The 461,373-nt window shown below is 34.7% G+C and carries 388 protein-coding genes, 4 tRNA genes, 3 pseudogenes and 1 riboswitch (1 of these 396 only partly in view); of the genes and pseudogenes, 130 read left to right on the top strand and 265 right to left on the bottom strand.

All coding sequences use genetic code 11. From position 1 onward, the window contains the following. Together DKK70_RS06710 and DKK70_RS06705 are read right to left on the bottom strand one after the other, a co-directional pair. Positions 1-222, bottom strand: the 5' portion of a protein-coding gene (locus DKK70_RS06710; RefSeq protein ID WP_258363435.1) for an SWEET family sugar transporter. Its footprint begins 42 nt before the window's first position; the window shows 222 of its 264 coding nt (coding positions 1-222); the start codon lies at positions 220-222; its stop codon lies off the left edge, out of view. A gap of 283 nt (positions 223-505) precedes the next feature. Next, positions 506-1,396: a dihydrodipicolinate synthase family protein gene (locus DKK70_RS06705; RefSeq protein ID WP_110433295.1), complete on the bottom strand. Its 891-nt coding sequence runs from the start codon at positions 1,394-1,396 to the stop codon at positions 506-508. Positions 1,397-1,611: 215 nt separating this feature from the next. Here DKK70_RS06705 and DKK70_RS06700 point away from each other — a divergent pair, with 215 nt between their 5' ends. Beyond that, the gene (locus DKK70_RS06700; protein WP_110433294.1) at positions 1,612-2,364 is read left to right on the top strand and encodes an IclR family transcriptional regulator; all 753 of its coding nucleotides are present in this window, start codon (positions 1,612-1,614) and stop codon (positions 2,362-2,364) included. A 62-nt stretch (positions 2,365-2,426) separates the two neighbouring features. On the opposite strand, the gene DKK70_RS06695 is transcribed toward DKK70_RS06700, so the two are convergent. Together DKK70_RS06695 and DKK70_RS06690 are read right to left on the bottom strand one after the other, a co-directional pair. Continuing rightward, a complete protein-coding gene (locus tag DKK70_RS06695; protein WP_110433545.1) occupies positions 2,427-3,647 on the bottom strand; it encodes an MFS transporter in 1,221 nt (406 codons plus the stop codon). A gap of 35 nt (positions 3,648-3,682) precedes the next feature. Further along, positions 3,683-5,083: an aminotransferase-like domain-containing protein gene (locus tag DKK70_RS06690; protein WP_110433293.1), complete on the bottom strand. Its 1,401-nt coding sequence runs from the start codon at positions 5,081-5,083 to the stop codon at positions 3,683-3,685. Between the two features lie 144 nt (positions 5,084-5,227). Here DKK70_RS06690 and pdxS point away from each other — a divergent pair, with 144 nt between their 5' ends. Then, complete coding sequence (gene pdxS, locus DKK70_RS06685) at positions 5,228-6,109, top strand: pyridoxal 5'-phosphate synthase lyase subunit PdxS (protein ID WP_110433292.1); 882 nt, start codon at positions 5,228-5,230, stop codon at positions 6,107-6,109. An 11-nt stretch (positions 6,110-6,120) separates the two neighbouring features. Next, positions 6,121-6,690, top strand: a complete 570-nt coding sequence (gene pdxT, locus DKK70_RS06680; protein WP_219999704.1) for a pyridoxal 5'-phosphate synthase glutaminase subunit PdxT — start codon at positions 6,121-6,123, stop codon at positions 6,688-6,690. A 118-nt stretch (positions 6,691-6,808) separates the two neighbouring features. On the opposite strand, the gene DKK70_RS06675 is transcribed toward pdxT, so the two are convergent. Both DKK70_RS06675 and DKK70_RS06670 read right to left on the bottom strand, forming a co-directional pair. Beyond that, positions 6,809-7,531, bottom strand: coding sequence for an HNH endonuclease (locus DKK70_RS06675; RefSeq protein ID WP_110433290.1), 723 nt, complete (start codon positions 7,529-7,531; stop codon positions 6,809-6,811). Next, complete coding sequence (locus DKK70_RS06670; protein WP_110433289.1) at positions 7,528-8,709, bottom strand: AAA family ATPase; 1,182 nt, start codon at positions 8,707-8,709, stop codon at positions 7,528-7,530. The genes DKK70_RS06675 and DKK70_RS06670 overlap by 4 nt, the downstream gene beginning before the upstream one ends. A gap of 270 nt (positions 8,710-8,979) precedes the next feature. Between DKK70_RS06670 and DKK70_RS06665 the strand changes: the two genes are divergently transcribed. Continuing rightward, complete coding sequence (locus DKK70_RS06665; RefSeq protein ID WP_110433288.1) at positions 8,980-9,381, top strand: GFA family protein; 402 nt, start codon at positions 8,980-8,982, stop codon at positions 9,379-9,381. A 71-nt stretch (positions 9,382-9,452) separates the two neighbouring features. Here DKK70_RS06665 and DKK70_RS06660 read toward each other — a convergent pair whose 3' ends face one another. The 6 genes from DKK70_RS06660 to DKK70_RS06635 all read right to left on the bottom strand — a co-directional run bounded on the left by DKK70_RS06660 (position 9,453) and on the right by DKK70_RS06635 (position 14,414). Further along, the gene (locus DKK70_RS06660; RefSeq protein WP_110433287.1) at positions 9,453-9,893 is read right to left on the bottom strand and encodes a hypothetical protein; all 441 of its coding nucleotides are present in this window, start codon (positions 9,891-9,893) and stop codon (positions 9,453-9,455) included. A gap of 4 nt (positions 9,894-9,897) precedes the next feature. After that, on the bottom strand, positions 9,898-10,491 hold the full coding sequence (locus DKK70_RS06655) for a UbiX family flavin prenyltransferase (protein ID WP_110433286.1): 594 nt from the start codon (positions 10,489-10,491) through the stop codon (positions 9,898-9,900). Between the two features lie 162 nt (positions 10,492-10,653). Then, a complete protein-coding gene (locus DKK70_RS06650; RefSeq protein ID WP_110433285.1) occupies positions 10,654-11,862 on the bottom strand; it encodes an aldose 1-epimerase family protein in 1,209 nt (402 codons plus the stop codon). Between the two features lie 50 nt (positions 11,863-11,912). Then, positions 11,913-12,488: a thymidine kinase gene (locus tag DKK70_RS06645; RefSeq protein ID WP_146210852.1), complete on the bottom strand. Its 576-nt coding sequence runs from the start codon at positions 12,486-12,488 to the stop codon at positions 11,913-11,915. A gap of 88 nt (positions 12,489-12,576) precedes the next feature. Then, on the bottom strand, positions 12,577-13,329 hold the full coding sequence (gene gpmA / locus DKK70_RS06640) for a 2,3-diphosphoglycerate-dependent phosphoglycerate mutase (RefSeq protein WP_110433283.1): 753 nt from the start codon (positions 13,327-13,329) through the stop codon (positions 12,577-12,579). A gap of 122 nt (positions 13,330-13,451) precedes the next feature. Further along, complete coding sequence (locus tag DKK70_RS06635) at positions 13,452-14,414, bottom strand: peptidoglycan DD-metalloendopeptidase family protein (protein WP_375334974.1); 963 nt, start codon at positions 14,412-14,414, stop codon at positions 13,452-13,454. Between the two features lie 406 nt (positions 14,415-14,820). On the opposite strand from DKK70_RS06635, the gene rsmI reads away from it, so the two are divergent. From rsmI to moeA, 3 genes are all read left to right on the top strand, one after another. Further along, the gene (gene rsmI / locus DKK70_RS06630; protein ID WP_110433281.1) at positions 14,821-15,648 is read left to right on the top strand and encodes a 16S rRNA (cytidine(1402)-2'-O)-methyltransferase; all 828 of its coding nucleotides are present in this window, start codon (positions 14,821-14,823) and stop codon (positions 15,646-15,648) included. Between the two features lie 171 nt (positions 15,649-15,819). Next, positions 15,820-16,911: a redox-regulated ATPase YchF gene (gene ychF, locus DKK70_RS06625; protein WP_110433280.1), complete on the top strand. Its 1,092-nt coding sequence runs from the start codon at positions 15,820-15,822 to the stop codon at positions 16,909-16,911. Positions 16,912-17,053: 142 nt separating this feature from the next. Then, positions 17,054-18,280, top strand: a complete 1,227-nt coding sequence (gene moeA / locus DKK70_RS06620; protein ID WP_110433279.1) for a molybdopterin molybdotransferase MoeA — start codon at positions 17,054-17,056, stop codon at positions 18,278-18,280. Here the strand turns inward: moeA and DKK70_RS06615 are convergent. From DKK70_RS06615 to folB, 4 genes are read right to left on the bottom strand one after another with little or no spacing between them, the layout of a single operon-like run. Continuing rightward, a complete protein-coding gene (locus DKK70_RS06615) occupies positions 18,272-18,700 on the bottom strand; it encodes an EamA family transporter (RefSeq protein WP_110433278.1) in 429 nt (142 codons plus the stop codon). The two genes, moeA and DKK70_RS06615, sit on opposite strands and share 9 nt — an antisense overlap. Before the next feature lies 1 nt (position 18,701). After that, on the bottom strand, positions 18,702-18,908 hold the full coding sequence (locus DKK70_RS06610; protein ID WP_110433277.1) for a hypothetical protein: 207 nt from the start codon (positions 18,906-18,908) through the stop codon (positions 18,702-18,704). A gap of 50 nt (positions 18,909-18,958) precedes the next feature. After that, positions 18,959-19,978, bottom strand: coding sequence for an MBL fold metallo-hydrolase (locus DKK70_RS06605; protein WP_219999702.1), 1,020 nt, complete (start codon positions 19,976-19,978; stop codon positions 18,959-18,961). Between the two features lie 19 nt (positions 19,979-19,997). After that, positions 19,998-20,357, bottom strand: a complete 360-nt coding sequence (folB, locus tag DKK70_RS06600; RefSeq protein WP_110433543.1) for a dihydroneopterin aldolase — start codon at positions 20,355-20,357, stop codon at positions 19,998-20,000. A 107-nt stretch (positions 20,358-20,464) separates the two neighbouring features. Here folB and rsmE point away from each other — a divergent pair, with 107 nt between their 5' ends. The 7 genes from rsmE (at position 20,465) to nifJ (ending at position 28,801) form a co-directional block, all read left to right on the top strand. Beyond that, on the top strand, positions 20,465-21,190 hold the full coding sequence (rsmE, locus tag DKK70_RS06595; RefSeq protein ID WP_110433276.1) for a 16S rRNA (uracil(1498)-N(3))-methyltransferase: 726 nt from the start codon (positions 20,465-20,467) through the stop codon (positions 21,188-21,190). A 213-nt stretch (positions 21,191-21,403) separates the two neighbouring features. Further along, positions 21,404-22,360 carry a glutathione synthase gene (gshB, locus tag DKK70_RS06590; protein ID WP_110433275.1) on the top strand — a complete coding sequence of 319 codons (957 nt, stop codon included), beginning with the start codon at positions 21,404-21,406 and terminating at the stop codon, positions 22,358-22,360. A 2-nt stretch (positions 22,361-22,362) separates the two neighbouring features. Then, positions 22,363-22,815 (top strand): GNAT family N-acetyltransferase, encoded by a 453-nt coding sequence (locus DKK70_RS06585; RefSeq protein ID WP_110433274.1) that lies wholly within the window; start codon positions 22,363-22,365, stop codon positions 22,813-22,815. Between the two features lie 20 nt (positions 22,816-22,835). Then, positions 22,836-23,393: a YqgE/AlgH family protein gene (locus tag DKK70_RS06580; protein ID WP_110433273.1), complete on the top strand. Its 558-nt coding sequence runs from the start codon at positions 22,836-22,838 to the stop codon at positions 23,391-23,393. A gap of 3 nt (positions 23,394-23,396) precedes the next feature. Then, positions 23,397-23,816 (top strand): Holliday junction resolvase RuvX, encoded by a 420-nt coding sequence (ruvX, locus tag DKK70_RS06575; RefSeq protein ID WP_110433272.1) that lies wholly within the window; start codon positions 23,397-23,399, stop codon positions 23,814-23,816. 91 nt (positions 23,817-23,907) lie between these two features. Continuing rightward, complete coding sequence (gene purM / locus DKK70_RS06570; RefSeq protein ID WP_110433271.1) at positions 23,908-24,945, top strand: phosphoribosylformylglycinamidine cyclo-ligase; 1,038 nt, start codon at positions 23,908-23,910, stop codon at positions 24,943-24,945. A gap of 313 nt (positions 24,946-25,258) precedes the next feature. Then, the gene (gene nifJ / locus DKK70_RS06565) at positions 25,259-28,801 is read left to right on the top strand and encodes a pyruvate:ferredoxin (flavodoxin) oxidoreductase (RefSeq protein ID WP_110433270.1); all 3,543 of its coding nucleotides are present in this window, start codon (positions 25,259-25,261) and stop codon (positions 28,799-28,801) included. Between the two features lie 145 nt (positions 28,802-28,946). Here nifJ and DKK70_RS06560 read toward each other — a convergent pair whose 3' ends face one another. From DKK70_RS06560 to zapB, 4 genes are all read right to left on the bottom strand, one after another. After that, positions 28,947-29,471, bottom strand: coding sequence for a C40 family peptidase (locus DKK70_RS06560; RefSeq protein WP_110433269.1), 525 nt, complete (start codon positions 29,469-29,471; stop codon positions 28,947-28,949). After that, positions 29,419-30,777 carry a DUF3482 domain-containing protein gene (locus DKK70_RS06555; protein ID WP_110433268.1) on the bottom strand — a complete coding sequence of 453 codons (1,359 nt, stop codon included), beginning with the start codon at positions 30,775-30,777 and terminating at the stop codon, positions 29,419-29,421. Before DKK70_RS06555 ends, DKK70_RS06560 begins: the two co-directional genes overlap by 53 nt. Before the next feature lies 1 nt (position 30,778). Next, a complete protein-coding gene (locus DKK70_RS06550; RefSeq protein WP_110433267.1) occupies positions 30,779-32,080 on the bottom strand; it encodes a DUF2868 domain-containing protein in 1,302 nt (433 codons plus the stop codon). 76 nt (positions 32,081-32,156) lie between these two features. After that, entirely contained in the window at positions 32,157-32,402 is a 246-nt protein-coding gene (gene zapB / locus DKK70_RS06545) for a cell division protein ZapB (RefSeq protein ID WP_110433266.1), read from the bottom strand. A gap of 100 nt (positions 32,403-32,502) precedes the next feature. Between zapB and tpiA the strand changes: the two genes are divergently transcribed. Beyond that, a complete protein-coding gene (gene tpiA, locus DKK70_RS06540) occupies positions 32,503-33,267 on the top strand; it encodes a triose-phosphate isomerase (protein WP_110433265.1) in 765 nt (254 codons plus the stop codon). 85 nt (positions 33,268-33,352) lie between these two features. Here tpiA and DKK70_RS06535 read toward each other — a convergent pair whose 3' ends face one another. After that, positions 33,353-33,580 carry a helix-turn-helix domain-containing protein gene (locus DKK70_RS06535; protein ID WP_110433264.1) on the bottom strand — a complete coding sequence of 76 codons (228 nt, stop codon included), beginning with the start codon at positions 33,578-33,580 and terminating at the stop codon, positions 33,353-33,355. Between the two features lie 154 nt (positions 33,581-33,734). Between DKK70_RS06535 and DKK70_RS06530 the strand changes: the two genes are divergently transcribed. From DKK70_RS06530 to DKK70_RS06495, 8 genes are all read left to right on the top strand, one after another. After that, the gene (locus DKK70_RS06530) at positions 33,735-34,421 is read left to right on the top strand and encodes a LexA family transcriptional regulator (protein ID WP_110433263.1); all 687 of its coding nucleotides are present in this window, start codon (positions 33,735-33,737) and stop codon (positions 34,419-34,421) included. A 224-nt stretch (positions 34,422-34,645) separates the two neighbouring features. Next, positions 34,646-35,764 carry a tRNA 2-thiouridine(34) synthase MnmA gene (gene mnmA / locus DKK70_RS06525; protein ID WP_110433262.1) on the top strand — a complete coding sequence of 373 codons (1,119 nt, stop codon included), beginning with the start codon at positions 34,646-34,648 and terminating at the stop codon, positions 35,762-35,764. 1 nt (position 35,765) lies between these two features. Then, positions 35,766-36,404 (top strand): high frequency lysogenization protein HflD, encoded by a 639-nt coding sequence (hflD, locus tag DKK70_RS06520; protein ID WP_181415935.1) that lies wholly within the window; start codon positions 35,766-35,768, stop codon positions 36,402-36,404. A gap of 41 nt (positions 36,405-36,445) precedes the next feature. Beyond that, entirely contained in the window at positions 36,446-37,813 is a 1,368-nt protein-coding gene (purB, locus tag DKK70_RS06515) for an adenylosuccinate lyase (protein WP_110433260.1), read from the top strand. Between the two features lie 236 nt (positions 37,814-38,049). Next, positions 38,050-38,970, top strand: a complete 921-nt coding sequence (gene hemC / locus DKK70_RS06510; protein ID WP_110433259.1) for a hydroxymethylbilane synthase — start codon at positions 38,050-38,052, stop codon at positions 38,968-38,970. After that, entirely contained in the window at positions 38,967-39,707 is a 741-nt protein-coding gene (locus DKK70_RS06505; protein ID WP_110433258.1) for a uroporphyrinogen-III synthase, read from the top strand. Before hemC ends, DKK70_RS06505 begins: the two co-directional genes overlap by 4 nt. Positions 39,708-39,716: 9 nt before the next feature. After that, on the top strand, positions 39,717-41,129 hold the full coding sequence (locus tag DKK70_RS06500; RefSeq protein WP_110433257.1) for a uroporphyrinogen-III C-methyltransferase: 1,413 nt from the start codon (positions 39,717-39,719) through the stop codon (positions 41,127-41,129). Positions 41,130-41,140: 11 nt separating this feature from the next. Next, entirely contained in the window at positions 41,141-42,040 is a 900-nt protein-coding gene (locus DKK70_RS06495; protein ID WP_110433256.1) for a heme biosynthesis HemY N-terminal domain-containing protein, read from the top strand. A gap of 56 nt (positions 42,041-42,096) precedes the next feature. Here the strand turns inward: DKK70_RS06495 and DKK70_RS06490 are convergent, their stop codons facing one another. Both DKK70_RS06490 and DKK70_RS06485 read right to left on the bottom strand, forming a co-directional pair. After that, a complete protein-coding gene (locus DKK70_RS06490; RefSeq protein ID WP_110433255.1) occupies positions 42,097-42,420 on the bottom strand; it encodes an AzlD domain-containing protein in 324 nt (107 codons plus the stop codon). Then, positions 42,417-43,112, bottom strand: coding sequence for an AzlC family ABC transporter permease (locus DKK70_RS06485; RefSeq protein ID WP_110433254.1), 696 nt, complete (start codon positions 43,110-43,112; stop codon positions 42,417-42,419). Before DKK70_RS06485 ends, DKK70_RS06490 begins: the two co-directional genes overlap by 4 nt. Positions 43,113-43,341: 229 nt before the next feature. Between DKK70_RS06485 and gmk the strand changes: the two genes are divergently transcribed. Continuing rightward, positions 43,342-43,974 (top strand): guanylate kinase, encoded by a 633-nt coding sequence (gmk, locus tag DKK70_RS06480; RefSeq protein WP_110433253.1) that lies wholly within the window; start codon positions 43,342-43,344, stop codon positions 43,972-43,974. Between the two features lie 50 nt (positions 43,975-44,024). On the opposite strand, the gene gloA is transcribed toward gmk, so the two are convergent. Next, on the bottom strand, positions 44,025-44,432 hold the full coding sequence (gloA, locus tag DKK70_RS06475) for a lactoylglutathione lyase (RefSeq protein WP_110423197.1): 408 nt from the start codon (positions 44,430-44,432) through the stop codon (positions 44,025-44,027). A 229-nt stretch (positions 44,433-44,661) separates the two neighbouring features. Further along, entirely contained in the window at positions 44,662-45,138 is a 477-nt protein-coding gene (locus DKK70_RS06470) for a glycine zipper 2TM domain-containing protein (protein ID WP_219999700.1), read from the bottom strand. Positions 45,139-45,512: 374 nt separating this feature from the next. On the opposite strand from DKK70_RS06470, the gene DKK70_RS06465 reads away from it, so the two are divergent. Next, positions 45,513-46,016: a replication initiation regulator SeqA gene (locus tag DKK70_RS06465; protein ID WP_110433251.1), complete on the top strand. Its 504-nt coding sequence runs from the start codon at positions 45,513-45,515 to the stop codon at positions 46,014-46,016. 78 nt (positions 46,017-46,094) lie between these two features. Continuing rightward, complete coding sequence (gene pgm, locus DKK70_RS06460; RefSeq protein ID WP_110433250.1) at positions 46,095-47,732, top strand: phosphoglucomutase (alpha-D-glucose-1,6-bisphosphate-dependent); 1,638 nt, start codon at positions 46,095-46,097, stop codon at positions 47,730-47,732. A 133-nt stretch (positions 47,733-47,865) separates the two neighbouring features. On the opposite strand, the gene DKK70_RS06455 is transcribed toward pgm, so the two are convergent. From DKK70_RS06455 to DKK70_RS06440, 3 genes are all read right to left on the bottom strand, one after another. Beyond that, positions 47,866-48,045, bottom strand: coding sequence for a hypothetical protein (locus tag DKK70_RS06455; protein ID WP_110433249.1), 180 nt, complete (start codon positions 48,043-48,045; stop codon positions 47,866-47,868). A 185-nt stretch (positions 48,046-48,230) separates the two neighbouring features. Beyond that, the gene (locus tag DKK70_RS06450) at positions 48,231-49,595 is read right to left on the bottom strand and encodes a hypothetical protein (protein ID WP_110433248.1); all 1,365 of its coding nucleotides are present in this window, start codon (positions 49,593-49,595) and stop codon (positions 48,231-48,233) included. A 920-nt stretch (positions 49,596-50,515) separates the two neighbouring features. Next, positions 50,516-51,667 (bottom strand): hypothetical protein, encoded by a 1,152-nt coding sequence (locus tag DKK70_RS06440; protein ID WP_110433246.1) that lies wholly within the window; start codon positions 51,665-51,667, stop codon positions 50,516-50,518. Positions 51,668-52,588: 921 nt separating this feature from the next. On the opposite strand from DKK70_RS06440, the gene DKK70_RS06435 reads away from it, so the two are divergent. Beyond that, positions 52,589-53,521, top strand: a complete 933-nt coding sequence (locus DKK70_RS06435) for a hypothetical protein (protein ID WP_181415932.1) — start codon at positions 52,589-52,591, stop codon at positions 53,519-53,521. A gap of 529 nt (positions 53,522-54,050) precedes the next feature. Here DKK70_RS06435 and DKK70_RS06430 read toward each other — a convergent pair. The 7 genes from DKK70_RS06430 to DKK70_RS06400 form a co-directional block, all read right to left on the bottom strand. After that, positions 54,051-55,466: a hypothetical protein gene (locus DKK70_RS06430; RefSeq protein WP_181415931.1), complete on the bottom strand. Its 1,416-nt coding sequence runs from the start codon at positions 55,464-55,466 to the stop codon at positions 54,051-54,053. 395 nt (positions 55,467-55,861) lie between these two features. Then, positions 55,862-56,254: a hypothetical protein gene (locus DKK70_RS06425; RefSeq protein WP_110433243.1), complete on the bottom strand. Its 393-nt coding sequence runs from the start codon at positions 56,252-56,254 to the stop codon at positions 55,862-55,864. After that, entirely contained in the window at positions 56,251-56,511 is a 261-nt protein-coding gene (locus tag DKK70_RS06420; RefSeq protein ID WP_110433242.1) for a hypothetical protein, read from the bottom strand. Before DKK70_RS06420 ends, DKK70_RS06425 begins: the two co-directional genes overlap by 4 nt. 12 nt (positions 56,512-56,523) lie before the next feature. Beyond that, positions 56,524-56,997: a hypothetical protein gene (locus DKK70_RS06415; protein ID WP_110433241.1), complete on the bottom strand. Its 474-nt coding sequence runs from the start codon at positions 56,995-56,997 to the stop codon at positions 56,524-56,526. A 567-nt stretch (positions 56,998-57,564) separates the two neighbouring features. Next, positions 57,565-59,028: an IMP dehydrogenase gene (guaB, locus tag DKK70_RS06410; RefSeq protein WP_110433240.1), complete on the bottom strand. Its 1,464-nt coding sequence runs from the start codon at positions 59,026-59,028 to the stop codon at positions 57,565-57,567. Between the two features lie 123 nt (positions 59,029-59,151). Then, positions 59,152-59,928, bottom strand: coding sequence for a bifunctional 2-polyprenyl-6-hydroxyphenol methylase/3-demethylubiquinol 3-O-methyltransferase UbiG (gene ubiG, locus DKK70_RS06405; protein WP_110433239.1), 777 nt, complete (start codon positions 59,926-59,928; stop codon positions 59,152-59,154). A gap of 71 nt (positions 59,929-59,999) precedes the next feature. Further along, entirely contained in the window at positions 60,000-60,287 is a 288-nt protein-coding gene (locus tag DKK70_RS06400; protein WP_110433238.1) for a hypothetical protein, read from the bottom strand. A gap of 763 nt (positions 60,288-61,050) precedes the next feature. Here DKK70_RS06400 and DKK70_RS06395 point away from each other — a divergent pair. The 9 genes from DKK70_RS06395 (at position 61,051) to DKK70_RS17330 (ending at position 72,888) form a co-directional block, all read left to right on the top strand. Continuing rightward, positions 61,051-62,424 (top strand): sodium-dependent transporter, encoded by a 1,374-nt coding sequence (locus DKK70_RS06395; RefSeq protein WP_219999699.1) that lies wholly within the window; start codon positions 61,051-61,053, stop codon positions 62,422-62,424. Between the two features lie 236 nt (positions 62,425-62,660). Then, entirely contained in the window at positions 62,661-64,535 is a 1,875-nt protein-coding gene (gene htpG / locus DKK70_RS06390; protein ID WP_110433237.1) for a molecular chaperone HtpG, read from the top strand. Between the two features lie 200 nt (positions 64,536-64,735). Then, positions 64,736-65,575 carry a BglG family transcription antiterminator LicT gene (gene licT, locus DKK70_RS06385; RefSeq protein WP_110433541.1) on the top strand — a complete coding sequence of 280 codons (840 nt, stop codon included), beginning with the start codon at positions 64,736-64,738 and terminating at the stop codon, positions 65,573-65,575. A gap of 178 nt (positions 65,576-65,753) precedes the next feature. Next, entirely contained in the window at positions 65,754-67,649 is a 1,896-nt protein-coding gene (locus tag DKK70_RS06380) for a beta-glucoside-specific PTS transporter subunit IIABC (RefSeq protein ID WP_110433236.1), read from the top strand. A 3-nt stretch (positions 67,650-67,652) separates the two neighbouring features. Next, positions 67,653-69,044: a glycoside hydrolase family 1 protein gene (locus DKK70_RS06375; protein ID WP_110433235.1), complete on the top strand. Its 1,392-nt coding sequence runs from the start codon at positions 67,653-67,655 to the stop codon at positions 69,042-69,044. A 79-nt stretch (positions 69,045-69,123) separates the two neighbouring features. After that, complete coding sequence (locus DKK70_RS06370) at positions 69,124-69,948, top strand: histidine phosphatase family protein (RefSeq protein WP_219999698.1); 825 nt, start codon at positions 69,124-69,126, stop codon at positions 69,946-69,948. Between the two features lie 176 nt (positions 69,949-70,124). Continuing rightward, positions 70,125-71,480 carry a hypothetical protein gene (locus DKK70_RS06365; protein ID WP_110433233.1) on the top strand — a complete coding sequence of 452 codons (1,356 nt, stop codon included), beginning with the start codon at positions 70,125-70,127 and terminating at the stop codon, positions 71,478-71,480. A gap of 12 nt (positions 71,481-71,492) precedes the next feature. After that, positions 71,493-72,257, top strand: a complete 765-nt coding sequence (locus DKK70_RS06360; RefSeq protein WP_110433232.1) for a histidine phosphatase family protein — start codon at positions 71,493-71,495, stop codon at positions 72,255-72,257. A gap of 112 nt (positions 72,258-72,369) precedes the next feature. Beyond that, positions 72,370-72,888 carry a methylated-DNA--[protein]-cysteine S-methyltransferase gene (locus DKK70_RS17330; RefSeq protein WP_110433231.1) on the top strand — a complete coding sequence of 173 codons (519 nt, stop codon included), beginning with the start codon at positions 72,370-72,372 and terminating at the stop codon, positions 72,886-72,888. 379 nt (positions 72,889-73,267) lie between these two features. Here DKK70_RS17330 and DKK70_RS06350 read toward each other — a convergent pair whose 3' ends face one another. The 10 genes from DKK70_RS06350 to ilvI all read right to left on the bottom strand — a co-directional run bounded on the left by DKK70_RS06350 (position 73,268) and on the right by ilvI (position 89,765). Beyond that, on the bottom strand, positions 73,268-74,674 hold the full coding sequence (locus DKK70_RS06350; RefSeq protein ID WP_110433230.1) for a hypothetical protein: 1,407 nt from the start codon (positions 74,672-74,674) through the stop codon (positions 73,268-73,270). 473 nt (positions 74,675-75,147) lie between these two features. Beyond that, the gene (locus DKK70_RS06345) at positions 75,148-76,056 is read right to left on the bottom strand and encodes a lysine exporter LysO family protein (RefSeq protein ID WP_110433229.1); all 909 of its coding nucleotides are present in this window, start codon (positions 76,054-76,056) and stop codon (positions 75,148-75,150) included. Between the two features lie 109 nt (positions 76,057-76,165). Continuing rightward, entirely contained in the window at positions 76,166-77,110 is a 945-nt protein-coding gene (locus DKK70_RS06340; protein WP_110433228.1) for a VirK/YbjX family protein, read from the bottom strand. A gap of 242 nt (positions 77,111-77,352) precedes the next feature. After that, on the bottom strand, positions 77,353-78,654 hold the full coding sequence (eno, locus tag DKK70_RS06335; protein WP_086358974.1) for a phosphopyruvate hydratase: 1,302 nt from the start codon (positions 78,652-78,654) through the stop codon (positions 77,353-77,355). A gap of 46 nt (positions 78,655-78,700) precedes the next feature. Then, entirely contained in the window at positions 78,701-80,338 is a 1,638-nt protein-coding gene (gene pyrG, locus DKK70_RS06330; protein ID WP_110433227.1) for a glutamine hydrolyzing CTP synthase, read from the bottom strand. A 201-nt stretch (positions 80,339-80,539) separates the two neighbouring features. Next, a complete protein-coding gene (locus DKK70_RS06325) occupies positions 80,540-82,825 on the bottom strand; it encodes an IgaA/UmoB family intracellular growth attenuator (protein WP_110433226.1) in 2,286 nt (761 codons plus the stop codon). A gap of 45 nt (positions 82,826-82,870) precedes the next feature. Beyond that, positions 82,871-85,150 carry an IgaA/UmoB family intracellular growth attenuator gene (locus DKK70_RS06320; RefSeq protein WP_110433225.1) on the bottom strand — a complete coding sequence of 760 codons (2,280 nt, stop codon included), beginning with the start codon at positions 85,148-85,150 and terminating at the stop codon, positions 82,871-82,873. Between the two features lie 75 nt (positions 85,151-85,225). Further along, the gene (locus tag DKK70_RS06315) at positions 85,226-87,394 is read right to left on the bottom strand and encodes an IgaA/UmoB family intracellular growth attenuator (protein ID WP_110433224.1); all 2,169 of its coding nucleotides are present in this window, start codon (positions 87,392-87,394) and stop codon (positions 85,226-85,228) included. 158 nt (positions 87,395-87,552) lie between these two features. Continuing rightward, positions 87,553-88,047: an acetolactate synthase small subunit gene (ilvN, locus tag DKK70_RS06310; protein ID WP_086358969.1), complete on the bottom strand. Its 495-nt coding sequence runs from the start codon at positions 88,045-88,047 to the stop codon at positions 87,553-87,555. Continuing rightward, positions 88,047-89,765 carry an acetolactate synthase 3 large subunit gene (gene ilvI / locus DKK70_RS06305; protein ID WP_110433223.1) on the bottom strand — a complete coding sequence of 573 codons (1,719 nt, stop codon included), beginning with the start codon at positions 89,763-89,765 and terminating at the stop codon, positions 88,047-88,049. Before ilvI ends, ilvN begins: the two co-directional genes overlap by 1 nt. Positions 89,766-90,086: 321 nt before the next feature. On the opposite strand from ilvI, the gene ygfZ reads away from it, so the two are divergent. Next, a complete protein-coding gene (gene ygfZ / locus DKK70_RS06300) occupies positions 90,087-90,962 on the top strand; it encodes a tRNA-modifying protein YgfZ (protein ID WP_110433222.1) in 876 nt (291 codons plus the stop codon). 79 nt (positions 90,963-91,041) lie between these two features. On the opposite strand, the gene DKK70_RS06295 is transcribed toward ygfZ, so the two are convergent. From DKK70_RS06295 to ppdD, 5 genes are all read right to left on the bottom strand, one after another. After that, complete coding sequence (locus tag DKK70_RS06295) at positions 91,042-92,208, bottom strand: M20 aminoacylase family protein (RefSeq protein WP_110433221.1); 1,167 nt, start codon at positions 92,206-92,208, stop codon at positions 91,042-91,044. A 186-nt stretch (positions 92,209-92,394) separates the two neighbouring features. Continuing rightward, positions 92,395-93,129 carry a prepilin peptidase gene (locus tag DKK70_RS06290; RefSeq protein ID WP_110433220.1) on the bottom strand — a complete coding sequence of 245 codons (735 nt, stop codon included), beginning with the start codon at positions 93,127-93,129 and terminating at the stop codon, positions 92,395-92,397. After that, complete coding sequence (hofC, locus tag DKK70_RS06285; RefSeq protein ID WP_110433219.1) at positions 93,129-94,298, bottom strand: protein transport protein HofC; 1,170 nt, start codon at positions 94,296-94,298, stop codon at positions 93,129-93,131. Before hofC ends, DKK70_RS06290 begins: the two co-directional genes overlap by 1 nt. Before the next feature lie 11 nt (positions 94,299-94,309). Beyond that, complete coding sequence (locus tag DKK70_RS06280) at positions 94,310-95,419, bottom strand: ATPase, T2SS/T4P/T4SS family (protein WP_110433218.1); 1,110 nt, start codon at positions 95,417-95,419, stop codon at positions 94,310-94,312. 27 nt (positions 95,420-95,446) lie between these two features. After that, on the bottom strand, positions 95,447-95,878 hold the full coding sequence (ppdD, locus tag DKK70_RS06275) for a prepilin peptidase-dependent pilin (protein WP_110433217.1): 432 nt from the start codon (positions 95,876-95,878) through the stop codon (positions 95,447-95,449). Between the two features lie 184 nt (positions 95,879-96,062). Here ppdD and ampD point away from each other — a divergent pair. Together ampD and DKK70_RS17475 are read left to right on the top strand one after the other, a co-directional pair. Next, a pseudogene (gene ampD, locus DKK70_RS17480) lies at positions 96,063-96,605 on the top strand (1,6-anhydro-N-acetylmuramyl-L-alanine amidase AmpD); the annotation flags it as partial. Then, entirely contained in the window at positions 96,591-96,938 is a 348-nt protein-coding gene (locus DKK70_RS17475; RefSeq protein ID WP_375334973.1) for a YqcC family protein, read from the top strand. The pseudogene ampD and the gene DKK70_RS17475, both read left to right, overlap by 15 nt. A 54-nt stretch (positions 96,939-96,992) precedes the next feature. On the opposite strand, the gene mltG is transcribed toward DKK70_RS17475, so the two are convergent. Then, on the bottom strand, positions 96,993-98,012 hold the full coding sequence (gene mltG, locus DKK70_RS06265; protein WP_110433215.1) for an endolytic transglycosylase MltG: 1,020 nt from the start codon (positions 98,010-98,012) through the stop codon (positions 96,993-96,995). Positions 98,013-98,014: 2 nt separating this feature from the next. Next, complete coding sequence (gene alr, locus DKK70_RS06260) at positions 98,015-99,100, bottom strand: alanine racemase (RefSeq protein WP_110433214.1); 1,086 nt, start codon at positions 99,098-99,100, stop codon at positions 98,015-98,017. 216 nt (positions 99,101-99,316) lie between these two features. On the opposite strand from alr, the gene DKK70_RS06255 reads away from it, so the two are divergent. Next, positions 99,317-101,452, top strand: coding sequence for a TonB-dependent receptor plug domain-containing protein (locus DKK70_RS06255; RefSeq protein WP_110433213.1), 2,136 nt, complete (start codon positions 99,317-99,319; stop codon positions 101,450-101,452). 266 nt (positions 101,453-101,718) lie between these two features. Here the strand turns inward: DKK70_RS06255 and DKK70_RS06250 are convergent, their stop codons facing one another. Genes DKK70_RS06250 through DKK70_RS06240 form a run of 3 tightly spaced genes read right to left on the bottom strand, consistent with a single transcriptional unit; the run spans position 101,719 to position 103,204 of the window. Beyond that, positions 101,719-102,183, bottom strand: coding sequence for a hypothetical protein (locus tag DKK70_RS06250; protein WP_110433212.1), 465 nt, complete (start codon positions 102,181-102,183; stop codon positions 101,719-101,721). Positions 102,184-102,219: 36 nt separating this feature from the next. After that, positions 102,220-102,747 carry a hypothetical protein gene (locus DKK70_RS06245; RefSeq protein WP_110433211.1) on the bottom strand — a complete coding sequence of 176 codons (528 nt, stop codon included), beginning with the start codon at positions 102,745-102,747 and terminating at the stop codon, positions 102,220-102,222. After that, entirely contained in the window at positions 102,710-103,204 is a 495-nt protein-coding gene (locus DKK70_RS06240; RefSeq protein ID WP_110433210.1) for a hypothetical protein, read from the bottom strand. Before DKK70_RS06240 ends, DKK70_RS06245 begins: the two co-directional genes overlap by 38 nt. A gap of 515 nt (positions 103,205-103,719) precedes the next feature. Here DKK70_RS06240 and DKK70_RS06235 point away from each other — a divergent pair. From DKK70_RS06235 to DKK70_RS06210, 6 genes are all read left to right on the top strand, one after another. Beyond that, positions 103,720-104,274, top strand: coding sequence for a helix-turn-helix domain-containing protein (locus tag DKK70_RS06235; protein ID WP_110433209.1), 555 nt, complete (start codon positions 103,720-103,722; stop codon positions 104,272-104,274). Between the two features lie 300 nt (positions 104,275-104,574). Next, on the top strand, positions 104,575-105,660 hold the full coding sequence (locus tag DKK70_RS06230; RefSeq protein WP_110433208.1) for a hypothetical protein: 1,086 nt from the start codon (positions 104,575-104,577) through the stop codon (positions 105,658-105,660). Positions 105,661-105,669: 9 nt separating this feature from the next. Continuing rightward, positions 105,670-107,241, top strand: a complete 1,572-nt coding sequence (locus DKK70_RS06225) for an L-serine ammonia-lyase, iron-sulfur-dependent, subunit alpha (protein WP_110433207.1) — start codon at positions 105,670-105,672, stop codon at positions 107,239-107,241. Positions 107,242-107,425: 184 nt separating this feature from the next. After that, the gene (locus DKK70_RS06220) at positions 107,426-107,782 is read left to right on the top strand and encodes an ArsC family reductase (RefSeq protein WP_110433206.1); all 357 of its coding nucleotides are present in this window, start codon (positions 107,426-107,428) and stop codon (positions 107,780-107,782) included. 13 nt (positions 107,783-107,795) lie between these two features. Further along, positions 107,796-108,929: a succinyl-diaminopimelate desuccinylase gene (gene dapE / locus DKK70_RS06215; RefSeq protein WP_110433540.1), complete on the top strand. Its 1,134-nt coding sequence runs from the start codon at positions 107,796-107,798 to the stop codon at positions 108,927-108,929. An 86-nt stretch (positions 108,930-109,015) separates the two neighbouring features. Beyond that, positions 109,016-109,201 carry a YpfN family protein gene (locus DKK70_RS06210; RefSeq protein WP_110423157.1) on the top strand — a complete coding sequence of 62 codons (186 nt, stop codon included), beginning with the start codon at positions 109,016-109,018 and terminating at the stop codon, positions 109,199-109,201. A gap of 8 nt (positions 109,202-109,209) precedes the next feature. Here the strand turns inward: DKK70_RS06210 and cysZ are convergent, their stop codons facing one another. The 7 genes from cysZ to DKK70_RS06175 all read right to left on the bottom strand — a co-directional run bounded on the left by cysZ (position 109,210) and on the right by DKK70_RS06175 (position 115,947). Beyond that, a complete protein-coding gene (gene cysZ, locus DKK70_RS06205; RefSeq protein WP_110433205.1) occupies positions 109,210-110,031 on the bottom strand; it encodes a sulfate transporter CysZ in 822 nt (273 codons plus the stop codon). A gap of 93 nt (positions 110,032-110,124) precedes the next feature. Continuing rightward, on the bottom strand, positions 110,125-112,059 hold the full coding sequence (locus DKK70_RS06200; protein WP_110433204.1) for a GNAT family N-acetyltransferase: 1,935 nt from the start codon (positions 112,057-112,059) through the stop codon (positions 110,125-110,127). A 3-nt stretch (positions 112,060-112,062) separates the two neighbouring features. Next, the gene (locus tag DKK70_RS06195) at positions 112,063-112,518 is read right to left on the bottom strand and encodes a DUF441 domain-containing protein (protein ID WP_110433203.1); all 456 of its coding nucleotides are present in this window, start codon (positions 112,516-112,518) and stop codon (positions 112,063-112,065) included. Then, positions 112,518-113,228, bottom strand: a complete 711-nt coding sequence (purC, locus tag DKK70_RS06190) for a phosphoribosylaminoimidazolesuccinocarboxamide synthase (protein ID WP_110423153.1) — start codon at positions 113,226-113,228, stop codon at positions 112,518-112,520. The genes DKK70_RS06195 and purC overlap by 1 nt, the downstream gene beginning before the upstream one ends. A gap of 255 nt (positions 113,229-113,483) precedes the next feature. Next, positions 113,484-114,179, bottom strand: coding sequence for an outer membrane protein assembly factor BamC (gene bamC, locus DKK70_RS06185; protein WP_110433202.1), 696 nt, complete (start codon positions 114,177-114,179; stop codon positions 113,484-113,486). Between the two features lie 35 nt (positions 114,180-114,214). Beyond that, the gene (gene dapA / locus DKK70_RS06180; protein ID WP_110433201.1) at positions 114,215-115,093 is read right to left on the bottom strand and encodes a 4-hydroxy-tetrahydrodipicolinate synthase; all 879 of its coding nucleotides are present in this window, start codon (positions 115,091-115,093) and stop codon (positions 114,215-114,217) included. Positions 115,094-115,188: 95 nt separating this feature from the next. Next, entirely contained in the window at positions 115,189-115,947 is a 759-nt protein-coding gene (locus tag DKK70_RS06175) for a Nif3-like dinuclear metal center hexameric protein (protein WP_110433200.1), read from the bottom strand. 601 nt (positions 115,948-116,548) lie between these two features. On the opposite strand from DKK70_RS06175, the gene DKK70_RS06170 reads away from it, so the two are divergent. Continuing rightward, positions 116,549-117,313, top strand: coding sequence for a tetratricopeptide repeat protein (locus DKK70_RS06170; RefSeq protein ID WP_110433199.1), 765 nt, complete (start codon positions 116,549-116,551; stop codon positions 117,311-117,313). A 106-nt stretch (positions 117,314-117,419) separates the two neighbouring features. After that, complete coding sequence (rnt, locus tag DKK70_RS06165; protein ID WP_110433539.1) at positions 117,420-118,067, top strand: ribonuclease T; 648 nt, start codon at positions 117,420-117,422, stop codon at positions 118,065-118,067. A gap of 62 nt (positions 118,068-118,129) precedes the next feature. On the opposite strand, the gene DKK70_RS06160 is transcribed toward rnt, so the two are convergent. The 9 genes from DKK70_RS06160 to DKK70_RS06120 form a co-directional block, all read right to left on the bottom strand. Next, positions 118,130-118,456: a Grx4 family monothiol glutaredoxin gene (locus DKK70_RS06160; protein ID WP_110433538.1), complete on the bottom strand. Its 327-nt coding sequence runs from the start codon at positions 118,454-118,456 to the stop codon at positions 118,130-118,132. A gap of 312 nt (positions 118,457-118,768) precedes the next feature. Then, positions 118,769-119,929 (bottom strand): hypothetical protein, encoded by a 1,161-nt coding sequence (locus DKK70_RS06155; RefSeq protein WP_146210851.1) that lies wholly within the window; start codon positions 119,927-119,929, stop codon positions 118,769-118,771. A 593-nt stretch (positions 119,930-120,522) separates the two neighbouring features. Then, on the bottom strand, positions 120,523-122,055 hold the full coding sequence (locus DKK70_RS06150) for a hypothetical protein (RefSeq protein ID WP_110433197.1): 1,533 nt from the start codon (positions 122,053-122,055) through the stop codon (positions 120,523-120,525). A 494-nt stretch (positions 122,056-122,549) separates the two neighbouring features. Then, positions 122,550-124,013, bottom strand: a complete 1,464-nt coding sequence (locus tag DKK70_RS06145; protein ID WP_110433196.1) for a hypothetical protein — start codon at positions 124,011-124,013, stop codon at positions 122,550-122,552. Positions 124,014-124,844: 831 nt separating this feature from the next. Further along, on the bottom strand, positions 124,845-126,341 hold the full coding sequence (locus tag DKK70_RS06140) for a hypothetical protein (RefSeq protein ID WP_110433195.1): 1,497 nt from the start codon (positions 126,339-126,341) through the stop codon (positions 124,845-124,847). Between the two features lie 651 nt (positions 126,342-126,992). Next, positions 126,993-128,546, bottom strand: coding sequence for a hypothetical protein (locus DKK70_RS06135; RefSeq protein WP_110433194.1), 1,554 nt, complete (start codon positions 128,544-128,546; stop codon positions 126,993-126,995). 766 nt (positions 128,547-129,312) lie between these two features. After that, on the bottom strand, positions 129,313-130,857 hold the full coding sequence (locus DKK70_RS06130; protein WP_110433193.1) for a hypothetical protein: 1,545 nt from the start codon (positions 130,855-130,857) through the stop codon (positions 129,313-129,315). A gap of 770 nt (positions 130,858-131,627) precedes the next feature. Beyond that, positions 131,628-132,980: a hypothetical protein gene (locus tag DKK70_RS06125; RefSeq protein WP_146210850.1), complete on the bottom strand. Its 1,353-nt coding sequence runs from the start codon at positions 132,978-132,980 to the stop codon at positions 131,628-131,630. A gap of 922 nt (positions 132,981-133,902) precedes the next feature. Next, entirely contained in the window at positions 133,903-135,246 is a 1,344-nt protein-coding gene (locus DKK70_RS06120; RefSeq protein WP_110433191.1) for a hypothetical protein, read from the bottom strand. Positions 135,247-136,174: 928 nt separating this feature from the next. Here DKK70_RS06120 and DKK70_RS06115 point away from each other — a divergent pair. Genes DKK70_RS06115 through DKK70_RS06095 form a run of 5 tightly spaced genes read left to right on the top strand, consistent with a single transcriptional unit; the run spans position 136,175 to position 141,218 of the window. Then, entirely contained in the window at positions 136,175-137,350 is a 1,176-nt protein-coding gene (locus tag DKK70_RS06115; RefSeq protein WP_110433190.1) for a pyridoxal phosphate-dependent aminotransferase, read from the top strand. Continuing rightward, the gene (locus DKK70_RS06110) at positions 137,335-138,153 is read left to right on the top strand and encodes a MetQ/NlpA family ABC transporter substrate-binding protein (RefSeq protein ID WP_110433189.1); all 819 of its coding nucleotides are present in this window, start codon (positions 137,335-137,337) and stop codon (positions 138,151-138,153) included. Before DKK70_RS06115 ends, DKK70_RS06110 begins: the two co-directional genes overlap by 16 nt. A 2-nt stretch (positions 138,154-138,155) precedes the next feature. Further along, positions 138,156-139,175 (top strand): methionine ABC transporter ATP-binding protein, encoded by a 1,020-nt coding sequence (locus DKK70_RS06105; RefSeq protein WP_110433188.1) that lies wholly within the window; start codon positions 138,156-138,158, stop codon positions 139,173-139,175. Then, positions 139,175-139,846 carry a methionine ABC transporter permease gene (locus DKK70_RS06100; protein ID WP_375334971.1) on the top strand — a complete coding sequence of 224 codons (672 nt, stop codon included), beginning with the start codon at positions 139,175-139,177 and terminating at the stop codon, positions 139,844-139,846. Before DKK70_RS06105 ends, DKK70_RS06100 begins: the two co-directional genes overlap by 1 nt. Before the next feature lie 13 nt (positions 139,847-139,859). Next, positions 139,860-141,218, top strand: coding sequence for an FAD-binding oxidoreductase (locus tag DKK70_RS06095; protein WP_110433187.1), 1,359 nt, complete (start codon positions 139,860-139,862; stop codon positions 141,216-141,218). Positions 141,219-141,394: 176 nt separating this feature from the next. Here the strand turns inward: DKK70_RS06095 and DKK70_RS06090 are convergent, their stop codons facing one another. After that, entirely contained in the window at positions 141,395-141,763 is a 369-nt protein-coding gene (locus DKK70_RS06090; protein WP_110433186.1) for a nitrous oxide-stimulated promoter family protein, read from the bottom strand. Between the two features lie 73 nt (positions 141,764-141,836). Between DKK70_RS06090 and DKK70_RS06085 the strand changes: the two genes are divergently transcribed. Beyond that, positions 141,837-142,667: a shikimate 5-dehydrogenase gene (locus DKK70_RS06085; protein ID WP_110433185.1), complete on the top strand. Its 831-nt coding sequence runs from the start codon at positions 141,837-141,839 to the stop codon at positions 142,665-142,667. Between the two features lie 482 nt (positions 142,668-143,149). Here DKK70_RS06085 and DKK70_RS06080 read toward each other — a convergent pair whose 3' ends face one another. Both DKK70_RS06080 and ycaO read right to left on the bottom strand, forming a co-directional pair. Then, a complete protein-coding gene (locus DKK70_RS06080) occupies positions 143,150-144,109 on the bottom strand; it encodes a carbohydrate kinase family protein (protein WP_110433184.1) in 960 nt (319 codons plus the stop codon). Between the two features lie 469 nt (positions 144,110-144,578). Then, positions 144,579-146,339, bottom strand: a complete 1,761-nt coding sequence (gene ycaO / locus DKK70_RS06075; RefSeq protein ID WP_110433183.1) for a 30S ribosomal protein S12 methylthiotransferase accessory factor YcaO — start codon at positions 146,337-146,339, stop codon at positions 144,579-144,581. A 127-nt stretch (positions 146,340-146,466) separates the two neighbouring features. Between ycaO and DKK70_RS06070 the strand changes: the two genes are divergently transcribed. Further along, complete coding sequence (locus DKK70_RS06070; protein ID WP_110433182.1) at positions 146,467-146,796, top strand: DUF4282 domain-containing protein; 330 nt, start codon at positions 146,467-146,469, stop codon at positions 146,794-146,796. A gap of 98 nt (positions 146,797-146,894) precedes the next feature. Here DKK70_RS06070 and tsaD read toward each other — a convergent pair whose 3' ends face one another. Genes tsaD through coaE form a run of 4 tightly spaced genes read right to left on the bottom strand, consistent with a single transcriptional unit; the run spans position 146,895 to position 149,493 of the window. Further along, positions 146,895-147,905: a tRNA (adenosine(37)-N6)-threonylcarbamoyltransferase complex transferase subunit TsaD gene (gene tsaD, locus DKK70_RS06065; RefSeq protein WP_110433181.1), complete on the bottom strand. Its 1,011-nt coding sequence runs from the start codon at positions 147,903-147,905 to the stop codon at positions 146,895-146,897. Then, positions 147,905-148,123, bottom strand: a complete 219-nt coding sequence (yacG, locus tag DKK70_RS06060) for a DNA gyrase inhibitor YacG (protein ID WP_110423133.1) — start codon at positions 148,121-148,123, stop codon at positions 147,905-147,907. The genes tsaD and yacG overlap by 1 nt, the downstream gene beginning before the upstream one ends. Positions 148,124-148,148: 25 nt before the next feature. Next, positions 148,149-148,886 (bottom strand): cell division protein ZapD, encoded by a 738-nt coding sequence (locus DKK70_RS06055; RefSeq protein WP_110433180.1) that lies wholly within the window; start codon positions 148,884-148,886, stop codon positions 148,149-148,151. Then, complete coding sequence (gene coaE / locus DKK70_RS06050) at positions 148,879-149,493, bottom strand: dephospho-CoA kinase (RefSeq protein WP_110433179.1); 615 nt, start codon at positions 149,491-149,493, stop codon at positions 148,879-148,881. The genes DKK70_RS06055 and coaE overlap by 8 nt, the downstream gene beginning before the upstream one ends. Positions 149,494-149,808: 315 nt before the next feature. On the opposite strand from coaE, the gene lexA reads away from it, so the two are divergent. Together lexA and DKK70_RS06040 are read left to right on the top strand one after the other, a co-directional pair. Continuing rightward, complete coding sequence (lexA, locus tag DKK70_RS06045; protein WP_110423130.1) at positions 149,809-150,435, top strand: transcriptional repressor LexA; 627 nt, start codon at positions 149,809-149,811, stop codon at positions 150,433-150,435. Between the two features lie 51 nt (positions 150,436-150,486). Next, positions 150,487-150,864, top strand: coding sequence for a hypothetical protein (locus DKK70_RS06040; protein WP_110433178.1), 378 nt, complete (start codon positions 150,487-150,489; stop codon positions 150,862-150,864). Between the two features lie 240 nt (positions 150,865-151,104). Here the strand turns inward: DKK70_RS06040 and DKK70_RS06035 are convergent, their stop codons facing one another. Then, complete coding sequence (locus DKK70_RS06035) at positions 151,105-152,574, bottom strand: hypothetical protein (RefSeq protein ID WP_110433177.1); 1,470 nt, start codon at positions 152,572-152,574, stop codon at positions 151,105-151,107. Positions 152,575-153,004: 430 nt separating this feature from the next. Between DKK70_RS06035 and yccS the strand changes: the two genes are divergently transcribed. Continuing rightward, the gene (yccS, locus tag DKK70_RS06030; protein WP_110433176.1) at positions 153,005-155,149 is read left to right on the top strand and encodes a YccS family putative transporter; all 2,145 of its coding nucleotides are present in this window, start codon (positions 153,005-153,007) and stop codon (positions 155,147-155,149) included. 295 nt (positions 155,150-155,444) lie between these two features. Here the strand turns inward: yccS and DKK70_RS06025 are convergent, their stop codons facing one another. The 14 genes from DKK70_RS06025 to DKK70_RS05960 all read right to left on the bottom strand — a co-directional run bounded on the left by DKK70_RS06025 (position 155,445) and on the right by DKK70_RS05960 (position 189,369). After that, a complete protein-coding gene (locus DKK70_RS06025; protein ID WP_110433175.1) occupies positions 155,445-157,577 on the bottom strand; it encodes an SWIM zinc finger family protein in 2,133 nt (710 codons plus the stop codon). Then, positions 157,574-158,749 (bottom strand): VWA domain-containing protein, encoded by a 1,176-nt coding sequence (locus DKK70_RS06020; RefSeq protein ID WP_110433174.1) that lies wholly within the window; start codon positions 158,747-158,749, stop codon positions 157,574-157,576. The genes DKK70_RS06025 and DKK70_RS06020 overlap by 4 nt, the downstream gene beginning before the upstream one ends. Positions 158,750-158,757: 8 nt before the next feature. Next, positions 158,758-161,313 carry a DUF5682 family protein gene (locus tag DKK70_RS06015; RefSeq protein WP_110433173.1) on the bottom strand — a complete coding sequence of 852 codons (2,556 nt, stop codon included), beginning with the start codon at positions 161,311-161,313 and terminating at the stop codon, positions 158,758-158,760. Positions 161,314-161,322: 9 nt separating this feature from the next. Continuing rightward, positions 161,323-162,420, bottom strand: coding sequence for an ATP-binding protein (locus tag DKK70_RS06010; RefSeq protein WP_110433172.1), 1,098 nt, complete (start codon positions 162,418-162,420; stop codon positions 161,323-161,325). Then, the gene (locus tag DKK70_RS06005; protein WP_110433171.1) at positions 162,414-166,229 is read right to left on the bottom strand and encodes a DUF4132 domain-containing protein; all 3,816 of its coding nucleotides are present in this window, start codon (positions 166,227-166,229) and stop codon (positions 162,414-162,416) included. The genes DKK70_RS06010 and DKK70_RS06005 overlap by 7 nt, the downstream gene beginning before the upstream one ends. Before the next feature lie 632 nt (positions 166,230-166,861). After that, complete coding sequence (locus DKK70_RS06000; protein WP_181415929.1) at positions 166,862-170,590, bottom strand: DUF4132 domain-containing protein; 3,729 nt, start codon at positions 170,588-170,590, stop codon at positions 166,862-166,864. A gap of 408 nt (positions 170,591-170,998) precedes the next feature. Continuing rightward, on the bottom strand, positions 170,999-174,727 hold the full coding sequence (locus tag DKK70_RS05995) for a DUF4132 domain-containing protein (protein WP_181415928.1): 3,729 nt from the start codon (positions 174,725-174,727) through the stop codon (positions 170,999-171,001). A gap of 477 nt (positions 174,728-175,204) precedes the next feature. Next, entirely contained in the window at positions 175,205-178,918 is a 3,714-nt protein-coding gene (locus tag DKK70_RS05990; RefSeq protein ID WP_110433168.1) for a DUF4132 domain-containing protein, read from the bottom strand. Beyond that, complete coding sequence (locus DKK70_RS05985) at positions 178,912-182,652, bottom strand: DUF4132 domain-containing protein (protein WP_110433167.1); 3,741 nt, start codon at positions 182,650-182,652, stop codon at positions 178,912-178,914. Before DKK70_RS05985 ends, DKK70_RS05990 begins: the two co-directional genes overlap by 7 nt. A gap of 388 nt (positions 182,653-183,040) precedes the next feature. Then, on the bottom strand, positions 183,041-184,063 hold the full coding sequence (locus DKK70_RS05980; protein ID WP_110433166.1) for a hypothetical protein: 1,023 nt from the start codon (positions 184,061-184,063) through the stop codon (positions 183,041-183,043). A 404-nt stretch (positions 184,064-184,467) separates the two neighbouring features. Next, the gene (locus DKK70_RS05975) at positions 184,468-185,490 is read right to left on the bottom strand and encodes a hypothetical protein (protein ID WP_110433165.1); all 1,023 of its coding nucleotides are present in this window, start codon (positions 185,488-185,490) and stop codon (positions 184,468-184,470) included. A gap of 331 nt (positions 185,491-185,821) precedes the next feature. Next, on the bottom strand, positions 185,822-186,748 hold the full coding sequence (locus DKK70_RS05970; RefSeq protein WP_110433164.1) for a hypothetical protein: 927 nt from the start codon (positions 186,746-186,748) through the stop codon (positions 185,822-185,824). Positions 186,749-187,078: 330 nt separating this feature from the next. Continuing rightward, entirely contained in the window at positions 187,079-188,071 is a 993-nt protein-coding gene (locus tag DKK70_RS05965) for a hypothetical protein (RefSeq protein WP_110433163.1), read from the bottom strand. 335 nt (positions 188,072-188,406) lie between these two features. Continuing rightward, on the bottom strand, positions 188,407-189,369 hold the full coding sequence (locus DKK70_RS05960; protein ID WP_110433162.1) for a hypothetical protein: 963 nt from the start codon (positions 189,367-189,369) through the stop codon (positions 188,407-188,409). Between the two features lie 666 nt (positions 189,370-190,035). Between DKK70_RS05960 and DKK70_RS05955 the strand changes: the two genes are divergently transcribed. The 3 genes and pseudogenes from DKK70_RS05955 to DKK70_RS17470 form a co-directional block, all read left to right on the top strand. Further along, on the top strand, positions 190,036-196,068 hold the full coding sequence (locus DKK70_RS05955) for an alpha-2-macroglobulin (protein WP_181415927.1): 6,033 nt from the start codon (positions 190,036-190,038) through the stop codon (positions 196,066-196,068). A 108-nt stretch (positions 196,069-196,176) separates the two neighbouring features. After that, positions 196,177-198,534, top strand: coding sequence for a penicillin-binding protein 1C (gene pbpC / locus DKK70_RS05950; RefSeq protein WP_110433160.1), 2,358 nt, complete (start codon positions 196,177-196,179; stop codon positions 198,532-198,534). A 166-nt stretch (positions 198,535-198,700) separates the two neighbouring features. Next, positions 198,701-198,907 (top strand): annotated as a pseudogene (locus tag DKK70_RS17470) (bifunctional aspartate transaminase/aspartate 4-decarboxylase); the annotation flags it as partial. A 12-nt stretch (positions 198,908-198,919) separates the two neighbouring features. Here the strand turns inward: DKK70_RS17470 and DKK70_RS05945 are convergent. The 6 genes from DKK70_RS05945 to yejK form a co-directional block, all read right to left on the bottom strand. Next, the gene (locus DKK70_RS05945; protein ID WP_110433159.1) at positions 198,920-199,822 is read right to left on the bottom strand and encodes a hypothetical protein; all 903 of its coding nucleotides are present in this window, start codon (positions 199,820-199,822) and stop codon (positions 198,920-198,922) included. Positions 199,823-200,181: 359 nt separating this feature from the next. After that, positions 200,182-201,156 carry a hypothetical protein gene (locus tag DKK70_RS05940; protein ID WP_110433158.1) on the bottom strand — a complete coding sequence of 325 codons (975 nt, stop codon included), beginning with the start codon at positions 201,154-201,156 and terminating at the stop codon, positions 200,182-200,184. Between the two features lie 271 nt (positions 201,157-201,427). After that, positions 201,428-202,366: a hypothetical protein gene (locus DKK70_RS05935; RefSeq protein ID WP_110433157.1), complete on the bottom strand. Its 939-nt coding sequence runs from the start codon at positions 202,364-202,366 to the stop codon at positions 201,428-201,430. A gap of 103 nt (positions 202,367-202,469) precedes the next feature. Next, positions 202,470-203,366 carry a hypothetical protein gene (locus tag DKK70_RS05930; protein ID WP_110433156.1) on the bottom strand — a complete coding sequence of 299 codons (897 nt, stop codon included), beginning with the start codon at positions 203,364-203,366 and terminating at the stop codon, positions 202,470-202,472. 4 nt (positions 203,367-203,370) lie between these two features. Further along, entirely contained in the window at positions 203,371-204,213 is an 843-nt protein-coding gene (gene nfo / locus DKK70_RS05925) for a deoxyribonuclease IV (RefSeq protein ID WP_110433155.1), read from the bottom strand. A 9-nt stretch (positions 204,214-204,222) separates the two neighbouring features. Then, complete coding sequence (gene yejK, locus DKK70_RS05920; RefSeq protein WP_110433154.1) at positions 204,223-205,227, bottom strand: nucleoid-associated protein YejK; 1,005 nt, start codon at positions 205,225-205,227, stop codon at positions 204,223-204,225. 181 nt (positions 205,228-205,408) lie between these two features. Here yejK and DKK70_RS05915 point away from each other — a divergent pair, with 181 nt between their 5' ends. After that, a complete protein-coding gene (locus DKK70_RS05915; protein WP_110433153.1) occupies positions 205,409-206,794 on the top strand; it encodes an MATE family efflux transporter in 1,386 nt (461 codons plus the stop codon). 118 nt (positions 206,795-206,912) lie between these two features. Here DKK70_RS05915 and DKK70_RS05910 read toward each other — a convergent pair whose 3' ends face one another. After that, entirely contained in the window at positions 206,913-207,935 is a 1,023-nt protein-coding gene (locus tag DKK70_RS05910) for an SEL1-like repeat protein (protein ID WP_181415926.1), read from the bottom strand. A 512-nt stretch (positions 207,936-208,447) separates the two neighbouring features. Between DKK70_RS05910 and DKK70_RS05905 the strand changes: the two genes are divergently transcribed. Next, the gene (locus DKK70_RS05905) at positions 208,448-208,714 is read left to right on the top strand and encodes an MATE family efflux transporter (protein WP_309146310.1); all 267 of its coding nucleotides are present in this window, start codon (positions 208,448-208,450) and stop codon (positions 208,712-208,714) included. Positions 208,715-208,979: 265 nt separating this feature from the next. Here the strand turns inward: DKK70_RS05905 and DKK70_RS05900 are convergent, their stop codons facing one another. The 3 genes from DKK70_RS05900 to DKK70_RS05890 all read right to left on the bottom strand — a co-directional run bounded on the left by DKK70_RS05900 (position 208,980) and on the right by DKK70_RS05890 (position 211,834). Further along, a complete protein-coding gene (locus DKK70_RS05900; RefSeq protein WP_110433150.1) occupies positions 208,980-209,894 on the bottom strand; it encodes a hypothetical protein in 915 nt (304 codons plus the stop codon). Between the two features lie 181 nt (positions 209,895-210,075). Next, on the bottom strand, positions 210,076-210,963 hold the full coding sequence (locus DKK70_RS05895) for a DMT family transporter (RefSeq protein ID WP_110433149.1): 888 nt from the start codon (positions 210,961-210,963) through the stop codon (positions 210,076-210,078). A 4-nt stretch (positions 210,964-210,967) separates the two neighbouring features. Next, entirely contained in the window at positions 210,968-211,834 is an 867-nt protein-coding gene (locus DKK70_RS05890; protein WP_110433148.1) for a YicC/YloC family endoribonuclease, read from the bottom strand. A gap of 158 nt (positions 211,835-211,992) precedes the next feature. On the opposite strand from DKK70_RS05890, the gene rph reads away from it, so the two are divergent. The 3 genes from rph to DKK70_RS05875 all read left to right on the top strand — a co-directional run bounded on the left by rph (position 211,993) and on the right by DKK70_RS05875 (position 214,611). Then, the gene (rph, locus tag DKK70_RS05885) at positions 211,993-212,709 is read left to right on the top strand and encodes a ribonuclease PH (RefSeq protein ID WP_110433147.1); all 717 of its coding nucleotides are present in this window, start codon (positions 211,993-211,995) and stop codon (positions 212,707-212,709) included. Between the two features lie 13 nt (positions 212,710-212,722). Further along, the gene (gene pyrE, locus DKK70_RS05880; protein WP_110433146.1) at positions 212,723-213,370 is read left to right on the top strand and encodes an orotate phosphoribosyltransferase; all 648 of its coding nucleotides are present in this window, start codon (positions 212,723-212,725) and stop codon (positions 213,368-213,370) included. Between the two features lie 137 nt (positions 213,371-213,507). Beyond that, positions 213,508-214,611, top strand: coding sequence for an SIMPL domain-containing protein (locus tag DKK70_RS05875; protein ID WP_110433145.1), 1,104 nt, complete (start codon positions 213,508-213,510; stop codon positions 214,609-214,611). Between the two features lie 84 nt (positions 214,612-214,695). Here DKK70_RS05875 and DKK70_RS05870 read toward each other — a convergent pair whose 3' ends face one another. Further along, positions 214,696-215,400 (bottom strand): GntR family transcriptional regulator, encoded by a 705-nt coding sequence (locus tag DKK70_RS05870; RefSeq protein ID WP_110433144.1) that lies wholly within the window; start codon positions 215,398-215,400, stop codon positions 214,696-214,698. 171 nt (positions 215,401-215,571) lie between these two features. Between DKK70_RS05870 and DKK70_RS05865 the strand changes: the two genes are divergently transcribed. Beyond that, a complete protein-coding gene (locus tag DKK70_RS05865) occupies positions 215,572-217,443 on the top strand; it encodes a glucose PTS transporter subunit IIA (protein ID WP_110433143.1) in 1,872 nt (623 codons plus the stop codon). Between the two features lie 13 nt (positions 217,444-217,456). Further along, positions 217,457-218,893: a 6-phospho-beta-glucosidase gene (locus DKK70_RS05860; protein WP_110433142.1), complete on the top strand. Its 1,437-nt coding sequence runs from the start codon at positions 217,457-217,459 to the stop codon at positions 218,891-218,893. Between the two features lie 92 nt (positions 218,894-218,985). Here the strand turns inward: DKK70_RS05860 and dinB are convergent, their stop codons facing one another. The 6 genes from dinB to thiB all read right to left on the bottom strand — a co-directional run bounded on the left by dinB (position 218,986) and on the right by thiB (position 227,871). Beyond that, the gene (gene dinB / locus DKK70_RS05855) at positions 218,986-220,041 is read right to left on the bottom strand and encodes a DNA polymerase IV (RefSeq protein WP_110433141.1); all 1,056 of its coding nucleotides are present in this window, start codon (positions 220,039-220,041) and stop codon (positions 218,986-218,988) included. A 72-nt stretch (positions 220,042-220,113) separates the two neighbouring features. Further along, the gene (cptA, locus tag DKK70_RS05850; protein WP_110433140.1) at positions 220,114-221,820 is read right to left on the bottom strand and encodes a phosphoethanolamine transferase CptA; all 1,707 of its coding nucleotides are present in this window, start codon (positions 221,818-221,820) and stop codon (positions 220,114-220,116) included. 680 nt (positions 221,821-222,500) lie between these two features. Beyond that, positions 222,501-224,039, bottom strand: coding sequence for a hypothetical protein (locus DKK70_RS05845; protein WP_110433139.1), 1,539 nt, complete (start codon positions 224,037-224,039; stop codon positions 222,501-222,503). 552 nt (positions 224,040-224,591) lie between these two features. Continuing rightward, positions 224,592-225,290 (bottom strand): thiamine ABC transporter ATP-binding protein ThiQ, encoded by a 699-nt coding sequence (thiQ, locus tag DKK70_RS05840; RefSeq protein ID WP_110433138.1) that lies wholly within the window; start codon positions 225,288-225,290, stop codon positions 224,592-224,594. Continuing rightward, entirely contained in the window at positions 225,268-226,848 is a 1,581-nt protein-coding gene (thiP, locus tag DKK70_RS05835; protein ID WP_110433137.1) for a thiamine/thiamine pyrophosphate ABC transporter permease, read from the bottom strand. The genes thiQ and thiP overlap by 23 nt, the downstream gene beginning before the upstream one ends. Before the next feature lie 24 nt (positions 226,849-226,872). Beyond that, positions 226,873-227,871, bottom strand: a complete 999-nt coding sequence (gene thiB / locus DKK70_RS05830) for a thiamine ABC transporter substrate binding subunit (RefSeq protein WP_110433136.1) — start codon at positions 227,869-227,871, stop codon at positions 226,873-226,875. 40 nt (positions 227,872-227,911) lie between these two features. Then, positions 227,912-228,020, bottom strand: a riboswitch (TPP riboswitch). 155 nt (positions 228,021-228,175) lie between these two features. Here thiB and argS point away from each other — a divergent pair. Beyond that, positions 228,176-229,909 (top strand): arginine--tRNA ligase, encoded by a 1,734-nt coding sequence (gene argS / locus DKK70_RS05825; protein WP_110433135.1) that lies wholly within the window; start codon positions 228,176-228,178, stop codon positions 229,907-229,909. Between the two features lie 44 nt (positions 229,910-229,953). Here the strand turns inward: argS and DKK70_RS05820 are convergent, their stop codons facing one another. After that, the gene (locus DKK70_RS05820) at positions 229,954-230,247 is read right to left on the bottom strand and encodes a putative quinol monooxygenase (RefSeq protein ID WP_110433134.1); all 294 of its coding nucleotides are present in this window, start codon (positions 230,245-230,247) and stop codon (positions 229,954-229,956) included. A gap of 417 nt (positions 230,248-230,664) precedes the next feature. Here DKK70_RS05820 and DKK70_RS05815 point away from each other — a divergent pair, with 417 nt between their 5' ends. Continuing rightward, entirely contained in the window at positions 230,665-231,681 is a 1,017-nt protein-coding gene (locus tag DKK70_RS05815) for an amidohydrolase family protein (RefSeq protein ID WP_219999694.1), read from the top strand. A gap of 97 nt (positions 231,682-231,778) precedes the next feature. On the opposite strand, the gene DKK70_RS05810 is transcribed toward DKK70_RS05815, so the two are convergent. From DKK70_RS05810 to rnm, 9 genes are all read right to left on the bottom strand, one after another. After that, entirely contained in the window at positions 231,779-232,237 is a 459-nt protein-coding gene (locus DKK70_RS05810; RefSeq protein ID WP_110433133.1) for a hypothetical protein, read from the bottom strand. 162 nt (positions 232,238-232,399) lie between these two features. Beyond that, positions 232,400-233,110, bottom strand: a complete 711-nt coding sequence (locus DKK70_RS05805) for a hypothetical protein (RefSeq protein ID WP_110433132.1) — start codon at positions 233,108-233,110, stop codon at positions 232,400-232,402. Positions 233,111-233,121: 11 nt separating this feature from the next. Then, positions 233,122-234,516: a hypothetical protein gene (locus DKK70_RS05800; RefSeq protein WP_146210848.1), complete on the bottom strand. Its 1,395-nt coding sequence runs from the start codon at positions 234,514-234,516 to the stop codon at positions 233,122-233,124. Between the two features lie 25 nt (positions 234,517-234,541). Further along, positions 234,542-235,708 carry a hypothetical protein gene (locus DKK70_RS05795; protein WP_146210847.1) on the bottom strand — a complete coding sequence of 389 codons (1,167 nt, stop codon included), beginning with the start codon at positions 235,706-235,708 and terminating at the stop codon, positions 234,542-234,544. A gap of 25 nt (positions 235,709-235,733) precedes the next feature. Continuing rightward, positions 235,734-237,119 (bottom strand): hypothetical protein, encoded by a 1,386-nt coding sequence (locus DKK70_RS05790; protein ID WP_110433129.1) that lies wholly within the window; start codon positions 237,117-237,119, stop codon positions 235,734-235,736. 295 nt (positions 237,120-237,414) lie between these two features. After that, on the bottom strand, positions 237,415-238,296 hold the full coding sequence (gene rluB / locus DKK70_RS05785; protein ID WP_110433128.1) for a 23S rRNA pseudouridine(2605) synthase RluB: 882 nt from the start codon (positions 238,294-238,296) through the stop codon (positions 237,415-237,417). A gap of 42 nt (positions 238,297-238,338) precedes the next feature. Continuing rightward, complete coding sequence (locus DKK70_RS05780) at positions 238,339-239,043, bottom strand: DUF3592 domain-containing protein (protein WP_110433127.1); 705 nt, start codon at positions 239,041-239,043, stop codon at positions 238,339-238,341. A gap of 32 nt (positions 239,044-239,075) precedes the next feature. After that, a complete protein-coding gene (locus tag DKK70_RS05775) occupies positions 239,076-239,696 on the bottom strand; it encodes an L-threonylcarbamoyladenylate synthase (RefSeq protein WP_110433126.1) in 621 nt (206 codons plus the stop codon). An 87-nt stretch (positions 239,697-239,783) separates the two neighbouring features. Then, the gene (gene rnm / locus DKK70_RS05770) at positions 239,784-240,614 is read right to left on the bottom strand and encodes an RNase RNM (protein WP_219999693.1); all 831 of its coding nucleotides are present in this window, start codon (positions 240,612-240,614) and stop codon (positions 239,784-239,786) included. Positions 240,615-240,684: 70 nt separating this feature from the next. On the opposite strand from rnm, the gene rraB reads away from it, so the two are divergent. Continuing rightward, a complete protein-coding gene (rraB, locus tag DKK70_RS05765; RefSeq protein WP_034882928.1) occupies positions 240,685-241,077 on the top strand; it encodes a ribonuclease E inhibitor RraB in 393 nt (130 codons plus the stop codon). 67 nt (positions 241,078-241,144) lie between these two features. Here rraB and DKK70_RS05760 read toward each other — a convergent pair whose 3' ends face one another. The 5 genes from DKK70_RS05760 to prfA form a co-directional block, all read right to left on the bottom strand. Further along, positions 241,145-243,811 carry a beta-N-acetylhexosaminidase gene (locus DKK70_RS05760; RefSeq protein WP_110433125.1) on the bottom strand — a complete coding sequence of 889 codons (2,667 nt, stop codon included), beginning with the start codon at positions 243,809-243,811 and terminating at the stop codon, positions 241,145-241,147. A gap of 9 nt (positions 243,812-243,820) precedes the next feature. After that, positions 243,821-245,230, bottom strand: a complete 1,410-nt coding sequence (locus tag DKK70_RS05755; protein ID WP_110433124.1) for an OprD family outer membrane porin — start codon at positions 245,228-245,230, stop codon at positions 243,821-243,823. Positions 245,231-245,678: 448 nt separating this feature from the next. Then, positions 245,679-246,533: a 3-deoxy-8-phosphooctulonate synthase gene (kdsA, locus tag DKK70_RS05750; protein ID WP_110433534.1), complete on the bottom strand. Its 855-nt coding sequence runs from the start codon at positions 246,531-246,533 to the stop codon at positions 245,679-245,681. A 17-nt stretch (positions 246,534-246,550) separates the two neighbouring features. Further along, the gene (gene prmC / locus DKK70_RS05745) at positions 246,551-247,387 is read right to left on the bottom strand and encodes a peptide chain release factor N(5)-glutamine methyltransferase (RefSeq protein ID WP_110433123.1); all 837 of its coding nucleotides are present in this window, start codon (positions 247,385-247,387) and stop codon (positions 246,551-246,553) included. Continuing rightward, entirely contained in the window at positions 247,384-248,469 is a 1,086-nt protein-coding gene (gene prfA, locus DKK70_RS05740; protein ID WP_110433122.1) for a peptide chain release factor 1, read from the bottom strand. The genes prmC and prfA overlap by 4 nt, the downstream gene beginning before the upstream one ends. A gap of 344 nt (positions 248,470-248,813) precedes the next feature. Between prfA and DKK70_RS05735 the strand changes: the two genes are divergently transcribed. The 3 genes from DKK70_RS05735 to DKK70_RS05725 all read left to right on the top strand — a co-directional run bounded on the left by DKK70_RS05735 (position 248,814) and on the right by DKK70_RS05725 (position 252,174). Further along, positions 248,814-249,998 (top strand): carbohydrate porin, encoded by a 1,185-nt coding sequence (locus DKK70_RS05735; RefSeq protein WP_110433121.1) that lies wholly within the window; start codon positions 248,814-248,816, stop codon positions 249,996-249,998. Between the two features lie 147 nt (positions 249,999-250,145). Further along, a complete protein-coding gene (manA, locus tag DKK70_RS05730) occupies positions 250,146-251,333 on the top strand; it encodes a mannose-6-phosphate isomerase, class I (protein WP_110433120.1) in 1,188 nt (395 codons plus the stop codon). A 112-nt stretch (positions 251,334-251,445) separates the two neighbouring features. Continuing rightward, positions 251,446-252,174, top strand: a complete 729-nt coding sequence (locus tag DKK70_RS05725; RefSeq protein WP_110423082.1) for a GntR family transcriptional regulator — start codon at positions 251,446-251,448, stop codon at positions 252,172-252,174. Between the two features lie 45 nt (positions 252,175-252,219). On the opposite strand, the gene deoC is transcribed toward DKK70_RS05725, so the two are convergent. Then, positions 252,220-252,930, bottom strand: coding sequence for a deoxyribose-phosphate aldolase (gene deoC, locus DKK70_RS05720; RefSeq protein ID WP_110433119.1), 711 nt, complete (start codon positions 252,928-252,930; stop codon positions 252,220-252,222). A 182-nt stretch (positions 252,931-253,112) separates the two neighbouring features. On the opposite strand from deoC, the gene DKK70_RS05715 reads away from it, so the two are divergent. From DKK70_RS05715 to DKK70_RS05700, 4 genes are read left to right on the top strand one after another with little or no spacing between them, the layout of a single operon-like run. Further along, positions 253,113-253,532 (top strand): PTS sugar transporter subunit IIA, encoded by a 420-nt coding sequence (locus DKK70_RS05715; protein WP_110423080.1) that lies wholly within the window; start codon positions 253,113-253,115, stop codon positions 253,530-253,532. A gap of 23 nt (positions 253,533-253,555) precedes the next feature. Continuing rightward, on the top strand, positions 253,556-254,047 hold the full coding sequence (locus DKK70_RS05710) for a PTS system mannose/fructose/N-acetylgalactosamine-transporter subunit IIB (RefSeq protein ID WP_110433118.1): 492 nt from the start codon (positions 253,556-253,558) through the stop codon (positions 254,045-254,047). Between the two features lie 24 nt (positions 254,048-254,071). Then, positions 254,072-254,902, top strand: a complete 831-nt coding sequence (locus tag DKK70_RS05705) for a PTS mannose/fructose/sorbose/N-acetylgalactosamine transporter subunit IIC (protein ID WP_034884774.1) — start codon at positions 254,072-254,074, stop codon at positions 254,900-254,902. Between the two features lie 14 nt (positions 254,903-254,916). Beyond that, positions 254,917-255,741, top strand: coding sequence for a PTS system mannose/fructose/sorbose family transporter subunit IID (locus DKK70_RS05700; RefSeq protein ID WP_110433117.1), 825 nt, complete (start codon positions 254,917-254,919; stop codon positions 255,739-255,741). A gap of 250 nt (positions 255,742-255,991) precedes the next feature. Here the strand turns inward: DKK70_RS05700 and DKK70_RS05695 are convergent, their stop codons facing one another. The 4 genes from DKK70_RS05695 to DKK70_RS05680 all read right to left on the bottom strand — a co-directional run bounded on the left by DKK70_RS05695 (position 255,992) and on the right by DKK70_RS05680 (position 259,900). After that, complete coding sequence (locus DKK70_RS05695) at positions 255,992-256,750, bottom strand: GntR family transcriptional regulator (RefSeq protein ID WP_110433116.1); 759 nt, start codon at positions 256,748-256,750, stop codon at positions 255,992-255,994. A gap of 61 nt (positions 256,751-256,811) precedes the next feature. After that, positions 256,812-257,132: a PTS sugar transporter subunit IIB gene (locus DKK70_RS05690; protein WP_110433115.1), complete on the bottom strand. Its 321-nt coding sequence runs from the start codon at positions 257,130-257,132 to the stop codon at positions 256,812-256,814. A gap of 10 nt (positions 257,133-257,142) precedes the next feature. Next, a complete protein-coding gene (locus tag DKK70_RS05685; protein ID WP_110433114.1) occupies positions 257,143-258,570 on the bottom strand; it encodes a glycoside hydrolase family 1 protein in 1,428 nt (475 codons plus the stop codon). A gap of 28 nt (positions 258,571-258,598) precedes the next feature. Next, a complete protein-coding gene (locus DKK70_RS05680) occupies positions 258,599-259,900 on the bottom strand; it encodes a PTS sugar transporter subunit IIC (protein ID WP_110433113.1) in 1,302 nt (433 codons plus the stop codon). A gap of 520 nt (positions 259,901-260,420) precedes the next feature. On the opposite strand from DKK70_RS05680, the gene DKK70_RS16695 reads away from it, so the two are divergent. Continuing rightward, positions 260,421-260,573 (top strand): hypothetical protein, encoded by a 153-nt coding sequence (locus DKK70_RS16695; protein WP_181415925.1) that lies wholly within the window; start codon positions 260,421-260,423, stop codon positions 260,571-260,573. Positions 260,574-260,696: 123 nt separating this feature from the next. Here the strand turns inward: DKK70_RS16695 and lpdA are convergent, their stop codons facing one another. The 3 genes from lpdA to aceE are packed head-to-tail and all read right to left on the bottom strand — an operon-like array spanning position 260,697 to position 266,446. Beyond that, positions 260,697-262,121 (bottom strand): dihydrolipoyl dehydrogenase, encoded by a 1,425-nt coding sequence (lpdA, locus tag DKK70_RS05670; RefSeq protein WP_110433111.1) that lies wholly within the window; start codon positions 262,119-262,121, stop codon positions 260,697-260,699. A 14-nt stretch (positions 262,122-262,135) separates the two neighbouring features. After that, positions 262,136-263,767 (bottom strand): pyruvate dehydrogenase complex dihydrolipoyllysine-residue acetyltransferase, encoded by a 1,632-nt coding sequence (gene aceF, locus DKK70_RS05665; protein ID WP_110433110.1) that lies wholly within the window; start codon positions 263,765-263,767, stop codon positions 262,136-262,138. Positions 263,768-263,779: 12 nt separating this feature from the next. Then, positions 263,780-266,446 (bottom strand): pyruvate dehydrogenase (acetyl-transferring), homodimeric type, encoded by a 2,667-nt coding sequence (gene aceE / locus DKK70_RS05660; RefSeq protein ID WP_110433109.1) that lies wholly within the window; start codon positions 266,444-266,446, stop codon positions 263,780-263,782. A 376-nt stretch (positions 266,447-266,822) separates the two neighbouring features. Here aceE and lipB point away from each other — a divergent pair, with 376 nt between their 5' ends. Together lipB and lipA are read left to right on the top strand one after the other, a co-directional pair. Next, positions 266,823-267,443, top strand: a complete 621-nt coding sequence (gene lipB, locus DKK70_RS05655; RefSeq protein WP_110433108.1) for a lipoyl(octanoyl) transferase LipB — start codon at positions 266,823-266,825, stop codon at positions 267,441-267,443. 10 nt (positions 267,444-267,453) lie between these two features. Next, positions 267,454-268,413: a lipoyl synthase gene (gene lipA / locus DKK70_RS05650; protein ID WP_110433107.1), complete on the top strand. Its 960-nt coding sequence runs from the start codon at positions 267,454-267,456 to the stop codon at positions 268,411-268,413. A 27-nt stretch (positions 268,414-268,440) separates the two neighbouring features. Here the strand turns inward: lipA and DKK70_RS05645 are convergent, their stop codons facing one another. Further along, positions 268,441-270,213 carry a DUF3413 domain-containing protein gene (locus DKK70_RS05645; RefSeq protein ID WP_110433106.1) on the bottom strand — a complete coding sequence of 591 codons (1,773 nt, stop codon included), beginning with the start codon at positions 270,211-270,213 and terminating at the stop codon, positions 268,441-268,443. Between the two features lie 191 nt (positions 270,214-270,404). On the opposite strand from DKK70_RS05645, the gene DKK70_RS05640 reads away from it, so the two are divergent. The 3 genes from DKK70_RS05640 to DKK70_RS05630 all read left to right on the top strand — a co-directional run bounded on the left by DKK70_RS05640 (position 270,405) and on the right by DKK70_RS05630 (position 273,422). Beyond that, positions 270,405-272,180: an AAA family ATPase gene (locus tag DKK70_RS05640; protein WP_219999691.1), complete on the top strand. Its 1,776-nt coding sequence runs from the start codon at positions 270,405-270,407 to the stop codon at positions 272,178-272,180. Positions 272,181-272,318: 138 nt separating this feature from the next. Further along, positions 272,319-272,843, top strand: a complete 525-nt coding sequence (gene fabA, locus DKK70_RS05635) for a bifunctional 3-hydroxydecanoyl-ACP dehydratase/trans-2-decenoyl-ACP isomerase (protein WP_110423066.1) — start codon at positions 272,319-272,321, stop codon at positions 272,841-272,843. A gap of 93 nt (positions 272,844-272,936) precedes the next feature. Then, on the top strand, positions 272,937-273,422 hold the full coding sequence (locus DKK70_RS05630; RefSeq protein ID WP_110433105.1) for a thermonuclease family protein: 486 nt from the start codon (positions 272,937-272,939) through the stop codon (positions 273,420-273,422). A gap of 44 nt (positions 273,423-273,466) precedes the next feature. Here the strand turns inward: DKK70_RS05630 and DKK70_RS05625 are convergent, their stop codons facing one another. The 4 genes from DKK70_RS05625 to DKK70_RS05605 all read right to left on the bottom strand — a co-directional run bounded on the left by DKK70_RS05625 (position 273,467) and on the right by DKK70_RS05605 (position 276,267). Further along, positions 273,467-273,745 (bottom strand): DUF5339 domain-containing protein, encoded by a 279-nt coding sequence (locus DKK70_RS05625; protein WP_110433104.1) that lies wholly within the window; start codon positions 273,743-273,745, stop codon positions 273,467-273,469. Positions 273,746-273,901: 156 nt separating this feature from the next. Further along, positions 273,902-274,111: a transcription antiterminator/RNA stability regulator CspE gene (gene cspE, locus DKK70_RS05615; RefSeq protein WP_110433102.1), complete on the bottom strand. Its 210-nt coding sequence runs from the start codon at positions 274,109-274,111 to the stop codon at positions 273,902-273,904. A 294-nt stretch (positions 274,112-274,405) separates the two neighbouring features. After that, positions 274,406-275,215, bottom strand: a complete 810-nt coding sequence (proC, locus tag DKK70_RS05610) for a pyrroline-5-carboxylate reductase (protein ID WP_110433101.1) — start codon at positions 275,213-275,215, stop codon at positions 274,406-274,408. Between the two features lie 113 nt (positions 275,216-275,328). Continuing rightward, positions 275,329-276,267: a type IV pilus twitching motility protein PilT gene (locus DKK70_RS05605; RefSeq protein WP_110433100.1), complete on the bottom strand. Its 939-nt coding sequence runs from the start codon at positions 276,265-276,267 to the stop codon at positions 275,329-275,331. Between the two features lie 36 nt (positions 276,268-276,303). On the opposite strand from DKK70_RS05605, the gene DKK70_RS05600 reads away from it, so the two are divergent. Together DKK70_RS05600 and DKK70_RS05595 are read left to right on the top strand one after the other, a co-directional pair. Then, positions 276,304-277,005 carry a YggS family pyridoxal phosphate-dependent enzyme gene (locus DKK70_RS05600; RefSeq protein ID WP_110433099.1) on the top strand — a complete coding sequence of 234 codons (702 nt, stop codon included), beginning with the start codon at positions 276,304-276,306 and terminating at the stop codon, positions 277,003-277,005. 36 nt (positions 277,006-277,041) lie between these two features. Beyond that, positions 277,042-277,599, top strand: a complete 558-nt coding sequence (locus tag DKK70_RS05595; protein WP_110433098.1) for a YggT family protein — start codon at positions 277,042-277,044, stop codon at positions 277,597-277,599. A gap of 27 nt (positions 277,600-277,626) precedes the next feature. Here DKK70_RS05595 and DKK70_RS05590 read toward each other — a convergent pair whose 3' ends face one another. From DKK70_RS05590 to corA, 4 genes are all read right to left on the bottom strand, one after another. Next, positions 277,627-278,049, bottom strand: a complete 423-nt coding sequence (locus DKK70_RS05590; RefSeq protein WP_110433097.1) for a YcgN family cysteine cluster protein — start codon at positions 278,047-278,049, stop codon at positions 277,627-277,629. After that, the gene (locus tag DKK70_RS05585) at positions 278,046-278,291 is read right to left on the bottom strand and encodes a YcgL domain-containing protein (RefSeq protein WP_258363915.1); all 246 of its coding nucleotides are present in this window, start codon (positions 278,289-278,291) and stop codon (positions 278,046-278,048) included. The genes DKK70_RS05590 and DKK70_RS05585 overlap by 4 nt, the downstream gene beginning before the upstream one ends. A gap of 25 nt (positions 278,292-278,316) precedes the next feature. Continuing rightward, positions 278,317-279,276 (bottom strand): glucokinase, encoded by a 960-nt coding sequence (locus tag DKK70_RS05580; protein WP_110433095.1) that lies wholly within the window; start codon positions 279,274-279,276, stop codon positions 278,317-278,319. 205 nt (positions 279,277-279,481) lie between these two features. Next, positions 279,482-280,423, bottom strand: coding sequence for a magnesium/cobalt transporter CorA (gene corA, locus DKK70_RS05575; protein ID WP_110433532.1), 942 nt, complete (start codon positions 280,421-280,423; stop codon positions 279,482-279,484). 215 nt (positions 280,424-280,638) lie between these two features. On the opposite strand from corA, the gene DKK70_RS05570 reads away from it, so the two are divergent. Further along, on the top strand, positions 280,639-281,166 hold the full coding sequence (locus DKK70_RS05570; protein ID WP_110433094.1) for a single-stranded DNA-binding protein: 528 nt from the start codon (positions 280,639-280,641) through the stop codon (positions 281,164-281,166). A gap of 116 nt (positions 281,167-281,282) precedes the next feature. On the opposite strand, the gene DKK70_RS05565 is transcribed toward DKK70_RS05570, so the two are convergent. Further along, positions 281,283-282,068, bottom strand: coding sequence for a helix-turn-helix domain-containing protein (locus DKK70_RS05565; protein WP_110433093.1), 786 nt, complete (start codon positions 282,066-282,068; stop codon positions 281,283-281,285). 126 nt (positions 282,069-282,194) lie between these two features. Here DKK70_RS05565 and DKK70_RS05560 point away from each other — a divergent pair, with 126 nt between their 5' ends. Continuing rightward, positions 282,195-283,091 (top strand): DMT family transporter, encoded by an 897-nt coding sequence (locus DKK70_RS05560; protein ID WP_110433092.1) that lies wholly within the window; start codon positions 282,195-282,197, stop codon positions 283,089-283,091. 113 nt (positions 283,092-283,204) lie between these two features. Continuing rightward, a complete protein-coding gene (locus tag DKK70_RS05555; RefSeq protein ID WP_110433091.1) occupies positions 283,205-283,867 on the top strand; it encodes a MarC family NAAT transporter in 663 nt (220 codons plus the stop codon). A gap of 64 nt (positions 283,868-283,931) precedes the next feature. Here the strand turns inward: DKK70_RS05555 and DKK70_RS05550 are convergent, their stop codons facing one another. The 12 genes from DKK70_RS05550 to prfC form a co-directional block, all read right to left on the bottom strand. Beyond that, positions 283,932-284,624: a DUF2461 domain-containing protein gene (locus tag DKK70_RS05550; protein ID WP_110433090.1), complete on the bottom strand. Its 693-nt coding sequence runs from the start codon at positions 284,622-284,624 to the stop codon at positions 283,932-283,934. Positions 284,625-284,627: 3 nt separating this feature from the next. Continuing rightward, a complete protein-coding gene (gene kdsB / locus DKK70_RS05545; RefSeq protein WP_110433089.1) occupies positions 284,628-285,392 on the bottom strand; it encodes a 3-deoxy-manno-octulosonate cytidylyltransferase in 765 nt (254 codons plus the stop codon). Positions 285,393-285,421: 29 nt separating this feature from the next. After that, positions 285,422-285,601, bottom strand: coding sequence for a Trm112 family protein (locus DKK70_RS05540; RefSeq protein ID WP_110433088.1), 180 nt, complete (start codon positions 285,599-285,601; stop codon positions 285,422-285,424). Then, positions 285,598-286,611 (bottom strand): tetraacyldisaccharide 4'-kinase, encoded by a 1,014-nt coding sequence (gene lpxK, locus DKK70_RS05535; protein WP_110433087.1) that lies wholly within the window; start codon positions 286,609-286,611, stop codon positions 285,598-285,600. The genes DKK70_RS05540 and lpxK overlap by 4 nt, the downstream gene beginning before the upstream one ends. Before the next feature lie 63 nt (positions 286,612-286,674). Further along, entirely contained in the window at positions 286,675-288,957 is a 2,283-nt protein-coding gene (locus DKK70_RS05530; protein WP_181415924.1) for a DNA internalization-related competence protein ComEC/Rec2, read from the bottom strand. Positions 288,958-289,188: 231 nt separating this feature from the next. Further along, positions 289,189-289,479, bottom strand: a complete 291-nt coding sequence (ihfB, locus tag DKK70_RS05525; protein WP_086359459.1) for an integration host factor subunit beta — start codon at positions 289,477-289,479, stop codon at positions 289,189-289,191. Positions 289,480-289,578: 99 nt separating this feature from the next. Further along, a complete protein-coding gene (rpsA, locus tag DKK70_RS05520; protein WP_110433085.1) occupies positions 289,579-291,261 on the bottom strand; it encodes a 30S ribosomal protein S1 in 1,683 nt (560 codons plus the stop codon). Positions 291,262-291,382: 121 nt separating this feature from the next. Then, positions 291,383-292,063, bottom strand: coding sequence for a (d)CMP kinase (cmk, locus tag DKK70_RS05515; protein WP_110433084.1), 681 nt, complete (start codon positions 292,061-292,063; stop codon positions 291,383-291,385). Between the two features lies 1 nt (position 292,064). Beyond that, positions 292,065-293,345: a 3-phosphoshikimate 1-carboxyvinyltransferase gene (aroA, locus tag DKK70_RS05510; protein ID WP_110433083.1), complete on the bottom strand. Its 1,281-nt coding sequence runs from the start codon at positions 293,343-293,345 to the stop codon at positions 292,065-292,067. 30 nt (positions 293,346-293,375) lie between these two features. After that, entirely contained in the window at positions 293,376-294,248 is an 873-nt protein-coding gene (locus tag DKK70_RS05505) for a helix-turn-helix domain-containing protein (RefSeq protein WP_110433082.1), read from the bottom strand. 100 nt (positions 294,249-294,348) lie between these two features. Beyond that, the gene (gene ptrA, locus DKK70_RS05500) at positions 294,349-297,228 is read right to left on the bottom strand and encodes a pitrilysin (protein WP_110433081.1); all 2,880 of its coding nucleotides are present in this window, start codon (positions 297,226-297,228) and stop codon (positions 294,349-294,351) included. Positions 297,229-297,567: 339 nt separating this feature from the next. Further along, positions 297,568-299,160, bottom strand: coding sequence for a peptide chain release factor 3 (prfC, locus tag DKK70_RS05495; RefSeq protein ID WP_110433080.1), 1,593 nt, complete (start codon positions 299,158-299,160; stop codon positions 297,568-297,570). Between the two features lie 187 nt (positions 299,161-299,347). Here prfC and ilvY point away from each other — a divergent pair, with 187 nt between their 5' ends. Continuing rightward, a complete protein-coding gene (gene ilvY / locus DKK70_RS05490) occupies positions 299,348-300,247 on the top strand; it encodes an HTH-type transcriptional activator IlvY (RefSeq protein WP_110433079.1) in 900 nt (299 codons plus the stop codon). 70 nt (positions 300,248-300,317) lie between these two features. Beyond that, the gene (locus DKK70_RS05485) at positions 300,318-302,405 is read left to right on the top strand and encodes a 3-hydroxybutyrate oligomer hydrolase family protein (RefSeq protein WP_110433078.1); all 2,088 of its coding nucleotides are present in this window, start codon (positions 300,318-300,320) and stop codon (positions 302,403-302,405) included. Positions 302,406-302,484: 79 nt separating this feature from the next. On the opposite strand, the gene DKK70_RS05480 is transcribed toward DKK70_RS05485, so the two are convergent. The 7 genes from DKK70_RS05480 to DKK70_RS05450 all read right to left on the bottom strand — a co-directional run bounded on the left by DKK70_RS05480 (position 302,485) and on the right by DKK70_RS05450 (position 309,438). Further along, on the bottom strand, positions 302,485-303,072 hold the full coding sequence (locus DKK70_RS05480) for an acyl carrier protein phosphodiesterase (protein ID WP_110433077.1): 588 nt from the start codon (positions 303,070-303,072) through the stop codon (positions 302,485-302,487). Between the two features lie 16 nt (positions 303,073-303,088). Continuing rightward, complete coding sequence (locus DKK70_RS05475; protein WP_110433076.1) at positions 303,089-303,865, bottom strand: siderophore-interacting protein; 777 nt, start codon at positions 303,863-303,865, stop codon at positions 303,089-303,091. A 145-nt stretch (positions 303,866-304,010) separates the two neighbouring features. Then, positions 304,011-304,673 carry a fructose-6-phosphate aldolase gene (gene fsa / locus DKK70_RS05470; protein WP_110433075.1) on the bottom strand — a complete coding sequence of 221 codons (663 nt, stop codon included), beginning with the start codon at positions 304,671-304,673 and terminating at the stop codon, positions 304,011-304,013. Between the two features lie 66 nt (positions 304,674-304,739). Next, positions 304,740-305,672, bottom strand: coding sequence for a [formate-C-acetyltransferase]-activating enzyme (locus DKK70_RS05465; RefSeq protein WP_110433074.1), 933 nt, complete (start codon positions 305,670-305,672; stop codon positions 304,740-304,742). Continuing rightward, complete coding sequence (locus tag DKK70_RS05460; RefSeq protein ID WP_110433073.1) at positions 305,638-307,935, bottom strand: formate C-acetyltransferase; 2,298 nt, start codon at positions 307,933-307,935, stop codon at positions 305,638-305,640. The genes DKK70_RS05465 and DKK70_RS05460 overlap by 35 nt, the downstream gene beginning before the upstream one ends. 75 nt (positions 307,936-308,010) lie before the next feature. Next, positions 308,011-308,325, bottom strand: coding sequence for a PTS fructose-like transporter subunit IIB (locus DKK70_RS05455; RefSeq protein WP_110433072.1), 315 nt, complete (start codon positions 308,323-308,325; stop codon positions 308,011-308,013). A 27-nt stretch (positions 308,326-308,352) separates the two neighbouring features. Then, entirely contained in the window at positions 308,353-309,438 is a 1,086-nt protein-coding gene (locus DKK70_RS05450) for a PTS fructose transporter subunit EIIC (RefSeq protein WP_110433071.1), read from the bottom strand. 332 nt (positions 309,439-309,770) lie between these two features. On the opposite strand from DKK70_RS05450, the gene ptsP reads away from it, so the two are divergent. Further along, positions 309,771-312,275 (top strand): phosphoenolpyruvate--protein phosphotransferase, encoded by a 2,505-nt coding sequence (gene ptsP, locus DKK70_RS05445; RefSeq protein WP_110433070.1) that lies wholly within the window; start codon positions 309,771-309,773, stop codon positions 312,273-312,275. A 51-nt stretch (positions 312,276-312,326) separates the two neighbouring features. On the opposite strand, the gene DKK70_RS05440 is transcribed toward ptsP, so the two are convergent. Beyond that, entirely contained in the window at positions 312,327-312,671 is a 345-nt protein-coding gene (locus DKK70_RS05440) for a fructose PTS transporter subunit IIB (protein WP_110433069.1), read from the bottom strand. A 184-nt stretch (positions 312,672-312,855) separates the two neighbouring features. Here DKK70_RS05440 and DKK70_RS05435 point away from each other — a divergent pair, with 184 nt between their 5' ends. Beyond that, complete coding sequence (locus tag DKK70_RS05435) at positions 312,856-313,716, top strand: AraC family transcriptional regulator (RefSeq protein WP_110433068.1); 861 nt, start codon at positions 312,856-312,858, stop codon at positions 313,714-313,716. Positions 313,717-314,256: 540 nt separating this feature from the next. On the opposite strand, the gene rlmF is transcribed toward DKK70_RS05435, so the two are convergent. Next, on the bottom strand, positions 314,257-315,219 hold the full coding sequence (gene rlmF / locus DKK70_RS05430; protein ID WP_110433067.1) for a 23S rRNA (adenine(1618)-N(6))-methyltransferase RlmF: 963 nt from the start codon (positions 315,217-315,219) through the stop codon (positions 314,257-314,259). A 243-nt stretch (positions 315,220-315,462) separates the two neighbouring features. Between rlmF and DKK70_RS05425 the strand changes: the two genes are divergently transcribed. After that, entirely contained in the window at positions 315,463-316,830 is a 1,368-nt protein-coding gene (locus DKK70_RS05425; protein WP_258363912.1) for a sodium:proton antiporter, read from the top strand. An 82-nt stretch (positions 316,831-316,912) separates the two neighbouring features. Here the strand turns inward: DKK70_RS05425 and DKK70_RS05420 are convergent, their stop codons facing one another. Genes DKK70_RS05420 through DKK70_RS05410 form a run of 3 tightly spaced genes read right to left on the bottom strand, consistent with a single transcriptional unit; the run spans position 316,913 to position 321,076 of the window. Then, complete coding sequence (locus DKK70_RS05420; protein WP_110433066.1) at positions 316,913-318,094, bottom strand: carbohydrate porin; 1,182 nt, start codon at positions 318,092-318,094, stop codon at positions 316,913-316,915. 32 nt (positions 318,095-318,126) lie between these two features. Further along, positions 318,127-319,482, bottom strand: coding sequence for an MFS transporter (locus DKK70_RS05415; protein WP_110433065.1), 1,356 nt, complete (start codon positions 319,480-319,482; stop codon positions 318,127-318,129). Between the two features lie 25 nt (positions 319,483-319,507). Beyond that, complete coding sequence (locus DKK70_RS05410) at positions 319,508-321,076, bottom strand: alpha-L-rhamnosidase-related protein (RefSeq protein WP_110433064.1); 1,569 nt, start codon at positions 321,074-321,076, stop codon at positions 319,508-319,510. A 243-nt stretch (positions 321,077-321,319) separates the two neighbouring features. Here DKK70_RS05410 and DKK70_RS05405 point away from each other — a divergent pair, with 243 nt between their 5' ends. Then, positions 321,320-322,126: a helix-turn-helix domain-containing protein gene (locus tag DKK70_RS05405; protein WP_110433063.1), complete on the top strand. Its 807-nt coding sequence runs from the start codon at positions 321,320-321,322 to the stop codon at positions 322,124-322,126. A gap of 488 nt (positions 322,127-322,614) precedes the next feature. Here DKK70_RS05405 and DKK70_RS05400 read toward each other — a convergent pair whose 3' ends face one another. After that, on the bottom strand, positions 322,615-324,081 hold the full coding sequence (locus DKK70_RS05400; protein WP_110433062.1) for a hypothetical protein: 1,467 nt from the start codon (positions 324,079-324,081) through the stop codon (positions 322,615-322,617). Between the two features lie 641 nt (positions 324,082-324,722). Between DKK70_RS05400 and rhaS the strand changes: the two genes are divergently transcribed. Continuing rightward, the gene (rhaS, locus tag DKK70_RS05395) at positions 324,723-325,547 is read left to right on the top strand and encodes an HTH-type transcriptional activator RhaS (RefSeq protein WP_181415922.1); all 825 of its coding nucleotides are present in this window, start codon (positions 324,723-324,725) and stop codon (positions 325,545-325,547) included. 17 nt (positions 325,548-325,564) lie between these two features. Then, positions 325,565-326,413: a helix-turn-helix domain-containing protein gene (locus tag DKK70_RS05390; RefSeq protein ID WP_110433060.1), complete on the top strand. Its 849-nt coding sequence runs from the start codon at positions 325,565-325,567 to the stop codon at positions 326,411-326,413. Positions 326,414-326,481: 68 nt separating this feature from the next. Here the strand turns inward: DKK70_RS05390 and rhaM are convergent, their stop codons facing one another. From rhaM to rhaB, 5 genes are all read right to left on the bottom strand, one after another. Then, positions 326,482-326,796, bottom strand: a complete 315-nt coding sequence (rhaM, locus tag DKK70_RS05385) for an L-rhamnose mutarotase (RefSeq protein WP_110433059.1) — start codon at positions 326,794-326,796, stop codon at positions 326,482-326,484. Between the two features lie 69 nt (positions 326,797-326,865). Beyond that, positions 326,866-328,017, bottom strand: a complete 1,152-nt coding sequence (fucO, locus tag DKK70_RS05380; RefSeq protein WP_110433058.1) for a lactaldehyde reductase — start codon at positions 328,015-328,017, stop codon at positions 326,866-326,868. Positions 328,018-328,029: 12 nt separating this feature from the next. After that, complete coding sequence (gene rhaT, locus DKK70_RS05375) at positions 328,030-329,064, bottom strand: L-rhamnose/proton symporter RhaT (RefSeq protein WP_110433057.1); 1,035 nt, start codon at positions 329,062-329,064, stop codon at positions 328,030-328,032. A gap of 168 nt (positions 329,065-329,232) precedes the next feature. Next, entirely contained in the window at positions 329,233-330,486 is a 1,254-nt protein-coding gene (locus DKK70_RS05370) for an L-rhamnose isomerase (RefSeq protein ID WP_110433056.1), read from the bottom strand. 42 nt (positions 330,487-330,528) lie between these two features. Beyond that, positions 330,529-331,935: a rhamnulokinase gene (rhaB, locus tag DKK70_RS05365; RefSeq protein WP_110433055.1), complete on the bottom strand. Its 1,407-nt coding sequence runs from the start codon at positions 331,933-331,935 to the stop codon at positions 330,529-330,531. A gap of 210 nt (positions 331,936-332,145) precedes the next feature. On the opposite strand from rhaB, the gene asd reads away from it, so the two are divergent. Next, positions 332,146-332,994 (top strand): archaetidylserine decarboxylase, encoded by an 849-nt coding sequence (gene asd / locus DKK70_RS05360; RefSeq protein ID WP_110433054.1) that lies wholly within the window; start codon positions 332,146-332,148, stop codon positions 332,992-332,994. A 4-nt stretch (positions 332,995-332,998) separates the two neighbouring features. After that, complete coding sequence (mscM, locus tag DKK70_RS05355; RefSeq protein ID WP_110433053.1) at positions 332,999-335,617, top strand: miniconductance mechanosensitive channel MscM; 2,619 nt, start codon at positions 332,999-333,001, stop codon at positions 335,615-335,617. On the opposite strand, the gene DKK70_RS05350 is transcribed toward mscM, so the two are convergent. Next, positions 335,614-336,144, bottom strand: a complete 531-nt coding sequence (locus DKK70_RS05350) for a DedA family protein (protein ID WP_110433052.1) — start codon at positions 336,142-336,144, stop codon at positions 335,614-335,616. The genes mscM and DKK70_RS05350 overlap by 4 nt on opposite strands. 186 nt (positions 336,145-336,330) lie before the next feature. On the opposite strand from DKK70_RS05350, the gene fdhD reads away from it, so the two are divergent. The 4 genes from fdhD (at position 336,331) to DKK70_RS05330 (ending at position 340,553) form a co-directional block, all read left to right on the top strand. After that, entirely contained in the window at positions 336,331-337,140 is an 810-nt protein-coding gene (fdhD, locus tag DKK70_RS05345) for a formate dehydrogenase accessory sulfurtransferase FdhD (RefSeq protein WP_110433051.1), read from the top strand. Positions 337,141-337,381: 241 nt separating this feature from the next. Continuing rightward, positions 337,382-338,200, top strand: a complete 819-nt coding sequence (locus DKK70_RS05340; RefSeq protein ID WP_110433050.1) for a purine-nucleoside phosphorylase — start codon at positions 337,382-337,384, stop codon at positions 338,198-338,200. A gap of 55 nt (positions 338,201-338,255) precedes the next feature. Next, positions 338,256-339,482: a nucleoside permease gene (locus tag DKK70_RS05335; RefSeq protein WP_110433049.1), complete on the top strand. Its 1,227-nt coding sequence runs from the start codon at positions 338,256-338,258 to the stop codon at positions 339,480-339,482. Between the two features lie 108 nt (positions 339,483-339,590). After that, entirely contained in the window at positions 339,591-340,553 is a 963-nt protein-coding gene (locus DKK70_RS05330; protein ID WP_219999690.1) for an EamA family transporter, read from the top strand. A 61-nt stretch (positions 340,554-340,614) separates the two neighbouring features. On the opposite strand, the gene dsdC is transcribed toward DKK70_RS05330, so the two are convergent. Then, the gene (dsdC, locus tag DKK70_RS05325; protein WP_110433048.1) at positions 340,615-341,550 is read right to left on the bottom strand and encodes a DNA-binding transcriptional regulator DsdC; all 936 of its coding nucleotides are present in this window, start codon (positions 341,548-341,550) and stop codon (positions 340,615-340,617) included. A 1,087-nt stretch (positions 341,551-342,637) separates the two neighbouring features. On the opposite strand from dsdC, the gene DKK70_RS05320 reads away from it, so the two are divergent. Beyond that, positions 342,638-343,114 (top strand): hypothetical protein, encoded by a 477-nt coding sequence (locus DKK70_RS05320; RefSeq protein ID WP_110433047.1) that lies wholly within the window; start codon positions 342,638-342,640, stop codon positions 343,112-343,114. 109 nt (positions 343,115-343,223) lie between these two features. Here DKK70_RS05320 and amtB read toward each other — a convergent pair whose 3' ends face one another. The 9 genes from amtB to DKK70_RS05275 all read right to left on the bottom strand — a co-directional run bounded on the left by amtB (position 343,224) and on the right by DKK70_RS05275 (position 353,343). After that, on the bottom strand, positions 343,224-344,504 hold the full coding sequence (gene amtB / locus DKK70_RS05315; protein ID WP_110433046.1) for an ammonium transporter AmtB: 1,281 nt from the start codon (positions 344,502-344,504) through the stop codon (positions 343,224-343,226). 20 nt (positions 344,505-344,524) lie between these two features. Next, positions 344,525-344,863, bottom strand: coding sequence for a P-II family nitrogen regulator (gene glnK / locus DKK70_RS05310; protein ID WP_034882964.1), 339 nt, complete (start codon positions 344,861-344,863; stop codon positions 344,525-344,527). A gap of 226 nt (positions 344,864-345,089) precedes the next feature. Beyond that, the gene (gene dgt, locus DKK70_RS05305) at positions 345,090-346,568 is read right to left on the bottom strand and encodes a dGTPase (protein WP_110433045.1); all 1,479 of its coding nucleotides are present in this window, start codon (positions 346,566-346,568) and stop codon (positions 345,090-345,092) included. Between the two features lie 24 nt (positions 346,569-346,592). Next, a complete protein-coding gene (purK, locus tag DKK70_RS05300) occupies positions 346,593-347,651 on the bottom strand; it encodes a 5-(carboxyamino)imidazole ribonucleotide synthase (RefSeq protein ID WP_110433529.1) in 1,059 nt (352 codons plus the stop codon). 7 nt (positions 347,652-347,658) lie between these two features. Further along, positions 347,659-348,159 (bottom strand): 5-(carboxyamino)imidazole ribonucleotide mutase, encoded by a 501-nt coding sequence (purE, locus tag DKK70_RS05295; RefSeq protein WP_110433044.1) that lies wholly within the window; start codon positions 348,157-348,159, stop codon positions 347,659-347,661. 153 nt (positions 348,160-348,312) lie between these two features. Beyond that, complete coding sequence (locus DKK70_RS05290) at positions 348,313-348,663, bottom strand: RidA family protein (RefSeq protein WP_110433043.1); 351 nt, start codon at positions 348,661-348,663, stop codon at positions 348,313-348,315. 24 nt (positions 348,664-348,687) lie between these two features. Continuing rightward, positions 348,688-350,691 (bottom strand): excinuclease ABC subunit UvrB, encoded by a 2,004-nt coding sequence (gene uvrB, locus DKK70_RS05285; protein WP_110433042.1) that lies wholly within the window; start codon positions 350,689-350,691, stop codon positions 348,688-348,690. Between the two features lie 396 nt (positions 350,692-351,087). After that, positions 351,088-352,548, bottom strand: a complete 1,461-nt coding sequence (gene modF / locus DKK70_RS05280; RefSeq protein ID WP_110433041.1) for a molybdate ABC transporter ATP-binding protein ModF — start codon at positions 352,546-352,548, stop codon at positions 351,088-351,090. An 18-nt stretch (positions 352,549-352,566) separates the two neighbouring features. After that, the gene (locus DKK70_RS05275) at positions 352,567-353,343 is read right to left on the bottom strand and encodes a TOBE domain-containing protein (RefSeq protein ID WP_110433040.1); all 777 of its coding nucleotides are present in this window, start codon (positions 353,341-353,343) and stop codon (positions 352,567-352,569) included. A gap of 202 nt (positions 353,344-353,545) precedes the next feature. On the opposite strand from DKK70_RS05275, the gene modA reads away from it, so the two are divergent. From modA to modC, 3 genes are read left to right on the top strand one after another with little or no spacing between them, the layout of a single operon-like run. Next, positions 353,546-354,298, top strand: coding sequence for a molybdate ABC transporter substrate-binding protein (gene modA, locus DKK70_RS05270; RefSeq protein ID WP_110433039.1), 753 nt, complete (start codon positions 353,546-353,548; stop codon positions 354,296-354,298). 12 nt (positions 354,299-354,310) lie between these two features. Further along, on the top strand, positions 354,311-355,006 hold the full coding sequence (gene modB / locus DKK70_RS05265; protein ID WP_110433038.1) for a molybdate ABC transporter permease subunit: 696 nt from the start codon (positions 354,311-354,313) through the stop codon (positions 355,004-355,006). Next, positions 355,006-355,686 (top strand): molybdenum ABC transporter ATP-binding protein, encoded by a 681-nt coding sequence (gene modC, locus DKK70_RS05260; protein ID WP_110423007.1) that lies wholly within the window; start codon positions 355,006-355,008, stop codon positions 355,684-355,686. Before modB ends, modC begins: the two co-directional genes overlap by 1 nt. On the opposite strand, the gene DKK70_RS05255 is transcribed toward modC, so the two are convergent. The 4 genes from DKK70_RS05255 to DKK70_RS05240 all read right to left on the bottom strand — a co-directional run bounded on the left by DKK70_RS05255 (position 355,665) and on the right by DKK70_RS05240 (position 358,582). After that, positions 355,665-356,417: a UDP-2,3-diacylglucosamine diphosphatase gene (locus DKK70_RS05255; RefSeq protein ID WP_110433037.1), complete on the bottom strand. Its 753-nt coding sequence runs from the start codon at positions 356,415-356,417 to the stop codon at positions 355,665-355,667. The genes modC and DKK70_RS05255 overlap by 22 nt on opposite strands. After that, the gene (ppiB, locus tag DKK70_RS05250; protein WP_110433036.1) at positions 356,410-356,901 is read right to left on the bottom strand and encodes a peptidylprolyl isomerase B; all 492 of its coding nucleotides are present in this window, start codon (positions 356,899-356,901) and stop codon (positions 356,410-356,412) included. The genes DKK70_RS05255 and ppiB overlap by 8 nt, the downstream gene beginning before the upstream one ends. A gap of 67 nt (positions 356,902-356,968) precedes the next feature. Continuing rightward, a complete protein-coding gene (folD, locus tag DKK70_RS05245; RefSeq protein WP_110423004.1) occupies positions 356,969-357,820 on the bottom strand; it encodes a bifunctional methylenetetrahydrofolate dehydrogenase/methenyltetrahydrofolate cyclohydrolase FolD in 852 nt (283 codons plus the stop codon). A 69-nt stretch (positions 357,821-357,889) separates the two neighbouring features. Next, the gene (locus DKK70_RS05240) at positions 357,890-358,582 is read right to left on the bottom strand and encodes a DUF2884 family protein (RefSeq protein WP_181415921.1); all 693 of its coding nucleotides are present in this window, start codon (positions 358,580-358,582) and stop codon (positions 357,890-357,892) included. A 283-nt stretch (positions 358,583-358,865) separates the two neighbouring features. Between DKK70_RS05240 and DKK70_RS05235 the strand changes: the two genes are divergently transcribed. Further along, the gene (locus DKK70_RS05235) at positions 358,866-359,132 is read left to right on the top strand and encodes a GrxA family glutaredoxin (protein WP_034882950.1); all 267 of its coding nucleotides are present in this window, start codon (positions 358,866-358,868) and stop codon (positions 359,130-359,132) included. A gap of 50 nt (positions 359,133-359,182) precedes the next feature. Here DKK70_RS05235 and tsaB read toward each other — a convergent pair whose 3' ends face one another. The 4 genes from tsaB to DKK70_RS05215 form a co-directional block, all read right to left on the bottom strand. Then, positions 359,183-359,863 (bottom strand): tRNA (adenosine(37)-N6)-threonylcarbamoyltransferase complex dimerization subunit type 1 TsaB, encoded by a 681-nt coding sequence (gene tsaB / locus DKK70_RS05230; protein WP_110433034.1) that lies wholly within the window; start codon positions 359,861-359,863, stop codon positions 359,183-359,185. Continuing rightward, entirely contained in the window at positions 359,860-361,788 is a 1,929-nt protein-coding gene (locus DKK70_RS05225) for an ATP-dependent DNA helicase (protein WP_110433033.1), read from the bottom strand. The genes tsaB and DKK70_RS05225 overlap by 4 nt, the downstream gene beginning before the upstream one ends. Before the next feature lie 289 nt (positions 361,789-362,077). Next, positions 362,078-363,052: a glycosyltransferase family 8 protein gene (locus DKK70_RS05220; protein WP_110433032.1), complete on the bottom strand. Its 975-nt coding sequence runs from the start codon at positions 363,050-363,052 to the stop codon at positions 362,078-362,080. A gap of 11 nt (positions 363,053-363,063) precedes the next feature. Further along, positions 363,064-364,044, bottom strand: coding sequence for a glycosyltransferase family 8 protein (locus DKK70_RS05215; RefSeq protein ID WP_110433031.1), 981 nt, complete (start codon positions 364,042-364,044; stop codon positions 363,064-363,066). A gap of 153 nt (positions 364,045-364,197) precedes the next feature. Between DKK70_RS05215 and DKK70_RS05210 the strand changes: the two genes are divergently transcribed. The 3 genes from DKK70_RS05210 to DKK70_RS05200 all read left to right on the top strand — a co-directional run bounded on the left by DKK70_RS05210 (position 364,198) and on the right by DKK70_RS05200 (position 367,453). After that, complete coding sequence (locus DKK70_RS05210; RefSeq protein WP_110433030.1) at positions 364,198-365,139, top strand: glycosyltransferase family 8 protein; 942 nt, start codon at positions 364,198-364,200, stop codon at positions 365,137-365,139. A gap of 57 nt (positions 365,140-365,196) precedes the next feature. Then, the gene (locus DKK70_RS05205; protein ID WP_110433029.1) at positions 365,197-366,174 is read left to right on the top strand and encodes a glycosyltransferase family 8 protein; all 978 of its coding nucleotides are present in this window, start codon (positions 365,197-365,199) and stop codon (positions 366,172-366,174) included. Between the two features lie 397 nt (positions 366,175-366,571). Beyond that, positions 366,572-367,453 (top strand): hypothetical protein, encoded by an 882-nt coding sequence (locus DKK70_RS05200; RefSeq protein ID WP_146210846.1) that lies wholly within the window; start codon positions 366,572-366,574, stop codon positions 367,451-367,453. Positions 367,454-367,467: 14 nt separating this feature from the next. Here the strand turns inward: DKK70_RS05200 and msbA (DKK70_RS05195) are convergent, their stop codons facing one another. From msbA (DKK70_RS05195) to DKK70_RS05145, 11 genes and pseudogenes are all read right to left on the bottom strand, one after another. Further along, positions 367,468-369,240, bottom strand: a complete 1,773-nt coding sequence (gene msbA / locus DKK70_RS05195) for a lipid A export permease/ATP-binding protein MsbA (RefSeq protein ID WP_110433027.1) — start codon at positions 369,238-369,240, stop codon at positions 367,468-367,470. A 13-nt stretch (positions 369,241-369,253) separates the two neighbouring features. Further along, positions 369,254-370,993, bottom strand: coding sequence for a lipid A export permease/ATP-binding protein MsbA (gene msbA / locus DKK70_RS05190; RefSeq protein WP_110433026.1), 1,740 nt, complete (start codon positions 370,991-370,993; stop codon positions 369,254-369,256). A 170-nt stretch (positions 370,994-371,163) separates the two neighbouring features. Then, entirely contained in the window at positions 371,164-372,378 is a 1,215-nt protein-coding gene (locus tag DKK70_RS05185; RefSeq protein ID WP_110433025.1) for a hypothetical protein, read from the bottom strand. 29 nt (positions 372,379-372,407) lie between these two features. Next, complete coding sequence (locus DKK70_RS05180) at positions 372,408-373,136, bottom strand: glycosyltransferase family 2 protein (RefSeq protein ID WP_110433024.1); 729 nt, start codon at positions 373,134-373,136, stop codon at positions 372,408-372,410. Beyond that, positions 373,137-373,517, bottom strand: a complete 381-nt coding sequence (locus DKK70_RS05175) for an HAD hydrolase family protein (RefSeq protein WP_110433023.1) — start codon at positions 373,515-373,517, stop codon at positions 373,137-373,139. Continuing rightward, the gene (locus DKK70_RS05170; RefSeq protein WP_146210845.1) at positions 373,510-375,132 is read right to left on the bottom strand and encodes a hypothetical protein; all 1,623 of its coding nucleotides are present in this window, start codon (positions 375,130-375,132) and stop codon (positions 373,510-373,512) included. The genes DKK70_RS05175 and DKK70_RS05170 overlap by 8 nt, the downstream gene beginning before the upstream one ends. A 718-nt stretch (positions 375,133-375,850) precedes the next feature. Further along, positions 375,851-376,192, bottom strand: a pseudogene (locus DKK70_RS05165) (GDP-mannose 4,6-dehydratase); the annotation flags it as partial. A 24-nt stretch (positions 376,193-376,216) separates the two neighbouring features. Then, entirely contained in the window at positions 376,217-377,479 is a 1,263-nt protein-coding gene (locus DKK70_RS05160; protein ID WP_110433020.1) for a sigma 54-interacting transcriptional regulator, read from the bottom strand. Further along, positions 377,439-378,485 carry a beta-N-acetylhexosaminidase gene (gene nagZ / locus DKK70_RS05155; RefSeq protein WP_110433019.1) on the bottom strand — a complete coding sequence of 349 codons (1,047 nt, stop codon included), beginning with the start codon at positions 378,483-378,485 and terminating at the stop codon, positions 377,439-377,441. The genes DKK70_RS05160 and nagZ overlap by 41 nt, the downstream gene beginning before the upstream one ends. Continuing rightward, positions 378,485-379,108: a penicillin-binding protein activator LpoB gene (locus DKK70_RS05150; protein WP_110433018.1), complete on the bottom strand. Its 624-nt coding sequence runs from the start codon at positions 379,106-379,108 to the stop codon at positions 378,485-378,487. Before DKK70_RS05150 ends, nagZ begins: the two co-directional genes overlap by 1 nt. A 5-nt stretch (positions 379,109-379,113) precedes the next feature. After that, positions 379,114-379,461, bottom strand: coding sequence for an HIT domain-containing protein (locus DKK70_RS05145; RefSeq protein WP_110433017.1), 348 nt, complete (start codon positions 379,459-379,461; stop codon positions 379,114-379,116). A gap of 341 nt (positions 379,462-379,802) precedes the next feature. On the opposite strand from DKK70_RS05145, the gene rpsF reads away from it, so the two are divergent. From rpsF to rplI, 4 genes are read left to right on the top strand one after another with little or no spacing between them, the layout of a single operon-like run. Beyond that, a complete protein-coding gene (rpsF, locus tag DKK70_RS05140; protein ID WP_034882519.1) occupies positions 379,803-380,186 on the top strand; it encodes a 30S ribosomal protein S6 in 384 nt (127 codons plus the stop codon). Continuing rightward, a complete protein-coding gene (priB, locus tag DKK70_RS05135; RefSeq protein ID WP_034882518.1) occupies positions 380,170-380,481 on the top strand; it encodes a primosomal replication protein N in 312 nt (103 codons plus the stop codon). Before rpsF ends, priB begins: the two co-directional genes overlap by 17 nt. 4 nt (positions 380,482-380,485) lie before the next feature. Next, on the top strand, positions 380,486-380,713 hold the full coding sequence (rpsR, locus tag DKK70_RS05130; protein WP_025314965.1) for a 30S ribosomal protein S18: 228 nt from the start codon (positions 380,486-380,488) through the stop codon (positions 380,711-380,713). A gap of 22 nt (positions 380,714-380,735) precedes the next feature. After that, complete coding sequence (rplI, locus tag DKK70_RS05125) at positions 380,736-381,185, top strand: 50S ribosomal protein L9 (protein WP_034882514.1); 450 nt, start codon at positions 380,736-380,738, stop codon at positions 381,183-381,185. Between the two features lie 119 nt (positions 381,186-381,304). Here rplI and celB read toward each other — a convergent pair whose 3' ends face one another. From celB to DKK70_RS05045, 15 genes are all read right to left on the bottom strand, one after another. Beyond that, positions 381,305-382,657, bottom strand: a complete 1,353-nt coding sequence (celB, locus tag DKK70_RS05120) for a PTS cellobiose transporter subunit IIC (protein ID WP_110433016.1) — start codon at positions 382,655-382,657, stop codon at positions 381,305-381,307. A 14-nt stretch (positions 382,658-382,671) separates the two neighbouring features. Continuing rightward, a complete protein-coding gene (locus DKK70_RS05115) occupies positions 382,672-383,169 on the bottom strand; it encodes a hypothetical protein (protein ID WP_110433015.1) in 498 nt (165 codons plus the stop codon). Positions 383,170-383,180: 11 nt separating this feature from the next. Continuing rightward, entirely contained in the window at positions 383,181-383,522 is a 342-nt protein-coding gene (locus DKK70_RS05110; protein ID WP_110433014.1) for a PTS cellobiose transporter subunit IIA, read from the bottom strand. 2 nt (positions 383,523-383,524) lie between these two features. Then, complete coding sequence (locus DKK70_RS05105) at positions 383,525-385,534, bottom strand: BglG family transcription antiterminator (protein ID WP_110433013.1); 2,010 nt, start codon at positions 385,532-385,534, stop codon at positions 383,525-383,527. A gap of 138 nt (positions 385,535-385,672) precedes the next feature. Further along, positions 385,673-385,990 (bottom strand): PTS cellobiose transporter subunit IIB, encoded by a 318-nt coding sequence (locus DKK70_RS05100; RefSeq protein WP_110423304.1) that lies wholly within the window; start codon positions 385,988-385,990, stop codon positions 385,673-385,675. A gap of 25 nt (positions 385,991-386,015) precedes the next feature. After that, positions 386,016-387,452 carry a 6-phospho-beta-glucosidase gene (locus tag DKK70_RS05095; RefSeq protein ID WP_110433012.1) on the bottom strand — a complete coding sequence of 479 codons (1,437 nt, stop codon included), beginning with the start codon at positions 387,450-387,452 and terminating at the stop codon, positions 386,016-386,018. 245 nt (positions 387,453-387,697) lie between these two features. Continuing rightward, positions 387,698-388,036, bottom strand: a complete 339-nt coding sequence (locus DKK70_RS05090) for a carboxymuconolactone decarboxylase family protein (protein WP_110433011.1) — start codon at positions 388,034-388,036, stop codon at positions 387,698-387,700. A 222-nt stretch (positions 388,037-388,258) separates the two neighbouring features. Next, a complete protein-coding gene (locus DKK70_RS05080; RefSeq protein WP_110433009.1) occupies positions 388,259-388,792 on the bottom strand; it encodes an RNA polymerase sigma factor in 534 nt (177 codons plus the stop codon). 305 nt (positions 388,793-389,097) lie between these two features. Then, positions 389,098-389,382 carry a YciI family protein gene (locus tag DKK70_RS05075; protein ID WP_110433008.1) on the bottom strand — a complete coding sequence of 95 codons (285 nt, stop codon included), beginning with the start codon at positions 389,380-389,382 and terminating at the stop codon, positions 389,098-389,100. A 128-nt stretch (positions 389,383-389,510) separates the two neighbouring features. After that, the gene (locus tag DKK70_RS05070; protein WP_034882497.1) at positions 389,511-389,738 is read right to left on the bottom strand and encodes a ChaB family protein; all 228 of its coding nucleotides are present in this window, start codon (positions 389,736-389,738) and stop codon (positions 389,511-389,513) included. A gap of 195 nt (positions 389,739-389,933) precedes the next feature. Then, a complete protein-coding gene (gene acuI, locus DKK70_RS05065) occupies positions 389,934-390,929 on the bottom strand; it encodes an acrylyl-CoA reductase (NADPH) (protein WP_110433007.1) in 996 nt (331 codons plus the stop codon). A 203-nt stretch (positions 390,930-391,132) separates the two neighbouring features. After that, entirely contained in the window at positions 391,133-391,753 is a 621-nt protein-coding gene (acuR, locus tag DKK70_RS05060; protein ID WP_110433006.1) for an acrylate utilization transcriptional regulator AcuR, read from the bottom strand. Positions 391,754-391,923: 170 nt separating this feature from the next. Continuing rightward, positions 391,924-393,156: a serine/threonine transporter SstT gene (sstT, locus tag DKK70_RS05055; protein ID WP_110433005.1), complete on the bottom strand. Its 1,233-nt coding sequence runs from the start codon at positions 393,154-393,156 to the stop codon at positions 391,924-391,926. 682 nt (positions 393,157-393,838) lie between these two features. Beyond that, positions 393,839-395,377, bottom strand: a complete 1,539-nt coding sequence (locus tag DKK70_RS05050; RefSeq protein WP_110433004.1) for a PTS transporter subunit EIIC — start codon at positions 395,375-395,377, stop codon at positions 393,839-393,841. Between the two features lie 67 nt (positions 395,378-395,444). Continuing rightward, positions 395,445-396,770 (bottom strand): 6-phospho-alpha-glucosidase, encoded by a 1,326-nt coding sequence (locus tag DKK70_RS05045; protein WP_110433003.1) that lies wholly within the window; start codon positions 396,768-396,770, stop codon positions 395,445-395,447. Positions 396,771-396,972: 202 nt separating this feature from the next. Here DKK70_RS05045 and DKK70_RS05040 point away from each other — a divergent pair, with 202 nt between their 5' ends. Further along, entirely contained in the window at positions 396,973-397,677 is a 705-nt protein-coding gene (locus DKK70_RS05040; protein ID WP_110433002.1) for a GntR family transcriptional regulator, read from the top strand. Positions 397,678-397,690: 13 nt separating this feature from the next. Here the strand turns inward: DKK70_RS05040 and DKK70_RS05035 are convergent, their stop codons facing one another. Next, a complete protein-coding gene (locus tag DKK70_RS05035) occupies positions 397,691-398,386 on the bottom strand; it encodes a GntR family transcriptional regulator (RefSeq protein WP_110433001.1) in 696 nt (231 codons plus the stop codon). A gap of 424 nt (positions 398,387-398,810) precedes the next feature. On the opposite strand from DKK70_RS05035, the gene DKK70_RS05030 reads away from it, so the two are divergent. Further along, the gene (locus DKK70_RS05030; RefSeq protein ID WP_110433000.1) at positions 398,811-399,659 is read left to right on the top strand and encodes an aldo/keto reductase; all 849 of its coding nucleotides are present in this window, start codon (positions 398,811-398,813) and stop codon (positions 399,657-399,659) included. 94 nt (positions 399,660-399,753) lie between these two features. On the opposite strand, the gene DKK70_RS05025 is transcribed toward DKK70_RS05030, so the two are convergent. Beyond that, on the bottom strand, positions 399,754-404,937 hold the full coding sequence (locus DKK70_RS05025) for an autotransporter outer membrane beta-barrel domain-containing protein (RefSeq protein WP_181415920.1): 5,184 nt from the start codon (positions 404,935-404,937) through the stop codon (positions 399,754-399,756). A 676-nt stretch (positions 404,938-405,613) separates the two neighbouring features. On the opposite strand from DKK70_RS05025, the gene DKK70_RS05020 reads away from it, so the two are divergent. The 3 genes from DKK70_RS05020 to DKK70_RS05010 are packed head-to-tail and all read left to right on the top strand — an operon-like array spanning position 405,614 to position 409,710. Further along, positions 405,614-406,765 (top strand): merozoite surface protein 3b, encoded by a 1,152-nt coding sequence (locus DKK70_RS05020; protein ID WP_110432999.1) that lies wholly within the window; start codon positions 405,614-405,616, stop codon positions 406,763-406,765. Then, complete coding sequence (locus DKK70_RS05015; protein ID WP_110432998.1) at positions 406,765-408,135, top strand: DUF6384 family protein; 1,371 nt, start codon at positions 406,765-406,767, stop codon at positions 408,133-408,135. The genes DKK70_RS05020 and DKK70_RS05015 overlap by 1 nt, the downstream gene beginning before the upstream one ends. A gap of 3 nt (positions 408,136-408,138) precedes the next feature. Next, positions 408,139-409,710 carry a hypothetical protein gene (locus DKK70_RS05010; RefSeq protein ID WP_110432997.1) on the top strand — a complete coding sequence of 524 codons (1,572 nt, stop codon included), beginning with the start codon at positions 408,139-408,141 and terminating at the stop codon, positions 409,708-409,710. Between the two features lie 230 nt (positions 409,711-409,940). On the opposite strand, the gene DKK70_RS05005 is transcribed toward DKK70_RS05010, so the two are convergent. From DKK70_RS05005 to DKK70_RS04990, 4 genes are all read right to left on the bottom strand, one after another. Continuing rightward, entirely contained in the window at positions 409,941-410,222 is a 282-nt protein-coding gene (locus DKK70_RS05005) for a YciI family protein (RefSeq protein ID WP_110432996.1), read from the bottom strand. A 156-nt stretch (positions 410,223-410,378) separates the two neighbouring features. Next, on the bottom strand, positions 410,379-410,897 hold the full coding sequence (locus DKK70_RS05000) for a DUF2867 domain-containing protein (protein ID WP_110432995.1): 519 nt from the start codon (positions 410,895-410,897) through the stop codon (positions 410,379-410,381). A 347-nt stretch (positions 410,898-411,244) separates the two neighbouring features. Next, entirely contained in the window at positions 411,245-412,177 is a 933-nt protein-coding gene (locus DKK70_RS04995) for a DMT family transporter (RefSeq protein WP_181415919.1), read from the bottom strand. Beyond that, on the bottom strand, positions 412,164-412,541 hold the full coding sequence (locus DKK70_RS04990; protein WP_110432993.1) for a hypothetical protein: 378 nt from the start codon (positions 412,539-412,541) through the stop codon (positions 412,164-412,166). The genes DKK70_RS04995 and DKK70_RS04990 overlap by 14 nt, the downstream gene beginning before the upstream one ends. A gap of 99 nt (positions 412,542-412,640) precedes the next feature. On the opposite strand from DKK70_RS04990, the gene DKK70_RS04985 reads away from it, so the two are divergent. The 5 genes from DKK70_RS04985 to DKK70_RS04965 all read left to right on the top strand — a co-directional run bounded on the left by DKK70_RS04985 (position 412,641) and on the right by DKK70_RS04965 (position 416,736). Further along, positions 412,641-413,546 (top strand): LysR family transcriptional regulator, encoded by a 906-nt coding sequence (locus DKK70_RS04985; RefSeq protein WP_181415918.1) that lies wholly within the window; start codon positions 412,641-412,643, stop codon positions 413,544-413,546. A gap of 555 nt (positions 413,547-414,101) precedes the next feature. Then, positions 414,102-414,389, top strand: a complete 288-nt coding sequence (locus DKK70_RS04980; RefSeq protein WP_110432991.1) for a type II toxin-antitoxin system Phd/YefM family antitoxin — start codon at positions 414,102-414,104, stop codon at positions 414,387-414,389. After that, positions 414,376-414,702 carry a type II toxin-antitoxin system RelE/ParE family toxin gene (locus DKK70_RS04975; protein WP_110432990.1) on the top strand — a complete coding sequence of 109 codons (327 nt, stop codon included), beginning with the start codon at positions 414,376-414,378 and terminating at the stop codon, positions 414,700-414,702. The genes DKK70_RS04980 and DKK70_RS04975 overlap by 14 nt, the downstream gene beginning before the upstream one ends. A gap of 160 nt (positions 414,703-414,862) precedes the next feature. Further along, complete coding sequence (locus DKK70_RS04970) at positions 414,863-415,513, top strand: JAB domain-containing protein (RefSeq protein ID WP_110432989.1); 651 nt, start codon at positions 414,863-414,865, stop codon at positions 415,511-415,513. Between the two features lie 167 nt (positions 415,514-415,680). Continuing rightward, positions 415,681-416,736: a Shedu immune nuclease family protein gene (locus DKK70_RS04965; RefSeq protein ID WP_219999686.1), complete on the top strand. Its 1,056-nt coding sequence runs from the start codon at positions 415,681-415,683 to the stop codon at positions 416,734-416,736. Position 416,737: 1 nt separating this feature from the next. Here the strand turns inward: DKK70_RS04965 and DKK70_RS04960 are convergent, their stop codons facing one another. The 10 genes from DKK70_RS04960 to DKK70_RS04915 all read right to left on the bottom strand — a co-directional run bounded on the left by DKK70_RS04960 (position 416,738) and on the right by DKK70_RS04915 (position 425,344). Next, positions 416,738-418,897 carry a KAP family P-loop NTPase fold protein gene (locus DKK70_RS04960; protein WP_110432988.1) on the bottom strand — a complete coding sequence of 720 codons (2,160 nt, stop codon included), beginning with the start codon at positions 418,895-418,897 and terminating at the stop codon, positions 416,738-416,740. A 192-nt stretch (positions 418,898-419,089) separates the two neighbouring features. After that, positions 419,090-419,254, bottom strand: coding sequence for an integrase domain-containing protein (locus tag DKK70_RS17465; protein ID WP_375334972.1), 165 nt, complete (start codon positions 419,252-419,254; stop codon positions 419,090-419,092). Positions 419,255-419,336: 82 nt separating this feature from the next. Further along, positions 419,337-419,453: an integrase domain-containing protein gene (locus DKK70_RS17460; protein WP_110432986.1), complete on the bottom strand. Its 117-nt coding sequence runs from the start codon at positions 419,451-419,453 to the stop codon at positions 419,337-419,339. A gap of 217 nt (positions 419,454-419,670) precedes the next feature. Then, positions 419,671-420,219 (bottom strand): hypothetical protein, encoded by a 549-nt coding sequence (locus tag DKK70_RS04945; RefSeq protein ID WP_110432985.1) that lies wholly within the window; start codon positions 420,217-420,219, stop codon positions 419,671-419,673. Between the two features lie 318 nt (positions 420,220-420,537). Then, positions 420,538-420,765: a hypothetical protein gene (locus DKK70_RS04940; RefSeq protein ID WP_110432984.1), complete on the bottom strand. Its 228-nt coding sequence runs from the start codon at positions 420,763-420,765 to the stop codon at positions 420,538-420,540. Positions 420,766-420,767: 2 nt separating this feature from the next. Further along, entirely contained in the window at positions 420,768-421,043 is a 276-nt protein-coding gene (locus tag DKK70_RS04935) for a type II toxin-antitoxin system Phd/YefM family antitoxin (RefSeq protein WP_110432983.1), read from the bottom strand. A 774-nt stretch (positions 421,044-421,817) separates the two neighbouring features. Beyond that, a tRNA-Gly gene (locus DKK70_RS04930) sits at positions 421,818-421,893 on the bottom strand. 71 nt (positions 421,894-421,964) lie between these two features. After that, positions 421,965-422,222 (bottom strand): DUF1145 domain-containing protein, encoded by a 258-nt coding sequence (locus tag DKK70_RS04925; RefSeq protein WP_110432982.1) that lies wholly within the window; start codon positions 422,220-422,222, stop codon positions 421,965-421,967. Further along, positions 422,222-422,785 (bottom strand): 16S rRNA (guanine(966)-N(2))-methyltransferase RsmD, encoded by a 564-nt coding sequence (rsmD, locus tag DKK70_RS04920; protein ID WP_110422946.1) that lies wholly within the window; start codon positions 422,783-422,785, stop codon positions 422,222-422,224. The genes DKK70_RS04925 and rsmD overlap by 1 nt, the downstream gene beginning before the upstream one ends. Before the next feature lie 18 nt (positions 422,786-422,803). After that, positions 422,804-425,344 carry a penicillin-binding protein 1A gene (locus DKK70_RS04915; RefSeq protein ID WP_110432981.1) on the bottom strand — a complete coding sequence of 847 codons (2,541 nt, stop codon included), beginning with the start codon at positions 425,342-425,344 and terminating at the stop codon, positions 422,804-422,806. Between the two features lie 463 nt (positions 425,345-425,807). On the opposite strand from DKK70_RS04915, the gene DKK70_RS04910 reads away from it, so the two are divergent. Further along, complete coding sequence (locus DKK70_RS04910) at positions 425,808-426,215, top strand: protein YgfX (protein ID WP_110432980.1); 408 nt, start codon at positions 425,808-425,810, stop codon at positions 426,213-426,215. Positions 426,216-426,388: 173 nt separating this feature from the next. Here the strand turns inward: DKK70_RS04910 and tusA are convergent, their stop codons facing one another. The 6 genes from tusA to DKK70_RS04880 all read right to left on the bottom strand — a co-directional run bounded on the left by tusA (position 426,389) and on the right by DKK70_RS04880 (position 430,690). After that, positions 426,389-426,619: a sulfurtransferase TusA gene (tusA, locus tag DKK70_RS04905; RefSeq protein ID WP_110432979.1), complete on the bottom strand. Its 231-nt coding sequence runs from the start codon at positions 426,617-426,619 to the stop codon at positions 426,389-426,391. 21 nt (positions 426,620-426,640) lie between these two features. After that, positions 426,641-427,447: a Cof-type HAD-IIB family hydrolase gene (locus DKK70_RS04900; RefSeq protein WP_110432978.1), complete on the bottom strand. Its 807-nt coding sequence runs from the start codon at positions 427,445-427,447 to the stop codon at positions 426,641-426,643. Between the two features lie 116 nt (positions 427,448-427,563). Then, on the bottom strand, positions 427,564-428,880 hold the full coding sequence (locus DKK70_RS04895) for a secretin N-terminal domain-containing protein (protein WP_110432977.1): 1,317 nt from the start codon (positions 428,878-428,880) through the stop codon (positions 427,564-427,566). 28 nt (positions 428,881-428,908) lie between these two features. Continuing rightward, positions 428,909-429,277, bottom strand: a complete 369-nt coding sequence (locus DKK70_RS04890) for a hypothetical protein (protein WP_110432976.1) — start codon at positions 429,275-429,277, stop codon at positions 428,909-428,911. After that, positions 429,274-429,750, bottom strand: coding sequence for a hypothetical protein (locus tag DKK70_RS04885; RefSeq protein WP_110432975.1), 477 nt, complete (start codon positions 429,748-429,750; stop codon positions 429,274-429,276). Before DKK70_RS04885 ends, DKK70_RS04890 begins: the two co-directional genes overlap by 4 nt. Next, on the bottom strand, positions 429,743-430,690 hold the full coding sequence (locus DKK70_RS04880) for a PilN domain-containing protein (RefSeq protein WP_146210844.1): 948 nt from the start codon (positions 430,688-430,690) through the stop codon (positions 429,743-429,745). Before DKK70_RS04880 ends, DKK70_RS04885 begins: the two co-directional genes overlap by 8 nt. A 200-nt stretch (positions 430,691-430,890) precedes the next feature. On the opposite strand from DKK70_RS04880, the gene DKK70_RS04875 reads away from it, so the two are divergent. The 3 genes from DKK70_RS04875 (at position 430,891) to DKK70_RS04865 (ending at position 431,170) form a co-directional block, all read left to right on the top strand. After that, positions 430,891-430,966, top strand: a tRNA-Val gene (locus tag DKK70_RS04875). Positions 430,967-431,001: 35 nt separating this feature from the next. Further along, a tRNA-Val gene (locus tag DKK70_RS04870) sits at positions 431,002-431,077 on the top strand. Positions 431,078-431,094: 17 nt separating this feature from the next. After that, positions 431,095-431,170: transfer RNA gene (locus DKK70_RS04865), tRNA-Lys, on the top strand. A 597-nt stretch (positions 431,171-431,767) separates the two neighbouring features. Here DKK70_RS04865 and DKK70_RS04860 read toward each other — a convergent pair. Beyond that, a complete protein-coding gene (locus DKK70_RS04860; protein ID WP_110432973.1) occupies positions 431,768-432,031 on the bottom strand; it encodes a PAAR domain-containing protein in 264 nt (87 codons plus the stop codon). A 448-nt stretch (positions 432,032-432,479) separates the two neighbouring features. Here DKK70_RS04860 and DKK70_RS04855 point away from each other — a divergent pair, with 448 nt between their 5' ends. Further along, positions 432,480-432,998: an Hcp family type VI secretion system effector gene (locus DKK70_RS04855; protein WP_110432972.1), complete on the top strand. Its 519-nt coding sequence runs from the start codon at positions 432,480-432,482 to the stop codon at positions 432,996-432,998. 540 nt (positions 432,999-433,538) lie between these two features. Here the strand turns inward: DKK70_RS04855 and tssM are convergent. The 24 genes from tssM to DKK70_RS17325 all read right to left on the bottom strand — a co-directional run. Continuing rightward, positions 433,539-437,051, bottom strand: a complete 3,513-nt coding sequence (gene tssM / locus DKK70_RS04850; RefSeq protein WP_110432971.1) for a type VI secretion system membrane subunit TssM — start codon at positions 437,049-437,051, stop codon at positions 433,539-433,541. An 11-nt stretch (positions 437,052-437,062) separates the two neighbouring features. Further along, entirely contained in the window at positions 437,063-438,487 is a 1,425-nt protein-coding gene (gene tssA / locus DKK70_RS04845; RefSeq protein ID WP_110432970.1) for a type VI secretion system protein TssA, read from the bottom strand. A 14-nt stretch (positions 438,488-438,501) separates the two neighbouring features. Further along, on the bottom strand, positions 438,502-439,173 hold the full coding sequence (gene vasI, locus DKK70_RS04840; protein ID WP_110432969.1) for a type VI secretion system-associated protein VasI: 672 nt from the start codon (positions 439,171-439,173) through the stop codon (positions 438,502-438,504). A 3-nt stretch (positions 439,174-439,176) separates the two neighbouring features. Beyond that, positions 439,177-441,810 (bottom strand): type VI secretion system ATPase TssH, encoded by a 2,634-nt coding sequence (gene tssH, locus DKK70_RS04835; protein ID WP_110432968.1) that lies wholly within the window; start codon positions 441,808-441,810, stop codon positions 439,177-439,179. Between the two features lie 15 nt (positions 441,811-441,825). Beyond that, complete coding sequence (icmH, locus tag DKK70_RS04830; RefSeq protein ID WP_110432967.1) at positions 441,826-442,560, bottom strand: type IVB secretion system protein IcmH/DotU; 735 nt, start codon at positions 442,558-442,560, stop codon at positions 441,826-441,828. Between the two features lie 2 nt (positions 442,561-442,562). Continuing rightward, entirely contained in the window at positions 442,563-443,909 is a 1,347-nt protein-coding gene (gene tssK, locus DKK70_RS04825) for a type VI secretion system baseplate subunit TssK (RefSeq protein ID WP_110432966.1), read from the bottom strand. Next, positions 443,909-444,439, bottom strand: a complete 531-nt coding sequence (tssJ, locus tag DKK70_RS04820) for a type VI secretion system lipoprotein TssJ (RefSeq protein WP_181415917.1) — start codon at positions 444,437-444,439, stop codon at positions 443,909-443,911. Before tssJ ends, tssK begins: the two co-directional genes overlap by 1 nt. Continuing rightward, positions 444,432-445,733, bottom strand: a complete 1,302-nt coding sequence (gene tagH / locus DKK70_RS04815; RefSeq protein ID WP_110432964.1) for a type VI secretion system-associated FHA domain protein TagH — start codon at positions 445,731-445,733, stop codon at positions 444,432-444,434. Before tagH ends, tssJ begins: the two co-directional genes overlap by 8 nt. Positions 445,734-445,737: 4 nt before the next feature. Further along, entirely contained in the window at positions 445,738-446,721 is a 984-nt protein-coding gene (tssG, locus tag DKK70_RS04810; protein ID WP_110432963.1) for a type VI secretion system baseplate subunit TssG, read from the bottom strand. Further along, the gene (tssF, locus tag DKK70_RS04805; RefSeq protein WP_110432962.1) at positions 446,685-448,448 is read right to left on the bottom strand and encodes a type VI secretion system baseplate subunit TssF; all 1,764 of its coding nucleotides are present in this window, start codon (positions 448,446-448,448) and stop codon (positions 446,685-446,687) included. Before tssF ends, tssG begins: the two co-directional genes overlap by 37 nt. Before the next feature lie 15 nt (positions 448,449-448,463). Further along, positions 448,464-448,892 carry a type VI secretion system baseplate subunit TssE gene (gene tssE, locus DKK70_RS04800; RefSeq protein WP_110432961.1) on the bottom strand — a complete coding sequence of 143 codons (429 nt, stop codon included), beginning with the start codon at positions 448,890-448,892 and terminating at the stop codon, positions 448,464-448,466. An 8-nt stretch (positions 448,893-448,900) separates the two neighbouring features. After that, the gene (gene tssC, locus DKK70_RS04795) at positions 448,901-450,382 is read right to left on the bottom strand and encodes a type VI secretion system contractile sheath large subunit (protein ID WP_110432960.1); all 1,482 of its coding nucleotides are present in this window, start codon (positions 450,380-450,382) and stop codon (positions 448,901-448,903) included. A 59-nt stretch (positions 450,383-450,441) separates the two neighbouring features. Continuing rightward, positions 450,442-450,933, bottom strand: coding sequence for a type VI secretion system contractile sheath small subunit (tssB, locus tag DKK70_RS04790; protein ID WP_110432959.1), 492 nt, complete (start codon positions 450,931-450,933; stop codon positions 450,442-450,444). A 361-nt stretch (positions 450,934-451,294) separates the two neighbouring features. Then, the gene (locus tag DKK70_RS04785; protein ID WP_110432958.1) at positions 451,295-451,615 is read right to left on the bottom strand and encodes a hypothetical protein; all 321 of its coding nucleotides are present in this window, start codon (positions 451,613-451,615) and stop codon (positions 451,295-451,297) included. A gap of 322 nt (positions 451,616-451,937) precedes the next feature. Beyond that, the gene (locus tag DKK70_RS04780; RefSeq protein ID WP_110432957.1) at positions 451,938-452,810 is read right to left on the bottom strand and encodes a DUF6882 domain-containing protein; all 873 of its coding nucleotides are present in this window, start codon (positions 452,808-452,810) and stop codon (positions 451,938-451,940) included. Positions 452,811-452,846: 36 nt separating this feature from the next. Then, positions 452,847-453,008: a hypothetical protein gene (locus tag DKK70_RS16690; RefSeq protein ID WP_181415916.1), complete on the bottom strand. Its 162-nt coding sequence runs from the start codon at positions 453,006-453,008 to the stop codon at positions 452,847-452,849. Positions 453,009-453,647: 639 nt separating this feature from the next. After that, the gene (locus DKK70_RS04775; RefSeq protein ID WP_110432956.1) at positions 453,648-453,839 is read right to left on the bottom strand and encodes a hypothetical protein; all 192 of its coding nucleotides are present in this window, start codon (positions 453,837-453,839) and stop codon (positions 453,648-453,650) included. Positions 453,840-454,292: 453 nt separating this feature from the next. Then, positions 454,293-455,018, bottom strand: coding sequence for a DUF6882 domain-containing protein (locus DKK70_RS04770; protein WP_110432955.1), 726 nt, complete (start codon positions 455,016-455,018; stop codon positions 454,293-454,295). A 312-nt stretch (positions 455,019-455,330) separates the two neighbouring features. Then, complete coding sequence (locus DKK70_RS04765) at positions 455,331-455,765, bottom strand: NTF2 fold immunity protein (RefSeq protein WP_181415915.1); 435 nt, start codon at positions 455,763-455,765, stop codon at positions 455,331-455,333. Between the two features lie 485 nt (positions 455,766-456,250). Next, a complete protein-coding gene (locus DKK70_RS04760) occupies positions 456,251-456,676 on the bottom strand; it encodes a hypothetical protein (RefSeq protein ID WP_110432953.1) in 426 nt (141 codons plus the stop codon). A 589-nt stretch (positions 456,677-457,265) separates the two neighbouring features. Further along, complete coding sequence (locus tag DKK70_RS04755) at positions 457,266-457,709, bottom strand: NTF2 fold immunity protein (RefSeq protein WP_219999685.1); 444 nt, start codon at positions 457,707-457,709, stop codon at positions 457,266-457,268. Positions 457,710-458,384: 675 nt separating this feature from the next. Beyond that, positions 458,385-458,819, bottom strand: a complete 435-nt coding sequence (locus DKK70_RS04750) for an NTF2 fold immunity protein (protein WP_110432951.1) — start codon at positions 458,817-458,819, stop codon at positions 458,385-458,387. A 1,081-nt stretch (positions 458,820-459,900) separates the two neighbouring features. Further along, positions 459,901-460,335 carry an NTF2 fold immunity protein gene (locus tag DKK70_RS04745; protein WP_181415914.1) on the bottom strand — a complete coding sequence of 145 codons (435 nt, stop codon included), beginning with the start codon at positions 460,333-460,335 and terminating at the stop codon, positions 459,901-459,903. 13 nt (positions 460,336-460,348) lie between these two features. Continuing rightward, the coding region (locus tag DKK70_RS17325; RefSeq protein WP_181415913.1) for an RHS repeat-associated core domain-containing protein at positions 460,349-461,373 on the bottom strand (1,025 nt) is incomplete at its 5' end.

Here is a 461,373-nt window from a genome sequence, read left to right as displayed (position 1 = left end):
AGGAAAATTAGCTATCGCAATTGGCCAATCCTTTTTCTGTTGTAATAAACCATAACAGACCCATAAAGAGCAGTTAATTGCTGCCGCCAAAGGTTGTGTCGGATTGGTTTTAAATCCATGAAGATTGTCAATAATTTGCGGGATATAGGATACGTACATGCCTAACGATGCAATCGTTGCGACGACACCCAAATAATGGAAAGCTTTTGGAGAAAGATTCAAAATCAACCTACCTGCTCAATAATGAATGGAGCAAGTAATCTAACATAGATAGCAAGGGAGTTAAACCTTGTTATATCAGGGCGTAAGATAATTTTTTGTAAATAAAATGATAAATTCTTGGCTTTATTTTTTAACCATTAAAACAACAGCATTGAGCTGCTGTTGTTGTTTAGTTAATGCTTAACGTTAATTTTACCAACAAAGCATTGATAATGAATTGATGTAATTATTGGTAAGATTATTAAGGTTTTTACTACTAAAGCGGTTACCTTCTATTTAGTCATTATAGTTTAAATAATTGCTTTACCTCATTTATCTGCTTATCATTCAATGCTCCACCATAGTTCCTTGAATTGGCTTTTAAGTAACCATGTTTTTCAGCAACTGCGGTTTTTATTGTGGTAACAAAATCATCACCAATATTGTAAATATTTGATAAACGACTAATCTCTTTTTGTAGAAGTTGGATCTGATGAAAATCATTCTCATTAAATGCTTTCATTACACTTGCAAAGAGCTCCGGCACCACATTATTTAGACCAGAAAGTACCCCAGCACCACCATTAAGTAAATTTGGAATAAAATATTCATCAAAACCAGCAAATACTGAGAAATCTTTACGGATAGATTGAGAAGCAAGCACAATGGAACGGGTATGTGAAGCACAATCAATCGTATCTTTAATACCAATAAACCTAGGACAATCTAGCATAAGTTTTGCGACAAGTTTTGCATCAACATCACAGCCAGTGCGCGCAGGGAAGTTATAAACAAACCAATCACCTAAAAACCGCGAATCGAGATATTTGTAATATTCATACAATTGATTGGCTGTTTGTGATAGGTAATAGTGAGGTAAAGCCATTACCGCTGGATATCCTGCATCATACGCCGCATCCGCTAAACGGATCATGTCATCAACAACGGTGGTAGATACATTGACAATTAGCGGTAAGTCAGTGAATTGCTGTGCTTGTTTGATAATAGCTAATCGTTCCTTAATGCTTAATGTCGCAAACTCACCAATGGTACCCATCACCAAAATACCGTTAATTTTTGCTTCGGTTAACATTTGGTAATGTTTTTCCATAGCGGCAAAATCAACACTATTTTTAGCGTTAAATGGCGTGATAGCAGGACAAATGGTTCCTGAGAATTTAGGGGATTTTTTCATAATAAGATCCTTATGTTTTACACCAATATATTGAAATAATATATAAACAGTTATTACCAACTAACTATTTAATCAATTTGCCAATTACTCAATAATATTTTTTAGTTATTGTGATCGAGATCACCAAATTAAAGCATAAATATGTCTAATAAATCATTGTAAAAAATTATAGATGTATTTAGACTAAATTGGTTTCAATATATTGGTGTAAATGTATGGGTAAAATATCTCAAGCGCCAGCCATCGATAAAGCCGCTCTAATTTTGAATTTTATTGCTCAAAATGGCGGGATGACTTATACGCAAATCTATCAAGGGCTTTCGTTACCGCAAAGCTCTTCATCATTAATCTTAAAAAGTATGGTGACTAATGGTTTGTTACGGCAAAAAGGAAATAAATACTTTTTAGGGCTTAATCTGTATGAGTTTGGTAACAAAGCGATTGAGCAATTTAATATTAAGGATTTAGCTCTCGAACCACTCTCGTTTTTACGAGATAAAACTCAGCTAGCTTGTCATTTAGGTATTTTAGATGGCGATGCGGCAATCTACTTAGCTAAAATTGAGAGCGATAACGCAATACAGATTAAAAGTTGGTTAGGTCGCCGATTATCTTTACATAGTTCAGCATTGGGTAAGGTTTTGTTAGCTTGGTTACCGGAGCAACATATTGATGAGCTGTTTCCTAATGAACAATTACCGAGTAAAACCAGAAATACCATATCAACTAAAACTGATTATAAAAAGGCATTACAAGTCGTAAGAAAACAAGGTTGGGCGTTTGACGATGGCGAAGATTTTGATGAAGTAACTTGCTTAGCAGCACCGATTTTTGATAAACATGGTAATGTTATCGCCGCCATAAGTACCTCAGGAATAAGGTTTCAAATGCCGCAAGAACGAATTGCTGAATTTACAGCGTATTTGCTGACCGCTGCTAGCATGTTAACTAAGAAAATAATCGGCTAGTTAAGAGATAAACCTTTTTCAACATTCAATTTAATTGAAAAAGTGAAAAAGGTTTTTATGCGTTAGCAAAGATGAGTTTGTTTGGTCTCTTTACCAAGGAATAATATAGCTAAAATAGCCACAAGAATTGATAAGCTAAATAGCCCAAATATCATGCTAACACTAACTTGGTTAGCCATTAAGAATCCCACCATCAGTGGACCTAATATGCCGCCAATTCGGCCAATTGAAGCCGCCATACCGGCACCTGTTGCGCGAATATTCGTAGTGTATTGTTCTGGGGTATAAGCATACATTGCTCCCCATGCGCCTAGATTAAAGAATGATAATAATGCACCACAGATAAGCAGTTGGTTAATTGAATCAGCAATACCAAATAGATAGGCACTGATCAAGGTTCCTAATAGATACGCCATCAATACCCATTTTCGCCCTACTCGTTCGATCAGCCAAGCAACAGTAAAATAACCCGGTAATTGCGCTAAAGTCATCATAAAAATGTAACCAAAACTTTTTACCATATCAAAACCCTTATGCATCATCACGCTTGGCAACCATAAGAACATGCCATAATATGAAAATACCACACAAAACCAAACTATCCATAACATTATCGTTTGACGACGAAATGAGCTTGATAGGAGCGATTGTAATTTCTTGATGATTGGCTCTTTTTGAGCATTATGATCTTGATATTGATATGAATGTGAGTCAGGTAAGTTAAAGCGTAGATAAAGCGCATAAAAAGCCGGTATTGCACATAAGATCATTGCGCCACGCCAACCGACAGCCGGTAGAGGAATTAAAAAGTAAGCGATCAACGCGGCCAAAATCCAACCTACAGCCCAAAAGCTTTCGAGTAACACCACGACGCGACCACGTACTTCAGGTTCAACACTTTCACTCACTAGCGTTGATGCTACTGGCAATTCGCCACCTAAGCCCATACCAATGAAGAATCGTAAAATCAGTAAACTACCCAGTCCCCAAGCAAAAGCACTTAAGCCACTGGCGATACTGAACATTAGTAAAGTAAATAAAAAAGCGGATTTGCGCCCTTTTTTATCGGCATAAATACCGAATAAAAAGGCACCAACAGCCATACCAATTGAGTTTACACTACCTATCCAACCCAGTTGTGAAGGTGTTAGCCCCCAATCTTGTTTTAAAGCAGCTAAAATAAAGGAGAGTAATCCCACGTCCATTGCATCAAAAAGCCAACCAGTGCCAGCAATGAGCAATAATTTGTTTGTAGATAATAAAGCGGTTTTTGAATTTTCCATAATAATTTGACCAACGAAAAGCTTGGTAGGCGTAATCAAATCAGATTTTCTTTAAAATGTCCATAGCTTAATCGTATTGAACCAAAATTATCCCCGAACTCAATGCCTTGGGACACAATTATATGTTTGGATAACAGTTGGTTTAAAATCACCAACTCTTGTGCGGCACTGTTAACGGGTAAATGAGCATATAAATGAAAACCACCGGTAGGTATTTGGTAAGTAATCTCTCCTTTGAAATAGTCATTGAACCAAGCCATTAGTTGATTGGCTTTGTGTTTTAGTTGTTGCCGTAACCATTTTTGATGGGTTTGATAGTGATGAGTTAAATACTCTTCGGCTAAAAGTTGCGGTAATATACTCAATCCAGAATCTATATAGTGCCGTATATTGGCTAATTTTTCGATGATTTCCTTGGGAGCAATCATCCACCCAATACGTATATTACGACCAATATATTTGGATAATGAACCTAAATAGACCACTTGATTACTGGTATCGAATTTTTTTATTGGTGCAATGTTAACCTTTGCATCAAAGGCTAATCCACTATAAGCATCATCCTCAACAATACCAATACACTGTTGCCGACAAAAGGCCAATATCTGTTTTTTTCGTGGATTACTCATCACGCAGCCAGTAGGGTTTTGAAATATTGGATTTAGAAATAACCATCTAATTTGCCGCTCTAACGCTACTTTTTGTAAACTCTCTAAGGTTATCCCCTCTTCATCACATTCAATGCCATAAAGCCGAACACCGGCTGCTTGGAACAGGGGCAACGAATAAAAATAAGAAGGTGATTCAATACCTATTGCATCACCGGGCTTTAATAATCCTTGGGTAATTAAAAATAGTGATTGTTGGGTACCTGAGGTTATTAAGATTTGATCAGTATCAATTGTCATAGCAAATTGCGTTGACATATAGTTGGCTATTTGCTGTTTGAGTGAAGGTAATCCCAATTGCAACCTGTCACTCTGCTTTTCATAAGCAACCATTTCATGAGAGGTGATATGAGGTAATATCAATTTAGGGATCATATTGGTTGGCAAATCACCATTAGCTAAATCACAAATATGCGCCATTTGTTGCCGAACCTGTACCACTTTTTGTTGGTAGACGTTGTTACGATGCTGATAAAAATTGGCAGGCAATCGCCAATTAATAGTGGAATAAACTTGTAGCCCCCATTTTTGTTCATTAACAAAAGTCCCACTGCCCACCTTACGTACTAAAATTCCTCGTTCAGTCAAGATATCTAGCGCATGCACAATAGTTGAACGGTTAACTTGTAGTTCCTTGGCTAAATTACGCTCAGATGGTAATCGTTCGCCAGCTACTAACACCCCTTGCTCAATATAGCTTTCAATCAATTGCGTGACTTTTTTAAATAAGGCACCACTAAAAGGGCTTAATTTTTGTTTATTCCACATCTTTTATTAATTAAGTTTTATAGAACTTATTACCTTAAACGCAAAATTGGATGGGTTAATTATAGTCCAATTGGCTGTTTATTGCAGTGATTTAATTCTGAATAATATTCCCCAGACTAGACAGCTAACAATTCAGGAGTAACAATGAAAACAGGTACACAAACTGTAAAACGTGGAATGGCGCAGATGCAAAAAGGCGGCGTGATTATGGACGTCGTTAATGCCGAACAAGCAAAAATTGCTGAACAAGCTGGTGCTGTGGCAGTAATGGCTTTAGAGCGTGTTCCTTCCGATATTCGTGCTGCTGGGGGCGTAGCAAGAATGGCGGACCCAACTATCGTTGAAGAGGTAATGAAGGCGGTAACTATACCGGTGATGGCCAAAGCACGAATTGGTCACATTGTTGAAGCGCGGATTTTAGAGTCAATGGGCGTGGATTATATTGATGAAAGCGAAGTGCTCACCCCTGCTGATGAACAATATCATTTATTAAAAGATGAATTTACCGTACCTTTCGTTTGTGGTTGCCGTGATTTAGGTGAGGCATTACGCCGAATTGGGGAAGGAGCTTCGATGCTACGCACCAAAGGTGAACCAGGAACTGGCAATATTGTTGAAGCAGTAAGACATATGCGTCGTGTCAATGAGCAAATTCGTCTAGTGGTTGGCAAATCAAAAGATGAACTGATGACATTTGCTAAAGAAATTGGTGCACCTTATGAGTTAGTATTACAAATCAAACAACTTGGAAAATTACCTGTGGTTAATTTTGCCGCTGGCGGTGTGGCGACACCTGCTGATGCAGCACTCATGATGCAACTTGGTGCAGATGGTGTATTTGTCGGTTCGGGTATTTTTAAATCGCAAAATCCAGAAAAATTTGCCAAAGCAATCGTTCAAGCCACCACTTATTTTGATGATTATCCAAGATTGGCTGAACTATCAAAAGGACTAGGTGAAGCGATGAAAGGAATTGAGATCAGCAAATTAAGTGAATCAGAAAGAATGCAAGATCGGGGTTGGTAATGACTTCAAAGGTGAGTAAAACCATTGGTGTGCTTAACTTACAAGGTGCTGTAAGTGAGCATTTAAATATGCTCGCCAGCCTTGATGGGGTGACCCCAATAACAGTTAAGCAACCCGAGCAATTAAGCCAGCTTGATGGTTTGATTATTCCCGGCGGTGAATCGACCGCTATTAGCCGTTTAATTAGACAAAATGGATTATTTGAACCAATCCAAACTTTTGCTAAACAAGGTAAAGGTATCTTTGGCACCTGCGCTGGATTGGTGCTTTGTGGTAGTGCAACTCAGCATAATGAGGTTGAACAACTGGGTTTAATGGATATTACTGTCGAACGTAATGGTTTTGGTCGGCAAATCGCCAGCTTTGAAACCATGTTAGATATTGCTCCTATCGGTAAACAAATTCCAGCCGTCTTTATTCGAGCACCTTATATTGCCAAAACGGCTAAGCAAGTAACACAACTCGCGTTTGTTGATAATCATTGTGTGATGGCAGAACAAAATAATATTTTAGTCTGTTCATTCCATCCCGAATTAACGGCTGATAATCGCATAATGCGCTATTTTGTTGAGAAATGTTAACGTGTAAAATGCAGTCCATTTTTAAACTATAAAAATGGCAAATTTTAGTAATATTCGATTATTGGCACTAATTATTAGTGCCTTTTTTATATATTATAGAAATACGATAAATATTTTATTATCGAGAATCTAATGCTAAATTTTTTGTAGCTTTATCTAATTCATCTAACTCATCACTCCATAAGTTATTACTTTTTAATTTTTCCTTAATTTCTGAGTAATAAGAATCATTATGGAGAGTATTTGATGTGAAGGCTGAAAAAGGTGTATCTGCTGAACATGCAGACAATAATCCTTTAAACTTGTTACGAAAAGCACAATCGATAATATTATTATAATGTAATTCTTCTAATTCTTTCTTAACTAAATTACAAAGTTCAAATCTTGGAGTTACCAATCTAGCATTATTATTCAAATCCAAAGTGTCAATTGTTGATTTTCCTATAGCTGAATGTAATCTAGGATATAGTCTAGCTCCTTCAACACATAAGTCCCTTTTTGGATCATCTTCACAAGGATTAATAATAGGTTCTTTTATTGGATCGTGATCCCTTTTATTTACATTACATTTTTTACAAGATGGTAATAAATTATTCCAACATAATACTTCAGACGGATAAAGACTTTTAGGATGAAAGTGATCAACTTCCATATAAGAATCTTTAATTTCTAATCTAGTCTCACAATAAGCACATTTATAATTGGACATTTCAAGTAACGCATTTTTTAACTTCTTGTTTTTCCAAACAGATTTATCTGTTTCTCTAAATTTATTAGTTAATTCTTTAGCTTTTTCAATTGACAAAAAAGTTGGGCAAGGCGTTCGCTCGATCTTAATCATTTATTTCGTCCATTAAGCATATCTAATTGAAAACGAAACAATGCCAAATCAGTACTATTCGGATGTAATTTTTCTTTAAGTTCCTTAAATATATTATTAGCTTTCAAAACATTATCTAAATCTAAAGCTTCGTTAAATTCTTTTTGTTTATTTCTAAACCATTCCGTTCTAGTGTCCTTCATTCCCATTACATTCATGAGAATTTCTTCGATTGTCCAACCTTTAAATCCATTTGGTGCAATATCTAAGGTTCTTTTCTCTAAATAACCATCTTGTCCTGACAATGCGATAACTTGATCTGCCTCTACTGTCTGAATAACATGAGGGCTATGTGTTGTGATAATAAATTGAATTTCAGGAAATAAAGTGACTAAAGTGTTACAAATCTTTCCTTGCCATTCTGGATGTAAATGTAGCTCTATTTCATCAATTAAGACTACACCTTTAAAATCTTTTACATCTCTATCAGGAAAGCGGATTTGAATTTCTCTGATGATTCCCCATACAATAGAAATGCATGTTTTAAATCCAGAAGATAAATATTCATAAGGGATAACGCCAGTTGGAGTGTTAACATAAATTTCCATATCCTGACGAAGTGCAGAAAATGTATACGATTGGTTTAATAGACCAAATGCTCTTTTAGCCAATTCAATTGAATTTTTATCATTATCTTTTGTATATTTTTGAAATGATAATAATTCATTTTTAATAAACCAATCTTTTGCTAAATCAATTGAAACGCCATCTAAATTACATAAATGATCCCTTTTTAAATCATGAATATTTAATTGTTCTACCAATTTGTGGGAGAATAATCTTTCTGTTTTAAAATATATTAAATTCTCAGGATTTCTACAATAAGAATTAATGGGTCTCCCAAAAAAAGGAGAATTATTATCAAATCTATCTTTTAACTCAGAATACTGAATTCGAAATCTACATGAAGATTCAGGCATATCGTCGTTTTTTATGTCAATAAAACCATTTTTTGAATCTGCTTTTTCTCTTAAAATAGAAATTGAATGCATAGAGAAACAATGAGCAATTGAATCTAAAATATTAGTTTTCCCAATACCATTTTCACCACAAATGATATTCAAATTTGGATGAAATTTATCTAATGTCAGGTTAGATATACCACCGACATTCTCTATTTTAAGCGATTCAATTTTCATTGCGATATCCTGTCCATTTTTTACGTCAGGATGATAGCATAATATTTCAACATTTGATCATTAAAAGCTTGACTATAAAACTGTTGATTTTACCAAATGGTTATGTATGAATTAATAAACTTACTTTAGATTAATTGTTCCGTTCTCAAATTTTTTTGTGTTTTTGTTGAATTATGTTAATTACTTAGTTATTAATATATTATTTAATAATTTACATGTAAAATGCGATAATAGATAGTAAATGCTATAAATAATATAAGGAAATTAATTATGATGACCGGTAATTGCTTGTGTGGTGACATTGTCTATCAACTTAATAGTGATATTAAAGCGATAGTTTTTTGTCACTGTTCACGTTGTCGCAAACAAACTAGTTCGGCTTTTAATTCGGCTACAGTGGTTAATAAAGAAGATTTAACCTTTATTAAAGGCGAAGAGAATATCAAAGTCTATTCCGACGCTGGCGTTAATCGCCATTTTTGTGGTAAATGTGGTTCGCATATTTTTTCTAGTCGAGATAATGATACTAGTACTTATCGTTTGCGCATAGGTCTGATTAACGAACCGATTAATGCTGAAAAACGTATTCATGTATATACCGGTTCAAAAGCAAATTGGGATACTATTTGTGATGGTTACCCTGAATATGAAGAAGGTATTCCGGCTAAGTAAAATTAGACCAGTAATAGTATAAATCGTAATTAACCAGACGATGATCATGGCGAAACCGAAATATCATCGTCTTAAAGCACTTCACTACGTTGCCAATAAGTTTTATGCGCAAAACCCATTAGGTTACTGGTCATCTTAATTTCTTGTAAACATATTGACCAAATCGGAGCTTTCATCACTCTGGCAAAGGGAAAAGCGTGATAATAGAGCTTATAGGCATGGCTTGCCTGATTTTCAGTAAGTAGTTCAGCTTTAGCTGAAAATTGAATGCCCTGAATCTTAGCGACCGATTTTGGACTAATACTAATTGTACCGGCGACATTTGGATTTTTTAACATCGCTTGTGCATGTTTGGTTTTTAATTCTGATAAGAGATATAAGCAGCAATTTTCTTCATCAAATACATAGAATGCATTACATGTCCATGGTTGATGTTCTGCTAATATCACACTTAAACTTAAGACATGTTGCTGTTGAATAAATTTTATGATTTTAACATCGGGGAGTTTCATTCTACTATTCAGACTTTTGATTTAAATGCAGATCTTCACCCCAGCGTGGTAAACTAGGCACATCAATATCGAACAGATCAAGTGCTCTGGCAACACTGTGAGTAATCATATCATCGATACTTTCGATGTGTTGATATAGCGCAGGGACAGGTGGAAAAATAATACCGCCCATTAATGTCACCATTTCCATATTTTTAATATGCCCTAAATGTAATGGTGTTTCACGCGTCATTAAAACTAAACGACGGCGTTCTTTCAAGACAACATCCGCAGCACGGGTTAATAAATTATCGGATAAACCATGAGCTATTGCTGCCAGAGTTCGCATCGAGCAAGGTGCGACTAACATGCCTATCGTTTTGTATGACCCACTAGCGATTGCGGCACCAATATTATCAACAGTATAGACGACATCGGCTAAGGATTCTAATTGGGCCAATTGGGATTTAGAATGCTCGTAATTTCCTGTGATTTTTGCTGCTTTAGAGATAACGAGGTGGGTTTCAAGATCCATGGGGTTGAGAAGCTCTAAAGCTTTTATACCATAAGCAAAGCCCGTTGCACCACTTATGCCAATTATTATCCTTCTCACAGTCATTTCAATTCCTACTGTTAAGTCTAATGTTAGAATTTGCTAACTATTTTAACTTAGATTAAGCTGTAATAGATAACATTATCTTTCGTGGGGATAGGAATTTAAAATGTTAAAAGAGTTGAATACACCACCAACTACATGGTCAGTGGTGATATTGAGTATGACTTATTCTAGAGCCATTGGTTCGTCAACAACTGTGGTTTTTTGATCCCCTTGAATCGTTTTGATAGCGTTGTTGTAAGCTCTTACTGCTTCTTTATTCGATAATAAACTATATTTTAAGGTAAAGTTAGCACTTTTTCCTGGTGGTAATTGACGAACACGCTTTTGTTCACGTTCTATAGTGACTGGATAAGCGAAACTTGTACCTGGTTCAATACCTGTTACATAGCCTTGATTAAATGTATCAGTATTCTTCCATAAAGTAAGCACAGGTAATTCGCGGGTATTAAATGAAATACCTACCCCTTTATTACCCACCTTATTAGCTAACATAACTTGAGTTTGCCCTTTTGCATCGGCATAAGGATAAATATTGAAGACCATTTCATCAAAGTTTCTAGTTGGTCCTAAGTAAGTTTGCCAATTTTTTAGACCTTTTATTGCATAATCATTAAATGGTGAAATTTCTTTAACTGGTGCAACAAATTTTGCCCCCCTTTCAAGAATTGGCGTCCCAAAATTGCTGTGATAAATAATTTGATAATCTTTAGGATAATCGCCTTTATTTGTCACTGTATCATGAACAATAAATTCTTTACTACCAGGAACATAGCTAAGTCTAACCCAAGTTTCTAAATTACTTTTTTTGAAAGCTTTTTCTTGGATTAGACCACTCACGGTGATGGTATATGGAGCTTTATCTTCAATATCAACAAACAATTTTGCAACTGGAGTATTTTGCGCCCGGCCATGAAGGGTATACAACATACCATCAGCTTGTACGGCATGACCTGTCCATTCAAAACCACAACGAACCAGCATTTCATTAAAGCCTTCTAGCCAACCATTACCACCACGGCTTTCTAAATTGATATACTGTGGATTAACAACTTCTTTAACTGGAGAATTCCAACCTAAACGAATACCATCACCTTCCACAGACAAGATACCCAAACCGCGAGTTGGACTTAATCTAATGGTCAATCCATCACTTTGAATAGTTAACACTTCAGAGTCATTTTGCAATCCGCCACTAAGAACAGTATTTCTTATTAAAAATGTCGGTGCATCTTGGTTAATGTCAGTATTTTTAACAACCCAAGCACCTTTTCTAATTTGTAAATCGGTATCTGTAATAACATAATGTTGTGCACTAACAGAACATGAGATTAATCCCACAGCAGTAACTAACGAGAGCTTTCTAAGTTTCATGAGTTAATTCCTTATTTTTAATATTAATCCATCAAGAACAAGTATATTTGTTAATTTGGTCTGACTTGCCCTGCTTTCCAGTGCTTCCGACAAACTGAATGGTATTCGCTATCTCCTAAATGTATCGAATTCCCATATTTAACTATTTGTCCATTTTCACCTTCTAAAAGAATCATTGTGGCTTTTTTACCACACCAACAAACCGTTTTCAGTTCTCTATAATTGTCAGCTATTTCTAATAGTGTTTTGGAACCTTCGAATAAGTGTCCCATATAATCTGTTTTTAGACCAAAGAACATCATTGGAACGCTAAATTCATCACATACGTCAGATAATTTCCAGATGGTTTTAGAGGATAAAAACTGACTTTCATCAATCAAAATACAAGCATAGTTATTTCGTTTTATCTGTTCGATGATATCATCAACAGTATTATCATCAAGTTGTAATGCTTTTTTACGTAAACCCAGTCGAGAGACAATTTCAACAGCCGAGTCTCTTGTATCGACCGATGATTTAAGTAATAGTGTCTGCATATTATTGCTTAAATAATTATGATCGATTTGTAATAATTCAGTAGATTTTCCAGCGTTCATCACGCCATAAATATAATAAATTTTTGACAAAATTAGCGTCTCAAAAAATAAATAGTAATAATCGTTATCAGAAAAATAAAAGGTAAGTTTTACAACTTACCTTTTGTGGGTAAAAAAACTATTTTGCTTTACCCTGGTTGGCTACCGCTGCTTGTTTAGCTGCGATTTCATCTGCATTACCTAAGTAATAATGCTTAACCACTTTCATGTTGTCGTCAAATTCATAAACTAAAGGTACACCAGTTGGGATGTTAACATCGATAATGTCATCATCACTGATATTGTCTAAATGTTTAACTAAAGCACGAAGAGAGTTACCGTGAGCAGCAATAATAACACGTTCACCTTTTGCAACACGCGGGGCAATAGTTGATTCCCAGTAAGGAAGTACACGTTTAATAGTTAATGCTAAGCTTTCAGTTAAAGGTAACTCTGATTCAGGTAAGCTGCTATAACGTGAATCATGACCAGGGAAACGTTCGTCTGATTTTTCTAACGCAGGAGGGGTAATTGCAAAACCGCGACGCCATAATTTAACTTGATCATCACCATATTTAGCAGCAGTTTCAGCTTTATTTAGACCTTGTAACGCACCGTAATGGCGTTCATTTAATTTCCAATTCTTTTCAACAGGCAACCATGCTTGGTCAACTTCATCAAGAATGTGCCATAATGTATGAATTGCGCGTTTTAATACTGAAGTATATGCATAGTCAAATGTAAAACCTTCTTGTTTTAATAATTTACCTGCTTCAGCAGCTTCCTTGTTACCTTTGTCAGATAAATCAACATCAGTCCAACCACAAAAACGGTTTTCCTGATTCCAAACACTTTCTCCGTGACGAATGAGAACTAATTTTTTTACTGCCATGAATATAACTCCTTTGTTACATAAAATAAAATGGATAAATGAATTTGGTTTTCATTAAAAATGTACGTTTTAATTAGTACATTTTTAATGTTTTAATCATTTTTATTTATTTAAAATATTTACTAATTTGATAAGTATTTTAATGGATCGACTGATTGCGCTTTATAACGAATTTCAAAATGCAATCTTACTGATGAGGTCCCGGTTGCGCCCATTGTGGCAATTTGTTCACCTGCTCGAACATTTTGTTGCTCTTTAACTAAAATAGTTTGGTTATGCGCATAGGCTGTTAAATAGTCATCGTTGTGTTTCACGATAATTAAGTTACCATAACCAGGCAATGCATTACCAGAGTAAACCACTCGCCCATCAGCTGCAGAAACCACCTTATCACCTAAAACACCTGAAATATCAATACCTTTAGTCGAGTTTGAAAATTTTTCAATAATCTTCCCTTGTGCCGGCCATTGCCATCTAATATTGGCCACATTAGTTGTTGTACTGGTCTGAGTTGGCTGCTTAGCTGGTGTTGTCGGTTGAGAAACTGGTTCGCTAATTGTTTCAACCGTAGTAGTTTCTACGCTTGGAGTTTTAACTGTTGTCGTTTGAACAGTTGTCGTTTTAACCGGAGTTGATGTAGTTTTTTTAGTTTTAACAATCGTGGTACTACCACTTACATCAAGTACTTGACCTACATTAACTGCATAAGGTTCTTTAATGTTATTTTTAGCAGCTAGTGCACGATAATCATTACCAGTTACCCAAGCAATATAAAATAATGTATCACCTCGTTTAACAGTATAGGTATCGCCTTTATATCCCCCTTTAGGGATATTATTATAATCTCGATTATAAACAATACGCTCAGTAGATGTAACAACTTGTTCTTGATCAGGGTTAGAGCTAGTCGCCGTTGAAGAACGAGAAGCTGTTGTTGCTGTAGGATAAGTCGAAGAGGACGCCCCTCGACTACCAGTAGAAATATCTTTAGGCGGCTTAGAATAAACCGATGAGGTTGAAGAGCCCTGACTAACAGAGATATCTTCTATTTCTGCTGGATTAGTTTGCGTACACGCAGCAATCATCAGACTTAAACAACTTAATGTGATAACTTTTTTCACAATTACACCTTTCATTAATTCGTATAGTTTTAATAAACATATTTTATCGTTTTTATAACAAATTGCTATTATATTAATTACTGATAAGCTAAATCAATAAAATCACTTCTAAAAATGCTGATTTATTAGTTAAAAGCTAGAAATTCATCAAAATTCGCAATTTATTATCACATAATATAGTATAATTAAACGCAAAAGTATAATTATTAACCAGCATTAAATCTGCCAATTAATAATCAAGTTAACAATTATCTAAAAGATACTCTTAATTAATTGATTGCCGCTAAGGCGATTTTCGCTATTAACAGTATATACAATCAATGTTTGGTATAGTATATTTCGTGCTTAAAATCGACAAAAATCTGAAATAATGACTCTATATATTGTTGCAACCCCTATTGGTAATTTAGAAGATATTACACTGCGTGCCATTAATACGCTTAAACAAGTTGATCTAATTGCCGCTGAAGATACCCGTCATAGTGGACTACTTTTACAACATTTGGCAATTAAAGCCAAACTCTTCGCCTTACATGATCATAATGAGCAAGAAAAGTCACAACTATTGATTGAAAAACTAAAATCAGGTTTATCAATTGCATTAATATCGGATGCAGGAACACCATTAATTAATGATCCTGGTTATCATTTAGTGAAAGCTTGCCGTGAAAATAATATTAATGTGGTACCTATTCCCGGTGCTTGTGCTGCTATCGCAGCGCTATCTGCTTCTGGTTTGCCTTCTGATAAATTCAGTTATGAAGGATTTTTACCCGCCAAAACAAAAGCCCGACAAGATTATCTAACTACATTACTAGATGAACCAAGAACGATGATTTTTTATGAATCGACACATCGACTTTTAGATACCTTGCAGGATATGCAAACCATTTGGGGAAGTGATAAACAGATCGTGCTAGCCAAAGAGCTAACTAAAACTTGGGAAACTATCGTCAATTTCTCCATATTAGATCTGATCAATTGGTTACAGGAAGATAGTAATCGCCAAAAAGGGGAATTTGTACTGATTGTCGAGGGTAATAATAAAACTGCTGATGCAATTGATCCAAAAGCAATTAATACGCTAAAGCTACTGCTCAAAGAGTTACCATTGAAAAAAGCTGCGGCAATAACGGCTGAAATATATGGACTGAAAAAGAATCAGTTATATCAAATCGGTTTAACCTTTGAAAATTAAAAAAATATCTGACAGTTAATTATCTGATTTTGATAATCAATTTTTAGCAATATTCTCTATTGATTTGATTAAACTTTTTTTAAACCACGTCAACATTGGCACAATGAGCTCGATTTAGTATATAATTAGAGCCTATTATTGAGATTTTCATAACACAAGGTAATAAATAATATGGGATTTAAATGTGGAATTGTCGGTCTACCTAATGTGGGCAAGTCAACGCTTTTTAATGCATTAACTAAAGCTGGTATTGAAGCGGCTAACTTTCCGTTTTGTACTATCGAACCAAACACAGGTGTAGTGCCAATGCCCGATCCGCGTTTAGATCAACTAGCGGAAATTGTTAAGCCACAACGAACATTACCAACGACGATGGAATTTGTTGATATCGCAGGTTTAGTTAAGGGGGCGTCAAAAGGTGAAGGTTTGGGCAATCAATTCTTAGCCAATATTCGTGAAACCGAAGCAATTGGTCATGTTGTTCGTTGTTTTGAAAACGAAAACATTGTTCATGTTGCAGGGAAAATCGATCCAGCTGAAGATATCGAAATCATCAATACTGAATTGGCATTAGCAGATCTTGAAGCCTGCGAAAGAGCAATTACCCGTTTACAAAAACGCGCTAAAGGTGGAGATAAAGAGGCAAAATATGAACTTGAGATTCTTGAAAAGTGTCTTCCGCATCTTGAACAGGGTAAAAAACTATTACTTTTAGATTTAAGCAAAGAAGAGTTGGCTGCAATTAAATATCTCAGCTTCTTAACCTTAAAACCAACTATGTACATTGCGAATGTCAATGAGGATGGTTTTGAAAACAACCCTTTTTTAGACAAAGTAAAAGCCATTGCCGAGCAAGAAAAAGCTGTAGTCGTACCAGTTTGTGCCGCCATTGAAGCCGAACTTGCGGAGCTAGATGATGCTGACCGTGACGAGTTTATGCAAGATCTTGGTTTAACCGAACCAGGTTTAAATAGAGTCATTCGCGCCGGTTATAGCCTGCTTAATCTACAAACTTATTTTACCGCTGGTGTTAAAGAAGTTCGTGCTTGGACTATTTCTGTTGGTGATACTGCGCCACAAGCTGCTGGTAAAATTCACACCGATTTTGAAAAAGGTTTTATTCGTGCGCAAACCATTGCCTTTGATGACTTTATTAAATATGGTGGCGAACAAGGGGCAAAAGAAGCTGGGAAAATGCGTTCAGAAGGAAAAGATTATATCGTGCAAGATGGCGATATTATGAATTTCTTATTTAACGTTTAATTATGTTTTAATTGGTGCCGTAGAGTTCGGCACCTAGTTTCTTGTTTGACAATTAACTAAAATTTGTAATTTGTTCCCCTCACAACTCAACAACTTATCATCTATCACGATAACGGACAAACGATTATAAGGAATTTCATTTATGTTATTAACCTTTGAACAAGCTAAAAAAGCTTTACTTGAAGCGGCATCATTAAATCATAAACCTTTAACTGAAAAAGTGACGTTATTAGCAGCTTTAGATCGTGTTACTGCTGAACCGGTGATTTCGCCAATTAATGTACCTAGCTTTAATAATTCAGCTATGGATGGCTATGCGGTGCGGTTATCTGATATCAATCAGTCGAAGTTATTACCATTAGCAACCACTATTTTTGCCGGCGATGATATCTCAAATTTAAATTGGCCTATAGGGACTTGCTTACGTATTATGACTGGAGCCCCTGTTCCTGATGAAGCTGAGGCGGTTGTTATGCAAGAACAGACCGAATCAACCGCTACAGGTATTAAATTTCCATATGAAATCAAATCAGGCAGCAATATTCGTTATATCGGTGAAGATAGTAAACAAGGTTCAGTGGTAGTAGATAAAGGGACTCGTTTAACCATTGCGACACTATCGAATTTAGCTACACTTGGCATAGCAGAATTAACCGTATTTAGTAAATTAAAAGTCGCTATTTTCTCAACTGGCGATGAGTTATCCGATATAGGTAATCCGCTAACAAATAATAGTGCTATTTATGATAGTAATCGATTTACGCTCAAATTATTATTGACGCAATTAAATTGCCAAATCATCGATTTAGGTATTATTGCCGATGATCCAAACCTAATTAAACAATCGTTAGATACCGCATCTAAACTCGCTGATTTAGTGATTACTAGCGGTGGGGTTTCTGTCGGTGATGCGGATTATACGAAAACCGCTTTAGCGGAACTTGGTGAGATCAATTTCTGGAAAATTGCCATAAAACCAGGAAAACCGTTTGCTTTTGGCAAGATAGGGGATGCATTATTTTGTGGGTTACCTGGCAATCCTGTTTCGACTTTAGTGACATTTTATCAATTAGTTCAGCCTTTGATTGTTGCACTTTCCGGACAGAATTCAAGCAACGATACGATGTCGTTTAAAGTAAAAACAGCAACTAGTCTTAAAAAAAGTGTTGGTCGCTTAGATTTTCAACGTGGCAGGTTGCAAATCAATTCTGACGGTGAGCTAGAAGTGGTTTCAACAGGTCAACAAGGATCACATCTAACCAAATCATTTAACCACGCCAATTGCTTTATTGTACTTGAACAAGATAGAGGCAATGTTGCTCAAGGGGAATTGGTGACAGTTGAGCTATTCAATAGTTTATTAAAATAGCGCAACTAAAACGGCACCCGCCGCAATCATGGCAACACCAATGGCTGAAATTAATGAAATTTTTTCACCAAAGATGATAGCGGCAAAAATTACTGCAAAAACAACGCTTAATTTATCAATAGGGGCAACTTGTGATACTTTTCCTTCTTTTATTGCCATAAAGTAGAACAACCATGATAATGCCCCAGCTACCCCACTCAATGCAATAATAAGAAGTGCCTTTTTGTCGTTAAAAAACGTATTGATTAAATTTAGCTTTCCTTGTACTACTACCACACCAACCAAGAATATCGCCATGACAATTGCCCGAATTGCAGTGGCGGTATTAGCGTCAAGATGTTGTAAACCAATCTTACCGAGAATCGCAACAGCCGCCGCGGTAATCGCCGATAACAAGGCATAAATAAGCCAAGGACTCATATTAATACCTATCGATTTGGATTAAGTATTGTTGGTTGTTTGAATTTTTTTGACATTGTGCTGATTTACTCATCACGCCACGACAATCTTCAAGTACGCCATGCGCTTTTGACCAATGATATTGTTTGCCCTCATCATTTTTACCGCCACAAGCCATTAAACTTAAGCTTAGCGTGATGCAAGTTAGAGCAAGAATTACTGATTTCATCTTATTTCCCTCTCAAATGTCAAAATGTTATTTAAAATTATTATTGTGGATTATTTTAATGCATTATTAAACGGATTGATAGCTAAGCTATCACCTATTTTTAATAAATGAAAAACTCGATCTTCCTTTAATGAATTTAATAAAGCTGGTGGCTCGTCTAATGGCTCATCAGCTAATTCAAAAGCGCCCCAATGAATCGCTATAGCCGATTGGCAATTTAACTCATCATAAAGTTGCAATGCTTGCTGTGGATCGATGTGCTGTGATTGCATAAACCATCGCGGAGCATATGCACCAATTGGTATCAGCGCTAGGTCGATCTGTTTAAATCGGTCAGCAATTTTTTTTAAACTCGCTGAATAACCGGTATCCCCCATAAAGTAAATGGTTTTGGTTAACAATGGATTATCGATATCAGTTTGCATTACCCAACCACACCATAAGGCTTTATTTACATCAAAAACACCACGATTACTCCAATGTTTTGCTGGGGTAGCAGTAAATGTTATCTCATGAGTATTTATAGATTGCCACCAGTCTAACTCAATAATTTGCTTCGCTCCCCACTTTTTCAATTTTGCTTTGAGCCCTAAAGGAACCAAAATAGTCATTTGTGGAAAACGTGTTATAAGTTGCCGAATACTGTTAAAATCAAGATGGTCATAATGATTATGCGATATCACAACCACATCAACCATAGGTAATTGATCAATAGTAATGGCCGGTTGGGTTCGTCGTTTTGGGCCGATAAATTGAAACGGCGATACTCGATTAGAAAAAACTGGATCGGTTAATATCCATTTGTTTTTAAGTCTTATCAACGTAGTTGAATGACCTATCCACCAAACTCTATTTCCTTCTAGGCTAATATCAATTGAGCTACACCAAGTTTGATTAAATGCGTGATATCCCGCTTTTGGTGGTAAGACTTTACGTTTAATCCGCCAACGCAAAGCATCAATTAATCTAATCGAAAAAGGTTCGATATTATCAAATCCTCTAGCTTTATGATGTGACATATCAGTTAGTTCATTAAGTGACTCATTTAGTAGTTTGTTTTGTTTACTCATTAATCTAATCTTGTTGAGGTTAATTAGCACTACGTTCAATTAGCACAGCAACATTACCAGCATTGGCAATAGCATCTGGTTTTGAAACTTTTATTTTTAACCATTGTACTGAAAATTGTGCAATGACTAATTCTGCAACACGTTCGGCTACCGTTTCGATAAGTTCAAATTTATTAGCTTCAATAAATGAAGTTATCGATTGGCAAACCACAAAATAGTCTAAACAAAACTCAACTTTATCGCTTTTTCCTGCTGGCTTATTATCCCAAGCAATTTCTAAATCAAGAACTAACTTTTGTTTTATGGTTTTCTCCCAATCATAGACGCCAATTGTGGTATAAACCGTTAGTGATTCAATTAGTACTCTATCTGTAATCATCAAGGTCATATTTAATTCCATATATTACTAATATTTAAAATAGAGATTACCGAAACTTAATAAATTACGCTATAATTTATTGCAAATTATAGTAAATAATAGTTTATATGACGCGAATTTTTCAGCCCTACTCGATTAATCAAAATAGTTTAATAACTTTAGATGATAATGCATTTAATCATCTGATCCGTGTTTTAAGAATGAAGTCAGGCGAATCCATAACTTTATTTGATGGTTCAAACCATATTACTCCCGCTGTGATTCAAGAAGTGAACAAAAAGTCGGTTGTGGTAAAAACTGCCAATACTGTCCTAGATGATCGTGAATCACCACTAAATATCCATTTAGGACAAGTTATTTCTCGTGGTGATAAAATGGAATTTACCATTCAAAAATCAGTTGAATTAGGGGTCACAACCATAACACCGTTACTTTCTGAACGTTGTGGTGTCAAACTTGATCAAGAAAGGCTAGAAAAAAAAGTGCAACAATGGCAAAAAATTGTCATCTCAGCATGTGAACAATGTGGCCGTAACATCGTCCCAACCATAAATCCAGTAATAAAATTGGAAAATTGGTGCGCTAGTTTAACGGACAGTTTAAAACTAAACTTGCATCCTAAAGCCGAAAAAGGGATTAATCAATTACCCACTGATAATAAAAATCTGAGTTTATTAATTGGACCAGAAGGTGGACTGTCTGATGAAGAAATTCAAATGACACATCAATATCAGTTTACTGATATTTTACTCGGACCGCGGGTTTTACGTACTGAAACCGCTGCGCTCACAGCAATAACCGCCCTTCAGGTTCGTCTAGGTGATTTAGGTTAATTACTTAAAATGAATAAGTTAACAAATGATTGCTTTGCTTATTAATCGGTAACGAGTATGATAGTTGCAAATTTGATTACTCTTGCTAACACCACCCCTACCCTAATTTCGTATAAGATTTATTGAATAGGTAGAAAAGCATGCAGGTCATCAACACCAAATTTACTACAATCAAAAATTAGTACCATCAAATAAAATCAGTAAGGAGTCACCATGATCAAACTTGGTATTGTTATGGATCCCATTAGTCATATCAAATTAAAGAAAGATACCAGCTTTGCTATGCTACTTGAGGCACAAAAGCGAGGTTATCAACTTTATTATATGGAGATGAATGATCTGTTTTTACGTAATGGTGAAGCAAGTGCTACCACTCGAACATTAAAGGTACATAATAACAGTGAACATTGGTTTGATTTAGGTGATGATCAAACAATAGCTTTAAGTGAACTTGACGTAATATTAATGCGTAAAGATCCACCTTTTGATACCGAATTTATCTATGCGACCTATATTTTAGAGCGCGCTGAGGAAAAAGGTGTTTTAGTGGTAAACAAACCGCAAAGCCTACGTGATTGTAATGAAAAATTATTTACGGCCTGGTTTGCTGAATTTACACCAGAAACCATAGTTACTCGCCAAACATCACAAATTAAGGCTTTTCATCAACAGTATCAAGATATTATTTTAAAACCACTTGATGGTATGGGCGGTTCTTCAATTTTCAGGATCAAACAAGATGATCCAAATATCTCCGTTATTATTGAAACGCTTACTGAACATAACCGCCGTTATTGTATGGCTCAAAACTTTATACCCGCCATTAAAGATGGTGATAAACGGGTATTAGTTGTCGATGGTGTTCCTGTGCCTTATTGTTTAGCACGGATACCGCAAAAAGGTGAAACACGAGGAAACTTAGCTGCTGGTGGACATGGTGAAGTAAGAGCTTTAAGCGATAGTGATTGGAAAATTGCCAACAGTATTGGACCAACATTAAAACAGAAAGGACTGTTATTTGTAGGGCTTGATATCATTGGTGATAAGTTAACTGAGATAAACGTCACTAGCCCAACTTGTGTACGAGAAATTGAAGCTGCTCATCCTGATTTATCAATCACAGGGCTTTTAATGGATGCGATTGAATTAAGATTAAATAAAAAGAGTTAAACATGATTAGAGAATACCAAGCAAAAGATTTAGATGCCATAATGAATTTATGGCTACAAGGTAACGAGCAGGCCCACAATTTTATAGATCCTGAATTTTTTAAACAGAATTACGATATAGTTAAGATGTTGATTCCGATGTCGACGATTTATGTACAAGATATTAATGGTGTTGTCGGTTTTATCGGTTTGACTGAAAATTATATTTCTGGATTGTTTGTTGAAAAAAACTCTCAACATCAAGGTACTGGTTCGGCGCTATTAGAAAAAGCCAAACAGCACCACAAAGAATTATTAGTACATGTATATAAACAAAATAGTGATGCGATAAACTTTTATTTATCACAAGATTTTGCAATTGTTGGGGAATCCATCAATGAGGAAACCAATTATCCTGAAGTATTAATGCGTTGTAATGTTGAACATAAAGTCAAAATTGGTAAATGTGCATTATAATTTAACTACAATGTGAGCGTATGAATTTAAAAAATCATTTTATTATTGCTATGCCAACAGTTCATGATTCTATATTTAGTCGTTCTGTGGTGTATATTTGTGAACATAATCGAGATGGTGCAATGGGCATTATTGTTAATAAGCCTATTTTAGAACTCAATGTTGAAACTGTGTTGTCTCGGCTCGAAATCACCGCCTCAAAAAGTTGTGCTGAGCTTGAGCATCCAGTATTTTGTGGAGGACCTCTTGCTGATGAGCAAGGATTTATCCTACATACACCGCATCAGGGATTTGCCTCTAGTATACAAATTTCTGACGATGTTATGATAACCACATCACTTGATGCATTGAAATCAATCGGCTCACCTGAACAACCGAAAGATATCTTTTTAGCGCTAGGTTACTCCAGTTGGTACTCTTTGCAACTTGAAGATGAAGTCGCCAAAAATGATTGGTTAGTCACTAAAGCTGATCCACAAATTATTTTTGAAGTTGCTATTGAAGATCGTTGGAAAAAAGCCGCTGAAGCATTGGGTATTAATATCAGTACGATTTCTCATCAAATGGGTAATGCATAAACCATGGCAACCATTATAGCTTTTGATTTCGGTACGGCCAGTATAGGGGCGGCTATTGGCCAAGATATTACTAAAACAGCAAATCCGCTTTGTTCATTCAAAGCGCGTGATGGCATACCCAATTGGCAATCTATTGAAAAAGTACTCAACGACTGGCAACCAGATTATTTAGTGGTAGGCTTGCCACTAAATATGGATGGTACAGAACAGCCTTTAACAGCTAGAGCACGTAAATTTGCTAATCGCTTGCATGGTATGTTTGGTTATCAAGTACATCTACAAGATGAACGATTATCAACTGTTGAGGCAAAATCACATATTTTTGCTTCGCGCGGTTACCGAGCTCTTGAAAAAGGCCATGTTGATGCAACTTCCGCCATTATTATTTTAGAAAGTTGGTTTGAAAATAACGATTCCATTTAATCAATGAGTTATTTTAGCAATAATTAGTCGCCAATAAATTTCATCCTTGCTAAAATAACCAGCAATTTTTCTACTGTAAGGACTGCTCCCCGTGTCAAATAACAAATCTCTTAGCTATAAAGATGCCGGTGTCGATATTGATGCTGGTAATGAATTGGTCAATCGCATTAAATCTGTCGTAAAAGAGACCAAACGTCCTGAAGTTATGGGTGGACTAGGTGGTTTTGGTGCACTATGTGCAATTCCACAAAAATATAAGCAACCTATTTTAGTGTCAGGTACTGATGGCGTTGGTACAAAATTACGTCTTGCGATGGATTTAAATCGTCATGAATCAATTGGTATTGATTTAGTTGCGATGTGCGTTAATGATTTGATTGTTCAAGGGGCAGAACCATTATTCTTCCTAGATTATTATGCAACCGGTAAACTCAATGTTGATGTAGCAGCAACTGTCGTTACAGGTATCGCTGAAGGTTGTAAACAATCTGGTTGTGCATTAGTTGGTGGTGAAACTGCGGAAATGCCTGGTATGTATCAAGGTGACGATTATGATTTAGCTGGATTTTGTGTCGGTGTTGTTGAAAAATCGGCAATAATTGATAGCAGTAAAGTACAAGATGGTGATGCATTAATTGCCCTTGCATCAAGTGGTGCTCATTCCAATGGTTATTCTTTGGTGCGTAAAATAATTGAAGTCAGTGGTGTTAACCCTGCTACAGAGCAATTGGATGGCAAACCATTAGCCGATCATTTACTTGCTCCAACTAAAATTTACGTCAAATCAGTGTTAGATTTGATTACAAAAATCGACGTTCATGCGATTGCCCATATTACCGGTGGTGGTTTTTGGGAAAATATTCCTCGAGTTTTACCGGATAACACTCAAGCGATTATTGATGAATCTAGTTGGCAATGGCCGGCCATCTTCAACTGGCTACAACAGGCTGGTAACGTAAGCCGTCATGAAATGTATCGCACATTTAACTGCGGTGTCGGTTTAATTATCGCTTTACCAAAACAGTCAGTAGACCAAGCTATCCAGTTACTTAATCAACATGGTGAAAAAACATGGCTATTAGGTGAAATAAAAACGTCATCATCCGCTGAGCGAGTAATTATAAAATAACGCCTCTTTTTTTATATTATTCAACTACAACTAGTTGGATAATATAAATTTTCACATAAGTACTGCCTATCATGACTAAGCATAATTCAGACGTTAAAAATCTTCATAGCTATTAACGCTTTTAATTAGCTCGGTAATTAATCTTTTCTCTACAGTTTACAGCTAATAATTTCCTTAGTTGTGATTAAAAACGACCAGCTACAACGAAAAATTTAACATAAAAATAACTAAAAGCTATCATACTTTCTGGTACAATAGCCAAAAATATAATAATGAAGTAATGTCATAACACTATAAAATACAAGGTTTTTTAATGATCATATCAGATGCTAATAGTGCGGTGTCATCTGTCGCATATCGTGCAAACGAAGTCATTGCTATTTATCCAATTACACCAAGTTCATCCATGGCTGAGCAAGCAAGTACATGGGCAGACTTTAATAAACCCAATGTATTTGGTGATACGCCAAAAGTGGTAGAGATGCAATCCGAAGCCGGTGCAATATCAACCGTGCACGGTGCTTTAATGACGGGCGCATTAGCAACATCGTTTACCTCTTCCCAAGGTTTACTATTAATGATTCCTTCGCTATATAAAATAGCCGGAGAGTTAACCCCCTTTGTTTTACATGTTGCCGCTCGTACTGTTGCAACTCATGCGTTATCTATTTTTGGTGATCACTCAGATGTCATGTCAATCAGGCAAACAGGGTTCGCTATGCTTTGTTCTAGCTCGGTACAAGAGGCCCAAGATTTGGCGTTGATTTCGCAAATAGCAACCCTTAACAGCCGAGTACCATTTGTCCACTTTTTTGACGGCTTTAGAACATCACATGAAGTAAATAAAATTCATCCAATTAGTGATGACCAAATTCGGCAGTTATTACCCACCGAAGCGATAGATGCGTTTCGAGCTAGAGCATTAACTCCAGATAAACCGGTAATACGCGGAACTTCAGCCAATCCGGATACTTACTTCCAATGTCGTGAAGCGGTTAATCCGTATTATGAAAATGCTTACCATCATGTTGTTGATGCAATGCAAGCATTTGCAAAAGAGACCGGAAGAAAATATCAACCTTTCGAATATTATGGTGCAAAAGATGCTGAGCGTATTATTGTCATCATGGGCTCTGGTGTCAGTACAACCAAAGAAGTGGTCGATCATCTTATCAAAAACGATGAAAAAGTTGGTCTAGTTATCGTTAGATTATTCCGCCCTTTTTCAGCAAAACATCTTCTTGATATTATTCCGCAAAGCGTGAAAAAAATCGCGGTGATGGATCGCACCAAAGAGCCAGGAGCTCAAGCTGAACCACTTTATTTAGATGTAATGACCGCATTTGCGGAAAGCTTTTCTCGTGGTGAACGCGATTATTTGCCAAAAATTATTGGTGGTCGTTATGGTTTATCATCAAAAGAGTTCGATCCTCGCTGTGTATTAGCGATATTTAACGAATTAACAACTGACATGCCAAAACCTCGCTTTACTGTTGGCATTTACGATGATATTACCGGTTTGTCATTACCGTTACCCGAACAATCTATACCGCAAAAATCCGCCCTCGAAGCCCTATTTTACGGCTTGGGAAGTGATGGAACAGTATCTGCGACTAAAAATAATATCAAAATCATTGGTGATAGCTCACCATTTTATGTTCAAGGTTATTTTGTTTATGACTCGAAAAAGGCTGGCGGTTTAACCACTTCTCACCTAAGAGTAAACCTTGAGCCAATTGATTCTCCCTATTTAATCACTAGTGCACATTTTATCGGTTGTCATCAAGATCAGTTTATCGATAAATACCAAATCGTCGAAAGATTAAAAGACGACGGTATCTTCTTGTTGAATACACCTTATAGCAAGAATGAGATTTGGCATCGATTACCTAAGGAAGTACAAGTCCAACTAATTAAAAAAAGAGCACATTTTTATATAATTAATGCGGCTAAAATTGCTCGAGAATGTAATTTAGGGGCAAGAATTAATACCGTAATGCAAGCCGCATTCTTCCATTTATCGGAAATATTCAAAAATGATTTCAGTATTAATCAGCTAAAAGAAGTTATTGCCAAAAGTTACAGCAGTAAAGGGCAAGATATTGTTGAAAATAACTGGAAAGCGCTTGATTTGGCTATCGCCTCTCTTGAACAAATTCCATTAAGTTGTGTTGATCAAAGTAGCCCGTCACGACCACCTGTCGTACCAAGTAATGCACCTGATTTTGTTAAGATGGTAACGGCTACCATGCTAGCTGGTTTAGGTGATACCTTACCGGTTTCAGCCTTCCCTCCGGATGGAACATGGCCTGTTGGTACGACCAAATGGGAAAAACGTAATATTGCCGAAGAAATTCCAATTTGGAAACCTGAACTTTGTACTCAATGTAACCATTGTGTGGTAGCTTGTCCGCACGCCGCTATTCGAGCCAAAGTAGTAGCACCTGATGATATTGTCAATGCACCTGAATCACTAAGCTCACTTGAAGTAAAAGCACGAGACATGAAAGGTCAACGTTATGTATTACAAGTTGCCCCAGAAGATTGTACCGGATGTAAGTTGTGTGTTGAAGTTTGCCCATCACGTGATCGTAATAACTTTGATATCAAAGCAATCAACATGCAATCACGCATCGATAATCTTGAAACACAACGAGATAATTACAACTACTTTACTGCCCTACCTGATCGTGAGATTACAACACTTGAACGAATAGATATAAGAACATCACAACTATTAACCCCATTATTTGAATATTCTGGTGCATGTGCTGGTTGTGGTGAAACACCTTATATTAAGTTACTAACACAGCTATATGGTGACCATCTGGCTATTGCCAATGCGACCGGTTGTTCATCAATTTATGGCGGTAATTTACCGTCATCTCCATATACTACCGATCGTAGTGGTCGTGGTCCAGCTTGGGCTAACTCATTATTTGAAGATAATGCTGAGTTTGCCCTTGGTTATCGAATTACCTATAACCAACATAAAAAACGGGCGTTACGTTTACTGGAACATGTCGCTGGTGAAATTTCACCAGAGATTGTAATGAGTTTACAATCACCAGAGCTCTCCATTGATGATAAACGTAAGCAAGTCAATTTATTGCGTCAACAATTAGCACATTTAAGCTCGTCAGAAGCTAAAGAGCTAATGCAGAATGCCGACTATCTGATCGACAAGTCAGTCTGGGCAATTGGCGGTGATGGTTGGGCTTATGATATCGGTTTTGGTGGACTCGACCATGTAATGAGTTTAACCGAAAATGTTAACATTTTAGTACTTGATACTCAATGCTACTCAAATACCGGTGGCCAACAATCAAAAGCAACCCCAATGGGGGCGGTATCTAAATTTGCTGATTTAGGTAAAAATAAAGCCCGAAAAGATCTGGGGGTAAGTATAATGATGTACGGTCATGTTTACGTCGCTCAAGTTGCATTAGGTTCACAATTGAACCAAACACTTAAAGCCTTACAAGAAGCTGAAGCCTATGACGGTCCTTCTCTTGTTATTGCTTATAGTCCTTGTGAAGAGCATGGCTATGATTTATCTAAATCTCATGAACAAATGAAAGATTTGGTTAAATCTGGTTTTTGGCCACTATATCGTTACGATCCTCGTCGTGCACTAGATGGTAAACCTGGTTTAGCATTAGACTCAAAAGCACCAAATAGCGAATCATTAACCGATGTATTACTCAGAGAACAACGTTTCCGCCGTTTAGAAACGCTCGAACCTGTGATTGCCAATACCTTACATACGCAATCGGCTAAAATGGTGAACTCTAAATTTAAATTCTTACAGATGCTAGCCACCTATTCTGATATAGAAACACCAGCAGATAGTTAAATTTAAAAACGGATTGGTTTACTAAATTAATCCGTTTAACTTCATTTAAAAGAGATTTAGTAAAATTGAAATTTTTTGAGGAATAAAAAAACTCTCTAAAGTTAACCTATAGAGAGTTTTTTATTTTTTAGCAATATAAATCTTGTTAACTACCTGTTACACGGCGAGTCATCCAATAGTGTTTTTTCCAATAGGTATCATTCAAATTAGAGTAGATAACACCTTTTGAGGTAGAAGCGTGTAAAAATCGACCATCAGCATAATAGATACCTACATGTAAACCACTATTACTACGTCCAGTTTTAAAGAAAACTAAATCACCCGCCTTAGGTTTAGTCACTTGATAACCTAATTTAGCTTGTTCTGCAGCAGTTCTCGGTAGATTTTTTGATAACTTATTTTTAAAAAAATTCATTACTAAAGCCGAACAGTCACTACCGGCTAGCGTGGTTCCACCATAACGATAGGGAGTTTTCTTCCATTTATTGTAATGTTGTTCAATTTTTGTCAACATTACAGGATCAGACTTCACAGACATCTTACCTTGACTAGTACCACAACCAAATAATAAGAATATCGATAAAATCAAAGTAATTATTGAAAATCGCTTTTTAACTCTATTGCAATTGTTGTGCAACATCGTTAATAATCGATTGTCTTTTTTTGTCATTTCTTTTTGTTCCTTTACTTAAAGTCGACCAATGCGAATAACGTCTTGCTACCTTTAAACTTTTCGGCAGAACACCTTTTTGCCACTCGTTCTTGTCTAATTTGGACAACCTAACTGGGCTAAGATTAGCATGACTACGATAATTTAAACTTTCTTTAAGCCGAACTAATCGTATAGAAAGAAAACAAATAATCGCATCATCAACACTTAGTTTACTATATCCAGAAAGCTGATAACGCATTCTAGAACCATAATGCTTTGCTGTTTGCATCAAACTGCCAACAGCAGCACCTATTAATGCGGCGGAACCAAATGATAATCCACCGGTAGCTAAATCGATGCTTGCACCAATTGTCGCTCCTGACACAAAACCTTTAGTCAAATGAATCCCCATCATTTTTAACGCATCAATATTAAATAAATCTGCATTATATCTGCCTTTAATTAAAGGCAGATTCTCTTCACTTTCTTGAGTTGAATCGAATTGATAGAGTTTCAATAAATCATTAATTGCTTTCTGTTCACGTTTTCTGACTTTATTTTGCATATCAGCTACAGCTTGTTTATCATCAGATTTAGCCATTTCATAAAAAGCAGTCACGTCGACTAATGTTTCGGCAATAATCAAATTAGCTGTATGATTACGTGATTCACGAATTTCAGCAATGTTAACCAACCAATTATCCAATATTTTTTTGGCTGGTTCAATCAGTAACGCCAGGCTTTTGTATAATTTTTCTTCACCATCTAATGGTGGAAATACCGCGTTGAACCCAATGATAGCATGAATTCCCATTCTTGAAAGTAGCCTTTTCCATTCTTTTTCATTTTGTTCTTCAGCTGAAACAAAATTAAGTACGGCAAGAATCGGTTTATCACTATTAGCTAAGATAGCTAATTCATCGTGATATTTAGGTAGAACGGGCTCTCGCACGTCGATCACATAAATAGCTGCATCACAATTTAACACCTGACGAATTACTTTAGCTTCTTGGTTAAATAGGTTTTCAGCTTCAGGGCTTTGTAAAAATAGCGTTAATTTATCAACACCGTCAAGTTTAGTATTTTGTGGAACCAACCGATTAATATAATCATAAAGCGCCAAACTGTCTTCAAATCCCGGGGTATCATAAAAGGTTATGTCGGTATTATCGGCTAAAGGCAGTTTGATCGACTCTACATGTCTGGTTGTGCCAGGCCTATCAGAAACCTCACCAAAATGACTATTACGAATCAATGCACGTAACAATGACGTTTTACCAAAATTTGCATGCCCGACTATCGCTAATTTTAATGAAGTTATCATATTAATCACCTTGTTCTAACCAATTAGGATTAGCTAACGGTAAAGAAAGAGATTGCCAATTATGCAATTGTTTACCTTGATTAATAAACCAAATACGACTTTGTTGTGATTTATTTATCAATTGTTGAATAAAGTTTAATATTCCGCGGTCGGGGGCGCGGTCAGTATCAATTGCAATTAACAACTTATGAGCAGGTTTTAATTGTAAAGAATCTAATATAGCCCTACGCGCTTCATGAGTATTTAGAAAACCATAAAAAGGACTTGAATCAGGAGGATTCCAAGTTTCTCCGATATCTACAGCCACTAAATAAACGCCCTGCCCATCTTCAATCTGTGATATTGGTAATTGCCATTTATGTTCACCTAACTTATCTTCATCAACCACATTGCTAAAAAGTGGTTGTAATTGCTGAGCTAGAATTTGATAATCGGGATCATTCAAATTTAATTTGATTTTTCGACTGCTGACTAGCCAAGTAATCCCACAGATAATCATCAACACGAACCGTACAGCCAATCCATAACAGATAAAAACACCCAATAACCAAATTGCCCAAGAAGAACGAATATCGCCAGGGTTTAATGCATGTTCACTAAGTTTAATCACCTCATCTTTCGGCAACGAAAAGCCCAACAAAGAGGGCAAATAACCTAAATAATGGGTTAAGCGAATAATGGCATCTGCACTTAATAATGTGCTTTTCCACTCAAAGCTATAATGCTGCGTTGAGAACAACACAATTAAAATGATTAATGCACTACTTAAAATAATTGTCCAAAACAGATTCAGAACAAAACCAATCACCCAACGAATGCGAGAGCCAAATAATGAGATAAAAGCCGGGATCAGCTGTTGCACTGTCTTCTTTTGATACAGTTTTTCGGCTATCCATAACCAACAATGAATTAATAGACTTCCGCCAAAACGTGAAAAAAAGAAAAATGAACCTAGCCAAATTATGAGTGTAATAAAATGAACACCCAATAAACTAAATAGCGCCCAATACAAATTGATTGGATTTTGACTCAACGCACTAAATGTTAATGAGCTACCTAAAAAAATTGATAATAACAGTAACAATAAAAAAGAGAGCTTTATAGAACGCAAAATAATTTTCTGAGCCGAATACAAACCATTTTGTTTTGACAATAGAGTGGCACGCATCACAATTCGATTAACCAAAGATGTTGGCATAGCATTAACTTGCCGATTAATATCTTGATCAGCAAATCGCCCGGATTCTGACTCAATTAAATGAATAGTTTCAGTAAGCCATAGAGTTTTTAACTGTTCACGCATTTAAATATCGTCTTCACGTTAGTTGAGCTTAATAAAAGAAACGCGACCTAAGTCGCGTTAAAGAAGATTGAACCGTTTACTGTGTTATTTCACCAATTTTGCTTAACAGAGTTTGAATACGTTGTTGCCAAACTTGTTGATCTTGTTTTAACTTCTCATTCTCGTCACGTAATGCTTTCATCTCATCAGAACTCTCATTAATTAATTGTTCAAGTTCTTGATTACCTTGTTTTAAAATTGCAATCTCTTGTTTCAGAGTATTAATAGTGTTTACTGTGTTTTGAATTTTAGTTTCTAACTGATTCAATATTTCTAATGACATATTTTTCCTCAAGCTCAATTTATTTGGTGTATAATAACATCCATTATAACCAATTCATTATGAAATCAACACCTTTTTAAATCTTAAGTTGGAGAAAATTATGCGAAAACCTCTCGTTATGGGTAACTGGAAACTCAATGGTAGTATCGGAATGGCAAAAGACTTAGTTGCAGGGCTAAGATCTGAGCTATCAACGGAAGCAAACTGTGGTATTGCAATTGCACCACCAACGGTTTATTTAGATTTCGTTAAACATCAATTAGGTGGCTCAAATATTCTATTAGGCGCACAAGATGTTGGTGTTCATCTTTCTGGTGCCTACACTGGTGAAGTCTCAGCGACTATGTTAAAAGAGATCGGAGTTACCCATGTCATTATTGGTCACTCTGAACGCCGTACTTATCATAAAGAATCAGATGAGTTTATTGCACAAAAATTTGGCGTATTGAAAGAAGCTGGACTGGTACCAGTTCTCTGTATTGGCGAAACAGAAGCGGAAAACGAAGCTGGTCAAACTCAAGCAGTATGCGCTCGCCAAATTGATGCTGTAATTAATGCCTTAGGTGTTCAAGCATTTAATGGTGCGGTAATTGCTTATGAACCAGTTTGGGCAATTGGAACAGGTAAATCTGCAACTCCAGCTCAAGCACAAGCCGTTCATAAATTTATTCGTGACCACATTGCTAAACAAGATGCAGCTGTCGCTAAACAAGTTATTATCCAATACGGTGGTTCTGTAAACGACAAAAATGCCGCAGAACTATTTACTCAACCGGATATTGATGGTGCTTTAGTGGGTGGTGCTTCATTAAAAGCAGATGCCTTTGCCGCGATTGTTAGAGCAGCAGAACAAGCTAAAAAATAAAATATAAAAGATTAAATAAACAAATAAAATGCAAGACGCCTACAAAAGGCGTCTTTTTAATTAATTTGGGAAAATAATAAAAAATTTATTTTCCACCTTTGTTTTCATATCTTGATGGCCAAATTTGCTCAACAGGTACATTCAAATATTCTGAGATAATACGTTCGTATTTAGGGCAATGACGATATAAAGCGTTACGTAAAGTATCAGCCTGTAAACCACTTGAACGGGATAGCGCCCTTAAATTTCCGCCTCGTATTTTAATTTCACCTACAACTCTTGATGGTGTCCAGTCTTGATCTTGTTCTCTCATTATGAGATCCTCTATTAGTTAAATTTTTTTGCTATTGTACAGATTATCGGTATCATAAGATGAATCCGATATGAAACTATCAGAAAGGATAACACATAAAAACACGAATTAAAATAATAAAAACAAAAAATCAACAATAAATGGAATTAATAGAATGAAAAGCAAAGTAAAAAAACTATCAGAACAAGAAAAAACACGAAATTTAACTGAGACAGGTGTAATAAATTTTAAAAATCGATTAAATCTCGTATTAGAAGGTCTTTCCGGTAATGCCTTTGCCAAAAAAGTGGGGATGTCAGAAGCCGTCATCCGTGATTACTTATGTGGCAAAACCTATCCATCACTCAATCGGCTGGCAATTATTGCGCAAAAATGTGATGTGCCAATTGAATGGTTAGCGACGGGTAAAGGAGGATGTCGATTAGCTGATGAAAGCTCGGGTCAAGTTTCTGTTCACATACCGTTTCATAATTTAAATGAAACCAATAAAGCGTTTTCAGTTTTAGAATCAATCCCTTTTGATCTTACCCTAATTAAACATCATAATTATGATTCTAAGGATTTAGCGGCTGTTTGGGCTAAAGGCGATAGCATGGAACCGACCATATCTAATCAGGATATTATTATTGTTAATAAAGCAAATTGTAAACCTATAGATGGTTTTCTTTATGCCGTACAATATGATGACCAAATATCCGTCAAGCGTATTCAACATCAAGGTTCAAATTTAGTCTTAATTTCAGATAACCCGAAATACCCCAATATTATTGGAGACAAAAACGACCTACAAAATTTTAAAATTATCGGTCATGTAATTTATTTACTAAAAAATCTGGATTAGAATGAGTAATATTATTAGTTTTTTTTCATTTCTTACTGCATTGTTGGTAATCAATGCAGTATTTTATTGATAAATAATTCAACTTTTTCTGCGAATTATTTATCAATAAACTCATCATCAAGAAAATTACCACATCTATCCGTATCAAAAACGGCATAACCTTATACTTTTTACCTCAGTTGTGCTAAAATCGCCTCAATATTTAGTCCATTAATTTAGTTATTATGCCAAATGTAAACAGTCGAAAAAAAGTCGTTGTCGGCATGTCCGGCGGCGTAGACTCTTCCGTTTCTGCTTATTTATTACAACAACAAGGTTACGATGTTGTTGGTCTATTTATGAAAAATTGGGAAGAAGATGATACCGAAGAGTATTGCTCGGCAGCAGTCGATCTCGCCGACGCACAAGCCGTTTGTGATAAATTAAATATCAAATTATACACCATCAATTTTGCTGCTGAATATTGGGATAATGTATTTGAACATTTCTTAAGTGAATATAAAGCCGGTCGTACGCCAAATCCGGATATCTTATGTAATAAAGAGATCAAATTTAAAGCTTTCCTAGAATTCGCAGCCGAGGACTTGAATGCCGATTATATTGCAACCGGTCATTATGTTCGTAAACGTGAAAATGGCAATAAAGTCGAATTACTACGCGGAATCGATAATAATAAAGATCAAAGTTATTTTTTATATACACTTAGTGAAGACCAAATTCGTCAAAGCTTGTTTCCTGTTGGAGAACTTGAAAAACCACAAGTAAGAAAAATTGCCGAAGAATTAGGCCTAATAACCGCAGCTAAAAAAGACTCAACCGGTATCTGCTTTATTGGTGAACGAAAATTTAGTGACTTTTTAGCTCGTTATTTACCTGCACAGCCAGGAGTCATTCGTACCGTAGAAGGAAAAGTTATTGGCGAACACCAAGGACTTATGTATCACACTTTAGGACAGCGAAAAGGATTAGGAATTGGTGGTTTAAAACAAGCCGATGACACACCATGGTACGTGGTTGATAAAGATGTTAATAATAACGAATTAATCGTTGCTCAAGGACATGACCATCCTGCACTATATTCAGATGGTTTAATTGCTCAGCAACTGCATTGGGTTGATCGTAAAATGGTGACGCAGCCGTTCGATTGCACTGTCAAAACCCGTTATCGTCAGCAAGATATCCCTTGTCGTGTCACACCAATAAGTGAAGATAAAATTGAGGTGAGGTTTGACCAACCCGTTGCGGCAGTCACACCAGGACAATCAGCGGTATTTTATCAAGGTGAAGTCTGCCTAGGTGGCGGTATTATCGAGGAACGAATAAAAAGCTGTAAGGAGCATTAAAGTGAATAATAAATACCACCATATTGCGATAGCGCTTGCCGGCGTTACGCAGAGTGCAACACTTATACCCCAGCTTGCCAATACTGGGGTTTGTAATAGAACCCTTTATCAAATATCATTAAAAAGCATTTTTAATACATCACCAAAAACCACTGACGATGTTTATGATGGGATTAACAATATTAAAACGGGTTTAGAAACACTCATTACCCTACTATCATCTTCTCAAAAACAGCAAGTTGAACTTCTTCGTTATCTTTTTGGCACGTTAAGTATCACAGGTAAACTAATAAAAAATAACCAAGCACTAGACAAAATAGATCAACGTTTACAAAGAATTTCAGGCCTCTATTCCGCAATGAATGACGAGATAATCGGCGATCATGTTGATGACCTATCTTATTCATTGGCGGGGATCTATTCAGATATCATCAGCCCATTATCAACGAAAATCAAAGTGGTGGGTAAAGCTGAGTATCTACAAAATACATTAGTTCAAGCCAAAGTTAGGGCTTCACTATTAGGTTGTGTTCGTTCTGCCATATTATGGTATCAAGTTGGTGGTAATCGCCTCCAGATTCTATTCAGTCGCAAACGAATAAATAATGCTGCACAAGAATTACTAAAAGAGATTAATTAACAACGTTATTAGATTTAAAAAATAACAATGGAGTAAAACCGATGGAATTATCTGCTCTAACCGCCCTATCACCAATTGATGGTCGTTATGGTGACAAAACAACAGAATTACGTCCCATTTTTAGTGAATATGGTTTATTAAAATACCGCGTTCAAGTTGAGGTTTGTTGGTTAAAAAAATTAGCTAGCCAAGCAGATATTCTAGAAGTTCCAGCTTTAAGCAATCTGGCTATCAATCACCTTAACCAAATTATTGAGAACTTCAACGAACAAGATGCACAACGCATTAAAACCATCGAAAAAACGACAAATCATGATGTCAAAGCCGTTGAGTATTTTCTAAAAGAAAAAGTCAATAGCAACCAAGAGCTACAAGCTATTAATGAGTTCATCCATTTTGCTTGTACATCAGAAGATATCAACAATTTATCTTATGCATTAATGTTAAAAACAGCTAAAGATACGGTAATCATTCCTTATTGGAAAAAATTAATTACCACTATTACCGCTCAAGCAAAAGCTTATCGTGATCTGCCATTGCTATCGAGAACACATGGACAACCGGCTACGCCATCTACTATTGGTAAAGAATTTGCCAATGTTGCCTATCGCCTAAACAGACAACTGAAACAATTAGAGTCAATCGAAATTCTAGGTAAAATTAATGGCGCTACGGGTAACTATAATGCTCATATGGTTGCTTACCCGAAAATAAATTGGCATAAGTTTAGTGAAGAATTTGTCACTTCATTAGGCTTAAAATGGAATCCATACACCACACAAATTGAACCTCATGACTATATTGCTGAATATTTTGATTGTATTGCCAGATTTAATACCATCATGATCGATTTTGACCGTGATGTTTGGGGGTATATCGCATTAAATCACTTCAAACAAAAAACCGTCGCCGGTGAAATTGGCTCTTCAACTATGCCGCACAAAGTTAATCCAATTGATTTTGAAAACTCGGAAGGTAATTTAGGTATTGCGAACGCCATTATGGGACACCTAGGTAGTAAATTACCTATTTCTCGTTGGCAACGTGATTTAACCGACTCCACAGTCTTACGAAATCTAGGTGTCGGAATTGGTTATGCGATCATTGCGTATCAATCAACACTCAAAGGTTTAAACAAACTTGAAGTAAATTATGAATATTTACTTGAAGAACTTAATCGCAATTGGGAAGTGCTAGCCGAACCAATCCAAACGGTGATGCGTCGTTATGGTATTGAGAAACCATACGAAAAATTAAAAGAGCTCACTCGCGGTAAACGTGTAGATGCACAAGGGATGCAACAATTTATTGATTCCTTAGCGTTACCAGAAGATGAGAAAGAACGATTAAAACAATTAACTCCAGCAAACTATATTGGATATGCCATTAATTTTGTCGACGAACTTTAAACTGTGCTCTTTAAACCATGTTTTAAAACAGGTTTTTAAAGAAAGTTTTTAACCTAAGTTTTTAAAACAATGTTTTTTGAGCAATGTTTTTTAAACAATGAGCTCGAAAAAAGTTTTCAAAGATTAATAAAACGTCTCGATACCTAAAGCCTTACAAGTATCGGCTTTAGGTAAATCGATAAAGGCTTAATATAAAAAGTTAATACAATTGAAGCTTTGCAAGATAGGAAACACCATTGAAAATCCGTATCGCAACAAGAAAAAGCCCTTTAGCACTTTGGCAGGCTAACTTTGTAAAAAAACAACTGACAGACATTCATAAAGATCTTACAGTTGAACTGATCCCGATGGTAACCAAAGGTGATATGATTTTAGATAGCCCACTAGCGAAAATTGGTGGTAAAGGACTTTTTGTTAAACAGTTAGAACAAGCGCTATTAGACAATACGGCTGATATCGCGGTTCACTCAATCAAGGACATCCCTGCTCAATTTCCAGAAGGATTAATGTTAGCCACTATCTGTCAACGTGACGACGTTCGTGATGCATTAATAGCAAACCAATATCAAAGCTTGGACGATTTACCGCAAGGTGCCATTGTTGGCACTTCAAGTTTAAGACGCCAATGTCAATTACGCGCCAAATACCCACACTTAAAAATTGCCGATCTACGCGGGAATGTAAGTACGCGATTAGCCAAATTAGATAATCAAGAATACCACGCTATCATCCTAGCTGCTGTTGGTTTAAAGCGTTTAGGATTACAAGAACGAATTAAACAATATATTACCACTGACTTAATTTTACCCGCAGTTGGCCAAGGTGCGATTGGTATTGAAACACGATCAAATGATGAGACGATTCTAAAATTACTTGCACCACTCGACGATAAAAACAGTCGAATATGTATTCAAGCCGAAAGAGCAATGAATCAAGCCTTACAAGGTGGTTGCCAAGTACCGATTGCCTGTTACAGCCAATTAACTAATGATTCATTAAGCTTAAATGGCTTAGTGGGCAGTATTGATGGTAGCAAAATTATCAAAGTTAGCGTATCAGGAACCGCAACTCAACCTGAAGCATTAGGGCAACAACTGGCATCAGCATTATTAGCCAAAGGGGCTGATAAAATATTAGCGGAACTAAATAATCGATGATTTATATTACTCGCCCTTCTCCCGAAGGGGATGTTTTAACTCAGCAATTAAATCAAGCTAATATTCCGGCAACTCATCTCCCCTTTTTTAAAATCTCAGTTGGACAAGGACTAAATAATCTTCAACAAAAACTCAATCAACTTACTGCATCCGATATCGTTATTGTGGTTTCACCACAAGTCAGCCACATGCTAAGCCAGTATCAATCAAAACTAAGTTTTCCTAAACATCTACGTTATTTTGCCATAGGCAAAAAGTCGGCCGAATTATTTAGTCAGCAAAATGGCGTTGATGTTAATTATCCAAATGAAGAACATAGTGAAGGATTATTGCAACTAATAACTGATCTACAAGGGCGTTCGGTATTAATTCTCGGTGGAAATAATGGTCGACAACTGCTATCTCGAACATTAGCCGAAAAAGCAAGTGTAACATCAGTTGAATGTTATGTTCGCCAACCGATTACTTACCCAACCACAATATTAGCCAATAACATTGATCAACAGCGCATACTGGTAACAAGTGTTGATCATCTATTACAACTTGACGCTTACTGCCAAAATAAACATAAGTGTGAAGCCCAATTAATCGTAACCAGCCCTCGGATATTTGAAAAAGCTAAACAACTTAAATGGCATAAAATTTTACAAATTGTTAGTGCAAATAATCAATTTTTATTTAAAACAATATTAACTCTATGTCATAATGCAAACAATATTTCTCAAGAATCTAAATGAGGTTAGTTTATGCCATCAAGATATTATGGTGCCAATGCAACACTTTCCAACGTCAGCACCACTTCATTTAGTCAAACGCCAATAAAAAACAGCAACAACGAAGCGAATAAGACGATGAACATAAATGAAAAAGAATCAATCAAAAAAACTTCTAGTCCTGAAAATGAGCCCCAAGTTAAACAATCTGCAATGACTAATAAAGTAAAGGCGCCAGTATCAAAACTATCGCTACTTGCTATAGCATTAACAATTGGATTAACTGGATTGATGTGTTATGAAGGACATAGGCAAATTGAAAATCAAAAACAGACGATTTCAACTCTGCAAACTGATATTGCCAATTTAAAACAGAATAATCAAGCCAGCGTAGTTAGTGACCTTGAAAATAAAATTAATGAGGCAGTCAATAAACAAAAACAAGATTTCTCATTATTAACGCAAAGCATTGATCGTCAGTTAAGCGACAACCAAAAAACTCAACAGCAACTTAGCCATCAGATAGAAGATATCACTACACGAAACGAAGAGAATCTAAACACTATCAATGCACGTTTATCCGCTTTAAACTCTCCCGATAACAATGATTGGTTAATCGCACAAGCTAATTATCTGGTTAATTTAGCAGGCAGAAAGATTTGGAATGATCAAGATTACACCACTGCGAGTTTGTTACTTAAAAGTGCTGATGAAAGTCTCGTTGAAGTCAATGATCCTAGCCTACTAAAAGCTCGACAAGCTATTAACAAAGATATTAATTCACTATCGAATGTCACATCAGTTGATGCTGATGGTATTATTCTAAAACTACTTGGTTTAACGGAATCATTAACCGAATTACCGTTAGTTGGAAATTATAAAGATATCGATCTTGGTATGAATCAATATGATGATACTATTGCGAATAATGAGCAAAGTAACCAATCTTCTCTCGCTGCAAATAATAGTGATATTAGCAATTCGACAGACAATTGGTCTGATAATCTGTTAGCAAATGCTAAGATATTTATGGATAAATTCATAAAAATTGAGAAGTTAGAAGCTAAAGATAACTATTTTTCCGAATGTTTAGATAAGGCTGGAGATGATGAAAAACAAATTGTCAAATGCCAAATCCTAAAAACACCACTTAGTGCTGAGCAATCATTCTACCTCCGCGAAAATATTCGTTTTCGTTTATTAATTGCAGCGCAAGCTGTACCAAGACATCAGGAACTTATCTATCAACGAGCATTAAATGATGCTTCCATTTGGGTTAATGCATATTTTGATGGCAACGCACCAGCAGTAATCGCATTTCAAAATGAACTTGAAAATTTACAAAGCCAACCAATCACTAACCAAAATATCCCTGATAAACTCGATAGCATTAGCGAACTAGAAAAATTAATGCAGACTCGCGTTAAATCGCTATCAGGTAAATAAGGAGAATAATAATGTTCAGAATACTCATTATATTCTTAGTATTAGTTGGTGGATTTATTCTTGGTCCATTACTTGAGGGTAATCAAGGTTCAGCGGTATTTGAAATTGCTAACTATCGCATTAGCATGTCTTTTAGCGCATTTTTCATATTACAGCTAATTGGCTTGCTTTGCCTTTATATGCTCTATAAAATCTTAACTAAAATTTTCAATTCAAAAACTTTTTTCGGTAGCTTGTTAGGATTAAGTTCACCCAAAAAATCATTTAAACGCATTGAGCAAGCACAATTTTATTTGTTAGAAGGTAATTATCACCAAGCGGCAAAATTATTTATGAAGAGTGCTAAAGGAGCTCAAAATACCACGCTATCCTACTTGCTTGCGGCTCAAACACAAATTGACGATGATCAATTAATTGCGGCAAATGAATCTTTAGAACATGCAGCAAAATATTGTCAACCTAATGAATTATTTGCTTTTCAACTTGTACAAATTCGGTTGCAACTAAAAAACCACGAGTATGATAAAGCTAAAATCTCAATTGAAAAACTCTTAAATGAAAAACCCCGCAATATTGAGGTATTAAAATTAGCTGATCAGCTATATTATGAAATTCAAGATTATCAAGCTGTTATAGATTTATTACCTATCTTATACAAAACCAAGGCTTATTCTGATTCACAACTCGATCAGTTTAAACAAGCAGCTTACATTGGTCGTATCAAACAGTTATCTACTGATATCGATCCACTTGCACTAATAAAATGGTGGAAACAACAACCCAAAGCTATCGTCAATAATCTGGCTAATCAAAAAGCTATGGTTAATTACCTAACACAATTAGGACAAACAGCGGAAGCTGAAGAGTTAAATAAAAACATAATGCGTTTAACTCAAAAAGAACGAACATAAAAAACAGGGCTACTGCCCTGTTTTTGTTTGCAATACATTAATTATTATATTATTAATTAGATAATAAAATATCGAATCAAAGCCATACTGCTCATGCCTGCAATAACTATCCACATCAAATTCCTTGTCAAAATTGCCACGATAATGGTGGGTACTGCCGCTATACAATATTCCAAATTAAAACTAGGAAATTCACCTTGCTTAACTGTAAAAAGATTTTGTACAAATAGCGCAGTTAAAATACAAATAGGCACATAGGATAAAAAGCGAATTACCACATCTGGTAATTGCAATTTTCGTACTAACAAAAACGGAATGATGCGTGGTAACCACGTCACTATGCCACTACCTAAAATAATCAGCAAACTATAAGTACTCATGCCTTACGCTCCACAATAATTCCCATAAAACAACCAGCAAAAGTACTAAATAAGATTGCCATTTCTGATGATACAAAACGCAATAAAAAAATTAACATGACAGTGACTGTCAACATGGCGATAATTCGATTTCTTATACTTTTTGTTTTATCACCAATTAACTGCAAATATAATAAGCCAATAAACATCGCCACTAATGCATAATCCAGACCAAATTGTGCAGGATTTGGTAACCATTCACCAATTAATGCTCCTACTAAACAAGATAATATCCACGCAACATAAGCGGTGACATTTAAGCCATGCATCCAAGGCGGGTTAATAGGCTCTTTATTAGCAATAGCATTCATGGCAACAGCAAAACTCTCATCGGTTAATAAACTGCCAATACCGATATTATTCAGAAGCGAAAATCGCCGAAACGCGGGTGCTGTTGCCATGCTCATCAGAAAATGACGAGAATTAACCAAAAATACCGTAAATATCACAGCAGTAATTGGTGTCGCCACCATCATTAAACCCGTAATAATAAATTGCGATGCACCGGCATAAATGATAACCGACATTAATGTAACTTCTAAAACTGATAAATTTGAAGCTTTACCCACTACACCTGCTGCAATACCAATTCCGATATATCCCAATAAAGTAGGAACACATGCGCGTGCACCATCTTTAAATGTTAATGACATTTTCCCTTCCTTAACAAAACAAACACTATTTGCTATTTTGAATAATTTTAATAATAAAAATCAACCATCTTGGTTATTTCTCTGTTTAAAAAAGATTAGAATGCTAATAATAAAATCAACTTAAAACAATAAGCCACATTCAATATACAAATTTTGCTATAATAGCGCTGAACAAGTTTATGTGACAATTAAAATCACTAATTATCTTACTAATACGGTAAAATTATTTATGTATACTGGCACTTTATTTATTATCTCGGCCCCAAGTGGTGCAGGAAAATCGAGCCTGATTCGCGCCTATTTAGCGCAAACCGGTCACCATCCGGCCAAAGTTTCAATCTCACATACCACAAGAAAACCAAGACCTGGTGAAAAACAAGGTGAACATTACTATTTTGTTGACAATCAGGAATTTGAATCACTTATAAAACAAAATGCTTTTGTCGAATATGCTCACGTTTTCGACCACTACTACGGCACATCCAAAAAAGAAATTGAACGATCTTTGCAACAAGGAATAAATGTCTTTCTTGATATAGATTGGCAAGGCGCACAACAAGTAAGACAACAGATGCCTGAGTCAAAAAGTATCTTTATCTTACCGCCATCACTAAAAGAGTTGGAAAATAGATTAATCAAACGTGGCCAAGACGATGCTCAAGTGATTAGTAAAAGAATGCATAAAGCTCAATCTGAAATATCGCATTACAATGAATATGATTACATCATTGTTAATGATGATTTTGATGAATCATTAACCGCATTAAATGCTATCATGATAACCGCGAGCTTAGAACAGTCAAAACAAACGACATCGCATCAGCAACTGCTTGCAGATCTGCTTACTCCTAAATACGAATAAAGCCAAATTGAAAAAAATATCGCCAAAAATGGCGATATCAACAAATATAATTAGTTACCTAACGCTTTATCTGATTGGTTATTTTGAATTAACTCAAGTTTATAACCGTCTGGATCTTCAACAAAAGCGATAATAGTCTTACCACCTTTAACTGGGCCAGCATCACGCGTCACTCGACCGCCAGCTTGACGAACGTTCTCACACATTTTAGCAACATCATCAACACCAATAGCAATATGACCAAAGGCAGTACCAAGATCATATTTATCTGTACCCCAATTATATGTCAATTCAATTACCGAACCTTCTGACTCATCGCTATAACCAACAAAGGCAAGAGAATATTGGTATTCAGGATTTTCACTTGTTCTAATCAACTTCATTCCCATCACGCGAGTATAAAAATCAATTGAACGTTTTAGATCACCAACCCGGATCATTGTATGTAAAATACGCATTGCTTTATTGTTCCTTATTATAATTAATCATCTTAGTTGAGTTTATCTATTTGTGACTAACCAAGCAAATTTTTATGCTGACAAATTAACCGATTGAAAACCATAAAACTATAAATTAGCAATTATATTAATGGGGTAAAATTAACTTAGAAAGGAGCTTTCACTCATTATCATAATAAGTGAAAGCAAATCGACAGGAGAATTTATGAAATAAATTGTATTAACAGTATTAGTTTCGGGGAGCTGCGTTTATGCGTTGCCCGTTAGTGATTAATTTCACTTTTTGACCAGGATAAAACTGTTTAACATCGCCTTTTTGCACAATAACAATGTTAGAGCCATTTTCTTGTTTTATTTCTAATTCAACAGCTGCGGCTTGATTAGATTGGTTTTCAATAGCATCACCTAAAATAGCACCGCCAATAGCGCCTGTTGCCGCAGCTAATATTTGACCAGTACCATTACCAATCGTATTACCTAAAACTCCGCCAAGTACCGCGCCACCTAAAGGACCAGCAACATTACCATCTCTATTATTTGTGTTAGCTTGAATCTTAACAGCCCTTACACCCACAACTGTACCATAACTCACCTGCTGAACTTGTTTTGCTTGATCAGCGGTATAAACATCGCCAGAATATATATCACTATTACTACATCCAGACAAAATTCCAGCAAGAATAGCTAATGTGACGATTTTTTTCATAATAAATTCCTCATATAATTGGGCATAAATTTTTATACCATGTTTAGCATAATATTCTTTTGTAAAAACGACAATATCATTTTCATTATTTTAGCGATAGATAATACAATTTATTGTTAACTTAGGTTATACTCAGTTCAATACTTAATCTACCATACAATAAGTACATGAAACGGTTATTTTTTCCTTCAGTTTTATCAGTTATGATAACTGGCACTAATGATGAAAATCAAAAACTGATGACTTAAAATGAAACCGTCATTCATCAATCAAAACAAAATTGCTTGAATGACAAAGCAGACAAAAATTTAAATCTTAACGTTATCCTTAATGATAATTGTTAAGTAAAATAATTCAATAGGCAAAGTAACAAAATGAAAACTATCGAAATCGACGAAGAACTTTATCAATTTATTGCAGGTCAAACTAAACATATTGGTGAAGATGCCTCAAGTATTTTGCGACGTTTATTAAACTTCAAACAAGCGGTATCAAATAAAACTAATCAAGCACCACATAAAGAACATCACTATTCTCTTTTTGATGACTTACTCCAAAGCGATACTTTTACTAATGAAAAATCTATCATAAGTCGCTTTATATTATTACTAGGTGCATTATATAATTACAATCCAGCGTTATTTTCAATTGCTGCAACATCATTACATGGCAGCAAACGTCAATATTTGGCTAAAGATAAACAATCGTTAGAAACTTCCGGTAAAAATACTAAACCAAGAGAAATTATTGGCACTCCATATTGGGTTATCAGTAATACCAATACCGCTCGTAAATTATTAATTATCGAATCGATTATGAGTGACATGGGTATATCAGAAAACATGATTAATCAAGTTACTCTTGCTTTTTTACCGTAAACTAAATGACAAATTCAGCAACCACAATGAACACAATTAACCAAATAAATAAAAAAAATTGTGAAAGAGGAGTAAAAAATGGCCAAACCAAGTCGTGCAGGATTATTAGCGCAACCATCAGACCTTATTGATCTTGGAACATTAAAAAATAATTACTACCAAATTAAACCAGATACTGACAATGTTAGCCAGTTGGTTATTTTTGGTACATCAGGCCATCGTGGTAGCTCCAATAAAGGTACTTTCAACGAAGCTCATATTCTGGCTATTGCTCAAGCGGTGGCCGAATATCGAAAGGCGAATAACATCACTGGGCCTTGTTTTATCGGTCAAGATACCCATGCCTTGTCTGAACTCGCTTTAAAAACTGTCCTTGAAGTCTTGGTTGCCAACGAACAAACAGTAGTTATCGCTAAAGATTGGGGGTACACACCAACACCAGTAATATCGCACGCCATCTTGACTTATAACGAAGGAAAACAATCACAATTGGCGGACGGTATTGTGATTACGCCTTCACATAATCCGCCTGAGGATGGTGGAATCAAATACAATCCAATTAATGGTGGCCCGGCGGATACTGATATTACCAAACAGATCGAAAATCGTGCCAACGAACTCCTTAAAGCCAACCTAAATGGAGTTAAACGTGTCACAATAGAAAAAGCAATTAAATCTGATTACCTTCATACCAAAGAATATGAAACTGATTATGTCAATGATTTACAAAACATCATTAATCTATCGCTTATCCAATCCTCATCATTAAAAATTGGCGTTGATCCTCTTGGTGGGGCTTGTATCACCTATTGGCCTCGCATTGCGGAAAAATATGGCTTAAACCTTGAAATCGTCAACAACAAAATTGACCCAACCTTCAGTTTTATGCATTTAGACCATGACGAAGTGATCCGTATGGACTGCTCTAGTCGCTGGGCGATGGCTGGATTATTAAATCTAAAAGATAAATTCGATCTGGCCTTTGGTAACGATACCGATGCTGACCGCCATGGCGTTGTCACACCAACAGGATTAATGAACCCCAATGCCTACCTTTCAACTTGTGTTAACTACTTATTCCAGAATCGACCACAATGGCAAAAAGATGTGGCAATAGGAAAAACATTAGTAACCAGCTCAATGATCGACCGAGTCGCTAACAACTTGAATAAAAGATATCTTGAATATCCTGTCGGTTTTAAATGGTACGCTGATGGACTTTATCATGGTAAACTAGGTTTTGCTGGTGAAGAAAGCGCTGGCGGATCATTCTTAAGAACTAATGGCAAAGTCTGGGCTACTGACAAAGATGGTATCATTTTATGCCTATTAGCGGCTGAAATGACAGCAAAAACTGGCAAAAACCCACAAGAACAATATCAAGAGTTGGAGGCAAAATTTGGTGTTTCTTACTATGGTCGAATTCAAGCACCAGCCTCATTTACTGAAAAACAGAAACTAGCCAAACTTGATGCAAGCCAATTAACTACCGATAAATTAGCCGGTGAGGAAATTACCCAATGCTTAACTACTGCACCAGCGAATAACGCACCAATAGGCGGTCTAAAAGTTATCACACAAAACGGTTGGTTTGCCGCTCGCCCGTCTGGTACTGAAGATGCCTATAAAATTTATGCCGAGAGTTTTATCAATAATGAACACTTAGCAACCTTACAGCAAGAAGCACAACAAATAGTGGCTAAAGCGATAAAATAAAAATTAGATTAAATAATTAATCTACTAAATAAAAACCAGATGAATAATGCTCTAAATCATGGCACCAATCATCTGGTTTTTCGTTTCAAAAAAACTTTCGCTAAATTTTGTTGTTCTTTTAGTTTCGGGCGTTTTATTGTTTTGTGGCTATTTCTATATAACGTTTACGACCGAGTAAAGCGGATTTGCGCGAACCATCTTTACAATCTTCCGCGGCGACCACGCAAGTGGTCACGATGTAACTACCTTCCGCCATCGTTCTTAACACATCGGCTGTTATTTGTTCCTGACAAACAACAGCCTTTCCAGACATCCCTCTTTGCCATGCTAAACTCACTCAGTTGTCAGCATCTTGCTGATATAACACCACAAAATTGCTTTTTAACACCCACTTCATTAGCTACATTGTCTTTATAAGGCTATTATTCTTTAACGTCCTAAAGTTATCTTTCATATACCTAACTCTACAACCCAAGGCTAAGAACTAATAAATAAGTACTAAGGATAGACGCAAACCCCGAACGCGTCGCTAGTTGGGATTGGGTAGCTAGACACTTCACCATTTTTCGAGATAACCTGGAAGTGGACATCATCTTTTTCATCAGACGTCCAATGATTCCAGTTGGCGAAATAGGCTGTGTAATTGTACATACGCCCCCATTCCGTGAAGAATCCGGCGCCAATTCGACGTTGGTAATGATTATTAGATGACGATGGTGTTGCACCGACAGAGCCTTCACATTTAGAACTAGCCCCATTTCCTTGACAAGTGGCGTTAGTCAATTCCTTTACCATAGGCACCCGATAATCACCAATTTTTGTACACCACGATAATGTACGTGAATAACTTTCGTAAACATTAGGACCGCGGGAGACAAACCACTGCTTTAACACAAAACCATACTTGACGATGACATTACCTTGACCACCAGAACTATCACGACCAACTAACTCAAATACCTGTGGTAAAGATATCTTATCGATACGATTTGGATTATCTGTATTCTGTTGCGAATGAAATTCAACGGCAGGGCCAGTTAGGGTGACACGAACACTAGTTTTGGTTGGAGATGTCATCGTCGCCGTAATACCACCATGCGAAACGGGCTCCCAATATAAAGCCTGATTATTCCCACCTATATCTAAATCAAAATATAATTTATGCGCACCTGTAGTCGGAAAGTTTAAACCATAAGACGATGGTGTAACTGACTGAGAAAGGAACCCCTTATCTGGGTCCCATATGTTAGCAGGGCCAGCATAATCATCTGTACCCATATTAGTGTTAGGTTTAGCAAAACAAATCACTGGCTTTGCCTTAGGATTAATATAATAAGTGACATTACTTGCACTAAAATGACTTTCATTAGGTACACCATAACGTGTTTTTAATGTACCTTCAGTATTTGATAAGGTTAATTTATAAGGGGCATTACAAATTGTTAGCACGGTATTGCGTGATACGGGCTGATTATTTCTATCAACAATGGATAAGTTTAAACTACCGGTAGCAGTAATACCATCAACCCCTTGACCATCACCATCATCATCACCCCAATAATTATAGGGTGGACCAATAAGTGAAGTTAGTGCAATAGAATCTGTATTCGTTGGCACTAACATACCAATATCCGCAAAACTCTGACCGGCAACAGGTAAAACAATAGTATTTTTGTTGGAATTATTAGTTGCAGGAGTAAATGTTCTACCATCAGAAAGGGATATCCCGAGTAGTGCTTCGGTATTAGTCACCTGAGTTTGACCACCGTCGAAAGTTAAATAAGGCGCTGAACCTTGAACAATATTGCTCGTCTTAACGGTTAATGCATGATTAGAAAAAGAAATAGAAAGTAAAACAACCACAGTTAACGCGAAAACAATCTGCCGAGAGAAAAAGGTTAAACTAAGAAATTTTGAAGAATTTTTTCGTATTTGCTGAAAAAATAAACGATAGTAGATTAATAAATTATCTAAGCTTAACTTTAAGGAATTTAAATTATATTTTTGGCAGGTTGTGTGTTGTGTGTTGAAAATTATAATGCATACCCGACATTCCTGTCAATTAAATTTATGATTAATTTACAATTTTACACCAATTGGTATAAAATTTTTCCATTTATATAAATATGTTATAAAAGTATAGTGATTGAAAAAAACGATGCAACTTATTTTGACCGTTTAATTGTTAACTTTTGTAAAGTTTGATAAAAATTATACATCTAAACCAACATGTTAACGATAAAAACACCAACACATTAAAAAATTGTCCCCTTAATTTTTAGCTCTACTTTGAGTTGTTTTTACTATTTCTTGGTATTTTTATCAATTAAAAACATTTTAATCATTGAGCATTTTAAGTTCAAAAAACCGCTCCGCACATTTTAGCTTATTTAGTATCGGATGTTTGTTATTTTTAGTGAGTTTTGTGGCTATTTCTATATAACGTTTACGACCGAGTAAAGCGGATTTGCGCGAACCATCTTTACAATCTTCCGCGGCGACCACGCAAGTGGTCACGATGTAACTACTCCGTCTTCGTTCGCTCTTAACGCGTCGGTTTGATTTGTTCCTTAACAAACTACAGCCTTTCCAGACATCCCTCTTTGCCATGCTAAACTGACTCAGTTGTCAGTATCTTGCTGATATAACACCACAAAATTGCTTTTTAACACCCACTTCGTTAGCTACATTATCTTTGTAAGGCTATTATTCTTTAACGTCCTAAAGTTATCTTTCATATACCTAACTCTACAGTTCAAGAACTAAGGTCTAAGGACTAAACTCTAAGGATAGACGCAAAGTCCAATGTGGCCCTCAACGTGGCTCGATAACACACCAGGGCGAGTAATAGAACCACGATACGCGCTAACGACGAACTGGTCATTACCATTTTCAGGGCTCGTCCAATAGTAAGGGGTGTCGTAGAAGGTGGCACCAGTGTAATCGCTCACTCGCCCCCACTCCGTGAAAAAACCAGCTCCAATTAGACGCTGATAACCATTACCTGATGCCGGTGGTATAGCGCCGACAGCACCTTGACAGTCATAAGGTGGAGTTGAATGCCATCTCCGACAAGTAGCGTTAGTTAAATCCTTAACCATAGGCACCCGATAATTACCAATTTTGTTACACCACGATGATGTACTTGAATAAGTGTCGTAATACCTACCACGGTTGACGAACCACTGCTTTAACACAAAACCATATTTGACCACCGCATTACCACTGCTATCACGACCAACTAACTCAAATGTCTGCGGCAAAGATAGCGTATCGATACGAGTTGGATTATCTGAATTCCATTGCGAATCGTCGGTAACAGCCGGGCCAGTTAAAGTGACTCGAACACTAGTTTTCGTTGCAGATGTCATCGTCGCCGTAATACCACCATGCGAAACGGGCTTCCAGGCTAAGTCCAAATTGTTACCTCCAATCTCTAAATCAAAATACAAACCATTAGCGCCAGTAGTTGGGAAGTTTGAACCGTAAGACGATGGTGTAACGGACTTAACTAGAAAACCGTACTCAAGGTTCCAAATGTTAGCTGGGCCAGCATGCCTTTCAGGATAATAACCTGCACCACCTACTTCCAAGCTAGGTTTAGCAAAACAGACCTCTGGCGGTGCCTTAGGATTAATAAAATAAACAGCATAATGAATAACAAAACGACTTTCATTAGGTACACCATAACGTGTTTTTAATGTACCTTCTTCAGAATTAAATAACGTTAATCTATATGGCGCGTTACAAATATCTAGCACTTGATTACGATCAACAGAAATAGAATTTTTATCAACAATAGATAAAAATAAATTACCAGTAGCGGTAATACCATTAACTCCTTGGCCATCGCCATCATCATCACCCCAATAATTATAGGAGGGGCCAATAAGTGAACTTAATTCAATAAAATCAGTATCCGTTGGTATAAACATACCAATATCTGCAAAACTCTGACCTGCAACAGGTAAAACGATAGGATTGTCAAAACTTGAATCATTGGTTGTGGAAGTAAATGTTCTACCATCAGAAAGGGATATCCTGAGTAGCGCTTCGATATTTGTCGCCCGGGTTTGACCACCGTCGAAAGTTAAATAAGGCGCTGAACCTTGAATAATATTGGTCGTTTTAGCGGTTAACGCATGATTAGAAAAAGAGATAAACAGTAAAACAATTACGGTTAATGCGAAAACAATCTGTCGAAATAAAAAGGCTAAACCAAGGAGATTTGAGAAATTTTGTCGAAATTGCTGAAAAAATAAGCCACAGTGATGAAATAAACTATCTAAGCTTAACTTTAAGGAATTTAAATTATAAGTTAGGCAGGTTGCGTGTTGCGTGTTGCGTGTTGAAAATTATAATCCATATCAGATATCCTTGTCAATTTAATTTAATGATTTATTTAATAATTTCAGCCCAATCGGTATAAAACTTATTCATTTATATCGATATGCTATAAAAGTATAGTGATTGAAAAAAACGATGCAACTTATTTTGACTGTTTAATTGTTAACTTTTGTTAATTTTTGTTAAGTTTAATGCAATATTACCCCCCTTAAAACCAATTCCGTGGAAATTGTGGGGAGATTTTAGGTTTTAAAAATTCTTCACAATTTTTCAATAACTTAAATCCAATTGACTTATATTGATATAGCATGTGCATAAACAAAAATCACTTTTCAAATCTATCGTTATTGTGTATCTTGCAAACTAAAGGTAAATGCTATAATAAATACTCTTTACATTAAAGGCTATAAAAAAATTGTGCTTTATCTTTTTTTCTAACATTTAGAATTATACCCAACAATATATATAATAATTATTACTTAACTTTTTGATTATGTTAAATAGGAGAGATGATGAAAGACCTAAAAGTGCTAGCACTTTTATTATTAGCCAGTTTAGCTTTGGCTGGATGTGAAGAAAAAAATCAAGAGTACTATTCAAAACATATTGATTCCGCTAAAGAAAAATTAAATGAGTGCGATAAAACTTTATACAAAGCTATGAAGGAAAATGATGAAAAATTGTTTACAAAAACAACACAAGACCCAGAATGTCTAGCGGCGGATAGTGCTATTACGGAAGATCGAAAACAACAAGAAAAATTAGAACAAGAACGTAAAGAAGCAGAGCAAAAACAAGCTTTAGAAACCGAACTAACAGCGATAAAAAACCAAGTAGCGGGCAAATCATGGCAAGAGTCGATCAATGAATATTTAAAAGTTGATGAGTGCAATGCCTTATTCTCAACACGTTCTCCTAAATGTAAAGCTTGGAAAATAATCTATAACGAAAAAGTTGATGAAGGTAAAAAAGAGTTAATAAAATTACCATTTGAGGGTATTAAAGAGCAAATGGGTTCTTTATGTAAATTAGATAAACGACCAAATTCAAACTGTAGCGTTGCTGAGTTAGTTTTAGAAGAAAAAGCCAAAGAAGATTTAGCTAACGCTGATATCCAAACAGTCGAAGCCAAAAAATCAATTTATTGTGCTGAAGATATCTACTCTTCCAACGCCTGTAGAAAAAGTTGGGAAGACGCTTGGGATAGAGAAAGTGATAAACATGTAAAATTCTTCACTGAAAATGATGAGGAATTCATTAATACCTTTAATTCATGTGCTGATAAAATAGCTGCCTTAGACGCGCAAAAATTAGAATGGAGTCAAAAAAATAATTTAGAACGTCAAATTACCAATACCTTTCCTTGTTATCAAGCTAAAATGGCCTACAGTAAAAGAGGAATGGGCTATTCTGTCAGATTTGAAAAGAAAATTGAAAAATAATTAAAATCAAATAGCTTTTTAGAATATAGTGCTTGTTTGTCAAGGGTGTGTTAAGCTAATTGAATTAAAAGACGGCGTCAGATAACGACGCGGTCTTTTTTTATGACTATCGGATTAAATCTTCCAGACCTTATAGATAAAAAAGCTCTTAGCCATAGTAATAATATATTAGATTAGTTTTGCTATCGTTTCAGTACCGCATAAGCAAATAGAAGCAGCACTAAAGTAAAAAAACACAATATTTAGAGGCATGGTAATAAAGTTTGCTGCTTTCATTGAAATTATAAGCTATTTACGCTTTGAAAAATGTAATGGAATGTAGTCGAAAAATACTTTTCAAAAGTCGCTGAAAAACTAATTCAGTTTTTTAATGTCTGGCGTAGTTCATTGTTTAACTAATACTATTTGATTCCATGATATCCGTGCGCCATTTCGCTACAATATCAATAAAGATCAATGATATCTGTTTTGCGATAACTTATTAGGTCAAGCATCGATGACAATAAAGCATAACCTAGTTTAAAAAATGTTATTTTCTACAAGCAATATACGCAACATTATCTCCAGCGGTATCTCCCGCAGGGCGAGGAGCAGGCAATAGCCCACCATCATGTAGATAAACAATGAAGTATTGTGTAGCAGAATTAGGATCTTTAGTAAAATAAGTCGTTGCATCCCACTCCCAGTTGGAATTTGGATAACTACGACGATTTATATATCCCCACTCAGGATAAAGTCCTTGAGCAATTGCCCGAGTAGAAAAATTCCATTTACCATTACGATTCCAATTAGGACCAACATTAACTACAGGTGAGTTAGAATAATCTTTACGAGTCGGGAAGCCATCAATACCTCCGCAAAATCGGTAAAATGCAGTCTGCCAATCATAACGCCCCGCACTCTGAGGTTCTATCCAAACGGAAGTTGGATTAAATTTATAATCAAAATATTTGTCAGGAGATGATTTTAATGTGGCTCGGACAACGATATCACCATTACCTGCTGGTGGTTTAGCTCTTAACAGAACATTACCGGTTTGATCAACTGTTGCTACATTACCAGGATTAACCGCTACACTATAAATATAATTGTCTTGAGAATAATTCATTATTAATTGAAATTCTGCACCAGGGAAACCTGTAGTAGGAAAGGGTTTATCTGAAATAATTGGCCTAGCTCTAAAACCTTTATCAACAATAAAATCTTCAGTATAGCCACCACCATGATTGGGATCTCGTTTTATGGGACCTGAATTCCATGGGTACATATTCCCTTGTGCATCACTACCACGCCATTGCGCTGTAGGAAAAACTTTAGTTGAATTTGGTTTAAGATAACATACATCACCTGTAGGGGCGATTTTATATATTTTAGTTATCTCCGCTGCCTCGCTTTCATTCGGGTTACCATATTCAGAATAAGTTTTTACTGAGGTTGTTATTGTCAACGTTAATGGCATCGCATAACCACTTCCGCAACCAATCATATGCTGTTTATCGCTATCGGGAATTTTTCTACCATTATTGTCAAACCAATTGTAAATTGTTTGTTCGACGACAAAAGGCATATTAATACGAATACTATCGCCATCAGAATCAATATAATTAGAGGAATTATCTAAATCACTTGCAGAATAGTCCTTAATAAGAAAATCACTAAATTTTGTTAAACCATCAAATTCATTAACACCTGTATCGCTTAAATTATGCGTGTTTGAGCTATAAAAAACACCATTTAAGTTAAAGCCATGTTTTTTTGCAGCCACTTCCATATCGATAACTTTCGGTTTACTACCAATAATGGTATTTACAGTATGTGCTGTGATTGCTTGGCTTTTTTGACTAATAGCTAAAAAAAATAATGTAAATAAAAGTAAAATGATTGGTTTATTAGTCAAATTAGCTGAATTTAAAGGGTTGATTTGGCTAGTGGTTAGTTGTTCCATGTTATAATAAATAAAGACATTCATGTCAATTAACTTAATGATTTATATCATATATGTTATGATATAAATCATTAAATGCCAACCTAATTTTGAATTAATAATAGTTACTAAGTATAGTAATAGAAAAAATCTATGCAAACGCTTTTGAAATTTAAATTGTTAACTTTTGTAAATGTTATTATTAATTATCACGTTGTAAATACTAATCTGAATCTTATAGAAATTTTCCTCAGTTTTTGAGGAAAATGACTGCCTACACGGCAGTGAACCCTCAATCATTTTGCTGTATGTTTCTATTGTTTTTCTAAACTACCTACACGGCAGTGAACTATAAAAAATGGGGTGGCGAAGAGTGGAAAGATTTCTAAACTACCTACACGGCAGTAAACAATATGTCAATGACAGCATTTTTGTAATTGTTCTATTGTTTCATTAAATCTTTTGTGTGTTTTCTTGCTTAATTCAACAATATCCTCGTTAAACTCTTCACAATCCAGTTCATAATCAGCTTTATTTCGAGATAACCTTTCTTGAAACATTATATAACCTAATGACTTTAATTTCATGGAATCATAAGGTTCATTTTTATGTTGTGATGAATTGCTAAGATACTCAATTAGTGCAGAATGATGAGAGCCAGAAACATTAGGCATATAATTCAAAACTGATAGAATTTTATGATACATACCATAATAGCCACGAGATATAAAATTCCTATAATCAATCTCACGTTTTTTGTCGAGAAACTCATGAGCTGAATTTAAAAAATCATCGCCTGATACGCTCATTTATTAATCCTTCTACGTGGTCGAAATAAAGCAACTAATTTACATGAATCTAACTCACTTTCGGCAACAATTCTATCAGCTAATTCAAAATTCATATCGACAATTTTATCAAGATTATCCGTGTCTACACCGATAACATAATGCCCACCAGCTATAATTTCTAACCTAAGTGAATCGGGTTCTTGATTATATTTACGAATAATGTTTGAACAAATATTTACTATTAATTCAATATGATAATCTGAACAGTTTGTCATTTCTCTTATTTGCTAAATCTGTTTTTTATGATTATTTAAAGCTTTAACTATTTCTTCATCGCATTTTATCATTATAGCTTTTTTACAAATAAATTCAGCCATATCATTATCTAAATAAGTTGAGGCCACATTTAAAGCTTTTATGAGCAAATCACTGGTATTTAAATCATCTTTGTATTTATATAAAATTTCTTTTGATTTACTAAAACACGAGAGACAAATCAATGATGTAAAATAATTAAATAATACAGTTAGATTTACATTTAAAGATAATGCATGTTCAAAATGCATCTGCATTAAAGATTCATTTTTTTCAATGGTATATAACAAACCTAAGACATGATTCCTCTCAACATAATCAGAAATTGAATTTGCATCTCTTTGATATTTTTTTATCTCAAACTCGCTTAACTCTTTATTTTGTTCAAGAGCAAGGATTAATTCAGCCTGAATTTTGTTGATTATCGTCGCTGGTTTTGCTTTCATGGATTATCTTAATATTTACCTAAAGTTATTTAATATTACTGAAAGTCATATTTCGTCAGTATATGGAATTATATCTTTTGAGTAAAGATAGTTTAAACAAATTACAAAAATTAATAGCTGGTATATATTTGACAATATCTAGATTTTCTAAAGTTACACTTCATCATTTTATGTAACCTACAATTTCTAAGCTACCTACACGGCAGTGAACGAGTTAGCCGCCCGCTTCGTAATGCTATGAATTTTCTAAACTACCTACACGGCAGTAAAGCTAGTTTAAGCGCTCAAATTCATGAAATGCAATTTCTAAACTACCTACACGGCAGTGAACTAGAACACAGCATACTATAAACATTGTTGGCATAAAGTAAAAGTGGATTTTTATTTGCAAAAACCCTTTTTTTTGGCGACTTTATATTTATCTGATTTTTAATAATTTTATTTTTTGTTAAAAAAAGGGTTAGTAATGGGGGAATGTTAGTTTTTAAAAAACCGCTTCTATACTTTTAATGAATATTTTTCACAAATAAAAAGGGATTGTCTTCAATCCCTTTTTATTTGTCGTTATTAGCCTGCTCGATAGTTAGGTGGTTCTTTGGTGATTAGAACATCATGAACATGACTCTCTTTCATACCTGCGCCAGTAATGCGGTAGAATTTCGATTTTGTGCGTAATTCATCGATAGTGCCACAACCTGTTAATCCCATGCATGAGCGTAAGCCACCCATTTGTTGATGAATAATCTCTTTTAATAGTCCTTTATAAGCGATTCGACCCTCAATACCTTCTGGTACTAGTTTGTCGGCAGCATTATCAGATTGGAAGTAGCGATCAGATGATCCTTTTGCCATTGCACCAAGAGATCCCATACCTCGATAAGATTTATAAGCACGACCTTGGAATAATTCAATTTCGCCTGGTGCCTCCTCTGTTCCGGCAAACATTGAGCCAACCATAACGCAAGCTGCACCAGCTGCAATAGCTTTAGCAATATCACCTGAAAAACGGATTCCACCATCAGCAATAACCGGAATATTGTGTTGTTTTGCTACTTCGACAGCATCCATTATGGCGCTAATTTGCGGCACCCCTACCCCGGTTACAATACGAGTGGTACAAATAGAACCGGGGCCAATACCCACTTTTACTGCACTAACGCCTGCGTCAATTAGTGCTTTAGCACCTTCTCCAGTGGCAACGTTACCGCCAATAATTTGTAAATTCGGATAAGCTTGTCTTGCTTGGCGGATACGTTCAAGTACGCCTTCTGAATGGCCGTGTGATGAATCGATAAGTAAAACATCAACCCCAGCTTCAACCAAAGCAGCTATACGTTCTTCGTTACCAGCACCTGCACCAACTGCGGCACCAACGCGTAAACGGCCTTTTTCGTCTTTACAAGCATTCGGTTTCTGTTCAGCTTTGTTATAATCTTTAACAGTTATCATGCCTTTTAAGTGGAATCTATCGTCAACCACTAAAACTTTTTCAACACGATGTTCATGCATTTTTTTCAATACGCTTTCTCGTGATTCACCTTCTTTAACGGTGACTAAGCGCTCTTTCGGTGTCATCACAGCCGTCACAGAAAGTGATAAGTCGGTTGCAAAACGAACATCACGAGCCGTGATGATACCAACTAATTCTTGTGATTCAGTCACAACTGGAAACCCTGCAAAGCCATACTCCTTAGCTAAGTCGATCACTTGTTTAATAGTCGCCGTTGGTAGTACTGATACTGGGTCTTGTACTATGCCGCTTTCATGTTTTTTAACGCGCTTTACATGTTCAGCTTGAGCTTCAATTGACATATTTTTATGGATAAAACCAATGCCACCTTCTTGAGCAAGAGCGATAGCAAGTTCGGCTTCGGTAACGGTATCCATTGCAGCAGATAGCATTGGAATGTTTAATTTGATGGTTTGCGTCAGTTGAGTTGTAATATCAGCAGTATTGGGTAAAACAGTTGAATGGGCTGGAACTAATAAAACATCATCGAACGTGAGGGCTTCTTTAACTATACGAGACATGACAATATTCACCATTGAGTTGGATTGTTGATAAAATATTGCCGATGTATTCTACTTACTTTTGATATAAAAGACCAGTAGAATTTTATATTTATTTTTCAGGAGTTAACTGTTGCGCTCTTTTTAATCACTCTCGTTTTTTTCAGCCATTAAAATATAGTTCACATCAACATTACGGCCTAAACGAAATTGGTTACTAAGTAAATGATACTCCATCCCAATAATATCTTTAACGGTTAAATGAGCATGTTCAACCCAATCCATTAATTCAGAAGGACGAATAAAGCGATCAAAATCATGCGTGCCTTTTGGCACTAAACGCGCAATATATTCCGCACCATAAATCAGCATAAGTTTGGCTTTATTGTTGCGATTGATGGTGGATAAATAAAGTTGCCCGTTCGGTTTAAGTAGTTTGGCACAAGCATTTATAATCGAAAACGGATCAGGCACATGTTCTAGCATTTCCATACAAGTAATGACATCATAGTGTGCAGGATATTGTTCAACATGCTGCTCTACCGTTTGATTCAGATAGTTTATATCTAAGCCATTTTGCTCAGCATGTAATTTTGCTACTGCCAGTGACTCTTCAGCAAGATCAATTGCCGTGACATTAGCCGCTAGTTTAGCTAGACTCTCTGACAAAATACCCCCGCCACAACCAACATCTAATACTTTTTTTCCATTTAGATCACCGGATTGTTGTTTTATATAATCCACGCGTAATGGATTAATAATATGTAATGGTTTGCATTGACCATTGGGATCCCACCATTGGGTAGCAAGTTTTGCAAACTTATCTATCTCGTTTAAATCGATATTTTGTGTCATGACTATTCTTTTTAGAGACGTAAATATTTTATGTAATATATGCGATGAGCTGATGATTAGCAACATTAGACGATTTAAAACAATGTGTTCCTCAACTTTTTTGAAACTAAAATCATAATTATTCAAAATTCATATAATTATCTTTCTACATTTTTATTTTTATCCACCGTCAGAATAACTATTGTTGAAGTACCTATTTGATTCTCTTTTGGAAGCTCTTCAAATGACAAAGATACAAGAGTAACAGATTTACAATCAAATAAAATTCCTGCACTTTCGTCTTCTATTTTTTTGCTGTAATCCACAACCATAATTTCTACATCTTTCTTTTTAGTAATAGGATCTGTTTGAGTTTTTATAGTCCATACAACAAGACATGCTAGTTCATGATCGCTGAAAACAAAAAAAGAGCAAAAATCATCCATAAAATAAGTTTTTTATACCATCCTCCCTTAAATTCCTATTACTGATGGTAATAGATTATTTACAATTTTCGCTAAATAAATAATTTTTATTAAAAATTTTATAATTCAGCCTATGACAGTGAACTTATGGTTGGATCCTTCCTCCCGATTCTATTTTTTCTAAACTACCTACACGGCAGTGAACAATGGCGTTAAATTTAGTAATGATGCATTAGATTTCTAAACTACCTACACGGCAGTGAACATCTGAATTATGGTGGTCAACCACACATACCATTTCTAAACTACCTACACGGCAGTGAACGTAATTTCAAACTCAAGCCCACTCGTTTAAATTTTCTAAACTACCTACACGGCAGTGAACTAGAACACAATATACTATAAATGTTGTTTGCCAAAAGACATAGTGCATTTATTCTTTTGACAACCCTTTTTTTAAGTATAATTTCAACAATATGATTTTTATAATCTTTATTTTCCCCCGCGAAAAAGGGTTGGCAAAAGAATAAATTTAATCGTCCCAGAAGAGATTTCCTCTATTTTTATTGCTTGTTTTTTACACTAAACCATTTCAAAACAGCATTCAACTCCACTTTAACCATTTAATTTTTTATTGACTATCGTTATAAATGATAATGTCTTCTTGTTTATAGACTTAATTCATGGCATGATTTAGCGCTTAATTTATCTAAAAATAGTTAGGCTTCGGCTGATACTAGAAATTAAATATTTAATCAAAAAAAACTCAAGGGAAAATATATTCATGAGTACAGGTACTATGAAGAAAAGTCATTCACAGTGGAGCTCTCGCATGGGATTTATGCTTGCAGCTGCTGGTTCTGCTGTGGGTTTAGGTAATATTTGGAAATTTCCATATATGGCAGGTGAAATGGGTGGATCAGCATTTGTGCTCACCTACTTACTATTTATGTTTGTAATTGGCTTGCCTATTTTAGTTTTAGAATGGTTAATTGGTCGTCGCGGACAAAAAAATCCAATTCATACCATGGAAGATGTTGCAGTATCAGAAGGCCGCTCAAAATTATGGCGTTGGGTTGGCATCATTGGTGTACTTGGCTCATTTTTGATTCTCTCGTTTTATAGTGTAATTGGTGGCTGGGCAACCGATTATATCTTTTTAGCTATTAATGGCACGTTTAATGGCGTAAATGGTGAAGCCACTGGTCAAATCTTTAGTAGCTTCCTTGGTAATACCAATAGCTTATTAATCTGGCATACCGTATTTATGGCAGCTAATACCATTATTGTTGCAATGGGTGTTGGCGCTGGTTTAGAGCGTGCTTGTAAAGTAATGATGCCAGGTTTAGGGGTTCTATTGTTAATCTTAGTTGCTTATGCGGCAATCGTAAGTGGATCATCATTTGGCAAAGCATTTGATTTCTTATTCACACCAAACTGGTCTGCATTAAATGGCACAGCAATTTTAGCGGCTTTAGGTCATGCATTCTTTAGCTTGTCTTTAGGTATGGGGATTATGATGGCTTATGGTTCTTATCTTGGAAAAGATGTGAACTTATTGTCTACGGCTCGTACTGTGGTCATTTTAGACGTAATCGTTGCGATGTTATCAGGTATGGCAATCTTCCCATTAGTATTTGCTAATGGATTAGAAGCGGGTTCAGGTCCTGGTCTTATCTTTGTAACCTTACCAATTGCTTTTGGTAATATGGCTGCCGGATCGATTTTAGGTTGCTTATTCTTTATCTTCCTAACTTTTGCTGCATTAACCTCATCAATTTCACTACTTGAACCAACAGTAGAGCTTTTAGAAGAAAAAACTCCAATGGGCCGTAAAACAGCAACAGTTGTCAGTAGTGTTTTAATTTGGGCTTTAGGTATCGCTTGTATTTTATCATTCAATGAATGGGCAGATGTTAAACTATTTGATAAAGGTATTTTTGACCTACTTGATTATCTAACCAGTAAAATTATGTTACCTGTGACAGGATTAGGTACCGTTATCTTTGGTGCTTGGATGATGAATCAAAAAGTTATTCGTAAAGAACTTAACTTAAGCAACTTCTGGTTTGGTGTGTGGACTGTGTTAACTCGCGTCGTTATTCCGGTTGCCGTGGTTCTAATTTTAATTTGTGGATTTTTACCAGAAACTCGATAATTTAATTATCAACAGTAGCCCTGATAACTATCAGGGCTTTTTTTTGCATAATGAATTAAAAAATCAGCAATCAATTATTTATAACCATATTGTCTCTTGAAATTACTTTTTTCATTCCCATATTGCATTACAACAATTAATCAAAACATTATGTCAAAGTTAATCAATTAAAATCTAACTCATCGTTACCGATGATTTTTAATTGAGTTTACTAAATATAGTTGAGGTATTAGTCAATGAGTAAGCAAGGAACTGAAACGCGTGGATTTCAATCCGAAGTTAAACAAATTCTGCATTTAATGATTCACTCTTTATATTCAAATAAAGAGATTTTTTTAAGAGAACTTATTTCAAATGCTTCTGATGCAGCCGACAAACTGCGTTTTAAAGCACTGGAAAATGCAAATTTATATGCGGGTGATGCTGAGCTTGGTGTTCGTATTTCAACCAATAAAGAGGCCGGCACCTTAACCATTGCTGATAATGGTATTGGTATGACACGTGATGAAGTCATCGAAAATTTAGGGACGATCGCCAAATCAGGTACTAAAGCCTTCTTAGAATCAATCGGTAGTGATCAGGCTAAAGACAGTCAATTGATTGGTCAATTTGGGGTTGGCTTCTATTCTGCATTTATTGTAGCCGATAAGGTAACAGTAAAAACCCGTGCTGCTACAGCAAATGCTGATCAAGCGGTAATGTGGGAATCAGCCGGTGAAGGTGAATACACTATTTCTGATGCAGAAAAAGAAACCCGTGGTACTGAAATCACTTTACATTTAAAAGAGGATGAAAAAGAGTTTCTAGATGATTGGCGCCTACGTTCAATTATCAGCAAATATTCTGATCACATCTCATTACCCGTTGAAGTGCAAACCACTGACGAAGAGAGCAAAGAAGTTAAGTGGGAAAAAGTCAACAAAGCACAAGCACTTTGGACTCGCAGTAAGTCAGAAGTGAGTGATGATGAGTATAAAGAGTTTTATAAACATATTTCACATGATTTCGCTGATCCATTAAGCTGGAGTCACAATCGTGTTGAAGGTAAACAAGAATACACTAGTTTACTTTATATTCCATCTAAAGCACCTTGGGATATGTGGAATCGTGATAATAAACATGGTTTAAAACTATATGTGCAACGTGTATTTATTATGGACGATGCTGAACAATTTATGCCGAATTACTTACGTTTTGTAAAAGGCCTAATTGATTCAAATGATTTACCATTGAACGTATCGCGCGAAATTTTACAAGATAACAAAGTCACGCAAAACCTACGTAATGCATGTACTAAACGTGTTTTACAAATGCTAGACAAACTTGCCAAAGATGATAAAGAACAATATCAACAATTTTGGAGTGAATTTGGCTTAGTCTTAAAAGAAGGTACTGGCGAAGACTATGCAAATCGTGAAGCGATTATGAAATTATTACGCTTTACAACCACGCAAAGCGATAGTGATGCACAAACCGTATCGCTAGAAGATTACCTCAGCCGTATGCAAGAAAGTCAAGAGAAGATCTATTATATTACTGCTGATAGCTACGGTGCAGCGAAAAATAGTCCTCACCTTGAGTTATTCCGTAAAAAAGGTATTGAGGTGTTATTGCTTTCTGATCGTATTGACGAGTGGATGATGAGCAATTTAACTGAATTTGATGGCAAACAGTTCCAATCTATCAGTAAATCTGACGAATCAATCGAAAAGTTAGCCGATCAAAATAGTGATGAACAAAAACAAGTTGAAAAAGAGCTTGAACCATTTATTGAACGTGTTAAAAAAGTATTAGGCGACAAAGTTAAAGAAGTTAAATTAACCCATCGGTTAACTGATACGCCTGCGATAGTGACTACTGCTGCTGATGAAATGTCAACCCAAATGGCAAAACTATTTGCCGCCGCAGGACAAAAAGCGCCAGAAATCAAATATACGTTTGAAATTAATCCAGATCATCAACTGGTGAAACGTGTAGCTGATACTCAAGACGACGTCGCATTTGGCGATTGGGTCGAGTTACTATTAGATCAAGCTTTACTTGCTGAAAAAGGTTCGTTAAGTGATCCAAGCAAATTTATACAAACAATGAATAAATTGCTTGCCCAATAATAGATTAAGTTATTCATCTAATCTTAAACCCGATATGCCCTGCCTATCGGGTTTTTTGTCTGTTTTTGATGACTTTTTTTGAGAATAATCAATTTATTTTTTTCAAAATTATGAAGTCAGTCACATTTTTTTATATTACTGCTTTCCATTTTCAATCAGCGATAGATAATAACCCAATCTTAAAATTTAGACTGAATCTAATGAAAGTTCATAAAATATTAAATAATAATGTTGTAGTGACTTTAGATCCCAAAGGAAATGAATTGATTGTTACTGGCCGAGGAGTAGGCTTTAAAAAACGGGAAGGTGACCTAATCGATCCTAAACTTATCGAAAAACAGTTTTCTTTGCATAATCAGGAAATACTGCCAAAATTTGCTGAACTGCTTTCTGAGATCCCGATCGAAGTTCATACCACATCCGATATTATTATCAATCATGCCAAACAATTTTTAGGCAATAAATTACAAGATAGTATCTATATTTCATTAACCGATCATATTTATTTTGCTATAGAACGGCATAAACAAGGATTTGATATTCCCAATAACTTTATTTGGGAGATAAAAAAATTCTATCCTAAAGAGTACGAAATTGGGCTATATGCTTTAGATGTGATTAAAAAGCGTCTCGGTGTAGAACTACATGAAGATGAAGCTGGATTTATTACGTTTCATATTGTAAATGCTGAACTTAATGATACCATGCCAAATATCGTCAATATGACCAAAATCATGCGCGAAATTTTAAATATCGTTAAGTATCATTTTCGGTTCGAATATGACGAAAATAGCCTTTCCTATCAGAGATTTGTGACACATTTGAAGTTTTTCGCGCATCGCATTCTAAGCCAAGGTAAACCTGTTCAACAAGATTCCACATTGTACGAGATTATCCGTGAAAAATATGAACAAGCCTATTTTTGCACCAAACAGATAGATTTACATTTAATTCAACAATATCAACATCCGCTATCTGACGATGAAAGTTTATACTTAACAATTCACATCGAACGATTAAGAGCAGAACTAAAAAAATAATTATGTGATATAAGTCACAAAATAGCTAACATCTTATCAACAAGCTGGCTCATTTTATGCTAATTTAATATCAAATTTTGGATTGTTATTGCATTCGTTAATGTTAACGATGCAAGCAAAACCTAAGCCTAGGATTACTAGGCTTAGGTTTTTTTTTGCGCTTAAATAAGGATAAGCTATGAAAAATAAACAACTTGCCGAATCAATTATTGAGCATGTAGGTGGTAAAGACAACATCATTAGTTTAGTACACTGTGCAACCAGGCTTCGATTTGTATTAAAAGATGAATCAAAAGCAGACCCGGAAATAGTCAAAAAACAAGTTGGCGTAATCACTGTCGTTCAAAGCGGTGGACAATTTCAAGTGGTCATTGGCAACAATGTTGCTGATGTATTTAATGCGATTATGGAATTAACAAACCTTAATGAAAAGCCTACCACTGATGAGGCGGCTGGCGCCAAAAAAGGGATTGTATCAAAACTTATTGATCTGGTATCGAGCATTTTTATACCAGCACTAGTCGTGCTAGTTGCTGGCGGTATTTTTAAAGGTGTGGTTGCCATATTACAAGTAATGGAAGTAGTTAAAGCTGGCGATCCAACTTATAACTTTTTAAATGCCATTGCAGATGCACCATTCTACTATTTACCGATAATTCTAGGTTTTTCTGCGGTTAAAAAATTCGGTGGTAACCCTTATGTTGGAATGGCATTAGGTGGTGCGTTAGTTCATCCCAGTGTGGTTGGTATGTTAGGTCAAGCGTTTGAATTACAGACAGAATTTTTTAGCATCCCCATCAAGTTAATTCCCTATCCATCATCAGTTTTTCCGATTATTTTGGCCGCGTGGTTCTATTCCTTGTTAGAACGTAACTTTAACAAGATAATGCATGACTCGTTCAAAAAATTTATTGCGCCACTCTTTGGTTTAATAATTACCGTACCATTAACTTTCGCCGTTATCGGTCCTGTTGTCTCATTTTTAAGTGATAGTGTTGCTAGCGGGATCATCTTTGTTTATGAACTCAACTCCGTTATTGCTTCCATGATTTTAGCCGCTCTTTGGCAAGTAATGGTTGTTTTTGGTATCCATTGGGGGTTGGTGCCTTTTGCGATGAACAATATTTCGGTTTATCATGAAGATTTTATGATCCCAATCTTATTCCCAGCAGTATTTGCGCAAGTCGGTGCTGTATTAGCTGTTATGTTACGCAGTAAGGATCCACAAGTTAAAACGTTAGCCAGTTCTTCAGTGTTATCAGGGATTTTTGGGGTAACTGAACCGGCAATTTATGGGATTAATTTACCATTAAAACGTCCATTTATCATCGGTTGTGTTTCATCCATGATTGGTGGCGGTATTATTGGTTATTACCATTCGGTTATTTATTCGTTTAGTTTTATTAGTGTTTTTTCATTCTTGCAATTAATTCCCGCAACAGGAATTGACGAAAAATTCTATGCGGTGGTGTTTGGTTCAATAATCTCATTTGTTGTTGCAACCATCGTAACTTATCTATTTGGTATCCCTAAAAATAAAGATGTTGCCGACGGTAATCAAGTATCAAGTAGTACAGAAAAGAAAGCGGAAGAAATTAAACAGCGCAATACTATTACTATTTCAAGCCCAATGACCGGCAAACTCGTAGAGTTAAAAGAAGTGAATGACGCCACCTTTGCTAGTGGTTTAATGGGGAAAGGTGTCGCAATTATTCCTTCCGTGGGCGAAGCAGTAGCGCCAGAAGATGGTGAAGTCGTCTCATTATTTAGGACCAAACATGCGATCGGATTCCAGACAGATTCTGGAGCTGAAATGCTTATCCATATCGGTATCGATACTGTTAAATTAGATGGTCAACATTTTGAAGCACATGTAGAAGCTGGTCAAAAAGTGAAAAAAGGTGATCGTTTGGTAAGCTTCGATATTGAAGCAATTAAACAAGCAGGTTTTGAAGTAACCACACCAATCATTATCACTAACAGTGATGACTATATCGATGTGCAGTGCATATTTAAACAAAATGATGTTCAACAAGGTGACGCATTATTAGCGTTAAGTGCAAACAAGGAGTAAAACATGGCAAATACTTTTCCAACTGATTTTTTATGGGGTGGCGCTATTGCCGCCAACCAAGTTGAAGGTGCATATTGTGAAGATGGCAAAGGGTTATCGACATCTGACTGCACACCTAACGGTCTATTTGGTGACATCGTCGATCGCAATAAAGTCGATATTACTGGCATTAAAGATCGGGCTATCGACTTTTATCATCGTTATCCCGAAGATGTCGCGCTGTTTGCCGAAATGGGATTCACCTGCTTAAGAACATCTATCGCATGGACTCGAATCTTCCCAAATGGTGATGAAGAACAACCAAATGAAAAAGGACTCGCCTTTTATGATAAATTGTTTGACGAAATGCTAAAGCACAACATTACACCACTTGTGACTTTATCGCATTACGAAATGCCCTACTATCTGGTAACTCAATATGGAGGTTGGGGAAATCGTAAAGTTATCGAATTTTTTACCCGCTATGCCAAAACCGTGTTTGAACGTTATAAAGATAAAGTGAAATATTGGTTAACTTTCAATGAAATTAATATGTCATTACACGAACCTTTTACCGGAGTTGGTCTAGCTCGTAACAGCAGTAAGGCTGATATTTACCAAGCGATTCATCATCAATTAGTCGCCAGTAGTCGAGCAGTAAAATTGTGTCATCAAATCATCCCTGATGCTAAAATTGGTAACATGTTGCTTGGTGCTATCGCCTACCCTCTTACTCCAAAACCTGAAGATGTTTGGGCAACACACACAGAAAATCATGGTTGGTTATTCTTTGGTGATGTACAAGCTCGTGGCTATTATCCAACCTACATGAATCGTTACTTTAAAGAGAACAACATTGAGTTAACGATAACCGATCAAGACCGAGAAGATCTAAAAGAAACCATCGACTTTATCTCATTTAGTTACTATATGAGTTGTTGTGGAACGGCAGACAATTCGCTTCGCCAAAAAGGTAATATTCTTGATATGGTACCAAATCCTCATCTAAAAGCATCTGAATGGGGTTGGCAGATCGACCCGATTGGCATTCGTTACCTATTAAATCTACTTTATGAACGTTTTCAAAAACCACTGTTTATTGTGGAAAACGGCTTAGGTGCTAAAGATAAACTTGAAGCCGATGGTACCGTAAATGATGATTATCGTATTAATTATATGAACGATCACCTTGTACAAATCCGTGAAGCCATAAATGACGGTGTTGAAGTTATGGGATATACCAGTTGGGGGCCAATTGACCTCATTAGTGCATCAAAAGCTGAAGTTACTAAACGTTATGGTTTTATTTATGTGGATTTAAACCAAGATGGTTCTGGTACACTAAAGCGCTATAAAAAGAAAAGCTTCTATTGGTACCAATCTATTATTTCATCCAAAGGAGCGACATTAAAATAATAATGATGCAGGTAGGGTTTACGAGCCTTTACCTGTGACTTTATTCAGTATAACTATAACTTAATGCCACACGGGGCTAATGATGAAAAATAAAACCATTAAAGCAGTACTCACCACCAGTTTAATAGTATTAACAGCAATCTCTACTGGATGTAGTAGCCATCAACCAAGTAAGCCTGCTAATGCTAATAGTGACGATACAATCACCATCTATTTTGCTAGACATGGTAAAACACTATTTAATACCTATGATCGAGTTCAAGGCTGGGCGGATTCACCATTAACCGACCAAGGAATTAAAACCGCTCGCTATTTAGCCGAAGGATTTAAAGAGAAACAAATCGAATTTGATGCCTATTATACCAGTGATGCCGGTCGCCAACGTGAAACCATGCAAGTATTGTTAAAACAAAAAGGCGTCGAAGATTACAAAATCAATGAATTAAAGGGGTTAAGAGAAGTCTTTTATGGCGGATTTGAAGGTGGTAGCAATGCCAATATGGTATCGGCAGCGATGAAAACACTAGGCTATAAATCGGTTGATACCTTCTATAAAAGCTATGCACAGGGGCAAATTCCAGTAGCAGAACTTACCAACGCTATTGCTAAAAGTGACCATAAACATGACGCTGAGAACTTCGCTCGTGTTAAACAACGGACGCAATACGCATTGAATATGATCGTAAAAAATGCTCAGTATCGACATCAAAAAAATATATTGGTGATTTCATCTGGGATGTCAATGCAAGCCATGATTTCAGATTTGACTGATAACCCTGAAAAAAATAAACCACTTTCCAATGCTACTGTAATTAAAATTGTTTATCAAAATGGTAAATATAATGTCGTTGAAATTGGTAATATGGACTACCTCAATCAAGGAAAATCATCATTAATTGATTAAATCATTTAATATAAAAAATAAACTAATACCACAATAAAATCAGTTAAATAATTGAATTAGTCGAATAGGATTGTTACTGTTTTGCAGGCAAAACCTAAATATCAACTCAAGCAATATTGTTTGGGTGGTATTTAGGTTTTTTTTTGGAGAATTTTTTTAAAGGATAGGAAATAACAATGAAAATAAAATATCTTTCATTAGCAGTACTTAACTTTATATGCTTTGTGGCGATAGCTGCAGATTCAAATTCGGCGAATGCAGAAAAAGGATTTTCAGATAAAAGTTTTTTAGATCAAAACTTTTTTAAAGATAGCAAATTTGAATTCTCAACACGTAACCATTGGAAGTATTTAAAGGAAAACGCATCCCAACCTAAAGAAGTTCACAGTGCATGGGGTCAAGCACTCACATTTAATTATAAATCTGGTTATTTGTTTGATATGCTCGGATTCGACTTTACATATGACAATGTCATCAAACTTGGTGCCAGTGATTACTTTGCTACTCGTAACTTACTTTATAACGATGGCAAAAAAGCAGATAAACACAATGCTCACGGTTTTAACAAATTTACGCAACGTTATGCTAAAGTCAAACTTGGTAATAAAGATATCAATTTTAATGGTAAAGCAGGTTGGCATAGTTTAAAAGACATGGGGATAATTAGTTCATCGCAACATTTAACCCGTAACAGTTATCTCGGTTATAGTGGAACATTTAAATACTCTAATTTGGCGTTATCGCTAGCTTATATAGATAGTACTTTACCTCGTGAATCGGCTAAAAAAGTGCATTTTTATAGTTTAGATAGAAAGCATGTAATTGATAATATCAAAACTGCTGAAATCGCCTATAACGATAAAGTAATTAAACTTGATTACTCTTATGGTATAGCAAAAGATTATATTAAACGTCATGCGATTGAGTTTTCTTATAAACCGGTGGAAAAACTAACCTTTGGCTCACAAATCTATGGCAGTACTGCTCTTAAAAATCATGACAAAATGAAAGCCAATGTGCGTGATTTTGATGATTCAGCGTGGCATTATGCAGCCGATGTTGAATGGAAAGAAGCTGACTGGAGTGCCAAATTCGGTATTGCTTATACCGATGCTAACCGTAAAGGGGCTATCGGTTTTTATGGGCGTCATTTAGGTAAAAATAATCGTGGTCGCTACAACGGTATGGCTGCAGCCGGAGCTGACTATATGCGCGATGGTGAAATCGTATTATCCAGCGTATTAGGTTACGACTTTTTTAAAGATAACACCACAGGTTTGTATCTAAACTATGGAGAATTTAACTATAAACACGAAACCCTAAAAAATGGCGAAATCAATGTGTTTAACATTTTTAAACCAACCAGTGGCACATTTAAAAACCTTTCGATTTTGTCAAAATTTGGTTACGGTTGGTCTTATAAAACCATGAGCAGTAAAGACGTTACCCCTAAATTAAGAGACGGTAAAGCTCAACGTTCACCAACATTATCAGCAGAAACCGTTATTGATTATCGATTCAACTTGTTATAAAAGGACGAAACTATGAAAAAACTTATTAAACTTATTGGCTTAACCGCTATTCTTACAGCGTCAATTGCACAATCATTTGCTGCCGATGTAAATATCTATTTTACTCGTCACGGTAAAACCATGTTCAATAACGTACATCGTGCTCAAGGATGGTCAGACACCCCACTAACCAAACCGGGTATTGAAGTGGCAGAACAACTGGGTCGTGGCTTAAAAGGTATCGACTTTATTTCGGTATACTCAAGTGATTTAGGTCGTGCAAGACAAACAGCACGCATCGTTCTTGAATCTAAAGGTGAAACCAAATTGAGCATCAACGAAATGGAAGGATTACGTGAAACATGTTTTGGTGATTATGAAGGTGATCTAGATCCAAACATGTGGAATCCTGCAGCACAACACTTAGGTTATGAATCTGACAAAGCCTTAATGGCTGATTTAGCTAAAGGTAAAGTCACCCTTAAAAAAATGATGGATGCTATAAAAGCGGTTGAAAAATCGGGGGAAGCTGAGGATTACAATGCTGTTAAAACTCGTATGCAAGCATCACTAAAAGCGATCGCAAAATCAGCACAAGAAAAAGGTGGTGGTAATGTATTAGTTGTTTCACACGGCATGGCAATCATGGCGATGGTTGAAGAGATGATGGACAAACCAATCACTGGCGGACTTGGTAACGCTAGCGTAACAAAAATTCGTTATACTGATGATGGCAAATTCATTGTTGAATCATTAGGCGACATGAGTTATGTCGAAAAAGGCAAAGCTAGCAAATAACTTCTAAAAAAGACTCACCAAGGTGAGTCTTTTCTTCTTAACATGGCCATATTTAATGCATAAAAATTCGTTATAATAAAACAGTTGATAATCACCAAAGTAAGGATTTTTTATGTTCTACATCAGTCATTATTCGTCGCCAATGGGGGAAATCACTCTCGCTAGTCAGCAAAGTAAATTAGTTGGTGTCTGGATTGAAGGACAAAAATATTTTGGTCAGATGCTAAGCGCGAACAAAAAAGAAATGGCCAATTTAGCGATTTTTAACCAAACCAAACATTGGTTAGATGATTACTTTTCCGGTAAAAGACCCGCAATTAGCCAATTAGCTTTGGCGCCACAAGGTAGTGAGTTTAGACATATGGTGTGGGACATATTGACAAAAATTCCTTACGGCGAGGTAACCACCTATGGTGATATTGCTAAACAGATAGGCTCAAAAATCAATAAACCCCGTATGTCCAGTCAAGCAGTAGGTGGCGCTGTCGGACATAATCCACTATCAATAATTATTCCTTGTCACCGTGTAATAGGAGCAAATGGTAATTTAATCGGTTATGCTGGTGGGATTGATAAAAAAATTTGGTTACTTAAACACGAAAAAGTTGACATGCTACATATTTCAATTTAATTATAGCATCACTATGCTTGATGGTAATTTAAATTTAATGCCATTAGGAATTTAAAAACTTTCCTTTAGCTTTTTTCGGTTAAAAAAGCGATGTAACTATCGTTAAAAATTCTTGATAATTTTTATTTATTATAATTAATTATTTAATTTATAACATATTATTTAAAACCAGAAATAAAATTTAAATCAAATTAACTGAATAACAACCTAGATCTTAAACTCACAAAGGTAGTTTCATAAAATAGCAATATCTCACTATATCGAGAGTATTGCATTAATTTTTAGAGATTTTAATGGCAAATCATTACAGATATTGAGGACATTAGATAAATAATTTTGTAGATTATTATACTTAACGTCCTCATAAAGCCGATTAATTTTAGTTAACATCAACCATACATACTATAAAATCAGGACAATGATCACATCTTGAATCAACACCTAAATGCCCAGAACTAGCATCTACATCAACCCGTCTTGCTATATTATTAGGGTCGATATCTTTAGTCCAATACCTATCATTTGTAACCGAAGACCAACGTGATTCAGGATAAGCATCTCGAACTGTATAACCCCACTCAGGTAATACGCCTTGACCAATAGCTCTTGTATAGCCATTATTCATGTCAAAATCCATGTTAAGAATAGCTGGATTCATTGGAGCATTGGTTAAATCTTGGAATGTTGGTAAATTGTCTTCGCTACATATAGTTATAGCTTTATCCCAATGTGTCTTATAATTACCATTTGGATATCTTGGATTATATGGATAAACCCAGATTCTTGTAGGATCAAAGGTATAATTAACATTGAACGATGGTTCTAGCTTCGATTTTATTTGAACAGTTATTGAACCATTTGGTTTTTTTTCAAGAAGAACTTTGCCATTTTTATCAACTGATACACCTGTGGAATCACCAACAAATGAATATTCATAATCCGTTTGTGCACCACTAACCACTAAGTGAAAGAAAGCACCAGGAAAACCTGTTGTCGGAAAATGTTCACCAGATGGATTAACTTTAAAACCATAATTAGGCACATAGTCTGAAGAATAACCACCACCGACATCACTCTTTCTTGAAGTTAAGTTGGCAACATTCCAACCTTTATATTTATTTGAATTATTGAAACTCAACCATTGATTATCTGGATATACTTTTAATGAGTTTGGTGCTACATAGCATAATTCTGGATTCGAAGCTATTTTATACTTTACCAAAATATCGCTCAAATCTCCTTGACGAGGAACTCCATATTTTGAGTTAGGCTTTATACCAATATGAATTTTTAATTGCAAAGGCATTTTAAATCCACTACCACAGCCAATAATACTGCCATATTGACTCCTAGATATTTCTTCACCCTCCGCATCATACCATTCAGAAGAAACATTAGAATTAAGCGTAAACGGCTCAACATCATCAGCAATATCGCCATTCTCATCAAAATAATTCAAAGATCTGTCTAAATTACTCATTGAATAAGAAGGATCGATAACAAAATCGCTAAATCGATAATCACCACTAAAAAATTTTATCTCATCACTTATTATAGTACCTTCATCTTGACTATAATGTACTCCATCAACCGTAAAGCCTAACTTTTGCCATGATGTTTCCAGAATAAATTCTGGTTTACTGGCGTGAATTATATTCGTCGTATGAACGGTAATAGCATACGCTGTAGAAAATAGCGACAGAAAGATAGGGATTATAAGTACGTAAAAGATTTTATTTATAGTAAAAAATAAAATATTTATTATTTTGAATATTGTTTTGCACATAAGGGGATAAGTAAACTAACTACAAGAGATTAAAGAAAAGGTATAAAATATAGATTTATAAATTAAATGATAATATTTTATTTTAGTTGTCCTATCCAGAATCATAGGATATCGATTACGATTACATTTTAACATGTCTTTACTGCTCCATATAACACTTTAACGGTAAATCACAAATATATACAATAAGATATATTTTTTATGTGATATATTACCCGTAACTTTCCTAAGCTCCATTAACTTAAGCGAATCAGTATGTTAAATTAAAATAATGTATTTGTATCGTTTTTAATGTAAAGATTTGTAAATGAAAATGTGGTGTGATGAACTTTTATATTGAGAACACCAGCAAAATATATTGAAAAAAAACAACTTAATATCATAAATTTGATAATTCTTCATAAAAATTAAATTTTGATTTAATCTCTAAAATTATGATAAAAAATTTTTATTTCAATACATTTCAAATTTGGTTAAATCCCACCATAATTAAATAGTGTCATAAAAATCGGCATGATTAAGGTTAATAAGAAACCTTGAACGATTGCGGGAGGCACGATGCTGACACCAGCACCTTTTTGTAGCATGGGTAAAGTAAAATCCATTGAGGTAGCACCGCATAAGCCTAATGCTGTGAGTTTGTAACGTTTAATTAATGTAGGAATTAGAATGATAGCACATAACTCGCGCAAGATATCATTTAAGAAGGTTGCACTACCTATAATTGGCCCATGAGCTTCGGTCATGAGAATTCCTGACAGTGAATACCAACCAAATCCTGATGACATTGCCAACCCCACTCGTACTGGCAGGGACATTATTAGTGCTGCTACAATGCCACCCAAAAATGTGCTTAGTAATACAATTACAGTGGTGGCTATTCCAACCTTGTTGAGTAGGATCTGTTTTAGTGAGATGTTGTTACTACGAAGTTGTATGCCGATAAGGAGTAGTAAAAAGACTAAGACGACTTTAGTTATATCTTCACTATATTGCCAGATAAATAGAGGAAAGAGCCCAGCAATAAAACCCGCAACGAGCGCAATACATACTCGCAGTGATTCTAAGATCATTTTAAATCGTGACTCATAAGTTTGGCTGCAGTGGGTGGTGCGCCATGGCAGTAATATATCGACTAGGGCTAAGAAAATAAAATTACCGCCAAAGGTACAAATAAAGATAATGCTAGTATAAAAAAGGATGACTTTTAAGTTGGCTGCTAGATTATCGAGATGAGCTAGTTCGGTTCCCATTATAAATAGGATAAAATAGACCATCCAGCTTAGGACTTGATTTATTTTGGCGATCCATTTTTGCTCTTTGAATCTAATCAAATAACCTAGACATAGCGGTACTAAAGCAATAAGAATACCAAAATACATGTTCTATTCCTTATAATTTTTTTATTTTAAAATGTAAAAATTAGGTCTTTTGTAGATCGCTTGCCATTTTGGGCAAGCAATTTTTTGTATAATACAGTAATTGATACGATTAGATTAATGACGCTAATTGTGTTTCAATTTTATTCTGAAGTTCATCCAATAATGCATAACGGTTGCGATACTCAGAACGTTTCTTACTGGCAATCTCTTCGATTGATTTTCGGTTGATTTGTGTCGGTAAGATAAATAACGATCTTTCGTCTTGTTTACCGTCAATGGTTAACCAAAAATCATCATAGTCAGATAAGATTCTCTCTTGTCGACTGTTATAACGCCAGTTGTTATAGACATGAGTTTTATTACCTACCGCTATAATCTGTTCAAGTTGAAAATAACTCGCAATAATTAACGCTGCCTCAACAGCCACACGTTTAGGAAAAAGTCCATAGCACTGTTTTGTTGCCTGTTGTACTCGAGTTCGAGCTTCATGATGCCCTGTTCCTTGTAAGCCGGAAATAAAAAGTGTCGACTTTTGTTGATATTGCGCAATGGTAAAAGTTAACGTCGCTAAATCAATCCCATCATTATCATAAAAATAGAGGCTGAGTTCACCCTCCCGAGCATATTTATTACGTGCTTGAATCGCAATTTTTATATTGGCTTCATTTTTTGCCGTAATACTGGCCAATTCAAAGGGGACATCTAAGTTATAGAAGGCTTTTGTCATGCTATCAGGGCGATTAGCTAAAAAATCATAATGATAAGCTAATGCCTCGTACCGTTCTTGTTGGCTCAAACAAGAAGCTAAATAAGGTCGTTGTAGTTTACAAGGTAAATTAGTTTGGCATGATAAATAGTAACCAAGTAATTTGTATTGTCTTAATTTGTCTAATAATTTAAGCGTAATAGGACTTAAAAATAGGGTTCGAAAAAAAAATTTATAACGATAAGTCGGTTTAAGCCATAATTCGTTAAGTGGTAATTTCCCTGAACAAAGCCAGTTAAAAAGTTGCCATTTACTTTTAGGCTGGGACATATTCGTAATATTATTCATAAGCAGAAAAAAGTATTCGTATTAGTTAATATATTAAAGAGTTATATGTGGTTAAATTATAAATTATCAATTAGATATTTGTGATTATTTTCAAATTTAAGGCACTATTTCAACGTAAGTGACTAAGAGTACAACACAACCCAAAGCAACGCAACCCTTATGGTGTTATATCATCGCTTAAGCAATAAAAAACGGTGAACTAAGTCACCGTTTTATTAAAAGGTATCGTTTATAAAAACGAATTATTGACCTTTAACTTCTTTTAAACCGTTAAATGGTGCTTTTGAACCTAAAGCTTCTTCAATACGGATTAATTGGTTGTATTTAGCAACACGGTCAGAACGGCTCATAGAACCAGTTTTGATTTGACCTGCAGCTAAACCAACAGCTAAATCAGCGATTGTTGAATCTTCTGTTTCACCAGAACGATGTGAAATTACTGCAGTGTAACCAGCATCTTTCGCCATTTTAACAGCTGCGATAGATTCAGTTAATGTACCGATTTGGTTAACTTTAACTAGGATTGAGTTAGCGATGCCTTTTTCAATACCTTGTTTGAAGATTTTAGTGTTAGTTACAAATAGATCGTCACCAACTAATTGGATTTTGTGACCTAATGCTTTAGTTTGGTATGCCCAACCTTCCCAATCGCTTTCGTCTAAACCGTCTTCAATTGATACGATTGGATATTGCTCAGTTAAGCCTTCTAAGTAATGAGTGAATTCTTGAGCAGTAAACTCTTTATTGCCTTCACCTTTTAATACATATTTACCAGTTTCTTTGTTGTAGAATTCAGAAGCGGCACAGTCCATCGCTAAAGTAATGTCTTTACCTAAAACGTAACCAGCTTTTTCAACTGCTTCTTTGATACAAGCTAATGCTTCAGCATTTGAATCTAGGTTAGGCGCAAAACCACCTTCGTCGCCAACAGCAGTATTCATGCCTTTAGCGTGAAGTACTTTTGCTAAGTTGTGGAATACTTCAGAACCCATACGGATTGCTTCACGTACTGTTTTCGCACCAACTGGTTGAATCATAAATTCTTGAAGGTCAATGTTATTATCAGCATGTTCACCACCATTGATGATGTTCATCATTGGTAATGGCATAGAGTATTGACCTGGAGTACCATTAAGATCAGCAATATGTTGATAAAGAGGTACACCTTTAGCTGCTGCAGCTGCTTTAGCTGTCGCTAAAGATACGGCAAGAATTGAGTTAGCACCTAAGTTTGATTTGAAATCAGTACCATCTAAATCAAGCATGATTTGGTCGATTGCAGCTTGATCTAACGCATCTTTACCAACAACTGCTTTGGCGATTGGTCCATTAACATTTTCAACAGCTTTAAGTACGCCCTTACCTAAAAAGCGAGATTTGTCACCATCGCGAAGTTCTAACGCTTCACGTGAACCTGTTGACGCACCTGATGGAACGATTGCAAGACCTACGAAACCACCTTCTAAATGAACTTCAGCTTCAACAGTTGGGTTACCACGTGAGTCAATGACTTCACGACCATGTACTTTAACGATTTTTGCCATGTTATTTTCCTCTATATGACAGATATATACCTAATGTAAATATAAACTATTTTTGCTGCTGATCTTGATAATCTTTGGCAGCTTTAATAAAACTACTAAATAATGGATGTCCATCACGTGGCGTTGATGTAAATTCTGGATGAAATTGACAAGCAACAAACCAAGGATGATCTGGAATTTCAATAATTTCGACTAATTTTTTATCAGTTGATAACCCTGTCACTTTTAAACCAGCCTTGACAACTTCTGGTAATAAGTTGTTATTGACTTCATAACGGTGACGGTGACGTTCAGTTATCGACTCTTTTTTATACATTCCAGCAACTAGTGAATTTGGTTCTAAATGGCAGATTTGCGAACCTAAACGCATAGTGCCACCTAAATCACTATTTTCACTACGCTGAACAATTTGACCCGATTCGTCACTCCACTCAGTAATTAGAGCTATAACTGGGCTTGGGCAATCTTTAACAAATTCCGTTGAATTAGCATCTTTAATACCTGCAACATTACGTGCATATTCAATTAATGCTACTTGTAAACCAAGGCAAATACCTAAATAAGGAATTTTGTTTTCGCGAGCATAACGTGCCGCCATAATTTTGCCTTCAACACCACGATAACCAAAGCCACCTGGGATTAATATTGCGTCTAAACCTTGTAATATTTCGCTGCCGCGAGATTCAAGATCTTCTGAATCAATATAACGGATATGAACGGTTAAACGATTTTTTAAACCACCGTGTTTTAGTGCTTCATTCACTGATTTATAAGCATCTGGTAAAGCAATATATTTACCAACCATACCGATAGTTACTTCACCAACTGGGTTAGCTTCTTCGTAAATGACTTGTTCCCATTCAGATAGATCCGCTTCTTTACATTCAAGATGGAAGCGATTGCAGACAAAAGTATCTAAATTTTGTGATTTTAATAGTGCAGGGATTTTGTAAATCGAATCAACATCTTTAAGTGAAATTACCGCACGTTCAGGCACATTACAAAATAGCGCAATTTTAGCTCTTTCGTTAGCTGGAATTGCCCGATCTGAACGACAAATTAATACGTCAGGTTGAATACCAATTGATAATAACTCTTTAACTGAGTGCTGTGTTGGTTTAGTTTTTACTTCACCTGATGAGGCAAGATAAGGCACTAATGTTAAGTGCATAAATAGTGTATGTTCACGACCAACATCAACCGCTAATTGACGAATTGCTTCTAAAAATGGTAGTGATTCGATATCACCAACTGTACCACCAACTTCAACAATAGCTACGTCATAACCTTTGGCACCATCAATAACTCGATCTTTGATGGCGTTAGTGATATGAGGAATAACTTGGACTGTCGCGCCTAAATAGTCTCCACGACGTTCTTTGCGTAAAACGTCAGAATAAATACGTCCTGTTGTAAAGTTGTTTTTTCGGCTCATTTTAGTGCGGATAAAACGCTCATAATGACCCAAATCAAGATCGGTTTCGGCACCGTCTTCAGTCACAAAAACTTCACCATGTTGAATTGGGCTCATTGTTCCCGGATCGACGTTGATATAGGGATCAAGTTTTAGCATGGTGACTTTTAAATTGCGGGCTTCTAAAATTGCAGCTAATGAGGCTGCGGCAATGCCTTTACCTAAAGAAGAAACGACACCGCCTGTAACAAAAATATAATTCGTGACCATTAATACCAGACCATTATTAATTTAATTGAACAATATCACATCAGTTTAAACGATAAAAACCATGCAATATATGATGAATCAGACGGGAAATTAGTATAACAGAATATGGCTTATCTCACAATTGAATAATTATGTTTAATCGATAAGTTGCTCACAACACCTACTAATTTGATATCTATCATTTCAATAATCTATCTAATATTATTCCTCAACCTCTGACTGATCTTTTAAAATTTTATCACTATAATTAGCAATGATTTTTTCAAGTCGTAATTGATTGGTAACTTTTTTCCAAATAAACAAGATACAATTAATTAAGGTGACAAGGATAACAAATAGAAACACAATATTGTTGATCAAAATAAGCGATGAAAATGAGAATAAATCATTCTTATCAATATTATAGATAGGATCTGTTGAAATCGTTAGTTTTGAAACTGCTCCATTATGGTAACTCACATTGGTGACTACCCCTGTAATTTTTAAGTTAGCATTATTTCCCATTAAAATACCATTATAATAATCAAGTTGTTTTTTGAAAATTTCATTATTATAGTTGTGTTTATAATTTTTATCATAGAGTGGGATTAATTTAGTAAATTGTAAACTAAGGTTATTTTCATCATTTTGCAGCATTGCTACTTTTTCTTTAGCATCAAAGATAAAATGTTTAAGAATATTTGTTCGATACTCAGCAACTAGTTGGACAATATTTTGCGCCGAGGTTAAATTTACTATTTTTTTAATATTGTAATGCGATTCCGCATAAGCCACCACGTCAGACCAATTGTTTAAATCAACACTACTATGCTCTGACAGTAAATTGGCTAGACTTTTTTTAATTTGGTCACAAGGTTCAAGGTTAAGATGTTTACAACTGTCATCAAAGGTTAAAATAGCAGTCTCAATATTATAAATTTTTATCAATTCAACTATATTTTTGTTTTTTGTGTATTGTTTGTTTTTTGGATTATTCCCATATTTTTTGAAGTCATTCTCTAAACGCTGATTTAAATGTTTGTTGGCTAACGCTGTTTTTACAATAACTTCTTGATCTTCTATCATTTTTAAAATATTGCTATCATAAATCGCTCGTGTTGATTGAGGCCATGAAGAAAAAAGATTAAGTTTTGTACTGTCTATTGGATTGATATTAACAAATATTTTATTACATTGAGAATGATCTTTATTTTTAATATCACACGAGACACTTGATAAATCGAGATTAACGCGATCCATAAATTGAAAGGCTATTTTCTTGAAGTTAGTTTTATCATCAATGTTCCAAGTAGTGGCTTGTGAGGTTAATTGCTGATAGCTAAAATCAAATTTTTCACCGGCATCGGTAAAATAGTAAATTAATACTGTCAATATTAATCCTGTAATAGCCAATATAACATTATGCTTGATAAATTTCGGTGCGCCATAATTTTCCACTTCTTCACTTATTGATAGATAGTCGCCATAACTGAGTAATTTTAGAGAATTAACTTCGACCTCTATATCAATTGGCGTGTCACTTTTATTTGATATGAACATTCTCCAGTGATCGGGAACGTCAAATTCAGTATCCCATTGCGCTTTGATATGGTTGACATATTCAGTAGGTATTTCTCGTTTTATATGCGATATTATCATAGCTAATATAAAGCATAGGATTGAGAAAACTGCCAACCAGAGCGATTGAAAATGCTCTAAAACCAATAACCCCATCACACCTAATACAAACAAAAAAACCATTAATTTGCCAGAGTTGCTTTGGTCTTCCATGGCAGTTTCATATTGATTTTTTTCTCTTTTATTAACAATCTCAAAAGGAAGTGCTTTTTCTGATTCTTCTGTTACTAGTTGGGTAATGGTTTCATTAGCCTTTTCAACGCTACTCAAATCAATAGGTTTCAAATCTCCTGTCTGCCAATAATCTATAATTTGCGACACTTTACGATCAGATAGATTTAGACAAATTTCCAATAACTCACAAGTGTTTATTTTAACGACAATGGCATAACTTCTAGTAAACACAACTTCAGCGGTGTTGATACATTTTGACTTAATGTTGAGTAGATTGTCTTCACAGTCTTCATAATCTTCATAGTCTTTATGAAACCCTATAATATCGCCGTCCATATTGTAAGGAAAAAGTAAATGTATATCCTCCATCTTGTAATAGCATTCCAGACTATATCTATCCGTATAAATTTTTTCAATATAACCTTTTATTCTCGTGACATCAGAACTGATTAATGGACTTTTCCATTGATAAGGACTAGGCATAGGGTCTTTATTATCAAGATAAGGCTGAAGAAAAAGAATTTCTTCTTCAGTTAACTGTCGGATAGCATTTTCACGAATAAAAGGGGCAATTTCGACTCGCTTATTTTGGGACAGTTTATTTAGCTCATTTAGATCTTCTTTAGTCATGATAACTATGTAAAGTACAAAGAGAGCAAAAGCTGGAATAACAATAAAATAGATAATATTTGCCATATTATTGATATCTTCCTATTAAAACCTTTTCATAAAGATTAATACTTAAATTAACCTATCTTGATAATATTTAAAAATTTCTTTAGAACGATGTCGATTAATTTTCGTTTTCTGAACTAGTTTTACAGCATTAATCGTAGCGATTAATATCATCACAACAAACATAATAACATTAATAATAATCAACAAATTTGATGATAATTGTTGATTCTCGTCTAAATTATAATGTTGATTTGCGTTCACTTTCAGACCAGAAATACTCTGTGTCTCAAGATTATGTCTATCAGAGTTTTCACCCTTTTGGTAAAGAATATCACTCACTGAACCAACAATATTAATATTTGCAGGAATACTGTTGTTTAAAATAGCAAAATAATAATTAATATAACCATTTTCATCGAATTTCATCGATTTATTCATAACAAATGGTGCCATGTCAACATAGCTTTGATTGGTTAATGTAATTTTTACACCGTTATCAGATTGATATTTAGATATGACATTAACCAATTCACTTTGAAGTTCTAATTTAAATGGTTCTACTGCCTGTTTGAGACTACGCATTCTGCGGGTTTCGACTATTTCACTAAAATCAGGATTTTTTGTAGACTCAGACAATAAATCATTCCAGGTAATATTTGCCCTGCTCCTACCGGTATCAAACAAATGAGTCAGATTGTTTTTGACATTGTCACATTCTTTAACCGGTAAAATATTACAAACCTTGTCAATATCAATTACCATTTGACCAATACTTTCTATTTTAGAAAATGAATTTTTAACATAACGTCCATCATTTGAACTGCGGTTTAGCATATCAACATATAGGCTTTGTACATTTTGAAAACGCAACATTTCCGAATCAACCACCTCATTAACAAATTTTGTATCAAAAATATGTTTTAATGAACCTTCGATGGCCATGACATTATTTTCCTTCAAAGCCATTGGCTGATTATTGATGAAGAAGTTATGACATTGATATTCTTCGTTTAAATCATTGATATCACACGATGTATTTTGGATGGTGATATTCACAATGTCACCCGGCTTGATATCACTATTTTTTAAAGTGGTGAAATCTTTAATTTGCAGATTTTCAGATTGTTGACTGTAATATTGATAAGCAAAATAACCATTATTAACTGGATCAGTATAATAATAGAGAACAGCAGATAAAATTACGCTAATTACCAATAAAATTTTATTTCGTGAAACTAGTTTAGGTGGTCCAAATTGTTCTACTTCATTATTAATGGATAAAGTCTGACCATAGCGAAGTAATTTTTTATTATCATTACTGATAACCATTTCAGTCGCGTAATCTGAAGTCTCTGGGATAAAATTTAACCAATACTTAGGGTATTGTAAAACCATAAGATTACCTACCTCTATGGAACAAGTGTTAGGATCTTTATCATAAATTTTTGCTTTAACGACAGATACTTGTTGTGGGTTTAAATAATGCTTAGGTTTATACCAAGCAAAAAAGGCAGCTGCACCAAGACAAATTAAGATTAAAATGGAAATCTGATCATTTTCACCGAACCATGAGCGTATCAAGAAAACCGTTGCTAAAATTAAGCAAAGCGACGTCAACAAACCAAGACTATGTTTACGACGTATAGCCGCTTCAAATTGAGTTTCTTCACGTTGATAAAGGAGTTTATAATAATTTCTTGACGCTTCTAAATAAGCTTCATTATTATCTAGATTTTTACTGTTTTCATAAATGCTGAGTGATTCAACATCAGAAGAGTTAATGCCATCTTGTCGACTGGAACTATTGTGTTCATCTAAGAATTCATTTTCCAAATTATTTTCGTTGGCTTTAGTTTGATTTAAATCTCTAAATAAATATTCCTCATTTGGATCATAATTTTCGAACGCTGTTTTGATATCATAATCATTGACTTTAATAACAATCCCATAATATTTGGTAAATACAACTTCAAAAATATTTGATTCATCAATATGCATATCCATATTATATGGAAAGAATATTTCAATATTATCGACATCATAATAATAGGCGATTTCATCTGTGTTACTATAAAGACTTTTACGAGTACAAGCACCAAGTAAATACGATACTTTGTTATCAACCAAGGAAGATTGGAATTTATAAGGATAAACCGCTAATCTACTAGTTAGAAAAGGTTGTAACAGTTCTAATTCTTCATCGGTTAAATCTCTTATTCGTTCACGATGCCTTATGTGATCGTTTAAAACGTTCTTATTGATACTACGATCACTTTTATAAAGTAACCAACTAATTAATCCAAAAATTAAAATACCTATTTTAAAGACTAAATACAAATCCATTGTTATTCCTTAATCTTAAACTGTTTGTTATTTTTATAATAAAAAATGACAATTTAATCCTATTGTTATTAATACCTAGCCATAGTAATGTACTACTCTATCCGAATAATATTTGGTGATTAGTTTAATACGACGTTGATTAAATATAATTTTATAAAGTAGTGTGCCCCCATTAATTAATGCTACTGCTGCCATAATAATGAACATAAGAGTATCAATAATGACTGGCGACGTTAATGAAAATAGTTTTTCTGAATCGACTTTATAATAATCTTTAACATTAAGCTTAAGTTGTGAAATGCTACCATCTTCGCGATAGCTAATATCACCCACTAGTCCAATCAAATTAATTGCATCACTCTCATCAGCTTCATCAGTTAAAATTTTATAGTAATAATCTAATAATAATTGCAAATTTTCCTTAGAAGATGCATTTTTAATACTATTTGATTTAGCTATTTTAATATAACTATTTTCTATTAATACAATTTCAACCCCTGTTCCATTAAATTGATGATTATAAACAATATTTTTTAATTTAGATAAAATATCTTTTCTAATATTATCAATATAAGGGATAAGTTCTTCAATTTTTGATGTTTCTATTGATTTTGAAAAACTTGGATTAAGTTCAGCTTCAGTTACTAATTTAGTCCATTCTGTTTCATCATAACTTCCTTTATTAGTATATAATTGAATTAATTTATATTTAACCGATTCACATTCAATTTCAAGGATGTTACAAATTTTATCTATATCAATAACCATCTGTCCCATATTTTTCAAATTTAAATAAGATTCATTTTTATAAACTAACATTCTGAGCGTATTTGGATCTATCACTGCTTCAATGAATTTTTCATCAAATACTTTGTTTATAGTGTTAAACAAAAGTATAAGTTGATTATCCTCATTTTCCAGTGGTTTATCCTTGATAGCCAAGTGATGACATTTAGTGTCAATATTTTTATTTCTCTCTTTAATATCACATGAAATACCGTTGACAGAAATGTTAATAAGATCACCTCGCTTAATATCACTATTATACAAGCTGGTTAAATCATTGATTTGCCAATTTTGTAATTGATGGCTGTAATATCGATAAGCTAAAAAACTATTGTTAATTGGATTAGAAAAAATATAGAAGACGATTGTCAGCATTAACCCTATAAAAAATAACACGTTATTGCGAAAAATAAATTTTGGTGGTCCGAATTGTTGTATTTCTCGATGAATTGATAAAATATTCCCACAACGCAATAATGTATTAAGATTACCTCTTATGTCCATTTCGGTGGTTGTTTTTGATACTTCAGGTATAAACCGTGACCAATACTTTGGATAACATATATTCGTTTTAGGATCGACAATTAAGGTGTGAGATTTAGTATTTTTATTGAAGTTATTAACCTTAATGGTTTTCACTTGTTGTGGTTTTGATTTTAGCTTAGATTTATGCAAAGCAAAAAATGCCGCTACAACAAAACATATTATCACTTTGATCAGCGTAGATAATATTTGGTCATTTTCAGCTAACCATTCACGAATGAAGAGAATAGTTGCAAATAATAAACAAAATGAAGTTAATATGCCATAGTTGCTTAGATTGCGAGATTTTATTTCCAATGGTGTTTCTTCACGTGTAGACAAAGTTTCAAAAACAACTACGTTATTATTTACTGAAGCGAAATCGGCATTGTTAGGAGCTGACTCTGATCTTGGAACATCACTTGTTCTTATTCTATTAGGATCATAATTGTCGAAAGCAAACTGAATACCATAATTGTTGACATTAACTACATATGCATATGTCTCCGTAAAAACGACTTCAACAACATTATAATTTGAAAGATACATATCTAAATCATACGGAAAGAAAAGATCAATATTATCGATTTCATAGTAATAACACCTTTTGTTGTCTTCGGTGATTACTTTTCTTCGAATACAAGTTCCTTTTATTACCGATACTTTGCAATCAATTAATGGTTGGAGTTCATAAGGTCGAACAGATATTTTATGGCTGGTGAAAGGTTCTAATAGTTTTAATTCTTCATTTGTTAAATCTCTATATGACTCACGATTTGCAATAAAATCTTTTATTTTTTTCTTATTTTTATTACGATTTTTGCGATCATGTCTAACAGAAAAGTAACCAAAAATGAAAATGAGTATAAAGGCAAACACAATTACACCGGAGAAGATATTAAATATCATCACAATCCAAAATAATGCATCCAACATTCTTTATTTCCCTATATTACCGCGCGCGAATGTTAAAAAACGGACAACTATATCATTTGTTTGATATTTATCCAATATTTTTTCAAAATTTATTTAATGTTATTATAGATTTATAAAAAAGGCGCTTAATGCGCCTTTTGTTTTATTTAGAAGATTACTTATTTAACCGTTTTTTCGCTGCGAGATAAACCGATGATCCCTGAACGGACAATTTCTACTATATTGCAAGTTTCGCGAATTGAAGATAAGAATGACTCTAATTTTTCACTGGTACCTGACATTTGAACAATATAGTGAGTTGCTGTCACATCAACAATCGAACCTCTAAAAATATCGGCACAACGTTTAACTTCATCTCGGGCATCAGCTGTTTTAGCAGCAACTCTGACTAACATAATCTCACGCTCAACATGTGGACCTTCGGTTAAATCGTTAACGCGATAAACATTCACTAGTTTATGTAACTGTTTTTGGATCTGTTCTAAAACATGTTCATCACCTGAAGTTTGAATCGTCATGCGACTCATGGTTGGATCTTCGGTTTGTGCGGTAGTAATGGATTCGATATTAAACCCACGTTGTGAAAATAAACCAATAATTCGTGACAATGCGCCTGGTTCGTTTTCAGTTAAAATTGATAATATATAACGCATTAGGTTCTCTCCGTTTTACTTAACCACATTTCATTCATTGCTCCGCCACGAATTTGCATTGGATATACATGTTCGGTAGCATCGGTCATGACATCAATAAAAACTAAACGATTTTTTATTGAAAGAGCTTCTTTAAGTTTTGGTTCAAGATCTTCACGCTTATCAATCCTCATGCCTACATGACCATATGCTTCGGCAATTTTAGCAAAATCAGGTAATGACTCCATATAAGATGACGAATGACGACCGGCATAAATCATATCTTGCCACTGTTTAACCATACCTAAAAATCGGTTGTTAAGATTTAAAACAATCACCGGTAAGCCATATTGCAAGGCCGTTGAAAGCTCTTGAATATTCATCTGAATACTACCGTCACCGGTCACACATACTACATGCTTTTTAGGAAACGCAAGCTTAACGCCCAAAGCTGCAGGTAAGCCAAAGCCCATCGTACCCAGACCGCCAGAGGTAATAAAGTGACGAGGTTTGTCAAAGGGATAATAGAGCGCAGTAAACATTTGATGTTGACCAACATCAGTTGCAATATAAGCATCCCCCTTAGTCAGCTTATATAAAACTTCAATCGCTTCTTGTGGTTTAATACTTTTGCCTTCATGACTATATGCTAAACATTTACGCGCACGCCAATGGTCGATCTGTTTCCACCAATCGATTATCGCATCTAAATCACGATCAACATTAAGTTCATCAAGTTGCGATAACATAGTTTCAAGTACTTTTTTCGCATCGCCTACCACCGGAATAGCGGCTGATACCGTTTTCGAAATTGAGGTTGGATCGATATCAATATGAATAATTTTGGCCTTAGGGCAATATTTTTCCACATTATTAGTGGTTCTATCATCAAAGCGAGCACCAACGGCAAAAATCACGTCGGCATTATGCATGGTCATATTGGCTTCATAGACACCATGCATACCAATCATACCTAAATATTTTTTATCGGTTCCAGGAAAGGCGCTGATTCCCATTAAGGTTGTTGTAACTGGCAAGTTTAATTTATCCGCTAAAGATTTAACAGCCTGACTGGCATTGGCACTAATTACCCCGCCACCAATATAGAGAACCGGTTTTTTAGCCGACAATAATGTAGTCAATGCTTTTTTGATTTGCCCTTTATGCCCTTGAATAGTCGGGTTGTAAGATCGCATTGTTACGGATTTCGGATAATTATAGTTATATTTATTTGCCGGATTAACGATATCTTTTGGCAAATCAATCACGACCGGACCCGGTCGGCCAGTTGATGCAATATAAAACGCTTTTTTAAACGTTTCAGGAATATCTTTACTATCTTTTATTAGGAAGCTATGTTTAACGATCGGTCGAGAGATCCCAACCATATCACACTCTTGGAAGGCATCATTACCAATTAAATTACTAGCAACTTGGCCTGACAAAATAACTAATGGCACTGAATCCATATAAGCGGTGGCAATACCCGTAATAGTATTGGTTGCTCCCGGGCCAGAGGTGACTAAAACTACGCCGACATCACCTGTTGATCGAGCATAACCATCAGCCATATGCACGGCAGCTTGTTCGTGACGCACCAAAATATGCTCAATCCCACCTAAGGTATGCATTGCATCATAAATATCAAGAACACTGCCTCCTGGGTAACCAAAAATTTGCTTAACTCCTTGGTCAATCAAGGATTGAATGACCATTTCTGCGCCTGACAGTTTTGCCATGGTTGTTGCCTCCATTTATAACTAATTTGTCATTTTTAGTTCCATTTTGCATGAACTCATAGAGAAAATCAATAAAGTCAACAATCTAACTTTTATTTTTTGCAGTTTTGCTAGCTAATACTCTTTTTTTACAAGAAATAACTTGTAAAACTTCATTTTATCTATTTTAATGAAACAATAATGATAAGTTAATTGGTGAGTTAATTGATTAATTTTGAATTATTAAAAGCTTTATCACTTATATTTTATTACGCTCTTTTATAGCTTATCGATGGTATTCATGTAATATTAGAGTACCTTATTTTAAAAAAGGTGTTTTTGATGGCCAATTCTTATTGTAAACCAACTTCCCTATCTGATTGGCAATTAGTCAAAGTTTCAGGTGAGGATAATCGTAAATTTTTACAGGGACAAGTAACTGCTGATCTTAATCGTATTAATGAAAACTCAGCATCATTTGCTGCTCATTGTGATGCAAAAGGACGTATGTGGAGTAATTTTATATTATTTCAACGCCGGGAAGATATTTTTTATATATTACGTAAAAGTGTTGCCGAAAAACAAATAACTGAATTGAAAAAACCCGCTGTGTTTTCTAAAGTAACAATAGAACCCGTTCAAGATTTAAATATAATTGGTTTAGAAGAAGATGCAATTGATCCAGTAGTAATTTCGGCTCTCGGGGATCAAAATTGTATAACTATTGATGATGTGACTTATATCAAACTCACAGCCCCTAAACTAAGAATAATAAAAGTATCATCTGAGCCATTGCCAAATGACTTACTACCTGCTGAGCATTGGTTAAAACTTGAATTAGAAGCTGGTCACGCTATTATCGATGCACCTAATATCGATAGCTTGCTTCCACAAGCTTGTAATTTACAACATTTCAAAGCGATCAGTTTTGATAAAGGTTGTTATTGTGGGCAAGAGATGGTTGCCAGAGCGCAATTTCGTGGTGCCAATAATCGCGGACTGTACCTATTAAAAGGTCACAGTAAGGTTTTACCAATTATCGGTGATAAGCTTGAATATGAATTAGAAGGCAATTGGCGTGAAGGTGGTCAGGTTACCGCTGCATTAAAATTGAGTCAAAATAATGATGTTTATGTTCAAGTTGTGTTAGCGAATGGCATTGATGGTGAAACGAGCTTTAGAGTCAAAGGTCAACCGGACAGCTTATTAAATTTTTAATTAAAAATTAATCAGTAATATTTGTTTATTAAGCAGGAATAATTTTATAATTATTCCTGTTTTCTTATACCTTAATCTTCTAACGTCCTAATTCTTGAGCAACGATTTCAACAAAGTATTGAGCACCTATCGTAAGGATCTCGTCATTAAAATTATATGATGGATTATGCAGATTGGCGCCTTCCCCTGCACCAATTTTAATATAAACTCCGGGTACTTTTTGTAGCATAAAGGCAAAATCTTCTGAACCCATTGTTGGCGGTGGATCAATAATAATCTTATCGTTACCCACAAGTTTTTGTGCAACTTTTATCGCAATATCGGCTTGTTTAGGGTGATTGATGGTTGCCGGATAACGACGTTGATAATCAACTTCCGCTTTGGTACAAAATGTTAAAGCCGTTGCTGTTGAAATATGTTTGATTCGTTCTTCTGCCAAATTTTGATCTTCGACACTTAATGCCCTAACTGTGCCACGGATTATCGCGTGTTGAGGTAACACATTCCAAGTATCCCCACTATGAATTTGTGTCACACTAATAACTAACGAATCAGTTGGATTTAAATTGCGGCTGACAATGGTTTGCAAATTATTAACAATATGGGTAGCAGTTAAAATGGTATCTTTACCTAAATGCGGTGCAGCCGCGTGGGAACCAATACCGGTGATTTTGATTTCAAACACATCATAAGAAGCCATCACTGGACCATGATTAATCGCAAAATGGTTTAATTCTAAATTAGGTTGATTATGCATACCGTAAACGGCTTCGATAGGAAATTTGTCAAATAAACCGTTTTCCACCATCACTCGACCACCGCCTTCGTTCTCTTCAGCGGGTTGAAAAATCACTACCACTGTGCCTGAAAAATCACGATTGGCACTTAAATATTTTGCCGTACCTAATAATGTAGCAGTATGACCATCATGTCCACAGGCATGCATTTTGCCGGATATTTTTGAACAGTAATCGATTTTATTTTCTTCAAATATATCCAATGCATCAATATCCGCTCGCAGACCAATCGTGCGACCTTTACTTTTACCATGAATCACTGCCACCACCCCTGTTGGCGCAAAATTGGTATATAGTTCGGTGATGCCAAACGATTTTAACTTTTCAATAATAAATTGGGTAGTCTGTTTTTCTTCAAAAGCGGTTTCTGGGTAAGCATGAATATGATGACGCCATGCAATCATCTCATCTTTTAATGCAGCAATGTTTTTCACGGTAGTACTAGTCATTGATTATTCCTTACATTTAGCCATAAATCTAAAAGATTTTATTAGCACTATAATCTTAATTGTAAGCAAATAAAAATAACTAATTATCCTAACGTTATCCTTTTTAGTTATAAGCCAAATAATAAGGTAAATTCAGCAGCAATGAGAGGAATAAAGATCTAAATCTCAATCAGTTAAAACTATAGTCTAGATTTGGTAGATGATTAAATAACCAGATAATAATAAAAAAGGACCAAACGCGATATGCTTTGGCGTTTTGCATTTTGTCAAAATAAAATAGAGGATGCCTAATAATGATGCCATAATTAATAATATCGGCATAGATTGGTAAGGTAACCAAGCCCCCAAAGCCGCAGCTAGTTTGATATCACCGCCACCTAAACCGACTCTTTTAGTCAAGCAGAAATAACCGATAGCCGGCAATTTAAGCATCCAGTAACCACAAAAAATTCCCACTAAGGTATCGGCAATGGTTAACGAGCTCAGGTTAAGATAAGCCAGCATCACTCCACCCCACATTAATGGTTGAGTAAAGAAATCAGGCAGTAAAAAATGGCGAAAATCAATCAAAGCTAAAACCCAAAACCATGCAATAAGAAACATCAATAAACCACTTTGAAAATTTAGCCCTTTATCCAGATAGATTAATAAAAATAACCCAGCTATTGTCACTTCCGTAAATGGATAATAAAAAGCGATTTTATACTGACAAAAATAACAACGTCCTCTCAACATCAGCCATGAAACCAGCGGAATTAACTGCCAAGCAGAAAGTGGCTGATGACAATTTGGACAAGAAGAACGAGGAACTGAAATAGCTACCAAATAAGTAAAAAGTGATTGCGAAGGCGAGTAACGCAAATAAGCAACTGGCAAAAAACTACCAACCACCAACCCAATAAAAAAAACTACCACCGCCATTAATGGATCACATCCGCCATTTGAAATATTGGTAAGTACATCGCAATCACTAAACTGCCAATGATCAAAGCCAAAAATAACATCAATAATGGCTCAAATGCTTTTACTAAATTATCGGTTAAAGTTTGATTTTGTTGTTGATAGTAGATAAATAAATTTTTAAGCATGACATCTAACGCCCCTGACTCTTCACCCACATGGATCAGTTGTACACAAAGTTTAGGAAAATAGGACGATAACATCTGACTAAACGCATTACCTTGCTCAATACCATGAATAATTTTACTAATAATTTCTTGATAGTAACGATTGTCTATACTATTTGCTGAAGCGGTTAGTCCGGTTAGTAATGGAACCCCTGCTTGCTGAGTAATCGCTAATGTATGGAAAATCTGCATTAAGTTCTGTGACTGAATAACTTGGCCAATCAATGGCAACGTTAATTTTTGTCGATCAATAGTTAGCTTATAACGTATTTTAAAAAAACGTTGGTATAAAAAGTAACTAAGTGCAACAACTAATAATACAATCAAGCCACCTCGTTGAGCGTCGTTAGCAAAATCAATAATCAGTTGTGTAAAATAAGGTAATTGAGCATCAAAGCTTTGATAAATGTCGGCAAATTTTGGCAATACAATAAACAACATCACCATAATCACCATCATTGAAACAATCAATAAAAATAGCGGATAGCGAATGGCTTTTTTAATCTGTTTTCGCAATTCCAATGTTTTTTCAAGATGTAAAGTTAGCTGTTCAAAACTGTGATCCAATTGCCCAGTTAATTCACCAACGGCGATTATTTCACAATAAAGTGCGGGAAATATCCAATGATGTTGTTTTAAAACTGCCGATAACGATTCACCTTTGGCTATCTGCTGACTGATATCGTTCAATACAAATTGCCATTGAGGTTTGGGTTGATCATCAATAAGTAATCTTAAACTATCAACAATTGATAACCCCGCCTTTAACATAGTGGCTAGTTGCTTAATAATTATCATTAATTCGCTAGACTTAAAACTTTTCGCGGTAATAACACTACCCGCACGAATTTTAATCGCGATTTGGCCTTGCAATAATAGTTGTCTTTTTACATCTTGCTTTGATGTTGCAATAATCTTATTTGGATGAAAGTTAATATCATACCAAAAATAGAGTCGCCTCATTTTCCATCTCCTTACTTACCTAAAACCCGATTTAACTCTGCAAGCGTAGTGATACCTTGTTGTACTAATTGATAGCCCGCTTGCATTAAATTGACTCTATTTTTCGATGAGATTGGTTGATTGTTTAAAATCTGTTGTTGCACTTCGGGTGTTATTATTAACAGTTCATATAAGCCTATTCGTCCTAAATAGCCTCCGACACACTTTTCACACCCCATGGCAATAAAGTGTGGCGAAGGTTGATTATCAATTAAGGTAAGTTCACTCGCTACCACCTTACAATATTGGCAAAGTTTACGTACTAAGCGCTGAGCAATAACCAGTTTTAAACTGGAGGATAAAAGATAATTTTTAATCCCCATTTGATTTAGTCGAACAATCGCTTCAACACTGGAGTTAGTATGTAAAGTTGATAATACCAAATGCCCTGTTTGCGCCGCTTGAATGGCGATTTCTGCGGTTTCATGATCACGAATTTCGCCGATCATCATCACATCAGGATCTTGGCGCAACAAAGCACGCAATATTACTGAAAAACTCAAACCTGCTTTCAGATTAATAGCCGTTTGATTGATACCCTCTAAAGGAATTTCGATCGGATCTTCAACACTACAAATATTACATTCCGTTTTATTTAAACGTTTTAAAGCACTATACAACGTCATGGTTTTGCCACTACCAGTTGGTCCAGTAACCAAAATTAATCCTTGTGGATAATCCAATATCTGTTTAAAGGTGATGAGATCTTGCTCATTTAATCCTAAATCATCAATAGTTAATTCGGATTCATGGTTATCCATAACTCGCAATACTATTTTTTCACCGTTAATCACCGGTAATGTGGCGATTCGCATTGCATAGTTATTAATTAGCAATTGGCCATCTTGCGGCAAACGATATTCAGCAATATTTAGATTAGCCATAACTTTTAATCTAGCAGAAATCTGTTTGGCAAGAGTTAGTGGTGGCATTTGCATATTTTGTAATACACCATCAATTCGCATGCGGATTCGATAATTGTGTTGATAAGGTTCGAAATGGATATCAGAGGCCCGCTTTTCCAATGCAGACAATAATAATTTATCGACGCTTTCGACCACTTTATCTTCTTGAATAATCATCGCGTTTATTACCTAACTTAACAAAAATTAAAATTTAAACACATCTTCACAAGCTTTATTTAAATTGGCATCAACTGGATTAGATACACAGGTTCGCGACCAATCTACATTACCTAACGACGTATTTAACTTTGGAGTTAAAGTAGTAGTTAAGCTTGATAATGCGCTTTTACCAACTATTGTAATAACACCTTTATTGACAGAAATTGAAGCAACATAGTTGGTCGTTCTCGTGGTCGGCACACCATTGGCCCCACTATTACATTCATTTAATGAACCTTGTTCAATAACACATATCTCAATTGCGGTTTTATACGCTGTCATCGATTGAAGCATATCAGTTAAAGCCGCCTTTTTGACATAACTTTGGTAGGCTGGCAAACCGATAGCCGTTAAAATGGCGATTACCACAATGGCGATCATTAACTCAAAGAGTGTAAATCCAGACTGCCTGTGCATAAAAACCTCGAAAGATTAATTAAATGATGAATGGTGTGACTTTATAGCAAACTGAAAAAATGAAATAATAATCAGATAAAAAAGTGGAAACAAAAATACAAATTGAATATCACATTCAATATGCTATTAAGTAAAGTTGTGAATTAAATCGCAATAACAGCAAATCTATACGCTTGGAGTAATTATGTCCGCAAAAATTGTTGATGGTCGAATAAAAAATATTAAACAAGTCAAATCGCCCTATTATAATGATCGGCCAATTAACCAACCAATCTCGTTATTGGTTATTCATAACATCAGTCTACCGCCTAAGCAATATGGTGGTCCTTATGTAGAACAACTCTTCACTGGCAAGCTAGATCCAAATGAGCATCCCTATTTTGCAGAAATTTACCAACTACAAGTCTCAAGCCATCTATTTATAAGACGCGATGGTGAAATTATTCAATTTGTACCGTTTGACAAACGCGCTTGGCATGCTGGTAAATCAGTATTTGAAGGTAAAGAAAATTGCAACGACTTTTCAATTGGTATTGAAATGGAAGGTTGTGATAGTGATGACTTTACTCAGGCGCAATACCAACAATTGGCTAACGTAACGACCCTATTAAAACAAAACTATCCAATCAAAAATATCACCGGACATAGTGATATTGCCCCAGGTCGTAAAACCGATCCTGGTCCCCATTTTAATTGGCACTATTATCAAAAATTGGTTAACCAGCAAACGCAAATTAATGCCATAATCAACCAACTTAATTCAATTAAGTACGAACTACAACATCTTAACTTATGGCAACCATCACCACCAGCTCCGGAAGCTTTTTTAAGTGAACAACCATTTGCGCTCGACACTATGCAACCTCATGAATGGTTACAATGGATCTTTATTCCACGTATGCAAGCATTAATCGATGCGAAAAGTGAAATACCAAAATTTGCCCTGCATCCTTATTTTGAAGAGGCATTTAAAGAAGTTCAAGAAATTGAGGTAAATAAATTATTGACATTAATTAAACAGCTAGATGAATTAGCAACTAATCAATCAATAGTTGAATAAGATTCTTTTTTGCAGAGCTAGCCACATCAAGCATGTGGCTAGCAGATAGAAAGGTTAGTTACCTTGAGTCAATCGGCGATACTCTTTTACCGCTTGCTGATGACCTTGATAGGTACTACTAAATGTATGCCCACCTGAGCCATTGGCAACAAAAAACAGATAATTAGTGTCAGCAGGATGAGCAGCAGCTTCAAGAGAAGCTAAACTGGGCATAGAAATTGGCGTTGGCGGCAATCCTTCAATCACATAAGTATTATAAGGGTTATTCTTATCCGTCAAATCAACACGTCTGATCTTACCGGTATAATTATCACCTAAACCATAAATAATAGTTGGATCAGTTTGCAATTTCATATTTGATTTTAAACGATTGACAAAAACTGAGGCCACATTAGCACGTTCTGAACTGACCGAGGTCTCTTTTTCAATAATGGAAGCAATAATTAATAATTCATAAGGCGACTTATAAGGTAGATCGTTAGCTCGATTATCCCAGACTTTTTGTAAATTAGCCTTCATGGTCAAATGAGCACGTTTCAAAATATTGAAATCGGAACTATTTGCTGTATATTGATAAGTATCAGGAGAAAACCACCCCTCAAGCTCACCTTCAATTCCTAACAATTTAGCAATTTCATCATGCGACTTATCGGTTAATGTTTGCTGAATATATGGAGTATTACTAAGTACTTTAAACCAATCTTTAACTCGTTTACCTTCAACGAATTGTACAACAAATTTGCTATCTTTACCGGATACTAATAACTTTAAAAATTCCTCAACAGTCATATAAGGATGTAATTGATAAGTTCCAGCTTTAATCGAGCCTAAAGAAGGATCCACCTTATACAAATATGGCAATAAATAAGCTTGTTGCATTAAATCACTTTCCTCTACCTGTTCAACTAATTGATGTAGAGATGTTCCCTTTGCTAACACAAACATTTGATTATCAGCAGTAACATTCATATGTTGCTTCGAAAATTGTTGTAAATAATAATAACCAATACCTAAACAAACACAGAAAATTAAAACTAAAGCCAGTAACGTATACAAAAATAATTTTTTAATCATAACTAATCTTTATATCGAATTTTTGCGCGTGAAGTTAAGCGCGTTAATAACTCATAAGCACTAATTCCAGTGTGCTTGGCGATCTGTTCAACAGGCAATTCTTTGCCCCATAAAATGACTTCATCTCCGGGTTTGTCATGGCAATCATGGCCTAAATCAACCACAATCATATCCATCGAAACCCGACCCACAATCGGCACAAGGCGACCATTAATACTGACAGGAGTATTTTCAGGGATACTGCGTGGATAACCATCACCATATCCTATCGCGGCAACCCCCAACATAGTATCATGGTGGCTAGTCCACGTTTGACCATAGCCAACGGTTTCGCCTTTTTTATGCTTACGGACTGAAATTAATTCAGACTTAAGCGTCATTGCCGGTTGTAAATCAGCAACTGCATCATTAAATGGCGAAACCCCATACAACGCAATACCAATTCGAACCATATTACGGTGAGAATCAGGCCAAGCAAGAATACCACCTGATGCCGCTATTGATTGCTGACCACCGATTAAATTACTATCGATTGAATTGATAAACTTATCAAATTGAGCTATTTGTTTATTGGTTTGAGATGAACTTAACTCATCAGCGCTACTAAAATGGCTGATAATATTTATCGGTTGACGGATTGCTTTGCAGCTCGCTAACCGATTAAATTCGGATATAGCTTCATCAAAATGAAAACCCAAACGGTGCATGCCGGTATCAATTTTAAACCAAGCTACAATTTCATTAGGAAAGGGGATAGTGTTTAAAACATCAATTTGCCAACTCGAATGGATAACTGGTTGCAAATTGAAATCAAGTAAATCATTAATATCATCATGAGGAAAAAAGCCTTCCAAAAGAACGATTGGGCTGCGAATACCAACTTGACGCAATGTAACTGCTTCAGAAACACGGGCAACACCAAAATAATCAACTTTATCATCCAGTAATTGAGCAACACCTTCCATACCATGACCATATGCATTAGCTTTAACAACTGCCATTAATGTAACATCTGGTGATTTTTCTCTAAAAAACTCGATATTAGCTAAAATTGATTTACGATTAACTTCTACTACAGCAATAGACATTTTACAAACCTAACTTATATATTAGAGGTTTATTGTAAAATTTGTTATCAATAATGACAAATTTTTCTTTTCACCAAAGATCTGCCCCTAAAAAAAATTACCATAATTCTAATTAATTTAACTATTTACATATATATTAATAATGATTATCATTAGCATTAAATTTACTTAGGTAATAAAAAAGTTGTCCAAGATAAGATACAAAAGAGAATCATTATGGCAAAAAATCCCCTCAAACCAAACTATTATATAGCAATATTAACTCTCTGCTTTTCTGCAGATCTTTTGGCTGAAGAACGAAAAAGCAATCCACAAGATACCATTATCGTTACTGCTGATCGTAACGAAAAAAGCGTATGGGATAGTTCTGTATCCGTTAATGCGGTCAATCGCGATGAAATTGAAAAACTCAATGGTGACTCGGTGGTTGAAGCACTACGTGATATTCCTGGGGTTGAAATTACCGATAACGCATTAGCTGGACGCAAACAGATCATGATTCGTGGTGAAGCCCCTTCACGTATATTGATGTTGATTGACGGACAAGAAGTTACTTATCATCGTTCAGGACATGGTTCGAGCGCTGGAGTATTAATTGACATGGAGTCCGTTGATCGTATAGAGGTCATTAAAGGTCCCCACTCTGTATTATTTGGTTCACAGGCTATTGGCGGTGTAGTTAATTTTATTACACGTAAAGGTAGTAAAGATGGAAAACCCCTTAATGGTGATGCAAAACTAGTCTATAACCAATCAACCGATGGCTTTACTGAAATGGGCACAGTTAACGGCACTATCGATGGAATATTTGATTACCGTATTAGTGGGACCTATTCGGAAAACGATGATCGCAAAGCTTATCAAGGCAAGCTACATGATACCGATTTTGATAATAACAGCTTAAGTTCATGGTTTGGACTCAATCTTGATAAACACAAATTTGGGCTATCACTCGATCGCTACAAACTTAACACTAAAACCTATACTGACAAAGACGACAACTCACCGGAAGTGAAAGAATTTTGGGTAAAAATACCTGAACTAAAACGTGAAAAAATCGGATTTTTTTATGATTATGATGTCGATGGCGACTTGTTAAAAAAACTTCATTATGATGCTTACGCCCAAAAACTAAATCGTCAATTTAGAAACCATGTTGTAGTATCACCGGCTCCAGTTATGAAAGTAACCACCAACACGGCGACCAATGATGAACAAAAAACTTATGGTATGACTTTTCAATCCGATATTGAACCACATAGAGATATGAAGCTCATTACCGGTATACAATATCAACAAGACAATGTCGACCAAGACTCACACAATGTTGTTATAACAAAAATGCCTTCACCAAGAGCTAGCTATACTCAACACAAATATTTAACTAATAAATGGCAACAATCCAGTATCGCACTATTTGGTCAAAATGACTGGAACATCACCGATGATATTTCTTGGAATTTAGGTGCTCGGCAATATTGGGTCGAATCAAAATTAAAAAATGGCCACACCACTATCAACAAAATCCCAGCTATGGGTTCAGCGACCTCTAGCCATAAAATTGATGGTAAAAAGAAAGATCATGACAATAACTTTGTAGTATCGTCAGGATTAACTTACTCAGGCATTGAAAACACTCAATTAAGAGCCTCTTTTGCCCAAGGATATGTTTACCCAACTCTTGCTCATCTTTATGCAGTCACCTCAGCGGCTTCACAAACCATCTATGGAAACTCTCATCTAAAAGCCGAAAAATCCAATAATTACGAAATCGGTTTGCGTTATAATAACAACAAATGGTTAGTTGATGGTGCTATCTATTATTCAGATGCAAAAGATTACATCACACAAATGAACTGTAATGGCTCTGCGATTTGCGATGGAGCATCGGGGCGTAACGTTACTTACTATGGTAATGCCAACAAAGCCAAAACTCATGGTTTAGAATTAAGTCTTGAATATCTCGACCTACCGGTAAACCCTTATCTCAAAGGTAACTACTTAAACCGTAAAATCGAAACCGAAAGCTACAAAACGCGTGACAGCGGCAACCCACGCTTTACAGGCAATGCTGGGATAAAACATACTGCGTACTTTGAAAAATTTGATATTGATTCTGACCTATTTATGCGATTTGCTACCAAAGCCACACAACGCAGTGATTCAGCCGTTTACCACTACAGTGGATGGTCCACATTGAACTTATCAACTACCACATCGTTTGGTGCTGATCGCCAGTACCATATTGGATTAGATCTCAACAATATCTTAAACAAAAACTATACCACAGCTTACGAATCTATTCCTGCGGCCAAGTTTCACGCAATCGTCAGCGCCAGCATGAAATTTTAGTAATTGCTATACTCGATTATATAAGAGAGTGAACCGGGGTATCAAAAACCCCGTTTCACAACTTTTTACTAAAAAACTTCAATCCTCAAAAATAAAGCCGCCCAGTCTATAGCAAATAGTTCTCCCCCCTTGCTACGCTAGCACATTACTTTACTTCAAGATTTTCGTCAACTCCACTGCCTATTCAAGTCAGTTATTTCCTAATGAACTAACTATATTTTTCCTGTCTATGCCATTCCAACCCAAAAAATAAGAATGAATAAGATTTAAGGTGAGACACAAAGTCCGTTGAGTTTACCATTACGAGAGGAAGATATATAACCATTGCCCGAGTGAACAAGAAAGTGGTCGAAACTCATCACATCACTTGTCCAATAAAAGCCTAAAAGGACAAAGTGAGCATCAGTGTAGTTATACATGGCTCCCCACTCCGAGAAGAATCCCGCTCCAATGCGACGCTGGTATAGATTCTTAGGTGATGATGGCGTAGCACCTTTAGCACCTTGACATTTAGAATTCGATGTTTCGTCTTGACAAGAAGCGTTAGTTAAATCTCTGACATTTGGTAGACGGTATCCAATATTAGTACACCAAGATAATGTACTATCATAATGGTAATTGTTTTTGTAACTATCACCACGGTTAACGAACCATTGTTTTAACACAAAACCATACTTAACGACGTCGTTACCATGACTATCACGACCAACTAACTCAAATACCTGAGGCAAAGATGGCCTATCGATATAACCTGAATCATCTGATTTTCATTGCGATTTGGTTGCAACTGGACCTGTTAGCGTGACACGAACGTTGCTATTTGTTAAATTGGTCATAGTAGCTGTAATACCACCATGAGAAACTGACGCCCAAGATAAATCGCTGCTACCACCAATATCTAAATCAAAATACAAATCATTAGCTCCGGTAGTAGGAAAGTTTAAACTATAAGACGACGGCATAACTGACTGAGATAGAAAACCTTTATTTGGATCCCAAATGGCAGCTGGGCCTGCAAAATCACCTATACTGTAAGTTAAGTCAGGTTTAGCAAAACAAATTACTGGCAATGCTTTAGGATTAATATAATAAGTGACATTATTCGCACTAAATCGACTTTCATTAGGCACACCATATCGGGTTCTTAGTAGACCTTCAGTATTAGATAAGGTTAATTTATAAGGCGCCTTACAAATAGTTAGAACTTCATCACGGGCAACCGTTCGATCATTTTTATCAACAATGGATAACCTTAAACTACCAGTAGCTGGTGATACCGTTAACGCCCTGACCATCACCATCATCATCCCCCCAAAAATTATGGGGAGGGCCAATGAGGGAACTCAATGTAATAGAACTTTTATTCGTTGGAACAAACATACCAATATCGACAAAACTCTGTCCAACTTCAGGCAATTCGATAGGAGCGGATAAATTTGAACTATTGCTTGTAGGGCTAAATTGTTTACCATCAGAAAGGGAGAGCCCAAGCAAACCGTCGGTATTAGTCACACGTGTTCGTCCACCGTCGAAAGTTAAATATGGCACATTACCATTAATTTTATTCAAAGTTTTAGACGTTAACGCAAGGCTTGAATAGGAAGTTATTAATAACAAGCCAAATGATAACTCTAAAAAGAGCTGCAGGGGAAAAAAGAAACGATGCCAGAATTGCGATAAATGTTGCGAGCTTAACTTTAGGGAATTTAAATTACAACTTCTCCATGTTTCTTTTTTAACATTATAATGCATTTCGACAACCCTGTCAATTAACCATATGATTTATTTGTAATTTTACACTGATTATCTAGATGTTTATCGTTTGCATTAAACGATGCGAAAAGTATAGTGACTGAAAAAACACGATGCAATATTATTTTACGTTTAATTGTTAACTTTCGTAAAGAGAAACAAAGAAGATATAAAAATAGATTAATAAATGTTTATTCTAATAGTAAAAAAGCATTTTGCATATCCTTATAAACTTTAGTCTTTTTACGATGGAAACTTTTGTTTTAGTGGTTAAAAATTAGTGATTATTATTGGGGATACAAAGTCAATTTTCTAGGCATGCAGTTAACTGCTAAAAGTACATTCTGCAACTTTCTTGAAAACTAAAAATCAGAATTTAAAATAAACGAAATTTAAAACAGATGGTATTCATGTTCTAAGAACAGAAGCAAAACATTTTCAACATCAACTTGACACTGTTAATTTTCACTATAATCTTTATAATCTAAAAAATATCATTGGAGATTATCAAGAGAATGAATGAAGATTATTCAGATTGTAATGTTGGGTTGAAAATAAAACAAATTAGAAAAAAACAAAACAAAACTTTACAGCAGTTGTCTTCAATTAGTGGACTATCAAGTGGTTATCTGAGTAATTTGGAAAGAAATATTATAAGCCCTACCATCGCTCAGTTACAAAAGGTATGTTTTGCTTTAAATATTAATATTACAGACGTATTAACAATCAATCAACCACCATCGAGCCCTGTAACCCGAGCAAATGAAAGAAAGGTTTTTTTTACTGAAAAAGACAAAGTAAAATATGAAATGTTAAATAATGGTGAGCATGATATAGAAGGTATCTGCATAACCGTTGAACAAGGTTTTAGTTACGAAAGAACTTCTTGGGGGCATGATTATGATGAGATAGCAGTAATTACCCAAGGTAGTTTATGTATTGAAATGCTTAATCAAAAATTTATAATCAACGCTGGGGATAGTATTTACATCAAGAAAAATACTTTGCATACATTTAAAAATGTTGGTAACTCAACATGTGTTAGTTATTGGTTTTATAAAAAAAAATAAAATTGCGGAGTTAATACTCCCAATCTCTCCTAAAATTCCTATTGTTCTATTAACTTTTCTCACTTTCTACTAAAACCACTACGACTGTAATACTTTTTCGTTAATTGCTAATTTTAATTGCAAAAATTTGATCAAATTCACAATTATGGAATTTTATTTATTTTTATGGATAATTAAAGTGGCTTAAAAATCTATTTATGATAGTTTATTTTCATAATTATAAAATAAATAGACTATTTTTTTATAATTATGATCATCACAGATGTGAATTATTTTCTGAAATACCTTTGAGGTGAATATATGAATAAACTATTTTTAAGCCAAGTATATATTTTTGTTGCATCTAGCCTTGGTTATTTAATCGGCGGTGGTTTTATGAGCGGTCAAGAAACTATCCAATTTTTTGTGCCTTTTGGACATAATGCTATTGGTGTTGGAGTGGTATTTAGTTTCGTTATCATTTTAGTAAATTTCGGCTTCATTTATGCTGGTAAATATGGTGGTTGTAGTAAAGGTACTGATGTTTTTACTTTTTTTTGCGGAACGTTTATAGGTAAAACCATTGAATGGTTTTCACTTTTATTCTGTTTTACTATGTTTATAGCTGAAATAGCTGCTGGTGGGTCAATTTTATATGAACAGTATGATTTACCCATTATTATTGGGGCGATTATCACCGCCATTATTACTGCTGGAACAGTTTCAATCGGTTTAAAATCAATCCTCAAATCATTGGGCATTATCATGCCATTCTTAACGGCATTTGTTATTATTGTAAGTATAGCAACTTTAATAATGAATGGTAATGATATTGATATAAATGTTTCTCGTATAGAATCTGGAGAATTTAATCTTTTGAAAGTTGCAAATAATTGGTTTCTTTCTGGAATTTCTTTAGTTGGATTGATGGTTCTTTTTTTAGCTGCATTTTCGGCTGATTTAGCAACAAAATTTGCTATTAAACCGCTGGTAATTGGTCAAAGTATTGGTTTGATCATATACGCCTTTCTTGATATTACCGCTTCTTACGCAATCACGTCTAATATTGATCAAGTTGCAAATAAACAAATCATTAATTTATTTTTAGCTAAACAAATTTGGGCCCCTTTAGGTATTGCATTTGGTGCATTAATCTTTTTCGCTATTTACACCATATCAACTCCGTTACTGCATGTTATCGCTATCAAATTTTCCGAAGAAGGTACAAAAAAACATAAATGTATTGTCTGGGGTGTTGCTCTCATTTCTTTATTTGGAGCTCTAGCCTTACCATTTGATGTCATCATCAATGCGGTATATATCATGAGTGGTTATGTTGGTTCAGCAATTGTCATACTTATGATAATTAAATTTATTCGAATCTATTTTATTAAAAATCGTAAATAATGAGGTTATATGATTGTTCATAGTATTTTTAATGATGTTTTAGGACCTATAATGTGCGGTCCTTCTAGCTCACATTCTGCCGGTTGTGCAAGAATTGGATTACAAACAAGATTATTATTTGGAAGAGAAATTAATAAAGCAAATATCATATTTGATGCCAATGGATCCTACCCAGAAACTTATATTGGACAAGGTTCAAATTTTGGTTTTACTGGAGGGCTCCTTGGTTTTAAAACTGATAACGCAAAAGTTAAAGATTCAGTTGAAATAGCAAAAAAAATGAACAAAAACATCTGGTTTTCTAAACAAAAACTTTTTTCAAGGCATCCAAATGAAGCATTGATAAATGTTTATAATGAAAAAGATGAAATAGAATTATCCGTTTTAACATTTTCAACTGGTGGTGGTATGTTTGAAATTGTTGAATTAAATAGTTTTCCTGTTTTTATTGATGGAAATCAAGAGCAAATTTTTATTTGTTGCCAATCTGAATACTCAATAAAATTGACAGAATTATTACAACTTTATAACCTTTCAATAACTAGTTCCGAAAAAAATAATCAAATACTCTTTTGCCTTTCGTCTTTTGATGTAACCACCAAAGAAAAACTGTTAGCTTTAGAAAATCAACAATACATTTTATGGATAAAACATGCTCCAGTAATTATGCCTGTTGAAATGCAATCTAAGCCTCAAGCTATTTTCTCAAATGCTGATGGTGCTTTACAATACAGTAACACCACGAAAAAACCGATGTGGGAAATTGCTTTAGATTATGAACTATCAATAAGTAAAGCAAGTAAAGAGGAAATATGGCAGCTTGCAGAACATACATATAATATAATGAAGCAATCAACCATTCCACCAGATCCGACTACAACACCTATGTATGGTTTTTTACCTTATAAAGCACAAGAAATGAAGCAGTCTCTCAAAAATTCAAGTGCAATACCAACAGGTGTACTTAACAATGCTACTTTAGCGGCAATTTCTGTTATGGAAAATAGTTGTGCCCATAATATAGTTATTGCCGCTCCAACTGCAGGATCGAGTGGTGTTATACCTGCCAGCATCATAACAATAGGAGAAGATTTGAACTTGCCAAAGGAGGATATTATAAAAGGACTACTTGCAAGTGGCTTAATAGGATCATTTATTTCTAATAACGCTTCTTTTGGGGCTGAGGTTGCGGCCTGCCAAGCTGAAAATGGTTCGGCTAGTGCAATGGCTGCTGGTGGGATTGTTCAATTACTTGGTGGAACAACTGAGCAAGCTTTTCAAGCCGCGTCGATGGCTTTACAAAATATGTTAGGCCTTATTTGCGATCCAGTTGCAGGATTAACAGAAATACCATGCATTAGCCGTAATGTAAGCGCTATAGGTAATGCCGTACTGTCAGCAAATATGGTAATGTGGGGGTTTAATCCTGTTATTCCATTAGATGAAACCATATCTTCAATGTACGATATAGGACAAAAACTACCTTCAGATTTCCGTTGTACTTGCCAAGGTGGTTTATGTACCACTAAAACTGGACAATTTTTATCTCAAAGTCTGTTAATTAAAAGAGAAAAATTATAAATATCACCATATCTCTCAATACATTAACGTATTGAGAGATCATTATTTATTAATTATGTTTTTTTCAACAAAAAGACATAATTCTTCAACATTAAAAAGTAAATAATATCATTTTGCCCTTCGATTGCTGTCTTATAGAATTAGCTGTTATAATCAATTTTTCCAATTTTTAAGGAAGATAGTTATGTATATTATTTATGGAATTAAAAACTGTAATACCATGAAGAAAGCATTTACTTGGCTTGATGAGCAGCAGATTAGTTATCAATTTCATAACTACAAAACTGAGGGGTTGTCGGCTGAGTTGTTAAGTCGCTTATTAGAACTTGTTGATTGGCAAAGCTTGTTAAATACTCGCGGTACTACTTGGCGTAAACTTGATGAGGCAATACGCCTTCAAATTGATAATCAAGATGCCGCTATGAAAATTATGTTAGCTAATCCATCGATTTTAAAGCGTCCATTACTTGTTGATGGCAAGCGAGCTCTTTTAGGTTTTTCTGATGAGAGCTATTCACAATTTATTAATCATAAACCATAAAATTGAGAGCACTATGACCGAACCTGTTATTGCATTAACCAAAGCATTGATTGCTGAAAGATCCATAAGCCCCGATGATAAAAACTGCCAAAAGATGATTATCGATCGTCTAAAACCGTTAGGCTTTGTAATTGAAGAGGTGAATATTGGTAAAACAAAAAATCTGTGGGCTTATCATGGTAACGGTAAAACTTTAATGTTTGCTGGTCATACAGATGTGGTACCAGCCGGTGATGAAAGTAAATGGAGTTATCCACCTTTTGAACCGACTATCGATGAAAATGGCGTACTTTATGGTCGTGGTGCGGCGGATATGAAAAGTGGTGTAGCGGCGATGGTTTGTGCCGCCGAGTCGTTTGTCAAAAAATATCCTAATCATACTGGTCGAGTAGCATTTTTACTAACCTCCGATGAAGAAGCTGAAGCGACTGACGGTACGATTAAAGTGGTCGATTTGCTAATTAAACGCCAAGAAAAGATCGATTATTGTATTGTCGGCGAACCTTCCAGCGATAGCGTATTAGGTGATCAGATCAAGAATGGTCGTCGTGGTTCCTTAACTGCAAATCTCGTGGTGCATGGTATTCAAGGCCATGTCGCTTATCCCCATCTTGCTGATAATCCGGTTCATAAATTTGCCCCAGCTTTAAATGAATTAGTAACCACCGTGTGGGATAATGGTAATGAGTATTTTCCACAGACTACCATGCAAATAGCTAATATTAATGGTGGAACCGGCGCCGAAAATGTGGTTCCCGGTGATTTATCGGTACAGTTTAACTTTCGTTATAGTAGTGAATTAACGGATGAGATGATTAAAGCAAAAGTCGACGCGATTTTGCGAAAACATAATTTAAACTATACGTTGAAGTGGCGATTATCTGGTCAGCCGTTTTTAACCCCACAAGGAGAACTTACTGATGCTGCCACTAGTGCCATTAAGACCTTTACTCAACTTGATAGCAAATTATCTACCAGTGGAGGAACTTCTGACGGACGGTTTATTGCCAAATTAGGTTGTCAAGTGATTGAATTTGGCGTGTTAAATAAAACTATTCACAAAGTGAATGAGAATGTGAATTGTCAAGATGTCGTTACATTACAAGCTATCTATATCGATATCTTAGAAAGATTGTTACTTGCTTAGTTGGTCGATTTTATTGTGATGAATGATGCGTAAATTGTAAAGACACTGTATGCTAATTATTAAAATCAACGTTTAAGGGGATTTAAATGGAGTGGCTTAAAGATTATTGGTGGGTAATTTTAATTATTTTAGTGGGTATCTTTATTAACACAATTAAAGCGCTGAATAAATTGAACTATAAGCACTATCTGGATAAAAAGAAAGGAATAAAACCTATTCCTTATAACGATGATGAGGACGACGATTGGCCAAGTCGTCCTCAGCAAAAATAATTTACCGTTTATTGATTATTATGATTATTTCTCGCAAAGATAGTTTGATTTGAATAGCGATCAACCCACATCGCTGTGGCGCCACAAACCGCTATCGGCATAATAATCAAATTTAATAATGGTACCATGGTAAAAAAGCTGATTAAAATACCAAACAGTAAATTATCCAAGCGATCATGTTTTAATATCTGGCGCATACGTTTAAAAGGAATTTTATGATTATCAAAAACATAATCAGCATATTGAATATTAATTTGCCATGCTGTAAATAAAAACCACACTATTGGTGTTACCAATTGCCCTAAGACAGGAATAAAATAACTAACCAAAATTGGGATAGCCCATAATAAGTAATAACCAAATTTTTGTAGTTCACGTTTAAATATCCGCGGTAAGTCTTTTATCAAACTCATCAAAGAGACATCCGGCACCGTAACACCAGTTAATTTTGCTTCCACCTGTTCGGCAAGCAAACCATTAAATGGAGCTGCGATAATGTTAGCAACGGTGCTAAAGAAGTAACAAAATAAGATCACTAAGGTTAAAATCACAATACCACTTATTATATAGCCTAACCAATGTAACCAACTCGGTATAAATGATAATCCCCAATCAGTCAGACCAGTAATCGATACAAAAAACCAATAAAATAGTGCTGACATAATAACAATATTAGCTAATAATGGTAAAAACACAAAACGTCTTAAGCCAGGACTAAAAGCTAAAGACCATCCTTTAATAAAGTAATCTATACTTGATTTAGGGTTTTGGCTGTTATCAGAGGTGGAATGTGGATGTTGTGATTGGTGTTCTAACTTAGGTGTTGTCACAATGAGTTCCTCTTACTTAATATTGATGTCATTTTAACCATTAATTAAATCAGACAGCAACTTACTTTCTTTTTACTTTCTTTATAATCGAAATTAATCAATTTGGCATACTGTTTGATAATTTTTAAGCCACCTTTTTACCTCTTGTTTGATGGCTAGCTGCAGTTCGTTCCTACCAGTTAATTGATATTGTTTAATCAATGACCGTTCACTATTTTTGTTTTGCAATAATGCAGCTAATAATGGCATTGGCATTTTACTATTATTTTCGTTATCTTTCAGTAAACGACAAAGTGAAGGATACGAAGCTTCAAATGGTCGATGGTAATTACAAAATCCTTGCAAGTCTTGGTAATCTTGCGGCGTTAATGCTTGCTGCTCATCAACGGATACTAACTGGCTAATTGGCAAATCAATAATGCCATTAAGCCAATAGCCATTTCTCATTAAATTTTGCGCTAAACGTTGAGTTAGTTCATGACCTTGCTTGGAAATAGGCTTAATCATTATCATCGAATAGCTACCTGAACTGGCTTGTTTATGGCTAGCAATATGTACTAAAGTAAAACCACAAATACGCCAAAACTGATAATTTGCATCATTGTAAGCAAAACTCACTGAGACAAAATCATTATTCTGTTTCTTTGCCTGTTGATAGATTTGCGCTACCAACTGTTTAGCAATTTGTTGACGTCGATAAGGTTCAATAACTGCAATACGGTTAATTCTGACCGATTTTAATTTAGCCGCTAATTTATCGCCAGCATGTGCAACCAATGATTGTGCAACAAGATTACCTTTAGGTCGGCGTAAGCCTTTCCATACAGCATCAATTAATTCTTCTGACAAACCACCTTCATCAATTGTAATAGCCGCAGCAATTAGTTGATCAGCCCTTTTCGCTTGCCAAACCAATAAGTTCTCTGCATCAAATAATCGTCTTAAATCCACTAATGTTGTTTGATAATGCGCTATTTTTAATAAATAATAGACTGATTTTAGTGTGTCTATATCATCTCTTTCTGTAAGCGAATAGCTAATAGTATGCTCATTAGTTCGCGATTTTATATCTTCATCTATTATACCATTAAGTAGTAATTTATCGCATAGTTGTTCGAGCTGATCATTTTCTTGCCAGCGAATAGGTGAACTTAGATAAAATCGCTTCACGATATGCTTATCCAATAATTTTAATAAAAAACCTTGGCCTGTTCCTTCATAACCTTCGACAGTAGTGGTTAACAAAATTTTAGTTTGTTTAGCTAATGCTATTTGCATTAGTTGTTCTAACATTGGCAATGGAATCATCGCCGCTTCATCAATAATTAACCATTGAGGAAATGCATAATCGTTCATTGCAATTAATTGATCAGGGGCATAAAACAGCGAGCTTGATTTAGCAAAGCGATAAAAAGTTGTTAAAGCATTTTTATTTGGTGCAGTTACCCAGCAATCATGGTGATGAGTAAACAGACCTGCTAAGGCTGATTTCCCCCGTCCACGTTTAGCTATAACTAAATTTAAGTGACTATTGCTTTGTAATAATTGGGTCAACACCGACTGCTGTTGGGTTAGATCGCTTTGTGTATCATTCAATGGGGTAAACATTGTTGGTTTTTCTGTGGCAAATTCCGACAAAGTTTGTTGCAGATGACAGACAAAATTGGGCACAGCAATTGGCGTAGTGGATTCATTCCAGCGCAAACTATCTTGGTCAATCCAATGAGAAAAATCAATCGGTAAAAATAAAATTAGCACGCTACCTTTAACTAAGGTACCTACTAACATCGCAAAAGCCTCTAGATTAAAACTTTCAGTGGCATCAAAGATAGCATGCTTAAACTCTTGTCCAAGTAATGATTTGCTTTGACTGGGTTGAATGTGATTTCTAATTGCTTCGGGCAAATTGACTTGCGAGGTAATCGCCAGCCAATCCCCCGGATATTGTTGAATAATGGGATTAATTTGATTAAATAGCTGAGTACACGAACCATTTAACACCCAAAGCTTTCTGGTGCAATTAGTCATTGATTAACTTTTTCCAATCAATAACGACAAAATCCCCGCTGCAATTAATGGACCGACAGGTATCCCTTTGAAAAAAGCCACACCAATCAACGTGCCAATAATTAAGCCATTTATTATGGTTGGATGAGCACCAATTAATGATACACCGCGTGTTCCAAGCCAAGAAACTAAAATCCCAACTAAAATAGCCAACAGTGATTGCCAAGTAGTGAATGATTTTAAAATATCGGTGATATTTAATGAACCATCAGCCAATGGCACCATCATTGCCGCCGTTAAGATCACAATACCAATGGTTAAACCATATTGATTTAAAAATGGAAAATAACTTGCTAGGGGCGTTAATTTAAATAACAACAGTAACAATACAGCAAAAGTCACTGTGTTATTATGCGTGATATAACACAGTGCAGCTAAACCTAATAAAAGAAAGAAAGAGATGTCAAATTGGGCAAACATTAAAGCGGAACACCAATACGTTTAGCAACCTCTTCATAAGCCTCAATCACGCCACCTAAACCTTGACGGAAACGATCTTTATCCATTTTTTTCAAGGTTTGTTTTTCCCACAAGCGGCAACCATCTGGTGAAAACTCATCACCTAAGGTGATTTCACCCTTAAATAGACCAAACTCTAATTTATAGTCAACTAGAATTAATCCGGCTTTATCAAATAGCTCGGTTAAAACGCTATTGATTTTAAAGCTTAGTGCCTTCATGGTAGCTAACTGTTCATCAGTTGCCCAACCAAAGGCTTTACAGTGTGACTCATTAACCATTGGGTCATGTAAAGCATCATTTTTTAAGAAGAGTTCAAAGGTTGCTGGATTGAGTATTTTACCTTCTTCAACCCCTAAACGTTTAACTAATGAACCCGCAGCACGGTTACGCACTACACATTCAACCGGCACCATTTCAAGTTTTTTTACTAGTACTTCATTGTCTGATAATAAGGCTTCAACTTGTGTTGGAATGCCTGCTTCACGCAACTTAGTCATAATAAAATAGTTAAACTTATTATTTACCATTCCCTTACGATCTAACTGTTCAATGCGCAGTCCATCAAATGCCGAGGTATCATTACGAAACTCAAGAATCAATAGATCAGGATTGTCAGTGGTGTAAACAGTTTTTGCTTTACCACGATAAAGCTCAGCCAACTTTTTCATGTTTATAACCTTATATCAATTTACCAATAAATAATTAAGGAGCTATACGCCCCTTAATGTCAAATCTAGTTTTGTTACCTTGCTATTTCAATCCTAAGCTAAGATACCTAAAATTAATCCGCTATTAGGTTAAAATAGACTAAATAACAGCTCCGTTTTAATTCGTTTAAATGAAAGATTATTCAATCATTAACCTACCGACGTTTACTGACTTTACCTTTAAGGTTTTATTTCAGATCGATATGGATTTAATCATTAATCATCTTTTTTATTTTCATCTGTACTGTCTTTAACCGGCACAGTCCATAGCGATTCAGGAGCGACATCATTCATTATGTGATTAAATAACCCAACCACATAACGCTGGACTTCAATTGGTTGTGACATAAGATTTTCACCACCGCGTGTTAATGCACTTAACACAATAGTGATTGTTTCAGCACTGCCATGCATTTGGCGTGTCAAAACAAAAGATGCATTGACCGGTTGTTGTTCATCTTTACGAGTAATAATCGCACCATTGATTTTAATAGTTGTACTATCGCTTGAACTTATCTGAATATTCTGTTTGTTTAAAGTATTCGGGATATTATTCCAAATGCCATAACTGACAGGCACATTAAAGTTGACCGTACCATTTTTATAAACTACAAAAGCATCTGGAATAGTAGAGATAGTTAATTCTGGTGGACGAATATCCAACTGTTTACCAACGGCACCTTCAACATTATTATTAATAACATAATATTCACCCACCTCTTGTGGTACGGAAACGCCTTTAGGAATAATTAACGATTTTAAAGCGGGTGCATTGAGATAATCTTCATTGCTATCAACCTCGCGTTTATAACGTTGATCGTTACTACATCCAACAACAAACATAGAAGTAATAACCGATAAAACAGCTATTTTCTTTAAGGTTTTGCTTTTCAATTCAGTTTTATTCAACATAGATTTCTGCTTTTTAATTAAGGTTATAGTCAATATTAAAGTAATTTAGCATCTTTCAATGCTTGCTCAACCACTGGGATAGATGCGTCACTTAATTGCACTAGCGGTAAACGGATAGTACCATTAGCCATTAAACCTAAGCGAGTACACGCCCATTTAGCTGGCGTTGGATTAGGCTCTATAAATAAATGGGTATGTAGTGCCATTAGAGAATCGTTCAAATTTCTTGCTTGTTGGATTTGGTTGTTAAACGCCAATTCACAAACAGTTGCGACTTGTTTTGCCGCTACATTAGCTGTGACCGAAATAACACCGTCACCACCTAAAATAATAAAGTCTAAGAAAGTTGCATCATCTCCACTTAATAACTTAAAGTCATCGCCAACTAATTTACGTGTCTTATAAACGCGAGATAGATCGCCTGTTGCATCTTTTAATGCAATAATATTTTTAATTTTAGCTAATCGTCCTACCGTTTCAGGTTTAATGTCGCTACATGTACGACCAGGAACATTATAAATAATTTGTGGTAATGGCGAGCTTTCGGCAATAGCTTTGAAATGTTGGTATAAACCTTCCTGAGTTGGTTTATTATAATAAGGCGCTACGGTTAAACAGCCAACCACACCAATATTTTCAACTTGACGCGTCAATTCAATTGCCTCTTTAGTGGCATTTGAACCGGTACCAGCAATAATATCGATTCGACCTTCTGCATAATCGATAGTGCGCTTAATAACATCAATATGTTCATTATGATCGAGCGTTGCTGATTCGCCAGTAGTTCCCACAGATACAATGGCAGATGTGCCGTTTGCAATATGATATTCGACCAATTTTTTTAAGCTTACATGGTCGACATTTCCTTTCGTATCCATTGGGGTAACAAGTGCGACCAAACTTCCTGTAAACATAAAGTGACCTCTCATATTATTGATAGTAAAACAACTTAAAGATTAAAAAAACTGCGAATAAGTATGCGATATTTCTTATTTAAATTCAACTTTTGTTATGCAGGATTATCAATATCCACAAAAATAATTTGTAAGTCATACTGGCTAGCTAACCATTCACCTAATTTTTTAATGCCATAACGTTCAGTTGCATGATGACCGGCGGCATAAAAATTAATGCCATATTCTCGTGCGATATGAATTGTGCGTTCAGATACTTCACCAGTAAAAAACGCATCGACACCTAGCTGGGCGGCCGATTCAATATAATCCTGTCCCCCGCCACTACACCATGCAACTCGGTTAATCACTGTGGGGGCATTATCTCCACAAAATAAAACAGAACGACGGCCATCATGAAGTTTTTGTTCAAGTTGTTGTTTAAATTCAAGCGCAGTTAAAGGACTATTGAGTGTCCCTTTAAAAAGTAAATCGGTAATATCATCACGCGCATCAACCGTAATATCAAACATATTCCCAAGTAACACATTATTGCCCAATACTGGGTGACCATCTAATGGAAGATGGTAACTATATAAATTAATATCGTGACTGAGTAAAGTCTTCATTCGATTATATTTAATGCCTGTGATAGTTTCAGGCTCGTTCTTCCAAAAATAACCATGATGAACCAACACCGCATCGGCACAAAGTTCGACCGCTTTATCTAACAACAATTGACAAGCCGTTACCCCAGTAACAATTTTCTTAATTTCTGATCGACCTTGGACTTGTAAGCCATTCGGTGCATAGTCACGATATCGCGACACTTGTAATTCATTATTGATGATCTGTTGAAGTTCTAATTGATGCATAACAACCTCTATGCGAATTGAGTATCATTGTTAGTGATTTTCCGAAGTACTTCAGGATGAGTATCTGCAAATTTTAATCAACAATTTTGCTGACCGCTATGGTTTACCGCCTTCCTTGTCTCCAGCCTTATATCGTTTTTTTAGATATACCGAGTAAGTTAACAAACTCTTATTGGCTCATAGCTGTTTTTTGTCTAGCTTCGGCGATGGAGGTTAATTTCACTCTAGTGGTTTTACTATTTTACTTAGTTAACATCTTATCCACTAAAGTACTTAGACGTTTGCCGAGTTTTTCATCAGTACAAATACCAGCTTCCTGAAATTTTCTATTTTTTACTATAGTTAAATTCCTTCAATATTGAGAGTATCATCTACCATATTGGGTAAATATGAGCTTCTCAATAATCAAACCATTGTACCTCATTGACATATAACCTCAACTACTATTCCGCGATACGAATAATATATTGTGATTAAACAATATAATGGTTAATAAAACATCAAAAATCAACTTGCTTACAATTTAAAATTCATTTTAACCTAATTACATGATAAATTGTCGCATCTTTAAAAAATAACATTGATTAAAAAGAGAATTATTGTGCCTATTTTGGGAATTGGTTTAAGTACGCTTTTTGCGGTATTTTTTGCGATTCATGCGATAAAAAACAACCAAGATCGTTATTGGATATACCTTTTATTTATGTTTCCTGTTGTTGGGTGTCTTGCTTATTTTTTTGTTTGCTACTTACCTGATATTCGGGCAACCCGCACTGGTTATGAAATTGAATCATTGTTACGAAAAGCCATCGACCCACAACGTGAACTACGTGAAGCGCAGAATAATTATGACTTATCACCAACCGTCGATGCCCAGATTCGCTTAGCAAAAGCGCTAGTCGACAATAATCGTGCTAATGAGGCCCTAGCCTATTATCAACAAGCTTTATCAGGGATCTATAAAACCGCACCAGATATCTTGTTGCAATATGCTAATGCGTTATATCAAGATAAACAATTTAGCAAAGCTAAAGAAATGCTCGACTACCTTCGCGAAACCAACCCTAACTACTATTCGGATGAAGGCCATCTACTTTACACTAAAATTCTGGTTTCGCTCAATCAAATTGAGCAAGCCAAAGAGGAGTTTGAAGCACTTATTGATTACTATCCAAGCTTTGAAGCTATCTCTTACTATTTGCAAACACTGATTGATTGGAATGAGATTAATAAAGCAAATCAAGTTTTACAAATTATCAATCACCGCTTAAAGCATTTACCTAAACATGCTAAAAAACTTAACAATCAATGGATTAGAGAGATTAATCAATCACGACAAAAATTGAGTTCAATTGACCGTCAATAATTTATTGATAACGGATTTAATCTATGTTTAATGTTTTAAATTGATTCTAGTCGAAATAGCTAAAAACTGGCATAATATCATTAATTCTCGTAAAAATAAGACAACTATTGTGCCGAACGCTAAATTATGTGAACGTTTTCGTGGATTTTATCCAGTCGTTATTGATATTGAAACTTCAGGTTTCGATCCCCAGCAAAATGCAATCTTAGAAATTGCCGCCATCACTTTAAAAATGGATGACGATGGTTTTTTATTGCCGGATCAAACCTTACAATTTAACGTCAATCCTTTTGAAAACGCCATTTTAGAGCCAACCGCTTTAGCCTTTAACGGCATTGACCCTGATAACCCTTTACGTGATGCCGTTGATGAAAAAGTCGCATTAGAAGCAATATTCAAAGTGGTTAGAACAGGCATTAAAGAAAATGAGTGTACCCGAGCGGTGATTGTTGCCCATAATGCCCATTTCGATCACCGTTTTTTAATGGCTGCATCAGAGCGAGCGGGGATTAAACGTAATCCTTTTCACCCTTTTGCCACTTTTGATACTGCTTCACTTTGTGGATTAGTATTTGGTCAAACCGTGCTTGCCAAAGCCTGTGAAGCAGCGCAAATTCCTTTCGATCATAAACAAGCTCATAGCGCTTTATATGACACCGAAAAAACCGCGATTCTATTTTGTGAAATCGTGAATCGTTTTAGACGATTAGGAGGTTGGCCATTAGCGGTTGATGAGTCGGAAAATGAAGAATAGTAAAATTCCATATCAAGAAATAAAAAAGAGAGCTTGAATGCTCTCTTTTTTTGCATCATCAATTATGATTTATGCTTTTCAGCTGTCTCTTTAATTAATGTTTGTAATTCACCAGTTTGGAACATCTCAAGCATAATATCACAACCACCAATCAACTCGCCTTCAACCCAAAGTTGTGGAAAGGTTGGCCAATTAGCAAATTTTGGCAATTCAGCACGAATATCCGGATTTTGTAAAATATCAACATACGCAAACGGCACACCACATTGCGATAACACCTGCACCGCTTGAGCAGAAAAACCACAACTTGGTAATTTTGGCGACCCTTTCATATACAGTAGAATTGGATTTTCAGCAATTTGCCGTTTAATCTTATCAAGCGTTGTCAATTCAGTTGTCATTAGGTTGATTCCTTAATATACGATAAAAATAAAGACGCTATTTTAGCGTAGAACAATTGCAAGTTATATAGATTTCAACTTTCACTCTAATAGATAAATATAACTTAATGGGCATTTTTTTATTGAGGACTAATTTTAACAAAATGATAGCTAAAAAAACGAATTGTTCAAATTTTTAACGTTAAAACCTTTTCTTAAATATTAACCATCTCAAATTAACTGTCACATCAGTTTTTCATATTGTTACTGTTGTTTAACTAATTATTAGTGATTATTTCTATAGTTCTTTTTTGACCAAAACTAAGGTACAGTACAAAGACCTCGGAGTAGTATATCGCTGGAATGCGAATTGATATGACCATTATTTGAGTGAACGGAAAAATACCCTCCCATATTTGAAGGATCAATCGTCCAGTAGTTATGATTGTCTTGTTGATTACCATTATAATAGTCCATATAACCCCACTCAGAGAAGAATCCTGCAGCGATTATACGTTGATAATTATTACCGTTTGACGGTGGAGTAGCGCCAACCGAACTCTGACAAGAAGGGCTGCTCCATGGTCCAGCACAAATCGAATTAGTTAAATCTTTAACATGAGGAAGCCGGTAGCCTATATTGTTACACCAGGATAAGGTACTATCATAAGTGTAATAGTTATGATCACCACGATTAACATACCACTGTTTTAATTGAAAACCATATTTAACCACCACATTCCCGTTGCTATCTCTACCTACTAACTCAAACGTTTGTGGTAGTACAGGTTTGGCAACTCGTCCTGGTGTATTTGAGTTAAATTGTGAATCTTTAGCGGCTGGTCCCGTTAATGTCACAGTAACTCGTGAACCCGTAGAATCAGGTGTTATCTCAGCTTTAATCCCCTCATGTTCAACCTCATCCCATCTTAAAGGTCTAGCCCCACCTATATCTAACTCAAAATACAATTTATTCATTCCTGTGCTAGGAAAATTCATAGCATAAGATGATAATGTTGTAGACTGAGGAATAAAACCTTTATTAATGTTCCACATTGAAGATGGACCACGAAAATCAATACCACTAATTTCGGTATTTGAACCATAAGCTAATTGTGGTCTGACAAAACAAATTTTTGGTTCTATCTTAGGATTAATGTAATACGTCGCATGACTACCCGTAAAAAGACTCCGATTAGGAACACCATATTGGGTTGTTAATTCACCACTGGTACTAATTAATGTTAGTTTATATGGTGCTCTACAGATATCCAAAGCTGCATTACGTGATACTGTTTGGTTATCCTTATCAGTGATAGTTAAACTTAAATTACCTGTTGCTGAAATACCCAGAAGACCATCACCATCATCATCTCCCCAAAAATTATACGGCGAACCTATCACTGAATTTAATGCGATCGAATCATTATCAATCGGAATATACATATTAACATTAGCTAATGTTTCACCCAGATTTGGCAAAATTATTGGTTTGATTGACGAATTATTATTGGCTGTATATTTTCTTCCATCAGATAAACTGATACTTAATAAATAGTTGGTATTATTAACTCGAGTTTGACCGCCATCGAAGGTTAAATAAGGTGCATTTCCTTGAATAATATTCGTTGTATAAGCCGATAAAGCTTGGCAACTAATTGAAAACGATAGGAATAGAAGTGGTGCTACAGCTAAATAAATCCTTGAAAATAAAGATAAAGTATAAGGGATATTTAAAAATCGATGAAAAAACGGACTATAGGAGAATTTTAAACGTTGGTCACCTGAATTAGCTAACTTTATAATATAGGTTAGACAGGTTGGGTGTTGGGTGTTGGGTGTTGAAAATTATATTGCATTTCGACATTCCTGTCAAGTAATATACTGATTTATTTGTTTTTTTATACTTCTCATTGATAATTTCAACCGCTTACATTAAACGGTTGAAAAAGTATAGTGACTGAAAAATCAATATGCAATATTTTTTTATTTTTAATTGTTAACTTTCGTAAAGATGATCATTTAAGTCGCTAAAATGACAACCTCTAATGTTCATTCTAACTAAGGAATAAGAGCTAAGGGTAGACACAAAGCAGGCCTATGTATTCAGTACTACTCCAACCCACGGATCCATCGTTCAAAACTATAAAATGGCTATAACGGTTGAATTCCTCAAACGTCCAATACCAAAACGTACTGAAGTTAGTACCTGGGTTATATTCTATTGGTCCCCACTCGGTGAGGAACCCTGCATCAATATTACGTTGGTAATGATTACCGGATGATGCTGGTGTAGCACCAACAGCACCTACACAGTAAGAACCAACGTTTACTCCTTGACAAGTCGCGTTAGTTAACTCTTGTACTTTAGGCAACCGATATCCAATATTATTACACCAAGATGTTTTAGCATACAAGTATCTTAAATTACCACGACTGACGAACCACTGTTTTAAAACAAAACCATACTTGACGACTTCGTTATTATTATTGTCAAAGCCGACTAGCTCAAATACCTGAGGTAAAGATGGCTTAACTATATTGCCCGGATTATTTGAATCCCATTGTTTTTTTTCAGTAGAAGGACCTTCCAGGGTGACTCGAACGCTAGTATTTGTTGAATTAGTCATCTTCGCCTTAATATCACCCACAGGTGAAACCGCCTTCCACGTTAAAGGTTGAGCAACACCACCTATCTCTAGATCAAAATATAAACCATTAGCTCCCGTAGTAGGAAAATTTGAACCATAAGACGACGGCGTAACTGACTGAGGAAAAAATCCCCTATTATGGAGCCAAATAGAAGCAGGGCCAGCAAGATGACCAGAACCAGAATAGTTACTTGAGTAGGGTTTAGCAAAACAAATCACTGGTGCTGCTTTAGGATTAATATAATAACTGACATTACTTGCGCTAAAATGACTTTCATTCGGTACACCATAACGTGTTGTTAGGGTACCATCAGTGTTAGATAACGTTAGTTTATAAGGCGCACTACAAACCTTAAGCTCTTCATTACGGGCAACCGGTTGGTTATTTTTATCAACAATGGATAAACTTAAACTACCAGTAACAGTTATACCATTAATCCCCTGACCATCGCCATCATCATCACCCCAATAATTATAAGGGGGGCCAATAAGTGAACTTAATGCAATAGAATCTGTATTGGTTGGCACTAACATACCAATATCCGCAAAACTCTGACCTGCAACAGGTAAAACGATAGGATTGTCTTTTGAATTAGGAGTTGCGGGAGTGAATATGCTACCATCAGAAAGAGATATTCCAAGTAACTCGTCAATGTTGGTTGTTTGAGAACGACCGCCGTCAAAGGTTAAATATGGGGCACTACCGTTGATTTTATTCGAAGTTATAGACGTTAACGCATAGATAGGATAAGAAGTTATTAACGGTAAAACAAACGTTACACCTAAAAGCAACTGCCGGCATAAAAAGAAACGTTGCAAGGATTGCAATAAAATTCCTGCAATTTCATGCAATTTCGATAAAAAATAAATTACGGTGAAAAATAAAGTTTGCGAGCTTAATTTTACCGAATTTAAATTATAGGTTATCCATGTTGAGTGTTGAAAATTAAAAATCATTCCGACGATCCTGTCATTTAACTTTATGTTTAATTTAAATTTTATAACTCTGTCCGACTAAAATATAGCCATTCAATTCCTTGAAAAGGTTAAAATAGTATAAAGATCCCAAAATATCCCCGCAACTTTTGTAAAGAAAAGCATTGAATTAACCGCATATCGAAACATAATATATTGTGGCTAAACAAAAAAATAACGCCTATATTCTCGCCACAAATAGTCACTCTTAATAATAAAATTTATAATAAAAATCGCACTTTAGTTTAATTATTAACTATTTTGATAATTTAGTGGCTGACTTTGATAATTTCGAGGAGAATTATAAAGTACAAAAATCCCTTTCCTTAGTTGTTAACAAAAACATCGCACCTCAATAATAAAACCACCCCAGTTGGGGTAGATAATTGAATTGTTCTACAACATCGCCGTAATCCAGAACTCGGATATTGTATTTATGAATTGATTATAATTACTTAACTCATTTAATTTTTTTGTCAAAGAATAGGAGCATGATCTGTTACGCAAAATGCCGTTCTTAGGAAAATGTTAGGAGCATATCCATAAATGCCGCCACCTTGATGGCCTACAAGAAAACCATAGGTTATATTGTTATATTCAACTGTTCTCCCCGTCCAATAGCCTGCACTTGGATCAATACTTTCATCATATTTCGATATTACTCCCCATTCAGCTAAAAGACCCCCGCCGATTTTACGGTGGTAATTATTACCTAATGAGAGAGGTTTAATACCAGATTGGGCTCGGCAACTACCATCATTAGTTGAACCGATTGTATCCGAGCAATACGCGTTAGTTAAATCCGTAATATCTGAAAGTTTATATCCTACTTTTTCACACCATGATTTTTGTGCAAGAGCAAATGCAACTCCTGGTACAGGATTAGGATTATTATCCTCATCAGCTAGGTCAGACATAAGTTGATCATCTTCCGCACTTCGTTTCTTATCTCCTCGATAAACGAACCACCGCTGCAAATTAAAACCATACTTGACGACTTCTCTATTATTACTGTCACGACCAATTAACTCAAATACCTTAGGTAAAGATGGCTTCTTGATGATAACACCCGGCTCCGGATCTCTTATTTGTGAATAAGTCGCAGAAGGTCCAGTTAGGGTGACGCGAACACTGTTTTTTGTTGAATTGTTCATAGTAGCAGTAATTCCATCATGAGAAACATTTTCCCAAGTTAAGGCTTGATCATTACCAGCAATAATCAAATCAAAATATAAACTATTAGCGCCAGTAGTCGGGAAGTTTTTATTATATGATGACTGTATGAAAAAGCCATTATTAGGAGACCATTCATTTTCGTTAGGCAGACCAGCATTGGGTCCTGTACCCTTCTCTAAATTTGGTCTCGCAAAACAGATTGAAGGTGTTGGCTTAGGATTAATATAATAAGTCACATTACTTGCGACAAAATCAATACTTTTAGGAACACCATAACTCGTTTCTAATTTACCTTCTGTACTAGTTAATTTAACTCTATAAGGTGCATTACAAATCGTTGGAACGGTATTACGAGATATAACTTGATTATTTTTATCAACAATAGACAAACTTAAACTACCGGTGGCTGTTATACCATTAAGGCCTTGACCATCACCATCATCATCACGCCAATAATTATAAGGTGCGCTAATAAGAGAATTCAATTCAATTGAATCTGAGTCAGCTGGTATCACCATACCAATATCAGCAAAACTCTGACCAAAGTTAGGTAAAACGATAGGATTTGTTTGACTTGAAGTATTGGTTGCAGGGGTATATTTATCCCCATTAGAAAGGGAGATTTCAAGTAGACCATCGGCATTTATTACTGGCGTACGACCATCGTCAAAAGTTAAATATGGTGCACTACCATTAATTACATTCGTAGTTTTAGACGTTAATGCATGGCTAGAATAGGTAGTTATTATCGAACAACTAAACATTAACCCCAGAAAGAATCGATATAAGGATTTCGATAAAACCCTCATAATTCTGCGCAATTTAGATAAAAAATTATTTTTGACGAGAAATAAAAGTTGGGAACTTAATTTTGATGAATTTAAATTATAGGTTGGCCATGTTGGGTGTTGGGTGTTGGGTGTTTAAAATTATAAACCATTTTGATGCTCTCTGTCAACTAACTTTCTGTTTAATTTATATTTTATAATTCTAACCGACTAAAATACAGCCGATAATTACCTTCAAAGTTCCGCGATAGTATAAAGATCGAAGAAAAACTCCGCAATCTATTTTCATCGATTAATTGTTAACTTTCGTAAAGATGATCATTTAAGTATCTAAAATGACAACCTCTAATGTTTATTCTAACTAAGGAATAAGCGCTTTACCTCATCTTACAAACTTAAAGGATTTAACAATAAGAAATTTTATTTTAGTGAAAAATAGTTGTTTTTATGCGTATATAAAAAGAATCTTGGTTTTTGGGTTGGGTTTTTGGTCAGTTTTTGAACTATAAACAGTGTATTCTTCAACTTTAAGTTGCTTTATTTAATTCTTCAGTTTCGATGAAGTTTTAATAATTTAATCTCTAGAATCATAAATTACCTCCGTTACTTATATACGTTTACTGTAAAAAACACCATCCTCAAATATATAAATCAGCTCAATTAGAACGGATGGCTGATTTGCGTTAATGTCATAAAATCGCTATTTATCACCCATTTCGTCAACACCATTGCCTTCGCTAGGAGAATCCTAACTTTACTTTTGCTTGTTCCCGACCAGACCAAAGCTTAAGATCTAAAAAATAAGGGTTAAGGATAAACGCAAATTACGCCCGTGGGAAAAGTACTCCAACTTACGGATCCATCGTAATTAACTATATAAAGGCCAGAAAAACTGGATTTATCAGCCGTCCAATTGTAAATCTCATTGAAGTTAGTACCAGGGTAAATACTTATTACCCCCCACTCGGGGATGAACCCTGCACCAATACTACGTTGAAAATAATTACCTGATGATGCAGGTGTACCACCAACAGTACCTTCAAAACTCGCGTTAGTTAAGTCTTTTACATTAGGCAGCCGATAATCACCAATTTTTTTACACCACGATGTTGCATCAACATACTCGTATGATCTGTTACCACGACTAACGAACCACTGTTTTAAAACAAAACCATACTTGAGGACTTCGTTATTATTATTGTCAAGGCCGACTAACTCAAATATCTGAGGTAAAGATGGTCTACCGATATTGCCAGGATTAGTTGAACCCCATTGAGTTTCATCAGTAGAAGGACCTGTCAGGGTGACTCGAACGCTAGTATTTGTTGAATTGGATATCGTCGCCTTAATATCACCATTAGGTGAAACCGCTTTCCAAGTTAAAGGTTGAACAATACCGCCTAAATCTAAATCGAAAGATAAATTATTAGCACCCGTAGTCGGAAAGTTTAAACCATAATTTGATGAAACAAATGACTTAGGCAAAAAACCCTTTCCGGCATACCAATCAGAACCAGCATAAATACCCCAACTGGTACTCGAGTAGGGTTTAACAAAACAAATCTTTGGTGCTGCCTTAGGATTAATATAATAACTGATATTACTTGCGCTAAAAGGACTTTCATTTGGTACACCATAACGGGTTTTTAGTGTACCTTCACTATTAGATAAGGTTAATTTATAAGGGGCATTACAAATTGTTAGCACGGTATTACGTGATACAGTCTGATTATTTTTATCAACAATGGATAAGCTTAACCTACCAGTAACAGTTATACCATTAATCCCCTGACCATCGCCATCATCATCCCCCCAATAATTATAGGGAGGGCCAATAAGTGAACTTAATGCAATAGAATCTGTATTCGTTGGCACTAACATACCAATATCCAGAAAACTCTGACCGGCAACAGGTAACTCAATAGGATTGTTATTTAAATTAGGGGTTGCGGGCGTGAATGTTCTACCATCAGAAAGGGATATCCCGAATAGCGGTTCGATATTAGTCACCCGGGTTTGACCACCGTCGAAAGTTAAATATGGCGCATTACCATTAATTACATTCAAAGTTTTAGTGGTTAAGGCAAGGCTAGAATAGGAAGTTATTAGCATCAAGCCAAACAATAGCCCTAAAAAGATCTGCTGGGATAAAACGCAACGATCTAAGGATCGCGATAAAATTCGCGTAATTCTATGCAATTTCAATGAAAAATAAATTGGCGTGAAAAATAAAGATTTGGTGCTTAATTTAGCCGAATTAAAATTATAGGTTGTCCATGTTGGGGGGTGGAAATTATAATCCATTCCGACGTTCCTGTCATATAACTTTATGTTTAATTTAGATTTTACATCTTTGAGCGACTAATCCACAGCCGATCATTTCCTTTAAAAGGTTAAAATAGTATAAAGTTCGAAAAAAATCTCCGCAATCTATTTTCATCGATTAAAGGTTAGATTTAGTAAAGATGACCATTTAAGTCTCTAAAATGACAACCTCTAATGTTTATTGTAACTAAGGAATAAGCGCTTTACCTCTTCTTACAAACTTAAAGGATTTAACAATAAAAAATTTTGTTTTAGAGAAAAATAGTCGTTTTTATGCGTATATAAAAAGAATCTTGGATTTTTGGTCGGTTTTTGAACTATAAAAATGCATTCTTCTACTTTAAGGTGCTTTATTTAATTCTTCAGTTTCAATGAAGTTTTAATAACTTAACCTCTAGAATGATAAATTCCCCCCGTTACTCATATACGTTTACTGTAAAAAACACCTTCCTCAAATATAAATCCGCTCAATTAGAGCGGATCGATAAATCATGTTAATGCCACAAATTCGGTTCTTATCACCCAGTTCGACAATACCATTATCTTTGTAAAGCAATTATTCTTTAGAATCCTAACTCTATTTTTCCTACCTCCTCACTTGCTTATGGATTAAGATCTAAGGAGTTAATGCTAAGGATAGACGCAAACCCCGTTGGTTGTATCACTAGTACCAAAGCTAGCTACATGACCAAAGTACGTGCTAACAACAAAAAACAGATTATTCGAACTAAACGGATCACTTGTCCAATAGGGAGTGTTGGCGAAGTTGGCACCAGTATAATCGGTCAATGTCCCCCACTCCGTGAAGAAACCTGATCCAATGCGCCGCTGGTAATGATTAACAGGTGACGAAGGTGTAGCACCGACAGCACCTAGACAATGAGGCCCCGAATAAGTTCCTCGACAAGCTGCGTTAGTTAAATCTTTAACCATAGCTAAACGGTAACCAATTTTTGTACACCAAGATGATAAACTAGAATAGTTATATTTATCAGTACCACGATTAACAAACCATTGCTTTAACTCAAATCCATATTTAACGACAGCATTGCCATGACTATCACGACCAACTAACTCAAATACCAGAGGCAAAGATGGTCTATCGATATTATCCGGATTATTTGAACTCCATTGCGAGTTGATTGCAACTGGGCCAGTTAGGGTAACGCGAACGCTGGTATTAGTTGAATTGGTCATAGTTGCCGTAATACCATCGTGAGAAACTGGTGCCCAAGATAAGGCCTGATTAATACCACCAATATCTAAATCAAAATACAAATTATTAGCACCAGTAGTCGGGAAGTTTAAACCATAAGACGATGGCGTAACAGACTTGCGAAGAAAACCCTTATCAGGGTTCCAAATGGAAGCAGGACCTGCATAATTACCTGTACCATTATTCAAGTTAGGTTTTGCAAAACAGAGTGCTGGTGATGCTTTAGGATTAATATAATAACTGACATTACCTGCCGTAAAACGACTTTCATTAGGAACCCCATAACGTGTTTTTAATGTACCTTCAGTATTTGATAAGGTTAATTTATAAGGGGCATTACAAATAGTCAGCACTTCATTACGGGTAACAACTTGATTATTTTTATCGACAATGGATAAATTTAAACTACCCGTAGCGCTGATACCATTAACCCCTTGACCATCGCCATCGTCGTCACCCCAATAATTATAAGGCGTGCCAATAAGTGAACCTAATGCGATAGAATTTGTATTTGTTGGCACTAACATAGCAATATCCGCAAAGCTCTGACCATCAGTAGGTAAAACAATAGGATTGCCTAAACTTGAATTATTGTTTGTAGGCGTGTATTTATCACCATTCGAAAGGGATATCCCGAGCAAACCGTCGGTATTTATTGCTTGGGTGCGACCACCGTCAAAAGTTAAGTATGGTGGATTGCCATTAATTATATTCGTAGTTTTAGAGGTTAAAGCCCGGCTAGAATAGGAACTTATTAATAATAAACCAAATGAGAGCCCTAAAAAGATCTGCTGAGATAAAAAGGAACGATGCCAGAATGGTGATAAGTTCCGTGGAATTCTATGAAATTTCGATAAAAAATTAATTGGAGTGAAAAATAAAAGTTGCGAGCTTAACTTTAACGAATTTAAATTAGTTGGTTGTCCATGTTCTGTGTTCTGTGTTCTGTGTTGAAAATTATAATGCATTTCGACAGCCCTGTCAAGTAATATCTTGATTTATTTATACTTTACACTTGCTATTTGAACTTAACCGTTTACATCAAACGGTTAAAAAAGTATAGTGACTGGAAAAACACGATTCAACATTTTTTTATTTTTATTTGTTAACTATCGTAAAGAACAGATAAAAAGATTGGTATAATTTACCTTCTCATATAAATGGATTAAATGGTAATGGTTTATTTAATACCATCGAAGTTAAAAAAGCTAAACATTAGCTTTAAAAACTGCAACTTATTAGAATAATAACAATAGAAAATTGTAGTTAATTACATTTTTTCCGCATTTTATAAAATAAGCTATTTTTTTGTAAAAACAGTCAAGAACCCATATCGTCAACCAATATTTATTTTATAAAAATATGGAGTTAACTGATTTAAACATGATTGCCAATACATTAATTTTTTAGCATAAATAGTAATAAAAAACTGTTGTTAATAACATTCATTTTGTAATTTATAAATTAAGTGATTCTTTTAAAAAGAATCAAGCTCTCTACACCGTTAGACGATGTTTGTTTACTAAAAATATTTACTAAAAACATCATTCCTCAAAAATAAATTTAACCAAATTATTGAGGATGGATGATTCTCACTGACGCCAAACCATCGCTTTTTATTACTCACTTCGTCAAGGCAATTGCTTTTGCTAGGCAATTATTCTCAAGCAAACTAACTCTATATTTCCCCTCCTTAGCGCTCAAATATATGGATTAAGAACAATGAAACATGTGCTAAGGATATACGCAGAGTACGTGGTTTCTAGAGAAATCGGAAGAATATTGCGACAGCACTAAACCCGTTTTTGGATCAACAGTACCGATGTAACGACCATTGATATCGCTTGTCCAATAGTAAGACCTATCTTCTAAGCCTCCGGCAAAGTTAGCACTCTTATATTGATCCATTCTTCCCCACTCCGTAAATAGCCCGGTAGCAATACGACGCTGGTAATAATTTCCAGGTGATGATGGCATAGCGCCAACAAAATCTTGAACAGTTGCATTAGTTAAATCACTGACCGTTGGAAGACGGTATCCGATATTATCGCACCATGAAGATGTAAGAGAATAAGTGAGATACCTAGGACTATTGACATACCATTGCTTTAACACAAAGCCATACTTGACAACCGCGTTACCATCATTATCACGACCGACTAACTCAAATATCTGAGGCAAAGATGGCTTAGAAATGCTCCCCGGATTACTTGAATTCCATTGCGATTGTGTAGCAACAGGACCAGTTAAGGTGACTCGCACGCTGGTATTTGTTGAATTGGTCATAGTAGCTGTAATACCATCACGAGAAACTGGTGCCCAAAAAAGGGGTTGATTAATACGTCCTATATGTAAATCAAAATACAAATTATTAGCGCCAGTTGTAGGAAAGTTTAAATGGTAAGAGGATGGAACATATGATTGGATAAGAAAACCATTCTGATAATCCCATATGGAAGCAGGACCAGCAAATTCACGGTGATTAAAGTCATTTGGTGAACCATTTACTAAATTAGGCTTAACAAAACAGACCATTGGTGATTCCACCTTAGGAATAATATAATATATGGTACTACCTGAACTAAAAAGAGTCTCTCTAGGTACACCGTATCGTGTTACTAATTTACCCCCACTATAAGATAATGTTAATTTATAAGGCGCTCTACAAATAGAGAGTTCTTGGTTACGTGTAACTACTCGATTGTCTTTATCAGCAATTAATAATCTTAAATTACCATTAGCATAGATACCATTAGCACCATCACCATCGCCATCATCATCACCCCAATAATTATAAGGTGGATCAATAAGTGCTTTTAAAGCAATATAATTTGTATTCGTTGGCACAAACATGTCAATATCGGCAAGACCCTGACCAACTTCAGGTAACTCAATTGGTTCGGTTAAACTTGAACTATTAGTTGTGGGGGTAAATTTATCACCATTAGAAAGATATATTCCAAGTAGATCTTCGGTATCAGTCGCACGTGTTCGACCACCATCGAAGGTTAAATATGGCGGATTGCCATTAATTATATTCGAAGTTTTAGACGCCAACGCGTGGCTAGTATAGGAAGTCATTAACAACAAGCCAAATGAGAACCCTAAAAAGATCTGCCGGGATAAAAAGGAACGAAGCCAGAATGGTGATAAATCTCGCTGAATTCCATGAAATTTGGATAAAAATTTAATTGAAGTAAAAAATAAAAGTTGCGAGCTTAGCTTTAGCGAATTTAAATTATAGGTTGTCCATGTTTCGTTTTTAAAATCTTCATGCATTTTGACAATCCTGTCGGCTATTCCATTAATTTATCTGCGATTTTGTACTTATTATTTAAATTTTAACCGATTACATTAAACAGTTAAAAAAAGTATAGTGACAGTAAAAAGATGATGCAACATTTTTTTATTTTTATTTGTAAACTATAGTAAATAATGGACAAAATGATTGGTATAATTAAGCTTTCCCTATAAATGAATTAAGTGGTGACGGTTTATTTAACACCTTTGAAGTTAAACAAGTAAAACGTTATCTTTCAATAGAGCAAATTATTAGAATAATAACAATAGAAATTATTGTTAATTACATTTTTTCCGCATTTTATAAAATAAGCTATTTTTTGTAAAAATAGTCAAGAGCCCCATATCGTCAACCAGTATTCATTTAAGAAAAAATATAGAGTTAACCGATTTAAATATGATTGCCAATACATTAATTTTTTCAGCATAAATAGTAATAAAAACTGTTGTTAATTACATTCATTTTGTAATTTATAAATTAAGTTATTCTTGTAAAAAGAATCAAGCTCTCTATACCGTCAGCCGATGTTTGTTGATTAAAAATATTTACTAAAAACATCATTCCTCAAAAATAAATTTAACCAAATTATTGATGATGGATGATTCTCACTGACGCCAGACCATTGTTTTTACTACTAACTTCGTCAAGGCAATTGCTTTTGCAAGGTAATTATTTTCTAACAAACTAACTTTAGTTTTCCCTATATTTAGTTCACTTTAACCAAGGATTAAAAACTAAGAAATTAACCCTAAGGATAGACGCAAAGACCAATAATGTCGCGCGAACTAGTGGGAGTTATAGCCACGGTACCATGGTATGAACCAACGGAAAACTGGTCAAGACCGGTAGCATCACTCGTCCAATAATGATAGTGACCGAAGCTGGCATTAGGGTAAGCCGGCATGAACCCCCACTCCGTGAAAAACCCAGCTCCAATACGGCGTTGATAATGATTATTAGGTGACGAAGGTGTAGCGCCTACAGCACCTTGGCAGGGATAAAGCCCTCCAGCCCAAGTTCCTTGGCAAGTCGCGTTAGTTAGATCATTAACCTTAGGTGTACGGTATCCAATATTGGCACACCAAGATGATGTATTAGAATAGTCGTATCTATCAGAACCACGGTTGACAAACCATTGTTTTAACTCAAATCCATATTTGACGATATCATTACCACGACTATCTCGACCGACTAACTCAAATACCTGAGGCAAAGATGGTTTATCGATATTCCCCGGATTACTTGAATTCCATTGCGTTGGTGTAGCAACAGGACCAGTTAGGGTGACGCGAACACTGGTATTTGTTGAATTGGTCATAGTAGCAGTAATACCACTATGAGAAACTGCCGCCCAAGATAATGCTTGATTACTACCAACAATATTCAAATCAAAATACAAATTATTAGCACCAGTAGTCGGGAAGTTTAAACCATAAGACGATGGCGTAACTGACTGAGGAATAAAACCCTTATTAGGGTGCCAAATGGTAGCAGGGCCAGCAAAATTACCTGAACTTTTATTCATGTCCGGTTTAGCAAAACTAATCATTGCTAATATCTTAGGATTAATATAATAAGTGACATTACTCGCAGTAAAATGACTTTCATTAGGTACACCATAACGTGTTTTTAGCATAGCATTAGTATTAGATAATGTTAATTTATAAGGTGCGTTAGAAATAGTAAGCACTGTATTACGCGATACCGGCTGATTATTTTTATCAACAATGGATAACATTAGACTACCAGTAGCGGTAATACCATCTCTCCCCTGACCATCGCCATCAACATCACCCCAATAATTATAAGGCGCATCAATAAGTGAACTCAATGCAATAGAATCAGCATTCGTTGGCACTAACATAGCAATATCCGCAAAACTCTGATCTACAGCGGGTAAAACGATAGGATTGACTGAACTTGAATTATTAGTTGAGGGAGTATATTTATCGCCATTCGAAAGGGATATCTCAAGCAGACCGTCGGTATTTGTTATTTGGCTGCGGCCACCGTCGAGAGTTAAATATGGCGGATTACCATTAATTATATTCGAAGTATTAGCGGTTATGGCTAGGCTAGAATAGGGAGTTATTAATAACAAGACAAATGCGAATTCTAAAAAAATATGCAGGAATAAAAAGGAATGATATAAGAATTGTCGTGAAAAAAATTGCATAATCTGGTGCAATTTCGATAAAAAATAAATTAAGGTGAAAAATAAATGTCGCGAGTTAAACTTTGGGAAAGTTATATTATAAGCTGACCAAATTGCCTGATTAAAACCATAATACATTTCGACTGTTCCATCAAATAATCTTCTGAATTATATGTTTTTTCACACTAATCAATTAGATTCAAACCGTTTACATTAAACGGATAAAAAAGTATAGTGACTGGAAAAACACGATGCAACATTTTTTTATTTTTATTTGTTAACTATCGTAAAGAACAGATAAAAAGATTGGTATAATTTACCTTCTCATATAAATGGATTAAATGGTAACGGTTTATTTAATGCCATCGAAGTTAAAAAAGCTTAACATTAGCTTTTTTAACTGCAACTTATTAGAATAATAACAATAGAAAATTGTTGTTAATTACTTTTTTCCTCATTCCTTAAAAAAGGTTATCTTTTAGAAAAATTGTCAAGAACTCATGCTATAAGCCTTTGTTTATTCATTAAAAATATAGAGTTAAACAATTTAAATATTATTCTTAATACATTAATTTTTTAGAATAAGGATTAATAAAAAGTTATTGCTAATTACATTCATTTTGTAATTTATAAATTAGGTTATTCATTTGTAGAAATGAATCAAGCAGTCTATGCCATCAGTAGATATTAACTAATTAAAAAAATTTATTAAAAAACTATTCCTCAAAAAATAAATTCATCCAATTAGTGTCGATAATTTACATTAATGTCACGAAATCGTTTTTGTAAGTCAATTCTTATCTAGCGAACTGACGCAATTTTTCCAGCTCATACTGCGTCAGTTTCGATTTAAACATTAAAAAATTAATTAAGGATAGGCACAAATTCCATGGTCGATGGATGTATAGCGAGAGGCATTACCACTGTTCGAGCTAACAACAAACTGGTGATTACTTGTACTTTGCACATCACTCGTCCAATAAGCATAATAATTGAATTCAGCAGAGTCGTAATAAGACACAGATCCCCACTCTGCAAAGAATCCCCCACCAATGCGACGCTGGTAATAATTATTAGGTGATGAAGGTGTAGCACCAACTACACCTTCACACCAATAACCTGAATTCGCTCCTTGACAAGACGTATTAGTTAGATCCTTAACATTAGGCATGCGATATTTTATATTAGTACACCAAGATAATATATTAGGATAATCAAATTCCTGATGACCACGATTTACGAACCACTGCTTTAACTCAAATCCATATTTGACGACGGCATTACCATGACTATCACGACCAACTAACTCAAATACCTGAGGTAAAGATGGTCTGTCGATTTCGCCTGGATTATCTGATTGCCATTGCAATGGCTTTGCTACTGGGCCGGTTAGCGTAACGCGAACGTTATTACTAGTTGAATTAGTCATAGTTGCCGTAATACCACCGTGAGAAACTGGTGCCCAATATAAGGCCTGATTAATACCACCTATTTCTAAATCAAAATACAAATTATTTGCACCAGTAGTAGGAAAATTTGAATCGTAAGATGAAGGCATAACCGACTGCGGAAGAAAACCCCTATCAGGATTCCATATAGAATCCGGACCTGCATAATAACCACTTCCATTAATTAAAATTGGTCTAGCAAAGCAGACCGAAGGTGATGCCTTAGGATTAATATAATAACTGACATTACCTGCCGTAAAACGACTTTCATTAGGAACCCCATAACGTGTTTTTAATGTACCTTCAGTATTTGATAAGGTTAATTTATAAGGCCCGTTACAGATAGCCAGTACTTCATTACGGGTAACTGCTTGATTATTTTTATCAACAATGGATAAGCTTAAACTACCCGTAGCGGTGATACCATTCCCCCCTTGACCATCGCCATCGTCGTCACCCCAATAGTTATAAGGTGTACCAATAAGTGAACTTAATGCGACAGAATCTGTATTTGTTGGCACTAACATAGCAATATCCGCAAAGCTCTGGCCGGCAGTAGGTAAAACGATAGGATTGACTAAACTTGAATTATTGGTTGTGGGCGTATATATATCACCATTCGAAAGGGATATTCCGAGCAAACCGTCGGTGTTTGTTATTCGGGTGCGACCATTGTCGAAAGTTAAATATGGCGAATGGCCATTAATTATATTCGTAGTTTTAGAAGTTAAAGCAAGGCTCGAATAGGAAGTTATTAACAACAAGCACAATGAGAACCCTAAAAAGATCGGCTGAGATAAAAAGGAATCACGCCAGAATACCGATAAGTTTCGCTGAATTCCATGAAATTTCGATAAAAATTTAATTGGAGCAAAAAATAAAAGTTGCGAGTTTAACTTTAACGACGTTAAATTATAGGTTGTCCATATTGTGTGTTGTGTGTTGAAAATTATAATGCATTTCGACAGCCCTGTCAAGTAATTTTATGATTTATTTTCACTTTATATTTATTATTCAAATTTTTACCGTTTGCAATAAACGGTTAAAAAAGTATAGTGACTGAAAAAACACTATGCAACATTTTTTTATTTTATATTTGTTAACTATCGTAAAGAACTGACTAATGAATTGGAACAACTAAGCTTTTTATAAACAGAATTTTTTTACCATTATTCAGTTTTTCTTCAAAAAAAATAAAAAGTTAAATAAATTAAACAACCTACTCTATAAGTTATAAAAATAAACTGATCCCCAAAAACCAAATAGGATAAAATCGAATAACCAGAAAACGAACCTATACCAATGATTTTTAGATAATAGATAGAAAGATTTTATTAATAAGCTCTCCCTTCCCTGAATGAGTTGTAGAGTATAAGTTGATGTCATATTTTATCGTGGACATGAAAGCTGATGTTATTACCTTTAATTTAAATTAGATAAAAGTGGCAAAATAGGCTTATCGGTTTGTAATATTATAACTTTTATTATTAGGTTATTTAATATTGCTGGCATTAAATAAAACGTTTCCATTTAATTTTATTCTATGAAAAAGTGTAGATGTAGCATATCTAACTTTTAACTTAATTGAGTTATAAGAAAAAAGTATAACGATATATAAATATATTATTTAACGGTTTAATAAAGATTTTATATTATAATTTTCGACCTCATAATTTTAATATATAAAAAACAATGCATAAACTAGCCAATCGACTCGATCACTTTTCAGATTCGGTTATCCGTCGGATGACTCGGATCGCTAACCAATATCAAGCTATCAATTTGTCACAAGGATTTCCAGATTTTGATCCACCTAAACCGTTAATCGATGCGTTAAAACAAGCTGCTGATTACGGCCCTCATCAGTATGAAATCACTTGGGGCTCGGCTGAGTTTCGGCGTTTGTTAGCTAAAAAGCAACAAAAATTAATGCAGATTGATATCAATCCCGATGAGAATGTGTTGGTAACATGCGGTAGTACCGAGGCGATGATGTGCGCGGTGATGACGGTTTGTAATCCGAAAGATAAAGTTATCATTTTTTCACCGTTTTATGAAAATTACGGTGCGGATGCTATTTTGTCTGATGCGACGCCAATCTATGTGCCACTCATTCCACCTACCTTTGAATTTGATAAGCAACAACTTCGTGAAGCGTTTGAGCAAGGGGCAAAGGCGCTAATTCTATGTAATCCTAGCAATCCTTGTGGCAAAGTGTTTACTAAGAGTGAGCTTGAATATATTAGCCAATTAGCGATTGAATTTGATGCCTATATTATTACTGATGAAGTTTACGAGCATATGGTTTATGCTCCACATCAACATCTTTACTTAGCCAGCTTTGCCAATATGCGAGAGCGCACTATTTGCTGTAGCTCGTTGTCTAAAACCTATTCGATCACTGGTTGGCGACTCGGTTATATTATTGCCGATAAAAGAATTATTGATGGTTGTAAGATGATCCACGACTTTCTAACCGTCGGTGCAGCTGCGCCATTGCAAAAAGCGGCTTGTGCCGGGTTAGCATTAGGGGATGATTATTATCAACAATTAACCGAAACCTATACCGCTAAGCGTCGTCTATTTTTAAAGGGATTGGATGACTTGGGGCTTACTTATTATGAGCCACAAGGGGCTTATTATGTTTTAGTGGATATTTCAACGTTAAATCCATTTAAGACTGATTTTGAATTTTGTGAATGGTTAATTAAAGAAGTCGGCGTAGCGGCAGTGCCAGGGTCGGCCTTTTTTAAACATCCTGAATATCGTTATATTCGCTTCCATTTCGCTAAACAAGAACCTACGCTAATTGCAGCTTTAGAAAGACTCTCCAAACTTAAGGAAAAATTATCATGTTTAAAAAATTAATTGTGGCAAGTTTAGCCATTTTAACTTCACTGTTGGTATTAACTGGTTGTGACAGTGCTAAAAAAGAGAATCAAATTACTGTAGGCGTTGCCGCTGGTCCTTATGGTGATATGTTTAAACAAGCTATCGCCCCAGGTTTAGAGAAGAAAGGCTACCACATTGAAATTCGTGAATTTAGCGATTATGTTCAACCAAATTTAGCGTTAGCTAACAAAGATATCGACGTTAATTTGTTTCAACATTTGACTTATCTTAATAACTTCAAACAAGCTCGCAACTTAGACATTATTGCGATTGGCTTTGTTCCGACTGCTGGCGCCGGTATTTATTCAAACAAAATTACTGACTTTTCGCAATTAAAACAGGGCGATCAAGTGACCATCTCTAGCGATGTAACTAACGAAGCTCGTGCTTTACGTATTTTGGAAGCAGCAGGATTAATTAAACTTGATGCAAATGTAGATAAAAATAACTTAACCCCTAAAGATATTATTGAAAATCCTTATGGTTTAGAGATAGTGCCAATTGAAGCACCGCAAACACCACGCTCTTTAGACAATGTTGCGTTATCAGTCGTTAACGGTAATTATGCCATCGGTGCTGGTTTAGATCTCTCTAAAGCGCTTTATCACGAAGTATTAGATAAGGATCATAAAAATGTTATTGCCATTCGTGCTGAATCAAAAGATAGCTTAGGTAAAGACATTATTGAGGTGCTGCAATCACCTGAATTTAATCAAGTGATTAATGATAAAAATGGTATTTTCTATACCTTCCAAAAACCTGATTATCAGTTATTTTAATTATGCAAACTAATCCGTTAATTCAAGTAAAAAATGTTTCAGTAAAATTTACAGCCAAAGAGCAAGTAGTTGAAGCAGTTAAAAAGGTCTCATTTGATGTGAATCAAGGCGAGATCTTCGGTATCATTGGCTCAAGCGGTGCCGGTAAAAGTACGTTAGTGAGAACACTGAATCGACTTGCTGAACCCTCTTGCGGACAAGTTATTATCAATGGTGTTGATATTCAAACCTTACGCGGTCGTGAATTACAGGCGTTTCGGTTTCATGTTGGCATGATTTTTCAAAACTTCAATTTGGCATCATCGAAAACTGTCTATGAAAATATTGCCTTTGTGCTTAAAGCTGCCGGTAAAAAAGGCGATGCCGTTAAAAACAGAGTCAACGAATTGCTTGCTTTAGTCGGATTAAGTGATAAAGCTAGTGCCTATCCTGCTGAACTCAGTGGTGGGCAAAAGCAGCGAGTCGGCATTGCCAGAGCGCTAGCTAATGACGCCAAAATTCTTTTGTGTGACGAAGCAACGAGTGCATTAGATCCCACCACTACTAGCGCAATACTTGATCTACTAAAACAGCTCAATCAAGAATTTGGATTAACCATTGTACTAATCACCCATGAAATTGATGTGGTAAAAAAAATCTGTCATCGGGTTGCAGTAATGTCGCAAGGTGAAATTGTCGAAATGAATAGCACCTTCAACCTTTTTGCCTGTCCGAAACAACCGTTCACGCAAGAATTTCTCAATATTGATGAAAACACTCATTTACCGGATATCATCAAACAAAACGTTAAAGGTAAATTGGTCCGTTTGCGTTACATTAACGAAAACACCACCCAACCAATACTGTATCAATCTGCTATTGAAACGCAGGTTGCATTTAATATTTTACATGGTTTTATTGAATACTTCGACAACCAAGCTTTAGGTAATTTAGTGATTGAACTCATTGGTCAACCGGCAAATATTGAAAATCTAATAACCAAATTGGCAGCTCAAGAAGTGATTATTGAGGAAATAAATTAATGATAAAACTCACCATTGCCGAAATAGCGCAAATGTTATGGAAAGCCGCTTACGAGACATTTATTATGGTAAGTTGGTCATTGTTAGCCGGTTTAATATTCGGTACATTAATCGGTTTAGTGCTGTTTTTAATGTCGAATCAATTCTTCTTCAAAAATAGAATCATCAACAGTATTGCTAATTTTGTCGTCAACGCGACTCGTTCCATTCCGTTTTTAATATTAATGGTGACAGTACTGCCTTTAGGAGCATTATTGGTTGATACCGCAGTTGGTCCTAAAGCTGTGATCTTACCACTTTCGATAGCCGCTATCGCTTTTTATGCCAGATTAGCGGAAAACGCCTTTAGTCAAATTGACAAAGGGGTAATTGAGGCAGCGGTAGCCAGTGGAGCATCACATCTGCGGATTATATTTGGCATTTTGTTTCCTGAGGCGATGGCACAATTAATTCGTCACGCAACCGTCACTACCATCTCACTTATCAGCTTTAGCTCAATGGCCGGCGTTGTAGGTGGTGGTGGCATTGGTGACTTAGCCATCAGTTATGGTTATCAACGCTATGTGACCGAAGTGCTCATTTTATGCGTTGTTATTCTTATTTTTATTGTAATGGTGATTCAATACCTTGGTGACAAGTTAGCCAACCACTTTGATAAAAGCTATAAATAGTCGGTAATTCAACATGAACAAACTAACAGATATTATTAAAGACCCCCAACGTATCGTCTTACAAAATGCCATCCCACCATCGCACCTGACTGATGGTTTACAGCTAAAATACGGTCAGGCTGATATTTTAGTCTACCCCAAAACTACTGCCGAAGTGGTTGAGGTGGTTAAATTTGCAAATGCAAACAATCTGAATATTACTACTCGTGGCGCGGGGACTAACTTGGTTGGTTCTACCATTCCTAATGGTGGTATTATTCTTGATTTATCATTGATGACTAATATTGTTGAGCTAGATAAGCAAACTTTTACCGTTACCGTACAACCTGGTATTTTGCTGCAAGATCTGCAACAGTTTGTCGAACAACATGACCTATTTTATCCACCCGATCCTGGCGCGAAAACCGCTACTGTTGGCGGAAATATCAGTACCAATGCTGGTGGCATGCGAGCAGTAAAATATGGTGTGACCCGTGATTATGTGCAAGCCCTCGAAGTAGTAATGGCTGATGGAAGTGTGTTAACTATTGGCAGCAAAAATGTTAAGGACAATACCGGACTTGCCTTAAAACATCTGTTTATTGGTAGTGAAGGCACTTTAGGTATTATCACTCAATGTACACTAAAACTGATAGCCAAACCGAAAGTATCGCAAACGTTTATTGTCGGTTTTAATACCATTGAACAAGCCATTGCCAATATTACCACCGTACTGCATACCCTAACCCCAACAGCGTTAGAATTTGTCGAGCGTAAAGTGGCACAATGGGGCGAGCAGTACTCGGGTTTTCAATTTCCACTACCTAATAGCCAAGCTTATTTGATTATTATGTTGGATGGCGCCGATCTGCAAACCATCGAACAACAACGCCAGCAATTATTGGCTAATTTAGGTGATTGTGACTTTTTTGTTGCCGAAGATAGTAAGCAAACCAATCAAATTTGGACAATCCGCGGCTCATTAGTGCGCGCGGTTGAGGCAGTAACCCAGCAAGATCCGATTGATATTGTGGTACCAATAAATCGTATTGCCGATTTTATTAACTTTACCAAACAGCTTGAAGTACAAACCAAAGTACGCATGTTAGCCTTTGGTCATGCTGGGGATGGGAATATTCATCTCTGTATTTTGCGTGATGATCGTGATGACCATCAATGGCAAAGCGATCTGCAACTAGTCCATCAAGCACTGTATCAAAAATGTTTGGAACTTGGTGGCTTACCTTCAGCCGAACATGGCATTGGTACCGCAAAAGTTAGTTATTACAACGACGCCATTCCAGCAACAAATCGCCAACTTATGCGGGCTATCAAACAGCAGTTCGATCCTAAAAACTTACTAAACAATCAGGTCTATACAACTATCATTTAGTATAGCTATCATTTAATATAACTATGATTTAATCTGAATAACATCATTATCTCAATCATGAAGTTTGAGATGGTGATGTAAATTAGCATTACAACGATTTTAATGGTTAGAATAGGTTATAAACAGAATTAAGAAATGATTATACAATAGGCTATCCTTCGATATTTTCCTTAATGTTATTTCGTTTTAATTGAATGCTTTTCTCGAAATCTCTTCAAGATAGTTTTTAAGTTTTTATAGAGATGTTTAACAGCCATTATTGGGTGATGGAGCATCATTCTAGGGCCGGCATAGCGCATAACTTCTTTGATTTTTAGTTTGTAGTCTTTGCGATAGCAATGTTTTGGACAGAGTTCACAGGTGGTTTTCTGTTCACCAAATCGACACATAGTTAAACGTTGCATGGCATATTGCAACAGATCATTACACTCATCACAAAGCTGATTTTTCGGGGTATGGTGTTTCTGGCGGCAATAAAGGGCTATCATCACCCTTACCGTGGCTTTTTCTTGAGTAATTTTGGGACCAGTATTATTTGCAACCATAATTTGATAAAGTTAAATTTGAAAAAATGTTAGAATACTAAATTAATTAATATAATCACAAGGATTTTGTTTAATGGCAAGAATTATCAACAAAGATACTACGGTTTGTATGTCACTTTCAGCTAGACCTAGTAATTTTGGTACTCGTTTTCATAATTTTTTATATGAGAAATTAGATTTAAATTATCTTTATAAAGCATTTACCACCAATAATTTAAAAGATGCGATTTATGGTATCAAAGCATTGTCGATTCGCGGTTGTGCTATTTCAATGCCTTATAAGCAAGCATGTATTGAATTTATTGATGAATTAGATGTCTCAGTACAATCCATTCAAGCGGTCAATACCATTGTTAATACTGACCACTATCTAAAAGCCTATAACACTGATTATATTGCTGTTGAGAAGCTGATTAAAGCCAATCATATAAGTAATAATACGCCGTTTGTTTTAAAAGGTAGCGGTGGGATGGCAAATGCTGTAATTGGTGCATTTTATGATGCAGGTTTTAAACATGGAATTGTCTGTGCACGGAATGAGGAGAAAGGCCAAGCTTTAGCTGAGCGTTATCATTACAAATGGGTCAAGGACGAATCAACCATTACTCCTGAACAAGCAAAATTAATTATCAATGTTACGCCAATTGGCATGCAAGGTGGCGTTGAGGCAGACCAACTATCGTTTAGTGAAGCAATGATTAACCAAGCGGATATTATATTTGATGTAGTCGCCCTACCCGTTGAGACACCACTAATTAAATATGCCAAAAAGTTAAATAAAACCATTATTTCCGGTGCAGATGTTGCAGTGTTACAAGCGGTTGAACAATTTATTTTATACACTGGCGTGACACCTAATGATGAACTCATCCAGCAAGCCGGTGAGTTTGCCAGACAAGGTTAGTCGCGATGAGAAATTATTGAGAACTTATCTATACTGTGGGATGCATCAATCGCTACGTTGTAACAAAGTGCTGATGTTCAAGAGCGGTGAGTATCATCTAGCTATTTGTTAATAACATCCGGGAATCAAAATCTAACGGTGTAAAAAACTAATAGTTATACTTTGGGCATATTATCATGCCCATAATCAATCAACTGGAAGAATTGGTTAATATGACTCAGTGAAGCTTATTTTAACAAGATGGAGCTTCGGTCGATATTAGCCATTTGAAAAAACTCATTCGCCTTCCTCATCTAGATATTGTCGCCGTTGAGAAATAATACCGAAAAGCGAAAACAACCTAAAGGCAATCAAATAAAAAGCCATTTAGTCGCCAAAAATCGAGGAAAGCTATTTAAATAAAAAATAGAGGCACACTTTTTTGGAGTTTTCAAATCGCCTAAATAAAAACAACATAGGCTGTTAATAGGCTAACTTATACATTAAAAATATTGAGTAAATTTGTTACTGAAGCTTTTCCCTACACGATTTATATCAACCAAGTTTGGCATTGCGTTTCGCCCTCTTTTTTGTTGATTAGTTGCAGCAAGCGAAAGGTTGGCAAATAATATAGTTTTTTCTAAAGACCAACCATAACTAATCCCATAGGCAAAAGCACCTTGAAAAATAGCGACATCAATCAGGTAATCAGATGATTGATTCTCAAAGGCTGGGATGATGACCACTTGTTGACGATCAAGATATGCGCAGCCTTTTTTGTCCAAGCGAATAATAACTTTGCCATTGGTTAAACTGCGTAATCTTTTAAGCGCATTTTTAATCTCTTCTCGATGACGAAAGTTTTTTAATTTTAAAAACGCACCGGCAAATTTTTCCGTCACAATTAAATAATCAGCATGTTGTGCTAAATATAGGCTAGAATCAGATAGGTTATCGATACACATAATCACTTTAATTTTAGGTAAATGCTCGATGAGATATTCACTTAATTCTGCCTCATATCCATCAATTAAGATAACAATATCATGTTTATGACCATTCATGGTTTGCATAAAATGGTTAAGCTTATTCTTTTCCGCCATGGTTAACTTAGGCGGTGTGGTTAACCGGTGAGATATCACTGAATGGGTTCCGGCTTTCTCATCAATGGTGATAGCTTCTAAAGGCGTAACCATTTTTTCAGAAAAGATAAATTGCCCAGTATTAACACCAGCATCGGTAAGTTCTGATACAATCTGATTAGCATAATTATCGTTGTTTAAATGACTAATGTGATAAATCTTCTCCCCCCAAAGGGCGAGTAAATAAGCCGCATTAGCACATGCCCCACCACCACTACGCACAATATTAGCAGATGAGTTTAAACCACTTTGTTCTAAACTAGCGGAACTAACACAAACCAAATCTAAACAAGCAAAACCTACGGTAAGAATTGTCATCATTTAGCCTCGATAGATAATTTAATAAACAATACTAAAAATTGAAAAATGATCTGATCTAGTTTTTTATGATATAGCGATTTATGATTTAATTTTGTTCAACTTGATTATGTTTTAGCTAACTATACTGGCGATAAAAATTGTAGAGAAAAGTGAAAAGCAATAAGGAAATTAGGCTTATTGCTTTAAGTAAAAAACGATGCCTCAAAGGGCTTTATTATGTTCAAAAAACTATAATTTGATTTATCAGTTATAGAATAATCCAATTTAGGATTGTTTTTATATTAAGTGATTTAGATAAGCTTGATAAGCATAAAAACTAAATTCTGTGATATATCTCTCAAATATAGTCCTTTTATTACTAAATATCAAACCAAAATCGCCATTAGATAATCACCAATAACGATTCATGACGGTTATGATAACTATGGTTAGGTTATCTCATTTTTTACGTTAATAAGAAGACATCATGTTACATAGTTTGTTGTAATTTATGATAAACCGCTAAAAGTTTTTGATGCATAGCAAATTGTTCCATTGGATTATTGCCATACTGAGCATCCTTCGACTCAGTTAGACCGAAAAATTGTTTTTTAGCGGTCGCATATTGCCACATATCATCAACACAGTCTTTTCCATACATTTTATTAAATGCCTTTTGGTAATCACTAAATTGATTCTCTCCGCGTTCAATAATAAAATTAACTAAAGTTTGTAAACAACGATAAGCGTGATTGCGTTCCGGTGTGAAAATGGATTCGTTCATTTCAACCGTCCAGTCGATCCACAATTTTGCTTGCGGTAAATCAGCCGCCGCTAATGCCAACATGGCTTTTAACTCACCAATTCTTAAGGTTAACCACGCATTATCTCTACCGGTTGCAATGCCAAGTAATTCACGAACTCGAGCAAAATCATCTAAACCTTCATCATCCAATTGTTCAATAATCGCCAATAATTGTTTTGCCGTACGTTTTTGTTGAGGGAGGGATAAGATCAGTTCACGCAGGTGGATCGCCATATTATTATTGGCGATCAATAGATCTTCCGGCGGATAGATTTCTGACATACCGACAGCTAAAATGCGGCATGCATAAACACCAAGATGCTGGTAATCCATGATAAGCACTTCGATTTTATGATGATCAAAAATAGCCATTAAGTTGGCAAATTCCTGTTCGGTCGTACCCGAAAAATCCCAGTCTACAAATTCATAATCCGATTTTTCATTGAACAGATCCCACGAGATTAAGCCACTTGAATCAATAAAATGGGTTTCTAAATTACTTAAATCCGCCACATCATCATTATCAAAGCTTGGCGGGGAAAACACATCCAGATCTTTAAGGCTTCGACCTTGCAGTAACTCGGTAACCGTTCGCTCTAGGGCTACACCAAAATTAGGATGTGCACCGAAAGAGGCATAACAAGTCCCATTTTGTGGATTAAATAACACTACGCAGATAACTGGGAATTCGCCGCCTAAAGACGCATCAAAACAGTAAATGGGGAAACCTTGTTTTTCTAGCGCATCAATTGCCGCTAACACAGCTGGATAACGATTGAGTACTTCAGCAGGAATGGTTGGCAGGCTGATTGCTTCGGCGATGATCTTATTTTTAGTATAACGCTCAAATATTTCTGATAATCCTTGAACGCGTGCTTCGTTTGGCGTGTTGCCTGCTGACATTCCATTAGAAGCGTATAAGTTAGCAATTAAATTAACAGGTACATAAATAGTTTTGCCATCGGATTGTTGCACAAATGGTAATGCGCAAATTCCACGTTCGCCATTACTTGACTGTAGATCGATTAAATCGGTCGCAGTTAATTCATGATCCGGATCATAAAACTTCATTAAATTGGGTGATAATAATCCTTTTGGCAAGCTGTTATCTTTCGGGATTGCGAACCATTTTTCAGATGGATAGTGAACAAATTCACCATTAGCCACTTTTTCACCTAAATAAAAATCAGAAAAAAAGTAATTAGTTGAAAGTCGTTCAAAATACTCACCAAGTGCTGACGCTAAAGCTGCTTTTTTACTGGCACCTTTACCATTGGCAAAACAGAGAGGACATTGGGTATTTTGGATATGTACCGACCAAACATTAGGCACGGGGTTAAGCCATGATGCCTCATTGACGGCTAAATCATATTTATCTAGTTGTTGATGAAAATAGTTAATGGAATCTTCTAATGCGGCATCTTTACCGGGAATAAATGTTTTCATACTGAATTTAAGGAAACCTTTGTTGAAATTAGCGTTGATTTATTAATCCAATTGTTATTAAATGTATCGTTTTTTTTCGTAAAGTGAAAGTAATAAAATTATTAATTTTTAATTAAGGAAATAAAAAATGAAAAATATAATCGATACCGAAGGTCTTTCTTTTAAGGACTTATTCTTTTTTAACAAGATGATTACGCCTAAAATTATTACTATAGTCTATTGGATAAGCTTAATTCTTATCGCAATTTCAGGTCTGGTTGTAATCTTCTCTAGTCTTTTTATATTGCGATATAGTTTTGGTTCTGGCCTAATGGGCATCATAAGTGGCATCCTAACAATTATTGTAGGTACTGTGTTTACTCGTATTGGATATGAGTTAATTTCTATATTATTCAATATTAACCGAAATATCGAAAAACTCGCTTCAAACAAATCTATTGATAATAAAAACCTATAATGCAAAACGATGTAAGTGGGGAAGTTTCCCCACTAATCCCACTAATAAAGTGTAATAAATTCAATCATTAAGTTATTAACTTAGAAATTACTCATCGTTTACAATTCACTTAACGGCCATCTTGGTTTAACCTCAATGGCGAGATCAGCAAATTGTGATGCTTTAAGATGAATCATACCAGCATAGGCAATCATCGCACCATTATCAGTACAAAATTCCAATCGCGGATAATAAACCTGTCCTTTTCGTTCAGCCATTAATTGAGCTAATTTGCTACGCAAGGTCTTATTGGCACTAACACCACCGGCAATGACTAAACGATTAAAACCAGTTTGATCTAATGCACGGCGTGATTTAATTAACAAAGTATCAACTAATGCATCTTCAAATGCCCTTGCAATATCGGCTTTAGTTTGTTCATCAAGATCCTGTTTTTGCAGATTAATAGTATTAGCCGCAGCGGTTTTCAAACCAGAAAAACTAAAATCTAATCCTGGTCTATCGGTCATCGGTCTTGGGAAATGAAAACGTGAGGTATTCCCTTGTTCAGCGAGTTTGGATAATTTTGCGCCACCGGGGTAATCTAATCCTAATAATTTGGCAGTCTTATCAAACGCTTCACCAGCAGCATCATCAATTGATTCACCCAGAAGCGCATATTCACCAATGCCAGTAACTTTAATTAATTGGGTATGACCACCAGAAACTAGCAAAGCAACAAAAGGAAACGCTGGCGGATTATCTTCCAACATTGGTGCCAATAAATGGCCTTCCATATGATGTACCGCAACGGCAGGCACTCCCCAAGCATAAGCCAATGAACGCCCGACTGATGCTCCGACCATTAGAGCCCCGATTAGGCCTGGTCCAGCAGTATAAGCCACACCATCAATATCACTCGCCGTTAAATTAGCTTGTTTTAGCGCTGCTTGAATTAATGGTACAGTTTTACGAATATGATCGCGCGAAGCCAATTCTGGCACTACACCACCATAATCAGCATGCAATTTAATTTGTGAATAGAGTTGATTTGCGATAAGTCCTTGCTTGTCATCATAAATGGCAACGCCAGTTTCATCGCATGAGGTTTCAATGCCTAAAATCTTCATCAATGTTTACTCATTAGATCGGAAATCTCGTCTTCGCTCCAAAGATCTTGTTCAGTAAGTTCTTTATCAGCAATACGATGCTCTTCCGTAGCCCAATCACCTAAATCTATTAGTTGACAACGTTTACAACAAAATGGTCGATATGGACTTTTTTCGGACCACTCAACATCTTTGTGACAGGCAGGACACTTTACAATTGTAATGGTATTGTTATTCATTTGAACATTCTTAAATAATAGTAAGCTAACAACATGCAAGTTCAAATTCTATTGCATCGTTATTGGTAAAATCGCCAGTATGCAGGGGTAAAAAACGAATACTATATCGCGACATATGGCCAGAAACTTGGGGATACGTATTTTTATCTAAAGCAACACGGATCCGAATCAAATTTACTTCACCATTGGTTTCTTGGAAAAAGTTATTGGTACAAATAAAGGAGTGAAACTCCCCTAACTGCCGAATAAACTGCAAACATGTTTTTAAAAGTTCATCAAGCAAAGCAAAATTCTGCAACCATTTATCAACTTGTATATTACGTACTTCCTGAGGCTGGTTCAACCATAAATGGAACAATGGCAAATCAAAACTACAACAGCCACCAGGTATCATTAAACGTTGCCGTATTGCCGTGATAAAACGGTCATCTTTCAAAACTTGTCCTAAGCGTAAATTTGAATCAAATTGAGTTAAGTAAAGATCATATTTTTCAATCATCTCATTAAGTAACTCTTTATTAACGCCATCAAGTTCGATCCAAGATAAAAGTTTTTGCTTTTGGGCTTCAAGTTCTTTAAGTAAATCACCTTTAATATCATTACGTTCAATAATTTCCAACAATTCTGATAATAAATGAAAAAACAATAACGCATTAGCTTGTTGAAAATGGCGATTTAAATATAACTGATTAAGTAAGAACTCAATACGTAACCAAGTACGCATTCTTTCATTTAATGGATGTTCAAAAATAATGTTATTCATAGCTATTCTTAACTTTTGAGTTATGTAAATATTGCTTGTGTAAATGATCAATTTGAACTGTTAATGCGGCTAAATTACCATCATTAACAATAATATCATCAGCAAATGCCAAACGATCGGTTAAAGAAACTTGTGTTCTTATCATTCTATTTGCTAATGACTCACTGATTCCATCTCGATTAATTAATCGCTCTAATTGTAACTCTTCCGGTGTATCAATCAGCAAAATTCGATCAGCCAAATGTTGTAAATTATTTTCAATTAATAATGGCACTACCCAAATCACATAAGGTGCAGTTTGCTCGGCAAACTGTTTTTGCGTCTCTTGTGCAATAATAGGATGCAGTAAATTATTTAACCATAATCTTTCATGATCATTATTGAAAATAATTTCCCTTAACTGACTACGATCCAATTCACCGTTTGCTAACAAGATTTCTTGACTAAAATGCTTAACTATTTGCGTCAAAGCAGAGGTTCCTATTGCAACTACTTGACGAGCAATTACATCAGCGTCAATAATTGGCACACCTAATTGAGCAAATAGATTGGCAATGGTAGTTTTACCACTGGCAATTCCACCACTAAGTGCAACAATATAAGACATAATCTAGATTCCGACTAATGACAACTGGTGCAGATTATAACATACAACTTCACAACAGAATATATAACAATCTATCCTTGAAATAAGCTTTTCAATAGTCCTAAGTGTGTTCAGCCTATTTAATCACCTAGCCCAATAATTATTGGGAAAGCACTTTTATGAAAAATATCATTTCATTTTGCGATTTAAATCGTAAATCTAATGTTTTTTTGTAATTTTTACCATCAATTAACAAAAAAATTAGATAAAACAGTTGTTTTGTTTATTTAGCTGTATATAATCACATATATCTGTATATAAAAACAGGAATTGATTATGAGACCATTAACCGAACGTCAACAACAAATCTATGATTTAATTAAGGAAAACATTCAAACCACCGGAATGCCACCTACTCGAGCGGAAATAGCCCAAAAATTAGGATTTCGATCTGCTAATGCAGCTGAAGAACATCTTAAAGCATTAGCTAAAAAAGGGGCGATTGAAATGATTGCCGGATCATCGCGAGGTATTCGTCTATTATTGGAACAACCTGAGAACTTATCCGAATTTGAAGGCATCCCCCTTATTGGTAAAGTTGCCGCTGGATCGCCAATTTTGGCACAAGAACATATTGAAAGCCATTATCAAATGTCGCCAGCATTATTTAAACCACAAGCTGACTTTTTATTAAGAGTCCAAGGTATGTCAATGAAAGACATTGGTATTTTAGATGGTGATTTGCTTGCCGTACACAAAACCCAAGATGTTAAAAATGGTCAAGTGGTTGTGGCACGCATTGATGACGAAGTCACGGTTAAACGATTATCGCAAAAGGGTCGACATGTAAAACTTCTTGCTGAAAATCCTGAATTTGCGCCAATCGATATCGATTTAGAACAACAGAGTTTTGCTATTGAAGGTATTGCTGTTGGTATTATTCGTAATGGTTCGTGGATGTAATCCAAAAGATAGTATAAAATAACTACTAATTGTTGCTTAGGAGATAACAATATGTGGTTATTTTGGTTATATGAATTTTTAGGATTCGTTGGAGTTATAATATTAGTCTTCGTTTACTGTCGTATTCGAAAACAGGGTTTTTGGTCTTTTTTATGGCACAACTTAAAATGGATTTCCATTGGTGTTGCTAGTGTTTGGTTATTAATTGCGCTTATTTGTCGAAATGACTTGTACAATGCGGCAAAATGTTATTTCCGCGGTGAAAGTATGCATGCAAACACCAAATATTCTATCTTTTGGAGCGAATGTCAAATCGAAACCTCTAATGGCAACTATTTACCAATTGATCGCACCCGTGCGTTACCGGGTGCAAAAGATAATGGTAGTCATGATGGTGGCGTTCCTGCTGATGATTTAATCATTAACTGATCATTTTTAAATAGAAACACAGACAATGCTGTGCATTGTCTGTGTTTATTTTAAACTTCTTGATTGGCTTTCAATTACTGCTCTTTAATTTTATTAGCCAGTACGTTTTTTACTTGTTTGAACTTAATAACATAGGCACATGTAGATCACCACTACAATTCCAAAGACGAGAAAAGATGAAGTGGATTTGACATAAATATCAAGCGCAATCTTAATCACCTCCGGCCTCAAGAATAAAAACTATGGGGTGACGCAAGCAGCTGAACTACCATCGTTTGGATCGTTATTACTAACATAACCGGTGACCGAGCTGACATCAAACAGATTATTATTGTTGATATCACTAACCCAATAGAATTCATCAAGGTTATCAAAGTTAACATTACCCCATTCAGTAAATAGACCTGCACCAATCTGCCGCTGATAATGATTGCCAGATGAAGGAGGAAAGGCACTTGTAAAATTAGCCCCAATGGCATTAGTAAGATCTTTAATTTTAGGCAATCTGTAACCAATTTGATTGCACCAAGACTCTTGGTCACGCATAGATGCTGTAACAATTCCTCGATCGACAAACCATTGATTCAACTTAAATCCATATTTGACAACCTGGTTACCATTACTATCGCGACCAACTAACTCAAATACTTGAGGCAAAGATGGCCTAGGGATGTTCCCCGGATTATTTGAACGCCATTGCGAGTCTGTAGCGGCAGGACCAGTTAGGGTTACACGGACGTTTGTACTTGTAGGGTTTGTCATAGTAGCAGTAATACCACTATGAGTAACAGAAGCCCATGTCAAAGAATCACTACCGACTATTTTTAAATCGAAATAAAGACCATTAGCGCCAGTAGTAGGGAAATTTAGATTATAATATAAAGAATTAGTAGATTGTACAAAAAACCCCTCCCTAGGTTCCCAAATTGAAATTGGGCCAGCATAATAGCCTTCACCATTCATTAAATTTGGTCTTGCAAAACATACCGTTGGTGACATCCTAGGGCTAAGATAATAATTAACTGTAGAAGATTCGTACACAGTGGTTTTAGGTACACCATATATTGTGCTTAATTGGCTTGGAATATTACTTAAAGTTAATTTATAAGGCGCTTTACATATGTCCAATCTTGAACTACGTGCAACAGCTTGATTATATTTATCAACAATTAATAAACTTAAACTGCCGGTGGCTGAAACACCATTATTACCCTGACCATCGCCATCATCATCTCCCCAATAATTATAGGGTGAACGGACAAGTTGATTTAGGTTAACTGAATCAACATCAGTTGGTATAAACATAGCGATATCAGCAAAACTCTCATCAGTGGATAATTCAATAGGATTTGAAGCACTAGAGGGATTGGTTAAAGGAGTAAATGTAATCCCGTTTGATAAGGTAATTCCAAGCAATCCTTCAGTATCAATTGCACGTGTACGCCCACCATTGAAAGTTAAATAAGGTGCATTACCATGAACAAAATTTGATGTCACTGAGGTTAATGCTTGGCTATGATAGGAAATTAAATCAAGTAAAATGAATAATAACGCTAAAAACATCCGCCGGTAAAATAAATGACAAAATAATTTTAACAAAGAAATTAAATTTCCGTAGAAAAACGAAATATAGTGAAACGGACGGTGATTACTAAAACAAGATAAAGCTAAATCATTGGATAACCAGCATACCGCAATTTTATAATGCATCTCGACAATCCTACCAATTAAATTTTTGTTATATTTTAATTATCTATCAGACTGATCACTTTCTAATCATTTTTTGCCTAGTATATTGACTAAATAAAACAACGCAACTTTTATTAAAGTTTGAATTGTAAACTTTTGTAAATGTTATCAATGAGTTTGACTCAAGAATTTAATTTTTGAATGTGATAAGGACCAATTTTTAAATGCCCAGTAATTCAAAATAGAACATGCAAATATATTTATGAAGGTAATAAAAACAGTAATAAAAATGAAATAAGAATAAATTAATTGTTTTCTTATAATTCAATCATAAATTAACGATATAAAATAATGATTCATTATTCGATAAAGCATAAAGAAGCTTTGTTTACTTTGAAGATTATAGTATCCTTATCCTAATTATATTAACTCTCTTCAAACACTCGATAACGTGCATTCTTTTATCATATCTTTACGCAAAGTCTTTTATAGCAGTAATTTGCTATTTAGTATTCGTATGCTTGTGAGCTTAACTGGCTCGACGCTAGTACCATGGTATTTGGGTTCGGTCTCGTTGGTAATTCCGCTTACTTTAGGTGTGGTTGCCGCTGGATTGACCGAAATTGATACTCGTTTGTTGAGTCGCTGTATTAATATTCTGCTTACACTAGTTTGCTTTGCGATTGCAACGTTTTCCGTCGAGTTATTGTTTGATTTTCCTCTACTGTTTATTGTTGGTTTAGTGAGTTCAACATTTATGTTCATCATGCTCGGCTCGCTTGGGCAACGTTACGGGGTGATAGCTTTTGGTTCGTTGTTGATTGCAGCTTATACTATGCTTGGGCATAATCTGTTTGAAGATAACTATACCCTTCCTTGTTTTCTGCTATTGGGCGCACTTTGGTATAATGTGGTTTCATTAATTGAGTCGATTGTGCAACCAATTCGCACAACTCAACAAACGCTAACAAATTGTTTTATAAAACTATCACTTTATCTTGATGCCAAAGCCGCTATGTTCGATCCTGATGAATCGGAAGGTTTTAAACGGCAAACTCTTGAGTTAACGGAAAGCAATACTCAAGTGATTAAGGTGTTTAACGATGCTAAGCGTTCGCTGTTTAATCGTTTAAAGGGATTTCGTGGACAAGCTTATATCAGGAAAATGTTAAGCTATTATTTTGTTGCCCAAGATATTCATGAGCGAGCGAGTTCATCTCATGGTGATTATCAAGCGCTCAGTGAACACTTTAAACATAGTGATCTATTATTTCGTTTTGCACGAATTCTAAATTTACAAGCTAAAGCTTGTGCCAAGCTAGCGGTTTCGATTAAATTAAATCAAACTTATCATCATGATCCGTTATTTGCTCGTTATTTTACTTATCTTGAAGAAGCAATCGTTCAGTATCGACAACAATCTAATGCCAATTTGTTATTAATAAAGTCGCTGCAAAATCTTCACCAAAATTTGCTCGCCATCGATTTATTATTGGCCAATATTGATACCGAGCAACATTTGTCTAAAGCTCAAGAAGATAATCAATTAATTGATGAAGAGCTAACTCGCTTCCATGATATTTTTGCAAGAATTAAGCAAAATTTAACGCTAAAATCATCACTATTTCGTCATGCAATTCGTATGAGTATCGTACTTTTTATTGGTTACATGGTGATTTACTTTTCTCATCTTTCTCATGGTTATTGGATTATTTTAACCAGTCTGTTTGTTTGTCAGCCTAACTATTCGACCACAAAATACCGCTTAAAATTACGGGTGATCGGCACGGTTTTAGGAATTGTTGTCGGTATCCCATTAACTTATTTATTCCCAAGTGTTGAAGCGCAATTAGTATTAATAATTTTGACCGGTTGGTTGTTTTTCTTATTTAAGAATTCACAATACGCCTATGCGACCGCTTTTATCACTTTATTGGTGTTCTTTAGTTTTAGTTTGATTGGTGAAAGCAGTATTTCGGTAGCAATTTCGCGCATTATTGCGACATTAATTGGTTGTTTTATTGCTTGGTTGGCTGTTAGTTTTATTTGGCCGGATTGGAAGTTTAGAAATTTGCCTAAATTACTCGATCGAGTTTGCCATGATGATAGTCATTACTTAGCGTTAATTGGAAGCCAATATGTATCTGGCAAAACCAATGATCCTAAATATCGAGTTGCGCGACGAGCTGCTCATGACAGTAATGCCGATTTATCATCCTTAATCAGCTTAATGACCAAAGAGCCTCATGTAAAACCAGATGTCATTGAACAAGGTTTCCGATTATTGACACTTAATCATATGTTTATTAGTTATTTATCGACGCTCGGTGCTCATCGCGATAAAAGTATTTCTACCCACACGCTTGAGCTTTTTGATGATGTGTCGGTATATATAATTAATATTTTAAGTAGCCAAAAAATCGATGGTGAATATCAAGCCCTAAAAAAAGTGGTTACCAGTTATATTGAATCATTGTCGTTTAATGATGATCAAATCAATAATGATCTACTGGTAATGCAGCAATTAGCTTTAATTTTAGATATTCTGCCAGAAATAATGTCTCTTATTGGTAAATTGAGTAATCAAACAGCTTAATAGAATTGTTTTGACCTTCCTTAATAAAGAAAGAGTTATTTTGGGATAGTTATTATCAAATAAAATAGTAACATTATGAACCAATTAAGGATAAATAGTATGGTATTTTGCAATAATCTATCTAATAATCTTGCAAAAATATTGATAAGTCCATACCGTTATAAAATTATTTATTAACGGTAGACAAAATTTAGCAAAGCAAATGGTAATTAATATCTTGATTGGTTAGTTTATAGACAGATCATTTCATATAATTGCTCTTTTATTTGTTCATTCCCCTAATTAAATCAGCCATTCATAATTCATCCATTAATACTATTGGCAATTGATAATGAGTTTTGCTCATTAAATGGCAGAGATATGCCGTTTGTAGAATATGGTCAATTTTTAGTGGTTGATTTTGGGTTAGTTTATTTAGCGTATGGCTTAGCGTGGTTAAGCCAAGTGAGTTACAGTGAAATTGTAACACCTCGATTTTTTGTTTATCGCTACTAGATAATACTAGCCGACCAGAACTGGTTATTGCTTCAAGTAAGGTTAGGGTTGGTTTTATAATATATGTTGCAATAGGATCTTGTTGGTAAGCAATTTGCGTATTGAGCTTTTTCTTGTTTGATAATTTTAGTTTTTCAAATAGATGATTGAATTTTTCGAAAAATTTGGGGGTATTATTTCTAACAAATAAACTTTCGTTATCAAAATCCAAAAATAGTAAATTAATCTGCTTGGTTTGCGACTCTTGATAAAAAAGTGCAAAAGGCTCCAGATCTAAATTATTGTCATTTTTTATGCATTTTACCAATACAGTTAAAGGTTTGTGTTCTGTTTTTAAAAAACAATTTAATATTCTAATACGCTGCTCATCTATACCATCCCAAAATAGTCTCAATTGTAGTTGATTATTTTTATTATCTTTAATACACCAAACTAGGCATTGTCTAATTTCATCTAATTCTGGTTTTTGTGAATTGGTGATATGAATAGCCAATATATTGTCAAACAGAGAATCATTTACATCATTTTTTTGTAGATAATCGGACAACTCTGCCCAATCATGAAAACCATTAGTGGTGCGAAACACTTGATAATCCTGATCACTCCAACCGGTCTTTTTTATGGTTACATTAGAACCCAAAGCAGATAAATTATTACCATCAGCTAGACGTGGATTATGCAAGGTAAACCCTCTTTTCATCAGCATATTTGGCATTGATTGCCATAGACAGACAGTTTGCCAGATCGCTTCGCGATAGAAATTGATATCGGCATTGTTGGGTCTAGCTATTGTTGTTTGGTAATACTGATTATCCTCAGGTTGCCAAAAGTAGAATGTGGCACCTTGAGCACCGGTTTTGCTTTGCCACCAATAACCACCTAGTGGCAATAAATCTAACGTTTGATTTTTGGTTTGATATTGGCGTTTTTGATTACCGCGCATATCTGTAAGCTGTTGACCATGGCTATTTAATAGTATTTGCAAATGTGCGGTTAAACGGGCTAAAAGTAATAAAATATCTTGTTCTTCAATAGAAAAATGTCGATTAACTTGTAATTCAATTAACTGGCAAATTTGCCTAAGCATAGCGGCTAACATAGGTAACCCTTGTGCTCTGGCGGACATATTAAGTAGCTGTAGCTGGTTAGATTGACTTTTGCTAACATGAGACAAACCATGTTCTATCAATGAGTTAATCTGAGACTGCACCTGTTTAATCAAGAGAATTTCATCATCACTAAGCTGATCTTGCTGATTATTTTGCTGATGTTCGGTAATAATCTGATCTGGCCATTGCCAGCTTTTTTGATTTTGTTGAAATAGATAAGCAATAACCGCTAAATGTACTGCCTGTTTTTGCTTATCTGGTAATTCAGAAATGATACCAGCAAAGCCCGTACCCGCTGTATAAATAATTGGTGTGGTACTGAGTGGAACTTGAATACGAAGTTGAACGCCCTGGGTTTGCACGCTGACCGCATCGTTTTGTAACCAATCAAATAAAAGTTGATAGGCTAATCTTATATTGGCCTTACCCACTGTTTTAAATAATTGGCTACTATCAATTGTTAATAGTTCGGCTAAAGGATCACTATAGTGGTTAGAGGATTCAATTGGCTGATTAGATGTGTCACTATTTGGTTTAGCAGCAACTTGATCAATAACGGGATTTTCTTGTAACCATAACACAGCAGCGATTATGTGTTTACAATGTTCACTGGCTGGACAGCTACAGTTAGCCGTTTGGATGCCTTGTGGTGTCAGTTTGACTTGTTGGCTATCAACCTCGAATAACAGATGTGATTGCTGGTGTTCGATTAATTTGACTTTATTGGCTTGAATATCTTTAAGTGCACGTCGAATGACGCCAACATTAGCATAGACAGCTAAAGCATCTTGATCGTAATTTAAGTAGATTTGCGACCAACTCATTTCATCACCTCTGCAAGCCATGTAGCAAAATGTTCGGGTGTTAAAGCCGCAATTTGCATCCCTCGATTAGCCAGTTGTTGGGATACTTGCAGATCATAAACTGGAGTTGCATCGTAGTCTAAAGCGGCTAAGCCAAGCATTTTAACGCGATTAGCGTTGAGGCGCGCAACGGTGTTATAAAGATTGGTTAAGCTCACCCCTTCATAAAAATCACTGACAACAACCATAATTGTACGCGATGGATTAGTTATTTTTTGTTCCGCATAATTTAATGCATAGCCAATGTTGGTACCACCACCGAGTTGTACTGTCATGAGTATTTCAACTGGATCGCTCGCTAAATGGGTTAAATCCACCACTTGAGTATCAAAAACCAATAAATGTAAGTTAACAGCCGGTAACTGAGTAATAATACTGGCACAAATAGCCGAGTAGAAAATGGAGGTATCCATTGAACCACTTTGATCAACACATAAAATGATATCCCAAGGAAGTTGGCGAGTAGCGCGAGAGTTAAAGATGGCATTTTCAATGATGATGCGTTGTTTATCCTGATCAAAATGTTTTAAATTAGCTTTAATGGTTGCTCGCCAATCAAAGTTTTGATTGCTTTTAATTGATGAACGTCGGAATCGATTTTTTTTGCCTGTCAACGCATTAATAAAATTGGTCTTAATTTTTTGCAGAATTTCTTCCACTACTTTTTTGATAAGCGCTTTTACCTCTTCTTGCACACTGTTATTGAGCTTACCACGTAAGTTCATTAATAGTCTCACTGAATTGAAATTGGGTTGTAACTCTTTTACGGCATTAGGATCGTTTAAAATACCTTCGAGCTGATATCGTTCAATTGCTTGGTTTTGCATTCGTTCAAAAGTACTTTTAGGAAATAATTTGCGTGTCTGTCTTAACCAATTTACAGTGTTGTAAACCGAGTTATCTTTACCTCCATATTTTGATTTTGGAGCGTTTTCGTCCTTAGTTAATAAACCTCGAGAGCGATATTCATTTTGATAGAGATAATTTAAGGCTTGATCAATTTGCCGATCATAGGGATTTAAATCATTATTGGGATTGAGATGTTCATCTGCGTATTGACCTAAAATTAAACGCCAACGCTTAATTTGTTCGTCTGGTTTGCTATCTTCTTTGGTTTGTTTATCGTTATTCATGCCAATACCTAGTGTTTGAACCAATCGGTGAGTTGTTGCTGTTTTATGTGTTCGCTAATTGACAATTCCAGCGAGAGTGCTTTTTGTAGCTGATTTTCACTAAATTGATATTGTTGAAGATGCAAATCTGCATCAGTAATATGATATTTTTTAGCAATTTTTTCTGCCAAGGAGGCATTTTGATTTGGATTTAATTGGCTAAAAGCTAAACGTAAATCAGGTAAGATTTTGATAAACTGCTCTGCTGACCAATCTATCAGTAATTTATCTAAACTGTCTAATAGGATGGATGAATGGATAACCAATTCTGGCGCACATGACATAATGCCAATAAAATAGTTAATAGTTTGTTCATTTTGCGCAGCTAAACTAAAATTGATATTGATATTTTCTTCCAATTGTTGTTGACTAAAATAGGAATCCAAATAGCTAATACTATCAATTGCCCCTCGGATTAATGAGACCTCATTTAACTCAGATTGTAAACGATGCAGATTCTGGTAAAAATCTTGCTTAAGTTGTTTAATATCAAGTTGATCTGGCAAATAGTTTAATAAGTCTCTAAACGAAAGTAATATTTGCAAATTTTGCTGTTGATGCTCAATTTCTGGTTGTTTTAATTTATTTAATAGAAAAAAGCCTTGTTGCACAATTTTATTTAATAAAGTAAGTAATGTCGATGTCGCTTTAAGTTGTAAAAAAGTTTGCCCTTGCCACAAGTAAACCATACGATGGCCACAATGAATGAGCGAATCCAATTCACCTTCACTTAGAATAAAATCAGCTAGATTATCAAGTATATGGTTAAAATAATCATCTAGCCCCATTAATGCCGCTTGCGTTAACTGCTCAACCGCCAGTAAACTTGCTGACACCATGTTATTTTGTATAAATTGTTTGGCGTCCATTTGCATTTTACTTATGGCGATGTGTTCTAGCTTAGTTCCCTTTTGGGATAACTCAATCAATCTCGCTTCCACCATTGGTGTCCAAGCATAACGCCAATCTTCAAACATCACATTTAAACGTTGACCATGAATGTAATCAGGACCATCAACTCGACTAGCAAAACCGACCTTTAAAAAAGTCATCAAGTGTAAAAAACGACTGCGTTGTCGATGATCAGGTTTACGATAAATATCGATATGAGTGAGTTTTTGATTGGTATCATCCAATTTGAAACGATATTTTTTTAAAGTTAAATAGACATCATTAACCAGTGGTGGTTGTGCTATTCCAATTGGTACTTCGCCCAGTAAATTGCCTGATAGACAATCTCGTATTGTTAACCAAAACTCACTACGCGCATTGTCAATGCTCTCTTTAATAAAGCAAGATTGAATGGCATCGAGTAAATCATATCGTCCTGGTCCATTATGCCCACGCAAATCAGCAAGTAATATGGCTTGTTCTATGGCTGATTTTAACGGCACAAATCCTGTTAAATTATTATAGTTTGATTGTTGGCGTAATTTATCGGCAATTTCTGACAGTAAAGTTAAAGTTTGTCTTTGGCGATTTTCTCGCCCCGTTTGCTCTTCATTAGCACTCTTATCATAATCCAACATCGATTGCCACGTTGTTTGATAATACGCAGGTGAAGGCATACCGGATGCATAACCATTTAAGGCATCAAGGCGATCAAAACTGTAACGAATTAACCATGTCTGATCTTTATCACCACTTTTTTGTTGACGATTAAATTGTGTCATGTCAGCTTTTTTCGGTAATATCAGCCGATTTTTCCATAATCCTTCAACTAACGCTAAAGTGTGAAAGCCTCCTGTTACCACAACAATTTTGGCTTTAGGATTAGATTTTTTTAGCTCACCAATTGCAGATAACATATACTGTTCACGTTGTGCCGATCCCTCAGCGGCTAGCGACTCTTGACTATAATCGAGCCTTGACATGGCGCACCAAATAAATGTATCAACAAAAAACGTTTGCCAATAAGCAATTTCCTCATAATCTTTTAATTCAAATAGATGCTCCCAGACTTCGTCATGATCTCGGCAGTGCAGTTTTTGCATTAAACATTGAATATATTGACTATGTTTGAGATAAGTTTCAGAAAGTAGCGAGCGATCTTGCTCTAAATCGATACTTAGATCCGTTTGTAAATTCCATGGTAAATCAATAAATTGTATATTGGCCTGCTGCTTTTTCGCCATCTGCATTGCTAACCACTCTGGTGAGTAGTGACAAAATGGATAAAATGCTGAGTAGGTTATTGATTCAGGTGTTAAATTATCGGTATCATCTTCTGTTGTATCTAGTAACGTGGTTGGTTGAAAGGTGCTTATTTCGGTTTGGCATAGCACAGCAATAGGCGGCTTAGTGTCACCATGTAACAGTTGATCGATGATAGTAGCAAAACTTGATGGCGCTTCGATCAATATGTGTGTTGGCTGGACTTCTTCAATTAAGTGTTTTAGTGCATAGCTACAGGCAGGGCTATGATGACGCACTGGCGCAAAGTATATCTGCTGTAATTGTAGCGCTTTGAGACTTTGTAACGCTTTTGATAACCTTTCCGGTAATAATGAATGGCTGATTGTCATAGCGATTAGTTATTTCCAAAACGTTTTTGATACTTGATAAAAACTACGCCAGATATCTGACTTTTTAGCCCGCTCCCGTACCACATTATCCATATAAAACTGAATTCTTTTAATATCATCCGCATTGTCTTTCAAAACAACGCCAATCAACTGTTTGGCAATCTGTTCACCTGTTAATGTCCCATTACCAAGATAATGGGCATCTAATGCTGATGCATAGGCAATATTTACCGCTTCGGCGGTGGACATTACTGCATCGGGTGTTTTTAATTTGGCACCTCCCGACGTTTGCCCCTGTCTAAGCTCTTGAAATGTCGTCACCAATAGTTCGATAACGTCAATAGGTACAGTGATTTGTGCTTTTAAATCACCTAATTCTTGACTAAGTTGCCGTTGGATTAATTCAATTTCAAAATCTTTATCGGTTATAGGATTAACCGTTTCGAAATTAAAACGTCTCTTTAACGCGGCTGACATTTCGTGCACACCACGATCTTGTAAGTTTGCTGTACCAATAATATTAAATCCGGGCTTAGCTTTGATAACACTGTTAGACCCCATTTCAGGGATCATCATTTGTTTTTCAGACATAATTGAAACCAGCATATCTTGAATTTCTGGTTGGCAACGGGTTATCTCTTCAAAACGAACAATTTTACCTTGTAGCATACCTTGATAAACTGGCGAGCCAATTAAAGCACGTTCAGTGGGTCCTTCAGCAAGTAATAGTGCATAATTCCACGAATAACGAATATGATCTTCATTAGTACCAGCAGTACCTTGAATGGTTAGATTAGAATCACCACTTATCGCTGCTGCTAATAATTCTGATAACATGGATTTTGCTGTACCTGGTTGCCCCACTAGCATTAAACCTTGTTTTCCTAATAGTGATACAATTGCACGGTCAACTAATGGGTCATCACCAAAAAATTTTCGGCTAATTCCCAAAGATTCGTTACCTAAAATAAATTGACGAACTGATTTAGGAGATAAAAGCCAACCTTGTGGTTTATTATTGTCTATATCGACTTTGCTTAATGTTGCCAATTCTTGCTCATAACGCTCTTCCGCTGTTAAGCGAATTGCTTGTTTCTGATTTACCATTCTAATTTTTCCTTCCAATTTGGCTCAAATCCGCTTGACGCATTAGCGACAGCTATATAATCAGCATAACCTTCTGCAAGTAACACTTGCGGTAATTTATCGAGAGCAATGGCTTTATCGGTATAACGTGAATTTTCAGTGAAATAAACTGTATAGAGCACTGCTGGAATATTTTCTTCAGGTACAAAACTACCACTAAACTCAATATTGATATAAATTCCAATACTTGCAAAGTATTTATGATAACCTTCAAACCACCCCGCATCTTCTATAACATCTCGTTTATAACCTAATTTAGTTAATATACCGCGTATAGTAAAACTATCAGTCATCCAGCCTAAGTGGTCATCAATTACCCCATTTTTCATTTTACTAATATCCGGTAATTTATGGGTAAATTGTTCAACCAACTGATTTATTTTGTAATCTTTAATATGCGATTGCCATTGCTCAATATCAGTATTTGACATTAATGCACAATGAGCGAGTGTAATAAAGTGATTGGGTCCTAAAACGATTTCATCATCTTGATTGTTAATTAAACTACCATCTTCCGTTGGTCTAAAACTATTTACAATTTGACCATCATTATCTAATTCCAACCAAACTAAACGTTGAATAAGTCGCCCTACAATAGGGTGAGATTGCAAATATTTTTGCCAATCTTCTATGCTCCATTGACGCTGAGTACACATTGCTTCATAAAAACGACTAACTTGCATATCAAGTAATTGGCTAAGCTCTTTTTTACTGTTTTTAAACTGATTTTTTGCTTCCTTAACTAGATCTGCATCTTCGGTTTTACGGGCTTCAGGTAAAGCTTTTATTTTAACGCCATCAGCATTTTTTAATTGCCATTTAAATTTATCATCCAAACTAGCAATAAAAGTACGCTCACCATAATCAAGGATTAATTGCCCATCATCATCTAAACCGGCCGTTGATATCGTACGGTCGGCTAATTGATCGGTAGTCCAACTATTACGCTGGGCTATATTTTCTACTAATAATCGCGCCTTTTCTTGAATTGATGTAGTTCGATAACGACGTGCTAAGGATAGTAGAAGTTGAATAATCAATGGATCATCACTGTTTCCCAACGCTTCAAGTAAAGCTTCAATTTGTGCTCGACGTCGATAATGATCTTTCATATAACTGGCTAATAGTGTAACAGCTACACGTCCATCAACATTACTGGATAAAGCTAATATCCCTTTTACTTTAATCGCTGAGCCATAGTAGGTTGATAGCGTTTCATTTTTGATTTCTTCAAAAACTTGTTCATAGGTAATATTTGCATAATTAGCATAATACTCCGGATATCGCTTGTAATACCCTTTATATTCCTGAAAACGTTGGGGAGCTAATAAATTTGCCTTAACCTCAGCCTCTTCTATGGTAGCGGTTCGGGTATCTTGTTTGATAAAACTTTGCAAAATAAATTCGCCCAATTTTTGTTGGCTTGATTGACTAAGCAAACGAGAATAAATGGTTAACAGGGAATTAGAGGGATCTTTTAATTTAACCGCTAACCATACCCACCATTCAATAATTTGAGAATTAACTTCATCACCATTTTGCCAAGTCAGAGATGGCATTAAGTCAAAATTAAACCATTCAAGTTCTGCTGGTTTTTTACCTTTTAAACCTTTTTGGGCATCGGCCAATAACTTCTTCGACGTTAAATATTGACTGATGTCTTCACCTATTTTTTGTAGGGCAATTAAGATTGCGGCTTGTACAGCTTCACGTTTTTCTTTTTTCAGGGCGACATGTAAAGCTTCAATAGAAGATTTTTGTCCTAAGTCAGCCAACCAGTTAGCTGCAGCAATACGGACATTCTGTTTTGCGGACGATAAAGATGGTTCAATTTGATTATGTATATTAGGGATCAGTTTTAAGGCATCTTGGGCTACATAGCAAATCGATTTGCTTCCCTCTAAAGCTAATTCACATAAATAGGTAACATATTTGGCTGGAATAATAGGAAAAAATTGTAATGTTTTAATGGCGCTAGTTACATCAACACTATACCAGTCGGCGTTATTTCTTTTATCGCGATTATGGGAATTATACCAGTCATTAGATAGAGGGGTAAAACCAAATGCTTCATCAAGCAAAAATTCATTTTCGGCAAAAAAAGCCCAAAGTTTATGAGGTTCATCTATATAAAGATCGTGATAGGTGTCATTATGTAAAAATAGCTCAGCAACAGTATATTTGACATTCTCATTACTTTCAATCTTGACTATGACATCAACAATTTGTCTAAGGTCAAGTTTTTTCATAAAGTCGTATTTTTTGTATATTCTTTCAAGAAAGTAACTAGCGTCCAAGCTATAAGAGTTACTTTTACCGTCCAAGTTATATTGGAATCGATATTTTAATCGATATATTCGAAAAAGGTGAAACAAAGTAAATTCGGGTAAACTTTGTAACCTATTTTTAGTAAGTAAAAATTTGAAATTTGTATCCCTATCAAAATGTGTACGAAGTGTTGAATATTCGATTTTGCCATTCAGATAAGCAACTATATCATCCAAAAAATGCAATTTAATTTTCTTTAATGATTTATAATTTTTTTGATAATAATCCTCATTAGTTCTATTTTTTTTGTTTTCCTCTAACTCATTCTGCATTAATTTTTCATACTTAATAATATATTCTTCAATATTTTGCAGTAAAATATCGCGCGCATTTATTGGTAACTCAGTATCAGTAAAGGGTTGAAAATCAGGAATAACTAAATTTGTTTGCTGTTTGACGCTGTTAGCGCTTTCGAGTCGTGATAGAGCGCTTTCGATTGCGGTAATCACCTTTTTATTGGTTTCGTTAGCTAATGCCTGTTGTAAAATTGTCGGTTCGACAGACATTCTCGACAGTGATACTACTGCACGACAACGTTGATCAACTGAACCAGAGGTTAAAAAGTGCTGTAGATGAGGTGCAACTGAAGAAATTGGTAAACTAAGTAGCATTTCTGTTGCTACTTGACTCACTCTTTTTGAAGTACTCAACGATTGCATGGTAATGAAATCAATTAACTGTAACCGCAATTCATCGTGTTGGTAAATATAGTTCAATTGATCTAATTGCCCTAAAATTGCCAACCCTTGTGTTGGTAATTGTTTAAATATTTCAATATGATTTTCGATATACGGTAATAAGCCATTTATTGTCATAAAATATTCAAAGTAGTTGTAATAACTAATTTGTACATTCTGACGATCAAAAATGGCAAACAATAACTTTTCGCCTAAACCAGCTTGTTCACCTTCAAGTAATTGATGTAACTGTTCGATATTCCAATTTTTGCGTTCATCAAATTTCTTATTATCTTTGTTAAAATATGGCAATGTACTAATTAAACCATCATATAACAAATAGATAAACCATGCGGGTAATTGATTAGTAGAGAGTTTAATAAACGGTAAATGCTGACATAAAGTGGCTAAAACTCGAGCATATCGGGTTAGCTGTTCGAGCGTATAGTTTTCAGTCCATTGTCGGTAAAAAGCAAAGCGTGTTTTTTCTAAAGAAGAAATATTGTTATGATAATGTCCACAATCTAATTCACAAGGTCTATTTAATAATTCATAAAGTTTATCTGCGGTATCGGATGTTTGACACATTTTATCAAAATCTACCAACACACTTGGATCTTCTCCCTTTAAGATATATTGTGTAATACGTAATGGTAATTTTTTATCAAGTTTTTCTAGGGGTTCAAAAAGAGTTGAAATTAATTCTTTAGAAAATAATTTATAGGGCATTAATTTTCTTGGTATGAATTTTTTTATATCTATCATATTGCTTTACTCTCCTTGAGAATTAGAACATTAAAATCATTTCCAACTGATTAATAAATATAATGTTATATAATTAAAAGTTCAAATTTAATTTGATTATTTAAATCACATAAAATGCCATTGTTATTAAGATAACTCTTTTTAATACACCTGGGATTTTAGCTAACAATTATGCTGTTTATGCTTAATTTAATAATAGTAATTCATAAATCTGTCTTATATATTAATTTCGATTGGCAATATCTTTATAGACTAAACTCAGTTTTGATAATCACACTCTATTTTTATACTTTTATAAAATTATCCTTGGACTTTTCAATCACTCCAACCAAATAGCAAATTTAATTCAATGTTAATCGATAGATCGTTTACCAACCCATCGTTCAGCAAAAAAGGTAAGTGAAACATCATATAAAACAATAAACCTTGCTCGTTTATTTTCACAAGATGTCATATTAAAAAAATGTTGTTAGCCTAATTAATAACCATAAAATTAACTATACCTAAGATCTTCAACAACCTTGAGATCTTTGATTGATAAAACATACTGACAGATCCGTTCAAGTATTGATTGTTCTAAAGCATATAAACCCGCAATGCAATCAACAATAACTTTTTCTCTCGACTTCTGATCATGTATCCCATATCACTTTATTTTGCCAATTAGGGTCAAAACCATTGGATGCGTTGGCTACTGTCATATAATTAGCATAACTTTCGGCTAATAACACTTTAGGTAGGCTATCTAGCATAATTATATTATCATGCATTCCGGGTGTTTTACTGAAATAAAGTTCATCAAGTACAACTAGAATATTTTCTTCAGGTATCAAGCCACCACTGAAATAAATATTGATATAAATTTTTAAACGGCTTTCGTATTTGTGGTAACAAAAAAAGTATTCCCCTTCCACATTTTCACGCTCATAACCCAATTCGGTTAAAATACTACGTAGGGTAAAACTGTCCATTGACCAGCCATAACGATCGTTAATGATATTGTATTGAAATTTGTTCGTATCGGGTAATGGATGACTAAGCTGGTCAAACCATGAGGTTACTTTGTAATCTTTAAGATGTGATTGCCATTGTGCTATATCTTCACTTGAAAGCAACGCTGAATGAGCAAGGGAAATAAAATGATGTTGATCAAGTGAGATTTCTTTATTTTGATTAGTTATTAATTTACCATCTTCTGTTGGCCTAAAACTATTGACTATTTGACCATTACTATCTAATTCCAACCAAACTAAACGTTGAATAAATCTTCCCATAATTGGGTGAGATTGCAGATATTTTTGCCAATCACCCACCCGCCATTGATGCTCGGCACACATGGCTTCATAAAAACGACTAATTTGCATAGTGAGTAATTGATTAAGCTCTTTTTTACTATTGCTGAACTGTTTTTTGGCCTCTTTGACTGATTCTGGGTTTTCGTTTTTACCTGCTTTAGGTAATGTCTTGATCTTTTCTCCATCAGCATTCTTTAATTGCCATATAAATTGTTTATCTAAACTAGCAGTAAAGGTACGCTCACCATAATCAAGAATTAACAAGCCATTATCATCTAACCCTGCCGTCGGTATAGTGCGATCAGCCAGTTCATCAATAGTCCAGCCTGAGCGCTTGGCAATACTTTCTAACAAATATCTAGCCTTTTTTTGAATGGATGCTGTGCGATAGTTGCATACTAATGATAATAATAGTTGAATGATCATCGGATCATCACTGTTTGCCAATGCTTCAAGCATCGCTTCAATTTGTGCTCGACGTTGATAATGATTTTTCATGAACGTGCGTAAGAGAGATACCGCAATCCGACTTTCAATACCACATATTAACGCTAATATTCCCTTAGTTTTGATGGCTGAACCAGAACAGGTTGCTAATGTCTCTTGTTTAATTTCTTCAAAAACTTGCTCATAAGTAATATCTTTATAGTGAAGATAAAATTCCGGATAGTCCTGATAATTTAAGATACGTTCTTGCAAGCGTTTATCGGCTTGTGAGCTAGCTACGGCTTGAGCCTCTTCTAACGTTGGATTAAGCGTATCTTGCTTAATGAAACGTTGTAAAATAAATTCGCCTAATTGTTGCTGACTTTGGATGCTTAACAATCGATTATAAATAACTAACAGCGCATTAGCCGGATCATTTAATTTGACCGCTAGGCAGAGCCACCACTGAATAATTTGTGGCTCAACTGCTTTACCATTTTGCCAAGTCAAAGATGGAATTAAGTTAAAATCAAACCAATCTAGTTCGGTTGGCATTTTACCTTTTAAACCTTTTTGAGCATCAGCCAATAATTTTTTTGCAGTTAAGTGCTGACTAATATCGTCACCAATTTTTTCCAGTGCCACCAGTATTGCCGCTTGTACTATTTCGTGTTTCTCTTTTTTTAGTGCAGCATTTAGTGCTTTAATCGAGCTTGTTTGTCCTAACTTAGCCAACCAATTAGCTGCAATAATTCGCACCTCTTGTTTAGAGGAGGATAAGGCTTGTTCAACTTGATGATGTATGTTAGGGATCCGTTGTAAAGCATCTTGCGCCACATAACGTAACTGCATACTTTCGCCTAAAGCTAATTCAAATAGGTAAGCGACATATTTAACTGGAATAGATGGAAAGAGTTTTAATATTTTTATGGCACAAACTTTATCGATACAATTATAAAACTGAGTGATTTGTAAAGGAGCAAAACCCAATGCCTCATCAATTAAAAATTCATTTTCAGCAAAAAAAGGCCATAACTTATGTGGTTGATTTTCATAAATGTCATAAAAAAAATCACTGTTTAAAAATGGCAAAGCAATTGTATATACAAATTTTTTATTAGGATCGAGTTTTACCATAACATCCGCTATTTGTCTAAGATCGGCATTTTTAACCACCTCAAAGTTATTGTATATCTTTTCAAAAAAATTAATATTATCTGTAGGGCCAATTAATTTTTTTATTCTGAATAAGTGAAATAAAGAAAATTCAGGTAAATTTGCTAGTCGATTTTTGGTAAATAAAATTCGAAAATCAATACGCATACCAAGTTTTTTTAATAATGCTGTGCTATCGATTTTACCATTTATATGATCAAAGATAGCATCGAGAGAATTTAATGTGACCGTTTCCAGATGTTTATAACTTTTTTGATAATATTGCCATAATGTATTATTTTTTTGGTTATTCTCTAGCTTATTTTCCATCAATTTTTTATATTCGATAAGGTGCTCGTCGAAATTCTGCTGTAAAACATCAAGTGCCGTTATTGGCAATGGCGTGTCAATAATTGGTTGAAATTCAGGAATAACTAAATCAGCTTGCTGTTTGGCTGCATTGGCACTTGCCAAACACAATAAGGCACTTTCAAGAGTAGCAATAACTGTTTTATTGGTTTCGTTAGCTAATGCTTGCCGTAAAATTGTCGATTCAGAAATAATCCGAGAAAGTAATATTGCTGCATTAGCACGCTCTTTAGCCGTTCCTGAAGTTAAAAAGTGTTGTAATTGGGGTTGAATCAGCTCATGTGGTAAATTAAATAGTATCGCTGTGGCTAATTGACTCACCTGTTTTGAAGTATTTAGCGCCTGCATGGCAATAAAATCAACCAGTTGCAACTGAAGTTCTGGATATCGTTGAATGTAATTAAGTTGTTCAATCTGCCCCAAAGTCGCTAAACCGAGTGAAGGAAGTTGCTTAAATAATTCAATTCGTTCTTGAATATAGGTCAATAATCCATTCACCCGAGTAAAATATTGAAAGAAATGAAAAGGATTAATAGCAATATTTTGACGATCAAAAATCACAAATAGCAACTTTTCGCCTAATCCTGCTTGTTCAATTTCAAGAAATTGATGTAATTGTTGTACTGACCAATTTTCACGTTCCCCAATTTTATCTTTGTTTTTGCTATAAGAGGGTAACGTGGTAATTAGTCCATCATATAACAGATAGATAAACCATGATGGAATTTGCTCGTTTATACGTTTAATAAAATGTAAATGGTCAATTAAAGGAGCAAAAACTCGGGCAAATCGAATTATCTGTTCTGGTGTATATGCATCCGTCCAAAGCTTATAAAAATTAACACGAGCTTGTAACGGCGGATGAATTTTGACATAAAAATCTACATTATGTAATTCCGCTGGTCTTCGCAATAATTCATAAATGTTGGTAAAGCTATTTTCGACTTGGCATAATTTATCAAAATCAGCTAACACAGCAATTTCATCACCATGCAAGATATATTGTGTGATCCTCTCTGGTAAAGATTTATCCAGTTCACTTAATGGGTTAAAGATAGTGGTAATCAACTGGTTAGATATCAGTGGACTTGTTGATAATTGTTCTGTTTTTTTCATAGTCCTTAGTTTTTCCATTAAGTTTGAAATCTTTGGTATTTATTTATAATCAATTGTTATAGTGATTTAACATTGCTAAAAAAATGATGTTTGATAATAACTACGCCAGATAAACGTTCTTGTGCAGTTAATCGTATTTCTTGTTTCTGATTTCACATCTTTAATCCTGTCAATCTAAATCAAATTTGCTTGATGCATCGGCAATCAACATATAATCAACAAAACTTTCAGCTAATAACGCTGACGTGATGCTATTAATGTCGATTTTTACGGTCATGATTACTTTGAGCAAAAAATTAGGCAAATCAAGCAGACTATAAATCCATTCAAATATTAATCACTCTAAATCAGGTTAACCTAGCCTATAAAGCAATTAACAATGACTTGTGCAATATATTTTTGCCATTTTTACCATCTCAATTTATTTTTCCAATTAGGATCAAAACCACTACAAGCTTTTGCCACTGCCATATAATCAGCATAACCTTCGGCTAATAACACTTTAGGTAGTTTATCTAGTGCAATTGCCCTATCTTTGAAAGACGTTTTATTGCTAAAATAAAGGCTATAGAGTATAACTGGAATATTTTCTTCAGGTAGTGTGCTACCACTGAATTCAATATTGATATAAATACCTAAACTGCCAAAGTATTTATGGTAGCCCATAAAACACTCGCCATCTTCAAGATTTTCTCGCTTATAACCCAATTTCGTTAAAATACCACGTAGAGTAAAACTGTCAGTTAACCAGCCTAAACGATCATCAATTTCGCCATCTTTAAATTTGTTAATATCCGGTAATGGATGACTTAGCTGGTCAAACCATGAAGTTACTTTGTAATCTTTAAGATGCGCTTGCCATTGCGAGATATCTTCACTTGAAAGCAACACTGAATGAGCAACGGTAATAAAATTATGTTGATCAAGTAAGATTTCTTCATCTTGATTAGTTATTAAACAGCCATCTTCTGTTGGCCTAAAACTATTAACTATTTGACCATTACTGTCTAATTCCAACCACACTAAACGTTGAATAAACCGTCCTATAATTGGGTGAGATTGCAGATATTTTTGCCAATCTTCTACTCGCCATTGATGCTGAGCACACATGGCTTCGTGAAAACGGCTAATTTGCATTTTGAGTAATTGGCTAAGTTCTTTTTTACTGTTACTAAACTGTTTTTTTGCCTCTTTGACTAATTCTGGGTTTTCGTGTTTACGTGCTTCAGGTAATGCTTTGATTTTTTCTCCCTCAGCATTTGTCAATTGCCATTTAAATTGCTCATCTAAACTAGCAGTAAAGGTACGCTCACCATAATCAAGAATTAACAAACCATTATCATCTAACCCTGCGGTTGATGTCGTGCGATCGGCTAGTTCATCTACTGTCCAACCACAGCGTTGAGCAATCTTCTCTACTAAATATCTGGCCTTTTCTTGAATGGACGCCGTTCGATAGCGACGTGCTAATGATACTAATAATTGAATGATCATCGGATCATCGCTGTTTGCCTGTGCTTCAAGCATCGCTTCAATTTGTGAGCTACGTAGATAGTGATCTTTCATAAAACTATTTAATATTGATACAGCAACAGGGGCTTCAATGCTACAGGTTAACGCTAATATCCCTTTTGATTTAATCGCTGAGCCAAGATAGGATGTTAATGTCTCTTTTTTAATTTCATCAAAAACTTGTTCATATGTAACATTCTTATAGTTAGAATAAATTTGCGGATAAATCTGATAACCTCTAATATATTGTTGCAATCGTTTATCGGCTTCTGAACTAGCTCTGGCTTCAGCCTCTTCCAATGTTGGTGTTCGGGTATCTTGATTGATGAAACTTCGTAAAATAAATTCGCCTAATTGGCGTTGACTTTGGGTGCTTAATAATCGATTATAAATAGTTAACAGCCAATTAGCCGGATCTTTTAATTTAGCTGCTAATCGGATCCACCACTCAATAATTTGTGGATCAACTGCCTTACCATTTTGCCAAGTCAAAGCTGGTATTAAGTTAAAATCAAACCAATTAAGGTTGCTTGGTATTTTACCATTTAACTCTTTCTGGGCATCAGCCAATAACTTTTGCGGGGTTAAGTGCTGACTTATGTCTTCACCAATTTTTTCAAGTGCAACCAATATTGCTGCTTGTGCTGTTTCGCATTTCTCTTTTTTTAGCGCACTATTTAATGCATTTATCGAGCTTTTTTGGCCTAACTCAGCTAGCCAATTTGCAGCGGCAATACGCACCTCTTGTTTTGAGGAAGATAAGGCTTTTTCAACTTGATTATGTATATTGGGGATCCGCTTTAAGGCATCTTGCGCCGCATAACGTATCCGTTTACTTTTATCTAAAGCTAGGTCAAATAGGTAAGCGACATATTTCGTTGGAATAGTTGGAAAAAATTGTAATATTTTTATGGCACTAACTTTATCAATACGCTCATAAGCTGCCTTAGGGATCTGTACATGAGTAAAACCTAATGCTTGATCAATTATAAATTCATTTTCAGCAAAAAAAGCCCATAATTTATGAGGTTCATTGGCATAAACGTCATGAAAAACATCACTGGTTAAAAACGGCAAAGCAACTGTAAATTCGGCGTGAGGCCGAAATTTGATTTTTACCATAACATCAGCTATTTGTCTTAAATCGAAGTTTATAATAACGTCGTTATATGGATATATTCCTTCAAAAAAACAAATATTATCTCGACGATCGATTAACCGTTTGATTCGGAATAAGTGAAACAAAGAAAATCCGGGTAAATTTGCTAATTGATCTTTTGGAAGGAAATAACGTAAATCAATTTTTTCGTTTAATTCTGCAAATAATGCTGAACGATCAATTTTACCATTCAAATAATCAAATATGTAGTCAATAGACTTTGATGTTACCGTGTTCATCAATTTATAACGTTTTTGATGATAATCCCATGATCTATTATTTTCTTTATTTTCCTCAATTTCTTTTTCCATCGATTTTTTACATTCGTTCATAAACTCGTCATAATTTTGCTGTAAAACATCACGAGCATTTAGTGGCAATGGCGTGTCAATTAATGGGTCAAAACTAGGAATAACTAAATCAGCTTGTTGTTTGGCTGCATTGGCAGTTTCTAATCTCGATAAGGCACTTTCAAGGGCTACAATAACTGTTTTATTGGTTTCAATAGCTAAAGCCTGTTGTAAAATTGTTGGTTCAGAAATGATTCGAGAAAGCAATATTGTTGCATTAGCACGCTCTTTAGCCGAGCCTGAAGTTAAAAAGTGTTGTAATTGAGGTTGAATCAGCTCATGTGGTAAGTTAAATAGTATTCGTGTGGCTAATTGACTCACCTGCTTGCAAGTATTTAGCGCCTGCATGGCAATAAAATCAACCAGTTGCAGCTTAAGTTTTGGATATCGGTAAATGTATTTAAGTTGTTCTACTTGTCCTAAAGGCGCTAAACCGAGTGAAGGGAGTTGCTTAAATAATTCAATGCGTTCTTGAATATAAGTCAATAATCCATTTAACCGAGTAAAATATTGAAAATCACGCAAAGAACTTTCAAAAATATTTTGACGGTCAAAAATCGCGAACAGCAACTTTTCGCCTAATCCTGCTTGTTCAATATCAAGAAATTGATGCAATTGTTGGATTGACCAATTCTCACGGTCATCAATTTTATATTTGTTTTCGCTATAAGAAGGTAAAGTAGTAATCAGTCCATCATATAACAAATACATAAGCCAAGAAGGAATTTGTTCGCTTATGCGTTTAATATGATTTAAATGATCAAATAAAATAGCAGAAAATCGGGCAAATCGAATGATTTGTTCTGGTGTATAGGCATCCGTCCAAAGCTTATAAAAATTAATGCGCGCTTTTTGCAACGGATGAATCTTTTGATAATTATATGAACTATAAAAGGCAGCTGGTCCTCGCAATAATTCAAAAATTTTATCAACATTAGCTGACTTTTGACATAGTTTATCAAAATCGGCCAACACATCAATTTCATCACCATGCAAGATATATTGTGTGACCCGTTCTGGTAAAGATTTGTCTAATTCACTTAATGGTTTAAAGATAGTATTGATTAACTGTTTAGAACCATTTGAGTTTATTGATAATTGTTCAGTTGTTTTCATATTCCTTTGTTCTCCCATTAAGATTTAAATCTGGGATATCCATTTTTAATTGGGTTTCATAGCGATTTGTTATTTTCAAAAAGTTTTTTATACTTGATAATCACTATGCTATATATCAGATTTTCTGGCACGCTTAGGTACCCTATTATCTGTATAAAATTAGATTTATTTAATATCATTCGTATTATCTAGCAAAACAACAAGATATAGGCTTGACCAATTAGTATTAAAAATTGTTTTTCTAATAGTGAGATAATTGCACGTTAAACTGACGGAACCTCACCAAAAAATTTACAACTAATGTTTCGTTATTTAAAATAAATTGACCAGCTGATTTTGGTGATAACTACCCATCTTAGCGCTTATTTTTATCATCGGTTTTGCTTAATATTGCTAGTTATTAGCTATAACACTCTTATACAATTAATCATTTTGCTTGTTTCTGATTTACCATCGCTTTTATTCTTTCGTTCTGAATCAAATTTCGAATTTGCATGATGCATTTGCGACAGCCATATAATCAGCAAAACTTTCGGCTAATAACACCGCTGGGATGTCGTTAGCATCAATTTTGGGTTTGGTATAGATCCTTTTTTGACGAAAAGAGAGATAATAACGCTCTACTAAACTATTTTCTTGAGAAATATAACGCCCACTAAATTGAATGATAGTATACAAATTAAGGTTACTATAGTATTTACAATAACAATCTAAGCATTCACTATCTTCAAAATATTCATTTTTATAACCTCTTTTAATAAGGACATTGCGAATGGTAAACGCATCCGTTAACCAACCTGTATAATTATTCACTATGCCATCATCAATCCATTGGCTCTTTGGTAAAGGGTTAGCAAATTGGGCAAATAATGGCGTAACTTTATAGTCTTTAAGATGTACTTGCCACTGGTTTATATGACTGGCTGGTAACAACACATTATGAGCTAGAGTGATATAGTGATTTTGATTCAAAGTGATCTCTTCATCGTGTAAATTAATCAAACTACCATCTTCAGTTGGCCTAAAGCTGTTGCAAATCTTGCCTTGTTCATCAACTGCTAACCATACTAATCTTTGCACCAACCGCCCGACAATTGGATGGGCAAATAGATATTGTTGCCAATTACTTACTTGCCAACGGCGCTGGGTGCACATGGCTTCATATAAGCGTTCAGTTTGGCTTGAAACAATTTGTGTGAGTTCTTTTTTACTACGTGAAAACTGTTTTTTCACTTCTTTGATCACGGTTGGATCTTCATCTTTACGCGCTTCTGGTAAGGTTTTTATAATGTTACCTTCCAAATTTTTTAATTGCCATTTAAAGTTATCATCAATACTGGCCGTAAAAGTTCTTGCACCATAATCAAGCATAAGTATGCCAGAATCATCCAGTCCAGCAGTTAGAACAGTACGTTCAGTAAGATCGTCTGTTGTCCATTTTTTCTGCTCAGCAATTTGGTTTATTAAAGATTTTGCTTTTTCTTGAATAGTTTTTTTGGGATTCGAGTAAGCAATGGTTAATAAAAATTGAATTATGATGAAATCATCATTAACAGCGATCGCTTCTAACATTGCTTCAATTTGCTCTCGTCTAGTGTAATGATTTTTCATATATGCTTTTATTATCGATACGGCTACATGACCTTCAATTCCACCAATTAGAGCTAATAAACCTTTCGATTTAATTGCTGAACCAATTAAACGAGTTAGCACCTCTTTTTCGATACGCTCAATAACTTGCTGGAGAGTGATATTTTGATATTCGGGGTAAAAGTCAGGATGATTCTTATAACTATTTAAATAGGACTGTAGTCGAGCTGGTGCGGTTAATTTGGCCTCATTTTCTGCTTCTATTAAGGTCGGGGTTAAAGTATCTTGTTGGATAAAACTTTGCAATATAAATAAACCAAGCTGTTTTTGGCTTTTATCACTTAATAGACGAATATAAATAGTTAATAAAGGATTGGCCGGCTCTTTTAGTTTTACAGCTAACCACATCCACCAAATGATAATTTTACGATCAACCTGCTCACCATTTTGCCATGTTAAAGCAGGGATAGTGTCATTAACTAACCATTCAATACCCGCTGGTTTTTTACTTTTTAAACCTTTGCTTGCATCATCAAGTAATCGAGATGGTGTTAAATATTGGCCAATATTTTCACCTAAACTTTCCAGCGCGGATAATAGTGCTGCTTGTACCACTTCTTGTTTTTCTTGATTTAAAGCGGTATTTAAAGCTGCAATCGAAGATTTATTGCCTAATGTTACCAATAAGTTAGCTGCTAAAATGCGCTGTTTATATTTATTGGAAGTTAATACGTTTTCAACTTGACGATGTATACAAGGCGATTTACTTAGTGCTTGTTGGGCCAATAAGCGAGGTATTTTGGTATCGCCTAATGCTAACTCTAATAAATAAATATTATATTTAACTGGAAGTTTTGGAAAAAAAGTTAAGATTTTTAGTCCACGCTTTTTATCAAAAGTATAATTACTATTTTGTGGCTCAAGGCTGGGGATTAATCCTAATGCTTCATCAAGATAGATAAGGTTTTCAGCAAAAAAAGGCCAAACACAATTTGCGTCACTCTCAAATGTTAGATCATAATAATAATTCATCAAATATGCTGCGGCAACAATACGTTTGACATCTGGCATATCGGATATGTTATTTAACACCTGAGCGATCAAGCGTAAATCGGTACATGGCAATATTTCATGTTTTAAAAAACTTAAAGCTAAACAGTACGATTCAATGTTTGTATAAGTAATTTTTTCTGCGCGTAATAAGTGATACAGATTAAATTCAGGAATTGTTTGCAAACGCCCTTTATGTAAAATAATTTCATTAGTTAGCTGATTTTTAATATCAGATTGCATTAACTGCCCTTTACCGTTTAGATAATGAAAAATCATATCTAAATCATTGTCAGTAAAAGTAGTTAATTGTTCGTAACGTTCCTGCTCATTCCTTTCTAGGTTATGATATCCTTGATTATCGAGTTTTTCTAGTTGTGCTCTGTTTTGCGATTGTATTAACAACTCTTGATAATTTTGGTGCAATATATCGCGCGCTTTGACAGGTAAATCAACTTCAGTAATTGGCATAAAAGGAGGAATGATAATTTCATCCTCTTCCTGCTTAACTAACTTATCATCTTTAATAGAAAATAAAGCACTTTCGATACTTTTAACCACTATTTTATTCGTTTCTTCAGTTAGTATTTTTTCAAATATTTCTTTATCAACAGACAATTTAACTAATAGCGCAATTTTTTGACAACGTTGCTTTGGTGTGCCTTGTGCGAATGAAGCAATTAACTGATTTTGCGCACTTTCCTTAGAAATACTAAGCAATAGAGTTGTCGCTAACTCTCTTATTTTTTTGATGCTACTAGTGGATTGTTTGACTAACAAATCAACTACTCGTTCTTTAAGATCGTTATGACTAGCAATATATTGCAATTGTTGTAATTGACCAATTGTGGATAATTCTTGATCTGGTAAAGATTTAAACCTTTCTAAATTGTTAGTTATATATAATTTCAACCCTTTAATCGCAAAAACAGTATTAAAATAACTGTAGTGATATTCTGGTACATGTTGCCGCTCAAAAAAAGCAAACATAAGTTGATCTCCCAACCCTTTCTGCTCAATTTCGAGTAATTGATGTAATTGCTCAATGGACCAATTATCACGCTCAGCCATATTTTGCTCAGCATCGAAATTGCGGTTTAAAAAAGTAGTGACCAAACCGTCAATAAACAGATATAAAAACCATAAAGGCAGTTTGGGAGTGATAACTCTACTACTTATTTTCTCATAAAAAGACCGTCTTTGAGGCGTATCCGGAATATAAGCTGCTGCTAAAATTTTACCAAACCTGATGAGCTGTTCTGGTGAATATTGACTCGTCCATAATTGATAAAATTTAGCTCGTACTTTTTGCTGTGGTTCATTACTTTCATCTAAAAAACCAACAGAACCTGGCATACCAAGCAAATTATAAACCCGGTTATCATATTTATAAGTTTTTGATAATACTTTTAGCTCATCAAGAATCACGACATCTTTGCCATATAAAATATAATGACAAATCCGTTCAGATATTGATTGTTCTAATTTATTTAAACCCGCAAAGCAATCAAGAATAACCTGATCCATCAGGTTTTGGTCATGTTTTACCATATTAATTTATCTTTCCAATTAGGGTCAAAACCACTACAAGCTTTTGCCACCGCCATATAATCAGCATAACCTTCGGCTAATAACACCTTAGGTAGTTTATCGAGTGCAATTGCTCTATCTTTGAATCCCTTTTTATTACTGAAATAAAGGTTATAAAGTACTGCTGGAATATTTTCTTCAGGCAGCATACTACCACTGAATTCAATATTGATATAAATACCTAAACTGCCAAAGTATTTATGGTAACCATAAAAACATCCGCTATCTTCAGTAGCATCACGCTCATAACTCAATTTGGTTAAAATACCACGAATGGTAAAACTGTCCGTTAACCAACCTAAACGATCATCAATAACGCCATCGTTAAATTTGCTTATCTCTGGAAATGCATGACTAAACTGATCAAACAATGGGGTTATTTTGTAATCTTCAAGGTGCGCTTGCCACTGAACTATATCATCACTCGCTAGTAACGCCGAATGCGCAACGGAAATAAAGTGATTTTGATCAAGTAAGATTTCGTCATCTTGATTGGTTATTAAGCTACCATCTTCAGTAGGCCTGAAACTATTGACGATCTGACCGTTATTATCCAATTGTAACCACACTAAACGTTGAATTAATCGCCCCACAATCGGATGTGGTTGCAGATATTTCTGCCAATCTTCCACTCGCCATTGACGCTGGGCACACATGGCTTCGTAAAAACGGCTTATTTGCATAGTGAGTAATTGATTAAGCTCTTTTTTACTGTTGCTGAATTGTTTTTTGGCCTCTTTGACGAGTTCAGGGTTTTCGTTTTTACGTGCTTCAGGTAATGCTTTGATCTTTTCTCCATCAGCATTTTTTAATTGCCACTTAAATTTATCATCCAAACTAGCAATAAAGGTACGCTCACCATAATCAAGAATTAACAAGCCATTATCATCTAACCCTGCAGTCGATATGGTGCGGTCTGCCAATTCTTCTGTACTCCAGCCTGAACGCGCAGCAATACTTTCTACCAAGTATTTAGCCTTTTCATGAATGGATGCCGTCCGATAGCGACGAGCTAATGATAATAATAGTTGAATGATCATAGGATCATCACTGTTTGCCAGTGGATCAAGCATCGCTTCAATTTGAGCTCGACGTTGATAATGATTTTTCATAAAACTGCGTAAGAGAGACACTGCAATAGGGCCTTCAATACCACTGGTTAATGCTAATATTCCTTTTGCTTTGATGGCTGAGCCAAGATAGGTTGCTAATGTTTCATTTTTGATTTCTTCAAAAACCTGCTCATAAGTAATATTTTGGTATTTAGAAAAATATTGCGGATAGCGCTGATAATATCCAATATAGTCTTGTAATCGTTTATCGGCCTCTGAGCTGGCTTTGGCTTCTGCTTCTTCCAGTGATGGACTTAGCGTATCTTGTTTAATAAAACTTTGTAAAATAAATTCGCCTAATTGTCGCTGACTTTGGGTGCTTAACAATCGATTATAAACGGTTAACAGTAGATTAGCCGGATCTCTTAATTTGACCGCTAAGCAGATCCACCACTGAATAATTTGTGGCTCAACAGTCTTACCATTTTGCCAAGTTAACGTCGGTATTAAGCTAAAATCAAACCAATCAAAATCGGTTGGTATTTTACCTTTTAAACCTTTTTGAGCATCAGCCAATAACTTTTTCGGCGTTAAGTGTTGACTAATGTCTTCACCTATTTTTTCGAGCGCAACTAATATCGCTGCTTGTACTGTTTCGCGTTTCTCTTTTTTTAGCGCAGCATTTAATGCTTTAATCGAACTTGTTTGTCCTAACTCAGCCAACCAATCAGCAGCAATAATACGTACCTCTTGTTTTGTAGAAGATAGGGCTTGTTCAACTTGATTATGTATATTGGGGATCCGCTTTAAGGCATTTTGCGCCGCATAACGTATCTGCTTAATTTCGCCTAAAGCTAATTCAAATAGGTAAGCAACATATTTAGTGGGAATAGTTGGAAATAGCTGTAATATTTTTATGGCATTAACTCTATCAATACGAACATAACAATTCTGAGCAATTTGTATAGGAGCAAAACCCAAAGCTTCATCAATTAAAAACTCATTTTCAGCAAAAAAAGCCCACAATTTATGAGGTTCATTTTCATGAATATCATGAAAAACATCACTGCTTAAAAACGGTAGAGCAACAGTATATTCAACATCTGGAATGATATTCACTTTTATCAACACATCAGCTATTTGTCTAAGATCGGCATTTTTAACCAAGTCATAGTTTTCGTATAGTTTTGAAAATAAATTAGAGATGCTTAGATAATCAGTTAATTGTCTTATTCGAATTAAGTGAAATAACGTAATTTCAGGCAAATTTGATAATCGATTTTTAGTTAGTAAAAATCGAAAATCAATCTTTTCATCGATTTCTTTGAATAATGTTGAGCGATCGATTTTACCATTCACATAATCAAATATACTATCAAGGGACTTTGGTGTCAGCGCTTTCAATTCTTTATAACGGCTTTGATGATAATCCCTTGATCTATTATTTTCTTTGTTTTCCTCTAGCTCATTTTGCATCAATCTTTTACATTCGATAAGGAACTCGTCAAAATTTTGCTGTAAAACATCACGAGCAGTGATTGGTAATGGCGTGTCACTAAATGGTTCAAATTCTGGAATAACTAAATCAGCTTGCTGTTTGGCCGTGTTGGCACTTTCCAATCTCGATAAAGCACTTTCAATAGCAGTAATAACTGTTTTATTGGTTTCGTTGGCTAAAGCTTGCTGTAAAATTGTCGGTTCAGAAATGATTCGAGTGAGTAATATTACGGCATTAGCTCGTTGCTTAACCGAACCTGAAGTTAAAAAGTGCTGTAATTGTGGTTGAGCCAACTCCAATGGTAAGCTAAATAGTATTTCTGTGGCTAATTGACTCACCTGTTTTGAAGTATTTAATGCCTGCATTGCCAGAAAATCGACCAATTGTAACTGAAGTTCTGGATATCGTTGAATGTATTTAAGTTGTTCCACTTGTCCCAAAAACGACAAACCGAGAGAAGGGAGTTGTTTAAATAATTCAATTCGTTCTTGAATATAGGTAAATAATCCGTTCAATCTGGTAAAATATTGAAATAAATCAAGAAGTATAACAGGAATGTTTTGACGGTCAAAAATGGCAAATAGTAACTTTTCACCTAATCCTGCTTGTTCAATTTCAAGAAATTGATGTAATTGTTTTATTGACCAATTTTCACGCTCAATAATTTCATTCTCGTTTTCATTATGATAAGGTAACGTGGTAATCAGTCCGTCATATAACAGATAGAGAAACCATGATGGTAATTGTTCGTTTATAAGTTTAATAAAACTTAAATGATCAAATAAAGTGGCAAAAACTCGGGCAAATCGAATTATCTGTTCTGGTGTATAAATATCCGTCCAAGACTTATACACATCAATGCGAGCTTGAAATGATGGATGAAATTCCTCATTAATATAGTTATAATAACGTGGACGATAAATACCTGAGGGTCTTTGCAATAATTCATAAAGAGCATTTGCATTATTAGGTATTTGACATAATTTCTCTAAATCGACTAATACATCAATTTTATTACCATGCAAGATATATTGTGTTATCCGTGTTGGTAAAGATTTATCTTGTTCACTTAATGGCTTAAAGATAGCGGTAATTAATTCTTCGGATGTGTGAGTTTTAGTTGATAATTGTTTTATTTCTTTCATATTCCTTTATTTTCCATTATTTCCCTATTAAGGATAAGATCTTAATTATCCATATGTTATTTTAGCATATTTGTAACTTTGCAAGGCTAATTATTCTAATTCAATTTTATCATTTGTATAAATATAGAACGCTGCAAATCAACCTAAATCACTCCAAAAAGCTAGATAAGTTTATTGGATGTTAGTAAATAAAATGGCTACAAGTCAGATCCTCATCTTTTTTATCATCATTTCGTTTTATTTAATAAATTTATTTTGTAACTTTATTTCAATGAATTAAATACTTATTGGGCTCAATACATTTCTGTTAGCAAAAAAAAATACAACATCCTTAACAGACAAAATGATAAATAAGTATCGCAGTTTTTAGATACAATCTATTCATAGATTAATGTCGACAATCACATCTAGGTATAAAATATTCATGTAATGGATGGATAAATTGAAAAAGCGGACGACAACTAAATGCTTCACTACTAAAATCAAATATAACTGGCGGTTCATTTTTTAAAATGCTTCCGACCCATTGAAACATTTCTTTATTGTCATCTATTGAACTGCTTAATGGTAAAAGCATTCCTCCTTCAAAATAACCGTGGACCACATTTGTTATCATATTTGAATCAGAATCTAAAATAATTAAATGTCTTATAACAATTTCATTATTGGACGGACTTTCATAATTTTGTATATAAAAGCGTAGACCGATCGCTTCAGCCATAAAATTATCACCCTTTATTAAATCTTCTGGATTATATACAGGTATAAGGGAAGTAATTTCGTCATCACTTTCAAGAACAGGAAAGTCTTTGCTATCAATTTGATGCCAAACTAATGGAGTCAGGGGTTGTTGTGAAAAAGGATTTTCTTTACCAATATAGACAATATAGGATGCATATTGATCAAACATGTTTGAATTTAATTTAAATCCAAACATATATGCATCTAATTCATAAGGTTCATGAGGATGATAATAAGTATTCACGACAGCAAAAGTATTCAACCCATAAACAGGAACCGATTTTAATTTATTATTTAAGTAATCATAGATAAATACTGTATCATCTTCTGATATACCTGCCAAATTGAGCAATTTAGTACGGTATGAACCCGTAAGTAAATATTGTTCTTTTTTATAAGTTTTTTTTTCAGTGCTTGGAATTAAATAGATATCTTTTTTGTATTTGTTATCATATAAAACAATATCATCAGATAATGAAATAAAGTCAAATTCGGGCTCATCTTTAATATAATCTATCGAGGTGAGTGTATACATTCGAATATCTTCCCTATAATGTCCCCCTTCCCATTCTAATAATTTGTTTCCACCTAACATTTCCGCGCTACTGCAAAAGCTAATTGATGATAAGGCAAAAAATGTAAACAGAAAGCTAATTAATTTATTTTTCATTTATTAGTTCACCATTTTCCTTAAATATACTTCTCACATCCATATGGCATCGCAATAATTTTAACTTATTGTTAATTATTAGTTTTTCAATAATCACTGATTTAATTTTGAACTAACAAGACTGATTTGGCCAATTATTTTTTCTTAATAATAAAAAATAATCTTCTCTGTTACAAACATTTAATTCACAACTGCCCTATCCTATATATTTATTGGGATTAAAGAATATATTTAAATGGAACTAGTTTTAACTAGTTTCTCTTTACGCCATCAGTGAATAATAATGTTAATCAAATTGATAATATCATGTTAATTAATGTCTCATTTTATTGAGATATATATTTTATTATGCTAAAAACTAAATCATACTGCTACAAAGAAATCATTTAGTTAGAATAACTTTCTTAATGCCTATTGTCGCACTTTATTATTAAACTTTTATAAGATCGGTCAATATAATCAATAACTGGGCAGCCAAATGATTTCCACTCAAAACCAAATATTACTAAAGGTTGATTTTTAAATAATTTACCTGACCATTGGACTTTATGTTGGAATTCTGGATGTTGATCATTTAAAAATGCAGGAATAATCTCATCATTAAAAGCATATTCACTGTTAAATAAAATAGCCTCTCCCTGATCTTTAATAACTACCTGTCTGTAATAAGCACTATTAATATCAATTTCCTGAGAAAAATGATCTTGAACATAGTAATTCCATCCATTCGCTTTAGCCTGATAAGTTTTGTTAAAACTGTCCTGAATAAATTTAGAGGATGTCTCTATCCCACTTATTATCGGAAAATCCTCATTGTCTATTTTTTTCCAGTCTAATGCTGTAAGTTGTTGCAGAGCAAAAGGATTTTCTTTACCTATATAAACTAATGTTTGGTAACTATCGGGATCGAGTGCCTTCGGCAACTGGTTGGAAGTTAATCTGAAGCCAAATTGATAATAATTCTCAAATTTACATGGTTTTTCATCCATACTATAAGCATCTATGATTGCGATTACTTCTAATTCACTAATAGAGTAAGTGGTTAATTGATTATTCTGATAATCATAAAGATAGTAGGTATCGGTTTCCGCTATCCCTGTTGCTTCCATAAATCGTTGCCGATACTCTTTATTTAAAATATATATATCTTTTTTATAGTTACCAACTGTATCTGGAATTAATTGAAGATTTCTAGGTAAAATAACCTCACCATTTTCATCATAATTGTCAAATGTAATATTTTCGGATAGCGAGGTAAAATAAAAAGCGGATTCATTTTCTAAATATTCAATATAATCAAGTGTAAATATATCTAATTTCTGCGTTAAATGACTTTGCTGCTGTGGTAATTTATCGTTTTCATCAGCATAAATGTCACAACTTAATAAGAACAATATATATATCAGTATTATTTTCTTTATTTGCATTTTATTCACTTCCCTATGTATTAATTCATCAATATCTGACTATTAAGGCGAATCAAAACCTATTATCACTAAAGTTTGAATCATTTAATGTAGACAATGTAAATGAACGTGTAATGGTGCATTAAGTTATCCATCGCTATAATATTGGTGGCGTTAACTTATACTCTAAACCAAATTCATTACGCGTTTTTACTTGTTGATAACGCCTTACCATCTGTTGTTCAAAATCTTCAGTATAGGCTCGTCTTTATCGTCGTTTTATTTTTATCATTTTTTCCATTTTTAAGAATAATTTACATTATTCCTTAAAAAAGGTTGTTTTTAATCAATATTATTTACAACTATAATATACAAAACGAGAATCGCAGCGTAGTCTTATATCATAACTAGGAAAAGATGAATCAATAAAGTCTATCCCTGGGCAGTCACCCCCAAACATTGAGTAAAAGCCAAACACGACTAAAGGTTTATTTTTAAATAATTTTCCCGTCCATTGCTTTTTGTATTCATGGTCTTTATCTTTGCCATTTAAAGGCATAGAATTTACTGAGTTTTTTACATAGTTATCGTTAAATAAGATGTTATTCTTCGCATTCTTAATAATTAAACTCCCACATTTAGGATAATCTAGGGAAAAGGGAGATTGCCTTAAATAGTAATGTAATCCATGAGTTTGTGCTAAATAATCATACTCTTTATCGTTAATTTTTTGCCAGTTTAATAAAGTTAGTTGCTCTTGAGCAAACGGACTTTCCTTTCCAATATAAACAAATGTTGTATCATTAGGATCGTAATCTTGAGGTAGTTGATTCAACTCTAATGCAAATCCAAATTGATAATTTGTTTCATCAGTAGGTAAACAACCGCTCTTTATTGCAAATACCTCTAATTTACTAATGGGAAAACTATACAATTTATTATATTCATAATTATATACGAATAAGTTATCCGTTTCGGATATGCCACTGGCAGTCAAAAAACTTTGTCGATATTTTTGAGGTAATTGATATTTATTTTTTTTATAATCATCCTCTATATCAGGAAATATTGGTTGAATAGATTGTTTTTTATTGCCATCTTTGTCATAAATAACAATATGACTGCCTTCGAGTAACTTAACAAAATAGAATTTTGGCTCACTATTATCAACAAGATTAAGTTTAAATATCTCTAATCGCTCTTGTGTATTGCCAATTGCATAAAAGCTACAACTTAATAAGAGCAATATACATATCGGTATTATTTTCTTTATTTGCATTTTATTCACTTCCCTATGTATTAATTCATCAATATCTGGCCATTAAGACGAATCAAAACCAAATATCACTAAAGTTTGAATAATTTAATGTAGACAATGTAAATGAACGTGTAGTGGTGCTTTAAGTTATCCATCGCTATAATGTTGGTGGCGTTAACTTATACTCTTAACTAAATTCATTGTATGTTTTTCCCTGTTGATAAAACTTTACCATCTGTTGTTTAAAATCTTCAGTATGGGCTCGTCTTTATCGTCGTTTTATCTTCTTCGTTTTTGCCATTTTTAAGAATAATTTATCTTATTCCTTAAAAAAGTTGTTCTTAATCAATATTATTTACAACTATAAAAACGAAGATCGCAACGTAATCTTATGTCATAACTAGGAAAAGATGAATCAATAAAGTCTATCACCGGGCAGTTTAATTCTGAGACAAAGCCAAACACAACTAATGGTTTATTTTTAAATAATCTTCCCGTCCATTGATTTTTGTATTCATGATCTTTATCTTTAAATAATCTTCTCGCCCATTGCTTTTTGTATTTATGTTCTTTATCTTTGCCATTTAAAGGTAGAGTGATGTATATCGTCTTTGAAAGATAGTCACTATTAAATAAGATGTAATTCTTGCCATCCTTAACCACTAATATCCCAATTTCAGGGTAATAATCTCGTTCAAGGTAATGATCTGGGTCCCACACTTTCCCTAATGTCGCTAAATAGTAATGTAATCCATGAGATTGAGCTAAATAATCATACTCTTTATCGTTAATTTTTTGCCAGTTTAATAAAGTTAGTTGCTGTTGAGCAAAAGGATTTTCCTTTCCAATATAAACAAACGTTGTATCATTAGGATCGTAATCTTGAGGTAGTTGATTCAACGCTAATGCAAATCCAAATTGATAATTTGTTTCATCAGTAGGATCACAACCGCTCTTTATTGCAAATACCTCTAATTTACTAATGGGAAAACTATACAATTTATTATATTCATAATTATATACGAATAAGTTATCTGTTTCGGATATGCCACTGGCAGTCAAAAAACTTTGTCGATATTTTTGAGGTAATTGATATTTATCCTTTTTATAACCATCCTCATTATCAGGAAATATTGGTTGAATAGATTGTTTTTTATTGCCATCTTTATCATAAATAACAATATGACTACCTTGGAGTAACTTAACAAAATAGAATTTTGGCTCGCTATCATCAACAAGATTAAGTTCAAATATCTCTAATTGCTCTCGTGTATAACCAATTGCATAAAAGCTACAACTTAATAAGAGCAATATACATATCGGTATTATTTTCTTTATTTGCATTTTATTCACTTCCCTATGTATTAATTCATCAATATCTGACCATTACGGCGAATCAAAACCTATTATCACTAAAGTTTGAATAATTTAATCTAGAGTAAAACAATGTAGATGAACGTGTAGCGGTGCTTTAAGTTATCCATCGATATAATGCTAGTGGCGTTAACTTATACTCTAAACCAAATTCATTGTGTGTTTTCCCTAATGATTACGCCTTACCATCTGTTGTTTAAAATCTCATGTATTGGCTCGTTTTTATCGTCGTTTTATTTTGTTCGTTTTTGCCATTTTTAAGAATAATTTATCTTATTCCTTAAAAAAGTTGTTCTTAATTAATATTATTTACAACTATAAAAACGAAGATCGCAACGTAATCTTATATCATAACTAGGAAAGGATGAATCAATAAAGTCTATCACTGGGCAACCCATTATTGAGACAAAGCCAAACACAACTAATGGTTTATTTTTAAATAATCTTCCCGTCCATTGATTTTTGTATTCATGATCTTTATCTTTGCCATTTAAAGGTAGAGTGCTGTATATCGTCGTTGAAAAATAGTCATGATTAAATAAGATGCTATTCTTGCTATCCTTAACCACTAATATCCCAATTTTAGGGTAATAATCTCGTTCAAGGTGGTTCCACACTTTCCCTAATGTCGGTAAATAGTAATGTAATCCATGAGTTTGTGCTAAATAATAATACTCTTTATCCTCTTTATCGCTAATTTTTTGCCAGTTTAATAAAGTTAGTTGCTGTTGAGCAAAAGGATTTTCCTTTCCAATATAAACAAATGTTGTATCACTAGGATCGTAAGTATCATTATGATCGTAATCTTGAGGTAGTTGATTCAACTCTAATGCAAATCCAAATTGATAATTTTTTTCATCAGTAGGAAAACAATCATCCTTTATTGCAAATACCTCCAATTTACTAATGGGAAAACTATACAATTTATTATATTCATAATTATATACGAATAAGTTATCCGTTTCGGATATGCCACTGGCAGTCAAAAAACTTTGTCGATATTTTTGAGGTAATTGATATTTATCCTTTTTATAACCATCCTCATTATCAGGAAATATTGGTTGAATAGATTGTTTTTTATTGCCATCTTTGTCATAAATAACAATATGACTACCTTGGAGTAACTTAACAAAATAGAATTTTGGCTCGCTACCATCAACAAGATTAAGTTTAAATATCTCTAATTGCTCTCGTGTATAGCCAATTGCATAAAAGCTATAACTTAATAAGAACAATATACATATCGGTATTATTTTCTTTATTGGCATTTTATTCACTTCCTTATGTATTAATTCATCAATATCTGGCCATTAAGACGAATCAAAACCAAATATCACTAAAGTTTGAATAATTTAATCTAGAGTAAAACAATGTAAATGTAAATGAACGTGTGGTAGTGCTTTAAGTTATCCATCGATATAATGCTAGTGGCGTTAACTTATACTCTAAACCAAATTCATTACGCGTTTTTACATGTTGATTACGCCTTACCATCTGTTGATTAAAATCTCAAGTAAAGGCTCGTTTTTATCGTCGTTTTATTTTGTTCGTTTTTGCCATTTTTAAGAATAATTTATCTTATTTCTTAAAAAAGTTGTTCCAATTATTAATAATTTACAAAAACAGCAAAAAACGGATTGGATGACAACGGATTATCTTAGTGATTTTCTTGATCCACATGATTGACAGAAAATATTGAAGTTTATCAAATATCAAGGCGATAGGTTTTTATTGCTAAAAAGAACCATAGTCATTCAATTAATTTTATTTATAGTTTATACTTTCACCAAAGTATTTACTTAGTTTTTAGTAATACCAAATTATTCACACAAAAAAATAATACAATAAAACTCAATATATTAGCTATATATTGAGTTTTATTACGATTAAAAATCAATTATTGATAATAATTAATTGAGATGATAAGGAATATCATGGATATAATACGTTTCTTTCTCCGTCTACCCTATCGAATCTTCTGTATCGGTCTAGAAGCGATTCTCTATTTTGCACTTTTTCTACTAATTGTATTACGATCCATATTATGGATTATAAGCCCAATTATTGGTCAAATTAATTGGTCGATACCTAAGTGGTATCCACGTGCTAAAGATATCTATCAATCATCTATTACAAGACTCAATAACTATAGTTTAATTATTGGTGGTGTTGTTATACTGGGAATTGTTACCTATTTCAGTGGTAATTATGCCTACCATTGGTACTTAAATAAACCAAAACCTATTGAGCCAGCCCCCGTAATTGTTAATACGTATGGTATTTCTTTTTATGCACCTACAGAATCCGGTACGCTTACTAATCCTAATCAATCTTATTTAAAAATCAAATTTACTGGACATAAACGATCACCCGCTCCGATAGATAAAATTGGCAAGGAAATAACTGAGGGAATTGAAATTTCACCTGAAATTAAAGGGACTTGGAGTTGGCATGACGATGTAAATATCTATTTTAAACCAGAACAACCATGGCCAATGGGTGAAACCTATACGGTTAAATTGGATGATTCGAAGTTACTTGATTCTAACAATTTAATAAATAAAAAAGAGAATATTTTTACATTTAATACAACCGATTTTTCTTTTAAAATAATGAACAGTGAATTATATCAAAATCCTATTGTTCCTGATGATAAACAAGGTATTTATAGAGTAGAATTTTCTCATCCTGTTGATCCGACAACCTTTGAAAAAAATTTAAAATTATCACTATTTGAAGTAACAATTGGAAGATATGAGCCAAATAAATTTGTCCAAAATGTAAACTTTACAATTAATTATAATAAAGATAAAACAATTGCCTATATAAAAAGTGATAAATTAGAACTTGCTGATGTGAATAGGTATTTATCATTAAAAATTGCAAAGGGGGTAACATCTTCAATGGGAGGATCCCCTACAACCTCAGAAAGTTCGAAAGATATCCGTATACCGAATAAATATAATCTTAGTATCACTTCATCTGATATTTCCCTTGTTGAACTGTCGAATAATGAAATACGTCAGATTATCACAATTAATTTAAGTTATAATGTTAAAGCTAGTGATTTACAGAAAGCATTATCAATCTGGCAGTTACCCGATCCAAACGCCAAATATAGTGAAGAATATTACGATAAAACCGATAACACATACAAAACTAAATATTTTATCGATAAAGCCATCTTAGATAAATCAAAACGATTAACAACTAGATACATTGAGACTGACGACGATAGAACTTATCAAAATCAATTTAGCTTTGAAATAAACGGTGATCAACGTCAACAAATATTTATTACTATTGATCCATCCTTAACGTCCGATGGTGGCTACACATTTAAGAATAGATATGAGAAATTGATGCAAATTAATGAATTTGATAAATTGCTTAATTTCGCTGCTACTGGTTCTCTATTATCGCTGTCAGGTGATAAAAAGATTCCTGTGGTTTCTCGTAATGTTAGTCAAATAAAGTTAGAACTCAAACGTGTTATTCCATCCCAATTACACCATTTGGTCTACGATAATGACAGTGATTTTAGTTCAATGAGCTTTGAATATTATAAAAGTGATAATTTTGTTGAAAAATATTCAATTATAAAAGATGTTAAGGGTAAATCAGGGGCTATTCATTACTCTGACTTCGATTTAACACCATACCTTAAAAAAGATGTTAAAGAAAACGAAGTTAATCGCGGAGTATTTTTATTAAATCTCTATGCCCAAAATGATGATCTAGTAGAAGGTGAAGAGCCTTACGATTATTTCACTTCTCGATTCATATTAGTGACAGATTTAGGCATTATAAATAAAAAATCACTTGATGGCTCTTATGATCTCTTTGTGCAATCTATCAACAGTGGGGTACCTGTTGCCGGTGCTAAAGTTTCAATACTCGGTGCCAATGGTATTGAAATTACCTCTTCAATCACCGATAACACTGGTCATGTCAAATTCGCACCATTAGCAGATTACTATAAAGGCATTAAACCGTTGTTATTCTTAATTGAAAAAGGTAAAGATATGTCATTTTTGCCAATTTCTAAAGGTTATCGCTATTATGACAGAAAACTTAATTACTCTCGTTTTGATGTTGATGGTCAATATGAAACAGTTGACCGGGGAGAGTTACATGCGCATCTATTTTCTGATAGAGGAATCTATCGACCTGGCGAAACCTTCCACATTGGGATGATCATTAAAGCAGATGATTGGACTAAATCATTGAATGGAATTAAGTTAGTAGCCAACATTTATGATGCTAAAAATAATCTTGTTACGACTAAAAAAATCAAAGTTGATGATTACGGTTTTAATGAGATTTCATTTAAAACGGAAGAAAGTTCCCCAACAGGACAATGGCATGTCTATCTATACATTGAAAATGATGAAAATGATTCGGAGGAGGATGATCAAAATTTCCTAGGTTCTACTTCAGTGACTATTCGAGAATTTGAACCAGATAAAACTAAAGTTACCGCACAAATAGTAACTGAAAACAAACAAGGATGGATTAATCAATCGAATATAATTGCCAAAGTGACTGCAAAAAATCTCTTTGGAACCCCTGCCCAAGATCGTCGAGTTGAGAGTAAATTATATTTACAACCAACCAGATTTAGCTTTAAAAAATATCAAGATTATCAGTTTTATCGCGTAGGTACTAACCGTAGTAATTTCAAAATTGAACTTGAAGACAATTTTACAAATGAAGAAGGAATTGCTGATATTGATTTGCATATTAAAGACTTTGAAGGTCAATATGTAGCCAAATTCTTGACTGATGTATTTGAACCAAATAGTGGACGTAGTGTTGCAGCAATGGATTCAATTTTGATTTCTGCATCTGATTATCTGGTTGGGGCAAAACCTGATGGTAAGTTAAGTTATATTAAACGGGACAGCAAGCGTTTACTTAATCTTATTGCAATAAATCCAACTCTAGATCAAATTACACTAGATGGACTCAAACTCGTTACCCTTGAGAAAAAATATCTTTCTGTGTTAGTTGAACAATCTTCAGGTGTTTATAAATATGAATCTAAACAAAAAGATGTGGTAATTTCACAAATTCCTTTTGAAATTGATAACAAAGGAACTGTTTACCAGATTCCAACTAAGACCCCTGGTAACTATATTCTTCAATTGTTAAATAACCAAAATGAAGTAATTTATCAAACCGAATACTCGGTAGCAGGATCAGCAAATGTAACACGTTCATTAGATCGTAATAGTGAATTAATGTTAAAAATTGATGCTAATCAATATAAACCGGGTCAAGATATAGAAATTGCAATAACTGCACCTTATACCGGAAGTGGAATTATCACTATCGAAAGGGATAAAGTTTATGCATGGAAATGGTTTAAAACTGATACTACTAGCTCAGTACAAAAAATCACTTTACCTGAAGAAGTGGAAGGAAATGCCTATATCAATGTGCAGTTTATTCGTGATCCAAATTCAGAAGAAATATTCATGAGTCCGCTTAGTTATGGTGTTATTCCATTTAAGGTTTCAGATGATAAATTTATGGAGAAGGTAAAATTAGTAACTCCGAATTTAATCAAACCTGGAGAGACGATTCCAATCACAATTAAAACTAATAGCCAACAACGAGTCGTAGTTTTCGCAGTTGATGAAGGTATCTTACAAGTTGCTGGCTATCAATTAAAAAATCCAATTAAAAACTTTATACGTAAAAAAGCGTTATCAGTAAGAACGGATCAGATTTTAGATCTTATCTTGCCTGAATATAAACGTTTACTAACTTTATCTGCACCAGGAGGTGATCAAGATAGTGATAATAAACTTAATGCTCATTTGAATCCATTTAAACGTAAGACCGATGAGCCTGTTACCTACTGGTCTGGAATTATAGACGTTAATGGTGAAAAACAACTCAATTACAAAGTACCTGAATTTTTCAGTGGAAAAATTAGAGTGATGGCTGTGACAGTCGGTAAGAAAACAATGGGTGTTACCCAAACGTCGACTACAGTTCGTAATGACTTTGTATTAAACCCTAATGTACCTTATTTCGTCACGCCAAACGATGAATTTGAAATAAGTTTATTAGTTGCAAATAACATCACTGAAATCGGTAATGAAGAAATCCCAATTAAGGTTAAGCTAACCACAACGCCACATCTAGCAGTTTTAGATGAGCCAATTAAAACCGTCAACTTAGCGTCAATGAAAGAAGGTACTTTAAGCTTCCGTTTAAAAGCAACCGAACAATTAGGTAGTGGTGATTTACTCTTTACTGCAACTTATAAAGATAAGACGATAACAAGACAAGTAAGTACTTCTGTTCGTCCGATAAATCCTTATCGAATAAAAACAATTATGGGTCGAATGGATGGTAAAACACAAACCTTTGCTGGGTTTAGACATATGTATCCAGAATTTAATGAACAGAATGCTGGCGTCTCTTATTCTCCAATGATCTTAGCTAAAGGTCTTACCGAATATTTAGATAATTATGAATATTTCTGTTCTGAACAGATTGTTAGTCGTGCGTTACCACTGGTGATTGGCAATAAATATCCTGAATTCAATTTAATCACTGATAAAACAATACCATTTACCGGAGTAATGCAAAAACTACAAAGCCGCCAAAATAGTGAAGGCGCGATTGGTTTATGGTATTCAACATATAATGTTGATCCATTTATTACACTTTATACGGTTCACTTTCTACTCGAAGCAAAAGATGCAGGATTAGTAATACCAAAAGATCTACTAGAAAATGCCAATAAATATGTTAAGTTAGTTGCTGCTAGTAGTTTAACTGATCGTTACAACTTGCGATTGCGAGCTTATGCAATTTATTTGCTAACTAGACAAAATATTATTACAACTAATCAAATTGCTTCAGTCATTGAGGATTTAAATCATAATTACCAAACTTGGTCTACTGATCTTACGGCGTTGTATTTAGCATCATCCTACAAAATGCTCAAAATGGACAAACAAGCAGATAATCTTTTAAAACCGATTTGGAAGGATCTGTCCAAAGCCTATGATAAAGCATGGTGGAGTCACAATTATTATGATCCATTAGTCATTGATGCTGGGAAAATCTATTTAATCGCCAAACATTTTGATAATAAAATTAATGATATCCCTGCGCAAGCTCTTGAGAATATGGTGTTAATGCTAAATGAGGAACGTTATACAACTCAATCAGCTGCGATGACTATGTTGGCTTTAGATAGTTATAATTCAGCAATTAAAGCTCACGAGTTAGATGAAAACGATCTTACTGTCACAACAAAATCTAACGATCAACAGGCAAAAATTGCCACTATTGCTAAATTGAAGAACTTGTTAGCCAACGGAAAATTCAATGATTCGGTAGAGTCTATTAGCTTCCATAACGCTAAAAATTTGCCAGCTTGGTATTCAATATCGCAGAAAGGCTTTGATCGTTCAATGCAACAAGAACCAATTAATAGAGGGCTTGAAATTTATCGTGAATTTACAGATAACGATGGTAAGCAAATTGATACCGTGAAATTAGGTGAAACTATCAATGTAACCGTTAGAGTCCGCTCAATATCTGAAGAAGGATTAACCAACATTGCAATTGTTGATATGTTACCAGGTGGTTTTGAAGTTGTTCAACAAAAAGCGGTTAATATTCATGCTGAAACTGAAAACGATAAACAAAGCGACGAAGATGAGGGTGAAAATGATAATTATGATTCTGAACAACAGTGGATATCACCAATTGCCACAGGTAAATATACTTGGTATCCAGACTATACAGATGTTAGAGAAGATCGCGTGATTATTTATGGTTCGACTAAAAGTGATCAGATACAAACATTTAATTATCAGATAAAAGCGACCAATATTGGCCAGTACGCGGTACCTCCAGCTTATGGTGAAGCAATGTATGATCGTGATATTCAAGCTGTATCTAAAGGTGGAAATAAGATTATTATTGAGCCTCGTTAATTAGTTACTGGCAGAGGGTCACGCCTTCCCTCTGCTATTTTGTATTTATTGCATGATTATTAACATTAGTTTTTTAATTTTATATCATCATTGGTGTAACTTAATAAAATGGTAAAAAAATTTAGGTATATTGGGAATATTATTGTTATCTTTATTATTCTTTCTTTAATCGTCATCGCCTTTCGTTTAACCCCTAACCCACCGTTAAACCAATCGCTAAATTTTTCCACTATTTTGTATGATGAAAACGACAAACTATTGCGCATAACTTTAGCAAACGACCAACGATATCGAACATGGACACCTCTGGAAAAAATTTCTCCACACATCATTAATGGCCTTCTATTACATGAAGATCAGTGGTTTTATTATCATTTTGGATTTAATCCGTTTAGTTTGATAAGGGCATTTGGGGCAACTTATATCGGGGGCGGTAATCGACAAGGCGCATCGACCATTACTATGCAACTGGCACGTATGCATTGGAAAATTAATACTAAAACAATAGCTGGTAAATTATTGCAAATATTTAGAGCTATTGAATTAGAGTTAAAATACTCTAAACATGACATTTTAGAAGCCTATCTTAATTATGCCCCTTTCGGTCGCAATATAGAAAGTATCGGAGCGGCATCGTTAATTTATTTTGATAAAACGCCTGATAAGGTTAACTTACCTGAAGCGTTAACATTGACGGTTCTTCCTCAATCACCTACTTATCGTATAGACAAGAAAAAAGGCATTGCAGGTAAAGCATTAGTTAATGCTAGACAACGATTATTTGAACGTTGGCAAGAACACTATGCAACCGAAGATAATATAGCTGCGCTATTTGACTTACCACTAATGATGCGTCAACCTGAGCAATTACCGTTTATCGCCCCCCATTTCACCAACCAAATACTTCAGCAACAAATTCAAAAAACTAATGCTGAACAACAAGTTATTAAAACTACATTAAAAATAGAACTACAAACAATTATTGAACAGCAAGTCAGCGCCTTTATTGAACGCAATAAAATAAAAGGGATTTATAACACATCTGTATTGTTAGTTGATAACAACACAATGGAGGTGAAAGCATTAGTTGGATCTGCCGATTATTTTAATCGTAGCATTCAAGGGCAAGTTAACGGAACTGCTGCTAAACGTTCACCCGGCTCAACACTAAAGCCTTTTATCTATGCTTTGGGTATGGATCAAAGTATTATTCATCCTAGAACAGTATTAAAAGATGTCGCAACAGATTTTGGATTTTATACCCCTGAGAATTTTGATCACCATTTTAAAGGTCCTATCTCTGTTACAGATGCGCTAATTCACAGTCGTAACATTCCTGCGGTATATGTTGCTGGTAAATTAAAAAAACCTTCATTTTATCAATTTTTAAAACAAGCCCATATTCGCGATATGAACACAGAAGATCATTATGGTTTAGCTTTAGTTCTTGGCGGAGGTGAAGTGACAGCCCAAGAATTAGCAACACTATATGCCATGTTAGCTAATCAAGGTATATGGCAACCGTTAAGAATGACAAGAAATACCGATAATCAACCACATTTAACTCAGCGTCTGTTGAGTCCTGAAGCGAGTTTCATGACATTAGATATGTTATTAAAAAACACGCGCAATGAAGATATTTTAGCTAAAAAACAGCAATCTCTAACACCTATCTATTGGAAAACAGGCACATCTTGGGGATTTCGCGATGCTTGGACAGCTGGAGGATTTAATAATTATACTCTTATTGTTTGGATGGGTAATTTTGATGGACATAGCAATAGTGCTTTTATTGGTGCTAATGCCGCAGCTCCCCTATTTTTCAATATTATTGATTCAATAACAGCTTATTATCCAAATCATAAAGGTTATCAAAACGCAATTCCACCTAACTTAACACAAGTGGATATTTGTTTACCTAGTGGGAATTTAGTTACGCAGTGGTGTAAGATAAAGGGTAAAACATGGTTTATACCAGGTGTATCACCGATTAATATTGATACAGTTTATCGCCCTGTTGTGATTGATAATAAAACCAATAAAGTTGCTTGTCCTCCTTTCAATCCGAAAGATACACATGTAGAAGTTTATGAATATTGGTCTTCAGACTTAGTTAAAGTATTTGCTAAAGCAGGAATTCCCAAAAAAACACCTCCTAATAGTGCGCATTGCGAAACAACGCAAAATTATATAGGTTCTCCTCCACGGATTACTTCACCATTAAAAAACGTTGTTTACAAAGTAAGGTTAAGTAATAAAGAGAATGAGAAAATTACGTTAGATGCCATTGCTGATGGTGAGGTTAAGAAATTATATTGGTTTGTCGATAAAAATTTTCTTGGGAGTAGTTCAGTTGAAAACACACTGAATTGGGTTCCTAACAAAAGTGGTATTTACAAAATATCTGTAATCGATGATCTAGGGCGAAGCGACAGCAGAAAATTAAAAGTGGATTTAATTGATTAAAACAAGACTAATACTCTTTCTAACGCTATAACTACGTGATGTAGAACGTTAAAAAATATAATTTACCAACTTGATATTAGTCGAAATCATTAAACACATTAAAATATATTATGTCCTTTAATTATTGCTTTTGTTTAAATTATCCCAACAAGAATCCAAGATCATCATAAAACTAATCGATTATGTTCAATATGCTAATTTAAGTCCATTTGAGTTAAAAGATAACTTAATTAAACAGGCGCAGTGCCATACTGACCGAATTATGTTGAACTCAGGCCGTGGTACTTCTAATTTCATCGCCACTTAGCCTAGACAGCATTTCTTTCAACTCGGATTTTTTGCTATTGCAGCGCCTGAAATATCCTATTGTTATTCAAATGGTTGTTTAAAAACTACACCTATGAGGAGGACTATAGCAGATTAGATTTATGTCATGACCAGAAAAAGATGAATCAATAAAGTCTATTACTGGGCACTCTTTCCCCCCCTTTGAGAAAACCCCAAACACGACTAATGGTTTATTTTTGAATAACTTTCCCGTCCATTGCTTTTTGTATTCATGATCTTTATCTTTGCCATTTAAAGGTAGACGGCCGTATAACAAACTTGAAGCATGGTCATCATTACGTAAGATTTTATTCTTCTCATTCTTAATTAATAAACTCCCACAAACAGGGTAATTGCTGTGAAAAGGAGGTTGCTTTAAATAGTAATGTAATCCATGTGCTTGGGCTAAATAATCATACTTTTTATCGCTAATTTTTTGCCAGTTTAATAAAGTTAGCTGCTGTTGAGCAAAAGGACTTTCCTTGCCAATATGAACAAACGTTGTATCATTAGGATCGTAATTTTGAGGTAGTTGGCTCAACGTTAATTCAAATCCAAAGTGATAATATGTTTCATCAATAGGAAAACAATCATCCTTTAATGCAAATATATCTAATTTACTAATGGGAAAACTATACAATTTATTATATTCATAATTATATACGAATAAGTTATCGGTTTCAGATATACCACTGGCAGTCAAAAAATTTTGTCGATATTTTTGAGGTAATTGATATTTATAGTTATTATAACCATCGTCTATATCAGAAAATATTGGTTGAATAGATTGTTTTTTATAGCCTTCTTCGTCATAAATAACAATATGACTGCCCCAGAGTACCGATACAAAATAGAATTTTGGCTCGCTATCATCAACAAGATTAAGTTTAAATATCGCTAATCGCTCTTGTGTATTGCCAATTGCATAAAAGCTACAACTTAATAAGAGCAATATACACATCGGTATTATTCTCTTTATTTGCATTTTATTCACTTCCCTATGTATTAATTCATCAATATCTGGCTATTAAGGCGAATCAAAACCAAATATCACTAAAGTTTGAATCATTTACTATAAGTAAAATAATGTAAATGAACGTGTAGTGGTGCATTAAGTTATCCATCGCTATAATGTTGGTGGCGGTAACTTATACTCTAAACCAAATTCATTACGCTTTTTTGCTTGTTGATAACGCTTTACTATCTGTTGTTTAAAATCTCAAGTATGGACTCGTCTTTATCGTCGTTTTATTTTCTTCGTTTTTACCATTTTTAAGAATAATTTATCTTACTCCTTAAAAAAGTTGTTCTTAATTAATATTATTTACATCTATAATATACAAAACGAGAATCGCAGCGTAGTCTTATATCATAACTAGGAAAAGATGAATCAATAAAGTCTATCACTGGGCACTTTTCCGCCCCCTCAAAGAAAAAGCCAAAAACGACTGACGGTTTGTTTTTAAACAATTTTCCCGTCCATTGCTTTTTGTATTCATGGTCTTTATCTTTGCCATTTAAAGGTAGACTGCCGTATAACGAACTGAAAACATAGTTATCATCACGTAAGATTTTATTCTTCTCATTCTTAATCACTAATCTGCCACATTTAGGATAATCATCGCGGTGAGAAGGATATTGCTTTAAATAGTAATGTAATCCATTAGTTTGAGCTAAATAATTATAACCTTTATCGCTAAAATAGTAATGATCAAATCCATGAGCTTGTGCTAAATAATTATCCTCTTCATCCTCTTTATCGCTAATTTTTTGCCAGTTTAATAAAGTTAGTTGCTCTTGAGCAAAAGGACTTTCCTTGCCAATATAAACAAACGTTGTATCATTAGGATCGTAATCTTGAGGTAGTTGATTCAACGCTAATGCAAATCCAAATTGATAATTTGTTTCATCAGTAGGTAAACAATCGCTCTTTATTGCAAATACCTCTAATTTACTAATGGGAAAACTATACAATTTATTATATTCATAATTATATACGAATAAGTTATCCGTTTCGGATATGCCACTTGCAGTCAAAAAACTTTGTCGATATTTTTGAGGTAATTGATATTTATTTTTTTTATAATCATCCTCTATATCAGGAAATATTGGTTGAATAGATTGTTTTTTATTGCCATCTTTATCATAAATAACAATATGGCTACCTTGGAGTAAATTAACAAAATAGAATTTTGGCTCGCTATTATCAACAAGATTAAGTTCAAATATCTCTAATTGCTCTCGTGTATTGCCAATTGCATAAAAGCTACAACTTAATAAGAGCAATATACACATCGGTATTATTCTCTTTATTTGCATTTTATTCACTTCCCTATGTATTAATTCATCAATATCTGGCTATTATGGCGAATCAAAACCAAATATGACTAAAGTTTGAATCATTTAATGTAGACAATGTAAATGAAGGTGTAATGGTGCATTAAGTTATCCATCGCTATAATATTGGTGGCGTTAACTTATACTCTAAACCAAATTCATTACGCGTTTTTACTTGTTGATAACGCCTTACCATCTGTTGTTCAAAATCTTCAGTATAGGCTCGTCTTTATCGTCGTTTTATTTTGTTCGTTTTTGCCATTTTTAAGAATAATTTACAACTATAATATACAAAACGAGAATCGCAGCGTAGTCTTATATCATAACTAGGAAAAGATGAATCAATAAAGTCTATCACTGGACAACCCATTCTTGAGAAAAACCCAAACACGACTAATGGTTTATTTTTAAATAATTTTCCCGTCCATTGCTTTTTGTATTCATGATCTTTATCTTTGCCATTTAAAGGTAGAGAGCTGTATGCCTGAGTTAAAACTTCATCAAGTAAGATTTTATTCTTATCATTCTTAACCACTAAACCCTCACATTTAGGGTAATAATCTGGGTCCCAAGAAGATTTCCCTGATGTCCATAAATAGTAATGTAATCCATGAGCTTGTGCTAAATAATTATGCTCTTTATCGCTAATTTTTTGCCAGTTTAATAAAGTTAGTTGCTCTTGAGCAAAAGGACTTTCCTTGCCAATATAAACAAACGTTGTATCATTAGGATCGTAATCTTGAGGTAGTTGATTCAACTCTAATCCAAATCCAAATTGATAATTTTTTTCATCAGTAGGTAAACAGTCGCTCTTTATTGCAAATACCTCTAATTTACTAATGGGAAAACTATACAATTTATTATATTCATAATTATATACGAATAAGTTATCCGTTTCGGATATGCCACTTGCAGTCAAAAAACTTTGTCGATATTTTTGAGGTAATTGATATTTATTTTTTTTATAATCATCCTCTAAATCAGGAAATATTGGTTGAATAGATTGTTTTTTATTGCCATCTTTGTCATAAATAACAATATGACTACCTTGGAGTAACTTAACAAAATAGAATTTTGGCTCGCTATCATCAACAAGATTAAGTTTAAATATCGCTAATTGCTCTTGTGTATTGCCAATTGCATAAACGCTATAACTTAATATGAACATTAAACAAACTGGTACTATTTTTAATATTATCATTCTTATTCACTGCATGTTGTTTGTGTTCAATAAGTTAACTCATCATATCAATCTTTTTTTAATGATTAATTTAATGGCGATTATCACATTTTATCGTGATGCTTTTATAAGATGGTTCAATAAAGTCTATTGTTGGACAGCCAAAAACCACATCTACAAAGCCAATTACGACTAACGGTTTATTTTTAAAGAGTTTTCCTGACCATTGTATCTTATATTCATGATTTTTATCTTTGCCATTTAAAGGGGGTAGATGTACATCCCCATTTTGATAATCATGGTCAAATAAAATGTTGTTCGTCTTATTTTTTACTACCAATCTACCACAAACAGGATAATCAAATGGTGCAAAACATTCTGTTAAGTAATAATTTAATCCATAAGCTTGAGCTAAATAGTCATAAGTTTTATCATTACTTTCTTGCCAATTTAATAAAGTAAGTTGTCGTTGAGCAAAGGGATTGGTTTTGCCAATATAAACAAACGCAGTTTTATAAGGATCGAAATCTAGTGGAAATTGGTTAGCTGTTATTGCAAAGCCAAAATTATATTCAGTCTCATCTATTCCACCAGAATAATCATCTTTTATTGCAAATGCCGCTAATTGGTTAATCGGAAAACTATACAATTGATTATGAACATAATCATATACGAATAAGGTGTCTGTTTCTGATATTTTACTTGCAGCCAAAAACCGCTGTCGATATTTTTTAGTTAATGGATATTGCTCTTTTTGGTAATTATCAGTTGGGTCTGGTTCAAAAATATTAGTTTTTCTTTTACCATTTTCGTCATAAGAATTAAAAGTAATGTTTTCCGATACGGATGTAAAATAAAATTTCTTCCCCATATGTTCTAGAGGAAAAAGATTAAATATATCTAATGTTTCTTGTGTATTACCAATTGCATAAAAGCTACAACTTAATAAGAAAAATAAACATATCGCTACTATTTTTTTGATTCGCATTTGATTATTTTTCCAGTTGTTTTAACCATGCTATCTCTTGCGCCCAAATATCTGGGTTAATAGTTTCAAGAATAAGTGGAATTTCATCAATTCGTGAGTCTTGCATAATAAATTTAAATGCAGCTTCACCAATGGTGCCTTTGCCTAAACTGTCATGGCGGTCAACATGACTGGCAAGTTCGCTTTTAGCATCGTTTAAATGCATACCTCGTAAATATTTAAAACCGACAATTTTTTCAAATTCATCAAAGGTCTCTTTGCAGGCTTTTTCGCTGCGTAAGTCATAACCTGCAGCAAAGGCATGACAGGTATCAATACAGACACCAACACGGCTTTTATCCTCTACTTTGTCGATGATTTGTGCCAGATGTTCAAATTTATAACCTAGGTTAGATCCTTGTCCTGCTGTGTTTTCTATCACAGCGACGACACTTTTGGTTTTATCTAGTGTGATATTTATCGATTCGGCAATACGCGCTAAACAATCATCAACCGATATTTTTTGTAGATGACTACCAGGATGAAAGTTTAGCAAGGTTAAGCCTAATTGTTCACAACGTTGCATTTCGTCCAGAAACGCGGTGCGTGATTTTTCAAGTTGTTCACTATCAGGGCTACCTAAGTTAATAAGATAACTATCATGCGGTAGGATTTGTTTACTAGTAAATCCATAGCGTTCACAACGTTTTTTGAAACTATCAATCACTGCTGTTTCAAGCGGTTTTGCATGCCATTGTCGTTGATTTTTGGTGAATAAAGCAAAAGCGGTTGCACCAATTTGATAAGCATTAATAGGAGCATTATCGACACCGCCAGCAGCACTCACATGTGCGCCAATATATTTCATAGTCTTTTCCTAGTTTGAGCCACTGTTTCGTTGAAGTTGATCACGCAAATTAGGTGGTACACCTTTAATCACTAGTGAGTCAGTTTGCGGATCCCATTTGATACGTTCACCTAATAGATCGGAATCAAAGCTTAAGGTTAATCCCCCACCGCTACCCGAGAATTTTTTGAGTTGACGTAGTGAACTACGGTCGACAGGGAAAGTGTCTTCTAGATCATATTCACTATTTTTGACAAATTCCATAAAATTATTTTCGGCAGTAGTTGGCAGTTCGTTGGCAAGATTTTTCAGTTCAATTTCTTCGCCTGCTTGCAACTGAGCTTGGCAATAATTATAAACATTTTCACGAGCAGTAGTTTTATCCTGCTTGTCAAATTGCATCTCTTGGCAATAGTCATCCACCGCTTTCACTAAGGTTTTGTTTTGTGCTTTGGCATCTAGCCCTTCACTCGCCCCTAAGTAATCCATAAAGAAATCGGATACTTTTCGTCCTACTCGACCTTTTAAGAAGGTCAAATAGCGTTTTGAGTCTGGAGCCGTTTGCCACTCAGTGATATCTATACGTGCAATGATATCCGCATGATCAATATCCAAATATTGGGTTTCTGATATGTTGAGTTGTTCATTGACTAACATACTTAAACAACTATTTAACACGGCAATAATAAGATATTCAACAGCCAAATATCGGTAATGGCAAAAGATAACTGTACCACCTTCAGCAAATGGATATTTGGCTAATTCATTACGCAGCTGTTTGGTTGATTCTTGACTAAAATTAAGAAAATCTTGATTACCTACCCGTAACTCTTTTAATGATTGTTCAAAAAGGCTCTCACTATTAAATAATCCGTAAGCTTTGCTTTTGTTGTTGTAAATGCGATTAATATCTTCAATTAAGTTGGCTACCGACTGTTCATTGCTGAGTAGTGAGTCACGAAGTTGTAATTCGATATCCGTATCGCTTTTTCTTATTAATTTATGTAAAACAACGTTTTCTATTTGTACGCTCATGAAGATTCCTAATTAGCTTGACGATTTAATAGCGTCTATTTTATCAAAGCACTAAAAAAGTGCTATCATCAATTCTTATCTCTGTTAAACTAGACAGGATTATTCTAGTCAAGTTTATACTTTTACGTATAGTGATTCTAAAAATTCTTAACAACTTTTAACCTTTATCAATGTGAATAAAATGACAAACTCACGCGATATTTATGATGATTTTAGACATAAAAAAATTAGTCTAATATTTTGGCAATATGCACTCCCTTCAATTATTGGGACGACGGTAAATACACTTTATAATATTATTGATGGAATTTTTATTGGTCATTGGATTGGTCGTGAAGCGTTAAGTGGCGCGGGTATAATTTTGCCAGTGATGAATCTTGCTGCCGGTATTGGTATGCTGGTGGGTATTGGTTCGGCAAGTCGTATTTCAATATTTTTAGGTCGTGGCGAGGTTGACAAGGCAGAAAAGGTTGCAGGGACCTCATTTATGTTAACCGCGGTACTTAGCGGTATTACTTTAGCGTTGTTACTTTATTTTATCGATCCGGTTTTACACTTTATCGGCTCAAGCCCTACCAATCATGTTTATGCCCGTGAGTTTTTAGAGGTGTTTTTACCGGGCAGTATATTTATCACCTTAACATTCAATTACAATAATATGATGCGCGCCAGTGGCTATCCGTTTAAAGCCATGGTGAACATGTTTATTAGTGTGATTGCTAATATTATTCTTGCACCTATATTTATTATTGCTTTAGGTTGGGGAATGCGCGGAGCTGCTTTTGCAACTACCCTCTCAATGTTTATTAGCTTTCTGTTTGTGATGCAGCACTTTATCAGCAAAAACAGTAATATTAAATTATACCGTCGCAACTTTAAGCTCGATTTTACTTACATTAAGTCTATTTTGTCGATTGGTATGTCACCATTTGCTATGCAAGTGGCGGCATCGGTTGTGGTGGTCTTTATTAACTGGCAGTTAACACGTTATGCCCCAATATCGCATGTTTCAAGTGATGATGCGATCGCCGGTTATTCTAACGCTAACCGATTAATTACGCTGATTATCATGATTGTTATCGGCGTTAACCAAGGTATGCAACCTATTATTGGTTATAATTACGGCTCTAAAAATTATGCCCGCGTGAAGGAAACCTTTATCTACGCAGTTAAAATTGCAACCATAATTACCAGTGTTGGCTTTATATTAGGTTGCTTTATGCCTGATGTATTGGTTAGAGCATTTAGTTCTGATGTGGATTTAGTGGCAATATCCGCGATTGCACTACGTTATACTACGTTTTCATTTGCGTTTGTCGGTTTCCAAATGGTAACAACCAGCTTTTTCCAATGTATTGGTATGGCGAGAGTCTCTATTTTGTTAAGCCTTTCAAGACAACTTTTAATTCTGTTACCAACGCTCTACATTTTACCACTATTCTTCGATTTAAATGGCGTTTGGGCATCATCACCAACCGCTGATTTCCTATCAACCGGTATCGCTTACGCTACGTTATATTGGTATTTTAAATCGATTAAGCGAAGGCATTATCCAAAACATGCCTAACATTCTTTAATAAAAAAGGGACATCATGACTAATGCTTGTCAATTAAATTTATGATAAGCATTAGGACTAAATGCCCCTTTAAAATTAAATTGTTAAATCGCTTACTTAATTCACATTTTACTCATTCATGAACTTTAGACAAATTTCATGTTGGATACCCGCTTCACAACCTTTTTTAAACAATTCTATGGCTTTTTTAGAATCTTTTTTTAGACCACCATCGCCATTTCGATAAAGCACGCCCAAATTAAACAGAGCTTCTGGTTGACCTTGTGCAGCAGCTTTTTCATACCAGTATCGAGCTTTGAAATGATCCTCTTTAGTGCCTTCGCCAGTGAAATACATATCTCCTACATAATATTGCACATCTGCATTACCCTGTTCGGCCACTTTTTCATACCAATATAGCGCTTTAGTCAGATCTTTTTCAATACCTTCGCCATCTTCATACATTTTAGCCAAATTAAACTGAGCCTTTGGTTGACCTTGTTCCGCGGCTTTTTCAAACCAATATACTGCCTTAGTGAGATCTAATTCAACACCTTCACCAACTAAATACATGCATCCCAAATAATATTGGGCTACTGCTTGACCTTGATCGGCGGCCTTTTCATACCAATATAGCGCTTTAACAAGATCTTTGCTTACCCCTTCAGCAAAGAAATAAATGTTTCCTAAACGAACTTGTGCGTCAGCAAAACCTTGTTCAGCTAACTTTTCAAACAATTCTTTCGCTTTTGCTAGGTTTTTAGTAACTCCTTTTCCTTCTTTATATATATCGGCTAAATTATATAGGGCAACTTGATCATTCTTTGCTGCTGCTTTTTCAAACCACTCTTTAGCTTTAGCATAGTCTTGTGGAACACCTATACCCAGAGTATACATATTGCCTAAATTAAATTCAGCCCCTGTATCACCTTGTGCAGCGGCTTTTTCAAACCATTCTTTCGCTTTCAGGGGATCTTGTTGAACCCCTTTACCTTGCACCAGTCTATAACCTAACTCATTTTGTGCATTCGGATCATTTTCTTCAGTTGCTAGTTTCAGTACTTCATCATAGGATAAATTATTTAATAATTGTGCATTAGCAAATCCAACTAAACATAGAATTAATAATCCAAAAGTAAGTATTTTCTTCATATTCATTGTTCCTTTTCATCCATTAAAATTTAGCTATATTTATAATAAAAGAGGCACTACCTTACTAGCATTATCTATTTTATTTACTAGTAGAAACAAATTTTATAGTTTAGCGTTTTTTTAACCGTTCAAAATAGGTTTGCGGATAACTAGTTTCGTTAAACTATTTTATTATCTTGAGATATTCAAGATAATATTAGCTATATTAAAAAATTAATAGGTAACAATATTAAAATAGAGTAAAACGAAAATCTGTCTAACCTGTCACAAAACAGAGATATTGTCTTCATTGGTAGAAAAATATAATCAGCTATATTTCATTCCAACCGAATAATGATAAATTTTCAGAGACAATTAATACTGTCAAAATTGCTACCACTACCGACCTTAATAGTGTCAAAACAATGGCTATATATAGGCAGAAATTGATAATTTATACCATAAGTTAACTAATCGACAACCATCAGAATCATTGCGATATAATTGCATATTAAGCTAATGCTAACCAACTAATTACGCTGATTATTATTGCTATCGGCATTAACCAAGGTATGCAATCTATTATTGGTTATAATTATGGCTCTAATAATTATGTCAGCATGAAGAAAGCCTTTATCTACCTAGTTAAAATTGCTAGCGTAATTAGCAGTGTTGGCTTTATATTAGGTTGTTTTATGCCTGATGTATTGATTAGAGCATTTAGTTATGATGTGGATTTAGTGGCAATATCCGCCATTGTATTAGGTTATACGAAGTCTTCATTTGTCTTTGTAGGCTAGCAAATGGCAACAACTAGTCTCTTCCAATTTTTTGCTATAGCGAGATTCTCTATTTTGCTAAACCTAACAAGACAACTCTTAAGGTTATTACCATCGATTTATATTCTACCACGATTCTTCAACTTGAATGACTTGAGAGATCATTAACTGCTGTTGATTTTGGAGTAACCAACATTGTTTAGGCAATGTTATATTGATAGCTTAAAGCAAACATAAATCGACATTCGCCAAACAATAAAAACGGGGCATTACGCCCCCTATAAAGTCATTTGGATTGATAATATGCTGCTATTTGCTGTACAAATAATGCATCGGTTTTATTATCAATATAAGCATTTTCAACCAATATACCCTTTCTAAAAAGCTTAAACTCCTGCCCTTTTTTTCCTTTTTCCAATAAGTTCTTATATATGCTAAGTATACTTTTTTGCTGACATTTCGGACATTTGCTATAATGATGAACTAAAATATCTAGGCTATCAGCTGATTGATCGACTTGGCTAGCAAACCCTTTTTTAGCCGAAAAGAAAGTCAGTTGTGACAACACATCTGCATAACTGCCAGTTATATTATTAGTGATATTAGATTCTAAATTTTGAATGCTTGATGAAAAAAAACGATATTTTTGATACCAAACCTGACAATCTTCACAATAATAATCATCAATTTTCAGTACAACAATTAAGGGACAGAAGAAGAGGAGAAATTCGATAAAATACAATATTGCCAAAACGAAACAAGAAATATTACTTGTCGTTGAGCCTTTGGTGATGGCTATTTCACGGTTTGGAAGAATAACATTAAACATAATGTCAAACACTGAGAACGGTGACAAAAACAGTTCAACATAATCTAGTGGATCGCCAGATAAAAGGCTAATTTCAAAAGCACATACACTTGAATAATAAGCAAATAAACAGAAAAAAAATCCCATGACGAATTTGACAACGGTATTTCTTACTTTGGCTAATTTTGCAAACTGAGTAGTAATAATACCTAGTGCCAATCCCAGACCAACAACTATAACGATATTAAGTAAAATTATGGGTGAATAATAAGAGATAACTGAATAGATAATGCCCAAAATTATCGCAGCAATAATACCCACTAAGAAAAAACCTAAGGTTAAAACTAAATTAAATTTTTGTGATGATTGATAATGACTAACGGTAAAGCTCATGTTTTATTCCTTATTACTCCTTTAAAAACAGATGAAACATAAAAACTTAATTTTTAGTTAACGTAAAATGATCGTTGTCAATTCCTTTAGTTTTCCTATAAAAGTAGGAAATATCTTATTAATTTGACGTGTGCATTTTAGACTGACTTACGGAAAAGTAAACGATGATGAATAAATTGAATTAAAACGATTTTTTATTTAGATTTGATGTGATAACCATTATTAGACAGAGAAAAATCAGTAATATGCCAAGCCAACTGATTAAGGATAAATCTTCCCCAACAATCAATATCGCGAGGATTGTCGCCACAACCGGTTCTAATAGCGTGATGGTAATAGCCATACTGGCCGATATTTTTGATAATCCATAGCCATAACATAAATAACCCAAAAACATTGGAATCAATGCCATATAAAATCCAACTGCTATATTATTCCATGTTGTCAAAAAAGCCGAGCCGGTAATGACCATCACTGGGATTAATAATAATCCACCTCCACCAAAAGTCGCCCCCATTGCTGCTTTACTATTCATCCCTTTTAACATTAATTGCCGTGCTGACCATGAGTAAAGCGCATAAGTAAGGCCAGCAACTAACCCTAATAAAATCCCCCAACTGAGATGACTGTATTGCGTTGCCTCATTTCCCGAAAAAGCCAGCATACTCATACCGATAATCCCCAATAAGGCGCCAATCGCCCACTGTTTGCTGAACTGGAAATCACGACTTAAATATTCAATAATTGCTGACAAGATTGGTGCTGAGCCTATCGAAACAACGGTACCTATACTAACGCCTGATAAGCGCATAGATGAATAAAAAGCTAAGGGATAAATAGCAACCGCTAATGCACCAACAATCAAATAACGATAATGCAATCTGAGTAACGATTGCGCTTGGATGATGCTAGGTATTGCCAATCCGCACTGCAATATTCCACCAATACCCATAGCAAATGCGCCAATAAATAAAGGCGATAAAGAGGGAGCAAACGTGGCAGCTGTGCCCGTTGTGCCCCATAATAGCGAGGCTAAGATAACCGCTAAAATACCGAAGTACTTGCTCATTAAATTATTCGATATTTTGTACTTGCTCGCGGATTTGTTCAATCAAGACCTTAAGTTCGATGGCGCTTGCAGTAACATCCGCATTGATTGATTTTGAAGCAATGGTATTTGATTCACGATTAAACTCTTGCATCATAAAATCAAGTCGACGCCCTACTGCTTCGTTTTTCTTTAGGATTGAATAGGTTTCTTTGACATGAGTCATTAAACGATCTAACTCTTCAGCTACATCGATTTTTTGTGCAACCATCACTATTTCTTGTTCAAGACGTGAGCTATCAAGTTCAATATTAGCTTCTGCTATTTTGCTTTTTAAGCGTTCTTTTTGCCACTCTAAAATTTGCGGCATCCAATTTCGAATTTTATCAACTTCAACCGTGATGGCTGCTAAACGTTGAGTGATTAATTCACTTAAAGCTTGACCTTCACGTTCGCGAACTGCGATAAATTCATCGATTGCCGTTTCAAGTAAAACTAAAATTTCTTGTGATATCGCATCCAAATCCTGTTCTTTACTTGACATCACACCCGGCCAACGCAAAACATCAAGTGGATTGATTGCCCCTGTTTGGTATTCGTGTTTAATCCAATCACCGGCGGTTAATATCTGTTTAGCGAGCTCTATATTTAATGATAACTCTTGGTGCTGCGCGGCTGGATCAAGTTCAAAGCGTAAATTACATTCAACTTTACCGCGAGTTAATCGAGCACGAAGACGTTCACGAACAATCGGTTCGAGTGAACGAAACTGTTCGGGTAAACGAATATAGGTTTCTAAGTAGCGTTGATTCACCGAACGCAACTCCCAAGACGCACTACCCCATGTTCGGTTTACCTCTTTTCTTGCATACGCAGTCATACTCGAAATCATAATAGCTTCCTAAATTTATAAAAACTTAGTATGCATTGTAACACAAATTCTGTATAATGTGCCCTTAGCTTAGGCTAAACATCAGCGTTTTCCTGTTGATGTCCTCCTAAAAAAATTAGCTCGAAAATAATTGTTAAATAAAACTGCTGGAGAATTGCATGCGCCCGTCTGGTCGATCCGCGGAACAAGTCCGCCCAATCAAAATTACCCGTCATTACACTAAGCATGCAGAAGGTTCTGTATTAGTCGAGTTTGGTGAAACCAAAGTACTTTGTAATGCAACAATTGATGAATCTGTACCCCGTTTTTTAAAAGGTCAAAATCAAGGTTGGGTAACTGCTGAATATGGCATGTTACCTCGTGCAACCAATTCAAGAACACAACGCGAAGCAGCAAAAGGCAAACAAACCGGCCGTACGATGGAAATTCAACGCCTGATTGCCCGTTCACTCCGCGCTATGATTGATCTTAAATTATTAGGTGAATATACCATAACGCTAGATTGTGATGTTATCCAAGCTGATGGTGGCACAAGAACCGCATCGATTACCGGTGCTTGTGTTGCACTGGTTGATGCGGTAAACACCTTATTAGCTAATGGTAAAATTAAGCAAAACCCAATTAAATCTTTAGTGGCTGCGGTATCGGTAGGTATTGTTAATGGTGAAGCAGTGTGCGACTTAGAATACATTGAAGATTCTAATGCTGAAACTGATATGAATGTAGTAATGACTGACGATGGTCGTATCATCGAAGTGCAAGGTACCGCCGAAGGTGAACCTTTTAGCCATGAAGAATTATTAACCCTATTAGAACTAGCCCAAAATGGTATTACTACCATTACTGAAGCACAAAAACAAGCTTTAACAGCTTAATTGGAGAGGATAGATGAAATCATATAAAAGTGAATTTATTGAATTTGCTTTAGATAGGCAAGCCCTAAAATTTGGTGAGTTTACCCTAAAATCAGGTCGAAAAAGTCCTTACTTTTTTAATGCAGGATTATTTAATACCGGTAAGGATTTAGCGTTATTAGGTCGTTTTTATGCCGCTGCCTTGATGGATGCCAATTTAAAATATGATGTCATCTTTGGTCCTGCCTACAAAGGTATTCCAATTGTTTCATCAACCGTTGTTGCCCTATCTGAACACCACAATGTTGATGTTCCTTATTGCTTTAACCGCAAAGAAGCCAAAGATCACGGTGAAGGTGGTAACTTAGTCGGTAGTTCAATTTATCAGCAACGCGTTATGTTGGTTGATGATGTAATTACTGCCGGTACTGCCATTCGCGAATCAATGCGAATTTTGGAAGATAATCAATCTAAACTTGCAGGCGTTTTAATTTGTCTAGATCGCCAAGAAAAAGGCCGCGGTGATTTATCGGCTATTCAAGAAATCAAACAAACTTATCATTGCGATGTGATTTCAATTATTACTTTAGATGATCTAATCCATTATCTTTATCAAGAGCCATCACGCAAAGATCAAGTCTCCCAAGTGGAAGCTTATCGTGCTGAATATGGAATTAAATAATCAAGCGTCGTAAGACGCTTTTTTTATATTTGAATGTTTTTACATTTTTTTGCTTAAATTAATTACCATATATCACATCTTTCTAAATTAAATCTACTTTGCTAGCCCATTTAACAACACTGAATTAAGGAAATAAAATGAAAAGAAAAATTATATTAATTCTTTTACTCAATATAAGCGCCATATTTTCATCTGAGGCAAAATATAACGAGTTAAACGTCAGTAATTCTTATTTAGAACTACAACAATTAAAATATGGCAAGAATCTCATACCAGTAGGAGAAATTACCTCAAGTATTATCGATAGCATTAAACTAAAACCTGATACCGTCGAATTTTCTATCACGTTAGAAACAGAGGGGGCAACTCCAACTGAAGCTTCAGATCTTAACGTTAACACAATGAAGAAATTAAAAAGCTACCTAAGCACACTGAATATCACTGACGATAATCTAGTCACTATAGACTACAAAAATAGTGTCAAAACTATTGAAAAAGAAGACGATCAAGAAAATACCAATTATCAGGCTACTCTTAATGTCGTATTAAATATTGATAATAATGACAGTTTTATCAATCTAAATAAAACCCTTGATAAATATAATATAAATAATATTTCTCCGTTTGAAACGGATAAGTTAACTAACTATTATCTATTTCAAATTGTTTCCGTAGGTAATAGTGAAAGCAAAACAAAAGAAGATCTGTACCAAAAATATACTAGCATTACAAATGAATTAAAAAAAATTGGATTAACTAACTTTTCAATTAAAAGTTCATCTGTCTCCCCAATTGATAAAGATACAATTAATGAGCAACGCTATTTTGTTAATAACACTTTAAAGATAAAAATAAATAAACTCGATCTTATCGGTAAAATTATTGCCAAAGCACAAGAGTTAAAAATGCAAGTCAATAATGATATCTCTTACAGCGTATCACCAGAAGCAATTCAAACCGCAGTAAAAGAGCATGAAACTCTTTTATTAAACCAATTAACCTCTAAAGTTGAGCGCTTAGTAACTCAAAAATATGTCGTTGGTGCACCTATTTCACTTGAACTTCAATCAAGATATCCTGAAACAATTTATCAAAGAAATAACTTTAGCAGTAATTCAACGATGTTCAAAATGGTTTCAATGAACTATAGTGATGTTGATATTTATACCCCACCTGAATATGAAATCACCCTAACCTTATCAGGTTCATTCGAAACCCTTAAAAAGGTCGAGCATAACTGATTAGATGCAAGTCTATATAAGGTAATTAAGATTGATTAGATTTCATTTGGTTAATAATTTATTAACGAAATGAAATCTTGCTGACTATTTCGAATGACTTTGCACATAGAATTGTGCGTTGTCGTAGTGGTAAATAATTTGTGAAAAATCGAAGGGTTCACCAGCGGTAGTATAGAAGATCTCTTCCACACATAAAGCGGGATCGCCAGGATTTAATCCTAAATAAGGGGCGATCTCTTCATCTAATTTTATAGCTTTAAAATATTTGTCTGAAAAACCAATATTGATTTTACAAATATCTTTTACATAGCTAAAAATGGAATTTTCAGCAATTTCGCGATTAAGATATGTGACAATTTTTTTGCGATAATAAGATTGCTCAAAACCATATACCTTACCTTCAACCAATCGTAATCGTTTTATATAATAGACCTGTTCATCATCTTCACAGTGCAAATTTTCTCTAACTTTGGCACTAGGTTGGACAACATCAACATTAAATACTTGTGAGGCGCCCGGTAAGTCATTTAAGTCAACAGTAAACCCATGGCTCTCTAAAAAATTGAGATAACCGCGTTTTTTCGGCTGCCTAACAAATATACCGCTGCCTTGTATTTGATAAATGACCCCGTGTCTTTCAAGACGATTTAGTGCTTTGATAATTGTACTACGGCTAACTTGATATTGTTGAATTAGTCCCTCAATATTAGGCAATTGCGTATCTTTGGGCAGATTATGTTCATAAATTGCCTGCTGAATTTTAGTTGCCACTTCTTGGTATTTTAACATTGGTAGTTCTTTAATATTTATCTAAATTATTTGCATTTTATACTTTTTGTGAAATAAATAAATCAAAATTGCAAAAACGAGATCTAGATCACAAACAATAAAATTGGTCATTAACAATTTTTAATTTAAGGATAATATAGGTTCTCTTACCTGTTGAAAGGAGCTTAGTTAATGTCATCTAAAATTAGAGATTATAATAAATTAGCAGTTGATATCCTAAATGAGTTAGGCGGTGAAGATAATATTGTTTCTGCCGCTCGTTGCGCAACTCGCTTACGTGTCGTGACGCAATCCACCCCTGAAAATGCCAAAGAAAAAATTGCCAGTTTTCCCGGTGTTATCACGGTGGTTGAAAAAGGTGGACAGATTCAAGTTGTTATCGGCACCAATGTTGATAAAGTCTATAGCGCATTTACTCAACTGATGAGCGGTAATAATAAGATTGATGCAAATAGCAAAAGTAGTATTTTGAATCGAATTATCGCGACAATGTCAGCGGTTTTTGCACCATTCGTTTATGTATTAGCCGGAGCCGGGATATTACAAGGGATCTTGATTTTAATTAAGTTAGCCTTTCCAGAATTTGAACAGACTGGTACTTGCCAAGTATTTAGCTTTATCTCTTGGGCACCATTTGTCTTTTTACCGATCTTTATTGCTATTACCGCATCGCAACATTTCCGTTGTAACATCTACATTGCGGTAGCGTGTTGTGCAGCACTGCTGTCACCAACATGGGCTGAGATTGCTAAATTGATTAAGGAAGGAGGCACATTTGATTTATTCGGTTTACCACTATCTGAAACCACTTATATGTCAACCGTATTACCACCACTATTTTTAGTCTGGTTACTTTCTTATTTAGAACGCCTTTTAGAGCCTCGCTTACATAGCATTATCAAACCGTTAGTAATGCCATTGATTTGTCTAGTTATTATGGTACCACTAACTTTATTAGTGATTGGCCCGATTACTGCTAGCGCAGCACACTATCTAGCAAGTGGTTACAATTGGATTGTCAATCTTGCGCCATGGATAGCCGGTGCAATTATCGGTGCTTTTTGGCAAGTTCTTGTTATTTTCGGTGTCCATTGGGGTATTACACCAGTTATTATTGAAAATATTCATACATATGGTAAAGATTCCTTCCAAGCCTACCAAACTATTGCGGTAATTGGTCAAGTCGGTGCGGCATTAGGATTCTACCTCAAAACACGTTCTAAAGAGATGAAGGGAATATCAATCTCAGCTTTTGTGACAGGTCTATTTGGTATCACTGAACCGGCGATTTATGGGGTTAACCTACGCTTTAAAACACCATTTATTTATGGTTGTGTCTGTGCTGCAATTGGTGGTATGGTCGCCGGTTTCTTTACACCTTACTACTATACCTATGCCGCATTACCCGGACCTTTAACCATTGTAAATGCGATTAATCCAGAACATTATGGTTCAATCATCGGTGTAGCAATTGGTTCAGCAATAGCATTATTTGGACCTGTTATTCTTCTGCAAATTTTGGGTACTAACGAAAACAAGCTAAATAATGAAAAAATTGAAAACGACACACCAAAAGTTGTGATTGATAAAATCAATATTACTAGCCCAATGATCGGTAAAGCATTGCCTCTGAGCGAAGTACCCGATCCAGCATTTGCCCAAAAATTAATGGGTGAAGGGATTGCCATCGAACCAACTGATAATCATGTTTACGCACCATTTGATGGCGTCGTTAGTGCAGTGTTTGAAAGTTCAAAACACGCGATCGGATTGGTTCTCGATAACGGTGTAGAATTATTAATTCACGTTGGTATTGATACCGTTAATCTAACTAATAATGAATTTAATTATCATATCACTAAGGGACAGCAAGTTAACCAAGGTGATTTATTAATCAGCTTCGATCCTCAAGCGATCAAACAAGCGGGTTATCCTTTAATTACCCCGATAATTATTGTTAACACCGATCAATACCAATTGATCACATTAACTGAAAATAAAGATGTAAATCTTGACGATATCATATTCGAAATTAAGCAATAACAAGGAACCAAAAATGACTAAAAAACCATTTTTATGGGGCGGCGCATTAGCTGCTCACCAATTCGAAGGCGGCTGGAATGAAGGGGGCAAAGGACCAAGTGTGGTTGATGTCATGACCGCTGGCGCGCATGGTGTTGCAAGACAAATCACTCAAGATATCGAAGCCGGTAAATTTTACCCAAATCATACCGCAATCGACTTTTATCATCATTATAAAGAAGATATCAAACTGTTTGCTGAACTTGGTCTTAAATGTCTCCGTACCTCAATTGCTTGGACACGAATCTTTCCGAAAGGTGATGAACTAGAACCAAATGAAGCGGGTCTACAATTTTATGATGACGTGTTTGATGAACTCATTGCCAATGGCATTGAGCCAGTTATTACTCTCTCTCACTTTGAAATTCCATTACATATCGCTCGCCAATATGGTGGATTTAGAAATCGTAAAACAGTAGAGTTCTTTGAACGTTTTGCCATTAGTTGTTTTGAACGTTATAAAAACAAAGTCAAATATTGGATGACCTTCAACGAAATCAACAACCAAATGGATACCAGTAACCCAATTTTCTTTTGGACTAACTCTGGTGTACAAGTTAAACCGGGAGAAAATCCACAAGAAGTACTTTATCAAGTGGCACACTACGAATTACTAGCCAGCGCTAAAGCGGTTATTGCTGGTAAAAAAATTAATCCTAATTTTGAAATTGGATGTATGATTTCTCACGTGCCTATTTACCCATACTCTTGTAATCCAGAAGATATGATGGCATCAGAAATCGCTATGCACCAACGCTTCTTCTTCCCTGATGTACATGTTCGTGGCTATTATCCATCATATGCATTAAAAGAGTTTGAACGTGAAGGCTACCAACTTGATATCACCGAAGAAGACTTAGCTTGCTTGAAGCAAGGTACCGTTGATTACATTGGTTTTAGTTACTATATGTCAACTGTGGTAAAAGCAGATGTTAACAACGACAACCGCGACAATATCGTCAATGGGGCATTACCAAATGCGGTTGAAAATCCATACATTAAAAGTAGTGACTGGGGTTGGCCGATCGATCCAGAAGGTTTACGTTATACACTTAATCGCTTATACGATCGTTATCAACTGCCACTATTTATTGTTGAAAATGGTTTTGGTGCAATTGATGAACTTGAGCACGACAACCAAATTCACGATAAACCACGTATCGAATACCTAGGCGCGCATATTAAAGCGATGCAAAAAGCGATGAATTACGATGGTGTTGACGTAATTGGTTACACCGCTTGGGGTATTATCGACGTGGTATCATTCACGACTGGCGAAATGAAAAAACGCTATGGTGTGATTTATGTTGATCGTGACAACGAAGGTAACGGCAGCATGAAACGCTATAAAAAAGAGTCGTTTGAGTGGTATAAAAATGTGATTAAGACCAATGGTCAAAGCTTAAAATAGCTAGTTAGTCACAATAAGAACAAAGGATCTGATTTTAATGTTCTAAACAGATCCTTTCTTAATAACTACCCCTCGCTAAACAAAGCGCCCTATCAGAAGTTAAAAATTAATTGCTTTTCAACTTGTGGGTCAATCAACGTCACATGAAAACCAATTAACCTAACGCCTCGATCATTGCGTCTTTCTAACCAAACTTTATGAGCTTGTTCAATCAGATCAGTTTTATCTAACTTTGACCACACATGCTCTTGTGTAGTGAGCTGAAAATCATCAAACTTAAATTTCACCCCTTGTCGAGCAATAGAGAGATCGGAACGAACTTTGCTTAACCGCTTCTCCAACTCGTCAAACAGCGGATCAAATTGCGCTAAACACTCATCCCAACTGTGAATATCATCGACCAAAGTACGCTCTACGCCAACCGACTTACGTTGCCGATCGTTACAGACTTCGCGTTCATCAATCCCTTGGCAACGTTCGTATAAAATACGTCCAAACTTACCAAACTGATTAAGTAATTTGGTTAGATCATAATTAACCACATCTTGGCAAGTATACAGGCCCAATTCGGCTAATTTCTTCTCGGTCACTTTACCGACTCCGGGGATCTTTTTAAGTGGGAGCTTTTTAATAAACGCTTCAACCTGATCAGGCGTAATCACATATTGGCCATTTGGCTTATTCATATCAGATGCTATTTTAGCCAAAAACTTAAGTGGTGCCACGCCTGCCGAAGCGGTTAATTCAAGCTCCTTATAAATCGCTTGGCGAATATCTTGGGCGATTAACGTAGCTGAACCATGACAAAGCTTACAGTCAGTCACATCCAAATAAGCCTCATCGAGCGAAAGAGTTTCAATGGTTTGGGTATAACGCCTAAATATTTGATGAATTTGATTGGAGACTTCTTTGTAAACCGCATGACGCCCAGGAATAACCTTCAGATTTGGGCACAGCTTAATTGCCTGTGCCATTGACATCGCACTATGCACGCCGTATTGACGAGCGATATAATTAGCGGTTGCTACCACGCCCCGCTTACGCGGATCGCCACCTACGGCTATCGGCACATTGCGATAACGAGGATTGTCTCGCATTTCGACAGCGGCATAAAAACAATCCATATCGACATGAATAATTTTTCGCATAAAGGGAGCAATAACATCTGAAAATAACTGTATAAATATACAATATCATACCTTTATCTTATCTGTAAATCACTATTTAGCCAACTTATCAAAATCGGTTAACCCCTTTTTATCATGAGGATCGCCAATCCAACGAATTGGTTGCACAAAGTCCTTATTCACAATACTTCTTTGCGGTTGATAATCATTAAAGCTAAGGCCTGCCAAATCTGACCAAGTATGAATTAAATCCTGAGTGCTAAATTTTCTATTTACATAAGATTGGAAATCATTAGGATGATTTGCCAACCATTTAGGTGATTGCCATAGCATAAATGGAACGGTATACATCACCCTCGTTGGTGCCTTCTCATTACGACCTAAAACTTCATGTGGCGCAGTTTGATAGACATCCTCACCATGATCAGAAAAATACAACATAAAGCCATTAGGATCATTTTCCTTAAACAGATTAAATAATTTGGTAGTAACAAAATCATTAAATGCAACTGCATTATCATAACTGTTATAAACCGCTAACTTATCGTCATCCAAATCAAAAGTTAAACCTGATTTGTCATTAAAACGTTGATACTCATCACCTTCAGGATAGCGCAGCTCATATTTAATATGTGTACCGAGTAGATGGATAATAATAAATTTCTTTTCAGCTGGATCGTCAAGTACATTTCTAAACGGTACAAAAACTGAAGAATCATATTGCCTTGAATTCTGATTACGATCATTATTCATATAATACTGCTCATCCGCTTGCTGAGAAAACATCGTTAGCATTGTATTACGTTTTGTCATGGTTTGTTGATTGGTGATCCAAAACGTCTTATAACCAGCCTGCTTCATCAAATGAATTAATGAGGGTTTAGTAAGATATAAATCAGGATGTTGCTCATCGGCCAAGGTTAGTGCTTGTTGCAATATCTCGATCGTATAAGGCCGTGAAGAAACTACATCATTGAACACTACAAAATCGGGATTATTCTTTTTAAATTGCTCAATTAACGGTGTCGTATTACGTTCATAACCATAAATCCCCATCCGATTACGCGTGGTCGACTCTCCAATGACCAGCACTAAGGTTCTTGGAGTATTACCATTGGCATCAGTTAAATTTTCAAATTTAGGTAAGGTTTGTAGGTGATTTAAGATATCTTCCATATTAGACAATTGCGAACGATAGGCAAGATAACTAGTAACTAATTGCCATGGAACTGTAGTTTCCATCCGAAGTAGCAAATGCTCTGTTGCACGTTCCAACGACGTCTTCTTGATCACTAAACTAATAAACAGCGGCATCAATGCATATACGACAATCACTATCGACACTAGCCATTTAGTTCTTTTTCTGACATAAATGGGTTTAACTTTAAACCATAATAACATCCCAACTAAACTATAAATCAATAGCACCGCGATTAACTTAATACTCAAATATTGGGTAATAAATTCATGTGATTCATTGAAATTCGACTCCGCCATCACAAAAAAGACACTTTGTGAAAATTCTTGTCGATAAATAGTAAAATAACCAATGGAAATCAATGACAATCCACCAATGACAAGGCCATATATAGCGGCATATTTTTTGGTAATATTAGGGAAAAATAGTATCGGCACCAACCAAATTAAACTATAAATTATCGAATCCCGCAAACCGCTAAAATTAGCATGTCCCGACAGTGCAATATAAAGTTGCAACGCACTTGAAAAGTAACAAAAATACAAAATAACATAAACTAACGAACACCAATTAAAATTCCTAGAGTTATCTAACTTTTGCATAGCTACAATTAATCACAATTAAAAAGTGTCACTAAACTAACAAAAGCAGATTAACAAAACCTTAAGAGCCAGTTAATAAAGATCATTTATTTTTTTTGAAAAATTAGTGAGATACGGACAAAAGTGCATTCCTCAATTTGTTTGAGGTTTGATGTCCCCCCTTTGCAGCACAAGACTAATACATTGAATTATTTGCTCTTATTAGTTAAATTATCTATGACTGTAAATTAACCTATTTAGGAGCATGACTTTATTCATCTATTGTTTAAAGGTCGTCTTTCTCGTCGTTTTATTTTCATCGTATTTTCTTTTTTTTAGGGTAGCTTATCTTATCCCTTAAAAAAGTTGTACGAATTAATGTAGCCTATCCAATGAATTAGTCTAGTTTATCCAAATTTTGGAGGTTCAAAAATCTTTTAATAATTTAACATCAAGAATGATAGGTTTAATGAATTACTAGCAGTAAAAACACGTTCCTTAGATAGTTTTAATGTAAAAAACTCCATTCCTCAAAAATAAAATCCGCCCAATTTGAGCGGATGGTTAACACTAAAGTCATAAAATCACTCTTTATCGCCCTCTTGATCAGCGCCATTGCCTTGACAAAACAGTTATTTTTTAGCTTTCTAACTCTACTTAACCTATTCCTAGCTTCCTTACCCAAGGAGTAATAATAAGTGCTAAGGATAGACGCAAATCCCGTGCCATTTTTGCCAAATAGCATTAATCAGAACTATGCTGCCCCGAAACGAAACGACATACTGATCGTTTTGATTCGTGCCATTATCCACCCAATAATAAAAGTCATGTCCGTTGAAATTAAGGTAATCAACCAGACTCCCCCACTCCGTAAAAAATCCAGCACCAATATGACGCTGATAATTATCATTGGTCGATGCAGGTGTAGCACCGCTGATATTGCCTTTAACTGCGTTGGTTAAATCTTTTACCATAGGGAACCGATATCCAATTTTAGTACACCAAGATGATGTATTAGTATAAGAGAATTTATCAGTATTTATTCGATCACCACGGGTGGCGAACCACTGCTTTAACACAAAACCATACTTGACGACTTCGTTATTATTATTATCAAGGCCAACTAACTCAAATACCTGAGGAAAAGATGGCTTACCGATACTATCCGGATTACTTGAACCCCATTGCGCAGAGTCAGTAACGGCAGGACCTTTCAGGGTGACCCGAACGCTGGTATTTGTTGAATTAGTCATCGTCGCCTTAATATCACCATTAGGTGAAACCTCTTTCCACGTTAAAGGTTGAGCAACACCAGCTATCTCTAAATCAAAATATAAACCATTAGCTCCCGTAGTAGGAAAATTTGAACCATAAGACGACGGCGTAACCGACTGAACAAGAAATCCCTTATCAGGGTTCCAAATGGTAGCAGGGCCACTATGCTGATGAGGATAATAATTTGTACCACCGTATCTCATGTTAGGTTTTGCAAAACAAATCACTGGTGCGGCCTTAGGATTAATATAATAACTGACATTACTTGCGCTAAAATGACTTTCATTCGGTACACCATAACGAGTTGTTAATGTACCTTCAGTACTAGATAACGTTAATTTATACGGCGCATTACAAACAGTAAGCACTTCATTACGGCCAACTGGTTGGTTATTTTTATCAACAATGGATAAACTTAAACTACCTGTAACAGTTATACCATTCCCCCCCTGACCATCGCCATCATCATCACCCCAATAATTATAGGGCGAACCAATAAGTGAACCTAATGTAATAGAATCTGTATTGGTTGGTACTAACATACCAATATCAGCAAAACTCTGACCTGCAACAGGTAAAACGATAGGATCGTCTCTTGAATTAGGAGTTGCGGGAGTGAATATGCTACCATCAGAAAGAGATATTCCAAGTAACTCGTCAATGTTGGTTGCCTGAGAGCGACCGCCGTCAAAGGTTAAATATGGGGCACGACCATTAATTATATTTGACGTTTTAGAGGTTAATGCCAGACTAGAATAGGAAGTTATTAACGGCAAAACAAACATTAACCCTAAAAGCAACTGCCCAGATAAAAAGGAACATTGCAAGGATTGCGATAAAACTCGCGCAATTTCATGCAATTTCGATAAACAATAGATTTTAGCGAAATATAAAGTTTGCGAGCTTAACTTTAACGAAGTTGAGTTATAGGTTATCCATATTGTGCTTTTAAAATTATAATTCATTTCGACATCCATGTCATTTAACTTTATGTTTTATTTGATGTTTTATTTGATGTTTTATTTGATGTTTTATTTGATTTTTAATTAAAATGGTGGGCTATTAACCTTTGAGGAGTAAGAAGTATAATGATTTTAAGCAACTATGCAACTTTTTTATAAAATTAAATTATTGAGTTAATGAAGATTTTTGTGAAAATTAATCATTTAATATTGGCTATAACTAAAAAATTTTTCATTTTTAAGCCTTAATATTCGGCTTTTGATATTACGTTTTATAAAAGCTACATACACTTTTAAAAGCTAAAACATTAAAGATTTGTCGGGAAAATTTCGAGATATAACTTGAAAGATTACTTAAGATTAATTGGTGTCATAAATGCAAGCTCAGCTATATAAAAAGATGAAAGTATTGGTGTAAAATTATTTTTTACTAAGTTAATATCAACCAATTGATATAAGTTATTTTTTCATTATTCCAATTAGTTAATCTGTCTATTAAAGTCTTTAAGTTATGAAATGACTTGACTTTTAATAATCTAAACAAGGTTATTAGTATCATCTAAAACCCAATAACCTTGCAATCCTCTGATTTTCGTTTTGTTTCAGATGATTCGGTGCTGCATTAAAAATAATCTTTCCATTTTCAATAACTAAGCAGCGTGAGAAGTGGTTAAGAGAATCATCCAAGTAGTGAGAGACCATCATTAAGGTAAGATTAAATTCTGAGCAAACTTGATTGACCAAGGCTAACATTTCAAAACGTAATGCTTGGTCAAGGGCGGAAAATGGTTCATCTAATAATAATATAGGACGATGTTGTATTAGACAACGTGCCAATGCTACTCGTTGACGTTGCCCTCCTGATAGTTGTTCCGGATAGCGTTGATTAAAGCCCTCTAGTCCTATGCGAATTAAAATATCGTCAATAGTGGTTTGTTCGGTTCGACTAAGTTTTAATGCGGGTTTGATGCCTAAGGCTATATTTTGTTCAACAGTAAGATGGCTAAATAAATTATTATGTTGAAATAGCATTGATACAGGACGTTTGCCAGGTAAAGTTGTGGTAACATTCTGCTGATTTAGAATTATTTGCCCTGAGTTAGGAAAAATAAATCCAGCAATTAAACTGAGTAAAGTGCTTTTACCTGCCCCACTTGGACCAACAATAACAACTCGTTCTTTAGCGGCAATATTTAGCGCAAAGTGCATTTTGAAGTCATTATAATGATATTCAATTTTTTGAAGTTCGATCATAATCCATCACAACTAATAAACTAAATGATAAAAGTAATAAAATCGTTGCTGTTACTATACTTTCTTGGTAATGATAATGCGATATCTGTTGATAAAGATAATAAGGTAACGTGGCAACTGACTGCCCACCAAATAGTGCTATTACTCCAAAATCACCCAATGATAACACTGCAGCAAAAGCAAAACTCATTAACATTTTACTTTTCAATCCTTTAAAGTCCACTAAATAAAAATGGGCTACACCATTAATATTCAATGACTGAGTTAACTGCCAATAACGCGCTGTGATGTCATACAATGGCATGGCTAAATTTTTTAGAATAAAAGGTAAGGCGATTAATCCATTACATAACATAATTAATAAACAGATAAAAACCGTGTTATTGCTATAACCAAATAGCAATAAAAATAGTCCAGATGCCAATACCATGCTCGGTATGGCTAAGATAAGTGAGGCTATCAGCATCAATCGATTGCTTATTTGACGCTGCTGATTGATTAACAGTCGACTATTTGTCCACAGCAACAACAAACCAAGTAGCATCGCAATCATGGCAGAGCCAAAAGCGATAACGATTGAAAACAGTAACGCTTGTAGTAACATGAATGTTAACAATGAAATTCGGAAAAAAAAGATACCTTGAATCAATATGGTGAGCATTGGTAAAAAGATAAATAGTCCACCGCTGATGATAACAAACATACTGATAACTTTTAGCCAATTGGCTGTCGGTAATCGATAGTTTGTGTCACTAAATGTGACACTAAATTTTGTTCCAGTTTTGTTGATTTTTTGCATTAAACCGATAAAAGCCAAACAGCAAAGCAACTGTACACAAGCAAGTAATGCGGCTTGTAATAGGTCAAAGTCACGCACGGCTTGGTAGATAGCTACTTCTAGCGTAGTATATTTGGGACCTCCACCGAGAGCGAGGACAATGGCAAAACTCGAAAAGCAGAGCATAAAAATAAGAGCTGCCATAGGCAATATTTGTCTACGAAGTAAAGGCCACTCGAGTAATTTAAAAAAGGTAAAGGTTGAAAAGTTAAGTTGTGCAGCCAGCTGTCTTTGTTCAATAGGAACACTGTTTAGCGTTTGATAAAATAGCGCGCATGCGTAAGGAAAATTTAAAAAAACATGCGCCAATAAAATACCTTTTAATCCATAAATTGAAAATGAGAATGGGATATGCAGTAGTTGGCACAAGTAAGCCAGTACCCCTTGTTGACCGTACACCGATAATAATCCGGTCACCACCACTAAGGCCGGCAGAATAAAGGTAACTGGCATTAACTTTATCAATAATCGTTTACCTTTAAACTCAATTAAGGAGAGAGCTTTAGCCATTAGGATTGCCGATGTAAGCGAAAGTATTGTCGATAATAAAGCTTGATAAAAGGTGATCCAAACGATATGCAGTACATAGCTATCAAGATAGATCGCTACATTGCCTGATTGTAAGGCAAATCGCCAGATAGCAATGAGTGCTGAGCCTAAAATAATAAGAATTAAGCTAGCAGCACTGATTCCCGGTAGTAACGATTTAAATTTTAACATTGGTAGTACAGTTCTAAGGCAAAACTATTTACTAATTGCCGATTGCCACTCTCGAATCCAAGCCTTTTGATGTTTTTCGATCTCTTCTGGTTTAAATTCTAGCGATCTATTTACCGAATTAATTTGTGCAAAGGCATTAGGGATATCGGTTTTAATAATTGGATACATCACATTTTTTTCAGCAAATTGGCGTTGCACTTCTGGCGTAAGTAAATAGCGTAAAAATTGTCGAGCTAAGTCGACCTCTTGACTATATTTTATGATACCTGCCACCTCTACTTGACGATAATGTCCTTCATCAAAAATAGCCGCTTGATAATGGCGATCATTTTCGTTCATGATATGCGCCACCGGAGAGGTATTATAGCTGAGTACAAAATCGGCCTCACCTTTTAAGAACATGCCATAAGCTTCACTCCAACCTTTAGTAACAGTTACGGTGTTTTTAGCCACTTGTTGCCATGCATTTGCGGCATTGTCACCATACACTTTTTTCATCCAAAAAAGTAAACCAAGTCCTGGCGTACTAGTTCTTGGATCTTGATAGATGATCTTCCAACCAGCTTTATTGTCGACCAGTTCATGTAAAGAGTGTGGTGGATTTTTGACTTTGTCTATATTATAGATAAAAGCAAAATATCCAAAATCATAAGGCATAAAGCTATCGTCCCACCAATTGGTATTAAGATTATCCGGTTTAGCGATTTGATGCGGAATAAGCAGATTGGCTTGTTTTGCCTGTTCTAACAAGTTATTATCGAGTCCTAAAATAACATCGGCATTAGTTTTATCACCTTCAAGGCGAATACGATTTAATACCGAAACCCCATCACCTAAAGTGACAACATCAAGCTGGCAGTTGCACTGCGCTTCAAACCCTTTTTTAATCACCTCACCCGGCCCCCATTGTGACATAAATGAGTTATAGCTATATACGGTTAAGGTAGGAAGTTCAGCATTGGCTAATTGGCTAAACAGTGATAAGGAAAAAATAACAGATAGTAAAAAGTTTTTACGAAACATTTTGCCTCCAAAGTAATTAGTAAAAGACAAAAGGTTTGAGCAGATATAATAACTCAAATCCCTCCGCTGGCATTATCCAGTTCAGGTTCGACGAGTTATGTCAGTCACTCTGACACTCTCAGCCCTCCAGGGCACCCCGTTGAGAACAATAAATAGTTTAGTGTGAGCAAGTAGAATTGTAAACAAGCGTTTTGTCGATAGCCAGATAATTGCGCAATAGATGTTAGATATCAGCCAATCAGTGACAATTGTTACGTTTGTCGGTATTATATGCCTCATTTATTTCTTATCGATTAGGTATAGTGTGAATATTCAACAATTACTAACGCAACGAGTTTCCCAAGCAATGATTATGGCAGGTGCCGATAAAAATTGTGATGCTTTAATCAAGCAATCAGCTAAAGTTCAATTTGGTGACTATCAAGCTAATGGTATCATGTCTACCGCTAAAAAATTGGCTATGCCACCACGAGCATTGGCAGAGAAGGTTTTGCAACATCTTGATATTGATGATATTGCCGATAAAGTGGAAATTGCAGGTCCCGGTTTTATTAATATCTTTTTAAAAGATAGTTGGATTGCCGATCAGAACGAATTGGCTTTAAGTAGTGATAAACTGAATATTACCTTACCAGCCAAACCGCAAACCATTGTGGTTGATTACTCTGCACCAAACGTTGCCAAAGAGATGCACGTTGGTCATTTACGCTCAACCATTATTGGTGATGCCAGTGTGCGGGTATTATCTTTCTTAGGTCACAATGTTATTCGAGCTAACCATGTTGGTGATTGGGGTACTCAATTTGGTATGTTGATTGCTTATCTGGAAAAGATGCAAAATGAACATGCCAACGATATGCAACTGTCGGATTTAGAATCTTTCTATCGTGCTGCTAAAAAACATTATGATGAAGATGAAGTCTTTGCTGAAAAAGCACGAAATTATGTAGTTAAACTCCAAGGTGGCGATGAGTATTGTCGTGATATGTGGCGTAAGCTTGTTGATATTACCATGACACAAAACATCGCAACTTATAAACGATTAAATGTAACATTAACAGTTGAAGATACCATGGGCGAAAGCATTTATAACAGTATGCTACCGGGTATTGTTGCCGATTTAAAACAGAAAAAATTAGCCGTTGAGAGTGAAGGCGCCATTGTGGTATTTTTAGATGAGTATAAAAATAAAGAAGGCGAACCGATGGGCGTTATCATCCAAAAACGTGATGGTGGCTACCTATATGCAACAACCGATATCGCTTGTGCTAAATACCGTTATGAAACGTTACACGCTGATCGTATTCTTTATTATACTGATTCTCGTCAACATCAACATTTAGAACAAGTTTGGACGATTGTCCATAAAGCTAAATATGTTCCAGAATCGTTGAAACTAGAACACCATATGTTTGGGATGATGCTTGGTAAAGATGGCAAACCGTTTAAAACTCGTTCAGGTGATACCGTTAAATTAAATGATCTACTTGATGAGGCAACTGAACGTGCAGAAGCCTTAATTAAAAGTAAGAATCCTGAGCTTTCTACAACGGAACTGGCTCAAGTGGTTGATGCTGTGGCAATTGGTGCCGTGAAATATGCTGATCTATCGAAAAATCGTACCACCGATTATGTATTTGATTGGGATAATATGTTGTCATTTGAAGGCAATACCGCGCCTTATTTGCAATATGCTTATACTCGTGTACTTTCGGTATTTAGAAAATCTAATATCAGTGAAAATAGCTTAACAGGTAATATCAATTTAAGTACCGACAAAGAGCGTGCCTTAGCCATTCGATTAATTCAATTTGATGAAACGATTTCCAACGTCGCCGCAGAGGGAACTCCACATGTGCTTTGTGCTTATTTGTATGATATAGCGACTCTATTCTCCAGTTTCTATGAGCACTGCCCTATTTTAGCGGCTGAAAATGAAGAGTTGAAACTGAGCCGTTTAAAACTGGCCTCTTTAACCGCGAAAACGCTTAAGACCGGTTTGGATATGCTTGGTATCAAAACGGTTGATAAGATGTAATATGATAAGCCACCGACACTTTTGAGTGTCGGTGATTTTACCTATTAGATGTCGACCTGTTTAGCGACTGAAATCGATAATCCATCAACATGATCCTTTGCAAAATTGGCGAATTCAACAAAATGCGCAGTGGTATTGTGTAAGTCGATCGCCTGCTGTGATAGCCACCTTTCTACTACAATATAAACATTCGGATTTTCAATACTTTGATTAAGCTCATAACGCAAGCAACCTGCTTCAGCTCGACTACCAGTAACTAATCGTTTAAAAATAGGGGTAAATGCCTCTTGAAATTCTGGTTTAACCGTAATTGTGGCTATAATATTGAGTGGTGTCATATATTTTCCTTTAGAACAAATTAATTTATGATTCACACTATAATTAATAAATCATTTTTATGCTAATCTCATTTTTTCGACCACGATACTTAGTATTAAATAATAAGTTAGAGTGGTAAAATTTAATAATTGCCCATCGCTGAGCGCAAAAAACTATTTTGCTGTTAAATAATCTCAAAAATAATACTTTAACCATTTCATTTATTTAGATATTTTTAAAATTAAAGTACTTGATCTTATCAATAAAAACATTAGAATTCTCGACAACTTATTAGAACTTAGCAATAAATATTCTATGAAAAATAATAATTTAGTCATCGCAAACAATAACCCGTGTAAGTCATTTTGATCCTCCTTTTTGGAGGATTTTTTTTGTCGATTTAAATCTTAATAGTAACTGAATTGTAGAGGCACATTATGACCGATAATAAAACCATGTTATCAACCAGTCGAGACCAAAGTTTAAAAGCATATTTGATGAATAAAATTAAGCAAAATGGTGGTTGGGTTAATTCACATATGCATGCTGATCGTGCTTTTACAATCACTGTCGATAGTTTTGATGTCTATCAAAAACAAACTCTGATTGAAAAATGGGATACGCTGGATAAAGTCAAAGCGGCAATGACCGAAGATGATTATTACCGGCATTTTAGCATGGCGGTTGAGCGTATGATTGAACAAGGTGTAACTGCCATGGGGTCGTTTGTCGATATCGACCCGATTGCTGAAGAGCGCGCAATTCGAGGAGCGCTGCGAGCGCGTGAGACCTATAAAAGTGACATTATCATTAAATTAGTCAACCAAACCCTTAAAGGGGTAATTGATAAAGAAGCACGTTATTGGTTTGATAAAGGCGCTGATTTAGTCGATATTATCGGTGGCTTACCTCGTCGTGATGAACGCGATCATGGTGAAGGAATGGGACTTAAACATTTAGATGTGTTAATGCAGACCGGTAAATCATTAGGCAAGATGGTGCATGTGCATGTTGACCAATTTAATTCATCAGATGAGATCGAAACCGAACAATTAACTGATAAAACCATTGAGCATAATATGCATGGTCGAGTGGTGGCCATTCACAGTATTTCGATTACTGCTCATAGTTTGCAATATCGTCAAAAACTCTACCAAAAAATGAAAGAAGCTAAAATGATGGTAATTGCTTGCCCATTTGCTTGGATCGATAGCCCACGCCGTGAAGAACATGGCCCAACCCGCAATTCATTAACGCCAGTCGATGAACTTGCTGCCGCCGGAATACCTGTGGCAATTGGGACTGATAACGTCAGTGATTATATGTTACCTTTTTCAACCGGTAATATGTGGGAAGAACTTAAATTATTAGTCACTGGCTGTCGTTATACAGATTTAGATAATGTGGTAAATGTTGCCACCAAAAATGGGCGAATGGTATTAGGCATTGAATAATTGTTTGATTAAAAATTTAACTGAGATTTAGTCATCTTTAAAAATAAAAATCCCACCTAGAGAATAACTGAGTGGGATTATATTTATTGATTGTTATTTATAATTGATGAATTGCTGAAGAAAGCCTAGAAAGGTAATTGCTAAAACTTGATTTTATATCATCTTCTGCTTGTTGTCTTAATTCACTACGAGAATAGTAATTACCGTCTGTACTATCAAATTCGTAACTAGGTTTATCACCAGTGTAGGTATACTTAACTTGTCTCGAACTTTTTTCAGCTGAAAATCTGTCATAATAACCACTTAATCCAGAAATATTTACGCTAAGGTTTAAACTATAATTACTTACTAATGTTTCAGTTCTTAAGTTATATTCTTTTTCACCATTCTTTTTAGTGTCATTTGTTACTGAACCGCCATCATCCGAATATCGCTCATCTTCACTAAGATTAATAGTAATGTCACTACCACTACTGTTGTAAACTAATATAATAGCATCATCATTTTTGAAATAATCTTCTACAAAATTAGAAAATGAATTTGTATTACCTGTCACATATAGTCTTATTTTACCTTGGTCAGCATAACTTATTGCTTTTTGTTGCGAATCTCGATAATTACCATACTTTGCATAAATATTTGTTGCTACCTGTCGATATTAATAATGTCGTATCGCATCTTTAGCTGTATTTTCACCTTGTGAATATCAATTATAAGCTTAACGTTTGATCATTTTTTTTTCATAGTAATTAGTTAATTCTTTAGTGTCTTTGTAATGACCTAAAGGCTTATAAATATCGATAATCGTTCTAAAACAAGTTACCGCTGTACTATAATCTCCTAATTGTATTTGTTGTTTGGCAAGTTTGTATAATACTTCTGCCTCAAGTTGCCGGTATCTAGTATCAGAGTAAATATAAGCTTTTTCGATATCTTTATCATAATACCAATCTAATGATTTTTTATATAAAATTGCTCTTTTCTCATAATCTCCAGGATATATAGCGGGGATAGCGTTTGCTTGTTCAATATAAATATTAGCTAATTTTTGTTTTAAACCTTCACTTGAATATTTATCCAAAAAGAAGGCTAATTGCGGACTATAATAATGATTAGTCAAACGCAGGGACATCTCTAATAATTTTTGATAGATTTCAATGCGGTTTTCATAATCAGATTTAATGGTATTCGCTAATTCAGTCTCATATTTATTCATCATTTCAGCCACTAACTGACGCAGTTTTTCTACATCAGTTTGCTTAAAATTTCCTTCACTCTTTTCTTCTATTGTTCCCGCTAAAAGATTGATGCTTTGCAGAAAGTTTCCTTCTTCATAAGCATCTTGATATGTGCGTTGGTGGGCACAAGCAACTAATAGAAATATTGATAAAGAGGCCAAAATAATTTTCATTAATTTTTTAATTTTCATAAAGTTGTCCTTTATAGGTATGAAAGATCTTTAACAATACTTTCAATTATTGATCTTAATTGACTGCTTTGTTCGCTTTTAGCTCTTTGTTCTAATTCATCTGGAGATTCTAAAACACCTTCGTTATAGTCATGTACATGTGAAGGTACATCTCCACCCCAATAATTAACCTCATATTTTTCTGAAGATTTTTCTATAGTAAATGAGCTACTTGAACTAATAAGTCCTCTAACGCTTACTTCAGTCGATAATGTTAAGCTATTGCGATAAGTTCTGGTTGACTCGCTGTAAGACACTTCTTTAAAAGTTTCGACCTGAGTTGTATGCCCTTGATCATCGGTCTGTTCTACATATTTATCAAATACTTTTTCGCGTTTTATTTCCGTGTTATACGATTGTTGAGGGGAGTAATAACGGCTATTACAAGTCACACTAACCATGACATCTGCCCTAGATAAAGAACTGACAAAGTAGAGATAATCAGCAGAAAAAGCTGAGCCTACATCAGAACAGAGATCGTCAGAATGAAAATAAACCGATATTAAACCTTTATTATGATACTTTTCAGCTAAAGAAGCTGCATCTTTATAACGTCCAAAACGACTATATACGTCTGCGGCTTGCCTATAATATTCGCCAACTGAACGAAAAGTTGAGCGGCTGTCAGCGCCTTTTGCCAGTTTTTTACCTTTTTGATAAGCCTCTTCGGCCATTAAAGTAGCGTGTTTTTTAGCATTATCATAAGCGCGTTTATCACTGTCTTTATATTTACCTAGTGGTTGATATACTGATGATGCTTGACTAAATGCCTCAGACGCAGCGTTATAATCTTTCTGTTTTTCGAAATTTCTACCTTGATCATAGAAATCTTTAGCGGCAATCTGCATATATTTGGTATTAGCATTTTTATATAAAGTAGCAATATTTTTATAACTGTAGTAAGACAAACCACTTTTATATAACTCAGCTTTTGTATGATAACTGTCAGAATCAGTACCAGTGATTGAATTACCATAGTCATAGAAATCTTTAGCAATAATTTGCCTCAAGTCTTCATCAGAATATTTATCAAAAAAGAATACCAATTCAGCACTGTAAAAACGGTTACTTAAGCGTTGGTTAATCTCGAATAACTTTTCATAAACATCAATACGTTTTTTATAATCAGTCTTATCGGTGCTAGTTAATTCATCCTCATATTTGTTCATCACATCAGTTACTAACTTACTGAGTTTTTCGGCATCAGTTTGCTTAAAGTTTTCTTCACTTTTTTCCTCTATTTTTGCCGCTAATAGATTGATACTTTCAACATAGTTTCCCTCAGCATAAGCATCTTGAGATGTGCGTTCGTGAGTACAACTCACTAATAAAAACATTAATAAACTTGCAATAATAATTCTCATCATATTTTTCCTTATTAAAAATTGTCCATTAAAGGGAAGAAAGTTTTTGAGCAATACTTTCTAGCAATGATCTTAATTTAGTGATCTGTTCTCTTTTTGCTACTGGTAGTAAATCATCATCATTTTCATAATAGCTTGAAGTTATTGCATACATAGTGTCAGAAAAGTCAATAAGTCCTTTCATCATTACTACAGTCTTTAGGCTTAAAATATTGTTAGTAGTATCCAATTTCGTATAGTAAGTTTCATCTTTTAACGTTGGGATTTGAATGCTATTCCCTTGAGCATCGATATGTTCTATGTATTTATCAAATACTTTTCGGGTGTTTGGCATGTCAATCTGTGTGTTTGTTACTTTATATTCTTTATCAGAAGTTATTTTAATTTTGAGATCAGCGTCAATAGGAGAAGTAACAAAAGTGATATAATCTTTATTTAGAGCCAATTTTATGTCAGAAAAGTATTCAGAACCATAGCCATAAACTTTTATTATTCCTTTGCGTTTATAAGTGTTAGCTAAAGAAGCCGCATCTTTATAATGTCCATAATGACGATATGCATTTACGGCTTGCTCATAATATTTGGCGACTTGACGATATTCTAGGCGTAGGGTTGCGTTTTTCGAAAGCATTTTTGCTTGCTGATAAGCCTCTTCGGCCATTAAAGTAGCGTGTTTTTTAGCATTATCATAAGCGCGTTTATCACTGTCTTTATATTTACTTAGTGGTTGATATATTGATGATGCTTGACTAAATGCCTCAGCTGCAGCTTTATAGTCGTTTTGGGTTTCGAAATTTACCCCTTGGTCATAGAAATCTTTAGCAATGTTCTGTCGCAAATTTTCATCAGGATATTTATCGAAAAAGTTCACTAATTCCGCACTGTAAAAACGATTACTTAAACGCTTGTTCATCTCTAACAGTTTTTGATAGATTTCAATGCGCTTTTTATAATCTGTGTTATTGGTGCTGGCTAATTCATCTTCATATTTGTTCATTACATCAGTCACTAACTGACGCAGCTGTGCGGCATCAGTTTTCTTAAAGTTTGCTTCACTTTTTCCTTCTATTGTAGTAGCTAACAAATTGATGTTTTCAAGATAATTTCTTTCCGCATAAACATCTCGATATGTCCGTTGATGTGTACAACCAATTAATAAAAACATCATTAAAAAAGTGGTAATAATTCTCATCATATTTTTCCTTATTAAAAATTGTCCATTAAAGGTAAGAAAGATCTTTGGCTATATCGTCTAATCTTGAGTTTAGCTCGGATAATAAATCTCTTTTGGCTTGAGTGTATAAATCATCTTTCGATTTTAAGCGACCATCACTGTGATTATGAAATTTGGCAGGTACATTACCACTATAAATATAGTCATGTTTAACTGAGGATTCTTCAATTTTAAATGATTTGCTATAACTATAGATACCGTGAACCTCAATGCTAGCCGTTAAGGTTAATTTGTTACTATGAGTTACTGTTTGTAAGTTATATCGTTGATCTTTGTAAGTTTTGATTTGAGTTGTATTACCGTTTTTATCTTTTGCTTCAATATATTTATCAAAGACTTGCTCAATCTTAGTTTCATTGGTTACTGATTTATCTAGATCGACAAAATCACTTTTAAAGTCAATTCGAATATCTATCTCTGCACTACTCGAGTAATTGGCAAATTGAATATAATTTGCACTTAATTTATCTCTTATTTCATCGGTGAAACTTGAACCATAGTAATAAACTTTAATTATGCCTTTTTTAGCATAAGTATCAGCTAATGAACTGGCGTCAAAATATTGTCCATATGGCCGATATATAGATGCTGCTTGCGCATAATACTTGGCAACTTCTCGATATTCATAACGCTTTGTCGCATTCATTGCCAGTTGTTTAGCTTGTTGATAAGCCTCTTGAGCCTGCTGGGTAGCATATTTTTTGTCATTATCTTTCGCAAGTTTATCACTATCTTTATATTTACCTAGTGGTTTGTATATCGATGAAGCCTGACTAAAAGCTTGAGCAGCAGCTTTATAATTTCCCTGTTGTTCGAATTGTTTACCTTGGTCATAGTAATTTTTGGCTGCCATCTGCATATATTTAGTATTGGCATTTTTATATAAAGTAGCGGCATTTTTATAATTGTCGTATGACAAACTATTTTTAAATAATTCGGCTTTTGTTCGATAACTTTCACTGTCAGTGCCAGTGATGTAATTACCATAATCATAATACTCTTTAGCAAGAGTTTGCTTTAATTGACTAGTGTCATATTTATCATTGAAAAAACTGATGTGATCAGAATAAAAGCGATGACTTAATATCTCTTTCATAGTTAATAAATGCTTATATGCATCTATTTTTTGAGGATAATCATATTGATGGAAGTAATTAAGGTCTTTTTCGTAAAACTGCATTACATTACTAACAATAGTTTGTAGGCGCTTAGCGTCCTGTTGATCAAACTTTGCTGGCCCTTTTTCATCCAAACTGGCAGCTAAAAGATTGATACTTTCTATATAGCGACCTTCCTTAAATGCATCTTCAGCGGTTCGCGTATGGCATGCCGTTAATAAAAATATACAAAAAATAGCAATAATCGTGCGCATAAACTTCCTTTCTTTACTTCTTTTTTCTACTAGTTATTTCAAGTATTTCATATCCATTTTTTTGATATGTTTATATAAAAATGGCTATTTTTATCAGTTTATTAAAAAACTGTTGGTTGAGTTTATGCTAAACTTTTAGCTAATTATTAACTTTTATTGCTACTTTTTTTACATTTTGTTATTAATTATTAACAATAAATGCTATTAGTGGTTTTGGTAAATGTTTAAAATTAATTGGCGGGATGATGTTACCCTTAAATAAAATAGTCATTTTTATTTAAGGGTTAGCAAGATTTTACATTCGTGTCGGTTTTTTATTCACTTTTTGACGAGTAGATCTGCTTGTCTGATTAAGTTTCAGTCGTTTCGGTTTGGCAATGCGTTTGTCGGAAGATGACTTAGTGGTAAAGCTTTTGACTTCAGCAGGTAAGCCGACTAATTGGCGTAAATAATTAACTGAATCAATACCCAGTTCCATCCATGTACCTCGCGATAAACCTTTTGGTAACGTGATATTACCATAGCGAATACGAAGTAAGCGACTAACTTGAACATCAATGGCTTCCCACATACGACGAACTTCTCGATTACGACCTTCGGTAATAACCACATTAAACCACTGATTTAGTCCATCACCGCCTTGTGGTTTGATGGAGTTAAATGCAGCAGGACCATCTTCTAACTGAACGCCTTTGCGAAGTTGATTAAGTTGTTGGTCAGTAATATTACCAAATACGCGAACGGCGTATTCACGTTCAATTTCATGCCTTGGATGCATAAGGCGATTAGCTAGTTCACCATCTGTTGTGAATAGCAATAAACCCGATGTATTTATATCAAGTCGACCAATATTGATCCAACGAGCATTTTTTAAGCGTGGTAATCGTTCAAATACGTTGGCACGACCTTGCGGATCATGGCGAGAGCAGATCTCGCCTTCTGGCTTGTAATAAGCGAGTACTCGACAGACCTCTTTTTCTTTACTTCTTAATTGCACCAAGTGGCCATTAATACGAATTTTAGGGTTGGCATTAACATCGACCCGGTCACCTAATGTTGCAATTTTACCGTCAACACTAATTTTGCCCGCAACGATCATCGCTTCAATTTCACGACGTGAGCCATTGCCTAAATTGGCTAACACTTTTTGTAATTTTTCAGAATTCAATTTTTTCATTTTGCCTCGCTACCTTCACAGGTATCTCTATTTAAGGATGATTTATTTTACCTTAGGTAAAAAACTAATATCGACATAATAGCGTTTTGCATTTACTACATCAATATAGACGGTTATGGTCTCTCTATTAATGAAAGGCGTCGGATCAAACCAAATATTTTCACTTTTAAAAATATATATATCATCAGGGGTTAATTTATCTTGCCACTGACTGTAAATGACATAAGGGGAGCGACCTTGAATAACTATGGCTGTATTAACCTCAATCGAAGTTATTTGTGCTTCAACTTGTCGACCATTGGTTAGCATTTTACGCTTAAATCGGTTTTTTCTAACATTAAAATAAAAATAACTCCCGCTAATTAAAAATAGGACAATTGCCAATATCCCAATAATAATTTCAGTAAACCACAAGGTGAAAAGGTTATTAATTTTTGCATGGTCAGGATTTTCAGGATTGTAGATAATCTCAACCACCTCTCCTTTGCGATAAGTGGGCGGATTACTACCGACATCTGATTGAAGCTTTCTTACTCGTTGGTGGTTATCTACAAATAAGAAGATAGGATGATAAGATAATGATCGTGTACCATCAGAGTTTCTTATATAGGACACTTCTAAGTCAACCACAGTGCCGGTAGTTATTAGTGATGAATTAATAAAATTTATCTGTTTGATAGAGAAAAATCCTAACAATAACATTAATCCAATACTAAGCACTAAAATAACCGACATTATTTTCTTCATTTTATTTTTTCTTGTTAATTGCTCAATTTTATTTATTCAAAAGGTGTTATATCACCACTGCCTTTTCGAATAATATCTGGATAATCATGGGTCAAATCAATAACCGTCGTTGGTTGTTCGCTAATGTAACCGCCATGAACGATAGCATCGAGTTGGTGACCGATTTTATCTTCAATCTCTTCAGGATCGGATTGGGCTTCATTTTCATCAGGTAAAATGAGAGTTGTGGTCATTAAAGGTTGCCCTAACAATTCAAGAAGCGCTAAATCAATCTTGTTATCCGGAATACGCAATCCGATTGTTTTGCGTTTTTCGTTCATTAATCGTCGTGGTACTTCTTTGCTGGCTTGCAAAATAAAGACATATTTACCTGGCGTATTATTTTTCAATAACCGAAAGGTGGTGTTATCGACATATGCATAAGATGAGAGTTCCGATAGATCGCGACACATTAATGTGAAGTTATGGTGCTTATCCAGATTTCGGATTTGACAAATACGATCTACGCCATATTTGTTATCAAGTAAACAGCCTAGTGAGTAACCTGAATCAGTAGGAAATGCTATCACTCCACCGTCATTTAATATTTTGACAACTTGATCCAATAATCTGGTTTGTGGATTATCCGGGTGTATATAAAAGGTCTGGCTCATAATAATCTTCTTTCATAATTGCTGATTAAAAAATGTAAGGAACGAATTTTTTGTCATGGTTTAACAAATTAAATGCGTGATCTAATATCAGCGCCAATCAGACCAAATTGGCGTAACACTGCCCGGTAATGGCGCTGTTTTACCTAAATCAAGATAATTTACCAAATCATGAAAATCCGAACCTTGTGAGGCCAACAATTCAAATTCATTAGCCAATTTGGCTAGTTGCTGTAGATCTTCTTGAGTTTGTCGACTTTGTGAAACTTCAATGGCATCACCACCATAGGTTTTAAATTCATTAATTAATAATTTTAATTTAGTCAAGGTTAAATCATAACGAGATGGGTGAGCTAAAACCGCTTGTCCACCAGCGGCATGGATCACCTTAACCGCATCGGCAATGCTACAACAGTTTGCCGGAACATATGCATAACCACTTTTGCCTAAATATTTTTTAAACGCTTGTTTGATATCTTGCACATAACCACTCGCCACTAAAAAACGAGCAAAATGGGAGCGCGAAACAATATCGCCTTTGGAGAATTGTTGAGCCTGCTCATAAGCGTCATGGATGCTCACTTTAGCCAATTTTTCACTAATGCTAATTGCCCTATCAATTCTCCCTTGCTCTTGAGCTAATAACAGTTCAAGCAACTGCAAATTTTCAATATCGACATTCAAGCCAACAATATGAATTTCGTTATTTTTCCATATGGTTGAAACTTCTACGCCATAAATTAATTTTACTGGTAGGTTTTCACGCACGATGGTCTCTTTTGCTTCTGGCAAACCTTTGACTGTATCGTGATCAGTAATTGCTAACATACTGATTTGATTATCAGCAGCTCTTCTAACTAGTTCACTTGGGGTTAAAATACCATCTGATGCAGTAGTGTGCGAATGTAAGTCGACGATCACTTTTTTCTCGAAAATTATTTTTAAAAGTGTAATATACCACACAATTTGCACGACCACTAAAAGGTATATTATGAAAGATCAAATTCAACTTGCTCAGCAAGACACGCTAGCTATTATTCAAGAACTTTTAGAAGACGGTAGTGATCCGCATGCGCTCTACATTATTGAACATCATATTTCATCACAAAACTTTGATAAGTTAGAAAAAGTAGCAGTCGAGGCTTATAAATTAGGCTACGAGGCAACTGATCCAGATGAAGATGTTGATGATACAGGTAATTTTGTTATCGGTTTTGACATTATTACTGAAAGTCCATTAGATGCTGAGTTAATAAATGCGCAAATTGCCGAAATCATTACACTGGCAAACCAATTTAACGTTAATTATGACGGTTGGGGAACCTATTTCGAAGATGGTAGTGATGACGAATTTGATGATGAAGCTAATGAAACCATTCATTAATGAATGATGGCTTTTTAATTAAGACTATTCCTATCCGCCAGTAAACGGATAGGAATAGCTAAAATGTTTATTTCAGCTGTTCAACACGACTTGTTCTTTTATTATCAGCCGAGACACTGCGGATCGAAACCGCGCCATTTACCGCTACCGGGCCGTTGTAAGCCTGCCAATTTTCGCCTTTATCGGTTGAATATTCGATAGTTAAGCCAGGAAAAGCAACATTAGCAACTAATTTGCCATCTTCAATCTTCGCTCCAGGAACAGGAAGACGATAGTTAATTGAAGCAAGATCTAATTTAGCTAATTCTCGTTGACCAATTAAGTTAGCAAAGTGATTCCAATCGTTGTGCAGTTGTTGTTGATCAACATATTGCGTTTTGCCTTGTTGGAATTCACGATCTTTTTGATAGTCGGTTTCCCATTCAGCTTTATGCCATGCCCGCTCAGCAACACTCAATAGTCGAGGATAAGCCATGTAGGCCAATTTATCGTCGGTGCGAATATTTTCCGTCCAGATTTGTGCTGATAAGCCATAGGCGCCTGGCCAATTCATGGTACCTTTAGCGGCAAATACATCACCATTACGATCGAATGAGGTTTCCGCATTTTGTGGTAAATTATCCGGTGCAAAACTGAATATTTTGCGTTCATCATTAAAGCGTGAAGCCCAATAGTAACCACTTTCTTTTGGATTAACTTCATAAGGCATATCTAAATAAACATAATCAGGGTTAGATACGATGACTTTATAGCCTTTATTGGCAAACTCATTGACTGAGTCATACCCGCCCCAATATAAGTTATCCCAAAAATTGACCACCACTTCATCGGTAGCAAAAGCTTTGGCATTAGTGGCAAATTTTACCCCATCTTGCCAAGCCTGCATGCGATTAATTCCATTATTTTTTATGATTTTACTCACTTCAACCGCAAAATAACTTGGTAAATGTTCAATATTTTTTACTATGCCTTGCTTGACGAAGGTTTGGCATGCTGGTGATTTTGCCCATGGATGATCTTCGACACTTTGATCGATTAAACCTTTACCAGCCTCTTTTTGCGCGGCATGAATATCTTGGTAACCATTGCCGAAGTGAATGTTTTTAGCCTCATCACCACCAAAATGCCATGTTGAAATCGGTTGTCCAGCTTCAACGTGCATTTTGGCTATTTCGCTAATTACTTTATCAGCAAATTTTTTCGAAGAGTCTAAACATGGGTTTAGGTAACTCTGCCGATTATAGAATTGTACTGTGGTGGTATTGGAGGTATCACTTGGGTCAAGTAATCGATATTCATTAGCCTCATTTGGTTTTCCTTGATCCATAAGGCGTTGATATCTCACTTCCATTGACATGATAGCTGCTCTGGCATGGGCTGGCATGTCGATTTCTGGAATAACTTCAATAAATCGCGCATTGGCATATTTAACGATTTCGATATAATCTGCGCGGGTAAAGTAGCCACTGCCATTATTATCACTGTTTGGCCCAGATCCAAGTTGTGGTAATAGACACTGTTTTTCAGTTAAATCATGACAACGTTTACTGCCAAAATCAGTGAGTTCTGGTAGGCCGGGGATCTCAATTCGCCACCCTTCATCATCACTTAAGTGGAAGTGGAATTTATTCATCTTATATTTTGACATCATATCAAGTAACTGTAATACCGCTTTTTTGCTTTTGAAATTTCGACCGGTATCAAGCATCATTCCACGATATTCAAAACGAGGCGCATCTTCAACTGAAAGTGTATTAATGATTGACGATTTGCCAATTGACGAGAGAATCGATTCTACAGCATAAAAAATACCACTCTCATCAAAGGCGACAATAGTAGCGCCTTCTGAGGTTATATCAAGCTTATAACTGCCATTAACACCTTTTTCAAAGGCTGTTTTGTCAATCGATGCTTTGACTTTATACCCTTGCTTTGTCACAGCAATATTTAATTGTTTAAAATGACTTTCTAACACTGATTGGCTAGCTTGTGCTAAGCCATTAAGCATTAAATTAACACCGTTTTGATTGAGGGTAATGGTCTCTTTGCCAACCGTAAGTTTAACTGGGGTTGGTAAAATTTGGCCTTGCAATAAATCTGTTGCAATTTTTTTAATGTCACTATTGCGTTGGTAACGGCTTTCAGGGGTCATTAAAATATTATGATCGTTAGGTGATATCTTCCATTGTTCACCTAGTGGAGCCACAAATGCCGACAAATTATCAGAATCAGTATTGGTGTTGGCAATTATTTTAGGTTTAGCATCCGTTGAAGTTACATACCAGCGAGGCATCACATCACTTTCACTTATTTGCCAATATTCACCAATAACTGGGATAGTTACCTGTGCGTTAGCAGGAATATTGGTAAATTTTTCTGTCGGTTCTAATTTATGTAAATCACCGGTTACATGAGTAATTTTATACTGATCATTATTAACCGCTAAAATCATGCGAATATTATGGAAGTAGATAGCCCAATCTTTACTGGTTATTGCTGGTCCTGTGTTTTTAAGCGTTAAGGTCACTTTGTTACAAGAAGCCCAATCTGCGCCTAATGCTGCACAATCTACCCCTGCGTTTACGGCGTTGTTATCGACTATTTGATAATTTAAGCGGAGCTGTGAACTCATCGTATCAACTATTTGTTGTGACGCATTAACCGATTGACTGGCTCCTAGAGTTAATAATGATGTGATCGAAGTAGCAAGTATAGCTGATTTAAACTTTTTCATATCGGTTACCTATTTTTGTTTAGCATTGAAAATGGTGAAAGGGAAAGTAACAATAAATTTAATATCACGTTCATCTTGGAAAATATTGCCATAACCTTTTTCCCAGTCTGGGATATTGGTGTGATTGTTATATTTGGTGAAATGAAGTTGTAAAGAGGTATCTTTTATCCAACCATTTTGTACGGTATAACCCAAATCAAAGTTATAAGCTGATTCAATTAAACGTTTTTTCTGATTAAATTGTTTATTTGTGCTTGGTTTGGCATCCCAACCATAAGCATAAGATGCACCGGTTTTCCAACCCGTTAAGTAATGGTTTAAATGACCTAAATCATAGGTGACCTCAAAAAATGCGGCTTTTTCGCCATTGGCATTAAAGTCAGAACGAGAATTCCACCAAACATCTAATCTTCCATTAGATGATGCATAATCAGGCGTCATACGTTGCAAGAAGAACCCTTGCTCCCCTTCTGCTTTTACCGAAACCCCTTCAAGTCGTAAACCAACAGGACCAACTTGGTAACCTAAAGTCGCTGCTTGCAACCACGCTAAACCATCATAAACATTGGCACCTTTATGAGATTGATCTTTAGCGCCATAAAACTGATAACTCATGGTTAATGGATTATTTAACACATCTGTTTTATAAGAAGCTTTCGCAAAAAATTGATTCATATAATTCTGAGCTTGGCCAAAGGCGCTTTCGAGTACAAGATCATTCTTAAAATCATATTTCATACCGGCTGAGTGTAAAAAATCGATTTTTTTGCCTTTTCGCCAGCGTTTGAATTCATAGAGGCGTTTATACCAAGGCGCTTTGTATTTATCTGTCCACATATAGGACATAGATAAAGCGCCAGCAGCATCAAAATCAAGTACGGTGCCTACTTCTGCTCCACGATAAGTACCAGGTAATAAACTCCAATGCGGTGCTAATAAAGTTTGCCCTGAAGGTTGAATATAACCGGCCTTGATCCAAAACAACTCATCAAGTTTAAAATTAAGTTGTGCTTTATAAAAACTTAAGCCACTGACATCTTTTTTCCAATCTTCATTCCAACGAGTATTAGCACCACTAAAACCAATCTCATTCGGATGCCCTTTACCGCCATTACTGACTTCCCATGCGCCATAACCACCCAATTCAATAGCTAGCCGATCAGCAATATAACCTGACTTAAAATCTAAATTGGTATTAAATGATGAATGTCTAAGATTTTTCTCATATTTATGAACTTCAATATTTTTTCTTTCCCGATCACGATTCCAGAAAAATACATTACCAGTTAGTGAAGCATCATCGACAAAATCACTAGCATACTCAGCTTGCGCTGGACATATACTGGTTAACACGGTGATAGATAAAATAAGTTTAGTAAAAAGATTTAAACGACAGGGTAATAATTCATTATTATTCATAGTTGCTTCCCTAAAATTAGGCTGTGTAAACGAGCATTAAAATTGCCAACTTTTGATTGGTTTTTATAAATTAAACTAAATTTTCAACTGCTTTTAATTGTTGTTTAGACAATATTTACTGAACATATTTAAAGTGTAGATAAGGTAAATATGCATTTTTATAATACATAAACATATTTTAGTCCGCGAATTAAATGATCTTAATTCGTGATCTAAATCACCAAAAAATTAAAAATTTGGCTTTTTTTTGTGAAATTCGCCACACTTTTTTTACCGAATAAATTAATTGATTATTTTTTCTAAATTTTGCGGTGAAGATATGGCGATGACATTAAGAAAGGAAATATCTAAGAATAATAATTAAAAACAAGTCGCTAATAAAAAAACAGGCAATAAAAAAGAGAAATGCATAGCATTTCTCTTAATTATTAGTCATTTTGAACTTAAATTAGTTTTCAGTATCAAGCTCTGCAAAGCTTTTAACGAGTTCATCAATGGCTTTCATCTGTTGTAAGAATGGTTCAAGTTTGGCTAATGGCAATGCTGATGGACCATCACATTTTGCATGGCTTGGATCAGGATGTGATTCTAAAAATAATCCCGCAATCCCCACTGCCATACCGGAACGAGCTAATTCAGTAACTTGACCACGACGACCGCCTGAGGCTGCCCCCATTGGATCACGGCATTGTAATGCATGAGTTACATCGAAAATCACCGGCGATCCATTGCTAACTTTCTTCATGATATTAAAGCCAAGCATATCAACCACTAAGTTATCATAACCAAAGCAGCTACCACGATCACAAAGAATTACTTGATCATTACCTGCTTCTTCAAATTTTTCGACAATGTTGCCCATTTGACCTGGGCTCACAAACTGTGGTTTTTTAACATTAATTACGGCACCAGTTTTCGCCATTGCTACAACTAAATCGGTTTGTCTTGCTAAAAAGGCTGGTAATTGAATAACGTCAACCACATCAGCAACTGGTTGACACTGCTCTTCAGTGTGCACATCAGTAATAATTTTCACGCCGAACTGTTGTTTCAATTCTTGGAAGATTTTCATTCCTTCTTCTAATCCTGGTCCGCGATAAGAGTGAACCGATGAGCGATTAGCTTTGTCAAAAGACGCTTTGAAAATATAAGGAATATTGAGTTTGTCGGTTACCGTGACATAATGTTCACAAATTTTCATTGCTAAATCACGCGATTCAAGCACATTCATGCCACCAAATAAGACAAATGGTAAATCATTGGCGACCGTGATATTACCGACTTTTACTTTTTTTTGTTTAATCATAAACTTATTCCTAGTTAAGGTTTAAACCAACGACCAAGGGTGACTCTATCATTGCCACTGTAGTCAGTGATGGTTTCGACTAATTGAAATCCGTGTTGTTTAAAAATTGTTTGGACTACTGAGCCTTGTTTCCAACCATGTTCGATAAGCAACCAGCCATATTGGTTCAAATGTTTGGTTGCACCTTGGACAATAACTTTAATATCGGCAAGGCCATTATCTTCAGCCACTAAAGCGCTGCGCGGTTCATAACGCACATCGCCTTGTGATAGATGAATATCAGTTGGGTCGATATAAGGCGGGTTACTGGTAATCATTGAAAATTTGCGATTTTTAATCGGCTTATACCAATCACCTTGTAAAAAGTAAACATTGTTGACACCAATTTGATTGGCATTTTGCTGGGCTAATATCAAGGCATCTTTATTCTTTTCAATTGCCGTAAATAAGCAGTCAGGACGTTCAGTCGCCATGGCAATCGCTATCGCCCCAGTACCTGTGCCCAAATCTAATACTTCACAAGGTACTTTTGGCAAATAATCTAAACCAAGCTCGACCAGTTTTTCAGTGTCAGGTCGAGGTATTAAGGTCGAATTAGAAACATTAAATTTTAATGACCAAAATTCTTTTTCACCGGTGATATACGCTATTGGTTCACCGTCTTGACGCCGTTTTAAATTACCATCTAAAGCAATGAGTTCATCATCAGTTAATAACGTTTCACTAAATGCCATTAAAAAGGTGCGCGTCCTATGCGTAACAAAACTTAATAAAATTTCAGCATCACGCTTAGGACTTTCACTTTCGGTCAAGGTTTGCGACGCAAATTTAAGCCAATCTAAATAGGTCATTCATCCTGTTCCGATAACGCTGCAAGCTGATCTGCTTGGTATTCTTGAACAATTGGTTCGATTAACATATCCAACTTACCTTCCATCACTTCATCCAAACGATAAATGGTAAGATTGATACGATGATCTGTCACACGACCTTGAGGATAGTTATAAGTTCGGATACGGTCTGAACGATCACCAGAACCTAATAAATTACGTCGGGTTGACGCTTCCTCTTGTTGGCGTTTACGCATTTCAGCATCTTGAATACGCGCGGCTAACACTGACATGGCTTTCGCTTTATTTTTGTGTTGGGAACGCTCATCTTGACACTCAACCACAATCCCGGTTGGCAAATGGGTAATACGAATTGCCGAATCCGTGGTATTAACATGCTGACCACCGGCACCTGATGAACGATAGGTGTCAATTTTTAAATCAGCAGGATTAATCTCTGGCATTTCAGCTTCAGGAATCTCAGGTAAAACCGCCACAGTACAAGCGGAAGTGTGAATACGCCCTTGTGATTCGGTTTCAGGTACGCGTTGAACACGATGTCCACCTGATTCAAATTTTAAGTGCCCATAAACACCATCACCACTTACTAACAAGATCACTTCTTTATAACCGCCATGTTCTCCATCATTAGAGCTCATGATTTCAACACGCCAATTGCGAGATTCGGCATAGCGAGTATACATTCTGGCTAAATCACCAGCAAAGATGGCCGCTTCATCGCCACCAGTACCAGCTCGAACTTCGACAAAACAGTTATAGTCATCATTTGGATCTTTCGGTAATAAAAGTACTTGCAACTGTTTTTCTTGTTGTTCGACTTGACTTAATGCTTGGTTTAACTCTTCTTGAGCCATTTCACTCATTTCAGGATCGGCAAGCATCATTTTAGCTGTTTCAATATCTTCTTGTGTTTGCTGCCAATTGGCAAAACACTTAACCACATCGGTTAATTGTGCATATTCTTTTGAAAGGGTACGAAATCGGTTTTGATCGGCAATAACCGTTGCATCGGATAGTAATGCTTGAACCTCTTCATAACGCTCTTGCAACGTTTCCAATTTACTGATAATTGAAGGTTTCATAACTCTATATATTTGATAATGATTAAATGAATTTGCTCGGCATTATATACTCAATTGCCTTTAAAATACAGTTTCTGCTTACTTATAGTAAAGTTAAATAACATTGTTAATTACATCATATTAATAATAAATAATTAATCGATTCACCTAAAAATGTTACCTGTGTCACAAATTTTGATTTTGCTCATTTTAAAACATCGTCACTACATATAACATTTTATGTAAACGATGTCATCACGAATCCATAAGCATTTCTTTAAAATTGCACCACCGTTATTTGTTAAATATTGTTATCGCATACATAAGTATTGTTAAATATTATAACTATTCAAGGAGTTAATTTTATGAAGAAGATGTTTATATGTAGTCTAGTTGGATTAAGTTCAATGGCAAATGCGGCTATTGAGTGGGATACGCCACAAGGACAGTTAAAGTTATATGGAGACGTCGAATTTAACGTTGATGCCGCTAGTAGTAAACAGCAACTTAGTTCTTTAAAAGAGACTGCGGATAAAAAAAATAAACCGGCTGATAAGGATCGTTGGGATATCAATGGACGTATATTAATCGGTTTAGATGGCTATCGTGAAATTAACGACAAGAATTTTGCTGGTTTCGTAGTGCAGCCATTAGCGGATTTAAGTGGTGATATGAATCTAGATGATGCAGCATTTTATTTTGGTCAGAAACAAGAGTGGAATATTAAAATTGGGCGTTATGAAGCTTATGATATGTTTCCGCTTGGACAAGACACCTTTATCGAATATTCAGGCAATACTGCCAATGATTTATATGAAGACGGCTTTGGTTATATTTATATGATGAAAGAAGGCCGAGGTCGGAGTAAAAATGGTGGTAGTATTCAATTAAATAAACCGCTATTTAATCATATGAATTTCGAATTAAATGCCTTAATCAATAATGGCGAAAAAATGTTTAATAAATCGACCTATCATGGTTATCAAATTGATAAAAAGAAAAATGTGGTCTATCTACGTCCGGTACTATCTTGGAAGAATGACAGTTTTTCAACCGCCATTGCAGCCGAAACCAATGTGGTTAAAAACGCTTACGGTTATTATGATGATAACGGTAAATTTCGCGATCAGTCAAAAAGAACTGGATATGGCGCAACTTTTTCATGGAATAGCGAAGATGATTGGGACGCTGCCAACAAAGGTTTTAAAATCAATACCAGCTTTGCCTATATGGATGCTAAAGATGAAAAAGATATGACTATTGGTACCGATATTGTGTGGGAAAAAATCGGTTTAGGATACTACTTTGCAAATAACGATATTAAAAAATTTAATCCAGATAATCGGATTAAAGATGGTCATATCAATAATAAAGGAAAATATAAAATTCATACAGTTAATACATCTTATTTAATTGATAATGTTTTAGATATGGATAATTTTAATATCTATTTAGGTGCTTATTGGTCGTTACTTGATAGAAATAAATCACATGGCGATAATACCGATGATCGTTATGGTGCTCGGGTAAGATTTAAATACTTTTATTAATTAACCTGACTAAATAGTCAACTAAGCCAGTTTAATCTCTAAGTTAAACTGGCTTTTTTATCATTTATTGCAGATAATTATGGCAGTAGTATATTTATCACATAACTTATCGATATTGATGAGTCAAATAGTTTAAAGGATGTAAATATGAGTCAAACTATATGGAAACTTGAAAATACCACCAAGCATTATGATTGGGGCAGTATTGATGGGATAACCAATTTCTTTGGTATTGCAAATCCAACGTCACAACCAATGGCGGAAATCTGGATGGGGGCTCATCCACTGGGGTGTTCTTTAGTTTTTGACGCTAAGCAAGGAAAAATCAGGCTAGATAAATTAATTCAAGAGAACCCAGAACAAATGTTAGGCGCTAAAACTTATCAAAATTTTGCCTCACTTCCTTTCTTATTTAAAATTCTTTCCGCTAACAAAGCTTTATCTATTCAAGTTCATCCAACTCTTGAAAATGCAAAACTTGGTTTTGCTAAAGAGAACCAACTAGGTATTGCACTTGACGCAGCAAATCGAAATTATAAAGATCCTAATCATAAACCTGAACTTATATATGCATTAACACCATATAAAGCTATGCGTTCCTTCCGTCAAATTGAAGAAATTGTCACGCTTTTTGAAACAGTAGCGATACCTGATTTAATTGAACCAATATCACAATTAGCAAGCAACCCGCATCCAGATCAATTAAAACATTTTTTTGCCTACCTATTAAACCTCTCTGAGTCGGTAAAAAACTCGTTGATTGAACAGCTATTATTGAAAATTAGCTCATTTGAAGAAGAACCATATTTGACCATTAAAACCTTAGCTAACGATTATCCTAACGATATTGGTTTATTTATGCCGTTGCTATTAAATGTCATCGAACTTCAGCCTGGACAAGCGATGTTTTTATCTGCCAAAACCCCACATGCTTACCTGTCTGGTACTGGGCTGGAAATTATGGCTAATTCAGACAATGTACTCAGAGCAGGTTTAACACACAAATATATAGATAGTTCAGAGCTTATTAATAATACTGATTTTACTAGCCTAGCACTAAATCAATTGTTAACTAAACCTATCGTGAAGGACAATAAAATTGATTTCCCTGTACCTGTCAATGATTTTAAGTTTGAAATTATCCAAAGTGATGAAAACATACGTAATGAAAAAGTCGATAGTGCACAGATTTTGTTGTGTCTTGATGGTAAAGTCACATTATCGACCGACACTGAATCACTAACATTGCAGAAAGGTGAATCAGCGTTTATTGCTTATCAAACTGGTCTTTACAGTTATACCGGAGTAGGCGTTTTAGCTAAAGCGTTTGATTAATTTTTTGTAATAGGGTAAAAATTATTATTTTTTAATAGGTTAAATACGTCTGTTTTACACAATAAAACGAATATATTAATATGTTAAAACATAATAATTAACAATTGTCATCATGGTTTCAGATAATAAAATTCCACGTCATTTGTTTATACAGCAAGATTTATTAAAAAAAATCCAATCGGGGGAGTATGCTCAAGGCCAACTAATCCCTAAAGAGTCTGAATTAACTGATATCTATCAAGTCAGTCGCCCTACCGTCCGTCAAGCTATTCAGTTTTTGGTTAATGATGGATTCCTTGAGCGCCGAAAACGTCGTGGAACGATAGTTAAACAACAAAAAATTAATCAAGAATTTACCCATATAATTGAAAGTTATGATTCAGAAATGAATCGTAAAGGACTTCATCCAACCACTAAAGTTCTAACTTTCAAAGTGGATAAAGCAACCAGTGAAATTGCAAACAATTTAGCTATTAATGAATTAGATGCTATATATAAATTAGTTCGACTACGTTATGCGGAAAACAAACCAATAGTGCTCGTGACCACTTATTTACCGGTAAAATTATTACCTAATTTTTTACATAATGATTTTAAACACCAAAAGCTTTATTCAGTCTTAGAAAAGATGAATTTGCCTATTGTCCAAATACGGCGAAAATTAGATGTTTTAAAAGCTGACGAAACCACCAGTGATTTATTAGATATTGAAGAAGGTGATCCTATTTTTTATTTCCACTCTGTTGGCTATAGTCACGATCGAACGCCAATTGAATATTCAATATCAAAATATCGTGGTGATATTAATTCATTTGTGTTTGAGCTAAATCATTCTAGCTAATTTTGAAAAAATATACCCACTGATAGTGGGTATATAATTAATTGCTTAAATTTCGATTGTCTGTTTTTGTTTTGCTTGTAAATCTTTTTTAAGTTCCTCAATAATTGCGATCCCGGCACTGGTTCCAATACGCTCTGCCCCTGCAGCAATCATCTTTATAAATGTATCAGCATTACGAATACCACCAGCTGCTTTAACTTTTACTGCATCGCCTACCTGTGTCTTCATTAATTTAACATCTTCAAGTGTTGCCCCTGATGGGCCAAAACCAGTCGAGGTTTTGATAAAGTCTGGCTTAACTTTAACTGCAATTTTGCAAAGTGCTATTTTTTCCTCATCAGTTAAATAACAATTTTCAAAAATCACCTTTGAAATAACATTATGTTGGCGGCAAATTTTAACAATTTCAGACATTTCCTGCTCAATATATTTTAAATTTCCCGCCTTTAATTCAGAAATATTAATCACATAATCAATTTCCGTCGCACCAATTTCAATGGCATTTTTAGTCTCAAAACATTTGGCTTCAATTGTTGTTTGACCTAAAGGAAATGCAATAGCTGCGCCGATATCGACATCGGTACCTTTTAATAGTTCAGCGCACAATTTTGATTGCACCTGATTGATTGCGACCATCTTGAAGTGATAGTCACTCGCTTCCTTACATAGTTTTTCCATCATAGCAACGGTTGCATCTGGTTTTAAATTGGTGTGATCGATAAGTCGACTTAAATCACCTAAAGAATAGTTTTTCATGTTTCTTCCTTAATACAATATGTAAATACATATATTAAAAATAATTAACTTTTTGTCAATAAAAAGCCTGATGAAAATGTGATAAACCTCTCAGTTCATGAAAAATAACTCATAATATATTTTTTTAAAAAAATAAATATGTAAATATATATTTAAATAATGTTCAAAGGAGGTTGGTCGAAATGAAAATCGTGGTTACGTCACATGGTGATTTGTGCGAAGGCATTTTATCTAGTTACCAAATGATTGCCGGTGATATATCGCCATTTATCGCTGTCAAACTTGATGATAAAGGAATTAGTGACTTTTCATCACGCTTAACAGCAGTTTTAGATGAACAAATTATAAAAAATGGTGTGGTGATTGTCATAAGTGACATTACTGGGGGGACACCTTACAACGAAACTTTCCGTTATATGTTAGCTCATCCGAATAAGGTCTATTTATTAGCAGGGCTAAATTTACCTATGTTGATCCAAGCTGGAGCACTGATAGACCAAGATGATATTCATGAAACGCTTGATTCAATTTTAGAAGCAGGACAAACCTCGGTATCAATGGCACCAATTAGCGAAAATAACAATCAAGATATAGATTTTTAATTGAACGATAGGAGTGAACAATTATGGCAATTACATTAACCAGAGTCGACGACCGTGTGATTCATGGTCAAATCATGACTCGTTGGACCAAAGTCAGACCTGTCGATGGCATTCTAGTCGTGGGTGACAATATCGCGTCAGACGATTTGCGTAAACGGGTATTAAAAGCAGCAGCAGGAACATTAAAAATTGGCATTTACACCGTACAACAAGGGGTCGAAAAAATAAAACAAGGAATAGAATCAAGTAAAAATTTTTTCTTAATCAGTGATTCACCACAGACATTTGAAAAATTATTACAGGCAGGTGCTAAATTACCGCCAACATTAAATATCGGTTGTATGAATACTCGGGCAGGAGCAAAAGTATTAGGACGCACAGTTGCCATTGATGAAAACGATTATAAAGCATTTGATTACATTGAAAGCCAAGGAATCAAGATCGAATTTCAATTACTACCGGATGATGAAGCTAAAAGTTGGGATGTAATGAAAAAGAAATACGACACTTTATAACTTGCATATTTAGAGGGAAAAATTATGGAAACAACGCTTTTTATTCCCGCTTTATTAACAGGGATATTTTGTTATTTAGGCGCGATTGAATCACCATGGCTGTTTGGTATGTCAGGTGGATTTTATATAATGGGTAGGCCATTAGTTGCGGGTTTATTAGTTGGTTTAGCCTTTGGCGATGTACAAGCTGGGGTATTGTGCGGCTTAGCCGTTCAAGCAGTTTTTATTGCCAATTTATCAACTGGTGGAGCAACCAATAGTGAAATCACTTATGCAGCTTATGGTGGCATTGGCTTAGCCCTTGCTACCACCAAAGAACCTGCGGTAGCCGTCACACTTTCCGTTTTATTAGGTCAGACTTTCGGCTTGATATTCTATAATACTCGAATGGCATTATACTCATTTTGGAATAATAAAGCACAGCATGCAGCTGAAACTAATAATACCCGGGGTATCGTGTTAAATCACCTATTTTATCCACAAATCACCACCTTTTTATTACGCGCTGTTCCAGTCTTTTTAGCTATCTATTATGGTTCTGGTTTGGTGGAGTGGTTATTAGCTAATGTCCCAGAAGTCATAACTAAAATCATCTCAGTATTAGGTGGTGTATTGCCGGCATTAGGTATCGCAATGCTTATGAATATTGTGATTAAATCAAAAATTCAGTTAATCTTTTTCTTCGCAGGTTTCGTGTTATTAGCTTTTGCAGGCTTAAGCATGATAGCTCTAGTATTCATCTCCGCTTTAGTTGCTTACTTATATTTTATTGCAAGCAATAAATCGGCAGCAACACCAATTAAAGAGACAAATTCATCAAATTCAGATGTGTTTGAAGATGAAGATTTGTTCTAAAAAGGAGAATAAAAATGGATAAATTAATTGAAGAACAACGTTTAACCAAACGAGAGCTACGTCAAATTTGGTATCGATGGGGTTTTACCCACCTATCATCAATGAGTTACGAAAAATTACAAGCACATGCTTGGGCTTTTTCCTATATTCCTTTTGCAGAAAAGTATTATAAAAATGATCCCGAAGCAAAACGTCGCTTATTAGTCAGACACTCCATGTTTTATAATACCGAACCGCAAACTGGTCAAATCATCAACGGTATTGTTGCGTCAATGGAAGAGGAGATCGCCTTAGGTAAAAATGTACCGGAAGAATTACCAGTAAACATTAAAGCTACCTTAATGGGTCCTTTAGCTGGGATTGGAGACTCACTTATTCAAGGGATAATCGTACCAATTTTATTATCAATAGCCATGGGAATGGCTGCCGATGGTAATGCTATCGGACCGATTTTCTATATTTTAGCTTATGGTATTTTAGGACCTTTGATCTCTTATCTCAGCTTCCATTACGGCTATAAATTGGGGGTTAATGCGATTGATAATATTATTGGTGATAACGTCAAACGTATTACCGATGCGTTTAACATACTTGGTATCATGGTAGTCGGAGGCTTAGCCGCAGGTAATATTGTGCTTAATTCATCTTTAGAAATTCCAATGGGCGAAAAAATCCGATCATTACAAAGTGTACTAGATGACATATTCCCAAAAATACTACCATTATCTATGGTGCTATTGGCGTGGTGGTTGGTCTCAGCAAAACAGATGACTGCAACCAAAGTTATATTAATTTTGACTGCTATTACAACGGTTGGTGTAGTTATCGGCGTATTTTAATTTAAGCAATTTTATGTATTAAAGGTTTAATGGCGATCTTAATTGAACTGACTAAGTATAAAGTTAAGGGAATTTTTATTAATTCCCTTAACCACTATTTGAATCCCTCCAGAATTGCCGCTTTTTAAGTTAGTTGCTAATCAACAATTAGAAAAGTCTTTAATATTTTCAAAGGAGAATGGCAATACCATAGGGGGTAATATAATTGGATTAGCAATTTTGCCGTACTAATAACGAGTTTAAATGTAGTTTAAGTAAAATTATCTAATAAATTAATCGATGAAAAAATATAACCATCAAAATCAATGGAAGTTTTATCCGACAAGTTCATCAAAATATTTTTTTCGTTTTCAATATGTTGCCACATCGCTTTATAAGCCCCTACGCTGTCACGACGACATAAAGCGGCTAAAATTTGTTGATGGTCAGCATGCCACTGTAATCGATAACCTTTGGTATTGGTATGCTCTACTAGCTGCTGCCAATTAAATGATTTTTGTTTATGTTCCCATAAATTTTTTAATGAATTGACTAACATCTGATTTTGCGTTGCTTGGGCGATATTGAGATGAAAGTTAAAATCATTGTTGTTATCAAACTCATTATTCATGGTGGCATGCAACTCTTGCTCTAAGATTTTTTTTAAACTTTCAATATTAGCAATTGTTATCATTTGCGAAGCAAACGAAGCAATATTGGTTTCAATAAGCTGACTAGCTTGTAATAGCTCAAATGGTCCAAGAATTCGACAATAATTTGCATCCGGTTTATTAATCACATAAATACCCGAACTTTGCTTAATTGAAACAAAACCTTTTACTTCCAAAGCGATTAACGCTTCACGTACAATCGTTCGACTAACACCATAGGCATCGGCAATAGTTCTTTCCGGCGGTAATTTAGAACCTAAGGGATATTCGTTCTGGTTAATTTTTTCCAGCAAAATTTCGGCAATTTCTTGATATTGTTTTTTAGAATATTGAGTTGATAAATTATTGTCAGTTAACATTCACCGGTTCCTGCTAAAATACCAACCTTAGCATTAACTTTGCTAAGATTGGTATTGATTATTATGCTTTGATCATTTGCAAAATTTGATCTAATACTTTACTTGCGTTCATTGTACCATAAGCAACAGGATCAATAATGTCAATCGGTATACCAAATTTTTCCGTTTGCTTTTTACTTTCATCGAGAGCAAATCTCATCTGAGGTCCTAACAATACCGCAATAATATTATCACTATCACTATTAAGATGCTGATACAACAGTTGTTCGCTTATAGCGATAAAATCAAAGTCTAGCGATCGTTCGAGTGCTTCTTTTCTAATTTTATTGACTAATAATGAGGTTGACATGCCACCTGCACAGGCAAAAATAACTTGTTTCATCTTTTGCTCCTTATTTATCTTCGCCATCTAAATTTACGGTTAGTTGACGTGTTTTAATTAAATTTTCAAACCATAATGCAGATTTTTTCAATCTTCTGTTGCGATTTTGCTCAAGATCTATTTCTATCAATCCATAACGATTTTTAAATGCATTCATTGGTGAAACATTATCAGTAAATGCCCATAACATATAACCACCACAATTAGCGCCATCCTCAATGGCTTTAAGAGTCCAATAAAGATGCTGTGAAATAAAATCAATTCGATAATCGTCTTGAATCATACCTTGATTATTTTTAAATCGCTTTTCATCTTCAATTCCCATGCCATTTTCACAGATAAACCATGATTGATTGTTATATTCTTGTTTTACTCGCATGGCAAAATCGTAAACAATTTTAGGATAAATTTCCCAACCTCTCGATTTGTTCATTTTTCTTCCAGGTAACTCGAAGGATTCATAATAAAAAGCCGGATGAAATGCGGCATCCTTGTGCCATTGTTTGGTTGGTGCTTTAACTCGATGAGGAAAATATAAATTAATTGCGACTTCATCGACTCGAAATTGTTTAATGATTTCAAGTTCTTGTTCATTATAGTCCCACTGAACTTGATGTTTAGCCAATAAATCAATAAGTTCTTGAGGATATTGACCGTTAAATGCAGGATCAAGAAACACTCGATTATAAAAAAGATCATACATTTTAGCGGCTTGTAGATCGTCTTTAGATGAAGAGCGAGGATAGGTAACCTCCGGATTTAATATTGTGCCAACACTACCTTCATAATTTTTTTGACGAAATAGCTGAACAACTTTGGCAGTAGCTAAATTTTTATGGTGATTCCACTGCATCCACTTATTGGTATTTTGTTCATAAGGCCAACGTTCAGCATCTAAATACACTCTGGTTTGAATGACGATGGGTTCATTGAAAACAAACCACCGTTTTACCACATGGTGGTAACGTTCAAAGACTTTTTCGGCAAATTTAACAAAAAGTTCGACGACATGTTTCGAATTCCAGCCACCATATTGATTAAATAATTCAGCAGGAACTTCATAATGTTCTAAACAGAGCATTGGAACGATGCCATTTTCAACAATTTGGTTGAGGAAATTATCATAGTATTTGGCATAGTCTTCATCGACAATGGCATTCTCATAGTCAGTCAAGAAACGCGACCAGTTGATTGAAGTTCGATAGTGAGTGATCCCTATTTGCTTCATTAATTCAACTTCTTCTTGATAACGATTGATTAAATCGGTGGCAACCGCAGGACCATACCCATCATGCCAAACGTTACGATCATTTTTATACCAAATATCTAAAAATGAATCCTGATTCTCTCTCTTTCCACACCAGCCTTCAGTTTGCCATGCAGAAGTTGAAGCACCTAAAATAAAATTTTTCGGGATATCCATCGTTAATTTACTCATGATTGTACTCCTTGAATATTTATCCTAATTAGGATTGAAGTTTAGACCGTTTTGCCGCTATTTTTAGGAAAGGTAGATAGATCAAAATAGCGATAAGAATGCAGAATATTTGTGTCACCACCGCACCTAGCGATCCAGCGGTTGAGAGATAAGCACTGATAATTGGCGGTGTAGTCCAAGGAACCATCACCACAGCTTTACCAGCAAAACCGATACTGGTAGCGATATAGCCAATTGTGCCGGTAACTAGTGGAGTAATAATAAAAGGAATGGCCAAAATCGGATTTAACATTATTGGTAAACCAAAAATAACGGGCTCATTAATATTAAAAATGCCAGGGCCAAGCGATAATTTAGCGATTTCTCTCATCTCTTTGCGTTTTATAGCAATAAAAATAGCGATAAGTAACCCAAAGGTACAACCTGATCCACCAATGCTCATATAAACATCCCAAAACGGCATGGTAATAATATTCGTGGGTTCAATTCCCTGTTCAAAATCGCTCATGTTAACCATAATTGCACCGAGTAATAACGGTTCTCGAATCGGTTTTATCATTTGATTACCATGAATCCCTATCACCCAAAATATTTGTGCCACAAACATTAATAACAATAAGCCCGGCAAACTTTGCATGACTGACTCTAGCGGTTGTTGAACAACTTTATAGATGGCGTCATATAGGAACATGCCAGTTAATTTGTAAAAAACAAAACCGAAAGCGGCGACCAATGAAGTCGTCAATATTGCGGGAATGAGTGCAGAAAATGAAGCAGAAACATTAGATGGCACACTATCTGGCATTTTTACTGTTAATTTATCTACTTTTAATAATTTCGAGTATATTTCTACAGAGATAATAGCGATAAACATACCAAGAAAAAGACTTTTGGTATCGGTAAACTGCCGAGCTAACACATTAGTGACTTGAAATTTTTGCCCTTCAACAACTACTTCTGTGAATGTTGGTTGCACAGAAATAAAACAAATTATTGCCAGCAATCCAGGAAATAAGGTTTTATTACCATTTATCCGCCCTAATTCAATGGCTATCAAAAATACTGCCCCAATGGTTAGAAAATTTAACGTTGCATAATTTAAATTACTAGCTATAGGTTTGAGTATCGCTAAAAAAGATAAGCAGTCAAAATAGGCTAATCCATTTTGTCTATCAAATACAATATTGGACATCAATACTGCAAATGCACCGACAATAATCACTGGCATTAAGGTAATAAATGCAGCTTTAATTGCCATTATATATCTTAAACTATTAAATTTATTAGCAAATTTTCCTAGCTTATCAATAACTTCATTTACTCTAGACATATTTACTATCTCCAATTTGAGGGATGGATGAGATTCACTGACAAGCAAAAAATAATACTTATAAGTGAGTGAATCTGTGATCACTCTCACAACACACCAAATTGGAATCCCACTAATTTCTAAAAATGTGACAAATATCATTTATTGGCATACCAAATTTAAAAATAAATGGTTAAAACGGCGATTAATTATTTTTAATATAGGGAAATTATTAAATTTTGGTATGACAATATATTCAATCTTTTGAATTTGATAGCTTAATAGCGGAATAATCGTTAATATAAGGTTATTTTTTTATATTTATCTTAAAATTAGTGGGTTATTTTTATTTAAAAACGCCCCTTTCTCACATTTTTTTATTAAGATTAACTGAGTTTTTGAATCAACCATAAACGATAATTTTATGAATAATCAAAGAATAAGTTAGCGCTTTAGCAAGATGATTATTGAAATTGAAAGTTATTACGGAAATACACTTATTTCCGGTAAAGTTAGAAATATTGGCCAACTAAAAAATCGCATGATGAAGATTATTAAGGAGTTTGGTACTGATAATTTCGTAGATTTCTTTTGTGTTCAATTTGGCTTCAATGTTTATCCCTATGATGAATATATCATAGCTGATTATGTTATTGATTTAGACACCTATCAAGTTTATAAACCAACATATTAATTTTAATGAATATTTTAATTTTTTGATAATTTTGATTAGCAAAATAAAATGCCGTTAGCAAAATAAAATGCCGTTAGCAAACTAACGGCATTATTGTATTAATAACAATAAAATAAATAGTCTCTATTTTTTAACTGCTTTCGCATTCGGCAAATCAGTTACCGATCCTTCATAAATTTCTGACGCGAGGCCAATTGATTCATGTAAGGTTGGATGTGCATGAATGGTGAGTGCAATATCTTCTGCATCACAACCCATTTCAACGGCCAGAGTAATTTCCCCAAGTAGTTCTCCACCATTGGCTCCCACTACTGCCCCACCTAGAAGACGATTATCCGCTTTATTGAAAATTAGTTTAGTCATCCCCTGTGAACAATCAGATGCAATCGCTCGCCCTGATGCTGCCCATGGGAATATAGCTACCTCATAATCTATGCCTTTTGCCTTGGCTTCTTTTTCGGTTAACCCTACCCATGCAACTTCTGGTTCGGTATAAGCAATTGATGGTATAGTTTTCGGATCGAAGAAATGGTTTTTACCAGCTATGACTTCAGCTGCAACATGACCTTCATGAACACCTTTATGAGCCAGCATTGGTTGCCCGACAATATCACCAATGGCGTAAATATGAGGTACATTAGTTCGCATTTGCTTATCTACTTCAATAAAACCGCGGTCGGTCACATTAACCCCCGCTTTTTCAGCGCTGATAAGTTTGCCATTTGGCGCACGACCTATTGCTACCAGTACTGCATCGTAAGTATGCGTTTCGATGGTTCCATCTTTCTTCTCCATGGTGACGTAGATAGCATCATGTTTAGCTTCAACAGTACTCACTTTAGTTTCTAAACGTAAAGTGAACTTTTGTTGAATTTGTTTGCTAAAGACTTTCACCACATCTTTATCCGCAGCGGGGATCACCTGATCTAGCATTTCAACAACATCTACTTCTGAACCCAATGCATGATAAACCGTTCCCATTTCGAGACCGATAATACCGCCACCCATTAAGAGTAATTTTTTAGGGATGGTGGTTAATGCTAGCGCATCTGTTGAATCCCAAATACGCGGATCGTCATGAGGAATAAATGGTAAGGTTATTGGCCTTGAACCAGCAGCAATAATCGCATTGTCAAAGGTAATTTTGGTGATGCCTTTTGCCGATGTCACCTCCATTGTGTGACTACCAGTAAATTGCGCTTCACCCTGTATAACATTGACTTTACGCATTTTGGCCATGCCAGCAAGTCCGTTGGTCAGCTGGTTGATAACCTTTTCTTTCCATTCACGAACTTTGTCGAGTTCCAGTTTTGGTGTACCAAAATGGATGCCATGCTCAGTGAGAGATTTTGCTTCATCCATCACTTTAGCAACATGAAGTAATGCTTTAGAGGGAATGCACCCGACATTGAGACAAACACCACCTAAAGTAGAATAACGTTCGACCAATGTTACTTCCAATCCAAGATCAGCAGCACGGAAGGCAGCGGAGTAACCGGCTGGCCCGGCACCTAATACAACGAGTTGTGTTTTAACGTCTTGACTCATATCGATTTCCTCCACTACATCACTAGTCGACGTAAGTCGGATAAAACATTAACAATATGGCTTAAGAAGCGAGCACCATCTGCGCCATCAATCACACGATGATCAAAGGATAATGATAAAGGTAACATTAGGCGTGGTGTAAATTCTTTACCATTCCAAACAGGTTTCATAGTTGAACGAGATACACCGAGAATACCCACTTCTGGCGCATTAACAATTGGGGTAAATGCGGTCGTTCCGATGCCACCAAGGCTGGAAATAGTGAAACAGCCACCTTGCATATCACTACCGGTGAGTTTACCGTCACGTGCTTTCTTGGAGATTTCCGCAAGCTCTTTCGAGAGTTCCACAATACCTTTTTTGTTCACATCTTTAAATACTGGCACAACTAAGCCATTTGGCGTGTCAACTGCTACGCCAATGTTGATATATTTTTTGACGATAAGGGTTTGTGCATCTTCTGATAGCGAGCTATTAAAACGCGGATAAGCAGTTAACGCACTGGCTACAGCTTTCATGATAAACACTAATGGGGTAATTTTGAGATCGAGTTTTTTCTTTTCTGCCTCAGCATTTTGCTGCTTACGGAAAGCTTCTAGTTCAGTGATGTCAGTTTCATCAAACTCAGTAACATGTGGAATCATTACCCAGTTACGATGTAAGTTGGCACCTGATACTTTTTGGATCTTGGTTAATGGTAAGGATTCAACTTCACCAAACTTACTAAAATCGACTTTCGGCCAAGGTAATAAACCTGGTAATGCTCCACCAGTTCCGCCATTTTCGGATTGTTTTACCGCATTTTTTACGTAATTTTGAATATCTTCACGTAATACACGATGTTTAGGGCCAGTTGGTTGTACTTTGGCAAGATTAATACCAAACTCGCGCGCTAATCGGCGGATTGAAGGTGTGGCATGGGCATAAGCATCATTTTCTACAAATTCATTGGTAGCTGACACGGGTGCCGAAGCATTATTGCTACTGTTGTTATTGTTACTACTGTTATTATTGGCTATCGAAGCTGGAGCAACCGGTTTTTCAGCCACTACAGGAGCTGAATCGGCTTTCGCCGGCGCACTACTAGCCGCTGTTTCAAACTCCATTATTTTAGATCCAGTTTTGACTTTGTCGCCAATTTTTACAACGATATTTTTTACCGTACCCGCCATTGTTGCCGGTACTTCCATCGAGGCTTTGTCACCTTCCACCGTAATTAGTGAATCATCAACCGAAACTGAATCACCAACTTTAACTAAAATTTCGGTCACTTCGACTTCATCACCACCTATGTCTGGGACATTAACATCAACAATTTGTCCACTGCTCGACGCGGATGCTGGAGCGGGAGCCGGAGCTGTCGTTGAAGTAGCTGTTGAAACCGTTGGTGTTGGATCTGTTGACGCAGTCGAACCGATTTCGTCAAATTGCATAATACTCACACCGGTTGTCACTTTGTCGCCAACTTTTACGATGATCGACTTTACAATCCCTGCTTGTGGTGCCGGTATTTCCATCGATGCTTTATCACCTTCGACGGTCAATAACGATTGATCTACATCCACTTTGTCGCCGACTTTAACCAGAATTTCAGTTACTTCAACTTCATCACTTCCGATATCGGGTAATTTTATTTCAATACTCATTATTTTTACCTCTTATGCAATACGTGGATTGAGTTTGTCTGCATTGATTTCGAACTTTTTAATCGCGTCTTCAACAATACTTGCTTGAATATCACCACGTTTAGCTAGTTCTCCTAATGCGGCAATCACCACATAAGATGCATCGACTTCAAAATGATGACGTAAATTTTCCCGACTATCACTACGACCGAATCCATCGGTGCCTAGTACCCGGTAGCTTTCTGCTGGTACAAATCCACGAATTTGTTCGGCATAAAGTTTCATATAATCAGTTGAAACAACAGCAGGGTTGTTATTCATTATTTGAGCAACATAAGGCACTTTGGCTGGTTCACTTGGATGTAACATGTTGTAACGCTCACAATCTTGACCATCACGAGCCAGTAGCGTAAATGAAGTGACACTGTAAACATCTGAGCTAACACCATAGTTTTTAGCCAAAATATCCGCCGCTTCACGAACATGTCGCAGCATTGACCCCGAGCCTAATAATTGTACAGTTGGTTTCCCTTGTTGCCCCTCTACTGTATCGAGTTTGTAGATACCACGACAAATCCCCTCTTGCGCACCTTCAGGCATTGCCGGTTGGGCATAGTTTTCATTAAGGGTGGTAATGTAATAGTAAACATTTTCCTGTTCACCATACATACGACGTAAGCCATCTTGCATAATAACTGCCACTTCATAAGCATAGGCTGGATCGTATGATAAACAGTTCGGAATGGTTAATGCTTGGATATGGCTATGACCATCTTGGTGTTGTAAACCTTCACCGTTTAATGTTGTCCGACCTGAAGTCCCACCAATCATAAAGCCACGCGCTTGTTGATCGCCTGCTGCCCACATTAAATCACCAACACGTTGGAAACCAAACATCGAGTAATAAATGTAAAAAGGAATCATCGGGAAATCATTATTACTGTAGGATGTCGCCGCCGCTAGCCATGATGCTGTTGCACCACACTCGTTGATACCTTCTTGCAGAATTTGTCCTTTCTCGTCTTCACGATAGTAAGCAACCTGCTCTTTATCTTGTGGGGTATACTGTTGACCATGTGGGTTATAAATACCAATTTGGCGGAATAGACCTTCCATACCAAAAGTACGTGCTTCATCAGCCAGAATTGGCACTAATCGCGGTGCTAAATCCTTATCTTTTAGCATGATGTTAAGCGCCCGCACAAAAGCGATAGTGGTTGAAATTTCTTTGGATTGAGCTTCAAGTAACGGAGCAAATTCGCTTAATGGAGGAATCGAAACTGTTCCTGAGAATTTGGTTAATCTTGAAGGTACATAACCATGTAATGCTTGACGACGTTCATGAATATATTTGTATTCTGGAGTATGTTCTTCAAATTTGATATAAGGTAATTTTTCAAGTGCTTCATCAGTTACCGGAATATTAAAGAAGTCACGAACATGACGAACACCATCCATATTCATTTTTTTGACTTGGTGGGCAATGTTTTTCGCTTCTGCGGCTTCGCCCATACCATAACCTTTAATAGTGTGAGCTAAAATTACAGTTGGTCGACCTTTGGTCTCTTTTGCTCTGGCAAAGGCGGCAAACATTTTTTCTGGATCTTGACCACCACGGTTAAGTCTAAAGATTTCGGCATCAGACATATCTTTGACTAATTCAGCGGTTTCCGGATATTTACCAAAGAAATGTTCACGCACATAAGCACCATCTTTGGATTTGAAAGTTTGATAATCGCCATCGAGGGTTTCATTCATTAAACGAATTAATTTACCTGATTTATCTTTTTGTAATAATTTATCCCAGCGATCACCCCAAAGTACTTTAATCACGTTCCAACCTGCACCGGCAAATACCCCTTCAAGTTCATTAACTATTTTGCCATTACCGGTTACTGGGCCATCAAGGCGTTGTAAATTACAGTTGATAACAAAGACTAAATTATCGAGTTTTTCACGTGTTGCAACGGTAATGGCACCTTTTGCTTCTGGCTCATCCATTTCACCATCACCTAAGAAGGCATAAACGGTTTGTTCGGTGGTATCTTTTAAACCACGATGGTTTAAATATTTTAAAAAGCGAGCTTGGAAGATAGCGCTGATAGGACCTAATCCCATTGAAACGGTTGGGAATTGCCAGAACTCCGGCATTAATTTTGGATGAGGATAAGATGATAAGCCTTTTCCATGAACTTCCTGTCTGAAATTATCAAGTTGCTCTTCTGTTAAACGACCTTCAATAAAAGCACGCGAGTAGATACCCGGTGAAATATGACCTTGGAAGTAGATTAAATCACCGCCATCTTTTGCATTACGTGCGCGAAAAAAATGGTTAAAACAGACTTCATAAAATGTCGCTGCCGATTGGAATGATGCCATATGACCGCCAAGCTCTAAATCTTTTTTAGAAGCGCGTAGTACCATCATAATAGCATTCCAACGAACAATAGAACGGATGCGTCTTTCAATTTCCCAATCACCGGGATAAGCCGGCTGATCTTCTACCGGGATAGTGTTTATATAATTACTGGTTGAAGAACCAAAGAGTAAAGGAACGCCACCATCTCTAGCTTTATTGACAATTTGCTCAATAATATATTGGGCACGTTCGACGCCTTCTTCACGAATAATCGAATCTAAACTTTCCAGCCAATCTTTTGTTTCAACTGGATCGATATCATTCATTTGCATGTCCGACATATAAAAACCTCTTTTTTGTTTTAAAAAATGCAGTTTTTGCTATCCTTAGCTATAACAGACGCCATAACTAAAATTACAAGCTCCAACTTTTGCATTACGGATGCTTTAATGATATCAGTCTGCCATTTTCCATTAAAAAGTAAAGCAAACTACTGTCTAGAAAAGAATGTTAATTCCTATTAAAACAATCAACTATTTCAATCATTAATTTAGATAAATAGATAATTATTTGATATAAGTCAATTTAACTCATGAGATTGGAAAGAATATTACTCTGTGAGTTATACCTTGAATACTTAGCGGTTGTCAAGTTATAGTAAAATCTGTTATATAGTTGTTAATTTATTGATAAATGAAGACTGAATAAACGCAAACTATGCCAAATAACAACGTGATTATTAAACAGTTGGGTACAGTGCCCTATTTGTCAACTTATCAAGCTATGCATGATTTTACCCAACAGCGTAATAAACAAACGCTAGACGAAATTTGGCTAGTTGAACACCCAGCCGTTTTTACCCAAGGCAAGGTTGGTAAACCTGAGCATCTACTCACCCAAACGGCTATCCCCGTTGTGCAAACTGATCGAGGTGGACAAATTACTTATCATGGTCCCGGACAGCAAGTTATGTATATCTTAGTTGATTTAAAAAGGCGTAAAATAGGTATTCGTGATGTCGTCAATTATCTTGAAAATAGTGTTATTCAAACATTAAAACACTTTGGCATTACCGCCTATTCAAAACAGGACGCCCCTGGCGTTTATATCAATCAACAGAAGATCTGTTCTCTTGGATTACATATTCAGAATGGCTGCACGCTACATGGACTAGCGCTTAATATCGATATGGATCTGACACCGTTTAATTATATTAATCCATGTGGCTATGCTGGATTAGAAATGACACAAATGAAACAGCATATTGCTGAGATAGACCGCCAAGAGATTAATCATTTATTAACTGAACATTTTATTGCGCAGTTACCAAACTATTAAGAAGTTAATTATGCAAACTAATGAAAACTTAATCCGCAGTTCAAAATATCGTGATGCCGATAAAACTCGTCTTATTCCATCTATCACTTTAGAGGAGGTTGCCCCTTTAAAAAAACCAGAGTGGATGAGAATTAAGTTGTCGGCAAATACTGATAATATTACACATATCAAAAATACTATGCGTAAACATGGCTTACATTCGGTTTGTGAGGAAGCATCGTGCCCTAACTTGGCTGAGTGTTTTAATCATGGTACCGCTACTTTTATGATCTTAGGCGATATTTGTACGCGTCGATGTCCTTTCTGTGATGTGGCTCATGGTCGCCCTTTACCACCCGACCGAGAAGAGCCAAGTAAACTCGCACAAACCATTCAAGAGATGAAATTACGTTATGTGGTGATCACCTCTGTTGATCGTGATGATTTGAAAGATGGTGGAGCCAGTCACTTTGCCTCTTGTACCCAAGAGATTCGTTCATTAAGTCCAACTATCAAAATTGAAACCTTAACGCCCGATTTTCGTGGTTGCATTGACGAAGCTGTTGCGGTTTTAAGTGAAAATCCACCAGATGTATTTAATCACAATCTAGAAAATATTCCTCGTTTATATAAAAAGATACGCCCTGGCGCGAGTTATGAAGGATCATTAAAATTACTTGAAGCCTTTAAACACCAGCATCCAGAAATTCCAACAAAATCGGGGTTAATGGTGGGATTAGGTGAAACCAATGAAGAACTTATTCAGGTTTTGAAAGATTTACGTAGTCATGGTGTAACCATGTTAACTTTAGGTCAATATTTACAACCAAGTAAGTATCATTTGCCAGTAGAACGTTATGTTTCACCAGAAGAATTTAATGAGTTAAAACAGACTGCTTTGGCAATGGGCTTTACCCACGCAGCTTGTGGCCCATTTGTGCGTTCGTCTTACCATGCCGATCTGCAAGCGATGGGAAAAGAGGTGAAATAAATTTCACCTCTTTTTCGCTGTTATTGCTTAATTATCCACTACGATAAAACGACGATTCTCGGTAACAATCTGTAAGAACGTCGGTAAGCTGATCTTTTCATTTTTCAATTGGTTGCCGTTTAGATCATAAATTTTAGAACGTCCATAGGCATCAATCACCACGGTTTTATTATCATAAAGCGCGGCAACTTGATTTTCACTACCCGCTACAATCCATTGACGAGCTCGTTGGTCAAATAAATTTTGTCCTTGGCTATACTGTTGTGCTGGAGTGGTAACATTGAATGCATCTTGCATTAATGTTCTTAAAATATCTGCTTCTGAAGTTATATAACTAACTTCTTTTGCCTCTTTACCCGGCCATGAAATGATTAATGGTACTTTTAAGGCGTCTCGCTTAAAGCTGATTTCACCACTAGGTAAAGCAACTTTTTTGGCCTCATCAATTTTTAAGTTATTAGAGCCGGTAATAATGATTATGCTATTTTCATAAGCATTAGATAATCTTAAATAAGCAATTAATGACTCTAAATATTGGTCTAGTTTTTTCGCTTCTGCCTCTAATTCAGCTATTGGGATTTTTTTGTTTTTTACGCCAAGTGAATATTGAATAACCGAAAATAGCGGAGCATGGTTTTCCAATTTATTCTGTTCATCATGCCATACCATCCAATTATCCGTTGTCTGTTTATTGGAGATTTTTTTACCATCCGGTGTGGTAAAATTAGACAATAACGCGTAGCGATAAAGCGGCTCAGAAAAACCATTAGCAGAAAATAGTCCAACGTTATAATGTTGTTTAGTGACAGTTTCCAATAATACCGATGGTTTATGCCCAGCGAGGATACTATTGTAATAATTAGGATCGAGCCCATAAAATAATGAAAAATTGTTTAAATAGGCTTGATTACTCGAACCATAATGGTTGGTAAACTGTATATTTTGGCCAGCGAATTCTTTAAGCCAAGGCATGTTGTTAGCTAATAGTTGGTTATTCCAACCATTAATGTCAATTATCAAAATATTAGGTTTACTTTGTTTTTCGTCGAAAGTAATTCGATCGAGTGGATATTCAATGGCAATTGCAAATGGATTACCTTCTTGAATTGCTCGATTACGATAACCATTCTCTTCAATAAATCCATAACGTTCAAGAAAATGCCTCGCAGTGAGTGGATACGAAAGCGGTAAACTTGAGCGTTGCATAGTGATTGGACGATAAAAATTAGCATCCGCCCAAATATGAATTAGGTGAGATGAAATAAAACATAGGATAAAACCAATTACCACCGGTCTTGCAAAACGTTTGCGTTTACTTAAGCTACGTAATTTTTTCCAACTCCAAATAGCGAATAATATCTCTATCAAAAGGATAAATGGAATTGAAATAAATGCCCTATTTAGAAAAGAGGTTTTATCCGAGGTAAAGAGTTGCCAGATAGATAAATTGAGATGCATTCTGAAATGCGAAAAGACCTCAACATCAATCAGCAATAAGCTAATTCCTAGTGTTGCAATAATCGTTGCAATAGTTCTTTGCCAGCGCGAAGAGTGAATAAAAAAACTTAGTGGAAATAGTAATATTAAATAAACAATGAATGCGAGAAAACTAAAATGGCCTATCGCACTAATGATTGCGTAAAAACGCCCCATAAACGTTCGAGGCCAATCGGCAATAAGTAAATATTGGCCACCGAGTACAATAACAACTAAAATATTAAATAGTGTAAACCAATGCCCCCAACTGACTATCTGCGAGGTTTTATCGTCTTTAATATGATTATTTTTGAGTTTGAGCATATTTAATTGTTGTTAGTCGTAATAACCTAGGAAAATTAACTAGAATTTACCTTACAGTTTAACTGATTTTTAAAAATCTTTCTGTAATTTTTTTATTTGTTAGCACTCAGATTTAGGTTATTTGTTGGCGTTGTAATCGATACTTGTTATAATTCGAGTCAATAATATAGCTAATAGAAAAGACATTAACTTTGGCAATCAAACAACTCAACTCTCAACAAGTCCAACCTGACATAAATTACATTATCAATAATAGTGATATTCAAACAAATTTATACAGTGATGGATTAACCAATTTATTATCGTGGCAACCTCGTGTTGCTGCTGCTGTGTCACTATTATGCAAAAATAGTAAGGCACATTATCGTCCTCGCTTTATGCTATTAAAAGCATCAGAAAGTGAGTTTTTTTTTGATTTATTGAAGCAATCTGTAAAAACCAATCTAGCAAATTCAGATTTAGGTTATAGCTACTATTTTAGTGATAATAAAATCACCTTAAGCAAAGCTAAAAGTAAACAAGATAATTTTGCTGTTCAAGATAGTTGTTTATCGGCAACCGTAGTTGATATGGAAAAGCTTTTTGGTTGTGTAAGACAACCTGAAAATAACCCGATTAAATTACAAGCTGGTTTAGTTCATCATGCTAATGGTGGGGTTTTAATTTTAGGTTTACGTTCACTGCTTGCTCAGCCTATTGTTTGGACTAAATTAAAACAGATGGTGGTATCGCAAACCTTTGAATGGTTTTCAGCTGATGATTCACATCCTTTACCATTATCCATTCCGACTATGCCGTTAGATTTGCGCATTATTTTAGTTGGTGACAGGTTATCTTTAGCTGAATTACAGGAATTTGAACCTGAATTTTATTCATCATCTATTTATGCTGAATTTGAAAGTGAACTGTCTATAACTGATTCTCAGCAATTTAATGCTTGGATGAATTATTTACAATTTATCAGTCACCAACTAGCCTTACCGAAAATTGCAAAATCTGCTTTTGCTACAATTTATAAGCAGGCAACAAGATATACCGGTGATCAATATTATCTACCACTTAGCATAGAGTGGATTCAATCGTTACTGTTAAATTCCTCTTATTTTATCGAAAATGGGGAAATTGACGCATCAGCTGTCTGCAAAGCGTTTGAACAAAAAACATGGCGCGAAAATTATTTAACTGAACGTTTTCATGATGAATTTTTCACTAATCAAATTGTGATTGATACTAAGACACAAGTAGTTGGCCAGATCAATGGATTGTCGGTTATTGAATACCCTGGTTATCCAAAGGCAATTGGCGAACCAACACGCTTAAGCTGTCTGGTCCATTTTGGTGATGGTGAATTGATTGATATTGAACGAAAAACCGACCTTGCTGGTAATATTCATTCGAAAGGAATGATGATTATGCAAGCATTTATTATGTCGGAATTTGCGATTAATCATCAATTACCATTTTCCACCTCTTTAGTATTTGAACAATCTTATAATGAAATTGATGGCGATAGTGCGTCACTGGCCGGTATGTGTGCACTCATTAGTGCTTTATCCAATCAACCTATCGATCAACAATTAGCTGTCACAGGTTCGGTTGACCAATTTGGTCATGTTCAATCTATTGGTGGCGTTAATGAGAAAATTGAAGGATTTTTTGCGGTTTGCCAGCACCAAGGTTTAACCGGTCAGCAAGGTGTCATTATTCCTGCTAGCAATCAACGCCATTTGAGTTTGAGCGACGAGGTTATTGATGCAATTAGTAGTGATAAATTTTCAATTTGGACCGTTGAACATGTCGCTGACGCACTCTATTTATTAACCGGCATTCCTTATAAAGATGAAAACAATATCAGTCTTTATAAATTGATTCATGCCCGTATGCAATCAATATTAATGCAAGATAGAAAGCATGAAGGTTGGCTCAGTCGCTGGAAAAAAATTGCAAAAAGTACAAATACACAATAAACTTGAGACTAACATTTCATTGAGATGATTGATGAAATAATTTGGCAATATTTTATAGTTTAGAATGATTGGTTGTTTTGTATTAAATAGTGATTTTATAAGCAATCAAATAATGACAACGAAATAAAAGGTTTTTTTATGACATTTGAACGTAAATCTTCGTATGATAAAGCAGATCTAATTAAATCTGGTAATAGTGAATTATTTGGTCATGATGGACCACCGTTACCGTCAGATTTGATGCTAATGATGGATCGCGTTATCGAAATGAATGAAGACGGTGGTAGTTTCGGTAAAGGCTATGTTGAAGCCGAGTTAGATATTAATCCTGATTTATGGTTTTTTAAATGTCATTTCAAAAATGATCCAGTAATGCCTGGTTGCCTTGGTCTTGATGCGTTATGGCAATTAGTCGGTTTTTATTTAGGTTGGATTGGCGGCAAAGGTAAAGGTCGTGCGCTGGGTGTTGGTGAGTTAAAATTAAAAGGCCAAATATTACCAAATAATAAAAAAGTTACTTATAAAATTAATTTCAAACGCGTTATTAATCGTAAGTTAATCATGGGAATTGGCGACGGTGAAGTTTACGTAGATGGTAAATTAATTTATGAAGCAACTGATCTTAAAGTTGGTTTATTCAAAGACACTTCACAATTTAATTAATATAGCTTGATACTCCTTGCCCACTATTAGTTGAACACTGATAATTAGCAAGGAGTTTTTATATTCACCCTACTATTTTAAGAATTATCTACAATGCATTTTTTTAGAACATTTTTCCTTTCAATTGCCCTCTTCTTTATTGTAATTAACCAAGCACACGCTGACTTTAATGGTAAGGTTGTCAAAGTCATTGATGGCGATACAGTTGATATTTTAACGCCGAAAAAACAAAAAATTCGGGTTCGTTTGTTAGATATTGATGCTCCAGAAAGTCGACAAGCATATGGTAATGCTTCAAAAAAATACTTAGCGTCATTAATCGCCGGTAAAAGTGTTTTTGTCAAAGAAAATAAAAAAGATATCTATCAACGTACATTAGGCACAATTTTTCTAAATAAAATCAATGTTAATGCTAAAATGGTGGAAAGTGGCTATGCTTGGGCATATCGAGTTAAAGGTGTTGCAAAAAATAAAAATATGGTCAATCTAGAAGCAAAAGCTAAACAGAAGCAAAAAGGGTTATGGAAAGATAAATATCCAATTGCTCCTTGGGATTTTCGCAATCGTAACAAAAAATAACGATTAAACTAATCGTTATTTTTAGTCGTTATTTTTAGTCCTTATTATTTAGCTTTTAAAATAGCTTGGTATTGCTTTAAACCTACTATTGCTTGTTTACAGCCTTCTTCTTGGTTCTCTTTAGGCATAGCAGAAATTTGTTGTTTAGTTAATTTTAAATTTTGTTTAATCATTTCTGCTTGTTGTTTAGTCGCGACATCATTAGGAATGTTATTAACTAAACTATCAACCTGTTGAAAAAAAACTTTACAAGATGCCGATAAATCCGCCATCGCGACAGAAGATAAACCTAATAGAATGATAGACAAGGCCATTTTTTTCATTATTGCTTTCCTTAAAAGTATAAATTTTGGTAATTTAAAACTAGTCTATAACTTAGACACTAAGAGAAATGATATAAAATTGGAGGTGAAAAGTCTATTAATAAAGGAGGAAACATCTTATCAGCAATTAAATACTGATAAGATAATAGTAATCATTTAGATGATTGCAACTTCAACCGCAGCTGGACCACGAGGACTATCTTGGATAGCGAATTCAACTTGTTGACCTTCGCCTAGAGTTTTAAAGCCATTACCAGTGATTGCAGAGAAATGAACGAACACATCTTTACTGCCATCAGCCGGTGAAATAAAACCAAAACCTTTACTTTCATTGAACCATTTAACTTGACCAGTTTTTTTAGACATAATAATCTTCCTATAAATAAATTAATCTTCGCCGACAAGGGCGATACTATAGAACATAAAACCTAGACTACTTATTAACAAAGAGAAGAGAAGACTGAAGAAAACTAATACAAATGTGAAAAAAGTAAACTACAAACTGCATGAATCTAAATGTTACAAAATATATCTGCATGTAATATGCTGGCGACTATTAACTCATAAATGGCTGATAAACACAAGCAATGTTTTTACTTAATTTTAGAATTAAATTTAAATGAACAATAACTAATTGTTATTGTTCATATTTAATAATCATTATTTTTCTGATAAATCTTTAGATTTTTTAATTGCCGCCTCTACAGCATCAAGAATAGCGGCCCTAAACCCTTTTTCCTCAAGCATTTGCACGCCTTCAATTGTCGTACCAGCTGGGGAACAGACCATATCTTTTAATTCACCCGGATGTTTACCCGTCTCCAGCAATAATTTAGCTGACCCCAATACCGCTTGCGCGGCAAATTTGTAAGCTTGTTTTCTAGCTAAACCACCTTTAACGGCTCCATCAGCCAGAGCTTCAATAAACATAAACACAAAAGCCGGAGAAGAGCCACTAGCCCCCACAACAGCATCAATTAAATACTCTGGTACAATCTCTGTTGCGCCAATACAATTTAATAAGCTTTCAACAATAGTTAACTCTTCATCCGTAACTTCAGTATTTGGTGTTATTGAGCACATTGCAGCATTAACTAATGCCGGGGTATTTGGCATAACTCTGACTATCTTTTGTTCATAGCCCACACATTTGGCAATAGTTTTAATGGTTACACCTGCCGCAATCGAGATAACAATCGTATTCTTTTTTAACTCTTTTTGAATATCGTTTAATACATCTACAATAATGTTTGGCTTAACAGCGATAAAAACAATATCTGATTCTCGAGCAACATCTCTTGCGGATTCTAAATTATTTATGGAGTAAGATTGATTGAGTGCTTGGCCTTTGTCAAGTTGAGGATCATAAACGTAAATCTGCGTTCCAGGCACAATATTACTTGCCAAAATACCTTGTAATATGGCGTTGCCCATATTACCTATACCGATAAAACCTATACGCTGTTCCATTTGTTTATCCCTTTATAAATAAAATACGCTAAAGATTATAGAATAAATTTTAAAATAAAACTTAAAAATTTATTTAGCTTGGCAAGCAGTGATTTTTCACGATACGTTATAAATTAATTAGCCATCAGTTGCATACCATATTGTTTTCCTGTTTGCATTATGGATAATATTTGCTTGGTTTTGCCTTCACTAATTAAATTACTGACAGCAGAAGTGTTGATTAGAACTTCATATATCGCTTTACGACTTTCATTATAAGGAACCAATTTTTGACAAATGATGGCTTTTAAACTATTTGAGAGTTGGTTACGAATTACCGCTCGAGAGCCCTCATCAAATAGATCAATAATACGATTAATAGTTTGTATGGCTGAACTGGTATGTAATGTAGCCAGAACTAAATGCCCGGTTTCAGCAATGGTTAATGCCGCTTGGATGGTGTGTTGGTTACGTAATTCACCTAGTAGAATAATATCTGGATCTTGTCTTAATATGCTGTCAATTGCATTGCCAAAGTGAGTAAGTTCTCGTTGTTGGATAAGTGATTTATCGTTTTGATAAATGAACTCTATAGGATCTTCTAAGGTGATAATGTGTTTAGCTTGGGTTTGATTGATATGTTGAATTAAGGCTGCTAAAGTTGTCGATTTACCGCTACCTGTTGCACCCGTCACTAAAATAATGCCTGATTCTGCTTTTGCGAGTTCATTTAATACGTTGGGAGCCTCAATCTCAGTTAAGCTGGGGATCTGTTGTTTGATTATTCGAAATATTGCTGAAATACCGCGTTGTTGATAAAAAATATTTACACGAAAACGACCAACATTCTCAACATGATATGCAAAATCAATCTGCTGATGCTGTTGCAATATTGCTTTTTGCTCCATATTTAATAGATTAAATAAATCAATTTTAAGTTTCTGGGGTAATAATTTATCCGCGGAGAGGCGTTTTAGGTCACCATTAACGCGAATACAAGGTTTTTCGCCACTTGAAAGATGCAAATCAGAAGCTTTTTGCGTTACACTAAAAGCCAACATTGAATTTATCATTTTAGGTCACTATCCATTTTTTTATTGGGAATTAATATGAATACAGTACATGACAATTTAATTACGATTAAAAATGAAATACACAAAATTGCTTTAGATTGCGATCGAGATCCCAATACAATTGAGCTTATTGCAGTTAGTAAAACCAAACCGGTAACCTTAATCGCTCAGGCAATTGAAGCTGGTCAATTATCTTTTGGTGAAAATTATGTTCAAGAAGGTGTTGAGAAGATTGCCTACTTTAAACAAAATATGCCTGATACCCCGATTACTTGGCATTTTATCGGCCCGCTACAATCAAACAAAAGCAGATTAGTGGCCGAAAATTTTGATTGGATGCATACCATTGACCGTTTTAAAATTGCCCAACGTCTGGATGCACAGCGCCCAGCGAATATGGATAAATTAAATGTGCTTATTCAGGTAAATATTAGCAATGAAGAAAGTAAATCGGGAGTTCAAGCAGATGAAGTCGTTGATTTGATAGACCAGATTATTACATTACCCAATTTACGGCTACGCGGCCTAATGGCGATTCCTGAAATAGAAAATGATTTTGCCAAACAACTTGAGGTATTCAAGCGGATGTCTGAGCTATTAGCATCGTTGAAAACAGATTATCCTTTTTTAGATACACTATCAATGGGCATGTCAGGTGATATGCCTGCAGCTATTGTTGCAGGTAGCACAATGGTTCGTATTGGTAGCGCGATTTTTGGTGCACGGCAATATGTGTGATATATTGCCAAGTATATTTTATTTCAGGAGTATCAAATGATTTCGTTAATCTTCTTAGGAAGAGCTATTTTTACTATTAGCTTGTACGTACTGATTCTTCGTTTGTGGATGCAGCATGCGAGGGTAAATTTTCATAATCCTTTTACCCAATTTATTGTACGTATTACCCAACCGATTATTGGTCCAATGCGAAGAGTAATTCCTTCTATTAGGCGTATCGATACCGCAACTTGGATGCTGTTTTATGGAGTAGCTTTACTTAAAATTATCTTTATTTCCCGTTTTCAGCTAATTAATGCACCACTGTTTACCCCTTATTACCTGCTATTCGCTTTGGCTGCAATGGTGCATGCCATCGGGCATCTAATATTTTGGTTACTATTATTTAGAGCGATTTTAAGCTGGGTTAGCCGGGGACAATCGGTTACTGATGAATTACTTGCGCAATTAACTGAGCCACTTATTGCACCGATTCGCCGTATCGTACCACCAATAGGTATGATTGATATTTCATTTATGATTTTTGTTTTTATATTGATGTTTCTAAATTTACTAGCTATCGATTTTCTTGGCAATTTGTGGTTAATGTTATAAAACATAAAAGAGAGCCTAGACTCTCTTTTAAATAATATGATCTTCCCAACAAATGACATCTTTTTCATAAACAATTCGGTTTTTAACCGATATTTTCAATTTATGCATCATTTTTTTATTACCAACTATTAATGGGTGCCATTCGGGTAATTGTCCTGTATCTGAAAAATAACGATAAGTGCAAGTCAATGGTAACCATTCAATTGTTAGTAAATTTTCACGGGTTAACTTGATACAATCAGGCTCATAATCAAAACGATTATGATAATGTCGGCATTGGCAGGTATTTGAATCGAGTAAATTACACGCCACATTGGTATAGAGGATTTCGTCGGTATCTTCATCCATTAATTTATTTAGGCAACATTGACCACAACCATCACAGAGTTGTTCCCACTCGTCATCGCTCATTTGATCTAACGTTTTATATTCCCAAAATGGTTCAATCATACTTTAAAATCATCTTCTTTTAACATTTGTAAGAAAAATCCATCCGCTTTTATCTTCTCCTCTATTTCCTGTGCGGTTCCGACAACAAAACGTCGTTTACCGTCAAGCAATACTTTCATCACAAAAGCTGGTGTACCAAAAATTTTCATGATTTTTTCCGGAATATGGGAGAAGTCGTTCTCTTGCTCCATGTAAAGATAACAATTTTCTTTTTTGGTACTTCTATAAATATAACACCACATCATAAAATTAAATTTTACTCCTCAATTATTTCAGGCTATTTTGTAAATAAACACCTGCACCAAATAACCCCGGATCTTTATGAATAATCACATAAACAGGAATTTTTTTAACTAAAAAAGACATTCGTCCTTTATATTCAAATGCTTCTCTAAATGGTGATGATTTAAAGAATTCAATAAATCTAGGTACAATGCCACCAGCAATATACACACCACCTTGAGTATTAAGCGTCAACGCTAAATTGCCACCAAATCGCCCCATAAAAGTACAAAAATGCGTTAAAGTTGCTAAACAGATCGGACAGCTATTTGATAATGCTTTATTGACAATAATATCTGGCGTGATCTCTTCAATTGGTTGATTGTTGATCTGTAATAATGCTTGATAAATATTAACAATACCATTACCCGATAAAAATCGTTCGCAAGAGACTCGACCAAATTTTTTACGTAATTGGGCTAAAATTCGATCTTCTTCTTCATTAACCATAGGTAGTTCGGTATGGCCACCTTCACCGGATAAACTGATCCAGTTTTCGTTGACTTTTACTAAATGAGAAACGCCTAAACCAGTTCCAGCACCATAAATTGCAATTGGATAATTGAGATTAGGTTCTTCACCCCCAATTTTAATGACATCGTTCGCTGATAGTCGAGGGATAGATGTTGAAACTGCCGTAAAGTCATTAATGACTTCTAATTTAGTTAACTTAAGCTCTTTAATCAGTTCAGAACGAGAAAATGATAAATTATTATTGGTCATTTCAATCAGATCACCCTCATCGATTGGGCAAGCTATAGCAATGCAAGCCATATCAACAGTTTCTGATTGTGAGTTTAAGTAGGATTTAATTAATTCGAGTAATACATCATCTTTTGATATGAGAACTTTAGTTATTGCAGATAATTCATTAGTGACTAAATCATAAAGTGCAAAACGGGCATTGGTTCCACCAATGTCGGTAACTAGTGCATATTGACTCATGTTATTCCCTTTTTTAAAAAATAAAATCTTTCTATATGAACTTTAGTTCAATAAATATTCAAACAACATTAGTAATATTATGGACTATTTGAAATGATTTAACTAGTTTGCTTTAAATGAATTTGCTTGCCCAATTACCGCTAACTAAAGGCTAGCGGATAATATTTGAAGTGTTGAACGACAAACTATCAACTACAACCATCAACTACAACCATTTTTTGAGTTTGAAGTAAATATAAGGTGCAACACCAGCTAGTAACATCAACAATAAGGATAAAGGATAGCCATATTCCCATTTCAGCTCAGGCATGTGTTCAAAGTTCATACCATACGCTGACGCCACCACTGTAGGCGGTAAAAATACCACTGAGACAACCGAGAAAATCTTAATGATTCTGCTTTGCTCTATATTGATAAAACTAGTAGCCGCTTGCATTAAAAAGTTAACTTTTTGGAATAGTGACTCATTATGTGGCACCAATGATTCAATATCTCGAATAACTTCACGCGCCTGCTCTAATTGTTCAACCGGCATCTTTGCACGACGAACTAAATAGTTGACCGCACGTTGACTATCCATTAAACAAAGACGCACTTTCCAAGCCGTATCTTCAAGTTCAGCTAAGGAAGTAATCGCTTCATCATAATGCTCCTGAGAAGAGCGATCCATAATTATCAAACTTAACTCTTCAAGCTCACTATAAATATTTTCGATTTGATCGGCTAACTGTTCAACTTTGACTTCAAATAAATCTAATAAAACTTCATAAGGATTTCCATCGTTCATCCCCTGATAACGAGAGCGCATTCTGTATAGACGAAATGCTGGTAAATCGCGTTCACGCAGGGTGAATAAACGCCCATTGTGCACAGTAAAAGCGACAGTTGAGTTACCAGCTCGGTCTTCAGCATCTTCATAAAAAAAGAAGGAGTGAACATGTAGTCCTTCATTATCTTCGAAAAAACGAGCTGATGCCTCAATATCATCTAATTCAATACTTGTTGCTAAATTCTGACCTAAGTTTGTCAGAATGAATTCACGATCCGCTTCTTCTGGTTCAATCAAGTCAATCCAGGTCGCATTCTTAATATCGCCTTCATTAATTTTCACTAATTGTTTGTTCTTCAGTCCAAACGCATTAATCATAAGGCCTCCAGCAGGAAAAATGTTTAAGATATAACATCTACAAATGGTTGGCATTATACTCGTTATAGGCAAAAATTCCTATGTCTAAGCCAATCTTTCTCTATTTTAATAATTTGGATACAAAGTTCCAATTTTGGATTAAATTCGATGATGTTATTGCTGTCTCATGTTACAATAGTCCAATTATATATCTATGCAATTGTTAGGAGTCTATAATGGCAAACCGAGGAATTAATAAAGTCATTTTAGTTGGTAATTTAGGTCAAGATCCAGAAATTCGTTACATGCCAAATGGTAACGCTGTTGCAAATTTTAGTGTTGCAACATCAGAAAGTTGGAAAGATAAACAAACTGGAGAGAACCGCGATAAAACTGAATGGCATCGAATTGTCGTATTTGGTAAATTAGCTGAGATTACAGGTGAATACATTAAAAAAGGTACACTTGTTTATATTGAAGGACAATTACAAACTCGTAAGTGGCAGGATCAATCAGGCCAAGATCGTTATACGACTGAAGTTGTTATCAACCCTATTGGTGGTACATTACAAATTTTAGGAAGCCGCTCTGGTGGCGATGCTTACACTGAAGGTTCAAAAAGTTGGGGACAAAGTGCCAATAATACCTCCTCGGCACCGGCTATGCCTGCCACTCAACGTGCTTCATCAGCTAACCAAACACCAGCAAGTCAACCAACTATGCCTGAACCACCAATGGATTTCGATGACGACATTCCATTTTAATGGCTATTTATTCAATTCTATATTATATAGGCGTATTAATTACGCCTTTTTCAATTCATATTCTTACAATGCATATTCTTACAATACTTATCTAAAATAACGACAACTTATTGCGTTTAACTTTTTTTAAAACCGGTGTTAGAACGGTAAAGATCAGGTGTAACCCCTGAGATATTTTTAAACATAGTAATAAAAGCGGATACTGAAGTATAACCCACCGAAAAAGCGATATCTTGTATCGATTTACCTTGTTCTAGAAGGGAGATACTATATAAAAATCTTAACCGTTGGCGCCACAGCCTAAATGACATACCTAATTCTTGTTGGCAACGTCGCGCAAGGGTTCGTTCGGTGGTAAATACAGTCTGAGCCCACTGTTCAAGAGTCTTATTATTAGCCGGATTTAATTCTAACTCTTTTAAAATAGGGGCTAAATATTTATCGTTAGAACTTGGCAAATAGAGAGTAAGGTTAGATTCCACTAAGAGCTGATCGATTAACACTTGTGCTAAACGCAGATCTTGTTCACTCTCTGGCTCCAGAATGTTTCGCTCAAAGAAAGAATCGATAATAGCATGGCTGATTTTATTTAAACCAAACAAGCAGGTGTAATTAGGCATAACTTGACAATCAGTAATATTAATTGTCCGAAACCTTGTTAATTGTTGGTTGTAACATGCGTGTTCAGTATATGGCGGGATCCATAATGCAAATCCTGAAGGAGCCAAATATCTTTGTCCTTGAACGTTTAAGACAAAAATACCTGATTTGACGCAGATAATTTGCCCCCAATTATGCTGATGAGAAGAATATTCAGTATCTGCATTAAATGCTTCATCATGAAGGAACATAAATCTTTTAGATTGCTTATCATTTAAATTCGTTTGAAATTTTAAATTCATGGTAATTAGATAGTATTAAGATTGTCTTATAATAGCTCTTTTTGTCTGATTCTAGTGATGTTTATAAATTAAGACAAGTTAAACTACAGCGAATTATTTATTACTATTGTTTACATAAGAAAATATATGGCTTATTTATACCCATTGATGGCAGTATTAATTTGGGCTGGCAATCAAGTTGTCAATAAATTATCGGTCGGTGCAATTGAACCTGAGGTTATCTCTTTTTACCGTTGGCTTTTGGCACTTATTTTATTAACCCCATTTTTTTTAAAAGGAATTATTAAGAACTTACGGCAAATCTATCCTCAAGTTCTAAAATTGATGGTGCTTAGCTTACTTGGTATGGCTTTATATCAATGCCTTGCTTATTATGCCGCAGCAACAATTAGTGTGTTAACGATGGGGATTATTATGTCTATTATTCCTTTGTTAACTATCCTATTAAGTATATTCATTTTAAAAACACCACCCACTCAAGGGGTGTTAATTGGCAGTATTTTATCTTTTATTGGTTTAATCTGGCTGATTAGTGGTGGTGAGCCAACTAGACTGCTCGAACTTGGAATTGGTAAAGGTGAGATTTTAATGTTAACGGCAGCCTTGTCTTATGCGCTTTATGGGGTATTAACCAAAAAATGGACAATGAAAATCACAAATTGGCACTCAGTCTATGTTCAAATTTTATTTGGTACATTAATGTTATTGCCCGGCTTTTTAATGAGTAATGATTTAACTATAAATTCTGACAATGTTTGGCTGGTACTTTATGCGGGTATTCCGGCTTCAATCATTGCGCCATTTGTTTGGATTATAGCGATAAAAAAATTGGGTGCCAATAAAACCGCCCTTTTCTTAAATTTAACCCCGGTTATCACTGCTATAATCTCAATACTATTTTTGCATGAAACACTGTGTAGTTACCATTTAATTGGCGGTGGTATGTCATTTATCGGCGTAATATTGGCACAAAACTTAAAAACACCGTTGTTTAAAATGAAAGCTTCAGATAAAGATGCATAACTAACCACTATTGCGCTAATATTTATTTAGTTTTAACCTAACAGTTAATGTATCTTTTTTATATATTTCATATATACTTAATTAAAACTACTGTGATAATTTAGATTTGATATATGTTAGAACTTATACAAACTGTCGGGTTTGGTTTAATCTTGTTTATACCATTAACTAATCCTTTGACTACGGTTGTACTGTTATTAGGTCTATCAGGCGATATGACCAATGAAGAGCGTAATTACCAGTCAAAAATGACCTGTATTTATGTTTTTATCATTATGATTGTCTCATTTTATTGCGGACAGTTAGTCATGAGTACCTTCGGTATTTCGATTCCTGGATTACGTATCGCTGGCGGAATGATTGTTGGTACTATCGGTTTTAGAATGTTATTTCCACAACAACCTTCGCACAAAACCCTAGAAGCGGATGAGAAAAAGAAAGAAATATCAAATAATATCGCGTTTGTGCCACTCGCTATGCCCAGCACCGCCGGTCCGGGTACCATTGCGATGATCATCAGTATGGCTTCAACCGTAAAAAGTGGTGGATATAACGTATCAACTTGGGTGGTTTATACATCATCAATCCTTGTCCCGTTATTATTATGTATTATTTTATGGTTCTGTATGCGTAGCGCAGGTAGTATTATGCGCTTTATGGGGAAAAGTGGCATTGAAGCCACTTCTAGAATTATGGGATTTTTATTGGTTTGTGTCGGCACCCAGTTTGTAATAAATGGCGTTAAAGAGTTAGTTTTAAACTTTCCAAATATTTAAAAAAATTTTTTCTAGTCTAAGTTTTTAATATATGTTTTACCCATGATTTTTAACTCTATTATCATTACAATTTGGGAATATTTTTTATCATTTCGACCCGCATTAAATAATCATATAGTGGTACCAATTGTTTAAAACCTTTAGCAAGTATATCCGGTAAATCGCCGGTTAAGACATCTTCAATATGCTGATTGGTTACCATCACAGCAAGATTTTTTCGATTGTACCATGTCGATATTTTTTCATCTTGTTCTTTGATTAATGGTCTTTTATAACTCTCGCCAACTAATTCAAATGGCTTTTTCACACAACGAATTACTTTCAGGAATTTCTCGCTATCGTTTAATATTTCTTCTCGAAAGATATCCATAGTCTGTTTGGAGGCACAATAATAACCCAATCCATAGCAATAGCTATCAGGACTAATTTCAAAAAAATAGGCTGGTGCTTCTTGCCAATCACGATTAGGGCGTTTAAAAGTCAACCACAAGCGACTACGATACAATGATTTATCTTTCGAAAATCGGGTGTCACGATGAATGCGCGATATAGTTTTACCGATTGCTGGACGTGTCTCTAACCACTCATCAATTTTAAGCATGGTTGGTGTTAACTGTTCGACTAATAACCTAAAAGGTTTGATCAAATCATTATCATAAATAGCGCGATGCTCATCAAACCAAACCTTACTATTATTAATCCAGGCATCTTGTAAAAAATTTAAGCCTGCTTGAGTAAAACCAGTAAAATTTGCCATCCTCTACTCCTTAAATAATGCTCTTACTTTTTGTAAATCTTCTTGGGTATCAACACCAATTGCTGGAGGTTGTTTGGCCACCGCAACATGAATTTTTTCGCCATACCATAGCACTCGCAATTGTTCTAACATCTCAATTTGCTCTAAAGCTGAAGGTGTCCATTGAATATATTGTCGAATGAAACCAGCTCGATATGCATAGATCCCAATATGCCGTAAATAGAAATCGCCAATTTCATCTATCTTGCCCTGTTCATTTAATTTCGCAAAACGATCACGCTCCCAAGGAATAGTCGCCCTTGAAAAGTATAGTGCATAACCATCTTTATCCATTACTACTTTTACAGCTCCGGTATTAAACGCCTCTTCAATGCTGTTAATTGGTACTGCTAAAGTTGCCATGCCGGTTTTATAATTCACTAAGTTCTCAGCAACTTGATCGATAATAATTGGCGGAATTAATGGCTCATCACCTTGAACATTAACTATCACTTCATCATCTGCAAATTTATAAGTATCAATGACTTCTGCCAATCGTTCTGTACCTGAATTATGCTTATCGCTAGTGAGTATTACCTCACCGCCGTAGCTTTTCACAATATCAAAAACTTGTTGATGATCAGTTGCAATGATTACTCGATTAGCCGACGACTTTTGTGCTTGTTCCATAACCCGAATTATCATTGGTTTGCCGTGAATATCAGCAAGTGGTTTTCCTGGTAGACGACTTGAAGCATATCTTGCAGGAATAATTACCGTAAAACTCATAAAATTACCTCTAAACTTTGTCTATTCTTTTAATCACTATTAGATTGATTTAATGGCTTTGCCTCACTGGCTAATAACACCGGAATACCATCTTTAATCGGGTAAGCCAACTGATCTTTTTGACAATTTAATTGTTGATGTTGCTTATCATATTCCAATTGACCATGACATTTAGGACAGGCAATAGCAGTTAATAGAAGCTGTTTCATTTTTTTTCTCTTTGTGATTTTTTTTCTTTAAATAGGGAGTAAATCTTCTCAATGGCTTGATCTGGTATTGTCGCATCAATCGGTAAATACCACCAGTTAGCTAACGCAAATTCCCGACATTTTACTGCATCTTTTTCAGTCATTAAGAGAGTTTGATTATTGCCAACCACTTTCTCTAATAACGGCAAACTAAAATTTTGATGATCAGCAAAAGATTCGGTATGCAGCAAATCTGCTTTCATTGCGATTAACATATCAAAGAAACGCTTTGGATTACTGATACCAGCGATAGCACAAATATGACGTAAGGCCGATAATTCACATTGCTGATTGGTAGCAAGGTTGACTACATGACCGGGGGTTAATTGCATGGTGTAAGTTTTATCTGGATATTGATTGACTAAATCCCGCGAACTGTCACCATTGATAATGATTAAATCAACCGATTTTAAACGACTACTTCTTTCTCGCATTGGTCCAGCGGGTATCCACCAACCATTGCCAAATTGGCGCTTACCATCGACTACCACAATTTCAATATCACGCGCCAAAGCGTAATGTTGTAAACCATCATCGGTTAAGATCACATCTAATTGATGTGAATCTAATAATGCTTTTACTGCATCAACCCGTTTTGGTGCAACAGCAACTGGGACATGTGTTCGTTGATAAATTAACACGGGTTCATCACCGGCTTGCTTGGTGCTAGTATTTTCATCTAAGAGCAACGGATAGTGATCGGCCTTTCCGCCATAACCGCGTGAAACAAGTCCGACTTTTAACCCTTTAGCCTTCAACGCTTCAATTAGACTAATCGCTAGTGGTGTTTTACCATTACCACCCGCCGATAAATTTCCAATGACAATAATCGGTACTGGAGATTGCCATGATTTAAAAATACCTAGTTTATATAGCAGACGGCGAAAAAAAGCAATCAACCCATATAACAATGAAAAGGGCAACAGCAACCAAAATGATCTATTCTTACCATACCATAGTTTTTCAATCATAATCTCGCTCGTTAATCTTTATCATCTTATACCCATATATAATCGCACTGTAGTTGGGTTATTTTACTCATAAAACGGTAAACTACCAAACCAATCATGATACCATCTTGGATAAAGATCGTGGCGCATGGTTTTTTGTTGCCATGATGTAGGATAAAAAAATAGACTTATCTGCCCCTCTTTTGCCGTAACATAGTAATTAATATCTAGCTCTTTATAGCGATCAGTGATTTTATTGGCAGGAAGGTGCCACGGGTTATAGCGTGAAGTTGAAGTTAAGGCATTAACTGGATTAACGTAGGTTATAAATGGATAACTCGATGAAGTATTACTACCATGATGCGGAGTCTGTAATATAGTTGAGGATAGTGCTTGCTTATGTTGTAACACTAAATCATACTCTTGCTTGCGTTCCAAATCGCCAGTTAACAATACTGAAAATCGACCATCAGTAATCTGAATTACACATGAATCGGCATTATCGGGGTTATTGACTAATTTCGTTGGCCATAACACTTTAAATTGCAAATTTTTCCAATACAAATAACGATTAGCTAGACAATCATAATTATTTTGCAAACTTGAAGATGAGCTCATAAGCCAAGCATTAGGATAACGTTGTTGTAAATAGCTTAATCCCCCAATATGATCATTGTGGCTATGGCTGATAATAATCCCCTCAACTTGCAGATTATGCCATAGCAGAAAAGGTATAATCACTTGTTCTGCCGCTGAGTTATTTACCCATTTGGCACCGGTATCGTATAAAACAGCTGATTGACCATTGTGGATCACAATGGCCAGACCATGGCCTACATCCAACATATCCATACGCCATAAATATTCAGGTTGTTTATAAAATGGTGAAAGAGCAATAACTAAAATACTCAAAAGAGTAAAACTAAAGCGTCGCCAAACAGCTGTTCTTATTACTATTAATGTTAACCAGCCGAATAAACTGAGAAAGTAAAAATCCATTGAGATATTTAGCCACATAAGATTTAAATAATCTAAGCAATAAAACAACCATTCAAGTGAAGTTTGAGCAATGAACCATAACCACAAGGTAATATAAAAGCAGTTTGTTAAACTAAATAATAGTGCTAATAAAATTGATGGAAAAGTAATTATACAGATAATAGGGATGGCAATTAAGTTACTAACTAATGAAACAGCACTGATGCCATGAAAGACATATAATTGGATAGGTAGTAATAATAGCGTCAAACCAAATTGTAAATGTAATAACCGAATTAGATACCAGCGTTTTTTACTTTTTACTGTTTTAGGTAGCGGTAGCCAATCAAACAAGAAAATTAAGCTGATGACAGCATAACAAGACAACCAAAAACTTTCTGACAGTATCATTAACGGATCAATAATTAACAGTAACGCAATGATACGATTAATTTTTTGCCAAGCACTTATCTGATTATTTTTATAACGTAAATATATCCACATCGATAAAGCCAAAATGGCGCGAAGCGCTGGTGGATTAAATCCGGTTAACCAAGTGTAACTTAGACTAACTAACCATCCGATGATGATGGGTAGTAAAAAGTAGTTAAAGCGCTGCGGCAAACAAAAAACTAACCCTTTGGTTAATATATAGCTAATAGAGAAGACTAATAGAATATGCATTCCGGAGATCGCCATTAAATGAGCAACACCAGTTTGCATCATAATTATTCGATGATTCATTTCCATTTGCGAACGATCACCAAAACCTAGCGCTAATAAAATATCGCGATAACTGAATAAATCTATATAGAATAGACATTTATCGACTATAATTTGTCGAAGAGCGGTCTTATCTGTGAGTAGAACTGCTTTGCTAACTTTAGCTTTTAATATTGATTTATTTGCTATAGCAAAACGTTGATTATCAAATCCACCTTCATTTAAATAGCTATGCACAGCTTTAGTTTTTATGGTTAATTGCCAAATTTGGCCGGCTTTAATTAATTCCGGTTGATCCCAATAGATTGCCACCGGTATTGGCGACAACAAAGGTTGTTCGGTAATACTGATAATTGAAAATTTGACATAATGGGGATTAATGGGATCAGTTTTGAACTGCGAAGAAATTTGCGTATTAATACCTTCAACTTTCGCAGTAACCGCTAATGTTTGATCAATATACGGCTCAATTGAACTAAGATAATGCTTTGCTGTAGCTGTCGACCAAACAAAGCTTAGTGCAAACATCGCAACGACAATAAAATAACCCTTAAATTTTACCGCGAAAATAATGGCAATCGAAGCTACAGTAAACCAACATATATCACTCGGTAACCATGGCAAAAACATTAATGGCAAGCATCCTAATGAAACAGCTATTGCCATCAAATCTATTGAACAACCATGTCGCATTAACGTCTACATCTACCATTAACTATATGGTCAATCTAGCATAGATAGATTTTTTACAACTTAATTTAGCGCTAATTTTAGAGCTCTATTCCAATTTAAAAATTATCCTTTCATTTTTATTTGAAAAATTGATTTATAAAATCATCACCAACAAAAAAGCCTTTGAATTTACTCAAAGGCTTTTTGGTTATAACTAAATTTAAATTAAGCTTTAGCCGCATTATTTACGCGTTCACGTAGCTCTTTCCCTGGTTTGAAGTGAGGAATATATTTGTGTTTAACTTCAACATTCCCACCTGTTCTAGGATTTCTTGCTTTACGTGGCGCACGATAATTTAAGCTGAAACTACCAAATCCGCGAATTTCAACACGATCGTTACTTTCCATCGCTAATGCGATTTGCTCAATAATATCTCTAACAGCATCATCTACTAGTTGCACTGGAAGGTGTGCCCGCCAGTTGACTATTTTTTCTGCTAAATCGGATCTGTTCATGGTCACTCCTAATTTAATTTACGTAGTATATAATTTATTCATTTTATACCACAAAAGAAAAAGAGGGCAAGCCCTCTTTACTCTTTCAATAAATATTTTTTACTCAGTTTTTGATGCAGCTTTGAATGCTTCTGCCATTGCGTTAGTAAATGATGCATCTTCTGGAGTTGCAGTGTTATTTACAGCAGCAAGTGCTTCTTTCTCATCAGCTTCATCTTTAGCACGTACAGATAAAGAAATTGCACGAGTTTTACGATCGATATTAACAATCTTCGCTTCAACTTCATCACCAACGTTTAATGCAGTAGTTGCATCTTCAATACGTTCACGAGCAATATCTTGTGCTTTTAAGTAACCTTCGATACCTTCGGCAATTTCGATTGTTGCACCTTTAGCATCAACTGCAGTTACTTTACCTTTAACAATTGAGCCTTTTTTGAAGTTAGATGCAAAGCTATTAAATGGATCATCTTCAAGTTGTTTGATACCTAATGAGATACGTTCACGTTCTGCATCAACTTGTAAAACAACAGCTTCGATATCATCACCTTTCTTATAAGCTTTAACCGCTTCTTCACCTGGCATATTCCAAGAGATATCAGAAAGATGAACTAAACCATCAATACCACCATCTAAACCAATGAAGATACCAAAATCAGTGATTGATTTGATCTTACCACTAACTTTATCACCTTTATTGTGTGATTCAGCAAATTGTAACCATGGATTTGGTTTACATTGTTTAAGACCTAGAGAGATACGACGACGTTCTTCATCAATTTCAAGAACTACAACTTCAACTTCATCACCTAAGCTAACCACTTTAGATGGGTGAATATTTTTGTTAGTCCAATCCATTTCAGAAACATGAACTAAACCTTCAACGCCAGTTTCGATTTCAACGAAACAACCGTAATCAGTTAAGTTAGTTACTTTACCAGTTACTTTAGTACCTTCTGGGTAACGTTTAGCGATTGAAACCCATGGATCTTCGCCTAATTGTTTTAAGCCAAGAGAAACACGTGAACGGTCTTTATCGAATTTAAGTACTTTAACAAGTAATTCTTGACCAACTTCAACCACTTCACTTGGGTGTTTAACACGTTTCCAAGCCATATCAGTGATATGTAGTAAACCATCAACCCCACCAAGATCAACGAATGCACCGTAATCAGTAAGATTTTTGATAATACCTTTAACTTCAGAACCTTCTTGTAGATTTTCAAGAAGTTGTTCTCTTTCTGCGCTATTTTCAGATTCAATTACTGCACGACGAGAAACTACTACGTTGTTACGTTTTTGATCTAATTTAATAACTTTTAATTCGATTTCTCTATTTTCAATATGAGAAGTATCGCGTAATGGACGAACATCAACAAGCGAACCTGGTAGGAACGCACGAACGCCATTAAGATCAACCGTAAAGCCACCTTTAACTTTACCATTGATAACACCTAAAACTGTTGCAGCATCTTCAACTGCTTTTTCTAATGTTAGCCACGCTTCATGGCGTTTAGCTTTTTCACGAGATAAAATTGTTTCACCAAAGCCATCTTCAATTGAGTCAAGCACAACGTCAACAACGTCGCCAACTTGAACTTCTAATTCGCCTTGGGCATTTTTAAACTGCTCTACTGGAATTGCTGATTCAGATTTCAAACCAGCATCAACTAAAACAACATCTTTGTCGATTGCAACGACAGTACCATGGATCATATTACCAGAACGAGTGTCTAGTTGATTTAAAGACTCTTCAAAGAGTTGAGCAAAAGATTCAGTCATATTTTTATTTACTTAAGTTAAATTTAACGTCCACATTACATCCTGTCCTGTGGGGTTGTTTATAATACTCCACTCATCCTTGCAATGGAGCTTGGTTCACGTAGCAAGTTTTAATAGATACTCACAACGCAAGTTTTTCTTTTATATACATAATAGATTGATTAAAAACATCTTGAATTGAAAGTGATGTGGTATCAATTATTAATGCATCAACCGCAGGTTTTAACGGCGCAACAGCACGATTACGATCGCGTTCATCACGGGCAGTTATCTCCTGCAAAATTTCGCCGAATTTAGCATGAATTTGCTTATCTTGCAACTGTTTCATTCTTCTTTCTGCTCTTGATTGGGCACTAGCATCAAGAAATATTTTAACTGGGGCGTCAGTAAACACCACTGTACCCATATCCCGACCATCAGCAACCAGTCCCGGTAACTGTCTAAAATCACGTTGTCGCTGCAACAAAGCTACTCTTACTTCATTGATTGACGCAACTTTTGAAGCGGCTCCACCGGTCTCCTCGGTACGTATGTCACGTGATACATCCATCCCATCTAATAATACTTTGACATCATCACTATTGCTATCAAACGTAAGTGGCAAGCCTAGTGCTAATGTTGCTAACTGTTTTGTATCATCTAAAGCGATATTTTGTTGTAAAGCAGAAAGTGCCAGTACGCGATAAATCGCACCTGAATCTAAAAGGTGCCAATTAAGATGATTAGCTAACGCTTGACACAAAGTACCCTTTCCAACACCACTTGGTCCATCAACAGCAATAACTGGAATATTATTCGTCATGTTATATTTCGCTTAATCGTTTAAATTGTTCAAAATAGTCAGGGAATGTTTTCATCGTACATTTTGGATCCAAAATGGTAACTGGCGTATCAGAAAGTGCAACTAATGAAAAACACATGGCCATACGATGATCATTATAAGTTTTAATATCAGCATGGTTGAGTGTAGTCGGAGGAATAATCGTAATATAATCCTCGCCTTCGTCAACAGTTGCCCCAACTTTACGTAGCTCAGTTGCCATAGCTGATAAGCGATCAGTCTCTTTAACTCGCCAATTGTAAATATTGCGAATAGTGGTAGGACCTTTAGCAAATAACGCAGTAGTTGCTATCGTCATTGCCGCATCAGGAATGTGATTCATATCCATATCAATGCCATTTAATTCGCCACGCGTACATTCAATATAATCATCGGCCCAAGTAATTTTGGCGCCCATTTTTTCTAGCACATGGGCAAATTGGGTATCACCTTGCAGACTCTTTTTACCAATTCCGGTTACACGCACCGTTCCGCCTTTAATTGCCGCTGCGGCTAAAAAATATGAGGCAGAAGAGGCATCACCTTCAACCAAATAGTGCCCCGGAGATTGATAAGTTTGATTGGCTTTAATGATAAATTTTTGATAGTGATCATTGCTAACTGACACACCAAACATCGCCATCATCTTAATTGTGATATCAATATAAGGTTTAGATACCAGATCACCAATAATGGTAATTTCAGTATCATTGGCAGCTAACGGTGCTGCCATTAAAAGTGCGGTTAAAAATTGACTTGATACTGAACCATTAACCGCAATCTTACCACCTGTAAAACCACCATGAATATGCAGTGGGGGGTAGCCGTCATTTTCAAGATAATCAATCTTAGCGCCCCCTTGACGCAACGCATCGACCAAATGACCAATTGGGCGCTCTTTCATACGTGGTTCGCCAGTTAACACAATATTGTTATCCGCTAAACAAAGTGCCGCAGCTAACGGACGCATCGCCGTTCCTGCATTACCTAAAAATAGTTCTAACGGATGAGCAGAATGTAATTTGCCACCTACTCCTTCAATGTCACAAATTGTTCGATCACTTGATAGTTGATATTTAACATCCAACGCTTTTAAAGCATCAAGCATATAGCGCACATCGTCACTATCAAGTAAATTAGTTAATCGCGTTTTACCCTGACTAAGTGCAGACAAAAGTAATGCACGATTTGAAACACTTTTCGAACCAGGTAAATTAATCGTACCAGAAAATTTTTTTATCGGTTGTAATGTTAAAGATAACATAGTAACTCTCTTTAGTAATTTCAATATTCTTTAGAATTTATCTAAGGTGGCTTTTAGTAAATCTATCGCTTGCTGATCTTTAGCACTATCTTGCCACAACTTATCAAATAAATGACGATAACGCTTAATCGCATCTTCTGATGATGTAATTGAAGCGATACCCGTAGTCACATTAGGTAACTCACCTAATCTAAACGGGCTCATAGCCAATGCTAACGCATTATCATGTTGGTAAAATATTTGGAAAGCAATAGATGGAATAGCTTGTTGAGTTATTGCAATTGTTGGCGCATAGGCTTGATCTTCAATTAATTTGATTAAATGATAGACCTCTTTTCGGGCCAACACCATTCTTTCCGACTTTCTGCCCGGCGAAATAGTTAGATTACCTACCAAACCGATATGCAAAAAGCGTTCAACATTACGTAAGCTAATTAAATTGATAACTTTGGGGACAGATTGATAAAATTGGCTTTTACGTTCATTTAAAATAGCTAAAGTAGTCGCATATTTGTGTGCTTCAATGTTTTCGCTTGATTCGTTTAACATCATCCCCAAATGAGACAAATAATCGGGGGAAGTTAACAAAAAAGAAAAAGGGTCAAAATGCGAATAAATATGGGTGGATTGCTCTTCGAGTTGACGCATTCGCTCAAAAAAACCATCACCACTTGAATAATATTCGGTATCAATGCCAAGTAAACTAGCAAATGATGTATCTAATAACGAAGCTAATCGTTCAAGTGTTTCAATTTTGACGATCTCGCCTTTTTCTAAACGGTAAACCGCAGCTCTTGAGATCCTAAGACTTTCAGCAACCTCTTCAGCTCTAAGAGAGGCAGCGATGCGATAAGCTCGCAATCGCTGTCCGATAGCACAATAATCAATCGATCCAGTAATCATAATATACTCAAACTATTGGGATTTTGGCAGTGTACCATATGGTGAGTACAATGCCAATTCCATGTAATGATATTTCAGGTTGAATCTATGTTTGAGTATCTTATTTCAACAATTCATCTTGCAATGATGAAGCATTGTTGAATTCAGTAAAATCAGTAATCGCTTCAGGTTGTTTTTTACCTTCCTCGGGTTGGCCTAAAACTTGCGATGCGATTACCAAACCTTTTTGATCAATAACCGAACTTTTATAAAAATCGACCAAATCTTCTTTAGTAAGCTGCTTAAGTTGCGCTATTTTCTTATCACGCGAATCGAATTGGAAACGAGATAAACGATAGTCTGATATTAAACGTTCAAACTCTTCATCTAACGATTGTGGCGGCATAGTCTGCTCTTCGATAATGCTTCTTTTATACTGCTCAATATCATCATTAGATAATGCTTCTAATTTAGTTAACATCGTTGGAAAATATGCTTGATAACGTTTTAATAGATAGTCTGGATCATACTGATTACTCTGAACTGCAAAGCCTAATCCTACTGATTCACTGATATAAAATGGAAAAACACCAACGATATAACCTAATTGCTCATGGCTACGCAGTTGATCAAAAAACCAAGGTGACATAATGTTAGCTAAAGTATAGCCAACCATTTGACCTTTAATTGGATCATAATTAGTTGGAAAATAGCTCATCAACAAGGCATTATCGGTACTTTTTGCTTGTTGGGTTATTCTCGCACTAAATGTAGTTTTAAGTTTGATATCATCAAACGGCGTAAACTCGACATCACGTCTTAAGGTCTTTTGCACAGCATGGTAAAGATCTAATGAGTCTTCATTTGAAAGATTACCCAAACTAATCATATAAGGAATTGATTGCGTCATCAAATTATCGCGATAAGCTTGAACATCACTTACCGTAATATTATGAGTAATTTGTCGTCTATCATCTCGTTCAAAATAGTGTGGCATTTTGGATAATGCAAGCACTGGCTCTGTTGCTAAACGTATACTTTCAAAATGGTCTGCTCCATCAAGACGTTGCAAATACCATGATTTAGCTAACTCTAGATTTTGTTCATCGATAGTCACTTGGCGATAACTATTAAGGATGGCTAAAACCATTTCCGGTAAATGTTGATTAAAACCATTTGCGGTAATCATCAAACCATTATCACGCCCAGTTGATAACGACATCCCTGCATTACCCGCTTGAAATTGTAACTGGGTTAAATCACGACTCACAATGTAATCAAGCAACTCAAAAGCTACTGATGTTTTTGCATCTTTAAACGCTTGATTATTACGTAACGAAACTGCAATCACAGCCTTAGGGTCTTGACTAAAATGACGACTAACAAAATGGATATGATTACCTCGTTTACTAAATGTCGCGGGTTGAGTCTGATCATCGTTTTGTTTAACAATACTAAAATTATCAGGAATATACGGGTTCAACTCTGGCAAACTAAATGAAAAGGCTTTACCCAAATCTGTCCAAGTTGTTTTTAATTCATCGGTGATATTAGCAACTTTATAAGGTGCATTAAGAAAATAAGCGATTTTATCAGTGGTTTGATTTGGCGCAATCAACCAAATTCGAGCATTTTCCGGAGTAAAACTCTGAATACGCTTGATGATTGCTTCTTTATTCAAATGATCAGCAACATAATCAGAATCTAAAACATTTTTAACTGGATAAAGTAGCATCTGATCAGATAACCACTCTACATAAGACATATCACGGTTAACATCTTTATACTTAAAAGATAAAGCAAAAATTTTCTTTATTTCGTCGTAATAAGCATCTGAAACACCCTGCTTTTCAATTAATTGTAAATAATTAAATATAGCGGCTATCACCATATCTTTTTTTGCCAAGCCTTCATCAGTTAAAATGACATTAATATTAAAGGTGCCGCTATTACCATAATATTGACTATCACTCGTTGCTTGAATAGCTTCAACCAAACCTTGTTTTTGTAACTGATCAGCTAAGGTATTTTTACTATTATTACTTATTAGATAGATCAAGTACTCATTGGTCTTATCAGAAAATTTATTGATATCATTTTCAATCGGAAATTTTAAAGACAACATCTTTCTCGGTTGGGCTGGTACTATCGTAATTTCTTTCCCAGTATATTCCTGAGTAATGGCTGGTTGAGTAATTGGCGTAACAACTATATTTTTATTCGGAATTTTACCATAAGTAGCTTCCGCCAACTTCTGCAACTTTTTGATAGATTGATTACTATAAATCACCCCAACCATAATGTTGGCGGAATAATATTTATCATGAAAATTAACTAGCTCATCTTGTAGTTTACTATTATCTTTATCTCGTAACGTTTCTAAATTACCACCAGAAAATTGAGATGAAGGGTGATTAGGGTTAATCGTTTCAGAATCAACTTGTTGAATTCGAAAACCGTCACTTGAGCGATACAACGTCATCTCTGCATTAACCGCATTACGCTCTTTATCAGCAAATTGAGGGTCAAAAATTGGCTCGGCAATCGCATCTGCTAAATAATCTAACGCAGTATTAATTACCCCATTTTCAACTTCAAAGAAAAATGCGGTGCGATTACCGCTAGTAGACGCGTTATAGTTACCAGCATGTCGAGCTAGAAATTCGGTAAAACTGGATGGTTGAGGATACTTTTTCGATCCCATAAGCACCATATGTTCAGTATAATGGGCTAAGCCTTGTTGCAGGACAGGATCATATAACGAACCAACTGGCAAGGCGATAGAACCGAGTGATTTAGTTGCTTTGGGATCAGAAACTAATAAAACGCGCATTTTGTTATCAAGTTCAATCACTTCATATTGACGATCGTCTCGTTCGCTTTGGTGTACTTTATCCAATAAAACAGCATGTTCATGATTATTTTCAATAGCTAATGAAGTATTGATAGTGAAAAGGGTTAATGCGGTAAAAAATAGTGTTCTTGTTTTCATATTATTCATAGAATTCTCGCCTAATTTGAAAGACAGTATAATATAAATATGATGTAAAAAGAATAAGTTATTATTTTGATTACAAAATTATAGTCAAAATCTAAGAATATTAAGATATGTTGAAGAATGATTATTTACAGCTTTATTAATTGAAGAGATTATTACAGCAAGAACCGATTTTAAGTTAAAATCAGCCATCAAAAGATACAATTAAACTAACATTATCGGTCTAAAAAAACAACTAATTAATAAAATAAAAAAAGAGTTATTAAAATAACTCTTTTTTATAATCACTTAGATGATAGTATTTAAACGGTTAGAGGTGAATATTGATTCACCAATGATTAATTAATGCTCCCGTGTCTTTCTAAACTCAATATCAGGATAACGTTCTTGGGTTAAATTAAGATTAACCATACTCGGTGCGATATAAGATAGATTATCTCCTCCATCTAATGCCAAGTTTTGTTCACATTTTCGTTTAAAGTCTTCAAGTTTCTTAACGTCGCTACATTCGACCCAACGCGCTGTAGTTACATTTACCGGCTCATAAATCGCTTCAACATTGTATTCAGATTTCAAACGAGCAACGACCACGTCAAACTGTAACACCCCTACTGCACCAACGATTAAATCATTATTGGCAATAGGACGAAATACTTGTACTGCCCCCTCTTCTGAAAGCTGAACTAACCCTTTTAATAATTGCTTTTGTTTAAGTGGATCTTTTAAACGAATACGACGAAAGAGTTCGGGTGCAAAGTTAGGAATACCGGTAAATTTAAGTTCTTCACCTTGGGTAAAAGTATCACCAATTTGAATAGTACCATGATTGTGTAAACCAATAATATCGCCGGCATAAGCTTGCTCAACATGATCACGATCGCCGGCCATAAAGGTTAAGGCATCGGAAATATTCACATCTTTAGCTATACGAACATGACGCAATTTCATGCCTTTTTCATATTTACCGGAAACAATACGCATAAATGCAACTCGGTCACGATGTTTAGGATCCATATTGGCTTGGATCTTAAATACAAAACCAGAGAATTTTTCTTCGCTTGCTTCAACTTCACGTTTATCTGTTTGTCTAGGCTGAGGAGCCGGTGCCCAAGCAGTTAAACCATCAAGCATATGATCAACACCAAAATTACCAAGTGCTGTACCAAAAAATACTGGCGTTAAATCACCGGCTAAAAACGCCTCTAAGTCAAACTCATTTGAAGCACCTTGAACTAATTCAAGTTCATCACGAAGTTGCTGGGCTAAATCATCACCTATGGTGCTATCTAATTCTGGATTATCTAAACCTTTGATAATACGAACTTCTTGAATGGTATGCCCTTTACCTGTTTGATATAGATAGGTTTCATCTTTGGCTAAATGATAGACGCCTTTAAATAACTTACCGCAACCAATTGGCCAAGTAATAGGGGCACACATAATATTGAGCTCGTTTTCAACTTCATCAAGCAACTCCAGCGGATCACGGATGTCACGGTCAAGTTTATTCATAAAAGTTAAAATTGGTGTATTACGTAAACGTGTGACTTCCATCAATTTACGGGTTCTATCTTCAACACCTTTTGCCGCATCAATTACCATCAAACAGCTATCAACAGCGGTTAATGTTCGATAAGTATCTTCTGAAAAGTCTTCATGCCCTGGGGTATCGAGTAAGTTGACTAAGCAATCGTTATAAGGAAATTGCATAACCGACGTGGTAATCGAAATACCACGCTGCTTTTCCATCTCCATCCAGTCTGATTTAGCATGTTGCGCATTGGCACCTCGCCCTTTCACGGTTCCGGCGGTTTGAATAGCTTGTCCAAATAACAATACCTTTTCGGTAATCGTTGTTTTACCCGCATCGGGGTGAGAGATGATTGCAAAAGTACGACGAGCATTCACTTCGTCTAAATAAGCTTGTTGTGTCATAAAATTAATTAATTTAGCTGAGCCAAAAATGATGGCGTATTCTAGCAGGTCTGTTGTTATATTGCCATTGATGAACGCTATTTTGCAATTTGTCTGTTATCTATACATAATAGCGGCAAATTATATCGAAGATGCTATAATCAACTTTTGATAAGGCGATCTAAGTAAAATATCTCAAGAAATAAATATGAATATTCGTGACTTAAAATTATTTTTACATCTATGTGATACCTGTCATTTTGGAATGAGTGCGGATGCGATGCATGTAAGCCCTTCCACACTATCAAGGCAGATACAACGTCTTGAAGAGCAATTTGGTCACCCGTTATTTATTCGAGACAACCGGCAAGTGCAAATTACCTATGAAGGTGAAAAAGTAAAACGCTTTGCCCAACAAGTGGTCAATTTACATCAACAATTAAAACATGAATTAGACCAAGCTGATCAACAATTAGTCGGTGAATTAACCCTATTTTGCTCGGTCACCGCTGCTTATAGCCATCTACCAGAAATACTCGATCGCTTCCGCATCCACTATCCACTAGTAGAAATTAAACTCTCCACAGGCGATGCCGCCGATGCAGTTGAAAAAATTCAATCTCATCAGGCTGATCTAGCGATTGCCGGCAAACCTAAACAGCTGCCATCAGGAGTTGAATTTATTAAGTTAGGTGAGATTGAAATGGTACTACTCATCCCTAAACTCAATAGTTCATTCAGTGACAAATTGCATCAAAAAACGCCAGATTGGCATAATATTCCGTTTATCTTGCCAGAACACGGCCCAAGCCGACAACGAATAGATTTATGGTTTAAACAACAAAAAATTACTAACCCGAAAATTTATGCCACCGTTGCCGGACACGAAGCAATAGTATCCATGGTTGCTTTAGGTTGTGGAGTGGCTTTATTACCTAAAGTAGTTATGGAAAACAGCCCTGAAAGAGTAAGAGAACGTATAACCGAATGGTCTACAAACTTGATGGAACCATTTGATATTGGTATATGCGTACAAAAAAGACGATTATCCGAAAAAATCATTTCAGCATTTTGGGCACTGGGCAACCGAAATTTACCAATTCATTAATATATTATATAATTAATTTATTGATAATAATTCGAAAGTATTTGCTAACTGAATGTAGGGAATAATTGTAATGTCCATAAAAATGAAAAATATCAGTCGATCAGTATCTTTACTCCTTTTAACTCTACTTGCAATCCCTACTATTGGTCATGCCGCATCGGATGAGCCGGCAAAAACCAATCCATTAAATCCTAAACCTTCTTGGTTAGCTATTCATAGTATCAACTACTATGATGGCGATAGTGATGATCTGGTTACCGCGGGCGTGGGTTTTACCCCTTTATCCAATGAGATCCCAAAAATTGAATATGCCAATCGCGCTAATCCAACCGCACAAGAATTGCGCCGTGCAAAACTGAGTCGATTTATCGACACTAAAACCGGTGAAGGTGAGCTATTTGGCTTTAAAAAGAAAGATTTGACCCCTTTGTTTGATGGCAAAATAGCCGGCACAGAAATTTTAGCCAGCATAAAAGATGAAGGGGTAGGTCTGTTATTACAAATCCCTTTAGATTTTGACAAAAAAAGACCTTGTATTGTTGTGGTACCCGCTTCCGGTTCGGATGGATTATATAATGCCAAAGATGTGCAGATCCGTGGATTATGGGGGCTGAAACATAATTGCGCAGTAGTTTATAATGATAAAGGTTTAGGTAATGGTATTTATGATATCACTAATGAACAAGGCTTTACTATCGATGGCAAAGTAGCAAAAGATAATCTATTGTTTAAACCTTCAATTGCCGACAAAAAAAGATTTATTTTAAGATTTCCTCACCGTTATGCGGTAAAACAGCTTCATTCAAAACAAAATCCAGAAAGACTATGGTCTTCTTATGTCTTTTATTCAATTAATTTTGCTTTATATGAATTGAATGAGCTATTCTCAAGCAAAGATAGACTTGATTTCGTTAATTCAAATACATTGATATTAATTTATGGCGCGGAAGAAGGCGCGACAGCTGCACTGAAAACTGCTGAAGCAGATGTGACAGGTAAAATTAACGGTATCGTTGCAGTTAACCCACAAATTCAACCAAATTCACAGGATATCCCATTAACCGTTGAGACAAAAAAATCTACTGATAACCTGTCATACCATTCACTACCTGATTACAGTACTTATGCGGCACTTTATATACCTTGTGCTATACCGGCAATTAAACCAGATCAAGATCTAGATGATGAAGATAAAAGAAATGATTCTGTTCCTTATGCTTCTAATTTCCTCTTTTCAGAAAATCGTTGTAGAGCTTTAAGGCGCGCCAAATTATTAACTAATACCTCACCTGAGGAGGCTTTAAATAAGCTTCATGAATATGGTTGGAAACCAGAAATGGATATCCAATTACCCTATTTTTATTTCAATGAATCAATCGCCTTTCCTTATAAATTTATTAGTTCCTATGGTCGATTTGACGTAACAGAAAACATGTGCGACTTTTCCGTGGCGAGTACCCAACAAGACCCATTGTTCAATAGTGGCGAAGTAAAACCTCTTAAAGAGGTTAATTTCGCCGAAATTTGGGCATTATCAAAAGGCAATTTACCAATTTGGGCTAACAATGATGCGACAGCTATTGATCTTGTGGAAAATAAAGATTTAATATCGCCAAGACGTGAGTTTTATTCAAGTTCAATTGCTAAAAATCAAATTGATTATGGTACGCAAGGCGCTGTTTGTTTAAGAGAAAAAATAAACGAAGAACGGGTAATTGACGGTTTAAAAGAAGTACAAGCCACCGGTAACTTAAATAAAATTAAAACTTTTATTATTCACGGCAGAAACAATGTTAAACAACTTATCGATCATACTTCCCGACCTTATGTTGCGTTAAATAGTGCGGTTGAAGGTCAAGAGTCTCAACTCCGTTATATCGAAGTTGAAAATGCAAGTTATCTTGATGGTAAGGCGCCTTTCGATAATACTTTATTGCCAATTGACTATTATGGTGAAGATGCAATGGAGTGGTTATGGGCCAATCTAACTAATAATACAACCTTACCAAATAGCCAAGTCATTCGGACTAAAGCTAGAGGTGGTAATAGTGGACGCGCACCGCAGGCAACGGCAGCAAACCTTGTTCCTATTTCACAAGTTCCGAATAAAGACAACCTAATCGAGGTTGATAATGGCAAAATTAAACTACCTGATTAAATCTAAGTTGTAGTTTAAATGACTATCGAAAAAAGCCACTATGTAATAGTGCAAGTACAAATTAAAATTCGATAGTCATTCAATCATTAATTGATGATAATTCAATGAGTGCACACATTTTTGGATAGAGCTGAAAAAACAATGTAGTTAATATTGTATAATTTTGCTCAAAATCTACCAAGGTTTCGCTTAATAAATAGAGTTTAGGTCTTCGTTTTGCCATGCCATTTAATACTTTACCGACAAAATCTAGCGATGCATAATTTTCAAGCCATTTGCCTTGCCACATTGCCCCCATAAAATCCTGATAATCAATCGGATAATCGGCGATATAAGGTTGAATTTGTTGCTTGGTCGATGCATTAAATAATGCAAGAGATTGGTGAGAATTAAATTCCGTCCAATATTTGGATAAAAAATGGTCCCAAACTATATCAAGCGTAATGGAAGCAACACGTTGATGGGATTGTCGAAAAAGCAATTTAGCTTGCTTAACTTCGGCAAAACCATCAATTAAACGATCAATCTTACGATGCAACATAATCCCATCAGCTATTTCGCTCGGATATTGCCGATAAGGATCGCCTTTGACAAAATCAGCAACCGTATTACCAATCAAGGAACTATTAGCAATCGTCGCCAGATGTAAATGCGCAAGAATATTCATGATCGTCTACCGTCGGTTAATCACGATGTTTAAACTCACCTTCCGCCAAACCTTCTCGCCAATAGCTAGTAATTTGGATCGCATTCGGCGCCAGATTAACATATTTATCTTTAAGGGCATGACGTAATTGCTGAGCCAAGGAGCCCTCTAATCCCCCCCAAAACAGTAGATTATCGTGTTGACTAAAATCCCAATTCATTAGCGTATCAACCAATTGATTAGGATAGTTAGCATCTTTAATCATCCATTTAACCGATAAATGTTTTGGCAGATCTACAATATCAGTCTTATGATTAACCTCAATAAAGGCAATTGCTTGGTGATCGGCTGGTAAATGTGCAAGAGTATAACAAATGGCCGGAAGAGCTGAAACATCCCCCATCAAAATCAAATACTGATTAGCAAACTCTAGCTTACCTGCTGGTCCAACAAAACCAACTTGATCGCCAACTTTAGCCTGCTGAGACCAAACTGTCGCTAAACCACTGGCATGAATAGCAAAATCAATCACAATGTGATTGTTCCGCTCATCATAATCGCGAATACTATAACTACGGGCAAATTGACGAACCCTATCACTTACCGAAATTTTATTATTTTCATCTAAAAGCGGAAAAGCGATTTCCCCTGTTAAGGGATCAGCAAATAACAATTTCAAATGAGGGCAGATCCAACGCGGATTCACCACCAAAGGTTTATCACAACTAAAATGTAATCGCCAATAACTCTCTGACGGCCTTTCGATCTTAACAACAGTTAGTGAAGCATTGATAATGTTTTTTTTCTCGTGCATTTGCTGATCCCTTATATTACCTCAATATTGCTTCACTATCATACAGCATAAAATGGTTCAAAAAAGGATATTTTTTTCAATTGACGATAGATAAAAAAAACCACCCAAAATGGGTGGAATAGAAATTAATAAAAAGTTGAGTAGATTAATAACGTAAAGCCCCAAATGCCCCACACCAATCTTGGTCAAATTTTGCCACCGCGGCATCAACAGCTGGATCGGCAATAAACAATTCAGCCACATCTACCGGCAAGGTAATTGACTGGCAACCGGCAAGCATACAATCTAATGCTTGTCTTGGCGTTCTGAAACTTGCGGCTAACACCATTGATTCAGGGCAATGCAAATCTAATAGCGTTTGGAGCTCGTAAACCGTCTCTTTACTATTACCACCTTGGGCATCAATACGATTTACATAAGGGGCGATATATTTTGCACCAGCTAGCGCTGCCAAAAAGCCCTGACCAGCACCATAAACAGCTGTACCTAAAGTCGGAATACCTTGCTTGGTCAACTCTTTAATCGCTATCAAACCTTCAGCATTAACTGGGATTTTAGTCACAATCGACGGCACAACTTTACGAAGTTGTTCCGCTTCCTTAATCATCTCTTTAGCGGTATGAGAAAGCACTTGTGCAAACAGTAATTTATCGGCACCAAGCAAATCTTGTAGTTCTGCCAACAAATCAAAAATTGGTTTGCCAGATTTAGCCACAATACTTGGATTTGTGGTCACCCCTTTTATCGGTAAAATTGCTGCTAAACGCTTAATCGCTGCCACATCAGCTGTATCTAAATATAATTCCATACTAATCTCCTATTCAAAATGATCTGTACAAATTTTTAAAAGTAATACTACATATTTCAAACTTTACTACCCACCGTTAACTACGCTATAACCATGATTTTCGATCAATTTTTTGATTTCATCAATTTCTTTAGGTGATGGTTCAGCAATATCTTTCATTTCATAATTTTGCTGAATTAGTTCATATTTGGATTCACCAAACTTATGAAATGGTAAAATATGAATAACTTTGATTCGATTAAATTCTTTTAAAAAAGATAATATTTTCATAACATTATCTTCAAATAATGTATATTGAGGAATTAAAGGTAATCGAGGAATCAAATTAATATTGTGATGATAAAGTTGTCTAAAATTATTTAATACTCGATCTAAATGAAGATTAATCGTTTTCATCGCTTTTTCTTGATCCATAATTTTAAAATCAAACAATACTTCGTCACACTGAGAAGCCACGCTTAAAAACTCGGAAAACCTTATATCACCAGCAGTTTCAATCGCAGTATTAATGCCTAACTGTTTTAATCTTTTTAGCAATTGATATGCAAATTTTGCTTGTAACAGAACCTCTCCTCCCGATAAAGTCACTCCGCCGCCAGAAGTTCTAAAAAAAATTTCATCTTTTAAAATTTGGTTAATTAATTCATCTATATGAATATCATATCCTATTTTTTCTAAAGCTTTGCTTGGACATTCATCAGCATCATTACAACAAAATTTACATTTAATACATTTAGATTTACGTTTTACTACGATGCTATGACGAGAAATAGACTCAGGGTTGGCACACCAAGGACAATGATGAGGACAACCTTTGAAAAATACGACGGTACGAATACCATTACCATCATTCAAAGAATAACGTTGAATATTGAAAATTCTCGCCACACAACTTTCACTCATCTGAATAATTTCAGATGAGTGCTTTTGATGAAGATCGAGGTTAAAACAACTCGACTTATCACTACAATTGATGAGCGGTTCGTCGGATGATATCATCCTGAATCTCCTTTGATAACTCAACAAAAAATGCGCTATAACCGGCAACTCTAACCACTAACCCGGCATAATCTTGAGGCCTTTGTTGGGCTGCTTTTAAAGTTTCAGCGTTAACAACATTAAACTGAATATGTTGTAATTTCAATTTACTGAAAGCCTGCAAAAAATTAGCTAATTTATGTAAACCACTGTCATTTTCAAGAGTACTTGGCGTGAATTTCACATTTAATAATGTTCCATTTGATAATAAATAATTATCTAATTTACTGACTGATTTTAATACAGCTGTTGGTCCTTTCATATCTTGTCCTAACATAGGTGACAAACCACCATCAGCTAGCTGTTCTCCCGAATAACGCCCATCTGGTGTTGCCCCAACAACAGCACCTAAAGGAACATGAGCAGAAACAGTATAGGAACCTGGAACAAAATGACCATTTCTTGGATTAGAGTATTTTTCAACTTCTTTACAATACTCTCGAAGCAACTCCACACTAATGTTATCAACTTCATCAATATCATTACCATATTTACTAAAACGATTTATCAAACGAGCTCGAAGTTTTTGGCCTTCCTCACCATTGAAATTACTCTTTAATACTTGCAATAGTTGTTTAAACGACACTCGTTTTTCATCAAAGACCACGCCTTTCAAGGCAAATAAGGAATCACTCAAATTAGCTATACCTATACCTTGAACACCGGAAAAATTGTAACGAGCACCACCTTCGGTAATATCTTTTCCTTTTTCAATACAGTCAAGAACAAAAGAAGATAAGAAAGGAACAGGAGCCCAATTTCGATGACCTAAATCACAGATATTACTACCATCAATCATCAATTTAACGTAATAACGAATATTTGCTTTAATTTGTTCAAACAGACTCTCATAAGTTACATTTGGATTGTGTTCATTTTCATATAAAGTAATTTCCATTACTTTAAGAAGATTAAACATCGCTATATCATGTAAGCCATAGGTTCGCCCTGGAATTGAAAGCTCGACACAACCAACAACTGAATAATCTCTTGCATCTTCTAAAGATACTCCTCGATTTAAAAATGCAGGAACAATAACCTCATCATTAAAGATTTGAGGGATCCCCGTTCCCAGACGAATAGTTTCAGCCGTTTTTTGTAAGAATTGCGGATCAATTAATTCATTCACTCTAACACCTAGATTGGGTTGAGGAAGACAAACTTCTTGATAAGCATTTAAACACAATGTTGAAAGATTATTAACCGCGCTATGTCCAATGGTATTTAAGCCACCTAATAAAATGGTATACCCTGAAGGAAATCCAGCAAAATATCTTGCACTGGATGTTGAACGTAATAAAACAATATCATTACATTTAATCCAGAGCGATGCTAAAAGCGTTTTCAAAAATGCCGGATCTTCGCCTTTTGCTAATGACAATTGATAAAATGGCCACATGTATTGATCAAAACGACCTAATGAGATTGAGCTGGCATTTGATTCATATTGTAAAATAATATTTATATACCAAAACAATTGACATGCTTCATAAAAATCTGTTGGTTTATGGTGAGCAATATTTCGGGATATTGCTGAGATTTTTTCTAATTCTTTTTTACGTTCTACATTTTGGCTATTCTTAGCCATATCCTCGGCCAAATCAGCATAGCGTAAAATATGTAATTGTGATGCTTCTAACACAATTTTAGCTGCCAGGTAAAAATGATTATCGGGATGTTCTTTCACTAAATTGCTTAACTGGATAATTAAATTATCTATACCATTTTCTAATAATCTCGGGTAGTCAATTATGATATGACCTTGCCCTTTATCTGTTTGGTTGATACTAAAAATTGCTTTACTTTCGGCATCTTTGACTATTGAAGGGATCTCTTTGTTAATAAAATCCTTCATTGAACGTTTTTGCCAATATGGGTAAAGTTCATTAAGATAAATTTGTTTGTCTTCTTCAGAAATATTAAAACGGTCTTGAGGTCGAGTAGGAAAATCATCTAACTCTTTCAAAATCCAATAGGGATCCATTTCTGGTGAGATAATCCCTGAACGAGGTTTTATGGTTCGATTTCCAGCAATTAATTCGCCATCTCGTATAGAAATATTAACTTTATTTAGGATATTTGCGGTAGCTTTTGCTCGCCTTATAATGATTGGCTCACCTTCGGTTTGCTTATGACTCTCGGTATAAAGTAAAGCTCTTTCTAACGAAATTTCTCTTGTTTTTGCAAACAAATCTCTTTTTAATTGTTCAATTCGAGTAACCATAACATAACCTCTTTATAAATAGGTTATAGCATTTACCGCTATAACCTTTTTGATTAAATCACTACTAATAAAAATTTATTTATTTAAATTTTCTTCAATTTTTTTCAAAATCAAATCTGCTTTCTTCACCGCATCACTAATTGCAATTCGAGCAATGGGTTTATTTTTGAAGCGTTCCTGATTTTTTATACCTATATCATTTGTTAATATAATGAAATCAGCATTAGCGACATCTTCCGGCGTAAGCTCATTTTCAATACCTATTGAACCTTGAGTCTCAACTTTACATTGCCATCCTTTCTCTTTTGCCGCTTTTTCTAAAGATTCCGCTGCCATGTAAGTATGGGCAACACCTGAAGGGCAAGCAGTTACTGCGATAATATTAACCATTTTTTTCTCCTTTAATTCTCAATATGCTTAACCAATGTCGAAAGAAATATCAATGTCTTCGTCATTAGATTCTTCCTTATTAATTTTAACTTTTGAAGTGATAAACTTTTTCAGAAAAACAATTGCTAATGCACAAGTTAGCGAGCCGACCGCAATAGCAAATATGAAACTTAGCTTTCCAGTTACCACAGGTAATACAATTAGCCCGCCCCATCCTGCATAACACTCAGCACCTAATAGCGCGGCAACCGCACCACCAACAGCAGAACCTAACATAGTAGAAGGTATTATTTTTAAAGGATCGGCTGCTGCAAAAGGAATTGCACCTTCAGTTACCCCCACCAATCCCATAACAATTGCTGCTTTACCTGTCTCTTTTTCTTCTTTACTAAATACATTTTTACCAATTAGTGTTGCTAAACCAGTACCAATTGAAGGCACGGCAATACCAACTGCCGCGATGGCAACAATAGTGTAAATACCTTCACCGACACAAATTAACATAAAGGCATAAGCTACTTTATTTACCGGTCCACCCAAATCAAAGCCCAACATTGCTCCCATAATTAAAGCAAGAATAACAATGCTGCCATCTTGCATACTACGCAACCATGATGTTAATGATGTTGTTAATAAACCAACTGGTTCCCCAAGTACCCACATCATGATGCCTGCGGTCAAAAATGTTCCGACTATAGGAATAATAAATATCGGCATAACAGATCTAAGGATAGGTGGAACCTTAATTCGTTTAAGATAAAAAACGATGATTCCGCCAATGAGTCCAGCGATTAAAGCGCCAAAAAAACCGGCGCCAAAAGTTGTTCCAACCCAAGCGCTAATTGCACAAGGTGCCAATGCAGCTCTCTCAGAAATTGAATAGCCAACATATGCAGCCAAAAAAGGAATCATTAACGTTAAACCAGCGGCACCTATTTGAAACAGTTTATTTAAAAAAGGGTCATTGACTGGATCCGGCACACCGCCCTGTCCTAATAGCATCACAGAGACGGCCAATAAAATACCACCAGATACCACAAATGGAATCATATGAGAAACGCCGGTCATCAAATGCTGACGCGTGTTTTTCAAAATTAATAGTAAATCGCTCATACTTAATACCTCATTTTTTAATTTTTTTATTTTTTTTAAAACATTTTTATAGTAGAAAATGTTTATTAATAACCACAGAGTAAATAAATCATATTTACTGGATTTTTGTACTGTCTATTTAAAAATGAGATATAGCTCAAAAAAATTAAATTTTTTTCATGAATATTGGCAGGAGTTAAAACGTGATAAAGATCACATATTTATTTATATATTACTTTTGTCCAGTTATTCATGGATTTTTCGTATAGTTTAATTTTAATAGTTATTTATTCTTTTAATTATTGATGATGACTAAAGTTATAAAAACACCAAAATTAATTGGGAGAATAAATATGTCGAAAAAAATTGAATTTATTTGCACGCTACCTAATGGTATACATGCTCGACCGGCTAGCACGATTAAAGCCATCTGTGACCAATTTAGGAGCAATTTTGAATGGCATAATTTGCGCACAAATGCTAAAGGTGATGCTAAAAGCACCTTATCACTAATAAGCACCAATACTTTATTAAATGATGCCTGTCATTTATTCATATCGGGAGATGATGAAGAGCAGGCTTATCTACGGTTGGTTACATTTATTGACAAAGAATTACCGTTTTGTGATGAAGAGTTAATAAAAAATGCTTCTGATGAAATAATACCGTTACCACGCTCCTTAAAAAATTTAAATCCTAATATTATTACCGCTAAAACTGTATGTAATGGCGTGGCAAATGGCAAGTTGCAAAAAATTGATTATATTGATTTAACTAAATTTAATGATTTCCCTTCTGCCAACTCAAGTAAATCTGAAAAAGAGCTAGTTAAACAAGCAATCACTAAGTTAAGAAAATTAATATCATTACAAATTGATTGTTCAGCAGATACCTCTAAAGACATTCTTAGTGCACATTTGGCAATCCTAGAAGATCCCTCTTTTTATGAACAAATCGAATTAAATATAACACAAAACTTGTCGGCTGGTTCAGCAATAGTAAATACAGCTAAATTTTTTAGTGAGCAATTAATTCAATCAGGCAGTGACTATTTAAAAGAACGAGAACTCGACATTCGTGATGTGTGCTATCAATTATTACAGCAAACATATGGCGATAAAAATTTGCAATTTAACAATAAATTAACCGAGCCATCAATTTGTATTGCTGATGAACTTACTCCAAGTCAATTTTTAGAATTAGATAAAAAATATTTAAAAGGTTTACTGTTAGTCAAAGGAGGAACTACATCACACACAGTAATATTAGCGAGATCTTTTAATATTCCAACATTAGTTAGTGTTAACATGGAGATATTAGAAAATTATCTTAATCAACAAATCCAAATTGATGGAGATTTAGGTCTTGTTGCCTATGATTTATCACCAGAAGTTATTCGTTATTACCAATCAGAATATGCTCTTAATAACCGTTTAAAAGATAAAGAAAAAATCTTTATTGATATTCCTGGTTCGACTGCTGATGGCATAAAACTTGAAATAGCAGCCAATATTGCTCACCCATTAGAAGCGCAAACTGCTTTTGATCATGGAGCTGAATCAATTGGTCTATTTCGTACCGAGATGCTGTATATGGATCGCCACTGCGAACCATCCGAAGACGAACTCTATAATACTTTTTGCCAAGCAATTGAAGCAGCAAAGCAACGTACAATCATTATTAGAACATTTGATATTGGTGGCGACAAACCAGTAAATTATTTAAATATTCCCAGTGAAAACAATCCATTTTTAGGTTATCGAGCTGTTCGCATCTATCAAGAGTTTTTAACTTTATTTCGAACTCAATTAAGAGCGATATTACGAGCTTCGGCACATGGTAAATTAAAAATCATGATTCCGATGATCTCATCAATGGAAGAAATATTATGGATTAAGGAAGAATTGACCATCATAAAACAATCTTTACGTAATGAGAAAATCCCTTTTGATGAAAAAATCCCACTCGGTATTATGCTAGAAGTTCCTTCCATGATGTTTATCATTGATCAATGTTGTGAAGAAATTGATTTTTTCAGTATTGGTAGTAACGATTTAACCCAATATTTATTAGCTGTAGATCGAGATAATGAAAAAGTCACCAAGCATTATAATAGTTTAAATCCAGCTTTTTTAAGAGGATTAGATCACATAGTAAAAGAAGTACATCATTATGGTAAATGGATAGGTATCTGTGGCGAACTTGCCAGCAAAGGTTCTGTTTTACCATTATTAGTTGGATTAGGGTTTGATGAATTGAGCATGAGTTCACCTAACTTGCTTTCAACCAAAGCTCGTCTTAAAAAATTAAACCGTTCAGATTGTCGAATATTACTCAATAAAGCAATGAATTGCCGAACATCACTTGAAGTCGAGCATTTACTTGCTCAATTCCGTATGGAGCAAGCAGATATACCTTTAATCACTCAAGAAACCATTACAATAAATCCAAATTGGATAAGTAAAGAGGAAGTCATCAAAGGAATGACTGATAATTTATTGATTGCAGAAAGGTGTCGTTATCCTAAAAAATTAGAAGAAGACATCTGGTTGCGTGAAGATGTATTTTCTACAACCTTAGGTTTTGGGTTTGCTATCCCTCACACCAAATCTGAGCATATAGAACAATCAACTATTAGTGTAACTAAACTTGCAGATCCAATATTATGGGGAGATGAACAGGTAAATATCGTAATTATGTTGACCCTAAACAAACACACAGCTGGCGATCAACATATGAGAATATTTTCAAAATTAGCTCGCCGTATAATGCATGAGGAGTTTAGAACATCTTTACTAAACAGTAAAACCGCACAAGAAATTGAAGAGATTCTAAAAAAAGAATTAGAAATAGCCTAAACTTTCTTAAAACTTCATTCCGTTAATACCAATCATTGACGGAATGAAACTTTATAGTTTTATACAAGCTCCATAAGGTGATTTAGACGCTCGATTTATAACATTCAATAATTTACTACTATCCAATAAAAACTGGCTAATATCCATTTCAATACAACGTGACTTATTGAAACGCTCTCTATTTTTGATATTGACATTACTAATAATAATTACCACATCAGCAACCTCAATGTCATGAGGTTCAATAACACTATCAATTCCTAATGCACCTTGTGTTTCTATTTTGATTAGCCAATTTTCCTGCTTAGCTAATTTAGCTAAACGTTCGGCAGCCATGTAAGTATGAGCAACCCCGCCAACACATGAAGTAATAGCTAATACATTTAATTTTGTCATTTAACAACACTCTTTATTCAACATAATGGTTATTATTGTGCATTAAAAATGTTAAATCAATAATCAAATTATATACATACAGATAATTATTATGTGAATAGTTTAGCTATCTTAAACTCATGACAGAAAATTAGACTCGATATATAATCTATTGGTTATTTGTAAGCTTAAAGGATGGAATTAGATGGAACTATCAATTGAACAAACCATCAAAAATTATTTAGACAAAGCTAACAATTTCAAAAATATTTTTTTCTCTAATAGTCGTAACTCAGCCCCTTCTCTCGCTTATCAAGTAGACTTTCCTAGATTAGAAATCATTCTAGAGGGAAACTTAAAGATGCAATGGGGCAATGACGAAACTAATTTAGTGGAAAAAGAATTAGCTACAGATGATTTACTTTACATCACTGCCAACAGTTGGAATAAACCTATTTGGACAACGCCTTCAACATCGTTAAGTATTTTATTTGGTAAACAACAAATTGGCATTAGCGTTTTACACTGGGATGGTTCACAATTAATTCCTAAAGGGCAAATTAGCACCCCAAGACGAGGGCCGCGTGTTGGAACCTTTATTATTCAAGCATTATCCGAGTTAACTTGGCAAAACCAATCCCAAAACCAAACCGGCTATTATTTGATACAGAGCCTGCTTAGTAACACTCTTGATTTACTTAATACCGACATAAAAACCGCATCCAAAACCACCAGCTTATTCGAAGCAATACGTCAATATATCGACACCCATTTTCGAGAAGATATCAGTCGCGAATTTTTAGCTAAAATGTTCTATATCTCACCCAATTATTTATCTTACCTATTCCAGAATGAAGGCAAAATTGGCCTAAACGAATACCTTAATCACATTCGTCTAGAGTACGCCAAATCACTACTTAAAGGTTACGCGTTAAACGTCAAAGAAATCGCCCTTGATGCAGGCTTTAAAGATAGTAACTACTTTTGCCGCATCTTTAGAAAAAAAACCGAACGAACCCCAACAGAGTATCGGCGGCAATATCATAGTAAGTTAATGGAAAAGTAAACCAATTGTATTGAGTCTAACAACGGATTTTTGTTTGTTGGGGAATTAAGGGGGTCCCCACCTGTTCCTCAATTTTTTTTGGAAAATAGGATACGGCCTAAACGGCATTAAACATTTTACGTTTTAATGCAGCGATGGCTTCCGCTTTCTAAACTACCTACACGGCATTAAACTCCAAAAAGCGAAAATATCAATATAAACCGTTTTTCTAAACTACCTACACGGCATTAAACGAGATGACGCACCCGAAAGAGTCATGAACGAATTTCTAAACTACCTACACGGCATTAAACGAAAAAATCCTACACTGCTACGTGGGGGGAGGTTTCTAAACTACCTACACGGCATTAAACTAGAACAAAACATACTATAAACATTGTTTGCTAAAAGGCAAAGGGCAATTTTGATTTTAAAAACCCTTTTTTTAAGCTGATTTTTAATATAATGATTTTTATTGATTTTATTTTAGGCTAAAAAAAAGGGTTCGCGATGATGGATTTTGATTTTTTAAAAAACTACTTCTCACTAATTTTTTGGACTTCACGAAGTGCGTTGCTCAACTCTTTGAATCTGCATTTCTCGCTCTTTTGGATTGAAAAACGTCCAGGCGACAAAACGACTGATTTTTTGGCCTTGTGCCATCGCGACAATTTTGTATTCAGTTACCGCTACATTTTTCAGTTGTTTTTTTATAATACTCAGCGACTCTTTTTTTGATACTAACGAGGTAAACCATAGGCACTGCGTTTTATATTTAACGCTCTCTGTTATCATTCGGGCAATAAATGCACTTTCACCCCCTTTGCACCAAAGTTCAGCATGTTGCCCACCAAAATTAAGGATAACTTTATCCTTAGTAGAGTTCACTTTACCTAACTTTTGTAGCTTGGTGTAAGCCGTTGCATGGGCTTCTTGTTCAGAGCGATGGAAAGGTGGATTGCATACGCTAGCTAGATAAAACTCATTGGGTTGAATGATATTTTCAAAAATAGCTTCGCTGTTAAGTTGTAAGCGACATTGGAGGGTATTTTTTAATAGATCATTGGATTTTGTTATTAACGACGCAACTTTGATGGATGTAGGATTAATATCACTACCCACAAAAGACCAACCATACTCGGCACAACCAATAATCGGATAAATTATATTTGCGCCAACGCCAATATCTAATATGCGAACTTGCTTACCGATAGGCGTCTGATTTTGATTATCTTGAGCCAATAGATCGGCCAAATAGTGAATATAATCTGCTCGTCCCGGAATTGGCGGGCAGAGATAATTGTCGGGAATATCCCAATAGGAGAGTTGATAATAGTGCAATAACAGTGCTTTGTTGAGCGTTTTGACCGCAAGAGGATCGGCAAAATCAATCGTCACCCGACCAAATTGGTTAGGTTTAACAAAATTTGCTAGCTCGGGTAATGTTTTAATAAGTAAATCAAATGGATAACCATTAATATGTTTATTGCGGTGATGTAAAACGGTTTTTTTGACTGATTGCATATATGATCCAAAATAAAGAATTACTAGTTATTATAGCGTTTTTCAGTAAATTTGTGAAAAAAGCTCGCCGTTTATCCGTCAAAAAAAAACAGTTGCTCAACTTGCTCTATAACCATTATCGCCAGATGAATTATTCGAAAATTAAATTGGGATTTGCTATAATCTGCCACTTTCAATTCATACAGTAACCTAATGAAACGTCTAAAAGATTTTTCGATATTACCGTTTTTTAGTTTAATGCTAATGTCTTTTGATTCACATGCCAGCGAGTTTAATGGACAAGCGTTATCATTATATTGGGCAATTCCGTTTGTTGGAATTTTATTATCCATCGCCTTATGCCCGCTGTTTTTAGCCCGTTTATGGCATCATCATTATGGCAAAATCGTTGCTATTTGGACGTTTTTATTTTTAGGCTCTGCATTATTCTCTTTTGGATTAACCACCACGATCGAGTTAACGGTACATGCCATTATTGAGGAGTATATTCCTTTTATATTGCTACTTTTGACGCTGTTCACGGTTTCTGGTGGTATTCTTATTAAGAGTGATAAGATCAGTACTCCAAAATCAAATGTTATTTTATTGGCGGTCGGTGTGGTTTTTGCCTCTATTATGGGAACGACTGGCGCTGCGATGTTGATGATTCGACCATTACTGCGAGCTAATCGCCAGCGACAATATGCAGTGCATACCGTGATCTTCTTTATCTTTTTAGTTGCCAATATTGGTGGCGGATTAACCCCTTTAGGCGATCCACCGTTATTTATTGGTTTTTTAAAAGGCGTCGATTTTTTCTGGACCGTTAAGCATATGTTATTGCCTGTTGTGCTGACATCAGGTCTACTGCTAATCATCTATTATTTTATCGATAGGTACTATTACGCTAAGCAATATGGTGCCATTAACAACACAATTAGCGCCGAACCCGTTAAGCTATATGGCCTAAAAAATCTTGTGCTATTAGTCGCTATTATTGCTAGTGTGCTGTTGTCTGGCGTATGGCATTCGTCGCTATATTTTACGCTGTTAGGATCACAAATAGCATTACAAAATCTTGTTCGTGATGCTCTTTTTATTGCAATTACGCTTATCTCTATTGTGATGACGCCGAAACAAGTCCGAGCTGGTAACGAATTTAATTGGGATCCGATAAAAGAGGTGGCTAAATTATTTATCGGTATTTTTATTACTATTGTGCCTGTGTTAGCGATTTTACGTGCAGGTGATCTGGGTGCTTTGGCTTCAGTGGTTTCGATGGTGACAAGTGAACACGGTACACCAATAAATAGCATGTATTTTTGGTTATCTGGATTACTATCCGGATTTTTAGATAATGCACCAACTTATCTGGTCTTTTTTAATCTAGCATCCGGTAATGCCGCCAGCTTAATGACCACCTTTGAAAACACGTTACTGGCCATTTCAATGGGCTCGGTATTTATGGGCGCTCTAAGTTATATTGGTAATGCACCTAACTTTATGGTGAAAACCATCGCTTGCCAACATAAAATCACTATGCCAAGCTTTTTCGGTTATATGAAATGGTCAATTGCCATTTTGATCCCGGTTTTTATTATTGATAATTTGGTGTTTTTTGTGCTCTTTTAATGCGTGACGCTGTTTAGCATCCCCCCAAGTAAAGTGAGTTTGCTTTTTACTTGGGGTGGAATTTTAATTTAATTAGTATTAATTAGAAGAAATATTTAAAGCGAACCCTTACCCCATAACGATTGTCATTACCACCGCCTTGTTTTTCATCACGTTCCAGTCTAGATAAATACGTACCTAAGTAGATATTAAAGTTATCCATATCCATCACATTCGGAATTAAGTATGAAGCATTGATAGTATGTAATTTATATTTACCTTTAGCGTAAATTTCACCATCGCCATGGTAATTGGTATTGAAGGCTTTAATATCATTGGCAGCATAAATATAACCTAGACCAAGCCCTTGCCAAATACCGTTTATACCTGCTGTGAAATCTTTTTCTTGTTCAGCATCTAAATACGAAATACTACTATTGAGAAGTAATCCATCGAATGATTTATCGAAATCTCCTTCACTATTCCAGCTCATGGTAAAGCCATAGCCATGGCGTTTTGACTGATCATGCCATTTATCATTTTTATCATGATAGCCATAAGCATTATTAACCACATTGCGCTCCATGGCGATGGCTACAGAGAGATCATTAGTTTGGTAGGAAATAATTGGACGTAGGTAAACGACGTTTTTATCTTTATGCAATTTATAACCATGATAACGGTTATTAGCAAATAAGGAGGTTCCATCTTTTACCATTGCATTAACTTGTAAATTCACCGCACCTAATTCTTTAGTTAATTCGATTGCACCGCCGTTACTACTGCGCCCTCTACCCTCTTTGAGCATATAAATGTAACCAAAGCCATCGTTATAGAGATCGTTTGCGGTGTTACCGGAGTATTCGATAAAGGTATCTTGCCCAAGTGGGAACATGTCATAAGCTTCATAACGGCCGATTCTTAAACGCCAATCATCTTTTCTGCCAAAATAAAAACTCGCATCATCTAAATTAACTTTACCGCTCAAATCAGCCAGTGGTTGTACCGAGAATCCAGCATAATTTCGATTATCTAATTCTCTTTTTCCATCCATGCCGAATAAAATGCGACCATTGATATCCCACTGTTCTGTATCGCTAGCATCAAAATCTTTATTTGCCGATGTCCTAAGTGAGGTTAACTGCTTTTTTTTGCTTGCAGCATCTATATTGAATTCCACATCGCCATAAAATTTAAGTGTACCTTGTTCGGTCTGCCATTCAATTGATGCTGATACTGATAAAGAATAGAAACAGCAGACTCCGGCTATTATTTTTAATTTCATTGTTATTTCCTTTTAAAGTAGAGTTAATCAGCTTATTTGTCATCACTAGGATTTTGGCTTCTGACATCAAGCTCCGCTCGAATTGATGCATAACTATCATCAAGTTTGTAGAACTTAGCGATCCAAAACATCGATGCGATAATTAGAATAGCCGGTAGATATAAATAGCAGAGTTTAATTGCAAAAAGTGCACTCGGAACTTGTACCGCATTAGCAACATAACCACCGGATGAGAGTAAGAAACCAGTAATCGCCCCCGCACCCGCCATTGCGACTTTACCTAAAAAGCCATTGATTGAAGTTAGGATCCCAGCTGTATTAATACCTGTCTTCCACACTCCATAATCAACAGGATCGGCCTGCATAGAAAAGTAGATAGCCAGACGTTGACCTGCGCCTAAAGATAAGATAACTGCCCCGATGATAAGGCCAGTATGGTTAACACCCGATAACATCATTATTCCCATTCCAATTAGGTTGATAGTGCTTGAGAATAGGTAAACATGACGTTTTTTCATATAATTGGCTAACAATGGAACGGTAAGCGTACCAATTAAGGGGACGAAAGTTGATATTCCCGCAATAATGGCAGTAAGGTTTTCACTTTCAACGTAATAGTTGAAAAAATAGACCAATGATCCCGTTTGTAAAAAAAATGCCCCCCACATTAGAAAGATATTGGTTGCGAAGATTTTCCACGGCGTATTGTCTTTTAACCCTTTCCATGCTCGCGTTAAAGTCATTCGCTCTTGTTGTATGGTTATTTTCTCTTCAACATTTTTAAAACTTACAATTAAAAAGAAAGTAGCAATAATCCCAAAAATAATAGCCGTAAATAAAAAGCCATGCGTTTGGTCACCGTTACCTAAGGTCGCAACCAAAGGCAATGTTGCAACAGCGACAATAGTTGATCCTAAGGAGCCTAACAAAATTCTTACAGATGATAAGGTTGTGCGTTCTAATGAATCTGCGGTTAAAAATGGCAACATGGCACTGAAAGGAATGTTGACGATAGTATAGATAAATGAGAGACATAGATAGGTGATAAAGGCATAGATTAATTTACCTATTGTGCCAAAATCAGGGACATAGAAGACTAAAATACATAATATGCCAAATGGAATTGCCCCGATTAATAACCATGGACGACAACGCCCCCAACGTGTTGAGGTATTATCGATAACTAAACCCATTAATACATCAGCAACACCGTCAACCAGACGAGTGACCAAAAACATGATGCCTACATAGTAAGCTGGAAGCCCCATTACATCCGTATAAAAATACATCAGATACAATGAGATTAATTGCCAAACTAAGTTACAAGATAAATCGGCAATCCCATAACCTATACGTTGTCGCCAAAGCGAAAATAATGAATTGACCATTTTTTATTCCTTATAAATTTTTCAGTTAAAGTTTATTTTGTCGAATAAACCAAGCGGGAGTGCAACTCCATGCATGACAGTAGCTATTGATGATTTTGCTGCCATACGGTGAGTAATTAAGGTTGTTTGGATCGAACAATTCCCAAAACGTGTCGGCACCAAATTCAACCATTTTTCCCCAATATGCTTTAATCTCATCGATGGCTTGTTGTTTCATGCCTACTTTGAATAGCGCTAAGATATAGTGATGACGTAAGTAAGGGGTGTTCATGCCTATCTCTGGTGGTGTGGTTTTTAATTGAGATAATAATTTTTGTTGATGGGCTAAATCGCCAATATCCGCTAAAATCATCCAGATTTGCGTGGCATAACTAATTTGTTTTTGTTTACCACTGAGGTAAAAACCGGTTTCCTCATCCCATAATGTGTATGCTGCTCGTTTAACCAAAGCTAATTTTTGGCTCAGTTGTTCGCTTATGTCGGGTTGAAAATGGTGTGAAAGTTGGCAGGCTTTGTCTAAACAGTAGATTAACACACCTTGAGAAGCGCCTTGTTTATTGAGTTTTTCGTGCCAATCAATAAATGACCACCAATCATCACTATCAGTGACTAATCCTTGTGAATCACAGCGGTTTAGGTTTATTGCAATTTGCTGTAAAGCGATAGGCCAAAGATCTTTAACAGTTTGCACATCATTTGTTTGATTAAAGTAGTCATAAAGCACATCGACAAAAAAGAGCGAGTAATCAAATAAGAAAGTATCATCAGCAATGATATCGGGTTTTATAAATATATTAGCTGAGACCATGCCATCTTCACGACGATGGCTTGCAAAGAGATATAAGCAGCGACGAACTAAATCGTAGTGTTGAAACGTAACATTGTTAACGAGGGCTTGTAAACGCAGGTCGCCTAACCATAATCTTCGATCTCTTTTTGGACCATCTTCAAAGACGTCTTGCATACAATTTCGCAGTGTATGTATGGATACCTGATCTATCTTAGCTAATTGCGGATCTTGTGATTGATAAGTTAGACAGTTTTCCGGTGCCGAACTAACTGTGTTAAAGGTTATCTCTTTAAATAAGATCCGATATTTAGGCGAAAGCGAGACAACGTCGATTTTTAAATAACGAAAACAGTAGCGTCGAGTTAAATTAATTTTAGCGGGTAAAACATCAATATATTCGTCATGCTGTTGCAACCAGCTTTTACTAAGCCAGCCTTGGTATTGATCAAATGGCTCTGCCATTTCGCAGAGTGTTTCACCAAAAGTTAATTTTATATGCGCTGGCGCATCGGGTGGGCTACCGATAGATTCGCATAAGAAAGAGAGATACCCAACATTGTGCTGGCCAAAATCAATGATAAAACTATCGCCAGAATGAAAACTTTGATGTAAATAATGCTCTGCATCACTAACAACTTGTGATGAGCAGTTATGAATAGCGCTCGGATCATTAATCAGAGAGATGATATTTTGGGGGGTAATTTTTTTTTGATAGATTACTGGTTGTAATTGCTCAGCTTTTAGAATGAATGCATTATTTTTTATCATAGTTGCATTAGCGTTGTTTTGAATTGCTTGTGCCATATTCTTCTCCTATAAAAAACGTCTAGGAGTATAGCTAGGCAAAACAGAGGCTTGCTACCAAGATACTGCCAGATTGCATCTATAAATGGCAATATTAAAAAGCTTAGACCGAGCGAGTTCACATTTCTGAGAATATTATTTTTTATCTCATGTTTAATTACTTTATTTTGTTTATAGGTTAGATAAAAAATCTTTTATTTTGTGCAAGATCTTAATCAGTTGCAGTTGTAAGGATCGATAAATATGAATACGTTGAAAATTGATACTTATTTTAATCATAAATCAGATAAATTAGCGCTGTATAAAAGCGATCCTGAGAATAACGGTAGTGAACATAATCATGAATTTGATGAATTAGTGATTGTTGAACATGGTCATGGACTACATGTTATTAATGGCAAGCCGTTATTTATTCAACAAGGTGATGTTTTTTTAGTTAGAGGCCATGATTACCATTTTTATGATGACCTTGGCACATTAAAGTTAACTAATATTCTAATCAATCCTAATCGGCATTTTACATTTTTAAAAAATATGGAGGAGTTGTTAAAACCGATTTCAGCCAGTGATTTAGGTTCTTATATTTGGTTAGCACCGAGCATTCGCCAAGAGTGTAATCTCATTATTGAGCAATTATTTAATTTAGATAACACAATCGGCCATCGTGAGTATCTATTTTTTAAATTACTTATTATCATCAAACAATACAAGCGACAATCGCCAAAAAATAATACTCGTTATAAACTCCATCTTTTACTTAATCATCTTCAAGAAAACTGTTTTGATGAATATGATTGGCATAATATAGCGCAAAGGTTTCATTTAACTACGCGGACAATGTTTAGGCATATTAAACAAGCGACTGGCTTAACCCCGGAAAATTACATTAAACGATTGAGGTTATTGTCAGCCAGATTAAAGATTAGAGAAAGTGATATGACTGTTACCGAGATATCATTGTTATGTGGTTTTATTAACAGTAATCATTTTACCACCCTGTATAAAAAGACTTTTGGCATCACACCAACAGAAGAGCGAAAAGTTAATTAGTTGTTTAAATAAGGAGGCCGTTGAATTTTGCTTAACACTTAAATATTTCTAGCTACGTTGGGGATTTCCTAAGTGTTTTCATCGAATCAGGAAACTGGGATATACGTGAAATCATAAACGGGTTTATCAGGTTTATTGTCAGTTAAAACTCAACATTCGCTCTAAACGAAATAAACGATTGACCCAACGTTATCCACAACCTAGCTTGATGTTATATTGATAATTTGATTGCATTCAAGGTAGATGGTTTTATAGGTAAGCTATAGTTCTAATTATCCTAGGCTGGGCAGAAACTGATTTACACTATAAATATTTTTTGATTTAACATAACTTAGTCACAACCAAAAATATCAGACTTCAGTGCATTCCGGTCAGTGAACAGAACCGGTATTTGCTAAACATTAAATCAATTATGTATATGCCCGTCTAGTACTGAAAAAACTATGTCATCAGCTAGCGGAGATTGGTGCCCTCGGATCTTTCTTAAACTAACCGTTTTTCTTTGCTGTTGGTACCAATATGTTCAGTAATTTTTTTAAAGTATCGTAATCGTTTACCTTGAGATTTCGAGGAGAAACGTTATCCAGCACTTTTGGTTTTTGATTTTCTACGGGATTGATATAAGTATAAACTTTTTTACCATCTGTAAAAAAGTAATAATAATCCTGTTTTGAACGGTATTCGTAGCCGCAAGCTGGAAGTATAATTTCCACACATGGACTTATAATATCGACAATTGATCCCAGAAAAATCGGAGCATCTTGAAATTTATCGGTATTGAGTTGTTGCCCGTCAATAAAAATTCGCTTCTTTCTGATTTCAATATCATCTTTTGTAGTAAGTAGTTTGAGATAGACAGAAGACTCCTTTTTTTCTAGTCTTCGTGAATTTTCTTCAAGACTATAGTATTGTTGATTGTCAAAGAACACTGAACCTGATGAAATTGCGTGTAATTCACCAGGATTTTTGACATTTGATATATCAATTGATCCATCTCTATAGCTCGGATCAGAAGGATCAGCTTCATGGTGTGCAAACCAATTAAGATAATCATTGTAATTAAATACTTTGTCATGATACACATATAAATCTTTGTACGCATTCAGATAGGTCGCTTTAACTGGTTTAAAAGAATTAAATATTTTAATCCATATCAGCCCATCCTTTGTATCCATAGAATCACCTGACCAATTAGTGTGCATCTCTGCTTTAGTAAACCCATTATATTTACCTTGCAGATTGAACTCTTCGGTAATGTCTGTGTATTTAAAGTCTATATCAATCAGATAAAATGTATCATCGTCATACAAGTAGTAAATTTTTGGATAAGAATGATGTGTCTGAAAAAGATATGTTTGTGAAGGTGTGAGATGAGGAATTTTTTCAAGTTTATTCTTACTTATATCGTAGACATACACAGCATTATTATCTTTTAATAAAACTACATTATCATTTAAATATTTGTAACTATCAGCAATGATTTCTAAATTTCCTTTGAGCTCAGGTATTTTGTGTTTATCGGATTCCCCCTTAAACGTATAAGAGACATAATACCAATGGTTAGAAATTAGAAAGAATTTGTTAGAAACAATTTTGCTAACCTCATTTTCATTAAATAATGGGGTAATTTCATATTTGCTGATGTCTCTTCTATATAAGGGTTTAGGTATAAAATAGTATTTTGCATTAAATAATACAAGTATCTTGTTACCATCATCAGAAATAATCCGAGCACTCTTATCTGTAATGTCCGTTAAGCGTACTTTTGATTGAGATATGTAACTAATTTTGTTCTTAGCTTTCACTGTTTCTTGCAGATATATGCCGTCCTTTTCAACCAACAAATCATAATAAGGAGAATCGGTGTGACAAATACTTTCTTGACTTGCTTGTACAAAGTCAATGAATACCAGGTAGAAAGTGAGTAATATGATCCGTTGTATAAGATGTTTCATTGTCAATAATTTTTAAAATTATTAATATTAAATTAAATCATAGCAAAATAAGATAAGAATATAAAAGACAGTTTTTTATCTTAGCTTTAAAAATATACAAAATAGCTTGATGTTATATTGATAATTTGATTGTATTCAAGGTAGATGGTTTATAGGTAAGCTATAGTTCTAATTATCCTAAGCTGGGCAGAAACTGATTTACGCTATAAATATTTATTGATTTAACATAACTTAGTCACAACCGAAAATATCAGACTTCAGTGTGTAACTATCCCCCAAAATAATGCATCAAAGGCAGATATTTTCACAATGGCAGTTTGAGCAGAATAAATCCCCAAGTAGTACCCAAGCGATATTTTTGTTCTCTTTTATCTGAGAATTTAGTATCACTGTCTAAACTATTCCAACAAAACATATTTTGTTCAGCAATAATAAGTCCGGCAGAAAGTGCATTTTGCTGGTCTACAGTGACTTTTTCGGTAGCTTTAAAAATGTGAAGCTTCGCACATTTTTAATAAAAAGTTCCAGATAGCTATAATTTATCGCCAAAATATTATGTTAGCTGTCCAAATATTAAAGGTGAGATTTCAATTTACTTTTTAGAATGTGGTGGTAAGTTTTAAAAAGATATGAGGTTCAAAATGATTGAAATGTTACTTGATAAAGATTTTTTTTCTTCTAGCGATCAAAATATTACCGTTGAGCCTCGGGCACCGCAACCTGTCTATCCAGAACATACCCATAATTTTAATGAGATTGTTATTGTGACCAGCGGATATGGCAAACACATTTTAAATGGGCGACTGTTTGATTTGTATCCAGGTATGATGTTTTACATTAAGGCTACCGATTGTCATTTATACGATAACGTACATGATTTGCATTTGACCAATATTTTGTTTAGAGACCCTGATAAATTTCGTTTTATTAATGGGAATGGAATAAATCAATTAATCCCAAATTCTGATCCAACTCAGTCGCACTACTTTTTTGACAAAAAATCTAATGAACATATTCAATCGATTATTAAGCAGATGACACCCAATCAATCCAATGCAATTCAGGAGAGTCTTTTTTTACAGTTGTTATTGATTTTTAGTAATAATATTTATGTTAATCAGGGTTCTGGTTCATGTGATAATCGCGTTAAACAACTGCTAAGTTGGTTACAAATCAATTTTAAGGAACAAATTGATTGGCAACAGTTAACCGCACAATTTTCATTGTCGTTACGCTCTTTTCATCGTCATATGAAAAATGAAATTGGTATCACACCACAAAAATATCTAACGAAGTTACGGTTAGCTTATGCTTACACCCATTTAATATATAGCAATAAATCCATTACCACCATCGCACAAGAATGTGGTTTTAATGATAGTGCTTATTTTTCCACCTGCTTTAAACAAGAGTTTACGTTTTCACCACAAATATTACGTAATAATCCTGATAAACCTCATCATTAACTAATGAGGAACAGTTTATGGAGAGATGTTTGCGTTTATATAAACAAGATTATTTTATTTCGGAGATGAATACTGTTACTGTCGAAAAACGTGATCATCAACAACCCTTTCCTTTGCACGATCACGATTTTAATGAAATTGTGATCGTTTGTTCTGGTAATGGTCTGCATCATTGGAATAATTATGTTTATCCAATTACCAGTGGCGATATTTTATATATTAATCCGAAAGATGTGCATGGCTATGAATCAGTTAATAACCTTAGATTGGATAATATCTTATATTTACGAGAGTCACTTTTTTTATCATCTACGATTGAGTTTTATCTACCTAAAGTGACGGCCAAACATAATGAACGTTTTTGGCGAATTCAACCGTCCTATCTTAAACTTTTAGCGCCGCTTATTGAGCAATTAGACGTTGAATCTAAGAAAAATAATTTAGCTTCCGTGCATCTATCCGAGGCTCTGTTTTTACAGTTGGTTATTTGGTTAGATCGGATTAAGCAAGCACCAAAGGTAGCTCTGCCTACCGCGACTCATCAGTTAGATCTATTATTTACCGCGCTGCATAACAGTATTGCAACGCCATTTAATATCGATGTTTTTTGCAAAGAAAATCATATTGCCAGTCGTTCACTTAGTCGTTTATTTAAAAGTCAAACAGGGATGACTATTAGCGGTTATTTACAAAAAAGACGCTTATGTGATGCGATGTCTTTACTTCGAACTACTAATTATTCGATTAGCATGATAGCCGCTGAGTGTGGCTATGATGATAGTAACTATTTTTCATCAGTGTTTAAAAAGCTAACCGAGCAAACTCCTTCCCAATATCGAGCTAAATTTAATGATAAAAAGGGGTAATTAAGGGCGTTAAAACAATCGGTATATTGAATTTACTCTCTTTCAGATGGCTAAAAGAGAGTAATATTTTATGCTAAATAAAAGACTTCGGTTAATGGTTCACTAATCGGACTGTTGTCAGGATTGCTTGGCATGATGTCTTGCATAAATGCCCACCATTTTTGACAAGCAGCTGTTTTAGCAACCGCATCCCAACGCGCTTCTGATTCAATTTCAACATAAGCAAACAGTAGATTTCGTTTGCTGTCTAAAAAGATTGAGTAATTGTGAGCACCATGGGCTTTAAGTTCTTTTACTAGATCAGGAAAGATTTCGTCATGCCGTTTTTTATATTCAGCATGTTTGTCAGGGTGTACCTGCATAATACTCGCTTTTCTTATCATAGTGATCCCTTTTCCTATGAAATAGGCTAATTTGTAATTAACCTATTTCATTTCATTGTGCGATTTTTATTAGTAAATAGCGTGATATAGTTGCTCAATTTCTGTTACGTTAGTGTCACGTGGATTGCCACCGGTACAAACATCGTCAAAAGCAGCTTGAGCCAGCGCAGGAATATCTTCTAATTTTACGCCAATCTCTTTTAATGTAGGTGGAATACCGACATCAGCATTAAGTTGTTTAACGGCATCAACAGCAGCTTTTCTTGCCTGTTCGGTAGTCATGGTTTCCGTCGCAGTTACCCCCATCGCTTTGGCGATATCACGGTATTTGTCGCCGGTAAATTCGGCATTGTAAGCCATGATATGCGGTAACAGCACCGCATTAGCCACACCGTGAGGTGTGCCATAAAATGCACCGAGTGGATGAGCCATGCCATGAACTAATCCTAACCCGACATTTGAGAAGCCCATGCCTGCAATATATTGCCCTAATGCCATATCTTCACAACCTTTGGCAATTCCTTTTACCGAGTCACGTAATGAACGAGAGATAACTTCGATTGCTTTGAGATGAAACATATCTGATAGTTCCCAAGCGCCTTTAGTTATATAACCTTCAATCGCGTGAGTTAAAGCGTCAACGCCCGTTGCAGCTTTTAAACTTGCCGGCATACTGGTCATCATGTCTGAATCAATAATCGCAACGACAGGGATATCATGTGGGTCAACACAGACAAATTTGCGCTTGTTCTCCTCGTCTGTGATTACGTAGTTAATCGTCACTTCGGCAGCCGTACCTGCTGTGGTTGGAATTGCAATCGTTGGAACCGCCGGTTTTTTAGTTGGCGCAACGCCTTCAAGACTACGTACGTCAGCAAATTCTGGATTGTTAATGATAATCCCGATAGCTTTTGCGGTATCTTGTGGTGAACCACCACCAATCGCAATCAGGTAGTCGGCACCAGATTGTTTAAATACTTCAACCCCTTTTTGTACAATACCAATGGTTGGATTTGGCATAACTTCATCAAAAACTTGATAAACTAAACCATTGCTATCGAGTAACTGGGTTACTTTAGTGGCAACATTGAATTTGATTAGGTCTTTATCAGTAACTACTAACGCTTTTTTAAAACCACGTTTTTTTACTTCATCTACGATTTGAGTGATTGAACCTGCCCCAAAATATGATGTTTCATTTAGAATCATTCTATAAGCCATAATGTTTTCCTTTTAATTAGTCATTCCTAAACCGACAATATTGGCAGCGACAATAATTACTAAGCAACCAATACAAAGTATACGTACAGGTTTTTTGCCGGTACCAAACCACTCTTTGAGTGCTAAACCAACAATACCACCACAAAGTACATAGAAACTCATATGTAGCATCCAACTCATAAAGCCATATTCAGTCGGAATATTTGCATGGCCCCAAGCATAGAAGAAGAATTGGAAATACCACATTGCACCACCTAAGATAGCAAAGAGGATATTGCTAATCAGTAGGGATTTGGCAACTGAAATATCTTTTTTAAATGATAGTTCTTTTTTAGCGCAGAGTCGACTAATACAGAAGCCGAGATTAATAATTGCCCCACCACCCATGATAATGACATAACTTGGCAGTGCTACATATAGATGATCTACGCCAAGCTCAGCCGCTTTTTCGTGCATAGGTACTGCGACGCTCATGGCAAATGACATACCCGCAGAGAAAATACCACACATGATGGCAAGTAGAAGGCCTTTCTTTAAATTAAAATCTTCAACTTGTACACCTAATGTTTTTTCTTTCAATAAACCGGCATAAGTCACAATAGCAACCCCAATAACCGCAATGACTACGCCTAATAATGTCATTTTACCGCCAGTCGATGCCAGTAATTCACCAAATTTACCTTGTAATATTGGTGTCATAAGAGTACCGACGATTAAGGTTATGCCAATAGCAATTCCAATGCCCATCGACATACCTAAATAACGCATTGTTAGACCATAACCAATATTACCAACGCCCCACATTGCGCCAAATAAAAAGACTGGCATTAAGATGTCTGCACCAAACGAAGCGTAATAAGCCCAAAAATCGGGTAATAAGAAATAACTAATTGACCATGGTAAAATGATCCATGAAAACAGTCCGGCGATTGACCACATGGTTTCCCATGACCAATTTTTTACTTTTTTAAGTGGTGCATAAAAACAAGCGGCAGAGGCAGCACCAACAAAGTGCCAAAATATGCCTAAAATAATTGAACTACCCATATACTTATCCTTATATTTTCAAAATATAATTTGCTCTATTGTTATTAGCAACTTTTACTATTTAAGTGTCTCATTACGCTTATCCTAGCCTTTTAACCACATGTCATAAGTAGCTTTGATCATCCCTTTTATAAACCAAGAGCAAAAAATCTGTTGCATTTGTGTTCCTTATGATCGTTTAGTTAAAACTGTTTTTTCATATTGACGAACTTCATCTAACCAGCGACTGCCAACAGGGACTTCATTCAATAAACAGTACTGATCCCAAACTGCTTGCCAAGGTAGTGATTTCTGTTCTTCTAGTAATGCTAATCGTGAGGTAAAGTCACGATCGTGTTCATATTTTTTTAATTTTTCGGTTGGTTCTAATAATGCTTTTAATAGGCATTTTTTCATATTGCGCGTACCAATTACCCATGCCGCAATACGGTTAATGGAGGCATCAAAGAAATCTAGACCGATATGCACGCGATCAAATAGTTTGTTTCGAATGATTTCACTGGCAATATTTTGCGTTTCATCATCGAAAAGTACCACATGATCGCTATCCCAACGTACAGGACGGCTAACATGCAGTAATAGATGTTCAACAAATGGCATAACGGCAGAAATTTTGTCGGAAATCACTTCAGTTGGATGGAAATGTCCAGCATCTAGACATAGTGCAGTTTTACGTGATGTCGCATAAGCTAGATAAAATTCATTTGAACCAGCGGTATAAGATTCGAGACCAATACCAAACAATTTACTTTCAACCGCATCAATATGATATTTAGGATCGATTTTTTCGTGGATAATTTGATCCAATGATTCAACTAAATGTTGTCTAGGACTAAATTTGTCGACAGTAATATCTTTCATACCATCAGGTAGCCAGATATTCATAACAGAAGGTGTACCTAATTCTTTACCAAAATATTCTGATACTTTACGACATGCTTTGCCGTGTTCTATCCAGAATTGTCGAATTTCTGGATTAACATGGGTTAAAGTGCCTTCATTACTTAAAGGATGTGAAAAATAAGTTGGATTGAAATCTAAACCAATTTGGTGTTGTTTAGCCCAATTGACCCAATTGGCAAAATGTTCAGGTTTAACTTCATTTCGATCGACTTTTTGCTCAGATTCTAAATATGAAGCATGTAGATTTAGTCGTTTCGGGCCAGGAATAAGACTAAAAGCTTTATCTAAATCTGATCTTAATTCATCGGCAGTGCGAGCTTTACCCGGATAATTACCGGTTGCTTGGATCCCCCCTGTTAATTCGCCCTCTTGCATTTCAAAACCGGCAACATCATCTCCTTGCCAACAGTGCACTGAGATCGGTAATTTTGCCATTGCGAATATTGCTGCATCGGTATCTACCCCGATTTCAGCAAATCTTGCTTTGGCGATCTGATAGGCATTTTCAATTGTGCTCATGGAATACTCCTTACTAAATATAAAATTTTTTCAATTAATTGGTTAATTACTTATTGGTTGATAATATTTGTTGTCAAAATTCTGGGAAATTAGCTGTCTTAATGCGTTAACATCAGCAACTTCACCTAAGGAAATTAACTGATAACCGACATTACCTAATGCTGATGATTCAATCGGACCGGCACTAACATTGACATTGCATAAGTCCGCACATAACTGGTTTAAAAAAGCGTTTTGACAACCTCCCCCAACAATGTGTAATGTGTTGATTGATTTACCACTGAGTGTCGATAACTCGTGTAATACGTCTCGATATAAGTGAGCGAGACTGTCAAAAATACATCTGACTAACTGGGATAAGGTTTTAGGAACTTGACCGCTGTTTTCTAAACAGACTTGTTTAATGGTTTCTGTCATCACGTCTGGATTTAAAAACCTTGGATCATTAGGATTAATCAGAAAAACAGAAGGTAGTTCTTGTTTTGCTGATGCGATTAAATCAGTAATATCTTTGATGTTATTTTCAGCACAAACACGTTGGAATAGCCACAATCCCATAATGTTTTTTAATACTCGATAATTACCTTCTACCCCACCTTCATTAGTAATATTGGCTTTTAATGCTTGTTCGCCTGTCAGTGGTTGTTTCGCCTCCAATCCCATTAATGACCAAGTACCTGAACATAAATAAGCACTATGTTCATCCATCATTGGCGTAGCAATAACTGCACTAGCGGTATCATGGCTAGCAACGGCAATTACCGGTATACGATCGCCTTTGGCACTTTGCCAATAACCAACTTGATTTCCGGGCATACTGATATCACCAAACCATTTACGCGGTATACCGAGATAATCGAGCAGATCTTTGTCCCAATCCTGAGTGGCAACATTGACCAGTTGAGTGGTGGTTGCATTGGTGTATTCACGATTTAATACCCCAGTTAAGCGATAAATTAAATAATCAGCAACCATGACAAAATCCGTCACTTGTGATAACCATTGCGGTGATTCAAGCATCATGGCTTTGAGTTGATAAAGTGTATTGAAGGTTAAAAATTGGATACCAGTTTTTTGATAAATATTTTCTAAGCCAATGTCAGCTTGTACTTTTGACATAATATTGTCAGTACGATGATCACGATAAGAGTATGTAGGACCAACGATTTGGCCTTGCTTATCAAGCAACACATAATCAACGCCCCAAGTATCAATACCAATACTGTCGAGTTTGATACCTTGTTGGCTAATTTTGTTTAATCCTGTAATGATTTCTTGTTCTAAGTAAAGCAAATCCCAACAGAAGTTTTTACCATCACTTTTATATCCATTACTGAATCGATGTATCTCAATTAGGGTTAATTTTGCCGTTTGAGATTGATAACTCGATAACATGACTCGGCCGCTGGATGCGCCTAAATCGATTGCAGCAATATATCTATCTGCCATTGTAACTATCCTCACTTTTGCTAATGAGGACAGTCTAGTGAACTAACCGAATAGATACTTTAAATTGACTGCCATTGTTAAATAAGTGTGGCAAAATTTTTAAAATGCTAGTGATCTTTGCCACAAAATGAGAATAAGGTTGGGTTGTTTATACTTTCAGACTAAATATTGATATAATGCCTTATTTAGAAAATAAATTGAGAGCTATCTATGTTAAATCAGTTAAAAGCAATTATTCAGTATCTTCTTCCGAAACAGTTATTAACTAGCCTATTCGGTTGGTTAGCTAATAAACGTTTGGGCAGAGTCACAACTTGGATGATTATCGGTTTTTGTAAATTATATAAAATCGATTTGAACGAAGCTAAGTTAACCGATGCTAAAGAGTATAAGACGTTTAATGACTTTTTTGCTCGTGAGCTAAAAGCTGATGCGCGTCCAATTGATGACGCGGCAAATAGTATCGTAATGCCGGCAGATGGCGTACTTAGTCAATTTGGTCATATTCAGGATAATCTACTTTTACAAGCTAAAGGGCATTTTTACTCACTAGAAGCGCTGCTTGCTTGCCATCCAGATATGATTAAATTTTTTAAAGATGGATCTTTTGCGACCACCTATTTATCACCGAAAAATTATCATCGTTTTCATATGCCATGCGATGGTATATTGCGGGAAATGATTTATGTTCCTGGTTCGTTATTTTCGGTTAATAAAGCAACTACCGAAAGTATACCTAATATTTTTGCCAGAAATGAACGGGTAATTTGTCTATTTGAAACTGCATTTGGCCCAATGGTGCAAATTATGGTTGGGGCAACCATCGTGGGGAGTATTGAATTAAAATGGGAAGGTGTTATTACTCCACCTCGTGACGGTGTGATGAAGCGTTGGACTTATGCAGGTAATGTCAAATTAGCTAAAGGTGAAGATATGGGTTGCTTTAAATTAGGGTCAACCGTTATTACGTTGTTTGCTTCAAATGCAATTGAATTTGATAACCATCTTAAACTTGGTGACGTTACTCGTGTAGGTCAAAAATTAGCTGAAAGGATCTAACTTTATGTTGTTGCGCGGTTATTTGGCTGGGATATTACTACTCCTGTCTTGCTTTGCTTTTGCTGAAGAGTCAATTCTCAACATTGATAATGAAGACCAGCTTACCGAAGCCATTACTAAGCTGAATGAGAAAAATGAAGATCTGCGTCAAAATATGGAGTATCAAAAAGCTCATTTAACCAGCATCGTTAATGAACAAAATAATATTAATACCCAAATTTCACATGTTCAAAATACACTCGCAACACTTGCTGAGCAAGGCGAGTGGTTGAGTTTTTCAACTGCTTTAGGCGAAACCCTGCGCCAACAGTTATTACGCTTACCAGAAAAACCCAAATCCCAACCACTCGATGCTGAAATTGCCGAAGCCAAAGTCCAACAACTTAATTACTCCAATACCTTAGCAGGTTTAGACAATTACCCCGTATTATCTGGTAATTTGAATAATTTAAAAACCGCTAGTCAATATCGACGCTTAATAAGAGAACAAGGTGAGCTACTCAAAACATTGATTTCGGGTATTGATACCACCATTCTTGAGCTAACTAAATTAAAAATATCTAATAAGCAATTAACCAATGCAATTGATGAGGTTAATGATGCTGCGCACCGTTACTTTTTCTGGGTGGCGGATGTTAATCCGATTTCACTAAGCTTCCTGTTAGATTTGGTCAAGGATGTAGTTTACGTCACATTTTCAATCGATACGCTATCGCAACTTTATAATGCTGGCGTTGAAGTGCTTAGTGCGCCAAAACCGCTATTTTTCTTAGTACTCTCATTATTGTTTGTCTTTGTACAATTAAAAATGCGCGGCAAATATAATGCTTTCTTAAATAAATCCGCTACTCGAGTCGGTAAAGTCACCCAAGATAGCTATGCACTTACCTTGAAAGTAATTATTTTTTCATTAATCATGGCTTTACCCGTTCCTATTTTATGGGCAGCATTAGGATTTGCGCTACAAATTAACTGGGATTATCCGGTCGCCGTGGCGTTAGGCTACGGCGTTAATGCCGCAGCACCAGTTTTATGGGTTTTTATTATCACGGCACATTTTGCTTCACAAAACGGGTTATTTATTACTCATTTTGGTTGGTCAAAGCAAAACGTTCGCCAAGCCATGAAATATTATCGATTGTCGGTTTGGGTGGTAATTCCTTTAGTCGTGGTGGTGATGAGCTTTGATCAGTTCAATAATCGGCAATTTGCCGCCACTATAGGCAGAGCTGCATTTATTGTTCTCTGTTTTGCGTTGGTATTTATGACTAACTCAATTCATCGTGCCGGTGTGCCACTTTATATTGATAAAAAAGGCTCCGGTGATAATTTATTAAGTCATATTCTCTGGTTTGTATTGTTAAGTGCCCCTTGGTTAGCGATTATTGCTGCTTGTTTAGGGTATTTGTCGACAGCTGAAGTCTTATTAGGAAGATTAGAGGCTTCGGTCGTTATCTGGTTTGGTTTGTTAGTCATTTATTTTATGATACGTCGTTGGATGTGGATACAAAAACGACGAATTGAATTTGAACGAACTAAACAACGCCGATTAGAACGTATGCAGCGCGCTAAAGGAATTGAAGAAGATCTCACATCCATGAACGAAAATGTGGATGAGCCAGTTATCGATTTAGATGTCATTAGTGCTCAGTCATTACAATTAGTCCGATCAATTATTATGCTAATTGCGTTAATTAGTATGATTTTACTTTGGTCTGAACTTCATTCCGCTTTTGCCTTTATGAATAACATTAAGCTTTGGGGAACAAGTACTATCATTAATGGTAATGAGATTGAACAACATATTACCCTTGGATCTGTCTGTATTGCTATTTTAGTTATGACTATCACGATTCAGTTAGTAAAAAACTTGCCGGCGCTACTTGAATTAGGCATTTTACAACATTTAGACTTAGCACATGGTACCGGCTATGCCATTTCAACGGTTTCTAAATACATTATATTAATGATAGGTTGTATGATTGCTTTTTCGTTTATTGGTATTGATTGGGCGAAAATTCAATGGTTAATTGCAGCGTTAGGTGTTGGCTTGGGTTTTGGTTTACAAGAGATTTTTGCTAACTTTATTTCTGGTTTAATTATCTTATTTGAAAAACCAGTTAGGATTGGTGATACCGTCACCATTCGCGACTTAACCGGTAACATTACCAAAATTAATACTCGGGCAATAACTATTGTTGATTGGGACAGAAAAGAAATTGTCATGCCAAATAAAGCGTTTATTACTGAACAATTAGTAAACTGGTCGCTATCCGACTCAATCACTCGTATTGTGTTAACGATACCCGCTACAATTGATGCCGATAGTGAATTGGTGATAAAACTATTGCAACAAGCGTCTCAGGAGTGTGAATATGTTCTTAGCGATCCGGAACCGCAAGTCTTTTTAGTTGATATTCAAGAAGGTATCCAACTATTTGAACTGCGATTATTTGCCGCCGAAATGGGACATCGTATGAAACTACGTAGTGCAATACATAAATTGATTCTTGATGCTTATCGTCAACATGATTTGACGTTGCCATTCCCACCTTTACAAACCAATTTAGAAGCACTGGGGCGTAAAAGTGGGCGTCGTAGTTATACCATTGGTACCATTTAACCAAATAAGGTTTCTAACCATGGCACTCCAAATGCACCGGGTGCCAATAATACAAATGCCCAGATTGGTGCTGAAGCAATATTAGCTAGATTGAATTTTGTTGTCGGCATATGCATCGCACCAGCAATTAATGGCACAACTGCTCGCAAAGGTCCGAAGAATCGGCCAATAAACACGCCGAATGTACCATATCGCTGGAAGAATTGTTCTGCACGAAATATCATTTTAGGATATTTATTTAAAGGCCAGGAAGAGATTACCTGTTGGTGATAATGTTTACCTAACCAATATGAGAGAAAATCACCAATAATTGCACCTAATGATGCGGCAATCAAAACTGGAATAAACGAGATCACCCCTGTTCCCACCAATGCCCCAGCCGCCAATATAATTGCGGTGGCAGGAACTAATAATGAGATGATTGCCAATGATTCGCCAAATGCTAATAAAAAAATAATTGGCAATGCCCACGCTTGATGGTGTTCAATAAATTGCATAATAGTATGCGTGATTTCATTTAATGACATAAATTTGCTTGCTGTTATCTTTTTAGAATAGCTCATTCTAACACAACAACTGCCGTATAGTTCTAACCTGCCTAATCATTGGTAGAAACTAACAAAAGTAATAAGTCTACATGTTAGGCTTTTTATTAATACTAACCTCAGTTAATATACTGAAAATTAAGTCAGTTAATAGCTAAGAGATAAATCATGACTGTAGGGATTGAAAAATGTAATGTGCATAAATTTAGACATGGTCAGTTACAACCATTACAAGAAGATACTGTCGCAATCGAAAGACCAGTTGCACTAATTTATAACGGTGTTTCTCACGTGGTGATGATGGCAACCCCTAAAGATCTTAATTATTTCGCTATTGGTTTTTCGTTAACTGAAAATATTATCGAGTCGGTTAACGAAATTTATGGCATTGATATTATCGATGGTGAACAAGGCATTGAAGTGCATATTGAACTCTCTTCGCGACGTTTTATGCAATTAAAAGAAAAACGCCGAAATTTAACTGGTAGAACCGGCTGTGGTATTTGTGGTAGCCAACAGATTGAGCAAGTTTGTCAGTTTATTCCTCCGCTGGCATTAAGCGATAAAATTCAGCTATCTGATTTTCATCAATCACTTAATTATTTAACCCAAGTCCAGATGGTAGGCGGACAAACTGGTTGTACGCATGCTGCCGTATGGTTAGATTTAAACGGTAATTTTATTGCTGGATTTGAAGATGTGGGTAGGCATGTCGCTTTAGATAAATTATTAGGTTATCGCGCCGAGTTACAACAAAAACTTAATCAAAATATAAAAGGTATCATTCTGGTTTCAAGTAGAGCTAGCTATGAAATGGTGCAAAAAACGGCTCGTTGCGGTGTCGAAATACTCTTTGCGGTTTCAGCAGCAACTTCAATGGCGATTGAACAAGCTAAACAGAGCCAATTAACATTAGTGGGATTTTTTAGAGGTACTCAAGGAGTTATTTATTCGAATGGTGAACGTATTGTCGAATAATAAGCGATTTTTCAGTTAAATTAGTCAAAAAATGGTTGAAATAATTTATTGATTATTTTAATAAAAACAATACATTACCTTATTTCATCTAAGATATCTCATCTCACGTCTTTCTTTATTGGTCGAAGATCATCATAATATACGCCCAAAATAAGAACAACTTTGTTTTTATTATATATTATGTGATCTTTTTCTAATTATGATCAATTAAGTTTTTACTAAAATTTGAAAGGATAGCGTCATGCATCATACAGCCGATATACAACAAGCAGTGAACTATATTCAACAACAAACCGACAAAAAACCGACAATCGGGATTATACTTGGATCAGGATTGGGCCCTTTCGCCGATACTCTTGAAGACGCAGTTCATATTCCTTATGACAATATTCCTCACTTTGCCAAATCCGCTGCGGTTGGCCATGCGAATGAATTAGTGATTGGTCAATCTGGTGATAAAACAGTCGTCGCGATGAAAGGTCGTTTCCATTATTATGAAGGTTTTTCATTAGATCAAGTTACCTTCCCGGTGCGAGTGATGAAAATGCTTGGTGTTGAAAAACTCATCATTACCAATGCCTGTGGTGCAGTCAACACTAGTTTTAAACCAGGTGATTTAATGATTATTACCGATCACATTAATTTAACCGCTAATAACCCATTAATGGGACCGAATAATCCGGAATTAGGCGTACGCTTTTTGGACGTAAGTGAAGTTTATAATAAACCATTAAGAGCAATTGTTAGCGAAGTGGCTAAAGAGCTCAACATCACTTTACAACAAGGTGTTTATGCTTGGTGGACTGGCCCAACTTATGAAACTCCAGCTGAAATTAGAATGATCCGTACTTTAGGTGCTGACGCAGTTGGTATGTCTACTGTTCCTGAGGCCATTATTGCTCATCATTCTGGCATCAAAACTATTGGTATTTCGTGTCTGACTAATATGGCTTGCGGCATTTTAGATCAACCATTAGGGCATGAAGAAGTGATTGAAACAGCTGAGCGTGTTAAATCAACCTTCTTAAAATTGATTACTAAAACAATTGCCCGTTTTTAATTGGTAATTTTTTAAAATTTCATCTAAACAGTTCACGTTATTTTGGATATAAATAATGAACATGAAACATAGATTACAAGTCATGATGTTTTTCCAATATTTTATCTGGGGAAGCTGGCTGACGACGTTTGGTATTTATTTAATTAATACGTTGCATTTTTCTGGCGCCGAAGTCGGATTAGTGTATAGTACAAAAGGTTTTGCAGCATTAGTTATGCCGTTTATTATCGGCATTATTGCGGATAAATTTATTCCACCCAAATATCTGTTTATGCTTTGTCATGCTGTTTGTGCTATTGCACTGTTTTATGCAGCCTCCGCAACCACACCTAATCATTTATATTGGTTGATGTTAATCAATGCGATGGCATTTATGCCAACCATTGCTTTATCTAATTCAATAAGCTATCACTGTTTGGAACATAGTCATTTAGACTCTGTTAGCGTTTTTCCAAAAATTCGGGTATTTGGAACAGTCGGCTTTATTATCGCTATGTGGACGATCAGCTTACTTAAATTCGATATAAGCAATGCCCAACTCTATATTGCTTGTGGTGCGTCGGTAATTTTGGTTATCTATAGTGCAACCTTACCTGACATTAAAATAAACCGCAATCAACAGCAATCATGGATCTCACGTTTAGGCTTAGATGCGCTTGTATTATTTAAAAAGCCGGTAATGTCGATATTTTTTCTCTTTTCGATGTTATTAGGTGCCATATTACAAATCACCAATACCTTCGGTGGTGCATTTTTAAAAGATTTTGGTAAGATTCCCGAATTTCAAGATAGTATCATTGTGCAACATCCAGCGATATTATTATCTGTCTCCCAAATGGCTGAAGTTGCCTTCATTTTGACAATCCCATTTTTTCTCAAAAAATTTGGCATTAAAAAGGTCATAATGATAAGCTTAATAGCTTGGACACTGAGATTTGGCTTTTTTGCCTATGGTGATCCAACTCCATTTGGTTTTGTATTATTGATGTTATCAATGATTGTTTATGGTTGTGCTTTTGACTTCTTTAATATTTCAGGTTCTATTTTTATCGAAAAAGAAGTAAGTGCTAATATTCGTGCCAGTGCCCAAGGGCTATTTATGACGATGGTTAATGGCATTGGAGCAATTATTGGTTCATTTATTAGTGGTTTTGTAGTTGATTTCAATACCCATGAAGGCTTAAAAGATTGGCAGTCGATTTGGTTAATTTTTGCGGCTTACGCGTTAATTTTAGGTTTGGTTTTTTATTTTACCTTTAATTATAAACAATCTACAAAGTAACAACTTATCAATATAACTAAGGGATAAATTATCCCTTAGTTATCCTCTGTTTTTTTGAGTATTACCATACCGTAAAAAATAGTGACATAAAGCCACAAGTTATTGGTTATGATTTTTTATGCGCCATTATTTGGTGAAAAATATAGTTTTAAACGTAATGAGATTTTAAGTATGAAAGAAAAATTTTTCGGTGGTTTATTAGTTTTTTTAGGCGCGTGCAGTTTTGGCGTGCTCTCCTCAATTGTAAAAACTGCTTATAAATCTGGTTATACCCTTGGTCAAGTAACTGGTGTTCAGTGTTTTTTAGGCATGATAATATTATGGGGGATCCATTTTCTGGTAAAAACGCTTAATAAAAGCAAGGTAACTATGGCAAATAAAACGCCATTAACTAAAAAATGGCAGGTATGTGCCGTGGGAATATTTCCTGGGTTAGTCGGCATTTGCTATTATCAATGCGTGCAGTTAGTGCCAGCATCAATCGCCATTATTTTGCTTATGCAATATCTATGGATTAGTGTGATTATTGATTTCGTTATTTTTAAAAATAAACCAACACCGATACAATTAGTCACGGTAGTGACGATTATTGTCGGAAGCTCTTTAGCTGCAGGCATTTTTAATCAAGCTATTGAATTGAACTTAACAGGTTGTTTCTTTGGTTTTTTAGCGGCATTAATGTATTCACTTTTTATTACCACCAGTAGCAATATTGGTAATGAATTACCAAAATTAGAAAAGAGTGCCTTGATGATAACCGGTGCCTGTATTGTAACTTTTGTTATTTTTCCGCCACTGTTCTTCTTCGAACTTAGTATTGACGATAAAATCTATCAACTAGGTTTTTTATTAGCCTTATTGGGCACGGTTTTACCACCTTTTTTATTTTCCGTCGGTATGCCTAAAATTGGTATCTCACTAAGTGCAATTTTATCGGCTGCAGAACTGCCTGTTGCGGTAACTTGCTCTTATTTCTATTTAAGAGAATCAGTCTACATAAATCAATGGATTGGTGTCGTCATTATTTTGTTTGCCATTGCCTTACCGAATCTAAAACATTTAAAAAAATAATCTTCAATAAATTAAGTGTGGTGAGCCACACTTAATTAGGCAAATTTTATTAGCAAACTTATTATACATAACTTTTTAACCACTGGATAAAAATATCCGCTTTAGGGTTATATTTTTCTAGTGATTTACAAATATAATAACGCTGAGTGCATGGAGCTTCTAAATCAGCAAAAGGGGCGACCAGTTGCCCAGAATCCAAATATTTAGCGATAATCTGTTTTCTCCCTATAGCAATGCCGGCGTTATTGATTGCCGCAGTAACCGAATGATCAGAGCGGTCAAATAACATATTTTGTATTTTGTTAAAATCAATAGATAGAGAAAAATGGTTAGCCCATGACTGCCATTCATCAAAACCAAAATCTAAAAGTTTATTGTGGTTATGGTGTAATAAGACACAGTTTTTTAAATTTTCCGGGTTGTTATAAAGATTATACTGGTGAGCATAACTTGGTGTACAAACCGGTAAAATTGTTTCACTAATTAAATGTTCACACGCTAATTCATCATAATGTAATGAATCATAATAAATTGCTAAATCAATAGGATATTGACTAAAATTGATTGCTTTATTCCCCGATATAATATTTAAAGTGATATAGGGATAATAATCAGTAAATTGCGATAATTTTGGAATCAAAAACTCTTGAATAAAAGATGGGCATGAATAAATAGTAAGTCCACCTGCAACATCTTTATTTTTAATATCCAAAATTTCTTGATTCAAAATATTAAGTGATTTTTTAACCACTGTGAATAAATTCTTGCCATCATGGGTCAAAGTAATTCGTCGATGAAAGCGTTCAAATAATTTAAAATTAAGCTCTTCTTCAAGTTTATTGATTTGATGACTTACCGCACTAGGACTAATGCAGAGCTCTTCTGCAGCTAATGCAAAGGATAGATGACGAGCCGCTGACTCAAAGGTATGCAACTTTGATAATTGGTAACGATTTATAAATTCATTTTTATTAGCTAGAATCTCTTCACTGTTCATTTATTATTCCCTATAAACCATTTTATAAAATGGAGAGGATATAATCTAATCTATTCCTATTGATAATGCCAATAGATATTTCGCCATTAACCTATCTAATAATTCACTAAAATGATGCATATCACACTTTTGCAATAATCTAGCTCACCTAAAGTTAACAATAGATCATTTATCAAATAGTAGACAAAAATAATAAAAATCATTAGTATTTAACAATTAAAATTTGCAATATTATTTGTAAAGTTAAGTTAAATAAGTTATATTCTTTTAAGTTTTGCATCTATAAAGTAATACCTTTACCGTAGTTGATACATTTTGTTATTCGTTTTATTTAGTAAAATAAAAAAAGATTGAGTAATGTTATCTAATGGTATTGAAATATCCACTAATCGTACCAATATATAGATATTTTCTATTCTTTAGAATAAATAAGATTGCTTCATCAAAAGTTAATAGTTTTCTGAAAAATATTTTTAGTAGAGTAATAACAAAAGAGTTAAGTCCGATATAAGATAAATTTGCAGTAGAGTTTATCCCTTTTATTATCAACATTTTCAAGAAGATTTGATACTTCTTAAATGGACTTACATTAACCAATGATTGGATTGAGGTGTCAATATATCCCTAATCTTAATCAAGATTCTATGACAAATATTTTATCAAAAGGAAAGCTTAACAGCGTGATAAATGTTTAGTTGCAAGAAGTCTAACTTACCTTTATCCAATAAAAAGTAGTTTATTTATTCGGTTACTTTCTGAATGGTAAACTTAAATTATATTTAAAATATTTAATCATTTTATATAACTAATATTTTAACAACATTATGGGGGGCACTTAAAAGATAGTCGGTTTAAAGCATGCTATTAATTAGCCTGTTAGTCTTATTGTAATGGTAACAAAATGGTTTTCGATAAAAACCATTAGTTTTAATAGTCAGTCGTAAATAGCAAAATATTAAAAATCTTAATTGATTTTTATGGGTAAACATTAGGTTATACAGACATACCTTGACAATATAAATCGCCGTTTATGTTTATTGTCAAATTTATTATTCTATTTTATCCTGAATTAAAAGGAAGTTACAGAATGAAGACATATAAAAAGCCATTATTTACCTTAGTGCACAGTAATGATGCAATTCCTGAACATAACACCTTAGCTTATCTAGATTCAACTTTAAATGATTATACTGATCATATTGATGAGATTATTGGGTTACGTATCAAGGGATTAAAACTTCACCATTCTGAATATAGGGAACATCATAATGATAACTATACCAATAATAAATCGGGTTTTTCATTTGTTTTTCCAGAGATATATGAGTCAGAGCATCATAAGAAACAGATTGGGATGTTAAAAGAGGAAATGTTAATCGCTAAAGAATCACACCGAGTAATGGAGTTACTTAATGTCCGTTTAAAGGAATTTGCCAAGTTTTATCCTGAAATACAGTTTAATTTGAACAATGTACAATTATTACCAACGAAATTTAAAGAGTACCTTTTTGCTCCACCTTTAGTCCTGACCCAAGATAATGCAATTATGCTATGGGATGACTAGAAAAAAACTTAACAATAATTAATAAGTCAAAAATCTACAGTACTCACCTACTGTAGATTTTTTTATATATAATTTTTAACAATGATATGTATAACTTAACTTTTCTTACTTAATTATTGAAAGCACTTTCACCATGGCTGTTAATGTCAAGACCTTCACGTTCATACTCTTCAGATACTCGCAAACCAACACTTAGATCGGCAATTTTATACGCAATATAAGCAATAATTGCTGTCCAGACTACACAAGTGATGACACTCATTAACTGTATACCTACTTGACTCACCATTGTGATACCATCGGCGTAACCGGTTCCGCCTAATGACTCAGATGCAAATACTCCAGTTAATAGACAACCTACAATACCACACACACCATGAACACCAAATACATCACAGGTATCATCGACTTTTAGAATCCTTTTTAAAGATGAAACTCCCCAAACACCGGCAAATCCACAAATAAGACCAATTAACATCGCACCGCCGACACCGACAAAACCTGCTGCCGGGGTTATACCAACTAAGCCAGCAATCACGCCTGAGGCTGCGCCTAAACATGATGGTTTACCACGTAATAACCATTCAGCTATAGTCCAAGAGAGTACCGCTGCTGCTGTTGCTGCAACTGTATTGATAAATGCGAGGCCTGCGATTTCGTCCGCGTGAGTTGAAGATCCGGCATTGAAGCCAAACCAACCAATGTATAATATTGCTGCACCTAGATAAACATACGGTAAGTTGAATGGTTTTAACGGCTCACGGTTATAACCAATACGGCTTTTAAGCAAGTAAGCACCTAATAGGCCAGCAACAGCAGCATTAATATGCACCACAGTACCACCGGCAAAATCCAATGCGCCTTCATCACCAAGGATTCCGCCCCCCCAAACCATATGCGCCATCGGAATATAGGAGAAAGTAAACCATAACACCATAAAGATCAGGACGGCTGAAAAACGAATTCTTTCGGCAAAAGCCCCTAAAATCAAACAACATGTGATACAAGCAAATGAACCTTGAAAGGCAATCCAAATCATTTCATAAATCGATCCTGAAATATTAGTAATACCAACATTAACTAACAAAAATTGGTCAAAATTACCGAAAAACCAATTACCCTCACCAAATGCTAATGAATAGCCATAAACAATCCATAATACAGCTATTAATGAAAAAGTCACTAATACTTGTGATAACATGGAGAGTACATTTTTAGATCTTAATAAGCCACCATAAAAAAAGGCGATACCCGGCACAGACATAAATAGCACTAATGCGGTACAAATCATCATAAAACCGTTATCGGCTTTATCAACAATTGCTACTTCTTCGGCAAAGACCGGGCAGGTTAAAAGCAAGCCTAAAGAGAAAATAATTTTTTTCAACATAATGATATCCTTATTGATAGTTATAGTGCTGACTCATCAGTCTCGCCGGTACGAATTCGCACGACATGTTCTAACGACGTAACAAATATTTTGCCATCGCCTATTTTTCCGGTATAAGCGGCTTTAGTAATAGTACTAATTACTTCATCAAGTAATTCATCACTGATCGCTAGCTCTATTTTTACTTTTGGCAAAAAATTAACATTGTATTCTGCACCTCGATACAATTCAGCATGACCTTTTTGCCGACCAAAACCTTTAACTTCAGTAACAGTTAACCCCGTAACACCTATATTGGATAATGACTCTCTGACCTCTTCTAATTTAAAAGGTTTGATAACTACAGTGACAAATTTCATCCATTACTCCTCATAACTATTAATGTTATTCGAGATAATGCAAAGGCCGTGCCAAAATTAATAATTGTTTGAATTAGATTAAAATACCTAAAAATATTAGGGTTTATTGATTGTTACTTTTTTAAAAAAAGTTGAGAAACGGAGCTTTAGGAGGAAAAAAATAACCTTATCATCGCACCAATATGGTGCTTGTGCTTATTTTTGGTGCTATTGGTAATGTTAAAAATCAGAATGTTACCATTAATTTGCGATATTCATCATAAGCAAAGTGGTCGGTCATGCCACTAATGTAATCCTGAATCAAACGACAACGATAATAAAATTCCCAACAATTAAATTGTTGATCATTTAACTGCTCAAGTGCTTGTTGATAAGCCACACAATGTTTTGCCGATAATTTATGGTAGAGTCGAGTTTCAATAGGATATTTTTTATGATTACCGGTTTTGACTAATTTTATGAAGTCGTCAGTAGGCATATTTAAAAGTGGGCTATAAATATCCAGTAATCCAGTAATAATTCGGTAGCCTTGAAGTTCTACATTTTCAACAGTCTCATGGTTAAAAATATGTTCAAATCCTACTGTTTTGAAGATGTTAAGTAATTTATATTCCGCATCATGATCTTCAAGTAGCGCGTGATTAAAAGAGCCATGGTAGATTGCTTCGATATTTTCAATAAATCGTTCTGCAGCATGAGGTACCAGATGACTTATAGTATTTACCCGCAAATACATAAAGAACTGGTCGATACCTATTGCTTCAAATTCATTTTTTTTCAAATTATCATAAGGTCGATTGACAACTTCATCAAAGAGATCACCTTTCTTAACTGGTCCCCATGCTTCTTTTAGATAATGATAAAGTTGTTGTACCGTTAAAATTTTCTTTTCAACTGCATCTTCAAGATCGGCAATGCAATAAGAAATATCATCGGCCGCTTCCATAATATAAGTAAGTGGATAGCGGTGGAAAGGTTGAATATCTAGTTGCTCTGACATCGTTTTAACAAAAGATTCCTCGGATAGATAATATCCAGGCTTCTTCATTAAATAATTAAATTCATCAGGTATAGGATCCGACCAATAAGCTGGTTTAGAATATTTAAAAATTGACGCAATCTGCGAGTAGGTTAAATTGAGCCGTAAGATTGTATGCACTAATCGAATCGCTTGTGCATTACCTTCAAAATTAGCCAGATCTTGGCGTATTTTTAATTTTAAAGATTTAGTCGAATCATCATCAGCATCATTAATATTCAGCACTGGGTAAATTGATGTGGTGTCAATGCCTAAACGCTGAGCAAACCAATGATTGATTGCCGCCTCACCAAAATGGCCAAATGGTGGATTACCAATATCATGCATTAAGCAAGCCATTTCGACAAGGCTTTCAATGGACATGACTGAATTTTCCAAGCCAAATGTTTTTAATTTTCCTGATTTATTCAGTCGATTGACAATCTCTTTTACAATATAACGACCAACTTGTTGTACTTCCATTGAATGAGTAAGTCGGGTTCGAACCACAGAATTACGTTCTAAAGGAAATACCTGAGTTTTTTGCTGTAAGCGCCTGATAGCGGCAGAATTAAGAATGCGTCCACGGTCGCTTTCAAAAAAACGTAAAATAGAATATTCATCAGATGCTTCACGTTGTTTACTGGCGTAGCGTTGATAATTAATTTTTTTACTAAAATCGATCATATCGCAATCTCTTGATTTAATCAGCTATAACTTCTGTATTGCCCACGTTATTGGTTGACTATATTCAGTCGGTAATAAAGCAGATAATTGACTTAATGCTTCAATCAATTCTGGACGATGTTGATGACTTAAATTGATATGTCCCACTTTACGCCCGACTCTAACTTCTTTTTCATACCAGTGTAGATGCGCTAAATTAACTGATAGCCAATTGAGATTAAAATCTGTGCCAATTAAATTTACCATTACCGCTGGACAAAAGACATCTGGTTTAGGTAGCGGTAAACCTAAGATAGCGCGTAAATGCAATTCAAATTGGCTGATAGAGGCACCATTTTGTGTCCAATGTCCACTATTATGTACTCTTGGTGCTAATTCATTAATAAGTAAGTTATCACCAACAACAAAACATTCCATCGCCATAACGCCTACATAATTAAGCTTATGCATTATGCTTGAAAGCATCTGCTCAGCCTTTGTCTGTAAGCTATTATTTTCATATGGAATGGTAACACTCATTTTTAAAATGCCATCTTGGTGCAAATTATTGGTCAAAGGATAAAACACTGTCTCACCATTAGCATTTCTAGCGCCAACCAGTGATAGCTCTTTTTCAAAAGGAATAGCTTGTTCAACAATAGTATTTTGACAAGCCTCATCTGGAATCTGATCATCAACAGTTAGGCGCCATTGACCTCGTCCATCATAACCACCGATTCGACGTTTAACGATCAACCGATCACCTAACTTTTCAAAAAAACTTGACCACTCATGCTCATCATTAACTGGATACCATTTAGCCGTAGGCAAATTAAGTTGATCAAGTAGCTGTTTTTGGCTTAAACGATCGGCAATGATCGGAAATACATCTCGATTAACAAAATGCGGATGGCTAGCTAATATTTGGGTGAAAGGTGTTTGCGGCCAACGTTCTATTTCGGCTGTTATAACTGAATTTTGGTAAGGGATGGTTGCTGGGTCAACATCCAAACCAACCGGATAGACATGAATACCTAAAGGCTCACCGGCCTGTCTTAACATACGCCCTAACTGGCCATTTCCTAAAACACAAACTGTTTGAATTGTCATATTAGATGTCGACTCTTGGATCAGGATTATTTAAAACTTCATCGGTTTGACTTAATCGCCAATTTGATAAAAGTTGATAGATATCTTGATTATGCAATGCCAAAATTTGTGCGGCTAATAACGCGGCATTTGCCGCTCCAGCTTTACCTATGGCTAAGGTCCCGACAGGAATACCTTTCGGCATTTGCACGATGGAATAAAGACTATCCACACCACTGAGTGCGGCACTTTGTACTGGAACACCCAATACTGGAATTAACGTTTTCGCGGCTAACATCCCAGGTAAATGCGCAGCCCCCCCTGCTCCAGCGATAATCACATCAAAACCTCGTGATTTGGCAGTTTGCGCAAATTCAAATAGTTTATCTGGTGTTCGATGTGCGGAAACAATTTCGACGTGATAAGCGATGGTTAAGGTATCTAAGATATCGGCTGCGTGCTGCATAGTGGCCCAATCACTTTTTGATCCCATCACAATGGCAATTTTAGGTTGAGTTTGCATAGACAATTTAAGCGAGAGATAAAATATTAAGTGCCCAAAGTATACACTAAAATTAAATGATTGGGCTAGCAAGAAGTAAGGTTAATTATCAATAAGTTAAATTGCTAGATTAAGCAAATAAAATCCGCCAAAATATGGCGGATTAGCGTGATACTATGGATTGACTGCAGCAATGATTTTTATTTCAACCAAATATTCTTGTTTCATTAATCCCGCATTAACGGTACAACGAACTGGGGCTTTTCCTTTGGCGACCCATTCGTCCCAAGCTCGGTTCATGGCGCTAAAATCGCTTTTATTTACTAAAAATAATGTAGCATCTAAAATGCGAGTTTTATCACTATTTGCCCTTGCTAAAATTTGATCTATCTCAGCTAAGGCACTTTTCGTTTGTAGATAAGCATCATCGCTCAAATCAGTAGGTACACTAGTGTAGTAAATTACATTGTTATGAATTACCGCTTCTGACCATCTTTCTGCCGGATCTATTCGAGTTATTGTCATTCTATTTTCCTTGAAAACTTCTTATTAAGATACTTTTATAAAATCTGAACGTAATTTTTTAATCTCATCACGTAATACCCCCGCTTTTTCAAACTCCAGATTTTGGGCAGCTTCGTACATCATAGCTTCAAGCTCTTTGACTCTGGCTTGAACCTCTTTTATTGAAACATAATTATACTGACCACCTGGTTCAAACGCTTGAATTTTAGCTGTGGCTTTTTTAGTGCTTAAACCTGCATCTAAAATATCTTTGATCTCTTTGCGCACTGATTTCGGCATAATACCATGTGCTTGGTTAAAATCTTCCTGTTTTTTACGACGCCTTGCAGTTTCATCAATCGTCAGCTGCATGGCTGGAGTAATTTTATCTGCATACAATATTGCTTTTCCATTAACGTTGCGCGCAGCACGGCCAACTGTTTGGATTAATGAACTTTCCGAGCGTAAAAAACCTTCACGGTCAGCATCTAAAATCGCGACTAATGATACTTCTGGAATATCTAATCCTTCTCGTAATAAGTTAATACCAACTAATACATCAATCTTACCTAAACGAAGATCACGGATAATTTCCATTCGTTCCACAGTGTTGATATCGGAATGCAAATATTTAACATTAACATTATGTTCAGATAAATAGTCAGTTAAATTTTCCGCCATACGTTTAGTTAATGTGGTGACTAAAACGCGTTCATCTTGATTTATGCGTAATTTAATCTCAGACAATAAATCATCGACTTGGGTTGCCACCGGCCTAACTTCAATGATTGGATCTAATAATCCTGTTGGCCTTACCACTTGCTCAATAATTTCACTACCTGATTTTTCTATTTCATATTTAGCTGGGGTTGCTGAAACATAAATCGTTTGTGGCATAATATTTTCGAATTCAGCAAATTTTAATGGCCGATTATCCAAGGCTGAAGGTAACCGAAAACCGTACTCGACAAGATTCAATTTTCGCGATCTATCGCCATTATACATTGCTCCCAATTGAGGGATCGCCACATGAGATTCATCAATAAACAATAAACCATCAGCGGGTAAATAATCAAATAATGTTGCAGGTGGATCACCGGCCTTGCGCTGTGCTAAATAACGAGAGTAGTTCTCAATACCTGAACAGTAGCCGAGTTCAGTCATCATCTCTATATCAAATAGGGTTCGTTGCGTTAAACGTTGCTCTTCTAAAAGACGGTTATTATCCAATAAGGCTCTTTGGCGCTCTTGGAGCTCTTGCTTAATTTCAACAATCGCATTATCCATGATATTTCTTGGGGTGACATAGTGTGTTTTTGGATAAATGGTTATCCGTGGCACATCATTAATCGCATTACCTGTTAATGGATCAAATATCACAATTCTTTCAACTTCATCATCAAAAAGCTCAACACGTACAGCATGCTCATCAGAATCAGCAGGAAAAATATCAATAACATCACCACGAACCCGAAAAGTACCACGATTAAAGCCAATCTCATTACGAGTATATTGTAATTCAGCTAAACGCTGTAAGATTGCTCGTTGATCAGTAATAGTCCCTCTTGCCAAATGTAATATCATTGACATGTAGGTTTCTGGTGCACCCAATCCATAAATAGCTGATACCGAGGCAACAATGACTACATCACGACGCTCTAATAACGATTTAGTTGCTGACAGTCGCATTTGCTCAATGTGTTCGTTAATCGATGCATCTTTCTCTATAAATGTGTCAGTTGAAGGCACATAAGATTCTGGCTGATAATAATCATAATACGAAACAAAATATTCTACCGCATTATCAGGAAAGAAGGCTTTCATCTCACCATACAATTGCGCGGCCAAAGTTTTATTTGGCGCTAAAATAATAGTTGGGCGATTATGCTTAGCAATAACATTAGCCATGGTAAAAGTTTTACCGGAACCTGTCACGCCTAATAGTGTTTGATGTGCAATTCCATCATCAAGATTTTGATTAATACGTTCAATCGCTGCAGGTTGATCTCCCGCTGGTTTAAAATCAGAACATAATTTAAATTTTCTCATTACATCGCAACCTAAAATTTTACCTATTAATAAAAATTATCCCCAAAAACACTTGACCTTCAAAAATGTTATATTTTTTGTTCAGTTAAGTTAAAAGTATGTAAAGATATGTAAAAAAAAGAACCTTGATTTATGATAACATATTGATAAATATATATAATTATATTCATGCTTAACTTGTAATCAAATTAAATAAAAACCTGATAGGCATTGAAGTTAGCTCACTTTTCAATTAACTATTCACAGACTTATCCACAGGCAACGGGGATAACTTGCTAAGTATAATCAATATAAACTTTTTTGAAGTTTTAGGCTAATAAATAGCCGCTAGAAAAAAGTTTTTATATCGATTATTCCTATTTTTAAGTCATGTTTTAATAGTTTTTATCTAATACTTTATTTAATACTCTCTATTTTGTATTGATAGCCAACAGTCTCATTAGGCACAAATGTTAATCGATGAGTGATGCATTTTGGCGCATCTTCTGCATGATGTGAAACAAACAACAATTGCGTATCACCTTTATCAATTAAATTATCTATCCAACTTTTGACCAATTCTCTGTTTAGCTGATCCAGTCCTTGTAACGGTTCATCTAAGATAAGTAAAGTTGGATGTTTAACTAACGCCCTAGCAATCAGTATTAATCGCTGTTGCCCCCACGATAACGAGTGAAAAGGTTTTTCGGCTAAATCGGTTAAATCTAGTAATTGCAACCACTGCTTAACTAATTTTGACTGCTTATCACTAATCGCTTGGTAGACGCCAATTGAATCAAAGTAACCTGATATCAATACATTTTCTACACTCAAGCTAACTCGATAATCAAGATGAAAACTACTACTGACGTAACCAATATGGCGTTTAATGTCCCATATTGTTTCACCAGAACCTCGTTTACGGCCAAACAGTGTCAAATCGTTACTATATCCCTGAGGATGATCACCCGTTATTAGACTCAATAATGTCGATTTTCCTGCCCCATTTGGCCCAACTATTTGCCAATTTTCATTTGCTTTTACTAACCAATTTAGTCCATTAATAATTGCTTTACCATCATATTGAACATAACCATTATTTAAAATAATGCGATCCAACGTATCGGGTAGTTGAATTGGAGTTTCATCCGGTTCGGGTAAAGTAAAGTTTGATAATTGTTCTAAATTTGCCAGTTGCTTGATGGCTACGTCATCTAATATGGTGTCTTTAGGTCCAAATTTCAATAGTTGACAATTAGCCAGTAAACCAATATTTTTTACAAATGGTGGGATTTCATTAAAACGATTTAATACCATTATAATCGTAATAGTTTGTGCAGATAACTGGCTTAGTTTTTCAGCTAAATTAGCTCGAGATGCCACATCTAAACCATCAAAAGGTTCATCTAATATTAATAGATCTGGTTGACTCATCAAGGTACGGCAGATCAATGTCTTTCGAGTTTCGCCAGTAGAGAGATATTTAAAACGACGCTCTAAGAGATGTTCAATACCAAATTGCTGCGCTAAGTGTTTACAAAGTTCTGCGTCTTGATGCGTTTCTTGAATGATTTCAGCAGTCGTTAGCCCGGTATCATATTCATTGTCGCTAAGCATATCGGTGTTATTACGTTTCCATTCATCGTCTATTATTTTTTGTAGATGTTCAAATGAGATATGGGCTATTGATTTAAATTGATTAATTACTTCCCCTGACAATAACGGTTGATCACCAGCTAATGCTTTAGCTAATACCGATTTACCCGATCCATTTCGTCCAACAAAAGCCACAATATCACCATCATTAATGGTTAATGATTCAATAGTAAATATGCGGAAATCACTTATTTTAAATACTGCATTTTTAATTTGTAACATAAATAATACCTCAAACAGCTAGACTAATGTCGCAACTATAATGTGCTGGGGATGAATGGATATGGTCGTTAGTTGACCTTCAGTTAATTTTAGTTGATTAACCTCATTAGTTGCTTTACTCGCATAAAGCATTATTCCGGATGGCAATGAAAATGAGATTTCAGATAGTTGACCATCAGTGACTATTTTTTCCACTTTAACTATCAACTGATTCTCATTTTTGTTATTCAGTTCAATCAATGGCGCTTTAATCAGTAACAGAACCGTTTTATCAATGTTCAGTTTTAAACGTTCAATACTTTGTTGCGTAATATACGCTTTTAATTCGGTTTGATTGTCATTTAATTTTACTTTAACCAAACCAGCAATATGAGTTGCTTCAATGCTTGAGACGCTACCATAGATTTGATTACGAGCACTAGTCTGTAAGGATAATTTAGCGGTTATTTTTAAAATATCATCAAGCGGTATATTGTCATCATTTAGAATATTAAAGGCTTTATATTGTAATTGGGTTAATAGGTCATAAAGCTGAATGAACCTTACCGCATAAGCACTGAGTTTGGTACCTCCGCCATTTTTACCCCCGGTTGCGGTAATTAAAAAAGGTTTAGGTGCTAACTGGTTGATTTCATTTATCGCATCCCAAGCTGTTTTATAACTAATCCCTATTTGCTTTGCCGCTTGACTAAGTGAACCACTCTGTTCTATTGCTCTTAATAAGTCAATTCGTTTTGGATCAGTAAATAATTGCTGATTGATATTCAAAGTTAATAATATGTCAGGTGACAGCATTACGTTATGCCTTAATTAATTAAAAAAGCTACTTTTAGTAGCAAAGTCATTCTATTGTAGACGCTTTTCTCTTTTCCTTCAAAAAATGTACTCAGCAAAATTGATTAAAAGTAGTGGAATCTGCAAAGTTTAATTGTACTTTATAAATAAATTTTGATAGCATCGCTATATATTAAATTACATAACGATTGTGAGGAGTAAAATGAAAAAAATCATTGGAGTATTATTATCTTTAGCCACTTTATTTGCTAGTTTATCAACATCTGCTAGCCAAAAAATTACAGTATTTGCAGCTGCATCACTGACTAATGCAATGCAAGAGATTGCAACTTCCTACCAAACAGAACATCAAGATTGTGAAATTGTTTTCTCATTTGCTTCATCTTCTGTATTAGCCAAACAGATTGAACAAGGTGCACCTGCTGATATTTTTATGTCAGCCGATCAAAAGTGGATGGATTACCTTATTGAACACAAAGTTGCAACAGATAAACAAAATTTGTTAAAAAACGGTTTGGTATTAATTGCCCCTAAACAATCTAAATTAGAAAATGTGGAAATCAATGCCAATACCAATTGGCAAACGATTTTACCTAAAGGAGAAAGATTAGCGGTTGGTGATCCTGACCATGTTCCAGCAGGTCTCTATGCTAAAGAGTCTTTAACCAATTTAGGGGTATTTGATAAATTATTACCGCAAATGGCACCAGCAAGCAATGTTCGTGATGCATTAATGTTAGTTGAACGCAATGAAGCCGCCTTAGGTATTGTTTACAGCACTGATGCGAAAGTAAGTGACAAAGTGAAAATAATTGGTAGCTTCCCAGCTGATACATTTAAATCTATTGAATATCCAATTACATTACTCAAAGCTGATGCAAAAGAATTTTACCAATATTTAAATTCAGAAAAAGCCAAAACTATTTTTCAAAAATATGGATTCATAACTGACTAGTATTTAGATAAGATGATATTAACTGAGTTTGAATGGCAAACATTGCTGCTAAGCTTAAAAATAGCCGGTGCAGCAATTATCTTCAGTCTTCCAGTAGGAATTTTGACCGCTTGGATTTTAGCGAGATGTCAATTTATTGGCAAATCACTCTTTGATAGTATTGTTCATCTCCCTTTAGTATTGCCTCCTGTGGTTTTAGGTTATCTACTACTTTTAACCATGGGACGCCATGGTTTTATTGGTGAATGGTTAGATAAGTGCTTTCATTTAAGTTTTAGCTTCAATTGGCAAGGTGCCGCGTTAGCTTCTGCGGTGGTTGCCTTTCCCCTTATGGTGCGATCGATCCGATTAGCGATTGAGTCCATTGATTGCCGGCTAGAAAACGTAGCTCGAACCCTTGGTGCTAAGCCATTTCGGGTCTTTATGACAATCACTTTACCGTTAGCTTTTCCGGGTATTTTAATGGGAATCGTACTCGGCTTTGCTCGTTGCTTAGGTGAATTTGGCGCCACAATTACCTTTGTATCAAATATTCAAGGTGAAACGCGTACTTTACCGTTAGCGATGTATACCCTATTACAGATCCCAGACGGCGAGTCAGCTGCATTACGACTTTGTATTATTTCGATTATTTTATCGTTAGTCGCCTTATTCCTTTCAGAAATGTTAAATCGTTGGCATAAAAAGAAATTAACAGGATCGAAATAATGTTAAATATTAATGTAAGCAAAAAACTCGCTTCGTTTGTTTTTGAGTTTAAGCATGAAATTAATTGCCAAGGTGTAACGGCTATCCTTGGGGTTTCTGGTTCAGGAAAATCAACACTCATTAATCTTATTAATGGTTTGATTAAACCTGATATTGGTTATATCAATCTAAATCAAGAAACGTTAGTAAATACCGAAAAACATGTTTGTATCGCCCCAGAAAAAAGACAAATTGGTACCGTTTTTCAAGATGCGCTCCTCTTCCCACATTATAGAGTGATTAAAAACTTAACCTATGGGGCAAAATCGCTAAATTCTGAAAGATTTGATGAGATTGTAACAGTGCTTAATATCGGCTCCCTCCTTAATCGTTATCCTGCTATGCTCTCAGGTGGTGAAAAACAGCGGGTTGCCATTGGTCGAGCTTTATTAACTAATCCGCAACTATTACTGATGGATGAACCTTTATCAGCTTTAGATATGCCTCGTAAAAAAGAGTTGTTAAGTTATATTGATAAACTTGTCAGTGATTTAAATATACCTATTATCTATGTCACTCATAATATCAATGAGGTAAAACGTATCGCACAACATGTAGCCGTTTTGGAGCAGGGAAAATTAATCGACTATGGCTCGACCGAGCAAATATTACAAAGTAATTATTTAAAAGAGTGGTTATAGAGCTTTAACGTAGCACTATTAGCTTCTTGTTTTATATAACTAACACCATCATGCCAAGCACCAAGTACCAATCTGGTTATTGATTCACCATTAATAATAAGATGATGGGTAGCCGGTTTATGGGTATGCCCATGAACCATAATATTGGCATTATGCTCTATCATCATATCAATCACTGCTTGTTGATTTACATCCATGATAGTTTCAGGTTTTATTTGATTATGCTGATTACTTTCTTTTCGTAATTTGCTAGCGATTTTTAAGCGAATAAACAGTGGCATTAATAAAAATAACTTTTGTAACCACTTTTTATGCATGATTTTTCGAAATTTTTGATATTGAGGATCATCAATACAAAGCAAATCACCATGTAAAAAAACAATGTTTTTATCCTGATTTGCTAAACAATTTATATCCCCTAATAGCGTCATATCACACCGCTTAGCGTACTGCTTGCCAATCAGAAAATCACGATTACCGTGAACAAAAAACTTTTTAATTTGCCTTGAGGATAACGCATTTAAAGCGTCTGAAATTTGATTGTGTAGTGTTGAACGAACATCATCCCCTACCCAATAATCAAACAAATCGCCTAGAATATAGAGTTCACATTGATTAGGTAGTTGTTCAAGGAAAGATAAAAAGCCTGCTGTAATATCAAAGTGATGTGCAGCAGGCTCATTTTCACCGAGATGAATATCGGCGATAAAAAAGCGAACAGGATTATTCAACCGTCACACTCTTAATAATAACATCTTCGACTGGCACATCAGAATGCATTCCGTTACGCCCAGTTTTGACCGCTTTGATCTTATCAACCACATCCATACCATCTACCACTTCGGCAAACACACAGTAACCAAAGCCATTGATATCAGAAGAACGATAATTTAAATAATCGTTATCCACAACATTGATAAAAAATTGAGCAGTCGCAGAATGTGGATCGGTTGTACGCGCCATAGCTAAAGTACCACGACTATTTTTTAAACCATTAGCCGCCTCATTTTTAATTGGGGCTTTAGTTTTTTTCTGGTTCATACCCGGCTCGAATCCACCACCTTGGATCATAAAATTGTCGATCACTCGGTGAAAAATGGTATTGTCATAAAAACCTTCTTGGCAATATTCAATAAAGTTTTTGACTGTTTCTGGAGCTTTGTCATCAAAAGTATTAATCTTGATATCACCTAAAGAAGTATGAAATATAATCATAAAATGTCCCTTATTTTCATTTTATTAATACATAAAATTTGAAAAAAATAAGCCTTTTAATAATGGCTTACTCACTAAATCTTTCACATGCTTCTAATGTATTGCTCATTAACATTGCAACGGTCATTGGGCCTACACCACCGGGAACAGGGGTGATCCAGCCTGCATATTGGCTAGCAACGTCGAATTCAACATCACCAACGAGTTTGCCATCAGGTAAACGGTTTATACCAACATCAATCACGATGGCACCGGGTTTTATCCATTCCCCTTTAACGTAATTGGGAATCCCAACACCAGCAACAACAATATCAGCATTACGAACATGTTTTTCTAAATCAACAGTTCGGCTATGAGTTATTGTCGTAGTACAGCCTAATAGCAGTAATTCTAATGCCATTGGTCGACCAACAATACTCGATGCACCAACAACAGTGGCATTCAAGCCGGATAAATTAATACCTGTTGATTCTAACATTTTAACCACACCATAAGGTGTACATGGGCGTAAAATTGGATCGCGTTGTAACAAGTGGCCAATGTTATAAGGATGAAAGCCATCAACATCTTTACGCGGATCGATACGTTCTAGCACTTTTGTCTTATCAATATTATCCGGTAGGGGAAGCTGAACTAAGATACCATGCACGTCAGCACGTTGATTCAATTCATCAATTAACGCTAATAGTTCCTCTGTAGTTGAGGAAGGATAATCATAAGCAAAAGAAGCAAATCCCACATCATCACAAGCTTTCTGCTTATTTTTAACATAAATTTTTGAGGCCGGATCTGAGCCGACTTGTATAACAGCTAATCCAGGAACCGATAAACCTTGTTCAGTACGTGATGCTACCTTTTTGGCAATTTCGTTACGTATTTGTTGTGCTAACGCTTTACCATCAATTATTTTTGCAGTCATAAGCGATTACTTCTTTTACCTATTCATTGTGAATGAGGTATTCTCGCAAAAGTTTTTATTGTTGTCTATTCACTTGTCGATTGATTGGTGAAGTTCTGTCAAAATCTGTTGATATTGTTGATCTACATCAGTAATTACCGAACAGATATGCGCATCAAATGCCTTAAGTTTTGGTTTTTGAGTTTTCCATTCATTTTTTGAAATATCTTTGATAGCACCGAAGTTTTTAAAAAAGTTAAATTCTACAATACTCCCTCCAACTACGTTATAAAAAATGCGTTCACCAATATCCTCCCCATCTTTTTTTATATTATTAAAGTTTTGATAGTAAAACGTTGTAGTGCCATTTTCTGTATTAATTGAACGATGCAATAATTTAACTAACCGTTTATAAAGTTTATTTAATTCACTATGTAGTTCACGATCATCACTCAATTTTCTGGTTATTGCTTGATCAAAAGCAACTTTAACCTCCAACAATAAATTTAATGATTGCTGTTCTAGCTGTGGTAATTGTAAACGCAGACTTTTTTGAAATTCATTAAGTTTTTTACGTAACGACTTATTCACTGATACCGTTTTTGCATTTAATACCACTTGTCCATCACTCATAATGGATAGATCATTTGCTTTATTAACGATATGGATGTTGTTTTTATTTATCACAATATCGTAACTTGGTTTGACCGGACACTCTTTTTTAGCGGCAAACGCCGTTATTGATAATGTTAATGAAAAAAGAAATAGTATTTTTTTTAGCATGCTGACATCCATTTAATGGTTGAAATTAAAATTATAGCGAGTAATATCAAATTAGCACTAAATTTAAAACTTAAAAAACCCCCATTCTTCAACTTTTTGGGAAAAAAATTGATAAAATATTCGATTAATTATCCAAATGATTAAAACCCATACCTAACTCGCTATGCAAGTGGAGGATCAATAGATATAATCTATTATATTAACTAAGTTTAACTACTTTTTTTTATTTGAAACTAAAGTATAGTAAATCCATTAAGCAAATTTAACTTATTCGAGGTGAAATATGTATGCTGTAATTTTCGGACGTCAAGGATGTCCATATTGTGTGCGAGCTAAAGAGCTTGCTGAAAAGTTATCTCAAGAACGCGATGATTTTTCTTATCGTTATGTTGATATCAATGCTGAAGGCATTACCAAAGAAGATCTCTCAAAAAGTGTCGGTAAACCGGTAGAAACCGTACCACAAATTTTTATCGATGAAAAACCAATTGGTGGTTGCACTGACTTTGAAGCCTATGCCAAAGCTAATTTGGGATTATTTCAAGGATAAATATTCTGCATAATAAATACAGATAAACCACCTCGGTGGTTTATCTGATCTTAACGGCCCGGTAATTTTTGCCAAGTCACTTCATTACGTAAATAAGTTGGTTCAACATCTTCAACTTTAACAACGTCATTTTTCAACCATTTCTGATGGGCGATAACGACTAAATCTTGTGCTTCTGGTAACCAAACTTCACTTTGTTTAATCTCTGCTAACATATCAGGATAAGTTTGCCAACCGGTGCCAGCCAAATAATAGTTATTATCAATATGCTGAATTTTTGATTTCACATCTTCAGGTTTGATAACGCATTCTGCAATAATCGCTTGCCACTCCTGATTTTGATATTGATATTGCCCCAAATAGACCTCACCCATTCTAGCATCTATCGCCGGAATAACTTTAGTTGCTCTGGTTGTTCGGTAGCAACCTTGCGCCAAAGTCATCAAGGTGGAAACACCTATCATCGGTTTATCAATGCCCAATGCTAATCCTTGCGCAACCCCTATACCAATTCTCACGCCAGTAAAACTACCAGGACCTTGCGCAAAAGCAATGGCATCGAGTTGTGAAAGTGTACAGCCTGATTGATTTAAAATATTATCAACCATTGGTAAGATCTTTTTAGTATGATCTCGCGCCGAAATCATGAAATCGTGGGTGATTTCATTTCGATATAATAGTGCTACGGAACAAGCTTCTGTTGAAGTATCAATGGCTAAAATAGTACTCATTTGTTTTCCAAATTATCAGGTTCATTGTTAGATAATAAAAAATCGATTACCTTGTTAACATCTCGGGTTCTTGGTGATGGCGGTAAACTATTAATAAACGTTGCGCCATAAGGGCGCATAACTAATCGATTATCACAAATTATAATCGCACCACGATCATTATGATGACGGATCAATCGCCCCACCCCCTGTTTTAGGGTAATAACAGCTTCAGGTAATTGCACTTCATTAAAGGCATCACCACCTTGCATTTGGCAATCCTCCATACGAGCTTTCATTAAAGGATCATCCGGTGAGGTAAACGGTAACTTATCTATAATAACACAAGATAAAGTATCGCCCCTAACATCAATCCCTTCCCAAAAACTACTGGTTGCGATTAATAGTGCATTACCGCTTTCAATAAATTGTTCAAGAAGTTTTGTTTTGCTAGTTTCACCTTGAACTAACACCGGTAATTTGGTAAGCAAACGAAATTTTTCAGCTAATGCATTCATCATTGCATAAGATGTACAAAGAAAAAAACAACGACCATTATTAGCCTCAATAACCGGTAATAAAATATCAACGAGTTTTTCTGCATTGCCTCGTTCATTTGGTGATGGTAGATAGCGCGGTACACACAAAATCGTCTGATTGATATAGTCAAATGGGCTTTCTAAAATTAAAGATTCAGCGTTGGTTAGCCCCAAACGTTTAGTAAAATAATCTAATTGATTATCGACTGATAATGTTGCTGAGGTAAATATCCAGCTACCTTCTCGCTGGGTTAACAATTCTTCAAATTTTTCCGTTACCGATAATGGTGTTAATGCAAAGAGAAAAGAACTATAGGTGCTTTCATACCAATAGCTATAACCAGGTACATGAGTTTCTGTCAACTTTTTTAACAATTGCTGGTACTGATTAACCCGGTCATAACAATTATCTAATGTGGTAGATCGACCTATGGCTAACAATAAAACTTCTTTACAAAAATCAAGAGCATCAAACAGATAAAATAATTCTTGTTTGATACTGGATTGATTAAATAGATAACGAAGATTACCTTTGTTATTCTGCTGACTGATTAATATTCGCAAATCTTGAGTACATTTTTGCAGTTTATCAGCGCACTGCTGTAACTGAGACATATCTTTAACTTCGGTTCGATAAGCCAAATTTATCTCTTTAGCTAAGTCAAATAGTTGTCGACTCGTTAACTGCTCGCCAAAATAGTGACAGGCAAGATCGGGAAGTTGATGAGCTTCATCAAATATCATTACATTAGCTTTAGGAATTAGCTCGCCAAATCCGGTATCTTTAACCACTACATCAGCCAAAAATAGATGATGATTAACCACCACAATATCGGCATTTAACGCCCGTTTACGTGCTTTAACCACATAACAATCATTATAATGCTCACAATCACTGCCTAAACAATTATCGTTAGTACTGGTTAAGATTGGCCAAATTGGATTGTCTTCAGTCACCGTAGTACATTTACTGATATCACCATCTTTAGTTTTGATTGACCAGTTTTTTACCCGAACTAAATCTGTACGTAAACTCTTATCTAAATCTCCTGCTGCCGCATATTGGTGATACATACGCTCTAAACAAAGATAATTGGCTCGCCCTTTAAGAAGTGAAATTTTACCCGTATAGTCCAGCGCTTTTTTGATAATGGGTAAGTCTTTACTATACAACTGTTCTTGTAAATTTTTAGAACCCGTCGAGATAATTACTTTTTTATCACTACGTAATGCAGGAACCAAATATGCAAAGGTTTTACCTGTTCCTGTTCCAGCTTCCACTACCAGCGAATGTTGGGCGTTGATTGCTTCAGTGACTTTATTTGCCATACGCTTTTGTGGTTCTCGTGCAACAAAACCATCTATAGCCGTCGCAAGCAAACCATTTTCTGCAAAATCATCAATCACTTAAAATGCACCTAATTAAAAGATAAGCCTAATTTGTCTATCCACACTAGAAAATATATTTAATAAATAAGCTAACGTTAGAAAAAAACAATTATATATTAGAAATGAAATTATTATCCTGAAATTGAACAATTAACTATCAAAATAACGATTTATAATATAGCAATAACTTAAGCAAAAATATAGACAAGAATAATCACTATAAAGAAAAAGCTTAGTTAGAAACTAATTAATTTTTTTAAATCTACAATCTAAATAAGCTCATAAAAATAAAATTATTTACCCATTATTACTTTTTCAATTTAGTTTTTAAATAAATAAGATAGTGTTTTATTCCAGATAGATATTTTTTTTGTCTAAACATCAATTTTGAATAAGCGCGAATTGAAGAGGTCTTTTTAGGACTATATAATGGTAAACAATCATTTCGCCATGGTGATTTTTCTAAATAAGAATCAAATAATATAGATCGATAAGGTTCATGCCAAGGTTTATTCTTAGTTATGTAATGAATAAAGACTGTTTCATCGGGAATTTTCGCATCTTCATTACCATTAATTGATAATGCCAATAAATTATTAAATTTTCTTGGTAATATTAGCCTTTTTTCACCGACACAAATATTTAAAACATCTTGATCCGGATATTGATATTTTTCACCACCATTTAATAGTTTCAACGTCTTATCAGTAATTTTATCTTCGCACCAAAGTGGAATGTTAATGAGCATAACACCAGAATTAAAATAAGTTCCTTCAATAACACCATATTTGGTACATTGAGATTGTTGCATATATGGTTCGTCAGCAACAGCAGCAAGTATAATGCCAGTAAGATCAATATTATTAATATCTGATAAGCTATTCGTACATAAGGTATCACTATCAACATAAAGTAACTTATCAGTGGTATTTTTTAGTATTATTGGCGCTATTAGGCGCACACAAGCTGAAAGCGGAAACTGTTCGGTATTTTGCTCATCGACTTTGAACTGATCATTAATAACATATTCAGTTATTGATATATTATTGAATTTAATTTCTCCAAATTTACGTCTATTCTCATCAGAAAGATTATGGGTAAATAAATGAAAATGAATCGGCATTACAGCATTATTTTTTAAAACAGAGAAAATATTTATACCTGCTGATAACGCATAATTATCATCAAAACATAATAAAATATGTATGACCGACTGATTATTGTCAAAATTATGTGACAGTAATTCATTCCTTTTATTAATAAATCTATCAACTTGAATCACGATTTACATCCTTATCGCTTTTTAAAAGCTTTATGCTTGAGATAAAGTAAATAATATTTGAACGCCGAAAAATATTTTTTTTGACTTACTAACAATTTCGCATAACGTCTGGTTGTTGAGGGTGCATGTTCATTAGCTAATGACAATTTTTGATTAGCCCATGGCGAAGAAGCAATATAACGTTGATAAAGTGGGGTTAAATATAGCTGATACCATGGTTTATTGCCGGTAACGTAATGAATTATAACAGTGTCATCACTTAATAAGCTATCTTCATTACCACCAACTGAGAGTGAAGTAAGTTGGTTAAAATTTTTAGGAAGAAACAGAGTGTTACCTTGCATTAGAATATTCAAAACGTCTTGATCGGCAAATTTATAAACTTTACCGCTATTAATCATTGCAAAAGCTTTTTCTGTTAAGTTATTAGCTACCCACATGTCAGTATTAATATAAATCATTCCTGCATTAAAATATTCACCATACGAAATATTGCAATCTGGGCATTGTTTTTCTTGAGTTTTATCTACATCTGCAACTACAGCAGCATATTTGTCAGTTAAATCTTTATTGATTAAATCATCCAGTTTATTAGTACAAAGGATATCACAATCTAAATATAACACCCTCGAAGCTACTTTATTTAGCAATTGTGGCACAATAAAACGTAAACACGTTGATGCCGAAACATGTAGTACTAAAGTATCAGGATTTATCGAGAAATCATCGCTCACTTCATAACAAATTATCGAGGTATTATTCTGACTAAGTTGATTAAAGTCTTCAATTTTTTTATTAGATACTTTATTAGCAAATAAATGAAAAAACAGATTTTTATCGGGGTTGTTGATAATAATTGATGACATAGCAATACCTGCTGGCATTGCATAATTATCATCGAAACAAAATGCAATATGCACTGTTTCTTGTGATTCAATAATATGACTAAATAAAGTAGTAATCTTACTAATGAAAAGATTTTCTGTTAACATGTTCTAGTAATACCGACAATTTGAAATTTGTTTTATTGTAACATAACTAATTATTATAAAAAAATTAACTATCCATTTCATATTTATTTAACTATTTTGTAATACATGAATAGCTATGATATATTTAAAACATTGTATTAATGAGTGTTTGAAATGAATAATAGTATTATTAATATTGTATATTGTACAGATTCCAATTATCTAGAACATGTTGGTGTTTCTATTACTTCGATCATACTCAATAATAAAAGTAATAATATTCATTTTCATATTTTTTTGTATGATGTTTCAGACGAAGAAAAAAATAAGCTAAAAGAAATTAGCTCCGCAATTACGCTTTATTCAATTCCTATTGATGAGCTAAATAAATACATTGACATTAAGAATGAAAAAGTAAAACATATCAATCGTTCAATGTATATTCGCTTATCTGTTCCAAGATTATTACCTGATTATATTGATAAGTTTATTTACTTAGATGCTGATATCTTATGCTTTGGCGATATTTCTCCTGTTTTAAATATCAATATTGATTCAGTAGTTTGTGCGGTAACAGCTGATTCTTTAAATGATGATAATCTTTTAGCAAATGCAAATCGCTTATCGTTAGGAAATAAAAAATACTTTAATTCAGGTTTTTTATATATTAACAGTCAGAACTGGAAAAAATTTGACACAGAAAATAAAGCCAACCAAATATTATTATCACCAGAGAATTATAATTTAATCTACCCAGACCAAGATGCTTTAAATATTGTTTTGCAAGAACGTGTTGTTTTTGTTGATGTTAAATGGAATTATTTATTTACTTGGATGAATGATGAAGAAAAGGAATCTTTCTTTCATCATAAAAAATCGTTACCTTATTTTGTGCATTTTACAGGTCCAAGAAAAATATGGTACGCAGAACATAAAGGTTTAGCCCAAGATTTATACATTTTTTATAAACATTTTACCCCTTGGAGCGATGTAGTATTGAAATCTTACCAAAGCAAAATGAGACCAGTTGATTATAGGGTATATGCAAAACAATTCTTAAAAAAAGGCCACATAATTCAAGCAATAAAATACTACATAACTTACTTAATAAAATAATATTATTTTTTTTTAATATTAGATATAATTTATTGAAACTCCTTAAATTTGATTTATATGTTTAGAGCTAATGATTTTATCAGTAAAATAGAAAATATTTGTAATAATAGTTGTTGTCAATTTCCAACCTTACATATTGCCTTGGGTTTCGATAATAATTATGCATTGCCAGCTGGGGTAACAATTTCTTCAGTAATTAAAAACACGCCCAATTATAATCTTCATTTCCATTTATTTATTGATAATGTTTCCGAAGAAAATAAATCCAAATTCAAACTATTAAGTGCTGAAAATATCTCTATTACCTTATATAATCTTAATGATTCTTTTACCATTAATAAAGATACTCTAGTTCTGCATATTGACTCTGTATCAACATGTATACGTTTAATTATCCCAGAAATATTAGAACCTTTAACTGATAAGTTTGTTTATCTTGATAGTGATGTTCTTTGCTTAAACTCACTAAGTTCAATTTTGGATTATGACATTGATAATTATGTTGCAGGTGTTATATCCGATACAAAAGATATGCAGCAAACCATAAGCGAAATGTATAATATTGATTATAAAAAATATTTTAACGCTGGCGTTTTATTTATTAATACTAAAAAATGGTGCGAATTGCAATTATCTGAACAAGCAATAAACTTGATCAATGATGGAAAAATATATAAATTTGCAGATCAAGATGTTCTAAATATCTTGTTAGAAAATAAGACATTATTATTGCCTATAAAATATAATACTAAAATAAAAATCTCTATAGATGCACATGAAGAAAAGAGTATAAAACCCTATACTGTTATTTTACATTATATTTCTCTCAATAAGCCTTGGTTTCAAGTTTATCTTTCAAACTTATATTCTTTCTATTTAAACCAATCTCCATGGAAGGATGACCTTTGTCCTTTAACTGGTAATAGTTCTTCAATAAGAAATTATTCCAAGTATTTATTCAAAAATAAATATTATTTTAAAGCTATTTCTAATTATTTTCTTTATTTGAAATATAAATTGATACTAAAAAAATAGCTTATGTGTTAATAACATATCAATATTTAATGATGCAGGTAATTACATTTTTGTAACACCTGCTAGATCAAGTTTAACCCATAATATTTCTTTCCTAAGCATTCTCCCCACCAGTTAATTTTCTTTTATCTTTTTTTCTCTTCCTACCTGTTTAGTTCAGATAAACCAGTCTATTAATTCACTATCCTTGCTTTTCTGATAAATATTAATTATTAAAATATATTTCAATAAAAACTGATGATAAATTTATTTATATAGGCATACTAATTGATTAATATTTAAGTTATACTTAGAAAACAATAAAAATTTTATTACATCAAGAATGATATTTGTTTCTCTTCCTGTTCATGAAAACCCACGGGTTATAATTAATCAATTAAAAAATTTCAGACAATTTATGATTGATGCAATTATTGTTTTGCATATTTCAAAACAAGCATCTTTCTTGAAAGAAGACTTAGTATCCTTATTAAAAATTAATAATATAGATAATGCAATAATTAATCCTAATTCATTAGATACATCTTGGGGTAATATTATTAAAGCACACATATCTAATATAAAATTTATACAATCAATATCAATAAATCCTGACGATAAAATTATATTTCATGCATCCAATGATATGTTAATAAAACCAGGGTTAAATAACTTTTTATCTACAAAATTAAATTTATTTCATACTCGAATTTATAAATGTGATGGTTATTGGTGGCCAGCCAATATAGCAAGAAATGCAGATAAAAGTTTCATGCGCCAATTATCTTATATTGGTTTGAATGATAATTTTATTGTTGGTTCTCAGATTGAGGGCTCAATGTACAAATTAGAAATATTAATGGAAATAATAAAAATTATTGAAAATAAGAATTTATTAGATAATATTGATATAAATTATCCTAGAGAAGAAATATATTTTCCGTCTTTTGCTTATGGATTTGGTGTTAAACCTGATCATGTTCCATATGTTTATTCAGAAATCCATTATCTTGAGATGAAATTTTGGGCATTTTCAAAAAAATTAGATAGTTTTTGGTGGATCCCAAAAAAGAAAAAAATTAAGCGAATAGTAAGAAAAAAATTAATTAATAATAAAAATTTTCAAATAAACAAGCAAATAGTTGATGATATTTTAAAATCAAAATTGAAGGAAATTTCAATAGAGGATGGAGGATTCGTTTGGCAACCATATCCTCAACCCTGTAATTTATTTGGTGTAAAAAGGATCAATCGAGATATTGATGATCCTATGAGAGTTTATATAAATTCATTAAATTAAAATTTAAAAAATGTTTAATTATTAAATTCTCTATTGTAAAGAGAAGCATATATTTTATTTTCTTTTAATAAATCTAAGTGAGTACCTTTTTCTACAATTTTACCATCGTCAATTACTAATATTTCATTGGCAGATTCAATAGTAGATAAACGATGAGCTATAACAATTGAAGTTCGTCCCTTTCTCAAGTCATTCATTGCTAATTGTATAGCTTGTTCCGATTCTGTATCTAGAGCTGAGGTTGCTTCATCCAAAATTAATATTGGTGTATTACGTAATAACACTCTAGCTATCGCGATTCGTTGTCGTTGTCCGCCAGAAAGCAATATTCCACTTTCTCCAACTATCGTATCAAATCCATTTTCAAAATTTTTTATAAAATCATAAGCATATGCTTTTTTTGCTGCATCTTCTATTTGTTCTTGAGAATATTCACCTATACGTCCATAAGCAATATTATTTGCTATTGTATCATTGAATAAATGTACATTTTGAGAAATTAAGCCAATTTGATTACGTAAGCTATATAATGTTAAATCTTGAATATTATAATTATCAATGAGTATTTGTCCTTCATTTATTTCATAAAGACGAGGGATCAAACTCGCAATAGTTGTTTTTCCTGAACCAGAACGACCTACTAAAGCGATTGTTTCACCTTGATTAACTTTAAAATTAATATTTTTTAATACCTTTTCTTTTCTTGTTTCATAATTAAAGGTAACATTCTTAAACTCTATGTTACCTTTAACATGTTCAATATGAATTTTTCCGTTATCTTTTTCAATTGGTTGTTCAAATATAGCGAATAAAGTCTGACATGCAGCCATCCCTTTTTGGAAATCAGCATTAACACTCGTTAAACTTTTTATCGGCTGCATTAATGCAACAAGTGAAGAAAATACTACGGTAAATTGACCTGGGGTTATACTTAATTCAGGATTACTTGCCATTAATAATACAAAAGCAATAGCAAATGATACCACCAATTGAACAATTGGAGTCGATAAAGCTGAAATTGATACCAATCTCATTGTATCATGCCTAAATTTGTTGTTAACTTTATTAAAGTTTCGAGATTCTTCCTCTTGAGCACCAAAGACTAAAATTTCTCGATAGCCTTTTAACATCTGTTCAACAGACATTGTGACATCACCCATTGAATTTTGCATATTCTTTGCTAGTTTCCTAAATTTTATCGAAACAAAGCTAATTAAACCAACTACAATAGGTGTCACTATGATCAATGATAATGATAATTGCCAGCTATTACTGATCATTGTATAAAATAAACCACAAATAAACGCTGTTTCGCGAATAATGGTAATTAAAGTATCAGATGAAGATGAGGCAACTTGATCACAATCATAGGTAATACGCGATAATAATTTTCCTGTGGAATTTTGATCATAATAACTAACTGTAGCATCAATATAATGATTAAATAAGCGTTGGCGAATCTTTAATACAATATCTGAGGAAATCAATGTTAAAAAAAACGCATATCCATAATTTGATATTCCACGAACAAATACTAAACCAAAAATATAAAAAGGAGACATCAATAAAAAATTTTGATCATTAGCGACAAAACCTCGATCAAGCAATGGTTGTAATATAGCAATAAGGGAAGTATCCACAAAAGCACTTATTATTAACAATAAAATCGATAAAAAGAGTACAAGTTTATGTTCAAAAATATACGGTAATAGTTTAGAAAAAGTTTTCCATGTAGATGAATCGTGTTCAATAGCATTAGTTAATGTTTGATTATTTTTATTTGGCATATCTATAAGATCACTATGAATTAAATTGAATATGATGCATATTAGCGTATTGACCGTTTTCTAATAGCAACGATTGATGAGACCCTTCTTCAACAAGTTTACCTTCATCAATAACTAAAATTCGATCTACTCGTTTAATAGTTGTCAATCTATGAGCAATAATGATTGAAGTTCGATTCTTTTGTAAATATTCTATTGCTTGTTGTACTAAAAGTTCAGATTCATTATCTAAAGCAGAGGTAGCTTCATCAAAAATTAGAATTGGGTTATCACGTAATAAAACTCTAGCAATTGCAATTCGTTGACGCTGACCACCAGATAATAAAACGCCATTATCACCAACGATGGTATCTATACCATGCTCTAATTTATCAATAAACTCGATAGCATTTGCCTGCGTTGCCGCTTTTATGATGTCTTGCTTACTATATTTATCTTTTTCACCGTAGGCAATATTGTCGGCTATTGTCCCATTGAACAAATGGACATGCTGAGAGACATAGCCAATCTGATTTCTTAATGACTTCAACGTATAATTTTTTATATTAATTGAGTCTATAAATATTTCACCTACAGAAATATCATAAAATCTTGGTAACAAACTAACGATGGTTGATTTACCAGAGCCAGAACGACCAACTAGTGCAACTGTTTCACCTTTGTTAATTTGAAAACTTATATTATTAAGTGCTGGATTATTTCTTGACGGATAGGTAAAAGTTACATTTCTAAATTCTATATTTCCAATTGCTGGTTCTTTAAATTCTATAGTTCCATTGTCATCCTCCAATGGTGAATTTAAAAGTTCAAATAATGATTGACACGCTACACTACCTTTTTGTAATTCTAAATGAACCGAAGTTAACTCTCTTAAAGGCCTCATTATAGCCAGCATAGCAGAAAATACTACTGTAAAAGAACCTGGGGTAATATCTAATGTTTGACTAGCGACAAGATATAGAATAAAACCTAAAGCTAAAGTGGCAATTAATTGAATAATAGGTGTAGAAAGACCTGCTACTAGTGCAATTTTTAAAACACCTTTTCTAAAAATTTTATTAATTGAATGAAAATTATTTTTTTCGTATTTTTGACTATTAAAAAGTAAAATTTCTTTATGGCCTTTAAGCATTTCATCAGCAGCTATAGCTATATTTCCCATACCCTTTTGCATAGAAACTAAAGAATGACGAAATTTTTTCGCAATTACTTGAGCAACAAAAATAACTATAGGAACAACTATGATTAATACAAGTGCTAATTTCCAATTCCCATAAAACATTACAATAAATAAGCCGATAGAATACGCAATTTCTCGGACCAAGATTATTAATGCATCTGACGATGCTTTCGATAGTAACTGAGTATTAAATGTAATTATTGTTACTAATTCTCCAATTGGATTTTTATTGTGGAAACTAACTGGACTCTTAAGTAAATGATCAAATATTAATTGTCTAAATTTAGCTATCACTTTACTTGATAACCAAGAAAGACAATAGGTATAAGTATAATTTGAAAGCCCTCTTAAAGTAATTAAACCAATTATAGCAACAGCAATGATCGTCAATAAATAATAATTTTTGTCCATTAAACCATTATCAAGTAGTGGTTTAGTTAAGGAAATTAATATTGCATCAGTTGCTGCATTTAGTACTAAAGCCAGAATAGCAATAATCAGAGCTTTCTTATGTGGAGAAATAAAAGGTAATAATAACTTAATTGTAGTCCACGAATTATATTTTTGAGACATAATGTATAACGTATAATTTATAATATATTTTGTATATTATACTACAAATGAACTAATTTAGTTAGTTTAATAGCCATTTGTTAAAAAAGTCTATTATATGTACCATACAAAACAATACTAGATATATATTTAATATTAACTAATATAATTTATTATATAATCACTAAACTTTAATCACTGAAAATCAACTTAAACTTTTTTAATAGGCCGTATAAGGAAACTAATGAATATACTATTACTAACACAATTGGTTTAATAAACCATTTATATATGTTAGTAAACGGTCTCAAAACAATTGATATTGGTTTAAAAAACAATGATAGATTTCTCTTTAGCATAAGAAAGTTAGAGCTTTCCAAGAAGATAACTCTAAATTTATTTTTAACAGTGTTATTGATACCAAAAAGATGAAATTGCGATGCTGCTAAAATATTAGGTTTTATATAAGAAATAAATTGTTTTTGCAAAGCGTAATTAGACGCAGTTGTACATTCACAACGCATTATATTAATTTCTAAATTTTTGAATAACTGTGACATCCCTGCAACGTTTCTTTTTGTCAGTAATTGAGATGTATACTCTATTAATCCCCCACCGCCATGACGCTTATGTGCGAATTTATTTACATATTTTTCTGATTGTTCAGTACCTAAATTTTTCTCCACTTCCTCGTCAACATTTATTATATGGTAATTATATTTATCATTATTTTTATATATATAGTTTTGATACAAAGTTATTTCAAAAACAGCCTGCATTAAATGTTTACGGATACAGAATTTATAATTTTTTTCAATTAAGTTAATAGGACTTCCTAATTCATTAAATAAATCATTTAAAATTTGTTTATCATAAAACCACATGAAATTTTCTAAGAAAAATTTATCTGATTTGAAACTGGTTAACATATCTGTTGTTTTTAATACCGCTTCTAGAAGGTCGCATGTTTTTAACCTATTTTTAAGTATAGATCCCATTAATACGGGGTTCTTATAGTAATTGTCAAATAATTCTGCCAAATTAGTTGGATTAATAAACATACTTTCAGAATCGAGAATTAAAAATTTTTCAGCATCTAAATACATCATAGCATATAGCTTTTTTAATGTCTGAAATGAAAATTTTCCATATTTATGAATTAACTCTTCAGGTTCCTTATTCACATTATAATGCTCAAGAATATCCTCAAAGTTGAGAGTTAATATATTAAGATCTGGAAAAAGTTTTACGATTTTTTTGAATTCATAGGATTCAATTTTGGATATAATGAAAGCAAATGTAATATTTGATTTATCAATAAGATATTTATCGGCACTTTTTAAATAGTTTTTAATAAAACCGAAGTGCTCTACGAAAGTTGGGGTAACAACCATATACTTATACATTAAAAATCCTTAAATAAGTCTTAAAATTGCTATTTAGATAAATTGTTAACATAACATTTTAACTGAGCTGGTGTTCCCACACAATTCCAGTCATTAGCACTAATGTTATATGTACCTATTTTTAATCCGGCATTCACAACATAATTGAAAACATTTGACATATAAAATTCGTTATTTGTCTTGTTTCCATATATTATATTTTCAATAGCATATTTAACAAACGTTGAACCTCTTGAGAAAAAATAAGCGCCAGCTATAGCCTGATTTGATATAGCCACTTTTTCTTTTGTCTCAATTACATATCCAGCCTGATCTATCCTGACAAAAGAATAACAATCATCAGAGGTTGTAAATGTTAATAAACTACCATCCAGCTTTTCTTCTAAAGCTTCATTAATGAATGAGTTAAATTGTTTATTATCAAATATGTTATCAGAATCAACAAATACGACAGGATTATTATTATTTATTATCTCATGAGTTGCTAAAGCCGTGCAACAAGCACCTTGAGTTAATGAATCAACAACAACCAATCCAACTTTATATTTTTCTATCAAAAATTCTAATTCTTTTTTTTGCTCAAATAAAAATTTTCTTTGAATGACTAATGTATAATGAGCATTAAAAACGTTTACACCGTCAAGCACATGCTCGATCATCATTTTATCATTAATTAGTATAAAAGGTTTAGGTACAGTATAACCTTCCTTTTGAAAGCGAGAACCCGCACCAGCCATAGGTATGACAACATTAATCATTTATTTACTCTTAGCTAATTCAATAAGTTTATTTTCAGAGATATCATCCCAATCATCATTAAAACGAAGAACTCTATCATCAATTGTTATATCTGCATTGGGTTTGCCAAAAAATATCTCATCATATTCAATATTATTTTCTTCTAACCAATCTAACGTTATTTTACCTACATTCCTAACAACTTTACCAACATTATGACCTGTTGTGGCCATATTTCGAGCTGTATTGATAATTATTGTATGTCCTTCTGCCCTTAGACTATTTATTTTTTCTCTAGCACCAGGTTTTACTTTTACATCACTATAAGACTGCCCATTTTTTCTGATTTCACAAATTGTTCCATCTAAATCTATACAAATTCTTAATTTTTTTTTATCCATTATATAAAACCTCATTAATCTTTCGAATTGCAGTTAGATAGAAACATTTTTGTCTTGTCGGTGCGTCAGAATGCAATGGAATCATAGTTAAAAATAATAATGCTTCGATCATTCTTATATCTTGAGAATTATAACCATAATTAATAACCAGCTCATCGAAGAATATTTCTAACTTAGAAGTTGAACTTGGCGCTAATATATGGAAGTCATAATTATTTATTTCTATTTCATCTAATTGAAATAATCCAGCTACAATAAAATCGTATAATCCTACAACACTATGACGAAGTTTTGCAATATCATAACGAGGATCACCATAAATGGTTTGTGTTTTAAATCTGCCTCTAGGATCAATTAACTTAAAGATATAATGCATTGGATCAAACAAAATGTTAGAAAAACAGTAATCCCCATGAACAATGCTTCCATTAGAATAATCTTGTAATTTTTCTAAATAATTAAATAGGTCATTTTTTACAACGTTAAAATTTTTATAATGTATATTGTTAATGACAATATAATCATCTACCATCATATTCTTAATATATGGTATTGACTCATCAATTTCATTTAAACGCTGGATAGTTTTTTTAACATAAATTTCTTCGATTTCTTCAGGATCTAATTCAATGGTATATTGTTCAAAAACTTGATGGACTTTTAACAATGAGTCAATAATATGATACCAATCTTCTAAATTATTAGATCCATAAATAAAAATTTCAGCTAAATTTGCATAACCATAAAGCTCCATTTCTAAAGAAACTGTTTCTTCATCTTCAATCACATTGAAAACTCGCGGAGCGAAACAAGAAATTTCTTTAGGCAAAGAGTTATACCAATTTGCTTCATCAAGTAATTTCTGTTTTTTCTTAGATGACTTTATAATCGTTCCTTTGACAGAATCAACTTTAATATTATTAAACTCTCGTGCATTAAACAGTTCAAGACGAGCTTGAACTGTACCACTAACATGACCAAAATCGAACCAATTATTTGTTGTCTTAACTATTATAGGAATCTGTTTGTTGTATATTGCAAATACTTTAAGGAAGTCATCTTCATTTTTTTCTTTAACTTCATCCGTTATTTTTTTTAATAATTTCGTATTAGATATTTTATAATAACCAACTAAAGCCTCTTTATTTGCTAAAGATATATCCTTTTCTTTATTATAAATTTTCTTTATATGCATATTATCATCTTTAGAAATCAGGCACCATTGACTTGATGTTCTAACATTAGGCGACGACAAAAAGACATCATCTTCAACAGGAAAAGGTTCATTTATTAGTGTATCACCCAATATAATCTGTGTTGGCAGATTTTCGTCACAATGAGTTAATACGCTACTTAATGAATGGAACAGGTTTTCATGATCACCAACAAATATTTGTTGTATAGTAGGATAATTGAAACTTAAAAAGTTGCTTAGCCGACTATTATTTTTTCTAAGAACAACTTTAACATTTTTAAACCCTTTAGCTAATACATCATCTATACACCAATTAATAGCAGCCTTTCCTCTTATTGGCAAAAGTCCCTGCTCATTAATCATGCCCATAGATATATTTTTAGGGTTAAATTTACCCGCACTTAAAATTATCGTATTCAATTGTATCACCATTCCAAAATTTCTTTATCATTTTAAACAATTCGATTAAAAATATCTAGTATGAAATTACGTTTAACATACTATAACATTTGAAATATTAAAGTTCTATGAATCTGATTCTATAAATTAGTTATCTTGTAAATAACATTATTTTTTAATCACAGGTATCCTTGTATTGTACTGCATAATACTATAACAAAACTATCCAATATTTTGAAAACAAATCTAATCTAATTTATTCTCAATAACATTTAATACCGTTTTTGTGTTGGTAAAAATTCATCAAGAATTGAAATTATTTTTTTAACTAAATCAAGATTGCTAATTTCAGTCCTGAGATCGATGTTATATGTTACGAAAAATTACTATTATTTAAAATAAAATATGAAACTCTTTCAGTTTCTCAAATTGCCTATTTGCAACCCCTTACCATAAAATCCAATTATTTTAACTACTAAAGCATTAGTAATTTATAATAGCTAATAGTATTCATTTTTTCCATACCGATAAAATCCATAATTATGAAAATTATATTTTATAACATAAGTAAAACACTATGCTGAACCAAAATGATTTTATGAAACTCTAGATGTCGAATAAAAGCTACTTGGTACATAACATGAAGATTCATTAAACAATGTGTTTTCCTATGTACCTTGCCTATAAAGACATAAATAAAACTATAACCATTTTAAATCTCTTTGAATAAGTAGATCAAATAATTTCTGGTAACTTCAAGTAATGTAAAAGTGTTCAAAATATTGCTTTTTATAAAAACTGATGGACAAACTATTGAACGATCAACATGACTTTCTGCAGCTAAGTGAATCACTGCGTTTGGGTGATGTAACTTAAATACACGATCTAAATCTTGTTGACTACAAATATCGACTTTTTCAAAAATATATTTCTCACTATTTGAAATATTTTCGAGCGCTTGGGGATTTGCCGCATAAGTCAATTTATCAATATTTATTACATAATGTGAAGTATGTTTAATAATATATCGAACTACTGCCGAGCCAATAAAACCCGCACCACCTGTAACTAAAATCTTCATGGAGTTTTTAATGAATCCCTTAATTCACCGCCCCACCCCATAATCCCTAAGCTTATTAGCAATTGCGGTATGTGATACACCTAATCTTTTTGCGAGTTTTCTAGAGCTTGGATAGTCGATATACAAGCTTTTTAAAACTTCCTTTTCAAATTGTTTGGTCATTTCATCAAGGGTTTTATTTTCGATATTATTGATCCATGATATTTGAGTCGACGTTATCGCTGGTAGAACAATATCTTTTACCGTCAATTGTGATGATGTCAACTGAGCTAATGCGGAATAAAGTACATTTTTAAGTTGTCTTACATTACCTGGCCAAGAGTATTGAGTTAAATAAGCAATAACATCTTGACTCACGGTAGGCGCATTAATACCCTGCTTATTAGCAAATTCATTAATAAAGATATTTGTCAATAGAGCAATGTCATCCTGGCGTTCTTGTAATGAAGGCAAATTTAAAGATAATACATTTAAGCGATAATAAAGATCTTTCCTAAATTTCCCTTGTTCCACTAACTCAGCTAAATCCACTTTAGTCGCACAGATGATTCTAACATCAACATAAACTTCGTTATCATCACCTACTCGGCGAAAATATCCGTCATTAATAAATCGTAATAATTTGGTTTGCATTTGGAATGACATTTCATCGATGCCATCAAGCAAAACAGAACCGCCATTGGCTTGTTCAAAAAAGCCTTTTTTACTTTCTAGTGCGCCTGGATAAGCGCCAGCAGCATGACCATAAAGCTCACTTTCAACCACATCATCAGGCATCGCGGCGCAATTTAGACCTAAGAAAGTTTGCTCACCTCTGGGGCTATATTGATGACATGCAGTAGCCAGCAAATCTTTACCTGTCCCTGTTTCACCAGTGATGAGTAATGGCTCTCGTTGCAGGGAAAATGCTTTAGCTTGAGCAATCAATTTTTGCATTGGTTGACTTTGGGTAGCAAAAATATCAAAAGCATGACTGTCAACGATATTGATTTTTGATAATCGTCTTTTTAAATATTCAACCGGCTGCAAAATAAAAATAATTTTGAATGATTCACTAACTTTTTGCAATAAAAAATATTGCGAATTTATAACAATAATCGAGTCAACATCGGCGGTTAAATTAAATGTTGCATCCAAATTAAGTACATTTTGAAAATCAAATTTTTGGTTTAACTGAAGTAAATTAGTAGGAAATAACGCTTTTGCTGCATTATTATAAGCTAGCAATTGTGAATTATTATCGATTTCAATGATGGCCACTTGCATGATAATCTTCCCACTTTTCATTTAATTTCATTAAATTGTTATGACGAATTTGCCACTCATTACTGTTTATTAACTCGGTATAACTAATTTTAGTGCTTGCCAATAACTGTTTTACCTTACCTGTTAATAACAATTGTTTTTCATTTAAGATAGACAAGGCCTCTAAAATAGTTAATGTGCCTGCACGATTGTTACAGGCTAATAATAGGTCACAACCGGCATTAAGGGCTGCTTCTGCTCGCTGAGCATGATTACCTAGAATTGCAGCACCTTCCATCGATAAGTCATCAGAAAATATAACACCATCAAAATGCAATTGTTTGCGTAATACGTTTTTAAGCCAAAAAGCTGAACCGCTGGCTGGTTGATCATCAAATTCTGGATAGATAACATGAGCGGGCATAATTGCATCAAGTTTTTTCTCAGCAATCAATTTGGTAAAGATCTGCATATCACTTTCAATAAGTGCTTTCGAGCGATGATCAACTGGCGTTTCTTTATGAGAATCAGCAATAACATGGCCATGACCAGGAAAATGTTTACCGGTGGTTTTCATGCCTGCTGAATGCATACCATCAATCATAGATGAAGCAACTTGATAAGCAATATTAATATCGGCATGAAAGGAACGACTGCCAATCGCTAAACAATCGTGACCTAAATCCAATACTGGCGCATAACTGAGATCAATATCAAAGGCCATCAATTCCATAGCCAGCAACCAACCCGCATCAAATGCCAACGATTTAGCCTGTTGCAGATCATTGAGCAACGCAAAAGATTGAGCCGGCGGGATAAGGGTAAAGCCTTGTTTAAACCGTTGAACCCGTCCCCCTTCATGATCGACTGAAATTAATAAACGATCTGCTGTTGCTGCGCGAATTTGTTTTATTAATTCGGTTAATTGTTGAGGAGATTGGTAATTACGACTAAATAAGATAACACCAGCCACCAACGGATTTTGTAACAGCAAGACATCATCATTAGTTAACGACGTACCTTGCACATCAATCAATAAAGGTCCCATTACTTGTCAGACCCTTGACTATTGTCAGAATCAGTTGCCTCTTGGGGTTGAACATCTTTTGATGTTACCCGTTGTAATATTTCACCTGTTTGTGTTGAAAGCAGTTCCATAGAGAGATCGGCAACGTCATTTTCTGATGGTGATTTATAAAGCGTAGTAAAAAGCACATATCCAGCATTCATGGTTTTAGCCAGACCAATCATTTTACTTCGTGAAACAAGTTTATCATCTACAGAAATACCTAACGCTTGTTTTGCTTGGATAATAGACTGTCTATCTGCGACAGCAAAAAGATTCTGATTATTCATTAAACTATGTAACGTCTGATCAACCTGATTAGTCGCCAAATAATCACCGCTACGATTTTGAATATCACTAATCAGTAAAACTTTATTGCCTTCAACAGAAGTTGAAGATTGCAATATTTTATTCACCAGCGGTGATAAAATAGAACTCCAATCAATTGTTTTTACAATTTGTGGAGGAGTTTCAACCACGCCTATATCATCGGGAGGTTCTATTGGCGGATTAACCTCAACTTTTTGATTATTTCCAAGAAGTTGACAGCCAACTAAGCCAAAAGCCAACATGCTAATTACCACGGTACGTTTAAATTGTTTCATATAAATTAACCTATTAATCGACCTAAATTCTTACCGCCTAATAAATGCATATGAATATGAAAGACCTCTTGTCCAGCATCTTTATTACAGTTCATAATTAAACGGTAACCACTTTCATCAATGCCTTCTTGTTTGGCAATTTTAGCTGCCACCACCACCATGTGACCGAGTAAAGCTTCATCAGATTCTTCAATATGATTTATGGTAGGAATCAATTTGTTGGGAATAATTAAAATATGAATTGGTGCTTGCGGAGAGATATCTCGAAAAGCAGTAACTTTATCATCTTGAAAGACAATATCAGAAGGAATTTCACGGCGAATAATTTTACTAAAAATGGTCTCTTCAGCCATACAAACACTCCTTTAAAATAGCTTTAAACCGTAAATTTTTATTTTGCTAAGGATAGCATACTTTAATGACAAAAATGTATAGATATCGTTACATTTTTACATTTAGATCGGGTTTTCTGATGAAAATCTGATAAAAAAGTTAAAAATAGGATTTTTGATGATTAAGTTTACTTTTTGCTTATAAAACACTATAGGCTATTTTTATAATTTATTCATTTGTTAAAGTCGTAATTTTAATATATAATGCGCCGTCGATTTCAACCGCTCAATTTTCATGTTCCTTGCTTTCAATGGGTTGCGGTTGCCCCGACAGAAAGCTGATTAATCCGTAGGGAGCGATAATGCGTCATTACGAAATTGTATTTATGGTTCACCCAGATCAAAGTGAACAAGTACCTGGTATGATTGAACGTTATACTGGTACGTTAACCACTGATGGTGGAAAAATCCATCGTTTAGAAGATTGGGGTCGTCGCCAATTAGCCTATCCTATCGAAAAACTGCACAAAGCACACTATGTGTTAATGAATGTAGAAGCAACTCAAGAAGCAGTAAATGAACTTGAAGATAACTTCCGTTTTAATGATGCAGTAATTCGCAGTTTAATTATGCGTACCAAACACGCTGTAACTGAAACATCACCTATGCTAAAAGCTAAAGATGAACGTCGTAGTTCTGAAGAAGATTATAGCGATGTAAACATGGACGATGATTCAGAAGAATAATCGTTTAGTTTTATCGGGATTGGTTACCAAAACCCCGATAAAAAAAATGAGTCCCAGTGGGATTTCACACTGCCAGTTTTATTTAGAACACGTTTCCGAACAATTCGAAGCAGGATTCCCCAGACAAGCATGGTGCACCTTGCCCGTTATTGTCAGTGGACAACAAGATTTAAGTTACAGTATTAAAAAAGGCAGCAAAGTATTAGTAAGTGGCTTTATTAGCACACATACTAAACGAGATAAAACCAGTCAATTAGTTTTACATGCTGACCAAATTAAACTATTAGGAGAATAGCCAAATGGCACGTTATTTCCGTCGTCGCAAATTCTGCCGTTTTACTGCAGAAGGCGTTAAAGAAATTGATTATAAAGATGTTTCTTTATTAAAAAGCTATATCACAGAAAGTGGTAAAATCGTACCAAGCCGTATTACTGGTACAAGCGCAAAATATCAACGTCAACTAGCTCGCGCTATTAAACGCGCTCGTTACTTGGCATTATTACCATATACTGACAACCATCAGTAATTAGCAACAGAGGGAACATATAATGCAAATTATTCTACTCGATAAAGTTGCTAATTTAGGCAGCTTAGGTGATCAAGTTAATGTTAAAGCGGGTTATGCTCGTAACTTTTTGATTCCACAAGGTAAAGCAGTACCTGCGACTAAAAAGAATATTGAATTCTTCGAAGCGCGCCGTGCTGAATTAGAAGCAAAACTAGCAGAAACATTGAAAGCCGCTGAAGAGCGTGTATCTGAAATCAATGCATTAGGTAAAGTAACTATTACTTCTAAAGCAGGTGATGAAGGTCGTCTATTTGGTTCAATTGGTACTCGTGATATCGCAGATGCTGTTAAAGCTCGTGGTATTCAAGTATCAAAAAGCGAAGTTCGTTTACCTAATGGTGTATTGCGTACTACTGGTGAACACGAAGTGTTATTCCAAGTACACAGCGAAGCTTTTGCAAAAGTTATTGTTGATATTATTCCTGAATAATCATCAAATAAATAGCAGTAAAAAACCCGTTTTTATAACGGGTTTTTTATTACCTCAAGAATCTATTATGTTTACTATTTTTTGCCTCAATAAGAATAGATTCGAAACCAACCTACAATTTATTCCTCTGTTTGACTTTTGCTTTCAGATTTTGCTTGTTCTTCTTTATAAAGTTTATTGTCATAAATTTTGACAAATGGTAGGTAAATCAACAATGCTAAAATTGCTGAAAGGATCGCAACAAACATAGCGCGATAATCACCACCTGTTCCTATAAATGCCCCCAATCCCATTGGTGATGGCCAAGGTATTAGGGCAATAATTGGATTCATAAATCCAGTACTAATAGCAAAATAACCTAAGGTACCACATGCCATTGGCGCTAATAGGAATGGCAAGGCAAGATATGGATTATAAACTATCGGCATACCAAAAATAATTGGCTCATTAATATTAAAGATTGCCGGAACAGCTGATGCTCGCCCTAAAATTTTTAATTGACTCGATTTAGCGCAAAAGGCAATAAAGAAAGTCATTAACAATGTTGAACCTGAACCACCTAATATAACCAAGGAATTATTAAACTCACCAGCAAATGGAATATGTGCGCCACCAACGTTTTCATTCATATTGGTAAGCATAATCGGGGTGATAAAAGCACCAATGATACTTGCACCATGAATACCCACCACCCAAAGTGCATGAATTAAAAAGAGAATCACCATGATACCAAGCCAACTTTTAGTTAAATTGGTTACAAAGGTAAACGGAACACCAATAATATCAAAAATGTCAGTACCAAAATAGACTAAAATGCCATTTAGAATGATAATTGTGAAAGCGATAACAAAGGTAGGTATTAATGCGGTAAATGAGCGTGAAACACCTAATGGCACAGTTTCAGGCATTTTAACTACCCAATTACGGCGTACACAAAGGAAGTAAAGTTGAGTTGCCACAATGGCCATCACAATACCGATGAAGATACCTGAAGTTCCTAATCGTAACACAAACGGGTTTAAGCGTAATCCATTAAAAACTAATTCGCTTTGATCACTTAGTAAGACCATCTTACCATTTTGCATAACCAATTCAGGTAATGTCATAATAAAAGCGAAAACAGATAACATTGCCCCATTAAGTGCATTAACTTTTAAACCTGTCTCTTCTTCCTCTATTTTGGTTAATTCATAACCGACAACAATATTAAAATAGAGCGCCAAAATTCCCATTGTCGCCGTATTGGCTATCATATAAAGATCGCTAACTTTAAAAATAGTATTTTGAAAAAGGGTTTCTAAACCAGTAAAGGTCATTGGTAGAGTATTAAACACCAAAAACATCGATCCAACGATACAAAAAGGCACAGATGCCATCCCTGCCGCCATTACTGCCCGAACAATCTTAAACTGCGATATTTTAGCCATCGGAGTCATCAAATACTTTTGTAACAACACAAATCCGGTATTCATTTTGTTTTCCTCATTTAATTAATGATTTCTTGATAAGCTTGAATTCTTTTAAAATGTTTATCCTCATTACGCTCAATTTTCTTCAGTTTTATTAGTATAAGAATTGTAAAAAATAAACTTACTGACAAAATTCCTAATAATATATTTATCGCCTCTGGTGAATTTTTTAAAAATGGAAAAAAGAAGTGAAATAACGGAGTGAATATCGAAATGATTAACACTGTGATAGCTATCAACATTATTCGATAAAACAAACTCGCATAACGCAAATGGTTTTTATGATTACGATAGAGCTTTATTTGCTCAAAACTGGTTAACGTAGCAAGCACAATGAGCACCAGTGGTAGCGCAAAAGCTATTGATAAGCTACCTAGCAAAAAAACCGCCCAGTAAAGGTTAATAAACAGAAAAAATGCTGTGATATAACGTACCGCTAAAAAACGATTAAAATAGAGATTAGTCAAGCTGACTTTTTTGTGCATCTTAAGTTGGCTTTCTAGTGGAGTATTCATAACTAACCTCTTTATTCATTTGCTAACTTGTAGGTTTGCTGATAAAGATGCGACATCTCAATAGCAATTTCTCTTAATGTCATTGTGTTCATCAAATGATCTTGAGCATGAACCATAATGATCTCCATCTCAATTTTAGTGCCGCTCGCATAGGATTGAAGTAATTCGGTTTGCGATTTATGTGCTTCTAAAATCTCTTGATTTGCCTCTTCAAGTAATTGCGTTGCTAGTTCAAATTCAGCTTCCCTCATTGCTTTAAATGCAAGGTGAATTTTGGTTTTAGCATTACCACTATGCAAAATAATATTGAAAGCGGTAATTTGAATATCCTCCGAGCTCATTATGTCAGTCATTGCTACGCTCCTTTTTCAATTAGTTGGATAAAAAGTGATTTAAACTGATTAAAATCTGAAATTTTTAACATCGCTTGTTGAATAGCCAAATCGTCAATTAAATTAACAATCGCTTTAGTCATCATCGCTAAGTTGGAATTTTGATAAATGGATGGTGAAATCATAAAAACAAACTTGATATCTTGATAATGTTCATCCCAAATTAAACCTTCAGGAATAACCGCAATAGCGATTTTAGCGATCTTACCTACTGGAATCGCCGGGTGTGGAACCACAATGGTTGGGCTAAAGATTATTTCACCAATAGCCTGCCTTTTTTCCATCTGTTTGTTCATCTCCTGCTTGAAGTTTTTTGCTTCATTGACAGATAATAAATTGAGTAAATGATCTATGACGGCTTGTTTAGTTGGCTTTTGTTGACACAAATAAAAATAATCGGCAGCAATTTCATCAAATAGTTGCGCAATATATTTTGCATGATTCTGTTTTTTATCATCAGATACCAGCGGCAAAGCATTTTTAGGTAATGAATTGGGAGATTGTCGATGAGAGAGATATCGACGAATTGCTTGCACATCTTCTTCACAAAAGAAGACTGATACATGAAACACGGGTACTTTAAACACCTTGGACGATAGATCAACTGAGGAAATAATAAAATCGATTTCATTTAACATCGCTGGCTCTATCTCATAATAACCACGTGTCGCTACAATTTTCACTCGCTCATCAAATTCACGTTCCACACGATTTTTAAGTAGTTGAGCACTACCCAATCCTGTTGCACAAATAATCAGCACTTTAGCTTTTTGGTCATTTTTTAATTTTTCTAGGGATGCCAAAAAGTGCAGGGCCAAATATCCCCATTCATCATCATTAACATCATAGTTATTTAAATTAGGTAGTTGATTAAAATAGTGTTTAACTAACCGAAAAACTTCAGCATATTGGTTTTTTATTTCATCTATTAGCGGATTTTCTAACTTTATATTCTGTTGCAAACGCACCAACATCGGCTTTAAGTGCTGAATTAATCCATTTTTTAACTGTTCATCGTGCCAAAAAGGATAGCCCGTTTCCTGTTGTATTTTCGCAAGTAAATTAGCTAATGAGCCACCAAGCTCCTCATCTAAATTATTTTGGATTAAATTCGATTTACTCATTAAATGTAGCGTAAGGTACATCTGCTCTTCTTTAGGAAAATGAAAACCAATTATTGACTCAATACGAGCAATGATTCGTTTGGCGACTTGGTATTCGAGGGTTGAATCAGTCGACAGGGGGAGATCAAGATTTTGTATCGAAAGCCCTGATTGTAAACGCTTAATGCTTAAAGACAGATGCAGCACAATATTTTGAATCATGACATCTGACAATTTGATATTGGCTTCACGGCATTCATCTAAAATGATGATAGTTAAGGTATCAAAACTAATCGCTTCACAGGTTTGGTTAAAATAGCTTAAGTGGTGTAAAAAATTAATCGACTCTTCATGAAAAAAGTAACTCATAATAAAATGACGTTTGGCTTTTTCCTCTCCATCAACATAAATTAACGAATGACTTTTTTTAAGGGTAAGCTCATAAGATTGTAATTGCGACTTTATTTCTGCAATATCTTTATTTAATTGCGATGAACTAATAAAAAGCTGTTCAGATAACGTTTCAACATCAATTTTCTGACTTTCAAGTAATAATAAATTAAGAATATAGTGTTTTCGTTCACTCGCTTCCCGACATTGAGATTGCTCAATATTTTTATCTAATAAATGATGTTCAATTAAAAATAAATTAAAGCTAGTACGATCTAAAATTTCAAGTTGAAAACCATAACCTTGTTTACTAACAATATTGCCACCATTGCTTTCAATTAATGCTTTTAAATCCTTAAGATAAGTACGAACCGTACGATCTGATAACGATAATTCCGCAGCGAGTTCTTGACTACTTTTATAGCCATTTTTAGAACGAACTAATAAACTAATAAGTTCTCGTTGTTTTTGTTTTATCATTATCTACTACACCTTAACTATTAATGAAAATTATCCCAAAGGGTCAAGTCGTTAAAACATAAATCTCGTTTATGATGCGATTATTTATCTAACAACCGCATCACATTAAGAATGGTAGAACTGAAATTTTTTTATATTTTAATTAATATTGTCCTCAACTAATTTTGCTAATTGTTCAATACCTGATTGAATCGGAATATATGCCTGAAAAGGAATACTGACAACAGGTTTACCCACTTCATCGCCTAATGCTTTCAATTTATCAAACATCATCATAGTTTGTGGACTAACCAAAAACAGTGAGAAATCACTATTTTTAATCTTATTACTGCCTTCTGTTGCAGATACCGCATCAAGCTCAATCGCTATATTTTTGTTTGCAAAAAATTCAGTTACCTTTTTAGCCATAAGCGATGATGACATGCCTGCAGCACAAATAATTAACGCCTTTTTCATAACTTCTCCTAATGAATTTAAATCGTTATAAAGTTTCACCATTTGACTCAATGACTTTTTTATACCAAGCAAATGAATCTTTACGACTACGTTTTAAGGTTCCGTTGCCCTTATTGTCTTTATCGACATAGATAAAACCGTAACGTTTTTCCATTTCACCGGTACCGGCTGAAACTAAATCAATACAGCCCCAAGGGGTATATCCCATTAAATCAACGCCATCTTCTTCAACCGCTAACTTCATCTGTTTGATATGTTCACGTAGATATTCAATTCGATAACTATCATGAACACTACCATCCGCCTCAACTTTGTCATAAGCACCAAAACCATTTTCAACAATGAAAAGCGGCAAGCGATAGGTATCGGTAAGCCAATTTAATGTGTAACGCAAGCCTTCAGGGTCAATTTGCCAACCCCAATCGGATTTTTTGACATATTGATTACCAACTAAATCGGTTTTTTCATTATAATCATAATGATCATTACCCTTATTGTGTCTAACTACATTCGACATGTAATAGCTGAATCCAATATAATCAACCGTTCCTTTAGTTAATACTTCTAAATCTTGCGGGGTAATATCGAGTTTGATATTCTTACGTTGCCAATATTTTTGAATGTAATTTGGGTATTTGCCATGAACATGCACATCAGTAAAGAAGTACTTACGTTCCATCACTTTTTGCGCCATTAAAATATCGCTTGGTTTGCAAGTTTCAGGATAAATTGGCACTAAAGCAATCATACAGCCAATTTCAAAATCTGGATTAATCGCATGGCCAATTTGAACCGCTTTTGCGCTAGCTACTAATTCATAATGCGCAGCTTGATACATGATTTCTTCACGATTATCGCCTGGTTTATAATAAATACCTGAGTTAGTAAAAGGTGCAAAATCTTCATTAAAATTAGCTTGGTTATTGATCTCATTAAAGGTCATCCAATATTTCACTTTACTTTTATAACGATCAAAACAGACCGCAGCAAAGCGAACAAAGAAATCAATTAGTTTGCGATTACGGAAGCCACCATATTCGGTAACTAAATAATAAGGTAGCTCAAAGTGTGAAAGGGTAACAACTGGCTCAATATTATATTTTAAACATTCATCAAAAAGATCATCATAGAACTTCAACCCCTCTTCATTTGGTTCAAGTTCATCACCTTTTGGAAAGATTCGCGTCCAAGCAATCGATGTTCGAAAACACTTAAACCCCATTTCAGCGAACAATTTAATATCTTCCTTATAGTGGTGATAAAAATCGATTGCCTCGTGATTAGGGTAATATTCACCAGGAATAATACCTTCGGTGATTTTCCGATAACTTTTAGGCGATCCAACAGTCATCACATCAGCAACACTAGGCCCCTTACCACCAGCTTGCCAACCACCTTCCAATTGATGAGCGGCAACTGCTCCTCCCCATAAAAAACCTTTTGGTAAACCTTTATTATTCATAATCAAGTACCTATGTTTATTGACGATTCAAATTTAGTATAAAAGGAAAAATGAATAATTACTAACCAACTTTTTCCGTATTGATAAGGAAAAAATCGGCACAATACGGAAATCTTTCTTATAAAAAAGAGAGGATTGAGGAAGGGAAAAGCAAAAATTAGTTAATTAAATTGGAAAACAGTTAAATTGATAATTAATCCTTTAACTAATTAATTACCAATTTGTAATATTCTAATAGTAATAAATTAACTATGCGCCTGTTCAGACAAGCGCATAGCTAATAGACCATGAGCCATGGTTGCGCCTGCTCTTACTGAGGCAGAAATAGCAATCAGTTCAGCCAACTCTTCTGAATTAGCTCCGGCCTTTTTTGCCCCTTTGACATGAACGTCAATACAATAAGCACATTGCGTGGTAAGTGCTATCGCTAATGCAATTAACTCTCTCGTTTTTGTTGGAATAACCCCATTAGTTCGCTTAATCGTTTGATGGTCAAAATCAATAAATGCTTGTGTCTCATTAGGCGCATACTTCAATAAAGACGTGAGATATTTAAAATCATCTCTTGATTGATAATTCCCCATATTATTCTCCCTTGTTAGTTTGTAGTTTATTAATCAAGTTTAAAAACCAGCATGCCGGACAACCTCGCAACAAAAAAAATGCGCAAATAACAAATAATAGTTTAATGAAAAGTGATAGTTGAAATACAAAGACACCTATAATCAACATTAGTGCGCTTAAACCTCTGATTAAATGTCGCGTTATTGAATTATGACAATACATATTACTCTCCTATATATGCTTTAAATATCAGCAATTTTTGGTGTTTTAATTTGTTGTTTTATAATTGTTCTAGCGCGGTGTAATCTGCTTTTTACCGCTTCAACAGTGATCCCTAATTTGGCAGCAACCTCTGGAGATGAATATTCTTCAACATCTTTTAAAATAAATACTTGCCGATAAATTAATGGCAAAGCAGTAATTGCATTAATTAAGTCAATTTTTAGATCGATATTGGAATATGTTGCAGGTAAATCATCGAGTTGAAACTCGGCATTAATTTTATTCGCTTGCCTAATTCTAAATAATCGATAACATTCTCGTTCGACAATACGAAATAACCAACTAGTAAAAGTGGCTACCGTTTTTAACATTCCTATTTTTCGATATAACTGCCATAAGGCAATTTGCACAGCATCCTCAATATCTTCTGAAGTTGAGCATGTTCGTCGCGCGAATCGTTTAATATCGGGTTGACAAATCAACAATAACTTTTCAAGTGCTTGTTTATCGCCCTGACAAGCTAATTTGATTAGTTGTTCTTTGTTTTTGCCCATATTTTTTATCTCTATCTAATCTATTCAAAAAAGAAACTTAAATTTAAATAAATTTAAGATAATTTTATTTATTGAATCACCTATTTATATAGAGGTTTGAAAAGTTAAAAAGGATTCAAACAAATTTATTAATTTTGTTGATGTGAGGATTTAATGATCAGATTGATTAAATAACTCAATATAATTTGCCAGCGAGTGATGGTTAACACGATGTTTAGTTGATAACTAAATCTAAATTAGCAACAAATAACCAAAATTTAAATTTTTCCGCTTTAATGATAAAATTTTTAATCTTCAACGACTATTTACAGGAATATATCAAATCCTTCTGCATATTTAGTAGGAATAAACTCAATCACTTCATATTTGGCAATTTGATGAATATAGAATGGATCTTCCTGAATAATTGTCATAGCTTGGTCATAACTATCAGCACGACAAAGAATGACACCACCTATGCGCGGTACTTTACGTCCTGAGCTGATAAAATGACCTGATTGATAATAACGATCCAAATAATCGATATGTTGTGGTAAATGTTTTTCAACTTCGTTAATAGGTTTAAGATAAGTAAGAGAAAAAATAAACATTTCATTCCTTGATTTTTGTCTAAATAAGCCAACCTTAAATGTTGGCTTAGATTTTAGACTAAGTGACTAATACTTTTAATACTAGCACTATCACATATTAAAACAAACTTTGATTACTATTTGTGGCGTTATTTTGTCACCCATTTACCATCTTCACCTTTGCGATACACTTTTTCAACTGCCGCCCAAGCCACTCGAAAAGCAACTTGTTCCGGATTACTGTTATCGCGTCGTTTTTTGGGATCTTGATACTCTTTTATGGCGCTATTAAAAGCCTCTTTAAAAATATCTTGAGCATGAGCAGGTAAGACATGTCGCACTGATTCTGGTAGGTCATCTCGTGTTTGATAAGGCATATCACATTCCCCTTTAAATTAATCATTCAATATGGATAATTCTAACGGTCATTGCGAACTTTACTTTAAAAACAACTGAACTTGAATTTAGTCTGATTTTGCGGGAAATACAAGAACTATTAGACAATAATTTGTCATTTAGATATAAAAGTGAATAAAGCGATGATAAATTACATCGCTTTATTGGTGATTTAGTTACTTATTCACATCAACCACAAAACGACCTTTAATTTTACCAGCGATCATTTCAGCGGCAACATCGGTACATTCATTTAAGGTGATGGTGTTAGCTATATGCGAATATAGCTGTTCATCCATGTTTTGCGCAATTAGTTGCCAAGCCGCAATCCGTTTATCATAACTAGCCATTACACTATCAACACCGGCTAATGTTACTCCGCGTAAAATAAATGGTGCAACCGTGGCCGGTAAATCCATACCTTGAGCAAGACCACAGCAGGCGACAATACCACCATATTGGGTTTGAGCACAAATATTGGCTAAAGTGTAAGAACCTACCACATCGATCGCTGCTGACCATAACTCTTTTTGTAATGGTCGATTAGGCTCTTTCAAAGATTGACCATTAATAATTTCAACAGCACCGAGTTTATGCAGATAATCTTCATCAGTCACTTTCCCCGTAGAAGCGGTTACCTGATAGCCTAATTTACTCAGTAGCGCAACCGCAACCGAACCAACACCACCTGTTGCACCAGTAACTAAAACCTTACCATCTTCTGGTTTAACACCAAAATCAACTATACGCTTAACACATAAAGCTGCCGTATATCCCGCAGTACCGATAATCATCGATTGATAAGGGGTAAGATTTTTGGGTAAAGGAATTAACCAATCCGCTTTCAAATAGGCATATTGAGCATAACATCCCCAATGCGTTTCACCACATCCCCAACCATTCAAGATAACTAAATCACCGGCTTGATAACGACCATTTTGACATTCAATAACGGTACCTACTCCGTCAATTCCGGGAACCATTGGCCATTGTCTAACAATAGGACTTTTATTGGTCAATGCTAACGCATCTTTATAATTGATACTTGAATATTGAATTTGAACTAAAGTATCACCTTGTTGTTGTAATAATTGTTGTTTGGTTAAGGTTTTTAATGAATGTGAAAACCCATTAACCTCATCTTTTTCTAAAATAAGAGCCTTGAATGACATATATAATATTCCCTATTGTTCAATGGATATTTAACCGATTAACGATCGCTGAACTGAATTGGTTAGGATGCCAGTTAACTAATGTAATCATTATTAATAGACGATCGGTCTAAAAAATTATAGACCGATCGTCTAGTTAAAAGCAATAAATTATCTAAAGGTGATGATAAAAAAATAAAAATTTAAATAAATTAAATTGATAGTTACTTTTTACTGACCATATTGATAAAGGTGTTTATGAATAGATCTAAGGGATCAGATTTTTTCACCAATTTACTGCGCGTTACAGCACCTTCCCAGCCTAACCAAAAGAACGCTGCTAATAATTTACAATCTATATCTGAACCAATTTCATTTAGATTTTTGGCTAGCAAAAGACAATTTTCAATTTTTACCTGCCAATTTTGTAAGACCTGTTCAAGCAACTCGGCGTACCCTTCGGGTAATAAGGATTCCTCTTGTATTAACTCACCAATTAAACATCCGCGATTATAATCATATTTTGCCATACCTTGCTTTGCATCTTCATAAAAGGCGGTAATTCTCGCCAAGGGGGATTTAATCGACGCATTAGCTAAATGTTTATCTAATTTATGAGCAAAAAAACTGTCATAGCTAGCAATAATCGTTTTGCCAAACTCTTCTTTACTTTTAAAGTAATAATAAAATGACCCTTTAGGTACACCAACTTGCTTTAAAATACTTTCAATATTCGACGAGATATATCCGTAAGTGGTCATCAACTCTACCCCACTACGGATCAATGCCGCTCTTGTCTCATTACCTTTTTTGGAAAGTGTTGATGCAGAAATATTAACTGGCATAAGATTCCACAATATTGTTTGAATATAAATAATTTATTATTTAGTCATGATAAATAGTCAAATCAGCAAATGCAATAATTTGCGGTTAATCAGGTTGTTCAATTAATAAAAAAGCCTGATAGTTATCAGGCTAAATAGTAAAGCTTCGCCAGTTTAGGCATAAGACCGAATTATTGTGTTTTTCGGCGTTTTACTTTTTCGGAAACTGCACCAATAAAGACAACATCACTAGATGAATTAAGTGCGGTTTCAACCGAGTCTTGAATGACGCCAATCGCAATACCGATACCAATAACTTTTGCTGAAATTTCGTTAGGTATACCAAACATACTACAAGCTACTGGAATAAGTAGTAACGAACCACCGGCAATACCCGATGCACCACAAGCACAAACACTGGCAACAATACACAGTAACACCGCAGAAAGAATATCAATACTCATTCCCATCGAGTAAACTGTCGCTAAGGTTAAAACGGTAATAGTAACTGCAGCGCCAGACATATTGATGGTCGCGCCTAATGGTACCGCCACCGAATAAGTATCTTCATCCATTTTTAATTTTCGACAAATTTCCATGTTAACTGGAATATTGGCAGCCGAACTTCGAGTGAAAAAGGCTGGAATAGCACTCTCTTTTAATGAGGTAAAGACTAATGGATATGGATTTTTACGCATTACTAAAAATGCTAATAGTGGATTAATAATTAATGCGACTATCAACATACATGAAACTAACACGACCAATAAATGTGCATACTTAGCCAGCTCACCAAAGCCAGTTTCAGCCAATGTTGAAGCAACTAAACCAAATACCCCAATTGGCGCAAAACGAATAATAATTTTAACAATAAATGAAATCGCCAAAGAGAGATCGTTCATCATCGTTTTGGTGGTTTCGCTTGAATGTCTTAATGCAATCCCAATACCTACTCCCCAAATAATAAGGCCGATATAGTTAGCATTAACTAGTGCATTGATCGGATTGTCGATCATCTTATCTAATAACGTTTTTAATACTTCAATTACACTACCCGGCGGGGTTAATTTACTTTTATCAATTGAATCCCCCAACGAAATTTGCGAAGGAAAAATAAAACTGGCTACTGTTGCCAATAGTGCAGCCAACATCATACCGGCAAAATAAAGTGCAAGTAATTCGCTCATATTGGCACGTTTGCCATGTTGGTGATTAGAAATTGAAGCAATAACTAAAATAAGGACTAAAATTGGTGCTACTGATTTTAAGGCATTAATGAAAAGGGATCCAATAAAGGACATATCTAATGCGACTTCTCTGGAAATTGCGGCTAACGCAATCCCTAAGAGTAAACCTAAAACAATTTGAGGTATTAATCCTACTTTAAAATAAAAACGAACCAAAGGGTTAGTTGAATGAGCCATGAAATTTCCTTATAGAACAATATAACGGCTAAACATTACCATAAATAAAACTAAAAACTATAAAAAAATTATTATGATAACTATTTTTTATATGGCATTATTCAATTATTAAGATTAATTATTCTCTTAATTAAGGATTTTTGTTTGCTGTCATAACTCGGGCAATTATGTAGATAAGCGACATTAATTCTTATAATTTTTTAAGCAATGCTAATTTGATGCAATTAACGCTAGTTTTTTACAAAAAATATCCGCTAACGTTATAGGCTTGTTGATAATTTTACAAAAATAACAATTACCAGGTTTTAAAAAAGTCAGTTGTATCGCGTTACCCCTTTTGTTGCTACCTATTTTAACCAATGGTTGAACTAATCTTAAGAAACCACACTCTTGTTAGATACTTTTATGCCTGCTTTATTTAATAAAACTTTTTCTTTAATTATTTTGTAGGAAAAAATTTAAGTCAGGCTGATTTGATATAGTTAACACGAGGTTTTACTGAAAAATATCCGCTGAAGGTATAAACTTCTCGATTATTTTGATAACAGATAACAATAAATGATTATAAAAAGTATTGTTGATTAGGATAGTTGTATCTACCTATTTCTTCCTGAGTAAGTAGGGGTAAAAAATAGGTAGATAAATAGTAGTTATAATGTTTTAACCTGCATTGATAAACGTTTTATAATGCCTCTCTAACTAATGTAGCAATTTTTTCAACTTTAGGTCCATAAATTACTTGTACGTGAGTATCACTGTTTATTACCACACCAAGTGCACCCGTTGTTTTTAATACCTCTTGATCGATAATTGAAACATTTTTAAGATCCACGCGTAATCTGGTTAGACAATTATTTACCACCTCAATATTTTCTTTACCACCTAAAGCATTAATAATCCTCACTTCTAATGAATTTTCATCAGCGGTTAGTTTATCGTCGGTATTTGCATTATTAGCGGTGTCTAAAAATTCATCACTGGTGTCAATTGAGATTTTTTTACGGCTTAAATACCATTTGAAAACATAATAATAAATTGGGGCATAAAAGATTCCAACAACAATTTCCATATACCATTTAGAATTTTCAACTAAAACTCCATAAAGAATGAAATCAATAAATCCTCCACTGGTATTACCAATACCGACATCGAATGCACTCATTAAAAAGAAGCCTAAACCAGCCATAAAAGCATGAAATAAATATAAGATCGGAGCAATAAAGAGGAATGAAAACTCTAATGGTTCAGTAATACCTGTTACAAATGCCGCGGCTGCGCCAGCAATCATTAGTGCTTTAACTTTAGTTTTTTTCTCTTGTGGTGTTGTTTTATAAATCGCATATGCAGCAGCAGGTAAACCATACATCATAAATGGCATTTTGCCTTGACCAAGATAACGAGTAAACGGCTTTAATTGTTCAATATCGACATGCCCAAAATAGTGCATGAACACATTTAATGTTCCATCAATACCACCTAATGAACCACCGACAACCGTTGTTCTAAATAATTGATTGATAATATGATGTAATCCAGTAGGAATCAGTAATCTTTCTAGAAAACCAAATAAAAATACCCCAACGCCACCTAATGCGCTAATAGATGTTCCGATTACTTCTATGCCGGCCGCGATTGGTCCCCAAATCAATGGCATAATTTGCCCTAAAATTGAAGTCCAAAAGATAACAGCGATTGAAACAAATCGTTTGCCACCAAAAAAAGCAATAGCTACTGGAAATTGAATTTTATAAAATTTATTATGCAAGTAAGCACTGATAACACCGGTTATCATCCCTGCTACCGCGCCCATTTGTAGAGTATTTTCTATGCCGAGGATATTCGCTAATATTGACTTATCAATATCAACTAAACCTGACTTAATCATTATTGAGGCACTAAATAACATCATATAGTACCCCATAAAGCCGGCTAAAGCGGCAATTTCTTTCTCTTGTTTAGCTAAACCAAATGAAACTGAAATTGAAAACATAACAGGGATTAGTTCAAAAGCCTTACCTGATATGAAACGAATAGTTGTAATAATATAAATGGCAATGTCACTTTTTAGAAATGGTAATAGATCTTGTATTTGTGCTCTTAATAATGCCGCAGATAGACCTAAAAGTAATCCAGTCAAGGCTAAAATGGCAATAGGTAAAAGTAAACTACGACCAAAATCAGAAAAGAAATCCATAATCTTTAATCTGCTAAATTTTTGCATCTTTTGCTCCTAAGATAATACGTCTTGGCTTCCAATATAAATAGAGGGGGGTTGGCTCCCCTAATTGTTATTTGAGTTCTGGCCAATAGTCTTTATTAGCCTCAATTAAGGCATCAAGAATGATTCTGGCTTTTTTAGCATCGTTTACTGTGCGATTGATCGTTAATGATTCAAGCGCTTTTTGATAGGAACCTTCATAATAGGCATCAATAGCAAGTTTTTCGGAAGCAAGTTGATTTTCTAATAATCCTTTATAGAAAGTAGGAATATTACCTACCCGCATTGGTTTTGGTCCATTACTGCCCAATTCGGCAACAACTTCAACCATTCCGTCATCCGGTAGATTATTAATTGCACCATAGTTCTCAACAATGATAATAAACCGATCGTTTTTGTTATATGCAATTGACATCGCTACCTCAATCATAAATTCAGCATGGGCATCTTCATGAATATTGATATAACCCTTTGTCGTACCAGCATTAATAATCACTTTACACTCTTCAAAGACTCGTTTTTCACGACTTGCCATCACTTCATTGGCGCGCGTAAAATTCGGATCTAAATGCTTGGCTTTATAATCAGGATAAAGATAATATTGGTTATATGTATTAGGTAGATAATCCGGAAAATCTTCCATAAGTTGTTTAACCATGCCATAAGTTTCTAGCCATGATTTATCTCGTTGCTCAGCATCTTGAGGTAAAAACCCTCGTTCAGCAATTAACGCTCTTAATTTAGGTAATAGATCTTCACCGGTTTTCTTATTATAAATATGAGTAAACCAACCATAGTGATTAAGACCAAAGTAAACGGGATCAAGCTCTTTAAAATGACAACCTAATAAACGGCTACATGAACGCACAACATTTTCCGGTTGGTCACAAATATTAAGAATTTTTTTATCATTCGGAAATTCACGGCGTAAAGCTTCAGCAACAATTGCTGCCGGATTTGAGTAGTTGAGTATCCAAGCATTAGGGGAATACTGACGTATATCATAAATCGCTTTTATCATCTCTTTGGTTGAACGCAAACCATAAGCAAAACCACCTGGACCACAAGTCTCTTGACCAATTATTCCATGTTGCAAAGGGATTTTTTCATCCAGCTCACGCATTTTATAACCACCAACACGCATCTGCATAAAAACAAAATCCATATCTTGATATGCCTCGGCAATATCAGTGGTATAATGAAATACCGCTTCAGGATATAACTCTTTAAATAAAATTTTACCAAATTCTCCAATTACCGATTGACGTTCAGCATCTATATCAAATAAAACCAGTTTACCTAAAGGAAATTGCTCCTTCATATGGCAAAATGATTTCAAAAAACCTGGAGTAAAAGTACTACCGCCACCAACGATAACTAAATTATATTTTTTCATGTTAATTCCTTTTTTTGAATTAGATTAATGTGTTACAACAAATACACTATAAAGAGAGGAAAATTGCGAAAATATAAGATGACCAATGAATTGTGATCTTTATCACATTGTGATTATTTTTGACTTATTTAATATGGTTAGCATTATTTACATATGTTAAATTTAATTATTAAATATTAACAAGTTAACATTTTTTATTGGTATGAAAGTTGTATATTTAAAAATTGCTGAAAAGATTCGTAATCAAATTAATGACAACTATTACCCAATTAATAGCTTCTTACCGAGTGAAAAAAAACTGGCTAAGGAGTATCAGGTTTGTTCATCTACTATTCGCCGAGCACTAAAACAACTAATAGATGAAAAAGTGATAGCAGCCAAACAGGGGAAAGGATATTTAGTTATAAAAAAAACCAATTATAAAAATAGACCTTTAACAGGCTTTTATAAGGTAATGGAAAATGCGGGCGAGAAGAATATTATCAATCTAGTCACTCAATTTACTGTAATTTCCGCTAATAAAGATATAGCTGATAAGCTTAATATTCCTCTTAATAGCCAAGTTTATGCTATTCAACGATTGCGTTTACTTAACGATATGCCAATTTTATTAGAAAATAGCTTTTTAGCTGTTAGTTTATTACCTCATTTAACTATCACGCATCTTGAAAAATCAAAATTTAAGTATATTAGAGAAGAGTGTAACATCCCTATATTAGACGGTTATCGGACTTTTTTGCCCTATTTAGCTGATGAAGGGGTAGCAAATTTGCTTAAAGTGACGGTTGAGCAACCATTGTTACTCATGAAAACCACGGTGTTTTCAGAAAATAGTCAACCTATTGAATATTCTGAACAATTCCTAGTTACCGATCGTTACAATACCCAGCATTATTTTAAAGCATAGTTAACATTCACTATTAGCTCTCATCATTAAAACGTAATGTAAAATGATGATTATTTTTTTCACAACAATATGAGGTGATTGAGTAATTGATACCTAAACCTTGTTTATTCGTTACCAATAAAATCTGCTGCTGAAGTAATTTTCCTTTATCAATATTCAAAGCATTGGCTGTAATTGAATCTGCAATACAAGGAGTAAAATATAGATAACTATTAATATCAGCTAATGATATATATTTTTTTATTATCTCAAAAGTAGGGTGAAGCACATCATCATAACAAAGTTCAGGGAAAAACTTTACCGGTAAAAAACTTTCTTGAATTTGTTGTGGTTGATTATCAAAATAGACAAGCCTTTGGACATAATAAGCCCTATCATTAATAGACAAATTGAGTTTATGAGCAATGGTAGCCGGGATAGTAACTAACTGATAATGCAATATTTTAATAGTAATATTGTCATTATTTGCTGTATAAGCTTCTATAAAAAGGTTAGTCGTTGGACTAGGTTTATTTTTAACAAAACACCCTTTTCCTTGATAGCTAATAACAATATCTTGCTCTATTAATTGCTTAATTACTTTTCGTAAGGTTGATCTGGCTACATTAAATTGTAATGATAATGCATTTTCAGTGGGTAAACGGTCACCAATAGCATATTGACGATTAATTAAATCACAAAGTTTTTTATAGACTAAATCAACTTTCATTATCTCTTTTCTAAATATGACGTTCTAATCAAAGTATATCGCTGCAAAACTACAATATCAAATCTAATACGATGATAATTATCGTTTATAATATCTTAAATAATATAGCTATTTTCTCTCAATGGTTAGATAAGAAAAGAGTAATCAATTCAAATTAGAGTCTAGTTTTATTAAAGTTAATTTACTAATCCATGTTTTCCCCCTCCTAATTATAATATTAGCTAATTATCAAAAAGTTGAAATATGATTTTTTTAAAGGTAAAAATAGGACTAAATCACTAAAAAGGTAATAAATTGGTTTTAGGTGACCTCACTATTAAACAGATGCTTTTAACTTTACTAAATAAAATGATTAATAATTAATCCTAAACAAGATAATAACACCAGTTATTTTCAATTAACTTTTATGCTAGAGGTGCTTATGATGAAAAGGATAAAATTAAATAATGGTATTGAAATGCCTATTGTTGGATTTGGAGTATATCAAATTGATGAAAAGCAGTGTCAGCAAGCGGTATTGGATGCAATTGATGTTGGTTATCGTCTGATTGATACCGCAACGGCCTATCAAAATGAACGCCAAGTAGGCGATGCGATTAGAGTTAGTGGAATTAACCGAGATGAGCTGTTTATCACCACCAAACTTTGGTTAAATCGGGCTAGTTATGAAGGTGCTAAAATCCAATTTGAGCAATCCTTAAATTTATTACAAGTAGACTATATTGATCTGTATTTAATCCACCAACCTTTTGGTGATATTTTTGGCGCTTGGCATGCGATGGAAGAACTTTATGAGCAAGGTAAAATCAAAGCAATAGGTGTCAGTAATTTTAGGCCGGATCGTTTAGCCGATTTAATGGCATTTAATAAAATAAAACCGGCCGTAAATCAAATTGAAGTTAACCCTTTTAATCAACAATTACAAGCAGCACCTTGGATGCAAAGTAAGACTATTCAGCCGGAAGCATGGGCGCCATTTGCTGAAGGAAAGAATGATATCTTCAATCATCCAATTTTAACCGCAATTGGACAAAAATATAATAAGTCGGTTGGGCAAATTATTTTACGTTGGTTAATTCAACGGCAAATTGTCTGTTTGGCTAAATCAGTTAGAAAAGAACGTATGATGGAAAACTTTAATCTATTTGATTTTCAACTATCAGATAAGGATATGATCGATATTACCGCAATTGATACAGCAACTAGTGCGTTTTTTTCACATAGCGATCCGGCCATTGTAGAGTGGTTGACTCAACGCCGACCAAATATTTAGTTTTAGAATATTTACTATATGCAGAAAAAGTTAGAAAAAGCCGATATTTAACATACAATATCGGCTTTGCAACTTTATTGAGATTTTTTTACATTTACCATTTAGCTCGTATGCCGACAGAAGCACTAACAGGAGCTTTCACTCTGGCATCACCACCATGAGTCCAGGTATGCCCTATTTCGCTATATACATTGATTTGATTATTGATTTCATAACTGCCACCAATTGCTAATTCCGAACTTAAAGATTTACCCCCATTACTAAATTCGCTACTAGCATTTTTACAATCAAATTTAACATGATCCGCACCATTTGGAGAATAGAACAGGTTTACTCGTGCGTAAGGGCGCAATAAAGTATCTTCAGTTTTATAATTACCTTCTAACCTTGCCCCCAAACGGAATAACCAACTATTATTATCACTATGTTTTACAGTGGTTTTACCACTGATATGACTATCTTTTAAATCAAGCCATTGGTGGGTTATTTGTGCTTGAGGCTCTAGCTTCCAATTGCTCTCCATTAAAACAAAGGGTTTGCCTGTTTCAATCGATGCGCTCAAACCTTTACCTTTTTGTTTACTATTTTTATTTCCATTTGGATTGAGATCAACTCGATGACGAACTCCTTGTAAAACCATATCAAAATAACTACCATCATTCTGCATATAGGTACTATATGCAGCTAAAAAGTAGGAGTTTATCTCATTTTTACCCACTCGTTTATATTTACCACTAGCGAAACCATCAACACTTAAATCACCATTTAAGTAACCAAAATAAGCCCCAATTCGCCAATCATCATTCTGCCAAATATCACTGCCTAATTGGAAACCGCTATAGTTTCCTTTGCTATGCGCATTAACGATGCCATTTTGTTTTAAATTCACTCGCTTGGTTATAATTCGCCCCCAACTTATTGGTGAATTCAACAATGGCACATTACCGATGCGTTGGTGCAGATTGCTCTGCATAAGATTATCTGCAAGACGAAGCTGTGCAGCAACAGCCCCAAACAATGGAACCTCTTTACGATAGGTTATCTGAGGTACCGGTTTGCCTGGTTCAGGGTCAATAGTTGGATTCGTTGGATTCGTTGGATTCGTTGGGTTTGTTGGGTTAGTTGGATTGGTCGGATCCGTTGGGCTCGTTGGATTAGTCGGATCCGTTGGATTCGTTGGGTTAGTTGGATTGGTCGGATCCGTTGGATTCGTTGGATTGGTCGGATCCGTCGGGTTAGTTGGATTCGTTGGATTCGTCGGGTTAGTTGGATTCGTTGGGTTAGTTGGATCCGTTGGATTCGTTGGATTGGTCGGATCCGTTGGATTCGTTGGATTGGTCGGATCCGTCGGGTTAGTTGGATTCGTTGGGTTATGCGGTAAGTAAGAACGCAAATACCAGTTATTATTTTGGTTATTAATATCACCTTTATGTAAATAATATTCATAAGCACCGGCATCTAAATGTTCTGCTTGCATTTTAAAGGCATCATCACTACTGGTACCGCCAACATGGATTAATTCAATACCATCGGTATTACCTGTATCAGCACCTAAACCATTAATATCATTGATTTGTATCCATGTGTTGCCTGAAACATTACCATTTACCAATAGGCGATCGGTAGCACTATCACTATCTTGAAGGACTGTATCAAAAATTATTTTACCGCCATTGCCTATATAATCGCCTGTAACCGTTAAACGGTCACCTGTAAAAGCATTATTAAGATTAATTGAACCAGCGTTATTGACGCTACCAGTAATTATAGATTGGTGCAGACCTGATTGCAGTTCAACTATTGCGCCAGAATCAAGCGTCAAATTATCAGTATTTAAATTACCGGTTAACGTTAGTTTACCGCTACCGCTCAAATTAATATTTTCCCAACCCCAAATAGCCACATTATTTAGCGAACCATCAGAGGTGGATGATCCAATAAGATGCGTATTTAAGTTTAAGGTATCATTATCAGAAGAGCCTGCAACACGAGTAAATTTATTACCGCCATCAACCATAATCAGTTGCGATATATCTGCACCTTCATTAATAAATAAGGTATCATTACCCGTTCCAAGTACAATTTTTCCACTGATTTTTGCACCATCATTTAAAGAGATTATAGAATCTGTTTTATCATTTTTAATCGCAATACCGCTAGCCGATGAAACATCTGCACCTTGATTCAGATTTATATAGGTTTTAATTCCTTCTCTACCATTACTATTTATGGCTATTCCGGATGTACTATTGTTGGCGATTACTTTACTTGATATATCGATTTTGGTGTTACCACTAGCATTATTGAATACAGAAATCCCCTTATCAAAGCCACTAATAACCCCATTTGTTTGTTGCAATAATAGATCCTGTGCGTTACCATAATTAGCGGCATCAATTCCAGAACCACCTATACCAGAGACATCACCATCAATAAAAATCTCGGTCGAGCGCTGACCTCGATTTACCAAATTTACACCATTATTTCCACCTTGAATAACACTATTAGCAGTTTGCTTAAATATTAACTCACTAGTGTTAAACTCATTACCCGCCATAACGGCATCTAAATTTCGGCTCGTAACTTTACCCGCAATTTTAATAGTAGTTACACCTTGTCCACTATTAGTAAGATTAAAACCACTAGTTTGCCCAATAATCTCACTATCTTCAGTTTGATCGACAATTAAATCAGAGCTAGATGAGCGATTATTCACCCAAACACTGTCATTATTACTTACAACTTTACCCGCTAAACTAATTAGTGTTGAACGTTGCCCATCATTAGATACATTGATTCCATAATTATTGGCATTGATTTCACCTCCTGCTTGAATAATATTAATCTCCTTACCATTGCCTCTAATTTCCGCGGTAATCCCATCTTTCTCCTCAGCGACTATTTTACTTTTTGTAGTGATATTCGTTGCACCTTGACCTGTACTGATTATATTTATTCCATTTTGCTTTCCTTGAATATTACCAATTATTTGATCAATTTTGATATCATTTGTATTTTCATAATTTATTACAGTTATTCCATCATACTGTGAACCAATAACGTTACCAGAAACACTTACCGACGTAGTACTTTTACCACTATTAAACAAAATCATCCCATAATCGCTACCTTTAATATTGCCACTGTTCTGAGAAACCGTAATACCTTGACTATTTTCGCCATTAACTACTGTAATACCATTATTTTGACTGCCTATAATGTCGCCATCTGCTGTTATTGCCGTGGTATTAACTCCATCATTATCAATATTTATTCCGTCTAATTTACCTTGAATACTTCCTCCAGACTGAGTAACACTTGCTTCTTGGCTATGTCTATAGTTGTTAATATAGATACCATAATGCTGACCACCAATAACATCACCATTGGTATCAACAGTGGTTGACCCTGTGCCATAATTTGTTAAAGAAATTCCATTTAGACCACCTTGGATACGCCCTGATTCTTGTTTAGCTATAATATTTTGGGTATTTGTTTGAATCGTGGCATTGATACCATTACCATTTTCACCAATCACGCTGCCTGTGGTAGAGATAATTGTTGAACCTGTTCCATTGTGGTTAACATTAATACCATCTGTATTACCATGAATTTCACCTGATGCTTGAGAAATAGTAATATCCTTGGTATTAGTGTCAGTAGCAGCTATAATGCCAGAATTAATATTGCCAGTAACATTACCTTTGATAGTTACATTAGAAGAACCAGTACCTCTATGGGTAATATTGATACCAGCGTTTTGACCATAAATCGCGCCACCATTTTGATTGACAATGAGATCACGAGTATTAGTTTCATTGATTATACGAAGCCCATCATCCCCAGAACCTGTCACTGTACCATTAGTGTTAATTTCACTTGAACCATTACCTTGATTAGTTAGAATCATGCCATAACTTAACCCTCTGATATTACCATTTGACTGTTCAACCTTTAAACCAGTCGTGTTTACCCCACTAAATACAGACATACCTTTTTGTTGTTGGCCTTCAATATCACCCATAATAGAAATGGACGTTGTTTCATTGCCATTATTAATAATATCAACACCAGATCCTTTTCCTATAATGGAACCTGCTACCTGATTAAAGGTTAATTTGTGAGTATTCGCAAAATTAGTAATAGATACCCCAGAACTTTGATTAGCCACTATCTTACCGGACGTTGTGACTATCGTTGAACCATTGCCACTATTAACAGCATTGATGCCGTTTGCCAAACCATTGATCTCGCCTGATTTCTGACTGATGGTTAAATCATGAGTGTTGGAATTGTTATTGGCAAAAAGACCGTCATTTTGTTTACCGACAACTTTTCCAGCTACCGTGATAGTAGTTGAACCATTACCAAAATTATTTGCTTTGATTCCATTAAGTGCACCTGAAATTAAACCACGATCTTGCAAAATAGTTAAATCGCCTGCATTTTGTTCATTAGTTGCATTAATCCCTTCTTTCTCATCACCAATGACATTGTCATTAGTTTCAATATTTAATTTGCCTTTTCCTTTATTATCAGCATTAATACCATTTTTTTTGCCATGAATATCACCCGATGATTGAATTATATTTAATCCCTGAGTATCTCCATCATTCACCGCCAAAATACCATCAAGATCATCACCAACCACAGAGCCAATGGTCGATATCGTTGTGGTACCATGACCATAATTAACCGCATTAATTCCATTTGATTTTCCATGGATACTGGCATCAATAAGCTCCATGATATTCAAATCATGAGTGTTATTTGAGTTTACCACATGTAAACCATCGTTTTGCTTACCCGTAACATCACCCGAAATATTAATCGTTGTAGAGCCAGAACCATTATGGCCAAGGTTGATTCCATTTTTACCACCAATGACCTCTCCATCAGACTGATTTAAATTGATATCATTGATATCATTAGCACTCATATAGTTATAACCATCGTCATTGGACTCAACATGGTTAGATATAGGTAAATCGACAGAATTGCTAAAGTTAGTCATTGCCAAAAATTGACTTATAAAAGTTGGTGATTGTTTGCCAACAGAATTTTTGTTCGGGTATTGATTAATAATATTTTTTCCACAATATTTGTAGAGCGATGAACTATCACATTGGGCATAACTGAAAGGGATCATGGCTAATGATAAACCGGCAACTGATAATAAATTAATAAAGAATAATTTACCTTTAGATTGCGATTTTTCTGATGTCACTATATAGGCTTGACGTCGGACACTCCAAACTAACTTATATACTTTATTCATTATTTTCTCTCCCGAAATAAATCTATGCTGGTCAAACAACATCTTCATTGGAAAAATTAGATAAATAATTAATACACAGTACTAATAAGTCCTAGTCCATTTGGGAATTTAAGGTTAGAAAAATCATTACTAATTGTAGAACTGCCAAGAATCTTAAATAACTATAAGATTCAATTTATAAAAACATGAGTAAATTGAAAAATAATTTAAAGCAGAAAAAAGATATGTTTTTGATGAGTTTAAATTTACATATAAAAAAACAATATTAGTTCTCTCTTTTTACCACATAGTATAAATCTTAGCAATCAAAAGAACAAAATATATCGATGCGAATTAAAAAATCCAAATGTGCTTATATAGTTATACTATTTTTTTATACTTATGGTTTATCGATAGTTTTTTTGCAAGATCCATAGGTATTGCTACATAAATAAACTTAAAATCTAACTAAACGATTTTAACCAATATTTACCGTTGAGGACCAATTGCAAGATTACCTTTCCACATTGTACAGATAATATCCTCATGATGTTGCCCATAATTCTCAACATCTTCTACGCGGTAATAAAATAAATAGTGAAAAAAGACAATTTAGAAAAATTGTTGTAAAGAATATATTAAGATATAATTCAATAAATTCGCAGATGCGATAAATAAAATTATAAAGGATTTAGAAATGTCTAGTCAGGTTATATCTTACGTTGATAGAGCGGTTCAATTATTAAATAAAATCGGAATTATTATTAAACCACAAGCCGATGCACCGATTTTAAAGTTATTGGATAATGTTGCTGAGATTGATAAAAATCGAGTTATTACAATAGCTCGAACTTTACAACAACAAAGCGCGTTCAACCAAGTGGTTCGCGAGCAAATTGATGGTGTTGAAGTTTCACAACGTTATACCCAAATTGTTAATCATTTTGATAGCATCCGAACGGATATGGAAAAGATGTTAGGTTGGCTTGATGATGGTAAATTAGATTTTTTTGAAAGAATCAAAATTGGTTGGATGAAACTGCAACGAGGTTCTATTCCCGACCGATTTAATCTTATAAAAAAGACCTATTTACAAGTATCGCAAGAAACCGGCAATCAAATTGAGCGTGAACATACTATTTTAAATGCTTATCAAGATTTTCGATTTGGATTGAAACAAGCACAAATCATTGCTCAGGAATTAGTGCAAATAGCAACAGATCGCCTTGAAGAATGTAAAGTTAAATTAGCCTCTGCCATTGCTGACGTAGATAATTTTAATGAAGATGATCATGTGGCAAAAGCACGTTTAGAGCTTATCCGCGACGAGGCATTACGTAATGTGCAACAAGAAGACAGCCGTTATCAAATTATTTTGGATTTAGCCAATAATTTAACCGTTTCTTATAATTCAGCCGAAGCCGTTTTTGCCCGTATACAACAAACAACTTCCGTGAAAGAAAGAGTTTATCAACAAAGTGTTAGCTTTTTTTCTACCAATGAAATTGTCTTTACGGCATTAAGTGCTTCAATCACCTCTTTGACTGGTTTAAGCGAAAGCACTAAGACATTAGAAGCAATGAAAGATGGCATGAATAAAGGTATTGAAAGCATTGCATCTGCTGGTAATAAGCAATTAGAAGAAAGTCTACGTGCTGGATATGGTTCAACCATTAAAGCCGATTCTCTACGTGCTTTAGTGGAAGCGATTGTCAATTATCAAGAATCAAGTCAACAATTAATTGCCGAGCTGCGTAATGAATCGATTGATAATGCCAAAGAGATAGATCGTATCGTTGAAGATGGCAAACAACGCTTTAATAATATTATTTTTAAGGTTAATAATTAATGTCGAATATTAAGCTTAGTGAACAACTAGGTGCAATGGCAATCATTGACGAACTTTATCAAAAACAACAATTGTTACTTGAGCACCTAAATTATGACGCTTTGCGTAGTAAATTAGCCGAAAATATAAAGAATTATTATCAAGTTAAAGGGCAAATTGTTAACGACGAAATCATTGAGAAAGGAATTAATCTTTGGTTCAGCCAAAGATTACAATTTGTTGCGCCTAAACATAATTGGTTAATCCGTTTTTTTGCTTTTTGTTACGTAAAAAGAGTAAAATTTTATCCATTTATTGCTGGGATCTTATGTATTCTATTGTGGCTAAATTGTAACGAATTCAAAAAAATTTTTGAACTCAACAACAAAATCGATAAAACTTATCGTCATATTTTAATTGAAAAAAAAATCTTAACTGACCTAAACAGAGAATTTTTGCCGCTTGATAAGCTTCCGGTATATAATGCACAAGTGCCTGTAAAAGATTTAAAAACCTCAATCAGTTATATACTCAACCAAGAGTTTAATCTTCCTTTTTCAGAATCTTCAAAGAATTCATCGCCAACTTTTAATTATGATCAAGAAACACTTTATAAACTAGAAGAAATTGATTTTTCAATCACTACAATTTCATCTCAAGCTGCCAGAGAAATATCAAAATTAAGTGAATTGCTTGAGGAGGATAAAAAACTCAATAATTTAATTAAAAGTGATGAATTTATACAGGCTAAAAAAATATATCCTATTTTACAAATTTCAGTTGATAAAGCGCTTGATAGGCTTAATCAAGGGCAACAGGATATTGATCTTGAATCAATCGAATCACTTTATAATTCTGTTGGGCGTGCAGAAACGCTTGAAAATAAAATTCAATCTGACTTGAAACAGTTACAAGCATTAAATGTGCCTAACTCTGATATGAGTGAGGTTATTGCCTTGCAAAATGCTTTAAGTGCTGATTTAAAAAATTTGAATTTTAAGCATGTCGAGCATTATCAAGAAATGATGGCTTACTATATAAAACTGGCTCAAACCAATTTAACGTTAACGATTGTTGATCACCCAAATTATAAATCAGGAGTTGAGCGTACTCATGACAATACTAATGGTAAATCTTGGTACTTAATCGTCAGACCGATGACAACAACCAACAATCCAGATTCATTATGGGTAAAAAGTATTGAAACAGGGGAATCAAAATTGGTGGATACATTTGGTCAACAAGTCACTTTAGAACAATATAACAGTGTTAAAGCCGATAAAATGCAAGATGGGCATATTGATAACAATAAACTTTGTACCAAACCACAGGGAAGATTAATATTCAATTGTCCAAAATCAGTTAAATCAGGTCGGATTTTGGAGTGGTAAACCATGCAACCGAAAAACATTGAAAAGAAAATTTGTGCTGAGGCAGAAAAAATTAAAGCCTCGTTAGATATAGCTTATCAAAAAAGACAAGATATCCTTGTTGATATTTTAAATTTAAAGAATGAGCAAGCTAGTATATATCAAAAAATTGCCACCATTTATTTAAAAGAATCACCCCATAATGATAATTTTCAAATACAAAATATTATTAAGCAATTACAAGGATTATCTAGTGACTTAACTAGCAAAGTTAGTCATTTAGATAAAGTAATAGCTCAATTTCAACAGGAATTGCAAGATATTCATGCAAAAATAGATGAACTCACTACCCAAAAGGTGCTGCAACTTGAAAGCGATCCTGAATATGTCGCATTGTGTAATCTGTTTACAAACGAAAAAGGATTTTTAGAAAAAATAACAAAAGATTATGAACTATGCCAAGAAGAGTTCACCAAAAAATTAGCAGAGTACAGTAAAAATTGTTATTACAATTATTTGCGCAAAAGAAACTATGGTGAAGATAATTATAAAGGTCGTTGGATTTTTAGAAATCTAGATGAAACGATAGCTGGATTTATTCATTTTAATGAAAATTATAACAATCAAAAAATACTCGAATCATTAATAAAAGAATCGCAAATAAAATACGAAAATCAACAAAAATCATATGAGTTAGCCATAGATCAAAAGTTTGATAAAGAACAATTAGTTGAAAAAAGTTTGAATCTACCGCAACTAAAATCTCAATTGGTAAACATTGAATATGATTTGGAAGATGCACAACGACAAAGGAAAAAGGCTTATGACTCCTTAAATGGCACACAAACAGGACAAAGTGATCAATTTAAACGGCTATCAACGCAATTGGCAAAATTATTAGAAAATCAGTCAATTAAACAACTTGAGTGGCTAACCTCACAAACAGAATCTAAGGAGGATGATTTCTTACTTAAAAGAATTCCTGAAATAGATGATCAAATAAATCAACTTGAAGAACGTATACCACATGTTCAAGAATCAATTAATAATCAGGAAAAGATTTATATTCGCTTTAATCAGACGCTGAAGCTATTTAGACAAAATAATGTTCCTAGCTCTTTTTATGAATATAATATCTCTTCATACACTCTCGATGACCTATTAGAAAGCTTAAAAAATCATGGTTATTCTCCTGAAAAAATAGTCATGGAGCTTCTAACTTGTCGCGTCCTAAAAAATAATACAACTTCAACAAATACCAAGACCAAGAGTGTCTGGTCGGTATTATGTAGCCTAAGTTCATCGTCTAATTATTCAAGTCGATCATCGAGTAGTGATCGTTATTCATCAAGTTCCTCATCCAGTAGTGATCGTTATTCATCAAGTTCCTCATCGAATAGTGATCGTTATTCATCGAGCTCCTCATCGAGTAGTGATCGTTATTCGTCGAGTTCCTCATCGAGTAGTAATGGTTATTCGTCGAGTTCCTCATCGAGTAGTAATGGTTATTCGTCGAGTTCCTCATCGAGTAGTAATGGTTTTTCATCGAGTTCTTCGTCTGGTGGAGGCGGATATCGTACTACGGATAGTTTTTAACTATACAAATAATAAAGATATTATGGTTATAAAAAGATTTTATTGATGAAATAATATAAACAAATTAGTAGATATTTAAAGATAGAAAAAACTATTTTATAGATAAGTTAATTTTTATATAAGTAAAATTAGTTTTATGCGAGTAAGTTTTTTAGTATTCACTAAATAATTCGACAGTAGGTGCATTAAATGCAACCTACTTTTACCCTATCAGCTCAGATAATTTAAACTCAATGAGTTAATAAGTTAGGCGAGATTTTATTTGCATGAAATAGGGTAAATTCTAAATCAACCAAGTCATAAACACAAAATGGATCTAATTTCATAATATTTTTAACTTCTTCAAGTGAATCACTCATTACTACAATAATAGCACCTGTTTTATTCTCTAAAGGACCAGACGCGATAAACTTATTGTTGGCAAAATACTCATCTAAAAATTTGTTATGTTCTTCAAATTTAGCTAATAGTTCTTCCAAAGGTCTTTTAAACTTAAATGTTACAATTATCATTATACATTCCTTATATATTTTAAATTAGTTACTTAAATCTTTAGCTAAATCTTGCTAGCTAAAAAATCTTGCTTATTATGCTGTCTGTTGTCATACAAAAAAGAGTTAAAAAAGTTAACTGTCCGATTAAAAATCAATCCTGATTTACCAATACATTTATTTTTTAGCGTTAAGATTTCTCAAAAGTCTATTGACAATAAATGGATGTAGAACAGAAACTGGCACCATATATAACTTGCCAATTAAATTATGATTTTTGACAGAAGTTATTACATATAATTTATTTTGTTTATCACTATCATCAATTAAACGAAGATGTAAACAAACATCTAGATGATGATCTTTAATGATTAAGCTTAATTTATCTTTTTCTAATTCAAAAACAGTAAAAAAATGTACTAAATCGCCAATATTAGGTATATCCTCAGTTAATTGATTAAAACCTTTAATTGTTCTAATTCCTACCATTCTGCCTAAAAAATCTCTCATCTGAAACAATATTTTAAGCCATTTAGGTTGAGATTGAGTCATTATTCTATAAGCGTCATAAGCAGAAATATCTTGAGGAAGAGAAACAGTTTGGTAACTTAAATAATCAATATCTTCTGCAACTAAGGTAAGCTGATTTAATAGCCCATTTAATTTATCGATAACAAGCTTAGTTTTAGAATTCATAACACACTCAACAGCTTTTTTATTTTATTTATCAATTAGATTGTTAGCTTAAAAATAGAGTTTCAACTTAATTTTATAGGATAACTTATTAAATTTATTAATAAATTTTTAACTGCTATTTATATCTATAAATTATGAATAAAGGTTTATCGATTAGCAAGAGTAAATTAACCGTTTTTTCATCCTGAGCAACGCTATTTGCGGACAAAAAATGATAGTCCTGTTATTCAATAGGCAAGTACACCACTGCAATATCACCCCAGTGGTTAATTATTGTTATTTTTTTAAATAAGCGCACCTAAAATGGTACACTTTTCATCAATATTTACCAGTAAGAGCAAGACCTATCAGCGGTTGGTAAATGATTTAGTATTCAATTTAGCTAATAAGGTTTTATAAGAACCAGTAGCCAGAATTACGCCACCAATAACAATTAATGCGCCACTGATTTGTACTGGATTAGGCTCTAATCCAGTAAATAAGGCTAAGATCATCGTAAATATAGGGACTAAGTTGAAAAATACTGCAGTATTGGCCGCCCCGATTTTTTTGATACCCAGATTCCAAAATAAATATGCCAATACCGTACCACATACCGCCATATAGACTAATAATAAATGATTTTTTATGGTTATATTATTTATTGAGATAAGTAAATTATTATTATAAATGGTAAATAATATGATGCCGATGGTACCAAATAACATGGTATAAGTTGTAGTTTGTAATGGTGTTGAGTTAGATATATATTTTCTTGAACCAACCGTGTAAGTCGCCCAGGCCAAATTACCCATCATAATAATGAGATCACCAGAACTAAAACTTAGCGAAACTAAATTGATTATTGACCCATTGCTGACGATCATAACCACGCCAAAGAAACTTATTAACATTCCGACAGTTTGGACCAACGTAATTTTATGTTTATCGATAATTGCCGCCAACAATGCTGTTGTTAGTGGCGATGTTGCCATTATCAATGCGCCATTGATAGCTGATGTTGTTTTTAACCCAATAAAAAAAGCCAAATTAAAGCCAGTGATACCTAATAATCCGAGAACTATAAATGCAATCCAGTTCTTTTGTAATGTCGTAATATTATTTCTATCTTTGGCTAACATAAAAATCAAGATAATTATCGTCGCAATAGTAAACCTTTCGGTTGCGACCACGTAAGGAGATGACTGAGCAACGACTGACGCACCAACATTAAAATTAGATCCCCAAAAGAAAGTTGAGAGAGTAACAACCAGCAACACTAAATATCTATTTTTCGCCATGATCGCTAACTCCATAAAATGCATCGTGCGTTACCAAAGAAACCATTAGATTTTGCGCATTATTTAACTGATAACAGGCTGATTTATTGACAACTGAAAGTTTAACCATAAGATTTTTTTGATCATCAAAAAAGCGTTGGTATTCTGTGATAGTGCCTCTAAAATCGCGGTCAACTTTCTCCAAAATAATATCAGTAACCTTGATACTCTTTGGAGCACAAAATTCTGGTAAATAATTACTAACGCCTTGAACAGCAAATTTTAATAGAGAACAAGAAAACTTGTTTGTACTTCCTTGCCGTAATAATCTACAAGCTATTTGATTACCGATGCCAATTTCAGGGGCGGTTATAGATATATTCATAGATAATATTCTTAGATAAATAATATGATTGGGTAAAATAATGTTATTATTATCCCATTTATAATACAATGAATGTATTTTAAATACAGAATTTCAAAAATGAAAAAATCAATCTCCTTAAATGACCTCAACCTTTTTATCAATGTGGTTCTGGCCGGAAGTCTGACTAAAGCGTCAGAAAATCTTTCTATCCCTATGGCTACTATTAGCCGGCGTTTAACTCAATTGGAGGAATCAATAGGGGAACATCTGTTAAACCGTAGCACCAGATCGGTTTCATTAACTACATTAGGGCAGATGTATTTTGATCAGTGTGTCAATCCTCTAACAGAGTGTATGATGGCCGTTAAACATTTAAATAACAGCCACTATCAGTTATCAGGAACCATAAAAGTAACGGCACCGATTAATTTAACGCATCAATGGCTAGCGAACTGTATCTTTTCTTTTATGCAACAATATCCTGATATCAAAATTGATTTAATGGTTACTAACCGAATTGTGGACTTAACCGCGTCGAGTATTGATATTGCCATTCGAGTGGGAAATTTGGATGATAGCAATTGGGTAGCCAAAAAATTGTTCATCTCAAAAAATATTTTATGTGCCTCTTCTAAATATTTAGCATCAAATTCGTTACCTTTACATCCAGTTGATTTGAAAAACCATCGATTAATTTGTTCTAACCACAGTAATGAATGGACGTTGAAAAATATTAATACACAAGAATTATATGTTACAGATATAACATCTCATTTTATAGTTGATGATACTCAGTTGATGATAAATGCCGCTAAACAGGATTTAGGTATCTGTTTTGTTCCTGAGCAATTTGTTGAATCTGATATTAAGAATAGTAAGTTAATCAGAATTTTACCCGAGTGGATTAGCATCCCTCGTCCAGTTTATGTAATGGTTAGAGATCGAAACTATATTCCCAATAGAGTGAAAATATTTAAAGAATATATAGAGCAATATCTTCAAGATGAAAAAGTGAATTATTAAATTTAACCTCATAAATTGAACCATATGACAGCTGAATTAATCGCTCTAATTGCAGTGGGTTATTTATAGACTCAATTTACATTATCTGATTATTACCCAAGTGGAATTAGCAGGTATAAATCCAAATTACTGTATAGTAGAAAATATCAATAAATATGAGTCTATTTTTGGGGAACCGCTGGGTTACAAGGTTTTATGTAGGCAAGTAAAACCCTATAGTTTATTGTGAAAACAATATGTGAGAGATTTTAATAACTTTGATAGTTCGATAGTTCGATAGTTCGATAGTTCGATAGTTCGATAGTTCGATAGTTCGATAGTTGAGTATAAATTGGAGCGAAAACACAATTCAAACAAGAAAGCTAATTTATTGAAAAATAAATAACTATTCAGTAAATTAATATTTACTATACCTAATTATCTTTTTACTTTGAGTGGTATGCAATAGTTGTTAGCCCTTGTTATTAAGCATAGATTGCTTTTTTGGCTTTAACTGCTTAGAATAGATCAAGTCTTTTTTTAGACTTTATTTAGTCTTAACAATATGAGGTATACATGCGCTATTCTCAGCAGATAAAACCAATCAGTTACTTAAAAGCTAATGCCGCCGAGGTAATGAACAATTTAACTAGATCAAGAGAGCCATTAATTATCACTCAAAACGGCGAAGCCAAAGCAGTCATTCAAGATATTGCCTCCTATGAAGAAACGCAAGAAAAGCTAGCATTACTTAAAATTCTGGCATTAGGTCAAAAACAGGGAGAGGCGGGACAAATTACCGATGTAAATGAGGTGGTTAACCGTCTAAAAAATAAAAGGAAAAAGCTTAATGCTTGCGCATAAAGTCGTCTTAACGCAGGATGCAGAGGCAGACTTAGAAGCCATTTATGACTATATAGCAGAGTATGACTGCGCTGAAAAAGCCGATTACGTATTAGATGAACTGCTAAAAACTGCTAATAATTTAAGCCATTTTCCTAAAAAAGGCAGTATCCCTAAAGAGTTACTAGATTTAGGCAATCGCGATTATCGTCAAACTTTTTTTAAATCCTACCGGCTTATCTACAAAATCATCGACCAACAGGTCGTTATCTTTTTAATTACCGATGGCCGACGTGATATGCAAGCATTATTAGCGCGGCGTTTATTAAAGTAGCGCGTATTACAAGCTAGCGGCTATAAGGCTAATAAGGCTAATAAGGCTAATAAGGCTAATAATTAGCCATTATTGCTATACTATCAATGGCTTTTGAATTTATGGAATTATGTTATATTGATAGCATTAACAAACTCATTCTTATACAGTGTACCTCATAATGGATATAAAACTCGCTAAAAACGATAAACGTTATATAGAAGGCACGGATGATGTCTATAATATCATGAAGAATGTGCTATTACGTGACAACAAAATAGACCAAGAAAAAGAACATTTCTGGATTGTTGGCATGAACCTAGCTGGTTACATTCTGTATATTGAACTCATTGCCTTAGGGTCTTATAAATCGGTAGATGTTGAGCCAATGAATGTGTTTCGTGTAGCTGTCATGAAAAATGCTTCACGAGTGATTGCTGTACATAATCATCCTTTCGGAAGATTGTCACCCTCCGTAACTGATAAAGATATCACAGATCGATTAATCCAAGTGGGACGAATCTTAAATATAGAATTTATAGACCATTTGATAATATCCCCTTTGTCTTATATTAGTTTTAGGTCGATTGGTTTAATGGATGAGTTGGAAAAAAGCCTTAAATATGTACCAACTTATCAGGTGGTTGAGCAGATTAGGAAGGAAGAGCAGAGGATTGCTAGGGATAAGATAAAATTTGCTCAGGATAAAGCTAATGCTGAAAAGAAAGTACTTATAAATGCTTTATTAGAAAAACAAGTTTCTATTGAAAATATTGCTAAAATATTAGAGGTTACTCCCAAGCAAGTCAGTAAAATTATTAATATGCAATAAGAAAATATTAATTAATGATTACTTGTAATCAGGAGAATTTTGACTCAATTTATAGGAGTAATAATGGATAGTTACCAAAATCCTAAGATAGGTAAAACTTATATTAGCCCTGCGTTATCAGACTTCCATAATAAAGAAAAAAGATCAGAATTGCTACTAAAGCCTTATTGTCAACAGGAGGTTGGGAATATGCAAAAGAGCATGATGAAATCATATTACGTAAAAAAACTGATGCTGCAACTTGTATTAAAGCAAAATTTTTAGAGGATAATAGGCAAACATTTGTACTCACAATACAGAAATTTATAATTAATGATGAAGATACAGGTACTCCTTATGGCTCAGGATTTTCTTTTGTTGGAGATGAAATAGATAAATTTTGCGAGTTCTTGCATCATATTCAATCAATAAAACTTAAAACGAATAATTCTATTAATATTTCAGACGAAGAATTAAGAAAATTAACGTTAACTTCTAGTCAAGCAGAAAATTTAATTTCATACAATGAAGAACTATTTGCAGAAGTAATTCGCCATGCCATAACTAAAAAAGATATCGTTACCATTGCATATAGGAAAAAACAATTAGAAACGTTTAGAAAACTACTGGAAGATCAAGAGTACTTTAATAACGTTAAAATTAGAAAAAATTGTAAAGATGAAGCGCTTTGGCAAATGTTTTTTGAAAAAAACCCATGGATATTTGGATATGGTTTAGATTATATTTACACCTCTAATTTAGATGATAAGCGCCTTGAACAAGTTGTACATGGCTATCAAGTTTCACAACATGGGAAAAGGGTTGATGCATTATTAAAAACAAGGGCATTCATTTCTACTTTATGTTTTGTTGAAATCAAAACACATAGAACACAACTGCTTCACAATATACCTTATCGTTCGGGTTGTTGGGCTCCATCAAACGAATTAACAGGAGCTATCGCACAAATACAAGGAACGATTTCCTATGCACAAGAATCTATTTTTGGAAAACTGACCTTAACAGATCAAAATGGTTTTCCTACTAAAGAAGATGTATTTAATTTTCGACCTAGAGCTTTTATTGTTATTGGTAACCTTGAGCAATTTAATGGTGAATACGGAATAAATCAAGAGCATATCCGAAGTTTTGAGTTATATCGTCAAAATATTTTTCAACCAGAAATAATAACTTTTGATGAACTATACGAACGGGCAAAATACATTATTGCAACAAGTGAATAATTTATTCACTTGTTATTTCAGCCTCTTTTGTAATATATTTATGTAACCATATAAATTGCTTAATAAAAAGAGTACTTTTTTCTTTAATATCATCATAATCTCGGGGAAAATCATCTTCAATTGACTCGAAGAAAGAAGGAAAATATTTCTCCAGATTTTCTATGATAATTTTTGTATCTAATACCTCAGCTAAATGATTATACTGTTCTCTCTTAAAATTTGATTTATGGGGAAGTCCTGACTCCATTTCCCATGATGTGGGTACGTAAGACTCAAGGATGCGAACAAGCACCAAGTCATCTTTTAAAATTTGTTTTGTTATATAATCATTAGCAAAATTATGATTAACATACTTATTCAAAATATAAAATATATAAGAAACTAAATTAGGATAAACTAATGTAATATCTGTATCTCCAAGTTCTTCTATAATGCTATTCCCTAAATGCTTTCCTATTATATTAATAGATTCATCTGAAAACGCTTCTTGCTCTGGTTTATCGTCATCCTTTCTTTTTAGCCATTGGAAAATTTCAAGTTTAAAATCAAGAGACGGTGAATTATCAATACAATCACAAGCTAATTTTTCTCGATTATTAATTGATTGATTTTGAATTAAACTACTAATAAGCATAGCTGCTTGAGCAAAAGGATTTAAAAATCTGTATAAAGTGTCTGGATTAGGAAATAACTGATTTTTCTGGGCTATAGCAATAGCTAGTGAGTAGGATGAAGCCTCATTTAAATCTACATCTCTTTGTCTCAACTTTCTTATTAATGTTCCAGCATTATCAGTATTTAGAATATCATTGAAAGGGTTTTCACTTTCATCAAAAGACAAATTAAAATTTTCACATTTATATATCAATTTGTCTATTAACTTATCAGAAACATCATTTCTAGGAATAGAATAAGTAAAATACCTAGAAAAATAGTGTTCTGAACAAATCCGTTGAGCATTATTCCAATTTTTGTACCAATCAGAACCATAATTACTATTTCCATAAACAGCTTCTAATTTAGGAAATAGTTTTTTTAGTAAATATATAAAACTTTCCTTATTTATATTTTGTGCTTTATCAAGTGTCCTATCAATAATTTTTTTAATATGGTCTTTTTCCTGTTCATTATTACTATAAATATTACTCGTGAATGTTCCAGTAAAAAGTTTCTTATTTGTTCTCAATAACTCATATAGTAATGGACAAAATACTCTAATACCCTCTATTAACATTAAATCAACTGGATTAACTTCATCTTTTAGAATCGGAAGTGCAAATAATAAAATATTTCCATAAAGTTTAGCTTTTCTTGGGGTAGTCAGACAATCATCAAAAGCATAGCTAAAACTATTTGCGAAATCTTGTATTTGTACTTGTGAGAGATCAATCTCTGCGAGTCTTACTGCTTCATCTATACCTTGAAAGCAAAATTCACGTAATACTTGTTTTTCAATACTTGGTAAATGAAGTGGTATTTGAATAATTTTTTCTAAAAATGCTTCTCCTGCATTATGTTTAGTACTGGAATATCTATCTTGCAACGATGTAGCTACTACGTCTTTATCAAAAGCTAGAATATACGAAGTATATTTAAAATCTGCAATCAATTTAACAATTTTAAAAAGAATATGAATTTCGTTTTTTTCAAGACGATCTACATCGTCTATTAAAACTAATATTCTTTTTTTTGCATTTTGAAGTTCTTTTTCAACTCTTTTTCTAAGTTCATTTATATCTATAGTAGAGATAAATGAACTCACAATGTTGCCAATACCTTCAACACCAGCTAATGAAGTAACATCTGATGCTGTTCTTTTTACAAAAGCCTTAAATTTATCACCTGTTTTCACTAGTTCAGTATCTAATGCATCGGCAATAGTAAAAAAGAATCCGGTTAATAATTCTTCTTCCGTACCAAATCTCCAAGGGTTAAATTTCATACAAATGACATTGTCATTTTTTTCAAGAGATTTCTCAATAAAGTTGAGTACAGATGTTTTACCATCTCCCCATATTCCATAAAGTCCAATAACTATACTGCTCGGGTCGGTTCTTTTAGATATAACTTGAGCAACTCGCTCTGAAAATGCCCAACGAGAAAATCTGTCTTGCTCTTTTGCAAAAACAGGTGAGTCAGAAGAATAGTTTGTACTGTCCATATTTCATTTATATCCTCTTAATTTAATATAAATAGTTTTATTTACATTACAAAACAAAAAATACTTTTTTAATATTCAGTAAATTCATATGAATTAGTATAAACCATCTTTTCAATATAAAGTATATAAATAATATTATTCTAGTTTTTGTAGTTATCTTGACCATAGACTTATTTTACATTCTTTCCCTTACTATCCCACGCCCAAATCCATAGTTTTTTTTTGATAAAACTTTGTTAGATGCAGTATTAAGTTATGCCCTATCAGACTATGGGGTGAGATTTTGCCGGTTAAGCCAAATGCCTTTGTTTGGTTACGCCAGTAGCTCATGGCTTGTTTTAGATTAGGTTTGTTGATAAGTTAACCGTTTTGTTGGGCTATTATGTCAGGCTTTGTTGATGATGGTGAGTGCTTATTGTCGGATGATGATATGGACTTGTTACGGTCTACTGCCTTTAGTGTCAAACACAACCTTGATGGAAATTGCACTGTTATTAAGTACGCTTTGCCATATTTTCAAGGATTGACAGCTTTGTACGGCTACTTCACTTGAAATGTCTACCCTTTTTTATACAACAAAATTAAGAGGTAACTGTTTATTAAATGCCATCGGTGTTAAACTTTTCAAATAACATAACTTCATGATTTTTAATCGACAAACTTGCCAGACTTTCAATTAAATCACTGGTAGTAAAACTGAACAGTGTTATAGAAATATTTTTAACAGTTCTACGAATTAGTGTAGTCTATCCAGATGATATTTAGCATATTGCTCATAATTTATCTAAATAAGCACAGCCTTCAAAAATTTCACCTTTATAGTTTATAAAAATTTCATATATTGAATCAGGTTCAGCAATATCGAGTTCACATTTAGACGATTTATCAAGATTTCGGATTAATCCAAACACACCATTTTTTGAGTGAAAAAAAGCGACAAAATCATATGTTACATTAGAGTTTTTTATATCGATTTTTATTGCTATGTTCTCTTTTTTCGAATTAGTAAACTGTAATCTATTTTTAGTTATTTTGGCAAACCAATGTGGTTCATAGCCACTGGCATAAAACCCGATTGAATTATTGGTAAGTTTATTCCAAAATTCTGTTGGTGATAGCATACCTATCTGTTGCATTTGTTCTAATTTGGCATTATCTTTATCTATCCAATCTATCGCTCCTGTTTTTAAATCCATAAAACTCTGTTTATTATCTTGTGTACTTCCTAAAGATAAATATTCTTTATTTGCAGAGTCAATAAATACCTCTTGCGCTAATAGTAATTTAGGGAAAATCAATAAAATTAAAATTAAAAATCTCATAGATGGATAGGCTACACTAATTTGTACAACTTTTTAAGGGATAAGATAAATTACCATAAAATATGAAAGTACGATAAAAATAAAATGACAAGACAGACGAACCGATACAGATGATTTTAAACAGCTGATGGTAACGCTATATCAACAAGGTAAAACCTACAATAAATGAGTTTTACCGTATGAATTAACGTCATCAACGTTAGATATGAACTTAGACAATGAACTAAGACAAAATTTTCTGCTTATGCATATTGGTACTACAACAATCGGCTGCATTCATCATTAGGTTATTTGACGCCGATAGCATTTTATAAACAGTTATCCTTTAATTTTGTTGTATGAAAAAGTATAGACATTCCACTCATAAAATTCATAAGGATGAGAACAACTTTGGGGAAGTATCTCAAGTTTTTTAATAGTCTCTCTAAGCTGATTAAATACATATCTAGCATTTTCGATACAATCATATTTTTTAATATATTGATAAATCTGGTGGATATCTTTACTGGCAATATCAACGATTTCAACTCTATATTTAACCGTCATGATTAACTTTCGTTATCTTTACTTAGAATCTCATCTAATACCTCATCGACTGAACGACTTTGGCCTTTTTGTCGTTGTTGACCTGAGATAACAAGTCGCTTTAACATAGCAATCGTATTCATTTGCCTATCATACTCACTTACTTCCAATAAAACGGCTGTAGCTTCACCGTTTTGGGTAATAACTAACGGCTGTCTATCTTCAGCTAATTTGCTCATAACTTCACCCGTATTGTTTTTTAAGTAGGTAATAGATTTTACTTGTCCGCTTAAATTCATAATAGGCTCCTTAATAACACTTTTTAATGATTTAATTAAATACCTAATTAGGTTTTACAAAAGAATTAAATATTTTTTCTAAACACCTAGTTACATTTTCTTGATGCGTTGATTGATAAACTAGCTCATTCCACACCGATTAAAATTGTGGTCAATCTTGCTAAATCTCTTGAAAGGAGGTTCAACAAAACCAACCTCTGGATTGTCCATTTGCTTATATTTAGGATTACTTTCCTGCACCTGAATGTTTTTGGATTCGTGATGCACCTTTCAACAATATTTGACACCATCAAGAATTGAGTAGTTTTTTTCAGGTTTTAATCGTTCGACCATTAAATTTGTTAATGCCATAGAGATAAAGACTCATTATTTCAATGAAATAATTTTACACTGAAGTTTTAAGCCAGTGTACTGCCTGGCTTCCGAGGTACTAGATCAAGTACACAGTACTCATAACTAAATGATATCTTACGTTGCAAACGATAGATATAAATAAGTTTTTAACCTAAAATATGAATTTCATAAGGGCTTATGGGATAAGCTTTATATAATATATAAAATCAAAATATTACAGGTCTTTATCTGAAGTACTAACTAGTTTCTGATGTACTAAATTCGGTACCACTTATGCTTGGTTGGAGTGGGTATAAAAAGAGGGGGGAAACTATATTTATTATTAATATCAATAATTTAAATGCAAAAGAGAAATATTTATACAACTTGAACTGATATTACTACTAATTGATTTAATTGATTTAATTGATTTTTTTGAATTGGAGCGGGAAACGAGGTTCGAACTCGCGACCTCAACCTTGGCAAGGTTGCGCTCTACCAACTGAGCTATTCCCGCATATTGAATACTTCGAAAGAAGTGGTGAGCATTATACAAAAATATTCGTGTATGGCAACCTTTTTTGTCTTTTATTTTTTATTTTTCCAGCTAAGTGTTTCAAAAACACCAAAAATAAAAAGTTTAAGTGCTTTAAATTTATCCTGCTCTTTTTCTTGGTTAGTCATTGTTGATTGTAGCATCCAAGCTTGTAGCCCATGAGTAAGGACAAAAGCAGCTAAGCCAACGTAAGCAACAATATTCGCTGGTTTTGGGAAAGGATGAACAAGATTAAATAATAAAAATAACCAGATAAATGAATAGACTAGTTTACCTAAAAGTATGAACATTATCTCTCTTCTCGTATAAATAGGTAGCTATGAACTTGCCCTGCGATTTTTTCTCGATGTAAAAACCAATTGGTTGGAATATAACCGGTTAAATCATGCTCTAGCTCAGACTCAATATAAATATAAGCTGACGGACTTAACCAATGGTTATTTTCAAGGAGTTGCACTGTTTTTTCAATCAATGAATGATGAAAAGGCGGATCGATAAACGCAATATCGAACTGTTTTTCAGCCGGTTTATCAAGCCATTGAAATGTATCGATTGAATAGATTTCGACATTATCACATGCAATTAACTGTTTATTTTTCTTTAACTGATTAGCAACTTGTTTGTCTTTTTCTAATAGTGTGACATTTTGAGCACCGCGGGATGCAGCTTCAAAACCTAAAGATCCACTACCGGAAAAGCAATCCAGACAACGACTATTGGCTATAACTGGCATTAACCAGTTATATAAAGTCTCTTTAACTCGATCGGTTGTCGGGCGCAAACCTTGTTTATCGAGTACCGATAATTTTCGTCCACGCCACTTACCACCGATAATTCTTATTGAACCATTCATATAACTATTAAATTTTACTTAGAATATTTCTTGGGAAACACCTTCTGAATTGGTCACTCTGGTACCAACTTCTTGTGAACTATAGCTAGTTGGTTCCGTTCCTTTAATAAAGTATTCAGACATGGATTTAGATCCATAGCCAGCTAACTTTCCTGTTCGTTGGTCAATTTTCAGCGAAATAACATTATCAGGTTTTACATCTTCTTTTTCTGGAACATTTTCAAGAGCAACTTTCATATAGTCAACCCAGAGAGGATTCGCGGTAACGGCCCCTGCTTCGGCACGGTTAGTTCGTCCTAAAGCACGACGGTGGTCATCAAAGCCCATCCAAACTGAGGTGACAATGTTACCACCAAATCCGGAAAACCAAACATCTTTCGATAAGTTAGTCGTACCAGTTTTACCACCAACGTCTCTACGACCTAGTGCTTTTACTCGCCAAGCGGTACCTTGCCAATCGGAACCACCAAATACGATACTTCGAAGGCCATCTTTCATGATAAAAGCAATACCACTATCAACTGTATGTGGTGCATATTTAGGTGAAACATCTGTCGTTTTATTGTCAGCACTAATATCAGGTAAAATTAAATTATCTTCTGATTTAAGATTTGCCACTTCTGGCTCTTCATTACCTGCGTCGTTTATCTCGTTTTCAACGTTATCTAACGACAATGAAACCGAATCAAATTTCACCACTTCACCTTTGCAGTTTTTGCAAGCAATCAGTGGTTGATGTTGATAAATTACGCCACTATCATTGTCATATTCGATTTTTTCGATTAGATAAGGGGTAATCAAATAACCACCATTAACAATAACCGAATACGCACGAGCAACTTGCAATGGTGTAAATGACGCCGCTCCTAAAGCAAGTGATTCATTATGCGAAATATTCTCTTTAGGGAATCCAAAACGCTCTAAATACTCAGCCACATAATCAATACCAATTGCACGTAGTGCCCTTACCATCATAACATTTTTAGACATACCTAAACCAACTCGCATACGTAAAGGACCAGCATAAGTTGGCGGAGAATTTTTAGGACGCCAAATTACACTCCCTGTTTTGCGTACAATAGGTGCATCGTTTAGCAGGGTTGCCATAGTTAGTCCTTTTTCTAACGTGGCCGTATAAACAAATGGTTTAATATTTGAACCTAATTGACGTAATGCTTGAGTTGCACGATTAAATTTGCTTAAGTTAAAGTCATACCCGCCAACAATAGCCTTAATAGCCCCATTATTTGAGTCTAAAGAAACCAGTGCCCCATTTACTGCAGGTATTTGTGCTAGCGTCCAGTTATCGCCCGATTTTTTAACCCAAATTAGTTGGCCAGGATTTAAGGTATCATTTACTTTTTTCGGGAAAGCACCTTGTCTATCATCATTAATAAATTTTCTTGCCCATTTCATATCTTGAAAGGTAATCTTAATATTTGTATTATCAGATAACACAGCTTTAGCTACCTTGTCAGAAGATTCTAAAACCACGGCAGGACACATACCGCTATAACAAATATATTTATGTAAAGCTTCTTGAATTTGTTTGGCGTTTAATGGTTTTTCATTGTTTTTCCATAACACTTTTTCCGGTCCACGATAACCATGCCGAATATCATAATCAATAATATGTTTTTGCACTGCTTCTGTTGCCGCTAACTGATCGGTTTTAGAAATAGTGGTATAAACTTTATAACCATCGGTATAGGCATTTTCGCCAAATTTGTCGTACATAAACTGTCTGGCCATTTCAGCAACGTATGGTGCTGAAAATTCGATTTTTTGCGTATGATAACTGGCATTTAATGGTTTTTTTATTGCTTCGTTAAATTGGGCTTGCGTTATATAAGATTGATCTAACATTCGCCCTAACACCCAATTGCGTCTTATTAGCGCTTTTTCTGGATGAGATATTGGATTATAGGCTGATGGTGCATTTGGTAAACCTGCCAGTAATGCGGCTTCATCAATGGTTAACTGATCTGGCGTTTTGCCAAAGAAAGTATATGATGCAGCAGCCACCCCATAAGCACGCGATCCAAAGTTGATCATATTGAGATATAATGCCATTATCTCATCTTTAGATAACTCTCGCTCCATTCGAATGGCGATAATCATCTCTTTTACTTTACGGGTTATGCTTTTTTCTGGTGTTAAGAAAAAGTTTTTAGCCACTTGCTGTGTGATGGTACTACCACCTTGTGAAAAGCTTTTTTCCTTAACCCCTATATACATGGCTCGCATAATACCAATAGGATCAATCCCAAAATGTTCATAAAAACGCGCATCTTCGGTCGCGATAACCGCATTGACAACAATTTGGGGAATTTCATCATATTTTAATGGAATTCGGTGACGCTCGCCAAAAATCGCAATTAATTCACCGTCCTTACTATAAACCTGCATTGGCGTTTGCAAACGAACATCTTTCAATGTTGCCACGTCTGGCAAATCTTGAGCAAAATGGTCGTAAGTAGCCATACAAAGCAATAAGCCATAAAGCGCTAGACCGGTGAAGAGTTTAACACCATATTTTAATAGTTTTAATATTATCACAAATCATTCCTATCCAATTGATTGAAAATCAAAAAAGATAATAAATTTATTTTTTACTTATTGATTTCAATCTATTTTTAGCAGACGAGTATACTACTTACTTGAAGAGACTCAAAATAAAAAACGCTTTTTTATCTATGTCTAGTTAATTGCTTAATTGACTATTTAAATTAATTAAACTAATCAATGCATTATATTTATACGGAAATTGATTATTCATGTTATTTACACGATGAAATTTGATAATTAATAAGTTTAATTGTTGTTAAACACTTAATTAAAAAAGTTATAAATAAAATGCCATATAACTAAGATATGGGTAAACAATTAATAGATTTTAAGATCCCTATTAGTAAATTATTAAATAATATTGCGTATTATCTCACAATTTTTTCATATTTTTAAATAAAAATGATAGAGCAATTAGAGAATTGTGATTTATTCTCTATTTAAAGATATTGATATGTGGAGTACAAATCTTACCCCTTCATTACTACACTTTCTTAGTGCTAGCTGCTTCTACCTAATTTTACTTATAAGCTGTTTAATTCAATTAGCGCATACCTCGTTAAATTGCTATACCTTTATCTTAAATTTGATATTAATTATTGAATGGTGGCGAAGTATTTGTTATTTCAAAACCATTAAGGGCGAATTGGCGCTATTTGAGAGCATACACCAAATTTATTGGCACAAACAACGTTGGTACCTAATGCGAAAACCATTATTGTTACGTTATATGATGATTATCAATTTAAAATCACGACATAATGGTAAAAAACAAGTGCTGTTTTTGATGATAGATAACCTTGCGCCTAATGATTGGCGCACACTTCGTTATCATTTTAAAAACATTGATTTATCGAAATAGTTCATTAATAGTTCATTAAAGATGACTTAACATATAGTATTAATGCACATATGGTATTAATACAAACATAACATTAATGCAAACATAGTCACAATAAAGACATAATATTAATAAAAACTATTTTTAATAAAAAATAGTTTTAATAAAAACATATTATTTATAACAATATAATATTAATGCGATTTTCTAATCCAATACTCAAATGGAACGGATTCAATCTGTGAGTTAACTAACTCGTGATCCATGTGACGACAAAAGCTAGGAATATCGCGGGTTGTGGCCAAATCATCAGCAACCACGTGCAATATTTGGCCAACGGATAATTCCCTAATCGCTTTTCGCACAAGCATAATCGGCTCAGGACAACGCAAGCCAAGCGTATTTAATTCTTTATCACCAATCATAATTATCGTTAATAAAAATAATTAAAGTAACAAATTAGCTAAATAGTGAGGAACCGCATCATCAGCATTAGAGCCAATAACTTCCAGTTCAGGTAGCAATGCTTTAAGCTCAGGACTCGCATCTTTCATAATACAACCCTTACCTGCCATTTTTAGCATCTCATAATCATTCATACCATCACCAAAGGCGATACTGTCTTTAAGCTGATAACCTAAACTTTCAACGACTAACTTTAATGCACTACCCTTGGTCACGTTTTCGGCCATAACTTCGAGGCAATTTGCGGTTGAAAACGCGATGCTCACTCTATTACCGAACTGCTTTTCAATTTGATGTTTCAATTCTACTAAATGATGGTTATGGGCAACATCAGAAGTTGTAAAATAAATTTTCGCAATATCATCCGTTTCAAAATCAGTCGGCTCGAAAAATTGATATTTAAATTGCGTATCAACAAAAAAGCTAAGTGAATAGGCATCTGGCTTATTAATTAACCAATCATCTCCACGAAATACATGTGTATAAATATATGGATTATCTCTGCAAATTTGCGCCAACTCACTAGCCGTATTAGGCTCGAAGCTACGGCTAAAGACTAAATTACCTCTACTATCGTGAACTCTTGCACCATTTGAGGTGATCATAAAAGCATCGATTTCCAAATTGTCACGCATTTGAGCGACGTCAATATGATGTCGACCAGTGGCAAAAGCAAAGTGAATTCCCATTTCACGTAATGCTTGAAGAATTTTTTTAGTAAATGGTGATAAGCTATGTTCGGTGTTTAATAAAGTACCATCCAGATCAGAAGCGACAAAATGAAACATGATATTCTCAACTTTTATAATAATTGGTGATTCGAGTGACTACACTTTGCCATGAGTTAATCAACTCAATACAAAGTCATAAAATATGGTAGCGTATGATACAACTCCCTCGCTATTTACTCAACTAATTGCGGAGTAATAAAAATCACTAATTCACGTTTTTGATGTTTTTTTGCGTTATGTTTAAAAGCATTACCTATAATCGGCAGCGACGAAAAACCGGGTACTTTGTTCTTTTCATTGTTATTAACTTGCTGAAAAATGCCACCCAATACTACAGTTTCTCCACTTTTAACTTTTACTTGCGTTTTAATTTCTTGCGTTTCAATAGCTAAAGCTTCGCCACCATCACGGCGTTTTATTGAACGACCAGTGGTGTTTTGAGTGATATAGAGATCCAATATCATTTGATTTTCGGCAACGATTTTCGGCGTAACTTCCAACCCCAGCACAGCTTGTTTGAATTCAATGGATGTCGAACCATTACCGCCATTCGATACCTCGTAAGGAATTTCTGTTCCTTGCTTTATCGACGCCATATTTTGATTGGCAGTTAATAAATTGGGGCTAGCAATAATTTCGAGCTGATTTTCCGATTCTAGTGCCGAAAGTTCCAAATTTAACAAACTGCCGGGACGTTTAGCTAAATTAAAACCGACAGAAGACGACGGCTGAGCAACACCAAGATCAATATCCAACTGATTAAAAAATTGTGAAGATTTACCGGAATATCCCCATTTGATTCCTAATTCCTGCATACTCTCATCACTCATCGTTACAATATGGGCCGAAATATGGACTTGTGGAATGGGTTGATCTAAAGTTTTAACTAACTTTTTAATATCAGCAAATTGCTTGGTTACATCGGTAATCAGTATTGAATTGGTTCGCTTATCAACCATCACCTTTCCTCGACCAGATAACAATCCTTGCTGTTGAATAGTTTCGATTAAATTATTAGGATCGGCATGATTGATCGGAATTGTTAACAAGTTTAACGGTTGATTCAACTCCTGTCCCTGCTGTTCTAATAACTCTTTTTGCGCCAACTGTTCCGGGGCAACATATTTAGAAACAAATAAAATATTGTCTTCAGTTTCGGCTTGTAAATTTGCAGAGTTTAATACAATGTTTAATGCTTTTTGCCAATCGACATTCTGGAGCTTAATGGTTTGCCTAGTCGATATATCATCCTTCATTACCAAATTCATCTGCTTATTATCAGCTAGCGCCTGCAAAATAATCGTGACATCGGTTTGATAAAAATTCATTGAAATAAGATTATCTGATTCATTCGTTGCTGAAGCAGTAGGAGCAGCTAAGCAAGGCATGGCGAGAAAGATAAGAATACGCAAAATCATCAACCTTAGTTGTCTCACTTTTTTTACTAATTGGTTGACTAATTGACTAGATAGTTGGTTGGCCTGATTCATTAATTACCACCTTAAATATATTTAAATCTCATTTAGTTAATGGCATGGTCCATAACACTTTATGATTGCAATACTCTGGTAGATTTGCTTGCCATAAAATCTTATCGCTTAATACAGCTTGAATTGTCCACGGAAACAAAATGTGTGGCAGGTTATTATCGGTAATCGCTAACCAATCCCTATCGGTCGAAAGCCATATTTGCTGATAACCACTATTAACGCCCTGAATGGTGCCTTTAAATTGCCATACTTGGATCTGCTTAGTTAGAAGATCGATCTGCTCTTGACAATTAAGCTCTATCGTCGGCAAAAAAGGATCGCGCCTAATAATCTGATCAGCATGAATTTTGCAATAACAGATCATTAATAATGTAAGTGCAATTAAGTGGCGATTCATTGCATATCCTCTTCTTTAAACAGTAAACTAAATCTAATTTGCAAATAAGTATCCTGTTTAGCAATAGACAGATTTTGAAAGTTCAAATAATAAAAATTGTGGTTAAAATCGGCTATAAATTGCATAAAATTGACAAACTGACCATTCAGTTCCACTTCCCAATAAGTTGCCAAATCACTTTTTTGATGTTTGAACGAGGTCAACCTTAACTGATTGCGATCAATAGCTTTAGCGAGCTCATGCTCAGTTATCAACGTTAAGGAACTGTTTTGAGCCATCTGATAACGTTCAATTTTTGCTTGAAGAATTTTGATTTCAGCGTTTTTTTCTTCATACAAGAGCATTTGCTGATCGGCTTGTTGCTTTAAATCTCGAATAACAAATTGATAACCAATAAAAAACAGCGTTGACGTTAACAACACGCAAATTAAGTATTGTTGCCAAATAGGTATATTAAAGAAAGTGCTATTCATTCAACTCAATATCCATCTGAAACAATAAACTTTCATGACTGTTTTCAATATTTTTTACTTGGCTTTTCTTTACTGCATGATTTGCGGAAAGTAGCTGGTTAAAGTTGATAATATCGACATAATTGATACTACCTCCAGTAATCTTTATTTTTGGCGGTTCATATGAGTACAAATTTAACCAAATCGTTGCCGGCAGTTTGTCTGAGAACAACTGTAGCGATTGTTCGATCTGTTTCTGGCTTGGAGAAGGATTAGGAATATAACCGGCTAATTTTAACGTCAACTCTTGTTGCAATGCTTGTTGCTCTGATAATTGTTGAGAATAGTGATCAAAGTCTGATTGAGCGTTTATCAATAGATAAATAAAATAACATGTCATCATACCAATCAAACTAACTACAAAAATAAGTATTTGGAATTGGTGCTGTTTCGCCTTTTGCGCACGCCAAGGTAAAAAGTTAAATGAATTATTTTCAAAGTGACTGCCCACAAATAATAGAGTCAATCCATATTTTCGCGACAAATCTAACCAATAATTGACAATATCTCGCTCACAAACCGCGACCATCAGAGCCTTAGGCGAACTGAGTAATGAAACAAAATCGAAAAAAAGGAGATTATCAGACTGTTGAAAGAGTTTATAAAGAGAGGCTTGAACATATGTGACTAATTCGGTTGCCGTCAATTCGATATCCGGGTACGCAATTTTCTGATACCTTACTAAATTATCACTTAACTTTAGTTCAATTGCGGTTAATCTAGGCACTTGTTGTTTTAGATTTTCTATAAATCGATCGATATCAGCTAAATCTTGATAAGCAATATCAATAAAATTTTTATTGTGACTTTCTTCTTTGCGCGTTTTTGCTTCTATTATTTGATAGCGCAATTGGTTTGGCTCAAGAAAAATCACTACCCGACTGTTATTAAAAACCATCATTTTTAGCTTAAATTGATTGATTGGTAATATCGCCCAATCTTAGGCATAAATATTGCGATATAAACCAACAAATGCCATTTTTGTGAGTTATTATCCAAAAAACGACTAAAATTAAACCGAACAGAGCTAAATTTTGGGAAAATTAAAAAAAAAGGTTGACTCAAATAAGACACGCCTTATAATGCACATCCACACGGTAAGGGTGATTAGCTCAGTTGGGAGAGCACCTCCCTTACAAGGAGGGGGTCACTGGTTCGAACCCGGTATCACCCACCAATTCTTACCGTGAAGTTTTTCGAAAGAAACACTTGGGGTGATTAGCTCAGTTGGGAGAGCACCTCCCTTACAAGGAGGGGGTCACTGGTTCGAACCCGGTATCACCCACCACTTACTACTTATTTTATGGGTTGTTAGCTCAGTCGGTAGAGCAGCGGACTTTTAATCCGTTTGTCGAGCGTTCGAATCGCTCACGACCCACCATTTTCTCTCTCTTTCAAAAATCTAAAACTGAAATGTCTTCTGTTCTTATACAATAAGATCAAGGGATAAGCTTTGATTAAAGTAATCAGTGTCAAATAATCTAATAGTAAAAGTAAGCTTTTGTTGTTATATTCAAGTATATAGGTAGTAACTCTGCCATAAATAACAACCACGTCTGCCTCTGTATTTTGCGTTAAAGCAACTTTATACACAAGCCTCAAAATACACAAGCCTCAAACTTTTTTCTTTTAACCTCTTTAATGGTTAACTGTCACATTTACATTGGTAACTTGACCTGCAGCAACCTCTTTATAAACTAATACCAACATTTTGAATAATAATACTATTTTTTGCGTTTCTTCATATTCACTAAATCAATATATAAAGCAGACAAAAAACAAAATTTAAACTTACAGAACACCAATTTATTGATTCTCGACCTATAAATAATTTAATCAATATTAAGTGAAGGCCACCTATTTGTGTGTTAAGCCAAAAGTTTACTAACCGTTATTTGAAAAATATTATTAGAAAAAAGCATAAATCGATTGCAAATTTCCTTAGCATTGTATTGCTTAAACAATAATAAATTTATAATTAGCCAAAACCAACATCATCTAAGGTTGAGATCAATGAACAACCACAAGCTGTTTTATGTCCATCTAAAGCAATTTTTTTACCTTCATCCAGCAAATTAGCTTCCCCTTCAACTATCGGGTTCACACCATGCCCAGGAATAGGACATGACACTAAGTCACCAACACGCGCAACGGGTTTAGTTTTAATAAAAGTATGCGACGATGCGGTGATAACTTTACCACCGTGACTTGTTGGATCACCAAGTCGAATTATGCCCCTCATGGTTATTATCTCCTAAAAAATTTAATCTTATGTCATTAGTGTTAATACTGCATATCGTTAACTTTTTTTATCTTAATAACAAGTGTTTTTTTAATATTATTAAATCATGATATCTGCCAAATAAATCTATTTTTACTTTTTCTCTATTGATCTTTTTATTAATAAACATTATCCCTTGAGGATATTTACTTATTCGGTGTTCTTAGATCATTTTATTAGTGTTAAACAAGAAACTGATATTATATAAATTCAGAACAATATCATGAAAAATATAATCTTTTTTTATTAAGCTAGAAAGAAATTAGCTTAAAAAAATTTTTTTTTAATATTAGTAAATATTATAGTTTTTTTTATCGTAAACCATGTATAATATGCCTAGTTGTACATATTTAATATTAGCAGGAAGTAAAGTTTACAATCATGATAATCGTTTTATAGGAGAACAACTATGCCTACTCCATGTTATATTTCCATTGAAGGAAAAACACAAGGAAACATCACTGCAGGTGCATTTACTGCTGAATCAGTCGGTAACATCTATGTTAATGGTCACGAAGATGAAATGTTGGTTCAAGAGTTTTTACATAATATAACCGTACCAACTGATCCTCAATCTGGTCAACCTTCAGGTCAGCGCGCACATAAGCCTTTTCAATTCGTTGTCGCTTTAAATAAAGCCGTTCCCTTACTATATAATGCATTAGCCTCAGGTGAAATGTTAACTAAAGTGGAATTAAAATGGTATAGAACCTCTATTGAAGGTAAACAAGAGCACTTTTTTACAACAACCCTTGAGGATGCAACTATTGTAGATATGGATCTGCATATGCCTCATTGCCAATCAGCAAATGATAAAGAATATACTCAGCTTTTAAAAGTATCTTTAGCATATCGAAAAATTGATTGGGAACACACTGTAGCGGGAACTTCAGGTACTGATGACTGGAGAGCTCCAATCGAGTCTTAATTAGTTTGAATTCAATGATTGAAAGGCAGATGCCTTTTAATCATTGATATTATGTTGGCATTTCAATTTACATTCATTTAGCAATCTCGTTTATCCAGTTAATATTTTTACCATCTTCGCTAGCTATTGTCAGTTTGAATTATTTTGTCAGTTACATTCTCAAAGCCTATCATCATATTAGCTAATCCATTCAATACCACAAATGGTGAGTGTTGAACATAATCTTTGCTATTGATGCTGATAATAATTCATATTTTGCCAGTAATTGAGTTACACTCTAACAATAATATCTTTGAAATTTCACAATAACTATTTTCACAATAACTATTCGATTATTAGAAATAATATTAATGCATTTTTTCTCCATAGCGAATAAATTTGTAGTTATAAAATACTAAGATAAATTAATAGCAGATTTTTTTATTTCACACTTATCATAACGACAAGCGTCTGTGGCTATTTTGATAATTTAAATATAATTTTTTAATGATAATAAGATTCTAAAAAGCAGATCCTTTAATAAAAAGGATCTGCATAATTTTAATAAAGTGTCTCGGAAAGTTTAAATTGACTAAATAATCCACCAGCAAATGGATTTTCTGCACTATCAACACTAATCCGATAAAGAATATATCCGCCATCAATATCATATCGTACATCAAATGATGACTCGGTAATATTGGTCAATTTACCCATACCAAATAATTTGAATTGCCCCCAAGAGCCAGAACGGGTTAAACTTCGCGAACTCTGATTACTATTAGAAATAAGTGTTAACTTACTTTCTATTTCTTCTCGCATGGTATTTGGCCATATTAATTGAGTTTTAATACTTTTGCCATGGCTATAATCGATTAATTGACCATCTAGATTCAAGAGACTTCGGCGTTTATTACCTGACATAGACACAGGTTCAATAGTATATTGAACAATCAAAGCATTTTGCGCATCAAAAAAAGTTCGACGAATTTTATCGGCTGCCTTCAACTGTGCTAACACATCAGGTCTGATCAGTAATTTATCATTTGAATCTTTAAACAGATTATTATCAATAAATACTTTCAAATTTTCTTGATAAAAACTATCAATAACGCCATTGTTTTTAAAAAATCTCTGAAACTCACTAAGTGAAACATCTCGATTAGATGATGGATTAAATGGATAACGATCAGCTATATTCAAATTAAAATCTTTGACAACTTTTTCATTCCATTCCACTTCTAAAGAACGAATCGCTTCTCTAATAATCACATCCCAAATTTGGTCCGCCAACTCATTCAACCAACGTCCTAACGGTTCAGGTACTGTTTTAGCCAATTGTTGAATTTCAATAATTGGATCACTACTGTTTTGATTAACATGTAATTGTACAGCTTTTAGAGCAGATTTACCTGGGGATGGTGAATTTTGTATCATAAGTAAGTAACGATGAAGATCACTTAATTTCTGCGATGCATTTTGGATAGCACTTAATTGCTCATTATTATCTTGTAAAACAGAAACCTCTTTTGCAAACTCTCGATGAATATGGTTAATCAGCGTTCTTTCTTCATCAGTAAATGTTATTTTTGGTTCATCTTTACTAGTCGTATCGGATAAAGTCACTACCTGAGAATTATCTTTAATTAGTAAAATCGCTTTTTTTAAAGGTTGCTCACTATTATTGATAGTTTCTAAAGTTACAATCGCACTAGCAATACTGTCAAAATCTTTTATCATCAAATTATCAATAGCTTTATGCCATGTATTAATATAATCACTCATATAAAGGTCAATAATATGGCGCTTGATATTTGCCCTATCTGTATCGGTATATTTTACATTCTTGGTAATATCTAAAACCCAACTATCTAGTGCAGTTAAATCTATTAGTTGTTCATCTTGTTTTAAGAAGTAATTGACTAGTCCTTCATAAGTTAGAAATTGAGGGATAACCAATAATTTCTCATTATTGACTTTAAAAACTGAATCAAATGATGCCCCAATTTGGGTTTTAACATTCAGATCTATTGGTAATACATGTACAGATTTAATTAATGAGCTTTGATAGACTCGTTGGAAAATAGATAGCTTTCTTAATTCAACTTGGGCTAGTTGGATTGGCTGCTTAAACGGTAAAAATGCCTCAATAGCCATTTTATCACCATCATCACGTTCTTTTTTCCATTGATTGTGGTTCATTGCATATTCTAAATGCTGGGCAAGTTGGTATTGTTTATCTTGTTGACCAACAAATAGATCACTCCAACGGTGGCGCATATAATTCATTACCAGATCAGTATCTCTTCCAGACTCATCCTCAATCATACGCATCACACGTAATATTTCTAATTTTTGTTCACTTTCTTTTGCTGCATGCTCAAGCTCAACCGTTAATCCTCGCAAAATAGCTGGCAAGTATTTTTGTTGTAATAATGTTAAATAGGTTGATTCAATTGACGGTGCTATTTTATAGCCTTGATAAAAGCCGAAATTAGAGATAAAGCGGTTATATTCATGATAATTTCCATAAGCAAACATTGCTTCACGGAGTGGATTTAGAGTCGGTAATTCTGAGTCACCATAGATATCATCTTCATTGCTGGCTGAAGTTCCCATATACTGTTTGACTTGCTCTAAAACATATTCACCTGATTTATGATTTTTCTCATAGAAGTAGTGACAGACACTAATCAAACCAATTGAACATAATGCTCCAATACCTGCAAATATTTTAACTTTATGCCAATATTGCTGCTCTGCCTTTTGATTATAACCGGCAATATTTGGTTCTGATAATAATACCTCTTTAAATAGCTGAGTAGAAAAATAAGGGCTTGTCTGCGAAATCGGCCAGGTTGGATAAGGTTGAATGCTTAAATGATATTGTTGTGCGGTTGTCTTAACAAAAATATCGTCTATTTGCCCTTTTTGTGTAGATGAGACTAAATATAGGCCTCGAAGAATAAATGTTTGCTTATCTTGATTGAGCAATAAATAGTTAACAATATACTTCATGTAATCTTCAATACCATTCATCTGCCGACTAAATGAAAAAAGTGCACTTCTTTGTATACTATCTACACCGTTAAGCATCATATCAGGTATAGCTCGATTCATCCCTTCAATCCAATTAGACCAAAAAACGTTGAATTCTTCAGCCCATTTATCTTCATTGTCAAATGTCACACCTAAAATGCTATCGCGCTGATGTTTATCAAGCTTCTGATACATTGCATCAAAACCATAAAATAGATCAAGCTTGGTGAAAACAATATAAACAGGTAATTTACATTGCAATGTTTTATAAATATCTAATATTCTTTGATGTAAACTAGACAAAATTTCATCTTGTCGCCTCTTATTTGAAGAGACAAAATCATGCAAATCAAGGGTTAAAATAAGACCATTTAAAGGTTGTTTATTGCGCACTTGTAATAACCAATCTAAAAATGAAAACCATAATCTGTTATATAATTTAGGTTTTCCTTGATCATCTGTATGTGGTTGTTCGATTAATAAACCATCGACATCAAAAATGACCGCTTGTTCACCTAACAACGCATTGATAAGAGAAGATTTTTGTTCTTTTGACTCTTCGGAGTAAAGCGATGTAAAAGGATAACCTTCTGCCAAAAGTGTACTTTTACCACTTTTTTGTGCGCCTACAACAAGATACCAAGGCAGTTGATAAACAGTATCACGATCATTATTGAAATGTTCTTTTAGCTTTACAATCCAATGTTTTAAATATCGATTCTGTATATCGATATCCTCTTTGATCGGATCCCTTGCTTTTGATTTTGTCTCTTTTTGCTTCTGCTCATATTTTTGAAGTTTTTTAAAAATAAAATAAAAACCCCATCCCAAATAAATAATAATGTAAAATGCCGTGATCAGTAGCCGAGTTCCAAAGGAAGAAAAAGGTTTATAGTCGGCAAATGTCCATTCAGAACCCCATATCCATAACCAAACAAGTGATACAATAGTGAAAAGAAATATCAATAATGTTATTGACGGTTTTAATTTAGGCAACGAGGGTCTAATTAATTGTAATATAGCAGGTAACTTCATTGCATATCGTCCTATTTTACTGAATTATTAATCCTAGTTATTTGAGTTAATGCCTCAATGAAAGAAGGCTCCCACTCTGACAACGTCATATTTTCACAAGCCATTAAAATACTTAATGCTTGTTGCTTAGCTACAGCTTTAAATCCTGCATGTTTTAAAAGTTGGGCGTTGATTTTTTGACAATAATAATTATCTCTCATATCTTGAGAACGACAATGTTCTTCAAGCATCTTAACGGCAACCTCTAGACCATTTTTATCAAAACAATCGAAAACTAATTCTTCTAATTTTTCAGGCTCATTTGGTGATGATTGATTTTTGGGTTTCAACCATTTTTTCATGTCAGCACTAATAAAAGGGGTAAGATCACTATATTTTAAATCGTATAATTTAGGTATGCGATTTAATAAAACTTGTACTTCATCTAAGATAGCTTCAGCAACCAAATCAAAACCTAAATTTGACGCCACAGCAGCTGAAATATAGTGGCCTTCAAGCCAGAATGGCATTAAAGTTAACTCATTTTCGATTTTTATCCACTCTTCAATTGTTATGTTTTTAATATTAGATTTATATTCATTAACACGATCGATATGAGCAGACATCAACTCTGTAACATTATTATTATTAATTGGTTCAGAAAGAGAAGAAAAAATAGCATGTCTTCTTAAACGGGCACCAATAGGTGCACTTGGATTTCGTTCCATTAAAAGTTCTGCAACCTTGATGAGAGTTCTTTTCCACTCTACCTCTGTGTTATGATTTATCGTGATAGTTTGAAAAGCAGTGTGCGCCGCTTGTTGCGGTTGATTTTTAACTTCATTACCATCAACAGTTGCAGTTTTAACCTTAGATGGAGTCTCATGATCAATAGTATTTTCATCGACACTTGAGATAGATGATTGAGCAGAAAATCGCTCATATGCCGTGATAAGTTGCAAAAAATCATCATCAATTGTTTGATTATTCTCTTCAAAAAATTTTTTAATTATGCCTAAGTATTCAAATGCTAGCTTTTTTTCTATAGCGGTTGCTTCTAAATCAAAATTTTTATTCGCTTGCAAAAATCGCTGAATAACTTGCCTAAATAATTTTTTTTTCAATTGAGGTTGTGGTGCAGAAACCAACCAATATTTAGGGATATAGGCGGAAAATAAGTAAATAGCTAACAAAATATTTTGCGGTTTTTTTGCGTGCTGTAATGTCCTTAATAGATGAGTAATTACCCGCATATCTTTTGTTTGTTTCAATAACTGCAATGCATTTTGTTGCAACTTATCAAAATCGATTTGACTATGGTTTATCGTTCCGATAATCGTTATTGAACTATCAATATAATCCCATAGTGGATTTTCATCATCAACAGGTAATGTCGGATCATCTATTTCACTCAATATAACGGCCAACCAAGGATGATTTTCTAATTCTGTCATCATTATTCCTTATATTATTACCAGTGACAGGATGTTCTTAATGGCTTTATAGCTGTCTCTAATCCTGTTAAATTAAAGACTAAACCATTTAGAATCGGTTCATCCGACTTCAGGGTTAATGACTTTGCATCGAGCAGACGCTTAATTTGTTCAATACCTAATAAACCACGACTGGATTCAAAAATAAAACCGTTTTCTCTAACAAACCAATTAGCGCTCAAAGAACTTTTATCTGTCTCTAATTTTATTGGTGTATTCTTATTGTTCATTGGATTAAATAAAACAATTTGCATCCGTGTAATATTATCGACACAACTAAAGGCCAAAATAGGCCTCGGCGGTTGATGACCTATTGCTGGAGTGGTTAACAAAACACGATCTCCTTTATCAAATAGGTTAACAATAATTTCAGTGTTATTTTCAATACGCTGTTTTTCCTGATCAACAATCCACGACCAAATAGCGCTATGTTGTTGATTATCAGACTTAAACCCCATATTAGGACGTAAAATTTTATCGTAACATTCTAACCTAGTCAGTGCTGATTCTTCATTAGCACAATTATTTAACATATTGAATTTGCTTTCATTATTTAATTCAGCATCGGCAATATTTATAAAACTCATGCTTAATAAGAGACACAAGGAAAATGCAATATAAACAAGATTACAATAGAGAATTTTACGCATATATTAGCTCACCTCTGCCGTAAATTGATGATTATCAACACTAAAATTAATCTGTGTTATTGTTTCATTAGCTGATATTTTCTTTAATAGCAATAAAGAAACAGGTGGTAATAAGTACCCGTCTATAATCGACTCTAACATACGGGCTCCATTCTCATTTCGTGTTGCTCTATTTATAATTTCTTCTGCTACCGCAGGATCAAAAATAACCTCAGCTTTAAAACGAGAATGAAGTACATTTTGCAACCGTTCCAACTTGTCAGCAATAATAGATTTAAGCGTTTCAGTTGATAATGGTAAATAAGGAATCACTTCCATTCTAGCGAGAAGGGCTGGTTTGAAAAAATTAGCCAATTCTTGGTATAACTTATCAAGAAGGTCACTAGGTTGATCAGCATTTTGTACAATAGTTTGATAACCCAAATTGGAAGTTAAAAAGAAAGCTACATTTTTACAATCAATAATGCGTCCTTCACCATCTGCAAGCTCCCCTTTATCAAAAGCTTGGTAAAATAAATTAAGTACGTCAGGATGGGCTTTTTCAACCTCATCTAATAACACCACTGAATAAGGTTTCTTACGGATTGCTTCAGTTAATATTCCCCCTTCTCCATAACCGACATAACCAGGAGGAGAACCAATTAAACGAGAAACTGTATGCTTTTCCTGAAATTCAGACATATTAATTGTCGTCAAATATTGATTGCCACCAAATAATAACTCAGCAATCTGTAGAACAGTTTCCGTCTTACCGACACCACTTGGACCAACAAGTAAAAAAGATCCTAATGGTCTACCTTGTCTTCTAAGATCTGCCCTTGATGTTAATAAATGCTTATGTAAATGAGCAATCGCGAGTTCTTGACCTTTTATTGTCTTATTCAAGTAAGTCGGTAATTCAGTCACAACTCTTAGTTCATCTTGTGAAATCTGTTTGAGCGGAACTCCTGTCCATTCAGCAATAACATTCGCTATTTGAGACTTGTCGACATGCGGAGAGACTAGACGTTCTTTTTTCTGTAACTGATCTAATTGCTGCATTAATTGTTTAAGCTGATCAATCAACTCTATTTTAGAGATCTCTGCTGATTCATCCGTTACACTTTTCTCATTATTAGCATTTTCATCTAATTGCAATAACTGGGTTCTCAAATCAATCACTTGAAGAACCAAATTTTGCTGTTGTTGCCAAAGTGTTTCCATTTGTTGAAGATCATTTTCTATTGAAACATTTTTTTCATTTAATTCAGCTAAACGTTCAGTATGATCGCCTAATCCTAAACATTGTTGACGTTGTAGTAACTCCATTTCAGCTTTATGTTGATGTAATAAATTTTGTAACGCCGAAATTTGCCTTGGTGGCGTGGTTAAATTAATCGCAACCCGCGCACAAGCTGTGTCTAATACATCAATTGCTTTATCTGGTAACTGTCTTCCAGATAAATAGCGGTCACTTAATACTGCCGCAGCTTGTAATGCATCATCATCAATTAAAACACCATGTGAATGTTCATAGATAGATCTCAATCCTCGAAGAATAATCACAGCTTCTTTAGCGCTTGGCTCATCGACTTTTACCAGTTGAAATCGCCTAGATAACGCAGCATCTTTTTCAAAATATTTTTTATACTCACCCCATGTTGTTGCAGCAATGGTTTTTAATTCGCCTCTCGCCAATGCGGGCTTTAATAAATTGGAGATATCTAATCCCCCGGCATTATTACCTGCACCAATTAATGTGTGTGCTTCATCAATAAACAGAATAATTGGTGTTGGTGATTCAATCACTTCGGACATAATACCTTTGAAACGTTTTTCAAATTCACCTTTTACTGACGCACCAGCTTGCAGTGCCCCTAAATCAAGGTTCATTAACTCCGTTCCTTTTAACTTATCAGGTACTTGATTATCAATAATTCGTAATGCCAATCCCTCAATAAGTGCACTTTTACCCACACCAGCCTCACCGACAACAATCGGGTTGTTTTTGCGGCGACGGCATAAAATATCGATCATAAGATCAATTTCTTCATCACGGCATAAAACAGGATCAAGCTTGGAATTTCTTGCTAATTCAGTAACATTTGTGGCATAACGATCTAACAAAGTTAAATCGCCGGTTGACTTAGCGAGCCTAGATTGTGAACTTTCATCTTCAGTAATATTTTCTGCCGAACCTTCTGTCCATAATGCAAACTGATCTTTTAGTAACTCTTGGTTAATTGGCTTAAGATATTGAGCAATTTGTACAGAAACATAACGAGTTGGGTTATGAAGTAAAGCAAGTAACATTGCACCAGTTCGAATCTGATGCTGTTTTAATTCGACTTGAGAAATTAATAATGCGTCCTGAAACCATTCAATCAGTAGCGGAGAAAAAGGCGGCATATCATCCCATTCGGCATGAATAATAGCACTTTCATCTAACAACTTTTGTAATAATTTATAATCAATTTTAGCTTTATCCAAAATAACTCTGATATCATTTAATGGAACTTCTAAACATTGTAATAAATAATGCGATACTGTAATTTCAGGTTGCTTTTTACTGACACATAGTGAAGCTGTAGTTTCCAAAATTTGTCGGCTAGTCGGATGTAATTGTGCAACAAGTTTCGGCAAATCGACTCTAATCATATAGTTATCCTAATATTAACGTAACAATTGATTTAACTGTTCTATAATTCCCTGAGTTTGACTATTCAATTTTAGAGCGTAAATGAGATAAATAATCATAAAAGAGGTAATCAACCATACACATAGAGCCCTGATTGATACTTTCTTCTTCACTTTATAGATGCTCTTCAGGCTTTTCCCTTGAGATAATACGGTATTACCATATTCTTCTTGCATGGAGATAACCAGATTATGTAATTGGCGAAAAATCTTATTAAACTCTTCTGTATGTCCAATACCCACTTTATAACGACCACGAAAACCAAGGCAGAAACAGAGATAAATAAATTCGAGAAGATCTTTATACTTTTTAGGTTCACTCATTAGACGTTCAAGCAATAAGTAAACGCGTTCACCGCCCCATGATTCATTATGAAAACGCACAAGTAGCGAATGTTTACCCCAATTATTTTGGGTATTCCATGGATGTTGCATTGCTAACTCATCAATAAAGGTACAAAGTACATAGCGGAAAGAGACAATCGCACCAGGTTCATACCCTTTGGTTTGTAAAATATGCTCAATAGCTAAAATATCATTCACCACCTGTTTATAAACTTCTTCGGCATTATCTAAAATTGTCACATCTCTTAACCTTTGAGTCATACCAAGCAAAGGGGTTGCGGCATCAATCATTGGGTTAATACTATTACCGCGCAAGATAAACTCTTGTTGAATGCTTTCTTCATTCTGAAATGTTGTATTTTGCATGACTATTTACCTCTTATAGCCCAAAATTGCATATCAAGTTCAGGGAAATCACCTGATACATGGAATGCAATAGCGCCATTTTTCACAATTTCTTCCCAAGCGCTCACATTAGTATCTAATTGAAAATAAGTATAACCAGAGTGATGTGGTAACTGTGACGGCGCGGCGCTAAGTGCTTTAAGTGGCACACCAGGTATTTGAACACTCACAAGCTCACGAATTCTATTAGGTGTTGCGACTTTAGTTTGTTGAACAAACAATCGTAATAAGATCTCTTGTGGAACTTGAGCTTTAACCGCGAGAATAAAGTCGGCGGTACGTAATAAGGTCTTATCATGAATTACGCCATCTAAAATACCATGAGACCGTTTAGTTAATTGAATTGATACCGCTCTTGGGGTCAATACAGTACTTAATGCTCGCCGAGTGATTAACATTAAGTCATAAAAAGTCATGGTAAGATCATCATGATTATAGTTTTCAAAAAGCGGGGCAACTCGAGATTCATCGGTGAACGTCATTAACTCGCCACAAAGTGAGACTAATTGATGATAAAGCACCTCTGGATGAACACTCGTCTGTTTAGATAGATGTAAAAAGACAGGTTTTGCTCGATTAAATAGTTGTAACATCATAAATTCAGCGACATCAGCAACACCTTGTTGGCCTGGAGCACTGATCCTTTGTGACAACTGCTTCCCTCGTTCGGCAATTAATCCCGCCACTTCACCCAAGAAGTCATAAAGTAGATATGACACATTAATTGAATTACAGGTAGGAATAAAATTTTCATCCAATACAATTGTACCATCTGCTTTCTTTTCTTTAATTCGACAAACAGGCAACACAGTGTAAGCACTGAGATCTTCTGACCCCTGCATTAGTCTTGGAGAGAATTTAGCGATTGGCACGTCTCGCACTTCACCATTTTTACCAAACACATCACGAACAGGGATCTCATCTTGTACATATCGAGTATTTCCTAACTTAGTGGTTCCGTTTATTGATTCAATGTTTGTGACAGAATCATTTCGATTAGGTAATACAAGATAAATATTATGACTTTCAGCAGAATCCAATTTTTTAATTTCAATCGGTTCAGGTAACTTATCTTGGAAAGGCAAGTCAAATAAAGTACCATCAGGCATCAAACCTAATGCTGAGGCTAAACCGATTCGACCTAATCGCAAAAACTCACGATTTAGTTCTAGGATACTAAATCCATAAAAATAGTGATTCATTAGATTTAAATGGTGACTTAACAAATAATCATAATAACGCTGTTGTTGCTGAAAATTCTGTGGTCGAACAGCACCATTTACCCAAATAACATTACTATGTGTACCCATTATTTTTCTTCCTTCTTAATTAAAACTTCATCTGCTTTTATATGAATAATGAGCGTTGTTTTCTTACCCACTGCTTCAACATCAACAATATCAGCCCAATAAGATTCATTGATATCAGCATAATGAGCAATAACGCCGACAAAACGGGTTTTTGAATCAAGCTTTAATGGAGGTAAAACCTTATACTGATCGGGCGAGATAATATAGTCTTGATGATCAACATAATTCTTACTAAATGTCTTCTCTGGTCCATTGATCAATACTTGATCATAATCCACACTCAAGAAATAGGAATCTTCATTGAGATAAATAACTTGTATCTCGATAGGTGTTGCATCGCCATCTAGATTCTCGTTGATATTATCATCAGACAGAAAAGTCAATACCAACTCAGTTGGATTATCCGAAGGATAACCAACCGGTATATTTGGATCGCTGATCACCTCGTAAATCTTTTTAGATGTCTCACAGCCAAACAACGTCAGCGAGATTAAAACTAAAAAAGAGAATCTAAGTAAACGATTACACATTTCTTTGTTGCTCCTGATTAAGTAATCGCAATTGTCGATCATACTCTTGCTCATAATGTTCCCAGAACAATTTTTCAAAGCCTTGCTGGCGATTTGACGATAGCTCTTTATAATAACTGCAATACATGTTCCAAAACCATGTACCATCATGCTCTTTCACTCTACGGCTATTACGATAAATTTCAAATCTGTTAGTTAATTGTTCTGGGGAAAAAGCATCTAACATGGCCGAAAGTGCAAATTTCGTCGCAACTTCACTTGCTTGATTATGAATAGCTACATTTTCTAGTGACTCTTTTACTGCAGCAGGGGCAGATAGATAAACAGTACAAGGTTGCTCTGAAAACAAGAGATCCATCGTATCCGCATAATTTTGATTTAACCTTAAGGGATTATCTTCAATCGGTCGCAAATTTTTATTTTTTAAGACTGCTTTTGAATGGTTTAATTTCAATAATCCTTCAACAGTTGCTTTTAATGTTTCTCCTAACTCCTCCAAAAGTAAGTTAGCTTCATCGGTGTTACTAATGTCTAATCCGATACCTAATCCACGAAGAAAAGGGACTAAACTCAAATTTATTTTTTCCATACTAAAGGTATTGTCATCATATAATTTTGACTCAAATCGCGGAACATCAATAAAAGAGTTATCTAACACATTACCTTGTTCAGCGTTGGCATTATAGTCAGTTAATGAAGATGTTCTGGTTAATACTTGCTGTTGATTATTTGGAATACTGTTATAAAAGCGAGTTAATTCATCTTGAGAATCTTTTTCTATTGCTTTAAGTGGATCAATCACTTCATTGGCTTGTGATGCAGATAGATCATCATCAAAGTGGTATGAGGCCTCATTTGGATTATCGGTTTTTAACATATCATTCACTGAAATTTCCCTCATTGATATTATTTGTTCAGGTGATTTATCCAAAGGGTCATCTAACAAAAACTCAAGACTATCAGCAATCCTGACTAGTATGACCAAGTTACCTACTCTTATTTCATCACCATGTTGTAATTTTACAGATTTGCTATTTAGGCTAATTTCAGAACGATTGATAAATAACTTATCACCCAATGGTTTAATAAAATATTCACTATCGTTATATTCTATCTGCGCATGTACTGCTGATACACTTTTATACAGATCCTGAATCTGCCATTCAGCATTTTGATTACTACCTAACGTACCGCCTAATCGTTCAAACACATGATCCCTAGTATTACCACTTTGAAGGGCTTCTGTATTTCTGATTTTTAATTGTAAAACTTTTGGGGAGTTTGTTTGATCCATATTTTTATTCTCTCATACAAATGGTAACACTTGGATAATCTGGCATTTCACCAATAAAAGTAGTCCAACCTAATAAACAACTAATGTCATCACCTAACGTCATTTCAGTTAATTGATTTTTAGCTAGGGAAAGTTTGACATCAAAGGCAAACTGATCACGTAAAATAAATGACACAAACGTTTTCAATGGTTCAAACGTATCACCGGAAGGTAAAAAAGAGAGATAACGTTTAACCGTCAAATTACCTAAACATAAAATAAATTTTCCATTACAATCATCAACACAATCACCAATAACAAAATTTTCACCTAGCTCACTATTTTTTTCACCCAAGTTAGTCTGTTGATCTTCTGGAATAGGTACTAGCCTCTCTTGCCATGAAATAATCGAAACATCATCTAAATCAAAGCAATGAGCAATTAAGCCACTAATTACTTCGGGAGAACGTGTAGAATCAGAAAGTAATCCTACATAAGATAACATTTTGCTGTGATTAATTTTTAATGCTTGCCTTATCATTGGATTTTCTAAACCAGCGAATGCAAACATTCTTTGGGAAAAAGAATCTTTTCCGTCTTTATAAGAAATATAATAACGATATTTCCGCCAAATACGGTGAATAAGCGTCGTGAAACGATGATTGAATAAATCAAGAAAATTGTTCATACCTGGTTCATCTTGGGCATAACTCCAAGCTAACTCTTCCAGATAAAAACTTGGCAAAGGAGACTGACTACCTTGAAGCCCTAAAAAGGTGGTTTCTAAAAGATAATGTCCATCTTTATCCTTTTTTAAATCAGCAATATCACTTTTAGGAAAAGCTAAGGTACCACTTGACTTAAAGCGAACTAATTCATCTTCAGGAAAAATATCCTTATTTAAATCATCCTGCCGATCGTATATTTTATAAATTAACTCTAGCAGTTGATAAAAACTATATGTTTTCGGGTCTATATCAGCAAGTGCTGCCCGATTTTCACTGGCCATGTGTAGTGCTCCTGATTATCAACATTGATCACATTTAACAAATGAAATGAATTTAATGCGGCTTGTTGAGCAAAAAAGTGAGCCAATACAGTACTCCATACATAAAGGTCACCTTCGGATTTAAAGACTGATTGACTTAAATATAAGTAAGTTTCAACTCCTCTAACAATAAGACCATTTTTCAATTTACGTTCGACTTGCTTTGAATCAATTTCCACAATACCACTAATGACTTTTAATAAACTTTTTTCTTCTTGTCTGTTATGCATTGCAGGAAAATGATAGCTTTGAAAAAGTTGCTTCAAGATATCTTTTTGTAATAATGAATTATAATTTTTTGCTAAATTTGAAATTGTTGTCCAATATTGAGTTTCATCAATCATTGGCACTAATTGCAAGGTGGGACGAATAATATTAGTTAAATATACCTGTATATGATTTTCCAATGAAATAACTTGTTTTAATTCTCCAATTTTTAAGTTAGAGGGTTTATCTTTATTTGAGCATAATAAGGTGACAGAGATTGTTTCAATCTTATTGATCCAATTCTCTTCGTCTCCACGTATAAAAGAGAGCCAGTGACGAATTGCTAACGTACGTTTATCTTGCGTTTCTACGACATTATAAAAGAGTTTGTCTCTACCTTTATCAAATTGATGTTGATGATCAAAACTATTAAAATCAACATATTCAGCTCTCTTTTTACCGTTCTTATTTCGCCTTGAACCACTTTCAACTTTTGTTACAGTAAAAATTTCGAATTGGTCACTATTTTGATAGCTAGCTACTAATGGATATTTCTCTTTTTTGCCATCGAGAAGAATCGGTTCACTATCATGAGAAAATAAATTTATCGCCGGCACACAATTAAGCTTAATCATGTTCTTACGTAATTTAATTCGAGAATCAAACATGTGACTAAAGGAGATCTTTAATTGAAACTCTGAATAATCAATGCTATCAGGTAGTATATGATCATCTTGATGAGAAAGCTGCAAAAAAAGGAAGGCTTCAGGAAAAGCAAAATATTCATGAAGAATTCTAAATCCTTTATTGGTGTTCTCTGCGTAAGGCAATAGAGATTGTTCACGACTAAAACCAATTGGACTAAATTGTAAATTAGTGAGGGGCAATTCAACACCATTAATTACAATACAACCAGATTCTACATAATTCATTAGCATCATATACAAAATCGAACCGACATAACTATCTTCACCAAGATAAAATTGAAGATCATTAAGATTACGAGGTTTAAAGTTAGTATCCAACTTAAAATGAATAATCAGCGAATCATTTTGTAACTGACGTGAGAGTTGTAAATCACTAATAATCAATGGAGTAACTATCAAATCACGACAAGTTTGGAAAGTATAAGGAAATAAAGTTTGAGTTTGATAATAGACATTATTTCCTCTAGGCAACATCACTTGTTGGGTTTCATCGTTGATTGATGCTTCAAGAATAGTTAGGCTCGGAATCGGTTTTAAATAGTTTGGCCACAGTAAAACCAAAAGCGATTGGATTAATTCAGGAAAATCATGTTTTAGCTTTAATTTAAGCGTACTTGTAATATAAGCAAGCCCTTCAATAAGCCTTTCGACATCGGGATCTGTCTCTTCCTCAATTATAAACTGAAGTAATTGAGGATTAACTTTAGCAAAATCACGCACTACATTTCGAACAAATGTGATTTCATCCTGAAATTGTTCTGCAACTAACGACATAAGGTCAATCCTGAATTAATCAAAAAAGTAATGTTGCCTATTATCAATATACATTCTGAACGTTACGTTATCCGTACCCAGCTCATCTTTCACAACCGCTAGGATTTCGAATTGCATTGTCAATGCATCATCTTCATTTGTTCGAGAAACCACCGTGACTTCAACAATGCGTGGTTCATATTGCATTATACAGTCTTTGATAGCCCGACAAACTTCAGCTCTAATTTCTGATGCACTTATAGTTGCATCATTTAAATCAACAACACCGATAGATTTTGCACTTTGACAACCACCTGGACGGCTGTTAAGAATTCTAGATAAATTATACTTAATCGAATCCAATCGATTTTTATCTACTCGATAATCATCTCGATTGGACTCAGTATTTATACGATCAAACAAGCTTTGCTGTTGATCGTTCTTCCATCTTAACAAGGCTGCCATAACAAATTTTATTCTTTGTCTAAGCGGCCAACTAATGATAATTCAAAATTAGCACCCATGTATTTAAAATGTGGGCGAACTAATAATTCTACTTGATACCAACCTGGATCGCCTTCAACATCAGAAACAGCAACTTGCGCCGCACGTAATGGTTTACGACTACGAACATCTGCAGGAGGATTTTCTTGATCAGCCACATATTGTTTAAGCCAAACATTTAAACCGCGTTCTATATCAGCTCGTTCCTTCCAAGAACCAATTTGTTCACGTTGTAACACTTTAATATAATGTGCTAATCGATTAATGATAAACATATAAGGCAACTGTGTACCTAGTTTATAGTTAGTTTCAGCATTTTTTCCTTCTTTCGTATTTGCGAATCGTTTAGGCATTTGTACTGAATTTGCGGAGAAAAATGCTGCATTATCCGAACCTTTTCTCATCGTTAAAGCAATAAAGCCTTGTTCCGATAATTCAAATTCACGTCGATCAGAAATAAGTGTTTCTGTAGGAATTTTTGCTTGAAGTTCACCCATTGACTCATATAAATGGACAGGCAAATCTTCAACTGCCCCACCACTTTGAGGACCAATAATATTGGCGCAAAAACGATATTTGGCAAAACTTTCAGTAATACGTGATGCAAAAGTAAACGCTGAATTGGCCCATAAGAAGTGATTATGATTATCGTCTACTTGTTCATTATAATTAAACGTTTTAATAGGATTGTCTGAAATCGAATAAGGTAAGCGAGCAAGATAATTACCTGCTAATAAACCACAATATCGAGCATCTTCAGACTCTCTGAATGAACGCCATTTGGCATAAGCTGGGCTTTCAAAAATTGAACTAAGTTCTTTAATTGACGAAAGTTCAGTGTAACTATCCACGCCAAAAAACTTAGGAGACACAGCTGAAATAAATGGAGCATGAGCCATCGCACCAACAGATGTCGCATATTGCAATAATTTAATATCATGAGCGCCTGCGGTAAAAGCATAGTTACCAATAATGGCAGCAACAGGCTCACCACCAAATTGCCCATATTCAGCTGAGTAAATGTGTTTAAAAAAGCCACTTTGCACTATCTCAGGTGAATATTCAAAATCTTCCAATAACTCTTCTTTGGTTGCATGCATCAATTGAATTTTAATATTTTCACGAAAATCTGTTCTATCAACCAATAATTTTATTCCACGCCAAGCACTTTCAACTTGTTGGAATTTTTCATGATGCAAAATTTCATCCATTTGTGCAGATATTTTTTTATCCACCTCGGCAATCATTTGATCAACAAGTATCTTATTAATCGGTTCTTCTTTATTGTCGCTTTCTAACATTTTAGCGATGAAGGCAGCTACACCTTTTTTAGCGGTTTCATAACCTTCTTCTGACGGCTCTAGGCGAGATTTCGACATGATTTGATCAAGTAGGCTACTTTCTTGAACTACTGTTGATTCTTGAAGAGCATTAGATTCTGCTTTAGACATATACCAGATTCCTTATTTAATTTATTATTAATCCCATAATTACTATATATACAAGAAAGTTATTCGTTCTCAGAAAGTTTTAACTCATCTAATAAATTTTTTCTTGATACTTCATCAGTCAATACATTAGCAATCGCCTCTCTAAAAGCTTTGATATTTCCCATAGGACCTTTTAGAGCAGTGAGTGCTTCGCGCAATTGGATTAAATTATTGATTTCTGGTACTTGTTGTGCAATGTTATCAGGATTAAAAGAAGAAAGATTTTTGATATCAAGATTGATTGACAATTCATCATCTGAATTATCTTCCAGCTTATTTGGCACGTTAAATGACAAATTTATTGCTGATTTTTCCATTACATCATTGAAGTTATTTTTGTTTATAGAGACTAGCTGACGTTCTTCGATCGATTTATCTTCAGCTCTACCTTTGTGATCACCAACAACAACTAGGTTTAGAGGTAATTCCTTTTCTTCAACCTGATCGCCTGTTGCCGGCACGTACTTAATATTGATTCTCTCTTTTGGAGCAACACTGGTACTTTTACTCATAGATACACCACCTTTACATAAATTAAACAACCATTACTATTACCTAACTACTATTTAAATTAAAAAAGTTCTGTTATTCTACTTCTAGTGTAAAACTAATACTAACATAATATACACAATATCGCAGTAAAAAACTATTTTTTATGATACAAAACAGAATATATTATGCTATTTGCATGATATTTATAACTTTTTTTCCTGAATTAACAATCGATTTATTGCTTTGATATGCGTTTTTAGAACAATTTTTCAACAACGTTATAGTGTTGGATTTTTAGAAGTGAGTTTCAACGATAATAACAGTAAAATAGCATTCCTTAGTTGGCAGATATTTACTGTAATAAAAATTAATATCTATTTATTATTTAAATATAACTTTACAATAAAATCCCTCCCTATCATCAATTGCGGTAACTAACTCATATATGATAGTGTTATCTAATAAATTCCGTTGATAATAAGTAAAACGAGAATATTGAATAAAGGATATCAGAGACATAAATAACTCGCTCGCTATTGTTCTCGAAGGTTGATTCAATTCAACTTCCACAAAATATTTACTATCTTTAGTTGAAACTTCATAATCAAAAACACACTCCTTATCTCGAAAAAAAACATCTATTTCAGACGAAATACCGGGATCTGTAATCAACTTAATACTGCTTATAATACTTTCAATCATGACTATATCTATTGTTTTCGCTATTTGGGATTTAGACCTAAAATTTAATACTGGTGCTTGGCTGCTAAATTTAATATTACCTTAAAAAGTTTAATTGATATTTTCGTTCTACAACCAAGCTCTCAACGGAATATACTATCGTTTTTTCGGTTGAGTTTAACATAATATAACTGACCAATTAGTAAAACGGAGTAAAAGAACAGCTATTTTCTCTGTTATTTCTAATCAGTCATTTATATATTCAAAACAGAATTTTTCTACTTCCTACCCAATTAATATTTTGTTAATAAACTTTTATCTCTGTTTTCACTAATAATCGCTTTTAGCCTTTTAGTCCAATTAAGCGCGATAAATTATCAAATTCTGCGGTAATTTGTTTATTACCTTTGGTTGCGATCAGCTTTGAACCATCATCAAAGGTTATTTGATAATTTTTAGCTAGCAAATAGTGTTTTATTGCAGCATAGTGATTAACGTCATAATTGGCAATTAATTGCGGGATTACGCTAGCAACGCGGTTATGAGTGTCGTTCTTTTTATGAATTTGGTCAATTTCCTTATTGTTAAAGGTTAGCACCAGTGTACCTGAACCAAAGTTAGCGACATAATAACCACTTGAGTTAAACATACCACTAGCAATAAGTCCAAATATAGGGAGATCGTCTTCGGTGGCATCAAATTTAGCCTTTTTAAATAAATCAATATTGTTCTTTTCACCATATTTTTTAAGTTCAAAAGACTGCTCGATCACATCTATAGGAAGATCTGATTGTTCATTTGCCCAAGCCCAAAGCCAAGTTTTGGTCGAATGCGAAAAGGTTCCCAATAACTGAAAAGAACATAATAAATCATCATCAAAAACAAGTTCCTGTTCATCCATATCAATTTGCCAAGGCTTACCGACAATAAGATCTTCTAAATCCATTTGTTTTTCAAAACTACTCCCTCCATATTGTTCAATAAGGGCTTGTAATGGGTGTTTTCCTTGATATTGTTCGGTATTAAGATTAGTTAAAATTACGCCATTGTCGCGTTGTGACTCTTTAATGTCTCTAGACAAACGACCATCAGGCTCGCTACTAACATAAAAGAGTGTGTTAAATTGGGCAGGAACTTCTGTTTCATTTTGCAACTGAGAACCATAACTAGTTAGTGATATTGTCAATAACATCAGTAAAACTAAATATTTTTTCATTGGTATTACCTCCTTTATCTCAATTATTCAATAATATTAACTTACTACCAGATTCAATAATTTACCTGGTAGATAAATAACTTTGCGAATTATAGTAGCGGTTAAGTATTTTTGAATATTGGGATCTTGTTTCGCTTGCTCTACAACAAATTGGTCAAATTTTTTAATTTTTGATAATAATTTTTTCCATAATTTCATATCGTCCTTCCTTTTAGATCTAAATATTACTCATTATTTTAAATAATTTAATTTTTATAAATTCACCCAATAAATTTTTTAAGATGATGTTATCAATTTGCTAGTTGCTATTTCAGCGATTAAGTAAGAAAAATAACCTAAAAGCTTTTTATCATGACTCACTTCCGGTTTTGCATGCTCAATTATTAAGCAAACGATTGATACAGTCAAGTTAACTATTCTTATGTAAAATCATAGAGATTGAGATAGATAAAATCTATTAACGTTTTCGCTACCTTTTGGTGAACTGCCGTTATAACACTGGTTTAATTTTCGCTTGATATGTCGCTTCGCGATATCGAACTTATGATAATACTTACTCAATTTATTAGTCATAACGGCTATTACGGTTGGGATAAATTAGCAATGAATACAGTAAATGGTGTTTGCGTGATTTAATTTCATGTCAATTACGTCGTTTATCAAACAAATCGCCTAAACTGCGGTTAGGATAGATTAGAAATAAATGCAAAAAATCACAGTCTACCTGATTTGATTAATGGTGATTAACTAGTTACCAAAAACAGAGGAGGAATACGGCTATACCGCTAATAATCAATTTTACAAAAAGCCGGATGGCTATCCGGCGTTTAACTGTTCTTAATATTGTGGTATATGGGTTTCATAAATCGGTACAAAATCAGTTAAAACCAATCCCCACCGATAATCAACTAACGCGAGTAATTCATCAATTTTTTGAAAATAATAGCGCTCATAAGAATTTATACTGTCAATGAATAAATCACGTTTCTCTAGGTTAGGATCCGCATAATAAGATTCAATCTTATACAAATAAAAAACATTATAACTATCAGTAATTGGTCTATTTAACCGTTCGATATAAATTTCACTTAAAGAGTATTTATATGAATCATCTTCTATTGACGATTTAATTTTTTCCTCATCATATTTGATTGAATCAAGCTCAAAAAAACGAGTTTTATCATTCTATTGCTTTTCTGCAAATTGCCCGCGCATTTCATATGGATATGGATGATAAGGATTATTATATGTTGTCTTTGTCATACTTATAAAATTTCCTTATGTTTATTCCTTTTAATCTATCGAGCTGAAACTATCACGGCAAATAATAGCGCCAGATTAAAGCAAACATAAGAATCCTCCTTAGAGCATATACAACTATATGAGCATTCTTATGGCATATAACATAAATGTTTAGTTATTTTCTACCTAATTAATATTTTGTTAATAAACTTTTATCTATGTTCTCACTAATAATCGCTTTTAACCTTTTAGTCCAATTAAGCGCGATGAATTATCAAATTCTGCACTGATTTGGTTTTCCCCTTTGGTTGCGATCAATTTTAAACCATCATCAAAGGTTATTTGATAATTTTTAGCCAGCAAATAGTGTTTTATTGCAGCATAGTGATTAACGTCATAATTGGCAATTAATTGCGGGATTACGCTAGCAACGCGGTTATGAGTGTCGTTCTTTTTATGAATTTGTTCAATATCTTCATTATTAAAAGTTAACACCAATGTACCTTGACCATAATCAGCAACATAATAACCACTTGAATTAAACATACCACTAGCAATAATTCCAAATAAATGTAGATCGTCTTCGGTGGCATCAAATTTGGGAAATTTTAATAATTCAATATTGTTCTTTTCACCAATTTTTTTAAGCTCAAGAGACTGCTCGATAATATTTTTCGGAAGTTGTGATTGTTCATTACCCCAAGCCCAAAGCCAAGTCTCGGATGAATGCGAAAAGGTTCCCAATAGCTGAAAAGAACAATATAAATCATCGCCAAAAACAAGTTGCTGTTTGGCCATATCAATTTGCCAAGGCTTACCGTAAATAATATCTTCAAGATCCATTTGCTTTTCAAAAGCAAGTCCAATATATTGTTCGATAAGATCTTCAAATGTTTGCTTTTCTTGATTTTCTCCAGATTGGTCAAGTTTTTTATTTTTAGCAAATAAATTTTTATAAAAATTCATATATCATCCTTATTTAGTTATAAATATAACCTATTTTAATATACTTGATTATTAAGCAAATAAGTCACGTGGTCAAGTTAACCTTCTTATGCAAAATCATTGAACTGAAACTAGATAAAATATATTAACATTATCGTTTCCTAACTTTCAGCACTGGTTAGTATATCAAGCTTAATTTTCGTTTTACATTTAGCTAGTATGATATTTAACTTATAATGCTTTTTATTACTTAAACTATATTTAAAACTGCGATTTAAAAGCTTACTACACTTACTGCAAATTAAAATCGTTAAGCCTTAATTTAACTATCCTCTACAGAATCCACCTTTCCCATTTATCGTCTTTGTCATCATAAGCTTCTTTTTTATCGATTCGCCACTCTTTATTTTTATAGTGAAGCGTATAACGATAGCGATATTCCAAGATAGAATGATCTTGGGTTTCAATGGCAATTTTATTTTTCTTTAACACTTCGGTTGCCAGTATTTCTTCATCAGGAGAATATTCTGGTGGATATCTAGTATTTAACGCAGCTTGCCTACCATATTTCCGCTCTCTTAAAGTAAGATAAGTATTATATATTGCATCAAGCTCCTCTCCCTTTTTGGGGTCCAAGGATTCTAACTTTTCATATTCACCTTTGTCTACGTAGTCCATAGTTAAATTACCATAATATACTTCCCATTTATTCATTGCGATAATAAATTTCTTTAGTACGGCTACTGCTTCTTGTATATTGGGTTCCATAATGCATCCTTCCATTTACTAACCAGCTAATTTATCAATACCATTACAGATAATAACGCTACCATAGTTTAAGCACAAGTATATTAATCCGGTTATGCAAATCAATGTAAATATTTAGATTATCTAACACTTTTTTAAATTAGGATAGATTAGAAATAGATGAAGAAAATAGTGGTTTGGGTGATTTAACTTCATGTCAATTATGCCGTTTATCAAACAACTTGCCTAAACTGCAGTTAGGATAAATTAGAAATAGATGCATAAAATAGTGGTTTGGGTGATTTAACTTCATGTCAATTACGTAGTTTATCAAACAAATTTCCTAAACTACGGTTAGGATAGATTAGAAATAGATGCAAAAAATAACGGTCTACCTGATTTGATTAATGGTGATTAACTAGTACCAAAACATAAGTGGAATAAGGCTATGTAACTAATAATTAATTTTATAAAAAGCCGGATGGCTATCCGGCTGTTAACTGTTTTTAATATGATGGTATATGAGTTTTATGTTTCTGTACAAAATCACTTAAAACCAATCCCCACTTATGATTAGCAAATTCGAGTAATTCATCAATGTTTTGAAAATAATAACGTTCATGACAATAAGTGCTTTCATTAAATAATTCAGGATCGTCTTGATTAGGATCCGCATAATAAGTTTTAATATAATACAAATAAAAAACAATATCACTATCAGTAATTGGTCTATTTAACCGTTCGATATATGTGTCATATCCAGAGTGTTCAAACATATCATTTTCTTTTAACCATTTAATTTCTTCTTCATCATATTTAAATGAATGAACCTCAAAAAAACGAGTCTTATCTTTCTCCTGTTTTTCTGCAAATTGTCCGCGCATCTCATATGGATATGGATGATAAGGATTATTATATGTTGTCTTTGTCATGATTATACAATTTCCTTATGGTTATTTCCTTTAATCTAGGGAACTGGAACTATCATAGTAAACAATAGCGCTAGATTAAAATATGCACAAGTATGTTTATCAACTTTTGCTAACCAATATACTTATTTAGATTATCTACCCCCCTTCTAGGTTAGGCTAGTCTCATAAGTTAACTGTCAGAATAAATTGGAAATAAATACAGAATCAAGTAAATCGTCTAAATTAACGGTTAGGATAGATTAGAAATAGATGAAGAAAATAGTGGTTTGGGTGATTTAACTTCATGTCAATTATGTCGTTTATCAAGCAACTTGCCTAAACTACGGTTAGAATAGATTAGAAATAGATGAAGAAAATAGTGGTTTACATGATTTTATTTCATGTCAATTACGCCGTTTATTAGGCTAGTCTTCTAGTATCTGTATTTTAAATAGGCAAAATATGAAGGTTCAGTTAAAACCTGACCGGTTTTAACTGATTGAAGATGGCAACGATGTATATTAAGAGTGAACTATATTTAAAACCGCGATTTAAAAGTTTGCTGCACTTACTGCAAATTAATATCGCTAAACTTTAATTTAACTACCCACTATAATGGCAATATTTCCCATTTATCGTCTTCGTCTCTATAGACTTCTTTTTTATCGATTCGCCACTCTTTATTTTTATAGTGAAGTGTATAACGATAGCGATATTCGAAGATAGAATGATCTTGGGTTTCAATGGCAATTTTATTCTTCTTTAACACTTCGGTTGCCAGTATTTCTTCATCGGGAGAATATTCTGGTGGATATCCTACATTTAAAGCAGATTGCCTACCATATTTCCGCTCTCTTAAAGTAAGATAAGTATTATATATTGCATTAAGCTCCTCTCTCTTTTTGGGGCTCAGGGGAGTTAACTTTTTACCTTGGTCCATGTAGTCCATAGTTAAATTATAATAATATACTTCCCATTTATTCATTGCGATAATAAATTTTTTTAGTACTGCTACTGCTTCTTGTATATTAGGTTCCATAATGCATCCTTCCATTTACTAACCAGCTAATTTATCAATACCATTACAGATAATAACGCTGCCATAGTTTAAGTGCAAGTATATTAATCCGGTTATGCAAACCAATGTAAATATTTAGATTATCTAACACTTTTTTAAATTAGGATAGGTTAGAAATAGATGAAGAAAATAGTGGTTTACATGATTTGATTTCATGTCAATTATGTCGTTTATCAAACAAATCGCCTAAACTGCGGTTAGGATAGATTAGAGATAGATGAAGAAAATAGTGGTTTACATGATTTGATTTCATGTCAATTACCCCGTTTATCAAGCAACTTGCCTAAACTGCGGTTAGGATAAATTAGAAGATGAAGAAAATAGTGGTTTACATGATTTGATTTCATGTCAATTACCCCGTTTATCAAGCAACTTGCCTAAACTGCGGTTAGGGTAGATTAGAAATAGATGAAGAAAATAGTGGTTTACATGATTTTATTTCATGTCAATTACGCCGTTTATTAGGCTAGTCTTCTAGTATCTGTATTTTAAATAGGCAAAATATGAAGGTTCAGTTAAAACCTGACCGGTTTTAACTGATTGAAGATGGCAACGATGTATATTAAGAGTGAACTATATTTAAAACTGCGATTTAAAAGTTTGCTGCACTTACTGCAAATTAATATCGTTAAACTTTAATTTAACTACCCACTATAATGACAATTTTTCCCATTTATCGTTTCTGCGTCTATAGACTTCTTTTTTATCGATTCGCCACTCTTTATTTTTATAGTGAAGCGTATAACGATAGCGATATTTCATAACGGAATGCTCTTGGGTTTCAATGGTAATTTTATTCTTCTTTAACACTTCGGTTGCCAGTATTTCTTCATCGGGAGAATATTCTGGTGGATATTGAGTATCTAAAGCCGCTTGCCTACCGTATTTTCGCTCTTTTAAGGTACAGTAAGTGTTAAATATTGCATTAAGCTCCTCTCCTTTTTTGGCGTCCAAGGGTGCTAACTTTTCATATTCACCTTTGTCAACGTATTCCATAGTTAAAGTATGATAATATACTTCCCATTTATTCATTGCGATAATAAATTTTTTTAGTACTGCTACTGCTTCTTGTATATTAAGTTCCATAATGCGTCCCTCCGTTTTCTAACCAGCTAATTTATCAATACCATTACAGATAATAACGCTGCCATGGTTTAAGCACAAGTATATTAATCCGGTTATGCAAACCAATGTAAATATTTAGATTATCTAACACTTTTTTAAATTAGAATAGATTAGAGATAGATGAAGAAAATAGTGGTTTGGGTGATTTGATTTCATGTCAACTACGCCGTTTATCAAGCAACTTGCCTAAACTGCGGTTAGGATAAATTAGAAATAGATGAAGAAAATGGTGGTTCACATGATTTAACTTCATGTCAACTACGCCGTTTATCAAACAACTTGCCTAAACTGCGGTTAGGATAGATTAGAGATAGATGAAGAAAATAGTGGTTTGGGTGATTTTATTTCATGTCAATTATTTCGTTTATCAAGCAACTTGCCTAAACTGCGGTTAGGATAAATTAGAAATAGATGAAGAAAATGATGGTTTACATGATTTAACTTCATGTCAATTATGCCGTTTATCAAACAACTTGCCTAAACTGCGGTTAGAATAGATTAGAAATAGATGAAGAAAATAGTGGTTCACATGATTTAACTTCATGTCAACTACGCCGTTTATCAAGCAACTTGCCTAAACTGCGGTTAGGATAAATTAGAAATAGATGAAGAAAATGATGGTTTACATGATTTAACTTCATGTCAACTACGCCGTTTATCAAGCAACTTGCCTAAACTGCGGTTAGGATAAATTAGAAATAGATGAAGAAAATAGTGGTTTACATGATTTGATTTCATGTCAATTACCCCGTTTATCAAACAACTTGCCTAAACTGCGGTTAGGGTAGATTAGAAATAGATGAAGAAAATAGTGGTTTACATGATTTTATTTCATGTTAATTACGCCGTTTATTAGGCTAGTCTTCTAGTATCTGTATTTTAAATAGGTAAAATATGAAGGTTCAGTTAAAACCTGACCGGTTTTAACTGATTGAAGATGGCAACGATGTATATTAAGAGTGAACTATATTTAAAACTGCGATTTAAAAGTTTGCTGCACTTACTGCAAATTAATATCGCTAAACTTTAATTTAACTACCCACTATAATGGCAATATTTCCCATTTATCGTCTTCGTCTCTATAGACTTCTTTTTTATCGATTCGCCACTCTTTATTTTTATAGTGAAGTGTATAACGATAGCGATATTCCAAGATAGAATGATCTTGGGTTTCAATAGCAATTTTATTCTTCTTTAACACTTCGGTTGCCAGTATTTCTTCATCGGGAGAATATTCTGCTGGATATCCTACTCTTAAAGAAGATTGCCTACCATATTTCCGCTCTCTTAAAGTAAGATAAGTATTATATATTGCATTAAGCTCCTCTCTCTTTTTGGGGCGCAGGGAATTTAACTTTTCATATTCACCTTTGTCAACGTAGTCCATGCTTAAAGTACAATAATATACTTCCCATTTATTCATTGCGATAATAAATTTTTTTAGTACTGCTACTGCTTCTTGTATATTAGGTTCCATAATGCATCCTCTATTAATTGTCGAACTCTTCATATAACACCACCCTACCTCCTTGTTTAACGGTATAAGTAATCTGGGTAGGTCGCGTTCCACCGTTTGCGTATACAAATTTCCACTCTAAATTTACTGTTCCATGTTTGTTTATATAGTTTCTAATTTTACCTTCAAAAACCCGATAATCACCACGATTTATCTTCTTTAATTGAGGGAATATGTTATCTGTATCAGTGCCTGAACCACCTAAAAGCGCACCTAATATATGGCCTGCATCATCTTTTTGGGTACCACCTCTCGAACGGGCCCAATCACGTGCTTTCTGGTTAGTTGGCGTTCCTGTTCCTATATCAGCTTTCGTAACTATTGCGGATGCTGAAGTTATTTGATTCTGTCCATTTACTTCTATTTTAGGTACTTTCGCTAATCCCAATGGGTCAATCCATGCGAGGGGATCAAACACATAAGCATAGGTATTTTCGCCACCATATAGCCCTATCGGATCTTGGCTAAAATAGCGACCACAATAGGGATCATAGTAACGGTTAAAATTATAGTGTAATCCCGACTCTTGATCAAAATACTGTCCCTGAAATCGTAGATTCTGGGCGGTTGTGCCGGCGGCTATAGCAATTTGACCGTAGGATTTGTAAATACCACTCCAGACGATATCTCCATTGGCGCTGATTAGCTCTTGCGGTGTGCCTAGTTGATCGGTTAGGTAGTAGTAGATCTGACCACCGCGCCCCCGCCCCTGTAACTGCGCCAGGGGAATAAAACTATCCTCACTCGGCTCGTAAATATAGCTGCAACAGCGGTAGTCTTCCGCTTTGCTCCCCTGATTGCGAACCGCCGATGGACTAAAATCGGCATCGTCGGCATGACATTCAGTAATTAATTTATTCCCCTGCCAAAAAAACAGGGTTTTATCCCCGGTTTGCTTATCCGTTTTACTGATACGCCGTCCAAAGGCATCGTAAGTATAAGTGTGTACGGTTTCTACCGCTTGATGAAAATCATTATCCCGATAGTGGCGAATTTTTT

This window comes from Gilliamella apicola (assembly GCF_003202655.1).
GTDB lineage: Bacteria > Pseudomonadota > Gammaproteobacteria > Enterobacterales > Orbaceae > Gilliamella > Gilliamella apicola_R.
Note: the sequence above shows the minus strand (reverse complement) of the source record. Positions and strands in the feature narration are given on the sequence as shown.

What these genes read in the sequence shown, in the direction of transcription:
- lipB (WP_110433108.1), top strand. Translation starts at nt 266,823, where the DNA reads ATGCCAAATAACAACGTGATTATTAAACAGTTGGGTACAGTGCCCTAT.
- DKK70_RS04895 (WP_110432977.1), bottom strand. Translation starts at nt 428,880, where the DNA reads ATGAATCAGGCCAACCAACTATCTAGTCAATTAGTCAACCAATTAGTA.
- manA (WP_110433120.1), top strand. Translation starts at nt 250,146, where the DNA reads ATGAGTCAAACTATATGGAAACTTGAAAATACCACCAAGCATTATGAT.
- tssA (WP_110432970.1), bottom strand. Translation starts at nt 438,487, where the DNA reads ATGATGACAGAATTAGAAAATCATCCTTGGTTGGCCGTTATATTGAGT.
- DKK70_RS04760 (WP_110432953.1), bottom strand. Translation starts at nt 456,676, where the DNA reads ATGACAAAGACAACATATAATAATCCTTATCATCCATATCCATATGAG.
- lpxK (WP_110433087.1), bottom strand. Translation starts at nt 286,611, where the DNA reads ATGATTGAAAAACTATGGTATGGTAAGAATAGATCATTTTGGTTGCTG.
- DKK70_RS06425 (WP_110433243.1), bottom strand. Translation starts at nt 56,254, where the DNA reads ATGAGCGTATCAGGCGATGATTTTTTAAATTCAGCTCATGAGTTTCTC.
- DKK70_RS06470 (WP_219999700.1), bottom strand. Translation starts at nt 45,138, where the DNA reads ATGAAAAAAATCGTCACATTAGCTATTCTTGCTGGAATTTTGTCTGGA.
- DKK70_RS06290 (WP_110433220.1), bottom strand. Translation starts at nt 93,129, where the DNA reads ATGGCGGTGGTAGTTTTTTTTATTGGGTTGGTGGTTGGTAGTTTTTTG.
- bamC (WP_110433202.1), bottom strand. Translation starts at nt 114,179, where the DNA reads ATGTTGAATAAAACTGAATTGAAAAGCAAAACCTTAAAGAAAATAGCT.
- gpmA (WP_110433283.1), bottom strand. Translation starts at nt 13,329, where the DNA reads ATGGCAGTAAAAAAATTAGTTCTCATTCGTCACGGAGAAAGTGTTTGG.
- DKK70_RS05590 (WP_110433097.1), bottom strand. Translation starts at nt 278,049, where the DNA reads ATGATTGAACCATTTTGGGAATATAAAACGTTAGATCAAATGAGCGAT.
- DKK70_RS04945 (WP_110432985.1), bottom strand. Translation starts at nt 420,219, where the DNA reads ATGAGATTTTTAATTTTAATTTTATTGATTTTCCCTAAATTACTATTA.
- thiP (WP_110433137.1), bottom strand. Translation starts at nt 226,848, where the DNA reads ATGTTAAAATTTAAATCGTTACTACCGGGAATCAGTGCTGCTAGCTTA.
- DKK70_RS05145 (WP_110433017.1), bottom strand. Translation starts at nt 379,461, where the DNA reads ATGGCTGAAGAGACCATTTTTAGTAAAATTATTCGCCGTGAAATTCCT.
- DKK70_RS06010 (WP_110433172.1), bottom strand. Translation starts at nt 162,420, where the DNA reads ATGGTAAATCAGAAACAAGCAATTCGCTTAACAGCGGAAGAGCGTTAT.
- folD (WP_110423004.1), bottom strand. Translation starts at nt 357,820, where the DNA reads ATGACTGCAAAAATAATTGATGGTAAAGCGTTAGCACAACAAATACGT.
- mnmA (WP_110433262.1), top strand. Translation starts at nt 34,646, where the DNA reads ATGCCAAATGTAAACAGTCGAAAAAAAGTCGTTGTCGGCATGTCCGGC.
- alr (WP_110433214.1), bottom strand. Translation starts at nt 99,100, where the DNA reads ATGTCTATTGCTGTAGTAGAAGTTAATCGTAAATCAATTTTAGCTAAT.
- icmH (WP_110432967.1), bottom strand. Translation starts at nt 442,560, where the DNA reads ATGCAAAATACAACATTTCAGAATGAAGAAAGCATTCAACAAGAGTTT.
- DKK70_RS06690 (WP_110433293.1), bottom strand. Translation starts at nt 5,083, where the DNA reads ATGTGGAATAAACAAAAATTAAGCCCTTTTAGTGGTGCCTTATTTAAA.
- DKK70_RS04860 (WP_110432973.1), bottom strand. Translation starts at nt 432,031, where the DNA reads ATGAGGGGCATAATTCGACTTGGTGATCCAACAAGTCACGGTGGTAAA.
- DKK70_RS04995 (WP_181415919.1), bottom strand. Translation starts at nt 412,177, where the DNA reads ATGGCGAAAAATAGATATTTAGTGTTGCTGGTTGTTACTCTCTCAACT.
- DKK70_RS05505 (WP_110433082.1), bottom strand. Translation starts at nt 294,248, where the DNA reads ATGATTACTGGATCGATTGATTATTGTGCTATCGGACAGCGATTGCGA.
- DKK70_RS05980 (WP_110433166.1), bottom strand. Translation starts at nt 184,063, where the DNA reads ATGAAAAATAAATTAATTAGCTTTCTGTTTACATTTTTTGCCTTATCA.
- DKK70_RS06665 (WP_110433288.1), top strand. Translation starts at nt 8,980, where the DNA reads ATGATGACCGGTAATTGCTTGTGTGGTGACATTGTCTATCAACTTAAT.
- DKK70_RS05405 (WP_110433063.1), top strand. Translation starts at nt 321,320, where the DNA reads ATGAATACGTTGAAAATTGATACTTATTTTAATCATAAATCAGATAAA.
- ygfZ (WP_110433222.1), top strand. Translation starts at nt 90,087, where the DNA reads ATGGCCAATTCTTATTGTAAACCAACTTCCCTATCTGATTGGCAATTA.
- DKK70_RS06415 (WP_110433241.1), bottom strand. Translation starts at nt 56,997, where the DNA reads ATGAAAGCAAAACCAGCGACGATAATCAACAAAATTCAGGCTGAATTA.
- DKK70_RS06110 (WP_110433189.1), top strand. Translation starts at nt 137,335, where the DNA reads ATGTTTAAAAAATTAATTGTGGCAAGTTTAGCCATTTTAACTTCACTG.
- purB (WP_110433260.1), top strand. Translation starts at nt 36,446, where the DNA reads ATGGAATTATCTGCTCTAACCGCCCTATCACCAATTGATGGTCGTTAT.
- DKK70_RS05560 (WP_110433092.1), top strand. Translation starts at nt 282,195, where the DNA reads ATGGCTTATTTATACCCATTGATGGCAGTATTAATTTGGGCTGGCAAT.
- DKK70_RS06025 (WP_110433175.1), bottom strand. Translation starts at nt 157,577, where the DNA reads ATGAGTTGGTCGCAAATCTACTTAAATTACGATCAAGATGCTTTAGCT.
- DKK70_RS06610 (WP_110433277.1), bottom strand. Translation starts at nt 18,908, where the DNA reads ATGAAATCAGTAATTCTTGCTCTAACTTGCATCACGCTAAGCTTAAGT.
- DKK70_RS06365 (WP_110433233.1), top strand. Translation starts at nt 70,125, where the DNA reads ATGAAAATAAAATATCTTTCATTAGCAGTACTTAACTTTATATGCTTT.
- ilvI (WP_110433223.1), bottom strand. Translation starts at nt 89,765, where the DNA reads ATGGCAAAACTGTCAGGCGCAGAAATGGTCATTCAATCCTTGATTGAC.
- tssM (WP_110432971.1), bottom strand. Translation starts at nt 437,051, where the DNA reads ATGAAGTTACCTGCTATATTACAATTAATTAGACCCTCGTTGCCTAAA.
- DKK70_RS06705 (WP_110433295.1), bottom strand. Translation starts at nt 1,396, where the DNA reads ATGAAAAAATCCCCTAAATTCTCAGGAACCATTTGTCCTGCTATCACG.
- DKK70_RS05845 (WP_110433139.1), bottom strand. Translation starts at nt 224,039, where the DNA reads ATGAATTATAATTTTAAAAGCACAATATGGATAACCTATAACTCAACT.
- DKK70_RS06245 (WP_110433211.1), bottom strand. Translation starts at nt 102,747, where the DNA reads ATGGTCAGGGCGTTAACGGTATCACCAGCTACTGGTAGTTTAAGGTTA.
- DKK70_RS05985 (WP_110433167.1), bottom strand. Translation starts at nt 182,652, where the DNA reads ATGAAAGAAATAAAACAATTATCAACTAAAACTCACACATCCGAAGAA.
- DKK70_RS06200 (WP_110433204.1), bottom strand. Translation starts at nt 112,059, where the DNA reads ATGACTAATTGCACCAGAAAGCTTTGGGTGTTAAATGGTTCGTGTACT.
- DKK70_RS05455 (WP_110433072.1), bottom strand. Translation starts at nt 308,325, where the DNA reads ATGGTTAATATTATCGCAGTAACTGCTTGCCCTTCAGGTGTTGCCCAT.
- DKK70_RS05480 (WP_110433077.1), bottom strand. Translation starts at nt 303,072, where the DNA reads ATGAATATTCTTGCGCATTTACATCTGGCGACGATTGCTAATAGTTCC.
- DKK70_RS05755 (WP_110433124.1), bottom strand. Translation starts at nt 245,230, where the DNA reads ATGAATAATAATGAATTATTACCCTGTCGTTTAAATCTTTTTACTAAA.
- DKK70_RS05930 (WP_110433156.1), bottom strand. Translation starts at nt 203,366, where the DNA reads ATGCGAATCAAAAAAATAGTAGCGATATGTTTATTTTTCTTATTAAGT.
- rhaM (WP_110433059.1), bottom strand. Translation starts at nt 326,796, where the DNA reads ATGATAAGAAAAGCGAGTATTATGCAGGTACACCCTGACAAACATGCT.
- DKK70_RS06345 (WP_110433229.1), bottom strand. Translation starts at nt 76,056, where the DNA reads ATGTATTTTGGTATTCTTATTGCTTTAGTACCGCTATGTCTAGGTTAT.
- DKK70_RS06145 (WP_110433196.1), bottom strand. Translation starts at nt 124,013, where the DNA reads ATGTTTAGTTGTTCGATAATAACTACCTATTCTAGCCATGCATTAACG.
- rhaT (WP_110433057.1), bottom strand. Translation starts at nt 329,064, where the DNA reads ATGGGTAGTTCAATTATTTTAGGCATATTTTGGCACTTTGTTGGTGCT.
- DKK70_RS06315 (WP_110433224.1), bottom strand. Translation starts at nt 87,394, where the DNA reads ATGTTGGATGCATTATTTTGGATTGTGATGATATTTAATATCTTCTCC.
- DKK70_RS05940 (WP_110433158.1), bottom strand. Translation starts at nt 201,156, where the DNA reads ATGTGTATATTGCTCTTATTAAGTTGTAGCTTTTATGCAATTGGCAAT.
- mscM (WP_110433053.1), top strand. Translation starts at nt 332,999, where the DNA reads ATGTTGTTGCGCGGTTATTTGGCTGGGATATTACTACTCCTGTCTTGC.
- DKK70_RS05350 (WP_110433052.1), bottom strand. Translation starts at nt 336,144, where the DNA reads ATGTCATTAAATGAAATCACGCATACTATTATGCAATTTATTGAACAC.
- aroA (WP_110433083.1), bottom strand. Translation starts at nt 293,345, where the DNA reads ATGTTATCTTTAACATTACAACCGATAAAAAAATTTTCTGGTACGATT.
- rsmI (WP_110433281.1), top strand. Translation starts at nt 14,821, where the DNA reads ATGACTCTATATATTGTTGCAACCCCTATTGGTAATTTAGAAGATATT.
- DKK70_RS04880 (WP_146210844.1), bottom strand. Translation starts at nt 430,690, where the DNA reads ATGATGGTTTTTAATAACAGTCGGGTAGTGATTTTTCTTGAGCCAAAC.
- msbA (WP_110433026.1), bottom strand. Translation starts at nt 370,993, where the DNA reads ATGTCTCAAAAATATAATTCGTGGACTACAATTAAGTTATTATTACCT.
- DKK70_RS06000 (WP_181415929.1), bottom strand. Translation starts at nt 170,590, where the DNA reads ATGAAAAAAACAGAACAATTATCAACAAGTCCACTGATATCTAACCAG.
- DKK70_RS05960 (WP_110433162.1), bottom strand. Translation starts at nt 189,369, where the DNA reads ATGCCAATAAAGAAAATAATACCGATATGTATATTGTTCTTATTAAGT.
- pdxS (WP_110433292.1), top strand. Translation starts at nt 5,228, where the DNA reads ATGAAAACAGGTACACAAACTGTAAAACGTGGAATGGCGCAGATGCAA.
- pyrE (WP_110433146.1), top strand. Translation starts at nt 212,723, where the DNA reads ATGAAATCATATAAAAGTGAATTTATTGAATTTGCTTTAGATAGGCAA.
- DKK70_RS05910 (WP_181415926.1), bottom strand. Translation starts at nt 207,935, where the DNA reads ATGAAGAAAATACTTACTTTTGGATTATTAATTCTATGTTTAGTTGGA.
- DKK70_RS06255 (WP_110433213.1), top strand. Translation starts at nt 99,317, where the DNA reads ATGGCAAAAAATCCCCTCAAACCAAACTATTATATAGCAATATTAACT.
- DKK70_RS06615 (WP_110433278.1), bottom strand. Translation starts at nt 18,700, where the DNA reads ATGAGTCCTTGGCTTATTTATGCCTTGTTATCGGCGATTACCGCGGCG.
- DKK70_RS05205 (WP_110433029.1), top strand. Translation starts at nt 365,197, where the DNA reads ATGTTTAGAGCTAATGATTTTATCAGTAAAATAGAAAATATTTGTAAT.
- DKK70_RS06105 (WP_110433188.1), top strand. Translation starts at nt 138,156, where the DNA reads ATGCAAACTAATCCGTTAATTCAAGTAAAAAATGTTTCAGTAAAATTT.
- DKK70_RS05290 (WP_110433043.1), bottom strand. Translation starts at nt 348,663, where the DNA reads ATGACAATAACTCGAATAGATCCGGCAGAAAGATGGTCAGAAGCGGTA.
- DKK70_RS06655 (WP_110433286.1), bottom strand. Translation starts at nt 10,491, where the DNA reads ATGACTGTGAGAAGGATAATAATTGGCATAAGTGGTGCAACGGGCTTT.
- DKK70_RS05530 (WP_181415924.1), bottom strand. Translation starts at nt 288,957, where the DNA reads ATGGCAATAGCTGTTTCATTAGGATGCTTGCCATTAATGTTTTTGCCA.
- rlmF (WP_110433067.1), bottom strand. Translation starts at nt 315,219, where the DNA reads ATGCAATCAGTCAAAAAAACCGTTTTACATCACCGCAATAAACATATT.
- tsaD (WP_110433181.1), bottom strand. Translation starts at nt 147,905, where the DNA reads ATGAAGATTTTAGGCATTGAAACCTCATGCGATGAAACTGGCGTTGCC.
- DKK70_RS06560 (WP_110433269.1), bottom strand. Translation starts at nt 29,471, where the DNA reads ATGACAAAAAAAGACAATCGATTATTAACGATGTTGCACAACAATTGC.
- ptrA (WP_110433081.1), bottom strand. Translation starts at nt 297,228, where the DNA reads ATGAATAATATGAAAACAAGAACACTATTTTTTACCGCATTAACCCTT.
- DKK70_RS06280 (WP_110433218.1), bottom strand. Translation starts at nt 95,419, where the DNA reads ATGATTATTCAAGAAGATAAAGTGGTCGAAAGCGTCGATAAATTATTA.
- DKK70_RS04935 (WP_110432983.1), bottom strand. Translation starts at nt 421,043, where the DNA reads ATGAATTTAAGCGGACAAGTAAAATCTATTACCTACTTAAAAAACAAT.
- DKK70_RS05240 (WP_181415921.1), bottom strand. Translation starts at nt 358,582, where the DNA reads ATGCTAAAAAAAATACTATTTCTTTTTTCATTAACATTATCAATAACG.
- DKK70_RS05890 (WP_110433148.1), bottom strand. Translation starts at nt 211,834, where the DNA reads ATGATTTCGAGTATGACTGCGTATGCAAGAAAAGAGGTAAACCGAACA.
- DKK70_RS05715 (WP_110423080.1), top strand. Translation starts at nt 253,113, where the DNA reads ATGAAAATCGTGGTTACGTCACATGGTGATTTGTGCGAAGGCATTTTA.
- DKK70_RS06380 (WP_110433236.1), top strand. Translation starts at nt 65,754, where the DNA reads ATGAAAAATAAACAACTTGCCGAATCAATTATTGAGCATGTAGGTGGT.
- thiQ (WP_110433138.1), bottom strand. Translation starts at nt 225,290, where the DNA reads ATGATCGAACTTCAAAAAATTGAATATCATTATAATGACTTCAAAATG.
- DKK70_RS06035 (WP_110433177.1), bottom strand. Translation starts at nt 152,574, where the DNA reads ATGCATTATAAAATTGCGGTATGCTGGTTATCCAATGATTTAGCTTTA.
- DKK70_RS06210 (WP_110423157.1), top strand. Translation starts at nt 109,016, where the DNA reads ATGGAGTGGCTTAAAGATTATTGGTGGGTAATTTTAATTATTTTAGTG.
- DKK70_RS05185 (WP_110433025.1), bottom strand. Translation starts at nt 372,378, where the DNA reads ATGTATAAGTATATGGTTGTTACCCCAACTTTCGTAGAGCACTTCGGT.
- DKK70_RS04900 (WP_110432978.1), bottom strand. Translation starts at nt 427,447, where the DNA reads ATGTTTCATTTTGTCGCTTCTGATCTGGATGGTACTTTATTAAACACC.
- DKK70_RS04925 (WP_110432982.1), bottom strand. Translation starts at nt 422,222, where the DNA reads ATGTTCATACTTTTAGGTAAACTAGTCTATTCATTTATCTGGTTATTT.
- DKK70_RS06435 (WP_181415932.1), top strand. Translation starts at nt 52,589, where the DNA reads ATGATGAAAGACCTAAAAGTGCTAGCACTTTTATTATTAGCCAGTTTA.
- tssF (WP_110432962.1), bottom strand. Translation starts at nt 448,448, where the DNA reads ATGTCGTTAGTTGCAGAACAATTTCAGGATGAAATCACATTTGTTCGA.
- DKK70_RS05320 (WP_110433047.1), top strand. Translation starts at nt 342,638, where the DNA reads ATGAAGACATATAAAAAGCCATTATTTACCTTAGTGCACAGTAATGAT.
- acuR (WP_110433006.1), bottom strand. Translation starts at nt 391,753, where the DNA reads ATGCCAGTTAATATTTCTGCATCAACACTTTCCAAAAAAGGTAATGAG.
- rhaS (WP_181415922.1), top strand. Translation starts at nt 324,723, where the DNA reads ATGATTGAAATGTTACTTGATAAAGATTTTTTTTCTTCTAGCGATCAA.
- priB (WP_034882518.1), top strand. Translation starts at nt 380,170, where the DNA reads ATGATTCAGAAGAATAATCGTTTAGTTTTATCGGGATTGGTTACCAAA.
- DKK70_RS04940 (WP_110432984.1), bottom strand. Translation starts at nt 420,765, where the DNA reads ATGACGGTTAAATATAGAGTTGAAATCGTTGATATTGCCAGTAAAGAT.
- DKK70_RS06220 (WP_110433206.1), top strand. Translation starts at nt 107,426, where the DNA reads ATGTATATTATTTATGGAATTAAAAACTGTAATACCATGAAGAAAGCA.
- DKK70_RS05815 (WP_219999694.1), top strand. Translation starts at nt 230,665, where the DNA reads ATGACCGATAATAAAACCATGTTATCAACCAGTCGAGACCAAAGTTTA.
- DKK70_RS04780 (WP_110432957.1), bottom strand. Translation starts at nt 452,810, where the DNA reads ATGAAAAAATATTTAGTTTTACTGATGTTATTGACAATATCACTAACT.
- DKK70_RS06500 (WP_110433257.1), top strand. Translation starts at nt 39,717, where the DNA reads ATGCCATCAAGATATTATGGTGCCAATGCAACACTTTCCAACGTCAGC.
- DKK70_RS05990 (WP_110433168.1), bottom strand. Translation starts at nt 178,918, where the DNA reads ATGGTAAAACATGACCAAAACCTGATGGATCAGGTTATTCTTGATTGC.
- DKK70_RS06535 (WP_110433264.1), bottom strand. Translation starts at nt 33,580, where the DNA reads ATGAGAGAACAAGATCAAGACTGGACACCATCAAGAGTTGTAGGTGAA.
- rph (WP_110433147.1), top strand. Translation starts at nt 211,993, where the DNA reads ATGCGCCCGTCTGGTCGATCCGCGGAACAAGTCCGCCCAATCAAAATT.
- tagH (WP_110432964.1), bottom strand. Translation starts at nt 445,733, where the DNA reads ATGGATCAAACAAACTCCCCAAAAGTTTTACAATTAAAAATCAGAAAT.
- DKK70_RS05600 (WP_110433099.1), top strand. Translation starts at nt 276,304, where the DNA reads ATGAATACAGTACATGACAATTTAATTACGATTAAAAATGAAATACAC.
- tssE (WP_110432961.1), bottom strand. Translation starts at nt 448,892, where the DNA reads ATGGCAGCCTTGTTAAGATGGAAGAACGATCAACAGCAAAGCTTGTTT.
- DKK70_RS05070 (WP_034882497.1), bottom strand. Translation starts at nt 389,738, where the DNA reads ATGCCTTATCAAACACGAGATGACCTACCAGAATCAGTGCGACATGTC.
- ilvN (WP_086358969.1), bottom strand. Translation starts at nt 88,047, where the DNA reads ATGCGTTATATATTATCAATTTTAACTGAAAACGAACCAGGCGCATTG.
- tssJ (WP_181415917.1), bottom strand. Translation starts at nt 444,439, where the DNA reads ATGTGTAATCGTTTACTTAGATTCTCTTTTTTAGTTTTAATCTCGCTG.
- htpG (WP_110433237.1), top strand. Translation starts at nt 62,661, where the DNA reads ATGAGTAAGCAAGGAACTGAAACGCGTGGATTTCAATCCGAAGTTAAA.
- fucO (WP_110433058.1), bottom strand. Translation starts at nt 328,017, where the DNA reads ATGGCTTATAGAATGATTCTAAATGAAACATCATATTTTGGGGCAGGT.
- tssK (WP_110432966.1), bottom strand. Translation starts at nt 443,909, where the DNA reads ATGGGTACACATAGTAATGTTATTTGGGTAAATGGTGCTGTTCGACCA.
- DKK70_RS05465 (WP_110433074.1), bottom strand. Translation starts at nt 305,672, where the DNA reads ATGATATCATCCGACGAACCGCTCATCAATTGTAGTGATAAGTCGAGT.
- DKK70_RS06650 (WP_110433285.1), bottom strand. Translation starts at nt 11,862, where the DNA reads ATGAAACTTAGAAAGCTCTCGTTAGTTACTGCTGTGGGATTAATCTCA.
- DKK70_RS05965 (WP_110433163.1), bottom strand. Translation starts at nt 188,071, where the DNA reads ATGCAAATAAAGAAAATAATACCGATATGTATATTGCTCTTATTAAGT.
- modF (WP_110433041.1), bottom strand. Translation starts at nt 352,548, where the DNA reads ATGTTACAAATTAAAAATGCAGTATTTAAAATAAGTGATTTCCGCATA.
- kdsB (WP_110433089.1), bottom strand. Translation starts at nt 285,392, where the DNA reads ATGAGTTTTACGGTAATTATTCCTGCAAGATATGCTTCAAGTCGTCTA.
- nfo (WP_110433155.1), bottom strand. Translation starts at nt 204,213, where the DNA reads ATGAAATATATTGGCGCACATGTGAGTGCTGCTGGCGGTGTCGATAAT.
- DKK70_RS06635 (WP_375334974.1), bottom strand. Translation starts at nt 14,414, where the DNA reads ATGATTGCTGCGTGTACGCAAACTAATCCAGCAGAAATAGAAGATATC.
- pgm (WP_110433250.1), top strand. Translation starts at nt 46,095, where the DNA reads ATGGCCAAACCAAGTCGTGCAGGATTATTAGCGCAACCATCAGACCTT.
- DKK70_RS05390 (WP_110433060.1), top strand. Translation starts at nt 325,565, where the DNA reads ATGGAGAGATGTTTGCGTTTATATAAACAAGATTATTTTATTTCGGAG.
- DKK70_RS06660 (WP_110433287.1), bottom strand. Translation starts at nt 9,893, where the DNA reads ATGAAACTCCCCGATGTTAAAATCATAAAATTTATTCAACAGCAACAT.
- DKK70_RS06495 (WP_110433256.1), top strand. Translation starts at nt 41,141, where the DNA reads ATGTTCAGAATACTCATTATATTCTTAGTATTAGTTGGTGGATTTATT.
- DKK70_RS05450 (WP_110433071.1), bottom strand. Translation starts at nt 309,438, where the DNA reads ATGAGCGATTTACTATTAATTTTGAAAAACACGCGTCAGCATTTGATG.
- DKK70_RS05895 (WP_110433149.1), bottom strand. Translation starts at nt 210,963, where the DNA reads ATGAGCAAGTACTTCGGTATTTTAGCGGTTATCTTAGCCTCGCTATTA.
- mltG (WP_110433215.1), bottom strand. Translation starts at nt 98,012, where the DNA reads ATGATTAAAAAATTATTTTTGTATACGTTACTGGCTTTAGTTTTAATT.
- DKK70_RS05075 (WP_110433008.1), bottom strand. Translation starts at nt 389,382, where the DNA reads ATGTTTATTTTTTCTCTTACTTATCTTAAACCTATTAACGAAGTTGAA.
- DKK70_RS06430 (WP_181415931.1), bottom strand. Translation starts at nt 55,466, where the DNA reads ATGGAACAACTAACCACTAGCCAAATCAACCCTTTAAATTCAGCTAAT.
- DKK70_RS05865 (WP_110433143.1), top strand. Translation starts at nt 215,572, where the DNA reads ATGTCATCTAAAATTAGAGATTATAATAAATTAGCAGTTGATATCCTA.
- DKK70_RS06375 (WP_110433235.1), top strand. Translation starts at nt 67,653, where the DNA reads ATGGCAAATACTTTTCCAACTGATTTTTTATGGGGTGGCGCTATTGCC.
- DKK70_RS05775 (WP_110433126.1), bottom strand. Translation starts at nt 239,696, where the DNA reads ATGAGCCAGACCTTTTATATACACCCGGATAATCCACAAACCAGATTA.
- rsmD (WP_110422946.1), bottom strand. Translation starts at nt 422,785, where the DNA reads ATGAATGGTTCAATAAGAATTATCGGTGGTAAGTGGCGTGGACGAAAA.
- DKK70_RS05115 (WP_110433015.1), bottom strand. Translation starts at nt 383,169, where the DNA reads ATGAATACTCCACTAGAAAGCCAACTTAAGATGCACAAAAAAGTCAGC.
- DKK70_RS16695 (WP_181415925.1), top strand. Translation starts at nt 260,421, where the DNA reads ATGATGAAGATTATTAAGGAGTTTGGTACTGATAATTTCGTAGATTTC.
- DKK70_RS06695 (WP_110433545.1), bottom strand. Translation starts at nt 3,647, where the DNA reads ATGGAAAATTCAAAAACCGCTTTATTATCTACAAACAAATTATTGCTC.
- DKK70_RS05700 (WP_110433117.1), top strand. Translation starts at nt 254,917, where the DNA reads ATGGATAAATTAATTGAAGAACAACGTTTAACCAAACGAGAGCTACGT.
- DKK70_RS05080 (WP_110433009.1), bottom strand. Translation starts at nt 388,792, where the DNA reads ATGGGCAAAAACAAAGAACAACTAATCAAATTAGCTTGTCAGGGCGAT.
- DKK70_RS05760 (WP_110433125.1), bottom strand. Translation starts at nt 243,811, where the DNA reads ATGAAAAAGTTTAAATCAGCTATACTTGCTACTTCGATCACATCATTA.
- dsdC (WP_110433048.1), bottom strand. Translation starts at nt 341,550, where the DNA reads ATGAACAGTGAAGAGATTCTAGCTAATAAAAATGAATTTATAAATCGT.
- DKK70_RS05955 (WP_181415927.1), top strand. Translation starts at nt 190,036, where the DNA reads ATGGATATAATACGTTTCTTTCTCCGTCTACCCTATCGAATCTTCTGT.
- DKK70_RS06150 (WP_110433197.1), bottom strand. Translation starts at nt 122,055, where the DNA reads ATGATTTTTAATTTTCAACACTCAACATGGATAACCTATAATTTAAAT.
- DKK70_RS05400 (WP_110433062.1), bottom strand. Translation starts at nt 324,081, where the DNA reads ATGAAACATCTTATACAACGGATCATATTACTCACTTTCTACCTGGTA.
- modB (WP_110433038.1), top strand. Translation starts at nt 354,311, where the DNA reads ATGATATTAACTGAGTTTGAATGGCAAACATTGCTGCTAAGCTTAAAA.
- ihfB (WP_086359459.1), bottom strand. Translation starts at nt 289,479, where the DNA reads ATGAACAGATCCGATTTAGCAGAAAAAATAGTCAACTGGCGGGCACAC.
- DKK70_RS06605 (WP_219999702.1), bottom strand. Translation starts at nt 19,978, where the DNA reads ATGAGTAAACAAAACAAACTACTAAATGAGTCACTTAATGAACTAACT.
- cspE (WP_110433102.1), bottom strand. Translation starts at nt 274,111, where the DNA reads ATGTCTAAAAAAACTGGTCAAGTTAAATGGTTCAATGAAAGTAAAGGT.
- DKK70_RS05595 (WP_110433098.1), top strand. Translation starts at nt 277,042, where the DNA reads ATGATTTCGTTAATCTTCTTAGGAAGAGCTATTTTTACTATTAGCTTG.
- ilvY (WP_110433079.1), top strand. Translation starts at nt 299,348, where the DNA reads ATGAATATTCGTGACTTAAAATTATTTTTACATCTATGTGATACCTGT.
- DKK70_RS05805 (WP_110433132.1), bottom strand. Translation starts at nt 233,110, where the DNA reads ATGAAAATTAAAAAATTAATGAAAATTATTTTGGCCTCTTTATCAATA.
- tsaB (WP_110433034.1), bottom strand. Translation starts at nt 359,863, where the DNA reads ATGAGTACTATTTTAGCCATTGATACTTCAACAGAAGCTTGTTCCGTA.
- DKK70_RS05790 (WP_110433129.1), bottom strand. Translation starts at nt 237,119, where the DNA reads ATGCGCACGATTATTGCTATTTTTTGTATATTTTTATTAACGGCATGC.
- DKK70_RS05780 (WP_110433127.1), bottom strand. Translation starts at nt 239,043, where the DNA reads ATGAAGAAAATAATGTCGGTTATTTTAGTGCTTAGTATTGGATTAATG.
- rpsF (WP_034882519.1), top strand. Translation starts at nt 379,803, where the DNA reads ATGCGTCATTACGAAATTGTATTTATGGTTCACCCAGATCAAAGTGAA.
- DKK70_RS05025 (WP_181415920.1), bottom strand. Translation starts at nt 404,937, where the DNA reads ATGAATAAAGTATATAAGTTAGTTTGGAGTGTCCGACGTCAAGCCTAT.
- dinB (WP_110433141.1), bottom strand. Translation starts at nt 220,041, where the DNA reads ATGCGAAAAATTATTCATGTCGATATGGATTGTTTTTATGCCGCTGTC.
- celB (WP_110433016.1), bottom strand. Translation starts at nt 382,657, where the DNA reads ATGAATACCGGATTTGTGTTGTTACAAAAGTATTTGATGACTCCGATG.
- lpdA (WP_110433111.1), bottom strand. Translation starts at nt 262,121, where the DNA reads ATGAGTCAAGACGTTAAAACACAACTCGTTGTATTAGGTGCCGGGCCA.
- modC (WP_110423007.1), top strand. Translation starts at nt 355,006, where the DNA reads ATGTTAAATATTAATGTAAGCAAAAAACTCGCTTCGTTTGTTTTTGAG.
- DKK70_RS04985 (WP_181415918.1), top strand. Translation starts at nt 412,641, where the DNA reads ATGAAAAAATCAATCTCCTTAAATGACCTCAACCTTTTTATCAATGTG.
- asd (WP_110433054.1), top strand. Translation starts at nt 332,146, where the DNA reads ATGTTAAATCAGTTAAAAGCAATTATTCAGTATCTTCTTCCGAAACAG.
- DKK70_RS05235 (WP_034882950.1), top strand. Translation starts at nt 358,866, where the DNA reads ATGTATGCTGTAATTTTCGGACGTCAAGGATGTCCATATTGTGTGCGA.
- lipA (WP_110433107.1), top strand. Translation starts at nt 267,454, where the DNA reads ATGCAAACTAATGAAAACTTAATCCGCAGTTCAAAATATCGTGATGCC.
- licT (WP_110433541.1), top strand. Translation starts at nt 64,736, where the DNA reads ATGAAAGTTCATAAAATATTAAATAATAATGTTGTAGTGACTTTAGAT.
- thiB (WP_110433136.1), bottom strand. Translation starts at nt 227,871, where the DNA reads ATGTTTCGTAAAAACTTTTTACTATCTGTTATTTTTTCCTTATCACTG.
- DKK70_RS05370 (WP_110433056.1), bottom strand. Translation starts at nt 330,486, where the DNA reads ATGAGCACAATTGAAAATGCCTATCAGATCGCCAAAGCAAGATTTGCT.
- DKK70_RS06080 (WP_110433184.1), bottom strand. Translation starts at nt 144,109, where the DNA reads ATGATGACAATTCTTACCGTAGGTTTTGCTTGTTTAGATTTGGTTTGT.
- DKK70_RS05420 (WP_110433066.1), bottom strand. Translation starts at nt 318,094, where the DNA reads ATGAAATTAAAAATAATAGCCGGAGTCTGCTGTTTCTATTCTTTATCA.
- DKK70_RS04890 (WP_110432976.1), bottom strand. Translation starts at nt 429,277, where the DNA reads ATGAATCGCCACTTAATTGCACTTACATTATTAATGATCTGTTATTGC.
- msbA (WP_110433027.1), bottom strand. Translation starts at nt 369,240, where the DNA reads ATGCCAAATAAAAATAATCAAACATTAACTAATGCTATTGAACACGAT.
- DKK70_RS05110 (WP_110433014.1), bottom strand. Translation starts at nt 383,522, where the DNA reads ATGACTGACATAATGAGCTCGGAGGATATTCAAATTACCGCTTTCAAT.
- DKK70_RS06455 (WP_110433249.1), bottom strand. Translation starts at nt 48,045, where the DNA reads ATGTCTGGAAAGGCTGTTGTTTGTCAGGAACAAATAACAGCCGATGTG.
- DKK70_RS05690 (WP_110433115.1), bottom strand. Translation starts at nt 257,132, where the DNA reads ATGAAACAAGTTATTTTTGCCTGTGCAGGTGGCATGTCAACCTCATTA.
- DKK70_RS05340 (WP_110433050.1), top strand. Translation starts at nt 337,382, where the DNA reads ATGCATCATACAGCCGATATACAACAAGCAGTGAACTATATTCAACAA.
- DKK70_RS05150 (WP_110433018.1), bottom strand. Translation starts at nt 379,108, where the DNA reads ATGAAACAATTTAAACGTACCGTGGTAATTAGCATGTTGGCTTTTGGC.
- DKK70_RS05440 (WP_110433069.1), bottom strand. Translation starts at nt 312,671, where the DNA reads ATGACAAAATTAAATGTATTAGCTATTACTTCATGTGTTGGCGGGGTT.
- DKK70_RS05100 (WP_110423304.1), bottom strand. Translation starts at nt 385,990, where the DNA reads ATGAAAAAGGCGTTAATTATTTGTGCTGCAGGCATGTCATCATCGCTT.
- DKK70_RS06095 (WP_110433187.1), top strand. Translation starts at nt 139,860, where the DNA reads ATGAACAAACTAACAGATATTATTAAAGACCCCCAACGTATCGTCTTA.
- DKK70_RS06485 (WP_110433254.1), bottom strand. Translation starts at nt 43,112, where the DNA reads ATGTCATTAACATTTAAAGATGGTGCACGCGCATGTGTTCCTACTTTA.
- DKK70_RS06360 (WP_110433232.1), top strand. Translation starts at nt 71,493, where the DNA reads ATGAAAAAACTTATTAAACTTATTGGCTTAACCGCTATTCTTACAGCG.
- DKK70_RS04770 (WP_110432955.1), bottom strand. Translation starts at nt 455,018, where the DNA reads ATGAATTTTTATAAAAATTTATTTGCTAAAAATAAAAAACTTGACCAA.
- yejK (WP_110433154.1), bottom strand. Translation starts at nt 205,227, where the DNA reads ATGAGCGTACAAATAGAAAACGTTGTTTTACATAAATTAATAAGAAAA.
- ppdD (WP_110433217.1), bottom strand. Translation starts at nt 95,878, where the DNA reads ATGCACAGGCAGTCTGGATTTACACTCTTTGAGTTAATGATCGCCATT.
- sstT (WP_110433005.1), bottom strand. Translation starts at nt 393,156, where the DNA reads ATGGCTCATTCAACTAACCCTTTGGTTCGTTTTTATTTTAAAGTAGGA.
- yacG (WP_110423133.1), bottom strand. Translation starts at nt 148,123, where the DNA reads ATGAATAACAATACCATTACAATTGTAAAGTGTCCTGCCTGTCACAAA.
- DKK70_RS05275 (WP_110433040.1), bottom strand. Translation starts at nt 353,343, where the DNA reads ATGCTGTCACCTGACATATTATTAACTTTGAATATCAATCAGCAATTA.
- DKK70_RS05800 (WP_146210848.1), bottom strand. Translation starts at nt 234,516, where the DNA reads ATGATGAGAATTATTATTGCAAGTTTATTAATGTTTTTATTAGTGAGT.
- fsa (WP_110433075.1), bottom strand. Translation starts at nt 304,673, where the DNA reads ATGGAATTATATTTAGATACAGCTGATGTGGCAGCGATTAAGCGTTTA.
- tusA (WP_110432979.1), bottom strand. Translation starts at nt 426,619, where the DNA reads ATGATTGGTGATAAAGAATTAAATACGCTTGGCTTGCGTTGTCCTGAG.
- glnK (WP_034882964.1), bottom strand. Translation starts at nt 344,863, where the DNA reads ATGAAATTTGTCACTGTAGTTATCAAACCTTTTAAATTAGAAGAGGTC.
- DKK70_RS06020 (WP_110433174.1), bottom strand. Translation starts at nt 158,749, where the DNA reads ATGAATAACGATAAACAAACCAAAGAAGATAGCAAACCAGACGAACAA.
- cptA (WP_110433140.1), bottom strand. Translation starts at nt 221,820, where the DNA reads ATGCAAAAGTTAGATAACTCTAGGAATTTTAATTGGTGTTCGTTAGTT.
- modA (WP_110433039.1), top strand. Translation starts at nt 353,546, where the DNA reads ATGAAAAAAATCATTGGAGTATTATTATCTTTAGCCACTTTATTTGCT.
- DKK70_RS05460 (WP_110433073.1), bottom strand. Translation starts at nt 307,935, where the DNA reads ATGGTTACTCGAATTGAACAATTAAAAAGAGATTTGTTTGCAAAAACA.
- DKK70_RS05200 (WP_146210846.1), top strand. Translation starts at nt 366,572, where the DNA reads ATGATTGATGCAATTATTGTTTTGCATATTTCAAAACAAGCATCTTTC.
- DKK70_RS04980 (WP_110432991.1), top strand. Translation starts at nt 414,102, where the DNA reads ATGCGCTATTCTCAGCAGATAAAACCAATCAGTTACTTAAAAGCTAAT.
- vasI (WP_110432969.1), bottom strand. Translation starts at nt 439,173, where the DNA reads ATGCGTAAAATTCTCTATTGTAATCTTGTTTATATTGCATTTTCCTTG.
- amtB (WP_110433046.1), bottom strand. Translation starts at nt 344,504, where the DNA reads ATGTTGAAAAAAATTATTTTCTCTTTAGGCTTGCTTTTAACCTGCCCG.
- DKK70_RS06400 (WP_110433238.1), bottom strand. Translation starts at nt 60,287, where the DNA reads ATGGATGATTTTTGCTCTTTTTTTGTTTTCAGCGATCATGAACTAGCA.
- DKK70_RS06585 (WP_110433274.1), top strand. Translation starts at nt 22,363, where the DNA reads ATGATTAGAGAATACCAAGCAAAAGATTTAGATGCCATAATGAATTTA.
- DKK70_RS06555 (WP_110433268.1), bottom strand. Translation starts at nt 30,777, where the DNA reads ATGATAACTTCATTAAAATTAGCGATAGTCGGGCATGCAAATTTTGGT.
- DKK70_RS06130 (WP_110433193.1), bottom strand. Translation starts at nt 130,857, where the DNA reads ATGCATGAAGATTTTAAAAACGAAACATGGACAACCTATAATTTAAAT.
- DKK70_RS05015 (WP_110432998.1), top strand. Translation starts at nt 406,765, where the DNA reads ATGTCGAATATTAAGCTTAGTGAACAACTAGGTGCAATGGCAATCATT.
- DKK70_RS06135 (WP_110433194.1), bottom strand. Translation starts at nt 128,546, where the DNA reads ATGCATTATAATTTTCAACACAGAACACAGAACACAGAACATGGACAA.
- pbpC (WP_110433160.1), top strand. Translation starts at nt 196,177, where the DNA reads ATGGTAAAAAAATTTAGGTATATTGGGAATATTATTGTTATCTTTATT.
- DKK70_RS05975 (WP_110433165.1), bottom strand. Translation starts at nt 185,490, where the DNA reads ATGCAAATAAAGAAAATAATACTGATATATATATTGTTCTTATTAAGT.
- DKK70_RS05710 (WP_110433118.1), top strand. Translation starts at nt 253,556, where the DNA reads ATGGCAATTACATTAACCAGAGTCGACGACCGTGTGATTCATGGTCAA.
- eno (WP_086358974.1), bottom strand. Translation starts at nt 78,654, where the DNA reads ATGGCAAAAATCGTTAAAGTACATGGTCGTGAAGTCATTGACTCACGT.
- DKK70_RS04910 (WP_110432980.1), top strand. Translation starts at nt 425,808, where the DNA reads ATGTGGAGTACAAATCTTACCCCTTCATTACTACACTTTCTTAGTGCT.
- prmC (WP_110433123.1), bottom strand. Translation starts at nt 247,387, where the DNA reads ATGACCTATTTAGATTGGCTTAAATTTGCGTCGCAAACCTTGACCGAA.
- DKK70_RS05685 (WP_110433114.1), bottom strand. Translation starts at nt 258,570, where the DNA reads ATGAGTAAATTAACGATGGATATCCCGAAAAATTTTATTTTAGGTGCT.
- DKK70_RS04750 (WP_110432951.1), bottom strand. Translation starts at nt 458,819, where the DNA reads ATGGAACTTAATATACAAGAAGCAGTAGCAGTACTAAAAAAATTTATT.
- DKK70_RS05090 (WP_110433011.1), bottom strand. Translation starts at nt 388,036, where the DNA reads ATGGGGAATTATCAATCAAGAGATGATTTTAAATATCTCACGTCTTTA.
- DKK70_RS05020 (WP_110432999.1), top strand. Translation starts at nt 405,614, where the DNA reads ATGTCTAGTCAGGTTATATCTTACGTTGATAGAGCGGTTCAATTATTA.
- DKK70_RS06505 (WP_110433258.1), top strand. Translation starts at nt 38,967, where the DNA reads ATGATTTATATTACTCGCCCTTCTCCCGAAGGGGATGTTTTAACTCAG.
- DKK70_RS06530 (WP_110433263.1), top strand. Translation starts at nt 33,735, where the DNA reads ATGAAAAGCAAAGTAAAAAAACTATCAGAACAAGAAAAAACACGAAAT.
- DKK70_RS06440 (WP_110433246.1), bottom strand. Translation starts at nt 51,667, where the DNA reads ATGTTTATACCAACGGATACTGATTTTATTGAATTAAGTTCACTTATT.
- DKK70_RS06040 (WP_110433178.1), top strand. Translation starts at nt 150,487, where the DNA reads ATGTGGTTATTTTGGTTATATGAATTTTTAGGATTCGTTGGAGTTATA.
- rpsA (WP_110433085.1), bottom strand. Translation starts at nt 291,261, where the DNA reads ATGACTGAATCTTTTGCTCAACTCTTTGAAGAGTCTTTAAATCAACTA.
- DKK70_RS05735 (WP_110433121.1), top strand. Translation starts at nt 248,814, where the DNA reads ATGAAGAAGATGTTTATATGTAGTCTAGTTGGATTAAGTTCAATGGCA.
- DKK70_RS06100 (WP_375334971.1), top strand. Translation starts at nt 139,175, where the DNA reads ATGATAAAACTCACCATTGCCGAAATAGCGCAAATGTTATGGAAAGCC.
- DKK70_RS04785 (WP_110432958.1), bottom strand. Translation starts at nt 451,615, where the DNA reads ATGATTGAAAGTATTATAAGCAGTATTAAGTTGATTACAGATCCCGGT.
- DKK70_RS05695 (WP_110433116.1), bottom strand. Translation starts at nt 256,750, where the DNA reads ATGTTAACTGACAATAATTTATCAACTCAATATTCTAAAAAACAATAT.
- coaE (WP_110433179.1), bottom strand. Translation starts at nt 149,493, where the DNA reads ATGTCTTATATTGTTGCACTTAGTGGTGGAATTGCCAGTGGTAAAACT.
- uvrB (WP_110433042.1), bottom strand. Translation starts at nt 350,691, where the DNA reads ATGAGAAAATTTAAATTATGTTCTGATTTTAAACCAGCGGGAGATCAA.
- corA (WP_110433532.1), bottom strand. Translation starts at nt 280,423, where the DNA reads ATGATTAATGCGTTTGGACTGAAGAACAAACAATTAGTGAAAATTAAT.
- fdhD (WP_110433051.1), top strand. Translation starts at nt 336,331, where the DNA reads ATGACTGTAGGGATTGAAAAATGTAATGTGCATAAATTTAGACATGGT.
- DKK70_RS05870 (WP_110433144.1), bottom strand. Translation starts at nt 215,400, where the DNA reads ATGTTAAAATACCAAGAAGTGGCAACTAAAATTCAGCAGGCAATTTAT.
- DKK70_RS05045 (WP_110433003.1), bottom strand. Translation starts at nt 396,770, where the DNA reads ATGAAAAAATATAATTTAGTTATCGTTGGTGGCGGTAGTACTTTTACT.
- DKK70_RS06070 (WP_110433182.1), top strand. Translation starts at nt 146,467, where the DNA reads ATGAAAAATATAATCGATACCGAAGGTCTTTCTTTTAAGGACTTATTC.
- DKK70_RS06085 (WP_110433185.1), top strand. Translation starts at nt 141,837, where the DNA reads ATGGCAAGAATTATCAACAAAGATACTACGGTTTGTATGTCACTTTCA.
- DKK70_RS16690 (WP_181415916.1), bottom strand. Translation starts at nt 453,008, where the DNA reads ATGAAATTATGGAAAAAATTATTATCAAAAATTAAAAAATTTGACCAA.
- DKK70_RS05555 (WP_110433091.1), top strand. Translation starts at nt 283,205, where the DNA reads ATGTTAGAACTTATACAAACTGTCGGGTTTGGTTTAATCTTGTTTATA.
- rraB (WP_034882928.1), top strand. Translation starts at nt 240,685, where the DNA reads ATGAAAGATCAAATTCAACTTGCTCAGCAAGACACGCTAGCTATTATT.
- lexA (WP_110423130.1), top strand. Translation starts at nt 149,809, where the DNA reads ATGAGACCATTAACCGAACGTCAACAACAAATCTATGATTTAATTAAG.
- DKK70_RS05645 (WP_110433106.1), bottom strand. Translation starts at nt 270,213, where the DNA reads ATGCTCAAACTCAAAAATAATCATATTAAAGACGATAAAACCTCGCAG.
- DKK70_RS05010 (WP_110432997.1), top strand. Translation starts at nt 408,139, where the DNA reads ATGCAACCGAAAAACATTGAAAAGAAAATTTGTGCTGAGGCAGAAAAA.
- DKK70_RS05540 (WP_110433088.1), bottom strand. Translation starts at nt 285,601, where the DNA reads ATGAAACAGCTTCTATTAACTGCTATTGCCTGTCCTAAATGTCATGGT.
- ubiG (WP_110433239.1), bottom strand. Translation starts at nt 59,928, where the DNA reads ATGTTGCTAATCATCAGCTCATCGCATATATTACATAAAATATTTACG.
- fabA (WP_110423066.1), top strand. Translation starts at nt 272,319, where the DNA reads ATGACATTTGAACGTAAATCTTCGTATGATAAAGCAGATCTAATTAAA.
- DKK70_RS06370 (WP_219999698.1), top strand. Translation starts at nt 69,124, where the DNA reads ATGATGAAAAATAAAACCATTAAAGCAGTACTCACCACCAGTTTAATA.
- DKK70_RS06175 (WP_110433200.1), bottom strand. Translation starts at nt 115,947, where the DNA reads ATGCATCAATTAGAACTTCAACAGATCATCAATAATGAATTACAAGTG.
- DKK70_RS06015 (WP_110433173.1), bottom strand. Translation starts at nt 161,313, where the DNA reads ATGACAATCAGCCATTCATTATTACCGGAAAGGTTATCAAAAGCGTTA.
- ruvX (WP_110433272.1), top strand. Translation starts at nt 23,397, where the DNA reads ATGGCAACCATTATAGCTTTTGATTTCGGTACGGCCAGTATAGGGGCG.
- gloA (WP_110423197.1), bottom strand. Translation starts at nt 44,432, where the DNA reads ATGCGTATTTTACATACAATGATCCGGGTTGGTGATCTAAAACGTTCA.
- prfC (WP_110433080.1), bottom strand. Translation starts at nt 299,160, where the DNA reads ATGACACAACAAGCTTATTTAGACGAAGTGAATGCTCGTCGTACTTTT.
- DKK70_RS06490 (WP_110433255.1), bottom strand. Translation starts at nt 42,420, where the DNA reads ATGAGTACTTATAGTTTGCTGATTATTTTAGGTAGTGGCATAGTGACG.
- DKK70_RS05900 (WP_110433150.1), bottom strand. Translation starts at nt 209,894, where the DNA reads ATGAGCTTTACCGTTAGTCATTATCAATCATCACAAAAATTTAATTTA.
- DKK70_RS05795 (WP_146210847.1), bottom strand. Translation starts at nt 235,708, where the DNA reads ATGATGAGAATTATTACCACTTTTTTAATGATGTTTTTATTAATTGGT.
- aceF (WP_110433110.1), bottom strand. Translation starts at nt 263,767, where the DNA reads ATGAGTATTGAAATAAAATTACCCGATATCGGAAGTGATGAAGTTGAA.
- DKK70_RS06055 (WP_110433180.1), bottom strand. Translation starts at nt 148,886, where the DNA reads ATGAATAACATTATTTTTGAACATCCATTAAATGAAAGAATGCGTACT.
- DKK70_RS06325 (WP_110433226.1), bottom strand. Translation starts at nt 82,825, where the DNA reads ATGGCAAATATTATCTATTTTATTGTTATTCCAGCTTTTGCTCTCTTT.
- DKK70_RS05570 (WP_110433094.1), top strand. Translation starts at nt 280,639, where the DNA reads ATGGCAAACCGAGGAATTAATAAAGTCATTTTAGTTGGTAATTTAGGT.
- ychF (WP_110433280.1), top strand. Translation starts at nt 15,820, where the DNA reads ATGGGATTTAAATGTGGAATTGTCGGTCTACCTAATGTGGGCAAGTCA.
- DKK70_RS05485 (WP_110433078.1), top strand. Translation starts at nt 300,318, where the DNA reads ATGTCCATAAAAATGAAAAATATCAGTCGATCAGTATCTTTACTCCTT.
- DKK70_RS05565 (WP_110433093.1), bottom strand. Translation starts at nt 282,068, where the DNA reads ATGAATTTAAAATTTCAAACGAATTTAAATGATAAGCAATCTAAAAGA.
- ycaO (WP_110433183.1), bottom strand. Translation starts at nt 146,339, where the DNA reads ATGAAAACATTTATTCCCGGTAAAGATGCCGCATTAGAAGATTCCATT.
- DKK70_RS06340 (WP_110433228.1), bottom strand. Translation starts at nt 77,110, where the DNA reads ATGAATAATATTACGAATATGTCCCAGCCTAAAAGTAAATGGCAACTT.
- DKK70_RS06005 (WP_110433171.1), bottom strand. Translation starts at nt 166,229, where the DNA reads ATGATAGATATAAAAAAATTCATACCAAGAAAATTAATGCCCTATAAA.
- rsmE (WP_110433276.1), top strand. Translation starts at nt 20,465, where the DNA reads ATGACGCGAATTTTTCAGCCCTACTCGATTAATCAAAATAGTTTAATA.
- DKK70_RS05875 (WP_110433145.1), top strand. Translation starts at nt 213,508, where the DNA reads ATGAAAAGAAAAATTATATTAATTCTTTTACTCAATATAAGCGCCATA.
- DKK70_RS04745 (WP_181415914.1), bottom strand. Translation starts at nt 460,335, where the DNA reads ATGGAACCTAATATACAAGAAGCAGTAGCAGTACTAAAAAAATTTATT.
- DKK70_RS04755 (WP_219999685.1), bottom strand. Translation starts at nt 457,709, where the DNA reads ATGGAAGGATGCATTATGGAACCTAATATACAAGAAGCAGTAGCAGTA.
- DKK70_RS05035 (WP_110433001.1), bottom strand. Translation starts at nt 398,386, where the DNA reads ATGAAAGTTGATTTAGTCTATAAAAAACTTTGTGATTTAATTAATCGT.
- guaB (WP_110433240.1), bottom strand. Translation starts at nt 59,028, where the DNA reads ATGTCTCGTATAGTTAAAGAAGCCCTCACGTTCGATGATGTTTTATTA.
- DKK70_RS04990 (WP_110432993.1), bottom strand. Translation starts at nt 412,541, where the DNA reads ATGAATATATCTATAACCGCCCCTGAAATTGGCATCGGTAATCAAATA.
- tssC (WP_110432960.1), bottom strand. Translation starts at nt 450,382, where the DNA reads ATGTCTAAAGCAGAATCTAATGCTCTTCAAGAATCAACAGTAGTTCAA.
- prfA (WP_110433122.1), bottom strand. Translation starts at nt 248,469, where the DNA reads ATGAAACCTTCAATTATCAGTAAATTGGAAACGTTGCAAGAGCGTTAT.
- DKK70_RS05335 (WP_110433049.1), top strand. Translation starts at nt 338,256, where the DNA reads ATGAACATGAAACATAGATTACAAGTCATGATGTTTTTCCAATATTTT.
- DKK70_RS05705 (WP_034884774.1), top strand. Translation starts at nt 254,072, where the DNA reads ATGGAAACAACGCTTTTTATTCCCGCTTTATTAACAGGGATATTTTGT.
- DKK70_RS05210 (WP_110433030.1), top strand. Translation starts at nt 364,198, where the DNA reads ATGAATAATAGTATTATTAATATTGTATATTGTACAGATTCCAATTAT.
- DKK70_RS05415 (WP_110433065.1), bottom strand. Translation starts at nt 319,482, where the DNA reads ATGGTCAATTCATTATTTTCGCTTTGGCGACAACGTATAGGTTATGGG.
- DKK70_RS06550 (WP_110433267.1), bottom strand. Translation starts at nt 32,080, where the DNA reads ATGCGTGAACAGTTAAAAACTCTATGGCTTACTGAAACTATTCATTTA.
- DKK70_RS04970 (WP_110432989.1), top strand. Translation starts at nt 414,863, where the DNA reads ATGGATATAAAACTCGCTAAAAACGATAAACGTTATATAGAAGGCACG.
- rpsR (WP_025314965.1), top strand. Translation starts at nt 380,486, where the DNA reads ATGGCACGTTATTTCCGTCGTCGCAAATTCTGCCGTTTTACTGCAGAA.
- dapE (WP_110433540.1), top strand. Translation starts at nt 107,796, where the DNA reads ATGACCGAACCTGTTATTGCATTAACCAAAGCATTGATTGCTGAAAGA.
- DKK70_RS06675 (WP_110433290.1), bottom strand. Translation starts at nt 7,531, where the DNA reads ATGATTAAGATCGAGCGAACGCCTTGCCCAACTTTTTTGTCAATTGAA.
- DKK70_RS06235 (WP_110433209.1), top strand. Translation starts at nt 103,720, where the DNA reads ATGAATGAAGATTATTCAGATTGTAATGTTGGGTTGAAAATAAAACAA.
- DKK70_RS05680 (WP_110433113.1), bottom strand. Translation starts at nt 259,900, where the DNA reads ATGTCTAGAGTAAATGAAGTTATTGATAAGCTAGGAAAATTTGCTAAT.
- DKK70_RS05435 (WP_110433068.1), top strand. Translation starts at nt 312,856, where the DNA reads ATGGAACTATCAATTGAACAAACCATCAAAAATTATTTAGACAAAGCT.
- DKK70_RS06195 (WP_110433203.1), bottom strand. Translation starts at nt 112,518, where the DNA reads ATGTTTGCCCAATTTGACATCTCTTTCTTTCTTTTATTAGGTTTAGCT.
- DKK70_RS06115 (WP_110433190.1), top strand. Translation starts at nt 136,175, where the DNA reads ATGCATAAACTAGCCAATCGACTCGATCACTTTTCAGATTCGGTTATC.
- DKK70_RS05550 (WP_110433090.1), bottom strand. Translation starts at nt 284,624, where the DNA reads ATGGCAAATTTTACTGGTTTTACTCAAGCAGGCTTAAATTTTTTACAA.
- purC (WP_110423153.1), bottom strand. Translation starts at nt 113,228, where the DNA reads ATGAAAAAGTTGGCTGAGCTTTATCGTGGTAAAGCAAAAACTGTTTAC.
- DKK70_RS05180 (WP_110433024.1), bottom strand. Translation starts at nt 373,136, where the DNA reads ATGATTAATGTTGTCATACCTATGGCTGGTGCGGGTTCTCGCTTTCAA.
- DKK70_RS06420 (WP_110433242.1), bottom strand. Translation starts at nt 56,511, where the DNA reads ATGACAAACTGTTCAGATTATCATATTGAATTAATAGTAAATATTTGT.
- DKK70_RS05105 (WP_110433013.1), bottom strand. Translation starts at nt 385,534, where the DNA reads ATGATAAAACAAAAACAACGAGAACTTATTAGTTTATTAGTTCGTTCT.
- purE (WP_110433044.1), bottom strand. Translation starts at nt 348,159, where the DNA reads ATGCAAACTCAACCTAAAATTGCCATTGTGATGGGATCAAAAAGTGAT.
- DKK70_RS06090 (WP_110433186.1), bottom strand. Translation starts at nt 141,763, where the DNA reads ATGGTTGCAAATAATACTGGTCCCAAAATTACTCAAGAAAAAGCCACG.
- DKK70_RS05995 (WP_181415928.1), bottom strand. Translation starts at nt 174,727, where the DNA reads ATGAAAACAACTGAACAATTATCAATAAACTCAAATGGTTCTAAACAG.
- DKK70_RS05475 (WP_110433076.1), bottom strand. Translation starts at nt 303,865, where the DNA reads ATGCACGAGAAAAAAAACATTATCAATGCTTCACTAACTGTTGTTAAG.
- nagZ (WP_110433019.1), bottom strand. Translation starts at nt 378,485, where the DNA reads ATGGGACCTTTATTGATTGATGTGCAAGGTACGTCGTTAACTAATGAT.
- cmk (WP_110433084.1), bottom strand. Translation starts at nt 292,063, where the DNA reads ATGACGAATAATATTCCAGTTATTGCTGTTGATGGACCAAGTGGTGTT.
- aceE (WP_110433109.1), bottom strand. Translation starts at nt 266,446, where the DNA reads ATGTCGGACATGCAAATGAATGATATCGATCCAGTTGAAACAAAAGAT.
- tpiA (WP_110433265.1), top strand. Translation starts at nt 32,503, where the DNA reads ATGCGAAAACCTCTCGTTATGGGTAACTGGAAACTCAATGGTAGTATC.
- DKK70_RS05425 (WP_258363912.1), top strand. Translation starts at nt 315,463, where the DNA reads ATGTCTTTTGATTCACATGCCAGCGAGTTTAATGGACAAGCGTTATCA.
- acuI (WP_110433007.1), bottom strand. Translation starts at nt 390,929, where the DNA reads ATGTCATTCAAGGCTCTTATTTTAGAAAAAGATGAGGTTAATGGGTTT.
- ppiB (WP_110433036.1), bottom strand. Translation starts at nt 356,901, where the DNA reads ATGATTATATTTCATACTTCTTTAGGTGATATCAAGATTAATACTTTT.
- DKK70_RS04960 (WP_110432988.1), bottom strand. Translation starts at nt 418,897, where the DNA reads ATGGACAGTACAAACTATTCTTCTGACTCACCTGTTTTTGCAAAAGAG.
- DKK70_RS04855 (WP_110432972.1), top strand. Translation starts at nt 432,480, where the DNA reads ATGCCTACTCCATGTTATATTTCCATTGAAGGAAAAACACAAGGAAAC.
- DKK70_RS04975 (WP_110432990.1), top strand. Translation starts at nt 414,376, where the DNA reads ATGCTTGCGCATAAAGTCGTCTTAACGCAGGATGCAGAGGCAGACTTA.
- DKK70_RS05630 (WP_110433105.1), top strand. Translation starts at nt 272,937, where the DNA reads ATGCATTTTTTTAGAACATTTTTCCTTTCAATTGCCCTCTTCTTTATT.
- DKK70_RS05000 (WP_110432995.1), bottom strand. Translation starts at nt 410,897, where the DNA reads ATGAATTCTAAAACTAAGCTTGTTATCGATAAATTAAATGGGCTATTA.
- DKK70_RS05005 (WP_110432996.1), bottom strand. Translation starts at nt 410,222, where the DNA reads ATGATAATTGTAACATTTAAGTTTAAAAGACCTTTGGAAGAACTATTA.
- DKK70_RS04765 (WP_181415915.1), bottom strand. Translation starts at nt 455,765, where the DNA reads ATGGAACCCAATATACAAGAAGCAGTAGCCGTACTAAAGAAATTTATT.
- DKK70_RS05915 (WP_110433153.1), top strand. Translation starts at nt 205,409, where the DNA reads ATGACAAACTCACGCGATATTTATGATGATTTTAGACATAAAAAAATT.
- pyrG (WP_110433227.1), bottom strand. Translation starts at nt 80,338, where the DNA reads ATGGTCACGAATTATATTTTTGTTACAGGCGGTGTCGTTTCTTCTTTA.
- DKK70_RS05095 (WP_110433012.1), bottom strand. Translation starts at nt 387,452, where the DNA reads ATGAATAATAAAGGTTTACCAAAAGGTTTTTTATGGGGAGGAGCAGTT.
- DKK70_RS05580 (WP_110433095.1), bottom strand. Translation starts at nt 279,276, where the DNA reads ATGAGTCAATATGCACTAGTTACCGACATTGGTGGAACCAATGCCCGT.
- ptsP (WP_110433070.1), top strand. Translation starts at nt 309,771, where the DNA reads ATGTCGAAAAAAATTGAATTTATTTGCACGCTACCTAATGGTATACAT.
- folB (WP_110433543.1), bottom strand. Translation starts at nt 20,357, where the DNA reads ATGATTACAGATAGAGTACTAATTGAATCACTAACGGTTTATACCACA.
- tssH (WP_110432968.1), bottom strand. Translation starts at nt 441,810, where the DNA reads ATGATTAGAGTCGATTTGCCGAAACTTGTTGCACAATTACATCCGACT.
- DKK70_RS06240 (WP_110433210.1), bottom strand. Translation starts at nt 103,204, where the DNA reads ATGCATTATAATGTTAAAAAAGAAACATGGAGAAGTTGTAATTTAAAT.
- DKK70_RS06225 (WP_110433207.1), top strand. Translation starts at nt 105,670, where the DNA reads ATGATTGTTCATAGTATTTTTAATGATGTTTTAGGACCTATAATGTGC.
- nifJ (WP_110433270.1), top strand. Translation starts at nt 25,259, where the DNA reads ATGATCATATCAGATGCTAATAGTGCGGTGTCATCTGTCGCATATCGT.
- DKK70_RS06140 (WP_110433195.1), bottom strand. Translation starts at nt 126,341, where the DNA reads ATGGATTATAATTTCCACCCCCCAACATGGACAACCTATAATTTTAAT.
- DKK70_RS05605 (WP_110433100.1), bottom strand. Translation starts at nt 276,267, where the DNA reads ATGATAAATTCAATGTTGGCTTTTAGTGTAACGCAAAAAGCTTCTGAT.
- DKK70_RS06350 (WP_110433230.1), bottom strand. Translation starts at nt 74,674, where the DNA reads ATGTGCAAAACAATATTCAAAATAATAAATATTTTATTTTTTACTATA.
- DKK70_RS06295 (WP_110433221.1), bottom strand. Translation starts at nt 92,208, where the DNA reads ATGACTAGTACTACCGTGAAAAACATTGCTGCATTAAAAGATGAGATG.
- DKK70_RS05970 (WP_110433164.1), bottom strand. Translation starts at nt 186,748, where the DNA reads ATGCAAATAAAGAAAATAATACCGATATGTATATTGCTCTTATTAAGT.
- DKK70_RS04885 (WP_110432975.1), bottom strand. Translation starts at nt 429,750, where the DNA reads ATGAATAGCACTTTCTTTAATATACCTATTTGGCAACAATACTTAATT.
- DKK70_RS05625 (WP_110433104.1), bottom strand. Translation starts at nt 273,745, where the DNA reads ATGAAAAAAATGGCCTTGTCTATCATTCTATTAGGTTTATCTTCTGTC.
- DKK70_RS06230 (WP_110433208.1), top strand. Translation starts at nt 104,575, where the DNA reads ATGAATAAACTATTTTTAAGCCAAGTATATATTTTTGTTGCATCTAGC.
- tssB (WP_110432959.1), bottom strand. Translation starts at nt 450,933, where the DNA reads ATGAGTAAAAGTACCAGTGTTGCTCCAAAAGAGAGAATCAATATTAAG.
- DKK70_RS05050 (WP_110433004.1), bottom strand. Translation starts at nt 395,377, where the DNA reads ATGCAAAAATTTAGCAGATTAAAGATTATGGATTTCTTTTCTGATTTT.
- tssG (WP_110432963.1), bottom strand. Translation starts at nt 446,721, where the DNA reads ATGGCCAGTGAAAATCGGGCAGCACTTGCTGATATAGACCCGAAAACA.
- DKK70_RS06580 (WP_110433273.1), top strand. Translation starts at nt 22,836, where the DNA reads ATGAATTTAAAAAATCATTTTATTATTGCTATGCCAACAGTTCATGAT.
- DKK70_RS06670 (WP_110433289.1), bottom strand. Translation starts at nt 8,709, where the DNA reads ATGAAAATTGAATCGCTTAAAATAGAGAATGTCGGTGGTATATCTAAC.
- gshB (WP_110433275.1), top strand. Translation starts at nt 21,404, where the DNA reads ATGATCAAACTTGGTATTGTTATGGATCCCATTAGTCATATCAAATTA.
- rhaB (WP_110433055.1), bottom strand. Translation starts at nt 331,935, where the DNA reads ATGGCAGATAGATATATTGCTGCAATCGATTTAGGCGCATCCAGCGGC.
- hofC (WP_110433219.1), bottom strand. Translation starts at nt 94,298, where the DNA reads ATGAGGCGACTCTATTTTTGGTATGATATTAACTTTCATCCAAATAAG.
- gmk (WP_110433253.1), top strand. Translation starts at nt 43,342, where the DNA reads ATGTATACTGGCACTTTATTTATTATCTCGGCCCCAAGTGGTGCAGGA.
- DKK70_RS05860 (WP_110433142.1), top strand. Translation starts at nt 217,457, where the DNA reads ATGACTAAAAAACCATTTTTATGGGGCGGCGCATTAGCTGCTCACCAA.
- DKK70_RS05215 (WP_110433031.1), bottom strand. Translation starts at nt 364,044, where the DNA reads ATGTTAACAGAAAATCTTTTCATTAGTAAGATTACTACTTTATTTAGT.
- moeA (WP_110433279.1), top strand. Translation starts at nt 17,054, where the DNA reads ATGTTATTAACCTTTGAACAAGCTAAAAAAGCTTTACTTGAAGCGGCA.
- DKK70_RS05040 (WP_110433002.1), top strand. Translation starts at nt 396,973, where the DNA reads ATGAAAGTTGTATATTTAAAAATTGCTGAAAAGATTCGTAATCAAATT.
- DKK70_RS05330 (WP_219999690.1), top strand. Translation starts at nt 339,591, where the DNA reads ATGATTTTTTATGCGCCATTATTTGGTGAAAAATATAGTTTTAAACGT.
- deoC (WP_110433119.1), bottom strand. Translation starts at nt 252,930, where the DNA reads ATGAAAAACTATTCTTTAGGTGATTTAAGTCGACTTATCGATCACACC.
- DKK70_RS05725 (WP_110423082.1), top strand. Translation starts at nt 251,446, where the DNA reads ATGGTTTCAGATAATAAAATTCCACGTCATTTGTTTATACAGCAAGAT.
- DKK70_RS05935 (WP_110433157.1), bottom strand. Translation starts at nt 202,366, where the DNA reads ATGTTCATATTAAGTTATAGCGTTTATGCAATTGGCAATACACAAGAG.
- DKK70_RS17330 (WP_110433231.1), top strand. Translation starts at nt 72,370, where the DNA reads ATGTTCTACATCAGTCATTATTCGTCGCCAATGGGGGAAATCACTCTC.
- zapB (WP_110433266.1), bottom strand. Translation starts at nt 32,402, where the DNA reads ATGTCATTAGAAATATTGAATCAGTTAGAAACTAAAATTCAAAACACA.
- DKK70_RS06320 (WP_110433225.1), bottom strand. Translation starts at nt 85,150, where the DNA reads ATGGATTTGTATTTAGTCTTTAAAATAGGTATTTTAATTTTTGGATTA.
- dapA (WP_110433201.1), bottom strand. Translation starts at nt 115,093, where the DNA reads ATGTTTACAGGAAGTTTGGTCGCACTTGTTACCCCAATGGATACGAAA.
- DKK70_RS05030 (WP_110433000.1), top strand. Translation starts at nt 398,811, where the DNA reads ATGAAAAGGATAAAATTAAATAATGGTATTGAAATGCCTATTGTTGGA.
- DKK70_RS06465 (WP_110433251.1), top strand. Translation starts at nt 45,513, where the DNA reads ATGAAAACTATCGAAATCGACGAAGAACTTTATCAATTTATTGCAGGT.
- DKK70_RS06700 (WP_110433294.1), top strand. Translation starts at nt 1,612, where the DNA reads ATGGGTAAAATATCTCAAGCGCCAGCCATCGATAAAGCCGCTCTAATT.
- DKK70_RS05175 (WP_110433023.1), bottom strand. Translation starts at nt 373,517, where the DNA reads ATGGATAAAAAAAAATTAAGAATTTGTATAGATTTAGATGGAACAATT.
- dgt (WP_110433045.1), bottom strand. Translation starts at nt 346,568, where the DNA reads ATGATCGATTTTAGTAAAAAAATTAATTATCAACGCTACGCCAGTAAA.
- rplI (WP_034882514.1), top strand. Translation starts at nt 380,736, where the DNA reads ATGCAAATTATTCTACTCGATAAAGTTGCTAATTTAGGCAGCTTAGGT.
- proC (WP_110433101.1), bottom strand. Translation starts at nt 275,215, where the DNA reads ATGGAACAGCGTATAGGTTTTATCGGTATAGGTAATATGGGCAACGCC.
- DKK70_RS05945 (WP_110433159.1), bottom strand. Translation starts at nt 199,822, where the DNA reads ATGTGTATATTGCTCTTATTAAGTTGTAGCTTTTATGCAATTGGCAAT.
- DKK70_RS05160 (WP_110433020.1), bottom strand. Translation starts at nt 377,479, where the DNA reads ATGAAAAGTGGGAAGATTATCATGCAAGTGGCCATCATTGAAATCGAT.
- DKK70_RS06395 (WP_219999699.1), top strand. Translation starts at nt 61,051, where the DNA reads ATGAGTACAGGTACTATGAAGAAAAGTCATTCACAGTGGAGCTCTCGC.
- DKK70_RS05820 (WP_110433134.1), bottom strand. Translation starts at nt 230,247, where the DNA reads ATGACACCACTCAATATTATAGCCACAATTACGGTTAAACCAGAATTT.
- DKK70_RS05585 (WP_258363915.1), bottom strand. Translation starts at nt 278,291, where the DNA reads ATGTGGTGTTATATTTATAGAAGTACCAAAAAAGAAAATTGTTATCTT.
- DKK70_RS05410 (WP_110433064.1), bottom strand. Translation starts at nt 321,076, where the DNA reads ATGGCACAAGCAATTCAAAACAACGCTAATGCAACTATGATAAAAAAT.
- rluB (WP_110433128.1), bottom strand. Translation starts at nt 238,296, where the DNA reads ATGAAAAAATTGAATTCTGAAAAATTACAAAAAGTGTTAGCCAATTTA.